The organism is Dietzia timorensis, from assembly GCF_001659785.1.
GTDB lineage: Bacteria > Actinomycetota > Actinomycetes > Mycobacteriales > Mycobacteriaceae > Dietzia > Dietzia timorensis.
The window spans coordinates 517,975-979,347 of the sequence record NZ_CP015961.1 but is presented as its reverse complement, the minus strand read 5'-3'; the positions used below and the strand labels follow the sequence as shown (position 1 = coordinate 979,347).

The 461,373-nt window shown below is 65.7% G+C and carries 401 protein-coding genes, 8 tRNA genes, 3 rRNA genes and 9 pseudogenes (2 of these 421 cut by a window edge); 167 read left to right on the top strand and 254 right to left on the bottom strand.

All coding sequences use genetic code 11. The annotated features are described in order from the left end of the window. From BJL86_RS04515 to groES, 4 genes are all read right to left on the bottom strand, one after another. Window positions 1-476 carry the 5' end (the start) of a hypothetical protein gene (locus tag BJL86_RS04515; protein ID WP_156515291.1) on the bottom strand. 562 nt of this gene lie to the left of the window's left edge, so the window shows 476 of its 1,038 coding nt (coding positions 1-476); it begins with the start codon at window positions 474-476; the stop codon falls past the left edge of the window. After that, entirely contained in the window at window positions 467-1,048 is a 582-nt protein-coding gene (gene shbA / locus BJL86_RS04505; RefSeq protein ID WP_067473980.1) for an RNA polymerase sigma factor ShbA, read from the bottom strand. The genes BJL86_RS04515 and shbA overlap by 10 nt, the downstream gene beginning before the upstream one ends. A gap of 337 nt (window positions 1,049-1,385) precedes the next feature. After that, on the bottom strand, window positions 1,386-3,005 hold the full coding sequence (groL, locus tag BJL86_RS04500; protein ID WP_067473977.1) for a chaperonin GroEL: 1,620 nt from the start codon (window positions 3,003-3,005) through the stop codon (window positions 1,386-1,388). 120 nt (window positions 3,006-3,125) lie between these two features. Continuing rightward, the gene (gene groES, locus BJL86_RS04495; RefSeq protein WP_067473974.1) at window positions 3,126-3,413 is read right to left on the bottom strand and encodes a co-chaperone GroES; all 288 of its coding nucleotides are present in this window, start codon (window positions 3,411-3,413) and stop codon (window positions 3,126-3,128) included. Window positions 3,414-3,778: 365 nt separating this feature from the next. On the opposite strand from groES, the gene BJL86_RS04490 reads away from it, so the two are divergent. Further along, window positions 3,779-4,174: a DUF4190 domain-containing protein gene (locus tag BJL86_RS04490; RefSeq protein WP_067473971.1), complete on the top strand. Its 396-nt coding sequence runs from the start codon at window positions 3,779-3,781 to the stop codon at window positions 4,172-4,174. Window positions 4,175-4,206: 32 nt separating this feature from the next. Here BJL86_RS04490 and tsaD read toward each other — a convergent pair whose 3' ends face one another. The 8 genes from tsaD to glmS all read right to left on the bottom strand — a co-directional run bounded on the left by tsaD (window position 4,207) and on the right by glmS (window position 13,247). Next, window positions 4,207-5,313, bottom strand: coding sequence for a tRNA (adenosine(37)-N6)-threonylcarbamoyltransferase complex transferase subunit TsaD (gene tsaD, locus BJL86_RS04485; protein WP_083657624.1), 1,107 nt, complete (start codon window positions 5,311-5,313; stop codon window positions 4,207-4,209). Then, window positions 5,313-5,828 (bottom strand): ribosomal protein S18-alanine N-acetyltransferase, encoded by a 516-nt coding sequence (gene rimI / locus BJL86_RS04480; protein WP_075844842.1) that lies wholly within the window; start codon window positions 5,826-5,828, stop codon window positions 5,313-5,315. Before rimI ends, tsaD begins: the two co-directional genes overlap by 1 nt. Then, the gene (gene tsaB / locus BJL86_RS04475) at window positions 5,825-6,604 is read right to left on the bottom strand and encodes a tRNA (adenosine(37)-N6)-threonylcarbamoyltransferase complex dimerization subunit type 1 TsaB (protein WP_075844841.1); all 780 of its coding nucleotides are present in this window, start codon (window positions 6,602-6,604) and stop codon (window positions 5,825-5,827) included. The genes rimI and tsaB overlap by 4 nt, the downstream gene beginning before the upstream one ends. 11 nt (window positions 6,605-6,615) lie before the next feature. Continuing rightward, window positions 6,616-7,164 (bottom strand): tRNA (adenosine(37)-N6)-threonylcarbamoyltransferase complex ATPase subunit type 1 TsaE, encoded by a 549-nt coding sequence (gene tsaE, locus BJL86_RS04470; RefSeq protein WP_067475194.1) that lies wholly within the window; start codon window positions 7,162-7,164, stop codon window positions 6,616-6,618. Then, the gene (locus tag BJL86_RS04465) at window positions 7,161-8,354 is read right to left on the bottom strand and encodes an alpha/beta fold hydrolase (RefSeq protein ID WP_067475191.1); all 1,194 of its coding nucleotides are present in this window, start codon (window positions 8,352-8,354) and stop codon (window positions 7,161-7,163) included. The genes tsaE and BJL86_RS04465 overlap by 4 nt, the downstream gene beginning before the upstream one ends. Before the next feature lie 200 nt (window positions 8,355-8,554). Next, window positions 8,555-9,754, bottom strand: a complete 1,200-nt coding sequence (gene alr / locus BJL86_RS04460; protein ID WP_067475187.1) for an alanine racemase — start codon at window positions 9,752-9,754, stop codon at window positions 8,555-8,557. A 6-nt stretch (window positions 9,755-9,760) separates the two neighbouring features. Beyond that, on the bottom strand, window positions 9,761-11,344 hold the full coding sequence (locus tag BJL86_RS04455; protein ID WP_067475184.1) for a bifunctional ADP-dependent NAD(P)H-hydrate dehydratase/NAD(P)H-hydrate epimerase: 1,584 nt from the start codon (window positions 11,342-11,344) through the stop codon (window positions 9,761-9,763). 46 nt (window positions 11,345-11,390) lie between these two features. Next, complete coding sequence (gene glmS, locus BJL86_RS04450; protein WP_067475181.1) at window positions 11,391-13,247, bottom strand: glutamine--fructose-6-phosphate transaminase (isomerizing); 1,857 nt, start codon at window positions 13,245-13,247, stop codon at window positions 11,391-11,393. 135 nt (window positions 13,248-13,382) lie between these two features. Here glmS and BJL86_RS04445 point away from each other — a divergent pair, with 135 nt between their 5' ends. After that, window positions 13,383-14,264, top strand: a complete 882-nt coding sequence (locus BJL86_RS04445) for a dienelactone hydrolase family protein (RefSeq protein ID WP_156515327.1) — start codon at window positions 13,383-13,385, stop codon at window positions 14,262-14,264. A gap of 40 nt (window positions 14,265-14,304) precedes the next feature. On the opposite strand, the gene glmM is transcribed toward BJL86_RS04445, so the two are convergent. The 9 genes from glmM to BJL86_RS04400 all read right to left on the bottom strand — a co-directional run bounded on the left by glmM (window position 14,305) and on the right by BJL86_RS04400 (window position 22,793). Next, window positions 14,305-15,672, bottom strand: a complete 1,368-nt coding sequence (gene glmM, locus BJL86_RS04440; protein WP_067475179.1) for a phosphoglucosamine mutase — start codon at window positions 15,670-15,672, stop codon at window positions 14,305-14,307. Window positions 15,673-15,867: 195 nt separating this feature from the next. Then, a complete protein-coding gene (gene rpsI / locus BJL86_RS04435) occupies window positions 15,868-16,398 on the bottom strand; it encodes a 30S ribosomal protein S9 (protein WP_067475176.1) in 531 nt (176 codons plus the stop codon). Continuing rightward, on the bottom strand, window positions 16,395-16,838 hold the full coding sequence (gene rplM / locus BJL86_RS04430; protein ID WP_067475174.1) for a 50S ribosomal protein L13: 444 nt from the start codon (window positions 16,836-16,838) through the stop codon (window positions 16,395-16,397). The genes rpsI and rplM overlap by 4 nt, the downstream gene beginning before the upstream one ends. A gap of 204 nt (window positions 16,839-17,042) precedes the next feature. Further along, window positions 17,043-18,371, bottom strand: coding sequence for an MFS transporter (locus BJL86_RS04425; RefSeq protein WP_231887232.1), 1,329 nt, complete (start codon window positions 18,369-18,371; stop codon window positions 17,043-17,045). Window positions 18,372-18,461: 90 nt separating this feature from the next. Beyond that, the gene (locus BJL86_RS04420) at window positions 18,462-19,415 is read right to left on the bottom strand and encodes an NADPH:quinone oxidoreductase family protein (protein ID WP_067475172.1); all 954 of its coding nucleotides are present in this window, start codon (window positions 19,413-19,415) and stop codon (window positions 18,462-18,464) included. A gap of 67 nt (window positions 19,416-19,482) precedes the next feature. Then, window positions 19,483-20,148 carry a TetR/AcrR family transcriptional regulator gene (locus BJL86_RS04415; RefSeq protein ID WP_067475169.1) on the bottom strand — a complete coding sequence of 222 codons (666 nt, stop codon included), beginning with the start codon at window positions 20,146-20,148 and terminating at the stop codon, window positions 19,483-19,485. Then, a complete protein-coding gene (locus BJL86_RS04410) occupies window positions 20,148-21,371 on the bottom strand; it encodes an acyl-CoA dehydrogenase family protein (protein ID WP_197487594.1) in 1,224 nt (407 codons plus the stop codon). Before BJL86_RS04410 ends, BJL86_RS04415 begins: the two co-directional genes overlap by 1 nt. 12 nt (window positions 21,372-21,383) lie before the next feature. Next, on the bottom strand, window positions 21,384-22,118 hold the full coding sequence (locus BJL86_RS04405; RefSeq protein ID WP_067475203.1) for an HAD-IA family hydrolase: 735 nt from the start codon (window positions 22,116-22,118) through the stop codon (window positions 21,384-21,386). Window positions 22,119-22,238: 120 nt separating this feature from the next. Beyond that, window positions 22,239-22,793, bottom strand: a complete 555-nt coding sequence (locus BJL86_RS04400; RefSeq protein WP_067475200.1) for an LURP-one-related/scramblase family protein — start codon at window positions 22,791-22,793, stop codon at window positions 22,239-22,241. A gap of 255 nt (window positions 22,794-23,048) precedes the next feature. Between BJL86_RS04400 and BJL86_RS04395 the strand changes: the two genes are divergently transcribed. Together BJL86_RS04395 and BJL86_RS04390 are read left to right on the top strand one after the other, a co-directional pair. Next, window positions 23,049-23,124, top strand: a tRNA-Arg gene (locus BJL86_RS04395). Window positions 23,125-23,267: 143 nt separating this feature from the next. Beyond that, window positions 23,268-23,618 (top strand): hypothetical protein, encoded by a 351-nt coding sequence (locus tag BJL86_RS04390; protein WP_067475159.1) that lies wholly within the window; start codon window positions 23,268-23,270, stop codon window positions 23,616-23,618. A gap of 335 nt (window positions 23,619-23,953) precedes the next feature. On the opposite strand, the gene BJL86_RS04385 is transcribed toward BJL86_RS04390, so the two are convergent. Further along, window positions 23,954-24,388 (bottom strand): helix-turn-helix domain-containing protein, encoded by a 435-nt coding sequence (locus BJL86_RS04385; RefSeq protein WP_067475158.1) that lies wholly within the window; start codon window positions 24,386-24,388, stop codon window positions 23,954-23,956. 327 nt (window positions 24,389-24,715) lie between these two features. Here BJL86_RS04385 and BJL86_RS04375 point away from each other — a divergent pair. Further along, window positions 24,716-25,881 (top strand): IS3 family transposase gene (locus BJL86_RS04375; protein ID WP_156515489.1). Its coding sequence is split into 2 segments (ribosomal slippage): window positions 24,716-25,000 and window positions 25,003-25,881, totalling 1,164 coding nucleotides; the frame shifts between segments, so codons are not numbered across the junction. Between the two features lie 209 nt (window positions 25,882-26,090). Continuing rightward, window positions 26,091-26,282 carry a hypothetical protein gene (locus BJL86_RS04370; RefSeq protein ID WP_067473432.1) on the top strand — a complete coding sequence of 64 codons (192 nt, stop codon included), beginning with the start codon at window positions 26,091-26,093 and terminating at the stop codon, window positions 26,280-26,282. A 35-nt stretch (window positions 26,283-26,317) separates the two neighbouring features. Here the strand turns inward: BJL86_RS04370 and BJL86_RS04365 are convergent, their stop codons facing one another. The 17 genes from BJL86_RS04365 to BJL86_RS04290 all read right to left on the bottom strand — a co-directional run bounded on the left by BJL86_RS04365 (window position 26,318) and on the right by BJL86_RS04290 (window position 40,662). After that, entirely contained in the window at window positions 26,318-26,710 is a 393-nt protein-coding gene (locus BJL86_RS04365) for a hypothetical protein (protein ID WP_231887169.1), read from the bottom strand. An 862-nt stretch (window positions 26,711-27,572) separates the two neighbouring features. Next, entirely contained in the window at window positions 27,573-28,403 is an 831-nt protein-coding gene (locus BJL86_RS04360; RefSeq protein ID WP_156515260.1) for a hypothetical protein, read from the bottom strand. Between the two features lie 87 nt (window positions 28,404-28,490). Further along, window positions 28,491-28,733, bottom strand: a complete 243-nt coding sequence (locus BJL86_RS04355) for a hypothetical protein (RefSeq protein ID WP_067473441.1) — start codon at window positions 28,731-28,733, stop codon at window positions 28,491-28,493. Then, window positions 28,730-28,888, bottom strand: a complete 159-nt coding sequence (locus BJL86_RS17050) for a hypothetical protein (RefSeq protein ID WP_156515261.1) — start codon at window positions 28,886-28,888, stop codon at window positions 28,730-28,732. Before BJL86_RS17050 ends, BJL86_RS04355 begins: the two co-directional genes overlap by 4 nt. After that, window positions 28,885-29,229, bottom strand: a complete 345-nt coding sequence (locus tag BJL86_RS04350; protein ID WP_067473444.1) for a helix-turn-helix domain-containing protein — start codon at window positions 29,227-29,229, stop codon at window positions 28,885-28,887. The genes BJL86_RS17050 and BJL86_RS04350 overlap by 4 nt, the downstream gene beginning before the upstream one ends. Then, complete coding sequence (locus tag BJL86_RS04345; protein ID WP_067473446.1) at window positions 29,226-29,423, bottom strand: hypothetical protein; 198 nt, start codon at window positions 29,421-29,423, stop codon at window positions 29,226-29,228. The genes BJL86_RS04350 and BJL86_RS04345 overlap by 4 nt, the downstream gene beginning before the upstream one ends. Before the next feature lie 124 nt (window positions 29,424-29,547). Then, window positions 29,548-29,802, bottom strand: a complete 255-nt coding sequence (locus BJL86_RS17830) for a WhiB family transcriptional regulator (protein ID WP_075844839.1) — start codon at window positions 29,800-29,802, stop codon at window positions 29,548-29,550. A gap of 202 nt (window positions 29,803-30,004) precedes the next feature. Further along, a complete protein-coding gene (locus BJL86_RS04335) occupies window positions 30,005-31,942 on the bottom strand; it encodes an AAA family ATPase (RefSeq protein WP_067473448.1) in 1,938 nt (645 codons plus the stop codon). Further along, a complete protein-coding gene (locus BJL86_RS17040) occupies window positions 31,939-32,097 on the bottom strand; it encodes a hypothetical protein (RefSeq protein WP_156515262.1) in 159 nt (52 codons plus the stop codon). The genes BJL86_RS04335 and BJL86_RS17040 overlap by 4 nt, the downstream gene beginning before the upstream one ends. A gap of 143 nt (window positions 32,098-32,240) precedes the next feature. Then, complete coding sequence (locus tag BJL86_RS04325) at window positions 32,241-32,447, bottom strand: helix-turn-helix domain-containing protein (protein ID WP_067473483.1); 207 nt, start codon at window positions 32,445-32,447, stop codon at window positions 32,241-32,243. Between the two features lie 151 nt (window positions 32,448-32,598). Then, window positions 32,599-32,943, bottom strand: a complete 345-nt coding sequence (locus BJL86_RS04320; RefSeq protein ID WP_067473452.1) for a hypothetical protein — start codon at window positions 32,941-32,943, stop codon at window positions 32,599-32,601. Beyond that, entirely contained in the window at window positions 32,943-34,109 is a 1,167-nt protein-coding gene (locus BJL86_RS04315; protein ID WP_067473454.1) for a tyrosine-type recombinase/integrase, read from the bottom strand. Before BJL86_RS04315 ends, BJL86_RS04320 begins: the two co-directional genes overlap by 1 nt. A gap of 214 nt (window positions 34,110-34,323) precedes the next feature. Then, a complete protein-coding gene (locus BJL86_RS04310) occupies window positions 34,324-35,580 on the bottom strand; it encodes a saccharopine dehydrogenase family protein (RefSeq protein WP_067473456.1) in 1,257 nt (418 codons plus the stop codon). A 126-nt stretch (window positions 35,581-35,706) separates the two neighbouring features. Continuing rightward, window positions 35,707-37,281 (bottom strand): substrate-binding domain-containing protein, encoded by a 1,575-nt coding sequence (locus BJL86_RS04305; RefSeq protein ID WP_197487554.1) that lies wholly within the window; start codon window positions 37,279-37,281, stop codon window positions 35,707-35,709. A gap of 300 nt (window positions 37,282-37,581) precedes the next feature. Continuing rightward, the gene (locus BJL86_RS04300) at window positions 37,582-39,135 is read right to left on the bottom strand and encodes a solute symporter family protein (protein WP_067473486.1); all 1,554 of its coding nucleotides are present in this window, start codon (window positions 39,133-39,135) and stop codon (window positions 37,582-37,584) included. A gap of 65 nt (window positions 39,136-39,200) precedes the next feature. Further along, complete coding sequence (locus BJL86_RS04295; protein ID WP_067473489.1) at window positions 39,201-39,521, bottom strand: DUF485 domain-containing protein; 321 nt, start codon at window positions 39,519-39,521, stop codon at window positions 39,201-39,203. 394 nt (window positions 39,522-39,915) lie between these two features. Continuing rightward, window positions 39,916-40,662, bottom strand: coding sequence for an enoyl-CoA hydratase (locus BJL86_RS04290; protein WP_067473463.1), 747 nt, complete (start codon window positions 40,660-40,662; stop codon window positions 39,916-39,918). A gap of 149 nt (window positions 40,663-40,811) precedes the next feature. On the opposite strand from BJL86_RS04290, the gene BJL86_RS04285 reads away from it, so the two are divergent. The 3 genes from BJL86_RS04285 (at window position 40,812) to BJL86_RS04275 (ending at window position 45,083) form a co-directional block, all read left to right on the top strand. Continuing rightward, entirely contained in the window at window positions 40,812-42,341 is a 1,530-nt protein-coding gene (locus BJL86_RS04285) for a carboxyl transferase domain-containing protein (RefSeq protein WP_067473493.1), read from the top strand. A 139-nt stretch (window positions 42,342-42,480) separates the two neighbouring features. After that, window positions 42,481-44,424 (top strand): AMP-binding protein, encoded by a 1,944-nt coding sequence (locus tag BJL86_RS04280; protein WP_067473466.1) that lies wholly within the window; start codon window positions 42,481-42,483, stop codon window positions 44,422-44,424. A 5-nt stretch (window positions 44,425-44,429) separates the two neighbouring features. After that, window positions 44,430-45,083, top strand: coding sequence for a DUF1801 domain-containing protein (locus BJL86_RS04275; RefSeq protein WP_067473467.1), 654 nt, complete (start codon window positions 44,430-44,432; stop codon window positions 45,081-45,083). Between the two features lie 84 nt (window positions 45,084-45,167). Here the strand turns inward: BJL86_RS04275 and BJL86_RS04270 are convergent, their stop codons facing one another. From BJL86_RS04270 to BJL86_RS04260, 3 genes are all read right to left on the bottom strand, one after another. Continuing rightward, window positions 45,168-45,530 carry an FKBP-type peptidyl-prolyl cis-trans isomerase gene (locus tag BJL86_RS04270; protein WP_067473495.1) on the bottom strand — a complete coding sequence of 121 codons (363 nt, stop codon included), beginning with the start codon at window positions 45,528-45,530 and terminating at the stop codon, window positions 45,168-45,170. Between the two features lie 157 nt (window positions 45,531-45,687). After that, on the bottom strand, window positions 45,688-46,971 hold the full coding sequence (locus BJL86_RS04265) for a citrate synthase (protein WP_067473470.1): 1,284 nt from the start codon (window positions 46,969-46,971) through the stop codon (window positions 45,688-45,690). Between the two features lie 255 nt (window positions 46,972-47,226). Continuing rightward, window positions 47,227-48,006 (bottom strand): pyridoxine/pyridoxamine 5'-phosphate oxidase, encoded by a 780-nt coding sequence (locus tag BJL86_RS04260; protein ID WP_082908438.1) that lies wholly within the window; start codon window positions 48,004-48,006, stop codon window positions 47,227-47,229. 178 nt (window positions 48,007-48,184) lie between these two features. Between BJL86_RS04260 and serC the strand changes: the two genes are divergently transcribed. The 4 genes from serC (at window position 48,185) to BJL86_RS04240 (ending at window position 52,383) form a co-directional block, all read left to right on the top strand. Then, the gene (gene serC, locus BJL86_RS04255) at window positions 48,185-49,309 is read left to right on the top strand and encodes a phosphoserine transaminase (RefSeq protein WP_067473473.1); all 1,125 of its coding nucleotides are present in this window, start codon (window positions 48,185-48,187) and stop codon (window positions 49,307-49,309) included. Between the two features lie 184 nt (window positions 49,310-49,493). Continuing rightward, window positions 49,494-50,888, top strand: coding sequence for a septation protein SepH (gene sepH / locus BJL86_RS17380; protein WP_067473475.1), 1,395 nt, complete (start codon window positions 49,494-49,496; stop codon window positions 50,886-50,888). A 57-nt stretch (window positions 50,889-50,945) separates the two neighbouring features. Next, entirely contained in the window at window positions 50,946-51,836 is an 891-nt protein-coding gene (locus BJL86_RS04245; RefSeq protein WP_067473476.1) for a DUF6928 family protein, read from the top strand. Between the two features lie 13 nt (window positions 51,837-51,849). Beyond that, window positions 51,850-52,383 (top strand): GNAT family N-acetyltransferase, encoded by a 534-nt coding sequence (locus tag BJL86_RS04240; protein ID WP_067473477.1) that lies wholly within the window; start codon window positions 51,850-51,852, stop codon window positions 52,381-52,383. Window positions 52,384-52,425: 42 nt separating this feature from the next. Here the strand turns inward: BJL86_RS04240 and BJL86_RS04235 are convergent, their stop codons facing one another. The 3 genes from BJL86_RS04235 to BJL86_RS04225 all read right to left on the bottom strand — a co-directional run bounded on the left by BJL86_RS04235 (window position 52,426) and on the right by BJL86_RS04225 (window position 55,764). Beyond that, on the bottom strand, window positions 52,426-53,286 hold the full coding sequence (locus BJL86_RS04235) for a hypothetical protein (RefSeq protein ID WP_156896122.1): 861 nt from the start codon (window positions 53,284-53,286) through the stop codon (window positions 52,426-52,428). Window positions 53,287-53,435: 149 nt separating this feature from the next. Continuing rightward, window positions 53,436-54,284, bottom strand: a complete 849-nt coding sequence (locus BJL86_RS04230) for a TrmH family RNA methyltransferase (RefSeq protein WP_075844837.1) — start codon at window positions 54,282-54,284, stop codon at window positions 53,436-53,438. Between the two features lie 7 nt (window positions 54,285-54,291). Next, window positions 54,292-55,764, bottom strand: a complete 1,473-nt coding sequence (locus tag BJL86_RS04225) for an NCS2 family permease (RefSeq protein WP_067474740.1) — start codon at window positions 55,762-55,764, stop codon at window positions 54,292-54,294. A 78-nt stretch (window positions 55,765-55,842) separates the two neighbouring features. On the opposite strand from BJL86_RS04225, the gene BJL86_RS04220 reads away from it, so the two are divergent. Then, window positions 55,843-56,124, top strand: coding sequence for a DUF2530 domain-containing protein (locus BJL86_RS04220; protein ID WP_067474738.1), 282 nt, complete (start codon window positions 55,843-55,845; stop codon window positions 56,122-56,124). A 35-nt stretch (window positions 56,125-56,159) separates the two neighbouring features. Here BJL86_RS04220 and BJL86_RS04215 read toward each other — a convergent pair whose 3' ends face one another. Continuing rightward, complete coding sequence (locus tag BJL86_RS04215) at window positions 56,160-56,972, bottom strand: DUF3027 domain-containing protein (RefSeq protein WP_067474734.1); 813 nt, start codon at window positions 56,970-56,972, stop codon at window positions 56,160-56,162. A gap of 88 nt (window positions 56,973-57,060) precedes the next feature. Between BJL86_RS04215 and BJL86_RS04210 the strand changes: the two genes are divergently transcribed. The 3 genes from BJL86_RS04210 to BJL86_RS04200 are packed head-to-tail and all read left to right on the top strand — an operon-like array spanning window position 57,061 to window position 60,164. Beyond that, entirely contained in the window at window positions 57,061-58,086 is a 1,026-nt protein-coding gene (locus BJL86_RS04210) for a glutaminyl-peptide cyclotransferase (RefSeq protein ID WP_082908514.1), read from the top strand. Then, window positions 58,083-59,600 carry an MFS transporter gene (locus BJL86_RS04205; protein ID WP_083657623.1) on the top strand — a complete coding sequence of 506 codons (1,518 nt, stop codon included), beginning with the start codon at window positions 58,083-58,085 and terminating at the stop codon, window positions 59,598-59,600. The genes BJL86_RS04210 and BJL86_RS04205 overlap by 4 nt, the downstream gene beginning before the upstream one ends. Before the next feature lie 27 nt (window positions 59,601-59,627). Further along, window positions 59,628-60,164, top strand: a complete 537-nt coding sequence (locus tag BJL86_RS04200) for a DUF2771 family protein (RefSeq protein ID WP_067478286.1) — start codon at window positions 59,628-59,630, stop codon at window positions 60,162-60,164. Here the strand turns inward: BJL86_RS04200 and BJL86_RS04195 are convergent. Further along, window positions 60,161-60,556 carry a cold-shock protein gene (locus BJL86_RS04195; protein ID WP_067478282.1) on the bottom strand — a complete coding sequence of 132 codons (396 nt, stop codon included), beginning with the start codon at window positions 60,554-60,556 and terminating at the stop codon, window positions 60,161-60,163. The genes BJL86_RS04200 and BJL86_RS04195 overlap by 4 nt on opposite strands. A gap of 163 nt (window positions 60,557-60,719) precedes the next feature. Between BJL86_RS04195 and BJL86_RS17030 the strand changes: the two genes are divergently transcribed. Further along, window positions 60,720-60,971 (top strand): hypothetical protein, encoded by a 252-nt coding sequence (locus BJL86_RS17030; protein WP_156515465.1) that lies wholly within the window; start codon window positions 60,720-60,722, stop codon window positions 60,969-60,971. Between the two features lie 369 nt (window positions 60,972-61,340). Beyond that, window positions 61,341-61,988, top strand: coding sequence for a transglycosylase family protein (locus tag BJL86_RS04190; RefSeq protein WP_075844836.1), 648 nt, complete (start codon window positions 61,341-61,343; stop codon window positions 61,986-61,988). Window positions 61,989-62,422: 434 nt separating this feature from the next. Here BJL86_RS04190 and BJL86_RS04185 read toward each other — a convergent pair whose 3' ends face one another. After that, window positions 62,423-62,614, bottom strand: a complete 192-nt coding sequence (locus tag BJL86_RS04185; protein WP_198034343.1) for a hypothetical protein — start codon at window positions 62,612-62,614, stop codon at window positions 62,423-62,425. Between the two features lie 128 nt (window positions 62,615-62,742). Here BJL86_RS04185 and BJL86_RS04180 point away from each other — a divergent pair, with 128 nt between their 5' ends. Together BJL86_RS04180 and BJL86_RS04175 are read left to right on the top strand one after the other, a co-directional pair. Continuing rightward, window positions 62,743-65,127 (top strand): helicase-associated domain-containing protein, encoded by a 2,385-nt coding sequence (locus BJL86_RS04180; RefSeq protein ID WP_083657622.1) that lies wholly within the window; start codon window positions 62,743-62,745, stop codon window positions 65,125-65,127. Between the two features lie 40 nt (window positions 65,128-65,167). Further along, window positions 65,168-66,838, top strand: coding sequence for a DNA repair helicase XPB (locus tag BJL86_RS04175; RefSeq protein WP_067472214.1), 1,671 nt, complete (start codon window positions 65,168-65,170; stop codon window positions 66,836-66,838). A 35-nt stretch (window positions 66,839-66,873) separates the two neighbouring features. On the opposite strand, the gene BJL86_RS04170 is transcribed toward BJL86_RS04175, so the two are convergent. Together BJL86_RS04170 and BJL86_RS04165 are read right to left on the bottom strand one after the other, a co-directional pair. Continuing rightward, the gene (locus tag BJL86_RS04170; protein WP_231887126.1) at window positions 66,874-67,188 is read right to left on the bottom strand and encodes a helix-turn-helix domain-containing protein; all 315 of its coding nucleotides are present in this window, start codon (window positions 67,186-67,188) and stop codon (window positions 66,874-66,876) included. 80 nt (window positions 67,189-67,268) lie between these two features. Beyond that, window positions 67,269-69,590, bottom strand: a complete 2,322-nt coding sequence (locus tag BJL86_RS04165) for an alpha-glucosidase (protein WP_067472220.1) — start codon at window positions 69,588-69,590, stop codon at window positions 67,269-67,271. A 74-nt stretch (window positions 69,591-69,664) separates the two neighbouring features. Here BJL86_RS04165 and BJL86_RS04160 point away from each other — a divergent pair, with 74 nt between their 5' ends. From BJL86_RS04160 to BJL86_RS04130, 7 genes are all read left to right on the top strand, one after another. Then, window positions 69,665-70,360 carry a LysE family translocator gene (locus BJL86_RS04160; RefSeq protein ID WP_067472223.1) on the top strand — a complete coding sequence of 232 codons (696 nt, stop codon included), beginning with the start codon at window positions 69,665-69,667 and terminating at the stop codon, window positions 70,358-70,360. A gap of 21 nt (window positions 70,361-70,381) precedes the next feature. Further along, window positions 70,382-71,053, top strand: a complete 672-nt coding sequence (locus BJL86_RS04155; protein WP_231887127.1) for a DUF3239 domain-containing protein — start codon at window positions 70,382-70,384, stop codon at window positions 71,051-71,053. Between the two features lie 99 nt (window positions 71,054-71,152). Next, window positions 71,153-72,112, top strand: coding sequence for a DUF808 domain-containing protein (locus BJL86_RS04150; RefSeq protein WP_067472229.1), 960 nt, complete (start codon window positions 71,153-71,155; stop codon window positions 72,110-72,112). 20 nt (window positions 72,113-72,132) lie between these two features. After that, window positions 72,133-73,272 carry a MalY/PatB family protein gene (locus BJL86_RS04145; protein WP_067472232.1) on the top strand — a complete coding sequence of 380 codons (1,140 nt, stop codon included), beginning with the start codon at window positions 72,133-72,135 and terminating at the stop codon, window positions 73,270-73,272. Between the two features lie 374 nt (window positions 73,273-73,646). Continuing rightward, window positions 73,647-74,771, top strand: a complete 1,125-nt coding sequence (locus BJL86_RS04140; protein WP_067472235.1) for a GAF domain-containing protein — start codon at window positions 73,647-73,649, stop codon at window positions 74,769-74,771. Between the two features lie 129 nt (window positions 74,772-74,900). After that, window positions 74,901-76,424, top strand: coding sequence for an acetaldehyde dehydrogenase ExaC (exaC, locus tag BJL86_RS04135; protein WP_067472237.1), 1,524 nt, complete (start codon window positions 74,901-74,903; stop codon window positions 76,422-76,424). Window positions 76,425-76,540: 116 nt separating this feature from the next. Next, window positions 76,541-76,945 carry a DUF779 domain-containing protein gene (locus tag BJL86_RS04130; RefSeq protein ID WP_067472240.1) on the top strand — a complete coding sequence of 135 codons (405 nt, stop codon included), beginning with the start codon at window positions 76,541-76,543 and terminating at the stop codon, window positions 76,943-76,945. A gap of 4 nt (window positions 76,946-76,949) precedes the next feature. On the opposite strand, the gene BJL86_RS04125 is transcribed toward BJL86_RS04130, so the two are convergent. Beyond that, window positions 76,950-78,338, bottom strand: coding sequence for a lipase family protein (locus BJL86_RS04125; RefSeq protein ID WP_197487528.1), 1,389 nt, complete (start codon window positions 78,336-78,338; stop codon window positions 76,950-76,952). 515 nt (window positions 78,339-78,853) lie between these two features. Between BJL86_RS04125 and BJL86_RS04120 the strand changes: the two genes are divergently transcribed. From BJL86_RS04120 to BJL86_RS04100, 5 genes are all read left to right on the top strand, one after another. Continuing rightward, window positions 78,854-80,035 carry a cellulase family glycosylhydrolase gene (locus tag BJL86_RS04120; protein ID WP_067472243.1) on the top strand — a complete coding sequence of 394 codons (1,182 nt, stop codon included), beginning with the start codon at window positions 78,854-78,856 and terminating at the stop codon, window positions 80,033-80,035. 106 nt (window positions 80,036-80,141) lie between these two features. Continuing rightward, window positions 80,142-81,272: a glycosyltransferase family 4 protein gene (locus BJL86_RS04115; RefSeq protein ID WP_075844833.1), complete on the top strand. Its 1,131-nt coding sequence runs from the start codon at window positions 80,142-80,144 to the stop codon at window positions 81,270-81,272. Continuing rightward, on the top strand, window positions 81,265-82,377 hold the full coding sequence (locus BJL86_RS04110) for a cellulase family glycosylhydrolase (protein WP_156515218.1): 1,113 nt from the start codon (window positions 81,265-81,267) through the stop codon (window positions 82,375-82,377). Before BJL86_RS04115 ends, BJL86_RS04110 begins: the two co-directional genes overlap by 8 nt. 231 nt (window positions 82,378-82,608) lie before the next feature. Then, complete coding sequence (locus tag BJL86_RS04105; protein WP_067472247.1) at window positions 82,609-83,766, top strand: GumC domain-containing protein; 1,158 nt, start codon at window positions 82,609-82,611, stop codon at window positions 83,764-83,766. Between the two features lie 57 nt (window positions 83,767-83,823). Then, entirely contained in the window at window positions 83,824-84,945 is a 1,122-nt protein-coding gene (locus tag BJL86_RS04100; RefSeq protein ID WP_067472250.1) for a glycosyltransferase, read from the top strand. A gap of 174 nt (window positions 84,946-85,119) precedes the next feature. Here the strand turns inward: BJL86_RS04100 and BJL86_RS04095 are convergent, their stop codons facing one another. The 6 genes from BJL86_RS04095 to BJL86_RS16715 form a co-directional block, all read right to left on the bottom strand. Further along, on the bottom strand, window positions 85,120-86,178 hold the full coding sequence (locus BJL86_RS04095; protein WP_067472253.1) for an acyltransferase family protein: 1,059 nt from the start codon (window positions 86,176-86,178) through the stop codon (window positions 85,120-85,122). A 292-nt stretch (window positions 86,179-86,470) separates the two neighbouring features. Continuing rightward, entirely contained in the window at window positions 86,471-87,817 is a 1,347-nt protein-coding gene (locus tag BJL86_RS04090; protein ID WP_067472256.1) for an O-antigen ligase family protein, read from the bottom strand. Further along, window positions 87,818-88,534, bottom strand: coding sequence for a polysaccharide deacetylase family protein (locus BJL86_RS04085; RefSeq protein ID WP_231887128.1), 717 nt, complete (start codon window positions 88,532-88,534; stop codon window positions 87,818-87,820). Between the two features lie 85 nt (window positions 88,535-88,619). After that, the gene (locus BJL86_RS04080; RefSeq protein WP_197487529.1) at window positions 88,620-90,152 is read right to left on the bottom strand and encodes a flippase; all 1,533 of its coding nucleotides are present in this window, start codon (window positions 90,150-90,152) and stop codon (window positions 88,620-88,622) included. 38 nt (window positions 90,153-90,190) lie between these two features. Beyond that, window positions 90,191-91,282, bottom strand: coding sequence for a GNAT family N-acetyltransferase (locus BJL86_RS04075; RefSeq protein WP_067472264.1), 1,092 nt, complete (start codon window positions 91,280-91,282; stop codon window positions 90,191-90,193). After that, window positions 91,272-92,420 (bottom strand): glycosyltransferase family 4 protein, encoded by a 1,149-nt coding sequence (locus BJL86_RS16715; protein WP_067472267.1) that lies wholly within the window; start codon window positions 92,418-92,420, stop codon window positions 91,272-91,274. Before BJL86_RS16715 ends, BJL86_RS04075 begins: the two co-directional genes overlap by 11 nt. Window positions 92,421-93,213: 793 nt before the next feature. On the opposite strand from BJL86_RS16715, the gene BJL86_RS04065 reads away from it, so the two are divergent. Both BJL86_RS04065 and BJL86_RS04060 read left to right on the top strand, forming a co-directional pair. After that, window positions 93,214-94,686, top strand: a complete 1,473-nt coding sequence (locus BJL86_RS04065) for a sugar transferase (protein WP_082908365.1) — start codon at window positions 93,214-93,216, stop codon at window positions 94,684-94,686. Next, window positions 94,683-95,738 carry a glycosyltransferase family 4 protein gene (locus tag BJL86_RS04060; protein ID WP_067472270.1) on the top strand — a complete coding sequence of 352 codons (1,056 nt, stop codon included), beginning with the start codon at window positions 94,683-94,685 and terminating at the stop codon, window positions 95,736-95,738. Before BJL86_RS04065 ends, BJL86_RS04060 begins: the two co-directional genes overlap by 4 nt. A 93-nt stretch (window positions 95,739-95,831) precedes the next feature. Here the strand turns inward: BJL86_RS04060 and BJL86_RS04055 are convergent, their stop codons facing one another. Together BJL86_RS04055 and BJL86_RS04050 are read right to left on the bottom strand one after the other, a co-directional pair. Beyond that, window positions 95,832-98,039 (bottom strand): 3-hydroxyacyl-CoA dehydrogenase NAD-binding domain-containing protein, encoded by a 2,208-nt coding sequence (locus BJL86_RS04055; RefSeq protein ID WP_067472273.1) that lies wholly within the window; start codon window positions 98,037-98,039, stop codon window positions 95,832-95,834. Window positions 98,040-98,087: 48 nt separating this feature from the next. Then, window positions 98,088-99,314, bottom strand: a complete 1,227-nt coding sequence (locus BJL86_RS04050; RefSeq protein WP_067472276.1) for an acetyl-CoA C-acetyltransferase — start codon at window positions 99,312-99,314, stop codon at window positions 98,088-98,090. A gap of 215 nt (window positions 99,315-99,529) precedes the next feature. On the opposite strand from BJL86_RS04050, the gene BJL86_RS04045 reads away from it, so the two are divergent. After that, window positions 99,530-100,630: a nitronate monooxygenase gene (locus BJL86_RS04045; protein ID WP_075844829.1), complete on the top strand. Its 1,101-nt coding sequence runs from the start codon at window positions 99,530-99,532 to the stop codon at window positions 100,628-100,630. A 69-nt stretch (window positions 100,631-100,699) separates the two neighbouring features. Here BJL86_RS04045 and rrf read toward each other — a convergent pair. From rrf to murA, 4 genes are all read right to left on the bottom strand, one after another. Beyond that, window positions 100,700-100,816: ribosomal RNA gene (rrf, locus tag BJL86_RS04040) — 5S ribosomal RNA — on the bottom strand. 96 nt (window positions 100,817-100,912) lie between these two features. After that, window positions 100,913-104,011: ribosomal RNA gene (locus tag BJL86_RS04035) — 23S ribosomal RNA — on the bottom strand. Between the two features lie 377 nt (window positions 104,012-104,388). Continuing rightward, window positions 104,389-105,904: ribosomal RNA gene (locus BJL86_RS04030) — 16S ribosomal RNA — on the bottom strand. Together the 16S, 23S and 5S rRNA genes form the textbook arrangement of a ribosomal RNA operon. A 677-nt stretch (window positions 105,905-106,581) precedes the next feature. Then, window positions 106,582-107,841 (bottom strand): UDP-N-acetylglucosamine 1-carboxyvinyltransferase, encoded by a 1,260-nt coding sequence (gene murA / locus BJL86_RS04025; RefSeq protein ID WP_067476540.1) that lies wholly within the window; start codon window positions 107,839-107,841, stop codon window positions 106,582-106,584. 84 nt (window positions 107,842-107,925) lie between these two features. Here murA and BJL86_RS04020 point away from each other — a divergent pair, with 84 nt between their 5' ends. Next, the gene (locus BJL86_RS04020; RefSeq protein WP_067476543.1) at window positions 107,926-108,507 is read left to right on the top strand and encodes a cob(I)yrinic acid a,c-diamide adenosyltransferase; all 582 of its coding nucleotides are present in this window, start codon (window positions 107,926-107,928) and stop codon (window positions 108,505-108,507) included. Between the two features lie 102 nt (window positions 108,508-108,609). On the opposite strand, the gene BJL86_RS04015 is transcribed toward BJL86_RS04020, so the two are convergent. The 8 genes from BJL86_RS04015 to BJL86_RS03980 all read right to left on the bottom strand — a co-directional run bounded on the left by BJL86_RS04015 (window position 108,610) and on the right by BJL86_RS03980 (window position 116,415). Further along, on the bottom strand, window positions 108,610-109,530 hold the full coding sequence (locus BJL86_RS04015; protein WP_067476577.1) for a LuxR C-terminal-related transcriptional regulator: 921 nt from the start codon (window positions 109,528-109,530) through the stop codon (window positions 108,610-108,612). A 222-nt stretch (window positions 109,531-109,752) separates the two neighbouring features. Beyond that, entirely contained in the window at window positions 109,753-110,937 is a 1,185-nt protein-coding gene (locus BJL86_RS04010) for a CobW family GTP-binding protein (RefSeq protein WP_067476546.1), read from the bottom strand. Beyond that, the gene (locus tag BJL86_RS04005; RefSeq protein WP_067476549.1) at window positions 110,937-111,728 is read right to left on the bottom strand and encodes an enoyl-CoA hydratase-related protein; all 792 of its coding nucleotides are present in this window, start codon (window positions 111,726-111,728) and stop codon (window positions 110,937-110,939) included. The genes BJL86_RS04010 and BJL86_RS04005 overlap by 1 nt, the downstream gene beginning before the upstream one ends. Before the next feature lie 92 nt (window positions 111,729-111,820). Beyond that, on the bottom strand, window positions 111,821-115,075 hold the full coding sequence (locus tag BJL86_RS04000) for an arabinosyltransferase domain-containing protein (RefSeq protein WP_067476551.1): 3,255 nt from the start codon (window positions 115,073-115,075) through the stop codon (window positions 111,821-111,823). A gap of 137 nt (window positions 115,076-115,212) precedes the next feature. After that, a tRNA-Phe gene (locus BJL86_RS03995) sits at window positions 115,213-115,286 on the bottom strand. Window positions 115,287-115,317: 31 nt separating this feature from the next. Next, window positions 115,318-115,391 (bottom strand) — tRNA-Asp (locus BJL86_RS03990). Window positions 115,392-115,519: 128 nt separating this feature from the next. Continuing rightward, window positions 115,520-116,188: a GOLPH3/VPS74 family protein gene (locus BJL86_RS03985; RefSeq protein ID WP_067476554.1), complete on the bottom strand. Its 669-nt coding sequence runs from the start codon at window positions 116,186-116,188 to the stop codon at window positions 115,520-115,522. A 154-nt stretch (window positions 116,189-116,342) separates the two neighbouring features. After that, window positions 116,343-116,415: transfer RNA gene (locus BJL86_RS03980), tRNA-Glu, on the bottom strand. A 182-nt stretch (window positions 116,416-116,597) separates the two neighbouring features. Between BJL86_RS03980 and BJL86_RS03975 the strand changes: the two genes are divergently transcribed. Beyond that, window positions 116,598-116,673, top strand: a tRNA-Lys gene (locus tag BJL86_RS03975). 110 nt (window positions 116,674-116,783) lie between these two features. Further along, window positions 116,784-117,995 carry an NADH:flavin oxidoreductase gene (locus BJL86_RS03970; protein ID WP_067476578.1) on the top strand — a complete coding sequence of 404 codons (1,212 nt, stop codon included), beginning with the start codon at window positions 116,784-116,786 and terminating at the stop codon, window positions 117,993-117,995. Here the strand turns inward: BJL86_RS03970 and BJL86_RS03965 are convergent. Beyond that, complete coding sequence (locus BJL86_RS03965) at window positions 117,992-119,725, bottom strand: AMP-binding protein (RefSeq protein WP_231887261.1); 1,734 nt, start codon at window positions 119,723-119,725, stop codon at window positions 117,992-117,994. The two genes, BJL86_RS03970 and BJL86_RS03965, sit on opposite strands and share 4 nt — an antisense overlap. Window positions 119,726-119,794: 69 nt before the next feature. Between BJL86_RS03965 and dusB the strand changes: the two genes are divergently transcribed. Both dusB and phoU read left to right on the top strand, forming a co-directional pair. Then, window positions 119,795-121,021 (top strand): tRNA dihydrouridine synthase DusB, encoded by a 1,227-nt coding sequence (dusB, locus tag BJL86_RS03960; RefSeq protein ID WP_067476584.1) that lies wholly within the window; start codon window positions 119,795-119,797, stop codon window positions 121,019-121,021. Window positions 121,022-121,148: 127 nt separating this feature from the next. Next, window positions 121,149-121,910, top strand: coding sequence for a phosphate signaling complex protein PhoU (phoU, locus tag BJL86_RS03955; protein WP_067476557.1), 762 nt, complete (start codon window positions 121,149-121,151; stop codon window positions 121,908-121,910). Between the two features lie 179 nt (window positions 121,911-122,089). On the opposite strand, the gene pstB is transcribed toward phoU, so the two are convergent. From pstB to BJL86_RS03925, 6 genes and pseudogenes are all read right to left on the bottom strand, one after another. Further along, on the bottom strand, window positions 122,090-122,866 hold the full coding sequence (gene pstB / locus BJL86_RS03950; protein WP_067476560.1) for a phosphate ABC transporter ATP-binding protein PstB: 777 nt from the start codon (window positions 122,864-122,866) through the stop codon (window positions 122,090-122,092). 12 nt (window positions 122,867-122,878) lie between these two features. After that, window positions 122,879-123,802, bottom strand: coding sequence for a phosphate ABC transporter permease PstA (pstA, locus tag BJL86_RS03945; protein WP_067476563.1), 924 nt, complete (start codon window positions 123,800-123,802; stop codon window positions 122,879-122,881). Next, window positions 123,802-124,872: a phosphate ABC transporter permease subunit PstC gene (pstC, locus tag BJL86_RS03940; protein ID WP_082908632.1), complete on the bottom strand. Its 1,071-nt coding sequence runs from the start codon at window positions 124,870-124,872 to the stop codon at window positions 123,802-123,804. Before pstC ends, pstA begins: the two co-directional genes overlap by 1 nt. Before the next feature lie 100 nt (window positions 124,873-124,972). After that, window positions 124,973-126,076, bottom strand: a complete 1,104-nt coding sequence (gene pstS / locus BJL86_RS03935; RefSeq protein ID WP_156515390.1) for a phosphate ABC transporter substrate-binding protein PstS — start codon at window positions 126,074-126,076, stop codon at window positions 124,973-124,975. A 335-nt stretch (window positions 126,077-126,411) separates the two neighbouring features. Further along, on the bottom strand, window positions 126,412-127,404 hold the full coding sequence (mshD, locus tag BJL86_RS03930) for a mycothiol synthase (protein ID WP_067476568.1): 993 nt from the start codon (window positions 127,402-127,404) through the stop codon (window positions 126,412-126,414). 57 nt (window positions 127,405-127,461) lie between these two features. Further along, window positions 127,462-128,112: pseudogene (locus BJL86_RS03925) on the bottom strand (winged helix-turn-helix domain-containing protein); the annotation flags it as partial. Between the two features lie 182 nt (window positions 128,113-128,294). Between BJL86_RS03925 and BJL86_RS03920 the strand changes: the two are divergent. From BJL86_RS03920 to pabB, 4 genes are all read left to right on the top strand, one after another. Then, window positions 128,295-129,167, top strand: coding sequence for a hypothetical protein (locus BJL86_RS03920; protein WP_156515391.1), 873 nt, complete (start codon window positions 128,295-128,297; stop codon window positions 129,165-129,167). An 18-nt stretch (window positions 129,168-129,185) separates the two neighbouring features. Further along, window positions 129,186-130,022, top strand: a complete 837-nt coding sequence (locus BJL86_RS03915; RefSeq protein WP_067476572.1) for a sulfurtransferase — start codon at window positions 129,186-129,188, stop codon at window positions 130,020-130,022. Between the two features lie 132 nt (window positions 130,023-130,154). Continuing rightward, window positions 130,155-130,820, top strand: a complete 666-nt coding sequence (locus BJL86_RS03910) for a heme-binding beta-barrel domain-containing protein (RefSeq protein ID WP_067476575.1) — start codon at window positions 130,155-130,157, stop codon at window positions 130,818-130,820. A gap of 73 nt (window positions 130,821-130,893) precedes the next feature. Further along, entirely contained in the window at window positions 130,894-132,408 is a 1,515-nt protein-coding gene (gene pabB / locus BJL86_RS03905) for an aminodeoxychorismate synthase component I (RefSeq protein WP_075844827.1), read from the top strand. Here the strand turns inward: pabB and BJL86_RS03900 are convergent. Continuing rightward, complete coding sequence (locus BJL86_RS03900; protein ID WP_082908388.1) at window positions 132,405-133,391, bottom strand: aminodeoxychorismate lyase; 987 nt, start codon at window positions 133,389-133,391, stop codon at window positions 132,405-132,407. The genes pabB and BJL86_RS03900 overlap by 4 nt on opposite strands. A gap of 28 nt (window positions 133,392-133,419) precedes the next feature. Here BJL86_RS03900 and ygfZ point away from each other — a divergent pair, with 28 nt between their 5' ends. Together ygfZ and BJL86_RS03890 are read left to right on the top strand one after the other, a co-directional pair. Further along, window positions 133,420-134,538: a CAF17-like 4Fe-4S cluster assembly/insertion protein YgfZ gene (ygfZ, locus tag BJL86_RS03895; protein WP_231887147.1), complete on the top strand. Its 1,119-nt coding sequence runs from the start codon at window positions 133,420-133,422 to the stop codon at window positions 134,536-134,538. 196 nt (window positions 134,539-134,734) lie between these two features. After that, the gene (locus BJL86_RS03890) at window positions 134,735-134,917 is read left to right on the top strand and encodes a DUF3073 domain-containing protein (RefSeq protein ID WP_067472706.1); all 183 of its coding nucleotides are present in this window, start codon (window positions 134,735-134,737) and stop codon (window positions 134,915-134,917) included. Window positions 134,918-135,052: 135 nt separating this feature from the next. On the opposite strand, the gene purM is transcribed toward BJL86_RS03890, so the two are convergent. The 8 genes from purM to BJL86_RS03850 all read right to left on the bottom strand — a co-directional run bounded on the left by purM (window position 135,053) and on the right by BJL86_RS03850 (window position 143,982). Then, the gene (purM, locus tag BJL86_RS03885; protein WP_067472705.1) at window positions 135,053-136,129 is read right to left on the bottom strand and encodes a phosphoribosylformylglycinamidine cyclo-ligase; all 1,077 of its coding nucleotides are present in this window, start codon (window positions 136,127-136,129) and stop codon (window positions 135,053-135,055) included. A gap of 190 nt (window positions 136,130-136,319) precedes the next feature. After that, complete coding sequence (purF, locus tag BJL86_RS03880) at window positions 136,320-137,846, bottom strand: amidophosphoribosyltransferase (protein WP_067472702.1); 1,527 nt, start codon at window positions 137,844-137,846, stop codon at window positions 136,320-136,322. Between the two features lie 208 nt (window positions 137,847-138,054). Next, a complete protein-coding gene (locus BJL86_RS03875; RefSeq protein WP_067472701.1) occupies window positions 138,055-138,480 on the bottom strand; it encodes a sterol carrier family protein in 426 nt (141 codons plus the stop codon). A gap of 28 nt (window positions 138,481-138,508) precedes the next feature. Continuing rightward, complete coding sequence (gene purL, locus BJL86_RS03870) at window positions 138,509-140,836, bottom strand: phosphoribosylformylglycinamidine synthase subunit PurL (protein ID WP_067472700.1); 2,328 nt, start codon at window positions 140,834-140,836, stop codon at window positions 138,509-138,511. A gap of 28 nt (window positions 140,837-140,864) precedes the next feature. Next, window positions 140,865-142,136 (bottom strand): saccharopine dehydrogenase family protein, encoded by a 1,272-nt coding sequence (locus BJL86_RS03865; RefSeq protein WP_067472697.1) that lies wholly within the window; start codon window positions 142,134-142,136, stop codon window positions 140,865-140,867. A 39-nt stretch (window positions 142,137-142,175) separates the two neighbouring features. After that, window positions 142,176-142,853 carry a phosphoribosylformylglycinamidine synthase subunit PurQ gene (purQ, locus tag BJL86_RS03860; RefSeq protein ID WP_067472694.1) on the bottom strand — a complete coding sequence of 226 codons (678 nt, stop codon included), beginning with the start codon at window positions 142,851-142,853 and terminating at the stop codon, window positions 142,176-142,178. Further along, window positions 142,850-143,101, bottom strand: coding sequence for a phosphoribosylformylglycinamidine synthase subunit PurS (gene purS, locus BJL86_RS03855; RefSeq protein WP_067472693.1), 252 nt, complete (start codon window positions 143,099-143,101; stop codon window positions 142,850-142,852). The genes purQ and purS overlap by 4 nt, the downstream gene beginning before the upstream one ends. 92 nt (window positions 143,102-143,193) lie before the next feature. Beyond that, a complete protein-coding gene (locus BJL86_RS03850; protein ID WP_067472692.1) occupies window positions 143,194-143,982 on the bottom strand; it encodes a DUF2334 domain-containing protein in 789 nt (262 codons plus the stop codon). 203 nt (window positions 143,983-144,185) lie between these two features. On the opposite strand from BJL86_RS03850, the gene BJL86_RS03845 reads away from it, so the two are divergent. Then, window positions 144,186-144,428: a helix-turn-helix transcriptional regulator gene (locus BJL86_RS03845; protein ID WP_067472691.1), complete on the top strand. Its 243-nt coding sequence runs from the start codon at window positions 144,186-144,188 to the stop codon at window positions 144,426-144,428. Between the two features lie 9 nt (window positions 144,429-144,437). Then, window positions 144,438-144,986, top strand: coding sequence for a hypothetical protein (locus tag BJL86_RS03840; protein WP_067472689.1), 549 nt, complete (start codon window positions 144,438-144,440; stop codon window positions 144,984-144,986). A gap of 48 nt (window positions 144,987-145,034) precedes the next feature. Here BJL86_RS03840 and BJL86_RS03835 read toward each other — a convergent pair whose 3' ends face one another. The 3 genes from BJL86_RS03835 to BJL86_RS03825 all read right to left on the bottom strand — a co-directional run bounded on the left by BJL86_RS03835 (window position 145,035) and on the right by BJL86_RS03825 (window position 149,188). After that, a complete protein-coding gene (locus tag BJL86_RS03835) occupies window positions 145,035-147,287 on the bottom strand; it encodes a S9 family peptidase (protein ID WP_231887146.1) in 2,253 nt (750 codons plus the stop codon). Between the two features lie 9 nt (window positions 147,288-147,296). After that, window positions 147,297-148,223 carry a phosphoribosylaminoimidazolesuccinocarboxamide synthase gene (locus BJL86_RS03830; protein ID WP_067472686.1) on the bottom strand — a complete coding sequence of 309 codons (927 nt, stop codon included), beginning with the start codon at window positions 148,221-148,223 and terminating at the stop codon, window positions 147,297-147,299. Window positions 148,224-148,288: 65 nt separating this feature from the next. Further along, window positions 148,289-149,188 carry an alpha/beta fold hydrolase gene (locus BJL86_RS03825; protein WP_197487540.1) on the bottom strand — a complete coding sequence of 300 codons (900 nt, stop codon included), beginning with the start codon at window positions 149,186-149,188 and terminating at the stop codon, window positions 148,289-148,291. A 141-nt stretch (window positions 149,189-149,329) separates the two neighbouring features. On the opposite strand from BJL86_RS03825, the gene BJL86_RS03820 reads away from it, so the two are divergent. Next, window positions 149,330-149,881, top strand: a complete 552-nt coding sequence (locus BJL86_RS03820) for a hypothetical protein (RefSeq protein ID WP_156515239.1) — start codon at window positions 149,330-149,332, stop codon at window positions 149,879-149,881. Between the two features lie 167 nt (window positions 149,882-150,048). On the opposite strand, the gene BJL86_RS17025 is transcribed toward BJL86_RS03820, so the two are convergent. Then, window positions 150,049-150,225 carry a hypothetical protein gene (locus BJL86_RS17025; RefSeq protein WP_156515238.1) on the bottom strand — a complete coding sequence of 59 codons (177 nt, stop codon included), beginning with the start codon at window positions 150,223-150,225 and terminating at the stop codon, window positions 150,049-150,051. Here BJL86_RS17025 and BJL86_RS17825 point away from each other — a divergent pair. Together BJL86_RS17825 and BJL86_RS03810 are read left to right on the top strand one after the other, a co-directional pair. Continuing rightward, a pseudogene (locus tag BJL86_RS17825) lies at window positions 150,146-150,661 on the top strand (hypothetical protein); the annotation flags it as partial. The gene BJL86_RS17025 and the pseudogene BJL86_RS17825 overlap by 80 nt on opposite strands. 344 nt (window positions 150,662-151,005) lie before the next feature. Further along, window positions 151,006-151,440, top strand: coding sequence for an HNH endonuclease signature motif containing protein (locus BJL86_RS03810; RefSeq protein WP_067472681.1), 435 nt, complete (start codon window positions 151,006-151,008; stop codon window positions 151,438-151,440). Between the two features lie 108 nt (window positions 151,441-151,548). On the opposite strand, the gene purB is transcribed toward BJL86_RS03810, so the two are convergent. From purB to BJL86_RS03785, 5 genes are all read right to left on the bottom strand, one after another. Continuing rightward, complete coding sequence (gene purB / locus BJL86_RS03805; RefSeq protein ID WP_257787295.1) at window positions 151,549-152,997, bottom strand: adenylosuccinate lyase; 1,449 nt, start codon at window positions 152,995-152,997, stop codon at window positions 151,549-151,551. Window positions 152,998-153,085: 88 nt separating this feature from the next. Further along, window positions 153,086-154,831, bottom strand: coding sequence for an AMP-binding protein (locus tag BJL86_RS03800; protein WP_082908384.1), 1,746 nt, complete (start codon window positions 154,829-154,831; stop codon window positions 153,086-153,088). Window positions 154,832-154,942: 111 nt separating this feature from the next. Then, window positions 154,943-156,151 (bottom strand): aminotransferase class I/II-fold pyridoxal phosphate-dependent enzyme, encoded by a 1,209-nt coding sequence (locus tag BJL86_RS03795; protein ID WP_067472679.1) that lies wholly within the window; start codon window positions 156,149-156,151, stop codon window positions 154,943-154,945. Between the two features lie 64 nt (window positions 156,152-156,215). Then, window positions 156,216-157,478 carry a phosphoribosylamine--glycine ligase gene (purD, locus tag BJL86_RS03790; protein WP_067472678.1) on the bottom strand — a complete coding sequence of 421 codons (1,263 nt, stop codon included), beginning with the start codon at window positions 157,476-157,478 and terminating at the stop codon, window positions 156,216-156,218. Window positions 157,479-157,533: 55 nt separating this feature from the next. Then, window positions 157,534-158,280 carry a TetR/AcrR family transcriptional regulator gene (locus BJL86_RS03785; RefSeq protein WP_067472677.1) on the bottom strand — a complete coding sequence of 249 codons (747 nt, stop codon included), beginning with the start codon at window positions 158,278-158,280 and terminating at the stop codon, window positions 157,534-157,536. A 946-nt stretch (window positions 158,281-159,226) separates the two neighbouring features. Between BJL86_RS03785 and BJL86_RS03780 the strand changes: the two genes are divergently transcribed. Next, a complete protein-coding gene (locus BJL86_RS03780; protein ID WP_067472676.1) occupies window positions 159,227-159,649 on the top strand; it encodes an HIT family protein in 423 nt (140 codons plus the stop codon). A gap of 59 nt (window positions 159,650-159,708) precedes the next feature. Continuing rightward, on the top strand, window positions 159,709-159,972 hold the full coding sequence (locus tag BJL86_RS03775; RefSeq protein WP_067472675.1) for a hypothetical protein: 264 nt from the start codon (window positions 159,709-159,711) through the stop codon (window positions 159,970-159,972). Window positions 159,973-160,168: 196 nt separating this feature from the next. Here the strand turns inward: BJL86_RS03775 and BJL86_RS03770 are convergent. Then, a tRNA-Thr gene (locus tag BJL86_RS03770) sits at window positions 160,169-160,244 on the bottom strand. Window positions 160,245-160,528: 284 nt separating this feature from the next. Between BJL86_RS03770 and BJL86_RS03765 the strand changes: the two genes are divergently transcribed. The 3 genes from BJL86_RS03765 (at window position 160,529) to BJL86_RS03755 (ending at window position 164,003) form a co-directional block, all read left to right on the top strand. Beyond that, on the top strand, window positions 160,529-161,905 hold the full coding sequence (locus BJL86_RS03765) for a threonine/serine exporter family protein (protein ID WP_231887144.1): 1,377 nt from the start codon (window positions 160,529-160,531) through the stop codon (window positions 161,903-161,905). Window positions 161,906-162,131: 226 nt separating this feature from the next. After that, entirely contained in the window at window positions 162,132-162,344 is a 213-nt protein-coding gene (locus tag BJL86_RS03760; protein WP_067472674.1) for a hypothetical protein, read from the top strand. 135 nt (window positions 162,345-162,479) lie between these two features. After that, window positions 162,480-164,003 carry an alpha,alpha-trehalose-phosphate synthase (UDP-forming) gene (locus BJL86_RS03755; RefSeq protein WP_067472673.1) on the top strand — a complete coding sequence of 508 codons (1,524 nt, stop codon included), beginning with the start codon at window positions 162,480-162,482 and terminating at the stop codon, window positions 164,001-164,003. A gap of 19 nt (window positions 164,004-164,022) precedes the next feature. On the opposite strand, the gene BJL86_RS03750 is transcribed toward BJL86_RS03755, so the two are convergent. The 12 genes from BJL86_RS03750 to BJL86_RS03695 form a co-directional block, all read right to left on the bottom strand. Then, window positions 164,023-165,057, bottom strand: a complete 1,035-nt coding sequence (locus BJL86_RS03750; protein ID WP_067472671.1) for a prolipoprotein diacylglyceryl transferase — start codon at window positions 165,055-165,057, stop codon at window positions 164,023-164,025. Then, window positions 165,054-165,719, bottom strand: coding sequence for a hypothetical protein (locus tag BJL86_RS03745; protein WP_067472669.1), 666 nt, complete (start codon window positions 165,717-165,719; stop codon window positions 165,054-165,056). The genes BJL86_RS03750 and BJL86_RS03745 overlap by 4 nt, the downstream gene beginning before the upstream one ends. Further along, window positions 165,716-167,158 carry an MCE family protein gene (locus BJL86_RS03740; RefSeq protein ID WP_067472668.1) on the bottom strand — a complete coding sequence of 481 codons (1,443 nt, stop codon included), beginning with the start codon at window positions 167,156-167,158 and terminating at the stop codon, window positions 165,716-165,718. The genes BJL86_RS03745 and BJL86_RS03740 overlap by 4 nt, the downstream gene beginning before the upstream one ends. After that, window positions 167,155-168,405, bottom strand: coding sequence for an MCE family protein (locus BJL86_RS03735; protein ID WP_075844824.1), 1,251 nt, complete (start codon window positions 168,403-168,405; stop codon window positions 167,155-167,157). Before BJL86_RS03735 ends, BJL86_RS03740 begins: the two co-directional genes overlap by 4 nt. Beyond that, a complete protein-coding gene (locus BJL86_RS03730; RefSeq protein WP_067472666.1) occupies window positions 168,402-169,667 on the bottom strand; it encodes an MCE family protein in 1,266 nt (421 codons plus the stop codon). The genes BJL86_RS03735 and BJL86_RS03730 overlap by 4 nt, the downstream gene beginning before the upstream one ends. Continuing rightward, entirely contained in the window at window positions 169,664-170,818 is a 1,155-nt protein-coding gene (locus BJL86_RS03725) for an MCE family protein (RefSeq protein ID WP_067472720.1), read from the bottom strand. The genes BJL86_RS03730 and BJL86_RS03725 overlap by 4 nt, the downstream gene beginning before the upstream one ends. After that, on the bottom strand, window positions 170,818-171,849 hold the full coding sequence (locus BJL86_RS03720; RefSeq protein WP_067472665.1) for an MCE family protein: 1,032 nt from the start codon (window positions 171,847-171,849) through the stop codon (window positions 170,818-170,820). The genes BJL86_RS03725 and BJL86_RS03720 overlap by 1 nt, the downstream gene beginning before the upstream one ends. Next, window positions 171,846-173,198: an MCE family protein gene (locus BJL86_RS03715; protein ID WP_067472664.1), complete on the bottom strand. Its 1,353-nt coding sequence runs from the start codon at window positions 173,196-173,198 to the stop codon at window positions 171,846-171,848. Before BJL86_RS03715 ends, BJL86_RS03720 begins: the two co-directional genes overlap by 4 nt. Window positions 173,199-173,200: 2 nt before the next feature. Continuing rightward, the gene (locus tag BJL86_RS03710; protein ID WP_067472719.1) at window positions 173,201-174,046 is read right to left on the bottom strand and encodes an MlaE family ABC transporter permease; all 846 of its coding nucleotides are present in this window, start codon (window positions 174,044-174,046) and stop codon (window positions 173,201-173,203) included. 18 nt (window positions 174,047-174,064) lie between these two features. Then, on the bottom strand, window positions 174,065-174,778 hold the full coding sequence (locus BJL86_RS03705; RefSeq protein WP_414836057.1) for an ABC transporter permease: 714 nt from the start codon (window positions 174,776-174,778) through the stop codon (window positions 174,065-174,067). Window positions 174,779-174,973: 195 nt separating this feature from the next. After that, the gene (locus BJL86_RS03700) at window positions 174,974-175,891 is read right to left on the bottom strand and encodes a 3-oxoacyl-ACP reductase (RefSeq protein ID WP_067472660.1); all 918 of its coding nucleotides are present in this window, start codon (window positions 175,889-175,891) and stop codon (window positions 174,974-174,976) included. A 3-nt stretch (window positions 175,892-175,894) separates the two neighbouring features. Further along, complete coding sequence (locus tag BJL86_RS03695) at window positions 175,895-176,089, bottom strand: ferredoxin (protein ID WP_067472657.1); 195 nt, start codon at window positions 176,087-176,089, stop codon at window positions 175,895-175,897. 182 nt (window positions 176,090-176,271) lie between these two features. On the opposite strand from BJL86_RS03695, the gene BJL86_RS03690 reads away from it, so the two are divergent. Continuing rightward, on the top strand, window positions 176,272-177,972 hold the full coding sequence (locus tag BJL86_RS03690; RefSeq protein ID WP_231887143.1) for an AMP-binding protein: 1,701 nt from the start codon (window positions 176,272-176,274) through the stop codon (window positions 177,970-177,972). A gap of 32 nt (window positions 177,973-178,004) precedes the next feature. Here the strand turns inward: BJL86_RS03690 and BJL86_RS03685 are convergent, their stop codons facing one another. Beyond that, window positions 178,005-179,522, bottom strand: coding sequence for an aldehyde dehydrogenase family protein (locus BJL86_RS03685; protein ID WP_082908381.1), 1,518 nt, complete (start codon window positions 179,520-179,522; stop codon window positions 178,005-178,007). Window positions 179,523-179,702: 180 nt separating this feature from the next. Continuing rightward, window positions 179,703-180,590, bottom strand: a complete 888-nt coding sequence (locus tag BJL86_RS03680) for a LysR family transcriptional regulator (RefSeq protein ID WP_067472655.1) — start codon at window positions 180,588-180,590, stop codon at window positions 179,703-179,705. A 135-nt stretch (window positions 180,591-180,725) separates the two neighbouring features. On the opposite strand from BJL86_RS03680, the gene BJL86_RS03675 reads away from it, so the two are divergent. Further along, window positions 180,726-181,646, top strand: a complete 921-nt coding sequence (locus BJL86_RS03675) for a DMT family transporter (RefSeq protein WP_067472652.1) — start codon at window positions 180,726-180,728, stop codon at window positions 181,644-181,646. Here the strand turns inward: BJL86_RS03675 and BJL86_RS03670 are convergent. Then, window positions 181,643-182,674: an LLM class F420-dependent oxidoreductase gene (locus BJL86_RS03670; RefSeq protein WP_067472650.1), complete on the bottom strand. Its 1,032-nt coding sequence runs from the start codon at window positions 182,672-182,674 to the stop codon at window positions 181,643-181,645. The two genes, BJL86_RS03675 and BJL86_RS03670, sit on opposite strands and share 4 nt — an antisense overlap. A gap of 158 nt (window positions 182,675-182,832) precedes the next feature. Here BJL86_RS03670 and BJL86_RS03665 point away from each other — a divergent pair, with 158 nt between their 5' ends. From BJL86_RS03665 to BJL86_RS03655, 3 genes are read left to right on the top strand one after another with little or no spacing between them, the layout of a single operon-like run. Next, complete coding sequence (locus BJL86_RS03665; RefSeq protein ID WP_075844823.1) at window positions 182,833-183,303, top strand: nuclear transport factor 2 family protein; 471 nt, start codon at window positions 182,833-182,835, stop codon at window positions 183,301-183,303. A gap of 32 nt (window positions 183,304-183,335) precedes the next feature. After that, window positions 183,336-184,220, top strand: coding sequence for a TIGR03619 family F420-dependent LLM class oxidoreductase (locus BJL86_RS03660; protein WP_067472647.1), 885 nt, complete (start codon window positions 183,336-183,338; stop codon window positions 184,218-184,220). Between the two features lie 58 nt (window positions 184,221-184,278). Further along, window positions 184,279-185,070, top strand: coding sequence for an NAD-dependent deacylase (locus BJL86_RS03655; RefSeq protein WP_067472644.1), 792 nt, complete (start codon window positions 184,279-184,281; stop codon window positions 185,068-185,070). On the opposite strand, the gene BJL86_RS03650 is transcribed toward BJL86_RS03655, so the two are convergent. Then, window positions 185,057-186,112 carry an alpha/beta fold hydrolase gene (locus BJL86_RS03650; RefSeq protein WP_082908380.1) on the bottom strand — a complete coding sequence of 352 codons (1,056 nt, stop codon included), beginning with the start codon at window positions 186,110-186,112 and terminating at the stop codon, window positions 185,057-185,059. The genes BJL86_RS03655 and BJL86_RS03650 overlap by 14 nt on opposite strands. Before the next feature lie 126 nt (window positions 186,113-186,238). Continuing rightward, window positions 186,239-187,501: a cytochrome P450 gene (locus tag BJL86_RS03645; RefSeq protein WP_067472641.1), complete on the bottom strand. Its 1,263-nt coding sequence runs from the start codon at window positions 187,499-187,501 to the stop codon at window positions 186,239-186,241. Window positions 187,502-187,831: 330 nt separating this feature from the next. On the opposite strand from BJL86_RS03645, the gene BJL86_RS03640 reads away from it, so the two are divergent. After that, the gene (locus BJL86_RS03640; RefSeq protein WP_067472638.1) at window positions 187,832-188,998 is read left to right on the top strand and encodes a steroid 3-ketoacyl-CoA thiolase; all 1,167 of its coding nucleotides are present in this window, start codon (window positions 187,832-187,834) and stop codon (window positions 188,996-188,998) included. 216 nt (window positions 188,999-189,214) lie between these two features. Next, the gene (locus BJL86_RS03635) at window positions 189,215-189,997 is read left to right on the top strand and encodes an alpha/beta hydrolase (protein WP_067472636.1); all 783 of its coding nucleotides are present in this window, start codon (window positions 189,215-189,217) and stop codon (window positions 189,995-189,997) included. Window positions 189,998-189,999: 2 nt separating this feature from the next. Here BJL86_RS03635 and BJL86_RS03630 read toward each other — a convergent pair whose 3' ends face one another. Next, on the bottom strand, window positions 190,000-190,917 hold the full coding sequence (locus BJL86_RS03630) for an SDR family oxidoreductase (protein WP_067472635.1): 918 nt from the start codon (window positions 190,915-190,917) through the stop codon (window positions 190,000-190,002). An 80-nt stretch (window positions 190,918-190,997) separates the two neighbouring features. Then, entirely contained in the window at window positions 190,998-191,828 is an 831-nt protein-coding gene (locus BJL86_RS03625; RefSeq protein WP_067472634.1) for an SDR family oxidoreductase, read from the bottom strand. Window positions 191,829-191,914: 86 nt separating this feature from the next. Between BJL86_RS03625 and BJL86_RS03620 the strand changes: the two genes are divergently transcribed. From BJL86_RS03620 to BJL86_RS03605, 4 genes are read left to right on the top strand one after another with little or no spacing between them, the layout of a single operon-like run. After that, entirely contained in the window at window positions 191,915-192,706 is a 792-nt protein-coding gene (locus tag BJL86_RS03620) for an enoyl-CoA hydratase family protein (RefSeq protein WP_067472632.1), read from the top strand. A gap of 54 nt (window positions 192,707-192,760) precedes the next feature. Then, the gene (locus BJL86_RS03615; protein ID WP_067472712.1) at window positions 192,761-193,648 is read left to right on the top strand and encodes a CoA transferase subunit A; all 888 of its coding nucleotides are present in this window, start codon (window positions 192,761-192,763) and stop codon (window positions 193,646-193,648) included. Next, window positions 193,645-194,421, top strand: coding sequence for a CoA-transferase subunit beta (locus BJL86_RS03610; protein WP_067472630.1), 777 nt, complete (start codon window positions 193,645-193,647; stop codon window positions 194,419-194,421). The genes BJL86_RS03615 and BJL86_RS03610 overlap by 4 nt, the downstream gene beginning before the upstream one ends. After that, entirely contained in the window at window positions 194,418-195,497 is a 1,080-nt protein-coding gene (locus BJL86_RS03605) for an NAD(P)H-dependent flavin oxidoreductase (RefSeq protein ID WP_067472627.1), read from the top strand. Before BJL86_RS03610 ends, BJL86_RS03605 begins: the two co-directional genes overlap by 4 nt. Window positions 195,498-195,594: 97 nt before the next feature. Here BJL86_RS03605 and BJL86_RS03600 read toward each other — a convergent pair whose 3' ends face one another. From BJL86_RS03600 to BJL86_RS03590, 3 genes are all read right to left on the bottom strand, one after another. Beyond that, window positions 195,595-196,749, bottom strand: a complete 1,155-nt coding sequence (locus tag BJL86_RS03600) for an acetyl-CoA C-acetyltransferase (protein WP_067472624.1) — start codon at window positions 196,747-196,749, stop codon at window positions 195,595-195,597. Window positions 196,750-196,771: 22 nt separating this feature from the next. After that, window positions 196,772-197,389, bottom strand: a complete 618-nt coding sequence (locus BJL86_RS03595) for a TetR/AcrR family transcriptional regulator (RefSeq protein ID WP_067472621.1) — start codon at window positions 197,387-197,389, stop codon at window positions 196,772-196,774. 64 nt (window positions 197,390-197,453) lie between these two features. After that, window positions 197,454-198,143 (bottom strand): HAD family hydrolase, encoded by a 690-nt coding sequence (locus BJL86_RS03590; protein ID WP_231887142.1) that lies wholly within the window; start codon window positions 198,141-198,143, stop codon window positions 197,454-197,456. Window positions 198,144-198,280: 137 nt separating this feature from the next. On the opposite strand from BJL86_RS03590, the gene BJL86_RS03585 reads away from it, so the two are divergent. Both BJL86_RS03585 and BJL86_RS03580 read left to right on the top strand, forming a co-directional pair. After that, on the top strand, window positions 198,281-199,273 hold the full coding sequence (locus BJL86_RS03585) for a TIGR03557 family F420-dependent LLM class oxidoreductase (RefSeq protein WP_067472619.1): 993 nt from the start codon (window positions 198,281-198,283) through the stop codon (window positions 199,271-199,273). Window positions 199,274-199,392: 119 nt separating this feature from the next. Beyond that, window positions 199,393-199,962, top strand: coding sequence for a hypothetical protein (locus BJL86_RS03580; protein WP_156515236.1), 570 nt, complete (start codon window positions 199,393-199,395; stop codon window positions 199,960-199,962). 61 nt (window positions 199,963-200,023) lie between these two features. Here BJL86_RS03580 and BJL86_RS03575 read toward each other — a convergent pair whose 3' ends face one another. Together BJL86_RS03575 and BJL86_RS03570 are read right to left on the bottom strand one after the other, a co-directional pair. Continuing rightward, window positions 200,024-200,836 carry an SDR family oxidoreductase gene (locus BJL86_RS03575; RefSeq protein ID WP_067472616.1) on the bottom strand — a complete coding sequence of 271 codons (813 nt, stop codon included), beginning with the start codon at window positions 200,834-200,836 and terminating at the stop codon, window positions 200,024-200,026. Then, window positions 200,836-202,074: an acyl-CoA dehydrogenase family protein gene (locus tag BJL86_RS03570; protein WP_067472613.1), complete on the bottom strand. Its 1,239-nt coding sequence runs from the start codon at window positions 202,072-202,074 to the stop codon at window positions 200,836-200,838. The genes BJL86_RS03575 and BJL86_RS03570 overlap by 1 nt, the downstream gene beginning before the upstream one ends. 150 nt (window positions 202,075-202,224) lie before the next feature. Between BJL86_RS03570 and BJL86_RS03565 the strand changes: the two genes are divergently transcribed. The 3 genes from BJL86_RS03565 (at window position 202,225) to BJL86_RS03555 (ending at window position 205,849) form a co-directional block, all read left to right on the top strand. Then, a complete protein-coding gene (locus BJL86_RS03565; RefSeq protein ID WP_156515235.1) occupies window positions 202,225-203,049 on the top strand; it encodes a hypothetical protein in 825 nt (274 codons plus the stop codon). 157 nt (window positions 203,050-203,206) lie between these two features. Then, complete coding sequence (locus BJL86_RS03560; RefSeq protein WP_067472608.1) at window positions 203,207-204,094, top strand: hypothetical protein; 888 nt, start codon at window positions 203,207-203,209, stop codon at window positions 204,092-204,094. Between the two features lie 141 nt (window positions 204,095-204,235). Beyond that, window positions 204,236-205,849: a FadD3 family acyl-CoA ligase gene (locus BJL86_RS03555; protein ID WP_067472604.1), complete on the top strand. Its 1,614-nt coding sequence runs from the start codon at window positions 204,236-204,238 to the stop codon at window positions 205,847-205,849. Between the two features lie 23 nt (window positions 205,850-205,872). Here the strand turns inward: BJL86_RS03555 and BJL86_RS03550 are convergent, their stop codons facing one another. The 3 genes from BJL86_RS03550 to BJL86_RS03540 form a co-directional block, all read right to left on the bottom strand. Then, on the bottom strand, window positions 205,873-208,131 hold the full coding sequence (locus tag BJL86_RS03550; protein ID WP_231887141.1) for a heavy metal translocating P-type ATPase: 2,259 nt from the start codon (window positions 208,129-208,131) through the stop codon (window positions 205,873-205,875). 65 nt (window positions 208,132-208,196) lie between these two features. Continuing rightward, window positions 208,197-208,436 carry a heavy-metal-associated domain-containing protein gene (locus BJL86_RS03545; RefSeq protein WP_067472601.1) on the bottom strand — a complete coding sequence of 80 codons (240 nt, stop codon included), beginning with the start codon at window positions 208,434-208,436 and terminating at the stop codon, window positions 208,197-208,199. 36 nt (window positions 208,437-208,472) lie between these two features. After that, window positions 208,473-208,817, bottom strand: coding sequence for a metal-sensitive transcriptional regulator (locus BJL86_RS03540; protein WP_067472599.1), 345 nt, complete (start codon window positions 208,815-208,817; stop codon window positions 208,473-208,475). A gap of 195 nt (window positions 208,818-209,012) precedes the next feature. On the opposite strand from BJL86_RS03540, the gene BJL86_RS03535 reads away from it, so the two are divergent. Genes BJL86_RS03535 through BJL86_RS03520 form a run of 4 tightly spaced genes read left to right on the top strand, consistent with a single transcriptional unit; the run spans window position 209,013 to window position 213,275 of the window. Then, on the top strand, window positions 209,013-209,978 hold the full coding sequence (locus tag BJL86_RS03535; protein ID WP_067472597.1) for an enoyl-CoA hydratase: 966 nt from the start codon (window positions 209,013-209,015) through the stop codon (window positions 209,976-209,978). Between the two features lie 5 nt (window positions 209,979-209,983). Then, window positions 209,984-211,159 carry an acyl-CoA dehydrogenase family protein gene (locus tag BJL86_RS03530; protein ID WP_067472594.1) on the top strand — a complete coding sequence of 392 codons (1,176 nt, stop codon included), beginning with the start codon at window positions 209,984-209,986 and terminating at the stop codon, window positions 211,157-211,159. Beyond that, the gene (locus BJL86_RS03525) at window positions 211,156-212,115 is read left to right on the top strand and encodes an acyl-CoA dehydrogenase family protein (protein WP_075844822.1); all 960 of its coding nucleotides are present in this window, start codon (window positions 211,156-211,158) and stop codon (window positions 212,113-212,115) included. Before BJL86_RS03530 ends, BJL86_RS03525 begins: the two co-directional genes overlap by 4 nt. Then, on the top strand, window positions 212,112-213,275 hold the full coding sequence (locus tag BJL86_RS03520) for an acyl-CoA dehydrogenase family protein (RefSeq protein WP_075844821.1): 1,164 nt from the start codon (window positions 212,112-212,114) through the stop codon (window positions 213,273-213,275). The genes BJL86_RS03525 and BJL86_RS03520 overlap by 4 nt, the downstream gene beginning before the upstream one ends. Window positions 213,276-213,279: 4 nt before the next feature. On the opposite strand, the gene BJL86_RS03515 is transcribed toward BJL86_RS03520, so the two are convergent. The 4 genes from BJL86_RS03515 to BJL86_RS03500 all read right to left on the bottom strand — a co-directional run bounded on the left by BJL86_RS03515 (window position 213,280) and on the right by BJL86_RS03500 (window position 218,887). After that, the gene (locus BJL86_RS03515; protein WP_067474579.1) at window positions 213,280-214,746 is read right to left on the bottom strand and encodes an aldehyde dehydrogenase; all 1,467 of its coding nucleotides are present in this window, start codon (window positions 214,744-214,746) and stop codon (window positions 213,280-213,282) included. 87 nt (window positions 214,747-214,833) lie between these two features. Next, window positions 214,834-216,081, bottom strand: coding sequence for an acyl-CoA dehydrogenase family protein (locus BJL86_RS03510; protein WP_067474577.1), 1,248 nt, complete (start codon window positions 216,079-216,081; stop codon window positions 214,834-214,836). Further along, window positions 216,078-217,559, bottom strand: coding sequence for an LLM class flavin-dependent oxidoreductase (locus tag BJL86_RS03505; protein ID WP_067474574.1), 1,482 nt, complete (start codon window positions 217,557-217,559; stop codon window positions 216,078-216,080). Before BJL86_RS03505 ends, BJL86_RS03510 begins: the two co-directional genes overlap by 4 nt. Next, on the bottom strand, window positions 217,556-218,887 hold the full coding sequence (locus tag BJL86_RS03500) for an FAD-dependent oxidoreductase (RefSeq protein ID WP_067474572.1): 1,332 nt from the start codon (window positions 218,885-218,887) through the stop codon (window positions 217,556-217,558). Before BJL86_RS03500 ends, BJL86_RS03505 begins: the two co-directional genes overlap by 4 nt. A gap of 352 nt (window positions 218,888-219,239) precedes the next feature. On the opposite strand from BJL86_RS03500, the gene BJL86_RS03495 reads away from it, so the two are divergent. Genes BJL86_RS03495 through BJL86_RS03475 form a run of 5 tightly spaced genes read left to right on the top strand, consistent with a single transcriptional unit; the run spans window position 219,240 to window position 223,236 of the window. Next, window positions 219,240-219,881: an ABC transporter permease gene (locus BJL86_RS03495; RefSeq protein ID WP_067474604.1), complete on the top strand. Its 642-nt coding sequence runs from the start codon at window positions 219,240-219,242 to the stop codon at window positions 219,879-219,881. Beyond that, on the top strand, window positions 219,878-221,059 hold the full coding sequence (locus tag BJL86_RS03490; protein ID WP_067474569.1) for an ABC transporter ATP-binding protein: 1,182 nt from the start codon (window positions 219,878-219,880) through the stop codon (window positions 221,057-221,059). Before BJL86_RS03495 ends, BJL86_RS03490 begins: the two co-directional genes overlap by 4 nt. Beyond that, on the top strand, window positions 221,056-221,865 hold the full coding sequence (locus tag BJL86_RS03485) for an ABC transporter permease (protein ID WP_082908504.1): 810 nt from the start codon (window positions 221,056-221,058) through the stop codon (window positions 221,863-221,865). Before BJL86_RS03490 ends, BJL86_RS03485 begins: the two co-directional genes overlap by 4 nt. A gap of 5 nt (window positions 221,866-221,870) precedes the next feature. Beyond that, entirely contained in the window at window positions 221,871-222,893 is a 1,023-nt protein-coding gene (locus BJL86_RS03480; protein ID WP_082908503.1) for a glycine betaine ABC transporter substrate-binding protein, read from the top strand. Window positions 222,894-222,927: 34 nt separating this feature from the next. Further along, window positions 222,928-223,236 carry a rhodanese-like domain-containing protein gene (locus BJL86_RS03475; protein ID WP_067474566.1) on the top strand — a complete coding sequence of 103 codons (309 nt, stop codon included), beginning with the start codon at window positions 222,928-222,930 and terminating at the stop codon, window positions 223,234-223,236. A gap of 15 nt (window positions 223,237-223,251) precedes the next feature. Here the strand turns inward: BJL86_RS03475 and hsaB are convergent, their stop codons facing one another. From hsaB to hsaA, 3 genes are all read right to left on the bottom strand, one after another. Further along, window positions 223,252-223,836 carry a 3-hydroxy-9,10-secoandrosta-1,3,5(10)-triene-9,17-dione monooxygenase reductase subunit gene (hsaB, locus tag BJL86_RS03470; RefSeq protein WP_067474563.1) on the bottom strand — a complete coding sequence of 195 codons (585 nt, stop codon included), beginning with the start codon at window positions 223,834-223,836 and terminating at the stop codon, window positions 223,252-223,254. Window positions 223,837-223,858: 22 nt separating this feature from the next. Further along, window positions 223,859-224,758: an iron-dependent extradiol dioxygenase HsaC gene (gene hsaC / locus BJL86_RS03465; RefSeq protein ID WP_067474560.1), complete on the bottom strand. Its 900-nt coding sequence runs from the start codon at window positions 224,756-224,758 to the stop codon at window positions 223,859-223,861. Window positions 224,759-224,852: 94 nt separating this feature from the next. Continuing rightward, entirely contained in the window at window positions 224,853-226,049 is a 1,197-nt protein-coding gene (gene hsaA / locus BJL86_RS03460; protein ID WP_067474557.1) for a 3-hydroxy-9,10-secoandrosta-1,3,5(10)-triene-9,17-dione monooxygenase oxygenase subunit, read from the bottom strand. 292 nt (window positions 226,050-226,341) lie between these two features. Here hsaA and BJL86_RS03455 point away from each other — a divergent pair, with 292 nt between their 5' ends. Genes BJL86_RS03455 through BJL86_RS03445 form a run of 3 tightly spaced genes read left to right on the top strand, consistent with a single transcriptional unit; the run spans window position 226,342 to window position 229,132 of the window. Then, window positions 226,342-227,538 carry a Rieske 2Fe-2S domain-containing protein gene (locus tag BJL86_RS03455; RefSeq protein ID WP_067474555.1) on the top strand — a complete coding sequence of 399 codons (1,197 nt, stop codon included), beginning with the start codon at window positions 226,342-226,344 and terminating at the stop codon, window positions 227,536-227,538. Next, window positions 227,535-228,050: a hypothetical protein gene (locus tag BJL86_RS03450; RefSeq protein ID WP_231887202.1), complete on the top strand. Its 516-nt coding sequence runs from the start codon at window positions 227,535-227,537 to the stop codon at window positions 228,048-228,050. Before BJL86_RS03455 ends, BJL86_RS03450 begins: the two co-directional genes overlap by 4 nt. A 17-nt stretch (window positions 228,051-228,067) precedes the next feature. After that, on the top strand, window positions 228,068-229,132 hold the full coding sequence (locus BJL86_RS03445) for a ferredoxin--NADP reductase (RefSeq protein WP_067474552.1): 1,065 nt from the start codon (window positions 228,068-228,070) through the stop codon (window positions 229,130-229,132). A 7-nt stretch (window positions 229,133-229,139) separates the two neighbouring features. On the opposite strand, the gene BJL86_RS03440 is transcribed toward BJL86_RS03445, so the two are convergent. After that, window positions 229,140-229,751 carry a mycothiol transferase gene (locus BJL86_RS03440; RefSeq protein WP_067474549.1) on the bottom strand — a complete coding sequence of 204 codons (612 nt, stop codon included), beginning with the start codon at window positions 229,749-229,751 and terminating at the stop codon, window positions 229,140-229,142. Between the two features lie 97 nt (window positions 229,752-229,848). Here BJL86_RS03440 and BJL86_RS03435 point away from each other — a divergent pair, with 97 nt between their 5' ends. The 5 genes from BJL86_RS03435 to BJL86_RS03415 all read left to right on the top strand — a co-directional run bounded on the left by BJL86_RS03435 (window position 229,849) and on the right by BJL86_RS03415 (window position 234,843). Then, entirely contained in the window at window positions 229,849-230,844 is a 996-nt protein-coding gene (locus BJL86_RS03435) for a helix-turn-helix transcriptional regulator (RefSeq protein WP_067474546.1), read from the top strand. A gap of 19 nt (window positions 230,845-230,863) precedes the next feature. After that, window positions 230,864-231,835: a hypothetical protein gene (locus BJL86_RS03430; RefSeq protein ID WP_067474543.1), complete on the top strand. Its 972-nt coding sequence runs from the start codon at window positions 230,864-230,866 to the stop codon at window positions 231,833-231,835. Window positions 231,836-231,953: 118 nt separating this feature from the next. Next, complete coding sequence (locus BJL86_RS03425) at window positions 231,954-233,105, top strand: acyl-CoA dehydrogenase family protein (protein WP_067474541.1); 1,152 nt, start codon at window positions 231,954-231,956, stop codon at window positions 233,103-233,105. Window positions 233,106-233,152: 47 nt separating this feature from the next. Beyond that, a complete protein-coding gene (locus BJL86_RS03420; RefSeq protein WP_231887201.1) occupies window positions 233,153-233,938 on the top strand; it encodes an enoyl-CoA hydratase/isomerase family protein in 786 nt (261 codons plus the stop codon). Beyond that, the gene (locus BJL86_RS03415; protein WP_067474593.1) at window positions 233,938-234,843 is read left to right on the top strand and encodes a 3-hydroxyacyl-CoA dehydrogenase family protein; all 906 of its coding nucleotides are present in this window, start codon (window positions 233,938-233,940) and stop codon (window positions 234,841-234,843) included. The genes BJL86_RS03420 and BJL86_RS03415 overlap by 1 nt, the downstream gene beginning before the upstream one ends. A gap of 12 nt (window positions 234,844-234,855) precedes the next feature. Here BJL86_RS03415 and dmpG read toward each other — a convergent pair whose 3' ends face one another. From dmpG to BJL86_RS03395, 4 genes are all read right to left on the bottom strand, one after another. Then, entirely contained in the window at window positions 234,856-235,926 is a 1,071-nt protein-coding gene (dmpG, locus tag BJL86_RS03410; RefSeq protein ID WP_067474536.1) for a 4-hydroxy-2-oxovalerate aldolase, read from the bottom strand. 9 nt (window positions 235,927-235,935) lie between these two features. Then, window positions 235,936-236,853 carry an acetaldehyde dehydrogenase (acetylating) gene (locus BJL86_RS03405; protein ID WP_067474533.1) on the bottom strand — a complete coding sequence of 306 codons (918 nt, stop codon included), beginning with the start codon at window positions 236,851-236,853 and terminating at the stop codon, window positions 235,936-235,938. A gap of 58 nt (window positions 236,854-236,911) precedes the next feature. Next, a complete protein-coding gene (locus tag BJL86_RS03400) occupies window positions 236,912-237,715 on the bottom strand; it encodes a 2-keto-4-pentenoate hydratase (protein ID WP_067474531.1) in 804 nt (267 codons plus the stop codon). A gap of 106 nt (window positions 237,716-237,821) precedes the next feature. Continuing rightward, a complete protein-coding gene (locus tag BJL86_RS03395) occupies window positions 237,822-238,604 on the bottom strand; it encodes an IclR family transcriptional regulator (protein ID WP_067474527.1) in 783 nt (260 codons plus the stop codon). Window positions 238,605-238,821: 217 nt separating this feature from the next. Between BJL86_RS03395 and kstD the strand changes: the two genes are divergently transcribed. From kstD to BJL86_RS03365, 6 genes are all read left to right on the top strand, one after another. Next, window positions 238,822-240,504 carry a 3-oxosteroid 1-dehydrogenase gene (gene kstD / locus BJL86_RS03390; RefSeq protein WP_067474590.1) on the top strand — a complete coding sequence of 561 codons (1,683 nt, stop codon included), beginning with the start codon at window positions 238,822-238,824 and terminating at the stop codon, window positions 240,502-240,504. 45 nt (window positions 240,505-240,549) lie between these two features. Then, window positions 240,550-241,413, top strand: a complete 864-nt coding sequence (locus BJL86_RS03385; RefSeq protein WP_067474525.1) for a MaoC/PaaZ C-terminal domain-containing protein — start codon at window positions 240,550-240,552, stop codon at window positions 241,411-241,413. 132 nt (window positions 241,414-241,545) lie between these two features. After that, complete coding sequence (locus BJL86_RS03380) at window positions 241,546-241,887, top strand: hypothetical protein (protein WP_067474522.1); 342 nt, start codon at window positions 241,546-241,548, stop codon at window positions 241,885-241,887. Next, window positions 241,887-243,341, top strand: a complete 1,455-nt coding sequence (locus BJL86_RS03375) for a sensor histidine kinase (RefSeq protein ID WP_067474520.1) — start codon at window positions 241,887-241,889, stop codon at window positions 243,339-243,341. Before BJL86_RS03380 ends, BJL86_RS03375 begins: the two co-directional genes overlap by 1 nt. Beyond that, window positions 243,338-244,000, top strand: a complete 663-nt coding sequence (locus BJL86_RS03370; RefSeq protein WP_067474518.1) for a response regulator transcription factor — start codon at window positions 243,338-243,340, stop codon at window positions 243,998-244,000. The genes BJL86_RS03375 and BJL86_RS03370 overlap by 4 nt, the downstream gene beginning before the upstream one ends. 132 nt (window positions 244,001-244,132) lie before the next feature. Continuing rightward, entirely contained in the window at window positions 244,133-245,749 is a 1,617-nt protein-coding gene (locus tag BJL86_RS03365) for an AMP-binding protein (RefSeq protein ID WP_067474516.1), read from the top strand. Between the two features lie 18 nt (window positions 245,750-245,767). Here BJL86_RS03365 and BJL86_RS03360 read toward each other — a convergent pair whose 3' ends face one another. The 4 genes from BJL86_RS03360 to BJL86_RS03340 all read right to left on the bottom strand — a co-directional run bounded on the left by BJL86_RS03360 (window position 245,768) and on the right by BJL86_RS03340 (window position 250,279). Further along, window positions 245,768-247,510 (bottom strand): HNH endonuclease signature motif containing protein, encoded by a 1,743-nt coding sequence (locus BJL86_RS03360; RefSeq protein WP_197487580.1) that lies wholly within the window; start codon window positions 247,508-247,510, stop codon window positions 245,768-245,770. 329 nt (window positions 247,511-247,839) lie between these two features. After that, entirely contained in the window at window positions 247,840-248,172 is a 333-nt protein-coding gene (locus BJL86_RS03350; protein WP_067474511.1) for a hypothetical protein, read from the bottom strand. Beyond that, window positions 248,172-248,531, bottom strand: a complete 360-nt coding sequence (locus tag BJL86_RS03345) for a hypothetical protein (RefSeq protein ID WP_067474508.1) — start codon at window positions 248,529-248,531, stop codon at window positions 248,172-248,174. The genes BJL86_RS03350 and BJL86_RS03345 overlap by 1 nt, the downstream gene beginning before the upstream one ends. 71 nt (window positions 248,532-248,602) lie before the next feature. Beyond that, complete coding sequence (locus BJL86_RS03340; protein WP_082908501.1) at window positions 248,603-250,279, bottom strand: AMP-binding protein; 1,677 nt, start codon at window positions 250,277-250,279, stop codon at window positions 248,603-248,605. A 213-nt stretch (window positions 250,280-250,492) separates the two neighbouring features. Between BJL86_RS03340 and BJL86_RS03335 the strand changes: the two genes are divergently transcribed. Both BJL86_RS03335 and BJL86_RS03330 read left to right on the top strand, forming a co-directional pair. After that, on the top strand, window positions 250,493-251,569 hold the full coding sequence (locus BJL86_RS03335) for an alpha/beta hydrolase (RefSeq protein ID WP_067474505.1): 1,077 nt from the start codon (window positions 250,493-250,495) through the stop codon (window positions 251,567-251,569). 131 nt (window positions 251,570-251,700) lie between these two features. Beyond that, entirely contained in the window at window positions 251,701-252,582 is an 882-nt protein-coding gene (locus BJL86_RS03330) for a cation diffusion facilitator family transporter (RefSeq protein ID WP_231887200.1), read from the top strand. On the opposite strand, the gene BJL86_RS03325 is transcribed toward BJL86_RS03330, so the two are convergent. The 5 genes and pseudogenes from BJL86_RS03325 to BJL86_RS03310 form a co-directional block, all read right to left on the bottom strand. Beyond that, window positions 252,579-253,775, bottom strand: a complete 1,197-nt coding sequence (locus BJL86_RS03325) for a lipid-transfer protein (protein ID WP_067474499.1) — start codon at window positions 253,773-253,775, stop codon at window positions 252,579-252,581. The two genes, BJL86_RS03330 and BJL86_RS03325, sit on opposite strands and share 4 nt — an antisense overlap. 426 nt (window positions 253,776-254,201) lie before the next feature. Next, window positions 254,202-255,275, bottom strand: a pseudogene (locus BJL86_RS03320) (bifunctional MaoC family dehydratase N-terminal/OB-fold nucleic acid binding domain-containing protein); the annotation flags it as partial. Window positions 255,276-255,289: 14 nt separating this feature from the next. Next, window positions 255,290-256,459 (bottom strand): acyl-CoA dehydrogenase family protein, encoded by a 1,170-nt coding sequence (locus BJL86_RS17765; RefSeq protein WP_331710378.1) that lies wholly within the window; start codon window positions 256,457-256,459, stop codon window positions 255,290-255,292. Between the two features lie 60 nt (window positions 256,460-256,519). After that, window positions 256,520-257,596: pseudogene (locus BJL86_RS17760) on the bottom strand (acyl-CoA dehydrogenase family protein); the annotation flags it as partial. A gap of 26 nt (window positions 257,597-257,622) precedes the next feature. Further along, window positions 257,623-259,803: an acyl-CoA dehydrogenase gene (locus BJL86_RS03310; RefSeq protein WP_067474489.1), complete on the bottom strand. Its 2,181-nt coding sequence runs from the start codon at window positions 259,801-259,803 to the stop codon at window positions 257,623-257,625. 283 nt (window positions 259,804-260,086) lie between these two features. Between BJL86_RS03310 and kstR the strand changes: the two genes are divergently transcribed. Together kstR and otsB are read left to right on the top strand one after the other, a co-directional pair. Beyond that, window positions 260,087-260,785 carry a cholesterol catabolism transcriptional regulator KstR gene (kstR, locus tag BJL86_RS03305; protein WP_156515312.1) on the top strand — a complete coding sequence of 233 codons (699 nt, stop codon included), beginning with the start codon at window positions 260,087-260,089 and terminating at the stop codon, window positions 260,783-260,785. 53 nt (window positions 260,786-260,838) lie between these two features. Further along, entirely contained in the window at window positions 260,839-261,651 is an 813-nt protein-coding gene (otsB, locus tag BJL86_RS03300; protein WP_067474486.1) for a trehalose-phosphatase, read from the top strand. On the opposite strand, the gene thrC is transcribed toward otsB, so the two are convergent. Further along, window positions 261,648-263,069, bottom strand: a complete 1,422-nt coding sequence (gene thrC / locus BJL86_RS03295) for a threonine synthase (RefSeq protein ID WP_067474483.1) — start codon at window positions 263,067-263,069, stop codon at window positions 261,648-261,650. The genes otsB and thrC overlap by 4 nt on opposite strands. Before the next feature lie 190 nt (window positions 263,070-263,259). On the opposite strand from thrC, the gene BJL86_RS03290 reads away from it, so the two are divergent. Next, on the top strand, window positions 263,260-264,291 hold the full coding sequence (locus BJL86_RS03290; RefSeq protein ID WP_231887199.1) for a metal ABC transporter solute-binding protein, Zn/Mn family: 1,032 nt from the start codon (window positions 263,260-263,262) through the stop codon (window positions 264,289-264,291). A 9-nt stretch (window positions 264,292-264,300) separates the two neighbouring features. Here the strand turns inward: BJL86_RS03290 and BJL86_RS03285 are convergent, their stop codons facing one another. Both BJL86_RS03285 and BJL86_RS03280 read right to left on the bottom strand, forming a co-directional pair. Continuing rightward, window positions 264,301-265,413: an NDMA-dependent alcohol dehydrogenase gene (locus BJL86_RS03285; protein ID WP_067474478.1), complete on the bottom strand. Its 1,113-nt coding sequence runs from the start codon at window positions 265,411-265,413 to the stop codon at window positions 264,301-264,303. A 135-nt stretch (window positions 265,414-265,548) separates the two neighbouring features. Beyond that, a complete protein-coding gene (locus BJL86_RS03280) occupies window positions 265,549-267,174 on the bottom strand; it encodes a helix-turn-helix domain-containing protein (RefSeq protein ID WP_075844819.1) in 1,626 nt (541 codons plus the stop codon). 134 nt (window positions 267,175-267,308) lie between these two features. Here BJL86_RS03280 and BJL86_RS03275 point away from each other — a divergent pair, with 134 nt between their 5' ends. After that, window positions 267,309-268,232 (top strand): metal ABC transporter ATP-binding protein, encoded by a 924-nt coding sequence (locus BJL86_RS03275; protein ID WP_082908600.1) that lies wholly within the window; start codon window positions 267,309-267,311, stop codon window positions 268,230-268,232. Window positions 268,233-268,235: 3 nt separating this feature from the next. After that, window positions 268,236-269,090 (top strand): metal ABC transporter permease, encoded by an 855-nt coding sequence (locus tag BJL86_RS03270; protein ID WP_067476063.1) that lies wholly within the window; start codon window positions 268,236-268,238, stop codon window positions 269,088-269,090. Between the two features lie 6 nt (window positions 269,091-269,096). Here the strand turns inward: BJL86_RS03270 and BJL86_RS03265 are convergent, their stop codons facing one another. The 5 genes from BJL86_RS03265 to cysS form a co-directional block, all read right to left on the bottom strand. After that, window positions 269,097-269,660 (bottom strand): hypothetical protein, encoded by a 564-nt coding sequence (locus BJL86_RS03265; protein ID WP_067476061.1) that lies wholly within the window; start codon window positions 269,658-269,660, stop codon window positions 269,097-269,099. A gap of 142 nt (window positions 269,661-269,802) precedes the next feature. Beyond that, window positions 269,803-271,317, bottom strand: coding sequence for an AMP nucleosidase (locus tag BJL86_RS03260; RefSeq protein ID WP_067476070.1), 1,515 nt, complete (start codon window positions 271,315-271,317; stop codon window positions 269,803-269,805). A gap of 96 nt (window positions 271,318-271,413) precedes the next feature. Next, entirely contained in the window at window positions 271,414-272,085 is a 672-nt protein-coding gene (locus tag BJL86_RS03255; protein WP_067476059.1) for a hypothetical protein, read from the bottom strand. 10 nt (window positions 272,086-272,095) lie between these two features. Next, on the bottom strand, window positions 272,096-273,067 hold the full coding sequence (gene rlmB / locus BJL86_RS03250; RefSeq protein WP_067476056.1) for a 23S rRNA (guanosine(2251)-2'-O)-methyltransferase RlmB: 972 nt from the start codon (window positions 273,065-273,067) through the stop codon (window positions 272,096-272,098). A gap of 12 nt (window positions 273,068-273,079) precedes the next feature. Beyond that, window positions 273,080-274,534 carry a cysteine--tRNA ligase gene (gene cysS, locus BJL86_RS03245; RefSeq protein ID WP_067476053.1) on the bottom strand — a complete coding sequence of 485 codons (1,455 nt, stop codon included), beginning with the start codon at window positions 274,532-274,534 and terminating at the stop codon, window positions 273,080-273,082. Window positions 274,535-274,643: 109 nt separating this feature from the next. Between cysS and BJL86_RS03240 the strand changes: the two genes are divergently transcribed. Further along, entirely contained in the window at window positions 274,644-275,486 is an 843-nt protein-coding gene (locus BJL86_RS03240; protein WP_067476050.1) for a class I SAM-dependent methyltransferase, read from the top strand. Here BJL86_RS03240 and BJL86_RS03235 read toward each other — a convergent pair. Beyond that, window positions 275,483-275,974, bottom strand: a complete 492-nt coding sequence (locus BJL86_RS03235; protein ID WP_067476049.1) for a CarD family transcriptional regulator — start codon at window positions 275,972-275,974, stop codon at window positions 275,483-275,485. The two genes, BJL86_RS03240 and BJL86_RS03235, sit on opposite strands and share 4 nt — an antisense overlap. Before the next feature lie 292 nt (window positions 275,975-276,266). On the opposite strand from BJL86_RS03235, the gene BJL86_RS03230 reads away from it, so the two are divergent. Next, a complete protein-coding gene (locus BJL86_RS03230) occupies window positions 276,267-276,884 on the top strand; it encodes a hypothetical protein (RefSeq protein ID WP_067476046.1) in 618 nt (205 codons plus the stop codon). 126 nt (window positions 276,885-277,010) lie between these two features. On the opposite strand, the gene BJL86_RS03225 is transcribed toward BJL86_RS03230, so the two are convergent. The 3 genes from BJL86_RS03225 to BJL86_RS03215 form a co-directional block, all read right to left on the bottom strand. After that, window positions 277,011-277,664 carry a hypothetical protein gene (locus BJL86_RS03225; protein WP_067476043.1) on the bottom strand — a complete coding sequence of 218 codons (654 nt, stop codon included), beginning with the start codon at window positions 277,662-277,664 and terminating at the stop codon, window positions 277,011-277,013. 89 nt (window positions 277,665-277,753) lie between these two features. Then, a complete protein-coding gene (locus tag BJL86_RS03220) occupies window positions 277,754-278,401 on the bottom strand; it encodes a carbonic anhydrase (protein WP_067476041.1) in 648 nt (215 codons plus the stop codon). Window positions 278,402-278,487: 86 nt separating this feature from the next. Then, window positions 278,488-280,398: a DUF2252 family protein gene (locus BJL86_RS03215; RefSeq protein WP_082908597.1), complete on the bottom strand. Its 1,911-nt coding sequence runs from the start codon at window positions 280,396-280,398 to the stop codon at window positions 278,488-278,490. A gap of 115 nt (window positions 280,399-280,513) precedes the next feature. Between BJL86_RS03215 and BJL86_RS03210 the strand changes: the two genes are divergently transcribed. The 3 genes from BJL86_RS03210 to BJL86_RS03200 all read left to right on the top strand — a co-directional run bounded on the left by BJL86_RS03210 (window position 280,514) and on the right by BJL86_RS03200 (window position 283,257). Further along, on the top strand, window positions 280,514-281,446 hold the full coding sequence (locus tag BJL86_RS03210) for an HhH-GPD family protein (protein ID WP_067476038.1): 933 nt from the start codon (window positions 280,514-280,516) through the stop codon (window positions 281,444-281,446). 111 nt (window positions 281,447-281,557) lie between these two features. Continuing rightward, a complete protein-coding gene (locus tag BJL86_RS03205) occupies window positions 281,558-282,514 on the top strand; it encodes a permease (protein ID WP_197487612.1) in 957 nt (318 codons plus the stop codon). Continuing rightward, window positions 282,508-283,257: a TIGR03943 family putative permease subunit gene (locus BJL86_RS03200; protein ID WP_075844818.1), complete on the top strand. Its 750-nt coding sequence runs from the start codon at window positions 282,508-282,510 to the stop codon at window positions 283,255-283,257. Before BJL86_RS03205 ends, BJL86_RS03200 begins: the two co-directional genes overlap by 7 nt. A 20-nt stretch (window positions 283,258-283,277) precedes the next feature. Here BJL86_RS03200 and BJL86_RS03195 read toward each other — a convergent pair whose 3' ends face one another. From BJL86_RS03195 to BJL86_RS03185, 3 genes are all read right to left on the bottom strand, one after another. Then, on the bottom strand, window positions 283,278-284,069 hold the full coding sequence (locus BJL86_RS03195) for a TSUP family transporter (RefSeq protein WP_414836073.1): 792 nt from the start codon (window positions 284,067-284,069) through the stop codon (window positions 283,278-283,280). Window positions 284,070-284,254: 185 nt separating this feature from the next. Beyond that, on the bottom strand, window positions 284,255-286,903 hold the full coding sequence (locus tag BJL86_RS03190; RefSeq protein ID WP_067476029.1) for an ATP-dependent Clp protease ATP-binding subunit: 2,649 nt from the start codon (window positions 286,901-286,903) through the stop codon (window positions 284,255-284,257). 416 nt (window positions 286,904-287,319) lie between these two features. After that, window positions 287,320-288,513 carry a hypothetical protein gene (locus BJL86_RS03185; protein WP_067476026.1) on the bottom strand — a complete coding sequence of 398 codons (1,194 nt, stop codon included), beginning with the start codon at window positions 288,511-288,513 and terminating at the stop codon, window positions 287,320-287,322. Window positions 288,514-288,769: 256 nt separating this feature from the next. Here BJL86_RS03185 and BJL86_RS03180 point away from each other — a divergent pair, with 256 nt between their 5' ends. From BJL86_RS03180 to BJL86_RS03165, 4 genes are all read left to right on the top strand, one after another. Then, window positions 288,770-289,762, top strand: coding sequence for a DUF5995 family protein (locus BJL86_RS03180; protein WP_156515366.1), 993 nt, complete (start codon window positions 288,770-288,772; stop codon window positions 289,760-289,762). A gap of 2 nt (window positions 289,763-289,764) precedes the next feature. Then, window positions 289,765-292,428, top strand: a complete 2,664-nt coding sequence (hrpB, locus tag BJL86_RS03175) for an ATP-dependent helicase HrpB (RefSeq protein ID WP_198034341.1) — start codon at window positions 289,765-289,767, stop codon at window positions 292,426-292,428. A gap of 81 nt (window positions 292,429-292,509) precedes the next feature. Then, a complete protein-coding gene (locus BJL86_RS03170) occupies window positions 292,510-293,343 on the top strand; it encodes a FadR/GntR family transcriptional regulator (RefSeq protein ID WP_075844816.1) in 834 nt (277 codons plus the stop codon). 60 nt (window positions 293,344-293,403) lie between these two features. Beyond that, window positions 293,404-294,840: a DUF5129 domain-containing protein gene (locus tag BJL86_RS03165; protein WP_156515431.1), complete on the top strand. Its 1,437-nt coding sequence runs from the start codon at window positions 293,404-293,406 to the stop codon at window positions 294,838-294,840. Window positions 294,841-294,843: 3 nt separating this feature from the next. Here the strand turns inward: BJL86_RS03165 and lysS are convergent, their stop codons facing one another. Beyond that, entirely contained in the window at window positions 294,844-296,478 is a 1,635-nt protein-coding gene (gene lysS, locus BJL86_RS03160; RefSeq protein ID WP_082908693.1) for a lysine--tRNA ligase, read from the bottom strand. Window positions 296,479-296,635: 157 nt separating this feature from the next. Between lysS and BJL86_RS03155 the strand changes: the two genes are divergently transcribed. Beyond that, on the top strand, window positions 296,636-297,316 hold the full coding sequence (locus tag BJL86_RS03155; protein ID WP_067477476.1) for a GntR family transcriptional regulator: 681 nt from the start codon (window positions 296,636-296,638) through the stop codon (window positions 297,314-297,316). Between the two features lie 24 nt (window positions 297,317-297,340). Here BJL86_RS03155 and BJL86_RS03150 read toward each other — a convergent pair whose 3' ends face one another. From BJL86_RS03150 to BJL86_RS03075, 16 genes are all read right to left on the bottom strand, one after another. Continuing rightward, window positions 297,341-298,264, bottom strand: a complete 924-nt coding sequence (locus BJL86_RS03150) for an oxygenase MpaB family protein (RefSeq protein ID WP_197487647.1) — start codon at window positions 298,262-298,264, stop codon at window positions 297,341-297,343. Window positions 298,265-298,296: 32 nt separating this feature from the next. Further along, complete coding sequence (locus BJL86_RS03145; protein WP_067477479.1) at window positions 298,297-298,842, bottom strand: hypothetical protein; 546 nt, start codon at window positions 298,840-298,842, stop codon at window positions 298,297-298,299. Between the two features lie 144 nt (window positions 298,843-298,986). After that, window positions 298,987-300,204 carry an MCE family protein gene (locus BJL86_RS03140; protein ID WP_067477482.1) on the bottom strand — a complete coding sequence of 406 codons (1,218 nt, stop codon included), beginning with the start codon at window positions 300,202-300,204 and terminating at the stop codon, window positions 298,987-298,989. Further along, a complete protein-coding gene (locus BJL86_RS03135) occupies window positions 300,201-301,304 on the bottom strand; it encodes an MCE family protein (RefSeq protein ID WP_067477485.1) in 1,104 nt (367 codons plus the stop codon). Before BJL86_RS03135 ends, BJL86_RS03140 begins: the two co-directional genes overlap by 4 nt. Beyond that, entirely contained in the window at window positions 301,304-302,422 is a 1,119-nt protein-coding gene (locus tag BJL86_RS03130) for an MCE family protein (RefSeq protein WP_082908695.1), read from the bottom strand. The genes BJL86_RS03135 and BJL86_RS03130 overlap by 1 nt, the downstream gene beginning before the upstream one ends. Next, window positions 302,413-303,450, bottom strand: coding sequence for an MCE family protein (locus BJL86_RS03125; protein WP_082908696.1), 1,038 nt, complete (start codon window positions 303,448-303,450; stop codon window positions 302,413-302,415). The genes BJL86_RS03130 and BJL86_RS03125 overlap by 10 nt, the downstream gene beginning before the upstream one ends. Before the next feature lie 5 nt (window positions 303,451-303,455). Then, window positions 303,456-304,499, bottom strand: coding sequence for an MCE family protein (locus BJL86_RS03120; RefSeq protein ID WP_067477491.1), 1,044 nt, complete (start codon window positions 304,497-304,499; stop codon window positions 303,456-303,458). Beyond that, window positions 304,496-305,695 carry an MCE family protein gene (locus tag BJL86_RS03115; RefSeq protein WP_067477492.1) on the bottom strand — a complete coding sequence of 400 codons (1,200 nt, stop codon included), beginning with the start codon at window positions 305,693-305,695 and terminating at the stop codon, window positions 304,496-304,498. The genes BJL86_RS03120 and BJL86_RS03115 overlap by 4 nt, the downstream gene beginning before the upstream one ends. Beyond that, a complete protein-coding gene (locus tag BJL86_RS03110) occupies window positions 305,695-306,534 on the bottom strand; it encodes an MlaE family ABC transporter permease (protein ID WP_082908697.1) in 840 nt (279 codons plus the stop codon). Before BJL86_RS03110 ends, BJL86_RS03115 begins: the two co-directional genes overlap by 1 nt. Before the next feature lie 35 nt (window positions 306,535-306,569). Then, window positions 306,570-307,379, bottom strand: coding sequence for an MlaE family ABC transporter permease (locus tag BJL86_RS03105; RefSeq protein ID WP_067477499.1), 810 nt, complete (start codon window positions 307,377-307,379; stop codon window positions 306,570-306,572). Window positions 307,380-307,436: 57 nt separating this feature from the next. Further along, window positions 307,437-309,032, bottom strand: coding sequence for a long-chain-fatty-acid--CoA ligase (locus BJL86_RS03100; protein ID WP_067477502.1), 1,596 nt, complete (start codon window positions 309,030-309,032; stop codon window positions 307,437-307,439). Between the two features lie 30 nt (window positions 309,033-309,062). Continuing rightward, on the bottom strand, window positions 309,063-309,872 hold the full coding sequence (locus BJL86_RS03095; protein ID WP_067477505.1) for an enoyl-CoA hydratase-related protein: 810 nt from the start codon (window positions 309,870-309,872) through the stop codon (window positions 309,063-309,065). Beyond that, window positions 309,869-312,061, bottom strand: a complete 2,193-nt coding sequence (locus BJL86_RS03090) for a 3-hydroxyacyl-CoA dehydrogenase NAD-binding domain-containing protein (protein WP_067477508.1) — start codon at window positions 312,059-312,061, stop codon at window positions 309,869-309,871. Before BJL86_RS03090 ends, BJL86_RS03095 begins: the two co-directional genes overlap by 4 nt. 49 nt (window positions 312,062-312,110) lie before the next feature. Beyond that, a complete protein-coding gene (locus BJL86_RS03085; protein WP_067477511.1) occupies window positions 312,111-313,328 on the bottom strand; it encodes an acetyl-CoA C-acetyltransferase in 1,218 nt (405 codons plus the stop codon). Window positions 313,329-313,462: 134 nt separating this feature from the next. After that, window positions 313,463-314,416 (bottom strand): oxygenase MpaB family protein, encoded by a 954-nt coding sequence (locus tag BJL86_RS03080; protein ID WP_067477514.1) that lies wholly within the window; start codon window positions 314,414-314,416, stop codon window positions 313,463-313,465. Window positions 314,417-314,450: 34 nt separating this feature from the next. Then, complete coding sequence (locus tag BJL86_RS03075) at window positions 314,451-315,956, bottom strand: aldehyde dehydrogenase family protein (RefSeq protein WP_067477518.1); 1,506 nt, start codon at window positions 315,954-315,956, stop codon at window positions 314,451-314,453. 114 nt (window positions 315,957-316,070) lie between these two features. Between BJL86_RS03075 and BJL86_RS03070 the strand changes: the two genes are divergently transcribed. After that, window positions 316,071-317,207 carry an acyl-CoA dehydrogenase family protein gene (locus BJL86_RS03070; RefSeq protein WP_067477521.1) on the top strand — a complete coding sequence of 379 codons (1,137 nt, stop codon included), beginning with the start codon at window positions 316,071-316,073 and terminating at the stop codon, window positions 317,205-317,207. Window positions 317,208-317,230: 23 nt separating this feature from the next. On the opposite strand, the gene panD is transcribed toward BJL86_RS03070, so the two are convergent. The 10 genes from panD to ftsH form a co-directional block, all read right to left on the bottom strand. Then, entirely contained in the window at window positions 317,231-317,647 is a 417-nt protein-coding gene (gene panD / locus BJL86_RS03065) for an aspartate 1-decarboxylase (protein ID WP_067477524.1), read from the bottom strand. Window positions 317,648-317,739: 92 nt separating this feature from the next. Next, window positions 317,740-318,624 carry a pantoate--beta-alanine ligase gene (gene panC, locus BJL86_RS03060; RefSeq protein ID WP_075844815.1) on the bottom strand — a complete coding sequence of 295 codons (885 nt, stop codon included), beginning with the start codon at window positions 318,622-318,624 and terminating at the stop codon, window positions 317,740-317,742. Window positions 318,625-318,662: 38 nt separating this feature from the next. Beyond that, window positions 318,663-319,646 (bottom strand): Rossmann-like and DUF2520 domain-containing protein, encoded by a 984-nt coding sequence (locus BJL86_RS03055; RefSeq protein WP_075844814.1) that lies wholly within the window; start codon window positions 319,644-319,646, stop codon window positions 318,663-318,665. Window positions 319,647-319,653: 7 nt separating this feature from the next. Continuing rightward, window positions 319,654-321,186, bottom strand: a complete 1,533-nt coding sequence (locus BJL86_RS03050) for a DUF6779 domain-containing protein (RefSeq protein ID WP_156896121.1) — start codon at window positions 321,184-321,186, stop codon at window positions 319,654-319,656. Window positions 321,187-321,256: 70 nt separating this feature from the next. Continuing rightward, window positions 321,257-321,742: a DUF3180 domain-containing protein gene (locus BJL86_RS03045; protein WP_067478604.1), complete on the bottom strand. Its 486-nt coding sequence runs from the start codon at window positions 321,740-321,742 to the stop codon at window positions 321,257-321,259. Window positions 321,743-321,747: 5 nt separating this feature from the next. After that, window positions 321,748-322,299 (bottom strand): 2-amino-4-hydroxy-6-hydroxymethyldihydropteridine diphosphokinase, encoded by a 552-nt coding sequence (gene folK, locus BJL86_RS03040; protein ID WP_067478610.1) that lies wholly within the window; start codon window positions 322,297-322,299, stop codon window positions 321,748-321,750. Window positions 322,300-322,343: 44 nt separating this feature from the next. Continuing rightward, entirely contained in the window at window positions 322,344-322,715 is a 372-nt protein-coding gene (folB, locus tag BJL86_RS03035; protein WP_067478607.1) for a dihydroneopterin aldolase, read from the bottom strand. Next, a complete protein-coding gene (folP, locus tag BJL86_RS03030; RefSeq protein WP_418235953.1) occupies window positions 322,708-323,586 on the bottom strand; it encodes a dihydropteroate synthase in 879 nt (292 codons plus the stop codon). Before folP ends, folB begins: the two co-directional genes overlap by 8 nt. A gap of 1 nt (window position 323,587) precedes the next feature. Further along, on the bottom strand, window positions 323,588-324,193 hold the full coding sequence (folE, locus tag BJL86_RS03025) for a GTP cyclohydrolase I FolE (RefSeq protein ID WP_231887354.1): 606 nt from the start codon (window positions 324,191-324,193) through the stop codon (window positions 323,588-323,590). After that, on the bottom strand, window positions 324,190-327,009 hold the full coding sequence (gene ftsH, locus BJL86_RS03020) for an ATP-dependent zinc metalloprotease FtsH (RefSeq protein WP_083657620.1): 2,820 nt from the start codon (window positions 327,007-327,009) through the stop codon (window positions 324,190-324,192). Before ftsH ends, folE begins: the two co-directional genes overlap by 4 nt. 117 nt (window positions 327,010-327,126) lie before the next feature. Between ftsH and BJL86_RS03015 the strand changes: the two genes are divergently transcribed. Then, on the top strand, window positions 327,127-328,674 hold the full coding sequence (locus tag BJL86_RS03015) for an amidase (protein WP_067478700.1): 1,548 nt from the start codon (window positions 327,127-327,129) through the stop codon (window positions 328,672-328,674). Between the two features lie 180 nt (window positions 328,675-328,854). On the opposite strand, the gene hpt is transcribed toward BJL86_RS03015, so the two are convergent. From hpt to BJL86_RS03000, 3 genes are read right to left on the bottom strand one after another with little or no spacing between them, the layout of a single operon-like run. Further along, on the bottom strand, window positions 328,855-329,490 hold the full coding sequence (gene hpt / locus BJL86_RS03010; RefSeq protein WP_082908762.1) for a hypoxanthine phosphoribosyltransferase: 636 nt from the start codon (window positions 329,488-329,490) through the stop codon (window positions 328,855-328,857). Window positions 329,491-329,541: 51 nt separating this feature from the next. Beyond that, entirely contained in the window at window positions 329,542-330,594 is a 1,053-nt protein-coding gene (tilS, locus tag BJL86_RS03005; protein ID WP_075844812.1) for a tRNA lysidine(34) synthetase TilS, read from the bottom strand. A gap of 8 nt (window positions 330,595-330,602) precedes the next feature. Then, window positions 330,603-332,042 (bottom strand): D-alanyl-D-alanine carboxypeptidase/D-alanyl-D-alanine-endopeptidase, encoded by a 1,440-nt coding sequence (locus BJL86_RS03000; RefSeq protein ID WP_083657619.1) that lies wholly within the window; start codon window positions 332,040-332,042, stop codon window positions 330,603-330,605. Window positions 332,043-332,220: 178 nt separating this feature from the next. Here BJL86_RS03000 and BJL86_RS02995 point away from each other — a divergent pair, with 178 nt between their 5' ends. Beyond that, a complete protein-coding gene (locus BJL86_RS02995; protein WP_067478123.1) occupies window positions 332,221-332,697 on the top strand; it encodes an inorganic diphosphatase in 477 nt (158 codons plus the stop codon). A 101-nt stretch (window positions 332,698-332,798) separates the two neighbouring features. After that, window positions 332,799-333,470, top strand: a complete 672-nt coding sequence (locus tag BJL86_RS02990) for a TetR/AcrR family transcriptional regulator (RefSeq protein WP_067477161.1) — start codon at window positions 332,799-332,801, stop codon at window positions 333,468-333,470. A gap of 22 nt (window positions 333,471-333,492) precedes the next feature. On the opposite strand, the gene BJL86_RS02985 is transcribed toward BJL86_RS02990, so the two are convergent. Together BJL86_RS02985 and BJL86_RS02980 are read right to left on the bottom strand one after the other, a co-directional pair. Then, complete coding sequence (locus BJL86_RS02985) at window positions 333,493-334,362, bottom strand: crotonase/enoyl-CoA hydratase family protein (RefSeq protein WP_082908675.1); 870 nt, start codon at window positions 334,360-334,362, stop codon at window positions 333,493-333,495. 49 nt (window positions 334,363-334,411) lie between these two features. Continuing rightward, a complete protein-coding gene (locus BJL86_RS02980) occupies window positions 334,412-334,633 on the bottom strand; it encodes a PspC domain-containing protein (protein ID WP_156515415.1) in 222 nt (73 codons plus the stop codon). Between the two features lie 204 nt (window positions 334,634-334,837). Here BJL86_RS02980 and BJL86_RS02975 point away from each other — a divergent pair, with 204 nt between their 5' ends. From BJL86_RS02975 to BJL86_RS02955, 5 genes are all read left to right on the top strand, one after another. Further along, window positions 334,838-338,707, top strand: coding sequence for a Pls/PosA family non-ribosomal peptide synthetase (locus BJL86_RS02975; RefSeq protein WP_232229010.1), 3,870 nt, complete (start codon window positions 334,838-334,840; stop codon window positions 338,705-338,707). An 84-nt stretch (window positions 338,708-338,791) separates the two neighbouring features. Further along, window positions 338,792-340,168, top strand: coding sequence for a M1 family metallopeptidase (locus BJL86_RS02970; protein WP_082908761.1), 1,377 nt, complete (start codon window positions 338,792-338,794; stop codon window positions 340,166-340,168). Between the two features lie 263 nt (window positions 340,169-340,431). Then, window positions 340,432-341,850, top strand: a complete 1,419-nt coding sequence (locus BJL86_RS02965) for a polysaccharide biosynthesis protein (RefSeq protein ID WP_156896120.1) — start codon at window positions 340,432-340,434, stop codon at window positions 341,848-341,850. Window positions 341,851-341,907: 57 nt separating this feature from the next. Continuing rightward, on the top strand, window positions 341,908-343,776 hold the full coding sequence (locus BJL86_RS02960) for an arabinofuranosyltransferase (RefSeq protein WP_075844810.1): 1,869 nt from the start codon (window positions 341,908-341,910) through the stop codon (window positions 343,774-343,776). 347 nt (window positions 343,777-344,123) lie between these two features. After that, window positions 344,124-345,263 carry an intradiol ring-cleavage dioxygenase gene (locus BJL86_RS02955; protein WP_082908724.1) on the top strand — a complete coding sequence of 380 codons (1,140 nt, stop codon included), beginning with the start codon at window positions 344,124-344,126 and terminating at the stop codon, window positions 345,261-345,263. 96 nt (window positions 345,264-345,359) lie between these two features. Here the strand turns inward: BJL86_RS02955 and BJL86_RS02950 are convergent, their stop codons facing one another. Together BJL86_RS02950 and BJL86_RS02945 are read right to left on the bottom strand one after the other, a co-directional pair. Then, window positions 345,360-345,794, bottom strand: a complete 435-nt coding sequence (locus BJL86_RS02950) for a VOC family protein (RefSeq protein ID WP_067478100.1) — start codon at window positions 345,792-345,794, stop codon at window positions 345,360-345,362. An 83-nt stretch (window positions 345,795-345,877) separates the two neighbouring features. Beyond that, window positions 345,878-346,774 (bottom strand): glycosyltransferase family 2 protein, encoded by an 897-nt coding sequence (locus BJL86_RS02945; RefSeq protein WP_067478102.1) that lies wholly within the window; start codon window positions 346,772-346,774, stop codon window positions 345,878-345,880. A 181-nt stretch (window positions 346,775-346,955) separates the two neighbouring features. On the opposite strand from BJL86_RS02945, the gene BJL86_RS02940 reads away from it, so the two are divergent. The 4 genes from BJL86_RS02940 (at window position 346,956) to BJL86_RS02925 (ending at window position 350,909) form a co-directional block, all read left to right on the top strand. Continuing rightward, the gene (locus BJL86_RS02940) at window positions 346,956-347,708 is read left to right on the top strand and encodes a glycosyltransferase family 2 protein (protein WP_067478106.1); all 753 of its coding nucleotides are present in this window, start codon (window positions 346,956-346,958) and stop codon (window positions 347,706-347,708) included. After that, the gene (locus tag BJL86_RS02935; protein ID WP_067478118.1) at window positions 347,708-348,136 is read left to right on the top strand and encodes a DUF2304 domain-containing protein; all 429 of its coding nucleotides are present in this window, start codon (window positions 347,708-347,710) and stop codon (window positions 348,134-348,136) included. The genes BJL86_RS02940 and BJL86_RS02935 overlap by 1 nt, the downstream gene beginning before the upstream one ends. Then, entirely contained in the window at window positions 348,133-350,160 is a 2,028-nt protein-coding gene (locus tag BJL86_RS02930; protein WP_075844809.1) for an alpha/beta hydrolase, read from the top strand. Before BJL86_RS02935 ends, BJL86_RS02930 begins: the two co-directional genes overlap by 4 nt. Before the next feature lie 62 nt (window positions 350,161-350,222). Beyond that, window positions 350,223-350,909, top strand: a complete 687-nt coding sequence (locus BJL86_RS02925; protein WP_156515388.1) for a hypothetical protein — start codon at window positions 350,223-350,225, stop codon at window positions 350,907-350,909. Window positions 350,910-350,975: 66 nt separating this feature from the next. Here the strand turns inward: BJL86_RS02925 and BJL86_RS02920 are convergent, their stop codons facing one another. The 3 genes from BJL86_RS02920 to BJL86_RS02910 all read right to left on the bottom strand — a co-directional run bounded on the left by BJL86_RS02920 (window position 350,976) and on the right by BJL86_RS02910 (window position 356,382). After that, window positions 350,976-351,866 (bottom strand): cation diffusion facilitator family transporter, encoded by an 891-nt coding sequence (locus tag BJL86_RS02920; protein WP_067476489.1) that lies wholly within the window; start codon window positions 351,864-351,866, stop codon window positions 350,976-350,978. Between the two features lie 116 nt (window positions 351,867-351,982). Beyond that, the gene (locus BJL86_RS02915; protein WP_067476492.1) at window positions 351,983-354,355 is read right to left on the bottom strand and encodes a DUF6541 family protein; all 2,373 of its coding nucleotides are present in this window, start codon (window positions 354,353-354,355) and stop codon (window positions 351,983-351,985) included. Between the two features lie 176 nt (window positions 354,356-354,531). Beyond that, window positions 354,532-356,382, bottom strand: coding sequence for a hypothetical protein (locus BJL86_RS02910; RefSeq protein WP_083657615.1), 1,851 nt, complete (start codon window positions 356,380-356,382; stop codon window positions 354,532-354,534). A gap of 165 nt (window positions 356,383-356,547) precedes the next feature. On the opposite strand from BJL86_RS02910, the gene BJL86_RS02905 reads away from it, so the two are divergent. The 3 genes from BJL86_RS02905 to BJL86_RS02895 all read left to right on the top strand — a co-directional run bounded on the left by BJL86_RS02905 (window position 356,548) and on the right by BJL86_RS02895 (window position 359,658). After that, the gene (locus BJL86_RS02905) at window positions 356,548-358,140 is read left to right on the top strand and encodes a glycerol-3-phosphate dehydrogenase/oxidase (RefSeq protein ID WP_067476362.1); all 1,593 of its coding nucleotides are present in this window, start codon (window positions 356,548-356,550) and stop codon (window positions 358,138-358,140) included. 70 nt (window positions 358,141-358,210) lie between these two features. Then, window positions 358,211-359,083, top strand: a complete 873-nt coding sequence (locus BJL86_RS02900) for an HNH endonuclease family protein (RefSeq protein WP_331710402.1) — start codon at window positions 358,211-358,213, stop codon at window positions 359,081-359,083. A 77-nt stretch (window positions 359,084-359,160) separates the two neighbouring features. Continuing rightward, entirely contained in the window at window positions 359,161-359,658 is a 498-nt protein-coding gene (locus BJL86_RS02895; protein ID WP_156515383.1) for a hypothetical protein, read from the top strand. Here the strand turns inward: BJL86_RS02895 and BJL86_RS02890 are convergent. The 3 genes from BJL86_RS02890 to BJL86_RS02880 form a co-directional block, all read right to left on the bottom strand. Then, window positions 359,625-360,803 carry a low temperature requirement protein A gene (locus tag BJL86_RS02890; RefSeq protein ID WP_067476366.1) on the bottom strand — a complete coding sequence of 393 codons (1,179 nt, stop codon included), beginning with the start codon at window positions 360,801-360,803 and terminating at the stop codon, window positions 359,625-359,627. The two genes, BJL86_RS02895 and BJL86_RS02890, sit on opposite strands and share 34 nt — an antisense overlap. Before the next feature lie 163 nt (window positions 360,804-360,966). Next, window positions 360,967-361,042 (bottom strand) — tRNA-Thr (locus tag BJL86_RS02885). 88 nt (window positions 361,043-361,130) lie between these two features. Continuing rightward, the gene (locus BJL86_RS02880) at window positions 361,131-362,396 is read right to left on the bottom strand and encodes a DNA polymerase III subunit delta' (RefSeq protein WP_075844808.1); all 1,266 of its coding nucleotides are present in this window, start codon (window positions 362,394-362,396) and stop codon (window positions 361,131-361,133) included. Window positions 362,397-362,533: 137 nt separating this feature from the next. Here BJL86_RS02880 and BJL86_RS02875 point away from each other — a divergent pair, with 137 nt between their 5' ends. Further along, window positions 362,534-364,243 (top strand): adenylate/guanylate cyclase domain-containing protein, encoded by a 1,710-nt coding sequence (locus BJL86_RS02875; protein WP_083657614.1) that lies wholly within the window; start codon window positions 362,534-362,536, stop codon window positions 364,241-364,243. A 3-nt stretch (window positions 364,244-364,246) separates the two neighbouring features. Here BJL86_RS02875 and topA read toward each other — a convergent pair whose 3' ends face one another. Next, complete coding sequence (topA, locus tag BJL86_RS02870; RefSeq protein ID WP_075844806.1) at window positions 364,247-367,264, bottom strand: type I DNA topoisomerase; 3,018 nt, start codon at window positions 367,262-367,264, stop codon at window positions 364,247-364,249. Between the two features lie 615 nt (window positions 367,265-367,879). Here topA and BJL86_RS02865 point away from each other — a divergent pair. Next, complete coding sequence (locus BJL86_RS02865) at window positions 367,880-369,883, top strand: 2-oxoacid:acceptor oxidoreductase subunit alpha (protein WP_067478659.1); 2,004 nt, start codon at window positions 367,880-367,882, stop codon at window positions 369,881-369,883. A 37-nt stretch (window positions 369,884-369,920) separates the two neighbouring features. Next, complete coding sequence (locus BJL86_RS02860; RefSeq protein WP_067478656.1) at window positions 369,921-370,988, top strand: 2-oxoacid:ferredoxin oxidoreductase subunit beta; 1,068 nt, start codon at window positions 369,921-369,923, stop codon at window positions 370,986-370,988. 23 nt (window positions 370,989-371,011) lie between these two features. Here the strand turns inward: BJL86_RS02860 and BJL86_RS02855 are convergent, their stop codons facing one another. From BJL86_RS02855 to BJL86_RS02840, 4 genes are all read right to left on the bottom strand, one after another. Continuing rightward, on the bottom strand, window positions 371,012-371,614 hold the full coding sequence (locus BJL86_RS02855; protein WP_067478653.1) for a hypothetical protein: 603 nt from the start codon (window positions 371,612-371,614) through the stop codon (window positions 371,012-371,014). 114 nt (window positions 371,615-371,728) lie between these two features. Next, on the bottom strand, window positions 371,729-372,265 hold the full coding sequence (locus BJL86_RS02850) for a YceI family protein (RefSeq protein WP_067478650.1): 537 nt from the start codon (window positions 372,263-372,265) through the stop codon (window positions 371,729-371,731). Between the two features lie 138 nt (window positions 372,266-372,403). Further along, the gene (locus BJL86_RS02845; protein ID WP_075844805.1) at window positions 372,404-373,270 is read right to left on the bottom strand and encodes an NRDE family protein; all 867 of its coding nucleotides are present in this window, start codon (window positions 373,268-373,270) and stop codon (window positions 372,404-372,406) included. A 147-nt stretch (window positions 373,271-373,417) separates the two neighbouring features. Next, window positions 373,418-373,621: a cold-shock protein gene (locus tag BJL86_RS02840; RefSeq protein WP_075844804.1), complete on the bottom strand. Its 204-nt coding sequence runs from the start codon at window positions 373,619-373,621 to the stop codon at window positions 373,418-373,420. 363 nt (window positions 373,622-373,984) lie between these two features. On the opposite strand from BJL86_RS02840, the gene BJL86_RS02835 reads away from it, so the two are divergent. Both BJL86_RS02835 and BJL86_RS02830 read left to right on the top strand, forming a co-directional pair. Continuing rightward, on the top strand, window positions 373,985-376,441 hold the full coding sequence (locus BJL86_RS02835; protein ID WP_082908750.1) for a DEAD/DEAH box helicase: 2,457 nt from the start codon (window positions 373,985-373,987) through the stop codon (window positions 376,439-376,441). Window positions 376,442-376,507: 66 nt separating this feature from the next. After that, window positions 376,508-377,134: a YdhK family protein gene (locus BJL86_RS02830; protein ID WP_067478525.1), complete on the top strand. Its 627-nt coding sequence runs from the start codon at window positions 376,508-376,510 to the stop codon at window positions 377,132-377,134. Window positions 377,135-377,168: 34 nt separating this feature from the next. On the opposite strand, the gene BJL86_RS17020 is transcribed toward BJL86_RS02830, so the two are convergent. The 8 genes and pseudogenes from BJL86_RS17020 to BJL86_RS02795 all read right to left on the bottom strand — a co-directional run. Then, the gene (locus BJL86_RS17020) at window positions 377,169-377,321 is read right to left on the bottom strand and encodes a hypothetical protein (RefSeq protein ID WP_156515478.1); all 153 of its coding nucleotides are present in this window, start codon (window positions 377,319-377,321) and stop codon (window positions 377,169-377,171) included. A gap of 95 nt (window positions 377,322-377,416) precedes the next feature. After that, window positions 377,417-377,758: a hypothetical protein gene (locus tag BJL86_RS02825; protein ID WP_067478521.1), complete on the bottom strand. Its 342-nt coding sequence runs from the start codon at window positions 377,756-377,758 to the stop codon at window positions 377,417-377,419. After that, entirely contained in the window at window positions 377,755-378,111 is a 357-nt protein-coding gene (locus BJL86_RS02820; protein ID WP_082908749.1) for an Rv3654c family TadE-like protein, read from the bottom strand. Before BJL86_RS02820 ends, BJL86_RS02825 begins: the two co-directional genes overlap by 4 nt. Then, window positions 378,108-378,437: a TadE family type IV pilus minor pilin gene (locus BJL86_RS02815; protein WP_067478514.1), complete on the bottom strand. Its 330-nt coding sequence runs from the start codon at window positions 378,435-378,437 to the stop codon at window positions 378,108-378,110. The genes BJL86_RS02820 and BJL86_RS02815 overlap by 4 nt, the downstream gene beginning before the upstream one ends. A gap of 23 nt (window positions 378,438-378,460) precedes the next feature. Continuing rightward, window positions 378,461-378,655 (bottom strand): DUF4244 domain-containing protein, encoded by a 195-nt coding sequence (locus BJL86_RS02810; protein ID WP_067478528.1) that lies wholly within the window; start codon window positions 378,653-378,655, stop codon window positions 378,461-378,463. 162 nt (window positions 378,656-378,817) lie between these two features. Continuing rightward, window positions 378,818-379,519 (bottom strand): type II secretion system F family protein, encoded by a 702-nt coding sequence (locus BJL86_RS02805; RefSeq protein WP_083657613.1) that lies wholly within the window; start codon window positions 379,517-379,519, stop codon window positions 378,818-378,820. Further along, entirely contained in the window at window positions 379,516-380,325 is an 810-nt protein-coding gene (locus tag BJL86_RS02800; RefSeq protein ID WP_075844803.1) for a type II secretion system F family protein, read from the bottom strand. Before BJL86_RS02800 ends, BJL86_RS02805 begins: the two co-directional genes overlap by 4 nt. After that, window positions 380,322-380,933: pseudogene (locus BJL86_RS02795) on the bottom strand (ATPase, T2SS/T4P/T4SS family); the annotation flags it as partial. The pseudogene BJL86_RS02795 and the gene BJL86_RS02800, both read right to left, overlap by 4 nt. Window positions 380,934-381,060: 127 nt before the next feature. Here BJL86_RS02795 and BJL86_RS02790 point away from each other — a divergent pair. After that, a complete protein-coding gene (locus BJL86_RS02790; protein ID WP_067476663.1) occupies window positions 381,061-381,318 on the top strand; it encodes a hypothetical protein in 258 nt (85 codons plus the stop codon). Window position 381,319: 1 nt separating this feature from the next. Here the strand turns inward: BJL86_RS02790 and BJL86_RS02785 are convergent, their stop codons facing one another. Beyond that, complete coding sequence (locus BJL86_RS02785) at window positions 381,320-381,589, bottom strand: helix-turn-helix domain-containing protein (protein ID WP_075844802.1); 270 nt, start codon at window positions 381,587-381,589, stop codon at window positions 381,320-381,322. A 327-nt stretch (window positions 381,590-381,916) separates the two neighbouring features. Between BJL86_RS02785 and BJL86_RS02780 the strand changes: the two genes are divergently transcribed. The 4 genes from BJL86_RS02780 to BJL86_RS02760 all read left to right on the top strand — a co-directional run bounded on the left by BJL86_RS02780 (window position 381,917) and on the right by BJL86_RS02760 (window position 389,230). Further along, window positions 381,917-383,317 carry an IS1380 family transposase gene (locus BJL86_RS02780; protein WP_067476669.1) on the top strand — a complete coding sequence of 467 codons (1,401 nt, stop codon included), beginning with the start codon at window positions 381,917-381,919 and terminating at the stop codon, window positions 383,315-383,317. Window positions 383,318-384,737: 1,420 nt separating this feature from the next. After that, window positions 384,738-386,132, top strand: a complete 1,395-nt coding sequence (locus BJL86_RS17015; protein ID WP_156515203.1) for a TRM11 family methyltransferase — start codon at window positions 384,738-384,740, stop codon at window positions 386,130-386,132. Then, entirely contained in the window at window positions 386,133-387,890 is a 1,758-nt protein-coding gene (locus BJL86_RS16710; protein WP_082908332.1) for an McrB family protein, read from the top strand. It abuts the gene before it with no gap. Next, entirely contained in the window at window positions 387,887-389,230 is a 1,344-nt protein-coding gene (locus BJL86_RS02760) for an McrC family protein (protein ID WP_082908331.1), read from the top strand. The genes BJL86_RS16710 and BJL86_RS02760 overlap by 4 nt, the downstream gene beginning before the upstream one ends. Window positions 389,231-389,266: 36 nt before the next feature. Here BJL86_RS02760 and BJL86_RS02755 read toward each other — a convergent pair whose 3' ends face one another. The 7 genes from BJL86_RS02755 to BJL86_RS02740 form a co-directional block, all read right to left on the bottom strand. Next, window positions 389,267-390,196: a TRM11 family SAM-dependent methyltransferase gene (locus BJL86_RS02755; RefSeq protein ID WP_075844799.1), complete on the bottom strand. Its 930-nt coding sequence runs from the start codon at window positions 390,194-390,196 to the stop codon at window positions 389,267-389,269. A 171-nt stretch (window positions 390,197-390,367) separates the two neighbouring features. Further along, on the bottom strand, window positions 390,368-390,745 hold the full coding sequence (locus BJL86_RS17010; protein WP_156515202.1) for a hypothetical protein: 378 nt from the start codon (window positions 390,743-390,745) through the stop codon (window positions 390,368-390,370). 2 nt (window positions 390,746-390,747) lie between these two features. Next, the gene (locus BJL86_RS17005) at window positions 390,748-393,201 is read right to left on the bottom strand and encodes a site-specific integrase (RefSeq protein ID WP_156515201.1); all 2,454 of its coding nucleotides are present in this window, start codon (window positions 393,199-393,201) and stop codon (window positions 390,748-390,750) included. Beyond that, window positions 393,194-395,059: a hypothetical protein gene (locus BJL86_RS17000; protein ID WP_156515200.1), complete on the bottom strand. Its 1,866-nt coding sequence runs from the start codon at window positions 395,057-395,059 to the stop codon at window positions 393,194-393,196. Before BJL86_RS17000 ends, BJL86_RS17005 begins: the two co-directional genes overlap by 8 nt. Beyond that, on the bottom strand, window positions 395,043-396,416 hold the full coding sequence (locus tag BJL86_RS02750) for a tyrosine-type recombinase/integrase (protein WP_082908330.1): 1,374 nt from the start codon (window positions 396,414-396,416) through the stop codon (window positions 395,043-395,045). Before BJL86_RS02750 ends, BJL86_RS17000 begins: the two co-directional genes overlap by 17 nt. Window positions 396,417-396,430: 14 nt before the next feature. Beyond that, complete coding sequence (locus tag BJL86_RS02745; protein WP_156515199.1) at window positions 396,431-397,039, bottom strand: ATPase, T2SS/T4P/T4SS family; 609 nt, start codon at window positions 397,037-397,039, stop codon at window positions 396,431-396,433. Then, window positions 397,036-398,172, bottom strand: a complete 1,137-nt coding sequence (locus BJL86_RS02740) for a CpaE-like family protein (protein WP_075844796.1) — start codon at window positions 398,170-398,172, stop codon at window positions 397,036-397,038. Before BJL86_RS02740 ends, BJL86_RS02745 begins: the two co-directional genes overlap by 4 nt. A 148-nt stretch (window positions 398,173-398,320) precedes the next feature. Between BJL86_RS02740 and BJL86_RS02735 the strand changes: the two genes are divergently transcribed. Continuing rightward, window positions 398,321-399,190: an HAD family hydrolase gene (locus BJL86_RS02735; protein WP_197487674.1), complete on the top strand. Its 870-nt coding sequence runs from the start codon at window positions 398,321-398,323 to the stop codon at window positions 399,188-399,190. On the opposite strand, the gene BJL86_RS02730 is transcribed toward BJL86_RS02735, so the two are convergent. The 3 genes from BJL86_RS02730 to BJL86_RS02720 form a co-directional block, all read right to left on the bottom strand. Beyond that, window positions 399,168-399,941, bottom strand: a complete 774-nt coding sequence (locus BJL86_RS02730) for a Fic family protein (protein ID WP_075845138.1) — start codon at window positions 399,939-399,941, stop codon at window positions 399,168-399,170. The two genes, BJL86_RS02735 and BJL86_RS02730, sit on opposite strands and share 23 nt — an antisense overlap. A 55-nt stretch (window positions 399,942-399,996) precedes the next feature. Continuing rightward, window positions 399,997-400,884 (bottom strand): hypothetical protein, encoded by an 888-nt coding sequence (locus tag BJL86_RS02725; RefSeq protein WP_083657610.1) that lies wholly within the window; start codon window positions 400,882-400,884, stop codon window positions 399,997-399,999. A 61-nt stretch (window positions 400,885-400,945) separates the two neighbouring features. After that, complete coding sequence (locus tag BJL86_RS02720) at window positions 400,946-401,524, bottom strand: serine/threonine protein kinase (protein ID WP_232229009.1); 579 nt, start codon at window positions 401,522-401,524, stop codon at window positions 400,946-400,948. A gap of 355 nt (window positions 401,525-401,879) precedes the next feature. Between BJL86_RS02720 and BJL86_RS17375 the strand changes: the two genes are divergently transcribed. After that, window positions 401,880-402,509 (top strand): hypothetical protein, encoded by a 630-nt coding sequence (locus BJL86_RS17375; protein WP_067477322.1) that lies wholly within the window; start codon window positions 401,880-401,882, stop codon window positions 402,507-402,509. A 10-nt stretch (window positions 402,510-402,519) separates the two neighbouring features. Here the strand turns inward: BJL86_RS17375 and BJL86_RS02710 are convergent, their stop codons facing one another. The 6 genes from BJL86_RS02710 to BJL86_RS02685 all read right to left on the bottom strand — a co-directional run bounded on the left by BJL86_RS02710 (window position 402,520) and on the right by BJL86_RS02685 (window position 411,686). Further along, window positions 402,520-404,289: a dipeptide ABC transporter ATP-binding protein gene (locus BJL86_RS02710; protein WP_067477319.1), complete on the bottom strand. Its 1,770-nt coding sequence runs from the start codon at window positions 404,287-404,289 to the stop codon at window positions 402,520-402,522. Continuing rightward, window positions 404,286-405,278: an ABC transporter permease gene (locus tag BJL86_RS02705; RefSeq protein ID WP_156515421.1), complete on the bottom strand. Its 993-nt coding sequence runs from the start codon at window positions 405,276-405,278 to the stop codon at window positions 404,286-404,288. Before BJL86_RS02705 ends, BJL86_RS02710 begins: the two co-directional genes overlap by 4 nt. After that, window positions 405,271-406,197 (bottom strand): ABC transporter permease, encoded by a 927-nt coding sequence (locus BJL86_RS02700; RefSeq protein ID WP_067477317.1) that lies wholly within the window; start codon window positions 406,195-406,197, stop codon window positions 405,271-405,273. Before BJL86_RS02700 ends, BJL86_RS02705 begins: the two co-directional genes overlap by 8 nt. A 112-nt stretch (window positions 406,198-406,309) precedes the next feature. Beyond that, entirely contained in the window at window positions 406,310-407,908 is a 1,599-nt protein-coding gene (locus BJL86_RS02695) for a peptide ABC transporter substrate-binding protein (protein WP_231887282.1), read from the bottom strand. Between the two features lie 334 nt (window positions 407,909-408,242). Next, window positions 408,243-409,643 carry an IS1380 family transposase gene (locus BJL86_RS02690; RefSeq protein ID WP_039867814.1) on the bottom strand — a complete coding sequence of 467 codons (1,401 nt, stop codon included), beginning with the start codon at window positions 409,641-409,643 and terminating at the stop codon, window positions 408,243-408,245. Window positions 409,644-410,285: 642 nt separating this feature from the next. After that, window positions 410,286-411,686, bottom strand: coding sequence for an IS1380 family transposase (locus BJL86_RS02685; protein ID WP_039867814.1), 1,401 nt, complete (start codon window positions 411,684-411,686; stop codon window positions 410,286-410,288). On the opposite strand from BJL86_RS02685, the gene BJL86_RS02680 reads away from it, so the two are divergent. Further along, on the top strand, window positions 411,621-412,397 hold the full coding sequence (locus BJL86_RS02680) for a helix-turn-helix domain-containing protein (RefSeq protein WP_322544730.1): 777 nt from the start codon (window positions 411,621-411,623) through the stop codon (window positions 412,395-412,397). The genes BJL86_RS02685 and BJL86_RS02680 overlap by 66 nt on opposite strands. Window positions 412,398-412,546: 149 nt before the next feature. On the opposite strand, the gene BJL86_RS02675 is transcribed toward BJL86_RS02680, so the two are convergent. After that, the gene (locus tag BJL86_RS02675; protein WP_008379464.1) at window positions 412,547-413,071 is read right to left on the bottom strand and encodes a PaaI family thioesterase; all 525 of its coding nucleotides are present in this window, start codon (window positions 413,069-413,071) and stop codon (window positions 412,547-412,549) included. Between the two features lie 386 nt (window positions 413,072-413,457). Between BJL86_RS02675 and BJL86_RS02670 the strand changes: the two are divergent. Beyond that, window positions 413,458-414,555: pseudogene (locus tag BJL86_RS02670) on the top strand (ISL3 family transposase); the annotation flags it as partial. 78 nt (window positions 414,556-414,633) lie between these two features. Here BJL86_RS02670 and BJL86_RS17820 read toward each other — a convergent pair. Together BJL86_RS17820 and BJL86_RS17370 are read right to left on the bottom strand one after the other, a co-directional pair. Then, window positions 414,634-415,470 (bottom strand): annotated as a pseudogene (locus BJL86_RS17820) (IS3 family transposase); the annotation flags it as partial. Beyond that, window positions 415,467-415,706, bottom strand: a complete 240-nt coding sequence (locus tag BJL86_RS17370) for a transposase (protein ID WP_231887311.1) — start codon at window positions 415,704-415,706, stop codon at window positions 415,467-415,469. The pseudogene BJL86_RS17820 and the gene BJL86_RS17370, both read right to left, overlap by 4 nt. Window positions 415,707-415,830: 124 nt before the next feature. Here BJL86_RS17370 and BJL86_RS02655 point away from each other — a divergent pair. Continuing rightward, a pseudogene (locus BJL86_RS02655) lies at window positions 415,831-416,049 on the top strand (transposase); the annotation flags it as partial. A 45-nt stretch (window positions 416,050-416,094) separates the two neighbouring features. Here the strand turns inward: BJL86_RS02655 and BJL86_RS17510 are convergent. The 4 genes and pseudogenes from BJL86_RS17510 to BJL86_RS02635 form a co-directional block, all read right to left on the bottom strand. After that, window positions 416,095-416,565: a transposase gene (locus BJL86_RS17510; protein WP_228549380.1), complete on the bottom strand. Its 471-nt coding sequence runs from the start codon at window positions 416,563-416,565 to the stop codon at window positions 416,095-416,097. Between the two features lie 39 nt (window positions 416,566-416,604). Then, a complete protein-coding gene (locus tag BJL86_RS02645) occupies window positions 416,605-417,711 on the bottom strand; it encodes a BtrH N-terminal domain-containing protein (RefSeq protein ID WP_067478094.1) in 1,107 nt (368 codons plus the stop codon). A 329-nt stretch (window positions 417,712-418,040) separates the two neighbouring features. Then, a pseudogene (locus BJL86_RS02640) lies at window positions 418,041-418,376 on the bottom strand (transposase); the annotation flags it as partial. A 263-nt stretch (window positions 418,377-418,639) separates the two neighbouring features. After that, window positions 418,640-420,040: an IS1380 family transposase gene (locus BJL86_RS02635; RefSeq protein WP_067476669.1), complete on the bottom strand. Its 1,401-nt coding sequence runs from the start codon at window positions 420,038-420,040 to the stop codon at window positions 418,640-418,642. Between the two features lie 474 nt (window positions 420,041-420,514). On the opposite strand from BJL86_RS02635, the gene acs reads away from it, so the two are divergent. From acs to BJL86_RS02620, 3 genes are all read left to right on the top strand, one after another. After that, entirely contained in the window at window positions 420,515-422,467 is a 1,953-nt protein-coding gene (acs, locus tag BJL86_RS02630) for an acetate--CoA ligase (RefSeq protein ID WP_067477813.1), read from the top strand. Between the two features lie 258 nt (window positions 422,468-422,725). Then, complete coding sequence (locus tag BJL86_RS02625; protein WP_067477815.1) at window positions 422,726-423,214, top strand: phage holin family protein; 489 nt, start codon at window positions 422,726-422,728, stop codon at window positions 423,212-423,214. An 87-nt stretch (window positions 423,215-423,301) separates the two neighbouring features. After that, window positions 423,302-424,231 (top strand): alpha/beta fold hydrolase, encoded by a 930-nt coding sequence (locus BJL86_RS02620; RefSeq protein WP_231887298.1) that lies wholly within the window; start codon window positions 423,302-423,304, stop codon window positions 424,229-424,231. A gap of 45 nt (window positions 424,232-424,276) precedes the next feature. On the opposite strand, the gene BJL86_RS02615 is transcribed toward BJL86_RS02620, so the two are convergent. The 4 genes from BJL86_RS02615 to nth are packed head-to-tail and all read right to left on the bottom strand — an operon-like array spanning window position 424,277 to window position 427,978. Continuing rightward, window positions 424,277-425,482: a MarP family serine protease gene (locus BJL86_RS02615; protein WP_067477821.1), complete on the bottom strand. Its 1,206-nt coding sequence runs from the start codon at window positions 425,480-425,482 to the stop codon at window positions 424,277-424,279. Beyond that, on the bottom strand, window positions 425,479-426,450 hold the full coding sequence (locus tag BJL86_RS02610; RefSeq protein ID WP_067477824.1) for an NUDIX hydrolase: 972 nt from the start codon (window positions 426,448-426,450) through the stop codon (window positions 425,479-425,481). The genes BJL86_RS02615 and BJL86_RS02610 overlap by 4 nt, the downstream gene beginning before the upstream one ends. Further along, window positions 426,450-427,136 (bottom strand): TlpA family protein disulfide reductase, encoded by a 687-nt coding sequence (locus BJL86_RS02605; RefSeq protein WP_067477827.1) that lies wholly within the window; start codon window positions 427,134-427,136, stop codon window positions 426,450-426,452. The genes BJL86_RS02610 and BJL86_RS02605 overlap by 1 nt, the downstream gene beginning before the upstream one ends. Further along, window positions 427,133-427,978: an endonuclease III gene (nth, locus tag BJL86_RS02600; RefSeq protein WP_082908706.1), complete on the bottom strand. Its 846-nt coding sequence runs from the start codon at window positions 427,976-427,978 to the stop codon at window positions 427,133-427,135. The genes BJL86_RS02605 and nth overlap by 4 nt, the downstream gene beginning before the upstream one ends. 126 nt (window positions 427,979-428,104) lie before the next feature. On the opposite strand from nth, the gene BJL86_RS16985 reads away from it, so the two are divergent. Together BJL86_RS16985 and BJL86_RS02595 are read left to right on the top strand one after the other, a co-directional pair. Continuing rightward, entirely contained in the window at window positions 428,105-428,272 is a 168-nt protein-coding gene (locus BJL86_RS16985) for a hypothetical protein (protein ID WP_156515444.1), read from the top strand. Window positions 428,273-428,553: 281 nt separating this feature from the next. After that, window positions 428,554-429,228: a Crp/Fnr family transcriptional regulator gene (locus BJL86_RS02595; protein WP_067477830.1), complete on the top strand. Its 675-nt coding sequence runs from the start codon at window positions 428,554-428,556 to the stop codon at window positions 429,226-429,228. A gap of 26 nt (window positions 429,229-429,254) precedes the next feature. On the opposite strand, the gene BJL86_RS02590 is transcribed toward BJL86_RS02595, so the two are convergent. From BJL86_RS02590 to BJL86_RS16980, 3 genes are read right to left on the bottom strand one after another with little or no spacing between them, the layout of a single operon-like run. Further along, complete coding sequence (locus tag BJL86_RS02590) at window positions 429,255-430,067, bottom strand: MBL fold metallo-hydrolase (protein WP_067477833.1); 813 nt, start codon at window positions 430,065-430,067, stop codon at window positions 429,255-429,257. A gap of 2 nt (window positions 430,068-430,069) precedes the next feature. Then, window positions 430,070-430,537 carry a RidA family protein gene (locus BJL86_RS02585; RefSeq protein WP_067477836.1) on the bottom strand — a complete coding sequence of 156 codons (468 nt, stop codon included), beginning with the start codon at window positions 430,535-430,537 and terminating at the stop codon, window positions 430,070-430,072. A gap of 45 nt (window positions 430,538-430,582) precedes the next feature. Then, complete coding sequence (locus BJL86_RS16980) at window positions 430,583-430,756, bottom strand: DUF4177 domain-containing protein (RefSeq protein WP_075844794.1); 174 nt, start codon at window positions 430,754-430,756, stop codon at window positions 430,583-430,585. Between the two features lie 151 nt (window positions 430,757-430,907). On the opposite strand from BJL86_RS16980, the gene bagA reads away from it, so the two are divergent. Together bagA and BJL86_RS02570 are read left to right on the top strand one after the other, a co-directional pair. Then, a complete protein-coding gene (gene bagA, locus BJL86_RS02575; RefSeq protein ID WP_082908707.1) occupies window positions 430,908-431,996 on the top strand; it encodes an ATPase BagA in 1,089 nt (362 codons plus the stop codon). Then, a complete protein-coding gene (locus BJL86_RS02570) occupies window positions 431,993-433,141 on the top strand; it encodes an ArsA family ATPase (RefSeq protein ID WP_067477839.1) in 1,149 nt (382 codons plus the stop codon). Before bagA ends, BJL86_RS02570 begins: the two co-directional genes overlap by 4 nt. 102 nt (window positions 433,142-433,243) lie before the next feature. Here the strand turns inward: BJL86_RS02570 and BJL86_RS02565 are convergent, their stop codons facing one another. Then, window positions 433,244-433,663, bottom strand: a complete 420-nt coding sequence (locus BJL86_RS02565) for a WhiB family transcriptional regulator (protein WP_082908708.1) — start codon at window positions 433,661-433,663, stop codon at window positions 433,244-433,246. A gap of 420 nt (window positions 433,664-434,083) precedes the next feature. On the opposite strand from BJL86_RS02565, the gene BJL86_RS02560 reads away from it, so the two are divergent. From BJL86_RS02560 to BJL86_RS02550, 3 genes are all read left to right on the top strand, one after another. Continuing rightward, window positions 434,084-436,495, top strand: coding sequence for a penicillin-binding protein (locus BJL86_RS02560; protein ID WP_067477842.1), 2,412 nt, complete (start codon window positions 434,084-434,086; stop codon window positions 436,493-436,495). A 79-nt stretch (window positions 436,496-436,574) separates the two neighbouring features. After that, on the top strand, window positions 436,575-437,552 hold the full coding sequence (locus BJL86_RS02555) for a metallophosphoesterase (RefSeq protein WP_067477845.1): 978 nt from the start codon (window positions 436,575-436,577) through the stop codon (window positions 437,550-437,552). A gap of 105 nt (window positions 437,553-437,657) precedes the next feature. Next, window positions 437,658-437,731: transfer RNA gene (locus tag BJL86_RS02550), tRNA-Pro, on the top strand. Between the two features lie 129 nt (window positions 437,732-437,860). Here the strand turns inward: BJL86_RS02550 and BJL86_RS02545 are convergent. After that, entirely contained in the window at window positions 437,861-439,027 is a 1,167-nt protein-coding gene (locus BJL86_RS02545; RefSeq protein WP_067473417.1) for an IS1249 family transposase, read from the bottom strand. Window positions 439,028-439,397: 370 nt separating this feature from the next. Between BJL86_RS02545 and BJL86_RS02540 the strand changes: the two genes are divergently transcribed. The 8 genes from BJL86_RS02540 to BJL86_RS02505 all read left to right on the top strand — a co-directional run bounded on the left by BJL86_RS02540 (window position 439,398) and on the right by BJL86_RS02505 (window position 448,047). Next, window positions 439,398-439,712 carry a GlsB/YeaQ/YmgE family stress response membrane protein gene (locus BJL86_RS02540; RefSeq protein WP_067475119.1) on the top strand — a complete coding sequence of 105 codons (315 nt, stop codon included), beginning with the start codon at window positions 439,398-439,400 and terminating at the stop codon, window positions 439,710-439,712. Between the two features lie 190 nt (window positions 439,713-439,902). Continuing rightward, window positions 439,903-441,966, top strand: a complete 2,064-nt coding sequence (locus BJL86_RS02535) for an acyl-CoA dehydrogenase family protein (RefSeq protein ID WP_082908544.1) — start codon at window positions 439,903-439,905, stop codon at window positions 441,964-441,966. A gap of 119 nt (window positions 441,967-442,085) precedes the next feature. After that, entirely contained in the window at window positions 442,086-445,007 is a 2,922-nt protein-coding gene (locus BJL86_RS02530; protein ID WP_067475122.1) for a DUF4040 family protein, read from the top strand. Next, a complete protein-coding gene (locus BJL86_RS02525; protein WP_067475124.1) occupies window positions 445,004-445,330 on the top strand; it encodes a sodium:proton antiporter in 327 nt (108 codons plus the stop codon). The genes BJL86_RS02530 and BJL86_RS02525 overlap by 4 nt, the downstream gene beginning before the upstream one ends. Then, on the top strand, window positions 445,327-447,051 hold the full coding sequence (locus BJL86_RS02520) for a proton-conducting transporter transmembrane domain-containing protein (protein WP_067475127.1): 1,725 nt from the start codon (window positions 445,327-445,329) through the stop codon (window positions 447,049-447,051). Before BJL86_RS02525 ends, BJL86_RS02520 begins: the two co-directional genes overlap by 4 nt. Window positions 447,052-447,068: 17 nt before the next feature. Next, window positions 447,069-447,419 (top strand): Na+/H+ antiporter subunit E, encoded by a 351-nt coding sequence (locus BJL86_RS02515; RefSeq protein WP_067475130.1) that lies wholly within the window; start codon window positions 447,069-447,071, stop codon window positions 447,417-447,419. After that, the gene (locus BJL86_RS02510; RefSeq protein ID WP_067475132.1) at window positions 447,416-447,688 is read left to right on the top strand and encodes a monovalent cation/H+ antiporter complex subunit F; all 273 of its coding nucleotides are present in this window, start codon (window positions 447,416-447,418) and stop codon (window positions 447,686-447,688) included. Before BJL86_RS02515 ends, BJL86_RS02510 begins: the two co-directional genes overlap by 4 nt. After that, the gene (locus BJL86_RS02505) at window positions 447,685-448,047 is read left to right on the top strand and encodes a cation:proton antiporter (protein ID WP_067475135.1); all 363 of its coding nucleotides are present in this window, start codon (window positions 447,685-447,687) and stop codon (window positions 448,045-448,047) included. The genes BJL86_RS02510 and BJL86_RS02505 overlap by 4 nt, the downstream gene beginning before the upstream one ends. Window positions 448,048-448,052: 5 nt before the next feature. Here BJL86_RS02505 and BJL86_RS02500 read toward each other — a convergent pair whose 3' ends face one another. The 6 genes from BJL86_RS02500 to BJL86_RS02475 form a co-directional block, all read right to left on the bottom strand. Continuing rightward, on the bottom strand, window positions 448,053-448,964 hold the full coding sequence (locus tag BJL86_RS02500; RefSeq protein WP_067475138.1) for a VOC family protein: 912 nt from the start codon (window positions 448,962-448,964) through the stop codon (window positions 448,053-448,055). 151 nt (window positions 448,965-449,115) lie between these two features. After that, on the bottom strand, window positions 449,116-449,466 hold the full coding sequence (locus BJL86_RS02495) for a hypothetical protein (protein WP_067475141.1): 351 nt from the start codon (window positions 449,464-449,466) through the stop codon (window positions 449,116-449,118). A 39-nt stretch (window positions 449,467-449,505) separates the two neighbouring features. Further along, the gene (locus BJL86_RS02490) at window positions 449,506-449,916 is read right to left on the bottom strand and encodes a hypothetical protein (protein WP_156515326.1); all 411 of its coding nucleotides are present in this window, start codon (window positions 449,914-449,916) and stop codon (window positions 449,506-449,508) included. A 372-nt stretch (window positions 449,917-450,288) separates the two neighbouring features. Beyond that, window positions 450,289-451,761 (bottom strand): catalase, encoded by a 1,473-nt coding sequence (locus BJL86_RS02485; RefSeq protein ID WP_067475153.1) that lies wholly within the window; start codon window positions 451,759-451,761, stop codon window positions 450,289-450,291. 125 nt (window positions 451,762-451,886) lie between these two features. Next, window positions 451,887-452,345 carry a Fur family transcriptional regulator gene (locus tag BJL86_RS02480; protein ID WP_067475147.1) on the bottom strand — a complete coding sequence of 153 codons (459 nt, stop codon included), beginning with the start codon at window positions 452,343-452,345 and terminating at the stop codon, window positions 451,887-451,889. A 132-nt stretch (window positions 452,346-452,477) separates the two neighbouring features. Then, window positions 452,478-454,085 carry a hypothetical protein gene (locus BJL86_RS02475; RefSeq protein ID WP_075844793.1) on the bottom strand — a complete coding sequence of 536 codons (1,608 nt, stop codon included), beginning with the start codon at window positions 454,083-454,085 and terminating at the stop codon, window positions 452,478-452,480. A 139-nt stretch (window positions 454,086-454,224) separates the two neighbouring features. Between BJL86_RS02475 and BJL86_RS02470 the strand changes: the two genes are divergently transcribed. After that, complete coding sequence (locus BJL86_RS02470; RefSeq protein ID WP_075844792.1) at window positions 454,225-454,668, top strand: MarR family winged helix-turn-helix transcriptional regulator; 444 nt, start codon at window positions 454,225-454,227, stop codon at window positions 454,666-454,668. Window positions 454,669-454,771: 103 nt separating this feature from the next. Here BJL86_RS02470 and BJL86_RS02465 read toward each other — a convergent pair whose 3' ends face one another. Continuing rightward, complete coding sequence (locus BJL86_RS02465; protein ID WP_067473518.1) at window positions 454,772-455,809, bottom strand: aspartate-semialdehyde dehydrogenase; 1,038 nt, start codon at window positions 455,807-455,809, stop codon at window positions 454,772-454,774. Window positions 455,810-455,905: 96 nt separating this feature from the next. Continuing rightward, window positions 455,906-457,168 carry an aspartate kinase gene (locus BJL86_RS02460; protein WP_067473521.1) on the bottom strand — a complete coding sequence of 421 codons (1,263 nt, stop codon included), beginning with the start codon at window positions 457,166-457,168 and terminating at the stop codon, window positions 455,906-455,908. Window positions 457,169-457,377: 209 nt separating this feature from the next. On the opposite strand from BJL86_RS02460, the gene BJL86_RS02455 reads away from it, so the two are divergent. The 4 genes from BJL86_RS02455 to BJL86_RS02440 all read left to right on the top strand — a co-directional run. Then, window positions 457,378-458,226: a DMT family transporter gene (locus tag BJL86_RS02455; RefSeq protein WP_067473523.1), complete on the top strand. Its 849-nt coding sequence runs from the start codon at window positions 457,378-457,380 to the stop codon at window positions 458,224-458,226. 99 nt (window positions 458,227-458,325) lie between these two features. Further along, window positions 458,326-458,769, top strand: coding sequence for a hypothetical protein (locus tag BJL86_RS02450; protein ID WP_156515265.1), 444 nt, complete (start codon window positions 458,326-458,328; stop codon window positions 458,767-458,769). 216 nt (window positions 458,770-458,985) lie between these two features. Then, on the top strand, window positions 458,986-460,851 hold the full coding sequence (leuA, locus tag BJL86_RS02445) for a 2-isopropylmalate synthase (protein ID WP_067473529.1): 1,866 nt from the start codon (window positions 458,986-458,988) through the stop codon (window positions 460,849-460,851). Window positions 460,852-461,310: 459 nt separating this feature from the next. Further along, window positions 461,311-461,373, top strand: the 5' portion of a protein-coding gene (locus BJL86_RS02440) for a peptidoglycan recognition protein family protein (protein WP_075844791.1). Its footprint extends 1,107 nt past the window's final position; only the first 63 of its 1,170 coding nucleotides appear in the window; the start codon lies at window positions 461,311-461,313; its stop codon lies beyond the right edge, outside the window.

Here is a 461,373-nt window from a genome sequence, read left to right as displayed (position 1 = left end):
GCTGCGGCGAGATCACGTTCGAGCGCCGAGACGAGTTCGACGTCGCTGGATTCCCCGCCGAAAATCGATTGGTTGACGTTCCACAGCGGGTCTCCCGGCTGTGCGTTGAAGGCCATGATGGACAAGCTGCCCACGGCCACGGCGACGAGCGACGCAGCGCCCACCGCGATAGTGCTCAGGCCGCGTTTGCGGCCCCCACGCCGATGCTCACGACGTTCGCGCGCCTCATCGAGGCTCGTGACGTGATCTGTTCCGTCTTCATCTGTAGCGGCGCCACGTTCGAAAGCGGTGTCAATGTCGTACTCGCTCGGCCCCTCGGGGAAAGGGGCAGCCTCAGTGGCGCTCCTAGCTCCGAGAAGCAGGTCGAAAAGAGCATCATCGGTCGAGGTGACGGCATCGGGCCGCTCCCCCTGACCGAGGGCGTCCAGAATGCCGTCGACGCGGTTCTCGTCGAACCGGTCGCGATCTAGCGCCATCTCCCTTCACCATCCCTTTCAATACGCTCCCGGAGCTGCTTGATCGCGCGATGTTGCGCGACTCGCACAGCTCCCGGGGTGCTGCCGACGACTTCCGCGGTCTCGTCCGCGGATAGTCCGACAATGACACGCAATCGGATGATCTCCCGCGCCTTTTCCGGGAGCTCTGCGAGCAGTGCTCCGAGTTTGGCGTTGGCATCGTTGGCCAGCGCCGCATCCTCCGGTCCGCCATCGGCGGCAAGCGTTTCGGGCAGGTGCTCCACGGGATCGGACCGATTTCGCCCCGCGCTTCGGTGTGCGTCTGCAACCTTGTGCGAAGCGATGCCGTATACGAACGCCATGAACGGCTTGCCCTGATCTCGGTACCCCGGAATTGCCGAGAGAACCGCGATGAGAACTTCTTGTGTGACATCGTCCGCAGAGAGCAGGCCCTTGTCAGCGACGCCGACGCGCGAACGACAATAGCGCGCGACGCCGGGCTTGATTAATCCAAGCACCCGGCTTGCCGCGGCCTTATCGCCCTTTACGGCGGAAGCCACTGCGAGTTCCAACTCGTCTGCTGTCTGTGTCATCGACTTCGTGTGCGCGAACGTTACGTCGCTGCTGGTCCCTTCCTCTGCAGAGTGATCACCAAGAAATTTCTCGAGCTCGGCCCATCAATACCTTTGAGAGCATTTGGCCCCGGCTTATGTTCCGCCATTCTCTTCAGTATGGCAATATCGCCGCTTTTCGAGCGGAGATTTCCACGCTACAGGCGATGAGCGTAACGGCAACCGGTTTCGATGGCGCCACGACCCCGAAACTTCCTGAATTTTATTGCGACAAAACCAAACGGCCCCGCGTGCTGGACGTTCGTAGCACGCGGGGCCGTTCATAGACCCGAATATTCGACCCGGGCCAGGGAAAACCCTAGTGGGAGTGCCCGTGTCCGCCGGCATTCTCCTCCGGCTCCTCGGGCTTGTCGACGATCGCCGTTTCCGTGGTGAGCACCATGCGGGACACCGACGCGGCGTTGACGACGGCGGAGTGGGTGACCTTCACCGGGTCGATGACGCCCTCGGCGATGAGGTCGCCGTACTCAAGAGTGGCCGCGTTGAAGCCCTGTCCCTCGGGAAGATCTCCGACCTTGCTCACGACGACCGAGCCGTCCTCGCCGGCGTTGTCGGCGATCCAGTACAGCGGAGCCTGGAGCGCCTTGCGCAGCACGCGCACACCGACGGCCTCATCGGTGCCGGCGAAGGATTCCTCGAGGGAGTCCAACGACTTGGCAGCCTGCACGAGCGCGGAGCCGCCACCGGCGACAACGCCCTCGGCAACCGCGGCTTTCGCCGAGTTGACCGCGTCCTCGACGCGGAGCTTGCGCTCGGTCATCTCGGCCTCGGTGGCCGCGCCGACGTGGATCACGGCAACGCCGCCGGACAGCTTCGCGATGCGCTCATTGAGCTTCTCGCGATCCCAGTCCGACGAAGACTGCTCGACCTCACGCTTGAGCTGCGCGACACGCGCCTGCACGTCGTCGGCCGAACCGGCGCCGTCGACGATGACCGTCTCGTCCTTCGTAACGGTCACGCGACGGGCGGAACCGAGCACCTCGATGCCCGACTCACGTAGCGACATGCCGAGGTCCGGGGAGATGACCTGTCCGCCGGTGACGATCGCGAGGTCATCCATGAACGCCTTGCGCCGGTCGCCAAAGAACGGGGACTTGATGGCCACGGCCTTGATCGTCTTACGGATCGAGTTGACCACAAGCGTGGACAGGGCCTCGCCCTCGATGTCCTCGGCGAGGATGACGAGCGGCTTGCCCGCCTCGGCTGCCTTCTCGAGCATCGGAAGCAGGTCCGCGAGCGCGGAGATCTTCTCGCGGTGCAGAAGGATGAGCGGATCGTTGAAGATCGCCTTCTGCTCCTCGGCGTCGGTGATGAAGTACGGGGACAGGAAGCCCTTGTCGAAGGCGACGCCCTCGGACACCGTCACCTCATCGCCCAGCGACTGGGACTCCTCGATCGAGACGACGCCATCGGTGCCGACGGCCTCCATCGCCTTGGCGACCATGTCGCCGATGTACGGGTCACGGGAGGACACGGTCGCGACCTGGGCGACGCCCTCCGAGCCCGACACGGGAGTGGCAGCAGCCTTGAGCGACTCCACGACGGCGTCCGCGCCGGCGGCAAGGCCCTTGCCGAGCGCCATCGGGTTGGTGCCGGCCGCGACGTTACGCAGGCCCTCGCGGATGAGCGCCTGGGCGAGCACGGTCGCGGTCGTCGTTCCGTCGCCGGCGACGTCATTGGTCTTCGTCGCTACCGACTTGACCAACTGGGCACCGAGATTCGCGAAGGGCTCTTCGAGCTCGATCTCGCGGGCGATCGACACGCCGTCGTTGGTGACGGTCGGGCCGCCGAACGCCTTGGCCAGCACGACGTGGCGTCCACGGGGGCCGAGGGTGATCTTGACGGTATCGGCAAGCTGATCGACGCCCGAAAGCATCGACTTGCGCGCCTGCTCGTCAAAAGCAATGAGCTTAGACATGTGTGCGTCAATTCCTTTGAAAAAGAAGTGCTAAGGAGAGTAGAAAACCCCGGCCGCTGCGGTTCGCTTGCGAGCGGCAGCGCCGGGGCCTGGCGCCGATAGAAACCTCGGCGCTCGGTTCTAGTCGATGACCGCGAGAATGTCGCGAGCCGACAGGATCAGGTAGTCCTGACCGTCGTAGGAGATCTCGGTTCCTCCGTACTTGGAGAAGATCACCTTGTTGCCCTCGGCGACATCCACGGGGATGCGCTTGCCCTGCTCGTCGAAACGGCCCGGGCCGACCGCGACTACGGAGCCCTCCTGGGGCTTCTCCTTGGCGGTGTCCGGGATAACGAGTCCGGAAGCGGTCGTGGTCTCAGCAGCGCTGACCTCGACGAGAATCTTGTCCTCAAGCGGCTTGATCGCCACGGGATCCTCCTGATGCGTAAAGTTTAAAAGGTACGTTTCCTGGCCGGGAGGGCCGCGATGAATAGCCGTCGCGGGTGGCGTACAACTCGACCCTCTAACCAATTGGCACTCTATACCCGAGAGTGCCAACTTACAAGGTACTCGATTCTTGGTTCGCAATCACAGAACTTTCAGACTGCCCGCGTAAGGTCCACCTGGACGCAATAACACGCGAATGCCCACGTTTTGGCCATGACCAGGGCTTTTGGAGTTTCCGGCGTCATACGATTCCGCCCTCGACGGGCGGAATTCGTTGTGCCGGTCAAGGAGGTTCGGAGCACGTGTGGAGCCCGTACGGGAGGCAACAGCATCCCGAGTCCCAGTGTGTGAGGACGGATACCGGCGCTTTCGGCAACCCCTCGATGGTGTCTCCCGAATGCACCGACCCGGCGGTGCCGCCGTCGTCCTTCGCGCCTTATGGCCCGTATGAGGTCCGCTCGACAAACAAGCTGGCCGTCTTCGCGTTCCTACTCACGATCTTCAATCTCGTCGTCGGCACGCTGTCGATGATCCTGTTCCCGCTGTTCACGCTCGCGATGTGCGTGCTCGGGATCGTGCTCGGCCATCTCGCCCTGCGCAGCGTGCGCCGGTCGCACCAGGCGGGCAGGTCGCTGGCCATCGCCGCGCTCGTGCTCAGCTACGCGGGCCTGCTGTTCGAGCTGGTCGTCCTCGGCAGCATTCACCTGTTCATGGATCTCGACCTGCTCGCGTTGCTCGGCTAGCCCCTGCGGCGGACTCCACCCGGGCAGCCCGGCTAGAGCAGGCTCTGGCTCACGTGCAGCCCGGGGTCGGTCGCGGCGCCGAGGGTCGAGGGCATCCTGCCCGCGGCAATCATGGATCCGGCCACAGCCACGACCATCGCGCCGTTATCGGTGCACAGGCGCGGACGCGGAATTCGCAGCTCGATCCCCGCGGCTTCGCAGCGCTCGGCCGCGAGTTCCCGGAGCCGAGAATTGGCTGCCACTCCGCCGCCGATGAGCAGGCGCTCCGCGCCGGTGTCGGCGCAGGCGCGCACGGCCTTCGACGTCAGAACATCCGCCACCGCCTCCTGGAAGGACGCGGCCACGTCGGCGAGAGCGACGGTCTCCCCCGCGGCCTCGGCGCGTTCGAGATAACGGGCGACGGATGTCTTGAGCCCTGAGAAGGAGAAGTCGAAGGGCGCATCGCGCGGTCCGGTCATGCCGCGTGGGAATGCGATCGCCGCAGAATTTCCCCCGCGCGCGGCCTTATCGACCACGGGTCCGCCGGGGTATCCGAGCCCCAAGAGGCGCGCGACCTTGTCGTAGGCCTCGCCGGCGGCGTCGTCGACGGTGGAGCCGAGCTCGCGCAGCGGATCGGCGAGCGAGGGCACGTGGAGTAACTGGGTGTGCCCGCCGGAGACGAGAAGCGCCACCGCGGGAGGCAGGGCCCCGCCGTCGAACTGCGCGACCGCGACATGTCCGACGAGATGGTTGATCGCGTAGAACGGCACGCCCCACGCGGCGGCATAGCCCTTCGCGCCGGCTACGCCTACGAGCAAAGCCCCCGCCAGGCCTGGCCCGATGGTCGCGGCGACCGCGTCGGGCCGTTCGATGCCGGCCTCGTCGAGCGCGCGCCGCACAGTGGGCACGAGCGCCTCGAGGTGCGCGCGCGAGGCGATCTCGGGCACAACCCCGCCGAAGCGCGCGTGCTCCTCCATCGACGACGCGACAACATCGGAGAGCAGTTCGATCTCGCCGCCCGGGTGCACTCGCGACAGCGCGACGCCTGTCTCGTCGCACGAGGACTCGATCCCGAGCACCACGCGCGGCGCCGATAGGTCCAGCGGCGCGGCGGGGACGACCTGCGGCGCGGCGGCGCCGGCGGTGGCAGCGGTGGACATCACGCCTCCTCGGGGAATGCGGCGGGCTCGCCGGGCTGCGGCCCGGACCCACCTATGACGGCGGAGCGCACCATCGCATAGGCGTCCTCTCCGCTGGGTCGATAGTAATTGCGGCGCAGGCCGACGACCGAGAAGCCGTGCGACTCGTAGAGCGTGCGCGCCGCGATGTTGCCGGTGGCGACCTCGAGCAGAACGGGCGCGGACTCGGCATCGGCGACGGCGAGCATCTCGGCAAGCAACGCGCGGCCGAGGCCCCGTCCCTGGAAATCGGGGTCGACGGCAATGTTGAACACTTCGAACTCGCGGTCGCCGTCCGGGCCGAAGGCGCCGAGCACGGCATAGCCGGCGAGCCGGTCGCCGCCGCGCGCGGCCCACATGCGCACGTGTTCCTGGCCGAGGGTGTCGCGGAACTGGGATTCGCTCCACGGGTCCTGGCGCGGGAACAGCACCCGCTCGAGCGCGGCGGCGGCGGCCGAATCGCCCGGCGCGAACGCGTCGATAGCCAGCGTGCTCATCGCTGCCCGCCAGAATCTTCGGCTGCGGCATTGTCGCGGCCGGTGAGCGCGGGCGAGATCGGTCGCGGCTTCGGCTCCACCGCATCGGGGCGCCGCAGGTAGAGAGGTTCGAGCGGGGCCGGCGTGGCGCCGGCCAGCAGAGGCTCGGCGGCGCGGTCGACGAGCGCCGAAACGGCGGGGAACGCCTGGAGGTCGGAGCGGATCGCGGGCCCCGGCGCCAGCTCGGCGAGCCGTCCCGGATCCCCGCACGCGATCGCCGCGGCCCCGTCGGCGGCGACCGGCGAGGAGATGTCGCGCGCCGCGAGCACGGCGGGGGCCTGGGTGCGGGCACCTCCGGCGTCATAGGCGGCGTAGTAGGCCTCCCGGCGGCGCGCGTCGGTGACCACGAGAAGCGGGGCCGCGGCGGCTACCATGTCGCCGGCATCGGCGAGCGCCCAGCGGGCGGTGGTGGCGATGGCATCGAGGGTGACGACGGGATGGCACGGCACCCCGAGCGCATCGGCGTACCCGGCGGCGGTCGCCATGCCCACGCGCAGACCGGTGAACGGGCCGGGGCCGCAGCCGACGACGACCGCGTCGACATCCCCGCCGTCCAGCCCCGCCGCATGTAGGCATCCGAGAAGTTGCGGGATGAGCAGCTCGGCATGCGCACGCGGATCGAGGGTGTAAGTCGCGGCGAGCTCGACAGGCCTGCCCCCATCCGCCCCCGACGGGTCGAGGCGAACGACACCGCTCGTGACGGCGGAGGTGGCGGTATCCAGGGCGACGACGATCACGGGTACACAGGCTACTCGGCGGCGGGGCCGGGCGGGAAACCCTCGGGGCCGCGGGCCCACCGAGCGGTGCGGGTGTCGGCGGCATCGTTGCGTTCGAGGCGCACGAGCCACGGCCGCTCGGCGAGGACTTCTCCGAGCCCCTCTCCCCACTCGATGACGACGACGTCGGTGCCCAGGAACTCGTCCAGGTCGAGCGATTCGAGTTCGTCGGCCAGCGCGTGCGGGTTCGACGGCGCCGCGCCGGTGCCGGCTGCGCTCGCCTCGAGATCGGAGTCCGCGCGCAACCGGTACGCGTCGACGTGGACGAGCCCCGGCCCGCCCGGTTCGGTCGGTTTATGACGTCGGGCGAGCTGGAACGTCGGGGAGGTCACGCGCCCCGACACCGCGAGCGCCTCGGCGAGTCCCTGGGTGAGCGAGGTCTTTCCCGCGCCGAGCGGGCCGGTGAGGATGACCACGTCCCCGGCTCCCAGGGCCGCGCCGAGTTCCCTGCCGAACGCGTGGGTCTGGTCGAGGTCCGCCAGCTCGCGGCTGCCGTGTTCCGGGAAGCCCTGCCCGCTCAACGTTCGGTGCGGCGCACGTCGTGAATGGTATCGGTGCCGTTCTCGGTGCGTGTCCACACCGAACTGACACGCTCGCGCTCGATCCCGATGGAGTCGAAGGCGCCGTCGATGACGTAGGCGATCTCGTCGTTGGTGATCTCGATGGCCTCGAGCTGCACCATGTGACCGCAACCGGGTACGACGACGAAGCGGGCGCCGGGCATATCGCGAGACATCTCGATCGAGCGATTCACCGGGGTCATCAGGTCCGCGTCGCCGCACAGGATCGATACGGAGACGTCCTCGAGAATCGGATATGCGCCCTTCGCGTCGAGAGTCACCAGCGCCTCGACGAATCCCGCCATGACCTCGACATCGGCCGAACCGATGAGGTCGTTGGTGAATTCGACGACGGTCTTGCCGACCATCGTCGGATTACCGAAGGCTCCGGCCTTGATGAGCGGTTCGATGACCATGCCCAGCGCGCGACGGCCGCTGTGGTAAACGCCGGGAGTTTTCTCGGCCGACCACGCCACCGAGGTGATGAGCGGATTGTCGAGGATCGCCGGTAGACCTGCCTCGGGGAGCTTGTCCGCCGCAGTGGCGAGCAGGCTGACGCCGACGAGCCTGTCCCGGACCAGATCGGGATACATCTCGGCGAACTTGAGTACGGTCATCCCGCCCATGGAATGTCCGACCAGCACGATCGGGCCGGTCCGCGCCACGGAACCGATCACATTGTGGAGATCCTCGGCAAGCTGGGTAATCGTGTAGGTACGGCTATCGGCGCGCCCGGAGAGCCCGTGTCCGCGCTGGTCGTAGAACACCATGCGAATGTCGGAGCCGTACTTTTCCTTCAGACCGGTGGACTGAAAGTGGAACGAATCCATCGACAGGGTGAATCCGTGGACGAAAACGACGGTGAGCTCGGCGTCGACCGGACCGACCTCGCGGACCGCGAGCGGGTTACCGTCGGACGCGGCGACGATCTCGCCGCGATCGGAGCCGATGTCCCACACGGGTTCGCCCTCGTGGGCATCGTAGGAGCGCAGCGGAAGCAAATCCGGCAGCTGGCTCGCCGCGGACACCAGCAACGCGCTGACCCCTGCAACGACTCCCGAGGACATCGGGGGGTGGAAATCGCTGTCCGCCTCGGCTCGATCGACCTCCGTGCGCGGCAGGTGCGGGCGCAGCGCCCGCGGTACGGGCATACGCGGAAGGCTGGGCATCTTCCCCCGAACGGTGCCCCAAAGCGTGTCGCTGTCCGGGTCCACTGGCCTACTCCCTCGGTCCTCTTCGCGTGCCGCCTTCAAACCTCGCGAGAAGAAGCGACGACAACCCACGTTCTCGGTTCCCGTATCGTCCATTGCTGCCCGCGCCTGCCGCGGAGCGTCCATTCGCACCATGTGCGCTACTCCTCCCCCTGGAGCGAGGTCGTGTGTACGTAGCGGGCTGCTCGCCCGCGGGCCGCGCACACAACCTCGTAGTGGATGGTGCCGAGCTTGTCCGCCCAGTCACCGGCGTGCGGGGCTCCCCGGGCGGGATCCCCGAACATCACGGCCCTGTCGCCTGCCCTGATCCCGCCGGGCACCGCTCCAGACGCCGTTCGCGGGCCGAGCTCGACAACGAATTGGTCCATGCACACTCGCCCGACCTGAGCGTAACGCCCTCCGCGTAGCTGTACATCGAAATTGTTGGATAAAAGTCTCCAGACCCCGTCGGCGTAGCCGGCCGCGACGAGCGCGACGACGGTGTCCCGGGGCGCGATCCAGGAGTGCCCGTAGCTGATCCCCTGCCCTTCGTTCACGTCCTTGACCATGAGAACCTCGGCGGAAAACGTCATCGCGGGGCGTAGTCCGAAGTCCTCGCCCTCGATGGGGCTCAGCCCGTACAGCGCGATTCCCGGGCGGACGATCTCGAATCCGTCCGAGCCGCGAGTGAGCGTTCCCGCGGAGTTCGAATGATGGTTGCGGGGGCATTCCAGGCCCATCGATCGCGCCTGCTCGACAGCCTCGTGCAGCGCGGTGACCTGCGAGTCGATCACCGGATCGCCGGGAGCGTCGGCGTTGGCGAAATGCGCCATCAGCCCGGTGACCTCGATAATTCCTTCGCGCTCAGCGGCGACGAGTCGGTCGAAGGTCCGCTCCCAATGCAGCGGCATGATTCCCGAGCGACCGAGGCCGGTGTCGAGTTTTGGGGTCACTCTTGCCCGCATGCCGGACTTGCGTGCGCCTGCCACAACGGCGTCGAGGTGCTCCGGGCTGGGAACGGCGATGTCGATCCCGGCGCCGATGACGCCCGAGACATCATCACCTGCCGAGTACAGCCACGCGAGGATCGGAGCGGAGATGCCGACCTGCCGCAACGCGACCGCTTCGGCAAGGGTGGTGACGCCGAGCGAGGTCGCGCCGGCCTCCAGCGCCGTGCGCGCGACTGCGGGGGCGCCGTGGCCGTAGCCGTCGGCCTTGACCACTGCCATGACCTCGGCATCGGGCGCCTTGGCCGCGAGGATCTCGGTGTTATGCGCAATCGCGGGCAGGTCGATGTCCACGCGCGCGGGCCCCGCCGGGATCGGGGCGGTGGAACCTGCAGCGGGCACGATTGTTGTCATAGCCCCTTATCCTGCCACCGCGCGCACCTTTGCCACAGCTTCTCCGATCGCGCCGAGCAGATCGGACGCACCGATCGGCGATCCGGGGCGCCCGAATTCCTCCGCGGCGAGCCGCGCCGCGACCGAGTGGACGACCTGCGCGACGGCCACAGCTCGCGGGACCTCGACGTCCGCGAGCGCGCCCGGGCCTTCCCTGGCTGCGAGGATCGCGCCGATCATGCCGGCGAGGACATCGCCGGAACCCGGGGTCGCGGACCACGAGGTGCCGGCATCCTGGGCGAACGCGGATCGTCCGTCGTCGATAAGTGTGATCCTGCCCTTGAGCAGCACCGTCGCGTTCACCCCGCGGGAGTCGAGTTCGGCGACGAGCCCCCGCACCGCGCCCGCCCGGTCCCCGGCCAGCAGGCCCGCCTGCGCGGGCGCGAAGGTCTGCGCGAGGGCGTCGAATTCGCCGGCGTGCGGCGTGAGTACGAGTGGCGCGTCGCGTCGCCGCAGAATAGACGGATGCTCGGCGAGCACGCGCAGCGCGTCGGCGTCGAGCACCACCGGCACATCCTGGGACAGGATCCACGCGAGCTCCTGCGCGGTCTCCGGTCCCGTCCCCATGCCGGGCCCGGACACCCATGCCTGGGCGCGCCCCGCATTTGTGACGACGGAGGAGGCGACGATTTCGGGACGGTCGGCGAGTACCTGATCGCGGCACGGGCCGACGTAGCGGACCATGGAGCTCGTGGACATCACCGCCGCGTGGGAGGCGAGCACGGCCGCGCCGGGATAGCGCTGCGAGCCCGCGCGAATGGCGACCACTCCGCCCGAGTACTTGTTGTCCGAGACGTCGGGGACGGGCCACAGCTCGCCGGCGGTGGCGGTGCCGATGCTCGTGAGCATCTCGGCCGGGCGCCCGTCGTCGGCGGCTGGGGCACCGATACCAATCTCGGCGAGCTCCAGTGCGCCGCAGTCGGTGGAGGCGAGCAGATGGGCGCGCCGGAACAGGCCGAAGGTTACCGTCGCGGTCGGCCGGATGGCGCCGGGGTGCCGGACGCCGGTGTCGGGATCGATTCCCGACGGGATGTCGACCGCGACGACAGGCGTGCCAAGCTCCTCGAGGACCCCCGCCGCGTGTCCGGCCATTTCCCGTGGCGGCCCGCTGGCGCCGAGACCCACGATCGCGTCGAGCGCGACGGCGGGCCGGAGCCTGCGCAGGAGCTGCTCAAGCGCATCGGGATCTGCCGGTTCGTGCACCCGGCCCCCGGCACGGCGACACGCGTCGAGCGCGCGGGGATGGGCGCGGTCCGGGGAGAGAAGGACCGCGTGGACGGCCATCCCGCTGCGGGCGAGGTCGGCGAGGGCGTAGAGCCCGTCGCCGCCGTTATCGCCGGCGCCGATCAGCGCGGCCGCGCTCGCCCCGTAGACGTGGCCTCCGCCGTCACCGATAACCTCCTGCGCACGCACGACGGTGCGTGCGACATCCGCGACGGCCCACGCCGCCCTCCGCATCACCGCGTCGGTGGGCGCCGCCTCGACGACGGGCGCCTCGGCACGGCGGATATCTGCGGCGAAGTACGCGCGGAAGTCGTCTCGGTGGGTCATGTTCCTCGCGCTCCTAGCGTCTCCCCGCCCGTGCGGGGCGTGCGTTCTACTCGACGGTGACAGACTTGGCGAGGTTACGCGGCTTGTCGACGTCATAGCCGCGCGCGGCTGCGACCTCGGCGGCGAACGCCTGGTACGGGATCGTCGACAGCAACGGCTGCAGCAGCGTCGTCGTCTCCGGGATCTCGATGAGGTAGTCGGCGAACGGCTTGACGACCTCATCCCCCTCCGCAGAGATGATGATGGTGCGCGCGCCGCGGGCCTTGATCTCCTGGATGTTGGAGATGAGCTTCGAGTGCAGCAGCGAACGCCCGTGCAGCGGGGGCATCACCACGAACACCGGCAGCCCCTCCTCGATGAGCGCGATCGGGCCGTGCTTGAGCTCGCCTGCCGGGAAGCCCTCGGCGTGCATGTAGGCGAGCTCCTTGAGCTTGAGTGCGCCCTCGAGCGCGGTCGGGTAACCGACGTGGCGACCGAGGAACAGCACGGACTTGGAGTCGGCGAGTTCGCGGGCGATCTGGCGGACCTGGTCGAGACGTTCGACGACCTGTCCGATGAGTTCGGGCATCTGCTCGAGCGCGTGGAACTCGGCCGAGACCTCGTCCGGGAACTTGGTGCCGCGCGCCTGCGCGAGGGCAAGGCCCACGAGGTAGTTCGCGGCGATCTGGGCGAGGTAGGCCTTCGTCGAGGCGACACCGATCTCGGGGCCGGCGTGCGTGTAGAGCACCGCATCGGCCTCACGCGGAATCTGCGCGCCATTGGTATTGCACACCGCGAGGACGCGAGCCTTCTGGGACTTCGCGTGCCGCACGGCCTCGAGCGTGTCGGCGGTCTCGCCCGACTGGGAGATCGCGACGACAAGCGTGGATCGGTCGAGGACCGGGTCGCGGTAGCGGAACTCCGAGGCGATCTCGACCTCGCAGGGAATTCGGGTCCAATGCTCGATCGCATACTTGGCGACGAGACCGGAGTGGTAGGCGGAGCCGCAGGCGACGATGAAGACCTTGTCGATATCGCGCAGTTCCTGGTCCGACAGGCGCTGCTCGTCGAGCACGATACGCCCGTCGACGAGCTTGCCGAGGAGCGTGTCGGCGACGGCGGACGGCTGCTCGGCGATCTCCTTGAGCATGAAGTACTCGTAACCGCCCTTCTCGGCGGCATCGAGATCCCAGTCGATGGTGAACTCGCGGGACTCCGCGGCGCCGCCCTCGAGGAACGGGAACACCTCGTACCCGCCTGCGGTGATCACAGCGAAGGTGTCCTGCCCGACCTCGACGGCCTCCTTCGTGTAGTCGATGAACGCGGCGACATCGGAACCGATGAACATCTCGCCCTCGCCGCGACCGAGCACGAGCGGGGTGTTTCGACGGCCCGCAACGATGGTTCCGGGCGCCTGCGCGTCGGCGATGACGAGGGTGAACGCGCCCTCGAGGCGGGCGAGGACAGCGCGGCAGGACGCGACGAAGTCGCCGGCGGTCGCACCACCGGTGACCTCGCGGTCGATGAGTTGGGCGACGACCTCGGTGTCGGTGTCGGAGTTGAAGTCGCGCCCGTCCGATTCGAGCTCGGCGCGCAGAGAGGCGAAGTTCTCGATGATCCCGTTGTGCACGACCGCGATCCGGCCCGCGACGTGCGGGTGCGAGTTGCGGTCACTCGGGCGGCCGTGCGTCGCCCAGCGGGTGTGACCGATCCCGGTGCCGCCGGCGAAATCATCGCCGGACTCGGCGAGTGCGCCCTCGAGGTTGGCGAGCTTGCCTTCCTTCTTCTCGACATGGAGTCGATTCTGATCGTCCACCACCGCGATACCGGCGGAATCGTATCCGCGGTATTCCAAGCGGCGGAGTCCGCCTATCAGCACATCCTTAGCGGGCCGGCCGCCGACATATCCAACAATTCCGCACATAGAAAGAAAGTCTATAGACGTTCACCAAACCGGGGCGCACACAGCGCGGGGTAAAGGCGAATATCGCAGCGAACATCTGCTCATTTCGGCCGCCACATCCGGCGTTTGCCGTCGATAGACGTTAACCTTGTGGGCGTGGCTAAGAAGGCGAAGAAACTCATGGGTCCGCTCGGCCGTCGTGGCCGGTTCGATATCGACTTCGGCGATCTCGGCTTCGCGGGCGTCCCCGGCAAGGTCTACGTACCGCGGATGGACGCGCGGCGGGCTCCCCTGCTCGCCTTCGCTCACGACTGGACCAAGTCGAGCAAGCACTACCAGGACACCCTCAAGCACTTCGCGTCCTGGGGATTCATCGTCGTCGCGACCGATTCGGGTTCGGGCTTCTTCGCCAAGCAGGCCTCCTACGTCGACGCGCTCTCGGATTCGATCGAGGCGGTATTCAACGCGGACCTCGGCTCCGGCAATCTCCGCCCGGATACCGGACGCATCGGCGTCATGGGGCACGGGCTCGGCGCAGGCGCCGCGACTGTCCTCGCGTCCTACCGCACGGACATCTCGGCCGTCGTGGCCGCATTCCCCAAGCCTGTCGCCGCCGGCGCCGTCGGCCGCTCCTCTCTGGTCTCGGCTCCGGGGCTGATCATCAGTGCCGACGGCAGCGAAGACGCGGCGGAGGCGATGTGGCTCGGGCAGACATGGAACGGCGAATGCGTCCACCGCCGCGTCAAGGCCGAGGAGGGTGGACTCGTCGAGGGCAATCCGCTGCTTCGGGGGGTGGGCCTCGCTTCGGGCGACCACAAGACGCAGGTACTCGTGCGCCGCCTGGCCACCGGTTTCCTGCTCTCCGAGCTCGCCGGGGACGCCGAATACGCGGCGTTCTCCGATCCGGAAACCGAGATCCCGGGCACGACGCTGGTCGACGGGAAGTTGATCCAGAAGGAAGAGGAGGACGCCCTCGCCAAGGAGGCGAAGGAAGTCCCCATGTGGCAGACGGTCGCCCGCGCCGCGATCAAGCGCTAGCGCGGACGCCCGCCACAAGACGGCAACGAGCTGAGCGGCGCTAGACCGCTCCGACGATCTCGGCGAGGCGCTCGGCGCTCTCCCGCGCGACGTCGTGGGATTCGGCCTCGACCATCACGCGGACGACCTGCTCGGTGCCCGACGGGCGCAGTAGCACCCTCCCGGTCTCGCCAAGCGCGGCTTCCTCCTTTTCGACTGCCGACTTCACCGAATCCGAAACCGACACCTTCGCCTTGTCCGCGACCTGCACGTTGATGAGCACCTGCGGCATCACGGTCATCACCGCGGCGAGTTCCGCCAGCGACTTCCCCGTCTCTGCCATCCGCGCCATGAGGAACAGTCCGGTCAAAGTCCCGTCGCCGGTCGTCGCGTGCTCGGGCAGAACGAGGTGCCCTGACTGCTCCCCGCCCAGCGAGTACTCCCCGTCGGCGAGCTTCTCCAGCACGTACCTGTCGCCCACCTTTGTCGTGACGACGGAGATGCCGTGCTCGGTCAGGCCCAGGTGCAACCCCAGGTTGCTCATCACGGTAGCGACGAGCGTATTGTCCTTGAGTTCCCCGGCCTCGGACATGCCGAGAGCGAGGACCGCCATGATCTCGTCTCCACCGACGAGCGCACCGGAGGCGTCAACGGCGAGGCAGCGGTCTGCGTCTCCGTCGTGGGCGAGCCCGAGCGCGGCGCCGTGTTCGACGACCGCGCGCTGCAGCCCCTCGATGTGCGTCGAGCCGACTCCCTCGTTGATGTTGTAGCCGTCCGGTTCGGCGTTGATCGCCACGACCTCGGCGCCCGCCTTCGCATACGCCGCCGGGGCCGCCTCGAATGCGGCGCCGTGGGCACAGTCGACGACGACCTTCAGTCCGGCGAGCGGGTGGCGGACCGTTCCGAGCAGGTGCTCGAGGTACGGGGCGAGAGCGGTTTCGCGGTCGAGGCGCGAGATGCGGCCGACGCGGTTTCCCGTCGGTCCCGTGATCCGCGCCTCGAGGGCATCCTCGATACGATCCTCGAGCTCGTCGGACAGCTTGCGCCCGCCGGCGGCGAAGAATTTGATGCCGTTATCGGGCATCGGGTTGTGCGAGGCCGAGATCATCGCGCCGAGCGCGGCCTGATGATGCCCGGTGAGATGCGCAACCGCCGGCGTCGGGACCTGTCCGACGAGCATCACATCGACGCCCTGCGAGGCGAGGCCCGCCGCGAGCGCCGACTCGAGCATCTCCCCCGACACGCGCGGGTCGCGGCCGATCACGGCGAGCGGGCGCTGCCGGTCCCGGCTGGATTCGTGGCCTGTGTCGGCGGCCGGGTCGAAAGCGAGCACCGAGGCGGCAGCCGCCCCGAGCGAAAGGGCCAGATCCACGGTCAAGGACTTATTGGCTAGTCCGCGGACTCCGTCCGTTCCAAACATTCGGGGCATAGGTAGTAGAGCCTCCTGGTCGATGATGTGCGCCGAGCGCGGGTCGCGGACGTTGAGTGCCGCAGTGAGGGATTACCTGAAAATTCTAAACCCGGCGCCCTTCGCGCCGCAGCTTCCGCGCCCGAAAACGCCGAAAGGCGCCCGCCGAACGAATCGGCGAGCGCCTTCGGGCGCGAGCAGAGATCTGCGAACAGATCAGCGCTTCGAGTACTGCGGAGCCTTGCGGGCCTTCTTGAGACCGGCCTTCTTGCGCTCCACCGCACGGGCGTCACGCGTGAGGTAGCCGGCCTTCTTCAGCGACGGACGATCGTCCGGGCTGTAGATGGTCAGCGCGCGGGCGATGGCGAGGCGCGTGGCGCCTGCCTGACCCGAGGGACCTCCGCCGCGAAGCAGCGCGATGATGTCGAACTGCTCTTCGCGCTCGACGTTGACCAGCGGGGACTTGACGATTTGCTGGTGCACCTTGTTCGGGAAGTAATCCTCGAGGGTGCGGCCGTTGAGCGTGAAGTTGCCGGAGCCGGGCACGAGGCGCACGCGGACGATGGCCTCCTTGCGGCGGCCAACAGCCTGGGCCGGTCCGTCGAGGACCGGTGCCGGCGGGGTCACGTCACCGTACTCGGAGCCCGGGAGCACCTCTTCGGTGTAGGAATCGTCGGCGACCTCGGCGACAACGTCCTCGATCGGATCTTCGATCTCGTTCTCGGTGTTCAAATTCTCTTCGGTCACTGTGCCACCTGCTTGATCTCGAACGGCTGCGGCTTCTGAGCGGTGTGCGGGTGCTCGGCACCTGCGTACACCTTGAGCTTCGAGGCCATGGAACGGCCGAGCTTGTTCGACGGGAGCATGCCCTTGATGGCCTTCTCCACGACGCGGTCCGGACGGGTGTCCATCGCGCGACCGAGCTTCTCGGACTTGATGCCGCCCGGGAAGCCCGAGTGGCGGTAGTGGACGACGCGCTCACGCTTCGTCGAGGAAATCGCGACCTTGTCGGCGTTGATGACCACAACGAAGTCGCCGACGTCGGCGTTCGGTGCGAACTGCGGCTTGTGCTTGCCGCGGAGGAGACCTGCGACCTGGACTGCGAGTCGGCCGAGCACCACATCAGTGGCGTCGACGACGTACCAGGCGCGCTCCACGTCTCCCGCCTTTGGGGCGTAAGTAGACATAGGATTAACCTTCCGGAACCTATCGTGGATTGCCGGCCGAACTGGCACGGGGCCAGCGGGTTTCCCGTCTTTCGCACGGCGGCCGGTTGGGACCCGCGCGAACTTCTCGCACCCGGGACTACAAGCGCCTCGGGACGAGGAAAAACACCGAGGGTCCATGTTACGGCGTCAGTTCGCCGTCACCAAACCGGGTTTTTCACCGCTTTATGACGTCGGACCTGCCGCGCGCCCCAGGACGCGCGCGAGCAGCGGCAGCAACGCCAGGCCGCAGACGGTGGCCGCGAGGATCAGCCACACCGACGCGTTCGCGTCCCCGGTGTTCTTCTCCACCAGCCCGAACGCGTATGGGCCGATAAACGAGCCGATCTGGCCGAACATGCTCACGAACGCGAGCCCGGTCGCGGCGACGGCTCCGGTGATGCGCGCCATGAGCGAGGACCACAGCAGCGGCTGCGAGGCGGAGACGAAGAACATCACGAGCGCGAGGATCCCGATCTGCAGCGCGTGGCTGTTCGGCAGCCCCACCCCCGCCGCCGAGGCGAGGAACAGCGCTGCGGTCACGATGGTCGCGCCGGTGGTGCACCACAGCAGCCGCATCTCTCCGCCGGCCTTCGGGATGAGGCGCGGGACGATGAGTAGTCCCGCGGCCGAGCCGATGCTCACGATCGCCGCGATGAGCCCGACGTGGAAGGTGTTCTCCACGCCCATGGCGAAGATGATCGACGGGGTGAAGAAGATGATCCCGTACGCGGCGAGCATGTTGAACACGTAGAACACGGCCGCGAGGACGATGAGCGGGTTGGCCAGTGCCGCCCGGAGGATCCCGCCGATGGTCTCGTGGCCGGGTTGCTCCTCTCCCGCGATGTCGAGCACGACCTCGCGCTCGTCCTCGGTGAGCCAGGCGGCATCCTCGGGTCCGCTGGGCAGGGTGAAGAAGATAATGATCCCGATGATGATCGCCGGGATGCCCTCGAGAAGGAACAGCAGCTGGTAGCCGTGCAGGCCGAACAGGCCCTCGAGCGAGAGCAGCGCGCCGCCGGCGGGCGCGGCGACCACCGAGGACAGCGCCGCAGTCGCGAGTACGACGCCCGACATTTTCCCGCGGTCCTCCTGCGCGAACCATCGGGTGATCAGGTAGAGGATCGCCGGGAAGATGCCGGCTTCGGCCGCACCGAGAAGCATCCGGACGATATAGAAGTACACCGGCCCCGTGGTGAACATGAGCGCGACGGAGATGATCCCCCAGGACACCGCGATGCGGGCGATCCAGATGCGCGCGCCGACGCGGCGCAGCACCATGTTGCTCGGGATCTCGAAGATCGCGTAGGTGACGAAGAACAGGCCGGCGCCGAGACCGAATGCGGCTGCGTCGATCCCGGCGTGGATCTCCAGATTCTGCTTTGCGATCGATACGTTCGTGCGGTTGATGTTGGCGATGAAGTAGGCGAGCAGCAACAGCGGCATGAGCCGCACGATGGCCTTGCGTTTCGCAGCCGCATACACCGCGGGGCGAGATTCTGGCGCTATGGACACGGGCCACTACCTCTACTTCTGTGCAGTTCTTCCTCGGGGAGTTCCGGGCGCGCGCCCGGAGGACATGTGCGAATCCTATGCCCCACACCGCTAGGTCGTGAGCACGACCTTGCCGATCACGGTGCGGCTCTCCATGGACTTGAGCGCTTCCGTAGCCGCTTCGAGCGGGTAGGTGGACCCGACGAGTGGGGCGAGCGCACCGGATTCGAGGTGCGGGCGCATTGCCTCGTATTCGCCGGCGATGTGCCCCTCGTGGGCGAGCGCATACTCGCCCCAGCCGACGCCGATGACCCCGATGTTATTGAGCAGCAGGCGGTTGACCTTGACCGTGGGGATCTCGCCGCCGGTGAATCCGATGACGAGTATCCGGCCGTCGCGGCGCAGGGTGCGCAGCGAGTCGGTGAAGCGGTCCCCGCCGACCGGGTCGACGACGATGTCGACGGACTTCTTCCCCACTGCTTCGAGGAAGCCTTCGGCCATGACGACCTCGTCGGCGCCGGCCTTTCGGGCGGCCTCGCCCTTGTCGTGGGTGGAGACGACTGCGATCACCTTTCCGGCGCCGAACGCCTTGGCCACCTGGATCGAGGCGGTGCCGATGCCGCCCGCGGCGCCCTGCACAAGGACGGTCTCGCCCTCGGCGAGTTTGCCGCGTTCGACGAGCGAGAAGTATGCAGTGCAGTAGTTGAACAGGAACGCCGCGCCCTCGTTGAAGCCCACGGAGTCCGGCAGCGCGAAGGTGAGGTCCGCGCGGCAGGCCGCCTTCTCCGCGAATCCGCCGATGAGGGACAGCGCGGCGACGCGGTCGCCGGGCGCGAGGCCGCTGCCTTCGGGCGCGGATTTCACGATGCCCGCGACCTCGGCGCCGGGAACGAACGGCAGCGGCGGCTTGATCTGGTACTGCCCGCGGGTTTGCAGGAGCTCGGGGAACGCCACACCCGCAGCCTTGACGTCGACGATCACGTGCTCGCCGGCCTCCGGGTCCGGCAGCTCGGCATATTCGATGGCGTCAGGCCCGTCGAGGGTGGTGATGGAGATCGCGTGCATGTCGTGTGGTCCTTTCGTGGCGCGACCGTCGCGGCCGCGTGGGTCGAGTTCGGTGAGATCCGTGTGGTCAGGGGGCGCGCGGGGGCTGCGACGTCATCCCCAGGGCATTGGTCCACAGGGCGGTGGCGGTGCGGACGAGTGTGTCGATATCGGCGTCCTCTGATCCGGTGCGGAAGGATTCCGAGGCCATCCGCGAGACCATTCCGCTCAGCCCCATCGAGGCGAGCTGAGGGTCGAGCTCGGGGTCGGCGAGGCCGCGGCGTTGCAGGTCGGCGATCGCCCGCGCGTTGCGGTCGACAAACGCCTCGGTGCGCGCGCGCCGGAGCGCGGCGAAACGACCGTCGACCAAAGCGACCTGGGTGAGGAGGTGATTGAGTTTCGCATTGCGCTTGTACGCCTCGAAGTAGGCGCGGTTGCTCTCGGAGATGATCCCGGCGGGATCGTCCTTCGGGGCCATTCGGGCAGTGCCGGGGTGGAGCATCTCGTCCTTCGCCTCGTGGAGCACCGCGGCGAGCACTTCTTCCTTGCCGTCGAACCAGGTGTAGAAGGTGCCGATCGACATCTTCGCCTCGTCGGTGATGTCGGTGAGGCGGGAATCGATGTAGCCGTCGCGCTCAAAGACGACGCGCGCCGCCGCGATGAGCTTCGCGCGGGTGCGCTCGCCGCGCGCCGACAGCGGGCGGGCTCCCATCGGCACATCGCTTGCCAGTGCCGGCGTGGGGGTGGGCGACATTACTTCTTCCGTCCCCACTCAGGGTCGACCCGGCGCAGCTCCTGCCGCGCGATGGTCATCTTGTGGACCTCGTCCGGCCCGTCGGCGAGGCGGAGCGTACGCACGTGCGCCCACATTTCCGCGAGCGGGAAATCGTCACTCACCCCGCCGCCTCCGTGGATCTGGATGGCGCGGTCGATGACCTTCAGGGCCACATTCGGCGCTACGACCTTGATCGCGGCGATCTCCATCCGCGCCTGCTTGTTGCCCACGGTGTCCATGAGATGCGCGGCCTTGAGCGTGAGCAACCGCGCCATCTCGATCTCCATACGCGATTCGGCGATCCAATCCTTGATGTTCTCGCGGGTGGCGATGGGTTTGCCGAAGGTCACCCGCTGCTGCGCGCGGGCGATGAGCAGGTCGAGCGCCCTCTCGGCCATGCCGATCACGCGCATGCAGTGGTGGATCCGCCCGGGGCCGAGACGCGCCTGGGAGATCATGAACCCGTCGCCCTCCCCCGCGAGCAGCGCGGAGGTCGGCACGCGCACGTTGTCGAAAAGGACCTCGGCGTGGCCCTCGCGGTCCTGGTAGCCGAACACGGGGAGCCCGCGGACAACCTTCACGCCGGGGGTGTCCATCGGCACGACCATCATCGACTGCTGCCGGTGCGTCGGCGCGTCGGGATCGGTCTTGCCCATCACGATCATGACCTTGCAGTTTTCGTGCAGCGCGTTCGACGTCCACCACTTGCGGCCATTGATCACGTACTCGTCGCCTTCGCGCACCATCGAGGTCTCGATATTTGTCGCGTCCGAGCTCGCGACCGCGGGTTCGGTCATCGCAAAGGCCGAGGCGATCTCGCCGTCGAGCAGCGGCCGCAGCCACTTCTCCTTGTGCTCGTCGGTGCCGAAAAGCGTGAGCACCTCCATGTTTCCGGTGTCCGGTGCGTTGCAGTTCGTGGCCTCCGGCGCGAGCTGCGGGCTCCGCCCGGTGATCTCCGCAAGGTGCGCGTACTCGAGGTTTGTCAGCCCCGGCCCCCACTCGGCATGCGGATGGAAGAGGTTCCATAGCCCCTGCGACTTGGCCTCGGCCTTGAGGTCCTCGAGAATCTGCGGGTGATGGTTCGGGTTTCCGGACTCGCGCATCTGCTGCGCGTACACGGCCTCCGCCGGATAAACATGGCTGTCCATGAACGCCGTGAGCCGCTTTACGTACTCGGTTCCGCGCTCGGTGTTTTCGAACATGGTGGTCATGGCTTATCGCCCTTCGTGTGACGTCGACGCGTGCTCGACAGGTGTAGTGGAAAGTTCGATTTCAAAGGCCCTGGAAAGCTCGTCGATGGTCGCGGCAGCGTCGGTGTGCAGAATCCCGCGGATGCCTATCCGCGCGGCGCCGTCGAGGTTCTGTTGCAAATCGTCGACCATCAGCGCGACCTCCGGCGCGATTCCGAGCCGCTCGCACGCGACGCGGTAGATCTGGCGGGAGGGTTTGCGCACCCCGATTTCCGCGGATATGACGGCGGAGTCGGCGATTTCGGCGAGATCGATGCCGTCGTAGAGCGTAGACCCGAGCGCATTCGAGACCAGCGCCACGGGAACCCCGGCGCCGCGAATCTCGGCGACCACCGCGACCATGGCCTCGTCGATCTCGAGCCCCTCATTCAGGAGCTCCAGCAGTCCGCGCTCCCCCGCGCGATCGCCAGCGGCGCCTCCGTGGACGCTCGCCCCGTCGAACGAGGCCCCCGCCTCGGCCAGCGCGGCGCCGAAGGCGGCCTCGAATCCGGCGTCGTCCAGCTGTCCTTTCTCGTGCTCGCTGAGCGCCCGCCGGGCGCCCTCATGCGTGCCGAACAGGGACAGAGCAGTCCCTCGCGCGAGCCCCAGCTCCGCATCCAACCGGCCGAACGCCTGCCCGAGCGGCGCGGTGAGCACGCCACCGAAATCGACTAGCAATGCGCGCGCCGGCCCCGGCGCCGGATGGGCTTCGATGTCCATGGCACCGACCATACTTGAATCCAGATTCAAGTTCTGCCGAATCGAGTTCCGTTCCACTTTCGAAGTAATGCGAAGCGCTTCCGCCAGCCGACGCCGAGGAGCCGGCGCCAGAACTCTTGGCTACCCGTTGTTGCGCTCCTGCTTCTCGCGAATGAGGTCGAGAGCAAGCACGCCACCGATGATTCCCAGCCGCTGCGGCACCGAGGCCCACTCGGCCAGCCGCAGCGAGTAGGTGGATTTTCCGAACAAGGCGTTCGACATGCCCGACCACTCGCGGGAGACCCCGGCGATGGGGCCTTGCGGGCTGTTGATGTTGAAGTCGAAGCCCCATAGGTTTCCGTCGAGCTGAAGCTGCTCCCCGAGGACCTCGAGGTCGATCTTGGTCTTGAACAAGGAGATCCGCTTGACGAGGTTGCCGATCGGATTACCGTCCGGATCCTGGAATTCCATCCGCTCGCGCCCAAGCGTCATCGTGTCGTAGACGCGGAGTACCGGCCTTCCGGGTCCGTCGAACACCGTGAGCTCACGGGCGCCGCCCAACATCCGACCCAGCGTGCTGCCGCCGGTTTCCACGTGGGCAACCTGCGTGCCATTCGGTTCGGAAATGGCGAAATCGTTCTTCGAGAAGTTCCGAGTCTGCTGGAAGACGAGAACATTGAATTGCAGAACAGACATGCCTGCCAGCATTCCACAGCTTTCTCCCCTTCGCCCGTGATAGACCTTCCCTCACGCTTCCGCAGCGGCGCAGCCACCGAGCAGGCGACGTTTCGACGTGCACGGCACCGCCACCGGCATATACACTTTCCGCTAGGGCGTTGACGCCGACGCGCGGGACGCACGCGTGTCAGAAGCGCCCAGCAGGAACGGCGCACGCGTTACCCGCCGGACTCGATCATTCGAGCGCCAGACGGGCGAGTGCGAACGTCCCGGGCCCTCGTAGCTCAGGGGATAGAGCACTTCTCTCCTAAAGAAGGTGTCACAGGTTCGAATCCTGTCGGGGGCACCATATAACCGCAGGTAAAACGCTTATCTAAGCCCGCAAGGGTCAAGGATACGATTAGCGGTACGGTCTCACTCTTGCTGGTCAATTAAAAAGACCCCGCGAAGCGCGAACTTCCGGGGTCGTGACCACAAGGGAGCACAACCCTCATGGCAAGCAACAGCTTACCTTCCCAGATCGACAATCACCGCAGCCCCGGCGAGCGACCTGCATGGTGCCTCGAAACCGAGGCCGAAGATACTGGCGTCGACCGGAAAACCGGCGCCCAATTCCACACCTGGGTGCGATCCTTCTCCCGCCCCGGCAAATCGTGGGGCGTCGACCTTCTCGCGGAAGACGTGACCACCCTGGACGGCACGACCGCCTACCCAACGACGGTTCGCGTCTACGACCCTGAACGCGCGTTGAGCCCGGTTGAGGCCGAAGAGTTCGCTCTCGCGATCATCGAGGCCATCAAAACCGCCCGCGATTCGGAAACCGGCCCCTCAAACGCACTCTGAGCCCCTTGCGTGCCCGCCCTGGGCAATCACTCTAGGGCGTGCGCGTTGGGCGCTCAGCTGGCGCATCCACGCGGGAGTTTTCGGCCCGACCGCGACAACAACCCTTGAGGCACCCGGTAACGCTATAGACGGCGATCGAACGGGGATCACCGCCAGGACGTGAACCTTGCAATTTCGCGGACCTGCCATTTTCGATAGCCGCGGCTCACCTTCGAGCCGGGGCCGCGAAGCGTGGCACAGAGGGTCTATGTGGCAATGGTTGATCGGGAGCTTTGGGAGGCAGGGCAAAACACTCCGGGGCACTTGTGCCCACCGTCAGCCCCGAAGGGGCTTCTCTAAGCTCCCGCCCAAATCGCCGCGATCTTTCGGTGTAGCTCCCGGATACGCTCAACCTCCCGCGTCGGGTGGACATACAGTTGCACGCCGGTCGGCATCCGATGTTCAACCGCAACGAACGTGCCCCACCCAGGCGCCACTTTTCCCGGCTTCCCCGGCCACGGCAGACCCTTGAACGCAACAACGGTTTGCCGGTCGAGGTCGTCGATCTTCTCCGGTGTGTACCGCCACGAAATCGCTGGTTCTCGAAAGTCACCGCGCCACCCTTTGCCGGCGAACACGAGGCCGCGTTCATGCAGCGATTGCACGGCGGTTCGTATCTGCCTCGGGGGGATTTCGAGCGATTCGCTTATCTCGCTGATTGTCGATGGTTCGTCGCCAGCGTTCACAAAATCGAGGATTCTGCGTTGGGTCTTGCCGATGCCTCGGGACATGCTCTAAGTGTACCGTTCGGGGAAGATCCCTACCTTGCCTTGTAACGGGTAAACCGGTTTAATTAAGCCATGAAAGCCGTTACAGACGAACACCAGCGCATGCGCAACATCGCGCACCGCGCCCGCCCTGCCGGCCAAACGGCATTCACCCCGAAAGACCAAAGCGCACCCCTAGAACAATGGGAACCGTGCATGCGGCGCATGAAACTCAAACGGTGCTGCGCCTGCCACGAACTCAAACCGTCATGCGAGTACCCGGGGCTGGTGCACGAGTAGGTGACATCTGATCTGGCTTGCCCTGCCGGGGCGGCCTGGAAGGATGTTGTTGTGCCCAAGCCCTATCCCCAGGAGTTCCGCGACGACGTGGTTCGCGTCGCCCAGGCCCGTGAAGACGGTGTGACTCTCGAGCAGATCGCCGCCGACTTCGGTATCCACCCCATGACGTTGCAGAAGTGGATCCGCAAGGCCGACGTCGAAGCCGGAATCAAGCCCGGCACCACGTCGGCCGAGTCGCGTGAGCTGCGTGAAGCCAAGCGGCGTGTGCGCCTGCTGGAGCAGGAGAACGAGGTTCTGCGCCGCGCTGCTGCCTACCTGTCCCAGGCGAATCTGCCGGGAAAAGGTGGTACCCGCTCGTGAACGAGCTCGCCGCTGACGGCATCCCCGTCACGGTGGCGTGCCGGGTACTTGGAATAGCTCGTCAGCCCTACTACCGATGGCTCAAGAACCCTGTCACCGATGCCGAACTCGCCGAGGCGTACCGGGCCAACGCCCTGTACGACGCCCACCGGGAGGACCCCGAGTTCGGCTACCGCTACCTCGCCGACGAAGCCGAGACCGCAGGCGAGAAGATGTGCCGGCGGACCGCCTGGCGAATCTGCTCAACCGGTGGCTGGACCAGTGCCATCAGCAAGAAAGGCCGCGGCAAGCATCGCAAGGCCGGCCCACCCGTGCACGACGATCTCGTCGAGCGGGACTTCACCGCCGTGGGCCCGAACGAGCTGTGGCTCACCGACATCACCGAGCACTGGACGGCGGCGGGAAAGCTGTACCTGTGCGCGATCAAGGACGTCTACTCGGGCCGCATCGTCGGGTATTCGATCGACTCCAGGATGAAGTCCCGCCTGGCCGTGGCCGCACTGAACAGCGCCGTCGCCAGGCGGGGCGACGTGACCGGCTGCGTCCTACACAGCGATCGAGGATCTCAATTTCGCTCGAAGAAGATGCAGAAGGCCATCACCCGGCACGGCATGCTCGGGTCGATGGGAAGGGTCGGCGCTGCTGGGGACAACGCAGCCATGGAGAGCTTCTTCTCGCTGCTACAGAACAACGTCCTCGACCGCCGATCCTGGGCCACCAGAGACGAGCTCCGGGCCGCCATCGTGCACTGGATCGAACGCACCTACCACCGCCGCAGACGACAAGACCGCCTCGGCAGATTGACCCCCATCGAATTCGAGACAATCATCAACCACGAGGCCCCTCAGGCCGCGTGACTAACCGTGTCACCTAACCGTGCATCAGCCCCCCCCGACAGGTCGAGCTACCTCGGGCGGTCCCCATACAAATGCTGGACCTGCCGAACACCAGCGCCGCGCATCCAAGCTTGCGACCACTGCGGCGACAACTACACCCCGCCCCGCACCGATTCCCGCTACTGCTCGGGACGCTGCCGAGTCGCAGCCCACCGGGCACGCGCACAGAAATGAGTACGACCCTCCCGGATCATCTGCGCGCCGCGGCCCTCGGCCTCGGCCACTACATCGAGGGGTCCGGCGATCGGTTCGAGCTGCGCGACGTCGAGACCGGGGAACGGTTCGAGCACGCCGGCCAACACGCCTACACCCCTACCCAACCACGCGAGGCGCTACACGCGCTTTGGCAAACCCAGCGGTAAACCTCGCACGCAGTCACGGTGCTGAGCACCGCAACCTAGGCCGCGTCGAGCACACCCGCAGGCACCGTCAGCGGCACCAACCTGCCCGCACGAAACACCCTGCCCGTCACCACCATGAACCGGGCACGGCTGTAAACCTCGCACCCTTCCACGCGCCGGCCCGAACCCTCCGGCAACAAACCCCACACGTGCAGCCCGCGCCCCGAGCGAGACACCTCAACCCACGCGCCAGGGTTCGCATCGAGCACCGCAGCGGCAACCGTAGACACGACAGCACCGTTCTCGTCTAGGCAATGGTCGAGGTCGATGCAGCCAACACCATCACCGAGCATGAACCCGAACCCATCGCCCGCACCCGAACGAACCTTGCCCCAGCTCGTCCACGTCCTCTCGTTCGTCGACGACGCTGGGCCGCCCCCAACCTGCACAGGACGTTTACCATCCGCTCGCGTCCACCGATCACGCGAACGCAAACCATGAGGTATCTGCGGTTGCCGCGCACGATGCGCAGCCTGCCGACACGCACCCGAACAGAACCTCGGGGAGATCCCGCGACCAGACTGGACGAACAACGAACCGCAACGCTGACAAACGTGTTTCACACTCAACATTCTATCGCGAAACTTGTAACAACAAAAGCACTCAACCAGCACAAACCAGCAAACAACCCCAAACAGCAGCCCAACACCAGGCCTAAAACCCCACGAAACCACCACCCACCTTTTCACCTTCGGGGGGATCCTCTATGCCGCGTGGGCAACGCAACGGCGGCGGTGACCGGGACTCGTCCCCACCCATCGACACAAGCAACCGGCCCGCGCTCGAAACCGAAAGCGGCACACCGCTAGTCACAGCAGGGGTGCCAGGGGTTTCCCCTTCGGGCTTCGCTCTCCCCTCCCGGCATACATGCTCGATGTGCGTACGGGTCTGGACTTTTCAGGGGGTCGCATCCCAAATGCCACCCCTCGGACTGTCTGCGAGGCCGTCAGCGTTCGATCTAGGCCGCTCTTTTCGGCTGGTGGGGTGCGGGAACGCTCCGGGGTCGACGGTTGCGGCGACTCCCCGGCATATGACCCATTTCTCCCCGGCATTTTCTCGGCACGTCTGCCTTGGGTGTGTTTGGGCTGGTCAGGCGGGTTTTGGGGCGTGTTTTTGTGTGCGTTCTGTGTCTGTGCTTACTGTTGCGGTTATTGCGTTTGGCTGTTTGTGCTGGTTGAAACGTTTTATCGTTACGAAATGACGAAAGGGACGCAAGCACTTGGCTTGCGTCCCTCTCTGGTCTGCGGTTTGTCAGGTGATCCTGACGTACTGGCGCTGACCTCTCTTCGCTTCGCGTTCGCGTTCACCGTCGCGGTTGAACTCGTCGATGATCCTGCGCTGTTCGTCCGCTGCCTCATCGAGAGTTGGCAACCACAGGTCCACTCCCTCGGCAAGCAGGCGCAGGGTGTCGCCCATCTTGCCGAGTGCGATGCGCGGCGGTGTCGTAACCCAAGGGCCGGCGACCTTGCCCCACCGATCTCGCGGCGGCGTGTTGTGCTCGGCGTGGTAGCGGGCATAGCCGAGCGCCCCGTACTCCGGGATACCTACCGCGCCTTGCCCCGAGTACACGGCATCGCGTGCTTGCAACGCTTCGCCTAGTTGGGCGTGCGAGGTTTCGGCGGCGCGGAGCTGTTCGGCCTCGGCGTCCCTACCCGCGGTGAACAGCTGCCCGGAGGTCTCCCCGGTCCACCAGGCGGATACCCGGGTGAGTGCGGCGACGGCGGGGGCATGCCACTGTTCTGCGATCGCGTGGGTGATCTCGTCGGCGTGGCCGGCGATGACGGTCGCAAGCTCACTTTGCGCCCCGTTGGTGGCGGCGCTGATGATCGCATTGAGGTCGGACCATGCGGCGACCGCGGCAACGTCGCCGGGGTCTGGTGTCTTGCCTTCTCTTGCGGCGGCGATGATGCGGGCCTTCGCTACGTCCACCGACTGCACGCCCTTGGCTACGCCGTGGACGTTGAGGCAGATCTGTTCGGCGGCTGCGAGGTCGTCGCGAATGTCGGCGGGAAGGTCGAGCCTTTCAGCGAGGTCGAGCACTCGTGCCGACTTTGCCCCTACGGCAACTCGATTAGCGGTCATTGGCTGCTCGCTTCCTGTAGATCCTGGCGAGGGTTTCGTCGACCTCGGCGCCGATGAGGGCGTGAAGGTAGACGGCGGCGGCGATGCTCATCGCCCCTCGATGTTGAACCCACCGTTGGCCTTGTTCCGCTCGTACAGGCGGGCGCCGCGGGCGAGGCCGTCCTTCGACGCGGCGGCACGCTCGGCGTGAACCTCGGCCATGAGGTTTTCGAACGTGCCCTGGTCACAGTCGATGAGGTACTGCTCGACCTGCTCCTGTGTCAGCTCGTCGGTCTTCGGATCGTGGCGAGTCGTGGTGCTCGCGTTGCTCTCGTCGGTGTTGGTGCTCATGCGGATTCTCCTTCTTCTTCGGGGGTCTCTGGGTTCTCGGGTTCGGTGTCGGGCTCCATGTACTTCTCTTCGAACTTCTCGGCGCCGAGCATCGTTCGCATGGCTCCGATCTGTTCGGGGTGGAGCATCTTCTTCGCAAGGTTGTTGAGCTTCACGCGCTCATTCCTTTCAGGTGTTCGAGCACCGCCGCGCGCGGTGCTAGCCACCGCCCTCCCACCAGGCGACCGTCTAGCAGGGGAACCATTCTTCGAGCCTGGCGAGGGGAGCAGTGCAACAGTCGAGCGATCTCGGCTGTCGATAAAAGATCCTCGTCGGCCTCTATCGGCGGGGCGTCCTCGTGACCGTTCCCGGTCGCGAGTGCTCGCAGTTTGGCCCATTCGGGCGGCACGTTGAGGCCGTAGCGGGTGCGTACGGCACTGGCGATTCTGACGGCTTCCGCGAGCGCGGCGAGATCCTGCCCCGACACCAGCACCCCGGCAACCTGTTCCGAGCTCATTTCCCTTTGCCCGATTCTCGGGGTTCTTGCGTCTCGCAGATATCCGCGATTGCGTTCGCAAGGCGGAATGATTTGTCTTGGTTGAGTGTGAGCGTGAACGTCCCGAACACGAGCGTCACGCCGTCACCTGCCGGAGCCGGCAGAACCTTGAGAATCGCAAAGCGGTTGCCCTGTCGCAGACGCGCGATTTTCATTTTCTCCCCCGCTTTCGTGCTGTGACGCGTCGCTTATGTCGGCGTGCTCTTCCTCGGTGTGTCGGCCAATCTGCGCCGGTTCGGGTGGCGATTTTCATGGGCGCTTCTGGGATCAAAAGAAATCTCATGCCTCTCCTTGGACGTGGCCGGCCCACATGCCTGCGCGGCGGGTTCGCGGGGTTTCCTCGATGATCTGGGCGCATACCGTTCGGATCTTGCAGACTTGGCAATAGCTGCGAGCTTCCGCGATTCGGGCGCGGTAGTTGTACCAAGATTCCCGTGGCCCTCGATCGTCGAACAACGGCGCTTTGCCTTTACAGGCGGCGCCGTCGAGTCGCGGGTCTGCGAGACTCGCGAGAGTCTTTTCCAGGTCGCTCATGCCGGAGGCTCCCACTCGATCGCAGACTGTTCCGCGGGGCTGCTCGCCACAGGCGGCGCGGCGGCGAACCGTGGGCACGGTCCGCACAGGCCGTCCCCCTTCACGCCGTCGAACTTCGGACGGTCGCAGCCTCGGCACGGTAATGATTTCGGGGCGGGTTTCTGTTCGCGGATCCACTGCCGGAACGTAATGAGCTGATCTCTCATTGCCCCACCGCCCAACGGCCACCGCAACGGGTGCAAAGTCCGTCTGGCGAGTCGAGCAGTAGCGTTTGCCCGCACTCGGCGCACGGCGAGCCGGCCTCGCCTGGGGCCGCTATAGGTGCCGAAGATTCCCGTACTTGTGGAGGGGTATCTATGGATTCTTCGGGCACCTTCGCAGCATCCATAGGTGCCATAGGTGCCATAGATTCCCTTGCACGTGAATGGGAATCTATCGAATCTATGCCGGAATCAATGGCCCAAACCCACTGAGCTCCCGGCCCGAAACCTCGGCGCTCGGTCTTGACTCCGAGCTTCCTTCGGGCCTTTTTGACGGCGTTGTCATTGAGCCCTGCGGCGCGGGTTGCCTTGAGTACGTCGCCGGCTGGGGCCGATCCGCCTTGCGTCTCGAGGTAGTCGAAAACGACGCTCTCAATTTCGCCGCGGTCGTCGTCCTCGGGATCGCCTGCGAGTAGGTCTCGTGCGTCACGGTTCGTGGCCTCTCCCCACTGGCACACTCCGACTTCGGCGGGGCCGTCGTCGGTTTCCACGGTGCCGTTAACGATCGCGGCCTCTTGCGAGTGGACCCGCGTGGCGAGGTTGGTTTTCGTGTTCGTCACCACGAGCTTGCCGGTGTCCTCATCGAGGGCCACCGAAAGCACCGAGCGAGCAACCTGTGACCATGCGATCGAACCGAGAATGAGCTTTCCGGTGTCGGCGCCGTCGCGCTTGCCGAAGTGCACGAGCCCGAGCACTGCGGTGGATTGTCTTGCGGCGAGCATCGCGAGCGGTTCGAGGAATTGCCTCACGTCTCGATCGTCTCGGCCTGACAGCTCGGCGCTCATCGCTGACGTTGCGGCGTCGAGCACCACCATGCCGATGTTCTCCCGCTCCACGAGCTGTTCTAGCGCGAGCACATCGGTGGGCAAGGTGAGGGTGGCGTGGTCGCTGTACTCGGTAGCCACGTCCACGAATAAGACACGTGACATATCGGCGCCCGCGGCTTGCAGCCTCGGGGCCACGGTGTGTTCGCGGCTGTCCTCGGTGTGGACGTAAAGCACCGTGCGGGGCTGTCCGAAATATTCGCCTTCCAAGGTGCCGCGGGTGATGTCTGCGCAGATCCTTGCCGAGATCGTGGACTTGCCCAAACCCTCGCGCCCTGCGAGCAGGGTGAGCGAGGCGGCGGGAATCCACTCACGAATAATCCAACGGATGCGTTTGGGGTGCACGTCGGTTCCGCGGGTGATGTTGAGGCGCCGGCCTTTGGGGCGGTAGTCGAGCGGCACGAGCTCGGTGAGCGGGTGGCCGGCTGCGATATGGTCGGCGGCGTCTTTGCCGGCTGCGGCGCGAACGATGGTCACTGACGCTGCGAGGCCTGAGAGTAGTTCGGCAACTTCGGCGGCGTGCTTGTAGCCGGGTTCGTCATTGTCCGCGATGACGGTGACGGGTCGGCCTTCCAGCGGTGTCCAGTCGAATTTCTTTGCCTTGCCCGCGCCCATTGCCCCGCACACCGCGATCGCATCGACGGATTCGAGGGCGTGAACGTCTTTCTCGCCTTCTGTCACGAACACGGTGGCGGTTCGGTCGGTGGGCAGCGTTTCGACGCGGTAGAGCGCAGTTCCGCGCGTGTTGCCGGCCTGCCGAAACTTCTTGTTGGGCGTGCGGTTAACGACGCGCCCGTCGTGGTAGCGGTATTCGATCCCTGCGGGGTTGTCGAATAGGTCGCCCACGGTGAGGCCTAGCTTGTCGAGCACTTCGGCGGTGTCCTCGCCTGCATGGCAATGGATGAGGACTTGCCCGTCGATCTGTCGAACACTGACGCTCTGATCCTTAGCGGAATGGCCGGGGGCTTGCGCGCTCGCGGTTGACGAGCTGGTGTCCTTCCACGCGAGGCCTTGCTGTTGCCATGCCTCGCGGAGCCGGTCGATCGCGAGACTCATGCGAGATCACCACCCGGCACCGGAGTGCAGGCGACCAGGCGAACCGTCGCGTAGCGGCCTTGGGAGCGTGCACGCTCGACCGCCTTCTCTGCGCTCGACAGGCTCATGTAGGGCCGGCGCTGGTACTTGTCGCCCTTGATTTCGACAATCAGCATGTACGCGGGGATCGCGGGTAGGTGCGTCGAGGCGCTACCAGGGGCGCCACGCTCGGCGGTAGACTCAGACGCGAGATCTTCCACGCATTGAATCTCATTAGTCGCGCCCCGGTTCCCCGCCGGGGCGTACTCATTTTTCTTGCTCACTTATCCGCACCGCCTGCCGTAGCGAGGGGGCGGAGCAGGGCGTCAAGCTCATTGAGATCGACGCGCAACATTTTCGGGCCGAAGCGGTAGCCGTGGATGCGGCCCTGTGAAATCCACCTGCGGATGGTGGAATGATGCACGCCGTAATTCTCGGCGGCGTTAGGAATGGAATCGAGGCGGCGAGGCGCCCGTGATTTGGACATGCAAAACTCCCGTGCCCCCATGAGGCGAACGGGACGTTTCTCGCGACAGGTACGTCCGGTGTCGTCGGTGCCCATTGCTGGGCCGCGATATTCGATTCGTTGATTACGTTAGCATTGTTTTGTTTAAGTTCCTACGAACTACCTCACGTGTCTAGGTTCGCTGCGAGTGAAACAGCACCAAATCAGCGGTACGGGCGATCGCGTCGGCAAGCTGCGCCGGATAGCCCTCGACTCGATACCGAATACCGCAGCCCTTGCCGGCGCATTGAAACAGCGCCACTGTCTGTGCGTCGTCCTCGAAAGTGATACGGGTGTGAGCGTCGAGCGCCCCGCCCCCTGAGATCGCGCGGTATAGCGCCGCCCCCGATTCGAGGCTCGGTTCCATCGCGTCGAGCTCGGCCTGTTCCTGCGGTCGCGGTGTGCGGAACCCTTGCCCGGGGTCGTAGATCACGCGGTCGCACGAACCGCACCGCACCCGCCCGAATTTCTTAGCCACTATTCCCCCTCGATCATTCGTGACATTCTCTCCGCGATCTCGGCGTCTCGGCCCTGTGCGGCGTGTTGGTACCTCATACTCATTTGCGGCGTCGAGTGGCCCAACCGGCTCATTAACTCTTTCGTCGTCGCCCCGGCCCGGGCGGCGTAAACGGCGCCCTGGTGCCGCAGATCATGGAACCGAAACTCAGGCACGCCGATAGTCTCCGTAGCGGCCTTGAAGTGATAGCGCAGGGTCCATTCGTCGAGCAGCCCGCCGCCACTACCGGGGAACACGAGCGCGTCTCTCCCGCGGCGCACATGTTCGGCAAGGTGCGCCACGAGCACGCTGCGAAGGTGCGGCGGCACCGTCACATCGCGGGCACCCGCTGCGCTCTTTGTCGTGCCGATCGTCGCCTTACCGCGGATCCACGACGCGGCACGGTGAACATGGATCTCGGCCCCGTCCGGTTCGATGTCTCGGCGGCGAAGGGCAACCACTTCCCCACGACGCAGGCCGGCCCACGCGGCGACGAGCACGAGTGCCCGGTACTGGGGCGGCATGGCGGCGGCGAGCGCGTCGAGCTGGGCGGGGGTAAGAACCTCGATCTTGTGCCGGCGATCGACCTGCGAAGCGCCCTTAATTCGGGCCGGGTTCGACTCGATGAGCCCGTCCTCAACCGCAGTGCCGAAGATCGTTTTGAGTAGCGCGTACGTGCGGGCGGTTCGGGTCCCCCCTGTGCGCACTCCGTTGCCGGCTGCGCGCGCCGGCTTGCGCTCAAGTTTCGAGTACCAGGCGCGAACCTCGGGCGCGGCGATTTCGGTTATCGGCCTGTCGGCAAACTCGGGGAGGATATGCGCCTCCAGCTGCGAGCGGTAAAGGTTGCGGGTCGTCGGTTTCAGCTTGCGCTGCTCGATCCACACCGCGGCGTATTGCCCGAACGTCAGCGGGGACGCGCCGCCTCGCTCGTCCTCAGCGGCGGCACGCTCTTTCGGGGAAGTCCACTCGTCGCGCTCGATTAAGCGTCGTTCGCTCGCAAGCCAAAATTCGGCGTCGGTTTTCGCGGAGAACGGACCTCGGGGGCCGTAGAAGGTTCTGCCGTTCGGGGCGACGTAGGACGCTTGGTAGCGCCCGCTTGGGAGCTTGCGGATATAGCCCCATCCTCGGCGCCCTGGTTTGCCTGCCACGGTTCCCCCATACGATCTACCAACCGATCCGAATACGATCTTATGCTAACGTATGCACACCAGCGCGACACGACTACTTATCGTCTTGCCAGGACAAGCGCGGTATGTATGCTGGTAGCAGTCCACTCGGACGAACAGCACGAGTGAGGTTCGAATCCTGTCGGGGGCACACATACGACAAGGGCGTCGCCGCAACCCGGCGACGCCCTTTACGCTACGCCGAGAGTTCGTCGGTATCGATTTCGACGCCCGCCGACGTCAGACGCGAAATGAGTGCATCCCCCATCGCCGAGGCCGGCGTGAGAATGCCTGCGCGTTTCGGCAGCGCATCTCGGTCCAGCGCCAGCGTCAGCGCGCTTTCGCCGAGCATGCGCGCTGTCGCCTTGTAGCCCGGATCGCCGTCCGAGTGGAACGTCGCGACGTACCGCTTTCCGGTCGAGGTGGTCGTGTAGGTCTTCGTGGTGAAGTGTCCGTTATCGCGCGCCGACTCGCTCGGCCCATCCCCCGGCTTCGGCAGCACGCGGTCGACGAGCGGGGCGAGCGGTTTCACCGCCATAAGACCGAAGAACCCGGCGGTGACGGCGGCGACGGCGCTCGCTGCGATAGTCGATACGACCGGGGTTTCTCCGACGTACATCGCCTCGCCATAGCGGAACTTCTCGCCGTAGGCGCCCCCGAGCACGGCGTTCGAGCGGCGCACGATGCGCGTGTTCGAGCTGGCCATGAAGAACGGCGCGAGCGTTCCCGTGAGACTCCGGTCGACCTTCGAGGCGTCGACCGGGGCGAGGTCGCTTGGTTCGCGCAGCCGCTCGCCTCCGGACGACTTCGGCGCTCCCGCCGAAGAGAGCGCGTGCGGATTCCCGAGGACTTTGCGGACATCGGAGTCCGTGGCCTGGCGCGCGATGACGCGCATCGAGTCGATTGTCCCGCCGCTGATTCCGCCGCGGAAGCTCCGGACGATCATCGTCGTATCGCCCATCTGGCCTGCACCGTCCGCCTCGACGCGCTTGTGGAGGGCGAAGGCGCCGATGTCGCTGGGAACGGAGTCGAAGCCGCAGGCGTGGACGATGCGGGCGCCGCTCTCCTTGGCGATGGAGTCGAACTTGTCGATCGTGGTGCGCACGAAGGGCACCTCGCCGGTCAAGTCGACGTAATCGGTGCCCTCTTCGGCACACGCGGCGACGAGCTTCTCGCCGTAGCGCAGGTAGGGCCCGACGGTGGTGCACACGACGCGGGTGCGGGCAGCCATCGCGCCGAGCTCTTCGGCAGAGTCGGCGTCGGCGCTGACGAGTGGCCACTGCGCTGCCGCGGCAGGAAGCTCTGCGCGGACCGTTTCTAGTTTGGAGCGCGTACGCCCGGCGAGCGCGATGCGCGTGCCCACTGGCGCGTGCTCGGCGAGGTAGGCCGCCGTGAGCTTTCCGACGAAGCCCGTGGCCCCGAAGACGATGACGTCGAACTCTCGATCATTCATGGCGCTAGATCACCCGATCTCGTTGTGCTGGTGCCGATTGCCGGCGTGAGACCGACGGTACCCGCACGGCGAGATCGACCGTGGGTATGAAGAATCGGCATGCTCGACGTCATGGGCGGTGTGCTGTTAGGCGGGTGTGCTGCGATCCGCGATCGCAGCGGCGAAGACCTGCGGAATCTCTTCAGGTGTGCGGGAGATATGGCTGGAGCCGCCGGTGGCTTCGGCGATCTCCGCGAGCACGGTGGTGTCGACGTCGTCGAGCACACCGATCGTGACGACCTTGACCGGGCGCTGCGGATCCTGCATCTCGCGCAACTGGGTGAAGAATTCGTCGCGGCCGATGGTGTCTGCGGCATCGTTCGCGCCGTCGCTGAACACCATGATGGTGTTGATGGCATTGGGATCATAGGAATCGAGGACCGAGCGGTAGGCAGCGAGGACAGTGGAGTACAACTCGGTCGCCCCGCCGACGTACTCGGGCAGGCCCGCGAGGCCGGAGACCAGATCGTCGCGGTGGGTGCCCTGCGCGCCCGAGGCCGAAGGCCCGCTGAGCCCGCCGAGCGGCTGGACCTCGACGTACGGCTCGGCGCGCGTGGGGTCGGCCGCGTTGAAGGCCCACAGGCCGAGCGAGGACGAGTCGGAGAAGTATTCCAAGCCTCGGGTGAGGGTTTGGACCATCATGCCCATCCGCGTGGTACCGAGCGTCGGCACGTCCAGCGCCATCGACCCCGAGGAATCGACGAGCGCGAGAGAATTCGTGGGCATCGACATCAGCCGCCACTCGCGGACCGCTTCGTCGAGCGCCCCGGAGTCGCGGACGACGAGGCGCTCGGTCTCGCCGACGCCGACATCCCCATCTAGCGGTGCACGGTCTGCGGTGCGAAAACCGGCATCGGCGAGAGTGTTCGCGAAATCATCGTCCGTGGCCTCGTCCGCGAGCTCCTGGGCCGCCTCACGCACGTCGTCGCGGCGCCCCGGATCCTGCGCGGTGATGACCAGCGGAAAGCTGAGGTAGTTCGCGCCGGTGACCGGCACCTGGATGCGGATGCCGTCGGCCTCGTTCTGCTCGCCGCGGGCGGAAAGCTCCTGCTCGGTGACGACGGCGACCCCACCTGTCTTGGCGAGCTGATCCACGAGCCCCTCGTTCGAAGGTCGCTGCCCCTGCGCGAGCACGGCAAGCGACTGCTGAACCTGTTCGGCGCTGACGAGCCCCGCTTCCCTTTCCGCCGCGGCGGCGAGCATCGCACCATCGGCGACGCCCGAATCGGCAACGTCGTCAACGATCATTCCCGGTGTGCCGAGCGCTTCTGTCCAATTTCGAATCGAAGGATCGCCGTCCTTGACCGCGAGCACCACAGGCGTCGATGCGACCGAGTTGAGGACCGTCTCGAACGGCAGTTGCGAATCACGCGATACGCGATCGGACTGCACCGTCGAGGTCGGGATCCACAGGTCCGGAAGCTCTTTGCGGTCGGCAAGCTTGCGTAGCATCGCCCCGGTGGATGTGCTCTCGACTTCGTAAGACGTACATCCATTGCCACCCGACTCTGCGGCGAGTTGCTCGATCTCCTCGGAGATCGAGGGGTCCGCCGCGAGGGTCACAGGATGGCTGCCGCCGCACGGCAGAAGCGGCTTTCCCGTTGCCACCCGGTAGAGGGCAACAGCGATGATGATGATCGCCACCAGCACCAATGCCCGCACCAAAACTTTCCTCGCGCTGTGGACACTATCCGTCGCTGCGCGATGCCTCGAACCCATCTCTCTCCCGACCTACCGCGCATGTAAACGAGCACACCATTACCCACAGGCACACGGCGTTCCCGGGGCCACCTGCCACTTTCGACCCAGTGACCTTATCGTGATCAAGACGATAAAAGTAGAGTTTGTGCAAATTCGACGATGCCGACGCGGGTTTCGACGGCTAAGTAATGTGTGAATACGCCGGGAGGGCCGGTGGCAATATCGCCACCGGCCCCCTGGTGAGAGCGTTCGCATAGGGCGTTAGTGCTGGACCGCCTTCTCGACTCCGACGCCGGTCATCGAACGCACTTCCATCTCCGCTTCCTTGTCCGGGAATTCGTCGGACTTGCCGAGGAATGTACCGATGATTCCCATGAGGAAGCCGAAGGGGATCGAGATGATTCCCGGGTTGGACAGCGGGAAGATCGCCCAGTCGGCGTTCGGGAGCATCGCCGTCTCGGAACCGGAAATGGCCGGCGAGAAGAAGATGAGCACGAGCGTGGAGATTAGACCGCCGTATATCGAGAACAGCGCGCCTCTCGTGTTGAAACGACGCCAGAACAGGGAGTAGATGATCGTCGGCAGGTTTGCCGACGCCGCTACCGCGAACGCGAGGGCGACGAGGAACGCAATGTTCTGTCCCATTGCGCCGATTCCGAGCACGATCGACACGATGCCGATGACAACCACCGTGATCCGCGAGACCTTGAGTTGCTGCTGCTCCGTAGCCTTGCCGTGCTTGATGACGCCGTTGTAGATGTCGTGTGCCAGCGAGGCGGATGCCGAGATGGCAAGGCCGGCGACCACTGCGAGAATCGTCGCGAACGCGACCGCGGAGATGATGCCCATGAAGATCTCGCCACCCAGCGCGTAGGCCAGGAGCGGGGCCGCGGAATTGACGCCGCCTGGAGCCGCCTCGATGACGTCGCTGCCGACCATCGCCGCGGCGCCGAAGCCGAGCACGAGCGTGAACAGGTAGAACGCACCGATGAGCGCGATCGCCCAGGTGACCGAGCGGCGCGCTTCCTTAGCCGTCGGGACGGTGTAGAAGCGCATGAGCACGTGCGGGAGTCCGGCGGTACCGAAAACGAGCGCGATGCCGAGGGAGAGGAAGTCGAGCTTCGTCGTCTCCGTGGCGCCGTACTTGAGACCTGGGTCGGTAAGCGGTTCGCCCGAACGGTTGATCGCCGCCGAGAGCAACTCGGAGAAGTTTCCGCGCACGGCGACGAGGACGAGCAGGCACATGACGAGGACACCGCCGACGAGCAACACGGCCTTGATCATCTGCACATAAGTCGTGCCCTTCATCCCGCCGATGAGGACGTAGAGGATCATGAGCACGCCGACGATGGCGACGACGACAGATTGGCCGGTCTCGCTATCGATGTTGAGCAGGAGCGCGACAAGTCCGCCGGCGCCCGCCATCTGCGCGATCAGATAGAACAAGCAAACGGCGAGGGTGGCCAGCGCGGCGGCCATGCGGACCGGCCGCTGCTGCAGGCGGAACGAAAGCACGTCTGCCATCGTGAAGCGCCCGGTGTTGCGCATGAGCTCCGCGACCAGCAACAGGGCGACGAGCCAGGCTACGAGGAAGCCGATGGAGTACAGGAATCCGTCGTAGCCCTGGAGCGCGATGGCCCCAGCGATACCGAGGAACGAAGCCGCCGAGAGGTAGTCGCCGGCGATGGCAAATCCATTCTGCGTGCCCGAGAATCCACCAGAAGCGGTATAGAAGTCGGCCGCGGACTTTGTGGAGTTCGACGCCCGGATGACAAGGCCCATCGTGATGACGATGAAGATGCCGAACACGACCATGTTGAGCACGGTCGAGCCGACCGCCTCGCCCGGTACGAGCTCGTGAATATCGAGTAGGTAATCGCTCACCGGTAGTCCCCGCTCTCCATCTTGTTACGGATTTCGGCCGCACGCGGATCGACCTGACGATCGGCGAAGCGAATGTAGAGGGCCGTGATCCCGAAGGTGCTCACGAACTGGAGGACACCGAAAATCAGCCCGACATTGATCTCGCCGACTACGTTCGTCGACATGAAGTCGACGGCGTACACGGCAAACAAAACGTAGAGGAAATACCAGACGAGGAACGCGACGGTCATGGGGAAGACGAACTTCCGGAACCGTCGCTTCAGCTCCTGGAACTCGGGGCTTTGGCGTGCTGCATGAAATTCTGCCGCTGTGAGAATGCGCGGGGTTTCCGCCTCTCCTGCAGCATGAGGATCCGCGTTGGACTCTGCCGGTGTGGACACGGACACCCTCCCTTCGCTGATATCCGACGACCCGGAAACCGGGTGAACGACGGGGCCAACCAATGACTTGCTAAGTGTGTCACAGAACACTTATAAATGTTGAATCAAACCTCAACTTTTAAGCTTTCTACTTTTACTTGTGCAGTTCAATGCGTTGACATTGCCCATCAAGCGCGGTGTTCACATGTGAACATGTGCCCAGGATTGCCGCGCAGGAGGCCATTATCGATCAGCGTTTCCGCAGAACAACGTAGGTCGGGAAACAAAAGAGGGGCGCCCGCCGCTATGGCGGACGCCCCTTTACGAAAGTCGAGCGCAGTAGTGCTCCCTACTACTTGCCGGTGAACTTCGGCATGCGCTTCTCCTGGCGCGCGATACGGAATTCGGACGCGTCGTCGGAATACCACGCCTTGCGCTGAAGCTCCTCGCGAGCCGGATCGTGGTCGGCGCGCGCGAGATCATCGTTGATCACGCCCTTGATGTGCTGCAGCGAAAGTGGCGCGAACGTCGCGAGCTCCTGGCAGTACGCCATCGCCTCTGTGGCGTCCCCGATCTTGTTCGCGAACCCGACGCGCTCGCAGAAGCTCGCATCGACTGGCTGCGCCGAGTACAGCAGGGTCCGCGCATGGCCACCACCAATGACGGCGGAGGCGCGTTGAACCGTCCACCAGTCCAGAGCAAGACCGACCTTGACGACCGGAACCGCGAGGAATGCCTGGGAGTCCATCACACGAAGGTCCGCGGCGAGCGCGAGCTGGACGCCGGCTCCCACGGCCGGGCCGTTCACAGCGGCGACCACCGGGATCGGGATCGACTCCATGGTCCGCAAAAGACGCTCATGCTGATCGTAGAATTCTTCGGAATACACGCCGCCGCCGAGATCGGCGCCTGCCGAGAAGGCGGTGCCGTTACCGGTGAACATGATCACGCGGACGGGGTCCTCGGTGTCGAGCGTCGCGACCTGCTCTTCGAAGGCCTCACGGAGTGCGCGGCACACGTCGGCGTTGATCGAATTCCGCTTCTCGTGCCGATCCATGGCGATGACGGCCACCGCGCCCTCGCGACGTACTTCCAGCATTCGCAACCTCAGTTCACTTTCGAAGAATGCAGGCGGCAGCCACCACCTGGGATGACCAGCGCCTTTCGGATATGTCTATCGGTAACGGTACCCGGCGCGCGCCGTCCATATCGGCCACGGGACCGCCCGGCACTGCCTACTATCGGGATATGCCACGAATCTCCGCCGCAGAACTGCTCGATCTGGTCCTCGACGAAGGCAGCTTCGTGTCCTGGGACAGCCCGACCGGCCCTCCGATGTGGGCGCAATCGATCGAGAACTACCCCGAAGAACTGGCTGCGGCACGAGAGAAGTCCGGTGTGGACGAGTCCGTCGTCACAGGACAGGGCACCCTCCACGGTCGGCGCGTCTGCGTCGTTGTCGGCGAGTTCACGTTCCTCGCCGGATCCATCGGAGTTGCTGCGGCGAGCCGGGTCACCGAGGCGATACAACGCGCCACGGCCGAACGACTTCCCGTACTCGCGGCGCCTACCTCTGGCGGTACGCGAATGCAGGAGGGCACAGTCGCCTTCGTCCAGATGATCAAGATCGCGGCCGCTGTCGCTGCTCACAAGTCCGCAGGACTCCCCTACCTCGTCTACCTACGACACCCCACGACGGGTGGCGTTTTCGCCTCATGGGCCTCCCTCGGGCACGTCACTGTCGCCGAGCCGAGGGCACTCGTCGGATTTCTCGGTCCCCGCGTCTACGAAACGCTTTATGACGTGCCTTTCCCCGACGGCGTCCAGGAATCGGAGAACCTCGCGAACAAGGGTGTCATCGACGGCGTCGTCGGAAATCGCCACGTCCGTGACCGAGCCCATCGCACACTGCGCGTGTTGTGCATGGATCCCCCTACCCCAGAAGAACTCTCTCCTCAGATCGTTGAGCCCAACGAAGATGAAGCGACAGGACCGAGCCCACTGATAGTTCCGGACCACCAGGACCCCTGGCGGTCCGTGGAGGCAACCAGGCGCCCCGACCGACCGGGAACCAAATCGTTCCTTTCCACCGCGGTTACGGAGCTGGTCCCGCTTTCCGGTACCGGGCAGGGCGAGGATTCGGGGCCCCTTTCGCTGTGCCTCGGGAGAATTCGTGGGCAGGCGGCCGTGATCGTCGGCCAGGACCGCGTGGTCGAACGCGATCGACCAATGGGGCCGGAAACGCTTCGCACCGCTCGCCGCGGGATGCGTCTGTCCCGCGAGCTCGGGGTGCCGCTCGTCGCCATCATCGACACCCGCGGCGCCGACTTGTCCAAGGACGCAGAGGAAGGCGGCCTCGCCGGGGAAATCGCTCGTAGCCTCGCCGACCTCGTCACCCTCCCCTCCCCCACGATCTCGGTGATCATGGGACAGGGAACCGGCGGAGGCGCACTGGCGCTTCTGCCCGCAGACAGAGTGCTGTCCGCGGAGAACGGGTGGCTGTCGCCACTGCCACCGGAAGGCGCGAGCGCGATCGTCCACCGAACGCCCGACCGGGCTGCGGATATGGCGCGCTCGCAGCACATATCGGCGCCTGAATTGCTGCGACACGGCATCGTCGACGAGATCATCGCGGAGAAACCCGACGCCGCCGACGAACCGGTCACGTTCTGCCATCGTCTCGCCGAATCGATCGCCGAGGGCCTGAGGTATGCCCGCCGTACGCCGCAACACATCCGCCAATCCGACCGGCTGCGCCGCTACCGCATGCTCTCGTAGAAACGCTGCTCCCGCGGCGCGGCGTTCGACTAAAGTCGATCGCATTCGCCGGAAGCTCCGACGCACGAACCGTTCTCGAGAACCGGTTCGACGCCACATCGAGACCCACGAATCGAGAACGAACCGAAGGAGTCCACCCGTGTCCCAGGAATCTCCGTCCCCGACCGCGGCCGAGCGCGAGGCGTACGACAAGGCATTCGAGCAATCCGTCTCGGACCGCGACGGCTTCTGGCTCGAGGCAGCCCGGCTCATCGAGTGGATCCAGCCGCCGAGCTCCGCCGTCGACGTGTCGAACTCGCCGCACAACAGATGGTTCCCGGACGGCAAGCTCAACACCTGCTATAACGCCGTGGACCGGCACGTCGATTCGGGCCGCGGCGAACAGGCCGCGATCATCTACGATTCCCCCGTCACCGGCACCACGCAGACCATCACCTACAACGAACTCCTCGCGCGCGTGTCGCGGTTGGCGGGTGCGCTGCAGGCCGATGGCGTCCGCAAGGGCGACCGCGTCGTCATCTACATGCCGATGATCCCCGAGGCAATCGTCGCGATCCTGGCGTGCGCGCGCATCGGCGCGGTCCACTCGGTCGTGTTCGGCGGATTCGCGGCACCCGAGCTCGCGATCCGCGTGGATGATGCCAAGCCCGCCGTCATACTTACCGCGGATGGAGGGATCGAGCCGAGCCGCCAGGTCCCGTATGTGCCGATCATCGTGAAGGCGTTGGAGCTGTCCCGCCATACACCCACGACCGTCGTGGTGCACGAGCGTGCGGAGTTCGGCGGAGGCGCGCTGCCCTCCGGAGACGAGGCGCGCGGCGCGGCGTGGGTCCGGTGGGCCGATTTCGTCGACGGCGCGGAGGCCGCCGTCCCGGAAGAGCTCGACTCCGCCGACCCGCTGTACATCCTCTACACCTCCGGCACGACCGGGATGCCCAAGGGCGTCGTCCGCGACAACGGCGGGCACGCCGTCGCCCTGGCATGGTCGATGTGGAACGTCTACGGCATCTCCGCAGGCGATGTGTGGTGGTCGGCGTCCGACGTCGGCTGGGTCGTCGGACATTCCTACATCGTGTATGCGCCGCTGCTCATCGGCGCCACGACCGTGCTCTACGAGGGCAAACCGGTGGGAACCCCGGACGCCGGCGCGTTCTGGCGGGTGATCGCGGAACACGGCGTGCGCGCCATGTTCACCGCGCCGACCGCGATCCGCGCGATCCGCCGCGTCGACCCGAAGGGCGAGGAGATCGGGAAATACGATCTGTCGAAGTTCGAGACGCTGTTCTCCGCCGGCGAGCGGCTCGACCCCGAAACCCAGACGTGGGCGATGGACAAACTCGGCAAACCCGTCATCGACAACTGGTGGCAGACCGAGACCGGCTGGCCGCTCGCCTCGAATCTGCGCGGACTCTCCCCGATGCCGATCAAGCTCGGCTCACCGACCGTTGCCGTACCCGGCTCCGATCTCGTCGTTCTCGACGGCGAGGGCAACGAGGTCGCCCCGGGCGTGGAGGGCAACCTCGCGGTGCGGCTACCACTCGCCCCCGGCAACATGATCGGGCTGTGGAACGACGACGAGCGTTTCGTGTCCTCGTACATGGCCACGTTCGAGGGCTTCTACGCGACCGGCGACGGCGGGTACATCGATTCCGACGGCTATGTGTTCGTCATGGGACGCACCGACGATGTCATCAACGTCGCAGGCCACCGCCTTTCTACCGGTTCCATCGAGGCCGCGATCGGCGTCCACGACAGTGTTGCGGAGGTCGCCGTCATCGGAGTCAAGGACGAGCTCAAGGGACAGCTCCCCGTCGGGTATGTCGTGCTCAAGTCCGGGGTCGTCGCCGACCCTGCGACGCTTCGTGACGAGCTCGCGGCGCTCGTGCGCGAACACATCGGCGCGGTGGCCTCGTTCCGCGAGACCCATATCGTGCAGGGCCTGCCGAAGACCCGCTCGGGCAAGATCCTGCGCAAGACCATGCGGCAGATCGCAGACGGCCAGTCCCCCAGCGTGCCTTCGACGATCGAGGATCCGGACGTACTCGACGCCCTCGCCCCGATCCTGCGCGGAGAGGCGGAGTAGCCGCCATGTCGACATCCTTCGATGACGTGAGAGGGATGGGCAATCCCGCCCGCGGAGCGCTGCGGGCCGCCGGATACGACGACGTGGAGTCGCTCGCAGGTGTCGACTACGCCGAGCTGGCCGCGCTCCACGGGGTGGGTCCGCGCGCCCTCGACCGCCTCCAAGAAGCGCTGCAGGCGCAGGGCAAGACGATGGGCGGGACCGTGCCGGCGCCGAAAAAGCTCGGCGCCACCGTCACCAAAGGACACACCGGAAAGAATGCGGCCGATATCAAGACCGCGCCCACCGACGTAGCACCTTCCGAGTGGATCGCCGAGTTGCCCTGGCCGAAGCGACGCGAGCACGGGGCGTTGCTGCTCGAGCTGTTCAACCGCGCCACCGGTGAGACGCCGGTGATGTGGGGCCCGTCCATGGTTGGCTACGGCGCGGTCCACTACGCCTCACACACCGGGCGCGAGGGCGACTGGTTCCAGACCGGGTTCAGCCCGCGCAAGGCGAACCTCGCTCTCTATGGCCTCCAGGGGCACCCGCGCTCCGAGGAACTTCTCGCTGCGCTGGGCAAGCACAAGGTCGGCGCGGGCTGCGTCTGGATCAACGAGCCCGAGGACGTAGACCTCGGGGTTCTCGAGGAGCTCGTTCGCCACGCGGCGCACAGCTAGCCCATCGACAGAAATGGCGAAATGAGTTTCGGCCCTCGAAAAGCATGCTTTTCGAGGGCCGAAAAAGTTCGTACGTGTGCGCGCCTAGGCGTCGATCAGGTCGATCATGAACACCAGGGTGCGTCCGCCGAGCGGGTGCAGAGCCGCCGAGGTTCCGTAGGCCATTTCCGGTGGGATTGTCAGCTTGCGACGGCCCCCGACCTTCATACCCGGAATACCTTCCTGCCAGCCCTGAATCAGACCGTTGAGCGGGAACGAGATCGACTCCCCCCGATCCCAGGACGAGTCGAACTGCTCGCCATTTTCGAAGTCGACACCGACGTAATGCACAGTGACATTTCCGCCAGCGACGGCCTCGGCTCCGTCGCCCACGATCACGTCCTCGATGACGAGTTCGGTCGGGGCGGGGCCTTCTGCGGGCTCGATCTCTGGCTTTTCGAGAGTCATTTCGGAGTCCTCTGATTGTGTAACAGTTGTCTCGGCAGTGCTTTCCGCCGAGGAATCGGCCGGTACCTTCTGGTCGGAACGTCCGACGAGTACGCAGCACATGGCTGCCGGTCCGGCGAGAACCGGGCCTCGGCGACGAGGACCGGTTCCCCCGATCCTAACGCTCGGATACCGGTACGAAGTTCTTTTCCGTCGCGCCGACGTAAACCTGGCGCGGACGATTGATCTTGGTGGCCGGGTCGGAATGCTGCTCGCGCCAGTGCGCGATCCAACCGGGCATGCGGCCGAGGGCGAACAAGACGGTGAACATCTCGGTCGGGAAACCCATGGCGCGGTAGATGAGGCCGGTATAGAAATCGACGTTCGGGTACAGCTTGCGCTCGACGAAGTAGTCGTCCGCGAGGGCCTTTTCCTCGAGTTCCTGGGCGATCTCGAGCAGCGGATCGTTCGCCTTGGACAGCACGTCGGTCGCGAATTCCTTCGCGATGACCGCGCGCGGGTCGTAAGACTTGTAGACGCGGTGGCCGAAGCCCATGAGCTTCGCACCGTCTTCCTTGTTCTTGACCTTGTCCATGTACTTGGTGGCGTCGCCGCCCTCGTTGGAGTGAATGCGCTCGAGCATTTCGAGGACTGCCTGGTTGGCACCGCCGTGCAAGGGCCCGTAAAGAGCATTGATGCCGCCGACGATCGAGGCGTACAGCGGCGCATTGGAGGAACCGACCATGCGGACGGTCGAGGTCGAACAGTTCTGTTCGTGGTCGGCGTGGAGGACGAGGAGCATGTCGAGCGCGCGGACGAGCTCGTCGGTGATCTCATAGTCCTCGCCGAAGGTCATTCGGAGCAGGTTGCCGACGTATCCGAGCGATGCATCGGGAGCGATCGGATCCTTGCCGCCGCGAACGCGGTGGATTGCCGCCGCGAGGGTGGGCGTGCGGCCGAGCAGGCGCGCGGTGGCGAGATCGATCTGCTTGTCGTCCTTGATGCTGATGTCGTCGCCCAGCGTCCCGAACAGCGACACGCCCGCCGACAGAACCGGCATCGGGTGGGTCTCGGCGGGGAACGCGCGCAGCACAGGCGAGATGACCTCGGGCAGCGTGGTCTCGCCCATGATCGACTCGGTGAACGACTGCAGCTGTGCCGGAGTCGGATCCTCGCCGTAGATGAGGATGTACGACACCTCGAGGAACGACGCCTTCTCGGCGAGCTGGGCGATCGGGTAACCGCGGTGACGAAGGATGCCCTCGTCGCCGTTGATGAAGGTGATCTCCGATTGGCACGCGGCGGTGTTGACGAAACCGACGTCGAGCGTCGTCATCCCCGTCTGGCCGAGCAGCTTGCCGAGCTGCATGCCCGAACTGCCCTCGGTGGCCTTAACCACTTCCAGGTCCAGATCTCCGTTGGGCGTGGAAAGGGTGGCCATTCCGTTCGCTTCTGCAGGCATGCGTTGACCTCTCAAGCTCGGTACGTTGTGCGTTTGCGCCCCACCGTTTTCGATGCGGGCACACGATGGCGCGGACGCGCACCAGGTTTTGGTGGTTCACGTGTGAGCGTCCGTAAGCCTGGTCGTCCCAGTCGTGTCCACTTTAGCCCGTACACCGGGGCTGCGGCATATGGTCCCCTCATTATTCGCTCAGCGAAAGCCGGTTGGCGAGGACTAACCGAGACTGTTAGATCCGCCGGGGCCCACGCGCTCTGGTCAGGGCTGTAGCCGTTCCACGCGCCAGGCCAGCACCCTTTCGCCTTCGGACCCGGGACCACCGGAGGTCCCGCTGCCACGCGCGGACCTCCCGCCACCGCCGGCCGGCTCGCGGGTCGCGACGAGTCGATCGTGGAATCGGCCGGCACCCCCTTGCCAGAATTCCACGCGATCGGGACGCAATTCGTAGCCTCCCCAATACGGCGGCATCGGCACGGGAAGGCTCTCCCCGCCGGGACCGGTAAAGCGCGCGGCCGCCTCGGCGTACAGCTCCCGCAGCTCGGGCGCCCCCGCCACGGGCTGCGACTGCGCCGACGCCCACGCCGCGATCTGCGAGTCGCGCGAGCGAGTGGCCCAGTATTCTCGGCCCGCGACGTCATCCAGCGGTACGACGAGCCCCTCGAGGTGCACCTGCCTCTCCGCTTCCAGCAGCGGGAACGTCGCCGAAGCGCGCGGATTGGCGGCCAGCTGCGCCCCCTTGCGCGAGGTGCGCGTGGTGAAAAACCGCACACCCGTGGTGGAGACGCCCTTACACAGGACCGTGCGGGTGCTCGGATAACCCACCCCGCCTATGACGTCGCACGTCGCGATAACCATGGCGTTCGGCTCGCGCTCCCCGCCGGACGCGGCGTCGGCGATCCAGCGCGTGAGCAGGGCGGACCATCCGCCGGCGAGGTCCGCGGGATCGAGCAGCCTGTCATTGAGTCCGTAGCTCTCGCGCAGACCGCGAAAATCGTCGGGGACCTGCGAGGCGGCGGGGCCGTGCGGGATGGAGGGCATGCCTGCCACGATATCGCGCGACGCGAGCCGCGCGGCGGTGGCCGCTTCCGCCGCCGCGCACGGCGGGCGTAGCGTGAGCGTAATCCACGCCACGGCGCCCCGATGCCGCGTTTTATACACTGGGGTGCTGTTAGCCGTGCCAAGGATCGATCACCGAAACGAAAGGTCGCCATTTTCTATGAGCGAGAACCTGACCATCCCCGCCGACCTGCTCCCCGGAGACGGCCGTTTCGGCTGCGGCCCGTCGAAGGTCCGCCCCGAGCAGCTGCAGTCCCTGGTCACGTCCGGTGCGGAGATCTTCGGCACGAGCCACCGCCAGGCGCCGGTGAAGAACACGGTCGGCCGCGTGCGCGACGGTCTCGCCGAGCTGTTCTCGCTGCCCGAGGGGTACGAGGTGATTCTCGGTAACGGCGGCACGACCGCGTTCTGGGATGCGGCCGCGTTCGGACTCATCCGCGAGAAGTCCCTGCACCTCACCTACGGCGAGTTCTCGTCCAAGTTCGCCAAGGTCGCCGGTGGCGCTCCGTTCCTCTCGGAGCCGATCGTCGTGTCCGAGGAGCCGGGCTCGGCGCCGGAGCCCACCTCGGACCCGTCGGTCGACCTCATCGGCTGGGCACACAACGAGACCTCGACGGGTGTCGCCGTGCCGGTGCAGCGTCCCGCTGGTTCGGAGAACGCACTCGTCGCGATCGACGCGACCTCCGGCGCCGGCGGCCTGCCCGTCGACATCGCCGATACCGACGTCTACTACTTCGCCCCGCAGAAGTGCTTCGCCTCCGACGGCGGACTGTGGATCGCGATCATGAGCCCGGCCGCGCTCGAGCGGGTCGGCGAGATCGCCGACACCGGCCGTTGGGTGCCAGAGTCACTCTCGCTCCCCACCGCGGTCGACAACTCACGCAAGAACCAGACCTACAACACTCCGGCGATCGCGACTCTGCTGCTCATGGCCGATCAGGTCGAGTGGATGAATTCGAATGGAGGCCTGGACTTCGCCACCGGCCGCACCGCCGATTCGTCCTCGCGCCTGTACGAATGGGCGGAGAAGAGCGAGTTCGCCACGCCGTTCGTCGCCGATTCGGCGTTGCGCTCGCAGGTCGTCGGCACGATTGATTTCTCGGATGAAGTCGACGCCGCTGCAGTGGCCAAGACGCTCCGCGCCAATGGCATCGTCGATACCGAGCCGTACCGCAAGCTGGGCCGGAACCAGCTGCGCATCGGCATGTTCCCGGCCATCGAGCCGGACGATGTCTCGAAGCTCACCTCGTGCATCGATTTCGTCGTGGAGAACCTCGGCAAGTAACTCCCGGGGGAGCGCCGCCCGGGCGCCCGGGCGGCATCTGCCAAGGAAGATTTGCCGAACTCGGCGCTTTCGCCGCGATATCGACAAACATCTGCCCTACCATGGGTCCAAGCAAGCGGCGCGCCGCGCGGTCAGCTGACTGCGATCGGCGCGCCGCACGCATAAGGATCGTCAGGAGGAGCGGATGCGAAAAATCGCGATCGTCGGGGTCGATACGGAGTCCGAGACCGTCGAATGCGAAATCGCGGATACGGGCGAGAAACTCGCCCTCCCCCTCGATGACACGTTCCGAGCCGCCGCGCGCGGACGTTTCGGCGACGATTCAGCGTCAAACGAGTCGGCCGAATCCTCCGCGGCAGATTCCGTCGGCAGCACCGCCGAAGACGAGAGCGAAGGCGAAGCGTCCGGCGAAACCTCCTCCGCGGCAAAGAAGTCGACGGAACCCTCGACGCTGCCGCACGGCCCCGAGCCGAGCCTCGTCGGCACCTCGTCGAAAACAACCCCCGCCAATGACGGCGGAGATGCCGACACTCTCGCCGCCACATCCTCTCGCCCCGATCCCGGCGGCAAGCGCCCCTCCGCGCGCTTCACGCCCGAGCGCAATTCGCTGCGGCCGAAAGACCTACAGGCTCGCGTGCGTGCCGGCGCCACAGTAGAAGAACTCTGCGAACTCACCGGCATGTCCTTTACACGTGTAGAGGCCTTTGCGTATCCGATCCTCCAGGAGCGCGGCGCGAGGGCCGAGCGCGCGCGGAAGGCGCACCCGCTGCTTGCAGATGGGCCGTCCGTGGACACCGTCGAGACGATGGTCATCGACTCGCTGGAAGAGCGCGGGGTCGACCCCGAACTGCTGCGCTGGGACTCCTGGCGACTCAAATCCGGGAATTGGACCGTGCAGGCGAAATGGCCGGCGGGCCTGTCCGACGACGCCTCGGCCCTGTGGGAATTCGTCCCGGATTCTCACGGCGGCGTCGCCCACCCGATGGACGATGAGGCCGTCGCAATCGGCGATCCCGAGCTGCGCAAGCCTCTTGGCATCGCCGATGAGCCGGACGCCGGTTTCGAGGCCGACGGTGGCAGGGCGTGGCCACGGTCCTTTCCCGCGAGTGTCACGGGCATCGGCGGGCGACGGGTCCCGCATGACCCGTCGAGCCAAGCAACGCCCTACGTCTTGGGTCGGCCGATCGAGCTCGACCCGAACGCGGGCCGCCCCGGCGCCGACGCCGCGCAGCCTTCCGGCGCCGGCGCGCCCTCCGGGGAACGGCCAGGCAATAGGGCAAACGAGCGCGCCGGCGACCGCGCGGGAACGATGTCGGGCAATCCATTCGCCCAGGGCCTTGTGGCGCCGCAGACCACACCTGAGCCACGCAACGGTCGGCCTTCCACCGAGCAGCAGCGTCCGGCCGACCAGCGACCGACAGAGAGCAGCGGCGCGAACGGCCACGAGAACCAGGACGACGATTTCCTCATGCATCCGCCCACCGAGGGTGGCGCGCACCGAGCCAAAGGCAAGCATCCGACAATGCCTTCCTGGGAAGATGTACTCCTCGGGGTTCGCTCCCCCAAGGACAGTAAGTAACCACGCCGTCATCGGGCCGCGACGACTGGGCCCAACCGACCGAGAGGTAACACGCCCATGTCACACCACGTGACAACCTTTTGGCACGTGGCGACAGAGTCGCCGGCCCAGGCCTTCACCACCGGGCTACCCGCCGATCCCGGGTACCCGCGCCGCCTATTGAGCAAGCTGTATCCGAAGGCGACGATCAGTCACATCGGCGAGTTCCCGCTCAACCGCTCCGCCTCCGCAGGCGAGGGAGAGATCTACATCGGCTCGTTCCCCGGGCTCACGGTCATCCAGACGAGTGAGTCCGATGCGCTGCGCCCCTCGCAGATCGAGGACAAATGGATCGCAATCGCCGGCGCGCCGAACGTCTACTCCTTCGCGTTCGACGCCGAGAGCGAGGTGAGCGCGTTCGCGCACTGGGAGGACGGGAAGCTGCAGCGCTCCTTCTCCGCCGCCGCGAACCGCATCGTCGAGGACGAGGGGATGCCCGCCGGATTCGAGCTTCCTTTCTGGTCCGGCGAACGTCCGCAGGACGGCGTGGACGATCCACTCGCGCTCCCGTTCTCCCCTGCCGAACTTCTCAGCGCGGCCCACGAGGCGTGGCTCGGCTTCGAACTGAGCCCCGATGGGCTCGACGTTCCCGTCCTCGGCTATGCCACGGACGGGCGCCGCGAGGTTCGCGCCGAGCATCCCCCGGCCGGCCGGGCCATGCACCTGTCCGCGGAGGCCGGGCACGCAGAGATCGCCGAGGAAGTCGCTGCTTCCACGCCGGATGATGACGCCGCCTCCCCGTACGAACACGACGACTACGAGCGTGCAGTGAGCGCGAAGGAACAGCCGGTGCGCGAATCCGCGCGCGCAGCCGCCGAGAAGGCGCGCGAGGCAGGCTCGATGGCGGCCCGAGGTGCGAGGAAGTTCGCGCGTTTGGCGCGCGACGAAATCTCCAAGCGCCGCAAGTAGCCAGGCACCCCGCATGGCTTCGATCGCTCCAGAACTCCGACTTCGCCCACCCGAACCCCGCGACGAGCAGGCAATGCGCGCGCTACACGAACAGCTCGCGCCCGAGGGGTTCCATTTCCTCCTCTTCGAAGGCACCTGGGACGAGAATCTCTCCGCCATTCGACGCGAAGCGGAGGGCACTGATCTTCCTGCGGGCAGAGTGCGCGCGGACTATCTGGTCGCCGTCGCCTGCGGTGTCCCGGTCGGGCGGGTGTCGATTCGCTACGAGCTCAACGCGTTCCTCCACCATGAGGGCGGGCACGTCGGCTACGCCGTGGGTCCCGAATTCCGCGGGCGCGGCTACGCCACCGAGATGTTGCGGCAGTCGCTCGAGCGACTTGCGGCGGCGGGAGTATCAAAGGCATTGGTGATCCACAACGACGGTAATTCGGCGTCGTGCGCCGTCATACGTGCCTGTGGCGGCGTGTTCGAGGATGTTCGCCGCGGTGGCGATGGACTTCTCAAGCACAGGTATTGGATCGATACCGACCCCTTCAGCACGCGGTGAGGCCAGCGCTCCCGCTAACTGCGTAATCGGCGGTGGCTCGGCCTAAGCCGAAGCAGCCAGCGCGGCGGACAGCCGGTCCACGGTGTCGGGCAGCCGCCCGGTCTCGGGGTCACGGGCGCCGTAGGCGATCTCGATCTGGATCGCCGGGTGGTCGCGCCGCTGCATGTGGTCGACGACTGTGTATCCAGCGCGCGCGCCGAAGCGCCCCTCGTCGGTGATTTCCGCGCCGAGCTCCTCCCGCAAGGAGGCGCGCAGGGCCGTGGTCGTCTCGCTGATGGACCGGCCCGTTCCAAGCACGAAGGGCGCGTCGGCGGAGGAATCACGCATGCCGTGGAGATCGACGATGATGGCGCCCGGCGGCAGGCCGTGGAGAATGCGGGTGAACTCGTCGTCACGGCCGGCCCAGTCGTCTCCCCAATCCGGGACGAGGCCGTCGACCGAGAGGACGCTGGCACCGAGGCGTTCGCCGAGAACCTCGGCGATGCCGCCGGTATAGAGTTCGGGCGCCTTGAGCTTCCCCGCGCGATGGTGGCGCACCGCATGCGGGGCGACGAACACGAGCGGCGAAGTGGCTGTGCGATCGACGAAGTGAACCGATCCAGGCCCGCCAGAACCGTCGTACTTGTTCGCCGAATAGCGTCTCTCGGCGGCGCGGACCGCCTCGATCGTCTCGGTCGCGGCGGGGGCTGCGCCGGGAGCCTGGGACACGTCCACGCTGCCACTCCCCTCCGTCTGACCCACCGATCCGGCGGACCCGGTAGTCCCAGGCGAGCCCGGCGACTGGGCCGCACCCGAAGCCCCGATCACGATAACAATCGCCGCCGCGCCGGCGGCGATCGCGGAACCCGCCCCGCTCAAGGGCGCGTCCCGCCGAACGCCTGGCCTGCGTTTCCGAATTCGCATGCGCACCGCTCCTCACTAGAGTGATTCGCGCACATTTGTATCAGGCAATCACCTTCGGTGTGAGCTGTTTCACGAACACAGGCATGTAAACATGCAGGTAACGGGCATTCACATACCTAAGCTGACAGCGCGGCGGAGCTGAATACTTGTCAGCGAAATCGCTCGTAGAGCGCGATCTGCGCGGCGGTGGCGACGTTGAGCGAGTCGACGCCGGCGGCCATCGGAATCCTTGCGCGCAGGGTTGCCGCGCGCATCGCGTGCTCGGTGAGCCCGGGCCCCTCGGCGCCCACGAGCAGCGCCACCCTGCCGGCGCCGCCGGCCGCGCCCACCCGGGCCATCGCCTCGGCGAGCGTGGCGTCCGCGGAAGGCGTCAACGCGATGGTCGAGAACCCGGCGTCGTGGAGCTCCGTGAGTCCGCGCTGCCAGGTCGTCGGCGTGCCACCGAGGTTTGCCCACGGCACGTTCATCACGTGGCCCATGGACACGCGCACGGTCCGCCGATACCAGGGGTCCGCGGTCGCGGCGCCCATGAGGATCCCGTCGGCGCCGAACGCCGCGGCCCCGCGGAACATGGCGCCGAGGTTCTCCGCATTGTTGACGCCCTCGAGCACCATCAGCGTCCTGGCCGGGCCAAGTACGTCCGACGTCATACGCGGCGTGGGGCGTGGGGCGACGGCGAGCACGTCCCGGGAAGAAGCAAAGCCGATGACGGCGGAGAGCACCTCATTCGAGACGCGGTAGAACGGCGCGTCCCCCGCCAGCGCGTCGAGCGAATGCCCCTCGGCGGCGAGGTCCTCGCGGAGTCGGCCGAGCTTCGCCTCGGTGCCGGCGAGCGCCATCGTGGACAGCGGTGAGACGAGCATCCTGCCGACGACGTACAGCCCCTCGGCGATGACGAGCCCCGAGTCACCGGCATCGGGACGACGGTCGGCGACGTTGAGATCGCGAAACGGGTCGAGGCGGGAGTCGGCGGGGTCGCCGATGTCGATAACGCGCACTGGGCTGCTAGGACAGCGCCGCGGTGATCGGGTCGATCGCGAAGTAGGCGACGAAGAGAATCGCGACGACCCACAGCAGCGGATGCACGGTCTTCGCGCGGCCGGTGAACACTGCGAGCACGACCCACGAGACGAAACCGACGCCGATACCGTTGGCGATCGAGTACGTGAACGGCATCGCGACGATCGTGAGGAACGCCGGCAGGGCGATGTAGTACTTCGAGAAGTCGATGTTCGTGATCTGGCCGAGCATGAGCGCGCCGACGATAACCAGCGCCGCGCCGGCCGCCTCGACGGGGACGACCTCGTAGACGGGCGTGAAAAACACCGCGGCGAGGAACAGCGCGCCGGTGAGCAGGTTCGCCAAGCCCGTGCGCGCGCCCTCGGCGATACCGGTCGCGGACTCGAGGAACACGGTGTTCGAGCTCGACGAGGTGAGGCCGCCGGCGACGGCGCCGAAGCCCTCGATGACCAGCGCGGTCTTCATGTTCGGCGGGTTGCCGTCTGCGTCGGTGAGCTCGGCCTCGCGGCTGAGCCCGGTGAACGTGCCCATCGCGTCGAAGAAGTTCGCGAGCAGCAGGGTGAACACGAAGAGCCCCGCCGACAGCGGGCCGATGCGGGTGAACGCACCGATGAGGTCGATGTTGCCGATGAGCGAGAGGTTCGGCAGCGCGCCGAGCGATTCGGGCAGCGTCGGCACGGCGAGCGACCAGCCCTCCGGGACTGCCTCGCCGTCGACGAACGACGGCCCGATCTTTGCGATCGCCTCGATGACGATGGCGAGCACGGTCGCCGAGACGATACCGATGAGGATGCCGCCGCGCACACCGCGCGCGACGAGCACGCCGCACAGGAGCAGCCCGAAGCAGAACACGGCGGTCGGCCACGAGGCGATCGACCCGTCGATTCCCAGGCCCACGGGAACGGTGGTGCCCGCGGCGTCGGGGACGCGGCGGACGAAGCCGGAGTCGACGAAGCCGACCATCGCGATGAACAGGCCGATGCCAACCGTGATGGCCGCCTTGAGGTCGGCGGGGATCGCGTTGAAGATCGCCGAGCGCAGGCCCGTGATCGCGAGGATCACGATGATGATGCCCTCGATGACGATGAGGCCCATGGCCTCGGCCCACGTCACCTCCTGCACGATCGTCACCGCGACCAGCGAGTTGATGCCCAGGCCCGTGGCGAACGCGAACGGCAGCCGCGCGATAGCGCCGAACGCGATGGTCATCACGCCCGCGGTGAGCGCCGTGACCGCCGCGATCTCGGGGATCGACAGCGTGTTGCCTTCGACATCGGGGGTCCCGCCGAGGATCAGCGGGTTGAGCAAAATGATGTAGGCCATCGAGAAGAAGCTCACGAGCCCGCCACGCATTTCGCGCCCGACGGTCGAGCCCCGCTCGGTGATCCGGAAGTAGCGGTCCAGCCCGTTCTTCGACACGGCTATCTTCTCGGCCGCCTGCGGCTCGTCGTTACTCAATGCGCCTCGCTCCCCTTGGGTCTTCTCATCCGCATTTAAGATAAAGCACAAGCGGCCCCTCGCGGTACTCTGGGAATCGTGAGTAGGAGCGGAGATCGGCAGAAGGCGCCCGACGCGCCTGCCGTCCCGCCGTTGCCGGCGGCGATTCTGGACCCGCAGCCGATCCTCGCCCTAGGCACCGTCGCGTGGCTGTGCGCGGCGATGGCTCTGTTCGTGTTCGGCGGTTCGGATCGCCAGATCGCGCTGTGTCTCGCCGGCATCGCAGTCGGCATTCTCGGCACGGCTGTGTATGCGTTGCAGCGGCGGGCGGTCGTGCGCGGCGCGCGAGATGCTCAGCAGGGCCTCGACTTCGACGCCTAGCGGCTAGAAGGCCACGCCCGGGTATGACGCCGGAGCTACTGCGCCAGCGTCTCGGCCGCCTCGCGCGACGGTTCTTCGCCGGGGGCGGATTCGAAGTCCACGGCATGGTCGTCGAATGGCGTACCCGCGCGCTGCCCGGGACCTGCCTGTTCCGAGCGCACCGAGGAATGCGCCCCACACCCGTATTCGAGATGGACGACCTGCGCGTCGGCCGAGAATTCGTTCGCGCACACGCCGAACATCCGGCCCAGCGACCCTGCGAGCGGGACGAGGAAACCGCAGGAGCCGCAGTGGTGCTCGGCGGTCTTGGCGGTCTCGGTGTCCGGGCTGTGCTCGCCGCTCTCCCAGCGCTCGGCGGCGACAACCCGCCCGTAATGCGACAGCACGCGCTCGCGGCCTAGCCCGATCGGCAGGTCCGCGGCGAATTCGTCTTCGTCGCCGGGGATTAGTTCGTATCCGGGAGCGAGGCGTTCGTCGTCATCGGAAACGGGGAGTACGTCCCCGGGTCCGACATCGCCGGCATGGAGGCGCTCGGACCAGGGCACCCATTCGGGGGCCAGGAGGGCGTCGGGGCCCGGGACGAGGGAGATCTCGTCGATCGTTACCCGTGCCTCGGCCTCCGACAGCACGCAGGCCCACTGCCATCCGCGGTAGCCGCGGAGCCGGGAACCGAAATAGTGCGTCGCGGTGTTCTCCGCCTCGCAGGCGATGCCCTCGTGCTCGCCGACGGCCGATCCGCCCGCAACCTCGGCGGCAGCGTCCCTGGCCAGCGCGACAGCGCCCGCGAGGGCTTCGCTGACCTCGCCACCGCGTCGCTGCGTGCCGGTTCGCTCGGTTACGGATGTCATGTGTTCATTATGAACGCAGGGGTGCCAAACCCCATAAAACTCGCGGGTGCAGGCCCCGCGAGTCGGGGTTATGCGGCATGATTTACCTATGCGCCCTATCGCCGATTTCGTCCCGTCTTCCCGTTTCTCGGGCCCCTCGCGACCCTCGCGTTCGCGCCGCCGCCCGTCACGGTTCGGGCGCACCGCCGGGGTGGTCGGCCCGGCAACACTCGCGGCAGTCCTCGCGTTCACCGCGGCGTGCTCGTCGGACGCGGTCGATTCGGCGGGCTCCGGGGACGTACAGGAGACCAGCGCGAACAGCGAGATGGGCTCCATCGATGGCGGCAGCCTGTCCACCGCGGGGCCGAACGCCGGAAGCGTCGGAAGCGGCAATTCCGGCAGCGCCGACGGGCTCGGCCAGGGCGGCGCCGCACAGCCCGATACGACCGGAGAGGTCGAGGTCGTCCGCGAGTTGGGGCACGATTCCGCCGCGTTCACCCAGGGGCTCGAGATGCGCGACGGAGAGCTCTACGAATCCACCGGCGACTACGGCACGTCCTGGGTGTCGGCGCGCCCGCTCGATTCGGGACCGACCGACTACCGGGTCAAGACCGATCCGCTGCCGGGCCGGGAGTTCGGCGAGGGCATGACGATCACGGGGAACACCCTGTGGCAGCTCACCTGGAAGGACGGCATCGCCTACAAACGCGATGCCACGACCCTCGAGGAGACGGGCCGCGCCGAGTATGACGGCGAAGGCTGGGGCCTGTGCACGATGGGCGATCAGCTCGTGATGAGCGACGGATCGAACAAGCTCACCCTCCGCGACCCGGAAACGTTCGAGCCCACCGGGGAGATCAACGTGGCTCTAGGGGCCAAGGGCGTCGACAACCTCAACGAGCTCGACTGCTCGGACGGCAGGATCTACGCCAACGTGTGGATGACCGACCGGATCGTCCGGATCGACCCGTCGAGCGGCGAGGTCGACGCGCAGTGGGATCTCGGCGAGTTGCAACAACCGCGCCCTTCCGATCCCGACGCGGTGCTCAACGGCATCGCGAAGGTGCCGGGTTCGGACACGTTCATCGTCACGGGAAAGCTGTGGCCGAATATGTATGAGGTCCGCCTCAAGTGACCCGGTCGCGACCTCCCTTCCGGGGGCGCGCACGTTCGGGTTCGGCCCACGGTTCCGCCCCCGGCCAGTCCCCCGGCTCCGCTCCCCGCGGCGCCGGGTCGACCGGCCCGCGCCAACGCCTCACGGTGTTCGGGCGCGTCATCGACCTTCCGCGGCGCATGTTCCACGCGGAGGGCGCGCGCGAATCGGGCTTGGCGCAGCTGTCGTACACGACGGTCGCGAACTTCTCGATCGACGCGATGCTCGCGGTGGCGCTCGCGAACACCCTGTTCTTTTCGGCGGCGACCGCCGAATCGCGGACGAACGTCGCGCTCTATCTCCTCATGACGGTCGCGCCGTTCGCCGTCATCGCGCCGATTATCGGTCCGGCGCTCGACCGGCTTCGCCGGGGCAGGCGCTTCACCCTGTCGCTCACCTTCACCCTGCGGGCCGTGCTCGCGGTGATCCTCGCGCTCAACTTCCATTCGCTCTTGCTGTATCCGTGCGCGCTGGGGATGCTCGTGCTGTCCAAGACGTACGGGGTGGTGCGCGCCTCGTGTACGCCGTATCTCGTGCCGCCGCAGCTCGACCTCGTGCGCACGAATTCCCGGCTCACGATTCTCGGGCACGTGTTCGGTTCGCTCGTCGCCGGCGGGATCGCCGCGGGCGTGGCCTACCTGTTCGACTCGCGCGAGGTGCTGTGGTTGCTCGCGATCGCCGCGCTCGTCGGGGCGTACCTGTGCATGACGATCCCGCCGTCCGCCGAGTTTCACGAGGGGGACGAATCGGCGTCCTTCGCCTATTTCGGGCATGACGGCGGAGCCGGCGAGGACAACACAGTGGCCGCCGCGTCCGCGCCCACGACGCCCATTCGCACGGCGGCGCGCGCCGGGTTCGCGCAGATGCGGCGTGTCCTCACCCGCCCGCTCGGCCGCGATGTCATCGCGAACCTGTGGGCCGAATCCTCGGTGCGCATGCTCACCGGGTTCATGACCCTCTACGTCGCCTTCGTCGCCAAATCGACCGAGGACGCCGCCGCCACCGAACAGGTCGCAATGCTCGGCGCCGCGGGCGCAGCCGCGGGCATCGGCACATTCGCCGGCAACGCGCTCGGCGCGCGCATCCCGCTCGGGCACTCGACACGCATCACGATGACGGCGGGCGTCGCCGCTACCGCGGCCACGATCGTCGCCGCGTTCCTCGGAAACGTCGAGGCGGCGGTCGTGCTGGCGCTCGTCGCCGCGCTTGCCAGCGCCCTGGGCAAGGTGGCCCTCGACGCGTCGATCCAGACCGACATCCCGGACCGTGGGCGCTCCTCGGCGTTCGGCCGCTCGGAGACCGCGCTCCAGATGTCCTGGGTCCTCGGCGGCGCGCTCGGCGTGCTGCTTCCCACCGACTTCACCATCGGGTTCACCGTGCTCGCGGTGCTCAGCGCGCTCATGGTCACCCAGGCGGTGCTCACCCGCAAGGGCACGTCGCTCGTCCCGTGGGTCGGGGGCAACCGGCCGCGGCGCCCCGCCCCGGAATCGTCGTAGCCACCCGGCGCCGTGCACGATAGAGATATGTCTTCTCGTTCGGCCTCTGGCAACTCCGGCGCCTCGGGTGGGCGGATCCGCCCGCTCACCATCGTCATCGTCGTAATCTGCGCCCTGCTCATCGTCGCCGCGCTTTCCGCGTGGCGCGGCAGCGCGGACCAGTACGGCCGGATCCCAGAGGTCCGGTTCGCGACCTCGACGTGGAACGAGCACGCCGAGCCCTACCAGTACGCGACCCTCGAGTCCTCCGGTGGCGAAGAGGAGCAACTCACCCGCGACATCGGCGAGGACCAGACGCTCACGATCGGACTCCCTGTCGAACTCATCCGCACCGATTTCTCGATGCTTCTCGTGCGCACCGCACCCGACGGCACCACGACCGAGTCCGTCGAGGACATCGCGGCACATTCGGAGAAGACCATCACGGTGCCCGCCGAGACCGAGGAGGGGCTCCTCAGTGGCGTCGTGCTCACCACCACCCTGCCGATGCCCGTGTACGACGACGCCGGCGAGGAATCGATCCTCGCCGGCGAATGGTCCTTGAAGCTGACGCCCGCGAACTAGCCCAGTTCGCCGGCCACCGCGCGCAGCACCTCGGCGACCCGCGCGGACACCTTCGCGTCGGGCATGCGACCTCGGCGAAGCTCGGACTGCACCGAGGAATCGAGCAGGGTGATCATGTCCTCGATCATCCCGTGCAGCTGGTCCGGGGTTCGCGTGCTCCGCGTACGGCCTGCCGCAGCGGGCTTACCCGGGGTCTCGAGCACCTCGACGCGCAGCGCCTGCGGCCCGCGCCGCCCGCTGACCATGTCGAACTCGACGCGCTGACGCGGGTGGAGTGTGTCGACGCCTGCCGCGAGCGCGTCCGAGCGCACGTACACGTCCTCCCCCTCTTCTTGGGAGAGGAATCCGAAGCCTTTGTCGGCGTCGTACCACTTGACCTTTCCGCGTGCCATGACCGGCTGTCCCTCGCTTTCCTGGAAACTCCGCGCGTGAAGTACGCGGACACCTCGGTTCTTCTACTCCCCCGCCGCCGGCGGGGTCGCAAGAAATACCAGAGTACCCCGAGCGCAGAGGAATGCGATCATCGATTTCTCCCGCTCGGTACAGTTATCAATCGTGAGTGCCACAGATTCTCCCCACAGCACCGCCGCCCCTCGCGGCCCCAGGTTCCGGCCGTTGTTCTTCGCGGCCATGTTCTTTTTCGTGGTGGGCGTCATCGGAGTTCTCGCATCCATTGCGATTCCGCTGCTGTCGTCCTCGAATGAGGGGCCGACGTGGGTCTATCTCGTCGGGATGCTGTGCACGCCGCTCGGATTCGTCCTGGCGATCATTTACGCCCTCATCTCCGGGCGGCGGCCAAAGCGATAACGGGCGAATGTGCAGCCACTGACCGCCTTCGCCCATCAATGTGGACTGTTGACCTGCAATTTTATCTGCGTTTGAGATTATTGTGATTCGTGATTCGTTTGTTACCCAATGTGGACGTGCTACGAATCACATCAAATCCACATAAAGCCAGCTGTTGCGGCATTTCCACTGCCGCCTCGCTGCCGAATCAACGATGTGTTTATTTCGAAATGGTGACGATTTGTTGTTCATTCGTTATCGTTTAGCGCAGACTCCTCGGGAGTTAAGAGGCGGAGCGCACCAGAATGCACTCCCGAACGCAGTGCCCGCAGGGCGCGCGAGGGAAGCCCCGCCACCGAAATGAACCAAAACGTTAGGACCTCTCGAAGAATGAGCACCTACACCGGCCGTCACCGCACCGCCACCACCTCCTCGCACTCCAAGACCTTCGCGAAGGTTGCACTCACCGGTGCAGCCGTCGGCGCCACCGGCTTCCTCTTCGCGCCGGGCGCCGCCAACGCTGCCCCGCTCTCCGAGTGGGACGCCCTCGCGCAGTGCGAGTCGGGCGGCAACTGGGGCATCAACACCGGCAACGGCTTCCAGGGTGGACTCCAGTTCTCCCCGTCCACCTGGAGCGGCTACGGCGGCGGCGAGTTCGCTGCCACCGCCAACCAGGCAACCCGCGAGCAGCAGATCATCGTTGCCGAGCGCGTTCTCGCCGGCCAGGGCTGGGGCGCATGGCCGTCCTGCTCCTCGCAGCTCGGCCTGAGCGGCGCCCCGCAGGAGCGCACCCTCGCCGACTTCGACCAGGCCCCCGCGCCCGCAGCCGCCCCGGAGGCGCCTGCAGCCGAGGCAGAGCCCACCGCCGAGGCCCACATTGCGACCCTCATCGCCGAGGCTGCCGCTCGTGGCATCGAGGTTCCGGCCGACGAGGTCGCTGCGCAGTACAACGCGCACAAGGACGAGGTCGACGGCCACTACGCCGACAACAAGGAGGCCGTGGACAACTTCATGGCCACCTACTTCGGTTCGAACTAACCCTTCGCCGAAGCCCGCACGCCTCAGGGCGTGCATGCCAAGCGGCCGGGATGCGCATCGCGCGTCCCGGCCGCTTCGCCATTTCCCGGTCCACCTTCAGGCCCCACGGCACGCAAAACCCGCCCCGCGCCCGCTCGCTCGCAGCCTAGTATCTCGCTCCCGCCGGGCGTTTGGTACACGTCCGGCCGGATTCACTGCGGCTGGCCTATGTTTTTCCTGCCGCACGCAGTGAATCACGGCGGCGCGCGCCGAATCGCGGCCGCTCACGAGTAAATCCGCAGCCGTCCGCGCGCGACAGCCCACACGCGCTGCCCGAACTACGGCGACACGGCACGCAAAAACCCGCCCCGCGCCACAAGGCACGGGGCGGGCAGGCATTCACCGAAACGCGGCGAACTCGCGCCGCACTCCGCCGAGCGTCGGCGCGGAAGAAGCTATTCGTTCCAGAAGTTGGTGCGCGTGTACGGGTGCACGTACGGCAAGGTCGACGCGTCGACCGGGAACGTGATGTTGCCGTACGGCGACAGCCCGCCGGTGACGTAGGCGACCAGCTCGGTCACCGGGTGCTCGCCGTAGCGCTCGTCCGGCCATGCAGTGGTATCGAGAACATTATTCTGGGTGCTCACGCGTCCTATTATCGCATTCCTTTCCGCGCCTGTCATCGCGCGGGGTGAACCGCGGGGGCCACCGACCCGCGGGCCCGCATACGCCTGCGGGGAGGCACGCGCCGCGGTTTCCAATTACTGTGGATAAAGTGCCACGTCGAACTCATCGCCCAGCGGCCGCGAACGACCTCGCGGCGTGGCTGGCGGCGGCAGAGGACGACTTCCTCCACGCCCTGCTCCGCGCCCGGCCCGATGTCACGGCGCCTCCGCCGTCATCCTTCGAGGTTCTCGCCGCGCGGCTCGGGCTGCCCCAGACCGCCAGGCGCGAGGCTAACCGGCTCGACCTGCCGACCGCGACCGTCCTGCTCGCAGCGGAGACCGCCGGCGCGCTCGCCGGGCCCGTCGCGGCGAAGGACATCGATGCCGCGCTCCCCCATGCCGGCAGCCGCCGCCCGGCGGGGTCGAAGCAGCGTGTCACCGCCGCGATCGATCGCCTACGCGAGCGCGGCCTGCTGTGGGGCTCGGACGACAGTCTTCGTATGACGGCGGACGTCGGCGATTTCGCGGCCCGCGCGCAGATCGTGCTCCCGCAGGACGGGGATCCGACCCCGGCGGCGGTGAGTCGCGCGCTCGCCGCGGACGACCGCTCGCGGGCGCTGCTCGCCCGCCTGGCGCGCGGTACCGCGTGCCGCGGGGAGTTCTCGGCGCGCGTGCCGGCGGCGACGCGCGAGGTCATCGACGCAGCCGTGGCGGCGGGAATCGCCCGGCTCGGCCACGATGGCACCCTTCTCTACCCTGTCGCCGCGGCGGTGTATCAGCTGCGGTACGACACCGACGGCGCCGATATTCTCGCCCCGCCGCCGTGGCCAGGACCCGCAATGGGCGTGGGCCGCCGCGACGGCAGCGCTGGGGTGGCGGCGATCGAGCTCGACCACCTCGCCACTCGTATCCTCGACCTCCTCGGCCAGAGCCCACTGTCGCAGCTGCGCGGCGGTGGCGTCGGGATCCGCGAACTGCGCCGTCTCGCTGCCGCTGCGGACACCGAGCTCGGCGCCACCGTCGTTGTGCTCGAGACGCTGTACGCCGCCGGGCTCATCTTTCCCGGAGACGGGGAGGTCGCCGAGGAGCCGTTCTCCGATTCGTGGGCGCCGACCCCTGCGGCGGACGCCTGGAGCGAGGCCGAGCTCCCGCGCCGCGTCGCCGCGCTCGCCGCGGCCTGGTGGCGCATGCCGGTCGCGCCCTGGCAGCCCGAGCCGGGCGCGGACCAACCGGGCAAGACCCATATCGACGTGCCCGTCCTCGCGATCCGCGCCGAGGAGCGGTGGCGGCCGAGCGTGCTCGAAACCCGCAAGGACGCGCTCGCCGCGCTCGCCCAGCTGCCCGAGGACCGCGATAGCACCGCAGAGGATTTCCCCGAGCTCGTGCGCTGGCTGCGCCCGGCTCTCGTCGGTGGCCGCGGCATGCCGCACATCCGCGAGATCGTGGACCAGGCGCGGCTGTTCGGGCTCGTCGCCGGGTGGGGGCTCACGGCCGCAGGCCGCGCGGCGCACGAATTCTCGGCCGCGGCAGACCGCGGCGAAAGCGACGGGGAGGCCGCCCGCGATGGCGCCGGCCTCGTCGACGCGCTCGCGACCACGCTCGCGCAGATCGTGCCGGAGCCGGTGTCCGAGATTATCGTGCAGGCCGATAACACGATCCTCGCCCCGGGGCCTCTCACCGCGGAGCTCGGCGCCGAGGTCGGCGCGATCGGGGAGGTCGAATCCACGGGCGCCGCGACGACGTACCGGCTCACCGATGCCTCGCTGCGCCGCGCCCTCGACACCGGCCGCACGGCGGACGGCATTCTCGCGACGCTGCGCGCGGCGTCGATCACGCCGGTGCCGCAGTCCGTCGAATACTTGATCGCCGATGTCGCGCGCCGGCACGGCACCCTGCGGGTGGGAAGTGCGACGTCATTCCTGCGTTCGGATGACCAGGCGCTGGTGGCCGAGCTCGGCCAGGGGCCGTTGGCGTCCGAGCTCGGGATCCGGCAGATCGCGCCGACCGTGCTCATTGCGCACGCCCGGCCGAACCACGTGCTCACGCAGCTTCGCCAGGCCGGGTACTCGCCGGTCGCCGAGGACACCAGCGGGCAGATCGTCGATCTCGTGCGCCAGCGCGCCCGCATCACCCCTGATCGCGCGGAGGACCCGGGCGATGCGCGTAGGCTCGCGGCGTGGATCGGGGTGAACCCGCAGTCCGCACGCACGGCTGTGGCCGGGATGCGCTCGGCGGAGCAGGCCGCGGGCGTCGCGGGGGCGCGCGGCGGGAGCGGCCGCAAGACCGGCGTCGCGGCGGTCACGATGTTGCACGACGCGGCCGCTGCGGCCACGCCGGTGGCGATCGCGGTGGTCGACGCCGCCGGGCGCACCTCCTCGGGCATGCTGTTGCCGCTGCGTGTGGCGGCCGGCCGGGTCAGCGGGATCGACCCGCTCACCGACGAACACCGCGAATATTCTTTGTCACGGATCATCTCCGTGGCCCCAGCGCCGTGAGAATCGGCGCACCGCTACCCGAGCGAAAGGACCATCTATCGTGAGCGGCGGACCCCTCATCGTCCAATCGGACAAGACCGTGCTGCTGGAGATCGACCATCCCCAGTCCGCGGAGGCGCGCGGCGCGCTCGCCCCGTTCGCGGAGCTCGAGCGCGCGCCCGAGCACGTGCACACCTATCGGATCACCCCGCTCGCGCTGTGGAACGCGCGCGCCGCGGGACACGATGCCGAGCAGGTCGTCGACGTGCTCGTGCAGTACGCGCGCTTCCCTGTGCCGCAGCCGCTGCTCGTCGATGTCGCCGAGACGATGGCGCGCTACGGGCGCCTGCAGTTGGTGAAGAACCCGGCGCACGGCCTCGTGCTCGTCTCCTTCGACAAGGCCGTGCTCGCCGAGATCAAACGGCACAAGAAGATCGCGCCCATGCTCGGTGAACAGATCGACGACGACACGGTCATCGTCCACGGCTCCGAGCGCGGCCACCTCAAGCAAGAGCTGCTCAAGGTCGGCTGGCCCGCCGAGGATCTCGCCGGCTACGTCGACGGCGAAGCCCACCCCATCGACCTCTCTACAGAAGAAGAGAAGTGGGCGCTGCGCGACTACCAGGAGATGGCGGCCGAGTCGTTCTGGTCGGGCGGCTCCGGCGTCGTGGTCCTCCCCTGCGGCGCGGGCAAGACGATGGTCGGCGCCGCCGCGATGGCCAAGGCCAAGGCGACCACGCTCATCCTCGTCACCAACACCGTCTCGGGGCGCCAGTGGAAGCGCGAGCTCGTGCGCCGCACTTCGCTCACAGAGGACGAGATCGGCGAGTACTCGGGCGAGAAGAAAGAGATCCGCCCGGTCACCATCGCCACCTACCAGGTCATCACCCGCAAGACCAAGGGCGTCTACCGGGCCCTGGACCTGTTCGATTCCCGCGACTGGGGCCTGGTCATCTACGACGAGGTCCACCTGCTTCCCGCCCCGGTTTTCCGTATGACGGCGGACCTCCAGTCCCGCCGGCGGCTGGGGCTCACCGCCACTCTTGTCCGGGAGGATGGCCGGGAGGGCGACGTGTTCTCGCTCATCGGGCCCAAGCGCTACGACGCCCCGTGGAAGGACATCGAGGCCCAGGGCTGGATCGCGCCGGCCGACTGCGTGGAGGTCCGGGTCACGCTCACCGAGAACGAGCGGATGATCTACGCGACCGCCGAGCCGGACGAGCGCTACAAGATCTGCGCGACGGCGAAGACGAAGATCCCGGTGGTCCGCAAGCTCATCGAGCAGCACGCGGGCGCCCCGACGTTGGTGATCGGCGCGTACCTTGACCAGCTCGACGAACTCGGCGAGACCCTCGACGTTCCCGTCATCCAGGGCTCGACGCCCAATAAGGAGCGCGAGAAGCTGTTCGAGCAGTTCCGTGAGGGCGAGATCTCGTGCCTCGTGGTGTCGAAGGTCGCGAACTTCTCCATCGACCTGCCCGAGGCGTCCGTGGCCATCCAGGTGTCGGGGACGTTCGGTTCGCGGCAGGAAGAGGCCCAGCGCCTCGGCCGCCTGCTGCGCCCGAAGCACGACGGCGGGCAGGCGCACTTCTACTCGGTGGTCTCGCGCGACACCCTCGACGCCGACTACGCCCAGCACCGCCAGCGCTTCCTCACCGAACAGGGCTACGCCTACCGGATCATCGACGCCGACGACGTGCTCGGCCCGGAGCTGCCCCAGATCGGCGAGTAGCTTCGCCCCCCCCCGTAAGACGGCTCGGGCGAGGGCTAGATGTCGTCCTCGCCGACCGGGCCGCCCTCGCCTTCCCAGTTCTCGATCATCTCGACCTTGGTCTGGCCGAACTTGCGGCGCACGCCGACGCCGCCGCCCTCGCCTTCTGGGATGAAGACAACGCCGTAGTAATTGAAGGCAGACACCAGCGCCTGCGCCTCTTCCTGCGTCACCGAACCGAGGCCGCGCTCATAGTGCTTGAGGCGGTCGGCATCCATCCCCGCGCGGTTCGCGACCAAGGCGATCGACACCTGGCTCAGTGCGCGAGCCGCTCGTGCAACGAAACCATCCATGTGAAATTCGGTAGCCATAACCCCAGCGTGCCAGGATTTCGGCGGCCCGGCCTCCAATTCTGGCCTCTCGCCCCCGAACGAGACTTTCCTGCCTCGGATCAGCCGCGCGCCGCCGCGGCGACGGCCTGGCCGATCTCCTCGGCGCGCGGGTCGTCGGCGTCGATAAACGCCGCCGGCTGCCCGATAGGCGCCGCCACGGTCGCGCGTGTTTCACCCTCGAACACCTCGCCAGTCACCAGGTGTTTCCACCGCCCCGGCGGGAACACGACCTCGACCGATTCGCGCCCGCGTTCGAGCACCGGCGCGACCATGATCGCCTCGCCCAACATGAACTGTGTCTCGCTCCGCGCGACCTCGGTACCGGGAAACTCGATCCACGGATGCCGCACAGCCGGCACGCCCGTGCGCGCGGCCTCGGCGAGAACTCCCTCGCGGTACGGGGCCAGCGCGGCGAAGATCCGGGCGTTGCGGGCGAACGCCACCCGCTCCCCCTCGTCGTACACCTGCCGGTTGGCCGCGGGCCGGTTGCCCTCGTGCGTCCGAAACATCGGCCCGAACGCCGCGTACTCGCCCCAGCGCGCGAGCAGTTCCTCGTCGCGCACGAATTGGTGCACGATGGCATCTACAGATATATAGCCGCCGATGTCCGAGTGCACGACCGGCCACCCGGACACGCCCGCCGAGTACGTCCCGAGCAACGCTGACGCGAGCCCGTCCTCCCTCGACCAGTCGACCGTTTGATCCCCGTTCCAGAACGCCGGCGACTGCGAATCCATGCCGAATGTGCCGGCGCGGAACCACGTCACGCAATCCGGGCGCCCCGCCTTCTCGCAACCCTCGCGCACCGTTTGCGACCACAGCTGCGGCCACCGGTTATGCAACTCGGCCGCATCGCCGTCATGCACCACCGCATCCATCGGCAAGCCTTCGGCGAAGTCTGCCATGAAGCCGTCGACCCCGCCCGCCAGAACCTCGTCGGCAATGACGTCGGACATGAACGCCCTCCCGGCGGGATCGGTGAGATCCACGAGCGAGGCACTGAATCCTCCCTGGTCCAGCATGTAGGGCGCGCCTTCGGTGTTGCGAACTAGGAGTCCGGCGTCAGACGCCTCCTGCCAGAGGTTCCGGATGGACGGGTCGCCCTTGGGCGCGGCATCGACGAGGAAGGGGTTCACGTAGGTCGTGGTACGGATGCCGCGGTCGCGGAGTTCGGAGACGAGCCCGGACCAGCCGGGGTAGCGTGCCTGGTCGAGCTGCCACGTCCACCACAGGCGGTCGCCGAAGTCGGTGGTGCGCTGCCCCGTCCAATCCTGCAGCCACACGCCGGCGACGGGCGTGCCGGCCGCCTCGAGGTCGTCGACCACGCGGCGGACCCTGTCGGTGCCGCCCTGGATACCGACGATGGCGCCGGACTGCGTCCACCCCGCGAGCGGCGGCCGGGTGACGCCGGACTGTTGCTGCGCGATGAGCTCCTTCGGCGAGTCCCCGGACGTGAGCTCGAGCCGGATGTCCGGAGACCACACCTCGAGTCCGACGCGATCGGCGGCACGGGTGTCGCCGACGGCGAAGGAGTAGCTGCTTTTCGCGGCCGGGTCGAGGCGGACGCCGCGCATATCGCCGGTGACGAAGGTCGGCCACGCGGCGTACGTCATCGACTCGGTGCCGCCGGCGCCGCCGTTGGTGAGGTCTGCGAGCAGCGTGAGCGGCTGGGCGCCGCGGCCGACGCCCTGTTCCCGGGCGACGATGGGGATGAGCCGACCGGAGAGGTCGAAGTCCGTGAACTGCTCGCCGAAGCCGTGGACCCCGGCGCCCTGGCTCTTCTCGCTCACCCACTGCACCGTGTCGGCGCCCGGAACGGACACGTCGACCGAGATCCCGCCGCCGGGGCGAGGGGCGAAGCTCGCGGAATATTCCCGCTCCGAGCCCGGCGAACCCAGGGTGCCGGTGAGGGTGAGACCTCCGCCGTCATTGTCGATACGGTCCACGCGCTGGGAGTTCCAGCTTTCCCCGTGGCGGGTGGCGGGCCAGAAGTAGCCGCGGTGTTCGGCCCAATCCACGGTGCCGGCGCCGGCCATGAGGAAGGAGTAGCCGGTGGTGCCCGCCCACACGGTGCGGCCGGCAGCGTTGACGGCGACGCGCTCATCGCTCACGGAGAGGGTGTATTCGCCGAGCGGATACTCGCCGCGGGCGCCGTCGGCAATGGCGATCTCGCCCGAACCCAGCCCGGACAACTGGTCCTGCTGGATACCCAACGAACCGAGAGAGCCCGAGGCGTTCGGGAACACCGATCCCCCGGGCGCCTGCAGGGAACCCGCCGACTGCGCGTAGGCGGGCGCGGCGAGGCCGCCGCCCACGACGATGAGCGCCGCGGCGAGCGCGGCGTGGGCGATTCCGAACCTACGGAAAGTGGCGCGAGTCACACCTGCAGAGGTTAGTCGACAAACGCTGTTTCCGGCTGGTGAAAGCGGGATTCGCACCCCTAGACTGTCCCACCGTGCTCACCCTCTCCCAACTGCTCGCGCTTGTCGGCGTCTGGATCGTCGGCGCATACACCCCCGGCCCGGACATGCTTCTCGTGATCCAGCGCTCGCTGTCCTCGCGCTGGGCCGGGTTCGCATCGCTCGCCGGGGTGGTCACGGGGGTCGCGATCTGGCTTGGCGCGTCGATGCTCGGGCTCGCCGCGATCCTCCAGGCGCGCGAGGATCTGCTGCACTGGTTGCAACTCGCGGGAGGCGGGTTCCTCGTCTTCATGGGGGTGACCGGGCTGCGCAGCGCCTGGCCCGTCGCGCGGGAGACCGTGGCGGCCAGGCGCGGCCTAGCTGCGGCGACGTCATCCAGCAGTGGTTCCGTTCGAGGCGGAACGAAGACTCGAACACTACGTGGCGACTACGTGCGAGGGCTCGCGACGAACCTGTCCAACCCGAAGGCCGTGGTGTTTTTCGGCTCGCTGCTCGCGCCGTTTCTGTATCCGGGTGGCGAACGGCTGTCGCTCGCGGCATCGCTGGGGATCTTCGCGCTGCTCGTCGCGATCGCGGTGTTCGCGTTCGCCTCGGTGACGCTCGCCGCCTCGCATCCGAAGCTCAATGCGCGGATCAGGACCTGGCTTCCCGTGGTCGACGCGGTCAGCGCGGTGCTGTTCATCGGCATCGGGACATTCATCGCTGCGGCGGCGCTGGTGGAACTCATCTAGGGACAGTCCATAATGGAGATCATGCCCGCACCGCAGAACCCGCATACGCAGTACCGCCTCTTCGATTTCGACGTGGATCCGACCTGGGCGCGCAAATACAACGAGAAGCTCGGCGAGATCCGGCGGCTGCAGGTCGCCGCCGCAATCCTCGCCGTGGTGTGCCTCGGCGGTGCCGTCGTCCTCGGTGTCGTATTCGGGTCTGTCGGCGCGCTGATGATTGCCTTTGTTCTCGGCCTCTTCGGCCTCGGCTGCCTTGCGATGATTTTCTACATCCCCCGAAAGATGGGGCAGATCGACCGCACCTACGCCACCTCGGAACTGGTACCGGCGATCGTCGCGAACGTGCACCCACACGTGCTCACCCTCGTCGCGCTCGTCGACCAGGCAGTCGACCGCTCGGCCGGGTCGATCCCGGCGCTGGTCACGCTCTCGGCGCAGAAGCTTCCCGGGCACGATCGGAAGGAGGGCGAGCGCGTTCCCTGCGTCGCGGTCGCCGGGAACCGTTCGGCACGCGGCAAGGACAACGCCTACCAGTTCATCTCCCCGATGCCGATTGCGTGGGGAACCGGCGACAAGGACGTGATCAAGCGCGCGGCAAAGCAGATCCCGGCCGAGGAATGGGACACGGTGCGCCGCAATGTCGGCCGCTTCGAGGAGGTCCAGAAGTCCCCGGGCGGGATCCTGCGGCTCTAGAGTCCGCCCCGCTCGCCGCGCACCGGCGCCGCGGTTCGCCTATTCTTTTGCCAGAACCGAAGCGCCCACGCGGGCACCCTCCCACCTAGGAGTTCAGCTATGGCCGGTGGCCTCGTAGCCCTGCTCGACGATATCGCGGTTCTCGCGCGGATGTCGGCGGCGAGCATCGACGACGTCGCAGCCGCCGCGGGCCGCACCAGCGTCAAGGCGGCGGGCGTCGTGGTCGACGACACCGCGGTCACCCCGCAGTATCTCGAGGGCGTCGACTCCTCTCGCGAGCTGCCGATGATCCGCCGGATCACCATCGGCTCGCTGCGCAACAAGCTCCTCATCATCCTGCCGATTGCGCTTCTGCTCAGCGCATTCGCGCCGTGGGCCATCACGCCGATCCTCATGCTCGGCGGCTCATATTTGTGTTTCGAGGGCGCCGAGAAACTCCTCGACATGGTGCGGCGGAAATCGGGCGAATCCGAAGAGCCCGCCGAGCCCGCCGTGCGCCAGGGCGAGGACGCCGAGAAGAAGGTGGTGTCCGGGGCGATCCGCACCGACCTCATCCTCTCGGCGGAGATCATGATCATCTCGCTGAACGAGGTGGCCGAGCAGAGCGTGTGGATGCAGGCTGCGGTCTTGTTCGTCGTCGGCATCCTCATCACGCTCGTCGTTTATGGCGTGGTCGCGCTCATCGTCAAGATGGACGATATCGGCCTCGCGCTCGCGAAACGCGATTCCGCCGGCGTCAAGAAGCTGGGCCAGGGCCTGGTCAAGGCGATGCCATTCGTCTTGTCGACGTTGTCGGTGGTCGGCACGTTCGCGATGACCTGGGTCGGCGGCCACATCATCATCGAAGGCATCGGCGAGCTCGGCTGGCACGGACCACACGATCTCATCGCCGCGATTGCCGACCCCGTCGCCGGGCTCGCCGGGGTGGGCGGCGCGCTCGCGTGGTGCGTGGAGACGCTGTGCGCGTTCCTCGTCGGCTCCGTGTGGGGCGCGTTCCTCGCGACCGTCATCCACCTCCTCCCCTTCGGCGGCCACGAGGACTCCGAGGCAACGCACTAGCACCGCGATAAGCTAGGCCAATGAGCTTCCCCCTAGATCTCGAACTCTCCGCGCTCCGTGCCCGCCGCAGCGAGAAATGGGTCTCCTACCCCGAGGACGTGCTGCCGCTGTTCGTCGCCGAGTCCGACGTCGCGCTCGCACCGCCGATCGCCGAGCGCCTCGCCGCGGCCGTCGCGGACGGGGATACCGGTTACTCCGCGGATGCCGATGGCCTGCGCGATATCGTCTCGCAGTACTACACCCGCTATGGCGTCGAATCCGCGCCCGGCGACGTCATGCCCGTATATGACGTCGGAGTCGGCGTCCGCGCGGCTTTGGCCGAGTTCGTACCGAGCGGAGGACGGGTGGTTCACCACGTTCCCGTCTACATGCCGTTCCCGGGATGGATCCGCCGTGCCGGTCACGAGCCGGCGCCCGTGCCGTTCGCCGAGGACGGCGGCATCAACCTCCCGGCGATCGAAGCCGAGCTCGCCGCCGGGGCGCGGGCGGTGTTGCTGTGCCACCCGCACAACCCGACCGGCCGCATCCACCCGCAGTCCGAACTCGCCGCGCTCGCAGAGCTCGCCGATTCCTACGGCGCGATCGTGGTGTCGGACGAAATCTGGGCCCCCATGGCCCTGCCGGGCCACGAATTCCGCAGCTTCCTCGCCGCCTCGAATACCGCGCGCAAGGTCGGTTTCGCGATCTCCTCGGCGTCGAAGACCTGGAATCTCGCCGGCCTCAAGTGCGCCTTCGTCATCACCGGCAACCGCGCCCAGTACACGCTCCCGCCGTATCTCGCCGGCGCCGCCGGCCACCTCGGTTCCCTGGCGGCCAGGGTCGCGCTCACCGAGGGTGAGCCGTGGCGGGAGCAGCTCATGGCGGCGCTCGACGAGAACGTCGACCTGCTCGAGCAGCTGCTCGCCGAGCACCTGCCGAAGGCCACGATGGTGCGCCCGGAGTCGACGTACATCGCGTGGATCGACGCCTCCGCCTACCCCGAACTCGGGGACAACCCCGCAAAGGTCTTCCTCTCCGAAGCGAAGGTCGCCTTCAGTCCCGGCATCGCCTTCGGCCCGGGTGGAGAAGGACACTTCCGAGTCAATTTCGCCTGCAACCCTGCAGTTCTCACCGAGGCGTTCGAGCGAGTCGGCCGGGTGGTGGCCGCGAAGGCCGACTGAACCAGCGGCAGCAGCCTTCGGCCGCGGGGAACGAGGGCATCGTTGTACAACGAGAGCATCCGTCCCTAGCGGCCAAGAGGTGGGTGAAGCTCGCCGTTCGCCAGGACCGCATGCGGGCGCTCGCGCCCTTCAACGGTACGCGCTGCCGCGAAACACCACGCCTGGCCGGAAACACACACTCCAGCGTGTGTGTTTCCGGCCGGACACGGTGATTTCTCCCTCAGGGCTGCCGTCCGACGCGAAGTGCGACAGACGTAGCGCCGCAACCGTCTGGCATTGATCACCGATCTCACACACGCTCGGGCCTGGACGTTCGCACGATCGCGCCTATACTGTGAGCTGAATCACCAGTTCATACACGGGCGGGAGGATGCGTGTCCCAGCAGCGGCAGGCGCGGACAACACCCGCGGCCCCGGAGCAGCACGCCGGCACGCCGGTCGAGACCGTCGTCGGCCTCGTCAATGACCTGCTCATACCCACGGCCTCGGACGACGGTCTCGTCGTCGCGCTCGCCGACGACACCGGCCACCTGCGCCACATCGGCGGCGACCGACGCGCGCAGTCGCGCATCGAGGAGATTGGTTTCGCAGTCGGCGAGAACTGGTCGCAGGCCCAGAAAGGCACCAACGCCCCGGGGACGGCATTGCTTCGCGGATCCGCGCTCTCGGTCAGGCGCGAGGAACATACGCGCCCGGAGGTCCACGCGTTCAGTTGCTCCGCCGCGCCGCTCGTCCACCCGTCGACGGGCGCGATCCTCGGAGCGCTCGACGTCACCGGCGGCGACGCCGCCGGCGACCCGCGCTGCCTGGCGCTCGTCCGTGCGACAGCCGCGGCCGCCGCGCGCGAATTGAGCATCCAGATGCGCGATGCGTCCGCCCTGGACGCCTCACGAACCCCGCCGTCACTACCGACTTTGCGCCTCGTCCACCGGGGGCGGCCGTGCCTGGAGGCGGGCGGCACCTCGACTCCGCTGACGACGCGGCACACCGAGCTCCTCACGGTCCTCGCCACCGAACCAGGCGGGCTTACCGCCGGGGAGATAGGCGCGCTCATCTACCCCGAGCAGACGGCCGCGGCCACCGTCCGCGTGGAGCTGCTCCGACTCAAGCGGCTTCTCGAATCAATTCCCGGCGCTCCGCAGCTCGCGGGCCGGCCCTACCGGCTCACCGAGCCGCTCGCGATCGACGCGCTCGAGGTCGTCGAACACGTCGGCCGAGGCGAATACGATCTCGCGCTCGACCTCTACCGCGGGGAATCGGCGGCGGCCGCCGAATCCGACCGCGTCTCGGCAATGCTGCAAAGCGCCTCCCTCGCCCTCCGCGAGGCCATGTTGTCCGACGCGAACCCCGATACCCTCCTGCGCTACCTCGAGCTCCCGGAGGTCGAGGCCGACCCCGATCCGTGGCAGGTCGCCCTGCAGGTTCTTCCTCCGCGATCGGCGCAGCGCTCGGTCATTGTCGCCCACCTGGAAACGCTCCGGAGCAGCGACATCGCGTAGCCGCACGCTCACACCGGTCCGGCATCTCCGCCGTCGTGCAACGTTGTTGCAACGTGACGCAGATTACATTCGCAGGCAACCGCATTGGTTAACAACCACCTGGTTGATCTGCAATGAAAGGAGTCCACCATGACGGTGTACGCGAACCCGGGAACCGAAGGCGCGCTTGTCGATTTCAAGGAGCGCTACGACCACTACATCGGTGGCGAGTGGGTCGCCCCGATCAAGGGCGAGTACTTCGAGAACGTCTCCCCCATCAACGGCAAGGTGTTCTGCGAGATCGCGCGCGGCACTGCGGACGATATCGAGGCGGCGCTCGACGCGGCATGGGCCGCGGCACCGAAGTGGAACACGACGAGCCCCGCGGAGCGCGCGGTGATCCTCAACAAGATCGCCGACCGCATCGAGGAGAACCTCGAGAAGATCGCCGTCGCCGAGAGCTGGGACAACGGCAAGGCGATTCGCGAGCCGCTCAACGCCGACATTCCGCTCGGCATCGATCACTTCCGCTACTTCGCCGGCGCGATCCGGGCGCAGGAGGGGCACCTGTCGCAGATCAACGAGGACCTGATCGCCTACCACTTCCACGAGCCGCTCGGGGTCGTCGGGCAGATCATCCCGTGGAACTTCCCGCTGCTCATGGGCATCTGGAAGCTCGCCCCGGCGCTCGCCGCGGGCAACTGCGTGGTGCTCAAGCCCGCCGAGCAGACGCCGGCGTCGATCATGGTGCTCATGGAGATCATCGGAGACCTGCTTCCGCCGGGCGTGGTCAACGTGGTCAACGGTTTCGGCGTCGAGGCGGGCAAGCCGCTCGCGGCGAACAAGCGGATCCGCAAGATCGCCTTTACCGGCGAGACGACCACGGGACGCCTCATCATGCAGTACGCGTCCGAGAACCTCATTCCTGTGACCCTCGAGCTCGGCGGCAAGAGCCCGAACATCTTCTTCTCCGATGTGATGAGCGAAGACGACGCGTTCTGGGACAAGGCGCAAGAGGGCTTCACGATGTTCGCGCTCAACCAGGGCGAGGTCTGCACCTGCCCCTCGCGCGCGCTCGTGCAGGACTCCATCTACGACCCATTCATGGACACGGTGACCGCCCGCACGCAGGCGATCAAGACCGGTAACCCTCTCGACACCGACGTCATGATGGGCGCGCAGGCCTCGAACGACCAGCTGCAAAAGATCCTCAGCTACATCGACATCGGCAAGCAGGAGGGCGCAAAGGTGCGTACGGGCGGCAAGCAGGCCGACCTCGGCGGCGACCTGTCCGGCGGCTTCTACGTCGAACCGACGATCTTCGAGGGCGACAATTCGATGCGCATCTTCCAGGAGGAGATCTTCGGCCCCGTCGTCTCGGTGGCGCGGTTCAACGACTACGCCGACGCGATGAAGACCGCGAACGACACCCTCTACGGTCTCGGCGCCGGCGTGTGGTCGCGCGACGGGAACGTTGCCTACCGTGCCGGCCGCGAGATCCAGTCCGGCCGAGTGTGGGTGAACAACTATCACAACTACCCGGCGCACGCCGCGTTTGGTGGCTACAAGAGCTCGGGCATCGGCCGCGAGAACCACCTCATGATGCTCGACCACTACCAGCAGACGAAGAACCTTCTCGTCTCGTACGATCCGTCCAAGATGGGCTTCTTCTAGGGCCGCAAGCGGAAGTACGCACGACTGTGGTGGGGTGTTCGGCGAGCGCCGGGCGCCCCACCATTGTCTTCTCCCCCGTCTGACGCGAGAATGGACTACACACCAGGAGGTGCGCCATGACCACTTCGTCACTAGCGTCCACACCCACCATCGAGGGCGAATCCACGAGCCGCGTGGGCCTCACGCCCGCGGCCATCGAACTGCTGCAGAAACTCGCGAACCGCAACGGGCAGCTCATGTTCCACCAGTCCGGAGGCTGCTGCGACGGCTCATCCCCGATGTGCTATCCGCAAGGCGAGTTCCGCACCGGGGACTCCGACATCCTGCTGGGAACCTTTACCCTGCCCGATTTGCCGGATGACGTCGCCGAACTCGATTTCTGGATGAGCCGCGAACAGTTCGAGCTGTGGAAACACACCCACATCACGGTCGACGTGGTGGATGGGCGCGGCGGCGGTTTCTCGCTCGAATCGCCCGAGGGAAAACGGTTCCTCATTCGTTCGGAGATCATGCCGGCCTGAACTGTCAGGACTGCGAGATCGGCACCGGAAACGTTCCGCCCTGCCCGCCGCGAGTGAGATCGTTGCCCGCCGGGTAGGTGCCACAGTTGTTCGGCGCGGGCTTGCCGGCGAAGCGGTCGTTGACCCATCCGACCGTCTCGAGCGCGTAGGGGATACCCGCCATCACGTGGCTCGCGATCGGGTACTCGCGGTACACGATCGGGGTTCCGGCCTCGCAATAGCGGTGTGCCAGAGCGCGCACGTCGCCCGCAACCATCACGCCGTCGCCGGCGCCGGTGTTCTCCCCGCCCGGCGGAGTCAGCTCGATGTAGCCGCCTCCGCCCTGAACGAGCAGCATAGGAATATCGGGGACCGGCGCCGTGCCCATGTTCACCTTCTCGACGATCTCTTTGATCGGCGGAACGTCGAGCGGCGAAGGATATTCGGGCTTGACGATGTCCTCCCAGGACATGCCTGCCAGGCGCCCGAACCCATCGGTGATCGACGCCTTTTCCATCTCGTCCGCGAAGTACTTCCCGGTATCGGTGAGATAGGGATCGACATCGACTTCGTAGGCGCGCGCCAGGCCGAGTATCGCCATCATCACCACGCCGGACCACAGCGGCCCCTCGATCGCATAGGTGAGGTTGTTCAGCGGGTTCACCAGCAGGCCACCCTGGGCCGCGCCGACGATATCGGGGCGAAGTTCGGGCGCGTAGGTGTTCATCAGTATCGATGCCCAGTTCGTCGCGATCGCGCCGCCGGAGTAGCCGATCATCGCGACCGGCGAGTCCGCCCGCACTCCCCCTGCCTCGGCGTTCTTCGCCGCGCGCAGCGAGTCGATCGTCGCCATTCCGTATTCGGGTCCCGCGGCGAAATTCGCGTCCACCCCCTCGGTGTCGGCCATCACCACACTCGCTCCCGATTGCAGGATCGGCAACATCACCGCCGTCTCGGCCGTGGCGATACCGCCTCCCAACGAGAAGTTTCCGGCCAACGAGCGCGAGGGTCCGTCCTCTGCGTTGAGCGAGTCGTACGCCGACTGGTACGCGACGACCCGACCGTCGGCGGGCACGGTCGGATGCAGCACCGAGGTCACGTTGAATTCCGGGCGCCCCTGCGTATCGGTGGTGCGGTACTGCAGCTGCGTCACCCTCACCGGAGTCGCAAGCCCCGCGAGATGAAGCGAAATCTCCCGCTGTCGCAGCACGTCCCCCGGCTGCGCCGCGGCGAGATCCACCGCCTGGTCTAGCTCGTAGAACGAGCGATCGTCACCAGGATTGACGATGTTGCTCAGTTCGTCCGCCTGCCCCAACGAACTCGTGTGGTTAGCAGCGCTTCCGGACGGCGCCGGTTGCGACTGCGCCACTGGAGGTATGACGGCGGACCCAGCGAACAACAAGACCGCCGTCATCCCCAACGCACACTGTCGACGACTCCTCCGAAGGCCGCGTGATGCTTTTCGAACCGAACCACTGCCGACACCAGCCCCCGACTGCCACGACTTCACTGCGCCCACTGACTCTCCTCCCGCCGGCCGAACCCACGAGCCCGGCCTGTCCGAGCGGCGGCAATCGACGTTTACGCAGCACACAGTAGCCGCACGATTCACGCAGTAGAGTGCGTTCGTCCAAATTCGACCCACTCGCTTGCTTCGCACCAGTGCCCAATCCGAGCGAGGCGGCATCCCCCGTCAGCATTTCCCCAATTCGGAAGTTCTTACCCCACGCCACCCGAAGGAACGCCTTTCTCCACCAATTAACGCCAACAACAGAATGAATTCAGATTGAATTTGATTGCCAACCATAGAGTTACGGGCGCGACGAAATGCGACTCATGAGAAAACACTTCTTTCATTCTGTACCTAACCTAAACTGAATATCGACCTATTCATCGCAGGTATTTAGCTCACCTCAGAAATGGAATTCGATGCCGCTAAATAGTCGTCCGCTCAAACTCCCCGGAGCCGCGCAGTTCCTCAGCGCATTCCTCACGGTCGCAGTCATCACCGCCGGCGCCGTGGCGATCGAGAATCCGGCACGGCAGCCCGATCTAATGGCGGAGAAAATCGATCTCGGCGCAAAATGCCAGGGCGTCGGCGTTGCCGGACACCCGATCATGGAGCACGTGCCCGTCGAGGATTTTCGAGCGGACATGGAGCTCGCGGCTAGCGTGGGCACTGATCGCTACCGGCTCGGTGCGAACTGGCGCGAAGTCGAGCACACGCCCGGCCACTACGATTGGAAAGCGCTCGACGAGCGGGTGAACGCAGTCATCGATGCCGGGATCACGCCAATGCTCTTGCTCAATACGGAGCCGACCTGGGTCGACCGGGCGGACGTGCCGGAGCACGCCGAAGAATTCAGCGCATTCGCGGGAGCGGTGGCCGAGCGCTACGGCACAAGGGTCGAAGGCTACGAAATCTGGAACGAGCCCAATCTCGATTACTACTGGCAAAGCCCCTCCGCGGACGACTATTTCGAATACCTCAAGCGGGCTTACGTGGCCATTCACGCCAAAGACCCTTCGGCCACGGTGATGAATGGCGGCCCAGCGCCCGCCGCAAACACCGAGACGACCGTGGACGCCTTCGACTTTATCCATCGCCTCTATGAGTTGGGGGCGAAGAATTACACCGACGCCATCGGTGTCCACCCGTACTCCTATCCGCTCCTGCCGAGCAGCGACTCGAAGTGGAATTCCTTCCGCGTGATGGAGCGCGTACGCACCATGATGGCCGACTTCGGAGACGGTGATAAACAGTTCTGGTCGACGGAGTTTGGCGCGCCAACGGGCGGCCTCAACAGCGTGAGCCGAGCACAGCAGGCTGCCATCACCGAAGAGGCAATGGACATGATGATCAACGACGAGCAGTGGGGTCCACTCTTCCTCTACACGCTCCGAGATACCGGACAGGGCTCTCTCGATCGGGAGGGCTACTTCGGCCTTCTCACTCGGTCGGGCCAACCGAAACCCGTGGTCAACTCGATCTCGTCCGCGCTATCGCACTGCAACAAGAATTTCGAACCAGGGCTCCCCACCGGAAGTGTGGACGGTCCAGATGTCACAGGAAGCGCCGGTGGGCTCGACCACCTCCCCTCCCAGAGTTGACGCACGGACCCCCACAGCGATGTCGGCGAATCCACCGCGAGAACGGGTGGTAACATCGCCAGCCGGCGCTTTCCACCTGCGTCGCATCGAACTGATTGGTGGTTGAATGCGAATCCTCGCCGTTAATGCCGGTGCGCACATGTCCGGCGCCGAATCGGTGCTCCTCGACCTCCTCGCCCATGCCGGGAAAGAAGGTTGGGATCGGGAGCTGCTATGCCCGTACGGTCCGCTCGCAGAAAAGGGATCCGCCCTCGCCCGGCACGTGGAAATACCAGCAATGACGCCGGGCTCCACTCGTCCCGGCGCGGCCGAATCCCGAATCGGACGTATTGTGCGCCTCGCCACGCTTCCTCTTCGATGGCTGCAGTCGGGGGCTCGCATCCGTCGCGAGGCTCGGGACGCCGACGTCGTCCTGGTCAACTCGACGATGGCCTTGCCGGCGATCGGTGTCGCTTTTGCCGAACGCCTATACTCCGGCTCGACTCGAAGGTCCCGGCGACGGCCCCGCATAGTGTGGCTCGTTCACGACACCATCACCCACCGGAAACAGCAGATCGCGGCACGCCTTGGCGGCCGTGCGCTGACCCTCGCCATTGCCGTATCTTCGACGACCGCGCGCTCGGTCGAAAGCTACGTCCACGACGTCGTCGTCCGCCCGAACGGCGTCAGCATCCCGCCGCAGCCTGTCACACCTCCGCAAAATCGAACTCCCGTCGTGGGCGTGCTCGCCGTACTCACCTCGTGGAAGGGCCAGCACGTCGCCATTGACGCGCTCACCAAGGCACCTGGGGTGACTCTCGAGATCGCGGGCTCGGCATTTCCCGGTTCGGAAGACTACGAGCAATTCCTTCGCACCAAGGTCACCGAACTCGGACTCACCGATCGCGTTCGATTCCTCGGCCACGTCGACAAATCCAGCGTGTTCACCCGGTGGGATGCGATGCTTTCACCATCGACCTCGCCGGAGGCCGGTCCGCTCGGGGTGCTCGAAGCGATGGCGTCAGGTGTTCCGGTAATCGCCACGAACCACGGCGGCTCGGCGGACTATCTTCGCGACGGCCGCGGCCTCCTCGTGGCACCTGGCGATTCGTCGGCACTCGCCCACGGGATCCGGCACCTCACCTCGGATCGGGAGAAGAACGAGAGCCTGCGTCGCGTCGGCCGTGAGGCCGCTGTGAACGAACACGACCTGACCTCCACCATTGCCTCGATGTGGCAAGGAATTTCCCGTGACTAGACGAGTTTCGCAGGCCTCGACACGCCAGTGGCATGTGGCAGGGGCCCTGCTGACCATCGCCGTCATAGCGGTCGCCGCAAGCTACGCGATAATCTCCGACCGTTCATCCCGACCAGCCGACGATGCCACTGCGGCCATTTCCCTGTCGGATCCGTCCGCACTGTGCGATTCCTTCGGCATCGCGGGTAATCACGAAATCGATGCTTCCCCGCCGGCCGAGTTTGCCGCCAGTATGCATGAAGCGCGGGCGGCCGGGGCATCACGGATTCGCCTCGGTGTCCTATGGTCCGAGGTGGAGCCCACTCGCGGGGAATACGCCTGGGCGAATGTCGATCACAAGATCAAGGCCGCCCTGGACAACGACCTGGTCCCGCTCCTCCTGCTCAACCACGCCCCGGACTGGGCACGCGACCTCATGGATGACGAGCCCGAGGAAACCGCGCGCGTCTTCGCGAACTTCGCAGGCGAGGTTGCCAAACGTTACGGGGATGACGTCGAAGGCTACGAGATCTGGAACGAGCCAAATACCCAACGATTCTGGAATCAGCCCGACCCCGATGACTACGCGCTCATGCTTGATCAAAGCTACGACTCCATCCACGCTGCGGATGAGAACGCGACCGTTATCAGCGCAGGGCTGGCGCCTGCCGATGATGGCGACGGTTCAGTAGCCCCACTCACCTTTCTCACCAGGCTCTACGAGCGAGGTGCCGAACAACACGTCGATGCGATCGGCCTTCACCCGTATACGTACCCCGAGCTCCCTTCGGGGTCATCCCCGTGGAATTCATTTCGAATCATGGATGAGATTCGCGAGATGATGGCCGAGCATGGCGACACCACCACCCCGTTCTGGTTCACGGAGTTCGGCGCCCCCACTGTTGGAGATCGCAGCGTCGGCGAGCACGAGCAAAAGGGCATGATCGCCGAGGCATTCAATCTTGCAGCAGCCGATGCGCGAATCGGCCCTGTGTTCCTTTACACATTGCGCGACCTAGATCTCGGCGCCGGGAACCCAGAGAGCAATTTCGGCCTCTATTCCGAGAACGGCGAACCAAAACCCGTGGTCAACGAGCTGCAACGAATCTCGTCATCCTGCCACTGAACATCGATCTCGCGTGCCGAAGCAACAGCGCGTTCACCTCGTCGACCTGCCATCAAACGCGGTTCTACATTAACGGCGAGCCCTTGTGATGTTATAAACTCGGAGTTTCGGACACCAGCCTCTTACTGGAACTGGGTATGTTCACACCGCGCCCCCAGTACCCCTAGAACGCTGGCGTGCATCCTTGTTCCTGACACCCCTTGCCAATTGACGGCGGAAGGATTCATTGCAATGGCAAATGATGGCAAAGGCGGCACTACGCCGAACCCCGGTGAAGGGGCGCCTGTCCTCGACCTGGGGCTGATCGCGCGCGCCGCTCTCCGTGGCGTGGTTCCCTCACTCATCATTGCTTTGGTTTTCGGCATTGCCGGGGGTGTGTTTGCCGCACGTCAAGATGAGGCTTACGAAACACAGACCCAACTCGTCGTTCAGAACACTGGTTCGGAGTCGCAGGACGCGAGCCAGATCCAGGCCCAAGCAGCCGCGTACTCCAGTGTTTTGAGCGACTCCGGCGTCATCTCGGCTATCGAGGACCAGCAGGATGTCCGAATTCCGGATGGCGATGTGGCGAAGGCCGTCACCGTGGCAGAGGGCGATATTCCCGGTGTCATTCAGTTGTCCACGAAGGCCGCTTCCCCGGAGGATTCGGCGTCATTGGCAGACCTGGCCGTGTCCGAAATGGCCAAGAAAAACGACACCATCAAAGAATCCGCCCTGACGAACTACGAGAAGCTTTCCGAAAAGCGGATCGACACTCTGAAATCCCGAATCGACAACTCGGACAACGCAGGCGTAGAGGCGGAACTGCAAGGACAGATTTTCTCGATCCAGCAGGAGCTCGAGAACGAGAGAATGAAGCAGTCGACGGTGTCAGTACTCTCCCAATCAACCAGCGATAGCCCGGTCAGCCCGAAGCCGATTCAGCAGGGCGCCGTCATAGGCATGTTTGCCTTTATCCTTGCGTTGATCGCATGCACGATTTACTTCTCTGTGAACTCGCGCGCCGCCGACAAGCTCTGGACAGGTCGTATGGCGCATCGTTACGGCGCAGAAGTCGACGGCGACGGTCTACCGCAGGAGGGCTATATTCCGCCGACGACAGAAGCCGCGGTGTTCCGCACTCTTGCCGATGGGCGCAATGTGGTGATACTCGCGGAGGAAGCCGAGCGCGTTGAGTCTCCATTGAGAGATGACGACTCTCGTTCCGAAAACCTGACCATCGGGAGTTGGGAAGACTCGTGGTGGCGCTCGGTGGCACCCACCTCCGTCGCGCTCGGCGTCGTCCTCATCGACAAGGGATCGTCGAACCTGGTCCCGGCCGAGCTCGCAATTCGAAGGATGCGCGAGGTCGGGGTACGGACACGGCTTGCCATACGGAACACGACTTAACCTTCCATTCTCCGATCCCGCCCAGGCCTGCACCGAGAACTCGCCAAAGGACAAACATTGAGCCGTATTGCCCTAGTTCACGAACGTCTCACCGATATTGCAGGGAGCGAACATGTCGTGTCGGAAATGGCGGAAGTGTGGCCCTCATCGAAGGTCCACGTCCCCTTCAGTCGGCCAGAGGGTATTCCCGGAAACCTGAGCGGGCGCGTACGCACAAGCCCTCTCCAAAAGCTTTACACCCGTACCGGTAGCACGGGTTACGCACCTCTTCTCCCTGCGGTTCCCTGGGCCCTTCGCCATACAGGAGTCGACGTCCGCGAATTAGACGCCCTCGTCCTCAGCCACCACGCATTCGCGCTTGGCGCACTCCACACGTTGGGTTCGACAGACGTCCCGTCGATCGCGTATGTCCACAGTCCCGCGCGGTGGGCGTGGGACAAGCAGTTCCGACAGAACGAGGCCAGCACCCTACCGTCGCAAGCTGCGCTCACGGCGCTCTCCCAAGTGGCGTTACGCAATGAAAAACGCTGGGCTCCGCGGGTCACCAAGGTCATAGCCAACTCCTCCGAAGTCAAGAACCGAATCGAGCGATGGTGGGGCCGCGATGCCGAAGTGATTCATCCGCCAGTCGATACCGAATACTTCACACACGGTTCGGAGAGGAAAGAAGATTACTTCGTCGCCGTCGGCCGCCTAGTTCCGTATAAGCGTGTTGATCTGGCCGCTGCGGCAGCAGTGCGCGCAGGGGTCAAGCTAGTGATCATTGGCTCTGGCCGGGACGAAGCTCGGGTCCGGGCCAGCGCCGGTCAGGGGGTCGAGCTTCGCGGGCACCTTCCTCGTGATGAAGTGCGTGACATTGTTCGGGAAGCACGAGCGTTGATCATGCCAGGGGTCGAGGATTTCGGAATCGTCCCCGTTGAGGCCATGGCTGCTGGCACGCCCGTCATCGCGCTCGGCGAAGGCGGCGCGCTCGATACCGTCCGCCCAGGAGTTAGCGGTCACCTTGTCGGCAAGGGCGGCGGGCTGAGCGATTCCGAAATCATCGAAGCTCTCGCCTCAGCGATGCAGGAGTTTGACGATTCCCGGTTCAATAGGGCCGGCCTCGAAAAGTTCGCCGAATCGTTCTCACGCTCCACCTTCAGGTCGAAGATGCAGGCAGTGGTTTCCTCGGTCCTCTAGCCAAAGCGGGGCGTGTAGACCCCAGGTCTCAAGTTACGCACTGCCTGTGGCAGTTCGATTGATAGAGTGCGAGATGCTGATATTTTCAGCAGGCCGCCGATCCTCCGACCGTCCACTTCAGACCATGTAAGGCAGTCGACCGAGGCCACTAATTCTGCAATTCGGGGCGCCGTTCTAGGGCGCGGAGTAATTGCGTTGGCGAGGCGAGTACTTCCTCCCCCAGGTGATGAACTTTTGTTCCAGGTTCTCATGAAGGAACCATGAGATCAGGACTGTTCCGACGATTCCGACGCCGGCGAGCGCCCACTTGACTGGAGCGGAGTCCGTGAGGTCGGGCAATTCGGTGAGCAAAGAATGGACCAGGTAGACGGCGTACGACAGGCTTCCTAGCCATACAGCCCAAGGCAACCGGAGTTTATTTCTCAGTAGGTAGGCGACGAGCACGAATGCCAGTCCGCCCACAAACGAGATCGCGTAGAGCGGGCCGGGCCACACGTCTGCCTCAACGGAGCTGCGCGACGCAGAGGCAATCGCAAGAACTCCAATGACGATCGTGAGGGAGGTCAAAAAAGCGCGGGATCCCAGGCTTCCGAAGTACCACATGGAGAACGCCTGCCCGAGGAATGCGGCGGCCAACAAGCACGGAATCGTGATCGGAAGTGAGCTTCCTGTCACGTATTCCGCGATCACCATGAGAACAAAAACTCCAGTCCACGCATAAGCGAGCACCCACGATTTCTCGAGTACACCAATAAGCTTTGCCCCTATTTGCTGGTAGTAGAAAAGCCATTCGATCGTGAGAGTCCAGGCAACACCTACGAGGGAAGGAATGACCAGCTCTTGAAGCATGGTCGCGTTGAGTGCAATTTCTAGCCACCACCGTGGATCCGACCAAGATCCTTGCGGTTGCACGAGCACCGTGATGAGAAGGATCAATAGATAGAGGGGGTAAAGCCTGGTCACTCTTCGCACGAAGAAGACATCGGTTCGCTGCCGCGCGTAGGTGAGGGGAATAACGAAGCCCGATGCCACGAAAAACGCCACGACCCCAGCTCGACCCATATCGAAATAAGTCCGGGAGAAATCTGCGTACTCGGGAGACAGCTTCTCCGCGAAGTGATGCAACATTACCGAGACGGCAGCTACGCCTCGTACCCAGTCAAGCCAATCGATCCTCTTACGCTCCCGCGTGGCGTTATTATTCGACGCGTCCATGACCACTTGCTTTCCCATCGTGAGTGCGTGCGGACTGCGTGGCTCGTGCCGGGATGAATGCAGCGCTCGGCCAGTCACTACGAACTGATTCTCGCGCGTTGACACCGCCGACAGCGCCGCGGCTGTGCTTGTCATTCCTTCGTGGTGCATCGTCCGGTAGCCGGTGACGCCCGCACCGAGCGACAGCTCCTTGGGATTGCTCGCCTAAACGACCTCGGACACACTTCATCACCGCGGCTCGAGGCCACGTGCGCGTTGGGCCGACTACTGGTTCGTCACTCCGGAAATTGCCGCTCATTGTCGATCCCACCTACTTGCTCGGCAATGTGTAGGGAGCGACGGGCTGAGGCATCGGGGCTCCTTGCGCCTTCCCCCGAATGCCAGCGGCGACGTCGGGTGTCACACTCCCCGCAGCAGCGAGGATCAACCAGAAGTACGCATCCATCGGGAAGATCTCCCAGTACGTCGACACCGTTGCAGCCACACAGGCCGCTGCCACAACCCCTAGCGCTCCACCGGCAAAAGCGCGCTCCAGCTGGTCCGTCTCATGCTGAATGAGCCGTCGCAAGACCATGAGAGCGACTACGAGTACAGCTACGAATGCAGCGAAGCCCATCGGTCCGAGCTCAAGAAGGATCTTCACGTAGTAATTGTCCGGCTGGTACATGACGTGGAGCCCCGTCGGCAGCTTTTCAACGCGCTGTACGGAAGCGCCGGTTGTTCCCAATCCCTGCCCGAATGGTTGCGTCATAATAAACGGAATAGTCCTGGTCCAGTGTTCGGTTCTTTGCTCAAAGCTCTCGGCCGAAAACATCGATTGGATACCGGACGAGGCCCCCATCACTAGTGCGATCGGAGTCGAGACGACGAGCAGCGCCACCACAGAAAAGATGAGGATTTTGAGAAATTTCCGGAACAGGAAGAGCCCGATTATCACCGCGCCGATAATGAGCCCCAGATAGCTGGCGCGCACGACAGAACTGATCATTCCCACAAGAAGGAGCGGCGACACGGCCCAAAAGACGATTGATCTTTTTCGGTTCGGTTCAGCGAGCGCCGCGGCTCCACACATGAGCAGAACGATCATGAGATAGAGACCGAATGGGAAAGGCTGGACGAACGTACCGAAGGAGCGCAATAAGGGGCCGGCGCTTCGGATGACGTCGTTCCACGGATATCCCATGGCTGCCAATCCTTCCCCTCCGATTATCTGCTGAACGATTCCGTATGCTGCAGAAATGGCTCCTGTGGCCAACAGAACGGTGATGAGCCGATCTTTGTCCCGGCGCTCAAACGGAAACCAGATGATAGTGATGGCGAGAAGGACATAGAACAAGGCGATTTTGATCGGGAAGACCGCCGCCGCCCGGTAAACGATAAGCGCGGATACGGTCCCCATAATCGCGAATAGAGCCAGCGGCCACATCCACGGAACCACGGCCACTCTGCGCCCGGGTTGTCGACGGGCGAAAAAACATGCGACCAGAACGGTGAGTACCACCGCTTCTTTCCAGAAATTGATTGGAAGCGGAGAGATGAGGTTCAGGCCATGAAACGGCAACAATGCAGCAAGGATCAGGACACCATTTTGAGGTCGCCTTACAGCAAACGGAAATAGTGCCGCACAAAGAATCAGGACTATCGCCATGCTTAACATTTAGAGGCTTCCTCGCTTGAGATCTTGCACCGGCGGCCAGCTCACTTTGGGCCTCAGTAGTGTCACGAGCCAATGCAGTTCGCCCACGTCGTTCCTCATCGCCATGCGCTTGAGTTTGAAGGGGTCGTCGCCCGATGAGCATCGACCATTGGTGAAGGTCCAGCCGGTGCGGTAGCCGGCTCGCTTTGCCATCTCCCGTATTTGTGCATCCTGGTGTCCAAAGGGATAACAAAGATCGACGACCTCGCGCCCAGACAATTCACTGAGCGCCTCCCTTGAACGAACAAGCTCGTTGAACGCTGCGTCAGCGTCGACGTCGGGTAGCGATATATGGGTGGTGGTGTGGGCGCAGAGGTCTGCTCCGGCATCGACAGCCTCCATCACCTCTTCGCGAGTCATTGTTCGATTGGCCCCGGGCCACCATGCGGGTGTGACTCCAAGTCGATCGGTGACAGGGAGCAAAGTCCATGGAATCTTGTGTGCATCGAGATAAGGCATCGCGATGTCGTAGACACCTACTAGTGCATCGTCGAAGACGATGGCTGCGCACCCAGCTACCGGTCGATCTGCGAGCAGGTCGGCCGACAAATCAGTCAACGTTCGAAACGTGTATCCGAGTGTCCGTACCGTTTCGATCTGCGAGATGAACGTGTCCTCGTCAACCATGTACTCAATGGTTTCCGAGCCGTTCGGGACGATGTCGTGGTACGCCAGCACGACCGCAGAATTTCCGATTTGGGACGTAACCGGGGACGCTACGTGTCGAAGCGATCGAATCGATGCGGCGACCGCACCTAGCTTCTTACTCGTCATTGGCGCTCCTCGAATTCGTGGTGGCCTCTACGGGTGAATCGATATCGCCGGGTTCTTTCGGCGCCAAGAATTTGATCCGATCTCCGACGTCAAACGACTTGCTGACGACGGACAACGCCAGATGCAGGACGCATGCCGCAGCGACGGTGGGAATCCACGGCCATCCGGCCTTGTTAATGAGTGCCCAGGTAGGCGCTGTGACGGCGGCGATCAAGAGCCCTTGCCGGGCGAGCTGAGTCACGGGGATCAGCCGAGTGATCCCCGTGCTCTGCCTCGCCATGTAAAGGAACGCGAAGAATATGACCAGTTCAGAAATGATCGTTGCGCCGGCCGCGCCCATGATCGACCACAAGGGGATGAACACGGAGTTCAGAGCGATATTAAGGACCACGCCCAAACCCGCGACCCACGGAAAGACCTTGAGCTTCTCCGCGGAAACGAGAACCACCCAGCCGATCGTCGTCACGCCGCTAATGGCACTCGACATGACCAACAACCGTGCCGCATTCGAGGCTGGTTCGAACTGCGCTCCATAGAGCAATCCGATGACCCCCTCGGCGGCGGAGACGAAACCCACGATCGCCAATCCGCCGAGTAGCGCGGCCACCGTCATCGCTTGCCGAGTACGCTGCCGAAACGTGTCCGTATCGGCCCCCCACGCTCGGACCAGCACCGTGGTGAACGGAACAGCCAAGGCGGACACGGCAAGGATCAATACGTCGGAGAACTTGTAGCCGATCGCATACAAGCCGACGGACTCGTAGGTGTCGAGCCGCTCGAGCATCAATGTGTCGATCTTGGTAAGGATCGTCAATAGCGCGAGGCCGATAGAGATCGGTATCGCCTCGCGAAGCATCGGTCCCCACAAGCCGAACACCGCTCCGTAGGTCGGCACTCGTCCGTCCAGCTTCCCTGTCCGAATGGCAATTATCCGAACACCGACCGTCACCACTTCTCTGGCTATTGCCGGCAGGACGAAGGCCAGAAGTGTGGGATGGGTTTTCATCACGAGGAGAATCAGCAGGAACTGAACGATCTGGGCGATGACGTCCCAAGTCGCCAAGAACACCAGCTTGAGTCGGCTCTGAAAAAGGACGAGAAGCGCGTTCGCCGGGGTGGCAAGCGTAACTGTCGTACCAGCGATGGCCACGACCATCACCACCATCGGTGAAAGCCCGACGATGAGAGAGTACGCCAGGGCCACGAGATATCCCGCGATGCCGAGGACACACCTGAGAACAATGAAGGAGCCGGCGACGGGGCCGAAATCCTTCTGCTCCGCTCCGGTCAGACGGGAGATCACCACTCTCCCCACGCCGAGATCGGTAACGACTGCCATGATCCCCAACAGGCCGAACACAAAGGAGTACTGCCCCCAGGACTCTGGGGAAAGAGTTCGGGCAATGACGACGCTGCCCGCCCAACCGAACACCGCCGTGAGCAGTCGGGAAACCACCATCGCGGCTCCGTTGCTCACCAGTCCCTTGGTCTCTTCACCTTCTTCGAGTTCACGCTCGTTCACAGAATCATGCTCAGGCTGATCAATGGGTTTGTCGGACACTATTCGCCGCTCCGAGCTCCCACGCGACCGAGCGCGCTGCCAACTGTCGATGCCACTTCTTTTGTGGTGCTCGCGGCGTGGTCCACCGTTGCCGCCCATCGTCTGTGAACCTTTTTGCTCCGCGGCGATGCGTTCAAGGTGCCAACCTCGTAGCCACCGGTTTGCCAGTCAGACTTGTACCGGTTCCTCCCGATGAGAAGGTCAAGCTCAACTACGCCGTATTGGTCGTGGGTATCGCAAATCTCCTGGAGCATTTGGTGCCCAGGCCTGTGCCGTCCAACTTCTGGCGCGTACCGGGTGATCCACGCCTGGATGACATTATTCGTGCGAATGGTGACAAAGTGTGCAGCCCAATGCCCGTCAAACCTTGTCCCCCAGACGAGAAGATGTCCGCGCTCCGCTTCCTCGCGCAGAAATGCGTGAGTGAAAGTTGCGTACGGCTCCGCGCAAAGGTTGAGCCTCGAGTCGAATTCCGAAGATTGTGCCTCCGACGCGGTGTGCACGATGTCGTGCCATCGAGAGTCGAACGTTTTCGTATTATCGACGACCTCGAACTCTAGTGGCAGTCCGTCACGTTCAAGCGTTCTGCGAATTCTCAGGGCCCGCTTGATCGAGGATTTGCTGCGCAAGGTGGAGGCGGAGCTTCCCGGAGGTAAAGAGACAGTGGGGCAGAAGTCGTCGACGTCGAATTCTATGTCCCACCCACCATGAGTTCTCAGCGCTTTGCGGAATGGCTCATCCGCGCGCAAGTGCGAGAGCTGGAGCCGATTCACACTGGTATGCAATCCTTCGACCAGTTCCGCCAGGGCTTGCTCATCCCGAAAAAGCACCGCGCCTATCGTGCCGAGACCGTGCCCGAGCAGGCGATGCACCTTGACCCCTAGCCGGTTTCGCACGTGCATTGGTAGGAGCGCCATCAGCGCGTCACCGTCATATACCGCAGCAATGGCGAGGTCCCCCTTCCCCAGCCGGCGAAACCAGTTCAGCCCGTACGAGGGGCGCGCGGAAAACGTATCGCCAACCTCTTCGCAAAGGCTCCACCACTGGTCAAGCAACCGCTCGTCCACATCTCCGCGAAGCTCAAAACGCATCTCGTTCCCCCTTGTCGCACCTTGTGGCAGACACCGAGTCAAGTGCATTGATGATCGTGTCCGCCGAACGGCGGATGCTGTAGTTGCGCGCCACGTGTCGGCTCCCCGCATGGCCCAGACGGTGGCGCAAGTCCGGGTCACGTATCAGTGTCTTCAGTGCTTCGAGAACTCTTTCTGGACTCTTGCAATCGACCAAGAAACCAGTCTCGCCGTCGATGACCATCTCGGGTATGGCTCCGATCGGGTTGCTCACCACAGGCAGTCCCGCGGACGAAGCCTCAAGGACCGCGTTCGGCGCCTGGTCAATGAGCGACGGGAAGCACATGATGTCGGATTCGGCGAGCAAGGTCCACAATCTTTCATCGCCCGGCTGGAGGTCATCGATGACCCGAAGCCCGTGTTCAGGCTCGACGTGATCTTTGGTGATAAGTAGGAGGTCGGCGTCGTTCTTGAGTTCGTTCCGCCATAGATCGAGCAGCATGAGGCCTCCCTTGCGTTCGAGAGAAATACCCGAGAACACGATTGTGGGACGCCGACCCATCGGTCGGGTTTCGGGCTCGTGGTCGATGAATGGTGACCAGATCCCCATTTCCAGACGCTCGATCTTCTCAGCCGGTACGCGATAGTCGGAAGAAAGTAGCGAGTCACGCACCCGAAAGGAATTTGCGAAGATCTTGTCGGCTGCGGCCAAAACGGGCCTTTCCCAAAGCAGGCTGATCCGACTCATTGTCTTCGTAAATCGGGTTGGGGTGCGGTACGGGATGCTCATCGCATTGAGCATCCCGCTGCTGTCTGTGGTGATGACGGTCGGATAGTCGCGGAGCAATTTCGCTCCACCGAGAAATGTGTTCTGCGTGTAGATGTGCAACCCGTCGATCCGCCGCCCAGCGAGAGCCTTCGAGACTCTCCGGCGCATCGAAAACGAGTGCACGAGTTGCGCCCGAAGTGGCTGCAGATCTAAGTCCCAACGCGCCAACCCCGGGATCGGAGCCCGCAATATCTTTCCGAACAAGCTCGGGCCCTGTCCGTGAACGAATTCGACCCGAACGTCCGACCGCTCACCAAAGCACCTCTCCAACGCTGCATGCACAGTACGATGTCCGCCGATATTCTCATTGACGAACAGGTAGGTGGGCACGGCACTACCTAGCGTCTCGTTTGAGTGTGAATACATGAGCGGGTTCCTGTAATGGTCTCGTCGTAACCGTGTAAATGGCATCGATCGAGCTAGACCAACGCCTCTGAATTTCGTCGCATGCGAGGCACGCCCTATCCCGTCATCGGGCAAAAGTCGCGCGCGCGGAACGCTACCGTACCAATGGTATGTCGTTTTCCTCATGATTCCGATCTCGCACCGCGCGTATCGCGAACCCATGCGCTTGCTGCGCGCCAATACGCGCTGGTCGCTCGGTTCGATTTCGGAATAGGCGAATCGCGTCACAGCCCGGGCGCCGGCGGACTCAACCGATCCCCCAAAAACCCTCCTGCCTGCACCATGTTGCGAAGTTCACAAAATTGACGCGACGTCGACAGACCCTCGGCAAAAAGTTCGCCATTTTGTTTCTGAGTCAGTTCGCATGGCCCTCAACAGCAGCCCGGCAGCGGGACTTATCCAGCGAGGCAGATCATTTCACCGCTCTTAGTTCTTGACTTGAGGTCAGCTACAAAATCAGTACGACGCATAGTAGTAAACAGAACCGTAAGTTTCCAATCAACTTTATAAAATACCGCTAGTTTGTTTGCAAGCCTTGACGATACCGTTGCCTTGATTAGGCTGGTTCCTATCAAACGTTCAGATGCTGCGGTGCTAACTGCGCGGCGCGACTCCGCCTGGTGGCGTGGTCGATTAACCCCACCGCCGATTCGGAGCGATGTGGGCGCGACCCAGTGGAACCCAGCAGCGCTGACGCCATCAACGAAGGGGGTGTTTCATGTCGATCTTTCAGCTGGACGATGAAAAGCTGAACGCGCAATCATCGAGCGCTGCCCCACCCACCAGTGACGCGAGTATCGATCAGCAGCTCACGCCGCTAACTGATGACGATAAGGACCAACTCCGCCATCAGCGCAGTCGGCACATCACGCCGCTTTACATGCTCGACATCTGGCACAGGGTCGTCGATGCTCTCCTCGTTCTAGCCGTGTGCTTCGCCGTGCCAGCTCAAAGTCCCGTGATAACGGCACTGGTTATCGTCGTGGGACTTGAGCTGGTCCCTAACCTGTATCGACACCAGCTCACGTTGTCGGTGCTGGATTCTGCACCCCGCGCAGTCTTCGCAGGTGTCGGTGTCACCTTCGCCGCCGTAGTTCTCACCAATAGCAACTGGTCGATCGGTCAGGTCGTCAAGGTGTGTGCAGTCGTCGCTTCTGCTCTCATCCTTTCCCGGATGATAGTCATTCCGATCCTTCGTCTGCGGAGAAGGAAAAGTGCGGGCTACCGGCACCGAACGCTCATCGTCGGCGCAGGTACAGCGTCTGTCGACCTGGCCAAGACGCTCATCAACGCGCCCGAATACGGCCTCGAACCGGTGGCATTTGCCGACCGCCGCAAACGCACGGACGCCGCCGAATTGAACCTTCCGATCACCGATATTAACGGCAGCATCGTCAACCTCGTTCGCGAATACGATGCCAAAACCGTCATCATCGGATTTTCCGACTATGACGATCGTGAGGTCCTCGATTTCCTCCGAGCATGCGTCCGCGAAGATGCCGAGGTCTTCATCGTTCCTCGCCTTTTCGACTACGTCGGTGTTCAGGGATCGATGGACCGGGTCAAAACAACGCCTCTCATCCGAATGCGACGTGCGGCCCATCGGTCCTTCACCTGGAAGCTAAAGCGCCCTTTCGACGCGGCATGTTCGGGTCTTGCACTGATTGCCCTCTCGCCGGTGCTCGCGCTAATGGCACTTCTCGTAAAGCTCGAGGACCGCAACGCCCCGATCCTGTTCAAGCAGATCCGTATCGGTCAGGACGGCCATGAATTCGAGCTACTCAAGTTCCGCTCCATGCGCCCGGCGAAGACCGAAGAGACCAACACCAATTGGAACGGCGCCGCGGATCCACGCATGACTCCGCTTGGGGCGTTCATGCGCAAGTACTCGCTCGATGAGTTGCCGCAGATCTACAACGTCCTCCGGGGCGATATGGCTGTGGTCGGACCTCGTCCCGAACGCCCACACTTCGTGAGCAAGTTCAGCAAGGTCTACCACGGCTACCACTCCCGGCACCGGGTCCCGGTCGGGCTCACCGGCCTCGCTGCCATCAACGGGCTTCGCGGGGACACCAGCATCCGCGAGCGCGCCATGTTCGATAACTTCTACATCGAGAACTGGTCGTTCTGGTTGGATGTGAAGATAGTTTTGAGCACTTTCAAAGCAGTCTTCACAGGAAGCGGAGCATGACGGCCAACATCGTATTCGGCGCCATCGCCCTTCGCCCGGGCGGCAGCGGCGTGCAAACCTACCAGCGCGAACTGATGGAAGCGATCGCCTCGGCACAGTCTCCAGCGCGGGACTGGACCTACTCCGTCGTTGCTCAATCCGACGCGGCCTCCGAGCTCCCGGAGGGATGGAGGCACATCAGCCGACCGATCAACTCGGGGATCCGCCGCGCAGCCGAAGGGCTGCGGCCTGTGCCCGGCGCTGACATCTTTCACGGTCTCGACGTCGACCTGCCGTTCGCACAAAAGGGCGCGACCGTGAGCACTGTCCACGACATGTCCGCATTCGACACCCCCTGGGCGATGAGCAAAGTCAGGGCGCGGGGCGAGCAGGCACTGTTGCGGAGAAACCTTCGTCGCGCCGACGAAGTCATCGCCGTGTCTCCATTCACGGCAGACCGCGTCCGCGATCTCACAGGCAGGGAGAGCACGGTCATCACCCTTGCGCCCGCGCCCTGGGCGCGCATCCCCTCCGACGACGAAGTCGCCCACGTGCGCGCCAAATACTCGCTCCCCGATCGATTCGCCTTCCAGCTCGCGACTCTCGAGCCGCGCAAGCGTCCCGACATCGTCGCCGAGGCACTCGAACAGATCCCCGACGCCAACGTCCCTCTCGTCCTCGCCGGAGCGGGAACCGACGGCGTCGATCGCCCATTGGGCACCATCGGCCTCGGCTACGTCGACATGGACGATGTACCGGCGCTCTACCGGGCGGCCGATGTCGTGACTTACGCGTCCTCATACGAGGGCTACGGGCTCCCGCCCGTCGAGGCCATGGCGTGCGGAGCGATCGTCGTCGCCAGTGACGTCGGCGCGATCGCCGAAGCATGCGGAGACGGTGCGATCGTCGTCTCCGGTCTCGATCCCGAAATGTGGGCTGAGGCCCTCCGCGTGGCCCTCGAAGATGGCGACCGCCGCGACAACCTGCTCGCGTCGGCCGCGGCGCGCAGCGCGCAGCTCACGTGGGAGGCGGCCGGTGCCGCGACGGCCGACGTCTATCGCCGCCTCCTCTAGAAACCCCACCATATGACGGCGGAGCTGCTCTTCCTCCTCGGGGGAGGGCAGCTCCGCCGTCATAACTTTATGTTTTTCTGAGTACCACGCCCTCTACGGGGTGGTCGAGCCGTCGGCGTTCCCCTCTCCGGCAGCGCGCTCGGTGAGCGAGGCCGGCGGGGCGAACCGCTCGCCGTACTTGCCGGCGAGTTCCTCCGCCCGCGCGACGAATCCTGCGACGCCTGTGCCCCCGACACCGGCATAATTCTTGACGTACTGGCGGGTGCCGCCGGTCCACGCCGGGTATCCGATGCCGATGATGGAGCCTACGTTCGCATCGGCGTCGTCGACGATAACGCCCTCGTCGAAGCACTTCTGCGTTTCGAGCGCCTCGGCGAACAGCATCCTGTCGACGAGATCCTGCATCGGTGGAGAATCCTCACCCTTCGTCGAGAAGGCCTCCCGTAGGCCCGACCACAGTCCGGTGCGTTTTCCATCGACATAGTCGTAAAAGCCCGCACCTCCCGCTCGGCCCGTGCGACCGATCTCCTCGACCATCTTGAGCACGACCCGATCGGAGGAGGTGGGCTTATACTCGATGCCTTCGGCCTCGGCGGCCTCGCGCGACGATTGGCGGATCTTCACCATGAGATTGAGGTTCAGCTCGTCCGACAGTTGCAAAGGGGCTGCCGGATAGCCCGCGCGGCGTCCCGCCTGCTCGATCGTCGCCGGGTCGATACCTTCGTCAAGCATGCCAATCGCCTCGTTGACGAACGTACCGATGACTCGCGAGGTGTAGAAACCGCGGGAGTCATTGACCACGATCGGAGTCTTCCGGATCGCAAGGGTGAGGTCGATGGCCTTCGCCAGGGTCTCCGGTGTCGTCTTTTCTCCCTTGATGATCTCGACAAGCGCCATCTTGTCCACCGGCGAGAAGAAGTGGATCCCGATGAAGTTCTCCTGCTTCTTCACCCCTGTCGCCAAGTCGGTGATCGGCAGCGTCGAGGTGTTCGACCCGAGAAGTGCGTCCGGATCGACGACGTCCTCGATCTCGGCGAACACCTTCTTCTTCAAGTCCGGGGATTCGAAGACCGCCTCGACGACGACGTCGCAGCCCGCGAGATCCTCCGGGTCCGCGGTGGGCGTGATCCGTGCGAGCAGCTTCTCGGACTTCTCCGGCGACGTTCGCCCGCGCTCGAGGGCCTTGGCCTCGAGTTTCTCCGCGTATCCCTTGCCCTTCTCCGCGCCCTCGGTGGACACGTCCTTGAGCACGACGTCGATCCCGGCCTTCGCGCAGACGTAAGCGATACCTGCGCCCATCATGCCTGCACCGAGCACGCCCACCTTGGTGAACTGTGTCTTCGGGATGTCGGATCCGTCAGCCGCCTTCGGTCGGGCGCCGCCGGAAGACAGATGCTGCATGTCGAAAAAGAACGCCTGGATCATGTTCTTCGACACCGGACCGGTCGCGAGCGAGGCGAAATAGCGCGACTCGATGAGCGAGGCAGCCTCGAAGTCCACCTGCGACCCCTCGACTGCAGCGGCCATGATCGCCAGCGGGGCCGGGTTCGGCTGACCGCCGAGCTTCTTGCGCAGGTTCGCCGGAACCGAGGGAAGGATCGAGCTCACCGGGCGATCGTCGACCGTTCCACCTGGAATCTTGAAGCCCTTTTTGTCCCAGGGCTTCTCCGCGCTCGGATTTGTCGCGAGCCACTTCTTCGCCGCGGGCACCAGCCCGTCGACCTCATCGACAACCTCGTCGACGAGCCCCTTGTCCAGAGCCTTGTCCGGGCTGAACGAACGACCAGAGGTGAGGAACTCCGCGATCGACTTCTGGATGCCGAACATACGCACCAGACGAACGATGCCGCCACCGGCGGGAAGCAGCCCGAGAGTGACCTCCGGTAGCCCGACCTTCGCGCCGGGCACATTCGCCAGGACGCGGTAGTGGCACGCAAGCGCCAGCTCGAACCCCCCGCCCATCGCGGCACCGTTGAGCGCAGCGACGACCGGCTTGCCGAAGGTCTCCAGCCGGCGGAGCTGGCCCTTCATGTAGCTCGTCTGTTCCATGATCTTCTCGGCCTCGTCCGGGCCGATAGCCATGATGTTATTGAGGTTGCCGCCGCCGAAGAACGATTTCTTTCCTGAGGTGAGGACGACGCCGGTGATCTGGTCGACCTCCTTCTCCAGGCGATCGAGCGTCTCGTCGAGCGAGGAACGGAACGCATCGTTCATGGTGTTGGCGCCATGATCGGGGTCGTCGATGGTGAGAACGACTATGCCGTCGGAGTCCTGCTCCCACCCGAAAATATTGGTACTCATCAGTAGTAAATCTCCCGAGGTAGTGAATTCGCGTGTTGGTGGAAGCGGTCAGACCCGCTCGATGATGGTGGCGACGCCCATGCCGCCGCCGACGCACAGTGTGACGAGGGCGCGTTTGCCGCCCGTGCGGTGGAGCTCGTCGATGGTCGAGCCGAGGATCATCGCGCCGGTCGCTCCGAGCGGATGTCCCATCGCGATGGCGCCGCCGTTGGGGTTGAGTTTCTCATCGGGGATGTTCATGTCCTTCTGGAAACGCAAGACCACGGAGGCGAACGCCTCATTGATTTCCCAGATATCGATGTCTTCCGGTTCCAGCCCCGCCATCGCGAGCGCCTTCTTCGCCGCCGGGGTCGGCCCGGTGAGCATGATCGTCGTATCTGCTCCGGACGTCGCCTGCGAAACGACGCGGGCGCGCGGCTCCATCCCCATGTCATTACCGGCCTTTTCGCTTCCGACAACGACAAGCGCGGCACCATCGACGATCCCGGAAGAATTGCCGGCGTGATGCACGTGCTCGATCTCATCGACCCAGTGATACTTCTGTAGCGCCACCGCATCGAAACCGCCCATTTCGCCGGCCATCTTGAACGAAGGCTTCAACGCCGACAACGACTCCACCGTCGCGCCCGGGCGCATATGCTCATCCCGGTCGAGCAGGAGCAGACCATTGCGGTCGCGCACAGGAACAACGGAGCGATCGAAGCGTCCTTCGTCCCACGCCCGCTTGGCGAATTCCTGGGAGCGCACGGCAAGGGCGTCCACACGCTCGCGGTCGAAGCCCTCAATCGAGGCGATGAGGTCCGCGCCCACGCCCTGCGGCGAGAAATACGTCTCGTAGTTCGTCACGGGGTCGGTCGCCCATGAACCGCCATCGGTCCCCATCGGTACGCGAGACATAGACTCGACGCCGCCCGCGAATACGAGCTCGTCCCAGCCGGAGCGAACCTTCGCCGCAGCCATGTTCACAGCTGATAGGCCCGATGCGCAGAAGCGGTTGATCTGTACCCCGGCAACGGTATCCGGCATCTTCGCTGCGAGGGCAGCGATCCGCGGCAGGTCCATACCTTGGTCGCCGATCGGCGTAACGATTCCGAGAATGATGTCCGAAATTCGGTCCTCGTCCAGGTCCGGGAACCGCTGTCGGATCTCCTCGATCAGTCCGACTACGAGATCTATCGGTTTGACCGTGTACAGCGATCCGCCCGGCTTCCCCTTGCCGCGCGGGGTACGAATTGCGTCATAGATAAACGCTTCGGGTACGTGCGTGCTCGTCATATGGTTCTCCACAGCCTTCCGGTGGGGCAGACGCGTTCTGCGAAAAATGCAACGTGTTCTAGTTTACGGTAATGGCCCGCCACTCGACGGCGAATTCCGGGACACCGAACACGACTCGGGAAGTCGTATCGTGGAGCTCAAACACGATACATACTCATCGGCCCCGGCTGCGCCCGGCCGCGCGTTAGGCGACCGAGGAAGGAAAGGCGCACATCTTGTCGACTCCACGATCAATTCTCAGCGCACTGAGTATTCCAATCATCGCCGCACCCATGGCCGGAGGCCCCACGACAGCCGCACTCGTCACCGCCGCGGCCAAGGCCGGGGGTATCGGTTTCCTCGCCGCCGGATACCAATCCGTCGACGATCTTCGCAGCGACATCGGAGCCGTACGGAGTGCCGGCACCGAGCTCTTCGGGGTCAACCTATTCATCACCCAGTATGACGACGCACGCAGCGCCACCACCGACGTCGAGATAGACGGGTTCGCCAGGACACTCGAGCGAATTGCAATGGCCGCCGGTCTCGACGGTCCCGCGCCGGCAAGCTTCACCGACAACGACTACGCCGGAAAAATCGACTACCTGTGCAAGAACCCAGTTCCTCTGGTGTCGTTTACCTTCGGCCTGCCCGATGCGGAAATCGTCCGCCGACTACATGACGTCGGCACCGAGATCGCAATAATGGTCACCACAGTGAACGATGCTCGGGATGCCCGAGAACGTGGAGCCGACATCCTCATCGCGCAAGGGTCAGAGGCCGGTGGGCATCAGAGCACCTTCTCTATCGCCGACGAACCTATCGGTCGTACCACTGTCGACCTGACCCAGGCGATCCGTGCCGAGCTCGACGATGTCCCGATAGTCGCCACCGGAGGAATCCATTCAGCGGTCGACGCGCGCGCCGCCCTCGAGGCCGGCGCAGACGCCGTTCAATTGGGCACCGCGCTGCTCAATACACCAGAGGCAGGAACTAGCGCGCCGCACCGCTACGGCGTCAAACAACACTTCGATTCGAAAGGCGAATCGACGACCCAGTTCACCCGAGGATTCTCCGGCCGACCCGCACGCGGGGTCATCAACAGATTCGTTCTGGCCACACAGAACGCACCGGCCGCCTATCCCTACAACAATCAAATGACAAAGCCGCTTCGCGCCTCAGCGCTATCGCTGGATCTGAAACACGGATCCGAATATGTCGCACTCTGGTGTGGGAGTTCTGCCTCGCACAGCAAACAAGCACCTTCAGGATTCATGGAGGGCATGGCTCTCGAGCAGGTATTCGCAGCAATCGACCCCTTCGGCGACAAGTCATAGGCAACAGACATAGACATACACATACGACTAAGGCCCAGAGCGATTGCTCTGGGCCTTAGTTCAATTTTAGTTCGGCGGTGTCCTACTCTCCCACAACCTCTCGGTTGCAGTACCATGGGCGCTGGCAGGCTTAGCTTCCGGGTTCGGAATGGGACCGGGCGTTTCCCTGCCGCTATAGCCACCGAAACAAGGTGAAACAGGCAGCCACACACGCAAACCATGTGTGGTGTGGTGTTTCAGATACTGCACAGTGGACGCGTGTATCAATTACAAGTTACTTGTGTGTGTAAGTCCTCGGCCGATTAGTACCAGTCACCTCCACACATTGCTGCGCTTCCAGTTCTGGCCTATCAACCCCATGGTCTGTGGGGGGCCTTAACCCGTAAAAGGGTGAGAAACCTCATCTTGGAACAGGCTTCCCGCTTAGATGCTTTCAGCGGTTATCCCTTCCGAACGTAGCTAACCAGCGATGCTCCTGGCGGAACAACTGGCACACCAGAGGTTCGTCCGTCCCGGTCCTCTCGTACTAGGGACAGCCTTCCTCAAGTTTCTTACGCGCGCGGCGGATAGAGACCGAACTGTCTCACGACGTTCTAAACCCAGCTCGCGTGCCGCTTTAATGGGCGAACAGCCCAACCCTTGGGACCTACTCCAGCCCCAGGATGCGACGAGCCGACATCGAGGTGCCAAACCATCCCGTCGATATGGACTCTTGGGGAAGATCAGCCTGTTATCCCCGGGGTACCTTTTATCCGTTGAGCGACACCGCTTCCACTTGCCGGTGCCGGATCACTAGTCCCGACTTTCGTCCCTGCTTGACATGTACGTCTCGCAGTCAAGCTCCCTTGTGCACTTGCACTCAACACCTGATTGCCATCCAGGCTGAGGGAACCTTTGGGCGCCTCCGTTACTCTTTGGGAGGCAACCGCCCCAGTTAAACTACCCACCAGGCACTGTCCCTAACCCAGATGATGGGCCGAGGTTAGACATCCAATACGATCAGAGTGGTATTTCAACAACGACTCCACACACGCTGGCGCGCATGTTTCACAGTCTCCCACCTATCCTACACAAACCGAACCGAACGCCAATACCAAGCTATAGTAAAGGTCCCGGGGTCTTTTCGTCCTGCCGCGCGTAACGAGCATCTTTACTCGTAGTGCAATTTCGCCGAGTCTGTGGTTGAGACAGCAGAGAAGTCGTTACGCCATTCGTGCAGGTCGGAACTTACCCGACAAGGAATTTCGCTACCTTAGGATGGTTATAGTTACCACCGCCGTTTACTGGGGCTTAAATTCTCAGCTTCGCAGGTTACCCCGCTAACCGGTCCTCTTAACCTTCCAGCACCGGGCAGGCGTCAGTCCGTATACATCGACTTACGTCTTCGCACGGACCTGTGTTTTTAGTAAACAGTCGCTTCTCTCTGGTCTCTGCGACCACCACCAGCTCACTGCGTAAAGCAGGTCACCAGCCGTGGTCCCCCTTCTTCCGAAGTTACGGGGGCATTTTGCCGAGTTCCTTAACCACAGTTCTCTCGATCGCCTTGGTATTCTCTACCTGACCACCTGTGTTGGTTTGGGGTACGGGCCATGTGTGAACTCACTAGAGGCTTTTCTCGGCAGCATAGGATCACTGACTTCCCCACAACGGGTACGCATCACGTCTCACACATCAAGGCAGCGGATTTACCTACTACCAGTGCTACACGCTTACACCAGCACAACCATCGGCTGGCACAGCTACCTTCCTGCGTCACCCCATCGCTTGGCTACTACCAGTTCAGGTCCCGCGCATCCAGTCCACGACACCCCGAAGGGTGTTCTAGAACATTCAGGGCGGTTAGTATCACTGATTCACCATGGGCGCGCACACACGGGTACGGGAATATCAACCCGTTGTCCATCGACTACGCCTGTCGGCCTCGCCTTAGGTCCCGACTCACCCTGGGCAGATTAGCTTGACCCAGGAACCCTTGGTCATTCGGCGGACGAGTTTCTCACTCGTCATTCGCTACTCATGCCTGCATTCTCACTCGTGTGGGCTCCACACCTAGATCACTCCGGCGCTTCTATGCCCACACGACGCTCCCCTACCCAGCCGAACCCCTGCCCGCAGGAGGGTATATGTTCGACTGCCGCGGCTTCGGCGGTGTACTTGAGCCCCGCTACATTGTCGGCGCAGGACCACTTGACCAGTGAGCTATTACGCACTCTTTCAAGGGTGGCTGCTTCTAAGCCAACCTCCTGGCTGTCTCAGCGATCCCACATCCTTTTCCACTTAGTACACGCTTAGGGGCCTTAGCCGGCGATCTGGGCTGTTTCCCTCTCGACTATGAAGCTTATCCCCCACAGTCTCACTGCCGCGCTCTCACATACATGGCATTCGGAGTTTGGCTGACGTCAGTAACCCGGTAGGGCCCATCGGCCATCCAGTAGCTCTACCTCCACGATGAAACACGCGACGCTGCACCTAAATGCATTTCGGGGAGAACCAGCTATCACGGAGTTTGATTGGCCTTTCACCCCTACCCACAACTCATCCCCTCAGTTTTCAACCTAAGTGGGTTCGCGCCTCCACGACGTCTTACCGTCGCTTCACACTGGCCATGGGTAGATCACTCCGCTTCGGGTCTAGAGCATGCCACTGGGTCGCCCTATTCAGACTCGCTTTCGCTACGGCTTCCCCACAACGGGTTAACCTCGCGACATACCACTAACTCGCAGGCTCATTCTTCAAAAGGCACGCCATCACCCCAAAAGGCTCTGACGGATTGTAAGCACACGGTTTCAGGTACTATTTCACTCCCCTCCCGGGGTACTTTTCACCTTTCCCTCACGGTACTTATCCGCTATCGGTCATCGAGAAGTATTTAGGCTTACCGGGTGGTCCCGGCAGATTCACAGCAGATTTCACGGGCCCGCTGCTACTCGGGTGACAAGATCGCGTCACAGCAATGTTTTCAGTTACGGGACTCTCACCCTCTACGGCCGGCCATTCCAAGCCATTCACCTAACGCGCACGCATCCACGCCAGCATCAACAGCTACTGGACACTCGCTCCCACAACACCGCACGCGCAACCCCTGTCAGGTATCACACGCGCACGGTTTAGCCTGATCCGCGTTCGCTCGCCGCTACTAACAGAATCACTATTGTTTTCTCTTCCTGCGGGTACTGAGATGTTTCACTTCCCCGCGTTCCCTCCACACGCCCTATATATTCAGGCGCGGGTAACACCACATCACTGGTGCTGGGTTTCCCCATTCGGACATCCTCGGATCACAGCTCGGTTGGCAACTCCCCGAGGCTTATCGCAGCCTCCAACGTCCTTCATCGGCTCTCGATGCCAAGGCATCCACCGTGTGCCCTTACACACTTACAAAACACACAATAAAGAAAGATACTCGCGTCCACTGTACAGTTCTCAAACACCACAACACCACCAACCAACACCCACGCCACCAGCGCAGGCTGAATCAATGATGCCAACGAGACAAACCACACAAACACCCACAAAAGGGCCATTCATGCAGGTGGTGTCTCAGACACCCAACAGCGCATCCATGCACACAACCGATCACTGTGTACGCGTTCCTCAACGCGACACACGAAACGAACCGTGTTACGTGATAAGTGTTCCACCCAAGGCCACCACAAAGGGCCACGCGATGAGCACGCGTGAAACCACCACCAACACCACACGGCGTCAGATGGTATGGCCAATAAATTCAAGAACGATCTTGAAAAAGATCTCCTTAGAAAGGAGGTGATCCAGCCGCACCTTCCGGTACGGCTACCTTGTTACGACTTCGTCCCAATCGCCGATCCCACCTTCGACGGCTCCCCCCACAAGGGTTAGGCCACCGGCTTCGGGTGTTACCGACTCTCATGACGTGACGGGCGGTGTGTACAAGGCCCGGGAACGTATTCACCGCAGCATTGCTGATCTGCGATTACTAGCGACTCCGACTTCATGGGGTCGAGTTGCAGACCCCAATCCGAACTGAGACCGGCTTTAAGAGATTCGCTCCACTTTACAGTATCGCAGCCCTCTGTACCGGCCATTGTAGCATGTGTGAAGCCCTGGACATAAGGGGCATGATGATTTGACGTCATCCCCACCTTCCTCCGAGTTGACCCCGGCAGTCTCTCACGAGTCCCCAACCGAATTGCTGGCAACATGAGACAAGGGTTGCGCTCGTTGCGGGACTTAACCCAACATCTCACGACACGAGCTGACGACAACCATGCACCACCTGTATACAAGCCACAAGGGAAACGACATCTCTGCCGTCGTCCTGTATATGTCAAGCCCAGGTAAGGTTCTTCGCGTTGCATCGAATTAATCCACATGCTCCGCCGCTTGTGCGGGCCCCCGTCAATTCCTTTGAGTTTTAGCCTTGCGGCCGTACTCCCCAGGCGGGGCGCTTAATGCGTTAGCTGCGGCACGGATCCCGTGGAAGGAAACCCACACCTAGCGCCCACCGTTTACGGCATGGACTACCAGGGTATCTAATCCTGTTCGCTACCCATGCTTTCGCTCCTCAGCGTCAGTTACTACCCAGAGACCCGCCTTCGCCACCGGTGTTCCTCCTGATATCTGCGCATTTCACCGCTACACCAGGAATTCCAGTCTCCCCTGTAGTACTCAAGTCTGCCCGTATCGCCTGCACGCCCACAGTTAAGCTGTAGGATTTCACAGACGACGCGACAAACCGCCTACGAGCTCTTTACGCCCAGTAATTCCGGACAACGCTCGCACCCTACGTATTACCGCGGCTGCTGGCACGTAGTTGGCCGGTGCTTCTTCTGCAGGTACCGTCACTTGCGCTTCGTCCCTGCCGAAAGAGGTTTACAATCCGAAGACCGTCATCCCTCACGCGGCGTCGCTGCATCAGGCTTGCGCCCATTGTGCAATATTCCCCACTGCTGCCTCCCGTAGGAGTCTGGGCCGTGTCTCAGTCCCAATGTGGCCGATCACCCTCTCAGGCCGGCTACCCGTCGTCGCCTTGGTAGGCCATTACCCCACCAACAAGCTGATAGGCCGCGGGCACATCCTGCACCGAAAAACTTTCCAACAACCACCATGCGGCAGAAGCTGAATATCCGGTATTAGACCCAGTTTCCCAGGCTTATCCCGAAGTGCAGGGCAGATTACCCACGTGTTACTCACCCGTTCGCCACTCGTGTACCCCGAAGGGCCTTACCGTTCGACTTGCATGTGTTAAGCACGCCGCCAGCGTTCGTCCTGAGCCAGGATCAAACTCTCCATAAAAGCTCTAAACCATATAGAAAGAGCAAACCCTAACCAAAAAACAAACCAAAACTGGCCTGTATAAAAAACGTCACCCCCCGCTAAACGAGGAAAAACAGGAGATGACAACCAAAAAAATAATTTGGCACTATCACTACATAGACACACTGTTGAGTTCTCAAACACCACCCAGAAACACAATCAACCAACAAAACCGCTGGCCAACCCGCATTCCCGGCCGCCGCAACCTCCCGGAAGCAACTCCCCCAGCCTAGCTCATCCGATCGGAGTTACGCAAACCGTTTCTCCGTCGGCGAGTCGGACTGAATAGTCGGCTCCCGTTTGTGTGGCGAGAAGGACCCGATCCCTTCTGGAATCTCGCCCCGCTCCCTTGCGGCCTCAACTAAGTTACACACTTCCAAACAACAAGCCAAATCGCCTGGTCACACAGATATTCGCGTTCTCGGAGAAGGGCGCGGAATCACCGCTCCCCAGAGGGGCTAAGGCCTCGTGGGCGGAGGGTGCGCGGGGCCTCCGGCGTCATAAATGACGAAAGTGGCAGGGTAAAAACCCTGCCACCTGCAAGAACATAGTGAGTGCGGCGAACAGCCGGGGCGGCCCGCTGTGAAAGTGCAGTTCGACAGTGACTGCACTGGGGCAGTTCACCCCGACGACACCTTCGTCGCGGCCCGAGGTTGCTATTCGGTGTCCTCGCGGCGAATTATCCCGCCGAGGCTGCGCACATTCTCGACGAACGCCGGATAACCCCGGTCGATATGGTGCACCTCGCACACCTCGGACTCACCGTCCGCGCACATCGCGGCGAGGACCAGGCCGGCGCCGGCGCGAATATCGGACGCCCACACCGTCGCCGAGTCGAGCCGTGCGCGACCGACGATTCGCGCGTGATGACCATCGGTCTCCGCGTCCACACCCATCCGCACCATCTCCTCGACGAATCGGAAGCGGGACTCGAAGATGTTCTCGGTGACCACGCTCATCCCCTCGGAGACCGCGGCGAGGGCGATCGCCATCGGTTGGAGGTCGGTGGGAAAACCGGGATACGGCATCGTCTGCGTGTGAATGGACTGCGGACGCCCCTCCTGCACCACTCGGATGCGGTTCTCCCCCACTTCGATTTCCGCGCCTACTCCCCGGAGGCGCTCGAGGGGAACGTGTACATGCATGGGGTCCACTCCCGTGATGGTGACGTCGCCGCGCGTCATCAGCGAGGCGAACACCCACGTCGCCGCGACGATCCGGTCGCCGATCACCCGATGCGAGACCGGCGAGAGCGAATCGACGCCCTCGATCTCGATGACGTTGGTTCCGGCACCGGAGATCTTCGCACCCATTTCGGAGAGCAGATCGCAGATATCGATGATCTCCGGCTCGCGCGCAGCGTTATATAGGACGGATTTCCCTTCGGCGAGAACCGCAGCGGTGACAAAGGTTTCCGTGGCACCCACCGACGGAAAACTGAGCTTGTACTCGGAGCCGACGAGCTTCTCGGCGCGTGCCACGACCCGGCCATGGTCCATATGCGTCTCCGCGCCGAGATGATTCAGCCCGCGCTGGTGCATATCGAGTGGGCGGTTACCGATCGCATCGCCACCGGGCATAGCGACTACCGCGCCACCGGTGCGCCCCACGAGCGGACCGAGGACACACACCGAGGCGCGCAGCTTCTGCACCGACTTATCGGTCGCCTCATTCGAGATCTCCTCGGGCGTATCGATCGTCACGACATCGCCCGACACCTCGACCTCACAGCCGAGGAGGCGGAGGACCTTCGCCATCGCCGGAACGTCGGCGATGTCCGGGCAGTTCGTCAGCGTCGTGCGGCCCGGCGCCATGAGCGCCACCGCCATCAATTTGAGAACACTGTTCTTCGCGCCGGTGACCGGGATCTCGCCGGCCAGCCGCACCCCGCCCTGTACGAAAAAGCTTTGAGACATTTGCCCTGCAGCGCTACTCACGCTGTACACACTATTAGAAATCGTGGCCCCGTCGCGATCTCGGGCGCGGGTATCGTCCTAGACATGGCTGTTCATCTGACACGCATCTACACCCGTACCGGCGACGACGGCACGACCGGACTGTCGAATTTCGAGCGCGTGGCCAAGGACGATGCCCGGCTGACCGCGTACGCAGACTGCGACGAAACCGGTGCGGCGATCGGCATCGCCGTGGCCACCGGCGACCCCGATCCGGGGATTCGCGATCGTCTCCTCGCCGTGCAGAACGACCTCTTCGACGCCGGCGCGGACCTGTCGACACCGGTCGAGGCCGAGCCGAAGTACCCGCCGTTGCGCATCACGCCGGAGTACATCACGAGGATCGAGGGTTGGATCGACGAGTACAACGATTCCCTCGAACCGCTGAATTCCTTCATCCTCGCCGGGGGCACCCCGCTCGCCGCACACCTCCATCTCGCCCGCACGGTGTGCCGCCGCGCCGAGCGCAGCGCCTGGACCGCGGCGCGCGAGAATCCCGAGACGACCTCGGCGCTGCCGGCAAAGTATCTCAATCGGCTCTCGGATCTCCTGTTCGTCCTGTGCCGCGTCGCCAACGACGGCGAGGATGTTCTCTGGTCCCCCGGCGGCAACCGCACCAAGGAATAACATCCGGAAATGACGGCGGAGGGGCGAAGATCTCACTAGCTGGATCTTCGCCCCTCGTCGTTCTCGAACCCGAGGCGCGGTGGGCGCGCCTCGCGCCCCGACCTACGGAAGCGCGCCGATGCGACGGGCTGCGTTGACCGCCTCGTACCGAGTGTGCGCGTCGAGCTTGCGCATCGCCGAGCGCAGGTAGCTCTTCACGGTCTCGGCGCCGATACCCATGATCTGGCCGGTCTCGATATTGGTCTTGCCCTGAGCGACGCAGGCGAGCACGTCGAGCTCGCGGCGCGCGAGCTTCGCCGCCGTCACCGACGAGGTCGGCGCTACGAGGTCCGCGGCGATCGACTCGAGTTCCATCCGCGTCAACGGATCCTCGGTGCGCGAGGACAGCACGCGGAGCTTGGCGTGGGTTTCGCGCATCCGCTCGTGGATGAGTGCCGCATCGAACTCCGAGGAGGACGAGCCGGCATCGGGCGAATCCGCCCCCAGCGAGCTGGGGACCGCGCGGACAGAGCCCGTGCGGCCGGCACCGCCGCCGTCCAGCGCGTCGGCGACAGCGAGGTGCTGCTCGAGGCGGCGGCCGACCGACGTCATCTCCGCGAGCGCCTTCTCACCGAAGCGGACATTGGTTCGCATTGCGACATAGAGCACTGCGCGAACCGAGTCACCGACGATCGCCGGGATGGCGGCGAGGGAACGAATGCCTTCCTGCCGCGCGAGGTCGTCGTACTCGTGACTGATTACGCCCGAGCGCAAGTACTCTGTGACACCGAATGGCTTGCCCGTGGAGACGACGCGGCCACCGACACCACTGCCGGGCTGCACCTCGACATTGAGGTCCTTGATAGAGCTGAATCCGATGGACTCGCAGAGGTGGAGCACCTTGCTATCGGTGACGTAGCCACCGAAGACGATCAACACCCCGGTGTTCTTCCGGAGGTCTTCAAGAGCAGCCCGCACGGCTGCGCGGTCCCGATCCTTCCGGGCTCGTGCGCCTGCGGACAGGCCGGTTCGCGTATCACTCATTGCGACTCCCTCGAAACACTTCCGACCCGAGATGGCGAGATTTTCAACCACCGGCGGAAGGCCCTTCGGTACCCACTATAGGGGGAGGACTACCCCCGCACAAAACATCGGGTTGACGTGTGGCAATTTTTCTTATGTTTGCCTCATGCCACTCCGATAATGCCCCCACATATAGATAGATCCGGAAACAAAAGCGCAGCTTATTGCTTAGCGTTGCCTAAGTCAGGGGGTGTTTGCGGGATCCTGAGAGTCCGGGTCCTCGGGATCAGAAAGCATCGTCGCTGCTCCGGTGACGGGGGTGGCGCGATCGTCGTCGTAAATCCACCCCTCGGTGTCCGTCGCGGACTCCGGTGCGACGAGGTAGGGCTCCAGCACGAGCGAGTCCTCGTGGCGGACGTGTTCGGTCGGGCCCAGTTGCGCAGCGTCGAAGGAGCCCTCTGTGTCCCCTGGCAGATCGATTCCGATGACGACGACCTGCGTGGAATCGCCCGCCTCGCTTCGTCCCCGGGAACGCACATCGAGCATGTCGCCGACTTTGCTCATCTCGTAGGTCCAGCGGCCGTCTTCGGCGGCGAGGACGATCGTGCCCTTCACGCGGAAGACGCCATCGGGCAGTGCGGAGACTGCATGCAGGAATCGGCGCGGGTGAAGCGGCCGCTCTGGGGCGAGGACGCACGAGGAGTACGCATCGTGGATGTGTCCGTGTTCGTGTTCGTGTTCGTGTGCGCCGTGTCCATCACCCGGGTGGTCCACGCTCCCCCGGGCTGCGCCGCCCTGCGTGCCGGCGCCGAACAGAAGGCGCATGTCGACGTGCCCGCGTACCGCACTTGTGAGCGGCGTGCGCGGGGCCTGTCCGCGCAGGAACTCGCGGACCTCTGCGTATGCGTCCGCGTCGAGCAGATCGGTCTTGGTCAGCACCAGAAGATCCGAAATCGACAGGTGCCTGGCCAGCTGTGGGTGGCGCTCGATCGTCGAGCGCACGTGCACGCCGTCGACGACGTTGACGAGCCCGCCGTAGGAGATCAGGTCACGCGGCTGCCGGCGCACGAGCGTCGCGAGGACCTCGGGCTCGGCCAGCCCCGACGCCTCGATGACGACCAGGTCGAGGCCGTGCTCGGGGGCCGCGAGGTCCGCAAGTGCCGTGTCGATCTCGGTGATATCGATCTCGCAACACATGCAGCCGCCGGCGAGTGAGATCGTCGAATCCACCCGCCCCGCGACCGACAGCGCGTCGACCTCTACCGCGCCGAAATCATTGACTACCGCCGCGACCCGCAGCCCGGAGAGCCCGGAGAGCAGGTAGTTGAACAGTGTGGTCTTGCCGGCGCCGAGAAACCCGGTGAGCACGAGCACCTCGAGCGGGTCACCGGGCTCCCTGGCGGTCGGCGACCACGCGTCCTGGGGCACTAGCGATCCCACTTCGGCTCGCGCTTTTCGTTGAACGCCGTCATACCTTCCTTGTGGTCTGGCGTGCCGAACATGGCGTAGAAGTTCGCCTGTTCGTATTCGAGCCCCTCGGCGAGCGTGGTCTGCAGCGCTCTGGCGGTAACCCGTTTCGCAACCATCGCCGAGTACTTCGACTTCGAAGCGATGGTCTCGGCGACCTTCGTGGCCTCGGCGAGCAAGTCGTCGGTGGGCACGATGCGCGATACGAGCCCCGCGCGCTCGGCCTCCTCTGCGCCGATGGTGCGCCCGGTGAGAATCATGTCCATCGCCTTGTACTGCCCGACCGCGCGGGTCAGTCGCTGGGAACCGCCCATACCGGGGATGACGCCGAGGTTGATCTCCGGCTGGCCGAACTTGGCATTATCTGCGGCGATAATGATGTCGCACATCATCGCGACCTCGCAGCCGCCGCCGAGCGCGTAGCCGGACACCGCGGCGATGAGTGGCGTGCGCGCACGAGTGAGTCGCGACCAGTTTCCCATGAAATCCTCGGTGAATGTCCCCGGGTATTCGAGCTCGGCCATCTCGGCGATGTCTGCGCCCGCGGCGAACGCCTTCTTCGACCCGGTGACGATGATCGCGCCGATACCCGGATCGACGTCGAGCGCCTCGACGGCCTCGGCCATCTCGCGCTGCACCGTGGTGTTGAGCGCGTTGAGCTTGTCTGGGCGGTTGATCGTGACGGTCGCGACCCTTCCGTTCACCTCGACGAGGATGGTCTCGAAGGTCCGCTCCTGGGCGCTGTTCGACATCGCATTTCCTTTCGTTGCGGCGCGCCGGCGCATTCTGACGCGCGCCGGCCGCCGCCCGTTGGCCGGGAAGTGGTAGGGCCGATACTAGGCGCTTACTTCGCCAATGGTCCGCCATCCCACAGACCCGACCGCGTGACCTCGCCGAAGTCGACCTCGGCGGGCTCGGCCTCGGGCACCAGCGGGGTGTAGCGCACGAGCGAACCCCAGTCCCTGTCCCAGTCGTTGTCGAGGTACGTCGGAACGGTCTCGCCTTCCTGGGTGAGCTCGATAAAGCCGAGCGGACCGCCGCCGTCCCAGCCCTGCCAATTGTCCGTGACCGCAGCGAGGCCGCGGTCCGGGAGGATGCGGTACTCGGGCAGCTCGTGCACGCCCGCGAATTCCTCGAAGGGACGCACGCATGGGACATGGAACGCGACCGCCCAATCGGGTAGCACCGGCGCGGTGTCGCCCACGAGCTCCTGCATGGTCTCGGTGACCGGGATACGCGGAGGTGTGAGGGCGATCCACCAGTCGGGGTCGGCGTTGTTGTCCTCTGCGACCACGCGGACCGCAGTTGCCTCCGGCGGGATCTTGTCGAACGGCACACGAAGGTTCCGCCACGACGGCGCCGGGCCGACGTCGATGGGCGAGACCTCGCCCGCGGCTTCCGCCTCCGGCCCTGCGTCCGGTTCGGTGGTGTACTCGATGTGGACGGCCTTCTTCGAGAACTGCCCGGCCGCCGCGATGGACAGAAGCGGGCCACGCTCGGCGGGAGCGGGGAGCTCGTACCAGCCGGTTTCCATCGAACCGGAGATCTGGACCGCGCCGGACTGATACGAGCCGAGGACCGGTGTGGTCTCGGGATCGAGACCGAACGGAAGCTTGGTGCGCGAACCGTTGATGCCCTCGACCGCGGACGTACCGCCACCGGTACCGGCGGTCGTCGTCGTGTCGTCCCGGGACTCCTCGGTCCGCGGCCCGCCCGTGCTTTCGTCCGCGTCTTCGCTCGAGGACAGGTCGCTGGGAATGCCATTCGGCGTAAAGGCATCCGCTTCGTTCGACGCTTCGAGGCCCTCTCCGGGCTCTCCTGCGACCGGCGTCAGCATGCCCTGGTTGGGATCCGGTTCGGCGAGTACCGCATCGGCGATGCCGCATTCCTCGCCCTGGATGCCGCGCCAGTTCTGCTGGGCGACCGAATAGCCCGGCGATTGGACGCGCACCGCGTAGAACATCGAGGCGACAATGACGAGCACGACGAAACCGGCGGCGAGGCCGAGCGGGGCCTGCGACACCTCGCGAACGAGCGACCTGAATTTGCCCTGCGGCTCGGGCGACGGATCGCTCGGTGCGATGAACGCCTCGCGATAATGCAGGAACAGCGCCGCGGCGAGCGTGAGGAACATCAGGCCGAAGAAGACCTTGTACAGCTCGATGCCGGCGATCGTCGGCGCCATGCCGCCCCACGGGATGCCGTAGATCGAGATGTACCACCAGCCGTTCGGCGCTGTGAAGCTCAGCGCCAACACGAAGAATACGGCGGCGAAGAACAGCGCACGGTTGCGCAGCGATCTCGTCGCCGCGGGCAAGATCGCCAGGGTGACCAGAGCACCCAACAACGCCCCGATCGACGCGAACGCGCCGAAATGGTGAGTCCATTTCGTCGGGTTGAACGCCATGAACGCGATCGAGAGCACCGCGAGTCCGAGGATTCGGCGACTCGGACCGAGCGCGACGCCGGGGATCCGCGCCTTACGGAACAAGATGATCCCGCACACGACGAGCGCGAGCAGCAGCGCGAGCATCGCGAAGCGGCGCGCGAGCGAGCCGTCGGGGTCCGGCTGGAGCAGCCACTGGTAGCGCCAGTACTCCTCGTACCACTCCCCCTTCGGCCCGACCTGGCCGAGCAGCGAAGAGGACTGCAGCGTCCCCTTGAGTGGCTGGTCGAGGAAGATGAGATGCAGCACCGCGAGACCCGCGGCGCCGAGCGGCGCGATCGTCGCGAGCCACCCGTCCCGTTTCGCGCGGCGCACGATGAGCACGAGCAGCGGCCTGGAGGCCGCGATGATCGCGGCGATACAGAACGTCCCCGTCGGCGCGGCGGACAAGGTGAGGGCGCCTGCGATGAATGCGAATGCGGCGGGTAGCAGTCTGCCGGTGGCCAGCGCTCGCTCGAGCGACACCCATGTGGCGATGACGCCGAACGCCACGATCGGCTCGGGGCGGATGCCATTGTTGTACGTCAGCCAGAAGGCGAGGAACACGGCGGCGGCCGTCCATCGCACCGCCGCATGATTGCGCGCGGCGACGCCGAGACGCGGAATCACCTCACGGGAGATGAGGAACCAGGTGGCAAAGCCGAGCAGTAGCGTCGGCAGGCGTAACCACACGCTGGCCAGCGTGAACTGGCTGATGAACGTGTAGATGTAATACGGCATCCCGAAAGGCGCATACGGGGCGCCGAAGTAGCGGAACACCTCCGGCATGTATCCCGACGACACCGCGGAGCGCGCCTCGGTAAGGATGTAGCCGTCATCGGAAGTGTTCGCGCCGATGAAGTGCCACAGCAGCAACGTGGCCATGACGAGCAGATCGAGCGGACGCGGCTTCCACCAGCCCTTCGGCGCGAAGCGTCTCGCCCGGCGCCCATCGCGCATGTCGAGCCTGTGCAGGGCGACGAGCGAGGCCATCACCATCGCTATGCCCAGCACGATCGCGATCTTCTTGAGCAGCGTCGGATCGGTCGTGTAGCGTGAGTCGACCTCGACGTCGACAGCGAGCCCCTCGGGCACGCTCCCCTGCAGGTCCGAATAGATGCCGACGACCTGCGGGCGCACGTCGTCCTGCGTCGATCCGGCGTACGGCTCACCATCGTCGTTCTGCATCCCGACAAACTCGGCAACTGTGAGATTCGCGTCCGAATGCACCCGGATCTGCGAACACGCACTGCCCGTGACGTCGGAGAGCGGAGCCGTCGCAATGAGCGCGTTGCGCGTACGCACCTCGACCTGGGACCCGGCGACGGCCACGGACAGACCGCGAGCGCTCGCGTCCTGGGCCTCCGCCGGGGCGGTCGATACGAGGACGTTGCCCTCGGAGTCTTCGAGCTCGCCGACCGCCGAGCACGGCACGGTGATGTCGATGTTCTGCGGGTAGTACGCGACGAGCGGGAGCGTCACGGGATTGACGTCCTCGTCCTGTGGCCACGACACGTTCGACGTGGTCTGCAGGACCGGCAGCATTGGAACGACGATGGCCAGAAGGATCCCGATGAGCCCAAAGGCGGCCGCTACGTAACCGGTTACTTTCGAATGCCCCTTTTGGGCCGGGTCGGCAGCGATGAGGCCGCCCCGTCTCGGGTTTTTTGGCATGCCCTACAGGTTACGTGCCACAGCTCGGCGGTTCGAAAGCGCCTCGCGCGTGTTCGGCGCTTGAAATCGTCAACATTTTCTCGCCCGGAAACGCAAAAACCCGGCGGTTTCTACCGCCGGGCTGATGCATGAAGTTGTGGCCAGGGCCGGGATCGAACCGGCGACCTTCCGCTTTTCAGGCGGACGCTCGTACCAACTGAGCTACCTGGCCGGAAGATCCCAGGTGAACCCGGAACCTTTTGCGACCCTGACGGGACTTGAACCCGCGACCTCCGCCGTGACAGGGCGGCGCGCTAACCAACTGCGCCACAGGGCCGTGCTGCTTGCGTCGGACCGTTTCCGGACCGGGCGTTTCGCACGGATTAGAACTTTAGGCCACGGCTTCATAAAAACACAAATCGCCAGCAAAAGACAGGGATTGACGGCGTTGACGTCCCCGCCTGGCTACCCCGACGAGGTCACGACGCCGATCATCACGGGAGTCATCACCGCGGTCACCAGCATGTCGATCGCCCGCTTGATCGCCGGCCCGATGTCGCCGCGGGTTTCCAGCGACTCGATGGCACCCTTCACTTCCTTCCGCGACATCCCGCGCACCTCGTCGCGCAGAATCCGGTGGACGGTCGATGTCCCCTTGAGGATGGAAAGCTGCACGGCATCGGCCGGAGTCGGCTCTCCGCCACGCAACACGTGCGCGAGTCGCGCCCGCAGCTGCTGTTCGGGCAACGGGTTCGACACCGGGTACTTAGGCCTCACGAGGCCACCGAACCTCGCACCCACGAGGCCGAGGATCCCGGCGTCGTGCAACGCACGGCCTGTGCGCTCCTCGAGCTTCAGCGAACGCACGCCCAACAGCTGCGACAGCTTGACCTGCTTCCCCTTGTCGGCGATTCGCTCGTGGAGATATTCGAGCACCGCGTCGTGAGCCGGGTGACCGACCGGGCGCGAGTCGAGCAACGAGATACGCGGGTCCTTGCGCCCGTCGAGTTCCACGCGTTGCGCGAGGATCAGGTCGGCGACGGTAGCGCCGGTCACCGCGAACTGGCGGTACTGCGCGAACACGCCGCCGGAGTCGGCGGTGTACAACAGAAAGATTTCGTCGGCGATCATCATGCCTGCAACGTTACGAGCGCTTTCGCCGCCCCGGATCCCCCTCGAGGCGGGTGTTCCGCGGCTGTTCCCGCTGCCGGTCCGTCTGACGACGGAGGTGCGCAGAATGCGCAAAACCCCGGGTCGCAGCGTGCCTGCTCCCGGGGCTTTCCAGGTGTACCCCCTACGGGATTCGAACCCGCGCTACCGGCGTGAAAGGCCGGCGTCCTAGGCCGCTAGACGAAGGGGGCGCGCCACGTCCGGCGAAACGCCGGTCAGCAGCGGGAGTAAGTCTAAACGACGAATGCGTGACTTTCCCAACCGCCTGCCAAACTCGCCGGATTTACCGGAGCTCCCCGACCTTGGTTTCCCTCCACCGGCGGGCCCGGATCCCGTGTTTGGCTGCTCGAATCCGGAATGTATTGTGTTTTGTGCCCCTATAGCTCAGTTGGTAGAGCTACGGACTTTTAATCCGCAGGTCGCCGGTTCGAGCCCGGCTGGGGGCACCACTTTCCCACTCCCGACGGGCCGGTATCGGCGTCCGAACCGCTCCGGGGAGAATCGGAACATCTCGGGCGATTCACCGCCCCGCAGCGACGTGCTCGCTACGGTCATCCACATGAATGACGCGTCTTCCGTCCACAATCGGCCCGACGTCTTCTCGCCCGCGACGATCGGCCCGGCGCGGTTGCGCAACCGGATCATCAAATCCGCGACATTCGAGGGTCGCACCCCACGCGGGCGCATCACGGACGAGCTCATCGAGTTCCACACCGAATACGCCCGCGGCGGCGTCGGCATGACCACCGTCGCCTACCTCGCCACCTCTCCCGAGGGCCGCACCGATCGACATTGTTTCCACTGGGGGTTGCCCGATGACGGCGGCCTGCGCGCTCTCACCGACGCCGTCCACCGCGAGGGTGCGGCGGTCAGCGCGCAGATCGGGCACGCGGGCGCGGTGGCGAATTCACGTTCCACGGGACGTACCGCCCTGTCGCCGTCCCGGTTCGTCGCCCCGCAGGCGGTCGCGCCCACCAAGGCGTGCACCACGGACGACATCGCGCGGATCACCTCCGACCACGCACGAGCAGCGCGGGGCGCGTTGGAAACCGGATTCGATGCGATCGAGGTCCATTTCGGACACAACTACCTCGTCTCCGAATTCCTCTCGCCTCGCCTCAATCGCCGGCGCGACGGATACGGCGGAACGCTGGCCAATCGCGCCCGATTCGCGCGGGAGATCGGACGCGCCATCCGCGACGAGGTCGGCGACCGAATAGGGATCATCGTCAAGCTCAATATGGACGACGGTGTCCGGGGCGGCTTCTGGCTCGATGAGGCCGTGCAGGTCGCACGCTGGATCGAAGAGGACGGCAGCGCCGACGCCCTGGAAATGACGGTCGGCAGCTCGCTCCTCAACCCCATCTACCTGTTCAAGGGCGAAGCACCGGTGGACGAATTCGCAAGGAGCCAGCCGCCCGCGATCCGCGCCGGGATGAAGCTGGTCGGGCGGCGGATGTTCAAGGAGTATCCGTACACGGACGCATACATGTATGACGCCGCGCGTCAGATCCGCGAGGCCGTCTCGCTCCCGATGATCCTCCTCGGAGGCATCGTCGATCGTGCCTCCATGGACCTCGCGATGGCCGGCGGATTCGAGTTCGTCGCCATGGGGCGAGGCCTGCTGCGAGAGCCGGACCTGCCGCGACGATTGCGCGCCGACCCCGCCGGACGCTCACTGTGCGTGCACTGCAACCGCTGCATGGCGACGATCTATTCGGGTTCGCGCTGCGTACTCCGCGAGGGAGGACCGCCCACGACGTGCCGCTAGTACCCCGCCGGCGAGCGATTGTGGCGCGCGTAGTCGTCGCGAAGCGCGCGGGCGGCGTCGGCGTCCATGCGAACGCATCGCCCGCCGTCATGCACGAAGACCGGATCGTCGACGAGCCAGGACTCGCGGCGCAACACCGGTTTGGCGATCTTTCGCGTCGCCGTCGTCGGCATGGCCTCGACCAGTCGGATGAATCGCGGGCGCCACAATCGGCCGAGGTCGGGTTGCGCGCCGAGGAACTCGGCGAAGGCGTCCGCATCGAACTCGTGGCCGGGCAGCATCTGGAGGGCGGCCATCACGGCGTCGCCGGTGCGTGGATCCGGCACCGGATACACCGCTACGACGACGGCTCCGGGGAACCGGGAGAGGATGCGCTCGACGGGCGCGGCGGAGAAGTTCTCCGAGTTCACGCGCAGCCTGTCCCCCGCGCGCCCCGCGAAGTAGAGGAATCCCTCGGCGTCGGTGTAGCCGAGATCGCCGGTGCGATACGCATCGCCCGAGACGCGCTCGGCGCTCGCCTCAGGATTCTTGTAGTAGCCCTCGAACAATCGCGCGCCGGTGCGATTGACGATATCCCCTATGGCTTCGCCCGGATTCGTGATCGCGCCGTCGGAGTCGAATCGCGCGGGAGGGCACTCCTCACCTCCTGGGCCGAGGATCGCGATGTCCATGTGATCCCCGGAGCGGCCCAGCGCATCTGGCGGGGTGTCCGGAGTGCGCTGGATGACGGCGCCGCCCTCGGAGGAGCCGTATGCCTCCGACGGGGCGACGCCGAATCGCCGCTCGAACTCGGCGCGATCATGGGCGGAGGCCTCGGTACCGAAGACGATGCGCAAACGCGTATCGCGCTCGAGCTCCGAGTCCGGGACGGCGAGGATGTAGGCGAGAGAACGGCCTACGTAGTTCGCGAAGGTCGCGCCGAAGGACCGTACGTCGCCGAGGAAGTGGCGGGCGGAGAATCGTTCTCGCATCGAGAACGCGCACCCGACCGACACGCACGGCGCGAACACACCCATGATCGCGTTGCCGTGGAACAGCGGCATCGCCGAGTACGCCACATCGTCCGGCACGAGCCCGCGGAAGTTGACCTGGCCGAGCATCGCCATGCGGCCGGTGCTGCAAATGACCGCCTTCGGCGCGCCCGTGGACCCCGAGGTGAACATCAGAGACAGGTACGTGCCCTCGTCGCGTCCGGCTTCGGTGAACTCGCCTTCGGGGTCCGTGGCCGCGCTCGCGTGAGACTCGAGCGCTCGCCGGTAGGCAGCGGAGCCGATCTCGATCGGCGCCCTCGCAAGGCCCAGGTCACGGGCCGGGTCCAGGTCAGAAAGAAGCTCGAGCCCCGTCGCCGAAACGAGGAGTACATCGCAGTCCACGCCGCGGATATCCGCCGCCAGCTCCGCTCCCCTACGCGTCGGGTTCACCCCGATTATCGTGACGCCGGACAATGCCGCTCCTCCGAGGAGGAAGAGGTACTCGGGGACGTTGTCGGCGAGCACACCGACGTGCAGGGTTTGGTGCCGTGGGTGCTCGCGCGCACCGATTCTCGTGCCCGCCTCACGCGCGTAGCGCCCGAGCAGCGCGGCGCGGACGGCGCATTCGCGGACGAACTCGTCCCACGTCCAGCGTTTCCGCTCGAAAAGCAACCCGGGCCGATGGTCGCCGAGCCGGGCGAGAAGCATGTCACCGAACGTCGGATGGCTCATCTGGTGCCCGGGATTGAAGTCCGCCATGCCGGCCCACGCTAGCCCGGTCCGCCCGCCATTTGGCGCGTATGCACGCTGCGCGGAACAATGGATGCCATGACCGCGACTGACGTGAAGGATCCCGCCCCCGCCGTCACCACGATCGATGGTGGCGCGCCGGGGCGGTCCTCCGCTCTGCGTATCGGCCCCTTCGATCTCGCGTCCCCTGTGGTGCTCGCCCCCATGGCCGGGGTCACCAACGTCGCGTTTCGCACGCTGTGCCGCGAGCTCGAGCGCGCCTCGCAGGGTTCGGTCGCCGGGTTGTACGTGTGTGAGATGATCACCGCCCGTGCGCTCGTGGAGCGCCATGACACGGCGATGCACCTCGCGACCTTCGCTCCCGACGAGTCCCCTCGGTCGATGCAGCTCTACACCGTCGACCCCGAATACACTTATCGCGCGGCGAAGATGATCGTCGACGAGGATATGGCCGACCACATCGATATCAACTTCGGCTGCCCGGTGCCGAAGGTGACTCGAAAGGGTGGCGGTTCGGCGATCCCGTTCAAGCGGAAGCTGTTCCGCTCGATCGTCGCGGCCGCCGTCCGCGCCACCGACGGCACCGATATCCCGGTGACGGTGAAGATGCGCGTCGGAATCGACGACGAGCACCACACGCACCTCGACGCGGGCCGGATCGCGGTAGAAGAGGGCGCGGCCGCCGTCGCGCTGCACGGCCGCACGGCGTCACAGCGCTATTCCGGGGAGGCCGACTGGACGCAGATCGCGCGCCTGGTCGAGCACATCAGGGCGCTCGGCTCGGACGTTCCCGTACTCGGCAACGGAGACATTTTCTCCGCTGACGACGCGGTGCGGATGGTCGACGAGACCGGCTGCGATGGCGTCGTGATCGGACGTGGTTGCCTTGGTCGGCCGTGGCTCTTCGCCGAGCTTTCGGCGAAGCTCGCGGGCCGCCCCGCCCCGGCACCGCCGAACCTCGGCGAGGTCGCCGACATCATGTACCGCCACGGCGAGCTGCTGGCCGCGTTCCATGGCGAAGACAAGGGAATGCGCGAGATCCGCAAGCACATCGCCTGGTACCTGCGCGGCTTTCCTGCGGGTTCGGAAATGCGAGTGGACCTTGCGAAGGTGTCGGCGCTATCGGACCTGCGGGCGCTGCTCGACCGGCTCCCCGCCGACGAACCGTTCCCCGCCGACGGTTACGGGCCGCGTGGACGCCAGGGATCCCCCGGCAAGGTGCTCCTCCCCGAGGGCTGGCTCGACGATCCCGAGGACGATTCCGTGGCGCTCCCGGGCGCCGAGGTCGAGAACTCGGGCGGCTAGTCGACGCATTCCTCTCCCCTCCTTCGGGCGGTTCTAGGCCCGAAATGCCAAGCCGCCTCGGCACGTTCACGCAGCATTTACCCTTATTTAAGGCGCTTTGTCCTTGGGGAAAGTAGTATTTCCTAACATGCGCGAAGGATTTACTACACAGCTGACCGAACTGGCGGCCTCGATGGCCAACATGTGCTCGGTCGCCACGGACCTTATGGAAGAGGCCACCTACAGCCTCCTGCAGGCAGATCTCGCCGCCGCCGAGAAGGTGATGTCCAGCGAGCAGGTCCTGTCTTCACAGTCCCGGGCAACCGAGGAGAGCGCCTATTCGCTGCTCGCTCTCCAGGCCCCGGTGGCTTCGGATCTTCGTCAGGTCGTGTCGTCGATCCAGGCGATTCAGGACATCAACCGCATGGGCGCACTCGCTTTGCACGTCGCGAAGATCTCGCGCCGCCGCCACCCGGAGAAAGCCATCCCGGAGCCGCTGTCCGGCTACTTCGCCGAGATGGGCCGCGTCGCCGTCAATCTCGGTCGCGCCGCGACCGAGGTGATGATGACCCGCGACCTCACCCAGGCGGCGAGCTTGTCGGAGCAGGACGATGCGATCGACGATCTGCGCCGCCACCTGTTCACTCTCCTCACCGTGCGCGAGTGGGACCACGGCGTCGCCGCGGCCGTCGACGTCACGCTGCTCGGCCGCTACTTCGAGCGTTTCTCCGACCACGCGGTCGAGGTAGCCGAGCGGGTCATCTTCCTCACGACCGGCCAGCTTCCCAACTCGTCGGTCAACCAGGAGGTCTCCCCCAACGACGACGCTCCGAAGGAAGAAATCGTCGCCGAGTTCGAGCGTCGCCAGAAGGAGCTCGAGGAGCGCCTGCGCGACAGCGGCACCATTTAGATCCCACATTCGGCGGCTCGCGCCGCACCCAATCCCAAAGGCCGGGACCCGATCCAGGGTCCCGGCCTTCGTCATGAGTACCTCCGGCAGGTGAACCGCGCCAATCACGGCAGCGAAAAAGGGCCGCGGCCACGCGCCTTGCGCGACCGGGACCCTCTTGCCTACGAGCGGCAGGCTGCTTAGCCGAATCGGCCGGCGATGTAGTCCTCGGTCTCCTTGAGATCCGGGTTCGAGAAGATCTTCTCGGTCGGGTTGATCTCGACGAGATGACCGGGCTTACCCGTGGCCTCGAGGTTGAAGAAAGCGGTCTGGTCGGACACACGCGCGGCCTGCTGCATGTTGTGCGTGACGATGACGATCGTGTAGTCCGTCTTCAGCTCGCTGATGAGGTCCTCGACGGCGAGCGTCGAGATCGGGTCGAGCGCCGAACACGGCTCGTCCATGAGCAGCACGGCGGGCTCCACGGCGATCGCGCGGGAGATGCACAGACGCTGCTGCTGACCACCGGACAGGCCGCCGCCCGGCTTGTCGAGGCGGTCCTTGACCTCGTCCCAGAGGTTGGCGCCGCGCAGCGACTTCTCGCAGACCTCGTCTAGCTTGGACTTGCTGCGCACGCCCTGCAGTCGGAGACCGGCCACGACGTTCTCGCGGATGGACATCGTCGGGAACGGGTTCGGCCGCTGGAACACCATGCCGATGGTGCGGCGCACGGCTACGGGGTCCACGTCCTTGCCATTGATGTCGACGCCGTCGAGGAGAATCTTGCCCTTGGTATAGGCACCCGGGATTTCCTCGTGCATACGGTTGATGGTGCGCAGAACGGTGGACTTGCCACAGCCCGACGGACCGATGAAGGCGGTCACCGAGCGCGGCGCAACCGAGAGGTTAACGTCCTGCACGGCGTGGAAGTCGCCGTAGAAGATATTGAGTTTCTCGAGATCGAGACGCATTGCCATGGCTGGGTTTCCTTACTTCGAAGAGGTCTTGGGCTGCAGGGCCTTCGCGGCCGCTGTGGCCAAAATATTGGCGATGGCGATGAGGATGATGAGCGTAAGGGCCGCGCCCCACTGGCGTGCAACGCCGGTGTCGGTGGCGTTCGAGCGCTCGTTGTAGATGAGCAGCGGCAGCGAAGCCATGTTGCCGTCGAAGGCATCGTAGTTAGCCCGCGAGGAGTAGCCGACGAGCACGAGCACCGGGGCGGTCTCGCCCATGACGCGGGCGACCGCGAGGAAGATGCCGGAGATCATGCCCGACAGCGCGGTCGGGATAACAATGAACACGATCGTCTTCCATCGCGGAACACCGAGTGCCAACGAGGCCTCACGCAACTCGTCCGGGACCAGCTTGAGCATTTCCTCCGTGGAGCGGATGACGAGCGGAAGCATGAGCAGAACGAGAGCCAGCGCGACGGCGAAGCCGCTCTTGCGCATGCCGAACGTCGTCATCCACACGCCGAAGATGAAGATCGCCGCGACGATCGAGGGGACGCCGGCGAGGACGTCGACCATGAAGGTGGTCGGCTTGGCAAGCTTCGATTCGGAGAACTCGACGAGCATGATGCCTGCGAGGACACCGAGCGGGATGGCGATGACGGAGGCCATCAGCACCTGCACGACGGAACCGTAGATGGCGTGGAGCACGCCACCTGCCAACTCGTTGTTACCGACGCCGCGAAGGTCTTCGGTCCACCACGCGAGGTCGAGAATGACCGGGAAACCGTCGACGATCACCTTGTACAGGAGCGCGACGAGCGGAACGAGGGCGACGAAGAAGCTCAGGGTGAACAGAACTGTCGCCACATTGTTCTTGACCTTGCGGCCACCTGCGGTCGGAATGAAGACGTTCTCCGGCTTGGCCGGCTGAGAAAGTTTATCGGTAGTGGTAGTCGACATTATCCGTTGACCTTTCCGCCGGCGAACGCGCGAGCGATGCCGTTGACGACGAACGTGAGGATGAACAAGACCAGGCCGGCGGCGATGTACGCGCCCGTCGAGATCGGGTCGTTGAACTCCGCAGCGCCGGCGGCGATCTTCGAAGCGAAGGTCGAGCCACCATCGAACAGCGAGTAGTTGGTCAGGCGCTGGATTTCCTGGGTGGCCGCGGGGGTCGCACCGAGAATCATGAGGACGGCGATGGTCTCACCGAGCGCGCGGCCGAGCGCGAGCATCGAACCGGCGATGATTCCGGACTTGGCGTACGGGAAGCACGTCATCCGGATCTTTTCCCAGCGGGTCGCGCCGAGCGCCATCGCCGCTTCCTGCTGCAGGCCGGGGGTCTGGCGGATCGTTTCGCGCGACATCGAGGTGATGATCGGAAGAATCATCACGGCGAGAACGATTGACGCGGTGAACACGGTGTTGCCGATCAGCATGATGTTGCCGTCGCCGAAGAGGAAGATCCAACCGAGGTTGCGGTTGAGGAACTCGGCGAGCGGAGTGAGGAACGGCGCGAGAACGAGCACGCCCCACAAGCCGTAGATGATCGAGGGAACGGCGGCGAGCAGGTCGATCACGGTCGACAGGGCACGCGAGATGCTCGGCGGGGCGTACTGCACGAGGAACACCGCGATACCGACGGCGACGGGAACCGCGAGGAGTAGTGCGACGATCGAGCTCATCACCGTGACGACGAACATGTCGAAGATGCCGAATCGGAAGGATTCGGGGTCGGTACGGTGACCGTTGGTGTTCCACTCACCGCTGAGAAGGAAGTTGGCGTTGTTCATGCTCAACGCCTGCCAGCCCTGTACGGCGAGCACCACGGCGATCATCGCCACGAGGACGACCACGATCGCGGCGGCGATCTGGGTGCCCCAGCGGAACGTCGAGTCCTGTTTGCGGGAATCGTTCTTCCCAGAGCTCAGTGGCGACTTCGGGGCGCTTTTGGCGCCGCCTTTGCCTGCCGAATCCGAGTCTTTGGTCAGGGATTTCGAGCCACTGTCTACATCGTCGTGAACAGTCATCTGTCCTTCAATCCAAATTGGTATTTAAACGCGGGAAGTGCCGGGCAGCTTTTCTTGCGGCTGCCCGGCACCGGGTCACACGCAGCGTGGGTCCGCGAACCTACGCCTCGATGGCGTCGATAGCCGTGTCGAGCTTCTGGCGGAACTCCTCCGGAACCGGGATGTAGCCCTCGTCCTCGAGCTGAGCCTGAACGTCCTCGGACGCGGCAACCTTGAGGAACTGCTTCACGGCCTGGCCGGTCTCGACATCTTCGTACTTGGAGCACACGATCTCGTAGGTCGGCATGACGAGCGGGTAAGCGCCGGCCTCGGTGGGCTCGTAGAAGGATGCGGTGTCGATCGCGAGATCGTTGCCCTCCTCGTTGACCAGCTGGGCCGTGTCGATCGTCTTGCCGACGGTCTCGGCATTGAGCTCCACGCCCTCGTCCTCGCTGGCGCTCGTGGTGACGTTCGCGATGTCGAGGTTCTGGCCTGTGGCGAAAGACCACTCGGTGTAGGTGATCGCACCGTCGGCGTTGGCGATCGCCGAGGCGACGCCGTCGTTACCGTTCGCGCCCTGGCCGGTGCCGCCCTGGAAGGTCTTGCCGGCGCCGTTGCCCCAGGCATCGCCCGCTGCGGCGTCGAGGTACTTCTGGAAGTTGTCGGTGGTGCCCGACTCGTCCGAACGGAAGATCACGACGATGTCGGTGTCCGGGATGTCGACGCCCTCGTTGAGCTCGGCGATGGCCGGGTCATTCCACTTCTTGATCTCACCCTTGAAGATCTGGGCCATGACCTGCGGACTCAGCGTAAGCGGCTGATCGAGACCCTCGAGCTTGTAGGCAACCGCGATCGGGCCGAAAACCATCGGGAGGTTCCACGCCGGTGCGCCACATGCCTGCTCGGCCTGGGCGGCCTCCTCTTCCTTGAGCGGCGAGTCCGAACCGGCGAAGACGGACTGTCCACCGATGAACTCGGAGATGCCCGAGCCGGAACCGTTCGCGTTGTAGTCGAGCTGTCCGCCACACTGAGCGTCGAACTCGTTCGAGAAGACGTTCATCGCGTTGCGCTGCGAGGTCGCACCCGAAGCGGCAATCGTCGAGGTGACGTCGCACTCTTCGCCGTCAGCAGTGGTCGTCGACCCGCCGTCGTCACTGCAGGCAGCCAGGCCGATGGAAGCAACAGCAGCGATGCCGAGCAGTGCACCTACGCGCTTGGTATTCACGAACATTTCCTCCGTTTTGTTTTCGGTCTCTCGCGAGATGCTTGAGTCGCAGACCGTGGGCGTTTTCGCTTGACGATGGGCTCGCGCCGACGAACGTTTCCCTGCGCACCCCCCGAACGTTCGAAGACGTTCCAAGGCGCAGCGTTAGACGACAGATCACCATCACCGAATCAGTACGCTAAGCAAGCTTTAATAACGCGGCACAGACTGAAGTTGAACGGAAGGTAAATTCCCTGCTGGTCGCTGGAGAACGCTAATGTTCTCGCTGGTAGCAGGGGGAATATGAGCCTGAGGGTTCACCCCCACAAGCGATATGGATCACGCCCGAAAATGCGTCACGCCCCATCGGTGCCGTACATGACATCGCTTTTAGTGGTATGGAAACCGAGCTTTTCATATGCGCGCAGCGCGGAGGCGTTATCGCCCTCGACGTACAGTTCGATCTCGTCGATGCCGAGCCCCTCCAGGTAGGCGATACCCACGGCCGTGAGCAGCTGCCCGAGTCCGCGCCCCTGGGCGGACGGATCGACGCCGACCACGTAGACCTCACCGAGTGGGGGCTCCCCCGCCGCGACCGGCACGTTCTTCGTCCAGTGGAAACCGAGCAGGCGCAACGGCTCGCCTGGTTCGAGCGCCACGAAGAAACCCGCGGGATCAAACCATTCCACGCCCATCCGCTCGCGCAGCGTCTCCAACGACCAGCCGCCCTGCTCCGGGTGCCAGTCGAACGCGGCGTTGTTGACGCGCAGCACCGCCGAATCGACAGCGTCCGCGCCATACCGCGAGTAGGCTTCGTTGAGGTCGAGGACCTCGACATCCTCGCGCCCCTCAGGGGCGACGCCACCCGGATTCGCCCCGAAGGCGGAGACATCCGGCGCCTCGCCGCGCTTCCGCGTCATCACCAGCAGCTCGCGCACCTTGCCCATCGAGTGAGAAGCGGCGATCGCGGCGGCCTCCGGCCGGTCTCCGTGCGCCCAGAACGTCATTCGTGGATGACGTCGGAGCATCCAATCCACCAGGGCGGTCGCGATCCCGCGTCCCCGAAAACCGGGCGCCACGACGAATTCGACGACCTGCCCATCGTCGGAATCGGCGGCCTGGGCGTATCCGGCAAGACCGCCGTCATAAAGCGCGAGTACATGGGCGACGCCGGGAGCCGGACGCTCCAGCGCGAGCATGGGCTGCTCGCCCAGCGGCGCGACGCCGTCGCTCGCCTCGGCCTCGGCAGCGATGCGCCGCACCTCGCCAACCCGTGACGGGTCGAGGGAATTGACCTCGGTGATCTCGAGATCCTGCGGGTGCCGGTCGGGGTCGGTGGAAGAAGCCATATCCCAACAGTGCCCTCCGCGCGGCCGGTGCGCCAGGCGGGGTCGCCGAACTCGCTACGGCGAGACGGCCTTGTAGCCGACGTTACGCACGGTTCCGATGAGCGATTCGTTTTCGGAGCCGAGCTTCGCGCGCAAACGGCGCACGTGCACGTCGACGGTGCGGGTGCCGCCGAAGAAGTCGTACCCCCACACCTCGTGCAGGAGCTGTTCGCGGGTGAATACCCGTCCGGTGTGCTGGACGAGGTATTTGAGGAGCTCGAATTCCTTGTACGTGAGGTCGAGGGGACGCCCCTTGAGCCGGGCGACGTAGGTCTCCTCGTCGATCACCAGGTCGCCGAGCTGCAGCACGGTCCGTTCGGTCTCCGCGCTCGCCAGGTGCGCCGAGAGGAGGCGCAGCCGTGCGTCGAGCTCCGCGGGGCCGATCGCGGGCATGAGCAGCTCGAGGATCCCCCATTCGGAATTCACCGCGACGAGGCCGCCCTCGGACACGATCGCGACGACGGGCGCCTCCACTGCACCCGACAGCAATCGGCACAGCGTGCGGGCGGCAGCGAGCTCGGTGCGCGCGTCCACGAGCACCGCGTCGGCCTCGGCCGCCGCCATCACCGCCGTCGCGGTCGGCTCGGCCCGCTGGACGGTGTGCGCGAGCAGCCCCAGCGACGGGATCGCCTCGTCTACTTCCTCGTGCGACAGCAAAAGTAGTTCCACCGGCACCTCCCACATCGCTTCCGGATTTCGTCTCCCCGGCAGCGCGCCAATCCTTATGACTCCCCTGGCCCGGAAAGTGCTCGACGACGCCGTGCCCCAGGGGCCGCACCGCCGTGATGGGAAAAGTATACGCTGGGCCGATGGCACGGCCCGCGACGATCCCCGAAGGAGGCGAAGCCCCCTTGCCCCGCACAAAGCGCCCCGCCGGCCGCATCCTTCTCTTCGCCTTCTCGGTAGTAATGACGTCGATCCTGGCATTCGGCCTGGTCGGCATGTACCTCGCCGCACAAGGACAGTCGACGCTCGCTCACGCCATCCGCCCGGCTGCGTCCCCGCTCCCGCCGGTCCAGGTCAATGCCGCGCCCCGGTGGACGCTGCACCCCGGCGGGCGGGAGTGGACCGACCTGTCGATCCGCGCCCAGGAGGTACCCATGCAGGCAGACTCGACGGACGGTCGCTACGTGCCGTCGGGCGTCGCCACCGTCTACCTCGATGCCCGCGAGGGCCGCCTTGACGGCGACGAACTCGTCGTGTCCGACGGCACGGTGCGCGTCGAACTCGGGGCACAGGCGATCGGCACGCCACTCGGGCTGTGCAGTGCATTCCTCTCCGCGTTCGACGACGGCAGCCTCGTCGGCGCACCCGAGCAGCGCGCCCGAATCGCCGGACGGCTCCTCGCTCCGGAAGCGGCCGGGGACCCCGGCGCCGCCACGAACGCAGGGTCCTGCGTCGACGCCAGCGCCGCGTTCGCGTTGGATCTGCGGGCCGAGCGCGGGACGGCGTCCGCCGTCATCGCCGAACAGGACACCTCCGCCGCGGGGCGCAGGCTGTCCCAGCACGTTCCGGGCGCCGAGGACGGGTCCACCGACTGGCCGGGCGGTACCCCGTTGTCAGGCGACGCGCTGCGCTTCGACGCCGCGTCGATGCCACTTGGCCTGCCTCCGGAGCGGATCGAGGCGCGAGCGCACTCGCTGTGGCTCGAGGCCGAATTCGACGAGCTCCGTTTCTCCCCCCGCGAACTCTCGGGCGGGCTTACTTACAGCCCGCACCCATAGCGGGGCTAAACTGGCCCCATGCCACGATCAGATGTCCTTGTGACTACCGCGTGGATGTCCGAGCACCTGGGCGCCGCGGGCATCCACATCGTCGAGGTGGACGAGGACGCCGGCGCCTACGCCGCCCAGGGGCACCTGCCCGGGGCGATGGCGCTCGATTGGCGCACGGACCTGCAGTCCCAGGCCTCCAGAGACATCGTCGGCGCGGAGGAATTCGCCACACTCCTCGGGGCGCGGGGGATTGCGCCGGGAGACACGGTCGTGCTCTACGGCGGCAACCACAACTGGTTCGCGGCCTTCGGATATTGGCTGTTCAAGCTCTATGGGCACGCCGATGTGCGGATACTCGACGGCGGCCGGATGAAGTGGACGATGGAGGGCCGCCCGCTCACCGACGAGGTGCCGGAGCCGGCCGCCACCGACTACCCGGTCCCCGGCGTCGACGCCGAGATCCGCGCGCTTCGCTCCGATGTGCTCGACGGTCTCGATCACGACGTGCTCATCGACGTGCGCAGCGTCGACGAATTCACCGGGCGCCTCCTTGCGCCGCCGCACCTGCCGCAGGAGGGCGGGCAGCAGCGCGGCCACATCCCCGGAGCGCTGTCGATCCCGTGGAACCGCGCTGTGGCGCGCGACGGCACCTTCCGCAGCGACGAGGACCTTCGGCGCCTTTATGCGAAGCCGCTGCTCGCGGCCGAGGACGGCGCCCGCATCGTCACCTACTGCCGCATCGGCGAACGCTCCTCGCATACCTGGTTCGTACTACGCGAGCTCCTCGGAGTGTCCGGGGTCGCGAACTACGACGGTAGCTGGGTGGAATACGGATCACTCATCGGCGTTCCTGTGGAACGCTGATCGTAAGTTAGGATTGGACTCATGGTCCTGTTTTTCGAGATTCTGCTGGTCGTCGCGGTCGTGGTGATCACCCTCATGTCCGCGTACATTCTCTACCGCTTCCTGCACGACGAGTCCTAGAGGATTTCGCGAGTGACTACGAGCGATAACACTCCCCCCGAACAGCCGAACCGCCCCAAGAAGGTCGGCGCCTCCGGCAATGCCGCCGTCGAGGCGGCAGTCGAACGCGCGCAGACAACGGGCGAGCGCAACATCGTGCCGTTCGGCGAGCTTCCCATCGCCGAGGACACGGCGAACCTGCGCCACGGCCCCGATCTGCACCCGGGGCTGCTCGCGCTGCTCCCCCTCGTCGGCGTCTGGGAAGGCGAGGGCGAGGCGGACACGGCGCAGCACGGCGAGCACCGCTTCGGCCAGCAGATCATCGTCTCCCACGACGGCGAGAACTACCTCTCCTGGTCCTCGCGCAGCTGGAAGCTCGATGACGAGGGCAATGCGGACATCCCCGCCTACCGCGAGACTGGCTTCTGGCGGATCTCCGAGACCGACGAGATCGAGTTCCTCATCGTCCACGCCTCGGGCGTGATCGAGGCGTACTACGGCCAGCCGCTGAGCCAGTCCTCGTGGAAGGTCACCACCGACGCGACGATGTCGACGCCGACCGGCCCGCAGCTCGGCGGCGCCGTTCGGCTGTACGGAATCGTCGAAAATGGCGACCTCGGCTGGGTCGAGGAGCGCGTGCACCCCGAGAAGGGGCAGATCCCCTCGCTCTCGGCTCGCCTCCAGCGCGTCGCCGGCTGAGTCGGCGATAGGTTCGGGAGCGGAACTGAATCCTCGCGGCGCGTCCACCTGCTGGTGGGCGCGCCGTCTTTTCGTGCCCGCCGAGTCCCGCGATGTGGCCGCGCGCCTCTTCCCGGCGCTGTTCGGCGACACCCGCGACTCTTTCTGGCTCGACAGCTCGCGCCCGGATCCGCGTCTCGGCAGACTGAGCATCCTCGGCACCGCCGACGGCCCAATGGGCAACGTCTTCTGGCATCACGTCGCGGATACGGCGTCGCCCTCGCCGGCACCGGAGGGGTTCTACCCCGAATTGCGATGTCGACTGGCCGAAACCGCCCGTCCCATCTATTCCCATGACGGCGGAGGCGCTCACCCCGCCCTGCCCGGAGGCTTCTCCCCGGGCCTCGTTTGTGCGCTCGGATATGGGCTCGGCATGGACGGCCGCGGCCAGGGCGCGGGAGCGGGCGGCGAGCCCCCTCCGCCGCGGCACCCGGCGCAGCCGCAGCAGCCCGACGCGCTTCCGGACGCGATGCTCGCGGTGCCATCGCGACTCGTCATCATCGACCAGTTCACCGGCGAGGTCGCGCTCCTCTCCGCCGGCGACGAGTCCGCGCAGCCCGAATCCCTTGCGCGTGCCTGGCTCGACGACGCAGCCCGCATCGTAGCCGAGCTCGCGCGTGGCAAAGGGGAGCCCGGCGGCGACGGGAACGGCGGCGACGGGAACGGCGACTACGAACCGGAGGCAGATCGGGCAGAGCGGTCGACGGGCGAGTTCGTCCTCGACGCGTCGCGGGCCGAGTACCTCGAGGCTATTGCCCGCTGTCAGGACGCGATAGGGCTGGGAGAGGCCTACGAGATCTGCCTGACGAATACGGCGCGGGGACCGAGAATCGAAGATCCGCTTGGCGCGTATCAGCGCCTCCGGCGTCATACACCCGCTCCATTCGGCGCGTACCTGCGCTTCGGGGACACTGCCCTGCTCTGCGCCTCACCCGAGAGATTCCTGCGCGTCGACCCCTGCGGGGCGATGGAGACGAGGCCGATCAAGGGTACACGCCCGCGTGGCGCCGACGCCGACTCAGACCGTGCGCTGCATGAGGACCTGGCCAGCAATGACAAGGACCGCGCCGAGAACCTCATGATCGTCGACCTGTTGCGCAACGACCTCGGCCGGGTGAGCGCGCTCGGCAGCGTCGGTGTGCCGCAGCTGTGCGAGGTCGAATCGTTCTCGCACGTGCATCAGCTCGTGAGCACGATCACCGGACGGCTCGAGCCGGGCCGCGACCTCGTCGACGCGATCGCCGCGACGTTTCCCGGCGGCTCGATGACCGGCGCCCCCAAGCGTCGCGCGATGGACCTGTGCGCGCGGATCGAACCGCGCGCCCGCGGGCTGTACTCCGGGGCGCTCGGATGGCTCGCGCCGGACGGTTCGGCGGATCTCGCGATCACGATCCGGACCGCGGTGACCGGCCCACGGGGAACCTCGATCGGGGTGGGCGGCGCCATTCTCGCCCCCTCGGATCCCGAGGCCGAATGGGCCGAAACGCTCGTCAAACTACGGCCGGTACTCGACGCGCTCGGCGCGCGACTCGCCGAAGATCGGACCTAGCCGGGCCAGTTCTCCACGCCCACGGCCTCGGCGACGAGCGCGCCCACATCGATCCCCGCATCGCGGCCGCCGATCTCGTGGGAGTCGATACGCACCACGCGCGCGGCAAGTGTGATCGACGAGATGAACCACACCGAATCCGCGACGAGCAGGTCCGAGAGCAGCAGATGCTCGCGGCGCAGCGGGATCCCGCGACGCTGCGCGGCCTCGCCGAGCGCGCCGAGCGTGGTCCCCTCGAGAATGCCGATCTCCTGCGGCGGGCTGAGTAGGGCCCCGTCGCGCACTGCGACGATCGTCGAGCGCGGTCCCTCGAGCACCTCGCCCTCCGAGGACAGAAAGAGCACGTCGCCGAAGCCGTCGGCCGCCGCATGCCGCAGCGCGGCCATGTTCGTCGCATATGACAGAGTCTTCGCGCCGAGCAGTTGCCACGGCGCGTTCGCGGCGAGATCCACCGAGAAACCGCGCTGTTGCACCTGCACCGCGATCCCCTCCCTGCGCACCTTCGCCACATGGGTACCGATCGCTGCGACCGTGATGTACGCCGTCGCGTCATCCGCGCGGCCTGCGGCGTGCTCGGCGCCGCGCGTGAGCACCAGGCGGAGCAGTGCGTCTGGCGCGGACACGGTATCGCCACCATGGATGCGCACCCACTCGGCTTCCGCCGCCTCGATCCCCGCGGTCCACTCTTGTTCGCCGGGGGGATCTATCTCGAGCATCCGCGCCGACCGCGAGATCCGGGCGAGGTGACGCAGTGGCTTGAGCGCGCGCCCGCGGTGCAGCAGCAGCGAGTCGAAGCAGCCGTCCCCGCGCACCGCGCCGAGATCGTCCGCGAGAAGCAGCGGGGCATCGGGGTCGACGACCTTCGGCGTCGCCAGGCCGGGCCCGGCCACGTGCAACACGACCCGGCTCGCGTTCGCCTCCACCGGCGAGGACACCTCTCCTGCGTCTCGGGCCTCACCCGGCCCGCCTGGAAAATTCGTCATGCCCTCCACGGTACGTAGTATCGAAAGGGTGAGTACTACCGGCGACGCATCGACACCACCCGCTCCATCCGAAATCGCCCCCTCTCTCGGCCATCCGGGGGCGGTCGCCGACCCCGACGGCACCACCGCCGGACATTTCGGCGATCCCTTCGCCGAGCAGCGCGCCGCGGAAACCGGTTCCGCGCTGGTCGACCGCAGTGACAGGGAGTTCGTAGTCCTCACCGGCCCGGAGCGGCTCACGTGGCTGGAGGGGTTCATCAGCCAGCACGTCACCGAACTCGCCGAGGGCGAGTCGACGCGCTCGCTCATCCTCGATGCCAATGGCCGCGTCGAGCACAGCTTCGGCATCTACGCCACCGCCGATTCCCTCGTCCTCGACACGGCGGCGGGCCGCGCGCAGTCGCTGTTCGAATTTCTCGACAAGATGGTGTTCTGGTCCGAGGTGACCCCGCGCATAGCGTCCGAACTGGCCCTACTCACCGTTGTGGGGCCCTCGGCCGCAAGCGTCCTCGATTCGCTGGATGACGTCGCCGCTCCCGCCCCTACCGACTGGCTCATCGCGCGTCGGGCGCGGCACGGCTCCGCCGGACATACCGGCGAGGACGTCATCGTCGACCGGGCACAGCTCGGGCGGGCCTGGACCGCCTTGGCCGAAGCGTGCTCCGCCGTCATGGGTCGGTGGGGTTTCGACGCGCTGCGCGTGATGGAGCTCGTCCCGGACGAGACAGACCTCGACGAGAAGACGATCCCGCACGAGGTTCCGGCGTGGATCGGAGACGTCGCCTCAGGCGGCGCGGTGCATCTCGACAAGGGGTGCTACCGCGGGCAGGAAACCGTATCTCGGGTGCACAACCTCGGTCGCGCGCCACGTGCGCTCGTGCGGCTGCTCCTCGACGGCAGCGAGGACGAACTGCCCGGCGCCGGCGCCGAGGTCAAGGCCGGCTCGCGCACCGTCGGTCGACTCGGAACCGCCGTTCACCACCACGAGCTCGGTCCGGTGGCGCTCGCTCTCGTCAAGCGCAACGTGGGCGCCGATGTGGCGCTCACCGTCTCGGATGGGGCCGCCTCAATCGACCCGGATTCGCTTCCCGACGACTCCGGCCCGCAGGCCGGAAGAGACGCGATCAAGCGCCTCCGAGAAGGCTGATCGCGGGCATACGACTTTCTTATAACCGGCGGTTGCCCCTGTAAAAACCCTGTGTGCTGCAGATTGCACCACGAAGGGGAGGTCGTCGGGACTTTCCGCGCCTTATTGGCTATCCTTGGAGCCAGGCAAATACATACACACATGCGATGGGCACCCCCGAGGTGGCCCAGCACCAGGTTCCGAGGGGGTCAGGCTAATGGGCCGAGGCCGCGCTAAAGCGAAGCAGACAAAGGTCGCACGCGAGCTCAAGTACAACACGCCGAGCACCGATTTCGAGCAACTCCAACGTGAACTAGCAGGCCAGAAGCCGAGTCATGGTGGCCATGACGACGGCGACGACTGGGCGGACGACTACGACGACGGTTACGACCGGCGCTGATCGCCCCCCCAGCCTCAAGATTCACCGCGCAAGCATTCACCCCGGTAGCACGTGACTACCGGGGTGAATGTTTGTCGATTTCTCCGGGCCCGGCGAGTTCTCCAGGCCCCCTCGGGCCGCCCGCCCGCGCCCCGATCAGAACGTCGAGTGCGAGCCGAACACGTCGACGAGCTGATCCGGCGCGTCGTGCGCAGCCTTCTCGACCGTGCCCATCACGAAGTTCTTCATGTGGCGGGCGGTGAGGATCGCCTGCGCGCGGTCCACGTCCTCGGGAGCCACGACGGCGACCATGCCCACGCCCATATTGAAGGTGCGTTCCATCTCGGCCTCGGCGACCTTGCCGTGGTGCTGCACGACGCGGAACACCGAGGGCACCTGCCAGCTCGCGCGGTCGATCTTCGCGTTGAGTCCCCGCGGGATGACCCGGCCGAGGTTCTCGGCGAGCCCGCCGCCGGTGACGTGGCAGAACACGCGCACATCGGTTTCGGCGATCAGCGAGAGGCAGTCGAGTGCATAGATGCGGGTCGGCTCGAGCAGCTCCTCGCCGAGCGAGCGGCCGAACTCCTCGACATGCCCCTCCAGCGGGAGGCGGGCGAGGTCGAGGAGCACGTGCCGGGCGAGCGAGTAACCGTTCGAGTGCATACCCGAGGCCTCCATGCCGATGAGCACGTCGCCGGGGCGCACCGACTCGGCAGACAGCACCTCGTCCGCCTCGACGACGCCGACGCCCGTGCCCGAAATGTCGTACTCCCCCGGCGCCATGACGCCCGGGTGCTCCGCGGTCTCGCCGCCGAGTAGGGCGCAGCCGGCGCGCACACAGCCCTCGGCGATGCCCTCGACGATCTGCGCGACATGCTCGGGAACGACTTTCCCGATCGCGATGTAGTCCTGCAGGAACAGCGGCTCGGCGCCGCACACGACGAGATCGTCGACGACCATCGCGACGAGGTCGATGCCAACGGTGTTGTGGATGTCCATCGCCTGCGCGACCGCGATCTTCGTGCCGACGCCGTCCGTGGACGAGGCGAGCAGCGGCTGCCGGTAGTTGTTCTTGAGCTGGAAGAGCCCAGCGAAGCCGCCGAGCCCGCCGGTCACCTCCGGCCGGGTCGCGCGCTTGGCGTGCGGGGCGAACAGCTCGACCGCCCGCTCGCCTGCGTCGATGTCCACTCCGGCCGCGGCGTACGAGGCGCCAGTGCTGGGCTGGTCGGTCATGATTGCGATCAGTTCCTTGCGTAGTCGGTCCCGGCGGCCGGCGCCGGCGCGGTCTCGCGGTTGACGTGCTTGTCTTCATCCGGCCGGTTCATTCTCGGCCCGTTCAATCTATCGCCACCTCGGTGGCCGAGTCACACTCGCCCTCATCCCGTTCGGCGCCGAACAACACCGAAGAATGACGGCGGAGAACCTAGGCCCGCGCAGGGGCCACGTTCTCCTGTGTCGACACCGGGTCCGCCGGCGTCCCACACACCTTGCCCCTGTGGAAGCGAGCATCATTGAGCTCGATCGGGTAGACCCCGTCGAAGCACGCCGCGCACAGACTTTCGCTCGGCTGCTCGGTCGCCTCGATCATCCCCTCGGGCGAGATGTAACCGAGGGAATCGGCGCCGATAGCCCGTCGCACGGCCTCGAGAATCTCGGTGTCTCCCTCCGCGCCATTGGCGATGAGCTCCGCCGGCGAGGCGAAATCGATCCCGTAGAAGCAGGGCCAGCGCACCGGCGGCGACGCGATACGCACGTGCACCTCTTTCGCCCCGGCCTCGTGGAGCATCCGGATGAGAGCGCGCTGGGTGTTGCCGCGGACGATGGAATCGTCGACGACGACGAGGCGCTTGCCGCGGATCACCTCGCGAAGAGGGTTGAGCTTGAGCCGGATACCGAGCTGCCGAATAGTCTGCGACGGCTGAATGAAGGTGCGGCCGACGTAGGCGTTCTTCATCAGGCCCTGCGCGAATGGGATACCCGATTCCTGCGCGTAGCCGACTGCGGCGGGAGTTCCCGATTCGGGCACGGGGATCACGAGGTCGCCGTCGGCGGGGAACTCGCGGGCGAGCCGCCGTCCGATCTCCTGGCGCGCCGAGTGCACGAGCCGATCCGACAACACCGAGTCCGGCCGGGCGAGGTAGACGTATTCGAAGACGCAGCGCTTCGGCGTCGGCTGGGAGAAGCGGCGCGAGCGAACGCCGTTCTCGTCGATCGCGATGAGCTCGCCCGGTTCGATCTCGCGCACGTACGCGGCGCCGACGATATCGAGCGCGGAGGTCTCCGAGGCCACGACCCAGCCCCGCTCGAGGCGACCGAGCACCAGTGGCCGCACCCCGTGCGGGTCGCGGGCGGCGTACAGGGTGCGCTCGTCGGAGAAGGTCAGCGAGAACGCGCCCTTGACGTCCGGGAGTAGCTGCGCCGCTGCCTCCTCCACCGAGAGATCTGCGGCGAGGTGCGCGAGAAGGGTGGAGATGATGTCCGAATCGGAATGGGTTCCGCCACGCTGATAGCCGCTGATCCCCAGCTCCGTCGCCCGATCGGTGAGCGCATCGGTGTTGGTGAGGTTGCCGTTGTGCCCCAGCGCGAGCACCGAGCCCGCGGACGTCGTCCGGAACATCGGCTGCGCGTTCTCCCACGCGGTCGAGCCGGTGGTCGAGTAGCGGCAGTGGGCAACGGCCACATGGCCTTCCATCGCCTCGAGGGTTTGTTCGTCGAATACCTGGCTCACGAGCCCGAGGTCCTTGTAGACGAGCACCTGCTCGCCGTCGCCGACCGCGATGCCGGCGGCTTCCTGGCCACGGTGCTGAAGTGCATAAAGCCCGTAGTAGGACATCTTCGCGACATCCTCGCCCGGCGCCCACACGCCGAATACGCCGCACTCCTCGACTGGGCCGATGCGTTCGGTGTCTATCGGCAGTCCGACCGGTCCCACTGACGTCGGATCCGGCATCCCGAGCTGTACGGAACTGCCACCGCGGTGCGCGGATGCCCGGGCGGGTGTCGAATGGATTGGCGACCGGCTTGGCTTAGCCACGTGGGGCTCTCCAATCAGAGCTGTTGAGGTCGTGTCGAACTCAGGTACTCGTGTTGCTGCTGGTGGGCGCACGCACGTGGCGGCGCACCGCAGTAACACTCTACGTTCACCCGCCCGCAATTGGCTATTTGGCAGGACGCACCACAGGTAGCGCGACGGCGATGTCGCCCGCCCGGATTCCGGAGAGCTTGAGCCACCCCGCGTCCTCGGCCTCGGTCCAACTGACCTCGCCGGTTGCGAGAAGCAGCCACGTGCCCGCATCGGTTTCGACGACGTTCGGCGGCGTGCCGCGCGTGTGACGCGGCCCTTCCACACATTGCACTGCCCCGAAAGGGGGGACGCGCACCTCGACGGAGCGGCCGGGCAGGTCCCCCTCCAGCAGCGACAACGTTCCCCGCACCGCCGCGGCGACCACCGCTCGGTGTGGTCCGACCTTCTCGTCCCCGAGCGGGGAGTTCTGACGTCGGGCACGGGCGATATCGCCCAGCCAGTCGCCGGCCGCGGCGACCGAGGCCGTGACCTCGGCTGCGGTGGGCGCCTTACGCGGCATCTCGCTCCCCCTCTCTGGGCAGAACGGGCTAGGCCTCGTCCGGGTTCGCGCCGGCTTCGGCGACGACGGCGGCCACCTGCGAACCGAAGTAGGCCGGGAGGGTGCCCTCCCACGCCTCAGAGAGCTCATCGAGGCTCGCGGTGAATAGCCCCTGCACCTCGAATTCCCCGGAGTCGGCGTCGGTCACCCCGATCCGCGCGTGGGGCAGGCGCTGCGCCGACAGCATCTGCTGGAAGCGCGGCTCCTCCCCGCGGGGTACGGACACGACGATCCGCCCCGCGGACTCGGAGAACAGCCACACGAACGGGTCTGCGCCGTCCGGCAGCACGACACGCACGCCACACTCCCCGGCGATCGCGGCCTCGACGAGCGACTGCGCCAGCCCGCCCTCGGACACGTCGTGTGCGGACGTGACGAGGCCATCGCGTGAGCACGCCGACATCACGCGGGCGAGCGTGGCCTCCCATTCGAGGTCCACCTCGGGCGGAGTCCCGCCGAGATGATCGTGGGCGACCTGTGCCCAGATCGAGCCGTCGAACTCGTCGCGCACATCGCCGATCACGTAGATCAACTCACCGGGTGTATCGCCGAAGGCCGTGGGATTGCGGCGTGCGACGTCATCCAGCACTCCCAGTACACCGACCACCGGGGTCGGCAGGATCGCCTGGTTGCCGGTCTGGTTGTAGAACGAGACGTTGCCGCCCGTGACCGGTATGCCGAGCTGCGCGCAGCCGTCGGCGAGCCCGTGCACGGCCTCGCTGAACTGCCACATGACCGCCGGGTCCTCGGGCGAACCGAAGTTCAGGCAATTGGTGACGGCGATGGGCGTCGCCCCCGTGACCGCAACGTTGCGGTAGGCCTCGGCCAGCGCCAGCTGGGCGCCGCGATACGGGTCCAACTTGGTGTAGCGCCCCGAGGTGTCGGTGGAGATCGCGACGCCGCGGCCCGTCTGCTCGTCGATGCGGATGACGCCGCCGTCGGCGTATTCCGCGGCGATCGTGTTGCCGCGCACGTAGCGGTCGTACTGCTCGGTGATAAAGCGTCGCGAGCACAATGCGGGCGAGGCGAGCATCTTCAGCAGGGTCGCGCGCAGTTCTTCGCCCGTCGACGGGCGGGTCAGGTTCGCGGCGGTGTCCGCCTGGAGCTCGTCCTGCCATTCGGGGCGCGCCAGTGGCCGGTCATAGACGGGACCTTCGAGCGCCACGGTCTTCGGCGGCACGTCGACCACGGTCTCGCCCTTGTGCTCGATAACGAGGTGCTCGGAGTCGGTGACCTCGCCGATGTCGGTCGCGAGCACGTCCCATTTGCGGCAGACCTCGTAGAACGCATCGACGTTCTCGGGGCTCACCACGGCGCACATGCGCTCCTGCGACTCCGAGGACAGGATCTCCGCCGCAGTCATGTTCTCGGCGCGGAGCGCGACGTTGTCGAGCACGATGTGCATGCCGCCGTCGCCCGCCGCGGCGAGCTCGCTCGTCGCACACGACAGACCGGCGCCGCCGAGGTCCTGGATCCCGACGACGAGGTCCTCGCGGTACAGGTCGAGGCAGCACTCGATGAGCACCTTCTCCGCGAACGGGTCGCCCACCTGCACGCTCGGGAGTTTGCGGGGTCCGCCGTCATTCGAATCGAAGGTTTCCGAGGCGAGCACGGACACGCCACCGATGCCGTCGAGGCCGGTGCGCGCGCCGAACAGGATGATCCGGTTGCCGGTGCCGGAGGCGAACGCGAGGTGCAGGTCCTCCTCGCGCAGCGCACCCACGCACAGCGCGTTGACGAGCGGGTTGCCCTGGTACGAGGGGTCGAACACAGTCTCGCCGCCGATGTTCGGCAGGCCGAGGGAGTTGCCGTAGCCGCCGACGCCGGCGACGACGCCGCCGACCACGCGCTGGGTGTCCGGGTGGTCGATCGCGCCGAAGCGCAGCTGGTCCATAACCGCCACGGGCCGCGCGCCCATCGCCATGATGTCGCGGACGATCCCGCCGACGCCGGTCGCGGCGCCCTGGTACGGCTCGATGTAGCTCGGGTGATTATGGGATTCGACCTTGAAGGTCACGGCCCAGCCGTCGCCGATCGACACCACGCCGGCGTTCTCGCCGATGCCCGCGAGCAGCTTCGTGCGCATCGCGTCGGTGGTGGTCTGCCCGAAGTAGCGCAGGTGCGCCTTCGAGGACTTATACGAACAATGTTCCGACCACATAACCGAGTACATCGCGAGCTCGGCCTCGGTCGGCCGGCGGCCGAGAATGTCGCGGATTCGCTGGTACTCGTCTTCGGCCAGGCCGAGTTCGGCCCAAGGCTGATCGAGTTCCGGAGTGGCTGCGGCATGGGAGGTGGTATCGATCGTGTCGCTCACGATTAACCAGCCTAGCCGCCTTCCGCATTTACTCTTGCAGGACCTCGAACCTCAGGCCCCCTGCCTGGACTCTCTCGAGCAGGCGCTCCCCCATCGCGTAGGCGGGAGTGAGCTGACCGGAGTGCGTGGGGTTGTCGTCGAACGCGAGGCACATCGCGGCCTCCGCGAGCATCATGGAGGTCTCCGAATAGCCCGGGTCCCCGCCGGATACACGTGTGACGACGGTGCGTCCGCCTCCCTTGGCGAGGAACGTCACGTCGAACGAGGACCTGGCGCGCCTCAGCACGTCGGGCCCCTCAGAGCCGAACAGGGCACGCTTGCGCGCCTGATCGCTCGGCCCCGAGTGGTGGTGCACCCCGGTCCGGATCGGGCGGTGTTCCCGGAACCATTCGCGGGAGCGGTCGAGGAGTCCGACGAGCATCGGGATCTGCGAGGCGGCGAAGATGCTCGCCACGCCGGCCATTCCGGTCGCCACTGTCGCGAAGTGGTCGACCGCGGCGAAATGCGAGTACGAGAAATCGGGACCGTACTGGTCCATGGACGATGCCGATCGCACGACCACACGTGGATCCATCGCGGGTAGCGGCACGAGCCAGCGACGCAGCGAATCGTCGTAGTGCGGCAACCCGCGCACGTAGCGCACCCGCCTGCCGAGTGGCGCTCCCTCGAGATGACGACGGCGTTCCGCGGATTCGCGCGCCTCTTTGGCGCGGCGGAACTGGCCGAAGGCGCTGTCGAGGGTGCCTCGAGAAAAGCGGGCGTCCACGCTGAGCGCGGCCGTGAGCCCCAGCGCCACCCCTTCGGGCACGTACTTCATCGTGTAGTAGACGCCTAGGTCGGCGGGGACTGATTCGAAACCGCATGCGTGCACGATGCGCGCGCCGCTGGCTTCGGCCAGGGCGTTCTGCTCCAGATAGACGCGATCGACGAACTCTGTCTCGGTGCACAGATCGACGTAGTCCGTGCCGTGTGCCGCGCACAGCGACACGAGCACGCCGCCGCGCTCGAGGTAGGGCCCGATGGTGGACGCGATCACCCGCGCGCGCGGGGCGATCTCCGCGACCTGCTTCGGGTCGACGACGTCGGCCACGAGAAGTTCGGGGGCGGCGGCTTTCGGCGCCGACCGTGCCAGCCGCTGCGCCGCGATCTCGAGTTCCGCGCGCTCACGCCCGACGATCGCCCAACGCGCCTCGCGCGGTAGGTGCCCGGACAGGTAGTCGGCGACAAGCCCGCCGGTAAACCCGGCGGCGCCGAACAGCACGATGTCGAAGTCCCTCTCGGCATTGCGTTGGCGCTGCATGTCCTCGACTACTCCCGAATCCCCGTGGTGGCGGCTCGACTATGCGCTGACGACGGCGTCGAGAGCAGACAGGAACAACCCGAGCCCGTCGTTGCTCGGACCCGTGAGCGGGTCGATAGCGTGCTCCGGGTGCGGCATGAGCCCCACGACGCGGCCGTTCTCGGAGGCGATGCCCGCGATATCTCCGGTCGACCCGTTCGGCGCGCCGGCAGCGTAGCGGAACACCACGCGACCGCTGTCCTCGAGCTCGGCGAGGGTGTCCGCGGTGGCGATGTAGCGCCCCTCTCCCGACTTCAACGGAACGAGGATCTCGGCGCCGGCCTCGAAGCGGTTCGTCCACGCTGTCGAGTTGTTCTCCACTCGCAACCATTCGTCGCGGCACACGAAATGCATCTTCTCGTTCCGGGCCAGCGCGCCGGGAAGCAGTCCCGCCTCGCAGAGGATCTGGAAGCCGTTGCAAATACCGAGTACGGGCATTCCGCCGCCCGCCGCCTCGACGACGGAACCCATGACGGGGGCCATCGAGGCAATCGCGCCGCAGCGCAGGTAGTCACCGTACGAGAATCCGCCGGGGACGATGACCGCGTCGACGCCCTTGAGGTCGGCGTCGGCGTGCCACAGCGATACCGGCTCGGCGCCCGAGTACCGCACTGCACGAGCGGCATCGTCATCGTCAAGCGTGCCGGGGAAGGTGATGACGCCGATCCGCGGGCTCACTGTGCGGCCTCCACCGAGGTGCGCACGACCTTCCAGTCCTCGATCACCGTGTTCGCGAGGAGGCTATCGGCGATTTTCTCCAGCTCGGTGTCGGAGACATCGTCCGATACCTCGAGCTCGAAGCGCTTGCCCTGCCGGACGTCGGAGACGCCCTCGTGACCGAGGCGCCCGAGCGCCCGGTGAATTGCCTGCCCTTGCGGGTCCAGGATCTCCTGCTTCGGCATGACTTCGACTACTACGCGGGCCATCGACACTCCTAGGGCGCTGCGGCGGCTTGAGGGCGAGAACATATCTAGCGCCAATCCTAACCGTTTCCCCGTCCAGCCCCCTTTCCGGGCAGCTAGGCGACGGTTCGCGGCCCGGCGGCAGCCACGCCCGCCGCGGTCTTTCCCGCGCCGCCGCGGACGTCCGATCCGCCCGCCGCGCGAGCCTGGCTCTCGTCCGACAGCGGCTGCCATGCGTAGCGGGTCGCGTGCCCGCCGTGTGCGTTGGTGACGACGTCGACGGCGTCGAACAGAGCCGACCGGGGATTATTCCGCTGCAGGTGCTTGGCCGCGATATTCACGCGTACGAGGCCACCCACCCCGGCGATCCGACCGGCGGCCGCGACCATCGCGCGGCACCACAGCGAGTCGGCCACGAAGCCCTCGCCGAGCGAAAGCATCCGGCCGCGCTCGAAGGTGCCTCGCTCGAGATCGTGGATCCCCGAAAGGTCCGCACACATCCGGAAGCCCACCTTCGGCAGCGCCTCCATGGCGCCCGGCGAGGCAACCCAGCGCGGCGGAGCGAACAGCGGCGTCGACAGCCCGAGACCGTCCATGAGACGGGCTGCGGCCGTGAGACGAACGTGCGCCTCGGAGCGGCCGATCGTCGCGAACTCGGCGCGGCGCCGCTTCGTCGCCGCCTCGTCGTATCCGCCGAGCACGATCGCATCGCCTGCGTCCTTACGCGCGCGAATCCACTCCTGGGTGTCCTTGTCATCAGCGAGCCGATACTTCTCGCCGCGGCGAGGCGAAACGAGAAGCGATACAGGGATCTCGCGGCGATCGAGTTCGGAAACGAGCTCGGAGCACTTGTCCAGGTGCTTATCGCGAATGCCGGACAACGAGACGATCAGACGTGCGCTCATGGCGATCAGTTTCTCAGGCGCAGTTTAAGGAGAAGTGACGTCGAGGTTGCCCCATGGCAAAAGCCTGCAGGCACAACCTCTTGCATCGACACAAATGTCGAGTGCACTTGACACAAAAAGTCAGGTTTGTTTGACTTCCAATGTCAAATAAAGTCGACACGAACGAGGTAGTGCCCACGTTCGCACCAACTTTCGGAGGTGGCATGGCCGCCAGCCCAGAAGCTCGCCCCGGCGCCGCCGCGAGCCCGATCCGGGATCGCCGCAAGGCCGGCAAACTCACGCAGGCCGAGCTCGGCGACGCCGTTGGCGCGTCCCGGCAGACGATCGTCGCCATCGAAAAGGGCGACTACTCCCCGAGCGTCTACCTCGCGCTGCGCATCGCCCGCGAGCTCGGCGCCACGGTCGAAGAACTGTTTCCCCTGGACGACGACTCCCCGAATTCGTAAGGAGCCACCATGAGCACTTCCACCTTCGTTTCCACCGCAGACACCATCTCGGGCCTGAACGACCCGTCGATGAGCGACGAGCGCGAAAGCGACATCGTCCTGCGGGGCACGGCGTTCGCCTACACGCTCTCGACCTTCGCCGCGCTCGTCGTCCCGATCGGACTCGCCCTCACGGGAACGGGTCTCTGGTCGATCGTCGCGTTCGCCGCGCTCATCATCCCGAGCCTGGCGCTCTCGCTGTATTGCCGCTCGGAGGGCCTGTCGATGGAGTTGCTCGCCGCACGCTCGACACGGCGCCGAAAGATCACCTTCTGGGCCACCACTATCGCCCTCATCGTGGGATTCTTCGCCGCACTGTCCTTCCACGCCGCCACAGGGCATCCGCTCATCGACGTCGGGAACGGTTTCGATTCCGGCGCGCCCGAACTGCACTTCGGCTTCCCATTCGGTCTCGTGGTCGGCGGGCTCATCGGGACGGCGGTCGCCATCTACTCCCTACGCCGAGGCCGGCGGCTCGCCGTACAGCGCGAACGGGAGCAGCGCCTCATCGAGGAGTAGAAGGCACGTCCGCCGTCATAGATGGTCCACTGGACCTACGCGGGCTGACTATTCGGTGATCCCCACCGTCCACAGCGTCCACGCCAACTCCAGCGCCGCCTGCTTCCACGCCTCGTAGCGTCCCGATACCCCGCCGTGTCCCGCGTCCATCTCGCACTGGAACAGCACCCCGCGGCCCGGCTCGTTCGCCGTCGGCGACAGCTCGCGAAGCTTCGCCACCCATTTTGCCGGCTCCACGTAGAGCACCCGGGTGTCGTTGAGCGAGGTGATCACCAGCATCGGCGGGTAGTCCTTGGCCTCGACATTGTCGTACGGCGCGTACGAGGCCATGTAGTCGTACACCTCGGGATCGGCGAGCGGATTGCCCCACTCGTCCCACTCGATCACCGTAAGCGGCAGCTCCGGCATGAGGATCGAGGTGAGCGGGTCGACGAACGGCACCGACGCGAGAATCCCGCCGAAGCGGTCCGGCGCCATGTTCGCCACCGCGCCCATGAGCAGGCCACCCGCGCTACCGCCCTCGGCAACCATCTGCCGCGGTGTCGTCAGCCCCTGCGCGATGAGATGATCGGCGCACGCGATGAAGTCCGTGAACGTGTTGCGCTTGTTGAGCAGCTTCCCGTCTTCGTACCAGGTGCGCCCCATCTCGCCGCCGCCGCGCACATGCGCGACCGCGTACACCATCCCACGGTCCATGAGCGAGAGCCGCCCGACCGAGAAGTACGGGTCCATGCTCGCCTCGTAGCTGCCGTACCCGTAGAGCAGGGTCGGCGCGGGCGAACCGGAGTCGACGCGGGCCGCCGTGTCTTTGCTCATGACGACGGAGAGCGGGATGTCCACCCCGTCGTCGGCCGTCGCCCACAGCCTGCGCTGGACATAGCCGGAGCGGTCGTACCCGCCCTGGACCTCCTGCTCGCGCAGCAGCGTGAGCTCGCCCGTGGCGACCGACATGTCGAACACGCGCCCCGGCGTCACGTACGAGCCATAACCCACGCGCAGCACCGGCGCGACGAACTCGCCGTTGCCTCCGAGCCCCGAGGTGAACACGTCCTCATCGAACTCGACAGGCGAGAACCCCTCCAGCTCCCCGGCGCGCGCCTGAGCGGCGGTCGTCGCGGGCTCGCCGTCGGCGACGATCCGCGCGACGGCGATCCTGCCGAGCGCGTTCTCGCGATAGCTCAGCACGACCGACGTCATGAATGCATCCACGCCTTCGACCCGAACATTGCCACGGTGCGGCACCAGCTCGGCCAGCGCGGACCAGTCCGACACGGGAGCCACGGGGCCGACGCCGACGCAGAAGTTCGGCGCCCCGTCGTTGTGTGTGATGAGGAGCTTGTCCTCCCCTCCCCACACCGCGTGCTCGACGTCGTACTCGACGCCGACCTCGCGGGGGCGCACGCACCAGAATTCGCCGGTCGGGTCCGCGGAGTCGAGAAGCCACGCCTCGGAGGTGATCTTCGAGCCGAGAACGATCTCGAGGTATTTCTCCGAGCGGGTCATGCCGAAGCCCACCCAATACGATTCATCGGGCTCGTGGAACACATTGACGTCGGCGGAGGTGTCGGTGCCGAGCTCGTGGCGCCACACGGTATCGGGGCGCCACGATTCGTCAACCGTCACGTAGAAGACGTAGCGGTCGTCCGGCGAGAAGGTCACGCCGGGCGCGATGCCCGCGATCTCGTCGGCCGGGGCGCTCGCGTTGTCGGTCAGCGCGCGAAAGCGCAGCGTGTACCTCTCGTCGCCGACGATGTCGATGGAATAGGCAAGCACGTTCTGGGCGAAGTTCGTTGCAAACGCGCCCAGCGAGAAGAACTCGTGCCCCTCGGCCTCGACGTTGCCGTCGAACAGCATCTGCTCACCGGGAAGCTCGACCCCGGGCGTCACTTCCGGAGGCACCCAGCCGGCGGGATCCAGCGGGGCATCGACGAACTCGTGCGCCACCGGCACGCGGCAATACTGACCGTAGGACTTGCCTTCGAATGTGCGCGAGAAATACCAGAAGTCGCCCGAACGCGAAGGGACGGACATGTCTGTCTCTTTGATGCGCGAGCGGATCTCCTCGTACACCGTGTCCCGCAACGGCTCCATCGGCGCCAGTTCCTGATCGGTGTAGGCGTTTTCCGCCTCCAGGTGGGCGCGGGTGTCCGAGGATTCCGGATCCCGCATCCACTCGTAGTCGTCGACGAAATCGCGGCCGTGGTGGGAGCGGGTAACGGGAACCTTTTTCGCCACGGGCGGCCGGAGACGGGCGGCGGATTCCGTCGGTTCGCTCGTCTGGGGATTTTCGGATTCGGTCACCATCGCCTCCTAGTTCTCTTCGCCCGCATCCGCGCCGAAAACACCAGCGTCGGCGCCCGGCCAGTCCGCGAACCGCAGACCCGAGATCTTCTCGTACGCCTCGATGTACCGGTCTCGTGTGCGCTCGGCGACCTCGGCGGGCAGCTCCGGCGGCGCCTGGTCGGATGCGCGGTCCCACCCCGAGTCCGGGCCGGTGAGCCAGTTGCGCACGATCTGCTTGTCGAAGCTCGGCTGCACCTCGCCCTCGTTCCAGGTGTCGGCGGGCCAATAGCGCGAGGAGTCGGGCGTGAGCACCTCATCCGCGAGCACGAGCGAGCCATCGGCTTCTACGCCGAATTCGAACTTCGTGTCGGCGAGGATGATCCCCTTCTCCCGCGCAAGGCCCGCCGCCCGAGAATAAATGTCGAGCGTCGCCGTGCGCAGCTGCTCAGCGAGGTCCTTGCCGACGATATCGGCGAGCTCCGCGAAGCTGATGTTCTCGTCGTGCTCGCCCTGCTCGGCTTTGGTCGCCGGGGTGAAGATCGGCTCGGGCAGCCGGCTCGCCTCCGTCAGCCCGCCGGGCAATTCGATGCCGCACACCGTTCCCCTGTCGCGATACTCGACCAGGCCGGATCCGGTGAGGTACCCGCGCGCCACACATTCCGCGGAGGCCATATCGAGCTTGCGTACAACCATCGAACGGCCGAGGACCTCGGCGGGGATCCGCTCATCGTCGGCCGGGCCCGCGAGGTGGTTGGGTACACCCAGCGCGTCGAAGAAAAAGAAGCTCATCGCCGTCAATACGCGACCTTTGTCGGGGATCGGCGAGGGCAGGATATGGTCGTAAGCCGAAATCCGGTCAGTCGCGACCAGAAGCAGGGTATCCGCATCGATTTCGTAGAGTTCGCGGACCTTGCCGCCGCCGAGGTGTCGATAGTCAGTCAGTTGCGCACGCATGCCGACCAGCCTACGTCTTCTATCCGGCCCGCCCGCGCACGGCGGGAGGGCGGCAGGACTCCCGGTTACGCCTCGAAGAGTTGGTCCAACCATTCGTCGAGCTGGACGTAGGCGGCGTCGGCGTCGAGGTCGTTGAAGATCTCGTGGAAGGCGCCGGGGAACTCGGTGAGCGTCACCGCCGGGGTCAGGCCCGCGCGCTCCCTCGCCGCCGCGGACAGCGCCGCGAATTCGCGCGAACCGATGATGTCGGCCAGGGCATCCTCCGTGCCGTGAATGATCCTCGTGGGAATCGAAATCGTTCCCGCCTGCGCGCGGGTCGTATCCCCGGCGGACAGCATCGTCGCTGCCGTCAATGCGGGAACTGGTTTGTGGAACACGAGCGGGTCCTCAGAATAGTCCTCCACGTACGCCTCGATCCTGCTGATTCCCTCTGGATCAAGCGAAGACGCGGGGGCCCATGGCGCCAACGCCGCGAGCAGTTCGCCGAGATTCTTGTACCACTCCGGGTAGCCGACGCCGACGAGTAGTGCAGGCGAGGACAGGAACATGCCGTCGACGGCCCCCGGGACGCGCACTGCGGTCGCCGCCGCGAGCAGCCCGCCCATGGAGTGGCCCATCAGTCCGACCGGGATCCCGCGTTCTCGCGCATGAGCCGCCACCCGCAGGAGCGCCGCGTGCACTGTGCCGACCAACGCATTCACGTCGACGACCGCACGCCGTCCCGAAGAGCGCCCGTGCCCGGGAAGATCGAACGCGAACACGGTGACCCCACTCTCAGCGAGATGTTCGATCTGCCGCGCATAGCGGCCGTGGTGCTCGCCGAATCCGTGCACGAGTAGCAGTGCGGCCCGCTCGGTGCCGCGCGCCGGGAACGACCTGCCGAACACAGTGCCGCCGTCCGCGCCGGGTTCGCCGGCGTTCCAAGGGGTCGAGGGCACGCTGTCGATGCTGGGGAGGTACGTCATTCCCACACAGTAACCCCCACCCATGACGTCGGACGCCGGTTTCACCCGACCGGGCGGGGCCGGAAAATTCCTGCTCTACTATCACCGGCTTCTCAGCGATCACCTGCGAAGCTGCCAGCATCGGAGAATATCGTCGCCGGTGTGACTTTGCTTGACGGGCCTTCCGGCCCTATTGACTTCTTGATGACAGGGTTCGCGACGCTGGCGATCTGTGCCTCGGCGATCCTGCTACTGGTGGTCGTACTCGTACCGCGATTACGCGAAGGCGCCGGCCTTCCGTCGACGATCCTTGCCCTCGTCGGCGCGATCGTCGCTCGATTCACCGAGCAGAACACGGTGTTCGGCGACGAGGTGTTTCGCGGTTCGACCGTCTACTGGTCGGTGGCGCTCGCCCTCACGTCGGCGGTGTGGTGGGGCGTGGCCTCGGCGAAAAACAAGCCCCAGGCGCCTCATCCCGTCGTCCACAAGCCTTCCTTGTCGCCTGGGGAATCCACGTCCGCGGTCGCCGTGCAGACGCGCCCCCGGACCGGCTCGGCCCAGGCTGCCGCCTCGACCACCCGACCACGCACGTCGTCCTCCTCCACCTTCGCCACGTGGAGTGTGCTCGTGCTCGGCGGGGCCGCGTCCATCGCCATCGCCGTGTCAACCTTCCTCACCGCTACAGGCATCCATCCCGTGTCGCTCCCCCTCTAGCCCCTGAACGCGACGATCGACACTTTCGTCGGTCTCAGACCCCCGAGAACGTAACGCAGCAGGCAAACACCCAGGTCCGCCCGGACCGGCCGCACTCCACAGGCCCATCCGTGATCCACAGCGGTTGATTTCGTTGCAGGTTTCGCGCCGTCTTTTTCGGCCTGTCCTCATAGCGTGGCGGCCATGAACGACATCCCCGATGACACGGCGCCCCGCGAGAGTCCGGTCGCGCTCGTGTCCCACGCGAGCGAGGCGCTCGCCGATGTGTGCGCGTCGTTGGCTCCCGAGCGCGGCTGGCTCGGCGAAAGCGATCGGTTCTCGATTTCCCGCGAGGTCGAGCTCATCGCTCGCCGCGCGGAAGTCGCGGCAGTTCTTCACGCCGGGCACTTCGCCTCGGTGGAGGTCGCGCTGAACCGTTCCCGCACGCGAATTGCCGCAGCTCTATCGGAAGCGACGGGCTGCAGCAGGCCGCAGGCGCATACTCGGCTGGATACCTTCGATCTTGTCGACACCATCGCCGGCCGCGCGTTCATCGAGCTACGGATCACCGCGATTCAAGCACGCGCCATCGCCTCCGCACGCGAACCCTACGAAGACCTCCTCGACAAGGCCGTCCTCGACAGGGCCGAAGAGCGCATCGTGCGCAGGGCGGGCACCAAGTCCGCCGCCACGCTCAAGCAGGAGGTACAAACCTCACTCAGCCCCAGGCTCCCGTCCGACGGCAAGGACCGGCAGGCACAACAGCGCGCGGCCCGCGCGGCGCGACTCTACGGTCAGCAATCCGATGGCATGTCCAAACTCGTCTTAAACGTAACCCCGGGTACGCGGTCCTTGCTCGGAGGTCTATCGGCGCGGGCGAGCGCGCTGCGCGCGAAACAGGCCGAAGAAGCGCCAAAGAGGGCCGGGTTCCGGAGGATCTCAGCCACGAGCAGGCGTTCCACGATCTTCTCCTCGAGCACCTCGCCACCACCGACGATTCATCCAACGCAACCGAAACGCCACAAGGCCAGAGCCCCGCAGAAAACGCTTCGCGACCGGCTCCCCACACGTCGTCCGGCTCCACGCCGGTCGCTTCGATCGTCATCCGCCTCGGCCCGGGAGACTGGACCAATCTCGGCACTCTCGTGTCGACGAATTCCGGCGCGGTCGTGTCCGTGCGCGACGCCCTCGACATGGCTTCGAGCGGCCCCAGCTTTTTATCCACGCGAGTTTCCGGCCGCGAGCGATTGTTCCGGATCGACGAGATCGATCCCGACGCCACGAACGCCGAGTCCCGATTCGCCGACGCGGTCCAACGCCTGGTGCTTTACGCCCAAGCCGATGGCTGCCGCTTCCCCGGTTGCGACGAACCTGCGGTGCGGTGCCAGGTACACCACCTAAAACCCTGGAATGACGGCGGACGTACCACCCTCGCAAATCTGCTTCTCGTGTGCCGCGCGCATCACAACAAGATCAACGGCTCTCCGGATGGCTGGTCGGTTCGCCCGGATCCGCACGATCTCGAAAAATTCGTGTGGACGCCAAATACTCCGCCGCGGGACTCCGCAGAGCCCGCCTAACGCCCGGCCGAACACCGACCGGACCCGCTAGGCGCCCAACCTGCGCGGTCCCCCACCCGCATCGCCACGCGCCTTCGCAACACCACAGCGAAGGCGCCACACGGCGTGCTAGAAAATTTCGCCCGGGCTGTACACCGCCGCGTCAGGGTACTGCTCGACGAGGTCCGCGACCTGCGCAACGACCGCATCGGTCTGCGAGCCGGCCGCACCGACAAACGCGTCCTTCTGCGCAAGTTCGGCCTCGAGCTGTTCCTTGTCCAGCGGGATGCGAGAATCTGCGGCGAGCCGTTCGATCAGGTCCGGTTCTCGCCCCTCCTCGCGCATCGCCAACGCAACGGCCACCGCGTTCTCCTTGATCGCCTCGTGCGCGGTCTCACGCCCCACGCCAGCACGCACGGACGCCATGAGCACCTTCGTAGTCGCGAGGAACGGCAGGTAACGCTGGAGCTCCTTGTCGATCACCGCCGGGTAGGCACCGAACTCCTCGAGCACGGTGAGAAATGTTTCGTACTGCCCTTCAAGCGTGAAGAACGCGTCAGGAAGCGCGACCCGACGCACCACGGAGCAGAACACGTCGCCCTCGTTCCACTGGGCACCGGCAAGCTCGGACACCATCGACTGGTAGCCACGAAGCACGACCTGCATCCCGTTGATCCGCTCGCACGAACGCGCGTTCATCTTGTGCGGCATAGCGGACGAACCGACTTGTCCCGGCTTGAACCCCTCGGTCACCGTTTCGTTCCCCGCCATCAGACGCACAGTGTGGGCCCAGGATGACGCCGCCGCTCCCATATGCACGAGCGCACCGACAACCTCGTGGTCCACCGAACGCGGATACACCTGCCCGACGGAACTGAAGACCTGGCCGAACCCGAGGTGCTGCGCGACGAGCGTTTCGAGCTCCTGCAGCTTCGCCTCGTCGCCGTCAAAAAGATCCAACATGTCCTGCGCGGTGCCCATCGGCCCCTTGATTCCGCGAAGCGGGAGGTTATCGGCTGTGGTCCGCACCCGCCGTAGCGCGATGAGGAGCTCCTCTGTGGCCGAGGCGAATCGCTTGCCGAGCGTCGTCGCCTGGGCGGCGACGTTGTGCGAGCGGCCGGCCATCACGAGGTCCCGGTACGCTACCGCGCGCTCGGCCAGTCGCCGCGCGGCCGCGACGCCGCGCCCGTGGACGAGTTCCAGCGACTGCCGCAGCTGCAGCTGCTCCACGTTCTCGGTGAGGTCGCGGCTCGTCATCCCCTTATGGATGTGCTCGTGCCCGGCCAGCGCGTTGAATTCCTCGATCCGCGCCTTCACATCGTGGCGGGTCACGCGCTCGCGCTCGGCGATCGAGTCAAGGTTTACCTGGTCGATCACCGCCTCGTAGTCGGCGATAACATCGTCGGCGATATCCAGTCCGAGCGAGGACTGCGCACGCATCACGGCGATCCACAGTTGCCGTTCGAGCCGAATCTTGTTCTCGGCCGACCAGATCCGCGCCATGTCCGCGCTCGCATACCGTGAGGCGAGAACGTTGGCGATACGAGGCTTTGCTGGGCTATTCGCGCTATCAGTCACGCCCTCGATTATTGCCCATCCCCGCGCCCGGCCTCTAGCCGCCTCTCCCCCGTCGCATCCGCCACGCGGCTCCTTCGTCTTTCTCGCGTCAGCTCCGGGTCGTGCGTTCCTTGCGCAGCAGGAATCGCTGGATCTTGCCCGATGGTGTCTTGGGAAGCTCGGCGACATAGTGGATCCGGCGAGGGTAGGCGTGCGCCGCGAATCCCTTCTTCACCAGGTGCTGGAGCCGCGAAGTCGTGGCCTCGGCCGTCCCCGCGTCCGGAATACCGTCGCGCAGGACGACGTAGCTTTCGAGCACCTCTCCGCGCAGGTCGTCCGGAACGCCGATGACGGCGGCCTCTATTACCTCCGGGTCCTGCACCAACACCGATTCGACATCGAACGGACCGATCCGGTAGCCGGCCATGATAACGACATCGTCGTCGCGACTGGCGAAGTAGAACATCCCATCCTGGCCCCGCTTGCCGGCATCGCCTGTGTAGTACCAGCGACCGTCGGAGGAGAAGCGCTCTGCCGTCTTCTCCGGCGCGTCGAGGTAGCCGGCAAACCATTTGAGCGCGCTCGCCGACATGTCGATCGCCACCCTTCCCATTCGATCGTCCGAGGACGCCCCCGCCGCCGCCCGTTCCATCGGTCGATCGTCTACGGGATCGAGCACCTCGCTATCCCAACCCGGCAGGGAAACGCCCATGGAACCGGCGCGTAAATCGTTGCGGTACTGCGGATGCCATGGGTTGACGATGAACATTCCATGCTCGGTCTGGCCATAGTGATCGCGAACCTCGCTGCCGAAGAAGCTCTTGCCCCATTCGATGATCTCCGGAGTCAGTGGCTCGCCGGCCGAAGACGCGCAGCGCAGTACCGTCGGTCCCGACGCGCCCGCAGCGTGCGCGCGAATCGTGCGATACACGGTAGGTGCGGCGGCGAAATTCGTGACACCACACTCTTCGAACACCCGCAGCGCCAGCGTTGGCGAATATGCCGAGGTGAGCAGAATGTTCGGCAACCCGAGTGCCATCGGACCCATAATCCCGTAGTACAGGCCATAGGCCCAGCCCGGGTCTGCGGAGTTCCAGAACACGTCCTCGGGGTGCATGTCCAGCCCGATTTCCATGTATTGGTGGAACGACGCCAGCGAACGCACGGGGATCACCACGCCCTTCGGGCGCCCAGTTGTCCCGGAGGTGTAGAGCACCACCATCGTGGCACCACTTCCCACCCGAGCGGCGGAACGATCGCCCCATTCGGACTCCTGCGTGAGCTCCTCCAGCTGTAGGTCACCCGCGCGTAGCGCAGACTCCGCTGCCGCACCGGAGCCCGCGACGACGACTTGGGCCTCGCCGCCGGAGATCTTCTCGCGTTGCCCCGGATCGCTCACGATCACCTTCGCGCGCGAGCCCTCCAGGCGCATCTCGATAGCCGGCCAGGCAAACGCCGTGAATAGCGGCACGTACACCGCACCGAGCCGCCAGATACCGAGCATGACTCCAACGAGCTCCGCGGACTTGCCCATCAGCGTCGCGACTGCGTCGCCTTCGCCCACACCGAGATCGGCGAGCGCCGCTGCGACCTTCTCGCTGTTCGCCTTCAGCTCCCCGTACGTCAGGGCTGTGGTCTGGAGGGCGCCGTCTTCGTCTTCGGAGACAACCGAGAACGCGGTCGCCTCGGGATCGTGGCGGTCACAGAGCAGTTCGGCGACGCAGGCGTCGGGAGTGTCGTATTCGGCGAGCAGCTGGTCGACGGACCTCGCGGTCCGGGTTTCGTCGCCAGCGCCCTTCTCGATCGTTGCGGACACGTTCGTCTCCTCATTTCTCGGAAGCTGTCGCCCGAGCATGGACCAGCGCCGCGCCCAGGCGGCTGCGAGAAACCCGCAGCCACACCGCAAGTATGGCGCAGATCACATTTGGTGAGTATCCACGAACGTGGGTATCCGGCCCGAAAACCGTCAACGAGCGAGAAATTCCTCAAGCCGACCTAGCGCGATCGAGATGCTCTCGGCATCGCCGGCGAAGCTCATGCGCACCGTTGTGGCCCCACCGCGCTGGTCGAAATCGACGCCCGGGGTGAGCGCGACGCCGGTCGCGCCGAGTACCTCCCGGCACCATGCCAGCGAATCGGAGGTGTGCGCCGACACGTCGACGTACACATAGAACGCCCCATCAGGCTGCGCGATCAGCGGCATCCCCAACTCATCCAGCCTGCCGACGACGAGGTCGCGATTTTCCGCATACCGTTCAACGTGCCCGTCGAGCTCCGCCGCAGCGTCCCGCCCCAGCGCGCCGAGCGCCGCATACTGCGAATTGGCGGGCGCACAGATCGACAGGTTCCCGAGCAGAACGTCGACCGCCTCCCGAAGCCCTGCGGGCACGAGCATCCACCCGATGCGCCATCCCGTCATCGAGAAATACTTGGAAAACGACCCGATCACCGCGGCGTTTCGGGAGAATTCCCAGGCGCTCGCGCATCGGCGGCCGAAGGAGATGCCGTGGTAGATCTCGTCCGACACGAGCAAGGTGCCCGCCTCGTCGCACCAGTGGGCGATGCCCGCGAGCTCGTCCTCCCCAATGATCGCGCCCGTCGGGTTTGCCGGGGACGCGATGACGAGGCCGGCCGGGGGCGCGCCGAGCTCCGACGTCAGACGCTCGAGGTCGTCCACGCTCGGCTGGAAACGTTCGGTGTCGACGGGATCGAACTCGACCACCTCGCAGCCGAGCGCCGCCAGCGTATTGCGGTAGGCCGGATAACTCGGGCGGGCCAACGCCACGGTGTCGCCGGGGTCGAAGGCGGCGAGGAACAGCGCGGTGAAGCCGCCCGAAGATCCGGTGGTTATGACGACGGAGTCGGGGTCAACCGTGTAGCCGTACCGGGTTTCGTGGAGTTCGGCGATGCGCGCGCGCAGTTCTGCGATGCCCGGGGTCGGCGTGTACCCGAGGATGTGCTCATCGAGCATCGCTTTGGCGGCCGCGAGCACGGGGGCCGGCGCGCCGGTGGAGGGCTGCCCGGCGGAAAGCGAGATCATGTCGCCGTGACTGGCTTGTCGCGCGGCGGCAGCGTCGATCACCTCCATCACGCGGAAGCGCTCGACGTGCGAGCGAGCGGACCGCGAGGGCCCCTCGCCGCCGGAGCTGCCGTTCGTTGCCCGGTCCGATGACATTGAGTGCCTGCCTTACCGTGTCCGCCCTAGGCGCGGGGCGCAAAGTTTCGCCCCGCGACACCTGTTACGCCTTCGGAACCTCGATACGACCCTCGAGCGCGGCCTGCCCGATGTCGGTGCGGAAATGCCCGCCGCGCATGCGCACTCCGCCGAGGATGTCGTAGGCCTGAGTGCGCGCTTCGCGAAGGTCCGCGCCCACGCCGACAACCGACAGCACGCGACCGCCGGCGGAGACCAACTCACCGTCCTCGTTGCGTCCGGTACCCGCATGCAGCAGGCCGTCCTGCGAGGCGCCGGTGATGAGGTCGCCCTTGCGTGGGGTCGCCGGATAGTTCTCGGCCGCGAGAACGACGGTCACCGCGGCGCCGTCCCGCCACTTCAGTGGAGGCAGGTCGGCGAGCGTCCCAGCTGCGACGGCGGACAGCGCCTCACCCAGCGGCGATTCGAGCAGAGCCAGAACGGCTTGCGTCTCCGGATCACCGAAACGGCAGTTGAATTCGACGACCGAGGGGCCCTCGGAGGTCATCGCGAGACCGGCGTAGAGCAGCCCGGAGAACGCGGTTCCGCGAGCGACCATCTCCTTCGCGACGGGCGCGACGACCTCGTCGACGATCTGGTCAACGGCGCCGTCATCCAACCAGGGAAGCGGCGTGTAGGCGCCCATGCCACCGGTGTTGGGTCCGCGGTCCCCGTCGCCGACTCGCTTGTGATCCTGGGCGGGCAGCAGCGGCACGACGGTCTCGCCGTCGACGAGGCAGAACAGCGACACCTCCGGCCCGTCGAGGAAAGACTCGAGAAGCACCGGGTGGCCGTCTTCGAGACAGGCCATCGCGTGAGCCCGCGCCGCGTCACGGTCGTCGGTAACCACGACCCCCTTGCCCGCCGCGAGTCCATCGTCCTTGACGACGAACATCGGGCCGAACTCGTCGAGCGCGGCGTCGAGATCGGCAGTCGAATCCACGATGAGCGCCTTGGCGGTCCGGACCCCGGCCGCGGCCATGACGTCCTTGGCAAACGCCTTGGAGCCTTCGATCTGTGCGGCCGCGGCAGAGGGACCGAACACGGCGAAGCCGTCTTCGCTGAGCCTGTCGGCCACGCCCGCAACGAGCGGGACCTCGGGCCCGATGACCACGAGATCCGCTCCGACTTCCTTCGCCAGCGCCGTTACCTCGGCACCAGAGGCGGCCTGCACGGAGTGCACCTTGGCCACCTTGTCCATCCCGGCGTTGCCCGGGGCGACGTGGAGCGAGTCCACGGCCGGGTCCTTCGCCAGGGTGGTCAACAGGGAATGTTCGCGGGCGCCGGAGCCGATCACAAGAATTCGCACGCTGAAATCCTATCGGACTTCCCGATCGCCTTCGCGGCGCCGCACGTTGTGTCCGCTACAGCCAATCGGTGAGATCGGACAGCGCACCCGCCGGGAACGGTTTCTGCTCGGCGACCAACTCCTGCCCTTTTTCGGTGAGAAGGATGGGGCCGATGACCCTCTGGAGCTGAGCGTCGAGAACGTCCCAGATCCGGTCGACGTCCTTGCCCTCGCCGATGAATCCGAGCGCGCTGATCATTGACATCCCGAGCAACGAGGACCAGATCTCAAGGGTTTCGGTGTCCGAGATCTCGGCCCGGAACACCCCGGACGGCACACCCTTCTCGGCAGGCTTGCGCAGCGCGGCGATGAGCTTGTCCGCGGCCTCACGCACCACCGGCGACGTGCCGCCGGTTTCCGAGATCATGCGATTCCACTGCGGCTCATCGATGGCGAACTTCACGTAGGCGCGGCAGGCATTGCGCACGTCGGCCCAGGCTGCGAGCCCCGCACGCTCGGATTCCGACTCGGCGGCGACTCCGGCATCGAGCACGAGGGAAGTGCGCATGCTCTCCGCCATCTCCTCGATCCCACGGCTCGCGACGATGTCGACGAGCTCCGCACGGTTGGTGAAATGCCGGTAAGCGGCGGTTGCCGAGACGCCGATCTCCGCTGCGATCTCCCGAAGGACGATCGCTCGCTCGCCGGAATGGCGCGCCCGGCGGGTCGCCGACGCGATGATCGCCCGTCGTAGGTCGCCATGGTGATAGGGCTTGCGGGGTTCGGCGATCGTCCCGCTCTTTGGCTGGTTCGTGGCGGACACGTTTTTCCCTCCTTATTTAAATACCTTGGTCATTTGTTTGTCGTGCGGAAAGCGTCGCCCGACCAGCGCCCCGCCGCTCCGGTCACCTCTGCCCGGGAGCGGAAATCGCGCTGACGTGTAATGGGCTATTCTTTCGTTGCAATTTGCCGGCCTGTGCCGCGACCTCATCCGTACGAGAATCCGGATCCAGTTGGGTCGCCACGCGGCATCTCGCGTTTGCGGTTCGCACATGTGACGTTGGGACTATCCGCCGCCTGCGCGATCCGTATGCGCGGACCTCAGTTGGCCTCACGCATATCGTGTGGTTTGGGCTATTTCCGTCTGTATCTAGCTTCGTTCACCGTGCACCGCGAACTAACGCCGTGTCTGGCCGTCTTGTTCACCGTTTGTCGACAGCGGGCCGCCAACGCGAGAGCGCGGTAACCGACTTCACCCGTTCAGTTACAGGAACGCCGGTACCGACCTCACGTTGCGCGCAAATGCATGCCTCCAGGTGCGCACAGGCCGGAAGCGTCTCGAAATCCCCGACTCGTTCGCCGAACGGTACTACCCATTCCTGGCCGCGAGCTGCAAACTTCCTGGCGAGAACCTTGGAAACATGGATAACTTTCTGGCGCCTTCGGGGCCTGCACCCCAAGTCCCGGTGAGCAAGAGCCCGTTTCCCGGATTGTCCGTCTCTAATGACCTCGCGCACTGTCGAACGGTGAAACGCAAAAGCTACCGAACCACTGTGTTCGATCTGTCACATATATTACGTGTCGGGAAGGTAAATAACGCACAGAAGGCCTGTGTTTCGGGTTTTACATCCGTCCTTATTGTGTCTAACTGTTCTCTGACTTCCCGCAGTTTTCACCGAGAATGACGCCGGGATTCGGCGCCTGCCCGGCCGCCGCACCGATCACTAGTGCCCTGCATGAGCGCGATTACTGCGGGTAGCATTCGTGGCATGGCTTCGATCTTCACCAAAATCATCGACGGCGAACTTCCGGGGCGATTCATATGGAAGGACGATGTTTGTGTGGCGTTCCTCACTATCGCCCCCGTGACGGACGGACACACACTCGTCGTGCCTCGCGCCGAGGTCGACCGCTGGACGGATCTCGAACCGGAAGCGTTCGCCCACGTCATGAAGGTGGCGCAAATCGTCGGCACCGGAGTCATGGACGCGTTCGATGCACCCAGGGCCGGGCAGCTCATCGCAGGCTTCGAGGTTCCCCACACGCATGTCCACGTGTTTCCCGCCTGGGACATGGGCGGCTTCGACTTGTCGAAGGCAGACTCGGAAGCCTCGGCGGCGGCGATGGACACCGCCGCAGGGGCCATCAGGGCCGCTTTGCGAGAGCGCGGCCACGACCACGTCGCCGACTAAGGCCTGCCACTAGCCCGTCGATACCGCTTTCACACCTCAAGACCGCTGGGATGCCCTCTGTGAGACCACAGGATCTTTACCCGGAATTCGGCAATTTCGTCTCCGATCTGCGCACGCATTCGGAGCGGCTCGCGTTCATTCGCCTTGATGTCGAGACCTGGAACCCCGACGAGCTTCGCGCGGACACCGGATCAGGATGGAGCTCGGACGAAACGCTGGTCTCGTTGATCGACGACCTCGATCGAGCCGAGTCGACGCTTCGCGCCGCGACGGCAAATCTCGAATCCGCTTGGGCCGCGCTCGGCCGCCTGGCGTCGGATTAGCGGCTCACCGCGCCGCGAAAGGCGGCTGCGACAACATTGGGGGTACTCGCGATAACCCCTGAATGCGATTTGCGCCACTATCGCGAAACCGCGGCGCGCCCGTGCCAGTGCCAGAGAGCGAAGGGCATGGCGAACAATCGGCTGAAACACGGTGCCCTGCAGATGTTTTGAACCGGATCTTTGGGCACAATGGCGGTGGAGCTGGAGAAGGGACTTGAACCCTCAACCGCCCGATTACAAGTCGGGTGCGCTACCAATTGCGCCACTCCAGCAGGTCCCAGATAGTCTATCTGGCGAATGTTCGTGCGCCTATTCTGGCCGCACTGTTCATATTTTCACACGAGGCGAGCTCGCGCTATCGACGACGGCACTGGCAATCGGCGATACGGTGCTGGCCTCACATCCACCACATCACTCGTGAGCTGTCGGCTCCTGGCACGGCCCGTCCTACAGCTTGCGTGTATCCCCAGCCATCGGCGCTACGCATCAAGGGAGGTCAGTTTCGGATATGGCGGCATCTCATCCGTCGAATCGCGCGGCAACAGCTCGGGAGGCTGTGACGACTACGCTGGAACCGTTCTGGCGTCCGCTGGCGCGCTGGGGACTTCGCAAGTCGGCGATCGATCGCGCCGCCGAGCCCCCGCTGTCGCCGTGGGCGCCGATCGACCTCGACGACGACGCCACAGTGACATCCGTGTTGCAGCTCTCGCTGGATATCGCGGTCGTCCTGTTGTCTTCCGGCGAGGGTGCCGCTGATACCGCTCTTCAGGCGGAGTCGGTCGCGGCATCGTTCGGCCTACCTCACGCGACGGTCGAGATCACGTTCACCTCGTTGACGATGGCCGTCGGCCGCCGTCCCGGCCGCCCGCCGATCTCGGTGATCAAGGTCGTCGAATACCGCACGATCGACCTCACGCGGATGATCCGCGTGACCCGACTCATCGACGCGATCATCCGTCGCAAGATCACTCTCGATCAGGCGTCAGCACAGGTCGAGCAGATCACTAACGCGCCGCACCCGTACAAGTTCAACACCGCTATCGCCGGGTGGTCGTTTCTCGCCGCCGGCGTCGTGCTCCAGCTCGGTGGCGCACCCCTCGCTGCGGCGCTGTCCTTCGTCTCGGTATTCGCGACGATGTGGATCAACCGACTGATGTCAAAGGCGGGGCTCCCGGCGTTCTTCCAGCAGTTCATCGGCGGGTTTATTGCCGGGGTGACCGCGCTTGCGGCTTACCGGGTCTTCGAGAACACTGCTGTGGACGTGAGACCCTCGCAAGTCGTCGCAGCCGGCATCATCGTGCTGCTCGCCGGTCTCACGCTGGTGGGTGCCATCGAGGACGCCATCACGGGTTATCCGGTGACGTCGGCGGGCCGTGTAGTCGAGACGACCATGCTCACGGGCGGCATCGTGGGCGGTATTGCCACCGCGATCGCCTTCTTCGCGCGCTTCGGAATCGAGGCCCCGCCCATCAATCCCACCTTTTATGGCGGCAACCCTTTCATCGTCGTGCTGCTCGCCGCTGGCGTCGGCGCCGCCGGATTCTCTCTGGCTTCCTACGCCACGCCGAAGGCCATCGTGCTGGCGGGAGTCGTCGGCATGGTGTCGATCACCGTCTATACCCTGTGCACGACCAATGACCTCGGCGCCATCGTCGGTTCGGGCGCCGCAGCAACCACTGCCGGTCTGATCGGCGGCATTTTCGCTCGCTGGGTCGGCCTTCCGCACATGATCGTCACGGTGGCCGGTGTCGCCCCGCTACTCCCCGGTCTTTCTCTGTACCGGGGCCTGTCGGGACTTCTGTCGGATAACTCCTCCGCCGCGCTCGGCCAGCTGTCCCAGGCCGGCGGTATCGCCGTCGCGCTCGCAGCCGGTGTTGTATTCGGTGAGTGGCTCACCCGTGTCATGCGTCGCACGCAGGCCGCCGACCTCTAGCCAGCAATGTGGGAGGGCTGCGGGGCAGCCTTTCTCCAGGCGCGACCGGTGCCCGCCGCCGGCCCATCGCCGTGTAGCGGGTGCGGTCGGCGCCGGTCCACACGGTAGGATGGCCGGTACTGACACCAGCAGCCACGTCGGCTGTACACCATCGACGTCATCGCAATTAATTGCCCACTAGCTGCGCGTGCACCGAGCCGGCACCCGCTGCTGCAGGAGGAATCACATGGCAGGCAAGACCAATGACACCCCCGACGTCATCAATGATGACGACCTCGAGCCGGTCGCCGACGAGACGGCCGACCGCGCCCGCCTCGTCGTGACCGCGCACTCCGCCGACGCCGATGAAGCGACTATGCTGCTCAACATGCTCGGAATCGGCCCCGACTCCTCCACGAGCATCGTCGAGAGCGACGTCGAGGAGGAAGAGGCCAAATAGCCTCGCGCTCCGCACTTTTCAATCGCCTTCCCGCCCACGCACGTAAAGTGGGTGCCGAGCCGGCGTAGCGGCGCCGGGGATTCGAGCGGCGCGGCACAGGCAGTGCGCACGAATCGGGCAACGAGGAGGCAATTCGTGACGGCCAATGCGGCTACACCGAACGACACGTCCACTGCGACTCGGGGAGAATCCGCACCCCGCAGCACGCTGACCAGCAATGTCGGCCATGCCGACTTCGTCGTTGTCGCCAACAGGCTCCCCATCGACCTGGAGCGCCGCCCCGACGGAACCGAGGTGTGGAAGCGTTCCCCCGGCGGACTCGTCACGGCCCTCGAATCCGTTCTCCAGGCATCCTCCGGAGCGTGGGTCGGCTGGCCCGGGGTGCCCGACGCGAACCCGGAGCCCTTCGAGGCTGACGGCATCGAACTGCACTCGGTCCCCTTATCCGCCCAAGAGATCGAGTACTACTACGAGGGCTTTTCCAACGGCACGCTGTGGCCGCTGTTCCACGACGTGATCGTGCAGCCCGAATACCACCGCCACTGGTGGTCCGCCTACGTCGAGGTCAATAGGCGCTTCGCGGAAACGGTGGCTGCCGCAACCGCCGAGCAAGGCACCGTGTGGGTGCAGGACTACCAATTGCTGCTCCTACCCAAAATGTTGCGACAGATCCGGCCCGACCTGAACATCGGCTTCTTCCAGCACATCCCGTTCCCACCGGTCGAGCTGTTCATGCAGTTGCCGTGGCGCACGGAGATCATCGAAGGAATGCTCGGCGCCGATCTCGTCGGATTCCATCTTCCTGGGGGCGTCGAGAATTTCCTCTACCTCGCCTCTCGTCTTTCGGGTTACGAAACCTCGCGGCGCAGCATCGGCACCGCACGCAAAGGCAGCCGCTCCGGAGTGGTGCAGGTCGGTTTCCGCGAGGTAAAGGTAGGCGCGTTCCCGATTTCCATCGCCTCGGGAAAGATCTCGGAGCGCAGTAAGTCCAAGGAAGTCCGCCAGCGGTCGAAAGAGATCCGCAAGGAGCTCGGCAATCCGAAACTGCTCATGCTTGGCGTGGATCGCCTCGACTACACCAAGGGAATCGATGTCCGACTTCGCGCACTCGAGGAGCTCATCGCCGAGGGACGTATCGGAGCCAGCGACGTGTCCCTGGTGCAAATCGCGACGCCGAGCCGAGAGCGGGTCGAGCAGTATCAGACGATGCGCACGTCGATCGAGCACGCAGTGGGCAGGATCAACGGCTTGTACGGGACGATCGGCCACCCGATCGTCACCTACCTCCACCGGCCCGTTCCGCAGGCGGAGCTCCTGGCGTTCTACCGTTCCGCCGACGTCATGCTCGTTACACCGATTCGCGACGGAATGAACCTCGTCGCCAAAGAGTACGTAGCCGCTACCGTCGACGGCGACGGCGCGCTCGTGCTGTCCGAGTTCACGGGCGCGGCCGCCGAACTCCGGCGAGCGTACAAGTGCAATCCGCACGACCTGGACGGGGTAAAGGATGCCATCGAACTCGCGGTGGGCGACGATCCGGAAGAGCGCCGTCGCCGCATGACGACCCTACGTCGGCAGGTCCTCACCAACGACGTCACACGGTGGGCGCGCCAGTTCCTCAAGGCATTGGGCGGCGAGGAGCTGTCCGCGAAGCTCTGATTCCGGCCGCCGCGGCGGGCTAGAGCACCTCGACCTTGGACACCTTCCACGTCTTGCCGTCGCCGTCTTCGACGCGGTCGACACTGACCCTAAGCCGCGTCGACGAGCTCTGAGCCTCCGGATTCTCCTTCGTCGACACCATTCGGTTGAGCATGACCACGGTCACCACGTGGTCGCTGTCGATCCGGTCTTCGAGCCCGACTGCAGCGACCGTGGCGTACGAATTCGCCTCGGTCTCCTTGGCAAGGGAGGCGACCTGTGGTCTGGTGGTCTCGCGGAACTCCTTCGCTGCTTCTCCGGTGAGCTGCGGTTCGACACGGCCCAGCTGTTCATCGACGCCCTCGGAGTCGTAGGTGAACATGTTGGTCACGATCGTGCGCGCCGCGTCGGCGGCCTCATAAGGGGCATTGGTCTCCGCCTGCTCGCTTGCGACAGCCTCTCGTTGGCTTCCGTAGCCCACCCAACTGACGACCGCGACCACGGCGAGCACCGCGGCAACCGCGAGTAAGGCGGAAGCGAGTTTCGGGTTGCCCTCTTTCTTCGGTGCCTGCCGAGGCGTTCCGCGTCCCTTCGCCCGTTGTGTCGCTGACGTCGGAGTGCCTTTGCCGCCCCCTTCGATGCCCGTGCCATCGGCGGGTTCGTCCACGGTGGACTTCCCTGGGCCGGGTTCCTTGTTACGGGAGTCTTTTACGCCGGAAGGCTTCGAGTCGGCGTCCTTTGTGCTGACGTTATTCTCGTCGGAATCGGTCTCGCCAGTCTTGACGCCTCGGGTAGCGCCCTTCTCGGACGTGTTCCGCGAAGCGTTTTCGGCCGCGCCGTCTCGGGCGGGGGTTGTGGTAGCCCCGTCGTTCGACTCGGCGTCGTCGGCTTCGACGGTGGTGTCTTCACGTTCTTTGACGTCGAAACCGCTCGCGCGCACGGCCTCGAGTGCCTCCCGCCGCGCCTTGTCCGCCCTGTCTTGCGCCTTCTGCGCCTTGCGCGCCGCCTTTTCCGCCCGGCGAAGCCGGCGGGGATCGTCTGCGGCACCCATCGCGTCGCTGGTTGAATCGCTCACGGGATAAAGTTCACCCCTGTCACCTTCAGCACTCCGTCGTCATTCGGGGTAACCACCACTCGGACACGGTACGTGTGCGCGTTGGGATCTCCCGCACTCGCCGTGGGATCGTTCTCTGCCGCGGCATCGTCGCCGGTGCCGGAGTCCTTCGCCGCGTCATCGGATTTGTCGTCTTCGTCGCCCTTGTCGTCCTTATCGGCGCCATCTGAGTCGCCGCCAGGTTGATTCTGGATCTGCTGGTCAACCGCCATGACGATGTTGTACTGGGTCTTACCGTCCCCGTCGGTGGTCTGGTTCTCCAGGCCGGCGGCTACAACGGACCCCTCGGCGACAACCTTATTGAGCTCGACGATGCTCTCGTACGAGTCCCTGCGCGGACTGAACTGGCTTGCGAAATCACCGTCGATATCGGCCTCGATCTTGTCGACGTCCTCGGCGATCGTGTCCTGGCGGATGGTCATCAGGTTGGTCATGACCTTCGTGGCGAGGTTGACGGCGTCGGTCTGCTGCTCATAAGTAGCGGCGCGCGCGGTGCGGACCTCGTTCGCCTCGGCGCGTGCATCGAGGGCCATATAGGCCCCCACCAATGCCACGACGAGCGCGACCAGGGCGACCGCGGCCGCCACGATGAGCGCCTTGCGGGACGCTAGTGCTCGGCTCAACTTACCTTCACTCCGTTCAGCACGGCATCCGTCATCGAAGCGCCGGACGCGAGTGCCGTGTTCTTCCCCAGATCGGACTGGGAGTAGGTCTTCCCGTCAGAGGCTACATACTCTCCGGTATCCGGGTCGTACATGGCCGCCGAGGTCGCGTAGGTGTTTGGATCCTGACCACCGGCCGGCCAGTCCTGCAGCCCCACGTCGGGAAGCTCGGTCTGCGGCGGGCCGACCTCGCTGTTATCGGGCGGATTGTCTCCGAGCACGTCTTCCGGGCCGTAGCCGCCCTCTCGGCACTGCTGCACGGACGCGCCACGGCGATCCGGGAATTCCATACACGGCAGGTTTCGTGCTCCGCGCACCGTCGTTGCCGCGTCGGAGGGAACCTTGCAGTACAGACCGTTGATCTGCGCGGGAACCGACAGGTCGGCCGGCGAGCGCTGGTCGGCCGCGGGAATAAAGCCCGTGGTGCACGGCGGCGGGTTATTGAGCTGCAGGTTGAAATCGACCTTGATGGAATCGGCATCCTTTCCGCCGTCGATGGCGGTGAGGAGCGCCGAGACGATCGCCGGATACAGCACGAGGAGCTGCTCAAGCGAACGGTTGTAGACGACGCCGACCTCGCCGAGCGACATGAGATTGGCGACCAGCACCGGCAGGACTGGTTGCAGCTCATCCATCGTGCGCTGGGTCTTGGCGAGCATCTCCGGTCCATTGTCGAGGATGCTCTCGAGCTGCGGCCGGTTCTCGCGGAGTTGATCGGTGACGTTCGCGAGATTGTCGATCCACTTCTTCAGGGAATCCTCCGAACGGATCTGCGAGTTGAGCAGCGGCTCGGCGTCCCGGATCAGGGCATTTACCGCCTCGGAGTTGTTGTTGGCCTCTTGCACGAACAGCCTCGACGAGTCAATGAGTCGCTGCATGTCCTGCTCGCTGCCCGCGAAGGCATCAAAGCTCTCCTGGAGAACATTGCGCATCTTCTCGTTGTTGACGCTCGCGAGGAGCGCGGTCGCCTGATCGAGTACCGGGCCCATCCCCTGCGGCAGCGACACCTGGTCTCCGCGCAGCACGGTGCCGCTCTCGAGCTCCCCATCGGGCGCGCCAACGGGGATGAGGTCAACATACTGCTCGCCCACCGCGGACACACTGCGGATCTCAGCTCGGACGTTGTTGGGAAGATTGGCACTGTCCTCGATATAGAGGTTCGCGCGGACGCCATCGGGGTTGAGATTGACCTCCTCGACGGTGCCGACCGTATTGCCGAGGTAGGAGACGTTGGCATTCTGGTACAAGCCGCCGGTGACCGGCATCTCGAGCGCAACGTCCACCCGGTCGAAGCCGAATCGCTGCGGCAGCTTGAGGTAGACCACGGACATCGCAGTCAGCCCGATCACTGTGATGATCGCGAAAAACACCAGCTGCCACTTCACCTGTTTGGACATCATGGCTGACCACCTCCACCGGGTGCGGGCGCGGGAGCGGGAGCGCCGGCACCAGCCGCGCCCTCTGCCCCGTCACCGTTGTAGTGTTGCTGCCCCTCCGGCACGTCCATCGCATACGGATCGGCGCTTGCCATCGGCGCCGGGGCGAGGCCAACCACCCCTTCCAGGCCTGCCATGCGATCGCCCATGTCCGTGCCCAGGAAGAAGGTTTCGGCCATTCTGTCGCCTGTGACGTCAGCGTCGATGTAGAGGTTGGCGAAGTCGCCCTTGAGGAAGTTGTCCATGCCGTTCTGCGGGAACGGGAAGGTGATCAAGATGTTCATCACCCGGGTCAGGTTCCTGCCGGTATCGGCAAGCTGGGCGAGCGTCGGGGTCAGGCTGTTGAGGTTTTCCACGAGGTCGGGGCCTGCGAGGTTGGCGACGGTCGTCGCACGAGCGCCAAGGTCACCGAGCCCGACCAAAGCGCCGGAGAGCTGGTCTCGTTGCTCACGCAACAGCGTCGTCGCCTCGGGCATCTGGGTGAGCGCCTTGCCGAGGGTGTCGTTCTGTTCGGCGACGGTGCCCGAGAGCCGGTCGAGCCCCTCGATGGCCTCGACGATCGAATCGCGCTGGCGATCGAGGGTCGATACCGTGTCGTTGAGCTCGCCGATCACGGCTTTCGCGTCGGTGACCCGGCCATCGTCGAGGGCCTGGTTGAGCTCATGCGCGATGTCCTCGATCTGCTGAAGCCCGCCGCCCGAAAGCACCACGGACAGCGCCGCGAGTGTCTGTTCTGTCGTCGGATAGGTGCCGGCTCGCTCGATGGGGATGACGTCGCCGCCCTTGAGCTCGCCCGTAGGCTTCTCCTCCGGCGGCGGGGTGAGTTCGAGATGCTGCGAACCGAGCAACGAGGTCTGGCCCACCTTCGCCCACGTATTCGCGGGCATCTTCACTTCCTTGTCGAGCGAGAGCGTGAGCACCGCTTCGTAGTCGCGGGCGACGATATCGGAGATCGAACCGACCTCGACATCCCCGATCCGCACCGGGGAGTTCCGGGTCAGCGTCGTCACATCCGGCATGTGCACCGTGACTTCGAACGCACCGTCCCCGCGCCCGGCGGCACCCGGGAGCGCCACGGAGTTCAGCCCCTGCCAACTGCAACCTCCCAGCACGATGACGGCGGACGTCGCGAGCGCGCCCGCCTGTACCGCCCGCCTGCTTGCGGGGCGAGGCTTCGGCGGCCGGCCGGTTGAACGTGGTCGGCGCGTCATCGTCCACCTCCGGGTGAGAGTAGAGAAGTCAGGTCTGCGCCTGCCTCGACGTCATTCCCCCGCGCCGCGGGCGAGTCCGAGGGCGGTTGCACACCCGGCGGGGTCTGCGTGCCGGGCTTCTGGCCGTTGTCGATCTGGTCCGCGGCCGCCGTCGGCGTACGCGGCGTCGCAAGTTTGACGTCCGGGTAGTTCATCGCGATCTGATTGAGCATCGGCGCAAGGTAGGACTGGCACAGCTGCGCATCGCTCTGCGCGGTGTTGTTGGCGACCGCCTGGATCGCGCCACATACGAACTGCATGGGGTTCGACAGCCATTGCGGCGCCAACACACCGTTGAGCGTGCCCTGGTAGGGGTGATAGATGTTGTAGAAATTGGCCATCGCCGTCGGGCCGACGTGGAGGAGGTTTTCGACTTCCTCGCGCCGGTCGCGAAGGACGTTCGTTGCCTGGCCGAGTTTGTCCACTCCGCGGGTGATTTTGTCCGAGTTGTTGCCGAGGAACCTGTCGACGTCCTGGAGCGCCACGTCCAGGTCGATGAGCGCGTTGTCGAGGTCGCCGGTCGACTCGTTGAGCACGTCCGTGACCGAGGCGAGCCGTCCGGAGAATGCGACGATCTGATCCTCGCTGTTGGACAGCGCGCTGACGAACAGCTGCAGGTTCTGCACCGTCGAGAACAGGTCGGTGCGCCCCTGGCTCAGCGTCTCCATGGTCGAGGACAGCTCCTCGAGGGTGCGGCGCGCGCGTTGACCGTTGCCGTCGAACATCTCGTCTGAGGCGTCGACGAAATCCGACAGCGTGCCGTCGGGGTTGTCGTCTGTGGGACCGAGCGCCGTGGAGAGTGACATGAGCTCGTTCTTGATCTCATCCCACTCCACGGGGATCGCCGTCTTGTCTGTCGGGATGACGGCGCCATCGTGGATCTGCTCTCCGCCGTCATATGCGGGTGTGAGCTGAATGAACCGCTCCGCCACGAGAGACTGGGCGACGAGCACCGCGTCGGCGTCCGCGGGGACAGGCTGATCCGCGTCGATCTCCATGGTGACCTTGGATTTGCCGTCCTCGGCCTTGATATCGGTGATCGCCCCGATATCGACGCCGAGCATGCGCACTGAGTCGCCCGGGTACACGCCCTTCGTGGAGGCGAACTCGGCGGTGATCGTCTTGTGCTCGGCGCGGTTCCACAGCCACCACGCGCCGGCGACGACGAGCGCGATGATCGCGACCACGGCGATGAACTTGACGCCCTTTCCTAGCGTTCTCATGGCGTTCGCCCCTCTCCCCAGCCCGGGAACTCGTCGAGGATGTTGATCTCGGGAGCGCCCGGCATGGTGGGTTCACGTTCCAGTGGAGGCTGCGGGCCGGTGTTGGGGTCGAGCGCCGGCGCGAGATCGTGGAACAGCGACTGGGTGTAGTGCGGCAGGCTCAGGTTGGAGATATAGGCGTTGAACCAGGGCCCCGAGGCGACGGCTTCGCCCAGTGGGGTCGAGTACGGCCCCATCCGGCGCAGTCCCAGGTCGATGTTGTCCTTATTGCGGATGAGCTGGTCCGAGACCTTCTCGACCTTGTCGAGCGCCGGGCCGAGCTGCGCCTCGTTGTCCTGCACGAGGCCGGACAGCTGGATGGCGAGTGCGTCGACGTTGCGGATCAGATCGGCGATCGCCCGCTTTCGTTCGTCGAGCGCCGTGAACAGCGTGTTGCCATCGTTGATGAGCTGCGAGAACTGATCCGAACGCTTACCGAGCACGTCTGTGGACTCGCTTGCCTTGCGCAGTAGTTCCTTGAGTTCCTCGTCACGGTCATTGAGGGTTCGCGACAGGCGGGTAATCCCGTCGAGTGCGCCGCGAACCTCCGGCCCCGCGGCGTCCATGGTCTCGGAGATCTGGTCGAGCGCCTCGCTTACCTGATCGGTATCGAGCTCCTCCACGGTCTTCGACACGTCCCCGAGCGCATCGGTGAGCGCATACGGGGTCGATGTGCGATCGAGCGGGATCGTTCGATCCGGCAGCTCCCCGCTTCCACCGGAGAACACCGCGAGCGCGCGGCGGCCGAGAAGGGAGTCGGTTTTGATCTGCGCTCGTGTGTCAGCCCCGAGCTCGACGTCGCGGTTGATGTCGAAGTCGATGCGGACCGCCCCGTTCTCGATTTTCAGGTCCCGAACGGTGCCGACCCGCATTCCTGCGACGTGAACCTCGTCGCCGTTCTTGAGTCCTGCTGCGTCGGCGACGTAGGCGGTGGCGTCGTGGGTGCCCATGATCCAACCGACCTTGTTGTACGTCGTCGAGACGAAGATGAGCAAGGCGCAGATGGCGACGCCGAGGATGCCGATCCAGCGAGGATCGCGATCACGGAAGCGGAGCTTGCCCTTCGGCGACTTCCGGACCTTGGCTGCGGCGGGGTCCTTTTTCGTTGCCATCACATCGAACACCTCCCCGTCGTCTGCTCGTACTGCGGCAGGAACTTCGTCGTGCCGTCCGGTGCGGTGAACCTCATGAGGACACCGCAGAGATAGAAGTTAAAGAAACCGCCGTAGGTACCCAGTCGGGACATCTTCTCGAAGTCCGAGGGCAGACGCTCGAGCACCGTGTCGACGTATTCCTCGTCGTCGTTGAGTAGGCTCGCGACGCGGTCGGCCTGGGCGATGTCCTCCTTGAGTGGGGGGCGTACGTCGGCGATGAGATCGGACATCGATTGTCCTGCCCCGGCAATGCGTTCGACCGACTGCGCGATCGGCTCCGAGTCCTTCGACAGCCCGGAGATCAGCTGTTGCAGATCGTCGACCATGCGGTCGACGTTCCCGCTGTTCTCCGCAACGGTGCCGAGGACGACGTTGAGGTTGTCGATGACCGAGCCGATGAGCTCGTCGCGGTTGGCGAGCGTACTGGTCAGGGAGCTGGTGGCCGCGAGGAGTTCCTGGACATTCCCGCTCTCGCCCTGGAACACCGAGATGATGGCCTCGGTGAGCTGGTTGACCTCGTCCGGGTTGAGGGCCCGAAGTAGCGGCCGGAAGCCGCCGAGCAGCGCATCGAGATCGAGTGCAGGCTGGGTTTGTGCGAGCGGGAGGGTTCCGTCCTCCTCAAGGGTTTCCTTTCCTCCGCCGTCATGGGCGAGCTCCATGTACCGGTCGCCGGTGAGGTTCTCATAGCGAACCTGCGCCACGGTATCGGTGTAGACGATCTGGTCCGAGTCGACCGAGAAGTCGACCTGTGCCAGGTTTCCGGCGACGAGGTCGATCCCCTTGATTCGGCCGACCTCGACGCCCGCGATGCGCACCTTATCGCCCTTTTCGAGCTGGGAGACGTCCTTGAACGTCGCCTTGTATCCCACCGAAGAACCGGAGCGGTACTCGCTGAATACGACGAAGAGGCCTGCGAGTACGACGAGCATGATGACGGTGAACAGCGCCAGAGGCACGACGGGGGCGCGGGAACTCGAGGACTTGCTCATCGTTCACCTCCATCGGCGGGTGCTGGTTCGGGTGTCGGCACGGGTTCGGGCGCGGGTGCGTCGGCGTCCGGCGCCGGGTTCCCGACCGCCGCGTTGAGTTCGTCCTCGTTGCTGTATTGCTTGGTCTGGCCGAGCATCAATTGGAGGATCGCCGGCGGGGCAGGCTTGCCGGGCTCGGCCTCGATGGCCGGCCCGATGAGCGGCCCGACCGGATCGCGGAACGAATTGGGCTGGCCTTCCATGACATTGGAACCGGTATCGCTGACGAGGAAATTCGCCTTGGTTCCGGGCTCCATATTGGGCATGCCATGACACCGGGGGCCCGTCGAGGCGTTGACCTTCGGCAAGTCCTTCGGATACTCATAGGGTTTCGCTCCCTGTTGGAACCCGGCCTTGAACACGAGGCCCGCCTGGTTCTTCCCGCCGAACGCCTGTCCGTGCTCCTCGACGCCTTGATTGAGCCCGATGATCATGCAGTTGAGAGCCGGCGAATACTCTGCAACGAGCGAAGTCGTGGCTCGCAGGTCGCGAAGGGTCTTGATGATGTCGTCGCCGTTCTCGCGAAGAAGGACATTGCCGGTGTCAGCGGTTCCGATGGCATTGGCCAGTAGCGCCTCGAACTGCTGCTGGCGCTGGACCACGGTCTGACCGACATCCGTTCCCGAATCGAGAAGCCGCATGAGATCGTCGCTCGCATCGGCGTAGATGTTGGACACCTGGGCGGACTTGTCGAGATCTCTTTCGAGGGTGTCCAGGTTGGGGTTGAGCGCCTGCAACGACTGATTGAGGTCGTGGATGGTGTCGCCCAAGGTCTCACCTCGCCCGGACAAGCCGTTCGATACCGCGCCGAGCGTCGCGTTGAGTTGGTCGGGACGGATCGATTGGAGCAGATCGGTGAGCTGCTCGAACATCGAATTCACTTCGGAGGTGACACTAGCCTCTCCGATGACGGTGTCGCGCTCCATCGGGGTGGGAGACGGGTTGTCCGGGATCTCGAATGTGACGCCCTTGGCTCCGAAGACCGTGTTCGAACCGATGTGAACAGTCGCGTTGGAGGGCACCGAGCGGAGCAGCTCGGGATTGACTTTGAGGTCGATGACGGACACGTTCTCTTCCCGCCGGATGTCGCTCACCTGCCCGATATCGACGCCTCGTGCCCGTACTTTCGAGCCGTCGTCCATGACGAGGCCGACCCGGTCCGTATATACGGTGAGCGGGACGGACGGCTCGAAATATCCGAAGAATCGGCCGAGTGCGCCCGCCGTGAGCAGCCCGATGATGAGGATGAGCGCGGTACCCGCGATTCCCCGTGCCCGCTTGTCGCGGCCGTCTCCTGGTCTGGTCGCCATCTCTACCCGCCCGAAAGGTTGAAGTTTCCGTCGCTGCCGTAGACGGCGAGCGAAACCAGCAGAGTCACGGTCACGACGGCGATGAGCGAGGTGCGCACAGCCGAGCCGACCGCCGCGCCGACGCCCGCAGGCCCGCCGGCGGCGTTATAGCCCGAATAGGTGTGGATCAGCATGATCGTGATCGCCATCGCGATGGCCTGCACGAACGACCACAGGATGTCGCTGGGGATGAGGAATGTCGCAAAGTAGTGGTCGTACACGCCTCCGGACTGCCCGTAGATATTCACGGTGGCGAAGCGGGAGGCGAGGAATGATGCGATGACCGCGAGCGAGTAGAGCGGGACCACGGCGATCATCCCTGCGACGATGCGGGTGGAGACGAGGTAGGCGACCGAATCGATCGCCATCACCTCCAACGCGTCGATCTCCTCGGCGACGCGCATCGCGCCCAGCTGTGCTGTTGCGCCGGCCCCGATCGTTGCCGCCAGCCCAATGCCCGCGATGACCGGCGCCGCGATTCGCACGTTGATGAACGCGGCAAAGAAGCCGGTGAGGGCTTCGACGCCGATGTCGGACAGCGACGAGAATCCCTGCACGGCGATGACGCCACCAGTAGCGAGAGTGAGAAAACCGACAATGACGACGGTGCCGCCGATAATGGCCAGCGCGCCTGTGCCCATCGCGATCTCGGCGATGAGCCGTAGGGTCTCCTTGGGGTACGCGGTGACAGCCTTGGGAATCGACGCCAACGCACGCCAGAAGAACAAGGCATGTCCGCCGAGGTTGTCGAACCCCAGCTCGACCCGGTGCCGGGCCCGTTCCAGGCGCGGGAACCGCGCGGTGGTGATAACTGCCACGAGGTCCCCCTATGCGTTGAGGATCTGCACGCCGATGGCGGTCAGAACCGTGTTGACGACGAATAATGCCATGAACGCGAAGACAACGGTCTCGTTGACCGCGTTGCCCACGTCTTTCGGGCCACCGCGGACGTAGAGCCCCTTGTAACAGGCGACGAGTCCGGCGAGCATGCCGAACAATCCGGCCTTGATCTCGGCGAGAACGAGCTCCCCGAGCCCGGTGATGAGCGTGATTCCATCGACGAACGCCCCGGGGTTCACGCCCTGGAGGAGCACGGAGAACAGGAATCCACCGAGGATGCCGATCGTGCACACGAGCCCGTTGAGTAGCAATGCCACGAACGTCGACGCCGCGACGCGGGGAACGACGAGCCTCTTGATCGGATCGATCCCGAGGACTTCCATGGCGTCGATTTCTTCGCGGATGGTGCGGGCACCGAGATCTGCGCAGATTGCGGTCGCGCCGGCGCCGGCCACGATGAGCACCGTGACCATCGGTCCGACCTGGGTGACTGCGCCGAGCGCGGCCGCTGCGCCAGACAGGTCGGCGGCGCCGATCTCGCGCAGCAGGATGTTGAGGGTGAAACTCACGAGAACCGTGAACGGGATCGCCACGAGAACCGTGGCGAGCATCGACACCCGGGCGATGAACCAGGACTGGTCGACGAACTCTCGGCCCTGACGAACGATCGCACCGAAGGACGCCAGAGTGTCCAGGGTCATGGCGAAGAATTCGCCGACACCCCTGAGCGGGGCGTCGAGTACTTTGATCACCTCGCCAGTCCTTCCTCGCGTATTGCTCCGATGTTCACGGCCCCTCGGCCTGAAACATCCCTTACATCATGCTGTGGCCAAACCCCGTCCGCTGGTATTTCGGACGGATTAACAGGAAACTCCACCTGAGAAAGTTAGTGGCACTTAGAGTTTTGCGACCTCACTCGCGGAGAACGAGCGCCCCTCTTCGCGTCCCTCCCAGTGCGAATCGATCGCAGCGGCGAATTCGGCCCGGTTCCAAATACCTCCATCGGCATCGAATCGCTGCTCGACTGTGGGGGCGGCGACAAGCGCCACCATCCCCCCATAGACGACGAACAATTGCCCGGAGACCTTCTGCGCCGCCGGCGAACCGAGATACGAGACCAGATCCGCCACGCGTTCGGGGGCGAGCGGATCCGGGCCGTCTTCCGGGTTCCATTCTTCGAAGACATCTTCGGTCATCGACGTGCGTCCGCGGGGGGCAATAGCGTTCGCGGTGACTCCGATCCGAGACAGGGCGCGCGAGGCGGACAGCGTCAACGCCGTGATTCCGGCCTTGGCCGCGCCGTAATTCGCCTGCCCCGGGGGGCCGAAGAGCGCGGCTTCGGAGGAGGTGTTGATGAGCCGTCCGTACACGGGCGCGCCGGCCTCTTTGCTCTTGGCGCGCCAATAGTGCCCCGCGTTGCGGGTGAGGAGAAAGTGTCCACGCAGGTGCACCTTCACCACGGCGTCGAACTCATCGTCAGACATGTTGAAGAGCATCTTGTCGCGAGTGATTCCCGCGTTGTTGACCACAATGTCGAGGCCGCCCAGCTTTTCCGCTGCGGAGATCATCTCGTCGGCGGTTGCCGCTTCGGAGACGTCACCGAGCACCAGCTCGGCTCGCGCCCCCGCCTCTTCGATGGCGGCGATGACCGCGTCGGTGTGCTCGGAGGTCTTGATGTCATTGACGACGACTGCGGAGGCACCGGAGCGAGCCAACTCGATCGCCTCGGCCGCTCCAAGCCCGGACCCCGATCCGGTGACGACGGCGACCCGCCCTTCGAGGGACAGCGAATCGCTTGCAGGGGTTTCGCTCACTCGTTACTCCTCAATCGACAATGCAGCCATCGGACATTTGGCCACGGCCTTACGCACGCGACCCTCTAGTTCTTCCGGAACCTCATCGACGAGGACCTGAACGTATTCGTCGTCATCGTCGAGCTTGAATACCTTGGGCGCGAGGCCTGTGCAGACCGCCTGCCCCTCGCAGCGAAGGTCATCGACAACTACCTTCATCGGTTTCCCCTTTGTGTGAACTCTTGGTGGACACTCGCAACACTCGAGCGATTGTCGCTCCGGTCGGGAGTGCGCGTCCGGATTACCAGACAACCAACAGTGTGACCGGGATAACTGTAACGTGTTCCAATTTTTGCGTGAATTGCCCCCTACCGAGTCGACTCGGCAGGACAATCGCGATCGTGAACTCCCCCATCCGTTCGATCGACGATTTCGATTCCCCCTCCGCTTCCCTTGCAGACTCCCTGGCTGCGCTGTCCACCACGGACGATCGCGGCATCAGGTTCGACGAGGAGTTCCTACCATGGTCACAGGTGGTCCGCCGGGCGCACGAGCGGATCGGCGCCTTTCGCCGGTGGGCGGCGAGAACAGGTGCGGGTTCGTGCGGTACGGGAGAGGATCGGCATCCGCCGCACATCGGCATCCTCCTCGACAACTCCCCGGAATTCGTCTTCTGGTTGTGTGCCGCCGCATCTTCGGAGCTCGTCGCCGTCGGCCTCAACGACACCCGCGCCCCGCGGGCGCTAGCCGCGGACCTCGCCACGGCGGACGTCCGAGTGGTCGTCTATGACGCCGGACATGCCGATCTCGCCCGCGAACTGGCCCGCCACACCGCCGTCTCAGTGATCCCGGAGGCCGAGTTCGCGAGAGTCCCGGCGAATGCGGCGTCCGACGTCATGGGCGATGTGACGGAGCCGGGAGAAGTGGACCCGGCTCGGGGCGGGGATTCGCTGGTCGCGCTGATCTTCACCTCGGGTACGTCCGGGGATCCGAAGGCGGTTCGTGTCACACAACGCAAGATCGCGGCGCCCGCACGCATGCTCGCCGACCGGTTCGACATCGGCCCCCGCGACTGCATCTACAACGCGATGCCGCTCTTCCATTCGAACGCGGTACTGGTCGCCTGGCCGATGGCACTGGTCACGGGGTGCGACCTCGCGCTGCGCCGGCGGTTCTCCGCCTCCGGGTGGCTCGGCGATGTACGCCGTTTCGGCGCGACGTTCGCGAACTACGTGGGCACGCCATTGAGTTACATTCTCGCCACCGACGAGCTCCCCGACGACGCAGACAACCCTGTGCGCATCGTCTACGGGAACGAGGCGGGAGCCGAGGTTCGCGAAGCGTTCGCGGAGCGCTTCGGGGTCCGGGTGGTCGACGGGTTCGGCTCGACCGAAGGCGGCGTGGCCATCTCACGCACCCCGGACACCCCGGCGGCCGCGCTCGGCCCCCTCCCCCAAGGCGTTCTCGTCGTAGACCCGGAGACCGACGCCCCTCGGGAGGTGGCACGCTTTTCCGATGACGGCGGGCTGGCGAATCCCCAGGAGGCGGTCGGGGAGCTCGTTCGCGAGGGACCGGGGCTCTTCGCCGGGTATTACGGCAACCCCGCCGCCGACGCCGAACGCATGCGAGGCGGGCGGTTCCGCACTGGCGACCTGGCATACGTGGACGCCGAGGGATTCGTGTACTTCGCGGGCCGCGCGTCGACGTGGATGAGGGTGGCCGGGGAGAACCTCGCGGCGAGACCGATCGAGCGAGTCCTGTTCCGGCACCGGCAGGTCGCCGAGGTCGCGGTGTATGGCATTCCCGCCACGCCGCCCCCGGGCGACGACGTTGTCGCCGCGGTGGTCCTCGCGGACCGTGTCGTCGACGAGAGGACGGTGGACGATTTCGCCGCCGGGTTCGGCGCCTTCCTCGCCGCGCAGAGCGATCTCTCGCGAAGGCAGTGGCCGAGGCTGCTCCGGGTTACTGCGGACCTGCCGCGCACACCGAGTTTCAAAGTCCGCACACCAGTGCTCGCCGCGCGCGGGCGCGCTACCGGCGATGATGCGGTTTTCCGCCGGGTCGATGGCGGGACCGCGCCGGCCTACGAGCCGCTGCGGTAGCGGCGCACCACGAAGGTGGCGGAACGGCGCCGTCAGCCTAGGAACTTGGTCCGCAGAGTCATCGCCTTCAGAAACAGGCTTGCCTGGCGCTTGGCGGCGGCGTCGAACGGCGGGGTCATGAAATCACCGACGTTGTAGTCGAAGTGGGAGACCGCGACCGCGCGGTCGCGCGAGAACGTGTCGAATCCCCATTTTCCATGGTAAGAGCCCATTCCGGACTGCCCCGAGCCGCCGAACGGAACGGCCGAGGACACCATGCCGATACCGAAATTATTGCCGTAGACGTTGCCCGAGCGGGTGTGCCCGACGACGTAGTCGAACCGCGGCCCGCGCTCGCCGTACCAGTACAGCACCAGCGGATCCGGGCGCGCGCCGATGTACTCGACGGCCTCGGCGATGTCGTCGTAGGCGAACACGCTGAGCACAGGGCCGAAGACTTCGTCCCCGGCGATCTCCATCTCGTCGGTGACCCCGGTGATGAGGGTCGGGGCAATCTTGCGCTCGACCGCGTTCGGCAGCTCCTCCCCATCTGGCACGGCCTGGCGGACCGTGGCCCCTTTCGCGCGGGCGTCGTCGATGAGTCCCACGATGCGCGTGAAGTTCGAGCCGTTGATCGTGGCGGTGTATTCCGGGTTGCCGGAGATCGCACCGAACTTCGACTCCCACGTAGCCAGCACCGTGTCGCAGAATTCTTCGAGCCTCGAACGGGGAACGAACACGTAATCCGGGCACACGCACACCTGGCCGCCGTTGACCATTCGCGAGCCCGCAACATTCGCGGCGGCCTCTGCGATATCGGCCTCGGGGTCGACGACGACCGGATTCTTCCCGCCGAGTTCGAGGGTCACCGGCGTGAGGTTCGCGGCGGCGTCGGCGGCCACTGATCGGCCGACCCTGGGCGATCCGGTGAAGAACAGATGGTCGAAATCGAGCACGGAGAAATCCGCACCGCGGCCGTGTTCGGGACCGGCGAAAGCGAGCTCCTCGACCGGGAAGTACTTCGGCCCGAGGGAGCAGAGCAGTTCGGTGGTGCGAGGGGTCGACGACGAGGGTCGGATCATCACACGGTTACCGGCACCGAGCGCGGAACCGGCGGGCACGATCGTGAGATACAGCGGGAAGTTCCATGGCCCCATGACGCCGACGACGCCCTTCGGTTCGTGGCGCACCTCCTGGTGGAAGCCGACCTTGGAAAGCGCCCTGGAAACCACATCGGGCTTCATCCATTTGGCGACGTGCCCCCGTTGGTGGTCGAGGTCCGGCATCGAGGCCGCGATGTCTGTGAGCGTCGACAGCGCCTCGGGCCGGGAGCCGTAATCCTCCTGCAGCGCGGCGGCAAATTCGGCGGCGTTGTCGAGAACGAGCTGCTTGAGCCGCGAAATCCGGTCGCGCCGCACCTTCGCGCTGGGCTGCGGATCCTCGCGCTGCGCCTGTTGCTGGATGGCGAGGATCTGCCCCAGGCTCAGTTCGCGCGCCGTCGCCCCGCCCGGAATCGCACCGCTCCCGTTGTGGTCATTTGTGACGCCGGACGTCGCATCTGTCGTGGTCATCGGCTACTTCCCTCGCGCGTATTCAACAAATAGAACACGTTCTACCTTACCGATAGTTCGCCTCTCAGCTGCCCGCGTTCCGGAAACCCCTTTCCGGAAACCACCGGGGAAGTCGCAGAACTCGATTGCGAAATACCGGGTCTCCGGCACCGCGAAAGGCCGCGCGAGCAGCGCCGAATTCTAGGAAGGCAACGCGAAGTGCGAGTGGTCCTGGGTTTCCACGCGTTCGGTGCCCACGTGCGCGGCGAGAATAGCTCGGGCGGTATCGACGAGCTCTGCCGAGGTGGACGAGGTCCGCACGACGACCAGTTGGATCGCCGATACCGGCGGCGCCCCGGGCAACTCGCGTAGCCCATCGGGCATCTTCTCCATCACCGGGGCGAGCATGGTACCCACCCCATGCCGGACTGCCTCGAGTCCGCTCGCCAGGTCGTTGACCTCGGCGGCGACCCGCCACCGGCGCCCGGACGCACTCCACGTATCGAAGGTCGGTTGGCGCAAGGTGCACGGCGGGGTGAAAACGACCAGCGGCACCTCCGCACCCTCACTCGGATCCGGCACCCCGGCACCCCACAACCAGCGCAGCCGGAAACCCTCCTCACGCGGAGAGATCTCGGGAGCGATCCTCGTGGTCACCGCGATGTCTATCTCACCGCGTTCGAGGAGCTCGCGGACAGTGCGGTTGCGATCGAGCAGAAGCCTGACATCGACCGGCTGGAACGCCTCGCGGAGCGGACCGGCGAGCATGGGCAGCACGAGCGCCGCAGAATTTTGCGCGGACCCGATGACGATCGAGTCTGATTCCTTATCGAAATAACTCACGGCATCGTCGTGCGCGGCGAGAATTGCTCGAGCAAACGACAAGAGCCGCTCGCCGTCCTCGGTCAATGCGATTCCACGGCCATCGTGGCGGACGAGCGGGGCTCCGCATTCCTTTTCGAGGCGCCGGAGGTGCTGACTCACGGCCGACTGCGTGATGACCAGGGACTGAGCTGCGCGGCGGACACCGCCGGTGGTCGCGACGGCGACGAGCGAACGCAGAGGGACGATGTCAAAGGTGCGGGGCACCCCGCCAGCTTAACACCGCAGCCCGGCGCAGCTATCGTGCCAGACGAGACCCTGCCGACCGTTCTTAATTCGAGAACGGTTGATTCAGAATACTTCATTGGACAGCAACACTTGCACACGACAAAGATAGAGGGCATGAAGATTTCCCCGTCGCTCGCGCTATCTACCGCGTTCTTCTACGCACTGGGCTATCCCATCGGCGCCCTGGCAGTCCGCGCGGCGACGCCGGGGATCGTGCTTCTCTCGCGATTCGTCGCCTCCGCCGTCATCCTTGCATGTATTGCGACGGCCCTCCGGCTGGAATGGCCGCGGGGCAAATTCGCCGTGCACGCCGCCGTCGTCGGGGTTCTCTCCCAGGGCGTGCAGTTCGTCGGCTGCTACCAGGCGATGCGCCTGGGAGTGTCCCCGGTGCTCGTGGCGCTCATCATCGCGATGAACCCGGTGCTCACTGCGGCCCTCGCCACGCGGGCGCTCGGCGAGCGTCTCGACCGGCGCCGGGCGGCCTCGGTGGCGCTCGCGGTGCTGGCGATCGGAGCGGCCTTCGCGGGACGCCTGCTCGACGTAGGCCGCATCGATGCCGCCGTTCTGTGGGTGGTTCTCGCGGTGTTCGGTCTCGCGGGTGGCGGCATCTACCAGCAGCGGTACCTCACCACAGGGCACCCGGTCGCTTCGAACGCGATTGGGATCGTCGCCGCGATCGTGCCGGCCGGGGTATTCACGCTCCTCACGAAGCAAGAGGTGACGAACGCGCCCCAGGCAGTCTGGATGGTGGCGATCCTCGTCGTGGCGAACTCGGTCGTGGCCGCGACCTTGTATATGGCGGCCATCAAGCAAGCAGGTGCGGCGGCGGTATCGCTGCTTTTCGGAATCATCCCATCGATGGCGGCGCTGCTGTCGTGGGCGATCATGGGTGAGCGCCCCGACCTCGGTGTGGTTGTCGGGCTCGTCATCGGTGCCGCCGCGTGTTTCCTGGGGATTAGGCGGCGCGGCGCCCGAAGCACACCCGTCGAGAACGAGGCCTCGAGGCGGCCGCGCGAGTCCAGTTCGAGCGCCTAGGTAAGCCGCCCGAAAGCCTGGATCTCCTCGACGCTTCCGGCGGTAACACACATCGTCGTAATACCTGCGTCCTCCCATTTACGCACCTCGGAGCGCACATGCTCTTCGTTGCCGATGATGGCCATCGCCTCGATCATCTCGTTCGGGACCGCCGCGGCCGCCTCGTCCTTGCGTCCGGAACGGAACAACTCGGTGATCTTCTCGACCTCGTCGTCGAAGCCGAGCCGCCGAATGGCGTCGGCGTGGAAGTTGGTGTCTTCCGAGCCCATGCCGCCGGCGTACAGCGCGACGAACGGCCGGTACATGTCGAATACCGGTTCCGGTTCGTCGGTGATGTGCACCATCGCCTGGAACGCGACCTCGAAATCGGCGCGGCTGCGGCGGGCTCCGGGCCGCGCGAACCCCTCGTCGAGCCAGGCGTTGAACTGCTCGGCCTGCCGCGGTGACGCGAGAAAACCGAGCCATCCGTCGGCGATCTCGGCGGCGAGCGCGATGTTCTTGGGCCCCTCGGCGGCGAGGTAGATCGGCAGGTCGGCGCGCAAGGGGTGCACGATCGGCTTGAGAGCCTTTCCCAGCCCGGTCGCATCCTCACCCGGGTACGGCAGCGTGTAAGCGGGCCCTTCGGAGGTCACAGGCGCCTCGCGCGCGAGCACTTGCCGAACGACGTCGACGTATTCGCGGGTACGGGCGAGCGGGCGGCGGAACGGCTCGCCGTACCACCCCTCGACGACCTGCGGCCCGGACACGCCCAGCCCCAGGATCGCGCGCCCACCGGAGAGATGGTCGAGGGTGAGCGCGTGCATCGCGGTGCTGGTGGGGTTGCGCGCACTCATCTGCGCGATAGCGGTGCCGAGTTTGATGTTCTTCGTCTGACTGCCGTACCAGGCGAGCGGGGTAAAGGCATCCGAGCCCCACGATTCGGCCGTGTACACGGCATCGAAACCGGCCTCATCCGCCGCCCGAATCAGTTCTGCGTGGTTGGTTGGCGGCTGAGCGCCCCAGTATCCCAGGGTCAATGCGAATTTCATGCCCCCATTGTGCCCCGCGCCACGTGTGCTGCGCACGGGAACTCCGCGCCCGAATGCCCTCGCCGCAAAACTAGAACGTGTTACAGTTGCGCCATCATCGCCCGACGGGATTCCACTGCGGGTTCTGGCACACCTTTTATGACGACGGAGGAGCGCGCATGTCCAGCGCCGCCGAGATTTTCGACTCCCTTCCCCATCCCCCACGAGCGTCCGAGGCCGCGAGAGCGCACCCCGCATACGCGGCGGCACGCAAGTCCTGGGCGGGCGCGATGGCGCGGGACAAGGAGTTCTGGCTTTCCGCCTTCGCCGACGACGCCGTGGTCGAGGACCCCGTCGGCCCTTCGATGTATTCCGAAGACGGCTCCGGGCAGCGGGGCAAATCGATGCTCTCGGACTTCTTCGACGCGTCGATCGCGGTCACGAGCTCACTGGAATTCGACATGCTCGACGCACTCGCCTGCGGCGACGAGATCGTGTTCCTCGGCACCCTCCGCGTCGGACTCGGCGACAACGTGATGGACACCGACATCGTCATCAACTACCGGGTGAACTCGTCCGGCGTTCTTCTCAACCTGCGTGCGTTCTGGGAGTTCGAACGCGCCTCGGCCACCATCCACCCGGCGTCCTGACCGGCGCCACTACCGACGAGGAGAACTTCGCCGTGGATTTCTCGATTCCGATCGCGTTCACCCCGCTTGACCAGCTTGTCCCTCTCGCCCAGGCAGCCGAGCGGCTGGGTTTCGCCCGGATCACGCTTCCCGATTCGCTGTTCTACCCGCGCAAGCAGGACAAGGAATACCCGTACACCCCGGACGGCTCGCGGATGTGGGACGAAAACACTCCGTGGGTCGAGCCATTTATCGGTGCCATGGCGATGGCACAGGCCACGTCGACGATTCGCATGTGCCCCTCAGTGGTGAAGTTCGGCCCGCGTCAGCCGCTCCTGCTGTTCCGACAGGCGGCGTCTGTCGCGATCATGTCGAACAATCGGCTCGATCTCGGTGTCGGGATCGGCTGGGATCCCAACGAGTTCGAGTGGTGCGGAGTTCCTTTCGCCAAGCGCGGCGCCCGTGTGGACGAGATGCTCGACATCTTCCGAATCGCAGGTGAGGGAGATTTCTTCACCTATTCCGGCGAGCACTTCGAGTTCGACGAGATGTCTCTCGCGCCGGTGCCCTCGGAGCCGATCCCGCTCTACATCGGTGGACATACGAAGAAGGCGCTGTCCCGCGCGGCACGAGTCGGCATGGGGTGGACCTCGGCGATGATCGAGTTCGACCAGCTCACCGAAGTCATCGCCACCCTCGAGCAGAATCTCCGCGCCGGAGGACGCAGCCTCGCCGATCGCGGCGACGGCGCACCGTTCGCGATTCAGGTCGTCTCGATGGACAAGTTCGGGACAGCCGGGTTCGCAGATCTCGCGGGCGCGGGGGTCACCGACGTCATCGTGATGCCGTGGATGATGTCCGGCCTCGGTTTCGACGCACCCGTCGAGGACAAGATCGCGACCATGGAGACCTTCGCCGATAAATACATTCGCGGCTGAGCGCCGTCATTCTTCGGGGTGTGCCCTCAGTTCCTCACGGTGCCGTTAACCTTGGGACATGACCGATTTCGGCTCGAACGTGCTCGGACCCGACGATTCGCTTCCTGCGACGCTTACCTCTGCGGCCAGGGAAGCCACCCGGATCGAGGTATTCACCGGAGCCGGGATGAGCGCCGACTCCGGGCTCGACACGTTTCGAGACGCGCAGACCGGACTGTGGTCGAAGGTGGATCCCCAGGCGCTGGCGAGCGTGGACTCGTGGACTTCCGACCCCGACCCCATGTGGGCTTGGTATCTCTGGCGCGCCACGCTCGCGCGGCGCGCAGCCCCCAACGCCGGGCACGAGGCCATCGCCCGCTGGGGCACATCGCACGGTAGCCGGGTGCACGTGACGACCCAGAACATCGACGATCTGCACGAACGGGCCGGCTCCGAAGATGTTGCGCACCTCCACGGCAGCCTGTTCGCCTTTCGCTGCACGATCTGCGAGAAGCCCGCCGCCAACCCCGAGTTCCCTGTCGAGCCCGTGGAGCGGCTCTCCCCGCCGAAGTGTTCCCTGTGCGGCAATCTGGTCCGTCCTGGCGTGGTGTGGTTCGGCGAGGCACTACCGATGTCGGATTGGGAACGCGCGGAAGAGTCCATGCGCGAGACGGATTTCGTCGTCATCGTCGGCACCTCGGGGGTTGTCACCCCCGCCGCGAACCTGCCGCTCGTCGCTTCAGAACGCGGGGTACCCATTCTCGAGATCAGCCCCGACGACACGGGGCTGACGTCCGTGGCCACCTGGTCGTGGCGCACGACGGCCGCGGTGGGCCTGCCCGCGCTCGTGTCCGCGGCTACCGGTCGGTAACGCCCGCGCCGAGTAACCCCGCCTCCGAGACATCTCGGAGACACCACAACAACTCGCGGTTGACGTCGTCCGTCGCCTCCAGATGCATGAGGTGACCGGCGCGGCCGACAGCTCGTACGGCTCGTACGTCGTCATGGTAGCGGTCGAGTTTCTTGAGCGGCTCGCGCCCGTGGAATCCCTCGAGATCGGGATCATGCTCGGAATAGACGAAGTAGAACGGCACGGGGTTGGTGGTGCGCTCGAAAGCCTTACGCTCGGCCCATTGTGCGTCGATCGCGCGGTACCACTGAAGTGGCCCGGTGAATCCGGTGCGTGCGAACTCGCGCTCGTACCGGTCCATTTCCTCGGAGCTCAGCCATGTCCACGGCAGCGACGGCGCCTCGGGGAGGGCATCAAGATAGTCGGTGCCTGCGGGGTGCTTCCACACGTCGAGATAATGAAAGTCGGCCGACAACGCCCAGAACACGCGCTCGAGGAAGGTGCGGGCATTGGCGTCCATCGACGCCTCCGCACGACCAGGCTCCTGGAAATAGTGCATGTGGAAGAAGTGCTTCTCGGCCATTGCCGCGAATGCCTGGCTCGGCGGATGATCTCCGAATGCTGCCACGAAGGGGTTCTCGAAGCCGACTACGGCGCCCACCCGTTCGGGCTTGAGCTGGCAGAAGTCGTAGGCCGCGCCGGCGCCGAAATCGAAACCGCAGAGAACAACCCGCTCATCGGAGCCTATCCCCGCATCGTCTAGTACAGCTTCGATATCGCCGGTTATCGGTTGGGGCGTGTAATACTGCGCACCGACCGGAGCACTCGAGGCTCCGAAACCTCGCATGTCCGGTGCGAGTACGCGCCAACCGGCCTCCTGTAGCACCGGGATCTGGCGGTGCCATGTGTAGTGGAAATGCGGGAATCCGTGGAGCAGAACGATCGTCGGCGCCGTCCCGGACTGCGGCGTGTCACTTGTTGACGGCGGGCAGTCGAGATACGCGATCGTGACGCCGTCTGCGGAGCCCGCGGCGCGCACCTTCCCGCCGAATGCTTCTTCCATGTTCGTATTCCTCTCCTACGCCAACGTCGGCACCGGAGTGGCCCCGTCGGCACCGGAGTGGCCCCGTGGGTGCCTCCGATGCCGACGTTTGCGGTGTTGGTCGAGCTTCGTTTGTGTTGCCGGCGCCTAGTTCGCCTTGGCAGCCGGGCAGAAATTCACAGGCCACTCGGTGATGCCGTTGAGCCAACCGGAGCGAAGTCGCGTGTGGTCCCCGAGGGAGGCCATATCCGGGAGGTGATTGGCGATTGCGTTGAAGATGAGCTCGATCTGCAGCTTCGCGAGGTTTGCACCGATGCAGTAGTGCGGTCCGTTACCACCGAAAGTGACGTGCGGGTTGTTCTCACGCGTGATGTCGAAAGTGAACGGATCGTCGAAGACGTCCTCATCGAAGTTGGCGGAACCGTAGGCCATGACAACGCGCTCGCCCGGCTTGATCGTCTTGCCGCCGATCTCGATTTCCTTTACTGCCGTGCGCTGGAACTGGATGACCGGGGTGGCCCACCGGAGAATCTCGTCGTAGGCGGTCTCCGGGCGCTCCGACTTGAACAGCTCCCACTGCTCCGGGTTGTCGAGGAAGGCGATCATCCCGTGGGTGGTGGCATTGCGGGTCGTCTCGTTGCCGGCGAATGTGAGAAGAATGAAGAACCAGCCGAACTCGTCGGGAGTGAGCCTGCCCCCGTCGACGTCTGCGTGCACGAGCTTGGAGATGAGATCGTCTTCAGGCTCGGCCTCGCGCTTTCCGGCCATCTCCATCGCGTACTCGAGGATCTGTGCGGCGGCGATGTGCGAGGCCTCGGCCACGTCCGGATCGTCGTAGCCGGCCATATTGTTCGACCACTCGAAAACTTTGAAACGGTCTTCCTGTGGGATACCGAGAAGTTCGGCAATGGTCTGCAACGGCAGCTCCGACGCGACCTCGACGATGAAATCGCCCGAGCCCTTCGCCGCTGCTCGTTCGACGATATCCTTCGCGCGCGCCTCGAGAGCCTCGCGCATCGATCGGATATTTCGGGGCGTGAATCCCTTGGAAATCGTCCGGCGGCGCATCTTGTGGTCTTCACCGTCCTGGTTGATGATCAGCAGCTTGATCATCTCGAGGATGTCGTCCTCGGTCCCGGGGGCGTAGCGCGGGATCGCCGTGTGCTGGTTGGTGATGAAATAATCGTTGGTGAGCCGGGAGATCTCCTTGATGTCCTCATGCTTCGAAGCGAGCCAGTAGCCATCGTCCTTGAAACCGTCGCTCCCCGGCTCGATCTCTACCCAGTGGATGGGTTCGGCTTTGCGCAGTTCGCTCCATTCCGGGTGCGGAATGCGCTTGGCGAACAATTCCGGACTGGTGAAATCGAACCCTGCGGGAATGCTGAGTTCGGGCGTCGTGGCGTTGGTCATCGTTGCTCCTTAGACGAAGATGCCCGTCCTAGATGAGTCGTCAATATCGCGAGAAAGTGCGTCCACACCCACTCGCCCCTCCGAGAGGGAACCAGGTTCGGCCCGTCTAGCCGTTGTGACTCATCACACTTTCAAAACGTAATCTAGAACACGTTTCAGTGACCATACTAGAACATGTTTCAATAATGGAAGAGGAAGTTCCGCAAGAAAGAACTCCTTGTCGGACAATCGTCCGACTGTTGCGGCTGCCATCACTCGCCGGCACCCGCCCAATGCCGCTCTACCTGCGCTCAATCGAAACCCCCGCGCAGCCCACGAGGAAGGACCACCATGGGAAATCCCGTCATCGTCGAGGCAGTTCGCACCCCCATCGGCAAGGCGCGCGGCGCCCTCTCCGGCCTTCACCCGGCGCATCTGCTGGGCGCATCGCAGAAGGAAGTGATCCGCAGGGCCGGCATCGACGCCGCCCTCGTCGAGCAGACGGTAGGGGGTTGCGTGACTCAGGCCGGGGCCCAGGGAAACAACGTCACCCGCGGCGCCTGGCTCGCCTCGGGACTGCCGTGGCAGACCGCCTGTACGACCATTGACTGCCAGTGCTCCTCGGCCCAGCAGGCCACTCATTTCATCGCCAACCTCATCGCCGCGGGCGCAATCGACGCCGGGATCTCGTGCGGTGTCGAGTCGATGTCGTGGCTTTCCCTCCGCGCCGCCGTCGGCGATGGATCCAATGGCATGCCCCGACCCGACGACTGGAACATCGACCTCCCCGACCAGTTCACCGCCGCCGATAGAATTGCCCGCCGCCGCGGTCTCGGCCGCGCGGACCTCGAGGAGCTGGGCGTGGCGTCGCAACGCAAGGCGCAACGCGCGTGGGAAGAAGGCCGCTTCGATCGCGAGACGTTCGCCGTCACAGCCCCCGAGCGCCAGAAGGACGGGACCTACACCGGCGCGGACATCACGGTCACCAAAGATCAGGGCCTGCGGGAAACGACTGCGGAGGCGCTCGCAGGACTCAAGCCCGTGATCGAGGGTGGCATGCACACTGCAGGAACCTCATCGCAGATGTCCGATGGCTCGGCGGCCGTACTTCTCATGGACGAGGACGTCGCCAGGGCTCAAGGTCTGACGCCGCGCGCACGGATCACCCACCAAGCGCTCGTCGGCGGCGAGCCCGAGTTCCACCTCGACGGGCCGGTACAGGCAACCGCGCGAGTGCTCGAGCGCTCAGGCATGTCGATCGGCGATTTCGACCTCTTCGAATGCAACGAGGCCTTCGCATCCGTACTCCTGAGCTGGGCCCAGGTCCATGGCCCGGATATGGACAAGGTCAACGTCAACGGCGGTGCGATCGCCCTCGGCCACCCCGTGGGCTCGACGGGCGCTCGCTTGATCACCACCGCACTGCACGAGCTCGAGCGCAGCGATGGCGAACGCGCCCTGGTGACCATGTGCGCCGGCGGCGCACAGGCCTCAGCTTCGGTGATCGAACGGATCTAGCGCGGCCGTGGCGCCGCGGCGCGGCACCGAGATCCGGTGGCGCGGAACGGATTACCGCTCAGTCAAAATGTGAACACGCCTAAGCCAATGAATGCCTGAAAGTTTTCTGGGAATACACTGCATGACGTCGGCGGCGCTTGGTCGAGTAGTCGCTTGCACACCCTCGGGCGGCTCCCCAATCGCCCCCCGACCCCTTGAATTTCCCGGAGGACGAACGTGCGCTACGTACTGCTGCATGGCCTGGCGTCATCGCCGAATGTGTGGTCCGCCGTCAAAATGCGGATGCGCAAGGAACTGTCGAATGGAAAGACAGACATTCTCGCGCCGACGCTCGTCATGGACGGGTCCATCGAGGACGAGGCGGACCGGGTCGCCTCGGCGATGTCCGTGCCCGCGGCGTCCGGCACGATTGTCGGCCATTCGATGGGTGGGCTCGTCGCCGTCGCACTCGCCGAGCGCCGACCCGAACTGGTCGAACGCTTGGTCCTCCTCAATTCCCCTACATCTGTAGAATCACGGCTTTCTTCGAAGCACCGGACCGAGCGGGCTCTCCGCAACCGGCGGGTCGGCGCGGCGATGTGGCGGATAATGGGAGAGCGCGCCGCGCGACGAGGGCTCGCGAGCGCTTTCGCTCCCGGATACCAGGTCCCGCAGTCCACCGTCGACGAATTCCTGCGCACCCCATACGAGACCTTTGTCGATTCCACCGAGGCGATCGACTCCTACCTCGCCGCCAAGCCACTGGCGGACAGGCTCGCTGGGCTCAACATCCCCACCACCGTGCTGTTCGGCACCGCGGACCAGCGCGTGGACCCGTCCATCGCGCTCGCGCAGTACCGCAGCTCCGGCTCGCCATCGGTTTCGGTGCACCCGATGTCCTATGTCGGGCACACGCCACCGATCGAGAACTCGCTCGCAACGTTTCGCGCGATCACCGGTGACGACGACATCGCGGCCTACCTGCAGGAAGACCGCGACGACGCGTCTGCTTCCGGCTAGCCCTAACGGGCGCCGTAGACCGGAACCGGGGCCGGCGACTCCGACAACAGCCCGGGGATGACTTCGGTAAGCTCTTCCGGACTCCAGCGCTCACCCTTGTCGGCGCCGGCGGCTCGCTGCCACCCGTCGCACACGGTGACCTTTCCACCCTCGGCCTCGAAAACCCGCCCCGTGACGTCGGCCGCGGCATCCGAGCCGAGCCAGACCACCAGTGGCGAGACGTTGCCCGGATGCATTGCATCGAAGGACCCGTCCGCTGGCGCGGCCATCGCCGAAGCCATCGCATCCCCGGCGGAAGTAGTCATGCGGGTACGGGCAGCGGGCGCGATCGCGTTGACGTTGATCCCGTAGCCGCCCATCTCGGCGGCCGCCTGGATGGTCAATAGCGCGATTCCCGCCTTCGCGGTTGCGTAATTGCCCTGCCCCACGGACCCGAACAGCCCCGCGCCGGAGGTGGTGTTGACGACGCGGGCCGCGCGCGGTCTGCCGGCCTTGGACTCGGAGCGCCAGTAGTTCGCGGCATAGTTGAGCACCGCGAAATGACCCTTGAGATGCACACGCGTGACGTTGTCCCAGTCCTGCTCGGACATCGATACGAGCATCTTGTCCCGCAGGAATCCGGCATTGTTGACGATGGTGTCGAGGTGGCCGAAGGTGTCTACCGCCTGTGCGACGAGCCCCGCTGCCTGCTCCCAATCCGCCACGTCAGCTCCGTTGACGACGGCCTCGCCACCGGCATCGATGATTTCCTGGACGACCTGCTCGGCGGGATGCTCGCCGGTGTCGGCGCCATCGAGACCGGCGCCGAGGTCGTTGACGACCACCTTCGCGCCGGCGGCGGCAAACGCGAGCGCATGCTCGCGGCCGAGTCCGCGGCCCGCGCCGGTGACGATGACTACGCGACCATCACAGATTCCCATGTCAATTCTCTTTTCTCCCGCTTCCACACGGGTTCCGATCGTTTATTGAACAGTCGTGCCCTGCGCTCTTGGCGGTGCGGCTAACTCTTGTTCGCCGTCGACGCCTCGAGGAACGCCGGTCGTTCCCCTCCCCCATGTACGAGCAGCTCCGCTCCGGTGATGAATCGGGCGAGGGGCGAGGCGAGGAACGACACCGCGTGGCCCACATCGGCGGGGTCTGCCATACGACCCATGGGCACCGTGGCGTCGACGGCCGCGATGCCATCACTATCTCCGTAGTGCATTTCGGCGAGTTCGGTCTTGACCGGGCCGACGACCACGGAGTTGACCCGAACATGCGGCGCCCATTCGACCGCGAGCGACCGGGTGAGCGAGTCGACCCCGGCCTTCGCAGCGCCGTAGGACGCCGTGCCCGGGGACGGCCTGTGTGCCGATACCGAGGAAATGTTGACGATCGCGCCGCCGACGGGCGCTTGAGCGGATGCCGCGCCCGACGTCATGACCCGGTGCGCCTCTTGAGCGACGGTAAGGCCGGCGAGGAGATTGAGGGCGACGATCTTCGAGTGGAAGTTCGCGCTGGCCTCGGCCGCCATGGCGAATGGCGCGCCGCCGGCATTGTTGACCACGATGTCGAGCCTTCCGTGGCGAGCGACGATCTCGTCCATCAGCCCGGCAACGGCCTGAGGATCGCGCAAATCGGCGCTGTGGAACTCGAGGGCGGCCAGATCGGGTTCGTCGGCGGGTCGGCGCGCGCAGGTGATGACGGTCGCGCCGGCCGCACTCAGCACGCGCGAGATACCCGCGCCGACGCCGCGGACGCCTCCGGTGACCAGCGCCACGCGCCCGGAGAGGCCGAGCCCTGCGAGATCCACCCCACTCGGCACCAAGGAAGAACTAAGCGATGCGTTCATAAGTGCTATCGTAACAAGCAAACCAAGCAAGCGTTTGGTTGCTTGCGGGGATTGCACCTCGAAGTTGTTGTGCGAAAGGTGGCCCGATGGGCATCAGTATCGAGAAGGAATCCGGTGGGATCGCGACCATCACGGTCGACTATCCGCCGGTCAACGCCATTCCGTCGGCGGGCTGGTTCGAGCTCGCCGACGCACTGCGCGAGGCGGGCCGAGACCGCGCGGTTTCGGTCGTGATACTCCGCGCGGAGGGCAAGGGATTCAATGCCGGCGTGGATATCAAGGAAATGCAGCAGTTCGAGGGGTTCGACCACCTCATCGCCGCTAATCGCGGCTGCTTCGCTGCCTTCGCCGCGGTATACGAATGCGAGGTTCCGGTGATTGCGGCTGTGGCCGGGTTCTGCGTTGGTGGCGGTATCGGCTTGGTAGGCAACGCGGATTCGATCGTCGCGTCCGAGGGCGCGAAGTTCGGCCTTCCCGAGGTCGACCGCGGCGCGCTCGGCGCTGCCACCCACCTCGCTCGAATGGTTCCCCCGCACGCGCTTCGCACCATGTACTACACCTCTACAAATGTGACGGCGGAGCAGCTCCACAGCTGGGGCACCGTGCACCGCGTCGTCCCCAGAGAAGAGCTCGACCAGGCCGCGCGGGAGCTCGCGGAGCAGATGGCCGCGAAGGACACGCGCGTACTGCGCGCCGCGAAGGAGGCCCTCAACGGCATCGATCCGGTCGACGTGAAGAAGTCGTATCGCTTCGAGCAGGGCTTCACCTTCGAGCTCAACCTCGCCGGCGTCGCCGATGAGCACCGCGACGAGTTCGTCTCCTCCGGCAAGAATCTCGACACACGTTCGCAGAACGACACTACTGGAAAGGACTCCTGAGCAGTGGATTTCACCCCACCCGCCAAGCGCGATAAGCGCTCGACCCTCGACGAGATGGTCGGCCAACTTTCTGACGGGATGACCATCGGCATCGCCGGTTGGGGATCGCGACGCAAGCCCATGGCTCTCGTCCGCGCGATCTTGCGTTCCGATCTCAAAGACCTGACGATTGTTGCCTTCGGCGGACCGGACATCGGCTTGCTGTGTTCCGCGGGCAAGGTCAAGCGCGCCTACTACGGCTTCGTCTCGCTCGATTCGGCCCCGTTCTACGATCCGTGGTTTGCGCGCCGCCGCACCGAGGGATCGATCGAGGTGCGCGAGATGGACGAGGGCATGGTGCGCGCCGGCCTGCAGGCTGCGTCGCAACGCCTCCCCTACCTTCCGATTCGCGCCGGACTCGGATCCTCCGTGATCGACTTCTGGAACGGCGAACTCGCGACGGTCGACTCCCCGTACGGCTATGAAGGGCCGATCGCGTCGACCGACAGCGCCAAGGAAACCCTTCTCGCCATGCCCGCCCTTCGGCTGGACGCGGCCCTCATCCACCTGGACAAGGCGGACAAGCACGGCAACGCCGCCTACACCGGGGTCGACCCGTACATGGACGACCTGTTCGCTAACTCCGCCGACCTTCGCCTACTCGAAGTCGACGAAATCGTCGATTCGGCCGACGAACTCATCGCCGAAGTCGGCGCCGAGCGCATGCTCCTCAACCGCATGCAGGTCGACGCAGTCGCCGAGGCTCCGGGAGGGGCGCACTTCACGTTCTCCGGCTCCTACCGGCGCGACGAGGCTTTCCAACGCCACTACGCGCAGGCCGCGAAGCAGGACGACACGTGGGAGGAGTTCCACCAGCGGTTCCTCTCCGGGACCGAATCCGACTATCAGGACGCCGTCAAGGCATTCGCCGCCGAGAACGCCGCGAAGGGAGACACCAAATGAGCACCCCCACTACTCGAGTAGAGCGCGCGGACTACTGCGCAATCGCCTGTGCGGAGATCTTCGCCGGAGCAGGAGAGATCTTCGCGTCCCCGATGACACCGATGGCTACAGTCGGTGCGCGGCTGGCGCGCCTGACCACCGAACCCGACCTCCTCATCTCCGACGGCGAGTCGAAGTTCCTCGGCTCGACGCCGGCCGTCGGAAAGGTCGCCGACCTCGAGGGGTGGATACCCTTCGGGCGCGTCTTCGACACCCTAGCGAATGGCAAGCGGCACGTCGTGATGGGCGCCAACCAAATCGATAAGTTCGGCAACCAGAACATCTCCGCCTTCGGTCCGCTCGAGCAGCCCAAGCGCCAGATGTTCGGGGTGCGCGGAGCTCCCGGCAACTCCATCAATCACGCGACGAGCTACTGGGTGGCGAAGCACTCCGCCCGCGTTTTCGGTGAGTCCGTCGACGTCATCTCGGGAATCGGTTACGACCGCTACGACGAGGGGGATCCGGCGTTTCGATTCCACCACCTGCACCGCGTGGTGACCAACCTCGGTTCCTTCGATTTCTCAGGTCCGGGCGGGACGCTCCACGCGCGCACATTGCACCCCGGCGTATCCGCCGACGAGGTGCGCGAGAACACCTCGTTCGAGGTCTCGGGTCTGGACGCCGCCGAACCTACGCGCGCCCCGTCGGAGGAGGAGCTCTACGTTCTCAACGAGCTCGTCGACCCGAAGGGACTGCGCTTCCGCGAGGTACCCCGCGAAGAGGACATCAAGTGAGCGCGGCGGCACTGGAGACCGACTTCACGAAGCTCGTCGGGATCGACTACCCCATCGTGCAGACGGGAATGGGGTGGGTGTCGGGCCCACATCTGACGGCGGCGACCGCAAACGCGGGAGGGCTCGGAATTCTCGCTTCGGCGACGATGACGTACGACGAACTCGAACAGGCGATCCGTCGCACCAAGGAACTCACCGACAAGCCGTTCGGGGTCAACCTCCGCGCGGACGCCGAGGACGCGGAGGCCCGCTGTGAGCTCATGATTCGCGAGGGCGTCAAGGTCGCCTCGTTCGCGCTCGCACCGAAGCCGGAGCTTATCGCACGGCTCAAAGACAACGGTCTCGTCGTCATCCCCTCGATCGGCGCCGCCAAGCACGCGGTCAAGGTCGCCTCCTGGGGCGCGGACGCGGTCATCGTCCAGGGCGGCGAGGGCGGAGGACATACCGGGCAAGTCGCAACGACCCTGCTACTTCCCTCGGTCATCGATGCGCTCGGCGGCCCGGGGAACACCTCGATCCCCGTCGTCGGCGCCGGCGGTTTCTTCGACGGGCGCGGACTCGTCGCGGCGCTCGCCTACGGTGCATCGGGCATCGCGATGGGCACTCGCTTCCTGCTCACCTCCGACAGCCGCGTGCCCGACGAGGTCAAGGCTCAATACCTCGAGCGCGGCTTGCAGGACACTGTCGTTTCGACGCGCGTGGACGGAATGCCGCACCGCGTCCTTCGAACCGGGCTCGTCAACGCTCTCGAATCCGGCAATCCCGGGAAGAGCCTCGTCGCGGCGGTGCGAAACGCGCAGAAGTTCAAGTCGATGACGGGCATGAAGTGGCAGGCCCTTGCCAAGGACGGCCTCAACATGAAGAAGTCTTCGGACCGCACGTGGCAGCAGATCGTCATGGCCGCGAACACGCCGATGTTGCTCAAGGCGGGGCTCGTTGAGGGAAACACCGACGCAGGGGTTCTCGCCTCGGGGCAGGTGGTCGGCATGATCGACGACCTTCCCTCATGCGACGAGGTGATCCAGCGCATCATGGCGCAGGCCCACGAACGGTTGGCCGCCCTACCCGGTCGCTGATCGGGGCCGCAGGGGTCCACACTGATCCGACACAAGCGCCCGCAACCTGGACATCTCAGGTTGCGGGCGCTTTCCGCGTGGGCGAGCAGCTGCGGGGTTAGTCGAGACGCTCGATGATCGTCACGTTTGCGGTGCCGCCGCCCTCGCACATCGTCTGCAGGCCGTAGCGGCCGCCGGTGCGCTCCAGTTCGTTCAGCAACGTGGCAAACAGCTTCGCGCCGGTCGCACCGAGGGGGTGACCGAGCGCGATTCCGCCGCCGTTCGGGTTGACCCGATCGATGTCGGCACCGGTTTCGGCGAGCCACGCGAGCACAACCGGGGCGAAGGCCTCATTGATCTCGACGACGTCGATGTCATCGATGCTCAGGCCGGCCTTGTCGAGCGCGTACTTGGTCGCCGGGATCGGCCCGGTGAGCATCAAGACGGGATCGTCGCCGCGAACGGTGAGATTGACGATGCGAGCACGGGGCTTGAGACCGTACTTCCTTACCGCATCACCGGAAGCGATGATGCCGGCGGAAGCGCCGTCGGAGATCTGTGAGGCGACGGCCGCGGTCAACGTTCCCCCTTCGGCGAGCGGCTTGAGTCCCGCCATTTTCTCCATCGAGGTCTCGCGAGGGGTCTCGTCCACGGCGAAATCGCCAAACGGGACGATTTCGCGTTCGAACTTCCCCTCCTTGATCGCCGCGAATGCCCGCTCATTCGAGCGCAGCGCGAACTCTTCCATCTGCTCGCGGGACAAGTTCCACTTATCGGCGATCATCTGCGCGCCGCGGAACTGGGAGATCTCCTGGGTACCGAAGCGCTCGGTCCATCCCTTCGATCCCGTGAACGGATCGTCAAAGCCGTATTCGCGGCCCGCCGTCATCGCCGAGGAAATGGGAAGAGCGCTCATGTTCTGCAGGCCGCCGAAGACGACGACATCCTGGGTGCCGGACATGACCCCCTGTGCAGCGAAGTGGATCGCCTGCTGCGACGAACCGCACTGGCGGTCGACGGTGGTGGCGGGAACCTCGAGCGGGAGCCCGGCTGCAAGCCAAGCCGAACGGCCGACGTTGCCGGCCTGGGGACCGATGGTGTCGAGGCAGCCGATCACCGCGTCGTCGACCACGGCCGGATCGAGGCCCGTGCGGTTGAAGACCTCCTTCAGCACATGCGCGCCGAGGTCGGCCGGGTGAACGGCCGACAGGCTCCCGCCACGCTTACCCACCGGGGTGCGCAGTGCTTCGACTACAAACGCTTCCTGAACCATGTGAACTCCTGGGTGATCGAAATTAGTCGTCCGCAAGCCCGTCGAGGACTATGCGCAAGTATTGGTCGGCGATTTCTTCTTGCGAGACCTTCCCGCCGGGTCGATACCAGCGAACGGCCACCCACACGGTGTCGCGCATGAACCGGTAGGTGAGGTTGGGGTCGAGGTCGGCGCGAAAGGCACCGCTGGCCTGTCCCGCCTCGAGAACCTCGATCCACATGTCGCGGAACTCGCGGTTGCGCAGCTCGAGATAGTCGAACCGGGGAATCCCCTGCAAGTGCTTGATCTCGTCTTGATAGATGGCCACCTGGTCGCGGGAATCGTGAATCGCCTGAAACGACGCACGCACGAGCCTTTCCAGAGCGTCGCGCGGGCCGGCATTTTGCCTGACGATCTCCTTATAGGTGGCGAACAGCCCGTCGAGAAACTCACGGAGCACCTCGTCGACGATCGCTTCCTTCGACGAGAAGTGATGGTAGAGGCTGCCCGACAGAATGCCGGCGGCGTCGGCGATATGGCGTACCGTCGTTGCCCGTACGCCTTGCTCCGCGAAGAGGCGAGCGGAAATCTCCAGCAATTCCGCCCGACGGGACTGCATCGCCCCGGATTTCGTTCGCGCCTGCTCCGTCTTCTGCGCCATTCCCCCACTATAACCTAGCAAGCGCTTGGTTGGGGTCGTGGCCCGAAGTCGGGATCGAGACACCTCAGGTAGAGATTGCGCCGCTCGCGACTATCTCGCGCCAGAGGACATCGACCCCTTCGACGATCCGCGTGTACCCGGCACCGCGTAGCTCGGCCTCGCCGATCCCTCCGGTACGGACGGCGATCGAGGGAACGCCCGCCTTACCGGCGGCGATTGCATCCCACGTTGCGTCACCGATCATGATCGCGTCGCTCGGCGCGACACCGGCGCGGCGTACCGCCAGATCGACCACGGAAGAATCCGGCTTGGCCCTGTGGACGTCGTCGCCCGTCGTCACAGCCGACACTTCCTCATCGCATCCGAGCACGTCGCGCGCGATGTCGAATTCCTCCGGCGACGAAGCGGTGGCCAGCACAACGGTGTAACCGGCTTCCCGCCCCGCGCGAAGCAGCTCTCGCGCACCCGGCAACGGACGCAACCGGACTGCGTCGGCCGAATAGTAGCGCCCGTGGAGCGCGCTGATCTGATTGGCCAGTCCGGCCGCTCCGGCGGCATCGACATGGTCGCCTCCGAAGGTCGCCAGGAGTTCCCTCACCAGCAATGCCCCGTCCATACCGATTCGCCGGTGTATCTCGACGCGTGGCACTGCGATTCCGCATTCGATGAATGCCGCCCACCAACACTCGACATGCACGTAGGTCGAGTCGACCAGCGTCCCGTCGACGTCGAAAAGTAGGGCTTTGTTCGCCATGATGCTTGCCCTCCACTCCACGGGCCCGATTCGAACCCGCGCCCCCATACTCCTCCGCGAGGCGCGAATGAACAAGGCCGACAAAGTGGACGTTAGGTTGAGATGCGCTGACGCACTTTAGGGTTCACAATCGTGAGATGGGTACTCGATTTGGTTACACACTCATGACCGAACAATCCGGGCCGAAAGATCTCGTCCGCTACGCCGCCGCGGCAGAACGTGCAGGGTTCGATTTCGAGGTCGCCTCGGACCACTACTTCCCGTGGCTTTCCACACAAGGGCACGCACCGTATGTCTGGAGCGTGCTCGGGGCAGTGGCGCATGCCACCGAAACCATCGACCTGTGCACGTACGTCACGTGTCCGATACTGCGCTACCACCCCGCCGTGGTCGCACAGAAGGCGGCCACGATGCAGATCCTCGCCGATGGTCGATTCATGCTCGGGATCGGCTCAGGCGAGAACCTCAACGAGCACGTGGTGGGGCGCGGATGGCCGGCCATACACACCCGCCACGAGATGACTGCCGAGGCCCTCGAGATCATTCGCGCCCTTCTCGCCGGCGGAATGGTCGACTTTTCGGGGCAGCACTTTCGCGTGGAGTCCGCTCGCCTGTGGGACATTCCTGACGGCGGAGTTCCCATCGGCGTGGCCGCCGGCGGGCCGAGAGCCTTGGACGCCTTCGGCCATCTCGGCGACCACCTCATCGCCACCGAGCCGAATGCGGACCTGGTCGAACAGTGGAACTCCAGCCATTCCGACGCTCCCATCGGCGGCGGATCGAGGGCGATCGGCCAGATCCCCATCAGCTGGGACCCGACATCCGAGAAGGCGGCGATTCGGCGAGCACACGAGCAATTCCGCTGGTTCGCAGGCGGTTGGGCCGTCAACGCCGACCTCCCCACGACCGCCGGCTTCGACGGCGCCACGACATTCGTGCGTGAGGACGATGTCGCCGAGCAGTTGGCGTGCGGCCCGGATCTCGATGCGATGGTCGACAAGATCCGACCCTACTGGGAGGCGGGCTTCACCGATGTCGCGTTGATCCAGATCGGCGATTCCACCCTGGACCGCTTCCTCGCCGAGGCTGCGGAACCGCTTCTCGCCAGGCTTCGAGAAGCCGCCCCGTAAACAACATCAATAACTTTGTCCCCTCTAGTGACACCCGTGTGAAATTCGGTTTATACTGTTCTGTGACCTAGATCATGGCCGCGACCTCCGCGCGCGCCCCGAATCCTCAGAGGAATCTCATGTTCTCACGTTTTCGCACACGGGTCGCGGCCGTCGCCGCCACTTCCGCTCTCGCCCTCGGCGCCTCGGCACTCGGCGCCGGCGCCGCCAACGCTGTTTCCAATAACCACGTCGTCAACGGAAATTCCGTGTCAGTGACCTTTGCCCTCGAAGACGGAGACATCGCCGACACCTGCGTCGCCGCGCTCGTCACAACTGCCAAGGCCCCCACTCTCGCCGAGCAGTTCACCTCGATGAACCTCCCTGCGATCCTGGACGTCCTCGGCGGAAATGATCCGGACGTCACCCCGCTCAAGACGAATAGCGGTAGCCCTGCAGCTGGGCTTGCCCCCATTTTCACGCCGTCTCGTACCGTGACCGCCAAGGACGTGCCGAGCAACGTCTACTCGATCGTCTCGTATTGCCTACTCGACAGCGGTGCCCGTATCGAACCGGCCGTCATCGTCGGCAACCCCGTCGAAGCCGGGCTCGGCTCTATCCAGTCCGGCTCCTCGGGAGAGAACCTCGCTGCGGCGTCCGCTTCGCTGCCGACGCTGCTCGGCCTCCTCGCCAGCGGCGGGGTCAGTTAACCCCTTCGCGCAAAGCACCACCCCTGACGCCGGGCGTCCTGGAATTCCAGGACGTCCGGCGTCAGGCGCGTTGGGAGGAAATGGAGACGACCTCGCCGGTCATGTACGTCGCATAGTCGGAGGCGAGCATCGCGACGGTCGCGGCGACCTCCCAGACATCGGCCGCGCGGCCGTAGGCCTCCTTCGCGGCGAGGGAGTCGAGCAGCTCGCCGGGCGCGGACTTCTCGAGGAACTTGTGCCGCGCGATGGACGGTGCGATCGCATTGATCCGCACGCCGAAGTCCGCACCCTCGATCGCCGAGCAACGAGTGAGCGCCATGACCCCGGCCTTCGCGGCTGCGTAGTGCGCCTGCGCGCGCTGGGCCCGCCAGCCGAGCACGGAAGCGTTGTTGACGATCACCCCGTTGTGCGGAGCATCGCGGAAGTAGCGCAAAGCGGCACGCGTCGCGCGGAACGTGCCGTTGAGCGTGATGTCGAGGACGCGGTCCCAGTCCTCGTCGGACATGTCGACGAGCTCGCCCTCGCCGCCGAAACCGGCGTTGTTGATGAGCACATCGATCTGCCCGAGCTTCTCCGCGGCGCCGGCGATGAGCGCGTCGACGTCCGCCGTCGACTGCACGTTGCACGTGATCCCGTCGATGCGCTGGCCCGGGAACTCCTCCGCGAGCGCAGCGACGGATTCGCCCAGGCGCCGCTCGTGGAAATCCGAAAGCACCACGTCGGCACCCTCGAGCGCCGCGCGCCGAGCAGAAGCGAAGCCGATGCCGGTTCCGGCGGCCGCCGTCACGACCACTTTCTTTCCCGCAAGGAGCCCGTGGCCCGGGGTCTCCTCGGGAACGACGGCGAGCGGGGATGCGGGGCGGTTGTCATTCATTACTGTGGCCTTGCCTCTCGTGGGAGTCCGAGAACGCGCTCGGAGATGATGTTGCGCTGGATCTCGTTGGATCCGCCGTAGATGGTGTCCGAGCGGGTGAACAGGAAAATCCGCTGCCATTCGGCGAGTTCGAGGTGCTCTGGGTCGTGAAGGTCGTTTGCGTCGCCCTCGGACGTCTCGGTGGGCCCGAGCAGACTCGGCGCGCCCTGGATCGCCATCGCGAGCTCACCGAGGTCGCGATGCCAGTTCGCCCACAACAGTTTCGCAGCCGACGCGTTCCCGCCGCTGCTGTCGCGGTCGGCGAGCGTGCGCAGCGCATGGGCGCGGATCACCTTGAGGCCGATCCACGCGTCGGTGATCCGCTCGCGGATCGCCGGGTAGCGCGCCTGCCCGGTGTCCTTCGCGAGCTGGGTGAGCCGCTCGAGCTCCCGCGCGAATCCGACCTGTTGCCCAAGTGTCGACACCCCACGCTCGAACTCGAGGAGCGTCATCGCGACCTTCCACCCCTCCCCCTCGGCGCCGACGCGCATATCCACGGACGTACGCGCTCCGTCGAAGAACACCTCGTTGAATTCGCTGGTGCCGGTGAGCTGCTGAATGGGCCGGATCTCGACCCCGTCCTGATCCAACGGAACGAGCAGAAAGCTCAGTCCCTTGTGCCGCTTCGACCCCTCTTCCGTCCGCGCGATGACGAACGCCCACTGCGACAGGTGCGCGAGCGAGGTCCACACCTTCTGTCCCGTGATCACATAATCGTCGCCATCCCGCCGCGCCGTCGTCGCGACGTTCGCCAGGTCGGAGCCGGCGTTCGGCTCCGAATACCCCTGCGCCCACAGCTCCTCGACCGCCACGATCTTCGGCAGGAACTGCCGCTTTTGCTCCTCGGTTCCATGCGCGATGAGGGTGGGACCGAGCAGCGTTTCCCCGAGATGCGACACACGCGCCGGCGCATTGGCCTTCGCGTACTCCTCGTGGAAACGCACCTGCTGCGCGAGACTCGCCCCGCGCCCGCCATACTCGACCGGCCAACCCACGCACGTCCAGCCGGCGGCCGCCATGTGCCGCTCCCACTCTTTGCGTCGCGCGAAGAACTGGTGCTCGCTACCCGGACCGCCGGTGCCACGCAGATCCGCGAAATCGCCGGTCAGGTTCTCGTCGAGCCACGCCCTGAACTCATCCGCGAACTCCTCGGGGGTCTGCCCCGCGGCGCTCGGGCGCTCCGGAAACTCGTCAGTCATGCACCCAGCCTACCAAGCAATTGCTTGGTTGGTCCTTGGTGTCCCACCGCCGCCGCTCGTATTCGCGCATGACGTCGGAGTTAAGTATTCTCAGCGCGATCTCCAGCGCGGATAAGCGCAAAGTGCGCGATGTTACATACACTCATGACCATGACGATTCGAGGCATTCACCGAAATTCCCTGCGGACGAGGTCCGTCGCGGCCCTGGGCGCCGGCGTTCTCGCATTGAGCGGTCTGGCCGCCTGCAGCTCCGATGATTCCGCCGACGACGCAGATCAGACCCCTGCGTCCGAGTCCGCGGAGGTCACCACGGAAGAGGGCGAGGCCAACCCGGAGGCCGAGGCCAAGCGGTCTGAGCGCGAGCAGAAAGCACTCGGCGCCGAAGAGGTCGAGGGGCTTGCGCTGCAGGAGATCACCCAGGAGCAGTTCGCGCAGACCGGAACGCTTACCGAGCAGCTCACCGGTAATACGTCGATGCATTCCGAGCCGCCGGAATGTGCGGACGTCTTCCAGAAGCTCCAGGGAACCGGTGGCGCCGACACCAGTGCGGCGGTGGGTCGCCTCGGCCAGGACCCGAACATCCCCGACACCGCCTTTACCCTTGTTCTCAACGATCCTTCGGCGACAGCCACGGATTACACCTCGGCGTTCGAGCAGTGTGGCGATGTGCAGATGACGATGGACTTGCCCGGTCAGGACGGTCAGCCTCAGCAGATCACGTACCAGATGACCAACGAGGTCACCGGCGCCACGGCCCCGGAGGGCGCCGAGGACTTCTTCGCGGTCAAGAACACGTCCAACGCCGATATCCAGGGACAACCCGTCACTTCCGGAATCTTCTTGGTCTCGGGCAACGTGGGCGGCACAGCGATCCAGGTCAACGCGCAATCCAATGCGGGACCGATTTCGCCCGAGGCCGAGCAGCGCGCCCTCGACCTGTTCAATCAACAGGCCCAGAAGCTGCAGAACGGCTAGCATCTCTCGGCCACGTTGTGTCGATCCGACCCATTTTCATGGACTCGGAACTTTCGGCCCACCCGGTGCATCCACTGGGTGGGCCGTTTCTCTGCCCCGCCAGCCCCGGCATCGCGCCGAATCCACCGACCGGACAGACCATCGAAAAGGAAAAACCATGGACGCCTCGCTACCGAAGACCCGCCTCCGCCGCGTCACCTGCGCCGTCGCCGCAGTTGCCGCCGCCGCAGCGCTGACCGCCTGCTCCACCGAGAACGAGGACGCGACCCCGGACTCCGGTGCCACAGAGCAGACGCAGGCCGCCGAGGGCGAAGGCGAAGGTTCAGAGGAGAACGCCGCCCCCAAAGCACCTCTGTCCGAACTCATCCTCACCGGCGAGGAGGTCCCTGGGCTCAACTTCGAGCCACTCGGCCCCGACGGGATGATGCAGGACCTGGTATCGCAGGTACCGGACGATGTCGAGTTCCAACCTGCAGAATGCAAGGAGTTCGCAAACTACGGCGGTGAAGATTCCGCGGGGCTTGAGCTCCGAATGAGCGGATACGAAGACAACTCGAAGCTTGCCGGCGTCTCCCTGTCCTCCGACGTGGAATTGGCCGGCAAGGCACCTCAACTAGTGTCACAATGCCCCCACTACTCCTTCGAAGCCGATCTCTCGGACTTCGTCAAGGAGCAGACCGCGAACTCCGGATACGAGATCACCCCGGAGATCGAGCAAATGCTTGGCCCCGACTTCGGGAAAACCTCCCAGGACATCTCGGTCTCTGGGGTCGAAGCCGAAGCTCCCGAGGGAGTCGACAAGTTCTTCGCGTTCTATATCGAGGGCACCGAATCAGCCATGGGCCAGGAATTCCCCGTCGCCAAACTGCAACTCGTAGGAGTGGTCGACGGCGTCTTCGTCTCTGCGTACGGCGCTCCCTTCTCCGGTCTCGACCCCGAGACCGGAGAGTTGATGGGCAACCCACAAGAAGTCGACAAGGAGGCCTACCAGGCCAAGGCCGAAGAGGTGTTCGCCGCGCAGGTGGAGAAAATTCGCAACGCCTGACAGCCGGTTCACCCGCCCGCGCCATAAGGTTCCGGAGCCCAGAAAAGTCGAACCCTACCAAGCAACTGCTTGGTAGGGTTCGCTTATATGCGGCGCCGATAGCTACGGCGCCGGGACATCCGCAAGGCCCTAGGAGTTCCCATGACGACCACAGCTCACGCCTCGACGACTCTGCCTGTGGACGAGGTGCACACCACTCCCCAGGCCCTACGCCGCGCTGCCGAGCTGTGGCCGGACGGCGAGGCGCTCGCCGATGTCCAGTCGGGCGAGGACGTGCGGTGGACGTGGACCGAACTCGCCGAGCAGGTGCGCGCGTTTGCGGCCGCGCTCATCGAGGGCGGCCTGCAGCCGGGCGAGCGCGTGTTGGTGTGGGCCCCGAACACGCGGCACTGGGTCGTCGCCGGACTCGGAATCCAGTACGCCGGAGGGGTGCTCGTGCCCGCGAACACCCGGTACACCGGCACGGAGGCGCTCGAACTGGTCGAGCGGACGAATGCCCCCGTCGCAGTGGTAGCCGGAGAGTTCCTGGGGGCCGAGAGAATTTCGCAGCTCACCGAGGCCGCAGGCGGATCGTTGGACGGCACGCCCCTCAAGGTCGTCGTGCGCGTGCCCCTCGGCGGCACCGAAACCGCGACCTCCGACGTCATAAATGAATGGGATGCGTTCCTCGAAAAGGCGACCGGCACGTCGCTCGCCGAGGCCGAGCGCCGCGCGGACGCGGTTAGCGGGGATGACGTCGCGGATATCCTGTTCACCTCGGGCACCACCGGCAAATCCAAGGGCGTCGTCGCTCTGCACCGGCACACTCTCTACGCGGCGCGGGTGTGGGGGGCAAACGGCGAACTTTCGGAGCAGGATCGCTACCTCGTCCTCAACCCCTTCTTCCACTCGTTTGGATACAAAGCAGGCTTCCTCGTATGCACGCTGTTCGGGGCGAGGATCGTACCGCTCGCGGTATACAAGCCCGACGCGACGATGGAGCTCGTACAAAGCGAGAGGATTACCGTTCTGCCAGGCGCACCGACGATCTTCTCCACGCTCCTCGACGCGCCGAACCGCGCGGAGTTCGACCTGTCCTCGTTACGCCTCGCGGTGACCGGTGCCGCGATCGTGCCAGTAGTTCTCGTCGAACGGATGCAGTCCGACCTCGGCCTCGACACGGTGGTCACCGCCTACGGACTCACCGAGACCTCTGGCATGGTGACCACCTGCCGGCCCGACGACGCCGACGAGATCGTCGCGGGGACATGCGGGCGCCCCTTCGACGGAGTAGAGGTGAAAATCGCCGATTCCGGCGAGGTTCTCACACGCTCGCCGATGGTGATGGCCGGGTATCTCGACGATCCCGAGAACACCGCGAAGACCATCGACCCGGACGGCTGGCTCCATACCGGTGACGTCGGAGAGCTCGATCCGCAAGGCAATCTGCGGATCACCGACCGGCTCAAGGACATGTACATTTCCGGCGGTTTCAACGTCTACCCAGCGGAGATCGAACAGACTCTCGCGCGGCTCGGCGGGGTGGCCGACTCCGCGGTGATCGGAATTTCCGACGACCGCCTCGGCGAAGTCGGCAAGGCGTTTATCCAACGCTCTACGGATGCAGAGGGGAAGGCGCTGACAATCGAAACGGTGGCCGACTTTCTCGTGGACAAGCTCGCAGGCTTCAAGCGTCCACGCGAGATCGAGATCGTCGACGCCCTTCCGCGCAATGCGATGGGAAAAGTCGTCAAACCTGATCTGCGTGGACGCTGACGTTCGGCGCTACGCCACTTCGACTATGCGCGTCGCAGGCGAAGCGAGTTGAGCACCACGAACACCGAGGAGAACGCCATGGCCGCACCTGCGATCATCGGCGTGAGCAGCCCGGCCGCCGCGACCGGAATCGCTGCCACGTTGTAGGCGAAAGCCCAGAACAGGTTGCCCTTGATGTTCGCGAGTGTCTTTCGCGACAAGGAAATGGCCTCGGCGACCTTTCGCGGATCCCCGCTCACGAGAGTGATGTCCCCGGCCTCGATCGCGGCATCGGTGCCCGTACCCATGGCGATGCCGAGGTCTGCCCGGGCTAGAGCCGGCGCGTCATTTACCCCGTCTCCGACCATCGCGACGGCGACACCGGATTCCTGCAGTTCGCGCACCTTATCGAGCTTGCCCTCGGGAAGCACCCCCGAGATAACGTTCTCGGTCGAGATGCCGACTGCACGGGCCGCGGCCTTCGCCGAGCCTTCGTTGTCCCCCGTGAGCAGAGCTACATCGAGGCCTTGACGACGCAGTGACTCGACCGCCTCGCCCGCCTCCGCCTTCGGCTCGTCGGCGACGGCGATGATGCCGGCCGGCTCCCCATCGGCATATACCGCCACCACCGTGGCGCCGTCGGATTCGAGTTCCGCGGCCTTCGCCGCGAGTCCGGCATCCTTTCCGGCGGGCAACCGCGTGAGTGATGCAGCCCTCCCTGCCTGCACCTCCACCCCGTCGACCTTGCCCACGACGCCGCGGCCGGCGATGGATTTGAATGCCTGGAGTTCAAGGGCCGGGACCCCGCGCTCCGCCGCCCCGGCAACGATCGCACGAGCAATGGGATGCTCCGAGCCCGATTCCACGGACGCCGCGAGAGCGAGCACACCGTCGTCATCCCGCGACGGCGCGGAGACGACGGCACGCAGCGCCATCCGTCCGGTCGTGAGGGTTCCCGTCTTGTCGAAAACCACGGTGTCGACCCGGCGCGTCGACTCGAGCGCGCTGGGGCCGGAGATGAGGATGCCGCGGCGAGCGCCGTTGCCGGTGCCGACCATGAGCGCCATCGGCGTGGCAAGGCCGAGCGCACATGGGCAGGCGATGATGAGCACGGCGACTGCCGCCGTGAACGCCGGCATGATCTCCCCACCGATTGACCACCAGGCGCCGAAGGTGACCACCGCGATGGCGATGACGACCGGCACGAACACCGAGGAGATCCGGTCGGCGAGGCGCTGCACGGGCGCCTTCTCGGTCTGTGCATCGGACACCATCTGCGCCATCTTCGCGAGCTGGGTTTCCGAGCCGACGCGAGTGGCGCGCACGATGAGGCGCCCCGAGGTGTTGAGCGTTGCGCCGGTAACCGCATCCCCGGCAACGACCTCCACCGGCACCGATTCGCCAGTGAGCATCGACTCGTCGACCGCCGACTCACCGTTCTCGATTCGACCGTCGGTGGGAATCGTGTCCCCCGGGCGGACGATGAACAGGTCACCGACCTCAAGCGCGGCGGCACGAATCCGCTTCTCCTCCCCCTCCTCGAGAACGGTCGCATCGCTGGCACCTAGCTGCAAGAGGGCCTTGATCGCTGCGCCGGCCTCTTTTTTCGAGCGCGCCTCGATCCAGCGGCCGAGAAGGATGAAGGTCGTCACGCCGGCAGCAGCCTCGAAATAGATCATCTCCGCTGCATGACCGCCGGGGCGAAGCGTGAACTCGTGACCGAGCCCGGCGGCACCGGCGTCTCCGAATAACATCGCCCACAGGCTCCACAGCGTGGACATCCCCACCCCGAGGGAAACGAGCGTGTCCATGGTGAAGCCGCCGTGGCGGAGATTGAGGGCCGCAGCGCGGTGGAACGGCCACGCCCCCCACGTCACCACCGGTAGCGACAGCGCAAGGACCACCCATTGCCAATAGTCGAACTGGAAGGGTGGGACCATCGACAAGACGACCACCGGAACCGTGAGAACGCCCGAGACGATAAATCTCCGACGCAGGTCCGAGGCGGCGTCGCTCGATGCGGAATCGCGTAGCCCGCCACCACCTTCGGTGGGGGCGGAAGCGCCGTAGCCGATCGACTCGACGGCTTCGACCAACTCCGCCGGGTCGGTCGATTCGGGATAGTCGACGCGCGCCGACTCCATCGCGAAGTTGACGGTAGCCTGCACGCCGTCGATCTTGTTGAGCCTGCGCTCGATGCGTCCCGCGCACGAGGAGCAGGTCATGCCCTCGATATCGAGATCGATTTGGGACATGGCCTCGGCGAGCCCCGCTTCGGCGCCACTTTTTTGTGCCGTTGCCATCTGGCTTGGTTCCTTTCGTTCTGTCCGGTACCCGGCGCACTGCTCGCACCGGATCCCTCCCTGGATTAGATGAGAAGGTTGTCGCCGAGCCCTGGTTCGCCCTCTGGCGCGACGGAATAACCTGCACCCTTGACTGCATCCTCGATCGACGACTGCGGAATCTCGACGTCCGAGGTGATCTCCACGTCCCCCGAACCGAGATCGACGACTACGCCCTGCACGTTCGGCAGGTCCCCCAGCGCACCGGAAACCGAGCCCACGCAGTGTTGGCACGTCATTCCCTGGACGTTGACTGTGGTCTTCATGTTGATCGTTCTCCTTTGTCGAAAATCGTTGTTGGTTTAGCTCTTGACCAGGCGAGCCACGGCCTGCGAGGCTTCCTGCACCTTGACGGCGGCCGCCTCGTCCCCTTCACGCGCCGCAGCCACGACACAGTGGCCCAGGTGATCCTCGAGGAGACCGATGGACACGGATTTGAGAGCCGAGGACACCGCGCTGATCTGAGTGAGCACGTCGATGCAGTATTCGTCGTCATCGACCATGCGCTGCAGTCCGCGCACCTGCCCTTCGATGCGTTTGAGCCTTCGGAGGTAGGCCTGCTTGTCCTGCGCGTATCCGCGTGACGGCGGGGCGGCCTCGGCCTGGCCGGGCTCCGGTGTCGCTTGTACTGGGTCATCTTGTGTCATGTCTCCTGTGTACCCCTAGGGGGTATACGAAGCAATACCCGAAGGGATTTAAATACCCTATGGGGGTATCTTTAACCTGGACATCCCTCGCGCCCAGGCGCGGTGATCCGCAGAACGAGATCGACCAACACTGGCCAACCCGGAGCTGGTAATCTACCAACCAAGCACTTGCTAGGTTAGGAGAACGTGCAGGTCATGGCAGAAGAACAGACTCCAGCTCCCATCCCCCCGGTCCTCTCGCCGGGCGATCTCGGCCCCGAGTCGAGCCCCATCGCCTACGAGGTCTCCGCGGGCACCGCGTACATCACGCTCAATCGCCCCGAGTACCGGAATGCGCAGAATTCGGTCATGACGTACTCGCTGGACAATGCGTTCATCAAGGCCGTCGAGGACGCCGAGGTGCAGGTAATCGTCTTGCGCGCCAACGGCAAACACTTTTCGGCCGGACATGACATCGGCACGCCGGAGCGAGATTTCGACACCCGCTACGAGAACAAGGCCACACTGTGGTGGGACCACACCGATCGCACCGGCGCCGACCAGCGACTCGCCCGCGAGATCGAGGTCTACGCCGGGATGTGCCGTCGGTGGCGCGAGATCCCGAAGCCCGTGATCGCCCAGGTCCACGGCGCCTGTATCGCCGGTGGGCTCATGCTCGCATGGATCTGCGATTTCATCGTCGCCTCCGACGATGCGTTCTTCTCCGATCCGGTCGTGAAGATGGGCATCCCGGGCGTCGAATACTTCGCACACGCATTCGTTCTCGGTCCGCGCCGCGCGAAAGAGATCCTCTACACCGGTAGACGGTTTACCGCAGCCGAAGCGGACAGGTGGGGCATGCTCAACCACGTCGTACCCCGCGACGAGCTGCAGGCCAAGGTCGACGAAATCGCCGGCGAGATCAAGGAGATGCCGCCGATGGGGCTCATGCTCACGAAGAAGGCTGTCAACGTCTGCGAGGACCAGATGGGCTTGCACAACTCGCTGAACTCGGTGTTCGGCTGGCACCACTTCGCGCATTCGGCCAATGCGGAGGCCTCCGGTGGGGACTCGCTCGGGGGCATGAACGCCCGCTCGATGCGTGACACCGCGAATGCCGGCAGCACGGGCGGGGCGGACGGCGATGCGAGCGCTGCGTCCGACGTCAGGAATAGGGGTTAGTCGCCGTGGATCTCGAATTGGAACAGTCCGACCTGGACTTCCGCGCAGAGGTGCGCGAATGGCTTGAGGCGAACGTGCCCGCCGAGCCGCTGCCGAGCATGGACACCGCCGAAGGTTTCGCGGCCCACCGTGCGTGGGAGGCGCGGATGGCCGAGGACCGCATGTCGGTCGTCTCGTGGCCCGAGGAGTACGGCGGCCGCGACTGCGGGCTCACGCGCTGGGTCATTTTCGAGGAGGAGTACTACCGCGCGGGAGCACCCGGCAGGGTGAGCCAGAACGGGATCTTCCTCCTCGCGCCGACGCTGTTCGAGCACGCGAATCCCGAGCAGCTCGCGCGAATCATGCCGCGGATGGCTCGGGCGGACGACGTATGGGCACAGGCATGGTCCGAACCGGAGTCCGGATCGGACCTCGCCTCGCTTCGCTCCACTGCGAAACGTACCGACGGCGGCTGGCTGCTATCCGGACAGAAAACGTGGTCCTCGCGCGCGAGTTTCGCCGATATGGGATTCGGGCTATTTCGCACCGACCCGGAGCAGTCGCGCCACCGTGGGCTCACCTACTTCATGTTCGACCTGCGCGCGGACGGGGTGACGGTCCGACCGATCGACCAGCTCGACGGTGAGCCGGGCTTTGCGGAGTTGTTCCTCGAGGACGTTTTCGTCCCCGACGATCCTTCGGCTCAGGGGAACTCCGGGGTGATCGGCGACGTCGACAACGGCTGGAAGGTCGCGATGTCGACGGCGAACAACGAGCGGGGCCTCTCGCTGCGTTCACCCGGACGCTTCCTCGCGACGACAGACAGACTCGTCCGGTTGTGGCGCGAGAGGTCGGGGGACCTCGACGCGCGCGAACGTGGCGCGGCCGGCGACCGAGTCGTAGACGCGTGGATCGGTTCGCGCGCCTACGAATTGTCCACATGGGGGACGGTGACAACCCTGAACTCCGGTGGACAGCTCGGTTCGGAGAGCTCCATCAACAAGGTGTTCTGGTCCGAATGGGACATTGCCACTCACCAGACCGCCCTGGACCTGCTCGGCCCCGAAGGCGAACGTGCGGACGAGAAGTGGCAGGACGGCTACCTCTTCGCGCTCGCCGGGCCCATATACGCCGGCACGAACGAAATCCAGAAGAACGTGATCGCCGAGCGTCTTCTCGGCCTGCCGAGGGGGAATCGATGAAGTTCGCACTCGATGCGGAAACAAGGGACTTCGCCGCGAGCGTCGACGAAATGCTCAGGCGCGCCGACGTTCCCGCCGCGATCCGCGCGTGGAACGACGGCGACACCGCCGCCGGCCTGGCCGTGTGGGGCAAGCTCGAGCAGCAGGGAGTGTTCGCCCTCCTCGCCGACGAGGAGTCCGGCGGCATGGGCGCTACGGCCGTAGAGGGTGTGGCGATCGCCGAGATTCTCGGCCGGCACGGCGTTCCCGGTCCGGTCGTCGAGTCCATGTTCGTCGCGCCCGCGATCGGCCGTCCCGCCGCAGACGCCCCGGTCACCGTCGCCGCACCTCCGCTCGCCCCTCTTGCTGCGGGCGCGGATGTCGCGTCTGCGGCATTCCACCTTGCCGCCGACGGAACTGTTTCCGAAGCGGAGCTCGGCGATCGCGAGCGCTCTGTGGACCGCGCACGCACGCTGGCTGCAGCCACCGCGGGCGCCGGCGTGGGTTCGGCCGATCCGGTCGATGCCGTCAACCACGGCGCGCTCGGCACTGCCGCCGTGCAGCTCGGCCTCGCCTCGGCGATGCTCGAGATGTCGGTGGAGTACGCGAAACAGCGCGAACAGTTCGGCCGGCCGATCGGCGAGCAGCAGGCGATCAAGCACAAGGCCGCGGATATGGCGATCGCCATCGAGATGGCGCGCCCGTTGCTGTGGGCCGGCGCCCTCGCGATCGCGGGCAACCCGGACGCGCCCGCCGCCGCGGTGCGGGATGTCTCGGCCGCGTATGTGGCCTGCGGCGATGCGGCGGATCTCGCCCGCCGCTCCGCCCTGCAGATACACGGAGCCATCGGATACACGATGGAACACTCGCTCGGGCTGTACCTCACCAAGTCCCACGCCCTCCGCGCGGCGTGGGGATCGGCCGCCTACCACCGCGGCCGAATTCTCGAGTCGATCGAATCGGAGGGCGCCCGATGAGCGCCGCCGGCGACGCCGCTCTCGCCCCTGGCGTCGACACCCCCGACCAGGCTGCTCTGCGCGATTCGGTGCGGTCGCTGCTCGAAAAACGCGCCGGCAGCGAGGAGATGCGCGCTGCCACGCGTGCCGAGCACGGTTACGACGAGTCGCTGTGGTCCGCTCTCGCCGGGCAGATCGGAGCCTCCGCCCTCGGCATCCCGGAAACCTATGACGGCGCCGGCGCGTCATATCTCGAGACCCACCTCGTCGCCGACGAGCTCGGCCGCTCTCTCACCCCCTCCCCGCTGCTCGGGTCCGCAATCCTCGCGGGGTATGCCCTGCTCGCCTCGGGAGACGAGGCCGCGAACGCGGAGTACCTGCCTGATGTGGCGTCCGGCGTCATCTACGGTTTGTGCTGGTCCGGAGAGGCGGGCTGGCACGCACCAGGGGTAACGTTCGATGGGACTACGCTGTCGGGGGTCGCGAAGTACGTTCTTGGTGGCGACTACGCCTCTACATTCATAGTGGTGGCCACGGACGCCGAAGGCTCGCCTACGCTCCACGTGTGCCCGGCGGATGCTGCGGGCATGGACGCCACTCGCGAGCCCGTGATGGACCCGACCCGCACGATGGCAACGGTCCGGTTCGACGGCGTGCGCGCGAGGCGGCTCGACATGCGCGAGGAGACGATGAGCCTACTGGGCGCCGTCGCGTGGGCCGCGGCGAGCGCCGAGGCCGTCGGCGCCGCGAAGGCGCTCGTCGAACGGACCGTCGAATACACCTCACAGCGCAAACAGTTCGGCCGGGAGATCGGCGGATTCCAAGCCCTCAAGCACCGGATGGCGGACATGTACGTCCGCTCGGAGACCGCTCGCTCGCTGTCGTATTCGGCGGCCGCCGCGGTGGCCCGCGCGTTCGAGATCGGCGGCGGCGACGCCTCCCCCGAGACCGCCCGTGCCGCCGCCTTCGACGCTGAGATCGAGGCGGCGGCAGCGAAGGTCTACGCGACCAGGGCGCTGTCGTGGATCGCAGGCGAGGCGATCCAGCTCCATGGCGGGGTCGGAATCACCTGGGAATACGACGTCCAGCTGTTCTTCAAGCGGGCGCACGGGCTCGCGACGCTCTTCGGCCAGCCGCATGAGCTCGCCGAGGCACTCGAGCCCGCGGCCGGTATCCGCTGAACAGTTAGCGGTAGATGGACTTGAGGTTCTGGTATGCGGCCAGCCCCTCGGGTCCGAGCTCGCGACCCATGCCGCTGTGCTTGACGCCGCCGAACGGTGCCACCGGGTCCGGGATGTAGCGGTTGATGCCGATCGTTCCCGTGTTGACACGAGAGGCGACGCTGCGAGCGCGCTCGGGGTCCGAGCTCCATACCGTCCCGCCGAGCCCGTACTCGGACTCGTTGGCGATGCGTACGGCGTCGGCGTCGTCGTCGTACTGGATCACCGAGAGCACGGGGCCGAAGATCTCCTCGCGCGCAATGGTGTCGGAATTGTTGACGTCGGCGAACACGGTCGGAGAGACGAACCAGCCACCGTCGCGACCTTCGGGCCGCCCGCCGCCGGTCGTGATGCGGCCGCCCTCCGACCGTCCCTTCTCGATGTAGCCCTCGACGCGACCGAGGTGGGTTTGTGTGGCCATCGGGCCGATCTGTGTGGCGGGGTCGAGCGAATCGCCGACGGCCATGGACCCGGCGAACGCGGTGAGGGCGTCGACGACCTCGCCGTAGCGGGACTTCGGCGCGAGAACGCGGGTGCCGAGGAAGCAGGTCTGGCCGTTGTTCACCAACGTCGAGACGAACAGGTCGTTGCCGATCGTCTCGAGGTCGAGCTCGGCATCGTCGAGCACGATCGATGCGGACTTGCCGCCGAGCTCGAGGGTGACCGGGCGAAGGAGACGGCCACACACCTCGGCGATCTTCTTGCCCGCCGCAGTGGAACCGGTGAACGCGACCTTGTCGATATCGGCGTGCTCGACGAGGTACGCGCCCTCGTCACGCCCGCCGGGCACGATGTTGACCACGCCCGCCGGAAGGCCGGCGGCCTCGGCGGCCTCGGCGAGGACAACGGAGTCGAGCACGGTCTCCGGGGACGGCTTGATCACCATCGTGCAGCCTGCGGCCAGGGCAGGCGCGTACTTGAACGCGGCGAGAGACTGCGGGTAGTTCCACGGCACGATGGCGCCGACGACACCGATGGGCTGTCGCTGAACCTCGACCACGCCGCCCATCATGCCCTCGCGCAGATCGGGGGTCTGCTTTTCGATGAGGTCGGAGTAGTACCGCAGCAGCGTGGCCGGGTACACGGCCTCCATCTGGCCGGCGATGGTGACGGGCATGCCGTTCTGGGAGGAAACCAGCGAGGCGATCTTCTCGCCGCGCGCCTCGAGCTCGTCGGCGAAGCGGCGCAGATGCGCGGCGCGCTCGGCGGGTTCGAGTCCAGACCAGACGCTCGGATCGTCGAAAGCCTGGCGCGCGGTGGCGACCGCCGCGTCGATGTCGGCGCGGTTCGCGAGCGGCACCGAGCCGATCTCCTCGCCCGAGTTCGGCGAAACGACAGTGATTTTCTCCCGGCCGTTCGGCTCGCGCCACTGACCGCCGATGAATAGTGTGCTGTGTTCTGTGACGGCCTGGTCCGAAAGTGCGCTACTCAACGTGGGTACCTCTTCTCGATAGTGATTCACATCACGTAGTCGGTGACGTGTTCCCATCGTTGCACCGCATTCCAGGGTCCTGAGTGTTCAATTTCTGTACGCTTCCGCCGCCTTCCCGCGTACGCCCGCGTTCCATTCGTACGGAAGCCCGTCACCTGTGAGCTCGAACCTTCCCACCGCCTGCTGCTTGTAGACAACGGGATTATGAACCGCGAGCGTGCGCGCGTTGCGCCAGTGCCGGTCGAGGCCGAGCGATTCCGAAGAAATAGAGGCTCCGCCGACGTCGAAAAGGTCGGTGATGGCACCCAAGACGAGTGGAATCAACGCGACCTGCGCTTCCGCCGCAGTAAGTTCCGCCTTGTCGAGCAGCTCGGGATCCGCCGCGGTCTCCGGTGTTTCGAGCACCGCGTCGAGCGCATCGGCCACAGAAAGCACGGTCGCGCGGGCGGCGAATGCCGCCGAGTAGGCGCGCCCGAGAACCGCCTGCACGAGCGGGTCCTCGCGAGGCAGATCGGCGGGCGCATGGCTATAGGTCCGCGTTCGTCCCGCCACCCAACCGCGCACGTCGTCGGCAGCACGTCTGAGGATCCCGGCGAGCGCGGCGAGATGAAACAGCTGCAGGTAGGCCGAGCTCGCGTTGCGACCTTCGGTCCCGTAACCGCCCGGCGTCACGTCTTCAGCGGCAACGGACACATTCTCGTAGACCGAGGTTCCCGAACCCGTGAGCCTCTGGCCGAAACCATCCCAATCGTCGAATTGGGTGAGCCCCGGCGCGTCAGTGTCCACGGTCGCATAGACGCGCTCGCCGTCAAGGTCTGCGGCGACAGCGATCGCGTCGGCGTACAGGCTGCCGGTGCTGTAATACTTCGTGCCGTTGAGCAGGAAGCGATCGCCGTCCCGGCGGAGTGTGGTTTCGTAGCGGTTGACCGAGCCGGCCCCCTTCTCGGAGATAGCGTTGCCGATGATCTCCCCCGCGGCGACGCGCTCGAGCCCGCGAGTGTCGCCGGAAAGGATGTAGCCCTCGGCAACGAAGAAGTGGGCACGCAGCGCCTGGGTGACGTTGGAGCCCGCGGCCGACAGGTCGATGAGCAGGTCGAAGAGTTGGCGCACCGAGGCGCCCGCCCCACCATGGGCCTGGGGCAATCGGACGGCGCCGAACTTCTCGGCCTTGAGCGCGGCGATCTCGGCGTGGGCGAGCTCCCGGTCACGGTCACGGCTCGTCGCCCCTTTCGCGATGTGCGCGAAGATCGGCTGGAACCTCTCGGAGAGACCCGCGGCTACGTGTGTCGAAGGCGCGGTGTCGGTGGTCGGTGTGTCGAGTTCCGAAGTGGTCATGGAAGGCTTCCTTTTCTGTTGGACCCCGTGGAGACGAGGTAGCCCGCGCCCGAGTCGGCGTGGGAACTGGGACGTGCGGCGTCATCTGAGCGTGAATGGGTGCCGGTGTGTATTCGGCGGTGGTGTTGATCGGCCGGGTGGGTGGACGACACCCTGTCGCCCCCACCAAAAAGCTTGTGCCGCAACGTTCCGTATTCGTACGCGGTGGGATATCGTCCGCGCCGCTGGAGGACGGGAACGACGTGCGTGATGACATCGGCGAACGTGCCGGGGGTGACGGCGTACGCGAGGTTGAACCCGTCCACCCCTGTCTCGTCGACCCAACTTTCGAGCTGGTCGGCGATGGATTCGCCCGACCCGACGAGGACGGGGCCGAGGCCGCCGATTCCGCCCCATTCGGCGAGGTCTCGGACGGTCCATTCTCGGTCGTCTCCGGCAGCCCGACGGAAGGCCTCGGCGGCCGATTGCACCGCGTTGGACTCGATGTGACCTATCGGCTCGTCCAGCTCGTAGCCGGAGAAATCGGTGCCCATCCAGCCGGACATGAGGGCAAGCGCCCCTTCGCTACTCACGTATTCGCGGAAGTCCGCGGCCTTCGCTTGAGCTGCTTTGTCGGTGCCGTCCGTGATGATCGTGAGAAGCGCGTATACGAGAACGTCGTCGCGTTCACGCCCTGCGCTCTCAAGTGAGGCGCGGAGCCGAGCGACGGAGGCCGCGAGTTTCTCCTTGGTCGGCGCCGCGACGAAGACGGCCTCTGCGTGGGTCGCTGCAAATTCCGTTCCCCTGGGTGAGGCGCCTGCCTGGTAGATGACGGGGGTGCGCTGCGGAGAGGGCGCGCTCACGTGTATTCCGGGAACCGTGAACTGGGCGCCTTGGTGCTCGATGGGATGCACCTTGTCCGGATTGACGTAGATACCCGATTCCCGATCGGCGACCACGGCCTCGTCCTCCCACGACCCTTCCCACAGCTTGTATAGAACGTTGAGATATTCTTCGGCGTTGTCGTAACGCCGGTCGTGGTCGAAGGCGTCCGACTGTCCGAGGTTTTCAGCGGCCGACGGTAGATATCCGGTAACGACGTTCCAACCGACGCGTCCTCGGGTGAGGTGGTCGAGGGTGGATATTCTGCGGGCAAATGGGAACGGATGCTCGAAACCGGTGCCGGTGGTCAGTCCGAAGCCCAGATGCTCTGTCACCGTCGCCATCGCCGATACCAACGGGACCGGGTCGCCCACGGGGGTTTGCGCCCCGGTTCTCAGCGCCGCTGCCGCACTACTTCCGTAGAGGTCGTAGACCCCGAGGACATCGGCGAGGAAAATCCCGTCGAACAATCCCTTCTCCAACAGCTTGGCAAGCTCGGTCCAGTAGTCGAGGTCCGTGTACCGTGCCGAGTGGTCGTCCGGGTGCCTCCAGAGTCCGGGCGATTGGTGTACGACGCAGTTCATGTCGAATGCGTTGAACCGGATCCGTGCACTCATGCGGACACCGTTGCCCCGCGCTCTTCGAAGGTGCGGACGAACCTGTCGACGTCTTCCTCGCCGCGCAGCCCGAGCACCGGCCCTGGCACGCTGAGCAGGTCGAACAGCGCAGTCGCCGCAGCGGGGTTCTCGGCGGCGCGACCGAAGAACGACCCCACGACCTCCGCGTACTTCGGGTCTCCCAGGAAGAGCGAGGTCGCCTCGACCGAGGGCTTGCCGTGGCCCTCCCAGTGGGCGTCGAACAGCCGCGTGAACAGCTCTTCGTCCCATTCGCCCGTCTCCTCGCGTAGGGCGTCGGCCAGCGCGGCAACCTGGATCGCGCCGAGTTGCGCGCCCTGTCCGGCGATCGGGTCGACGGCGATCGCGGTGTCGCCGATGGCTACGAGGAGGCCGCCGGAGTCGGTGCGTGCGACGGGTTTCCGCACAGTCGGGGTCACTGCGCCCTTGAGCCACGAGTGCTCGTCGGAATCGATCACGTCGAGTGCATCGATCTGCGGCGCTACGTCGGGGAAGAGCCGGTGGTGCTGCGCGCGGAAGATGTCGAGCGCGGATGCCGCGTCGTGAGCCCCGCGGTAGGCCTTCTCGGTCTCGGACCCGAATCGCGCGAACCCGAGGAGGACCCACGACGGGCCCGCATCCTTGTGCAGGTATGGACCGACGAACACCTCGCCGTCCTCGGGGTCGATCGATAGCAGCGCGCTGCGATCGTTCTCGGTGCGCCCTGGGAAACGCACATCGCTCCCGTCGGCGGTGCGGACGGTCACCGTGAGCAGGTAACGCTGCGGTTCGGTGTAGGGGCTGCGCTCCGAGTCGACGGGGAACCGCTCGGCCAGCCCGCCCTTGCCGGTCGCGACGAGCGTGACGTCGTGCTCGCCGGCAATCGAGTCGAGCTCCGCGTCATCCACGCGGCGGTGGGCGAACCTGCCGCCCTCATCGAGGAACAGCGCGATGCGATCGTCGGCGCGCAACCGAACGTCGACCGACTGCGCCTCGTAGTCGTACGGGGCATCGAAGGTCGGCCCACCGTTCACGGTGACGGCGCTGGTCGCGAATGCCGCGTCTGCGCCGTATCGGTCTCCCTCGATTCGGGCATCGTGTTCGCGGGAGTCGCCGAAGAGGATCGCCGTACCCGTGGCCGGCACCTCGTCACGGAGCTCCTCGCGCGTTCGCTCGCTGTACAGAGTGACGTCGAAGCCCGCTCGCTTCAGGGCGAGCGCGGCACTCGCGCCGACGATTCCCGCGCCCACGACGGCGATGGGCCGCGGCGCCCTCGTTCCGTTATTTGCGGGCGTTTCCGATGGACCTTGTGTGCTGCTGTGTTGTGTCATGCCACGGGACTCTAGGAAGCACCACCGGCCGTGCCCATCATTGAAATCGGCGGCGGAGAAACCGTTGCACGCCCCGCCTTCGGGCTGCTACAGGACGCGAACCCGACCGATATCGTGTCCCCGCACGCGAATACATTCGAAAATCGGCGGCACGCAAAGGACAGTGGTTCTCCCAGCTCCGTCGCGATTCTTTCTGCCGTCGTGGACTTTTCGGACGGACTCATTTGGATCTCATTGTTTTATTGGTCCATTTTTATCGAACAGTGCACCTATGCTCGTAGGTTATGGATATCCACATTCGGCCAGTGGCGCGCGCCTCGGCCACCTCCGGCCCGATGCCCGGGAGGCGATGATGATCGACTTCATCGGCTCGCGGTGGGCAGACATCGCATTCCGCGCCTACCAGCACGCGAGCCTCGTCATCCAGGCCGTCCTCATCGCGACCATCATCGCCCTGGCCATCGCGGTCCTCGTCACCAGCTATCAGCGACTGGCACCGGTCGCCAACGGGATCTCGGCTGTCGGGCTCACCATCCCCTCGTTCGCATTGCTCGGCATGCTCATCCCGCTGGTCGGCATCGGCACGCTTCCCGCGATCATCGTGGTGATCTTTTACGCGGTCCTGCCAATCCTGCGAAATGCGGTCGTCGGCCTCCAGAGCGTGGACAAATCCCTCATCGAATCCGCTCGCGGAATGGGGATGAGCCCCGCAGCGGTCTTCTTCCGCGTGCGGCTGCGCATCGCGTGGCCGGTCATCATGACCGGCGTACGCATTTCCACGCAGATGTCGATGGGCGTCGCCGCTATCGCGGCGTACGTTCTCGGCCCGGGCCTCGGCTCGTACATCTACACGGGTCTGTCGCAGATCGGCGGCCTCAACGCACTCAACTTCGCCCTTGTGGGCACCATCGGCGTCGTTGTCGTCGCACTCATCGTAGACGCGCTGCTGGTTCTCGTTTCCCGCTTGACCACCTCGAAGGGACTCCGCGCATGAGCAACAGTCAAGAGGCAGCAGGCTCGACCACCGGCGTCGATATCCAGCTGCGCAGCATCGAAAAGCGCTATCCGGGGCAGGCGAGGCCCGCCGTGCAGGAGCTTTCTCTGACGATTCCCGCGGGCGAGATGGTGATGTTCGTCGGCCCCTCCGGCTGTGGCAAGACAACCTCGCTGAAGATGATCAACCGTCTGATCGAACCGACCTCCGGGTCCATCACGATCGGCGGGGAGGACATCACCCGCAGCAACCCGACCGAGCTCCGCCGTCAGATCGGGTATGTGATCCAGGGCGGCGGGCTGCTGCCGCATATGACCGTCAAGCAGAACATCGGAATTGTGCCCGGACTACTCGGCTGGTCGAAGAAGAAGATCGCCGACCGCACCGATGAGCTGCTCGACATGGTCGGTCTCGACCCGTCGGTCTACCGAGACCGCTTTCCCCGGGAACTGTCCGGCGGACAGCAGCAGCGCGTCGGCGTCGCGCGCGGACTCGCCGCCGATCCGCCGGTCATCCTCATGGACGAGCCGTTCGGCGCGGTCGACCCGATCACGCGTACCCGACTCCAGGACGAACTCATGTCAATCCAATCGGAGCTGCGCAAAACCATCGTCATCGTCACCCACGACATCGACGAGGCCGTCAAACTCGGGGACCGCATCCTCGTCCTCGCCGAGGGCGCCGAGATCGCCCAGTACGACACCCCCGAGGTCATCCTCGGCGCGCCCGCGAACGACTACGTCGCGGACTTCGTCGGCGCGGGCTCGAAGCTCAAGCAGCTCACGCTCATGCGCGTCAGCGATGCCGAGCTCCACCAGCCGTCGATCTGTCGCGTCGGAGACAAAGTCTCCGAGGTCATCGAGCGCGTAAGCGCCGAGGGGAACGAGTCGGTGATGATCCTCGACGACCGCGACCGCCCTCGTGAATTCCTGTTCTTGCGCACCCTGCGCAAATGGGACACGGTGCCCGCGATCGACCCGGAGAATGCGCCGATCGTCGACCATCGCGCCACCCTCAACGATGCGATGGACCAGATGCTCGAGTCCTCCCACGCTGCGGTGTCGGTAACCAGGCGCGGCAAGTTCATCGGGAACGTCTACTTCGATTCGGTGACCGCCCTTCTGCGCCAGTCCCAGGACAACGCGACGGCGTCCACCGAGGAGGAGGGCCAATCATGAGCAGCCCGGCTCCCGACACGGACTCCGTCGCCGCCACCGGCGAATTGGCGGCTCTCCCGAAAAAGAAGCGCCTACGGATCAGCGCCGAGGACCGCGGCCTACTTTCCGGCATCCCGGGACTCGTCGTCGTCATCCTCGCGGCGTGGTCCATCTGGCGGATAACCGCCGATCTGGATGATGTCGAGTCTCGGCAGCTCGCGTGGAGCAATGTCCTCCACCTCACGTGGCAACATGTCGTCCTCGTGGTGGTCTCGGCGCTCATCGTCATGGCGCTCGCCGTGCCCATCGGCGTGCTCCTCACGCGCCGGTCGACCTCGTTTTTGTCACCGATTTTCATGGGGATCGCCAACGCCGGGCAGGCTGCGCCCGTCATCGGCGTCGTCGTGCTTCTCGCGATCTGGCTCGGGTTCGGCACCCCGGTCGCCGTCCTCGCGCTGGTCATCTACGCGTTTCTGCCGGTCCTGTCGAATACGATCACGGGCCTACGCAGCATCGACCCGTCGCTGAAGGAATCGGCGCGCGGGATGGGCATGTCTTCCTCGCAGGTCCTCTTCCGTGTCGAGCTGCCGCTCGCGGTCCCGGTCATCATGACCGGCGCGCGCACGGCGCTCGTCCTCCTCGTCGGCGCGGGTGCCTTTGCCACCTTCATCGACGCGGGCGGGCTCGGCACGCTCATCAACACGGGAATCACGCTGTACCGCTTCTCGATCCTCACCTCGGGCGCCATCCTCGTCGCCGTCCTCGCGCTCATCATCGAGTGGGTCGGCCGCATCATGGAGCTCGTCTTCAAGCCGAAGGGGCTCTGAAAATCATGGCCTTGGGCATCTCTCACACTGCCGCCTCACGTCCTATTCATGACGCCGGACGCCGAATCCGCAGGACCCTCGCGGCCATCGTGTCCCTTTTCCTTGCGGGAGCCCTGACCGCCTGCGGCCTCGGTACGGCCGGCGGTTACACGCCGAGCGGCACGCTCGCGGGCCCCATCGCGGACGTCGATCTGAGCGGCGCCTCGATCTCCGCCGGTTCGAAGAACTTCACCGAACAGATCATCCTCGGGAAAATGGCCGTGTCCCTGTTCGAGTCGGCAGGAGCGCAGGTCCAGGACCTCACCAATGCGCCAGGCTCGAATACCTCTCGCGAGGCGATGGTCTCGGGCGATATCACCTTCGCCTGGGAGTACACCGGCACGGCCTGGGTGTCCTACATGGCTCAGGACAATCCGATCCCGGACGAGCGCGAACAGTACGAGGCGGTGCGCGACAAGGATCTAGCGGAGAACGACCTCGTCTGGTTGCCGCCCGCCCCGATGAACAACACCTATGGCTTCGCTCTGACACGGGCGAACGCCGAGCGACTCGGCATTTCCAAGTTGTCGGAGTTGGCGTCGGTGCCGGAGAACGAGCAGTCCTTCTGCGTGGAATCGGAGTTCGCCTCTCGAAACGATGGCTTCCAGCCGATGCTCGAGACCTACGACATCCCCGCTCCCCCGGCCGACCGGGTATCGACCCTCGACACCGGTACCGTCTACGCGGCAACCGCCGGTGGTACGTGCACGTTCGGCGAGGTGTTCACCACGGACGGACGCATTCTCGCGCTCGACCTCGTCGTGCTCGAGGATGATCGCCAGTTCTTCCCCAAGTACAACCTGTCCGGCGTCGTGAACGGCGAGCTCATCGACGAGTACCCGCAGATAGCCGACCTACTCGGACCGGTGAGCGAGAAGCTCACCAACGATGTTCTGCTGCGGCTCAATGCGAAGGTCGATGTCGACGGCGAGGATCCGGCGGACGTGGCCTTCGAGTGGCTCAAGGAAGAAGGCTTCATCGAGGGGTAGTCCGCGACCCGTGATCGCGCGTTAGGCTGGGCGCATGCATTCGTTCTCCGATGTTCCCCAGTCCGCCGGCGCCCTCGAAGACGGCGTCGTTCTTCTCGACGTCCGTTCTGGCGACGAGTGGTCGGACGGCCACGTTGACGGCGCGGTTCACATCCCCCTAAACGAGCTGCCCGAGCGCGTCGCCGATATCCCCGAGGGCGACCTGTGGATCCATTGCGAGGTGGGCGGCCGAGCCACGCAGGCCGCCCAGTACCTTGCCGCGCAGGGTATCGAATCGCGCGTCCTCGGCGAGAACATGCTCGGAGCGCAGGGCGCCGGATTCAACGTCGTTCGCGGTTCCTAAACCACTCGCGGGCCGCTAGAGCCAGGTGTACGGCCCCGACGAGGTGATGAAGTTCTCCAGCTCCTCCATCTCGGGGGTCGGATCGACGACATCCTCCTCGAGACGCAGGTACGCGCCGCGGTAGAACAGCAGCGGCCGGTCTGTCCGGTCCGTGGGGCCGAGGTCGCTCACCCGCCCGTAGACGACCCAGTGGTCACCGCCGTCGAGAACCTGGTCTACTCGGCAGTCGAACCACGCCATCACACCGTCTATCACCGGGGAGCCGAGCGGGCTCGGCGTCCAGTCGATCTGGGCGAATTTGTCCTCTCCGCGCCGGCCGAAAGTCGAGCAGACATCCTGCTGTTCCTCCGCGAGGATGTTGACCGCAAACCGGCCCGCTGCCTGGATTCCCTTCCAGGAACCCGACGTCTTCATCACGCAGAAGAGCACGAGCGGCGGGTCGATGGACAGCGCGCAGAAGCTCTGGCACGCAAACCCGACGGGCACGTCATCATGCACCGCGGTGATCACCGTGATTCCCGTACAGAACTGCCCGAGGGCATCGCGTAGTTCGCGGCCGCTGAACCGCTGCTGGGCCTCTGCCACTTCGTTATCCGCCATGATCGCGCCTCCTTGGGGTTTTCTACTTGAATCCGATGGAGAAGTCGTGGCCCCACAGCGACACCGCCGTGGACTCGCGGGCGACCCAGTCGTCGTCCTCCACCTGTAGTCCCTCACAGCCGAATTCGCAGTCGAACCCGCCCGGGGTCTTCATGTAGAAGCTCATCATCAGGTCGTTGACATGCCGGCCGATCGTCGCCGACATCTTCACCTTGCGCCGCGTGGCCCGGTCGAGCGCGAGCCCGACATCGTCCGACTCAGCCACTTCGACCATGAGATGGATGATCCCCGTGGGATTCGGGAACGGCGTGAACGCCAGCGAGTGGTGCCGCGGGTTGCAGCCGAGGAAGCGCAGCCACGCGGGCTCGCCATCGGCGGGCCGCCCGACGATCTCCGGCGGAAGCGACATCGAATCGCGCAGTGAGAACCCGAGTACGTCCCGGTAGAACTCGAGCGCAGCGACCTCGTCAGGTGTAGAGAGCACGATGTGCCCGGCGCCCTGATTCCCGGTCACGAAGCGGTGCCCATAGGGGAGCTCGAGACGGCGCGAGAAGAACTTCATCGTGTGGTAGATCTCCAGCTGGAATCCCGCCGGATCGGTGCACAGGATCATCCCGTGCACCATGCGCTCGCGCTTGAGCTCCTCGGGCGCCTCGCGCCATTCCACGCCCGCGGCGTCGAGCCGCGACCTCACATCATCCAGCTCGCCTTCGTTCGCGCATTCCCAGCCGACCGCGCCGAGCACATCGGTCTCGCCCTTTTCGATGATCCAGCGGAACGGGTAGTCGTCCATCCGCAGAAACAGCGTGTCCGGATCCTCGCTCTTGCCCAGCGCCATCCCCAGCACCTTGGTCGCGTAGGTCGCCCACGCCTCCATGTCGGTGCCGTAGATGTGCACGTAGCCGAGATTCTTGATGGCCATCGGTTCCCTTCCGTCCCTTGACCGCCCCGAGCATGACGTCGGAGATGCGCGGTCCCCTGGGGAGATGCCTCCTCCGACGTCATACTTCTGGTGGTTACACCATCGAGTCGGTGACCTTCTCGCCGAACTCATTCTGCCCATACGAGATGAACGCCTTGGTCGCCTCGTTCGCCGCGTGCACGCGACCCGCGTTGGCGTCGCGCCAGAAGCGCTGGATCGGCGAGGTGTCCTGCAGCGCGCGGGCGCCCGAGTTTTGGAACAGCAGGCCGATCGCGTCGATCGAACGCTGCGTCGCACGCACTTGGTCGCGGCGGGCGCGGGTGCGAAGGTCCATGTCCGGAGTCCCGCCGCCCTCGATGAGCGCCTGCTCCTCCCGGACGTTGCGCATCAGCTGCAGCCAGGCGGCGTCGATATCGCCGGCCGCCTCCGCGAGGCGAACCTTCGCGAACGGATCGTCTTTGACCTTCGTGCCGAAGGCGGCACGAACACGGTCGCGCTGATGCTCCCGGTGCACGTCATAGCAGCCGAACGCCATACCCACGATCGGGGTGGAAATCGTTGTGGGATGCACAGTGCCCCAAGGCATCTTGTAGATCGGGTTGTCGTTTCGCTCCAGCCCCGGGGACGTGCCCTTGCCCATGTCGCCGAAGGACAACACGCGGTGGGAGGGAATGAGCGCGTCGGAGACCACGATGTCGTTGGAGCCGGTGCCCTTGAGGCCGGCGACGTGCCAGACGTCGTCGATCTCGTACTGGTCGCCCGCGACGAGGAACGTGCAGAAGTCGATCATCTTATCGTTCTCGTCGAGCACCGGCCCGCCGACGAATACCCATGTGGCGTGCTGGCAGCCCGAGGACCAGGACCAACGGCCATTGAGCACGAGCCCTTTATCCGTCTTCTTGGCCGCGCCCATCGGGGCGTACGAGGAGGAGATCCTCACGTTCGGGTCCTCACCCCACACGTCCTCCTGCGCCTGCTGCGGAAACAGCGCGAGGTGCCAATTGTGGATGCCGACGATGGACGCGCACCAACCGGTGGAAGGGCAGGCAGAGGCGATATTGCGGGCCGCCGTGTAGAAGACCTCCATATCGGCCTCGTAACCACCCCACTGCTTCGGCTGCACGAGCTTGAAAAAGCCGGCCTCCTCCAGCTCCTCGATGTTCTTCGGGTGCACCTTGCGCAGGTCTTCCGTCTCCTGCGCGCGTTCGCGGAACCCATCGAGCAGGGCATCGATCCGGTCGAGCACCTCGTGGCTGACGCCGGACGAGCTGGACTCCAACAGTGTGGCCATGGCTTTTGCACCTTTCCGTTCCGCCGGGAACGTCGCCCCCGGCGGGGCAATTGACGGTAAGTATCGAGCAATCGGATAGCCGGGGCAGATTCATGCTGTCCACATTGTGGCTTCGTTGCTACGATGTCTAGAGTAGAACACGTTCTAGTTTTTCACTACTCGTTTCCCGGAGAAAAAACCCATTAATACCGAGAAACGTGCCATTATTCAGATATCTAGCTCGTGTTGTGAGCGTGCGGACATTTCTATAACCTGTTCTCATTCCGCCGCTTCTCGCTCTAGGAGGATCGCGATGACTGCACCGACGAAACCAGCCGACCCCGGCTCCACTTCGGGAAGCGGCGGTGTCCGCGAGATCGATACCGGGATGACCCGCACGCGGTATGCGCGCGGATGGCACTGCATCGGCCTTGCGGAAGACTTCCGCGATGGCGAACCGCATGGGGTGGAGGCGTTCGGCACCAAGCTCGTCGTCTGGTCGGACCAGGCCGGCGAGCTCCATGTGCTCGACGGATACTGCCGCCACCTCGGCGGCGATCTCACCCAAGGCTCGGTCAAGGACGGCAACATCGCCTGCCCGTTCCACGACTGGCGCTGGGGCGGAGACGGCAAGTGCAAGGGCATCCCGTACGCCAAGCGCGTCCCACTGCGTGCGCGCACCAAGTCGTGGCTGTCCATGGAACGCAACGGGCAGCTCTTCGTGTGGCACGACCACCAGGGCACGAAGCCCACGGAAGAGGAGACCGCCGCGATTCCCGTCCTCGACGAGGTCGACAGCGACGAGTGGACCGAGTGGGTCTGGAACACGATCTACATCGACAACGCCCCGGCGGCCGAGATCGTCGACAACGTCGTCGACATGGCCCACTTCTTCTACATCCACTACGCGTTCCCGACGTACTTCAAGAACATCTTCGAAGGCCTCACCGCGACCCAGTACCTCAACACCCGCAACCGGCCGGATAAGGATCCCACCGGCGGAAAGTACGGCGAGACCCTATTGGAGTCCGTCGCCGCGTACTACGGCCCGAGCTATATGATCAACCCGCTGACGAACTCCTACGGCGGGTTCAAGACCGAGTCGATCCTCATCAACTGTCACTACCCCGTGACACAGAATTCCTTCGTGCTCATGTACGGACTCATGGTCAAGAAGCCCGAAGGCCTCGACGACGACATGTCGATGAAGATGGCGAAGAAGGTCGCCGAATTCTTCGGAGAGGGCTTCCTCCAGGATGTGCGCATCTGGCAGAACAAGACCGGTATCGCCAATCCGCTCCTGTGTGAGGAGGATGGCCCGGTGTACCAGCTTCGCCGCTGGTACGACCAGTTCTATGTCGACCGCGAGGACGTCACCGAGGAGATGACCCAGCGCTTCGAATTCGAGGTCGACACCTCCGCCGCCAACGAGTACTGGGAGGCCGAGGTCGCCGAGAACCTGCGCATACAGGAAGAGGCGACGGACTCCGAAACCGCGACGAAGGCATGAGTTCCCCCGATACCGATGGACAGCGGGCGTTTGGGCTCACTCCGGACGAAGCCGCCCAGGCGATCGAGGACGCTTTCGGTGGCCATGGCGAACATGGCCGCGACGTCCCACCCAACCGTCGGCGCCTGGGCGAAACCGATAATCGCCGCGCCCCGACGTTCGACGACGACCCGGAACACCGGGCTCGCCTCGACGCGGATACCGAGGCCGATCGCGATACCTACACGCGTGTCGGTTACCAGCCAGTAGAGTGCCGGTATTGTCATGCCGAGGTGAGCGTTCGCAAGAACAGCGAAAAACACACCTCGGTCCAATGGCCGGCCGCAGCGGTGTCGACGTGCCCGATGCGGGATCGCTGGTCGGAGGAGAAGGACGCCACCTGCCCGCGGATGCGCCAATCCATCAGGCACGCGTACGCCGAGGGCATACTCACCTTGTCTTCCGGAGTCGATCCGGAAGACGAAGAACACATGGTGAACCCCCTCTACTCGGGTAGCGAAGACAACAACTGAAAGGAACCTCCTTCAGCATGAGCGAGACTCCCACGCCGCAGCTCGGCTCTTTCGTCCGCGAGCTCACGGTGGCCGACGTCATTGCCGAGACCCCGGACGCCACGTCGATCGTCTTCGACATCCCCGAAGGCGACGAAAAGGAATTTCGCTACAAGGCAGGACAATTTCTCACGCTCCGTGTGCCATCGGAGCGCACGGGATCGGTGGCTCGCTGTTATTCGCTCTCGAGCGCGCCCGACGAGGATTCCCAACTCAAGGTCACGGTCAAGCGCACGCGCGACGGTTACGGCTCGAACTGGCTGTGCGACAACGTCGAGCCGGGAATAAAGATCCACGTGCTGGCCCCATCGGGCATCTTCACCGTCGACAACTTCGACCAGGACCTCATCCTGCTCGCCGGCGGTTCGGGGATCACGCCGGTGATGTCGATCCTGCGCACCGCCCTTAAGCGCGGCACGGGGCATATCGTCCTGCTGTACGCGAACCGCGACGAGCAGTCGGTGATCTTCGCCGAACAACTACGCCAGCTCCAGGAAGCCAACCCCGATCGCCTCTCGGTAATCCATTGGCTCGAATCGCTCTCGGGCTTGGCCACGCCGGAGATGATCGGCAACATCCTCCAGCCCGTGGCGGCGAAGCGGCACACCTACATGTGCGGCCCGGGCCCGTTCATGGAATCGGCCCGGGCGGGACTGCGCCGTTCGGGCGCAGACATGCACCTCATCCACCAAGAGGTGTTTTCCTCCATCGAGGGCGACCCCTTCGCCGAAGTCGTCATAGCCGAACCCGTCGAGGGGGACGACGAGCCCGCGACCGCGATCGTCGAACTGGACGACGAAGTCCACGAGGTCTCGTGGCCCCGCAACACTCCGCTCCTCGACGTACTCCTCTCGCAGGGGATCCAGGCGCCGTTCTCGTGCCGCAAGGGCGAATGTTCCGCGTGCGCATGCATTCTCAAATCCGGCGAAGCGGAGATGATGCACAACGGAATCCTCGAGCCCGAGGAAGTCGAGGACGGCTTCGTCCTCGGCTGCCAGTTACTGCCCAAGAGCGACAAGGTGGAGATCACCTACAACGAGTAGCGCCGCCTCAACCGGCGTAGAGCTCGTCTGCGTGGGCTGCGAACCACTTCTCGATGTAGGACATATCGATGTCCTCCGCCCTGCTGCGGAGCTCGTACATCTGGGCGCCGTCGACCGCCTCGCGAAGAATATCGGCATGCCCCGAATGGCGATGGAGCTCCTCGAGCACGTGGTGGAACGTCCACCGCACGTTGAAGCTCTCCATATCCTCCGGGAACCACGGCGCATCAGGGACGGCGACCTCGGCATCGATATCGGCTGAGGCGAAGGCCCGCAGCCCGGCCGCCGTGTATTCGTCGAACCTACGCAGTAGGTCCGCCGCGGTCTCCCCTTCACCGATCGCGGTGGCGGCATCCGCCTCGCGCATCGCGCCGGCCGCCGTCATACCTGCAAAGGGATCGACGGGACCGGATGCGGCGCGCTTGCCCCAACCGTCCACGACCTCCCCCATGTGGAGCAGGAGCCAGCCGAGCGTGAGCTCCGAGCTTGCGATGGGCTTGGCCCGGAGCTGGTCGATGTCGAGTTCGAAGAAGACGTCGCGGGCATTCTGGATGGAGTGCTCGAGTTGCGCGAGAAGCGCATCCTTCTCTGTGGACATGGTGGGTGCGAAGAGTGGCATTGCCTCGTTCCTTTCGTCAGTGGTGTGTGCGGTACGTGATCAACGTTCCACCCCATAGCGGACAGATTCGGTCCTGTATCTCGTCTAGGCTCTGGACATGACCGATTCAGTCGCCACCACGGAGCGGCTCCTCGCCCTCCTCGACATGCTCGGCCGCCGCACGATGTGGACGGGCGCGGAGCTTGGACGCGAGCTCGGCATCACCGAACGCACGGTCCGGCGTGACGTCGAGCGTCTGCGCTCGCTCGGCTACAGCATCGAATCCGCCCAGGGCGCCGGTGGCGGCTACCGCCTCGGCATCGGCCGCAGGCTCCCCCCGCTCCTGCTCAATGACGGCGAGGCGGTGCAACTTGCCGTGGCGTTGCGGACCGCGGTGAGCACCTCCCCTGAGTCGCCCGGTGGCGCGGCCGAGCGGTCCGACGATGCCCTCAGTGCGCTCGCAAAGCTCGAGCAGCACATGCCGTCGCGGCTACGGGAACAGGTCGCGGGAATCGTACGCGGCTCGGTGGCCCTCGAGGGCGCCGGGCGAGCGCCGGACGCCGATGTGTTGTTGGGCTTCTCGCGGGCGATCAGGGATACGCTGCTGATGAGCTTCGCCTACGTCAACGGGCAGGGGGTTGCCAGCGCCCGGCGCGCCGAGCCCTATCGCCTGGTGGCCTCGATGGGACGCTGGTACGTGCAGTGTTTCGACCTCGACCGAGAGGGGTGGCGCTCGTTCCGCGCCGACCGGATCACCGACGTGCAGGCGAGCAGCCGCAGGTTCACCCCGCGCCGGGACGTGCCCGCCCCGCGCGAGGCGATCGGCGCGGCCCGCCCGGCGATGACGTGGCCGGTGGCGGTCAGCCTGCGCATCGCCGCCGCCCCGGAGGAGGTGCAACGGTTCGCAGGTAGCCCCTACACCGAGGTCGAGCCGGATCCGGACCGAGCGGGCCACGCGTTGTTTCGCACATCCGGGAGCGATGTCGAGACCATCGCCTTCCACGTGGCGAGTTTCCCGTGGGATTTCGAGGTGCTCTCCCCGCCCGAACTGCGCCCCGCTCTCGCCGCGGTAGCGAAGCGTCTGGCCGCGAGCGCGGAACGAAACCGGCCTTAGTGCAATAGAATCAGACGCCGTGTGGTGGCGGGCGATGGAGAAGCGCGGGCGGGTGCCGGTTCCCGGCGTGCTCCTCGCGCTGCTCACGCTCGCCTGCCTCGCCCTCTCCGCGCTGATCGCTCTCTCACCGCTCGGTTCCGGCTCCCACCGCGGCGACTCCTCCGTCGACCTCGAAAGGACTTCGAGCGGCGACGAGCTGATCGACGCCGCGCTCTCGGCCACCGATTGCCGCACCGGCGGTCCGCTCAACGTCCTCGGCCCCACCGTGCTCACGCCCTCCTTCTGCACCCCTGAGTTCAAGATCCCTCGGCCGGAGCGACTTCGCGCCCCCGAGCGTTCGATCGTCGTGGTACGGGTTCCCGGGCACACCTTCGGAACGAAGAATTCCGGCGATCCGGTCCCGGGGCTTTCGCTGATCAAGATGCTCATGGCCGACTGGGTGCTGAGTAATCGCGATCCGGACTCGGACGAGATCGCCCGGCTCAGGCGAATGATCGTCGATTCCAACGACGAATCGGCCGACAAGATCTGGGAGAAGTACGGCGAGAAGATGATCACCGAGCAGGTGCGAAAGTACCACCTGCAGGATACGAAGCCTGAAGATCACCGCTGGGGATACACGAAATCGAGCCTTCCCGACCTCGCGTTGTTCGTCTCGACGCTGCGCGCCGAGAACCCGGGATCTCCCGTGCTGTGGTGGATGCGCTCTCCTGCCCGCAAGGCCGCCGACGGCACCGTGCAGGACTGGGGCACCGGCACGCTGCCCGGGGTCAACGGCTCCAAGTACGGCTGGGACAACGACGGCTCCGTCGTCGCGAGTCTGTCCTACGGGCCGGGATTCGTCGTCGCCTCGTTCACGATCGGAGACGCGAAGGACCAGACCGAGGACGTCCACGAGGCAATGGCGCGCGTCCCGTATTTCCAGCGGCAATACGCGCGAAGGACGCACGAGGACATCATCACCGTCGAGGCGCTCGCACCGGGAGAATGATTTCGTCGGCGAAATTTCCTCACGCGCCGCGGCCATTTGGGGGACAGTGTCTATAGGCACGTTGCAGGCGCGACGCGCGGATACTCACGTGATACGGCCAAGCCGAAGGGACTCGTTGATGGAGCTTTCCCTCAACCAAGACCAGCTCGATTTTCGCGACCTAGCGCGCGAATTCCTCGACAAGGAAGTCGTTCCGCACCGGAGGGAATGGGACCGCGCGGAGCGTGTGGACCTCGCCGTCATCCCGAAGATGGCGGAAATCGGATTCTTCGGCCTCACGATTCCCGAGGAGTACGGAGGCTTCGGCGGCGACTACATCTCCTATTGCATCGGCATGGAGGAACTCGGCCGCGCGGACTCGGCGATCCGGGGCATCGTATCGGTGTCGACGGGGCTGGTCGGCAAGTCGATTCTGTCCCACGGAACCGAACAACAGAAACACGAGTGGCTCCCCCGGATCAGCTCGGGCGAGGTGCTCGGCTGCTTCGGGCTGACCGAGCCCGGGAACGGTTCCGACCCGGCTCACCTCCGTACGCGCGCCGCACGCGACGGCGACGACTACGTCATCAATGGCTCGAAGATCTTCATCACCAACGGCACATGGGCGCACCTATGCCTCGTGTTCGCCCGTACCGGCGGCGAGGGCCACAGGGGCATCTCCGCATTCCTGGTCCCGACCGATACGCCGGGGTTCGAAGCGACCGAGATCCACGGCAAGCTCGGCCTGCGCGGCCAAGCGACCGCGGAGCTGAGCTTCTCTGATATGCGCGTTCCGGCCTCCGCGATGCTCGGGGAAGAGGGCCAGGGGTTCTCCATCGCGCTGGGATCGCTCGACAAGGGTCGCGTGTCGGTAGCCGCCGGTTGCGTCGGCATCGCCATGGGCTGCCTCTCCGAATCGGTCCGATATTCCACCGAACGCGAGCAGTTCGGCCGGCAGATCGCCTCCTACCAGATGATCCAGGAAATGATCGCCCGGATGTCCGTCGACGTCGACGCCGGCCGCCTGCTCACCTACCGCGCCGCGCATCTCATCGAAGCCGGAGAGAATTTCGGCGTCGCCGCGTCCAAGGCGAAATACTTCGCTTCCGAGGCGGCCGTACGCGCCGCCAGCGATGCAATCCAGATCTTTGGCGGCTACGGATACATCGACGACTACCCGGTCTCCAAATACCTCCGCGATGCGCGCGTGATGACTCTCTACGAGGGCACGAGCCAGATCCAGAAACTTCTCATCGGGCGCGCGGAGACCGGCGTCAACGCCTTTACCTAGCGGTCGCCCCTGCGCCGCCCGACCGCCACTTCCACATGGAGAACGTAGTGACACTTCCCGACACATCCACCCTCGACGTCGACGTCTCCGAGCGCATCGCCGTCGTCACCATCAATCGCCCCGAGGTGCGCAATTCGCTCTCGCGCCAGGTCCTCGACGACCTGAACGCCGTGCTCGCCCGCGCAGAACAGGACGACGCGATCGGGGCGCTCGTGTTCACCGGCGCGGGCGATAAGGCTTTCGCGGCCGGCGCCGACATCACGCAACTGCAGAACTACACCCCGGCCTCCGCCCTCGAGTCGTACATGCAGCGCACGTACGACGCGATCGAACGGTTCGGCAAGCCCACTATCGCCGCCGTCAACGGTTACGCCCTCGGCGGCGGCTGCGAGCTCGCCATGTCCTGCGATATCCGCATCGCCTCCACTCGCGCGAAGTTCGGCCTGCCCGAACCGACCCTCGGAGTGCTGCCCGGAGCCGGCGGCACCCAGCGCCTCGGCCGTCTCGTGGGCGTCGGGCGCGCCATCGAGATGATCCTCACCGGCCGTTTCGCGGACGCCGACGAGGCTCTGCGCATCGGTCTCGTCACCTCGGTCGTCGAACCGGAAGAGCTCCTCGCCGCGGCACGCTCCACCGCGAGCACGATCTTGTCCAAGGGGCCACTCGCCGTGCGCCTCGCCAAGCTCGTCGTGCGCACCGGCCTCGACGCCGATCAGGGCACCGGCCTGGTTGTCGAGCGTCTCGCCCAAGCACTCCTCTACGGAAGTAGCGACAAGGCCGAGGGCACCGAGGCCTTCCTCGACAAGCGCACGCCGGAATTCAAGGGGGAATGATGTCCGACCAACGCAGCATCGACTCGGTTCTCGTCGTCGGCGCGGGCGCCATGGGGTCCCAGATCGCCATGGTCTGCGCGCTTTCCGGATATGACGTCGTACTCAATGATATTTCCGGTGAGGCCCTGGACCGCGCGGTGGCGTCGCTGCGCAGCCGCATGCAGCGCAAGATCGACAAGGGCACGGCCTCGCCCGCCGAGATCGATTCCGCATTCGCGCGCCTCCGTACCACCGATGTTCTGGAGGAGGAATCGTGCGAGGTCGACCTCGTCATCGAGGCGGCGATCGAGAAACTCGACGTCAAGCGCGAGTTGTTCGCCACCCTTGAGCGCCTGGCCCCCGCCGACGCGATCCTCGCCTCGAATTCTTCGAGCTTCGTCCCCTCTGCAATCGCCGCCCGGCTCGACGCACGGGACCGCTTCTGCAATATCCACTTCTTCAACCCGGCGCTTGTCATGCGCTGCGTCGAGGTGATCCGAGGGCCGGAAACCTCCGACGACACGATGGCGGCGGCCATCGATTTCGTGCGCAGAATAGGCAAGGAGCCGGTGCAGCTCGACAAGGAGATCACGGGCTTCGTCGCCAACCGCATACTCGATGCGGTCCGCACCGAAGCGGTGGCACTGTACGAGGGCGGGTACGCATCGTTCGAAGACATCGACCTCGCTTGCCGTACCGCGCTCGGCTATCCGATGGGGCCGTTCGAACTCATGGATCTCACCGGGATCGACATCGGCTACTATTCCCGCTCGCAGCGCTTCGCTGACAGCGGCGACCCCGCCGATGCGCCTGCACGCAGCGTCGCCGCGCTCGTGGAGCGCGGCGACCTGGGCCGTAAAACCGGCAGGGGCTGGTACGTCTACGACGAATCGGGGACGAAGGCCGGCCCGAACCCCGACGCCTAGGCTCCCCGGGGCTTACGCGCTTTCCAGTCGCCCCTCACGTTGCAGCTCGAGGGCGATGTCGATGAGCTGATCCTCCTGCCCGCCGATGAGGCCACGCTCGCCGGCGCGCAGCAGGATATCGGCCGTCTTAACCTCGTACCGGCGCGCATGCTGCTGTGCATGCTTGAGGAACGAGGAGTAGCAGCCCGCGTATCCGAGCATCATCGCATCGCGGTTGACGAGGCACTCGCTCGGCATCATCGGCGCGACCACGTCTTCGGCGGCGTCAGCCATCTTGAAGAAGTCGACCCCGGTGGTGATCCCGAGCTTGTCGCACACGCCGACGAGCGCCTCTACGGGCGTATTGCCGGCGCCCGCGCCGAAGCGGCGGGTCGAGCCGTCGATCTGCTGCGCGCCGGCCCGGATCGCCATGATGGAATTCCCGACCCCGACGTCAAGATTCTCATGGCCATGGAACCCGACCTGGGCGTCGCCGGAGAGCTCGGCGACCAGCGCGGACACACGGTCGGAGACCTGCTCCATGACGAGCGCACCGGCCGAGTCGACGATGTACACACACTGGCAGCCGGCGTCGGCCATGATCCTGGCCTGCTTCGCGAGTACCTCGGGCGGCTGGGTGTGGCTCATCATGAGGAAGCCGACGGTCTCCAGGCCGATCTCGCGTGCGTAGCCGAAGTGCTGGATCGACACGTCCGCCTCGGTGCAGTGCGTGGCGATGCGACAGATCTGGCCACCGTTGTCGCGCGCGGCGAGTATGTCGTCCTTGATGCCGACACCGGGGAGCGAGAGGAACGCGATCTTCGCGTTCTTCGCGGTCTCTGCCGCCGCCTTGATGAGTTCCTGCTCGTTCGTCCGGCCGAAGCCGTAGTTGAACGAGCCGCCGCCGAGTCCGTCGCCGTGGGTCACCTCGATGACCGGCACGCCGGCGCCATCGAGCGCGCCGACCACGGACACGATGTCCTCGCGGGTGAACTGGTGGCGCTTGTGATGTGAGCCGTCGCGCAGCGAGGAGTCGGTGATCCGGATGTCGAGGTCCGCTGAGAAGGCGCGGGCGTTGGCGTTGATGGGATTTGTGGTGTCCATGGCGTCCTCCTAGACCCCGAGCTTCGACTTGGCGACCTCTTCGCCGACTTTCGTCGCGGCGGCGGTCATGATGTCCAGGTTTCCTGCGTATTCGGGCAGGAAGTCCCCGGCGCCTTCGACCTCGACGAAGATCGCGACACGCGCCATCCCGCCGGAGGTCTCCGAAGGCGGATCGAACTGTGGTTCCTGCAGTAGCCGGTAGCCGGGCACGTATTCCTGGATCTCCTTCTCCCGCTTGCGAATGGACGTGGAGATCAGGTCGTGGTCGGCGTCTTCGGGGATCGAGCAGAAGATCGTGTCGCGCATGATCACGGGCGGGTCGGCGGGGTTGAGGATGATGATTGCCTTGCCCTTGCGTGCCCCGCCGATGGACTCGATCGCGTTCTTCGTGGTCTGGGTGAACTCGTCGATGTTCGCGCGCGTACCGGGCCCTGCGGACTCGGACGACACCGACGCGACGATCTCGGCGTACTCGACCGGCACGACCGAGCTCACCGCGTGGACCATCGGGATCGTCGCTTGCCCACCGCAGGTGACCATGTTCGTGTTCTTGGCATCAACGTGCGCGGTGAGGTTTGCCGGCGGGATCACCGCGGGGCCGACTGCGGCCGGGGTGAGGTCGATCGCAATGATGCCGGCCTCCTCGTACTTCGGGGCGAACTCCTTGTGCACGTAGGCGCTCGTCGCCTCGAAAAGAAGGTCCGGCACCTCGCCTCCGGCGGCGATCGAGTCGAGAAGCTCCTGCGCGCCTCCCGACATGCAGGTCAGCCCGTGGTCTCGGGCGCGCTTCATGCCCTCGGATCCGGCGTCGATGCCGATCATCCACTTCGGCTCGATGTAGTCGCTGCGCTCGAGCTTGTACATCAGATCGGTACCGATGTTGCCCGAGCCGACGATCGCGGCGGTGAGAATGCGCGAGTCGCTCATATGTCTTTTCTCCTAGCGGGGAAGAATCTATTGATGTTGAGGGGAAGGACGGTCCCGACTAGACGAAGTCGAGGGTGACGCTGCCGAGCCCTTCGAACTCGGCGCGGACGTGGTCACCCGGCGCGACGTCTTCGGCGCGGATCGCCGTGCCCGGCAGCAACACGTCTCCGGCGCGCAGCCGCACGCCGAAGCTCGAGACCTTCCGCGCCAGCCACGAGACCGCATTGAGGGGATTGCCGAGTACTGCGTCGGAGCTGCCCGTCGCGACGTGCTCGGAATTCTTGTGCATGTCGACACGGATGGAGGCGACGTCGATGTCGGACATCGACACCCGCTGCTCCCCGACGATGTAGCCGCAGGAGGAGGCGTTGTCCGCGATCGTGTCGGCGAGCGTGATCTTCCAGTCCGCGATCCGCGAGTCGATCAGCTCGATCGAGGGCACAACCCATTCGATGTACTCGGGCAGCTCCTCGTCGGACACCCCCTCGGCCGGAATGTCCTTACCGAGGATGAACGCGACCTCGAGCTCCACGCGAGGACGGCACAGCTTCGAGGTGTCCACCGGCACCGACTCCGAATACTCCATGACGTCGAGAAGGTGGCCGTAGTCGGGTTCGCCGACGCCCATCATTTTCTGCATCGCCTCCGAGGCGAGGCCGACCTTGTGTCCGGTGACCTTGGCGCCCGCGTCGATACGGCGCCGGATGTTCACCAACGCCACGGCGAACGCATCGTCCGGCGTCATACCCGGGTGTGTGTCGGTGAGCGGCGCGATGGGCTCGGCCCGGGTCTCGGCGTCCCACAACGACTGCGCGAGATCGGTGATCTGCGCCTCGTCGAGGGTGAGGTTCTGCTCGCTCATCGGGGTGCCTTTCGCTCGCTGTTCGGACCCCAATTGTCTGCGCGCGGGACGCCAACCTACGCCCGGCGATCCATCCAGTGGAACGGGAGGCGGCGCGGGCAGGCCGCTATTCCTCCGTACGCTGGGCTTTTCGGAACGCGCGGGTGGCGCTCTCGCAGATTTTCTTCAGGCTCGCCACGTGATCTTGCGGGCGGAACGAATCGACGGGACCGGACACAGACATCGCGGCGCCGGGCACCGCCCCCTTGCCCCACACGGGCGCGGCGACACAGCTGAGCCCGAGGGTGGCCTCCTCTACGTCGTAGGCGAGCCCGGTCTGCCGCACGACGGCGAGCTCGGCGCGCAGGGCGGCGGGGTCGGTGACGGAGAATTCCGACCACGGAACTAGGCCTCTACTTATGGCGAGGTCGATCGCGCTCTCGTCGTAGGCCATCATCGCCTTGCCGACGCCCGTACAGTGCCCGGGCACGCGCCCGCCGATGCGCGAGGGCGCGGCCACGCCCGTCACCGAGAACAACTTATTCGCGTAGACGGCATCGGCGCCGTCGAGGTACGCCAGGTGCACAGTGCAGCGTGTCCGCTCGAACAGCGCCGCCAGAAATGGCGTGAGAGTCTCGGCCACCAGCTCATGGGTCGTACTCAATGACGTCGGACCCCGATCGAAGAACAGCGGTCCGAGGCGGTAGCGATCGCCGACCCGCTGGACGGCCCCGTTCTCAATGAGGCTGCTGAGCACCCGATGCGAGGTCGACTTCGGCAGGCGGGCGCGCCGCGCGAGCTCGCTGACCCCCATTCCCTGCGTGTCGTCTCGATCGAATGCGCGTATTAGCCGGAACGCCTTGTCGATGGCGCTCGCGCGTTCGGTTTCGCCGTCTGCCGCTTCGGTCATGTGAATATAGTGCCACCTACGTCATCGAAATAAGTGGGCTCTTCCCCTTTTAACGCCCCTAATGCACGAATTGGGTGCCGTCGCCCCCACAGACGGAGGTAGTTAACATTTCTGAAACACGTTCTAAATAGCGGCTTTCGCACTCCAAGCAAGGGAGCGCAGGGAATACCGCCGAAATCGCTAGCGGTTGTTCGCCCATTTCTATAACGTGTTCTACATGACGCAGAGCGAATTCGATGTGGTCGTGGTGGGCAGCGGCGCGGGCGGCGTGGCCGCCGCCCTCGCGGCGCAGGCCAAGGGACTGTCCGTGGTTCTCATAGAAAAGGCGCCGCACTTCGGCGGTTCCACCGCACGGTCAGGCGGCGGCGTGTGGATTCCGAATAACTCGGTGCTAGTGCGCGACGGCGTGCGCGACAATCCGACCGCGGCGCGCCAGTACCTCACGTCGATCATCTCCGGCGTGTCACTCGACCGGATCGACGCCTATCTCGACCACGGACCGCGCATTCTGGATTTCCTACTCGAGCGCACGCCTCTGCGGATGGAATGGGTGAAGAACTACTCGGACTACTACCCCGAGGCGCCGGGCGGGCGGCTCAGTGGGCGCTCGGTGGAGCCGAAGCCCTTCGACCTCAACTCGATGGGCGATAATCGCAAGCTTCTCGAGCCCGACTACACCAAGACGCCGCGCAACTTCGTTCTCACTCAGGCCGACTACAAACGGCTCAACATGCTCTTGCGCTCCGCCGAAGGACCGCTGCGCGCAGTCAAGGTGGGCACCCGCTATCTCGCCTACCAGGTCGCGCGCAAGCGGATGGTCGTGCGCGGGCAGGCGCTCATGGCGGCACTCGGACAGGGACTGTTCGACCACAAGATCCCGTTGTGGCTCGAGACCCCGCTCGTCGATCTCGCCACCGAGGGCGAGGGCTCCGACACGCGCGTCACCGGTGTCGTCGTCGAGCGCTCGGGCGAGCGGGAGACGATTCGCGCCCGTCACGGGGTCATTCTCACCGCAGGCGGTTTCGAGCACAACGAGGAGATGCGCAAGAAGTACCAGCGCGAACCGATCACCACCAAGTGGACGGTCGGCGCGGCCGCGAACACTGGCGACGCTATCGAGGCGGCACAGCGGATCGGCGCGGGAGTCGATTTCATGGAGGACGCGTGGTGGGGCCCGACGATCCCGCTCAAGGGAACCCCCTGGTTCGCGCTATCGGAACGTTCGCTGCCCGGCACGATCATGGTCAACACCCGCGGCGAGCGGTTCATGAATGAATCTCTCCCCTACGTGGAAGCCGTGCACCACATGTACGGAGGCGAATTCGGGCAAGGCTCCGGTCCGGGCGAGAACGTACCCGCGTGGCTCGTCCTCGACCAGCGCGTCCGCGACCGCTACATGTTCGCCGGCAACGCCCCGCGCCAGCCGCTTCCGGGGCGCTGGTTCAAGAACGGGATCATCGTCTCCGCCGACACGATCGAAGGCCTCGCCGAGAAAATGGAGGTCCCCGCCGAGCAGCTGACCGCTACCATCGAACGCTTCAATGGCTTCGCCCGCGCCGGCGTCGACGAGGACTTCGGCCGCGGCAAGTCCGGTTACGACCACTATTACGGCGATGTCTCGAACAAGCCCAACCCCGCGCTCGGGGAACTCGGCAAGGCGCCGTTCTACGCCGTCAAGATGGTTCCGGGCGACCTCGGCACCAAGGGCGGCATCACGACCAACGCGGACGCGCAGGCGCTCCGCGAGGACGGCTCAGCGATCGAGGGTCTCTACGCTGCGGGCAACTGTTCGTCCCCGGTCATGGGACACACCTATGCCGGCCCCGGCGCGACGATCGGCCCATCGGTCGTGTTCGGCGCGCTCGCCGCCGAGCACATCGCAGCCCGCGTCGCGCAGTAGATACCACAGCAGACTCCGCTTTTACGACACAGCGAAAGAGGCCCCATGCCCATCGATCCGGAAATCGCTCTCGGCGCCGAGCTCCCCGCGCAGACATTCTCGTGGGATGCCTCCGACGTGGCGCTCTACAATCTCGCGGTCGGCGCCGCGCGTGATCCGCTCGACACAACGGGTCTGCGCTACATCGACGACCGCTCGCCGCTGGTGCTGCCGTCGTTCGCGACGGTCGCCGCGACGATGCACGTCACGGAGGCGCCGAAGGTCTCGTTCCCCGGGGTCGAGATCGACCTTGCGAAGGTGGTGCACGGCGCTCAGCACGTGTTCCCCCTCGGACCGATCCCCGCATCCGGCACCGCAACGACCCGCACGAAGATCGCGGACCTCCAGGACAAGGGGAAGGCCGCCGTCATCGTCCAGGAATCGACGACGACGGCCGAGGACGGCACCGAGCTGTGGCGCGCCCGCTCGTCGATCTTCGCCCGCGACGAGGGCGGCTTCGGCGGCGAACGCGGCACCTCGGAGAAGGTCGCCTACCCCGATCGCGCGCCCGACCACGAGATCGAGGTGCCGACCGCACCCAACCAGGCACTTCTCTACCGTCTCTGTGGCGACCGCAACCCACTGCACTCGGATCCGGAGTTCGCCCGAAGGGCTGGTTTCGATCGCCCGATCATGCACGGTCTGGGTTCATACGGGCTGGTCCTTCGCGCGTTGGTGGACTCACTGTATGACGGCGACGTAGCCGGGATCTCCCAGTACGGCGTGAGCTTCGCCGGCATCCTCTTCCCCGGCGAGACGCTGCGGGTGCGCGCGTGGCGGACCGAGAACGGCTTCGTCGCCACCGCAGATTCCGTAGAGCGCGACAACGCCCCCGTGCTCGGCAACATCGTTCTCGCACAGGAAAAGTAACCGCGCGCGCGGCAGCGACCGTAAGATGAAGGCTCCTTCATCAAGGTTTCACATTCGAATCATCCCCGCTCGACATGATCGTTGTAGTCGACAGATGACGTCGATGTACCTGCAACCTTCAAGGAGCCCGCGATGAACAAGAAGCTCGGCGCCGTCGCCGCCTTCCTCATCCTTCCCCTCGGTGCCGCCGCTGCGGCGTTCGCGGTGAGCAACGACCCCGGCGAGCCCGACGTCGCCATAGAGCGCGTCTCCCAGGACCTCCCCCGCTACGACGCCCCGGCAGATCCCCACGCCGCCTCCCCGTCCGACGACGATGACGAACGTGGCGACGACGATGCAGACGACGTGCCCCACGATGACGACGACGTCCAGCGCGTCCAGCCCCAGGTCCCCCAAGCCCAGTTCGACGACGACTGGGACGACGATGCCGACGATTGGGATGACGACGACTACGACGACGACTGGGACGACTAGTGCCGCCTAGGCTACGCCGGGGCGGCGCCACCCGCCCTGTCCCCGCGCGCTGGCGCATCGTCGGCTGGATCCTCCTCACCACCGCGATCACGCTCGTCGCCGTAGGGTTCACGGTGCGCTCGCTGCTCATCGCCGACGTCGCGCGCGACGCGAACACCGCGATCGACCAGGAGATCAGCGAGTTCGAGGCCTTCGCCGCGCAGGGGGTCGACCCGACGAGCGCGCGGCCCTTCACCTCCGCCGAGCGGCTCCTCGCCGTTTACCTGAGCCGGCAGATCCCTGCCTCCGACGAGGTGCTGCTCGGGCTGGTCGATACCCAGGTCATCGCCGTCGACCGCAGCGGCGGCGATAATGGCCCGTACGACCTCATCGCGGACACCGCACTGCTCGCCGAGCTTCGCACCGGGACCGCGAACTCCGGCGTCACACCTACGGAAGCGGGCGAGATGCGGTGGGCGCGTGTGCCCGTCGGCGCCCCCGACGACGGCGACGCATTTCTGTTGGTCGCGGTGTTCACCGAAGACGCGCTCGCCGAGGCCGACCACACCATCAGGGTCCTCGCTGCCGTCGCCCTTGGCGGGCTCTTGCTGACGGCGCTGTTCGGCTGGTTCGTGGCCGCGCAGATTCTCATGCCCATCAGACAGGTGCGCGAGGTCGCCGATTCGATTCAGGAGACCGATCTGCTTCGCCGTGTGCCGGTCGAGGGGCGCGATGACATCTCCCAGCTCGCGATCACCTTCAACTCGATGCTCGACCGCCTCGCGCAGGCGCACGAGACCCAGCGCCGGTTCGTCGACGACGCCGGCCACGAGCTGCGCACCCCGATCACCGTGATCCGCGGCCACCTCGAGACCGCCGACGACGACCCGTCCTCGCGCGCGAAGACCATGCGCCTGGTCGATTCCGAACTCGACCGCATGAGCCGGATCGTCTCCGACCTGCTCACCCTCGCGAAATCCGAGCGCCCCGACTTCGTCCGGCCGGCCGAGGCCGACCTCGCCGAGCTCATGATCGATGTCGAGGCACAGGCGTCGCAGCTCGGCGATCGGCAGTGGCAGCTCGTGGAGATCGCCGAGCGCACGGTCCTGCTAGATGCCCAACGCATCACCCAGGCAATGCTGCAGCTCACCACGAACGCCGTCCAGCACACCAGCGTCGGCAGCCGCATCCGCCTCGGTTCGCGTTTCGCCGGCACCGGTCCGGACAAGACTCTCACGTTCTGGGTGGGCGACGACGGCCCCGGTATCGAGCCCGACGATATCGAGCGGATCTTCGCCCGTTTCGACCGCGGAGGCGGCCCCTCCCACACCACGACCGGCGCGGGCCTCGGACTGTCCATCGTCTCGGCCATCGCCCGCGGGCACCACGGTTCCGCACACGCCGAGTCGGCGCTCGGCCAGGGCGCGACCTTCTATATCGTCATTCCCACCCCGGAAGGACCACACGAGCAATGAACCGGATCCTCATCGCCGAAGACGACCTTCGGATCGTGTCGTTTCTCGAGAAGGGGCTGCGCAGCGCCGGGTTCTCCACGACCCACGTCGGCGATGGCCGCAGCGCGCTCGAGGGGCTTCGCTCGGAGCAGTTCGACCTCGTCATCCTCGACATCGGGCTGCCCCTTCTCGACGGGTTCGAGGTGCTCTCGCGAGCTCGCGGCCAAGGAATCTCGACACCCGTCGTGGTCCTCACCGCGCGAGACTCGGTCCGCGACACCGTCACCGGACTCACCTCCGGCGCGAACGACTACCTCGCCAAGCCGTTCCACTTCGCCGAGCTCCTCGCGCGTGTGCAGCTGCGTCTGCACGACGGGTCCTCCACCCACGACGAAGCACGCGCACTCGAGCACGGCGGCCTGCGTCTCGACCTCCTCGCGCACACCGCCGAGGTCGACGGCGAACCGACGAACCTGACATCGCGGGAGTTCTCGCTGCTCAAGGTGTTCCTCACCCACCGCGGGCAGGTGCTCTCGCGCGAGCAGATTCTCGACCACGTGTGGGGCTACGATTTCGACCCCGCGTCAAACGTCGTCGACGTATACGTGCGCACGTTGCGCAAGAAAATCGGCGCGGACAGGCTCGTCACCGTGCGCGGCGCCGGCTACAAAATGCCCTGAAGGCACAAAACTGGAACATTCTGATGCACCGTCTTGTGACGTGCGGCATACTCGTTTCCGGATCCATTTTGGAACACGTTCTAGTTTTCGGTCCTCCGCCGGGGCGGTGGGCGCAAGAGACGGAGTAACCGCATGTCGATGAACCTTGCCGATGCTTTCGAAGCCCTGTCCGATTCGCTCGCGGACCGCGAGGCCCTGTACTTCGAGGGCGCCCGGCTGAGTTACGCCGAACTCGACGAACGCGCCAACAAGGTCGGCCACTTCCTCGAATCCATCGGGATCGGGGCGAACGACCACGTCGCGATGCACATGCGCAACAGCCTCGAGTTCGTCGAGGGCCTCATCGGCACCCTCAAGGTCCGCGCGGTCCCGGTCAACATCAATTTTCGCTATACCTCGTCCGAACTCGAATACCTGTATTCGAACTCGGACTCGAAACTCATCATCATCGACTCCGAATTCACCGGCGTCGCCGGCGAGATCCTCGGAGGCCTCGGCGAGTTGCAGCATGTCCTGGTGGTGGGCGAGGTTTCCGACGCATTTACACAGCAGTGTTCTGACGCCGGAGTCGGGTTATCCGCGTGGTCCGACGTCATACCCGACCAGTCCCCGGACAGGGAATTCCCGGAGCGTTCGGGCCGCGACCACTACATGGTGTACACCGGCGGGACGACGGGACATCCGAAGGGCGTCGTGTGGACGCACACCGATTTCTATTACGCGGCGCTGGCGGGCGGCAATCAGTACGGCGACCCCCACGACACGGTCGAGGAGTTGTGCAACGCCGCAAAGGAAACGCCGGCAATGTCGCTACTGGTCACGGCGCCGCTCATTCACGGTGCCGCCGTTTACGCGATGTTCTCGATGTTCTTCATGGGCGCGAAACAGGTACTCATGCGCAATTGGGATCCGGTTGAGGCGCTGAGACTCATCGGCGAGGAGAAGGCGCAGATCATCATGATCGTCGGCGACGCGATGGGGGTGCCGTTCGTCGATGAGCTCGTCGATAATTTCGATGCCTACGATGTGTCCTCGCTGTTCGCCGTGAACTCGGGCGGGGCGATCTGGTCGCAGGCATCCCGAGACAAGCTCAAGACCGTGCTGCCCGATATCTTCATCCGCGACAATTTCGGCGCTTCGGAGTCGGGCACCGACGGGCAGCTGAGCATGAACGACGCCGGCGAACTGCGCTTGCCGCCGAGCCCGCGCTCGATCGTCATCGACGAGCTGCTCGATCCCGTCGAGCCCGGCAGCGACACCATCGGTTACATGGCACGTGTCGGGCATGTGCCGCTCGAATACTATAAGGACCCCGAGAAGTCGGCGAACGTCTTCAAGACGCTGTCGGACGGGCGGCGAATGTCGGTCCTCGGGGACATGGCCAGGGTCGAGGCCGACGGTTCGATCGTTCTGCTCGGACGGGGCTCTGGTTGCATCAATACGGGCGGCGAGAAGGTGTTCCCCGAGGAGGTCGAACAGGCACTCAAGGGGCATCCGGCTATCTTCGACGCCCTCGTCGCCGGCGCGAAGGACCCGAAGTACGGCGAGCGGGTTTCCGCGGTCGTCTCGATTCGCGACGGCTTCGAGGAGCCTTCCGCGGAGGAGCTCGCCGCGCACTGCCGTAAGAGCCTCGCGGGCTACAAGGTTCCGCGTTCGGTCGTCGTGGTGCCCGAGGTTCTTCGTTCGCCTTCGGGCAAGGCGGATTACCGGTGGGCAAAACGGACGGTGGCCGACGAAGCCACCGTGTAGCGGCTGCTTGCGTAACAACTAGTAGGGAGGGCTCTCCGGGTCGACGACCTTCGCCGCCACGGAGCTCGGGGCGGGCACCCAGTACGGGTTGATGATCCCGGGATCGGGTTCCCTCTTCTTTCGTTGCCTGCGCGCCCGCGGGCGTCGGCGGAATTCTGCTGTAGCCGACTCTCGGCGCTCCTGCCTTGTCGGCCCGGGTGGACGCTTGTCGGCGCCCAGCGTCTCGCCGATGTCGGAGACGAATCCCGGTCCGCGTTCCGCCGCCATCGACGAGCAAACCGTTGCCAGCTCCTTCGCGATGCCGGCCAGCGCTTCCACCTGTTCCCGGTAGTTATCGGGCAGCGGCTCGTAGGACAGCCCGAGCTCCGCCCTCCCCTGTCCGCGATGTCCGTCGGGCACACTGGTGCCACGGGTGCCGTTGGCGAAGACGATTTCCGTATTTCCGTCGGGCATAAGCCTGTAGTTCGTGTCGTTATGCGTTTTGTCCCGGTGGTGGTGTCGACAAAGCGCGATGAGGTTGTCCTCACGAGTAAGCCCACCCCGGAGCGGATCGTTGTGGTCGAAGGGTTTGACATGGTCCAGGTCGCAGCGCCTTGCGGACACCTGGCAGCCGGGGAACCTGCAGGTTCCGTCTCGCGCGACGACCAGCCTGCGCAGCGCAGCCGACGGCTTGTAGGTGGTTTCTTCGCGCAGCCGGCCGAGCAGCTCGCCTAGCAGGGCAATCGCGTCCTCGAGGTTCGTACCGAGCTCGTCCGCGCGCAGCGGCAGCTTCGACAGACGGGCGCTGCGCACCGAGGCGAGAAGTTCATCGAGCCGCTCGCGCGTAGACGCCCCCTTCGCCGTGTACGCACGCTGCCTTGCGCCGCTCGACTCCATATCGGCAACAAGAGTGATGCTCGGGGAGCAGACCTGGTTGCCGATCGGAGTGCAGTCCCCCTCCGGTCGCTTGTCGATGCCCGTGACCATCTGGACGAGCGCATCCGCGCGCCGCTCGGCGGCTGTGCGCGTTTCACTCTCCATCTTGGCCCACGACGATGCGAGAGCGTCGACGCTGCTCCACACAGCTTCGGCGTCCAACGCGGGCAGCGTCGCCATGATGTTCGACCTCGCCGGCGTCGAGGACCACATGCTCACATTGCGCTTGTTCTTGCTGTCCTCGTCGTCCCGCTTGAGCGCAACCCTATCGACCTTGCTGATAATCCGGTGGAGCTTACGGGTCATCCCCGACGACCATCGAACGCACTTGCCGTCCTTGAGACACAGGGCGAGGATCTGGTCCTGGATCTCCAGCAGCTTGTCCTCGTCGACGACATGCTCGAGCTCATCCGCGATCCGAAGCGCGACGGCTGCACTCATCCCGCCGTACATAAGGACATTCCACACGCGTGTGCAGCGTTGCACAGACATCGATTTGCCCAGCAGATTTCCCGCCCGGCTGGTGGTGAGGTTGTGTTCGACGGCAATGCGATCGGCAGCCAGCGATTCGGGGTCGAAAGCCTTGTAGTCCGGATCTTCCGCCGCCGCGGGATCCGATTGCTCCGCTCGAACCGTCTCAAGGGTGTCCAGTGCATGCTGCATCCCTGCCCCCTCGGCGCAGCTGCCCAGCACGGTGCACACTTTCGCCCGATCTTCGCTGGAAGGAAGGTGGGCAGCAAGAGCGAGGAGGTCCCGGCCGGCGAACTGCAGCATCGTAGCAATGAGGGACGAGTTCGCCCCGCTCTCTTCGAACTCATCCTGAATATTGGCAACAGTAGCACTCAAGTGTTCTATTGCCTCAACAATCCCGGAGGCGCCATCGCGCAGGCACGTCGCCTTCTCGGCAATTGGTCGCTTGAACTGCCTCTCACACTCGAGAGGAGCGTATCGAACCTTCTCTTCATCCAACATCTGAGGTGCCCGCCCACCGTGCCGTAACGCTGTTACCGATATCTACTATAGTCCACCTGTTCTATATTTGCTAGGTATTTTCGAGGCAAATTTCGGTAACGATACCAGGCGTCTCAGGGGTCGCATATGACACAGAAACCGGCCGCCAGGGCCACAGAAATAGCGGCTGCCGTCAGGCGAGAAGGGCCATCAAGGAGATGCGCTCAAGAACCCGAGGGCGCGTAGAGCCTCGGATCCTCGGACACGAACACGTGAAGGGGGCGGCGCCGGATCCCGCGCGACCTTTCGATCCCCCGCAGGCGGTAGTTCGACTCGGCGGCCACCGCGCGCGCCGTGCCCGCCGCCGGAACCGCATAGGCAGGCACCACAACCCAGGGCTGCCGTCGCCCCAGCTTCTTCCGCAGCGCGTCCGCCTTCTTCGCCTCCGGGCGGCGCCGCACGACCCACGCCACGAACCCCGAACCGGCGAACAGCGCCACGACGCCCACAGCGAAAACGGCGAGCGCCACGAACAGCACGACGAGCACGCTATGCATCAGCCTTCTCCCCGCCCAGGTATGACGCCGGACGTCGCGGCCCCGGAGACGGCCACGTCCGCGTGTGCCGCACTCCCCCCTCCGAGAGCACCTGGAACAAAGCGGACGCGCTCGCGCAGCTCCCACTCGGCGCCGAAGGATTCAGGCACGAAACCGCGTGCGGCGGCCAGTTCCACGAGCACGGTCGACGGCAACGGGTACCGCCACGGCTCCAGCTCGAAGGAGCCATGGGGGGTGGTACGCGCGTCGTCAATAAGCGAAGCTATGCGCCGGTCGGCGGCGCGGAGGCGGCGCCGCATCGAGCGGGCACGGCTGGCGCCGAACGCGCTCCACACGTGGTCGAGGGTGAGTGCCCACATCGCTGCTCCTTTCGCACCGCCGGTCCCACCGACGTTACCGAACGCGGGAGCCGCGCCTCACCCACGGCGCGCTAGGCCTCGACCTGCGATTTGGCCCAGCGGTAGTCTGCCTTGCCCGCGGGACTACGTTTGACCTGATCGACGACGACCACCTGGCGTGGCGCCTTGTAACCGGCGAGGTGCCCGCGCACGTGCTCGCGCAGCTCCTCGGCGCCCGGATCCTCGAAGCCCTCGCGCACGGAGACGACGGCGGCGACAGACTCCCCGAAACGAGGATCGGGCGCACCGACGACGAGGGCGTCGAACACGGCCGGGTGCAGCTTGAGCGTCGACTCGACCTCCTCGGGGAACACCTTTTCGCCGCCGGTATTGATGCAGCCAGAGCCTCGCCCGAGGAACGTGATCGATCCATCGGCCTCCAGTAACCCCATGTCCCCGAGCAGAGAGGCGCGGCGGCCACCGATCTCGACAAAAGTCTGGGCGCTCTTGTCCGGGTCACCGAGGTACTCCAACGGTAGATGCCCGGTTCGCACGATGTAGCCGATCTCTCCCGTCCCCGGCTCCATCCGCTCGAGGTCGAGATCGACCACGAGGATGCCGCGGCCGGCCTCGAGTTTGAGCCTCCCTGCCTCGTCGAACTTCATTTCCCCGTCATTTCCCGATTCCGACGCGCCGACGTTATCGCGGAATCCGACGTTCGGAAGGAGCTCTGAGAATGCCGTCTGGTTGGCCGCCGACCAGATGCCGCCGCCGGAGGAGATCATGAACAAGCCGGACAAGTCCGGGGCATCGCCCGCCGCCGTCATTTCTCGCAATTCATCCGCGATGGGTACGCCCATGCCGTCCCCGACGATCACGAGGACGGCCGCTTTTTCCTCGGCTGTGGCGCGAAGGATCCGTTCCGGATCGAACGTCCGCTGTAGCGCCACGTATGCGCCGAGGTTGAGGAAGGTGAAGAAGGTGAACATTCCCGCGCCATGCATCAGTGGCGCGGCCACGAATGCTCGGAAGCCCTCGAAGGTGTTGTCGGCGACCTCTTGAGGCGAGTTACGCGGTTCGCCGTACGGGTTTCCACCCGATAGGCACGCGTAGTAGTAATCGGCGGCGCGCCACACGACGCCCTTCGGATGCCCCGTGGTCCCGCCGGTGTACAGGATCCATTTGTCGTCGCCGGAGCGCGTGTTCTCCGGGCGTTGCCTCGAGGCGGCGGCGAGGGCCTCGGCGGAGTCCACCAGCGCGATGCCCGACCGCTCTGCCGCCTCCTTCAGCGCGTCGCCCGGCTCCCCCACAGAGACCACGAAGCGCAGCTCCGTTACCGAACCGATCGCTTCGGCGAGCGTATCGGCGAACTCGGACTCGACGACGACCCCCACGGCCCTCGAGTCGGCAAGGATGTTTGCGATCTCCGCAGCGGCATACATGAAATTGGTGTTGACGGCGGCGGCGCTGATCTTCATCAATCCGACGATGCTTCCGAGGTGCTCGGGCACGTTCCGCATGACCAGCGCTACACGATCGTCCCGGCGTACGCCCAGTTCGAGGAAGGCATGCGCGAAGCGGTTCGCGTAATCGTCGAACTCCCTGTAGGTGAATAATTCGCCGTCGAACGAGACACAGGGACTGTCGGGCTGTTTATCGGCGACGCATTCGAACACGTCCGCCTCGTTCATATCGTCGTTCACGTCGGCGTTGTTCTTCCTGGCGTCGGCATCGGTTGCCGTTGTTGCATCTTCGGCTTCTGCGGACATTTCCCCTCTTCCCTAAGCTCCGGACACTCCCAATCGGTCGCTTGGTTTCGACGATTGGACCTCTTCGGATAGTATGTGAAGCACATCACAGGAAATGCATAATGAGGGGATTAGCATTAGTAATTCCTGCACGCCTCGGATCGGCGCCACTTCCACGCGCACACCTCTTATCCGAAACGGCTCCCAGGACCTCACGACAATAAAGGCACTTCGATGACCGGGTACGAAGCTTCTTCGCAGGATACGGGCGATTTCGACCTATCCTCCGAGCTCGACGAGGAGATCCGAGACAGCGACGTGGCTACGGATGGCTCCGAGCTCGAGCACCCTTTCGAGTACCGTTCCGGTGCTCACGGACTCACTTATCGGAATCCGCCGAATGCCACGTGGCGTTCCAGAATCGTCTCGGTATCGATGCGCCGCGTGCTGCGGCCCGCGCTCGACCGGATGCCCCCGGACCAACGCGCGCTCGGCCGGCTTCGCACGATGACCAATGGGATAGGCCGCGCCGGCGCGCTCGAGACCTCGGGGAATTGGGACAACACCGGCCCCGTGCCCGGCCTCTGGGTCGGACGTCACCGGTTCTTCACCTCCGACAAGCTCGTCTTCATGCTCCACGGCGGCGGCTTCACATTCGGCTCGCCCTGGTCCCACAAGTTTCTCGCTGCCCGCCTGGCCCGCGAGCTCGGCGCGCCCACGATCCTCCCCGACTATCGGCTCGCCCCGGAACATCAGTTCCCCGCGGCGATCGAGGACGCCATCGCCAGTTACGAGTGGATCCTCGGCCAGGGGTACAGCCCCGAGAACATCATCTTCGCGGGCGACTCGGCGGGTGGAAACCTCGCACTCCAGCTCACCAATCATCTTGTTGACGCCGGAGAGCCGACGCCCGCCGGCGTCGTCCTGCTTTCTCCGTGGGTGGACATGAATCTCGCGGACATGACGAGCCGGGACATGGAACGCAAGGACCCGTTCCTCGCGATCGGGCTGGTCGAGAAGTCTCGGGATCTCTATGCCCCCGGGCTCGATCCCGACGACCCGCGAATCTCACCGGTCAACCTCAATTTCTCGAGCGAATGGCCGCCGTTTCTCATCCAGTGTGGTGGCGCGGAGATTTTCGCCGGCGGTATCGAGCTGCTCCACGAGCGGCTGGTCGCCTCCGGAGTCGACTCGACGCTGCAGGTGTGGCCGGACCAATTCCACGTCTTCCAGGCCTTTCACCCGCTCATCCCGGAGGCAGTGGGAGCGTTGCGGAACGTCGGCACCTTCATGCGTGCGAAGACCGACTGAACCGCACCACACGAGGTAAGGTCACCCTTCCTCGTGTCCGGTTCTGCGGCTAACATGGAGTCGGTAGAGCAGTTCGGAGGGAGGCGAGGACCGTGCACGACCATTCTCACGGCCATTCCCACGCCCATGGGGTGAGCGACCGCAAGAGGCTCACGGCGGCGTTAGCCGTCACGTTGTCCATTATGACCGTCGGCATCATCGGTGCCGCCTGGTCTGGCTCGCTCGCGCTACTCGCCGATGCCGGACACATGCTCACGGACGCGATGGGGCTCGTCATCGCGCTGGTCGCCGCCTCGCTGGCGCTACGCCCGCCGACGATGAAACGAACCTGGGGATTCAAGCGCGCGGAAGTCATCGCGGCGGCCGTGCAGGCGCTCATCCTGCTATCGATCGGCGTATTCGTTCTCGTCGAGGCCGTGCGGCGCCTACTCTCCGCGCCCGAGGTCGCGCATGGGCCGATGCTGTGGTTCGGCATCGCGGGTCTCGCCGGCAACATCGTCGCTCTCGCGATTCTGTCCTCCAGCCGATCGAACAGCTTCAACCTGCGGGCGGCCTTCCTCGAGGTGCTCAATGACGCGCTCGGCTCGGTTGCCGTCATCATCGGCGCGGTCGTCATCGCGACGACCGGGTGGACGCGGGCGGACGCCATCGCCTCGCTATTCATCGGCGCGCTCATTGTTCCTCGCACGATCGTCCTGCTCCGAGATACCGTCCACGTCCTGCTCGCGTCGACTCCGAAGGGCCTCGACCTGCGAGAGGTTCGCGAGCACATGTTGTCGATGGACCACGTCGAGGACGTGCACGATCTCCACGCCGAACTCATCGCGACGGGCGTACCGGTTATCACCGGCCATGTCGTCATCCGCAACGAGTGCATGCGCGACGGCCACGCGATGGAAATACTCGCGGACCTACAAACCTGCGTCGCCTCCCATTTCGACATCCCCGTCGGGCACGCGACGTTCCAGCTCGAGACCGCCGAGCACAGCTCTCGCGAGCGGCTCGTCCACTAGCCCCCAGCGGTGAGTACGAGGCCCGAAGTCGGCACGCCCGTGCCTGCGGTGACGAGGACTCGTTCCGCGCCGGACACCTGATTGACCGAGGTTCCCCGTAACTGGCGGACGCCCTCGGCGATTCCGTTCATGCCGTGGATATAGGCTTCGCCGAGTTGGCCGCCGTGCGTGTTGAGCGGGAGCGCGCCGTCGACATCGAAGACGCCGTCCTGGCGCACGAAGTCCGGCGCCTCTCCACGCCCGCAGAAGCCGAGCTCCTCGAGCTGCATGAGCACGTACGGGGTGAAGTGGTCGTAGAGAATCGCCGCGTCGACATCCGCGGGGCCGAATCCCGCCTGCCCCCAGAGCTGCCGCCCCACAAGGCCCATCTCGGGCAGTGACGCCAGCTCGGGTCGGTAGTACGACGTCATAATGTATTGGTCCGGTCCCGCACCGGAGGCCGACGCGGCGACGGTGACGGGCGCCTGGCGCAGGTCCTTGGCGCGCTCAGGGGTGGTGACGACGATCGCGACTCCGCCGTCGGACTCCTGGCAGCAATCCAACAGATGTAGTGGCTCGGCGATGAATCGCGAGGACTGGTGCTCGGCGAGCGTGATCGGTTTGCCGTGGAAGAAGGCATTGGGGTTGTTGGCGGCATGCTTACGGTCGGCAACGGCGATGCGCCCGAAGTCCTCGCTGGTCGCCCCGTAGTCGTGCATGTATCGCTGCGCAACCATGGCGACGAACCCGGCGGGAGTCGACAGGCCGTGGGGGTAGCTGAATGCGTTGTCCGTGCCCGAGGAATTGACCTGCTGCACGAGCGAGGAATTGACCTGGCCGAAGCGCATGCCGGACCGCTCGTTGAAGGCGCGGTAGCAGACGACGACCTCAGCGACGCCCGTCGCGACGGCCATGGCGGCCTGCTGCACGGTCGCCGCCGCGGCGCCGCCACCGTAGTGGATGCGGGAGAAGAACTTCAGCTCGCCGATCCCCGAAGCGCGCGCCACTGCTATCTCGGTGTTCGTATCCATCGTGAACGAGACGAGACCGTCGACATCTCCCGGGGTGAGGCCCGCGTCGTCGAGGGCGGCGGTCACCGCCTCGGCCGCGAGGCGCAGCTCCGAGCGTCCCGAATCCTTGGAGAAATCGGTCGCTCCGATCCCGGCGATCGATGCTCGACCCGCGAGCGTACGGTCTGAAATGTTCGCGCTCATGTGCTAACCCTTCGCCTCGTCCATCGTCAGTTCCACCGTCGCGGTGACGTGCGCTCCGAGAGAGTCGGTGCCCACCACCTTGCAGGTCACGAGCCCACTTGGGTCGACGCTCTCCACCGTGCCCGACAGGGCGAGAGTGTCGTACGCATACCAGGGCACGCCGAGCCGAAGTGCTACCGAGCGCACGCGGGCGCGCTGGCCGGCCCAGTCGGTGACATAGCGCTCGACGAGCCCGGTGTCGGTGAGGATGTTGACGAAGATGTCCTTCGAACCCTTTGCGTGGGCGAGGTCCCGGTCATGGTGCACGTCCTGGAAATCGCGCGTGGCGAGCGCGGTCGACACGATGAACGTCGGCGTGCCGGCAATTCGTAGCTCCGGCAGCCGCTGCCCCACCGCTACCGCCGGCGGCGTCGCCGGCACCGTCTTCTCGACAGGCGTAGCGGGCGCAAAGGCGTAGAGCGTCCACGGCTCCGTGCCCGGCTGCGCGTCCGGCGAATCATCGCCGGGCATATCGAGAAACTCGGCGCAGACCTCGAGACCGATCTCCACATCTGCAGGGTCGATACCTCGGAGCTCGCCGAGCATGCGAACGCCCTCGTCGAGTTCGATGAGCGCGATGACGAACGGGAAGCGTGTGCGACCGGGCACCCGCGGAGCGTGGTGCACGACGAACGAGAACACCGTGCCGCGCCCCGAGGAAACGACGTAATCGGTCTCCTCGCTCTTATCCTTCCACAGTGCGGGAACAGGCGGATGCTGTAGCGAACCGTCGGGGCGCTTCTGTATGCGTAGCTCGTGCGCGCGGACCCCGTCCCAGAAGAAGCGGGTGTCCTGCGAAACGCTCGGACGAAGCACCTTACCCGGCACGAGGTCCGAGGTATCGGCGCCGAGAGAGGACACGATCGCCTCTGACGCCGGACGTCCCGATCCCTTGTCGGCGCCGCCCGCGCGCGGCTTGTCTCCGGCTGCGGGCGGGGCGAACTTGAGGATTCGGAAGTCCATTTCGGCGACCTTCTCCTCGCCGACCCGCCACGTCGAGTGGGTGGTGAAGAACCAGCCGGTACCCAGGCCCGTGGTCTTCGGCCCGACGACGTCGGTCAGCTCGGAATCCACCGTGACCTCCTCGCCAGGCCTGGTGTAGCGGTGGTACTTCTGATCGCAGTTCGTCGCCACTACGGAAGTAAAGCCCTCCTCGTCGAGGAAGTAGGTCATCCGCGCGAGGGGGTCGTCGTCGGACCAGCTGCGCCCGAGCCCGCGCATCGTCCACACCTGCGCCATCGCGGGCGGTGCGACGATGCCCTCGTGCCCGGCGGCGCGAGCGGCGTCGGTGGACTCGTAGATCGGGTTCTCGTCGCCGATCGCCTCGGTCCAGTTGCGGATCATCGGCATGTTGATCGGGTCGCGCGCGCTGCGGCGCGAGCTCGGTCCGTCGGCCCGAACATCGGCAGCGAACTTTTCGATCCGCGCGTTCTGTTGTTCTGTGTGCTGGTCGGTAGTCATCGTCGTGTTCTCCTCTACCTGGCCGTCCGCGGCATTCCGAGCCCGCCCATGCAGACCAGCTCGCGCATGACCTCATTGACCCCGCCGCCGAAGGTGATGACGACGTTTCGCTTGATCATCATGTCGAGCCAGCGGGCGAACTCCGCATCGGCGGGTTCGGCCGGGTTGCCGTACCGCCCGAGAAGCTCCTCGATGAGCCGGCCGACATGCTGGATCCGCTCGGTCGCGAAGACCTTCGAGGCAGCCGAGTCTCCCATCGACGGGTTGTCTCCTGTCGCCCCGACCTGCCAGTTGAGCAACTCGTTGATGCGGTAGAGCGCCTGGATTTCGGCGAGGCCGGCGCGCACGGCCGGCTGCTCGGCGCGGCGCCCGACGTCATGGGTGGATGTGTCCGCCCATCGGCGCAAGCGGTCCAGGTAGAGACCGAGACGGCCGGCGGGAGCGAGCATGACGCGTTCGTGATTGAGCTGGGTCGTGAGCATTTTCCAGCCGCCGTCGACCTCCCCGACGACCATGTCCGCGGGCACCCGCACGTCCGAGTAGTAGGTCGCGTTCACGTGGTGCGCACCGTCGGCGGTGATGATCGGGGTAAACGAGAAGCCCGGGTCGGAGGTGTCGACGATGAAGATCGTGAGGCCCTTGTGGCGCGACTCCGGGGTGCCGGTGCGGGCGGCGAGCCAGATGTAGTCGGCGTCGTGTCCGCCGGTGGTCCACATCTTCTGGCCGTTGATGATCCAATCTCCGGTGGCCTCGTCCTTTTTCGCGGTGGTGCGCAGAGAGGCGAGATCGGTTCCGGCGTCGGGTTCGGAGTAACCGATGGCGAAATGGACGGTGCCGGCGAGGATGCCAGGAAGGAACTTCTCCTTCTGCTTCTCGGTTCCGTACTTCTGTAGAGTCGGTCCGACCGTCTGCAGGGTGACCGAGGGCAGCGGCACGTCCGCGCGGTTCGCCTCGTTGGTGAAGATCTGCTGTTCGATCGGGCCGAAGCCCTTGCCGCCGAATTCCTTCGGCCAGCCGACACCCAGACGGCCGTCCTCCCCCATCCGGCGGATGACCTTGCGATAGGTCTCACCGTGGCGGGTGGTCGCCATGTCGGCGGCCTCCTCGGGGGAGATGAGCCCGCCGAAGTACTCGCGCAGTTCGGTCTGGAGCGCACGCTGAGGTTCGGTGAGGTCGATGAACATCTCATCGCCCGCCTCGGTGGGCGAGGCTGAGTTCGGGGAGGCCTCGCTCGCCGCTACCGCGTCGAGGTTGAGTTCGGCACCGCCGGCGAGGCGGGCGAGGTCCTTGAGGCCGGAGAAGTAGCGGAACATCGGATACGTGATGTCCACACCGACGCCGCCGTGCAGGTGGTGGAGCAGCTGCATCGCTCGCGGACCCTCGCTCGCGAGCCACCACGCAGCGATGTACTCGTCTGCAGCGTATCGGTCGCTCTCGCCCGCGAGACCCGCCGCGAGACGCCAGTTCACGCTGGTGGAGAGGTTGTGCATGTTCTGCGCGACGACGTAAACGTCCGCGAGCTCCTGCTGAACCGCCTGGAACGCTCCGAGCGGGCGCCCGAACTGCTCCCGGCCCTTGAGATACTCGGCGGTCATCGCCAGCGCCCCGGAGACGAGGCCGTCAGCACTCGCGAGGATTGCCGCGCGCTGCAGGGCGCGCAGTCGCGGAACCAGTGTGTCGCCGTCGCCGGTGAGGATCTCTTGGACCTCGGCCCCATCGAACGAGACCGCGTACTCGGGGACGCCGAGGCTGCCGAGGGTCGGTGTAAGCGAGACCCCGGGGGCGTCCGGCGCGACGGCCGCGATGGTTCCGTCGGCGGTGGGAACGAGGATGGTCCGAGCCTGTGCGGCGAAGCGCACTCCCGTCACGACGCCGTGGAGGGCGCCTGCGTCGAGGCGGGTTCGCGGCTCCGTCGTCATCGGAGCGCCCGGTTCTCCGCACGCGGCGGTGAGAATGGGCCCGAAGGACATGTCCTCGAGGAGTCGGGATCGCTGCTCCGCGGTGCCGAAGGCGACGATCGGCGCGATGCCGAAACCGAGGGTTTCGGTCGCGGGGATTATCGCCCCCGCGCGACCGACCTCCTCGAGCGCGACGGCGACGTCCGCGACCGTGAGCTCATCGCCACCAAGGGATTCGGGAAGTGCGAGATCGAGCAACCCGCCCGAGGCAAAGGCGCTCCACAGCTTCTCGTCGAAGCCCGCATCATCGCTCGAGCGGCTCGGGAGCGCCGTGAGGAGCTCCTCGGACGGCGCAGCGCTGTTGAGTGCGCCCGCCACCGCCTCGGCGACCGCGGCCTGAGTATCGTTTCGGGAAAAGTCCATGAGTCCTCCGCTTCGGGCAGTGGTCGTTATCCGCGGGGCAGGCCGAGGATGCGCTCGCCGGCGACGTTGAGCAGCACCTGTTCGGTGCCGCCCGCGATGGACAGACAGCGCACCATGAGGAATTTCCGGCCCTGTTCGGTGAAGTCGAATCCGGCCTCTCCGACGAGCTCGTAGGCGAACTCGGCGACGTCCTGGCGGTGGCGGACGCCAACGATCTTGCGGACCGCGGACTCGGCGCCGGGGCCGTTGCCCTCGAGCGACCGGATCGCCGTACGCAGATCGAGAAGCGAGCCGGCGACCGCGTCCGCGACGTGGCGGCCGAGCGCGTCGAGGGTGACCGGATCCGAATCGAGGCCGGCGTCGCGCATGAGCCCGAGGAGTTCCTCGACGGAATCGCCGAGCGAGGAGCCACCGCCCATCGCGACGCGCTCGTTCGCGAGGGTCGTGCGGGCGATCTTCCACCCCTCATTGACCTCGCCGATCTGGTACTCGTCCGGAACGAAGAGATCCTCGAGATACACCTCGTTGAACAGCGCCTCGCCGGTGATCTCGCGCAACGGAGAGGTGCTGATGCCCTCGGATTTCATGTCGACGAGGAAGTAACTGATCCCCTTGTGCTTCGGCGCGTCTGGGTCGGTGCGGGCGAGGCACATCGCCCAGTCCGCCTCGCGGGCCAGCGAGGTCCACACCTTCTGGCCGTTGATCTTCCAGCCACCGTCAACCTTCTCGGCCTTCGTGGTGAGCGCGGCGAGGTCCGAGCCCGCGCCCGGTTCGGAGAACAGCTGGCACCACTTGAGATCGCCCGACATCGTCGGGCGGACGAACTGATCGGCGTGCTGCGGAGCGGCGGACAAGATGGTCGGCACCGCCCAACCTCCGATGGTGATGTCGTGGCGCGCGACCTGCGCTGCGCCGAGCTCCTCATCGATGACGAGCTGCTCCGCGGCCGAAGCGCCGCGACCATACGGCTCGGGCAGGTGCGGCATGAACAGGCCACTGTCCGCAAGCGCACGGCGACGGGCTTCCCCTTCGGGAGCCGCGGCGACATCGGCGACGAGCGCGCGCACCTCGGCGCGGGTGTCGTCGATACCCTCGATCTCGGACAGGTCGATGGTGAGGTGGCGGCGGCGCCCGGCGAGGGTGCGGGCGGCAAGTTCGCGCCGCCAGTGCGAGGAGCCACCGATCGCCTGCCGCAATCCGGCGGCCTTGCGCAGGTAGAAGTGGGCCTCGTGCTCGAAGGTGTAGCCGATGCCGCCGAGGATCTGGATACAGTCCTGCGCGTTGCGCACGGCGAGATCGAATGCCAGCGCGCCGGCGGTCGCGGCGGAGATGTCGAGTTCGCTGTCCCCGGAGCGGAGGGCCTCGCCGGCAGCGACGGCCGCGTCCCAGGCCAGCGCGCGGATCTCCTCCGTACGGCACAGCATGTTCGCCGCGAGGTGCTTGATGGACTGGAAAGAGCCGATGGTCTTTCCGAACTGTTCGCGGATCTTCGCGTATTCGACGGCGGTGCGCAGCGTGTAGTCGCCGATGCCGGCGAGCTCGGCGGACGCCAGGGTGACCGCGAGATGATGGACGAGCTCGGTGTGCAGGCCGGTGAGTGTGTTCTCCGGCGTCATCCGCACCGAATCGAGGTGGACGCGGGCGGAGTTCGCCGAGATGTCGAACGGGGTGCCGGATTCGACGGCGAGGCCCTCGGTGTCGGGCGCGAGAAACAGCCACTCCGTCTCTCCGTCGCGGCGCACCGGAAGGAGCACGGCGCCGCCGGAGGTGCCGCCGAGTGCGATGCCGGCGTCACCGGAGACCGTGTCTCCCGAGGCCTCGAGAACCTCGCCGCGGATCGCGAGCACGACGCCCGCCTGCAGCTCACCCTCCGCCAACGCCTCTGCGTGCGCCTCGGCGACGGCGCCGCCGCAATGGTCCACGAGCACGCCGGCGAGGGTCGAGGAGAGCAGCGGGCCCGGGACGAGAGCGGCCGAGGTCTCCTCGAGCATGCAGGCGAGGTCGACGATCTCGGCGCCCGCTCCGCCGCGCTCTTCGGAGATCGCCACGGAGGTGAGGCCCAGATCGACCAATTGTTGCCAGTGCGCCCGCCACGCCTGCGAATCGGTTTCCTGCGCGCGCGTCGCAGCCACGGGGTCCGCCGATTTGGCCCACGCGCGGATGGAGGACTGGATATCGGTCTGGTCCTTCGAAGTGGCGATGGTCACGTAGCTCTCCTCGTATAACTAATTCCGTGGCGCTCCGTTGCAGGTAAGAAGGTTCCTGTGGCACGGGGATCGCCAAAGCGCCTCGAGCACGGTGCGCGGGGATTACGGAGAATCCCCGCTCAACCTCTAGCCTGGAACTAGAACACGTTCTACTCTAGAACCTGTTACAGAATGACATGGTGGATACCCCCGGCGGTAACCGGTTGGCGAAATTCGGAACGCCGTCGGCCGGAAGACACGCGCGTCCCCTCAGGCGCCGCACGAAAAGAAGAGATTGGACCAGATGACCTACGTCGAGGACCCCTCAGCCCCTTCGGACATCACGCCCGGCAAGCGCGGCCAGACGACCAAGGCACGCACCGCGAGCCCGGAGGTGCCGACCACGGCCTCGCAGCGCGAGCGTCGCCGGCGGATCCTCGACGCGACACTCGCCCTCGCCTCGCGCGGCGGATACGAGGCCGTGCAGATGCGCGCCGTCGCAGAGAAAGCCGAGGTCGCGGTCGGGACGCTCTATCGCTTCTTCCCCTCGAAGGTCCATCTTCTCGTCTCCGCGCTCGCGCGCGAATTCGCCCGCATCGACGAGCGCACCGAGCGCAGCGCCCCTCCCGGGTCGACCCCGCAGGAGCGGATGATCGTCGTCGTCTCGATGATCACCACGGCCATGCAGCGCGACCCCAATCTCACCGAGGCGATGACGCGTGCGTTCATGTTCGCCGATGCATCGGTCGCCGCGGAGGTCGAGCTCGTCGGCACACACATCGACCGCATCATCGCCCGCGCGATGGCCGACGGCGAACCCACCGAGGTGCAGCTGTCCATCGCGCGGGTCGTGTCCGATGTGTGGATGTCCAATCTCGTCGCGTGGCTTACCCGCCGGGCCTCCGCCGCCGACGTTCAGGACCGGCTGCAGCTCACCATCGAGCTGCTCCTCGGCTCGGACGCCGACCCGACCCGGGCGAAGCTCCACGCTTCTCTCGGCTAGCCGCGGGACCTCGACGACGCCGCGTCTACGCCGGCTGCCGTAGCTTGGGACGTATGACGTCGGAGACCGATCTTCTCACCACCCGCGCAGCCCTCGACCGCGCAGCACGGGCAGCCCACCTGGTCGTCGCCTGCGATTTCGACGGCACGCTCTCGCCATTCGTCTCCGATCCGGAGACCTCTCGGCTCGCGCCGGGCGCGCGCGAGGCGCTCGACGCGCTGGCGGCGCTCCCGGCGACCACTGTGCTACTCGTGTCCGGGCGCGACCGCACGACGTTGTCCCGCATTTCCGAGATCCCCACCGAGTCCGCGGCCACCGGGATTCATCTCGTCGGCCAACACGGCTCGGAGCTGGAGAGCAAGCCCGCCGCCCTTACGGAAGTAGAGGCGGCGCTGCTCACGGAGATCACGTCGCGGCTCGAGGCGATAGCACTCCCCCACGAGGGCGCGTTCGTGGAGTACAAGCCGTCCTCCGCCGTTCTCCACGTGCGTTCGCTGCCGCGCGCCGAGGACCAGGAGCGCCTCCTTTCGCTCGCACTCGAGGGCCCGGCTGTGCGCGACGGCGTTTTCGCCACCGAAGGCAAAGCCGTCCTCGAGCTCGCGGTGCGAGAGGCGTCGAAGGGCGCGGCCCTACAAACGTTCCGCGAGCGCACGGGCGCCGAGTCCGTCGTGTTCTTCGGCGACGACGTCACCGACGAAAAAGGTTTTGCGGTGCTCGGCTCAGATCACGATGGCAGTGCACTCGACGTCGGCATCAAGGTCGGCGACGGCCCGACGGTGGCCGGGTATCGCGTCGCTTCGATCGACGAAGTGGTCGTCTCGCTGCGCCACCTCGCGGCGGTGCGCGGAGGTTCGAAGCCTGCCTAGCGGACGGCGTGCTCGGTGATGTAGTCGCGGAGCACCTGGGAGTCGTCGGCCATGTCGACGGTGCGCTGCGGGCGGCCGAGGAGATCGGCGAGCTCCTCCCCGACCGGTGCCTCGAAGCCGAGCGCCTCGATGACGGTGTCGGCGAACTTCTGCGGCTTTGCCGTTTCGAGCACGAGCACGTTCTCGACCGGCTCGGCGAGCTCGCGCGCCACCGTGACGCCGTCCGCGGTGTGCGGGTCGATGATCTCGCCGCTCGTCTCGTGAACCCACGTGATCGCGGCGAGGCGGTCGTTATGGGTCGATTTTCCGGAGACGATGCGGAACTCGCTGGCGAAGCGCTCCAGCTCGGCGGACAGGTCGAGCGAGCCGGTCGCGTCGAGCTTCTCCCACGCCTCGCGCAGGCGGTGGGCGTCGCTGCCGAGCAGGTGGTAGACGAAGCGCTCGAGGTTGGAGGCCTTGGAGATGTCCATCGACGGGCTCGACGTCGCGAGGGTGTTCTCGCGGTTACGCGGCCGGTAGACGCCGGTGCGGAAGAACTCTTCGAGGACGTTGTTCTCGTTCGTCGCGAGCAGTAACCGGCGAACGGGCAGCCCCATCTGCCCCGCGAGGTGTCCCGAGAAGATGTTGCCGAAATTGCCGGACGGCACCGAGAACGTCGCCTCGAACTCGGCGCGGCCGGCCTCGTCGAGCGCGTCGGTGGCGCGCAGCCACGCCCAGAAGTAGTACGCGACCTGCGCGGCGACGCGACCGAGGTTGATGGAGTTTACCGTGCCGAGGGTGTTGGCGGCCTTGAACTCCAGGTCGCCGTTCAGCTCCTTGACCATGTTCTGGCAGTCGTCGAACACGCCCTCGACGGCAATATTGTGGATGTTCTCGTCGGGCAGCGAATACATCTGCGCCCGCTGGAACTCGCTCATCCGGCCCTGCGGGGAAAGCATGAACACCGCGACGTTCGGCTGCGAACGGAACGCGTACTCCGCCGCCGAGCCCGTATCGCCGGAGGTGGCGCCGAGGATATTGAGCGTCTGCCCGCGCTTGGTGAGCACGTACGGAATCGCCTCGCCGAGGAACTGCATGGCCATGTCCTTGAAGGCCAGCGTCGGCCCCTCGGACAGCCCCACCAGCGTGATCTGCTCGTCGATCTTCCGCAGCGGAACGATGTCATTCGAGAACTGCGCGCCGTAAGCGCGCTCGCAGATCCCCTCGAGATCGGCGATATCGATGTCGGTCCACAGCTTCCCGATGACCTTCACCGCGAGCTGCGGGTACGCCAGGCCGCGCCAGGATTCGATCTCGCTCAGCTCGACGTGCGGGACCTCCTTCGGCACCACAAGCCCGCCGTCGGGCGCGAGCCCCTCGAGCAGAATGTCGCTGAAGTTCGCCGGCTCCATGCCGCCACGGGTCGAAACAAATTCCATGCCTATAAGTGTGCCAGCACACGTCGCCGCAGGCACGCAGCGGCCGGGATATCGCGGGGGCGGACGAGTCGACCCCCAAAAGATGTTATTGATAATGGTTTCCATTATAGTGTTCTTCGTCGGGTGCAGTGCCCGGCTGCGAAGACTATCCAGTGGCGCGCCGAAGTGCGCGCGCCAGAAGGCGGTGCCCGTGCGTTCTCCATCCCCCAGGTCGATCCCCGCTCTCGCTTCCGCGGCGGTACTTGCCGCGGCGGGCCTTGCGGGATGTTCTTCTGACGGCGGAGATGCCGAAACCTCCGGGCCCGAGATCGTTGCCTCTACGAATGTCTATGGCTCGCTTGCGGAGATCGTCGCCGGAGACCACGGCAACGTCGAGTCCGTGATCGACGACCCCTCGGCCGATCCTCACTCGTTCGAGGCCTCCCCCGCCGACGCCGCGAAGATCACGCAGGCCGATCTCGTCGTGTACAACGGCGCCGGCTACGACGAGTTCGTCGATCAGGCGTTGGAAAACGCCTCGGACATCGCCACCCTCCAGGGCGTGGATGCCTTCACCGAGGCCACCGGCACGGAAGTCGAGGCGCACAGCCACGGCGCGGGCGGGCATGACCACGGGCACGAGCACGAACACGGCGACGAAGAGGGGCACGACCACGAGGGGCATGACCACTCGCACGGCGAGGAAGAAGAGGGCTCCACCAGCAACGAGCACGTGTGGTACTCGCTCCCCGCGATGAGCACGCTCGCGGAGAAAATCGCCGAGGAGCTGGCCACGCTCAACCCCGCCGACGCAGACTATTACCGCGAAAACGCGGCCGGCCTCGCCGAGTCGCTCGACGAGCTGCACACGCGCGGCGAGCAGGCGTTCGGCGCCGAGCACGTGCACTACCTGCAGACCGAGCCCATCGGCGGCCACATGTTCGACGACTTCGACGCCCACGACATGACGCCTTCCGGTTTCACCTCGGCGATCGAGGAGGGGTCGGATCCGTCTGCCGCGGACTTCGCCGAGATGCGCGAACTCGCCGGTAGCGACGACATCGCTCTACTCATCGTCAATCCCCAGACGCAAACCTCGGCCACGGGCGAAATCGCAGACGCCGCCGAGGCAGCCGGGACACCGATCGTCGAGTTCACCGAAACCCTCCCCGACGGAGTCGGATTCGAAGAGTGGATGAATAGCAACGTCGATGCCGTCGAGTCTGCACTCGGCGGCGCGTAGCGAGCGGCGCTACTGGTCGTGGATCACGACACCGCGGATGTTCTTGCCCGCACGCAGGTCCTCGTAGCCCTCGTTGATCGTCTCGATGGTGTACGTGTTCGTCACCAGCTCGTCGAGCTTGAGGTCGCCGTCGTTGTACATGCGCAGCAGTCGGACGATGTCGTACTGCGGGTTGGACGAGCCGAACAGCGAGCCCTTGATCGTCTTCTCGAACAGGGTGAGCTCGAAGCCGGACACGTGCACCGTGAGCTTCTCCGGGTGCGCGAGACCGGTGACGATCACCCGGCCGCCCTTACCAATGGACGCGAAGGCGTCCTGCACGACCTGCTCGTCCACCGTGCCGACGAGGATGAGCGCGGCATCGGCCATCTGACCCCACGTGAGCTCCTCCAGCTTGGCGCGAGCCTCGGCCGCGTCGGCGAAGGCGTGCGTGGCGCCGAATTTGAGCGCCTGCTCGCGCTTCATCTCCACCGGGTCGACGGCGATGATGTGACGCGCGCCCGCGGCCTTCGCACCCTGCACGGCATTGATGCCGAGCCCGCCGACCCCGAAGATGATCGTCGAGTCGCCGGGACGCAGATCGCCGGCCTTCGTCGCGGTGCCCCAACCGGACGGGACGCCGCAGCCGACGAGCACGGCCTTGTCGAGCGGAAGCCAGTCGTCGACCTTGACGACGGAGTGCTGCGAAATCGTGGCGCGCTCGGAGAAGGTGCCGAGCATGCAGAAGGCGCCGAAATCCTGTCCGCCGCCGTGGAAGCGGTAGCCGCCGCCGGGAAGCGCGCCGTCGAGGATGTTCGCACCCATGTCGCACAGGCTCTGGCGTCCGGTCGAGCAGTAGCGGCACGTGCCACAGCTCGGAATGAAGGCACACACGACGTGGTCGCCGGGCTTGACCTTCGTGACGCCGGGCCCGACCTCCTCGATGATCCCGCTGCCCTCGTGGCCGCCGACCATCGGGAAGCGCGGCTGGAAGTCACCGTCGGTGAGGTGCAGGTCCGAGTGGCACAGGCCGGCGGCGGTGTACTTGATGAGCACCTCGCCGGGGCCGGGCCCGTCGAGTTCGAGCTCCATAACCTCGAAGGGCTTGCCACTGTCGAACAGCACTGCAGCCTTAGTCTTCATCGGGATGTCCTTTCCTTGCAGCCTTTACGGCTCTCTGTGAGTCGGATCACATATGAGCCTATGGAGCTGCCGAGGAAATGGACTGTCCAATTTCTGAACACTGGACAAAATCGCAGTACGAGCGCTTTCCGGCCGTTAATCGAGGCCGAATTCGCGCAGCCGCGCGTACAGCGTCGTACGGCTGATTCCAAGCCTCTTCGCCGCCCTGCTGCGCACGCCGTCGCACTCGTCGAGCGCGCTGACGATCGCCTCGTATTCGCCGCGCGCGAGCTCGCCGGGGCGCGGGATCCGGGCGCTGCGCGCGTGCGCGGGCAGGTGCGCCGGTTCGAGGATCCGCACGGGCTTGCGGAGGCAGTCGGCGAGAATGGACTCCAGCGAGCGCAAGTTGTTCGGCAGCTCGAGCGCGCACGCCTCGCGGGCGAATTGTTCGGTGATCACGGGCACCGGGAACTCGCGCCGGCGGCAGATCTGCGCGACCATCGCGCGGACGATCTCTATCCCCTCCTCCTCGCGCTCGTGCAGACCGGAGGTGTGGATCGTGCGGTCACACTGTTCCGCGACCGCCATGACGGCGGGACGTGCGACGTCATACGAGGTGACCACGATGGGCGCGTGCGCCTTCGCCATGCGCGCGCCGAGCCTACGCAGATCGGCATCGGAAAGCAGATCAACATCGTCGAGGATGACGGCGGAGCCGCTGCCCTCCCCGGACGCACGCAGCGCCGGCAATGCGAGGTCCCGCCACGCCGCATCCGCATCGTCCGCGTCGGCGAGGCGGACGTGGACGGCGTCCGCGCCGGCCGTGGCCACCGCCATCGTTGTGCGGCCGGACCCCGCGGGCCCGAGCACGGCGCAGCTCGACAGAAGCGTCGATGCGCGCCGGGCGCCGGGACCGGCCGCTGTGGCGGCGCGGCGCTTGGGGCGCGGCGTGGGCTGCGGTGCCGAGGGGATATCGAGCTCCACGAGGCGTCCGCTGCGACCGACGTGCTGCACCGCGACAGGGATCTCGCCGATGGACAATGCGACGCGATCGGGCCGGTCGGCGGACTCGACGGCCTCGCGAAGAGTCGTCAGGTCCGCCGAGGAAAGCACATCGAGGCCGCGGCGGGACACGAGCACCGCTTCCTCACCGAAGGCGCACACCGTCTGCCGGGAGGTGCGCTTGGAGTCCATGAACCGGCTGTAGAGTTCGCGGTCCGCGGTGCGGGCGGTGTCGACGTAGCGCGCCTCGATGGATGCGACGATCTGCCGGACGAATGGCACGAAGAAGCGATCCCCCTCGGCGGTGAGACCGGTGAGATCGATCGCGCCGACGAGCCTGCGCGTGAGCGGATTGATGATCGGATGGCCGTAACAGGAGAACGGCTTGAACACCTCGGCGAAATGCTGCTCGCCGGCGATGCGCACACCGGCCCGCGTCTCGAGCACGGTGCCGATGCCGTTGTTCCCGCACGAATCCTCGCTGAGGTCGGCGCCCTCGGAGATGCCACGGCGACGCAGCATCTGCGCCACCCTCGTCCCGTCTTCCGCCGAGCGCAGGATGCGGCCTTCCTGGTCGGCGAGTACGACCGTCGCGCCCGTGCCGCCGAGGATGTCGTCCACCGATTCCATCACCGGCTCGGCGGCCTCGCGCAGTCGGCGCGCGCGGGACAGGGCTGTGTCCGCGTTATTCGGCCCGGCCGTCACCGGACTCAACCCGAGAGCTGCCGAACGCTTCCAGGACCGGTCGACGTCGCCCTCTGCCAGCTGCTCGCCTGTCATGTCTCACCAACCTCGAAAGAAAGTGTGACCCACAGCATAGCTAGTGTGTCTAAGAGCCGCCCGAGAGCAGGTCCCCGGCGCCTAAGCCCGCCCTTCCTTGCGAGAACCTAGAGACGATTGTGCACAGTAAAGAAGTGAAACCCACACGATCCACCGGCAAGCGCAGCCACTTCGGCCGCAGCAGCGCCCAGCACGCGGACCCGCTGGTCTCGCTGCGCGGCGTCAGCTTCAGCCGCGGCGAGAACCAGCTGTTCTCCGACCTCGACTTCGACCTGCACCCAGGCGAATTCGTCGCGATCCTCGGGCCCAACGGCGCCGGCAAGTCGACGCTGCTCAGCCTCATGCTCGGCCAGCTGCACCCCGACACCGGGTCGATCACCGTCGACGGCGCCACCCCGGGTGGTCGCGGTGGACACGTCGGCTACGTGCCGCAGCAGAAATCATTCCAGCCGGGCCTCACCCTCCGTGGCCGCGACCTCGTGCGACTCGGCGCCGACGGCCACCACTTCGGCCCCGGCCTCCCCGCATGGCTGGGCGCGAAGAGCCGCCGCACAACCGACAGGATCGTCGCCGATTCGATCGAACTCATGCGCTCGGAACATCTCGCCGACAAGCAGATCGGGCGGATGTCCGGCGGCGAGCAGCAGCGCATGCGCATCGCCCAGGCGCTCGCCACCGACCCGCACCTTCTGCTGTGCGACGAGCCCCTCCTCAGCCTCGACCTCCCCGGCCAGCGGACGGTCGCCGACGTCTTGCAGCACATGCGCACAGCCCACGGCACGGGCGTGATGTTCGTGACCCACGAGATCAACCCCGTCCTCCCGCTCGTCGACCGGGTCATCTTCATCGTCGACGGGCGCCACCGAATCGGCACGCCCGAGGAGATCTTCACCTCCGAAACTCTTTCGGAACTCTTCCGCACACCGGTCGAAGTACTGCGTGTGCGCGGGCAGGTCGTGGTGGTCGGCGAGTCCGCCCACCTCACCGCCCCGATTACGGGAGCCCACACCGAAGACACCACCGAAGACACCACCACCCATGACGCCGGAGGTGCTTAAGTAATGGAACGCCTCACGGAAATCTTCTCCTCCCTCAGCGACATCGAGACGACGTCCGAACTGCTGGGGCTGGACTTCGTCCAGAACGCGCTCATCGCCGTGGCCCTCCTCGGGCTCGTCGCGGGACTGGTCGGCCCCTTCGTGGTGATGCGCAACATGGGATTCTCGGTGCACGGCACGTCAGAGCTCGCGCTCACCGGCGCCGCCGCGGCACTACTATTCGGCCTCAACGTCGGCGCCGGGGCGATACTCGGATCGGTGGTCGCGGCGATGTTGTTCGCGCTCTTCGGCACGCGAGCGGTCGACAGGGATTCCTCGATCGGCGTGGTGATGGCCTTCGGCCTCGGCCTTTCCGTGCTGTTCATCCACCTCTATCCCGGTAGAGCGGGGTCGAGTTTCTCGCTGCTCACCGGTCAGATCGTGGGTGTCTCGGGCGCAGGGATCGCGCAGCTCGCTGTCGTCGCGGTCATCGTCATCGCCGTGATCGGCTTCTGCTACCGGCCACTCGTGTTCGCCTCCGCGGACGCCGAGGTCGCCGCGACGCGCGGCATCCACGTGCGTTCGCTCAACCTCGTGTTCGCCGTGCTCCTCGGGCTCGTCGCCGCCCAGGCGGTGCAGATCGTCGGCGCGCTATTGGTGCTCTCGCTGCTCATCACCCCGGCCGCCGCGGCGGCTGCGGTGGTGCGCTCCCCCGGTGCCGCGATCGCCCTGTCGGTGTTGTTCGCCGAGGTGGCCGCGGTCGGCGGACTGCTGCTCTCGCTCGCGCCGGGGGTGCCCATTTCCGTGTTCGTGACGACGATTTCGTTTGCCATCTACGTCGTATGTAGAGCGGCGTCCGCCGTCAGGAACAAGGGGTAGGTTGTTCTAGCTTTCGCAGGCCTTCGAGTACGTCTCGAAGGGGATCTCGATGGTGTGGCTGCCGATGCCGTCGACGGAGCCGCCTCCGGGCAGGATCGATGCGGTCGCGGTGATCGTGCCGGTGACGTTGCCGACGCCCGGCTGCAGCCGGGACCAGGCATCGCTGACGGTGCCGTCGACATGGTCGACGCCGGATTCGCCGGTGTCCTGGTTGTGCCATTCGACGTCCAGGGTCAGGTTCGTCGGCAGGAGGGTTGCCGGGTTGAGGCTAAAAATGCCGGGCTGCTGGCGCGCATCGCGGAAGGTGATGTGGATTTCCTCGGTCGGGGCATTGCCATTTGCCCCGCCTGCGCACACCGCGCCGTTGCCGTAGACCAGCGGGATCTCGCCGAATCCCCACGGGTCGCCGATGTTCACCCGCGGCGCCTGGTACTGCTCGACCGCAGGATCGGCGGGCGCCGTGACCTCGGGATCGGCCTGTGCGGCGCCGGCTCCGAGGACGGTGCCTGCGGCCATGAGGGAGGCGGCGGTGAGTGCGCCGAATGTCGTCGAACGGTTGATCTTGCCCATCTTGCGCCTTCTTTCTCGAATGGATCGGGAGGCGGCCGTCGGCCTCGGAGAATGCGCTGCGCGCATCACCCAGGTTGGCGCGACGCCTACTCGTGCCATCGACACGGGCGAAATTAATCGTTACTTATCACTGGACTGTTGTCTACCGAAAGGGCACTTCGCCGATGACGCGGCGGAGCTTGCGCGAGTGCGCGGCTCGCGGGGAATTGGCAAGATGCTGGCAGGCGTGCACGGCCGCGAGGAAGTGGTGGTATTTGGACGCCTGGTAGAACTGCCTGGCCATCGTCGGCAGCTTGGGCTGGTTGTGAAGCGGCTTATCGGACACCGCGAGGAGCGCGCCGTAGGGCACGCGGTAGCGGTAGCCGTTCGCGGCGATCGTGCCCGATTCCATCTCCACGCTCATCACCGCGGTCCGCGCGAGGAGTCCCTGGATCTCGTCCGCCGGCCAGTATTCCCAGTTGCGGTCGTGCGTCGTCATCACCGTGCCCGTGCGCATCTGTGGGGTAACACCCATGAGCTCTACATACGACGAGCCGATGCCGACTTCGAGTGCCTGCTGCACCTCGGCGAGCGCGGGCACGGGGGTGTCCGGCGAGACATATCGGTCGAGCACACCGTCCTTGCGCAGGTAGGAGTTCGGCAGGATGAGATCGCCGACGTTCATCCGCGCGTCGAGGCCGGCGCAGTGCCCGACCATCATCCAGCAGTGCGGGCGCAACACGGCCACGCAGTCGGTAATCGTCTTCGCGTTCGACGGGCCGACGCCGATGTTGACCAGCGAGATGCCGTGCCCGGAGATCGTCGCTCCGCCGGGGGTGTCCGAGTCGGCGGCGAAGAGGTGCCACGCGGGCATCTGCGCATCGGAGCCTGCCGATTTGAGCTGCTGCGCACGCTCATTGTTGAGTTCCGCCAGCGGGAACCCGAGCCCGTCGGGGCCGGAGATCCACGTGTACGCCGCGCCGCTCGACGTGTCGACGCCGCCCGCGCGCGAGAGCTCGAGTGCGTATTCGATGAACGAATCGACGTGCAGCGCATAGTTCGTGAACAGCACGTAGTCCTGGAAGTCGGCCGGGTTCGAGCCTGTGTAGTGCCGCAGCCGCTGCAGCGCTAGATCGGTGCGCAGCGGGCTGAACAGGAACAACGGGTTCGCCGGGCGGAACGGCGCGTCGAGGTCGCCGTCGGCGATGGCGTCGTTGACGGCGAGGATGTCGACCAGTGGCGCCTCCGAGCCGAGCGCCGAGGCCACTCCCGGGGGGAGAGTGCGCAGCGCGTCGTCATCCATTACCGACATGTACTGCAGCGGGATGATCGTGGAGCCTTCGCGGACGCTGATGTGCACCGGGTAGCGGCGCGCGAGTAGCTCGAGTTGTTCGGTGAGGTAGTAGCGGAACAGCGCGGGCTGGGCGATCTCGGACGAGTACACGCCCGGGTCCTGAACGACGCCATAACTGGCGCGCGGGAACGTCTCCGGGGTGCCCTCGACGTGCACGACGAGCTCGGGGTAGCGGCCCCAGCGCGGCTCGGCGCTCGAACCCGCGAGCAACGCGTCGATGCTCGCCTTCGAGGTGATGACCGCCTGGTCCGACAGCGCGATCAGCTCGTCTACCGCTGCCTTCGGGCTCAGTCCCTCGGTGTTCGTGCCGCCTTCTGTGCTCATGGAACCCATCCCTCGGCTTTCTCGGCTCGCGCGGCGCCCACTCCTTTGGCCTTCCCCCTGAACCCTACCGAGGCACCGGCGAGGCGGCGGGAATCGTCAATCGCGGGAAGCGATCTCGATGACGCTCGTGGGCGGGAGCAGCCCGTTGCGCTGGAGGAGCTCCAGCTGGAATGCCGTGCCGATGACGGTGACGCGGCGCGCCGGCTCGGGGATCTGAGCCCACCTGTTGATCGCACCGACGTCGAGGGAGATACGTTTGCGCTCGGTGGGACCGAGCTCGTCGCCGTCAGGCTGGACGAAGTGTTCCTGCGGGTCGCGCACCTCGGCGAGATCGCCGCGTGGGACGCTCGCGAGCGGCAGCAGATTCGAGCTGCGCCCCTGCACGGGCAGCTCGGCGCCAAGGCTCGGCACGCCGAGCGCGGACGTGGTGACCTCCCACGCGTGGACATTCTGCTCGGCCTGGTCCGATGGCCCGGCACCGGTGAGGACGCTGAGCACGAGCGCCTCGTGCCTTTCAGATTCGGCGGTGATCGTGCCCTCGACGGCGATCGCCACCGCGGCCGGGTCGAGCCCGTACACGACCTCCTGCAGCGTGGCCTCGGGGAACTTCTCCGGGCGCACGGCGAACTCGATCGCCACGTCCGGCTGCTCATCGCGCAGCGCGAGGAAGGTGGGGCTCAGCATTCCGCCATTCGCATGCCCCCAGCGCAGTAGCTGCTCGGCGATATCCCGCAGGCGACGGACGGCGGCGGGGTCTGAGTCTGCCACGGCGAGCGGCCTACTTTCCGGACACGCGACGCTGGCGGGCGAACTCCGCGAGCACGACGCCTGCGGCGACCGAGGCGTTGAGGCTCTCGACCTTGCGGGCGATCGGGATCGACAGGATCGTATCCACCGACTCGGATACGAGGCGCGACAGCCCCTTGCCTTCCGAACCGACGACGATCACGGTCGGGCCGGTGCCGTCGTAGTCGTCGAGCGAGGTGTCGCCGTCGCCGTCGAGACCGACGAGCTGCACGCCGCGCTTCGCCCAGTCCTGCAGCGTGCGGTTGAGGTTCGTCGCCTTCGCGACCGGCACGCGCGCTGCGGCTCCGGCGGAGGTGCGCCACGCAACGGCCGTCACCGAGGCCGAGCGCCGCTCCGGGATGAGCACGCCGTGCGCGCCGAATGCGCCGACGGAACGAATGACGGCACCGAGGTTGCGCGGGTCGGTGATGTTGTCGAGGGCGACGAGGAGCGCCGGCTCCTCGGAGGCGAGCGCCCGCTCGATGAGGTCGGTGGGATCGGCATAGTCGAACGGCGGGACCTGAAGGCCGACGCCCTGGTGCATGCCGTTGGAGGTCATCTTGTCGAGGTCCGGGCGGGGCACCTCGAGGATCGAGATACCGCGCTCGGCTGCCATCGCCACGGCCTCGGTGAGGCGCTCGTCGTTCTCGGTGCCGTCGGCGACGTACAGCGCGGTCGCAGGGGCACCGGCGCGTAGGCACTCGACGACCGGATTGCGGCCGAGCACGAGCTCCGGACCATCGGCGTTCTTGATCGCGTGCGCGCGCCGCTGGCGTGCGCCCTCCGCCTTGCGCTCGGCGGCCTTCGCCCGCTTGTGCGCGGGGTGGTACTCCCGCTCGGTGGCCTTCGGCGTCGCCCGGCGGCCCTCGAGCCCGCGCCGCCTGCGCCCGCCCGAGCCGACGACCTGCCCCTTCTTGGTACCCGTCTTACGGACCGCGCCGCGGCGCCTCGAATTACCTGCCACGATGTGCTCCTCTTACTCGGTACTTTGTGCTGGGTCCGCGAGCGACCAGCGCTGGCCCTCGGCGGTATCGGCAACCTCGATGCCCGCTCCGGCGAGCTGGTCGCGGATGGCGTCCGCGGTCTCGAAGTCCTTGTCTTTACGCGCTTGCTGACGTCGGGCGAGCTGCGCCTGCACGAGGAAATCGAGCGCGTCCATCGCCCGATCTCCGCCTGCCGCGGCCCCTTCGAACCAATTATCCGCGAGCGGGTCGATTCCGAGAATTCCGGCCATCGCGCGCACTGCCCCCGCCGCGGTCTTCGCGGTCTCGGTATCGCCCGCGGCGATCGCCGCGTTGCCTGCGCGCACCTGGTTGTGGATCTCCGCGAGCGCGGCCGGCACGGCGAGGTCGTTGTCCAGCGCCTCTACGAACGACGAGGTCGGTTCGCCTGCCTGGAAGGCGCTGCGTTCGCCGTCATACATGGTGTCCAGGATGCGCAGCACGAAGGCCTCGATCCGCCGATACGCGGTCGCGGCTTCCTGCAGCGCCGCAGGCGAGTATTCGAGCATCGAGCGGTAGTGGGCGCTGCCCAGGTAGTAGCGCAGCTCGACCGGGCGGACATCGGAAAGGATGTTCGGCACGGCGAGGACGTTGCCCAGGGATTTGGACATTTTCTCGCCACTCATGGTGACCCAGCCGTTGTGCAGCCAGTACTGCGCGAAGCCGTCGCCGGCCGCGTGCGCCTGCGCGGCCTCGTTCTCGTGGTGCGGGAACTGCAGGTCCAGGCCGCCGCCATGAATGTCGAACTCGGCGCCGAGGTACCAGGTGGCCATGGCGGAGCACTCGAGGTGCCAGCCCGGGCGGCCGGGCCCCCACGGGGTCGGCCAGCTCGGCTCGCCGGGCTTGGCGGACTTCCACAGCGCGAAGTCCTGCGGCCCGCGCTTCCCGCGCGCCGCGCCCTCCCCCTGCGGATCCTCTGCGTCCTTGAGGTCGTCGATTCGGTTGCCGGAGATCGCGCCGTAGTCGCCGTCCGGTGCCTTCGCCCACGCGGCCATGTCGAAGTACACCGACCCCTCGGCGGCGTAGGCGAAGCCGTTGTCGATAAGGCGCTGCATGTACTCGACCATCTGGGTGACGTGGCCGGTGGCGCGCGGCTCCACGCTCGGCGGAAGCACGCCGAGCTGGGCGTAGGCGCGGTCGAACTCGCGCTCGTGCGTGGACACCCACTCCCACCACGGGCGGCCGTTCTCGGCGGCCTTGACGAGGATCTTGTCGTCGATATCGGTGACGTTGCGGACGAAGGCGACGTCGAGCCCCTTGGCGAGCAGCCAGCGGCGCAGGATGTCGAAGGCGACGCCGGAGCGCACGTGGCCGATGTGGGGCGTGGTCTGCGGGGTTGCTCCACACAGATACACCGAGGCCTTGCCCTCACGCAGTGGCGTGAATTCGCGGAGTCGGCGGGACTGGGTGTCGTAGAGGTGGAGCGTCACACGGGCGAGTTTACCGGGCGGTGGCAAACGCGTTGCCCCACGCGCCGCGCGCATTCGTGCACGAGAATAAACCCTGGCACCACACTTCTACTTAGGTTAGCCTAATTCCATGACGGTCCACGATGTGCAATCCACACTGTTCTTCCCGCTCCTCGGCCGGGCGGAGGCCTCCCGGCGGTGGCCGGCGGTGTTCTCGGATCCGTGGGCCGTGGATAGGGCCGAGGAGATCGCGAGGACCGAAGAGACGTCGGCACGCTCACTGGGCACGGGACCGGCGGCGGTGTACGGGCTTCGCCACGCGATCACCCTCGCGGAGATCCGGCGCTACCTGCGTTCGCACCCCGGCGCCGCGATCGTCAACGTCGGCTGCGGGCTCGACCAGCTCGCCCCGGACCTGGCGGGCGAGCTCGGCGAACCGCGAACTCCGGGCACCTCGACGATCTACAACCTCGACTACCCGGAGGTTCTCTCGATGCGTGCGCGCTGGGTCGACGCCGCAGAGGGCGAGGTGGATCTACCGTATTCGGCGACCGACCACCGATGGATGGACGAGGTCGATGGTTCGCGGGGGATGATCGCCATCGCCGCCGGTGTCTTCTACTACCTCGAAGTGCACGAGGTGCGTGCGCTGGTGACCGCGATGGCCGAGCGTTTCCCGGGCGGGCGATTGGCCTACGACAGCGAGTCCCCGTTCGTCATCAGGCAAAGCGAGCGGTCCGTTCGGCGCGGCGGGGTCGCCGAGGCGCCGATGCCGTTCAAGGTCTCGGACCCGTTCGCCGCGCGCGGCTGGAGCGATAAAGTTCGCGACGTCCGCGTGGAGTTCAACTTCACCCGCTACCTCCCCAAGGCACAGCGTGGGAAGCTGCCTCTCGGGATACGGGCGTTCTTCGCCTTCATGCAGCGAATACGCGGGATGTACGAAGTCGTCGTCGACTTCGCCGAGGAGATCTAGGCGTTGGCCGCGGCCATGACCTCGTCGAGCAGCTCCTGCGCGCGCGGCTCGTCTGCACCCTCGGCGAGCGCGAGCTCGCCGACGAGGACCTGGCGCGCCTTGGAGAGCATGCGCTTCTCCCCGGCGGAAAGGCCACGGTCGAGATCACGGCGCCACAGGTCGCGGACGACCTCGGCGACCTTGTTGACATCACCCGAGGCGAGCTTCTCGCCATTCGCCTTGTAGCGGCGCGACCAGTTCGTGGGCTCCTCGACCTCTTCCTCGCGAAGCACGTCGAACACCTTGCCGAGCCCGGCGCCATCGACCACGTCGCGCACGCCCACATACTCGGCATTCTCGGCCGGAACCTTCACCGTGAGGTCGCCCTGCGAGACCTTGAGCACCAGGTACTCGCGCGGATTACCCTTGACGGTGCGGGTCTCGATCGCCTGAATCACGGCCGCTCCGTGATGCGGGTACACAACCGTGTCGCCGACCTTGAACTCCATAGGTGATTTCCCCTTTCGACCTAGCCATCCTAGCACACCCTCCAATTACGCCGGTCGCGTCTGCGCAGGTCAGGAAGCCAAAGGCGCCGACCTGCGGGGAACTGACGCAATGGCGAGGTTCTCCGGCCCGGTCGGCAAGGACTCGCAAAGGGGGTAATTCCGCGCGCGAACGCGCCCATTGGCTCCCCAGGTGAGCACTTCGGTGCCGCTGTGCATTACCATGAGAAAGGCCTTAATGCGCTTTATCTGCCGATGCGGGCGAACCGGTCCGCCGCACCACGAGGAGCTATCTGTGACCTCACCGACTTCTGGTTTCCGTCGGTCCGCTATCGCCGTCACCGCGGCTGCAGCGGCGCTCGCCCTGTCCGCATGTGGCGCGGGGCAGCATTCCCAGACCGCCGAGAAGGCCGCCGCGGTCGACGGCGGCTCCGGCACCTCGCAGAACGTCGTGGTCAACGACTTCCGCGTCGTCGTCCCCGAGATCGGCGAGGAAAGCGACGGCCCGGCCCAGGTCGCCTTCGCCGCGTCGTTCTCCGGCCCGGGCGTCGGCAACCCCGAGGGGGCCGCCCTGGAGTCGGTCACCATCGATGGCGCCGAGGCGACGATCGAACAGGGTGCGCGCATCCCGCGCGATTGCACGCTCGTCGCCGTCACCGACGAGGCCTCGAACCCCGAGCAGAATTACGAGGACATGAGTCCCGACGTGGCCGGCGGCACCCACCCGTGCATCGTGTACACGACCGTCACGCTGCCCGACGCCGACGACCTGCACATCGGCAACTCGGTGCCCGGCACCATCCAGTTCTCCGGTGAGGAGCCGATCGACACGCACGTCGCAGTCGGTTCCAGCCGCGAGGCCGCGGGCGAGTTCACCCGCCCGGAGGAGACCGTAGAGGGCTCCGCGCACTAGAACCTCGCCGCTTCGCACAGAAGCGCACAGAAAAACCCGCGACCGGATCTCGGTCGCGGGTTTTTCTGTGTGGTGGCCGGGCTCGCGCCCAACGCCGCCGTCATTCACGCATGACGTCGGGCACGCCTATTCGGCAGGAGCGGTGAGGTTGAACGTCGCCGCCGGACTGAACGCGTCGCCCACGAGCGCGTACACCTGGTAGGAACCAGGCTCCGCGGGGGCGCGGTCGCGCTGTCCGCACGCGCCCGGCTCGGACATGCGGCCGGACCAATCGATCTGGCGCATCACCGGCTCCTCGGGCTTGAGGTTCGCCACGTCCTCGGAATCGGACTGGGTGCAGTCGGTCGACGACCACACGCGGGCGTTGTCGTCGAGTCGGTACACCTCGAACGTGAGCGGGGCGCCGGATAGATCTCGGTCGCAGGTGGAGTCCGAGGTGTTGGTGATCTCCGCATAGAACCGCGCGTCGGAGCCCGCTTCGAAGTTCGCCGACGCGGGACGCACGCTGACCTCGAGATCATCATCTGCGCAGCGGCCGCGCGAGGCGGGATCGTCGGCGTCCTCCTCGTCGGTCGCCTCTGTGGAGGTTTCCGAGGAGCTCGCGGATTCCGAGGTCTCACTGCCCGCCGCGGCGGCCGGGTCCGCGCCGCCGCCACCATCGCGGCTGACGAGAACCAGCGCGACGACAACGGCGACGACCACGACGGCAACGAGGATCAGCGCCGCGAGTCGACGACGCACATAGATTTCGCGAGGAAGCGGGCCCTGAGGTTCGAACACGGCCCCAGAATAGGCGGACCTGCGGCCTTTTCGGCCGTGCCACACCGGATATCGGTGAGGATTTCCTTCACCGGCCGAGCCTGTCGGGTCTACTTGGCCTCCGCCACCGGCGGGAGCGGGGTGTCCTCGACATCGCCGAAGACGCCGCGCAGGTACGCCTTGCCGTCGCTGAGCTTGTATGTGACCGCGACGACCGCGAGCCGCCCCTCCTCGATCGCGTCGTGCACGACCCGGCTGCGATTGCGCAGCAGCTCGCCGATCTCGATGGCGTGAGCGGCGCCCAGCTCATCGGGATCCGTGATTCCGTCCCGGCGGCCGTTGAGCATCGAGGGCGCGACCTTCTCCACAACGTCGCGGAGGAAACCGGTCGGCACCTCGCCCTTGTCGAGCGCATCCAGCGCAGCGCGGACGGCGCCGCACGAATCGTGCCCGAGGATCACGATCAAAGGCGTCTTGAGGACGGTGATCGCGAATTCGATCGAGCCGAGCACGGCCGTATCGATGATCTCGCCCGCGGTGCGGATGACGAACAGGTCGCCGATCCCCTGGTCGAAGATGATCTCGGCGGCCACACGGGAATCCGAGCAGCCGAAGAGGACCGCCTTCGGGTTCTGGCCCGAGACGGTCTCCTCACGGCGCGCAACGTTCTGCTGCGGGTTGCGCATCTCGGAAGTGACGAATCGCTGATTTCCGTTGCGCAGCGATTGCCACGCGCTCACTGGTGTCTGGTTTCCCATGGTCTCCAGTATGCTCCGTAGCTCCTTGCCGGAAGTTCAACACCCCCGGTTAAACGAAAGGTGCTGCACCCATTGGCGGACCGGCATTACTCCTCGGCGATTTCGGCGAAGGCTCCCGCCGCGTGGTCTGCGGCGAACATCGCGTGGTCCCGGAGCACAGTGTCGACCTGCTCGGCGACGAGCTCGAGGGTGTCGAACAGGAAGATGTTCGTGTGCCCGGCCCCGAGAATGCGGGCGGCGACGTCAGACTTCTTTCCGTTGAGGAAGCGGTCCGCGCGCACGTGCTGGCGGGCGAGCATGCGCCCGCATAGCTTCGCGTACTTCTTCAGCTCGGAGCTGTCGAAGTCCCCGGCGTCGACGTTGACCTTCTGCGGGCTGCGCTCGCGCACGAGGAAGCTCACGCCCTCGATGTCGGTGTAGCCGTACAGCGGATCGCCGTCGATGATGAACGCGTCGAACGCGTCGGCGATGCGCTTGGCGGGGTCGAACTCGTCGTGGCTCGCGCTCGCCGAGCCCTGCTTCGGCGCGAGCCCGTCGAGCACGGAATGCCGCGACATTTTCAGCTCGAGGATCACCTTGTCCTCGGCCGATTTACCCCAGCCCTCGACGAGGACCCAGAAGCGGGACAGTCCGCGGCTCGCCGTTCCGGAGCCGGTGCGGATCGCGACGTCGTGGATGCGGAAGAAGTCCTTCGGCAGCTCGTCCTTCGCGGACGAGGGCCGGACCCTTCGGGAATAGCGGCGTACGGCGTCATCGATAAGCGGGGTGAGACCCGGGCGCCGGCGCACGCGGTTCGTCTCGCGAAAGTTGAGCTCGTCGAAGTCGATGCGCTTGCGCAGGAACGATTCGCGGCTGCGCCCCGCCTTCTTCATGTAGCGGCGGAAGACCTTCGGCGCGTCGTCGCCGGACACGCGGCGCGTCGCCTCCTCGGGATCGGCGACGCACTTTTCGACGCCGTCGAGGTAGGCGGCGACGAACTGCTTCGCCACCTTCATCGCCTTCTTGCGTGAGGCGCCGCCCTCGATCGCCGCGAGCGCGAAGCCGACGGCGCCGCGCCCGAGGTCCCACGTGAACGGCGCCATCCACGCCTCGTCCATGTCGTTGATGCTGAACAGCGGTTCGCCGTCCGCACCCGGCAGCACGCCGAAGTTCTCCGGGTGCACGTCGCCAACGGTCGGGACGAACGGAAGATGGGCGTCCGAGCCAGCGAGGTCGCGGTAGTACAGCATCGCCGTGCCGCGAAAGAACGGGAACGGGCTGCGAGCGATGTCTGCGAACTTCGAGCTGACCGCCGAGGGCACGAGCTGCATGCGCAGCAGGTGGTCCTCGATCACGGTGTCGCGCACGTGCAACCGGCGGTGGCGGCCGGTGAGCATCTCCGGTGGAACCTCGACGTCGCCGCGCGCGACCTCGCGCGAATAAGTGTCGAATTCGCCCCGGCGGCGCCGGTGTGCGGGGACGGTGGCAGGTGTCGGCGTCGGCAAGCCAAGAGAGGCCACCGATTCCAGTAACTCGGCGACGGACTTACTCCCCGCGCCGTTCGACTTCTCTTTCGCCGCAGACTTCTTGGAAGCGTCCTTCGTCTTCGTCGACTCTGCCTTCTTTTTCGGCGCGGCCTTCTTCGACGCGACCTTCTTACTCGACTCCGCCTTCTTCTGCGCAGTCTTTTTCGCCGGCTTCTCGACGGGAGCGCTCGCGGTCGCAGCCTTCTTTGCGGGCTTCGCCGTGGCTGACTTCGTCGAGGCCGGCTTCTTCTCGGCCGGCTTCTTCTCTGCCGACTTCTTCGCCGACGGAGTCGCCGTCGCGGTGCGCGAGGTAGTTTTCGCGCTCGCCGCGGGCTTCGTGGCCGCGGCGCTCTTCTGTCGGCGCGACGGCTTCTTCGTCTTCTTCGCCGGCGCCTTCTTCGCGCCCTCGGTGGCCGACTTTGTCGAGTTCGGCGTCTCGGAGTTGCCTGACGTGTTGTCATTCGTACGGCTCGTTGCCTGCGGTTGGCTCATGTGCACAAGTATCGCATCACCATCAAATCGCCCCCGCGCCTTTCGCCTCCACTCCACTCTCGCGCGATACTTGGGTACGCGGGCTCGCGCCCGCGCGGACCACCAACCCCCAACAATGACGTCGGAGTTATCCATTTCCAGCCGCACCCCAACCACCGCGCTCGATACCGAGGCGGTCATCGCCTGGTTCGACGATCACGGCCGCACGCTCCCGTGGCGCGCCGAGGGGTCGTCGCCGTGGTCGATCCTGTTGTGCGAGGTCATGAGTCAACAGACCCCGGTCGACCGAGTCGTCCCTGCATGGCACGACTGGATCGCGAAGTGGCCCGGACCTGCCGAGCTCGCCGAGGCATCGTCCGCCGAGGTTCTCCGCGCATGGGGAAAGCTGGGTTATCCTCGCCGCGCGCTGCGGTTGAAAGAGTGCGCACAGGCGATCGTCGACCGCCACGGCGGCGAGGTCCCTGCAGATGTAGAAGAACTGCTCGCACTTCCCGGGGTGGGCGACTACACCTCGCGCGCGGTCGTAGCGTTCGCCTTCGGCCGCGCGGTACCCGTCGTCGACACGAATATTCGCAGGGTGATCGCTCGGGCGGACCGCGGGGAGGCGCAGGCCCCTCCGCCGTCGAAAAAGGAACTGAAGGACATGGAACGGCTCATGCCGCCCGGGGACCGCGGGGGCGTGCGGTTCTGCGCGGCGGTCATGGAGCTCGGCGCGCTCGTGTGTTCGGCGCGCGGACCGCGCTGCGATGAGTGTCCGCTCGCCGAGCGCTGCGCATGGCGCGCGGCCGGCTACCCAGCGTACGAGGGCAAGCGGCGCGCGCCACAGAAGTTCGCCGGCACAGACCGTCAGGTGCGCGGGCTGCTACTGGACGTGCTCCGCGATGGGCATGCGGACTCCGGCCTCGGCGAACACGAGCACTTCTGGGTCTCGCGTGAGCGGCTCGACGCGGTGTGGCCGGACGATGTCCAACGCGACCGGGCGCTGCGCTCTCTTCTCGCCGACGGCCTGCTCGTCGAGTCGGACGGCGAGTATTCACTCCCCGCCTAGAGCAATCGGTAACGAAATTCGTTTCCAATAGGCGCTAGGGTTGAGGACACCATGGATCCTTCCTCCCCCGACCCTCGCAGAGCCCAGCGCGAACGCGCCTCGAATTCGGTCATGGCCGTTCTCGTTGCGCTCATCGCCTTCGCGCTGCTCGGGCGAACTTTCGGCGCGCAACTGCGCTCGAGCCCCGACTGGGGGCAAGCGATGACGATTTTCGTTGCCGTCGTCGCGCAGGCGCTGCCGTTCCTCGTTCTCGGAGTCGCCGTATCCGGGTTGCTCGCGGTCTTCGTCACACCTGAGCGCGTCGGCAGGCTCGTGCCCGATCGTCCCTCTGCCGCGGTGTGCGCGGCAGGGCTCGGCGGTGCCGCGCTCCCCGGCTGCGAATGCGGAAGTGTGCCCGTGGCCGGCCGACTCATGAACCAGGGCGTCCCGAAAGCCGCGGCACTGACCTTCCTTCTCGCGGCGCCTGCCATCAACCCCGTCGTCCTCGTCGCTACTTTTGTTGCGTTCCCCGACAGGCCCGAGATGGTCGCCGCGCGTTTCGGCGCCGGCTTATTGTGCGCGCTCGGGGTCGGGCTGTTCTGGCTGCGGTTCGGCCGGGACGATCTCGTACGGTCTCGCCTCCCCCATCACGAACACGGCGGCTCGCGGTGGGCGAGATTCGTCGCCGTGGCCCGCGGCGACCTCCTGCTCTCCGGATCGTTCCTCGTCCTCGGCGCAGGCTTCGTCGCATTCGCCCGAACAGTCGTCCCCGGCGGCTGGGAACACCACGTGTCCAACAATCCGCTGCTCGCCGTCACGGTGATGTTCGCACTCGCCGTAGTGCTGTCGCTGTGCTCCGAGGCCGACGCCTTCGTCGCGGCGGCGATGCCCGAGATGGGACCATTGCCGCTACTGGTGTTTCTCACCGTCGGCCCGGTCATCGACCTCAAACTCGCGGTCATGTACGCGGGAATGTTCGGCCGGGATTTCTCGCTCCGATTCCTCCCGCTCGTCGCCACCGCCTCGGTCGCCGCCGCCCTTCTCATTGGCTCTCTGGTGTTCGCTGCGATGGGGGTGAACCCGTGGTAGCCGCGTGTGGCAGGGCGCTGCGCCTCGGCCGGGGTGCGGCCGATTGCGTGCTGCTCTTCCTCGGCGCTGCACTCGTCGTCATCGCCCTCAATGGAACGGTGCACCTGTATCTCGCCCCGTCGATGCGCTGGCCGGTCCTTATCGCCGGCTTGCTGATCATGGGACTGGCCGCCGCAGACGCGGCACTCGGCGGAGGCGAGAACTCCCACTCCGAAGGCCACAGACACAGCCACGTCCATTCTCACGACCCGGCGCGGCTGCCTTGGCTGTTGCTCGTACCGGGCGCACTGTTGCTCTTCGTCGTTCCCGGTCCGATCGGCGCGGACGCGTCCGATGAGTACACGGTACGCAGCGGAGCCATGTACAGCGGACCGCTCCCGCCCGGCAACGCGCCCGAGATCTCCATCCAGGAGTTGTGGGTGCGCGCCGAACGCCCTGAGGACCATTCGCTCGACGGCCGCGAGCTCACCCTCACGGGACAAGTGCTGGATGACGGCGGGCGACCGCGAATCGGCAGGGTGATCATCACCTGCTGCGCGGCGGATGCGAAGACGATTTCGGCAGGCGTATCCGCGGAGAGTGCGCATCTCCTCGACGGGATCGCCCCCGGGGAGTGGGTGCGGGCGGTGGTGTCAGAGAGTCCACGAGACAACGCCGATCCGTCCGATGGCTCCCCGACGGTCGCGGTACGCGACGTCCTGCCGATCGACCCGCCCGACAGCCCCTACGAGACACCGCGCTGACCGAGAATTCCCGAGAATCCTCAACCGGCGATCATGTCGTATGCCAGCTTGCCGACCATCGCCACCACCACGACGAGCAGCACGACCCGCACGAATCCGCTGCCGCGGTTGATGGCCATGCGGGCGCCGACCTGAGCACCGATGACGTTGGCGATCGCCAGCACCAGCGCGAGCAGCCACACGATGTGCCCGCCGAAGCCGAACACGATGAGCGCACCGATGTTGGTGGAGAGGTTGACGACCTTCGACATCGCCGCGGAGCGGAGGAAGTCGCCGGTGACGAGCGCCGTGAACGCCATGATGAGAAAGGTGCCGGTTCCGGGCCCGAAGATGCCGTCGTAGAACGAGATCACGCCGGCCGCGCACAGCCCGCCGGCCACTCCGGCGCGGCGTAGCGGTGTGGCCTCGCCGGAGCCGAAACCGGGGCGCAGCGCGACCCACAGGCCGACGGCGAGGAGCAGCACGAGCACCATCGGGCGCATCCAGTCGGTGGAGATCGCCGCCGCTGCTGCGGCGCCGGCACCGGAGAACACCAGCGCGATGGGGACGGCTGCGGCGAGGAAACCCAGGGGCACCTTCGTGCGGCGCAGGTAGGTGATCGACGCGCTCAGCGTGCCCCACACGGCGACGGCCTTGTTGGTGCCGAGGGCTGTCGCGGGCACGGCGTTCGGGAATGCGATGAGCAGCACCGGGATGAGTACGAGCCCGCCTCCGCCGACAACCGCGTCGATCCATCCGGCGAAACCTGCTGCGGCGATAAGCGCGACCGCCAGTCCGGGATTGTCGCCGAGCAGCGTCGCAAAATCCGTCACAGGGGTCCTTCCGGAATGAGATTGTCCGCGCATGCAGCGCGGCGGCGAATGGCGATTGCACTGGGCATGTGCCGGGCGACTTCACACTACTCTGCGTGGCCCCTCGCCCTACGTCGCCCCGAAATGGCGAAAGCCCGCCGTCATAGGAAGTGTTTTCCGTATGACGGCGGGCCTTGCGTGCGCCGCTAGGCGAGCTGCGCGCCTCCGGCGTTCGGGCCGTCGGGCGCGGGGCCCGAGGGAGCCGCGGGCAGGCGCGAGTCGCCGGGGCCGGGGACCTTCATGTCCTCGGGGGTCTTGTCCTCGGCGTCCTTGCGCTGTGCCTCGATGGAGCTCTCGGGGCGCGGCTTACCGGTGAAGGTGAACTTCGCGTCCTCGGTCTTCTTCGGGTCGGAGTCCTCGTCCCAGCCCTCGACGTCGACCTCGACGAGTTCGCCTGCGCCGACCTCACCGAAGAGCAGCTTCTCGGAGAGTTGGTCCTCGATCTCGCGCTGGATCGTGCGACGCAGCGGGCGCGCGCCGAGGACCGGGTCGAAGCCGCGCTGCGCGAGCAGACGCTTGGCCTTGTCCGAGACCTCGATGTCCATGTCCTTGGCGAACAGTGCCTTGCGCACGCGCTGGACCATGAGATCGACCATCTGAACGATCTCGTCCTGCGTGAGCTGGTGGAACACGACGATGTCGTCGATACGGTTGAGGAACTCCGGGCGGAAGTGCTTCTTCAGCTCGTCGTTGACCTTGAGCTTCATCCGCTCGTAGGCGTCGTCATTGTTGTTCGACGTCTGGAAGCCGAGGCCCACGGCCTTCGAGATGTCCGCGGTACCCAGGTTCGAGGTGAAGATGAGCACCGTGTTCTTGAAGTCGACGAGGCGCCCCTGACCGTCGGTGAGTCGGCCGTCCTCGAGGACCTGCAACAGGGTGTTGTAGATCTCCGAGTGCGCCTTCTCGATCTCGTCGAACAGGACCACGGAGAACGGCTTGCGGCGCACCTTCTCGGTGAGCTGGCCGCCCTCTTCGTAGCCGACGTAGCCCGGAGGGGCACCGAACAGCCGCGACGCGGTGAAGCGGTCGTGGTACTCGCCCATGTCGATCTGGATCAGCGCATCGTCCTCGCCGAAGAGGAACTGTGCGAGAGCCTTCGACAACTCGGTCTTACCGACACCGGACGGACCGGCGAAGATGAACGAGCCCGAGGGGCGCTTCGGGTCCTTGAGGCCGGCACGGGTGCGGCGGATGGCGCGGGACACGGCCCTGATGGCGTCGTCCTGCCCGATGATCCGCTTGTGCAGCTCATCCTCCATGCGCAGCAGGCGCGTGGACTCTTCCTCGGTGAGCTTGAATACGGGGATTCCGGTCCAGTTCCCGAGGACCTCGGCGATCTGCTCCTCGTCGACCACGGCGGCGACATCCATGTCGCCGGCGCGCCACTGCTTCTCCTTGTCGCCGCGCTCGGCGATGAGCTTGCGCTCGGTGTCTCGCAGTCCGGCGGCCTTCTCGAAGTCCTGGGCGTCGATCGCCGATTCCTTCTCGCGGCGCGCATCGGCGATCTTCTCGTCGATCTCGCGCAGGTCCGGCGGAGCCGTCATCCGCTTGATGCGCATGCGGGCACCGGCCTCGTCGATGAGGTCGATCGCCTTGTCCGGCAGGAAGCGATCGTTGATGTAGCGATCTGCGAGCTGCGCCGCCGCGGCAATCGCGCCGTCGGTGATCGTCACCCGGTGGTGCGCCTCGTAGCGATCGCGAAGTCCCTTGAGGATCTCCACCGACAGCTCGACCGACGGCTCGGGCACCTGCACCGGCTGGAAGCGGCGCTCGAGAGCGGCGTCCTTCTCGATGTGCTTGCGGTACTCGTCGAGCGTCGTCGCGCCAATCGTCTGCAGCTCGCCGCGGGCGAGCTTCGGCTTGAGGATGCTCGCCGCGTCGATCGCGCCCTCTGCGGCGCCGGCGCCGACCAGCGTGTGGATCTCGTCGATGAACAAGATGATGTCGCCGCGCTGGTTGATCTCCTTGAGCACCTTCTTCAGGCGCTCCTCGAAATCGCCGCGGTAACGCGAACCCGCGACCAGTGAGCCGAGGTCCAGCGAGTACAGCTGCTTGTCCTTGAGCGTCTCCGGGACGTCCCCGTTGACGATGGACTGCGCGAGCCCCTCGACGACCGCCGACTTACCGACGCCCGGCTCGCCGATGAGCACCGGGTTGTTCTTGGTGCGGCGGCTGAGCACCTGCATGATGCGCTCGACTTCCTTGCCGCGCCCCACGACCGGGTCGAGCTTGCCCTCCATCGCCGCCTGCGTCAGGTTACGTCCGAACTGATCGAGGACCGTCGAGGTCGACGGGGTGCCCGGATCGCGCCCGGCACCCTGACCTGCAGCTGCACCCGCAGCGGCCTCCTCCTTCCCGGAGTGGCCGTTGACCAGCTGGATAACCTGCTGACGCACCCGGGTCAGGTCCGCGCCAAGCTTGACGAGAACCTGCGCGGCGACGCCCTCACCCTCGCGGATGAGACCGAGCAGTATGTGCTCGGTGCCGATGTAATTGTGTCCGAGCTGCAACGCCTCGCGGAGGCTGAGCTCGAGGACCTTCTTGGCGCGCGGGGTAAAGGGGATGTGCCCGCTGGGCGACTGCTGCCCCTGGCCGATGATCTCCTCGACCTGGGTGCGCACCGCCTCTAGCGAGATCCCGAGCGATTCCAACGCCTTTGCGGCGACGCCTTCGCCCTCGTGGATCAAGCCGAGCAGAATGTGCTCGGTGCCGATGTAATTGTGCTTGAGGAGGCGTGCTTCCTCCTGGGCCAACACCACGACCCGTCGCGCACGGTCGGTGAACCGTTCGAACATCGTTGTTCCCTCGCGTTTCTTTCGGTTTTGTTCGCTGCCTTGCTTAACTAACTAATCCGGACCAACGGACGACCATCGCGATGATCGGCGTTCGCAGGTCCACCTGTCCATTCGCCACTGTAATGGGCCTGGCGAATCTAAGCCCGCCAGTACGGAAACCTGCCGGGAGCAATCGATACCTACGCCCGCGGCATTTGGCCCGTCGATTGAAGTCAACGCACAGGTAGCGCGGAATATTGCCGAGATCGGCCGGTCGCCGTACGCCGATAGCGAACGCCGCCCGAACCGGCGGAATTCGCGCCGTTTCTCAGGCCCACGCAAAGAACCGGGTCCGCCCACGATGTCGACATCGTGGGCGGACCCGGTTCGGATGCGCAGTGGCGCCCGCGCCCCACCGGGGCGCCGAAGCGTGGTGGTTAGACACTCATTCCGTCGTCGCCACCGATCTCGGAGACGTCCGTGGCCTCGTCCTCGGTGAATACGCCGTCACGGTTGTAGTCCTCGTACTGCGCGTCCGGCGCGCCGTCGAAGTTCGTGTCGACCTGGATCACGTCTGCGAAGGCGTCGCCGTCGGTATCGACCTGGAGCTCATCCATGAGCCCGTCGGCGTTGGTGTCGCTCGCGATCGTGTCAGTGACGCCGTCACCATCGCTGTCGATCTCGATCTCGTCGACCCGGCTGTCTCCGTCGGTGTCGGTGAGGATGGCGTCGCCGTATCCGTCGGCGTTGAGATCGACCTCGGTGGAGGAGTACGGGTCGACATTATTGAGCCCGCTCATATCGAGGCCGCCGTTCTCGGTCTCGCGAAGGACGCCGAGGTCCTCGCCGCCCGTACCGGTGATCGCTTCGTCGCCCGCGGGAGCCGAGACATCCTCGGCCGGATCGCGCTCAGGGGCCGGAGCCGGGGCAGGAGCCGCCTCGGGGGCCGGAGCGGCTTCCGGTGCCGGTGCGGCCTCGGGAGCCGGAGCGGCTTCCGGTGCCGGTGCGGCCCCGGCCTCCGGGCTGGAGCCGTCGCCCGAGGCGAAGAGGGCATCGCCGACGCCGGCCTGCGAGTCGGTGACGTTGGACATGTCGTCCTCGGAGTCGACGACGCCGTCGCCGTCGAAGTCGTACTGGCGGACGTCGGCGCTGCCATCGCCATCGGTGTCGTAGGCGATCGTGTCGACCTTGCCATCGCCATCGAAGTCATAGGCCGTGACGTCGGCTTCGCCGGTGCCGTCGGTGTCGACCTCGACCTTGTCCGGGTTGCCGTCATGGTCGCTGTCGGTGACCGTCGTCTCGGCGTAACCGTCGTTGTTGATGTCGGAGGTCACCTTGTCCGCCGCACCGTCGTTGTTGGTGTCGTGCACGTAGTCGTTGGTGATCTTGTCGCCGTCCGTGTCAACCGCCGCGAGGTCGACCTTCCCATCGCCGTCGATGTCCCGGGCCGTGGCCTCCGGGATCCCGTCCCCGTTGAGGTCCACCTCGTAGGTGTCCGGCGTACCCGAAGCGCTCTGACTTCCCACACCGACGACCTGCGCGTTGTCTTCGCCGAGAAGGGTGTTGACCTGGTCGTTGATGTCGCCTGCGTTCTGGTTGGCGTTGGCGTTGGCGTCGTTGGTTCCGGACATGATGTTCTCCTGTGTGGTGGGGCGCTGCTCGCGTTGTGTTGTGTCGTGCTGGCCACTTCCTGGCCGCTCGGTTATGTGAGGCACGGGGTGGGCAAAAGGTTCCCACGCGCTCGAAAAGAATTTCCGGGCTCTCCAAACCCGCAGGCCGAGCGCCGGAAATTGGCTTGCCGTAACGCATACTGGAGCTCGCGTGCCCGTTTCCCAGTGTGCCGCGCGCGTGCCGCTGTCGCCGGGGTTTTCGTCCTATAGTCAAGAGGTGATTCCCTCCAGAACCCGCACGCTCCGGCTCCGCACCTCGGCGACGATGACGGCGGCGGTGCTGTGCTGCGGAGTGGGAACTCCGCTGGCGAGTGCGCAATCGGTTCTGCCTCCGGCGGCCGCAATCACGGCGGGAACGGTGCCTACCGCCGCATGCGGGGACGCGCTTTCTCCGGCCGACCTCTCTCGCATAGCCGAGCTGTCCGCACCGACCGCTCCGGACGAATATTCACTGCCGTTCCTCGAGGAGCGCGCGCGGGCAGCTGCGGAGATCACCGAGATCTTCCTCTCGAGAAACGATCGGCGAGCGATCTTCGGCATCGGCCTGGACCTCGTCGAGTCGCAGGCCGTCCTCCCCCTCTACCGCTCATCCTCGGCCGCCGGTCCGGGCGCCTCCGGGACTATCGGTAATCTTCCGTGGGCCACCCACCTGAGCACCGATCTGCTCGAGGGGTATCTCGCGGCCGTGCACGCGCACGTCACCGGCGGCGCGGTGCCGGAGCACTGGCAGCACTATTTCGAGCTCGCCTCGGACTGCGCGGTCCCCGGTGGTTACGCGGCGATGGCCGGATACAACGCGCACCTCACCGTCGACCTCGCCCGCGCGGTTGCCTCCTCGGGAACGACTCCCGCCGAATACGGCCAGTACCTCGAGATCGTCGGGGCGATTGCCGACCAGGGCGATGCCATTGTCGCTGGCACCCAGGCGGAATTCGACGCCGATCTCGCGCCACTGTGGCGCCTGTACTTTCTCGGCGATGCGGCGGACGCCGTCACCGCCCAGGCCACCGGAAGCACCGGGATCGCCCCCGGGGACGGCCATCGCCTCCTCCTTCGCGCGGGTGACCAAGGCTATTCGACAGTGTCCTTCGCGCACGGCCTCGCGCTTGCCGATCCCGCCACCGCGGAACCGGCTCACGCTTCCGTACGCAACACCTGGCTCCTCGCCGACGGCGCGCTCGAGGCGTTGACGGCGGGGAAACTTCTATAGCCGTGGCTCGGCCCCTCCCCTTCGACGACTCCGCGGTCGACGCCATCGGCGCGGGTTTGCCGGCCTCGGCGCTCATCGATCCACTTCGAACGGCGCTCACCCGCGAGCAGGTCGCCGTCGTCGCCGCGCCGCCCGGTAGCGGCAAGACGACTCTCGTCCCTCCGGTGATGGCACAGCTCTTCGCCGATGACGGCGGACGTATCGTCGTCACCCAGCCCCGCCGGATCGCGGCGCGCGCCGCCGCACATCGCCTGGCCGAGCTCACGGGAACTCGGGTCGGCGAGCTCGCCGGGTTTACCGTGCGCGGCGAGCGGCGGATGTCCGCCGGCGCCGTGGTGGAATTCTGCACGCCGGGGGTTTTACTGCGCAGGCTGATCGCGGACCCGGCGCTGGAGGGGACGTCCGGCGTCATATGCGATGAGGTGCACGAACGCGCGCTCGATACCGATCTCGTGCTGGCGATGGCGGCCGAACTCCGCGAGCTGCGACCGGAGCTCGCGCTCGTCGCGATGAGTGCGACAGTCGACGCGCCCCGGTTCGCCGCGCTGCTCGGCGGCGACGGCCCGCCCGCACAGGTGCTCAATTCGCCGGCCACGCCGCACGAGCTGCGCACCCTGTACGCGCCGGCGCCGGGGCCGCGGCAGGACGGGCGCGGGGTCACCGACGACTATTGCCGCCACATCGCCCAGACCACCGCCGAGGCGCTCGCCGAGCACCCCGGGGACGCTCTGGTGTTCCTTCCGGGCGTGCGCGAGATCGAGCGCGCCGCGGGCCACCTCGAGGCCGTCCTTCGAAGCCGCTGCGCGGATGTAGAAGTGCTGCAGCTGCACGGTTCGCTGCCTGCCCGAGAGCAGGACCGGGTTCTGAGGCCTGCCGAACCGGGTGGGCGCCGTCGCGCGATCGTCGCGTCGTCGGTCGCGGAGTCCTCGCTCACGGTGCCGGGCGTGCGGATCGTCGTCGATTCGTGCCTGTCCCGGGAGCCTCGGCTCGACGCGGCGCGCGGCGTGTCGGGCCTGGTGACGGTGTCGTGTTCGCAGGACTCGGCGATCCAGCGCGCCGGCCGTGCCGCGCGCACCGCCGACGGAGTCGCCATCCGCGCGATCGCCGAGGCCGATTGGAGCAGGTTGCGCACCCACCGCACGCCGGAGATCGCCGCGGCGGACCTCACCCCCGCGGCGCTCGATCTCGCGTGCTGGGGAACGCCGCGCGGCGAGGGACTGCCGCTGCTCGACCCTCCGCCGCGCGCCGCTATCGGGCGGGCTGAATCCGCGCTGTTCCCGATCGGAGCGGTGGATGACGCCGGAGGTGCCACCCCGCTCGGCCGGCTCCTCGCGCGCGTCCCCGCGGACCCGAGAATTGCCCGCGCCCTGCTCGCGGCGGTGGCCTTGACCCCGGCAGCAGTAGACACGGCCGCCGAGGTGACCGCCGCCCTCGGCGATCCGCCACGGCGCCAGGACGCATCGCTCCCCGCGGTGATCGACGAGTTGCGCGCGGGTCGCCACCCGGGCGCGGAGCGCTGGCGTCGCGAAGCCGAGCGGCTCGCGAAGCTGGCGCGTTCACTGTCCGGAGATTACGCGGCCGCGACGGCCGGGGCCGGCGCCCATACGCACCCGGTCCCCGCACTCCCGCCGAAAGGGGACGCGCGGTTGACGGGGTTCGTCACCGCTCTCGCGTTCGGCGAACGCATCGCGCGACGTGTCTCCCCAGCGGGCGATTCCGGCCGCTCGGCGGTCTTCAAGCTCGCCTCCGGCACGCAGGTCCTGCTCGCCCCGGGTTCGGGGATCGAGAATTCCGAATGGATCGTCGTCGCCGAGGCGGGCCGCGTCGGCGAACGGGTGCTCGCCCGCCTCGCCGCTCCGCTGTCCGAGGCCGATGCGCTCGCCGCCGGCCACGCGCTGCTCCGAGAGGACGAGTCCACGATCTTCAACGGCGAGCGTCTGCAGGCCCGTCTCGTGCGCAGGCTCGGCGAGATCGAGCTCTCCTCGACCCCTACCCGGCCGACGCCGGGCCCCGCGCGTAGGGCCATTGCGGAGTGGATCGGCGCGCAGGATGGGAACTCCGGCGTCATCGATTGGTTCGACACTGTAGTCGGCCGCGACTCCTCGGCCGCCTCGCTGCGCCGGCGCCTCGCGTGTGCGCGGGAGGCTTTCGGCGATCCGTGGCCGGACATGAGCGCCGCCGGACTCGCCGCGCAGGCCGAGGAGGGGCTCGCGCAATTCGTCGACGATCTCGCCGCAGGTACCGCGCCCGCGCGAATCGATGCCGCGTCCGCGCTTCGCGGGCTCGTCCCGTGGCCGGAGGCGGGCCGCATCGACGAGCTCGTCCCCGAGCGGCTCTCGCTCCCCTCGGGCAACAGCCATCGCGTGCGCTATCCGGAGCCCGGCTCCGACGAGCGGCCCGCCGTTTCGGCGAAGCTGCAGGAGTTCTTCGGCCTTGCCGAATCGCCCACGGTCGCCGGTGGCCGGATCCCGGTCACCGCGGAATTGTTGTCCCCGGCGGGGCGGCCGCTCGCCGTCAGCACCGATCTGACGTTCTTCTGGGACAACGCCTATCCGGGGGTGCACGCGGAGATGCGCGGGCGCTATCCGAAGCATCCGTGGCCCGAAAACCCTTGGGAGGCCACGGCTACCGCGCAGACCAATCGCAGGTCGGCCAAAAACTCTTAACCCTTTTCACCAGGTATGACGGCGAACTAAGCTACATTTTCAAACAATGCTTAAGTTACCGGTACTCCGTCAGGAATTCTGATGATCAACGACGTCGATGCGGCCGAGGCCCCGCGGGGTGGCGAACTGCCGTCGCCCGCCTTCATGCCGCGCGGGTGGGTGCGCAGCAAACCGTTGCCCGGTTCCCTCGCGCACCATGCCTCGCGCGCGGAGAAGGCCGCCGACCTCATCGGGGCGATCGCAGCGAAGGCCCGTCCGGGCGAACGCATCGGTTCGAAGGACGCGCTGCGCGAGACGTGCGCGGTGTCCGTGGGAACGTTCAACGAGGCGATCAAGTTGGCACTCGAGCGGGGCGTCATCTCCTCGCGTCCGGGCCCCGGCGGCGGACTGTTCGCGCTCGAGCCACCACCGCTGGCGCGGATGATTTCCTGGTTCCGCGCGGCGAGCGGCAACGCTGACGCGCTGGACAACGCGATGTCCATCCGGGGCGCTCTCGCACCGCTCCTCGCAGCCGAGGTGCTCGCGTCGATCACGGACGCGCACCAGCGCGAACTGGAGCTCCAACTCGCGCTCCTGCACCGGGAGCACGAGCGCGGAGATGTCATCGAATACGTGTGGGCCGCGTGGAATCTGCATGCGAAGATCGCGGGCATTTCGACCAACGCGCTGCTGGAGGCGCTATACCTGTCCACGATGGACGTGGCGACCTCCTACCTGCGGACGAAGCTGCAGCAACCCGGGTCGACCGAGATCACCCGGGCCGTGTGGTTCGACTCGTTCACCGCGACCCAAGATTCCCTCGTCGCGGGCATCAGAGACCGCGACCCCGAGGCCATCGTCGGGGCGATCTGCCGCACGAATCCGAAGGTGCTTCTCAGCCCCGCACCGGCCGAGGGTACGGGCACTATGGTCTAGGTGCCGGGGCGGGCACGGTTAGCATGGGGCGGCAAGGAACGCCGCGCCGAAGGAGCTCCCGTGCCTCACCAGACCACTCTCAGGACCCCATCGACGATGGCCGCCGGCCTGGCGCTCGCGCTGCTTACCGCAGGACCTGCGCTGGCGCAGGCGCCTGCCGACACTGCAGAAGCGCCGGATACCTCCACCGCGAATGTGGAGATCTCCGACCCGGACGAACTCGTCTCCGACAGCGCAGAGCAGACCCTGCGCGACGAGACACCGAAGATCGACCTGCCAGAGCAGGTCTCCGAGGTCAGCTACATCGTCTTCGACGATATCGACGGCAACCTCAACGACCATCTCCTGAACTGGTCCGCCGAGAATCGCCCCGAGCTCGTCCCCGATGGCACCGACAAGGGCGATTCCTGGGCGAACGGTCAGCTCATCGTCGCGGTGTCCATGGGCGCGCGGGAGAACGGCGTCTACTGCGGCGATGACGTGTGTGCCGCGCTCGACCTCTTCAAGGGGCCGCATCACGACAGGACTCTGGAAGACATGAAGCCCGGGCTCGGCTCCGACGGGGACGCCCCGAACTTCACCGTGTCCTTCCTCGACGCGGTGCGCACCGCCGCAGACCCGAGCCTCGTGACCGAGGACAACGGCCCCTCGGGTGCCACCATTGCTGCGATCGGCGGAGGAATCGGCGCCGTCGTGCTCGGTGGCGGCGGCTGGGCATACGTCTACTCGCGCCGCAAGAAGACCGCCGAGGCGAAGGAGCACTACGACTACGTGTCCCGCGAATTCGGCTCGGTCGCCCAGCGGCTCGACCACATCGATATCCGCGCGAACTCGCTCACCTCCCCTATCGCGGACGCGGAGCTGCGCCGGCAGTGGGAGGAGGTGCGCGACGAGTTCCTCGCGCTCGGGGACGTCGTCGGCAATTCCGGACTCACCGCGAAATCGACCGATGCCGAGTTCCGCGCGCATCACGAGGAGCTCGCAGGAGCCGCCGAATCGGTGGAGCACATCGAAAACGCCGAGAAGAACATCGAGCGCATCTTTTCGATGGAGCACGGCGACTCCGCTGCGCGCCGCGAGGAGCTCACCCAGCTCTCCGAGGACATCGTCTCCGCCCAGACGGAGACGAAGGACGAGAACCTCACCGCTCGGCTCGGCGCGCTCGAATCCGAGGCGCTCGAGCTTCGCGACGAGCTCGCGGCGGACGACTTCATGGACCGCTATGCCGACCTGCTGCGCTCCTACGGCCACCTTCTCGAGCTCGTCAAGAACTCCGAGATGCCGGAGCTCGACGAGGACGCCGAGGGCCGCCACGCCCCGCGCATCTACGACCGCGACTACAGGGTCGGCCACGGTTACGCCGGGTGGGTGCCGTTCGTCTACATGAGTTCCTGGCACCACGCCGACGTGCAGGCGGCGCAGTCCGCGTCGAGCTCGGGCACCAACACCAGCTTCAGCAGCGGCTTCTCCGGTGGTGGCGGATCTTCGAGCTTCTAGCGATCAGTCGCGCGGGTTCGGCTTGACCATCGGGAAAAGCATGGTCTCGCGGATGCCGAGCCCGGTGAACGCCATGAGCAGACGGTCGATGCCGAGCCCGAGGCCCGTAGTCGGCGGCATTCCCTGCTCGATGGCGGCGAGAAAGTCCTCGTCGAGCACCATCGCCTCGTCGTCGCCCGCGGCGGCCAGGCGTGCCTGGTCCTCGAATCGCTGGCGCTGCACGACCGGGTCGACGAGCTCCGAGTATGCCGTCGCCAGCTCGAAGCCGCGCACGTAGAGGTCCCACTTCTCGGTGACCCCGCGCTCGCTGCGGTGGTCGCGGGTGAGCGGCGCCGTCTCCACGGGGAAATCGCGCACGAAGACCGGCCCGTCGAGCTGGTCGCCGCACAGGTGCTCCCACAGCTCCTCGACCAATTTGCCGTGCAGCCAGCCCTTGCCCTGCGGCACGTCGAGCCCGACGGCGGCGGCAAGCTTTTCGAGCTCCTCTACAGAAGAATCGACGGTGACGGCGGGCTCTCCGCCCTCCCCCGCGAGCTCAGGGTGCTTCGCGCGCAGCGCCTCGTTGAGCGAGGGATACATCTGCATCGACTTCCACTCGCCACCGAAGTCGTACGTCGAACCATCGGCGAGCTCTACCTGCGTAGAGCCGAAGACCTCCATCGCGATCTCCTGGATGATCTCGCGGATCATCGTCGCCGAGGTGTCGTAGTCGCCGTAGGCCATGTACCACTCGAGCATCGCGAACTCGGGCGAGTGCGAGGAGTCCACGCCCTCGTTGCGGAAGTTGCGGTTGATCTCGAAGACCCGCTCGAGCCCGCCGACCACGCAGCGCTTGAGGTACAGCTCGGGCGCGATGCGCAGGTACAGGTCGATGTCGAGGGCGTTCGAGTGCGTGACGAACGGGCGCGCCGCCGCGCCGCCGTGCAACGTCTGCAGCATCGGTGTCTCGACCTCGAGGAATCCGCGCCGTTCGAGCGCGTGGCGCAGCGCGCGGATCACTCGGATGCGCACGAGCGCGTTGCGGCGCGCGGACGGACGCATGACGAGATCGTTGTAGCGCTGGCGCACACGCGTGTCCTCGCTGAGCTCCTTGTGCGCGACCGGCAGCGGTCGCAGCGTCTTCGAGGCGAGCTCCCACGAATCGGCCATGACCGACAGTTCCCCGCGCTTGGAACGCACGACCCGTCCCGTCACGGACACGAAATCGCCGAGGTCCACATCGGACTTCCACGCGTCGAGCGCCTCCTGTCCGACGTTCGCGAGAGACAGCATCGCCTGGAGTTGCGGCGCCACGGCGTCGTCATCCAGCGGTCCCTGCGTGTCGACGCCATCCTGGAGACGCACGAAGGCGAGCTTGCCGGTATTGCGAAAGAACAGCACGCGACCGGCGACGGACACAACGTCTTCGGTTTCTTCGCCGTCGGCCAATTCCGCGTAGCGCGGATCGGTGATGATGTCGCGCAGCGGGGTCGTGCGCGGGACCGACACCGGGTACGCCTGGGCGCCGCCGTCCAGAATCTTCGCCCGCTTCTCGCGGCGAATGCGGAGCTGTTCGGGCGCGTCATCGGCCTCATTACCGTGAGGAGTGACGGCGGAGGCGGACGAATTCTTGGGCTGGGCGTCGCGTTGATCGTTCACGACATACCAGGGTAATGCCCAACCCGCGCGGGCACGATTCCCGGCGAAGGACGGCGGGCCGAACTGCCGGCTCCACGCATGGCCAAGTGTCCATTTCCGACGATTTATCGTATATTTGATAGGTTATTCGTCACGTGCACAGTGCCAAGGAGTAGCCATGACAACGACCACGGCCCGGATGGCCCGGCGACCGCAGCTATCCGAGGAGATCGCCGATCTCGTGGGCAACCAGATCATGGCCGGCGACCTTCGGCCGGGCACCTTCATCCGCCTCGACGAAACAGCCACCACTCTCGGCGTCAGCGTGACCCCGGTGCGGGAGGCGTTATTGACCCTCAAGGGCGAGGGTCTGGTCGATCTCGTGCCGCGGCGCGGCTATTCGGTGTCTCCGCTGAGCAGGCAGGACATCGAGGACATTTTCTGGATCCAGCTGACACTCGCGCGGCGCCTCATCTCCCGGGCGTTCGAGAATTTCGACGACACGGACAGGGCGGAACTGAACCGGCTCGTCGAAGATTTCGCTGAGGCTGCCTCTTCGGGCACGACCGCGTCCGTCGTGCAGGCGCAGCATCGGATCTACCGGACGGTCAACCTCGCCGCCAACTCGGACAAGCTGGTGCGGATCCTCGCCACGGTGTCCCGATACATTCCCGTTCACGTCTACGCGGCAGATCCGGAATGGTGCGCCGAACAGACGGCACTCAACCGGGATCTCGCCGCTGCGGCGACCGAGAATGACGCGGAGAAGGGGCTGCGCTCGTTCGAGGCGCAGTTCACCGACGCGTGCGCGCGGCTCATCGAGCACCTCGAGTCGGCCGGGGTGTGGGACGAGAGCTAATCCGAGACGGCGACGTCGGAACGTCTACATCAGAGACTTGCCGAGCTTCACACGCAGGCGCAGGTCGACAAGCAACACCCGATTGGCGATTTGGCGGATCGGCAGCGGCAGCGTGCGATTCAGCGCAGCGAGAGCCTTGAGCGTGGCGTTGAACCTGCGCTGGTCTTTCGGCGTCCAAGGGACGTCGAGAGCATCTCGAAATTCTGCGTGCAAGAATCCGAAGGTGATCCAGCTGAACACCTTGCCGAAGAGCATCGTCGCCGGTTGCGGCAACATCCTCAGCGCTGCGATGCCCAAAAGGTGTTCGCGCACCTGTGGATCGAATCGAATCTGCTTTGCCCCTTCGTACCAGTAGTCGTCGAACGCGTCGCGACTTTCGGGCCACTGCTCGCGGGACACTTGCAGAGTGGTTCCCAGGACGTGGGCCGACTGGTAAAAGTGCTCCCGCTCATCGTCGGTCATCTTCCCGTAGAGCCATTCGAAGGCGTCTTCGTAACCGATATAGAGGCACGCGGCGACCCACAACTGCAGCCCTGGATCGAGCGCGTCGTACTCAACGGGACTGCCCGCCCCGGAGCGTACGCGTGAATGGATCCGTGTCACCTCACGGCGATATTTTCTTTTGTCCTCATCACTGCCCGTCGTCGCCACGGCAAGGTACTGAAAGGTGGTGCGCGCACGACGCATGGGGTGATAGTAGATGTTCCCGTCTTGAGTGCTTTCCCGGACTCCCCAGCCGATTGCGGGCCAGGACAGCTGCAAGATGACGTTTGCAGCTCCCGCCAACGCACCTATGGTGTCGGTCGCATCGGCGATGCTGGGCATTTCTGCTCGGCCGGACTCGCCGGGCCTGGGCCCCGCGGAAGCAGGTGGCCGGTGCGTGACCTGCGCCTTATCGAAACGGAAATAGTCGGAGGATCTTCTCTGCTCAGCATGGACATTGACCATGTCAGTCTTTTCCTTTCCTGAATGGAGCGCGCTTAGACCGTCTGCGCGTCCTGGAGTTTCCATTCGCCGTCGTGGCGCTGGAGCGTGACGACCATCCGGCTCACGTCCTGTCGGCCATCGGGAACGGCGACGTTGAGGATGTGCTGGTCCAGAAATACGAGCACCACCGCCTCCTCGTCGCTTATCGACTCGACAGCGGCATGTGCGATCTCGGCCGTCGATTCGCCCTTTCCGTTGACGACGAGTTCGCGAAGGGACTCGGCCACCTCGGTGTAGTTGTCGGAGAATTCCGGTGTTGCAGAGGATTTGACGCGTGCGATGTTCGCTTCAAAATCCTCGTGGCTGTACGTGGCGAGGTCGGTGACCATTCGAGTGGCAGCATCCTCGGCAGACGTTCGGAGCTGTTGGTCGCTCCGCTCCCGCCACCAGAGCAAGCCGAATCCGCACGCGGCCACGAGCGCCAAGACAAGTGCCGCGGGAAGGGCAAGTCGGGAGATTCCGCGCCTCTCCGCGCCGCGAGACGAATCCTTTTCGTCCTCGCCGTCTCCGCGGGCAGAGTCCGCACCTTCTCGCTTCACCAATGGAGCACCTCGATTCCGCCGGAAACGTGGACCCGTCGAAGCGGCACACATCGCATGCCATCAACAAATCACATATATCTGATTATTTAGTTTAGACCATGAACAATCAAAAAGTAAGATGGATCACAAATTCTGGGCTGCTCATCCTCCCGCGGACGCCCCTGGATCGCGCAGCATCTTTTCCCAGGATTCGACGACTTCCTCGCCGAGGGGGACGAAGAGCGGATCCTCCACATACTCCGGTCCGGTGACGTCCCCCGGCCGGACGGAGTTCGCGCGACCGCGATCGTCCGGCCGCGGAGCGGCCTCGGCTCCCCGTATCCCCAGGTTTTCGGCCATGGGGCAATAGAGATCGAGGTGTGCTTCGCGCTCACTGGAGTCGTTGACCTCACGTCTTTCGGTCGGATACACACAAACCGGGCCCTGAGTGGCGACAAGCTGGAAATCGGCTCGGCCGTCTTTGACGATTCCGCTCAGCGCGCGGAAACCCTCCGGGCCGACGACGAAGCTCTCCCTAAGTGCTTCCCTCCTGGAGGCGAGAACGTCGGTGACGACGACACCGTTCGCGAGAAGCGCACCGCCGGTCTTCCTGTTGTCGTCGAGCAGCCTCTGTATCCGGGCCATCGCACCAGGGCTGTCATCGAGAAGGTAGACCAACGAGGGTTCCTCTCTCCGAAATTGTTCGGACACATCGCGCATCGCGGTAACTGTGCGCCTTGCCTTCCCCGACCTGGAAGCCAGGTCGCGGGCGACCGGCACTCCGACGTCGACGAGCCCGCTGAGAGTCGGGGCACTTTCGTTCACTGCTCTCGCGAGCGTCGAGGTGTTCTCGATGATGCCGGCGAGTTCGGGTCCGGTTCCCTCCAAGGTCGTGGAGACTTCGCCGACAAGCGACTCGAGCGCCTCGGTGTCGACGGTGGAGAGCGAGGTGTAGACGTCGGCGAAGAGTTCTTCGAGGGGCACGGGAGCGAGTTCGTCCGGGGTATCGAGGACTCCGCCGTCATCCAGCATGGGGCCCTGCGCCGTGGTGGGCCGGACGTCCAGGTACTTGTCGCCGAGGACGGTGCTCGAGGTGACCTGGGCACTCGACCCGACAGGGATTCGAACATCCCCGTCGATGCGCACCACGACCGCGATCTTTCGGTCCCGGATTGTCGTATCGGAAACCACGCCGACGTCTCTGCCGCGGTAATTGACCCGCATCCCGGTGGCCAGGCCCGAGGCATCGGAGAGTTCGGCGTGAAGTTCGTAATTCGAGTACGTCGCCAGGTCGCTGGAGATGTAGCGGTACCCGTAGGCCAGCGCGACCACGGAGATGACGGCGAAGATCGCGATTTGCACGAGGATGTGTCGATTCACGGTTCTCCCCCACCCCCGCGCTCCGCGCCGCGCGCCATGCCGCCGGAGTAGAGCGAATCGAGGGAGCCCGGAACATCGAGCGCGCCATCGAAGGCCAGATAGTCGCCGGGGGACGCGTCGTTGAAAAGGTCGACGAACTCCGTGAGTTTCACCAGGATCGGACCGGCCTCTCCCTCCAACGACTGCATGTCTTCGAGGAGGGCTCGAGAGTGGTCGAGCAGTGGCGTGTAGTTCGCGCTCGTCGAGTCGACGAAGATGCGAAGTTGTCCCGACAGGGTGACCGTCGTGCCCATGAGGTCGTCGAGCTGGTCGCGATTCTCGGCGACTTCGGTGACCACGTCCGCAGAAACTGCCATACCCCTATTGAGGAGGTCACGCCGATTGTGGAGGGCCTCGGTGATGCGCCCCAGGGTGTCCATCGTGTCATTGATGTCCTGGCGATGTAGCTCGTAGAGCTCGAGCATGCGGTCGCCTCGATCGGAGACGCGGTCGAGCGCCTGCCCCTTTCCTGCGAGTGCCGTCGACAGCTCGGTCATCACTGTCTTGAATTGCTCGATCCCGGAACCATTGAGAAGCATCCCCACGGTCGCCAGACTCGACTCGAGGTCGGGGCCCATGGCGGTGCGAAACCGCGGGATCGAGTCTCCGTCGCTGAGAACCTGAGTTCCGGGATCCTGTGGGGGTTCGATCGCCACGAATGGAGAGCCCAGCGCCGTCGGTTGTCGGATCTCGGCGAAAGGCTCACCGGGAATATCCGCCAGTTCGGAATCGAGGGTCGTGGTGACGATTGCTTCTTCGCCATTCGTCTCGACCAAGGCGACCCGGCCGATGATCAGTTCGCCGTACCGTACTTCTGTGCCGGTATTGACCCGATCCGCGCGTTCGAAATACATGCGTACGTCGATAGCGCCCGAACCGGCGGGCACACCGAGCGGCAGTTTTTGAAGCGACAGCCACGGGCTGTGCATGGCGACGACGATCGTGACGAGGAGAACTGCCACCCCGGCAATCGCGATGAACGGGCGCGCCCATCCGCGGCCCTGGTCTGCGACGTCTCTCGGTCGCCTGTCTTTCGCTGTGGGTGTTCCGAATACGGTCACTACGACCCACTCCTCATCGCCTCGTCGAGCTGTCCGATGAAGCTCAGCGGATCGGTTCTCGATAGCGGAAGCGATACCGGGTTCGAAATTCCTGCGCCGGCGCAGATGGGTAGCGGCTGGTGCGAACAGAATTCCTCACCCTTGGCGAAGGATGCGAGATCAGTGGAAATGTTCAACCGGATCCGGGCCCGTCCGTCTTCGCCGATTCCGCGTGGGAAGTTGCTCATCATCAATGGATAGAGGTCCATGATTTCGGCAAGATCGTCCTCGTGGTTTGCCAGCATCTCGGTGGTGACGAGGGTGGCGGACGTGCTTTCGGTGAGGTCCAACCCGTTGTCCTCGACGAACCTGTCGATGTCGCGGAGTAACTGCGCGAGTTCCCTGGTAGCCACCCCGTAGTCGGTCTGTCCGGCCGTGATGGTTTCGCTGGCCCCGTCCAGCGCGTCGATGAGTTCGGACAGCGACTCGTCCTGCCCTCCCACGGCTCGCAGCATCACCGTGAGATCTTCTGCGATCTGCTGCATGTCACCGGACCGGTCTCCGGTGACGCGAGTGACGGAATTGAGGTCGCGAATGGCCTGGTTGAGTTCCGGCCCCATGCCTTCAACGGATTCGGCCCCCTTGGACAGCGCGGAAGCGGCCTCGTCTGAGCTAGGGGCCAGCGATTCGCTGATCGTGTTGAGATTTCTCGCGAAGTTCTCGAACTCGAGCGGCGCGCGTGTGCGCTCCACGGGGATGACGTCCCCCGATTCGAGCGCCTGCCCGCCCTCGTAGGCCGGCGAGATCTCGACGAATCGGTCGGATACCGCGGCGGGCGTCATCACCAGCGCCATCGCGTCCCTCGGGAGCGCGACGTCGGGATCGAAGGACATCACCACCCGCACGATGTCTCCGGCGGGCTCGACGTTTTCGACGCGCCCCACAGTCACGCCGACCATCCGGACCTGGGATCCTTCGAAGACGCCGCTCGTCGACGCAAACTCGGCCGTGATCTCGAGCCGCGGAGGCCCTTCGGTGATTCGATACGCCGTCATCAGCGCGAGGATCAGCACTCCGACAGCCAAGAGGCCGAGTGCCACCCGGCGGGCGGTTTTCGCGGTTGTGCGTGTTAACGACATCCGGTCATCACCCCGATCGTGCAGAGAAGTGCGTCGGGAATCGGCCCTGAGGGCGCCGCCACCTCGGTCCACGGTCCGTTGCCCGTGGCGTTGGTGACTCCTCTCACCGCAGGCGCCAAGCGTGTCAGCGTGGAGTCGAGCGTCTCCTTATTTCGCTTGTACGTCTCCGTGATCGATGTGAGGTTGGTGGTCAGTGCGTCGATTTCCGGTCGCTCCTCGTCGAGTAGCGAATTCAGCTGCGTTGCCAGCGCTTCCGTATTTTCGATCAGCGCGATGAGCCGGTCCCGCCGGTCGGCAAGCACCTGGAGGATGACGAGAGTCCGGTCCTTTAACGTGGTCACGCCCTGCTCCTGGGCCGCCAGGACGCCCGTGGCCTGCCTTGTCGCCGTCACCAACTGGTCGAAGTTGTCTCCTTCCTGCCGCAGCATCCGTAGCGCCGCGGAGATGTCACCGAGGTTGCTTCCCGCGCCCTCCGTGTCTTGCGGCAGGACTCGGTCCAGATCGTTGATCAAGGTAGCGAGTGAATCGGTGTCGAGATTGTCGGCGAGGTCTTCGACTTGGGTGTCGATGTCGTCCAACGAGTACGGCGAGGAGGTGCGACTGATCTCGATCAGTCGCTCGTCGCCCAGGTTTGCGGTTCCAGCGGGAGTGACCTCGAGAAACCTGTTCCCGAGAAGGGACGAGATACCGATGTGCGCGCTCGTGCCCGCACCCAGCTCCTGGTGCTCATCGAGCCGGAAGGTGACCACCGCGTGACCTGACTCGATCGAGAGGTCGGCAACTCGTCCGCTCGGAACCCCTGCGACAAGCACCCGGTCCCCCTCTTTCAGACCGGCGGCGTTATCGAAAGCGGCGTGGTACTCGGCCGTTCGCAGCTGGTAATACAGTTCCGGCACGCCGATGCTCACCACGAAGAGAACTCCCATCAGGACGATGGAGATCGCGCCCAGCACGATCGGATTGCCACGCTTGTTTCGACGTGGGTCTCGAACGACGTCGGAGAAACTGTCCGCGAGTACTCGAATCATGTGTCTCACTGGCACACCTCGGAATTCGGTTCACCGAAGAAATTGAACTCCTCCGGGCCGGTGGAAACGGTGAAGTTGCACATGTAAAGGCTCACGAAACCGCCATAGTCGGTGAGCCTGGTCGCCGTGGTGAAAAACGCGTCCGCTCGGCCCAGCGCACCGTCGAACTCCCGGGTGTTCGGTATCCAGTCGTCGGTGACCACCCGCGCCGTGGAGATGTTCGCGCGAATCGACGGGTCGTTGCTGGCGATCGCGGACGAGAGAGTCGCGACGGTGGCATCGCCATTGTCGATGAGGTCGGCGAGGTCTCGACCGTCGTTCCGGGCCAGCACCTCGGACACGGTTCCGAGACCGTCGATCAGTCGCTCGAGGTCGTCACGACGGTCGTAGAGGTCTCGTTCCAGATCGCCCAGGTTCGACATGAGCCGGCTATACACGTCCGACCGGGAGACAAGGTCCCTGCTCGCGAGCGCCAGCCGGCTCAGCATGCGATCGAGGGCACCGGGTTCGCCTTGAAACGCGGCGATGATCGTTTCGGTGAGCGCGTTGATCTGGTTGGGATCAATCGACTCGAAGAGCGGCTTGAACCCATTGACCAAGGCAGTCAGGTCGAGCGGCCCGGTTGTTCGCTCTATGGGAATTCGAGAGTTCTCCGGTAGCGGATCTTCGTTCGAGAGCGCCGACGTCTGTCCGTCCGGAGGGTCCAGCGAGAGATACTTGACGCCGAGCATGTCCCCGAACCGCACGGAGGCACGGACACCGCGCCGTATCGGTTGGTCGCTCGACACCTCGAATGTGGCAACCGCCGTGACGGTACCGTCCTCCGCCGTCATACGGCTTACGTCCGTGACCCGACCGACATTGACCCCCGTGATGGCGACGTCGCTACCAGGGGACAACCCCTCGGCTCCGGTGAATTCCGCCGAGTAGGTGTGAGCACCCCACCCGAGCGGTGGGCGGAGGCTATTGACCACGAGCACGGACGCGACGACCCCGATGAGGCAATAGACGAGGAGCTTCACAGTAGCTGCGGTACCGGCGGCTCTCATCTCGGATGCACCTCCAGCCCTCGCGTCATCGGCGCCGCCATGGTCCACATGGGTGTGGTAGCTGCGGCGACCTCGCCGGAATCCGGGTCCGACAGTTCCTGCAGCTCACCCAGCTGCTCGCGTTCTCGCGTCACATTGACGACGTTGCCGCAGCTCACTCCGCGAAGGGCGCCCACCTGGGGGCAATCGGAAGCGTCATAAGGCATCGGGTCCTGGAAGCTGGGAACCGCCGTGATGTCGAACAGGCCGGTCGCAAAGACGGTTTTCCCCTTATCGGCAAAGTCGTCCATCCCCCTGATCGTCGTGCTGAGGGAGTTCGGCACCGACGAGACCGCTCCGGTGATGGTCGTCGAATCGTTGATCACCTTGCTCGCGTTGCCGACATTGTCGCCGAGAAAGTCCGAACCCGAGCGGGAGATATTCAACCCTGCGCCGAGCACATTTCGGATCGAGTTCTCGCGATCCAGTACCAGCTGCGAGGTCTGCGTCGCGTTATCCAGCGTCTCGAGCAACTCGGGAGTGGCGCCATCGATGTCACGGAATAGCACCGCGATCTCCGGGGTCGCCTCGGCCAGCTTCTCGAGCCCGGGCATGAGCTGGGCACCGGCGGAATCCGCATCGTCGATCATCTGCCCGAGAGTCTTGCCCCGCCCGTCGAGGGCCTGCGCAAGCGCGGTCATCGTCGTCTGGAGCTTCTCGGGTTCGAGGGCACCGAGGACATCGACTGTCCGCGTGTACACGTCATACAGCTGGACGGCCTCCTCCGAATCATCGAAGGCCAATTCGGCCCCATCCCGAAGTCCGGTACCGGTGTGGGACGGAGGATCGCGAAGGTCGATCTCGACATCCCCGAATAGCGTTCTGGGTACCGCTCGCACCACCGCATCCGCAGGGATCTGCGCCGCGTGGGTTTTGCCGATCTGCAAAGTGAGGTACGCCCCCGGGAGTTTGTCCCCGATGCTCTTACCGTCCGAGCTTCTGACTTTCCCGACCGGCAGACCGTGATAGGTCACCTGCGCATTGTTCGGGACTCGCCCCGCTCCGGCCGGAAGCTGAGCGGTGACTTCGACATCCATGTTCAGCACCCCGGCACCCTTTGCCACGAGGAGACCGCCGAGAAGCACGAATAAGAGCGCCGCCGCAATCCCGCGCACGGCGAATGCGCCATCTGTGGTTTCCCGGGAGCGGCGCGACATCAGGTGATCCCCAGCGCCGACAGCTTCGGGATCATGCCCCACAGCGCGAATGTGAGAATCACATCGAGAAAGCCAACCGTCAAAATCGACGCCCGTAGCGCTCGTCCCGCCGCTCGGCCGACGCCTTCGGGGCCGCCGTATGCGTTGTATCCGTAGGAACAATGCACCAACACGATGACGACGCAGAACACGATCGCCTTGACCATCGAATAGGCGATGTCCGTCGGCGTGAGCGCCAGGTTGAAATAATGATCGTAGGTGCCCGGGTCGCCGCCATTGATGAGTACGACCGTCAAGCGTGTCGAGATGTAGGCAGCGAGAAGTCCAACGGTGTACAGGGGGACTATGCAGATCAGGCTCGCGATCAGCCTCGTTCCGGCGAGGTACGGGACTGCCGGGACGCTCATGGCATCGAGGGCTGCGATTTCATCGGAAATCCGCATCGCGCCGATCTTCGCGGTGAACCCCGTCCCCACCTTTGCTGCCACCGCGATCGCGGCAACGACCGGTGCGAGCTCGCGGGTGTTGGCCATCGCGCCGATCATTCCGGACAGCGTCGTCATCCCGATGAGCTCCATGCCCCGGTACATTTCGACCCCGACCATCATCGCCGCGACGGCCGACATCGCCAAGACGACTCCGATGGTTCCTCCACCGGCGATCATCGACCGCGACCCGAACCCGACGTCGACGATCTGGCGGAGAATCTCCGGCCAGTAGCGGCGGACCGCCACCGGCAAGCTCGTCACGGTACGTGCGGCGAATGTCACGTGGACACCGATCTCCACGAAAAATCGCACGATCGGATGGAATACACGGCCGATCCGCCGCACCTTCATCGCCGTGGTCGTGTCGCGGATTCCGAACGTGGTCATCAGAAGCTCCCCACGGACGGAACGACGGCACCATAGACCTGGGACAGCACCGTGTTCACCACGAAAACCGTGATGAAAGCGAGGACGACGGTCTCGTTGACGGCGTCGGCGACGCCCGAGGATCCCCCTGCGGCGTGGAGTCCCTTGAAGCTGGCGACAAGTGCAGCGATGATCGCGAACGCCACCGACTTGACCATCGCCATCCACAGGTCGGAGGGTCGGCCGTAGGCACTCATGGTGGATAGGAACGCGCTCGCCGACTCGTCCTGGACGTACACCTGATACAGCAGACAGGCGAACACTCCCACCGCCGTCACCACCGCACACATGACGACGCCGACGAGAATCGTGGCCACGATACGAGGAACGACGAGACGCTCCACGACATCGATCCCCATGACCTCCATGGCCTCGATCTCCTCGCGAATCGTGCGCGAGCCGAGGTCCGAGCAGATCGCGGAACCGCCGACTCCGGCGAGCATGAGTGCGCACACGAGTGCCGACGCCTGGCCGATGACCACGAACGCGACGACCGCACCGGCATAACCGCCGGCACCGAGTCTGCCTGCCAGCTCACCCACCGAGACAGCGACCAGCACCCCCACCGGGAGCATCAGCAGCAGAGCCGGAACCGTGCACACACGCGCGATGAACAGCGCTTGGTCGCGCGTCTCCACGAGCTTGAGACGGCCCGTCAGAACGATCCGGGCGCAGGCCAAGAGGGTATAGACGGAGAAGCTGACCAGGGCGCCGACCTGGCTCCCCAGGTCTGCGATGGGGCCTTTGGTTGGCGGCAGGTGGAATGACACTGTTGCGGACCTCGAGTCGGAGGGTGTGCGCGACTCAACGAACGGACTCGGTCGTCACTAGACGGCGACGTCCGCGCGCAGGGTGTGCTTGGTGACCTTGCCGGAGGCATTGCGCGGCAGCGCGTCGACGAATACGAGTTCCTTCGGCCGTTTGTAGCTTGCCAACTTTTCGGCGAGGTACTCGCGCAGTTCGTCGATGGTGAGGTCGGGCCCCTCGTCCGCCATGGCGATGACGGCGACCGGCACCTCTCCCCACTTCTCGTCCTGCTTCCCTATGACCGCGACCTCGCGGATCCGCTCGTGTCCCGCGATCGCGTTCTCGACCTCCGCACAATAAATGTTTTCGCCGCCGGAGATGATCATGTCCTTGACCCGGTCGACGACGTACACGAATCCCTCGTCGTCGACGCGCACGAGGTCTCCCGAATGGAACCAACCGTCGGCGAACGCCTTCTCCGTCTCCTCCGGCTTGTTCCAGTAACCGGCCATCATCGTCGGGCCGCGGTAGACGATCTCGCCGACCTCGCCGGGCGCGACGTCCTCGCCGAGCGGGTCGACGACACGAGCCTGGATTGTCGGGATCACCCGACCGACCGAGCCGATCTTGCGGAGCGCTTCGTCGCCATCGAGCGAGCAGGTCACCGGGGCCATCTCGGTCTGTCCGAAGACCGCAGAGTTGCGGGCGTCGGGGAACGTCTCGGCCATCGCGCGAAGGACCGTGTCGGTCGCCGGTGCGGCGCCCCAGGAGATGTTCTCGAGCACCAGTGAGCGCGGGTTGCTCTGCTGCTCGGCACACACCGCTTGCCACTGGACCGGAACGAGAAACACCGCGGTGATCTTCTCCGCCTCAAGCGTGTCGAGCACCTGCCCAGGATTGAATTCCTGCAGCGGGTTGATCACGGTGAGTGCGCCGACCTGCAAGCTGGGCGCCATCGACCCGAGCGCGGCGATGTGAAACATCGGCACCGCGCAGATCGACACCCCTTCGTCGTGGAACACGCGGAACACCCGGATGCACGTGAGCGACTGGGCAACCATGTTCATGTGCGTGAGCATCGCGCCCTTCGGCCGGCCCGTCGTGCCCGAGGTGTACATGATCAGCGACACCGAGTCTTCCTCGACATCGATCGGCGGATGCGGTTCGCCGCCCTCGTTCTGAAGGTCCTCCCAGGTCTCTTGCCCCTCGGTTCCCGTTTCGCCACCTATGACGACGTGGAAGCCTGTGTCGCCTCCGGCGGCCTCGATCGCGGGCACGAGGGGCGCGAGGAGCGAGTCGGTGACGATCGCTTTGGGCGTGCAATCGCCCACCAGGTAGGCCAGTTCCGCCGGGGTCAGGCGAAAGTTGACCGGCACCGCGATGGCGCCGATCTCGTTGGCGCCGAGCACGGCTTCGACGAACTCGGTGCAGTTGAGCGCCATGATCATCACGCGGTCTCCGGCGCCCACTCCGCGGCGAGACAGGGCATCGGCGAACCTCCCGACATGATCGCGCAGTTCGGCCCACGTCGTTTCCTGGCCGAGAAAGCGGAACGCAGGCCGGTCGGGCTTGCTCTCCGCGTGGATATTCACCCAGTTGTTCCAGGTGTTGCGGCGGTACTTCTGCAGTTCGGGAGACAGGGCTTTGGCGGTGTACGTGCTGTGGGTGTCGGACATCGTCGGTGCCTACTTTCGAATGTGGCTGGGTTAGCGGAGGGATACGAAGTCTGGCCGTCGCTTGCCGAGCATCGCGGCTGCGCCCTCGGCGAATTCGGGTCCGGTGAGGAGTTCTGTTTGGCCGTGAGTTTCGCGGTCCAGGGCTGCGTCGAGCTCGGCGAGGATCGGGGCGTTGACGCCTGCCTTGGTCATGGCCAGCGCGTTCCGGGGTCCGCGGGCGAGTCGGCGGGCTCGCTTGCCGACCCGCTCGGAAAATTCCTCGACCGGGACCGATTCGGCGATGATGCCCATCGTTTCCGCCTCGCCGGCCGGAACCATCTTCGCCCCGAAAAGCACGTCGTTCGCCCGCGCGCGACCTATCGCTGCGGCGAGGAGAACGGTGGCCCCGCCGTCAGGCATGAGTCCCAATCCGCTGAACGCGAAGAAGAGGTAGGCGCTGGAGGAGAGCACGGCGATGTCCGCGGCGAGGGCGACGGAGACGCCCACACCCGCCGCTGGGCCGTTGACGGCCGCAACGACCGGGACCCGGACGCGGACAATGGTGCGAACGAGCGCGGCGGCCGCATCCATCGAGCGGCGCGCGGAAACCTCGGGCGGCTCGCTGGAGCCGCCATGTGACTGCAGGTCCGCGCCGGTGGTGAATGCGTCGCCGGCGCCGGTGATAACGATGACGGTGGTGGACTGTTCGGCGGCGACCTCGCTCACGAGCTGCCCGAGCGCTTCCATGGTTGCAATGTCGAAAGCGTTCATCACCTCGGGGCGGTTGATGGTGATGGTGGCGATGCCGAGGTCGTCTGTATCGACGGCGAGCGCGTCGCGCCCGGAGTTCGTCCCGGTCATGCCCGGACCTCCTCGTAGGTCCCGTCGGAGTCCGCCTTCGCGACAAGCGACTGCGGCGGTGTGAATCGCTCGCCGTATCGCTCGGCGAGCTCGCCTGCACGTGCTACGAATCCTGCCAGCCCGCCGGGATATTGATCGATGAATCGGGAAACTCCACCGGTCCAGCCGGGATAGCCGATACCGAGGATCGAGCCGACGTTCGCGTCGGTGGTCGATTCGAGGACGCCTTCGTCGAGGCACTTGACCGTCTCGATCGCTTCGATGAACAGAAGTCGGTCGATGGCGTCGCGCATCGGGATCTCGCTCGTACCGCCGAAGTTCTCCGTCAAGCCGGGCCACAGTCGCGTGCGCTTGCCGTCCGAGTACTCGTAGAAACCGGCACCGGTCGAGCGGCCCTTGCGGTCGAATTCGTCGATCATTCGGTCGATGACGGCGTCGGCGCCGCTTTCGACCCAGCCCTTGCCCTCCCGCTGCGCCGCGGCCTTGGTCTCCTCGCGGATCTTGCGCGGGAGGGTGAGCGTGAGCTCGTCCATGAGCGAGAGCACCGGCGCCGGATACCCGGCCTGCGAGGAGGCTTGTTCGATCTGGGAGGCGGGGATGCCCTCGCCGAGCATCGACACTCCCTCGTTCGTGAAGGTGCCGATGACCCTGCTGGTGAAGAACCCGCGGGAGTCGTTGACGACGATCGGGGTCTTGGAGATTCTGCCCACGATCGACAGCGCACGGTCCAGCGTTTCCGCCGAGGTCTGCTCGCCTTTGATGATCTCGACGAGCGGCATCTTGTCCACGGGCGAGAAGAAGTGGAGTCCGATGAAGTCTGCCGGGCGGTCCATCCCTCTGGCCAGTTCCGTAATGGGGAGGGTCGAGGTGTTCGAGCACAGCAGCGCGTCGGCCTCGATGTAGGGGGCGATCTCGGCGAAGACCTTGGTCTTGACGTCGGGATCCTCGAAGACGGCCTCGATGACGGCCTGGGAGCCGGCAGTCGCGGCCGGGTCATCGGTGGGGGTGATGCGCGAGAGGAGCTCGGCGCCCCGCTTCCGTGCGACCTCCGCGGCCTCGCCCGATGCGCGAGAGACGGACTTGTCGACGAGCTTCTCCGAGTAGTCCTTGCCCTTGTTCGCCGCCTCGATCGAGATGTCCTTGAGGACTACGTCGATGCCGGCCTTCGCGCACACGTAGGCGATGGCGGCGCCCATCATTCCGGCGCCGAGTACGGTGAGCTTGTCGACGGGCTTGTCCACTGATTTCGCGGCCTGCGACGTCATACCATTGGCGGTTTGCAGGTCGAAGAAGAACGCGCGGATCATGTTCTTGGCGGTCTGGCTTGCGACGACGTGACCGAAGTAGCGGCGTTCGACGGTGCGGGCATCGTCGAAGCCGAGCCGCGCGCCCTCGACGGCTGCGGACATGATCGCGATCGGCGCGGGGTATGGCGCGCCCTTGAGCTGCTTGCGCAGCAGTGCCGGGAACATCGGCAATTTGGAGCTCAGGCTCCGGTCTTTCGGGGAACCACCGGGCATCGTGTAGCCCTTCTCGTCCCATGGCTGTCGGCTTTCCGGATTCTCGGCGATCCATTTTTTCGCGGCGGGAATCAGCTCCTCTGCGCTCGCGACGATGTCGTCGACGATGCCGACCTGCAACGCGGAGTCCGGGCGGTGGCGCTTGCCCTCGAGGAGCACGTTCATCAGTGCGGATTCGACGCCGAGGAGCCGGACCGAGCGGGCGACGCCGCCGCCTCCGGGAAGGAGGCCGAGGCCGACCTCGGGAAGACCGAGCTGGATCTTCGGGTTGTCGACGACGATGCGGCGGTGGCAGGACAGCGCGATTTCCAGCCCGCCTCCGAGCGCGGAGCCGGCGATCGCGGCGACCGTGGGGATTCCCAGCGTCTCGAGTTCGCGCAGCGGCGCTGTGACTCGGTCCGTCGTGTCCTGTGCGGCCGCCGGCTCGTCTAGGGGGATCGCCAGCAGGTCGCGCAGATCGCCGCCTGCGAAAAATGTCTTCTTCGCGGACGTGATGATCACGCCGGAGACCTTTCCGCTTTCGTGTTCGTCGACAATCTTGGCGACGGCGTTCTCCATGGACGAAACGTAGTTCTCGTTCATGGTGTTGGCGTTCTGGTTCGGGTCGTCGAGCTCGAGGGTGACGACGCCGTCGTCGTCGATCGAGTAGTTGATGGTGTTGGTAGCCATGAATTTCTCCGGTGCGGTAAGGGAGGCGTGGACGGGAGTGAGGGCGCGGCTAGACGCGTTCGATGACGGTCGCGATGCCCATGCCCGCGCCGACGCAGAGGGTGGCGAGTGCGCGTTTGCGATCGGTGCGTTCGAGTTCGTCCAGGGCGGTGCCGAGGATCATCGCCCCGGTGGCACCGAGCGGATGCCCCATGGCGATGGATCCCCCGTTGACGTTGATCTTGTCCATCGGTGCCCCGGTGTCCTTCGAGAACTTCATCGGGACGGCGGCGAAGGCCTCATTGACCTCGAAGAGGTCGATGTCGTCGATGGTGAGCCCGGCCTTGGCGAGAACCTTGGCGGCCGCCGGAGTCGGCCCGGTGAGCATGATGGTCGGTTCCGATCCCACGACCGCGACCGAGACGATGCGCGCCCGCGGCGTGAGACCGTTGCGTGTGCCGGCCTCCTCGCTGCCGATGAGCATGAGCGCCGCCCCGTCGACGATGCCCGAGGAGTTGCCCGCGTGGTGCACGTGGTCGATAGCCTCGACCTCGTAATACTTTTGTAGAGCAACAGCATCGAAGCCGGCCTCTCGGCCGAGCGCCTCGAACGAGGGGCGCAGTCCCGCAAGATCGTCGGCCGTGGTGCCGGAGCGGATGTGTTCGTCTCGGTCGAGCACGAGCGCGCCGTTCGAATCGGCGACGGGGAGAATGGAACCGCCGAAGCGGTTATCGGCCCAGGCTGCTGTGGCCAGCTCTTGCGAGCGGGCGGCGAATTCGTCGACGTCCCTGCGGCCGAACCCCTCAATCGTCGCTATGAGGTCGGCTCCGACGCCCTGCGGCACGAAGGACGTGCGGTAGTTGACCGACGGGTTCTCCGCCCACGCGCCGCCGTCGGAGCCCATCGGAACCCGCGACATCGACTCGACACCGCCTGCAAGAACCAAGTCCTCCCAGCCGGAGCGAACCTTTTGCGCCGCGAGGTTGACCGCCTCGAGGCCTGACGCGCAGAAACGATTTTCCTGGACGCCGGCGACGGATTCGGGAAGCCCCGCCGCAAGCGCCGCCACACGCGGAAGTACCGCGCCCTGTTCCCCTACCGGGGAGACGATCCCCATGACGATGTCTTCGATCTGGGACCGATCTACGTTCGGATTCCGATCGAGTAGCCCGTTGATGACTCCGACAGCGAGCTCGATCGGCGGGATCGTGTGCAACGACCCGGTGGCCTTGCCTCGCCCGCGCGGGGTGCGAACGGAGTCGAAGATATACGCATCTTGACCGGTCATCGGTCTTCCTTTCGTCGCTTCCTCGTGCCCGAGGAGCGCAATGCTCATTTAAGGTTAAATAGATCAGATCACATATATGTGCATGGTGTGACGTCTTCCGCCGAACTCGCAAGCAGTCGCCCCGGACCGCCGAATCAGGCCGCGTCCGCATTCGGCGCGTTGCGCGCCGAATGAAACGGACACGCGCCGATGCCACCGATATCGGTATCGGCGCCGTAGTCCGGATACGTCGGATACTTTCCGTCCCCGATGTCCATCGGCGCGCTTCGCGCGGGCATGAGCCGCTCCACTCGGGCGCGCGCCCGCAGGCCGGCCTCGGCGACCACACGCAACGCCCTCGGCGGCGTGGAGTAACCGAAGGCCATCCGCATGTTTTCGTCGACGAGAGCCTTGACCACCTCTTTGACAGCGGGCCGGACGGGCGCGGGGAACCACGATTGGAAAAGGCCCATCGTGTAACCGCCGACGGCGACGGTCGTGGAGGTCTTGGCGAAATGCGTGGCCTCGTATTCGTCGCGCCAGCTACGGAACTCGCCCATGTCGGTGGGGATGTTCTTGATCGCCATGCGGATACCCACTTCGCGGTAGAAGTGGAACGCCGCGAGCCGTTCATTCGGGCGCAGCCTTCGCCAGCCGTAGGCGTCGATCCAGTCGAGCGGGTCGAAGACGAACGTCGAGAGCACGTACAGCATGTCGTCATTGGATATGTCGTAGCGCTGGTGGTTGCGATTGATCATGCGCAGCGCATCCCGCCCTCTCCCCTCTTCGTAGCCGCCGAGCACGAGCTCGATCATGAGCAATGAGGTGTCGTCGTAGCGCTTCTGCGGCCGATGTTTGAATTCGCCGGTAGCCTCGAGTAGATCGGACACCGTCGGCACGCAGTAGGTACGGAACAGGGCGAGTTCGAGCGCGCGCTGGTAGTCCCACGGGAATTCGATGGCCGCCATGATCTTGTGGATCGTAGGCGCGTCGGCGACCGGGTCGAGGGAGTCGATGACGTCGACCCAGTGGTGGCGGCGCAGCGGCATTCTTCGTCCCGCCACCTCGGCGATCGGATCGACTTTGCGGGAATCGATGTGCGTCGTCATGGGTAAACCTCCGTCGTGAAGGGGCGAGGGGACGTCATGCCCTGGATTGCAGGTTGGCGAGCAGCCACTTGACCGCCTTGACGTCTCGTGGCTTGCGATTCATCGTCATCAGCGCGAGCGGCGGGGCGAAGCGCTGCGAGGTGATCGCCTTCGGCCGGGCGAATTCGCGCAGCCCATCGGCGCCGTGGATCCGGCCGAAGCCGGAGTCGCCGCTGCCGCCGAAGGGCAGGGACGGGATGGCCGCGAAGGACAGGAACGAATTGACCGAGACCCCGCCGGCGTTCATCATTTCCGCGGCCTCGAGGCCCGCCGTCTTGTCGCCGGTGAAGATCGAGCCACCGAGCCCGTAGGAGGTTCCGTTGGCGCGCTCGACCCCCTCGTGCAGGTCCGCAACCCTATTTATGACGACGGTCGGTCCGAAGGTTTCCTCGCGAACCGCGGCGCTTTCCTCCGGAACGTCGACGAGCACGACCGGCGCGCACACGCGGCCGCTCGCGGAATCGCGCCCGCCGAGGACCGCGCGCCCGCCGGAGTCGAGCGCGTCTGCGATGTGGCGGGAGACTATCTCGCGTTGGGACTCCATCGTCATCGGCCCGTAGCTCGATTCTTCCGAATTGCCGGGCTCGAGAGAGCGGACGATGGCGGTGAACTTGCCGACGAAGGCGTCGAACGCCTCCTCGGCGACGTAGATCCTCTCGACCCCTGCGCAGGTTTGGCCGGCGTTGCCCATGGCGCCGAAGGCAGCCTGCTCGGCTGCGGCGTCGAGGTCCGCATCGGCGGCGACCACCATCGCATCCTTGCCGCCTGCCTCGATCACGACGGGCGTGAGCGTCTTTGCGCAGGCGGCCATGACCTTCTTACCCGTCGCCGCAGATCCGGTGAACGCGATCTTGTCGACGCCGGAATCGCAGAGTGCGGCGCCGGTCTCGCCCTCCCCTGTGACCACTTCGATGATCTGACCCGAAGGGCCGAGCGAGCACCACGCCTCGGCGAGCCACGCCCCCACTCCGGGGGTGAGTTCGCTGGGCTTGAACACGACGGTGTTCCCCGCGGCAAGCGCGTAGGAGATCGAGCCCATGGGGGTGAAGAGCGGATAGTTCCACGGTCCGATGACACCGACGACGCCGTAGGGCTGATACTGCAGGTAAGCGGCCTGGTTGATCATGGTCGCGCCGGACGGGACGCGCGTGCGGCCGAGGACCTTGCCCGCGTTCTTCGCCGCCCACTCTAGGTGGCCGACCGCGAGCATCACCTCCAGAATCGAGTCCTCGTGAGGCTTGCCGGTCTCGGCCGAGATGAGCGCCGCGAGGTCTTCCGCGCGCCCGGCAATGAGCCGCTTGAATTCGAGCAGCCACTCCTTGCGCCCCCGGGCGCCCTGGGTCGTCCACCAGCGCAAGGCGCCGCGGGCGCGCCCAACGGCCGCGCGAACCTCAGCGGCGCCGTCATACGGATATTCTCCGACAACCTCCCCGGTGCGGGGGTCGGAGACGCGCAATGTCCTCGCCGGGGCGGAGCTCGGCGTGTCCTGTTGGACGCTCATTGATACCCTCGTTTCATTTCCGATCAAATATATTTGATGTACTTTGTTGTGATGTGGGCCATAGTAGCGCAGGAACACTCCATACAACAGTGCGCTACGGAAAGTGAGTAATCGATGTTCGACACCTTTAGTTCGGAGCAGACCGCCTTCGCGGAATCGATCGACGCATTTTGCACACGCGAAATCGGGTCGTTCGAAAAGTCGCGTTCCCTCGCCGACGGGGGAACGCACAGTCAAGAGATCTACTCGAAGATGGCCGAGCTCGGTTGGCTCGGGATCACGGTGCCCGAGGAGTTCGGCGGTGCCGACGCCGGCGCGACGGAGATGTGCATCCTGCTCGAGCGCAGCATGTACGGGCTCGCTCCGATCGGGAGCATCGGGCCGACCCTCATCGCGGGCGCGGCGTACAAGAAATTCGGATCCGCCGAACAGCGCGAGCGCGCACTCCGCCTCCTCGCCGAAGGCGGGACGCTGTCGATCTCGATGTCCGAACCGGGCGCCGGTTCCGATGTAGGCGCCCTGCGGTGCAAGGCGGAACGCAGCGGCGACGACTGGGTGATCAACGGGCAGAAGACGTGGTGCTCGAATGCGCACTTCGCCGACCGCATCCTGCTCGTCGCACGCACGTCCTCTTCCGGGTCGAAGCACGAGGGGATCACGATGTTCGACGTCCCCGCCGACATAGAGGGCCTGCGCATCTCCGGTATCGACACGATGGGAGGCCGCGAGGTCAATGACCTCTACTTCGACGATGTCCGGCTGCCCGCCGACGCGGTGATCGGTGAGGTCGACGGCGGATGGGCGCAGCTCATGTCCGGACTCAACATCGAGCGGCTCATTCTCGCGGCGATGCAGCTCGGTGTCGCCGAGCGAGCTTTCGACGAGTGCCTGCGGTTCGTCTCCGAGCGCGAGCAGTTCGGCCGGCCCGTCGGCAAGTTCCAGGTGCTGCGGCACCGGATCGCGGACATGGCGACCGAGATCCAGGCGACCAAACTCCTCGTGTACGCGGTGGCGAAGAAGGTAGACGCCGATCCGGACGCGCTGTTCCCGCGCGAGGCGTCGATGGCGAAGCTCAAGGCCACAGAATTGTCGAAGTGGGTGACCCTCGAATGCATGCAGTCGATGGGCGGATACGGGTACGCGACCGAGTACGGGATCGAGCGGCTGCTGCGCCAGGCCGTGGTGTCGTCGATCTACGGCGGCACCAACGAGATTCAGCGCGACATCATCGGCAAGACGTATGGCTTGTAGCGGGGTCTACCCGAGTCTCCCGTCTACGCGTCCGGATGGCGCGGGTTGATCAGCCCCGAGCCGTTCGGCGCGTTCGCCGGGTCGTTCCCCTCGGACAGCGCTCGATTGTTCTCGTCCACGAAGATCACTCGCGGCGAGAAATCGCGGGCCTCGGCGTCATCCATGATTCCGTATGCGATGCAGATGACGAGGTCGCCGGGGTGGATAAGATGCGCGGCGGCACCATTGATGCCGAGCACGCCGGTGCCACGGTCGCCTGCGATGCAATACGTGGTGAGGCGATTGCCGTTGTTGATGTCGACAATGTCGATCTGCTCGCCCTCGAGCAGGTCGGCGGCGTCCATGAGATCTTCGTCGATGGTGCAGGAGCCGACGTAGTGGAGGTCGGCCTGGGTCACAGTTGCTCGGTGGATCTTGGACTTGAGCATTGTCCGTTGCATGTGCGTCGGCGCTCCAGGGCATCGGAAAACTTCGAACGCGTCAAGAATACGCCGGGACAGGCGGAAACCGGAAAAAGCGCTGCGGGCGCGGACTACTCGATGGTGATGCCGACGTTGTCGATGAGCCGCACCGATCCGAGTGTGACGGCGGCGAGAAGACGCGCCTCGCCGGAATCCGGGGCTTCGCCGAGATCGGGCGAGCGGGCCTCGAGGTATTGGATTTCGAGGCCGGGCGCCTCGGCGAGCACAGAGCGCGCGGTGTCCACCGCGGCCTGGGCCCCGCGCGGGGCGGCGTGCGCGCCGGCGACGAGCGCCGCCGACAGCGCGACGGCCTGTTCGCGCTGCTCCGGGTCGAGGTAGCGGTTGCGCGAGCTCATCGCGAGGCCATCGGACTCGCGGACGGTGGGCACCCCGGAGACCGAGACCTCCATGTCGAGATCGGCGACCATCTGCCGGATGAGCACGAGCTGCTGGTAGTCCTTCTCGCCGAAGATCGCCCGGTGCGGGCGGACGATGTTGAACAGCTTGTGCACGACCGTGAGCATGCCGTCGAAATGCCCGGGCCGGACGGCACCCTCGAGCTCGGTCGCGAGCGGGCCCGCCGACAGCGTGGTACGCGCCCCCTGGGGATACATTTCCGCCGCGTTCGGCGCGAACACGAGCTCGGCGCCGGTTTCGCGGAGCGCCTCGATGTCGGCGTCCAGGGTGCGCGGGTAGGCCTCGAGGTCCTCGCCCTCCCCGAACTGCAGGGGATTGACGAAGATCGACACGACCACGACCGCGCCGGGCACGCGCCGAGCCATCTCGACAAGACGCAGGTGCCCGTCGTGGAGCGCGCCCATCGTGGGCACGAGCACGACCTGTTTCCCGGCGGTGCGCAGCGCGGCGGTCGTGCGCTGCAGTTGCCGCGCCGAATGGTGAACCGTGAGCTCCCCGGGGCGGAATCCGGGGCCTGTCGGGCGACCTCCTGCGGTCATTGGCGTGCGCCTCCTTCGGCGTCAGTGCTCGTTAGTGCTTAATGGTGCTCGTTCTGTTCGCCGGGCCCATTATTCTCTATTGCCGAAATCATCTCGCTCCCCGACCTCCGCTTGCGGGCGGTGCGCAGGGCCATCGCCCGGTAGCTCTCGGCGATCCCGGCGTCCGTGCGACCGAGCACGTCGAGGTGCCGTCGCACGGTGCCGACGTCGCCGCGCATCACCGGCCCCGTGAGAAACGCCCCGCCCGCGGCGAGCGCGTTTTCGAGCGATACCCGCACGAGCGGGCCGAGGAGGCGCGACGCGAGTGCATCCGGGTCAAGCGATTCCTCCTGCGCCTCCAGCGAAGAAGCGGGCATGTGGGTGAGCGCAGTTCCGTCGCCGGGGACACCGATCACCGCCTCAAGCGCGAGCAGCGCATCGGCGATAAGTGTGACCAGGTGATTCGAGCCGTGCGCGAGTGCCGCGTGGTACAGCGGGCGCTGCGCCTCCTCGATGCGCACCGGCCGCCCGCCGGTTTCGAGGACCAGGGATTCGCCGACGGCCTGGCCGATCTCGTCCGGCGCCGTCACTCCCCACCCGCAGCCGTCGAAATGCTCGGCATCGTCCGGGGTGCCGGCGAAGGTCATCGCCGGGTGGATCGCCGCAACGACCGCGCCGAGCCGGTGGATCGGGCGCAGCACGTCCGCGCCGAACGCCCCGGCCGTGTGTACAACGATGTGGCCGGAGTGCACCGCGCCGGAGTCGACCAATTCGCGGATGACGTCGGAGAGCGCGGAATCCGGGACCGCGAGCACGATCAGCTCGCTGGACCGGGCGACGTCGGCGGGCGAGGCGATCCGGGCCCCGGGCAGATGCCGAGCGAGACGGTCGCGGGAGGCCTCCGAGCGTGCGGTCGCCGCGCCGACGACATGGCCCACGCGTTCGAGCGCCACGCCGAGCGCGACGCCCACGCGGCCCGCGGACACGATGCCCACGGCAAGCCGCGCCGGGGTGCCCAGCGAGGGCAGCGCGGGAGAGTCCATCACTCCCCTAGTCTTCGCGGCGGCGACGGCCACCGCCGCCGGAGGACTGTCCGCCGTCGCCGAGACGGGCGAGCAGGTCCGCGACGGAGGTTCCGCCGGAATCGGCGTGCCGCGAACCCGTGGGCTCTGCGGCCGCGCGGCGCCCTGTGGGCGCCGGTTCCGCGGACGGTTCCGTCGGCGCCTGCGTGTTCGGCTCCTGCGCGGCCCGGCCGTGGCGGGGCGCATAGGAATCGACACTCGCGGCTTCGCCCACCTGCGTCTCGTCGGCGGCAGAGCGACCGTGACGGCCGAAGAATTCGGGGACGGAATGTGAGATAGGTGCCTCCTCGGGCGCGGGTTCTGTAGTCGGTTGCGGCTCGGCGCCGAACGCGGTCCGTTCGCGGAACTCTACGTTCGTGGTGGGCTCGAAACCAGTCGGCGCGTCGAAGTCGGGCAGTTCCGCATCGTCGGTAAACGACGGCGGCGCGCTGAGCCGGAATCCTTCGAAAGAGCGGAAGCGGTCGGTGTGCGGCCCGGAGCTGTACTCGGGTTCCGGCGCCGGCTCAGGCGTCTTTGCGAGTTTCGGCTCTGGCTCGGCAACAGGGGCGGGCTCGAACCCGGTGGCGGGCTCGGGCGACTGTTCCTGCCGGTACGAGGGAACCTCGGGGGCGACGACCTCGTCGGGCTGCACCTCTCGCGCTGCCGGCGCGCTGGGTGGCGCCCACGGCGAAGCGCCGGACACGCCCGAAGTGGGTGTCTCCGGACGGAGCTTTCGCATCGACGAGGTGACCTCGGTGCTGGGCATTTCGTCATACGGCCGCGGGCGCGGCGGGGTCTGTGCCACGGGGCGCTCCTGGGCGGCGGGCCCCTCGGGCACCGGGCGCTCCTGCGGCTCCTGCGGCTCGTTGTGCCAGGAGCGAGACTCGTTCCCGGTGCCGCCCGCGCGCCCGGCGAGCAGCGGGTGCGCGGTCCGCGCGCCAACTGCGGGATCGCCGTCGACGATCGGCTGCACACCGAGTTGCTCGAGCTGGCTGCGCAGCGCCATGACCTCGACGCGAAGCGAGCTGATCGACTCCTCGTTCTCCGCGCGCACCTCCTCGCGCAGCTCCTCCCGCAGGCTCAGCTCCCGCTCCCGTCGCGCCGAAACCTCCGATTCGAGCTCGAGCGAATACACGCGCTTGAGCTCGGCCTCGCGGTCCGCCGACGTCTGCGCCTGGCGGCGTTCGCGCGCGAAGAGCAGGGCCCCGACCAGCGCGGACCACAGCGCGGCGAGGAGACCGATGCGCATCCACAGCTCGTTATCGCTGAACACCATGACGACGGTCGCCACCATCGCGAGGGCGAACAGCACCACCATCGCCAGTTGCGCCATGCGCAGACCGGACTGCGCCGATTTCGGCCGCTCCGCCTCCGGGCGCCGCCCACCGGACTCCACCGGGACGCCGTGGACCTGCGGAGACTCCCCGGCAGGCCGCGGCGCATCACCCTGTTGCTCCCATGGGCCCTGGGAGGGCCATTGGTTGCCGGGGTGCGGCTGCTGCGGTGGACGATCGGCACTCATACCCCGCACATTACCCGGTCATACGGTGCGCAGGTCAACGGATGTGACCAATGTGGCCAGATGTGCCGATTCAGGCGGGCGAGGCGCCGCGCATGCGCTCGGCCTGATCGTCGCCCGGCGGAACCTTGCACCAGGTTTCCACCAGCAGACCGACCCCGCACAGCACGGCGCCGAGCACCGCGAGCACGATCGCGACCGGTAGATCCGACGACGCCGCGGATACCTCGCCCGCGCGCCCCGCGAGCGGAATGGCATAGCCCGAGGCGAGCCCTGCGACCACGGCCCCGAGCATCGTGGACGCCTTCGCCAGCGCGAGCACGACGACGATGGTGTGCGGACTCAACTGCGAACGGTCGAGCCCCACGCGCTCGGATTCCACGGCCGCGCGCACCCGCCACCCAAGGAACAGATCCACACCTATGACGACGGAGAGCGGGATAATCGTGACGTATGTGAGCGGCGGCATCGACGAAAATAGCCGCACACCCGCGCCGATCCCGGCGGCCACGGAGCACGCCGCGACGAGGACGACGGTAAGCCACGAGGTCCGATCCACGGCGGTTACTCCGCGCAGACCGGCGGCTGGTCGGGGTCGACGTCCGGCACCGGTCCGATCAGACGGATCGCGGCGCGCTCGTCCGCGCGCGTCTCGGCGAGAAGCTCGTCGATCGGCCGTCCGTGCAGCCTGGCGTGGGGCTCGATCTCCAGCCACGGGGTCAGCACGAAGGCACGCTCGTGGGCGCGGGGATGAGGCAGGAGAAGGTCCGGATCGTCGGAGAAAACATCGAGGGGTCCGCCGTCATCGGCGAGGAGCCAGGAGGCGATGACGTCGACGTCGAGGGTGCGCGGGCCCCAGCGGACCTCGCGGGTACGCATGGCGCGGGCCTCGAGGTTGCTTCCCCACAGGAGCCACTGGCGCGGGGTGTACTCGGATTCGACGGCCATGGTGACGTTGCGGAAATCGGGTTGCTCGACCCCTCCCCACGGCGGCGTCGAATACATGCTGGACACGGTCTTCACGCTGCCGAGCTGGCGCGCATTGGCGACGACCCACGCGACGAGCGCTTCGCTGTCGCCGAGGTTGGAGCCCAGCGAGAGCACCGTGTGGTACATCGGCGCGGAGAATCCGAGGGGCGAGGTGTGGGCCGGCCCGGAGTTCACTGGCGCCCCCTCTCGCGGCACGCGACGACAGCGATGTCGGCGAACTCCGCGTCGATCGGGGCCTGCGGTTTGTGCACGGTCACCTCGGTGGCGAGGATCCGGGAATCGCGCTCCATCACAGCATCTGCGATGAGGCCGGCGACGCGCTCGATGAGGTCGCACGGCTCACCGCCGACGATCGCCGAGGCGATCTCCGCGAGCGCCGAGTAGTCGAGCGTGTCGGCGAGCGCATCGGACACCGCAGCGGCGGTAAGGTCCGCCCACACGATGATGTCGACGAAGAAATCCTGCCCGTCGCGGCGCTCGTGGTCGAACACTCCGTGGTTGCCGCGGACCTTCAGCCCGCGCAGCTCGATGCGGTCAGTCATCGCTCCCCTTCCGGGCTCGTCGTCCGTTTCCCTCGCCGCGCCAGGCTGCGGCCGCCCGCACGGCGTCCGCGCTCGGGGCGACGTCGTGGACGCGCACACCCCACGCGCCCTCGCGCGCGGCCATCGCCGAGATCGCAGCGGTAGCGTGGTCGCGGCCGGCTGCGGGGCGGGGACCTGCGCCGTCATCGAGAAGTGTGCCGAGAAAGCGTTTGCGCGAGGCGGCGATGAGCACCGGGTACCCGAGCGCGGTGAGCTCGTCCGTGCGCCGCAACAGCTCCCAGTTGTCCTCCGCGGTCTTCGCGAAGCCGAGGCCGGGGTCGAGGATGAGCTGCTCGGGCCGCACCCCGGCGGCGAGCGCAGCGTCGACGCGGCCGCGCAGGTGCGCGATCACGTCGGCGACCACGTCGGAACCGGTGTGTGCGGCGCCGCCGGCGCCCGAGGCGAAATCGTCGGGACTGACCCAGTGCATGAGGATCCACGGAACGCCCGACTCGGCGACGACCCGCGCCATGTCCGGGTCGGCCATGCCGCCCGAGACGTCGTTGATGAGGTGCGCGCCGGCGGCGATGGACTGCTCGGCGACGGCGGCGCGCATCGTGTCGACGCTCACGACGGCGCCGGCCGCGGCGAGGTCGCGCACCACGGGCACGACGCGGGCGGCCTCCTCGTTCGCGGGCACGCGCACGGCGCCCGGCCTGGTCGATTCCCCGCCGACGTCGACGATGTCGGCGCCCTCGGCGACGAGCTCGCGCCCGTGGGCCACGGCGTCGGCGGTGTCGAGGTACTGCCCGCCGTCGGAGAAGGAGTCCTCGGTGACATTGAGGACGCCCATCACGACACAGCGATCGGGCGCGAGGTTCGCCGGGAGCACTCTAGGACCCCCGGATGAGCCGCATGGCCTCGGCCCTGGTCGACGCGTTGGCGCGGAACGAGCCGCGCACCGCAGAGGTCGTCGTGATGGCGCCGGGCTTGCGGATGCCGCGCATCGCCATGCACAGGTGCTCGCATTCGATCACCACGATCACGCCGGTGGGCTGCAGCTTATCGCGCAGCGCGTCCGCGACCTGCGAGGTGAGCCGCTCCTGCACCTGCGGCCGCTTGGCGTACAGGTCGACGAGGCGGGCGAGCTTGCTCAGCCCCGTCACCGTGCCGGACTCGCCGGGGATGTAGCCGATGTGCGCGACCCCGTGGAACGGCACGAGGTGGTGTTCGCACGTCGAGTAGATCGGGATGTCGCGGACGAGCACGAGCTCGCGGTGCTCCTCGTTGAACGTGCGCCCGAGCACCTCGGACGGGTCGACGTACAGCCCTGCGAAGGTCTCGGAGTACGCGCGTGCGACGCGCCCCGGGGTGTCTCGCAGCCCCTCGCGGTCGGGGTCCTCCCCCACGGCGATGAGCAGTTCGCGCACCGCCGCCTCGGCCCGCTCGTGATCGAACGGAGGGCGCTCGGCGGGGTCCGCAGCCGCGATCGGGTCTATTCCTCCCACGGGGCCCTCCATTCGGATCCCTTGTCCTCGCGGCGCCGCTTCCCGCCGTCCGCGCCCCGGGACTCATCGGTCGGGCCCGGTCTACGCGTCACGTCTTCGCCTATGACGTCGGACGGGTCGATTTTCGCGTGCCGTCCCGTCGTCGGACCGTCGTCGCCGGACGGTCCCGTCGGCCACGTCGATGTGGGCTGCAAATCCTGCGTCGCCCCTGGCCGCCCACCGAATCCCGGTGCCGGCCGCTCTCTCGGCGCGGAGTGGTCGCCGCCCGATTGGCGCGCGCTCGGCGTGGCGGTCGGGTGGATCGGCGGCCGCGGCGGCACCTTGTCCTCCTGGCGGCCGGAGTCGCGCTGCTGCGGCTGGCTCGGCTGAGCCGGCTGCTGCGGCTGTTGCGGCTGAGCCGGTTGCTGCGGCTGCGCGGGTATCTGCGTCGTCTGCTGCGAACTCGGCTGCTGCCCGAATACGGGGCCGGCTACGGCACCGGAGCCGCCCTGCGGACGCGGCGGGACCTGCCCCGAGGGCTGCTGCGGTCCGCCCTGCTGCGGTCCGCTCGGTTGCTGCGGTCCGCTCGGCCGGCCCGGCTGGTACTGCGGACCGGACTGCCCCGCTTGGTTCGGCGGCCAGCCCGGAGCCGACCAGCCCGGGGGCGGCGGCGTGCCGTAGGACGGGATCGCGGTGGTGCGGCGATCATCGCCCCCGTAGCCCGGGGCTCCCTGCCCCTGCGCGCCCGCGCCCGGCGCCGGTGCAACGGCACCGCGCGGATCGGACGGCCCCGCGGGGTCGCCGCCTCCGACGTCATGGGCGGAGTTGTTCGCCTCCTGCTCCTCGGCGCTGCCGGGCAGCGGGATGGAGAAGGGGTCCTCGCGCTCGGGCACGGGCTCGCCGCGCTCGATCGCGATCTCGGCCGGGGTCTTGATCGGCGGCTTCGTCGCGCGCTTGCGCCCGCCGAAGTCATCGAAGCGGGTGATGCGCGGGCGCTTGGCCACGTCGGCGAAAATCCGCTCGAGGTCGTCCTGGCGCAGCGTCTCCTTCTCGAGAAGCTCCTCCGCGACCTTGTCGAGCGCCTCGCGGTTCTCGTCGAGCACATCGACAGCCTCCGCGTGGGCGGCCTCGATGATCGCGCGGACCTCGGCGTCGATGATGCCGGAGATCTCGTCCGAATGCTCTCCGCCGCCGGAGCCGCCACCGTGGGAGAAGGGGTCCCCGGAGTTCTCGGCGTACTTGACGGCACCGAGCTTGGCACTCATGCCGTACTCGGTGACCATCGTGCGGGCGAGCTTCGTCGCGTTCTCGATGTCCGAGGACGCGCCCGAGGTGGGTTCGCCGAAGATGTATTCCTCGGCGGCGCGGCCGCCCATCGCCATGACGATGCGGGCGATGATGTCCGCGCGGGTCATGAGCGATTTATCGTCCTCGGGGACGACCATCGCGTGGCCGCCGGTGCGGCCGCGGGCGAGGATCGTCACCTTGTGGACGCGTTCGAGCCCGTCCATCGCCCACGCGGCGAGCGCATGCCCGCCCTCGTGATAGGCGGTGACCTTCTTCTCCTTCTCGGAGATCACGCGGTTCTTGCGGCGCGGGCCGCCGACGACGCGGTCGGAGGCCTCTTCGAGCAGGTCGTTGGTGATCCAGTCGCGCTGCAGCCGCGCGGCCAGCAGCGCCGATTCGTTGAGCACGTTCTCGAGGTCCGCGCCGGACATGCCGATGGTGCGCTTGGCGAGCGCGCGCATGTTGACCTCTTCGGCGATCGGCTTGTTCTTCGCGTGCACCTCGAGGATCGCCTGCCGGCCCTTGAGGTCGGGCGGGGTGACGGGTACCTGGCGGTCGAAACGGCCCGGACGAAGCAGCGCCGGGTCGAGCACGTCGGGGCGGTTCGTCGCGGCGATGAGGATGACCGTCTCGCGGTCGTCGAATCCGTCCATCTCGACGAGGAGCTGGTTGAGCGTCTGCTCGCGCTCGTCGTGCCCGCCTCCGGTACCGGAACCGCGGTGGCGTCCGACCGCGTCGATCTCGTCGATGAACACGATGCAGGGCGAGTTCTGCTTGGCCTTCTCGAACAGGTCGCGCACGCGGGAGGCGCCGACGCCGACGAACATCTCGACGAAGTCCGAGCCGGAGATCGAGTAGAACGGCACGCCGGCCTCGCCGGCGACGGCGCGGGCGAGCAGCGTCTTACCGGTGCCGGGCGGGCCGTAGAGCAGCACTCCGCGCGGGATCTTCGCGCCGACGCGCTCGTAGCGCGCGGGGTTTTGCAGGAAGTCGCGGATCTCGTTGAGCTCCTCGACGGCCTCGTCCTCGCCGGCGACGTCGGAGAACAGCGTCTTCGGCATGTCCTTGGTGACCTCGAGGGCGCGGGACTTGCCGACGCCGAACAGCCCGCCGCGTCCGCCCTGCATCCGCGACATGAAGAAGAACAACAGCCCGAACAGCAGCAGCATCGGGATCATGAACTGCAGCATCTGGGACAGAAAGCCCTGCTGGTTCACGTTCGTGTTGTAGCTCTCGGGTCCCGCATCCTGAATCGTCTGGAACAGCGACTCCGACGCGCCCTCCGGGTACTGGGTGACCAGCTTGTCGGTGGCGTCGTCCTGCTCAGGAGGCGTGATCTCATTGTTCAGGGTGATGCGCAACCGCTGCTCACGGTCGTCGATCTCGACATCTTTGATATTGCCGGCGTCGATCTCATGCAGCGCCACCGATGTGTCGACATCGGTGAACCCGGCCTCGTCATTGGAGAAGTAGGTGAAGCCCACAATCGCCAAGATGATGACCGCGGCAATCACGACATTGCGGATTACGGCGTTCTTCATTCGTCCCAATCAGCGTCTTTGGTTCCCGGGCCCGCCCCGGATACCACAAATTATTAGGTTACCCGCGCACGCTGTGCCCCCGCAGCGCCGCACCTGTCACGGTTAGGATCGGAAGGCATGGCACCGTCATCGAGCGAGTCACTCACCTCCATGTCCGCCACCACCCTCGCGGCGGGTGTCCACTCCGGCTCGGTGCGGGCGATCGACGCGTGGCAGGCCTCCCGCGAGGCGGCGGTGTCCGCCGGGGAGCCGGCCGAAGAGCACCGCGGCGGCTCCGCACGATCCGATGACGTCGGGCGCAGGCGCGCAGGAAAGAGGTCCGAGCCCGTCGACAGCGGCAACGGCCTGGCAGTCGGTGCGGCTCCGGTTGCGCGACGGAATGCGCGCCCAGTCCGCGGCGCCAAGCAGCTCCGGCGGGAAAAGCGCGAAAGGCGGAAACGCAACCGCCGCTCCACCGACGTGCGGGCGTTCACGGGGCTGCTCGACTCCGAGGCGTCGGCCGCCGCCGAGTTCGTCGACGCGCTGCCGGACGACGCCCGCGCGACGCTCCCGCTCGCCGGGGTTCCCGTCGCGATCAAGAACAACGTGACCCTGGATTCGCCGGTGATCAAACGCCTCCTGGCCGCCGGCGCGGTACCGGTGGCGATGACGACGACGCCGGAGTTCTGCGTGTGGGGCGCCACCGATTCGGCAGCCTACGGCGTGACCCGCAACCCGTGGAACCGGGAGCTCACGCCCGGTGGTTCCTCCGGTGGCAGCGCGGCGGCCGTCGCCGCGGGCTTCGTCCCGATCGCCCACGGCAACGACGGCATGGGCTCTCTGCGCATTCCCGCCGCCTGCTGCGGGCTGGTGACGTTGAAGCCGGGGCCCGACGTCGTGCCCACCGAGCTCGGCGCGGGGAACTGGGGCGGCATGGCCGAGGACGGGATCCTCGCAACCACTGTCGACGACCTCGCGGCCGCGACCGCCGTGATCGCCGCGCGGCCGGAGCTCGCCGTGCGATCGCAGCCGCACGGGCTACGCATCGCGCTCGCGCTCAACCCGCCGATTTCCCTCGGCGGCAAATCCTTGGTGAAGACCGATAAGAAGATCCTCGCCGCCACTCGCGCGGTGGCGAAGGCGCTCGAGGCATGCGGCCACACCGTCGTCGACGCGCGGCTTCCCTACCCGAAGTCGCCGTGGCCGCTGCTCGCCCGGTGGACCGGAGGGCTCGACGCCGACGCGGCCGCCGCGAACTTCCCGATTTCGCGGATGGAGCGCCGCAACCGCTACCACGCGCTGCTCGGCCGCGTGCTGCGCGGAATGGATACCTTCGCCGCCCAGCACAAGGCGCAGGAGGCGGTGTCGGAGTTCATGGGTAGTGGAGGCGACGCCTTCGACCTGATTCTCACCCCGACCCTCGCCTCGGCGCCGATCGCGGCCGAGGCCTGGCACGACCGCTCCTGGGCGCGGTCACTGTGGGCGAACCTCCGCTACGCGCCGTATTCGGCCTTGTTCAATCACATCGCCTGGCCGGCGATGAACATCCCCGCGGGCCAGGCACGGATTTCGGGCGTGCCCATCGGGGTACAGCTCGCCGGAAAACCGGGCTCTGAATCGCTGCTGCTCGACGTCGCGGCGCGGCTCGAGCGCGAACAGCCGTGGACACGGACGGCGGTGGACTAGTCCGGAGACCACCAGCGCCTTGAAACTCCACTCGACGGTTGTTTGTACGGCTCGACTCCCCGACACACTGCAGTCAATGCCTTACGAACGCACCGTCGCATCTCCCGGCACGCGGCAAATCGCAGAAGCCGCGGCCCCCCAAGACGGGAGCCGCGGCCTCGCGCAGCCTTCCGGCGTTGCCTAGCTATACATCCGCGGGTGAAGCTTGCCGATGTACGAAAGATCCCGGTAACGCTCGGCGAAGTCCAGCCCGTAACCGACGACGAACTCATTGGGAATGTCGAAGCCGACAATCAACGGTTTCGCCTCCACCTTCACGGCTTCGGGCTTGCGCAACAAAGTAACCACCTCGAGCGACTTCGGCTGCCGCGTCGAAAGGTTCTTACGCAGCCACGACAGTGTCAGCCCCGAGTCGATGATGTCCTCGACGATGACCACGTGGCGGTCGGCGATATCGCGGTCGAGGTCCTTGAGAATCCGGACGACACCGGACGAGGACGTCGAATCGCCGTACGAGGACACCGCCATGAACTCGGTTTCGCACGGAACCGTCAGCGCCCGCGCGAAGTCGGACAGGAAGATCGCCGCACCCTTGAGCACACAGATGAGAATGATCGGTGCCTCGGCATCGGCGTAGCGCGCACCGATCTCCGCACCCATTTCGTCGATGCGCGACTGCAGCGTCTCCTCGTCGATGAGCACAGACTCGATCTCGTCCGAATACTTGCCGTCCGGCACGGGCGTTCCCGTGGGATCGATCGCCAAACCTTCCACGGCGGCTGGTGCCGTGCTCTCGCTCGTCTCATCGAATGCCATGTATATAAAGCCTTCCCCGCCGGTTGCTCCGCCTGCCTGGATAGCACAACTCTACTGCCGCAGTCCGAACTGTAGTGTCCTGCCCTCTCGCCATACCGAAAGCCGCCGCGCGGAGCGCCCGAGCGCGGGGGCTCCACGCCACTCGGGACCGGCCGGAACTGCCACCGGTCCCTGCCCTGACCAGCGCTTGCACAGCGCTACTACCGCGTCGATGTGCGCGAAGGTGAGGTCGATGGCGCCGTTCCCGTCCAGCCACTCCTTGACGACGCGCGACGCGATCGCCGGTTCGGACGCTTCCACGACTCCCACGTCGAGAGCCGGGACCCCCTCTCCCTCGGCCGGCAACCGCCCGCGGTCGAGTACCGCGGCGGCGATCCCCGAGAGCGCATCGTCATCGGCGCGCAGTTGCGCGGCGGTGCGCGCGAGGGCCTCGGCGACGCCGGGGCCGAGGACATCCTCGGCGAGCGGCAGCAGTTCGCGGCGGACTCGCACGCGGCGAAAGCGCGGGTCGAGGTTGTGCGGGTCGTCCCACACCTGCAGTCCCGCCTCGCCGCACGCGGCGCGGGTGTCTTGTCGCGGCACGCCGAGAAGTGGGCGGCCCCAGGGGGCGTCCCACGCGGCCATCGCGCGCAGCGACCGCGCGCCCGATCCGCGTGCGAGGCCGAGGAGGACGGTTTCGGCCTGGTCGGACAGGGTGTGCGCGAGGAGCACCGGCAGGCCTTGCCGTGCGCCGGCCAGCGCGGCATACCGCGCCTCGCGCGCCGCTGCCTCGGGGCCGCCGGAGGATCCGACGTCCGCCGTCATGATGCGGGGAGTTGCACCGAGGCCGGAGGCGATCTCGGCCGCGCGGCGTGCGACCTGGTCCGAGCCCTGTTGGAGCCTGTGGTCGACGATCAGGGCGTGGACCTCGTCGAATTCGGCGACCGCGGCGGCCGTGAGCGCGAGCGAGTCGGCTCCTCCGGACAGCGCGACGCACACGGCGCCACCTGGCACGCGGGCTGGGTCCTCGCGGCGCCAGGCGCGTACTGCGGATCGGACGCGCCAGGCCGCACTTCCCTGCGGGGAGTGCGGCCCGGCTGTTTCGGGTCGACCCGTCCCGGACATGCCGCCTGCTATCGGCACCCGCAGTCGCGCAGAAGCGCGGCGATGCGGTCGAGGCCCGGGCGTGCGTCGGCGGGGTTGGTGCCCTCGGACATGAGCGCGAACGACAGGGAGCGGCCGTCTTCGGTGGTGACGATGCCGGCGAGGGAGGACACGCCCGACAGCGTGCCGGTCTTCGCGCGGATCCACCCCGCACCGTCCTCCGCGCCCGAGCCCGCGCCGAAGCGGTCGAGGAGGGTACCGCTCCCGGCGGCGATCGGTAGCCCGTCGAGCAAAGCGCGCATCTGCGGGTTAGCCTCCGGCCCGGCCGCGAGGTGGAGAACTTGTGCGAGGACATCGGCGGAGATGCGGTTCTCGCGGCTCATCCCCGAGCAGTCGGCCAGTGTCGTGCCGGCGATGTCGACGCCCTTGTCGCGGAGGACGCGGAGGATGTTGTCGGTCGCCTCCTTGATCGACACCCTCGATTCGGAATCGGTGTGCCCCGCCTCCCCATCGGAGACCGGATCGGCATGGTCGATGCCCGTGACGTGCATGGCGGCCTCGTGGCACAACGCGTCGGCGCCGACGTTGTCCGAATCGTCAAGGATGTTGCGGGTGCGTTCGGCCATTTTCCCGGAGTCGATCGCGCCGATGGTGTCCTGCACCGGAACGGGACTGCTCGAGAGCTTCACGCCGCTCTCGGCGATATCGAGCCGCGAACCAAGCTCGACCGCGGCGGCGTACATCGGCTGGCCCTCGCGCGGGGACTCGGTCTCCTCCGGGTCGACGCGGCCCGCGTCGAGCATCCACGGCTGCACGCGGGTGAGGTAGCCGCCCGGGATATCGGCCTCGTTCCAGCCATCGGCCATTTCCGGCCCCTCGTAAGGGCCGGGGGCGACCGTGATCTTGGTGAAGGTCTCCCCCGTCGATTCGGCCAGCTCGACGTAGTCATCAAGGGTGTCGGCCCCGGGGAAGAACGTCGATTCGTCCGCGGCGGCGGTGGTGACGTTGCCGCCTGGGATGACGACGAGCTCGCCTTCGGCCTCGCCGCGCGCCAGCGTCGTGGGCAAGGTGTTGTCCGCCGGAAGGACCGAATACGCCGCCAACGCAGTGAGCAGCTTCGTCGACGACGCGGGGATGCGCGTGCGGTCCGCATCCTTGGCCCACAGATGCTCGCCCGTGGCGTTATCGATGACGACGCCGGTGAGATCCCCCACAACCGGATCGGCCGCGAGCGGCGCGATGAGCTTGTCGAGCGCCGACTTCGCCGGTACCGGCGCATCCTCGGGAAGCGCCGCGAGCGCCGGTTCGGGCGCGCCGACTTCCGGCATGTCGGTATCCGGCGCTGCCAAATGCTCGGTATTGGTCGCCAGAGCGGCGGAAACAATGAGCGCGATGGCGAGCACCATGGCGATGAGAACGAGACCGATTCGCCACAGAATCGATCGCCCTCGCCACACCTTCGGCGCCATCTACTCTCCTCGCTCCTAGGCCCTCCGCCACTCCCGCCGGATGCTTCGAGTACATGTGGGAGGGCATTGCGATTAAACTTAACGCAGATCCGGCGACGGTAGTCTGACCGCCGTGGCCAACGATAACGCCCGCAACGGACATTTCCCGTCCGCTCAAAAGCATCCGAGGAGTCACCACGTGGCAATCGAAGTAACCATCGAGATCCCCAAGGGCTCGCGCACCAAGTACGAGGTCGACCATGAGACCGGCAAGGTCTACCTGGACCGTTACCTGTTCACCTCGATGGGTTACCCCGTCGACTACGGGTTCATCGATCACACCCTCGGCGAGGACGGCGACCCGCTGGACGCGATGGTTCTGTTGCCCGAGTCCGTGCCGCCGGGAGTGATCGTCAAGGCGCGCCCCGTCGCCGTCTACACGATGAGCGACGAGGCCGGAGGCGACGACAAGCTGCTGTGCGTCCTCGACGATCCGCGCTGGGAGTCCATCAAGGACGTCGGCGACGTGGACGAGTTCGAGCTCAAGGCGATCGCGCACTTCTTCGAGCACTACAAGGACCTCGAGCCGGGCAAGTTCGTCAATCCCGGCGAATGGGTCGGCGCCGAGCACGCCAACACCCTCATCGACGAGGCGATCGCGCGCTACAAGAAGTAGCCGGATTTAGCTCAGCAGAAGCGGGCCGCACGCGAACAGCGTGCGGCCCGCTTCCATTTTTCGCCCGCCTGCTGCCCCGCGGCGCCGGTAGCTTGGGTGGAATGACACCTCGGAACGAAGCGGAGGCACCGACGTGGGGCCTGCGCGAGGCGAAAAAGGAGCGAACGCGGCTGGCGATCGTCGACGCCGGACTCGATATCGTCATCGAATCCGGTCGCACCCACGCGACGGTCGACGCGATCGCTGAGCGCGCCGGAGTGTCGGTGCGCACGTTTCACAATTACTTCGATTCCAAGGACGCGATGTTCGCGCACCCCTTGGCGCAGCTGCTCGAGACTCTCACCACGAAGCTCGCCGAACAACCGGCCGACGCCGAATACTTCGACGCGCTCTCGGGCGCGTGGATTGGGATGCTCGAGGCAGAGAGCGACCGCATCCTGCGGGTGGCCGCCGCGTTCAACGCCCTCGGCAGCGCCGAGTCCGTCGAATCACGGGTGTCGACGGTTGTGGACGAGAACGCACGCCCGTTGATAGACGAGCTCGTCCGACGTCATCGGAGGGCCAACCCGTTCTCCGGACTGGGCAGCGAGCTGGCGGTGACCTTGTCGCTGCGCGTCTTCGTGGAGGCCACGACGGTGGCGCTGAGCAACTCGCCGCAATCGGCGCCGCTGCTCGGGCCGGTCGAGCTCGCGCCCGGCGATGCCGACGTGCTCTTGCGGGAGGTCACCGAGGCGCTCGCCGCGCTGCGCAGCGTGTTCACGCCGACCCGCTAGGCCTCGCCCGCGTCACGTCCCGTTACTTGCCCTGGAACTTCGGTGCGCGCTTTTCCATCGTCGCGTTGATCGCCTCGAGCAGATCCTGGGCGGGCAGGAAGCCGGCGTTCCACGTGGCGACGTATTCGGAGCTGCGGCGTATCGGCTCCTCGATCCCGCGCGCCATGACTTCTTTGACCCCGCGCACCACGAGCGGCGGGTTGTCGGCGATCTCGCCGGCAGTGGCGTGCGCCGAATCCAGGGCCGCCTCGGCGGAGTCGGCGACGTGGGTGACGAGCCCGTAGCGCAGGGCGGTGCCCGCATCGATATCGCGGCCGGTGAGCGCGAGTTCGCGGGTGAGTCCGTCGCCGATGATGTGCGGCAGACGGGCGAGCGAGCCCATGTCGGCGACGATGCCGACCTTGACCTCGCGGATGGAGATCTCGGCGTCTGCGGCGGCGTGCCGCACATCGCACGCGGAGATGAGGTCGACGGCGCCGCCGATGCAGCGTCCCTGGATCGCCGCTACTGTCGGCGTCTTCGCTTCGCCGACCGCGTCGATCGCGGCGCGCATCGAGGTGATGAGCTCGTGCAGCCCCATCGGCTTCGAGGCATCCACCTCGCCGGTGAAGTATTCGCCCAGTACCGGCATCATCGCCACGAGGTCGAGGCCATAGGAGAAATTGCGCCCCTCGCCGGCGATGACGATCGCGCGCACGTCCGGGTTGCCGTCCAGTTCGGCGATGACACCGGGCAGTTCCGCCCAGAACTCTGGGCCCATCCCGTTGTTCTTGCCGGGGCCGATGAGCGTCACCTGCGCTACCCCCGGGTTCCGCCCCTCGAGGGTGCCGGGCAGGTCGACCCGCACCGATTTCGGTTCACCTTCGCTCGCGTACTGCGCAATGTTGGTCATAGCCAAAGCGTGCCACACTCGGCCGCGCGCCGGGCCACCGACGCCGCCGTCAACGCTGCGGGATAACCAGCCACAGAACGAGGTAGAGCAGGACCTGCGGCCCCGGCAGCAGAATCGATGCGACAAACAGTATGCGCACGAGCGTGGCATCGATTCCGAAGTAGTCGGCGAGCCCGGAGCACACGCCGGCGATCCAGCGGTCGGAGGTGTTGCGCAGCAGGCGCTTGCGCGCCGGAGGTCCGGCGGAGTTGTCGTATCCCTGGGCGTACATGTCGTTCATGGGGTTCTCCTTCGGTGTCGTCGCCGAAACATCTGTCCCGGCCGGTGCCCTCCAGTCTTCTCGCCGCCCTGGGCCTACACATCGGGGATGACCCCTGAAATCCCGTCTCAGGGTTCCCCGCACACCAGGCGCCCGGGCGCCGCGCCCGCCCCGCCAGTGCAGCGCTTTTCCCTGCCAGTGGATATCCTTCTACGAGTGCAAGGCATTCCACAGAATTACTTACGGTCCCCGCACGCCGCGCCGTCTCGCACGCTCATCGACGTGTTCGAGTCGGCTGTTCGTCGGTTTCCCGACGCCGCTTGTATCGATGACGGCGAGCGTGTCCTCACCTACTCCGAGGTGCACGCCCACATCGCCGAAACGTCCCGCTGGCTCCACGGCCAGGGCGTCGCGCCGGGTGCACGCGTCGGCATCCACATGCCGTCGGGCTCGGCGAACCTCTACCTGGCGATCTTGTCGACCCTCGCCGCCGGCGCCGCCTACGTCCCCGTCGACGTCGACGACCCGGCCGAGCGCGCCGAGCTCGTCTTCGGCCAGGCCGGCGTCGCCGCCGTGTTCACCGGAGACGGCCTGCGCACCACGTCCGCCTCGGAGGTCAACCACCCGGGTATGACGTCGGAGGCGCCGCGCCCTCCCGGCCCGGACGATGACTGCTGGATCATCTTCACCTCGGGCACGACCGGCGTGCCCAAGGGCGTCGCGGTCTCGCACCGCTCCGCCGCCGCATTCGTGGACGCCGAGGCTCGCCTGTTCCTGCAGGAGCAGCCGCTGGGCCCGGGCGACCGTGTGCTCGCCGGGCTGTCCGTAGCGTTCGACGCCTCGTGCGAGGAGATGTGGCTGGCGTGGGCGCACGGCGCGTGCCTCGTTCCCGCTCCGCGTTCGATCGTCAAGAGCGGCCTCGATCTCGGCCCGTGGCTCCTCGAACGGGACATTTCGATCATCTCCACAGTCCCCACGCTCGCATCGATGTGGCCGGATTCCATGCTCGCCGGGGTGCGCATGGTCATCCTCGGCGGCGAGGCCTGCCCGCCGGAACTCGCGGCCCGCCTCGTTGCCGGCGGACGTCGCGAGGTGTGGAACACCTACGGCCCCACCGAGGCGACGGTCGTCGCCTGCGCCGCCCAGCTCACCGGCAGCGGTGAGGTCTCCATCGGCCTGCCGCTCGACGGCTGGGACCTCGCGGTCGTCGACGGCGCCGGCGAGCCGGTCCCGATCGGCGGGACCGGAGAGCTCGTCATCGGCGGCGTCGGCCTCGCGCGCTACCTCGACCCCTCAAAGGACGCGGAGAAGTACGCGCCGATGCCGAGCCTCGGGTGGGAACGGGCCTACCGCTCCGGCGACCTCGTCCGCCTCGAATCCGACGGCCTCTATTTCGGCGGCCGCGTCGACGACCAGGTGAAGATCGGCGGCCGCCGCATCGAGCTCGGCGAGGTCGACACCGCGGTGTCGGCGCTGCCGGGCGTGCACGCAGGCGCCGCAGCGGTGAAGAAGACCGACGCCGGCTCATCCGTGCTCGTCGCCTATCTCGTCGCCGTCAACCCCGACGCCTTCGACCTCCCGGACGCCGCGGGCCTGCTGCGCGAATCGCTGCCGGCCGGCGTCGTCCCCCGACTCGCGCTCGTCGACGAACTGCCGACCCGCACCTCCGGCAAGGTCGACCGCGCAGCGCTACCGTGGCCGTTGGAGTCGACCTCGGCGCCCGAAACCGAACTCGAGGGCACGCAGAGCTGGGTCGCGGAAATGTGGTCCTCGGCTGTCGGCGCAGACGTGTCCGGCGCGGGCGAGGATTTCTTCGCGCTCGGCGGCGGTTCCCTCGCCGCCGCGCATGTCATCGCCACCGTGCGCGAGCGCTACCCGGAGGTCACTGTCGGAGACCTCTACGACCGCCCGCGCCTGGCTGATTTCGCCGATTTCCTCGACGGCCTCGATCCCGTCGCGGAGGTCCAGAAGCGCGACGTCACTCCCGTTCCGCTCGGTGCGCAGCTGGCGCAACTCGTCCTGCTGCTCCCTCTCGTCACGCTCTCCGGGGCGCGCATCGGCACGTGGTTCGCGCTCGGCGCATGGGTCGCCGGCGCGCTCGGCGCAGACTGGGCGCCGCAGTTGCCGACGCCCGCGCTCGTCGTGCTCGCGATCATCCTGCTCACCCCGATCGGCCGCATCGTGCTCGCCGCCGCGGTGGCGCGGCCACTGCTCGGCGGCGTCCGGCCCGGCCGGTATCAACGCGGCGGCTCGGTGCACCTGCGCCTGTGGTTCGCCGAGCGCTGGGTCGAGGCGTGCGGCGCGGCCGGTATCGGCACCGCCGGCTGGAACCTCGTGTTCGCATCGCTGCTCGGCGCGAAGATCGGCAAGGGCGTCGACCTGCACACCCTGCCCCCGGTCACCGGGATGCTCACGCTGCGCGACCACTGCTCGATCGAGCCGGAGGTAGACCTCGCGGGGCATTGGCTCGACGGCGACGAGCTCGTCGTCGGCCACGTCACGGTCGGCGAGGGCGCGGTCATCGGAGCGCGCTCGACGTTGCTGCCCGGCGCCGAGGTCGGCGACGGCGCGCTCGTGCAGCCCGGTTCGGCCGTGGTCGGCAAGGTCAAGGCGCGCAAGCGCTACTCGGGTTCGCCCGCCCGCAAGCGCGGCAAGCGCCGCTACCGGGTGTGGCCGCGCGAATACGCCGGCCACTCGCGCGCCTGGTCCGCGATGTACAAGGCGAGCTCCCTGGTCCTCGCGGGAATGCCGCTCGTGGCGATCGCGGCGGGAATGGCGATCGTGCTCGCCGCGACCGGCGACGCCGAGTCCTACGGGGCCGCGATTGCGCTCGCAGCGGCATGGTCGGTGCCCGCCGTCATATGTGCATTGGTTCTGTTCGCGCTGATGACGCTCGTGGGCGTCCGGCTCCTGGCGATCCGGATGCACGAGGGTTTCCATCCCGTGCACTCGCGCGTGGCGTGGCAGGCGTGGGCCACCGAGCGGCTCATGGATGCCGCGCGGACCTGGCTGTACCCGCTGTACGCGTCGATGCTGACGCCGCCGTGGCTGCGCCTGCTCGGCGCGAAAATCGGCAAGGACGTCGAGGCGTCGACGGTGCTACTCATCCCCTCGCTCACCACGGTCGGCGACGGCGCGTTCCTCGCCGACGACACGATGGTCGGCTCGTACGAGCTGGGCTCGGGGTGGATGCGCGTCGAGCAGTCCACGATCGGCAAGCGCGCCTTCCTCGGCAATTCCGGGATGACGGCGGCCGGCCGCAAACTGCCCAAGCGCGGGCTCGTCGCGGTGCTGTCGTCGGCGCCGGAGAAGGCGAAGAAGGGACAGTCCTTCATCGGCTCGCCGCCGCAGCAGCTACCGCGCGCGGTGGCCGGCGGCGCCGAGGACGCGCAGACCTACTCGCCGACGCGGCGCCTCAAGGTCGCGCGCGGCGCGTGGGAGACGCTGCGCCTGGTCCCCGTGATCGCCTCGTTCTGGCTGCTCGCGTGCATCGGCATCGCGCAGCTGCGCATCGCCGACGAGTCCGGGCTCGGTGTCGCGCTTGTCCTGTCCGGCCTGCTCATGATCGTCGCGGCCGTGGTCGCGGGCGCGGTAACTCTCGCCGCGAAGTGGCTGAGCGTCGGCGCGATCCGTCCCGGCGAGCAGCCGCTGTGGAGCTCGTTCGTGTGGCGCAACGAGGTCGCCGACTCCTTCGTCGAGATGCTCGCGGTGCCGTGGCTCGCGCGGCCCGTGACCGGCACCGTGGTGCTGTCCGCGCTGCTACGCGGCCTCGGGTCGCGGATCGGCCGCGGGGTATGGTGCGAAACGTACTGGCTGCCCGAGGCGGATCTCATCTCGATCGGTGCGGGCGGCACCGTGAACCGCGGCTGCGTCGTACAGACGCACCTGTTCCACGACCGGATCATGCAGCTCGACACCGTCGAACTCGGCACCGGCGCGACCCTCGGCGCGCATTGCGTGACCCTGCCCGCCTCGTCGATCGGCTCCGGCAGCACCGTCGGCCCGGCCTCGCTGGTGATGCGCGGCGAATCGATTCCGCCGGGCACCCGCTGGCAGGGTAACCCCATTGCGCCGTGGCGCGGATAGCTCGCGGATACCGGCGCCGGCGCCGGCGCCCGCCGCGCTTAGACTTGACAACCTCAGAACTGCAACAGGATTGAAGCCCACCACATGGCGATCAGACCCGTAAAGAAGGACACTGTGTCCCGGCCGAGCAAGCCGGCCTCGACGCGGCGCCGCGACCCGGTCGACCCGTACCTGCCCGACGCCGGCAACCACGGCTACAGCGTCTCGCGGTACGACCTCGACCTGAGTTACCGGGTCGCGCCCAATCGCCTCACCGGCGTCGCGACGATCTCGCTGTTCACCACCGAGCCGCTGCGCGATTTCTCCCTCGACCTCTCGCGCCACCTATCGGTGTCGAAAGTCTCGTGGGTCGGCGCGAAGCTCGCCCGCTTCCGCCATTCCGGCGGCAAACTCCGGATGACGGCGGGCGACGACATCCCCGTCGGCGCCGCGATCACCGTGACCGTCAAATACTCGGGCAACCCGCGGCCCATCAAGGGCGTGTGGGGCGAGGTCGGCTGGGAGGAGCTCGACGAGGGCGTCCTCGTCGCGAACCAGCCGAACGGCGCGGCGTCATGGTTCCCCTGCGACGACCACCCGGCATCCAAAGCGCCGATGCGGATCGCGCTGACCACCGACTCCCCGTACAAGGTGGTGTGTACGGGCGAGCTCGTCGGCAAGAAGGCCTCCGGCAGCACGACCGCGTGGGAATTCGACATGGCGTACCCGACGTCGACCTATCTCGCGGCGGTGAACATCGGACTCTACGAGCACCTGCAGATCACCGGCGGCGACGTGCCCATCCACGCCTACATCCCCGCCGACCTGCGACGCGAGTTCTCCGAGTCCTTCGCCCGCCAGCGCGAGATGATGGACCTTTTCGAGAAGCTGTTCGGCCCGTACCCGCTGGACTCGTACAAGGTCGTGGTCACCGACGACGAGCTGGAGATCCCGCTCGAGTCGATGGGCATGTCCACGTTCGGCCGCAACATCGCCGTCGCCGGCGACGCCGAGGAACGCCTCATCGCGCACGAACTCGCCCACCAGTGGTTCGGCAACACCGTGACGGCGGAGTCCTGGAAGGGCATCTGGCTGCACGAGGGTTTCGCCTGCTACGCCGAATGGCTGTGGTCGGAATTCTCCGGCGGGGCCGACGCGCACTCGCACGCGCTCAAGTACTTCGCCCGCCTGCAGTCCTCGCCGCACGACCTGCTGCTCGCAGATCCCGGGCCGGCGCTGATGTTCGACGACCGCGTGTACAAGCGGGGCGCGCTGACCCTGCACGTGCTCCGCGGTGTGATCGGCGACTCCGCGTTCTTCGACCTGATCCGCGAGTGGATGGAGGAATTCGGCGGCAGCACCGCCACGACCGAGGACTTCATCGACATGGCCGAGGACGCGACCGACGTGGACCTCGAACCGTTGTGGGATACGTGGCTGTTCTCAACGGACATGCCCGCCGGGCTGGGGATGCCGAGCTGAGCTGCGGCGGCCGCGTTGTGCGGGCCGCTTTTCGGCCGCTTTCTGGCCGCTTTCGGGCCGCCGCCCGTTGCCGTTCACGTCTAGACGCCGATTCGTATCGATTCACGCCGAAATTGCGTTGCCTTTTTAGGCGTCTATCGATACAAAGAGGCGTCCAGTTGGATCGAAGGACGCCGCGGTCACGCTGTGCACGCCGAGAGGCCGCCGCGCAGTAGAGTTTCTCGTCGAAGCTCGACAACATCCGACCGGGAAGGACGGCCCACGTGCGCTCAATGACGCTTGCCACATTGTTCGCGGCGCTGTCCGGGTTTGTCATCCTGCCGATCGCGGGCCGCGCGCTCGGCGCGGAAAACGTCGACGGCTTCCAGGCCTTCTGGGCGCTGTTCTTCGCACTCGGCGGAGTCGCGAACGGGCTCATGCAGGAAACGACGCGAGCGGTGCGCAGCGCGACGACGGTTACGGGAGCCACGGGAGCGGCGGGAGCGGCGGGAGCGGCGGGAGCCACGGACCGCGGCATCGCGCAGTCCGCGAACGGCGCCACCGCGATCCACGAGATCGCGGTCGGCCCGGAATCCGGGCTCGCCGCAGGTCGCGCCATCGCCGCCCCGAGTAGCACCCCGACCTACCCTCTTGCCCGCACCTACCCTCTACCCCGCACCCGCAACCTGCTGTGGTCCGGGCTCGCGGTAGGTCTCGCGCTCGCCACGCTCGTCGCGCTGTCGGGGCCGGCGTGGCATTCGCTCGGCCTCGACCCCCACGGCGGCGCCGCCGTCGCAATCCTCGCGGCAGGCATCTGCAGTTTCTCCTTGCAGGCCGCGGTCGCCGGCGCCCTCTCGGGCACCCAGCGCTGGAACATCTACGCCGTCCTGCTCACCATCGATGCCGGTCTCCGCCTCCTCGCGGCGCTCGCCGCCTGGGCGCTGGGCGTGCCGCACCTCGCGTTCGAGATCACCACTGTTGTGGGCGCGCTCACCTGGATAGGGATGGTCGCGGCGCTTCCCGCGGTCCGCGAGGCCCTGCGCTCCCCCATCGACGTCGGTCCCGGGAAGTTCTGGACCTCGACCATCCAGGCGATGGCGGCGGGCGCGGGCACCTCGGTCATGGTCACAGGGTTCCCGCTACTCGTCACGGCGACGGCCGGCGCCGGCGACGACCGTGTGCTCATGGGCGCGACGATCAACGCGATCCTTCTCACCCGCGCCCCGCTGCTCGTGCCGCTCACGAGTTTCCAGAGCGCGATCATCGTGTGGTTCGTCGAGCGGCGGGAGCAGGGACTGCGCGCTCTGGGGATCCCGTTCTCCGCCGTCATAGGCGTGGGGGTTGTCGGCGCGGCGGCGGCCTGGATCGTCGCGGACCCGATCGTGCGGCTCATCTATGGCGACGAGTTCGGGCTGCCCGGGGCGGTGTTCGCGGGGTTGACGGCGGCGAGCGTCGGCACCGCGGCGCTGATGATCTCGGGCAACGCCGCGCTCGCGTTCGAGCGGCACGCGGTGTTCAACATCGGCTGGTGGGTCGCGGTGGCCGCGTCGGTGGGGCTGCTGCTCGTGCTGCCGTTGGAGCTGGACACGCGCGCCACGCTGGCACTGCTCGCCGGGCCGATCGTCGGCGCGGTCGTCCACTGTCTCGGCATCGCGGCGGGCGCGCGGACGGCGAGGCGCGAGGCCGCCGCCGGCGCCCACTAGACTTTCCGGGGCGTGCACCGGGGCGTGCACGCGCCGAGATCCGGGGAGGCGCACGCTGTGGGAACGGCCAGAACGATAGGCAGGACTGCCGCGAGCATCGCGGGCGCAGTCGTCGCCGCCGGCGCCATGACCGCTGCCGCACTCGGTGGCGCCGCGCTCATAGACTTCCAGACCCCAAGCTACCTGCCGCAGATGGCGATGGGCACGCTGATCGTCGCGATCGCCGCGCTCGCGCTGTGGGCGGCGGGCTCACGCCGCCTACCCGAGTGGTCGCGCACTATCGCCGGCCTCCTCGCGCCCGCGGCCGGCTCCGCGATCCACCAATCGTTCCTGCTCTACGGAACGAATCACTATCTCAACGGCGTCGGCGGCGACCAGCTCAACCGCGTCGCGTACATGGGGCGCTTCGCCTCCTCACCCGCGCTCGCCGACGCCTTCTATAAGGATGCGGCGCCGTTCTACCCGGCGGGCTGGTTCTGGATCGGCGGACGCATCGCAGATCTCGTCGGCGTGCCCGCGTGGGAGTTCTACAAGCCCTTCGCGATCTTCACCATGGCGCTCGCGGCCTCGTTCGCGTTCCTCGCGTGGCGCGCGCTCGCGGGCTCGCGCATCGCCGTGCCGCTCGCGCTGTCGACCGCCGCGGTCGGCCTCGTGCTCGCCGCGTACGAGCCCTACTCCTGGCTGTTCATCGCGTTGCTGCCCGCGGTCGCGGTGTGGGCGCAACGCATCGCCGAGCCGCGCTATCTCGCCTACACCGGCGTATTCCTCGGTCTCGCCGCCATTACCTACACGCTTATCGCCGCCATCGGAGTGGTTATCGTGACGTCGGGCGCAGCGATTTCCTTCGCCCGCACCCCGCGCGATGGGCGCGGGACGCGACTGCGCATCGTGGCGTCATGGGTGGCGGCCGGAATCGTGTCTGCGCTGATCGCGCTGCTGTTTTGGACGCCGTACCTGCTGGCGGTGCTGCGCGGCGACGGCCACGAGCGCTCGGTGGCCACCGATTTCGCGCCCGAGGACGCGGCGCAATGGCCGCTGCCGATGCTTTCGGGCACCGGTCTCGTGCTGATGAGCATCGCCGGGCTGGTGTGGCTCGCGTGGACAGTCGGCGGCGCTGTCCGCGGGCGCGGGGAGGGCGCGGGCGCTTCGTCTCCGGAAATCGTCCGGATCGCGTTCGCCTTGGCGATCATGGTGCTCGCCGGCTACGCCTGGTTCGCGCTGTCCGGGCTGCGCGCGATCACCGGTTCGACGCTCCTGCCGTTCCGGCTCACGCCGGTGATCACCCTCGCCTTCGCCTGCGCCGGGGTGTTCGCGTTGCGCGAGGCCTGGCGGCGTGCACGCGCCTGGGGAGAGGCGAACGACCGCGGGCCGCAGGTGGCAGCCCTCGCCGTTGCGCTCGGCGCGGTGATCGTCGTGCACGCCGCGCAATCTGTGTCCGAGGAGGATGCGGAGTTCTCCGACAAAGCCCGCTCCGCGCCGGGGGAACCGACGGCCGTGGTGGAGGCGATCTCCGACGTCACTGGCGGGGCCGAACCGAAGGACCTCGTGGTGCTCAGCGACGACACGAGTCTGTACATGTTCCACCCGTACTGGGCATTCCAGGCGCCCGCCGCCGCGTATGCGGCGCCGACCGGCGAGTACGAGAAGCGCAACGGGCTGATCGAGGGGTGGTCGAAGGCGACTAGCGGACGGGAACTTGCCGGCGCGCTGCACGGCGGGGAGTTCCCGGGGCCCGACGTACTCGTTCTGACCCCGGAAAAGGGGTCGGATGGCGAAGTGTGGGCGTACGACGAGGTCGTCAACACGATGCCGCTCAAGGGCAACATTCGCCAGGTGCCGATCGAGTTCGACCCCGAGATTTTTGCTGACGAGTCGATGTTTCACGTTGAACACGCGGGCGGGCGTGTCGTGATCGGGGTGCGCTAGCGGGCTGCCTCTGGCTTCGGCTGGCGCCGGATTCTCGTCGCCTTCCGTAGAACGCATGAGTAGTCACCTTTCACCCATGCCGTGACACGACGGTTTGTGTACCGACCGCGCGGTTTATTGCGGTCGGCTGTGGGCGCAGCCCCCGGCTGATGAGGATCGGACGACTTTGGCCCCGGCCCGGCCTTCGAGGCCGGCGCGGTCGCGCCGAAGCTCACAGAAATCCCCCAGCCCGCGCCAGGGAACGCACCAGCGAAGCGCAATAAGTTCTTATCTCGTAGCGGCCGCCGGCCCCTCGTCCACTGCCCAGGGCGAAACGGGCCCCGACCACGAAGAGAAAGAGGCCCCTCATGGCATCGCTGTTTTCCCGCGCGAAGCGCACGAACAATTCCGCCGAAACGAATCCGGCGGACAACTCCCGCACCCTCCGCCCCTACCCCGCCGCGAACGAACACCCGGCACCGGCCACCGGCGCCGAAACGCGAACCTACGAGGGGCGCCCTCTCGACCGACCCGGGGAGGACATCGAGGATCAGGGCCTCGCGTTTGATGTCGCGACGCTGCTCGGGCGACGCAAGTTTCTCGGCGCCCTCGGGCTGGGGGCCGGCGCCGTCGCGCTCGCCGCGTGCTCGCCCGGTTCCTCGGGAGCCTCCGCCTCGGCGAGTTCGTCGAGCGCATCGGCCACGGGTGTCGCCGACACCACCTACACCGAGATGCCCACCGAGACTGCGGGTCCTTACCCCGGCGACGGCTCGAACGGCCCCGACGTCCTAGACATGACTGGCGTCGAGCGTAGCGACATCCGCTCCTCGATCGGAGGCGGCGCGACGGCCGAGGGCGTGCAGATCACGCTCGAGCTCAACATCATCGACATCGCCGGCGGGAACGTGCCGTTCACCGGCGCCGCCGTCTACGTCTGGCACTGCGACGCCGAGGGGAACTACTCGATGTACGGCGAGGGCATCGAGGACGAAACGTATCTACGCGGCGTGCAGATTGCCGGAGATGACGGCGTGGTGAGGTTCACCTCGATCATGCCCGGCTGCTACTCCGGCCGCTGGCCACACATCCACTTCGAGGTCTTCCCGGACAAGGCGTCGATCTCCGACGCGACGAACAACGTGTTGACCTCGCAGCTTGCGATCCCCGAGGACGTGGCGACGCAAGTTTATGCGTTGACCGGCTACACCGGGTCGGCGAGCAATCTTGCGAAGATCACGCTCGGCACCGACAACGTGTTCTCCGACGGATGGGACCAGCAGGTGGCGTCGGTTACCGGCGATGCGAGCTCCGGGTACACGGTGTCCATCGACGTGCCGATCGACACGACCACCGAGCAGGAGATGTCCGGCGGGATGCCGGGTGGCGGCGCGGGCGGGCCCGGCGGCGGCGGAACCCCGCCCGATGGAGAACCGGGCGCGGGCGGGCCGATGGGTGCGCCGCCCGGGCAGGATTCGGGCTCGGCAGGCGGCTCGACCGAAGCGGCGTAACTTCGCGGGCGTCCAGCCGGCACATCTAACGTCTCGAGCACACCGAAGCCCACGTACGCCTTTATCAAGACACTGTTCCTGGGCTGGATTTGCACGTCAGTCGGGGATCTCGATCGAGCCATTTTCGTCGACAGGAAACATCGGTGCATACGCTGTCTCCCACAAGTACCCGTCGAGATCGGCGAAATAGCCGGAGTATCCGCCCCATTCGGCGCGCTCTGCCGGCTTGACCAAACGTGCTCCGGCTTCGACGGCGAGCTGCAGCGCAGAATCGACTTCCGCCTCGCTTCCAAAGTTGAGCGCAAGCGTTATCCCCGAGAATCCTCGGGGCTCGACAGCCGGTAGACCCACGTCATCTGCAAGCTCGGTGTAGTCGAACAGACCAATCCAGGTACCCGAGGTACGGAACCATGTAATCCCCGCGGAAGGGTTTCCACGTTGTTCCCATCCGAGCGCTCGATAGAAGGACGCGCTGGTGCGTATGTCTTTCACCCCGAGCGTGACGATGGAAAAGTTCGGTGCAACACCCATGTCTGCATCATGGCACGGGAAATCGAAAAGCTGCGGTACAACGGAAATTCGCTGCACCGCGGCACGGGTCCGCGGCGCGCGGGCTACCCGAAGATGTGGCGGACGAGCTTCGGCCCGCCCTCGCGGAGCTTGCCGGCCTTGAGCGCGGTCGGGAGCAGCGTGGCCGCATTGAGACGTGAGGTCCAGTGGAGGCGTGCGGCACGGGCGGCCTTCTTCCAGCCGCGGTCGGCGAAGGTCTTCGCCTCGCCCGCGAAGAAGCGGGACTCCTCGGCGAAACGGCGGCCGTCGAGCGCGCGGACCGAGGAGTCCGACGCCGAATGGCGGCGGTACAGGAACGCGAGGGTCGGATCGATGACCATCTTGCCGCCGGCGGAAATCGTGTCGACCAGGAGGGCGAGGTCCTGCACGACGTCAAGACCCTCCCGGAAGCCGATCTGCCCGATCCACTCGGCATTCCACGCGAGCGACGGGAAGTACGTCCAGTTGCCGTGCATCAGCGAGACCATGAGGTCCTCACCGCCGAGTACCTTGCGGCCGTTCGGATTCGACAGCGGGGAGTTCCACGCCTTGACGGCGTCGGCGAGCGAATTCGCGGGTGCGCCGTTCTCGTCGATCACGGCGACACCGCATTCGAATACGGCGGCGTCAGGCTGCGCCGCGAAGCCATCGTGCACGGCCTGCAGGTAGCCGGGGAGCATGATGTCGTCCGCGCCCATCACGACCACCGTGGGCGCGGAGACCATGCCGAGACATTTGCGGTAATTGCCGTTCGCGCCGAGGTTGACCTCGTTCTTCTCGTACGTCACACGCGAATCCCGCGCCGCTATTTCGCCCATGTAGCGGGCGGGTTCGGGGTCCGGGAAGCCGTCGTCGACCACGATGAGTCGGAAGTCGGTGAAGCTCTGCGCCACGACGCTGTCGACGGCCTTCTTGAAGTGGTCGACGTCGCCGTAATACGGCAGCATCACATCGATGGACATGTAGTTTCCCGGTTCCCTTCTCCGCGTGGGCATGCGGGTGCTCACCCTACGCGTGTTCGGTCGTCGCACACTGTTGGTCCGCGCGTCCCCACCCTTTTCGTGGCAGCGACGCGTGGCCATGTGCACAATCTTGCACGCGGTGCGCGTCTTTTTGCCTCATTTGGCATAGTATCGACCCGAAATGAGCGGCGAGATTTCCCCGGGCAAAATTCCGGACACAGACAACAAGCGCGACGCGGGCAACCGCGACGTGTGGCTCGTGGTGCCCTGCTTCAACGAGGGCACGGTCATCGAGGACGTGCTCCGCGGCGCGCGAGAGACCTTCCCCAACATCGTGGCCGTCGACGATGGCTCGGCCGATGATTCCGCGGCCGCGATCCACGCCGCCGGCGCGCATCTCGTCCAGCATCCGGTGAATCTCGGGCAGGGCGCGGCCATCCAGACCGGCGTTGAATACGCTCGCGCCCAGCCAGGCGCGCAGTACTTCGTCACCTTCGACGCGGACGGCCAGCACCAGGTCAAGGACGTTCTCGCGATGGTCGAGCGTCTGCGCACCGAACCGCTCGACATCGTCGTCGGTACCCGCTTCGGCCGAGACCGCGACGATAGCGGCGATGACCAGGTCCCACTCATCAAGCGGATCGTGCTCAAGACCGTCGTGTTGCTCTCTCCGCGCACGCGCCGGCTTGGCCTCACCGACGCCCACAACGGGCTGCGCGTGTTCAACCGCACGGTCGCCGAGGGCCTCAACCTCCGCATGAACGGGATGTCGCACGCCAGCGAGTTTGTCGCGCTCATGGACTCGGAGGGCTGGCGCGTCGGCGAGCAGCCCGTCGACATCCTCTACACCGAATACTCGATGTCGAAGGGCCAGTCGCTGCTCAACGGCGTCAATATCCTCTCGGACGGTCTCGTCGGAAAGAGGCTGCCGTGATAGTCAAGATCCTGCTTCTCCTCGCCGGCGTCGGGCTGGTCGCGTTCTTCCTGTCGAACCGCCGCAAGGCGCGCGCGAAGGCCGGCGTCAAGATGGGCTTCGTCGTGTTTCTTCTCGGCGGCCTCTACGCGGTGATCCGCCCCGACGACCTCACGTGGCTCGCCAACCAGATCGGCATCGGTCGCGGCACCGACCTGCTGCTGTACATCCTCATCATGGCGTTCGCGTTCGTCACGGTCTCTACGTATGTTCGGTTCCGCGAGCAGGACCTGCGCTACGCGCGCCTCGCCCGCGCGGTCGCGCTGCAGAACGCGGTGCGTCCCGGCGAATCGATGCCCGGCGCATCTCCGTTCTCCGCGGCTCCCGCTTCCGCTCCCGACACAGGAACGGAGAACGTGCGCCCGTCCGACGGCCAGCCCGGCTCGTGACCTCACCCACGCGCTCCACCGACCGCTCGACCGCCGACCTCGGCGCGCGCCTTTCGTACATTGCCGGCGGCATCCGCGAGGCGCTCGGCGCAACGATTTCCGATGACGGCGGAGAGCGCCGCGCGCAGGTCGCCGAGTCCGGCCCCGAACCGGGCACGGCGCGCTCGCCGGAGGCCTGGCGCTCGCCGGAGGCCTGGCGCTCGCCGGAGGTCTGGCTGCGCCCGGTCGGCGCCGCGGCGGAGGCCGTCACCGCGCGGATCGACGCCCTCGCCGGAGAGCTCGACCCGCACGGCGAGGGCCACTTCCAACCGCCGCCGAGGGCCGAATACGCCACCGCGCGGGGCGCGCTCTTCGCGCCCGGCGGGCCGCTGCGACCGCTCGACATCCTCTCGGCCGAGCTCACCCGGTCCTGCGATCTGCTCGCCGTGGCCGCCACGCAGGCGGCGCAGTCCGGCGTCATCGAGCACCAAAGCCTCGAACGGGAGTTGCGCGGGCTGGAGCGCACCGTGTTGGCGCAGTCTGCGGCGCTGCACCTCGCGGCGACGGCGCTCGGGGAGCTCGCTGCGCATCAGCTCCGCCACGCGCGCACGCCCGAGGAGGCCGCCCGCGAGGGCGCCGCCGGGGCCGCCGGCGAGGCCGCCGCCGGGGCAGCCGGGTCCGATGCCGCCCCAGGTGGGCGCCCGGTGCAGAGCGCGCACCCGGCACGCGCTCTCGCTCGCCTCGCAGCGCCGCTGCTCGAATCGCTGTATGACGGCGCGCGGCCGTTTCCACCCATGCCGGCCGCGTTGCGCGACCTCGAGCCGGCGGCCACCGTTCACCTCGACCTTCCCGCGCGCGACCGCGTGATCGCGGTACTCGGCGACCCGGAGGCCACCGGCAACCTCGCCGGGCTCGACTGGGACACGCGCATCGCCGCCAACGCCATCGCGGTGCGTCGCGCGGCGCAGCGCGAGCGACTCGCCGGGCGTGGCGGGACGATCATCATCGACCGGCTGCATGCGATGGACCGGCTGCGCGCCGACCCGGTCAGCGGCGTGCCGTCGCGACGCCGGTTCGTCGCCTTCGATCCCACCGGGCCGGGGCAGATGGTCGAGCTCGTCGGTGATCCCGTCACGGCCGACGGCCTCGCGTTGTACGTACCCGGCACCGGCACCAACCTCGAGATGAGCCACGTGAACACCGAGGTCGCCGAGCATTTCGTCGCCGCCGGCGAGGGCCGTATCGCGACGCTCGTGTTCCTCGGCGGGCACTTCCCGCAGGACATGTGGATCGAGTCCGGCGACCCGGTGTTCACGCTCGCCATGGCGCCGCTGCTCGCCCGTTTCTCGCTCGATGTCCAGGCGCACCTCGCCACGCTCGGGCGCGGCGCGGACGCCGCCGCACCTGCGCGCCTGCCCGTCACCGCCATCGGCCATTCCTTCGGCGGCGGGGTCGTCGGCACCGCGGAAACGCTCGGGCTGTGGGCCGATCGGGTGATCTACGTGGCCAGCCCCAGCGCCGGAATCGACGTGCGCTCTGCTTCGCAGTGGCGCAACCGGGCGCCGGCGGTCCGCCGCTATTCGATCACCGTGCCCGGCGATCCCATCGAGCTCATGCAGATACGCAACGGGCTGCGCTACCCCGGCGCGAGCACCGCCGACATCATGGACGGCGTGCAGCGCCTGGATTCGGGATACTTCGACACCGGCGAGGTGATGTACGGCACGCGCGGGCACGGCGGCGTCTTCGACCGCTCCTCCGACGCGTTCTGGCAGATGGCCGAGGTCATCGTCGGCGGTGAGGTCGTCCCGTTCGTCGGCCGCTCGATCGTCGCGCGCGGCACGGCCGCGTGGCGCGAGTTCGACGGCCGCCTCCTGCGCACGGCCATCTCGCATATTCGCGCGCAGTTGTGGCGCGGCGATGGGGGTTCCGGCGCCGAGGCGCGCGACGAGCCCATCGTCGTCGCCGGCCCCGGGCAGCTCGTCGACAGAAAACTTTCGCGACAAAACCATCACACGGCGGACGAGGCAGGTCCGAGACCGTAGAATTCCCTGCGGAGCGTATCGATTCGGCGATGCGCGCGGCGCGGAAGACGAAGCGGGACCAGGTGAACAGCAAAGATTCAGGCACGTCGGACGAATCCCAGGAAGCCACAGAAGCGGACACCACGGGCGACACCTCGTCGGATGACGTCGGAGCCGGCGATCCCCCGGACTCCGCCTCCCCTGCCGAAGCAGGACCCGCCCCCGCGCCGGCGCGTTCCCGCGGCAATTCGAAGCTCGCGAACTTCGCGACGAATGCGGCGGTCGCACTCATCACCTTGGCCTCTGCCGGCGCTATCGGCCTCGGCATCTGGCTCGACCATTCCGGCTCCGACGAAGACGCGAACGCGACCGGCGAGGCGGAGCCCGTTGATGTCGCCGCAGTGTCGTCGTCCGAGGCCCCGACGTCCGAGAGCACGGCCGCAACCCCGACGTCATCCTCTGCACGCCCGAGCAGCTCGGCTCCGGCCGCCCCGGCCGCGCCCGCGTCGACGGTGACCTCGGTGGCCACCGAGGTCAACCAGGTGACCGTGACCCAGACCCCGCAGTCCGCGGCGCCGCAGACGGTGGTCCAGACCCAGACGCAGCAGGTGACGGTCGTTCGCGAGGTTCCGGTCACGGTCGAGGTCCCCGTCGGCGGTGGCGGCGGCCAAGGCGGCGGCAATCAGGGCACAGACGGCACGGAGCTCGGCGGCGGCCAGCCGAATCAGGGCGGCGGCGAAGGCGCGGTGCAGGCGCCCGGCGTCAACTAGCGGCCCGGGGCCTGCTGCCCGGTCGCCCGGCCTCCAGGGCCGACCCGTGGGATCGGCACACGCCGACTAGAGGTGCACGTCGTTGTAGGCGCGATCGTCCTCGATCGGTTCTATGTGCGAGGCGATGTGTGAGTCGGGGAGCCTGTCCCGTATCTCGGACTCGACCTTCTCGACGAGATCGTGTGCGCGTTCGACGCTCCACGAGCCGGGGACGAGGACGTGGAATTCGACGAATCGACGCACGCCCGATTCTCGGGTGCGGAGCTCGTGGAAGTCGACCTCTCCCGAGCGGCGATAACTGTCGAGCACTGCCTCGATCGCCTCGTTGTCCTCATCCGACAAGGTGGCGTCCATCAGTCCCATCGCCGATTCCCGGACCAGCCCGCCGCCGACGAACAAAATGTTGATTCCCACACCGATGGCGACGATCGGGTCGAGAGCCGACCACCCGGTAAGCCAGACGAGACCGACTCCGACCACCACACCGATAGAGGTTATGACGTCGGTGAGCAGGTGTTTCCCGTCGGCCGTGAGCGTCACCGAGCGATTTTTCCGTCCGGCGCGGATGAGCATCGTGCCCACGATGCCGTTGATGACCGACGCGATAATGGAGACGAGCAGACCGATGCCGAGTTGCTCGAGTTCCAGTGGATTGAGTAATCGCTCGACCGCGAGAACGATGATCGAGCCCGCGGCGACGAAAATCATCGCGCCCTCTACGCCCGCGGAAAAGTACTCGGCTTTGGAGTGCCCGAATTGGTGATCGTCGTCGGCCGGGCGTTCGGCGATCGTTATCGCGATCAGCGCGACGATCGAGGCAACGAGGTTGACCAGTGATTCGGCCGCATCGGACAGCAGCCCCACCGATCCGGTGAGCCACCACGCGCCCGCCTTCAGCACGATGGTCACCACCGATGCGGCAACCGAGAGCCACGCGAACTTCTTCAGAGTCGACACGTCGGGGAGTTTAGGCCTGTGCCTTCACAGTGCGCACCCTCACCCGGGCGATCGGTCCGAATGATGTGTGACTCAGGCGGACTGGGTCCCGGGCTCTCAAGGCGCCCACGCGTCGTCTAGTTCCCAGCCCATTGCGGCATCGGCGACGCGCCCCCACCACTTGGCTCCGGTGCACTACCGCTCGACTGTGTACCGTTCGGCTCCGGCGCACCACTGGTCGCCGGAGCGCCGCTCGGGGTCGAAGCGCCGCCGGGCGGCTGCGCAGGGCTCGGCGCCGACCCGCTACTCGGCACGGGCGCATCGCTCGGCGACTGTTCGGTTTCTCGCGTGTATTCCTGCGCGATACCCGGCGGGTGCGGGGAATCGGCAACCATCCGGTCGAGCTCTTGCTGTGAGAAGTGGGCGCGGACCGCGTAGATCCGGATTTGCCGGTCGGCGTAGATCATCTGCAGTCCGGGCGCGGTGAACGCGGCGAGCATCGCCTTGTTGAACGGCTGGTACCCCCAGTGCGGCGGCGGGCTCACGTACACATAGTTGACGTCCAGCCGGTCGATCGCATCGTCGGTCCACTTGAGCCGGCCCGCGAGATCGATGGTGTCGAGCAGCTGGTTCGTGCCGGTCTCGGTGAACGGCGGGTCGAGGTAGTGCCGGGAGATCGACGGCAGCCCGTTGGTCGCGTACATCCAGCCGCTGCCCTCGTTGGCGTTGGTGAGGATCGTCCCGTCGTACGCCTTCGGCTGCGTGGCAAGCCAATCGAACGCCCGCAGATCGTGGGTGTCGACGAGCTTGCCATATCGCTGCTCCGTAGCCGCCCGCTCGGCGAAGAGCGGCGCGGATTGCGCCGACCACACCGTCGTTCCGATGACCACGACGATGAGCACCGCGTACCTCATCGAACCGGCGCCCCGGCCATACGGATCGGTGATCGGATCGACGAGCTTTCCCATTTGGGATACGACCCAGTGGGCGAACGAGGCGATGCCGAGCCCGGCGCACGCGGCGACGATCACGGCGAGCACGACGCCCACGCGGCGCGGATCGTTGTAGTAGACGCTGCCGATGAGGTGGAACGCGTCGCCGACGACGTTGCCGATCGGCTGCATCGCGTTGACGCACACGACGATGAAGAACGCCCACAGCGCGAGCGCCCACACGATGCCGCGGCGGATAAGCACCAAGAGCCCGAGGAGCGCGATGGCGAGTACCACCCAGCGCACGCCGAAATCGCGGACGTGGCGCACCTGCAGCGAGATCGAGTCGACCCAGGTCATCCAGCGCGAGCCGCCGGTGGTGAACGAGAACGACGAAATGTCCTCCGCGTTTGCCGAGATCGACAGGAACTGCGGAATGAGCACGAGCATGCCGAGTATCGCCACCGTCGCGAGCGAGAGCAGATCCCTGAAGCGGCCACGGGTCGGTCGCCACAACGCTTCGAAGAGCCACCAGAAGATGACGATGAGCGCCGCCGTCACCAAGCCCGAAGGGTGCAGCCCGCCGACGCCGATGAGTGCGAGACCCGCGGGCAGGCACCACGCGGGGCGTCTCGTCGAGGCGATGATGATGAGCACGACCGCGCCGACGAGGCCTGCGGACAGCGCGCTGGGTGTCGCGGCGACGCGCATCTCGACGAACGGAAGGCCCGGGAACAGCGGGGTCATCAGCGCCGCTGCGGTGGCCGCCGTCGAGGCGAGCATGCGCCCCATGCGGCGCGCGCACATCACCCACGTGAAGGAGGCGACGCCGAGCGGGAACGCGATCGCGGCGGCGCCGATCTGGACGAGGTTGTACGTCTCTACGACGTTCGCACCGGTGAGGTTGTAGACGAGCGCGGCAATCGCATGCCAGGCGCTCGGATAGTACATCGGAGTGTGGGACTCCTGGTTGTGCAGCAGCCCGGCGTCCTCTGGCGAGGCGATCCCTGTCTCGGCGATAAAGCGCAGGTAGTTCGCGTGCCAGTGCGCGTCCCAGCCCTGGAACACGTTGGACAGCCCGCCCGTGGTGTGGACGAGCTGGTTGAGCACGAGCGTCGCGATGAGCCACGCGGACACGACGACCGCGAGGAACGGCGCGAGTTTCCAGATCCACGAGCGCCACCCGGTCACGTAGTCCGGATGATCGGACACCGCGGAGCGCGGATCCTTGCGGCGCGGCGACAGCTCGTCCTCGGCGAGTACGCCCTCCTCCCGGGCATGCCGCCTGCGCCGGCGCCCGGCCCCGCGGAACAGTCCGAACCGGCGGCCGCGGCCGAGGCGCAGGGGCCCGCGCACGATCGACCCGACAAGCCACACCACCACGGCCGCGATCAGCGCGGAGATGGCGTAGGTGAGCAGGTTCCAACGAATCTCCATCATCCCGAGCACGAAGCAGGAGATCGAGACGACGCCGTAGGACACGGGAATCGCGGCGACCAGCGCATAACCGACGCGCACCCCGCCGAGCAGGCAGATCACGAAGCCCGGGACGACGATCAACGCCGTGAGCGTGAGCATCACTGCAATTACGATCGGCTTGCCCCTTTCTTCTCGCCCGGCAACGCCACAGGGCGTCTAGACACTCCCACCATTATCGCTCTTGGCCCGCGCGCTGCGGCGCTCGGCCTGCGGTGTGCCGGAATGCTGCCCGGGTTAAATTCCCCTCACCGCACCGGACGTTACCGCGCCGCCGGTCACTTCGGGAGAAGTCCGCCGATCGGTCCCGAGGCGACGCACATGTCGCCAACCTCCGCGCTTGGTGCGACCCCGAGCGATTCCCCGTCGCCGGTGATGAGTACGGTCACCTGCCCGAGCCCCGCCGTGACGGGCACCGTTTCGGCCTCCCCGCTACCGAGTGAGAGATCGACGGTGCCTTCGGCGGAGGTGAAGTAGTTGAGCTGGACGACCCATTCGCGCTCGATGAGCGGGCCGTCGAGCGGGATCTGCGCCGGACCGGATCCCGCGGGGATCCGCGTCCCGCAGCCCTCTTCTGGCCCCTGCGCTATGTGACGCAGCTCGAGCATCTCGGTCTCGCGCGGGCGCCCGTCATCGCCGAGGAGCACGGGGTCGGTCGCCCAGTTTCGGATCTCCGGGTACCCGGGTACACCGTCGACGAGCCGGGAGAGCATGTGGTTCGGCGCGACCACCGGAAGCAACACATCGAGCGCCACTGCCTGGTCGGGGAGCGGATTTCCCTCCCCTCGCTCGGCGGCGGTATCGCGCAGTCCCGCGAAGTAGTCCCGCGAGGGCTGCTCGCTCCAGGACCGCGCATACGACACATGTGTGACGGCGGACGAGGCGATCAGCAGGACCGCAGCCACCGCCGCGCCGACTCGCCACGCGGGAGCGCGGGCCACGTCGGCACCGGTCGCGCTGCGCTTCCCGGGGAAAGTCGCGATGAGCGTCGCGCACAACGCGATGAGCACGGAGAGCTCGGAAACATGGCGCATCGTGTTCGCGACGACCGCGGCGGTTTCCGGGCCCGAGCGAGCGAAGGCCAGCGCGAGCGCCGGCGCGATCGGGTACGCGGCGACGGGCATCCACAGCCACGCCCCAGCGCCCTTCCGTAGATAGGTGAACGCGAGCACCGCGGCGGCAACGGCGACGCCCGCGGCGATCGCAAGGGCCGAGGGGTCCGCGAACGGCGGGCCCGGGTGCCACCGGTCCCACTGCCACGGGCCGCCGGCCAGCGCCGGCAGCACGACGTCAACGTAGGTGCTCTTGAGCGCCTCGCCGACCCCGGGCAGGGACGGTTCGTTCGGCGGCGTCAGGTCTTGGCCGCTCGTAGCGACGAAGTAGACGATCACGCCGATCCCGGTGGCGATAATCGGAGGCACCAGCGCGCGCACCCATGCTCCCGGCTTATCGGCCCCGCGTCCGGCGAACATCATCGCCAAAAGCACGAGCACCCCTGCGGGCACGATGAACAAGGCGCGCTCGGTAAAGCAGCCGCCGGCAACCACGGCTACGGCGGCGACCGCAGCGTCCCGCCCCGGGTGGGCGGCGTTGCCGTAGACGGCGCGGACGATGTGAGCGACGCCGAGCGCCAGCGCCGCGTGCAGCGGAAGAGCGTTGAGAGAGGCCGCGACCCAGGTGCCGGCCGGCAGAACGAGTGGGGCGAAGCCGTAGAGCGCGAGCGGAACGGCGACGGCCGCCGCGCTCACCGATGCACCGCGCAGCGCGGCGAGGATCCACAGCGCCCGACCGACGGCGGCCAGCGCGACCGCGTGCAACAACGCCACCACGGCCACGGCCGCGGCCCAGTTCAGCGGCGCCGCGTGCGCAAGCAGCCATTCGATGATCCACGCGCCGGGCATCACGTGCCCGTCGTGCACGCGCAGCAGCAGCGCGAACGGATTCGATTCGGTCTTGGTCGTGGCGTAGAGCGAAAGATCGTCCCAATAGAACCAGCCGACCGCCGTCACTACGCAGCGCACCACCCACGCAGCGACCGCGACGGCCACGCAGGCGCCGAGGGCCGTCCCGGGCAGGCGGCGGGTGCGGGCGGCGGGAGGGGTGGGTGCGGAAGTTATGGCGGGCTCCATTCGCGGGGCGGATCGGCGGGGGCGTGCGCATCGGGCTTCGCGCCGACGTTACCGGGGCGATCGACGGCAACGGCTGCGCGCCCTGAGTGCATAGGCAACCATGTCCCGGGCGCCGACGCGAATACGCGCTACTCCCCTGTTCCTACTACTGCGTAGGATTTTGCCATGGAATTCTCATCCCCCGCCTCCCAGCTGTCGGCCGCCCGGCGTCTTTCCAACTTCTCCGAGCTGCGCGAATCACCGACGACATGGGATCTCGTCGTCATCGGCGGCGGGGTCACGGGCGCAGGCACCGCGCTCGACGCGGCGTCCCGCGGCATGTCGGTGCTCCTCGTCGAGGCGCACGACCTCGCCTTCGGGACCTCACGGTGGTCGTCGAAGCTCGCACACGGCGGACTCCGCTACCTCAGCACGGGTCACGCGGGGGTCGCGCTGCGCAGCGCCGCCGAGCGCGGGATTCTCATGGAACGTACCGCGCCGCACCTCACCCGGGCGCTGAGCCAGGTCGTGCCGCTCCTCGATTCGCTGAGCCTCGCGCAGCGCACGCTCCCGGGGCTCGGTTTCCTCGCCGGCGACATGCTGCGCCGCGCCTCGGGCACCAGCTCGGAGACGCTCCCGCGTCCGCGCTTCCTGCGCCCGGCGGAGGTGCAGCGGCTGTGCCCGACGGTCGAGACGAAGGGCCTGCGCGGCGGTTTGCTCAACGTCGACGGCCAACTCGTCGACGATGCCCGGCTCGTCACCGCCCTCGCACGCACCGCCGCCGGCTACGGCGCCACCGTGCTCACCTATGCGCGGGCGAGCGCCGCGACGGGCGAGTCCGTCGAGTTGCGCGACGAACTGGACCCGGGCGCCGAGCCGGTCACCGTGGCGGCGCGCGCCGTCGTCAACGCGACCGGGGTGTGGGCCGGGGAGCTCCAGTCCGACATTCGCGTGCGACCCTCCCGCGGCACCCACGTCGTCGTGCGCTCGGAGAAGCTCGGCAATCCCGAAGGCGCACTCACGGTGCCCGTACCCGGCTCGACCAGCCGTTATTGCTTCGTTCTTCCGCAGGAGCTGGGCCGCTGCTTCATCGGTCTCACCGACGTCGACCAGCCGGGCGAGATCCCGGATGTGCCCGACGCGCCCGAGGACGATGTCCAGTGGGTGCTCGATGTCGTCAACCGCGGGCTCGGCACAAAACTCACAATGGATGACGTCGCCGGTGCTTATGCCGGACTCCGGCCGCTGATCTCCATGGAGGGAGACGGCGACGACACCTCCGACCTCTCCCGCGACCACGCGATCCTCACTTCCGAAAACGGGCTCATCACCGTGACCGGCGGGAAGCTCACCGAATATCGGCTCATGGCCGAGGAAACCGTGGACAAGGTCATCGAGCGGATCGGCGGCGGCCCCGGCCGCTTCCACGAATGCGCGACCAAGAACCTACCGCTCGTGGGCGCTCCCGGTAATCCGGCGTTCGCCAAGGTCAGCGGCGCCGACCTCATCGGCTACCCGGCGTCGATGGTGCGCCGCTTCGGCCGCGAGACCCCCACGGTGGTTCGCTCCGCGACCTGCGACCGGCCACTGGACAACGTCGCCGAGGGTATCGACATCACGCGCGCCGAGTTCGAGTTCGCCATCCGCAGCGAGGGCGTCGCAACGGTGGCCGATCTGCTCGACCGCCGCTTCCGCCTCGGCCTCATCCCAGATGATCGCGCCGCCGCCGAGCCGGCCGCGAACGAGCTGCTCATCCTCGCGGGCATCGAACCCAAGTAGGGACTCGATCGCGGCCACACACTGATCGCCGGAACCGGAGTGTCGGGGCCGCTTACTAGAGTTGCCAATCATGCTCGACCGACGACCTTCTCCTACCCCGTCCACCGGACGCCTCTCCCGCCGGGCACGCGCCGGCGCCGCCTTGGCTTCGCTGCTCACGGTCGCGTTAGCCGGCTGCGCGGAGCTCGATCTCGACGCCCCTCCCGTGGGCGAGGACATGGAAGTCGCTTCCCCGGATTTCGATCCCTTCGCCGGCGAGCCGAACGAGCCCGCGCCCGAGCCCCTTCCTCCCGAGCCGACACCGGTACCGGAGGAGGCGCCCGCTCCCCCGCCGCCTGCCGACGCGCAGCCCTCCGGGGCACCTGCCGACCTCGTTAATGCCGCCCGCATCGGGTTGCCGATGCTCGAGGTCAAGGGCCGCGCCCCGAAGACAGGCTACGAGCGCGAGCTCTTCGGTCAGGCGTGGAGCGACGATGTCACGGTTGCCGGCGGCCACAACGGCTGCGACACCCGCAATGACATCCTCGCGCGGGACCTGGACAATATCGTCTTCAAAGAGGGCACGCGCGACTGCGTCGTACTCACCGGCACCCTCGCCGATCCCTTCTCCGCCGAACTCATCGAATTCCAGCGCGGTAAGGGCACCTCGCAGGCCGTGCAGATCGACCATATGGTCGCGCTCTCGGACGCCTGGCAGAAGGGCGCGCAGCAGCTCAGCGAGGAAGAGCGCCGCAATTTCGCCAACGATCCCCTCAATCTCCAGGCAGTCAAGGGCTCGCTCAATTCGCAAAAAGGAGACGGCGACGCGGCCACCTGGCTCCCACCGAATGTCGGCTACCGCTGCGAATACGTGGCCCGCCAGATCGTCGTCAAGCAGGAATACCGCTTGTGGGTGACGGCGGCCGAACGCGATGCCATGGACCGCGAACTCTCGCGCTGCTAGCCCCGGCCGGGGTAACAACGAAGTTGTATTGCGCGATGCAATACATGTTGGCTCTCCTGCGACGGAAAGGACATCTCATGTCGCGCATCCAGACCCGAGCTCTCTCTCGCCGCGCACGCATCGGCGGCTGCGCCGCCGCTCTCGCGGTCGCCGGTTCGGCGCTCCTCGCTCCCGCGGCGACCGCACAGACCGGCTCGTTCGACTTGGGCTCGGTGGGCTCGATCGATTCGCTGTCCGCCGGCTCACCGGTCGACGAATGGCCCGAGCCCCCGAACCCGGATGACCCCACCGGCGGTGTCGACCGAGACGATCTTCTCACCCCGGAGAGCCCGGAGTTCTGGAATGTCGGGCTTGCCGCCGACCGCATCATTTCCCCGTTCGGGCTTTCCACGCGCGTCGTGTGCACTTCATTCCACGGCGTCACACTCGATTGCTGGCAGGCCGACCGCGAGGGCACGCCCCACAAATTGGTGAAGCTGCCGTACAACTTCCCGAGCCACGCCGGCGAGACCTCGCCCGGCGGCGGGCCCGGCACGTTCGTCTACGCCGACGCGTCGGCCTGGTCGGACAGCTGATCGTTCGGTAGCTCGTCCTCGGGCACGGGCCGGCGCACGACGAGCACCGCGACGATGGCGATGCACACGATCGTGGACAACGCGATCGGCACCGGAATGAGCGGATCGAGGAGGACGAGCAGCGCGCCCGCCGGGACGACGGTGTTGACGACCCGGTCCGCGTTGCCGCGGAAGGCAATCCACCAGATGCCGAGGATGAACACGGCGATGGGGATCGTCACGGTGAACGACGCCGCGAGCTCGAACAGCTCGGATTCGCCGGTGAGCACCGCGATCTCGACCTCGATTCCCGCGGAGAAGGCGCCCGCCGCTGCGAAGACGATGTAGTGCACGTAGCCGTAGCGCAGCGAGCTCGCGAAGCTGCCGATCGCGCGGTGGTGCGGCGGCCAGAAGTAGATCCACCACAGCGAGGCGGTGACGATGAGAGCGAGCACCGCCAGCTCGACGAGGCTCGTCAGCGAGTCGACGTCCGCGCGCGCGGAAAACACCGCATTGGCGGAACCGAGGAGGCTCTCGCCGAGCAGGATGAGCGTGAAACAACCGTAGCGCTCGGTGATGTGCTCGGGATGCCACGGCGTCCTCGCACGGCCCGCCGACTCCGCCACGACGGGAACAGCGATCTCGCACAGAACCAGAACGATGAGGAACGCGGTCCGCGCCGGCGATTCCGGAACGAACAGCCACGCCACCCACAGCGCCTGCGCGATGGCGATGCCCGCGGCGTAGACCAGCGCCGTGCGCCGCGTCGGGCCGCCGCCGGTGGCCGCGCGCAGCCACTGCAGGACCATGGCGATGCGCATGACGACGTACCCGGCGATCATGAGCGCGAAGGAGTCCTCGGTGAACATCGGTTCGATGCCCGCGGCGAACAGCAGCACCCCGCCCATTTGCGCGATCGTGAGCACGCGGTAGAGCCAGTCGTCGGTGTCGAACGAGGTGGAGAACCAGGTGAAGTTCATCCACGCCCACCAGATGGCGAAGAACGCGAGCAGGTACCGGGGCAGGCCGCCCGCCCAGTCCCCTTCGGCGAGCATATGGTGCAGCGATGTGCTCGCCTGGCTCACCGCAATCACGAAGACGAGGTCGAAGAACAATTCGAGCGTGCTCGCCGCGCGGTTGGATTCGCTCGCGTCTCGCGGGCGCATCGGTACGAGAAAGAAGCGGTTGTTGCGGGGTGCGGTGTCGGTCACCCCTGGGATATTAGGTGGTGCAATGCTGCCGCGCGAGGGGAACGACTTTGCCGCCTATTAACGAGAAACGCCCCGGCAGACGAGGTTCCGAAGAACCCGATCTGACGGGGCGCCGAGATGGAGCCGCGTGTCGGAATCGAACCGACGACCTTTTCATTACGAGTGAAATGCTCTACCGACTGAGCTAACGCGGCCGGGCCATTCGCACCGGCGAATGCCGTGCGGGAAGGTCCATCGAAGAATCCTAGCGTATGGCCGCCCGAGGGAAAAACCGCCGGGTTCTCAGACCTTGAGCTCCTGTTGCACGCGACCCGCCATGGCCGCGAGCGCGTACTGCGGCTTGACGTTCGTCCGCAGCGCCTCACGCGCGTCCTGCACCGCCCGCACCGCGCGCAGCATGCGCGCCGCACCGTAATGGCGGCCCAGCTTGGCCGAGCGTTCCCCGAAGTCGGGGTGCAGCAACGCGACCTGCGCTCCGGTCGCCTGCACGATGGCATCGCGGTACAGCCCCACGATATCGACGAGTGCGAGATCGAGGGCGTCCTGGGTGGAGCGCTGACGGCGGCGTTTCTGCTTGTCCTCGAGCTCCTTGAGCACGCCCTTCGTCCCGCGCGTCGCAGTGCCTGCCCCCTTGCCGGTGCCGCCCGCGCCCAGCGCCTGACCCAGCTCGGCTGCCTCGCGCTCGTCCGTCGCCGCGTGCTGGTCCGCCGCGCCCGTGGCGGCATCCGAGACGATCGAGGAGATGAGCGGCAGGGAGCGCCCCAGCGAATTCATCGCCAGCGCGAGTTCGACGACGCGCTCGCGGCGCGCCCGCGTGTCGGCGTCGGTGGCCAGCCAGCGGGCGCGGCCCACGTGCCCGCCGGACACCGAGGCCGCCCAATCGACCTTGTCCGCGGGAACCGAATCGTCGGCCCGTAGTACCGTCGCCACCGATTCGGCGCTCGGCGTGCGCAGGTAGACGTGCCGCGAGCGCGAGCGCAGCGTCACCATCACATCCGCCGGATCGTCCGTCGGCGTGCACAGGATGAAGATCGCGCGGCCCGAAGGCTCCTCGATGACCTTGAGCAGGGCGTTGCCGGCCTGCTCGGTGAGCCGGTCGGCGTCCTCGATGATGACGACCGAGAAATTCCCGCTGACCGGGCGCGAATTGCCACGCTCGATGATCCCGCGCACGTCCGCCAGCTGGAGCGACAGGCGCTCGGTGCGGGCGAAATGCACATCGGCGTGGGTGCCTGCGAGTGCCGTCGTGCAGCCGCGACATTCCCCGCAGCCGACGGTGTCCGGGTCGGTGCACTGCAGCGCGGCGGCGAAGGCGCGCGCCGCGACCGTGCGCCCGGAACCGGGGGGACCGGTGAACAGCCACGCGTGGGTCATCGCACCGACTGCGGATTCGGCCTGGGCGCGCATCTCGCGTGCGGTCCGCTCGCCGGACACCCACTGCCGGGACTCCCACGCCGCACGCGAGAGCGCAGAGCGCACCTCCGGCTGCCCGGCCAGCGCGTTGAACACCGGCCCGACGGCGATCTCCTCGGCGGCCACGGATTCCATGGGTCACATGGTAGCCGCCGACTCCGACGCGATGGGGTGCCCACGTGCCTCAGACGTCATAGGTGGATTTCGGCGGGGACACGCTAGTGGCCGCGACTGGGCTTCGGGCGCGGGGCCGGGCAAGTACCCTGAGTAACGTGAATAAGTGGTTGCGCTTTGCGAAATGGCTGTGGTCCACGCCATGGCCCGTGTATGCGCTCACCACGTTGCAGTCGCACCTCATCGGTGCGGTGTTCGTGTTCGCGTTTTTGCGATTCGGGCTGCCGCTCGACACGTTTCTCGATATCGGACCGTTCCAGCTGGTCAACCAGTATCTATTCCTCGGGACGCTGATCTTCGGACTCGTCGCCGGTGCGGTGATCTCGACGTGGCTCATCATCCCCGTATTGCGCGCGATGCGCTCGGGCGAGCCGTTCGACCGGCAAGCGCGCCAGCGCACTTTGAACATGCCCGCCTATCAGGCGTGGCTCCAGGGTGCGATCTGGGTCCTCGGCACGACGGTGTTCGTCGCGGTCAACTTCGGCGTCTCACACCGTCTCGCGCTCATCATGGGCGTCACCGCGATCCTCGGTGGCCTGGTCACGTGCATTATCTCGTATCTGCAATCCGAGCGGCTCATGCGGCCGATCATGCGGCGCGCGCTCGGCGAGGGCGTGCCGGTCGACAGCCACCTGCCCGGCGTGCGCCGCCGCATCATCCTCGGTTGGGTGCTCACCACGGCCGTGCCATCGGTGGGGATCGTGCTCGTGGTCATCGCCTACCACTTCGATCAGCTCGGAGACGATCCGCGGGTCGTCATCCGCGCGATCGGGATGCTCGCCATCGCCGCCCTCGTCACCGGCGTGTTCGGCATGCAGCTCGTGTCGACGTCGGTCGCGGACCCTGTGCGCGACCTGCAGTCGGCGGTCAAGCGGGTGCAGCAGGGCGATTTCTCGGCGCGCACGGCGGTCTACGACGCAACGGAGATGGGCGCGCTGCAGGTCGGGTTCAACGAGATGGTCGCCGACCTCGAGGAACGCGAGACCATGCAGGACCTGTTCGGCCGCTACGTCGGCGAGGACGTCGTGCTGCACGCGCTGGAGAACGGCACCGAGCTCGGCGGTTCCGAACGGACCGTCGGGGTGCTGTTCGTCGACCTCGCCGGGTCGACGGAGTTCGCCGCGATCAACGAGCCGGCTCGTGTGGTCAAGGTGCTCAATGACTTCTTCCGCATCGTCGTCGACACCGTCGACGAGCACGGCGGCTACATCAACAAGTTCCAGGGCGACGCGGCGCTCGCGATCTTCGGCGCGCCGATGGAGGCGTGGGATCCGGCGGGCCAGGCCCTCGCGACGGCGCGGGCGCTCGGCCGCAAGATGGAGTCAATCCACCCTCTGACGGCGGGCATCGGCATCTCCTACGGCACCGTGATCGCCGGGCACATCGGCCACGCGAAGCGCTTCGAGTACACCGTCATCGGCGATCCGGTGAACGAGGCCTCGCGCCTGACCTCCCTGGCGAAGCTCGAGCAGGGCGGCGTGCTCGCCGCGCGGCGCGCCGTGGAGGCCGCCGACCCGGAGGAGGCGGACCGCTGGACGTTCGGCCGTGCCGTCGAGCTGCGCGGCCGCGGCGCGATGACCCAGCTCGCCCGCCCGCTGCGGCCGACGCTCGCCGACCGTTGGCAGGCCGCGCACGACCTCGGCCTCGAGGAGCTGCCGAATGTCACCGAGCCGACGCTGCGCGAGAATCTCCTCGACGATGACGAGGAAGAGGTAGACGCCGCGATCGACGCGAACGCGGCGAATATCGCGAACGAGAACCTCCCGGGCCGTAGCCCTGCAGAGAACCCGCGCCCCGAGGGCCGCTAGCGCCTAGCTTCCCGAGGACTTGGCCGCGGCCTTCCGCACCCCGGAAACCCCGGTCTTGGTGGCCTTCTTCGTCGCACCCTTCTTCGCCACGCGACTTCCGGTCTTGCTCGCTGCCCGTGCGCCCGAGGACTTGCGAGCTGTCGACTTCTTCGCCGCGGACTTCTTCGCGGTCTTCTTCGTCGCCTTGTCCGGGTCGGCGTCCTTCGCGGCCTGCTGGTCGCGGCGCGCGGAGAGCAACTCGGAAGCGCGGTCCGGGGTGAGCGTGTCCGGTGTATCGCCCTTACCCAGCGAGGCGATGGTGTCGCCGTCGGTTACATATGGGCCGAAGCGGCCGTCCTTGACCAGCACCTTCTTGCCGGTGATCGGATCGTCGCCGAGGTCCTTGAGGTACGAGGGCTGCCCGGAGCGCCCGCGCCGCTTCGGCTCGGAGTAGATGCGGCGGGCCTCGTCGAGCGTCACCGTGAACAGCTCCTCCTCGGAGCCGAGCGAGCGCGAATCGCGCTCCTTACGAAGGTACGGGCCGTAGCGGCCGTTCTGCGCGGTGATCTCCTTGCCGTCGGCCGGGTCGACGCCGACCACGCGCGGCAGCGACAACAGCCGCAGCGCCTCCTCGAGCGTCACTGTCTCGGCGTCCATCGTCTTGAACAGCGAGGCCATCTTGCCCTTGGGCTCGGTGTAATCCTTCGCCGCCTTCTTGGCGACCTTCTTGGCCGCCTTCTTCGCCTCGGCTTCGGTCGCCCCGTCTCCGAGCTGGGATTCCATCTCGGCGGCCTCGGCGGCACGGCCGGCCTCGGCACGCGCAGTCTCGAGCTCGTCCTCGCTCATCTTCGGCAGCAGCTCGGCCACATAGGGTCCGTACGGCCCGTCCTTGACGACGACCTCGTGGTCGGTCGCCGGGTCGACTCCGAGCTTGCGCCCCTCCTGCGGAATCGCGAACAGCTTCTCGGCGACCTGCAGCGTGAGCTCGTCCGGATTGAGCGCGATCGGCAGATTCGCTCGCTGCTCGGACGACTCGCCATTTTCGTCGGTGTCACGGCGCATGAGGTACGGGCCGTAGCGGCCGTTGCGCACGTACACCGTGCGGCCCTCATCGTCCTCGAACAGGCGGATCGAGTTCACCGCCGCGGCATCGATCTCGGCGAGCCGATCGCCGACGAGGTCCTTGAGCCCGACCGCCGCGCTGTCGTCGTCGCCATCGGCAACGGCGCTGCGACCGAAGTAGAAGCCCTTGAGCCAGTCGGTGCGCGATTGCTGCCCCGAGGCGATCCGGTCGAGATCGTCCTCCATGAGCGAGGTGAAGTCGTAGTCGACGAGCGTGCCGAAGTTCTCCTCCAGCAGCCGCACCGCGGGGAACGCGAGCCAGGAGGGTACGAGCGCATTGCCGCGCGAGTACACGTAGCCACGCGCCTGGATCGTGTTGATGATCGAGGCGTACGTCGACGGGCGCCCGATGCCCATCTCCTCCATCGCCTTGACCAGCGAGGCCTCGGTGTAGCGCGCCGGCGGGTTCGTGGAGTGCCCCTCGGGCGAAATCTTCTCCGGCGCCAGCGTCTGCCCCTCGCTAAGCTGCGGCAGCCGCGATTCGCCCTTGCCCGAGCCGCCGGCGCCGTCTTCGCTTGCGTCGTCGTCGAACACGCGGAGGAAGCCGGGGAACGTGATCGTGCGCCCGGAGGCGTTGAACACGGTGTCGCGGTAGCCGGAGGCATTCTCCGCGGCCCGCGCGCCGAGGCGCACCGAGACCGTCGTTCCCCGCGCGTCCGCCATCTGCGAGGCGAGGGTGCGCCGCCAGATCAGCTCGTAGAGCAGGTGCTCCTCCGCCGACAGCGCAGGGCGCAGCTCACCCGGGGTGGGGAACGTCTCGCCTGCGGGGCGGATCGCCTCGTGGGCCTCCTGCGAGTTCTTCACCTTGCGCTCGTAGCGGCGCGGCGAATCGGCGACATATTCGGAGCCGAACAGCGTGGTCGCCGCGTCGCGAGCGGCCTGCGTACCTGCGGCCGACAGCGAGGTCGAGTCCGTACGCATATAGGTGATGTAGCCGTTCTCGTAGAGCCGCTGCGCCACGCGCATCGTGCGCGAGGACGTGAATCGCAGCTTCCGCCCGGCTTCCTGCTGCAGCGTCGACGTCATAAACGGTGACGAAGGCCGACGCGTGTACGGCTTGGACTCCACCGAGTCCACACGGAACTCGGCCTTCTCCAGGCCGGTGGCCAGCGCCCGCGCCGCCTGTTCACCCAGAGGTGTGACGTCGGAGGTGAGCTTTCCATCGGGACCGAAGTCGCGCCCTTGTGCGATGCGCTTGCCCTCGACCTGGGCCAGCTTGGCGCCGAACGCGCGGCGCGTGCCACTCACCGAGTCCTCGCCGCTGACCTCGGCCTCGATATCCCAGTAGCCGGCGGAGATGAACGCCATGCGCTCGCGTTCGCGCTCGACGATGATCCGCGTCGCGACGGACTGCACGCGGCCCGCCGACAGCCCGCGCTGGATTTTCTTCCACAGCACCGGCGAGACCTCGTAGCCGTAGAGGCGGTCGAGGATGCGACGGGTCTCTTGCGCGTCGACGAGGTCCTGGTCGAGCTCGCGGGTGTTCTCGACGGCCTCGCGGATCGCGGGCTCGGTGATCTCGTGGAACACCATGCGGCGCACGGGAACCTTGGGCTTGAGCACCTGCAGAAGGTGCCAGGCGATCGCCTCGCCCTCGCGGTCGGGGTCTGTCGCGAGGAGGAGCTCGTCGACCTCCTTGAGGTCGCGGCGCAGCGCCGTCACCTTCTTCGACTTGTCCGAGTCGACGACGTAGATCGGCTCGAAGTCGTTGTCCGGGTTGACGCCGAGGCGCGCCCACGGCTCCTTCTTATAAGCAGCCGGAACATCGGCGGCGCGGCCGGGGAGGTCGCGAATGTGTCCGACGGAGGCCTCGACGATGTAGTTCGAGCCGAGGTACTGCTGAATCTTCTTCGCCTTCGTGGCCGACTCCACGATGACCAGACGCTTGAGATCGCGGTCTGTCGTCGTCTTGGTCGCCACGTGGCATTCCCCCTATATATACGGTCACCGCGAATTATCGGGACGTTCTCGTCTCCCGAAGAGTAGTACAGCACTGTATTGCATCGCCCACTCGTTCGTGGCTCGACAAGCTGTCCTTATCTAATACACCTATCACCGATGCTTTCGCAGCTGCCACCCGAGCGCCGGAGCCGGGACGTCCGAAAACACCTCCACGCGTCGCCCCCGCCCGCTGCCTCGCGTCGTGATCCCGTAGGCCCGGGAGGCAGGACGCCCCGGCGTCATACCGTGCCGCTTTCCGGGCGGCGAATGTGAGTAACCATGGCACTCGCGCCATCGGCATCGGGGACTGGAGTCAAGCATGCAGGCGCGGAAAGCAGCGAGGTCAGAGAGACTTTTCCACGTAACTTCCGCATCGACAATTGCGTCGCGGCACGCCTTCGCTCTTGTGGCGAGCGCTAGAATACGAGGTGCAAATCACAGCTGCCACGCAGCGAGGGGGATGGACCACACGACGCTCCCGGGAGGCGAGAAACACAAGGGCGGTGGAACAAAACTAGAACGTGTGTCAGTTTCGCGCTACCGTTGTGGCCTGCCACACATCTTGTGGCGTGATCAGATTCGGGAGGCAGCCAGGTGAGTACAGGAGCGAAGACCAAGCTCGACAAGGTCGTCATCCGCATCGCGGGCGATTCTGGCGACGGCATGCAGCTCGCCGGCGACCAGTTCACCTCCGAGGCTGCCTCTTTCGGCAACGACCTGGCCACCCAGCCGAACTTCCCCGCCGAGATCCGCGCCCCCCAGGGCACGCTGCACGGGGTATCGAGCTTCCAGATCCAGATCGCCGACTACGACATCCTCACCGCCGGCGACAGGCCGGACGTGCTCGTGGCGATGAACCCGGCGGCCCTCAAGGCGAACCTGGGCGACCTTCGCGAGGGAGGCATCGTCATCGTCAATTCCGACGAGTTCACGAAGCGCAACCTCAAGAAGGTCGGCTACGAGGGCGACCCGCTCGCGTCACCGGAGATGGAGCAATACCAGCTGCACGAGGTCGAGATGTCGTCGCTGACGATCGGCGCCGTCGAAACCGTGGACATCGGCAAGAAGGATGCCGAGCGCTCGAAGAACATGTTCGCGCTGGGGCTGCTCACGTGGATGTACGGCCGCGAGGTCGACGGAGTAGAGGCTTTTCTCACCAGCAAGTTCGCGAAGAAGCCGCTCATTCTCGAGGCGAATCTGCTCGCGCTTCGCGCCGGGTGGAATTACGGAGAGACCACAGAGGCCTTCGCTTCCGAGTTCGAGGTCGAGCCGGCGAAGCTCCCGGCGGGCACGTACCGGCAGATCACCGGCAATATGGCCACCGCCTATGGCATCGCCTCGGCGGGTCTGAGCGCGAAGATGTCGGTGTTCCTCGGTTCGTACCCGATCACGCCCGCCTCGGACATTCTCCACGAGCTGTCCAAGCTCAAGGGTTTCGACATCACGACCTTCCAGGCCGAGGACGAGATCGCCGGCATCGGCACGGCGATCGGAGCGTCCTATGGCGGCGCGCTGGGAGTGACGACGACGTCGGGTCCGGGACTCGCGCTGAAGAGCGAGGCGCTCGGGCTGGCGGTGATGACCGAGCTGCCGCTGGTGATCTTCGACGTGCAGCGCGGGGGCCCTTCGACCGGCCTGCCGACGAAAACCGAGCAGTCCGATCTGCTCCAGGCCATGTTCGGACGCAATGGCGAATCGCCTGTCGCGATTCTCGCACCGCAGTCTCCTTCCGACTGTTTCGACGTCGCACGGGAGGCTGCACGCATCGCCGTCACCTACCGCACTCCCGTTCTCGTGCTCTCCGACGGCGCGATCGCGAACGGGTCGGAGCCCTGGGCGATTCCCGACGCTGCGGACCTTCCCGAAATCGACCCGAACATCTCGGTGGCCGACGACACCGACGATGCCGGGGACTACCTGCCCTACGCGCGCGACCCGGAAACGCTCGCGCGCAACTGGGCGGTCCCCGGCGAGGCGGGGCTCGAGCACCGGATCGGCGGACTGGAGAAGGCCAATGGCACCGGCAACATCTCCTACCACGGTCCGAACCACGAGCTCATGACCCGAGTGCGCGCACTGCGCGTGGCGCGTATCGACGTGCCCGACCTCGAGGTTGACGACCCAGATGGCGCGGACACGCTGATCATCGGTTGGGGCTCGTCGTACGGGCCGATCGGCGAGGCGATCCGGACCGCCCGCGGACGCGGACACAACATCGCCCGCGCGCACCTGCGCTACATCAACCCGATGCCGCGAAACCTTTCGGAGGTCCTGGCCGGCTACACGCGAATCATCGTTCCGGAGATGAACCTCGGGCAGCTGTCGATGTTGCTCAAGGCCCGCTTCGACGGTGATATCCAGCCGGTGACGAAGGTGCGCGGACTCGCGTTTACCGGCGAGGAACTCGCCGAGGCCATCGACGCAGAGTTCGCGGGGACTCTGCGCGATACCGAACACGCGAAGTACCGGCGCGCGCTGCAGGACGTCGTCACCACCACCGGGGATCAGGTCCACCTCTCCCCCCGGCCGGGACTGACGAATGCCTACGGCGGAGACGCCGAATTCGACTACGTCGGCGCCGAGCGCACCAGCCCATAACTCGCCCGCCTTTTCGACAACAGGACGGTCACTGCCCATGACTATCGAACAACACAGCATGGTCGGCCACGACCTGCTCGACGCTCTCTCCGACGTGCCGAAAACCGACGAGACGATGAAGCCGAAGGACTTCACCAGCGATCAAGAAGTCCGTTGGTGCCCGGGCTGCGGCGACTACGTCATTCTCGCGGCAGTTCGTCAGGTGCTTCCGAAGCTCGGGATCAAGCGTGAGAACGTCGCGTTCATCTCGGGAATCGGCTGCTCGAGCCGCTTTCCCTACTACCTCGAGACCTACGGTGTGCACTCCATCCACGGCCGAGCACCGACAATTGCCTCCGGCCTGGCGACGACTCGCCCCGATCTGTCGGTATGGGTCATCACCGGCGATGGCGATGCGCTGTCCATCGGCGGCAACCACCTGATCCACGCTCTTCGGCGCAACGTGAACATGCGCGTGCTCATGTTCAATAACCGCATCTACGGTCTCACCAAGGGGCAGTACTCTCCCACGTCCGAAGAGGGCAAGGTGACCAAGTCGACGCCGATGGGCTCGATCGACCACCCGTTCAACACGCTCTCGCTGGCTCTCGGCGCGCAGGGAAGCTTCGTCGCCAGGGCGCTCGACTCCGACCGGACGGTGCTCACCGAGGTGCTGATGGCTGCGGCCCTGCACCGAGGCACCGCGTTCGTGGAGATCCTGCAGGACTGCCCGATCTTCAACGACGGCTCGTTCGACGTGCTGCGCAAGGAGGAAGCTCCGGACCACCTGATCCACGTGCGTCATGGAGAGAAGATTCTTTTCGGCACCGACGATCAGTGGTGTGTCGTCCAGCAGGGCTTCGGTCTCGCGGTACGTGCGACGGCCGACGTCGACGAGGCGGACATCATCGTCCACGACGCCCACGCCGACGATCCCGGCTACGCGCAAGCGCTCGCGTCTCTGAGCTCGCAAGATCTGCAATACACGGTCGTCGGGATCATCCGGCAGGTGACGCGGCCGACCTACGATGACCAGGCACGCGAGCAGGTCGCTCAGGCGAAGGACGCGGAGACCCGCGACCTCCAAGCGCTACTCAACGGCACGAATACCTGGACTGTGGAGTAATTAACGCCGCTACGGCGCTCTGGTCAGCGCGCCGCGAGCGGCAGAGGCGCCGGATGCGGTCCGCCGAGATCCTCGGCGAGCAGGAAGTCTCGCGAGCCGGCCTTGCCCTGCCGAGAGGTTCGCTGGGATTGGGACTGCGCCCACGCGATGGCCACGTTCTCCAGCGATCGTGCGTGCCAGAGCGCGCGGCGGCGAAGCTCGTCGTCGAGGTTCCCGTCGATCTCCGAGTCCTTGTCTTCGGCGGCAAGGCGAGCGGACACCGACCAGTCGGGCGTGACCCAGTTGTTGCCGGTGCGCTTCTTTTCCTCGGCGAAGGCGGTGTCGAGAGCGTCGATCGCGGCGTCGACGGCGGCGTCGGTGGCCGGAGCATCGAGCAGGAAGTCCGCCTCTTCCGCCACGGCGGATTCCGCGTCGGCGGACAGCGCCCACACAGGCCTCGTGCGGATGAGCCCGGATAGCTCTGACGCCTCGCCGACGACCCAGGCGCCGCGAAGGCGCGGACCTGCGTCGTCAGGGGCGATGGCGACGTGCCACACCGCGTGGCGGACCGTCTCGCCTTCGCGGGAGATGTCGACCACTGCAACCACTCCGGCGACTTCGGCGCGCAATTCCGGCGTATTCGGCATGGGTTCGACTTTACTTCCCGCGCTTCGGTACGCGCGCGAAAGCGCCCGGCCCCGCAGGTGGGGACCAGGCGCTTCATGAGGTGCATGCCGGAGAGATACCGGCGTTCGGCGATATTAGGCCTTCACTGCCTCGATGTCGAGGATGATGGTGATCTGATCGCCGATGACCGTTCCGCCGCCCTCGAGCGGCATTTCGAGATCGATGCCGAACTCCTTGCGAGAGATCTTGCCCTCGGCCCCGAAGCCGGCGACATCGTTGCCGCTGCCCGAGTTAACACCGAAGAAGGAACCGCGGAGGGTGACCGGACGGGTGTTGCCGTGGATCGTGAGATCGCCGGTGACCTCGGCGTCCTCTCCGGAGGACTTGATCTCGGTCGAGGTGAACTCGATCGTCGGGTACTCGGCCGTGTGGAAGAAGTCCGAGGAGCGGATGTGCTCGTCGCGCTGGCCATTATTGGTGTTGATCGTCGAGGCGTCGATCGTGGCGTTGATCTTGGCCGAACCGTTCTCGTCGACGACGATGGTGCCTTCGGCGCCGGTGAAGTTGCCGTTGACCTTCGAGACCATCATGTGGCGAACTCGGAAGCCGATGTTCGAGTGAATCGCGTCGAGGTTCCAGGTACCTGCGGAAAGCCCTTCAAAGTCAGCCATGGTTTTCTCCTGTGTGTTCGGGAGACGCATCTGCGTCGGTAATTTGTGGCGACCCTCGTGGGGCCGATGTGGATAAACCTACTCACGTTTTGGTGACGTGTCAACAACTGTCCGATTTTTGCACCTCCACCTGCCGATTTATCGCGCCTCCACTCTCGCCTCGCGGATTTCGGTGGCGAAACCGGTCGAGTCGAACCGCCTCTCGACAATGGACACCGCGCCGGAATTCGATACGGCGACGGCCGTCTGGCACCGGGTCCCGTACCCGGGCATGCGCACGAATGGCGCGGACAGGAACCACTCGGAAGTGATGGGCACGCCGGTGTCGGGAAGCGCGCCCAGGGCGGCGCGTTCGCGGGAGAGCAGCGGCTGAAGGAGCTGCGCCGCCCAGCGCGGAGTATCTCCCGGCGCGCGGGCGTCTCCTCCGAGCGCGTCGCCACCGGCTGTGGGACCGGTCCATTCGCGCAGCACCTCGCCCACCGCTTCCGCGGCGGCAACCGATTTGGGCCACGGCGTATCGAGCGACGCGTTCGACAGCGAATGCACGCCCTCGCCGACCTCCCGCGGGCCGGGCTCGCCGCGATTGGACGCCCACATGAGCCGGTCCGCGTCGCCCCACAGCACGTTCGCCGGGCCGTAGGGTGCGAGGTCGGCGGGCATCTCGCCGGCGACACCGAGCAGCGGCAGACGTCCCCGGGACAGTGCCGTGGGCGGGGCGCTCGCGTCGCGAACGTTGGTGACGGCCGAGAATCTCCCGCCGGCCGCGACCGCGAGCCACGTCCCGCCGGCGGTGCGGTCCCGCCCGGCGACAAGGCCCTCCGGCGTCATCGGTTGTGGGACACCATTTGTGGATGACGGCAAGGTCGCGCCGATCCCCTCGGCGAACTGCGCTTCCGACCAGCGATCCAAGCCGGCGGCGTCGCGCTCGAAAACCTCATCGCGGTTCGCCGCGACGACCAGCGGAAAACGGGGGTGGACATGGCGGGCGACAACGATGAGGCACACACCTCAAGCATGCCCGGATCGCCGGCGGCGCGCATCCGTCGGCCGAACCCGAAGGGCGGATTCGGGCGGGTGCGGAAATAGCGAACCGCCCGGCTCCTTCGCAAAAGCGAAAGTGCCGGGCGGTTCGACTGAAAGTTGTGGAGACCTTTAGAGCGCGCGAACGCCCATGGCCTGCGGGCCCTTCTGGCCGGTGCCGATTTCGAATTCGACACTCTGGTTCTCTTCGAGGGTGCGGAAGCCGTTGCCCTGAATCTCCGAGTAGTGAACGAATACGTCAGCGGAGCCGTCTTCAGGGGCGATGAAACCGTAGCCCTTTTCAGCGTTGAACCACTTCACAGTGCCCTGTGCCATGCTTATCTTAAATCCTTCGTCTAACTTGATGTACGGCGCGCGTTAGGTTCTCCCGCGCCGGGCAGAATTAGGTGTAACGAGAAAAGCGGAGAACCCCCTCGAGAACTCTCCAGCGACATACGTCTACCCGCATCTTGAGATCCTGCATGCGGGGTGTACCGACACAGAAGCTGCGACCGAAACTAAGTAGAACATGAAGTTTGGCAAAGCGAAACCCCTAATTCCTGAAGTTCACTTGGGTTCCGCCCCCGCCGGGCCCGGATTCCCCCGTTTCGGGGCCACCTCGCGGCCTGCCGTGCGCCGCGCGCGGGCCGGCGGATTCGGGTTCACACACCGCGCGCCGGTCGCGCTAACCTTGGACGCATGACCCCGCCGGCCCTCCCCCACCAGGACGAACACACTCCTGGCAGCGCCGGCGGCGCCGCGCCGACCTTCGGTCGCGAGCTGCTCGACGACGTGCTCCGCGTGGCCACGCCGCGCCACACCGATCCCGTTACATTCGTCGCCGATCTACCCCCGCAGACATCCACTTTCGGGGAGTGGCCGGAGTGGGTTCTTCCCAGCCTGCGAGACCATCTCACGGCCGCCGGTCTCAGCCTTCCGTATGCGCATCAGGTCGCCGTCGCCGAGAAGGCGCATGCGGGCGAGCACGTCGTCGTCTCCACGGGCACCGCGTCGGGCAAATCGCTGGGCTATCAACTCCCCGCGCTCAGCGACCTGGCGCGTTCTCCGCGGTCCACGGTCCTGTACCTCGCGCCGACGAAAGCGCTTGGCGGGGATCAGCTCGAATCGCTGGTCTCGCTCGTCGACGCGGTACCGGAGCTCCGCGATATCGCGCCATCCACTTACGACGGGGATACCCCGACCGAGGCCCGCCGCTTCATTCGCGAGCGTTCGCGTTGGATCGTCACCAATCCCGACATGCTGCACTTGTCGATCCTCGGCCGCCACGGCTCGTGGACGCGTCTGCTACGCAATCTCACCTATGTCATCGTCGACGAGTGCCACTCCTACCGCGGCGTCTTCGGTTCGAATGTCGCGCTGATCCTGCGGCGGCTCGATCGACTCGCGCGCTCGCTCGGCGCCTCCCCGACTTTCGTACTCGCCTCGGCGACGACGTCCGATCCCGCAGAGGCCGCGTCCCGCCTGGTGGGGCACAGCGTCTCCGCCGTCACAGATGACGGTTCTCCGCAGGGCGGGCGCACGGTGGCGCTGTGGGAACCGGGACTCGTACCCGGCAGCCTCGGTGAGGGCGGGGCCCCGGTTCGGCGTGCGGCGGCGTCGGATGCGGCGCGGATCATGGCGGCGTTGTTGCGGCAGGGCGCGCACACCATCACGTTCGTGCGTTCGCGCGCCGGCGCGGAATCGCTGGCTCTGCGCACCAAAGAAATGCTGGGTGACGCCGCACGTCCGCCCGCCCCCGACGACCCATGGGGCTCGGAGCCTCTGGACCTGGGGTTGACGGCGGCGGAGTCGACCGAGCTCGCGGGAAAGGTGGCCGCCTACCGGGCGGGCTATCTGGCCTCGGAGCGGCGCGCGCTGGAAAAGGCGCTCGGCGACGGCACGCTCATGGGCGTTGCGTCGACATCGGCGCTGGAGCTCGGGGTGGACATCTCCGGTCTCGACGCCGTGATCTCGGCGGGATTCCCCGGTACTCGCGCGTCGTTCTGGCAGCAGGCGGGCCGCGCCGGGCGGCGCGGGCAGGGTTCGCTCGTCGTACTCGTCGCGCGCGACGACCCGCTCGACACCTACCTCGTGCATCACCCCGAGGCGCTGCTCGGCAAGCCGGTCGAGGCGACGGTGACCGATCCGGCGAACCCCGTGCTCCTCGACGGGCAGCTGCGCTGCGCGGTGTCCGAGTACCCGATGACCCACGCCGAGGCCGAGGCCTGGGACGCGGTGGGCGTGCTCGAATCTCTCGCCGAGCGCGGGCTCGTGCGCAGGCGCCGCGCCGGCTGGTATCCGGGCGTCGACGAGGGCGATCCGCACCCGGAGGTAGACATTCGCGGTACGGGCGGCGCGCAGGTGACGATCGTCGACGGTTCCGACGGGCGGATCCTCGGGTCGATCGATACCGGACGCGCCCGCACCCAGGTGCATCCCGGCGCGCTGTACCTGCACATGGGCGAGTCTTTTGTAGTCGACGAACTCGACCTGGTCGACAATGTGGCGATCGTGCGCCCGGAGGATCCGGAGTGGACGACGAGCGCGCGCGAAAAGGTCTCGCTCGACTTGATCGACGAGCTGGAGACGCTTGATGCCGGTCCCGTACAGGCGTCGTTCTGCGAGGTGGAAGTGACGACGCAGGTCGTGGAATTCGAGCGGCGGGACCGCTACGGCCAGATCCTCGAGGTCGCGCCGCTGGACCTGCCGCCGCAGACGCTGGTGACGAAAGCCGTGATGTACACGGTGACCCCGAAGCTGTTGCGCACCGCGGGTATCGAGGAGGCCGACGTCCCCGGTTCGCTGCACGCCGCCGAGCACGCGGCCATCGGCCTACTGCCACTGGTGGCGACGTGCGACCGCTGGGACATCGGCGGGCTCTCGACGGATCTGCATCCCGATACCGGACTGCCCACGGTGTTCGTCTACGACGGCTACGCGGGCGGGGCGGGTTTCGCAGAGCGCGGCTTTCGCCGGCTTGCAATGTGGCTCGCGGCGACGCGCGAGGCGATTTCCTCGTGCGAGTGCGAGTCCGGCTGCCCCTCGTGCGTGCAGTCCCCGAAATGCGGCAACGGCAACAATCCCCTGGACAAGGCGGGTGCCGTGCGGCTACTTGAGGAGGTCGTTGGCTGTCTGCGCGACGCGGTTCCCGACTAAGCCTTGATACCCCCTGGGGGTAAAGGTGTAGGGTTAGGTGAATCGCGACACCCGAGGAGGATCTCCATGCGCTCGATTCGAGTTTTGTCCACTGTCGCCGCTGCAATACTCGCCGTTGGTGCCCTTTCAGCGTGCTCGGCCGACGAGTCAGTTGACGAGCACGCCGGACACCACGGCACCGAAGAAACCCCGGCGCACGCCGACGGGCACGCCGATCACTCGTCCGGCGGCGAGCATGACCATGCCGAAATGGACATGGATCACGAACATTCTCCGGACGGCGGCCCCGCCCCGGAGGGCATCGAGCCCGCGTCGGAACCGCAGTACCCGGTGGGATCGCAAGTCATCCTGCACACCGACCATATGCCCGGCATGGACGGCGCCTCCGCGACGATCACCGGCGCATTCACCACCACGACGTACGCAGTGGACTACACACCGACCGATGGTGGCGCACCGGTCAAGGACCACAAATGGGTCGTTCAAGAGGAGCTCGTCGATCCGCCGGCAGCTCCAGTCGCGGACGGCGCAGCGGTGACCATCGGCGCCGATCACATGTCAGGAATGCAGGGCGCCGAGGGAACGGTCGCGGGGTCAACCGAAGAGACGGTGTACATGGTCGATTTCGAAATGGACGGGAAGGAGATGACCAACCACAAGTGGGTCGTCGAAAGCGAGATCTCACCTGCGTAGCGAGGGCGCGGAACGATCTTCGATATCGCCTAAGTTAGGACTCGGTAGAACTAGCCTCGCGAAGAATGGGACGAGTAATTTCGCGCCCCTCGGCCAGATCCTTGACCCACTGCTCGGTTTCCACACCATCGATTTCGTTGTTCTTCACGACGATTCGGGCGAAGGCGCGGGCGTGATCTTCGGTCATCAGGTCGACAACGCTTCGCCGTCGAAAACGCCTGTGTCTGACCATCATTGCTCCAAGTCGTTTGAGAACCCCGAATTTCGTGGTCCTTTCATATTTCAAGCTTCCTCTGGCGGATGGGAAAACTCAAGAGCCCACTTGCTGAGCAAGTTATTCAAAAGAGCGCCGACGAGCATGCGATCTTCCTGGTCAACGTCGTGCCGGGGCCCGTGCGCATATTCTTCACCGAGAACGGACAGGACGGTAAGGCCGCCGTCTGCAACGTCCGCGTCCGGAGATTCGAGTAACTGAACCATCCACGTCGCGCGGCGCCATGCGCGGTCGGAGTTTTCGCGAAACTGAGCCAGCCTAGACGTGCGGAACACGAACCAAACCGACACGGTGTTGATCACGGCACTCGCGATACCGACCGCCAGCGCGACCCACACCGCCGCCGTCATCCCGTGGGCCCTTCCCACGGGCCTGCCCTGGCGCATGCGGTCGCCGACGCCGACAACACCGGGACCTCTACTTCTATGTAGACGTCTCCGCCGCCCTCCTCCCGGCACTCGGCGAGTACGCCGCCGTTGCGGGTCGCGAGCTCACCGCCTGCATCGCACGCCGAGAATCCGTCGCGCAGCGCGGTCGCCCCGGCCAGCGCGGCAAGGTCCGCCGCCGACTGGGCCCGGTGCCTGGCCACGACCGCGGCACCGATGTGTGCGAGGCCGACGAAGGCGATAAGTAGCGCCGCACAGGCGATCGCGGCCCACGTCGTCATGACCCCTGCATCTCGGGTCGCAGGCTCTCGTCTCATCCGCCCACCCCCATCTCCGCGCGGGACACGGCTTCGGCGCTGAGCTCGATCCCGGCCCAGTTCGGCAGGCCGGGAGCGTCGACGCGCACGATCGCGGTCATAGACGTGCCATTGAAGTCGACCGTCACCTCGCCTGGTTTCGCGCCGAGCGAGGCCACGCCGGCATCGGCACCAGCATCGACCCCGGACACCGCCGCCACTCTTGCTGCCTCGCGCGCCGCGTCGACGGCGGCGATCTGTGTGAGCAGCGCGGCGAACCCGCCGACCGCCATGGTGAGCACGGCCACGACCGAACCGAGCGCGATCGCCGCCTCGGTCGTGACCATGCCCGCATCGGGCGCGAGCGCCTTTACCCGACGGACGTGTTGAGCGCCCGCTCGAACAGGTCCTCGAGCGCCCCGGAGACGGTGTCCCCGCTGACGATCACGTAAAGCAACGCGGCGAAGGCCGCGGCCGACAGGGTGCCGATCGCATATTCGGTGGTCGACATCCCGTCGTCCCCCGTGACGGCGAGGATCGCTCGCCGTGTGATCGCCCGGGACAACCGCCGCCTCAGGTTCGCCGGCGGCACGGGCGCTCGGCGAGTCGGTGTGGCTGCGCTTTCCGACGTCATGACAGATGTAGTGGGCGTTGTGGTGGGCATTGTCGTTTCCTTTCGTAATTCCCGCCGCGGCTGGTCCGCGGGGGAAGCGTGGGCGCCGGGCAGTCATCCGAAAACCTCCGGCAGGATCTGGCGGGCCAGGCCGACGACGACCGGCGCGACGCCGAGGCAGACGAAGGCCGGCAGAAAGCACGCGCCGAGCGGCGCCGCGATGAGCACGCCCGCCCGTTCGGCTGAAGCCTTGCGCTCGGCGACGGCACGTGTGCGCGACCACGTCGCGGCGCGGCGCAGGGAATCGGTCACCGAACCACCGGAGTCGGCGCTGCGCCCGAGCGCCTCACGAACGCGCGGTATGACGGCGGACGTCCCGTTCTCCGCGCCCCACGCGCCTGCGACGTCCTGCCCCAACCCGACGTGCGCGGCCGCCCTGGCGAATGCTTTCGCGGCCGGTCCCTCCGCAACCGCGGACACCGCGCGCAGCGCCGAGGCCGTATCCAGACCCGCCGCATAGGCCGCCGCGAGCAGGTCCACGGCCCACGCATCGTCCGCGGTCGGGGCGGTATCGCGGGCACGTCGGCCGCGGCTGGATGAAAGGTATTCGAACAGGCGCATCGCCGCAGCCAGCGGCGGAATCGAGGAGGCGAGGCCGCCGTCTCGGGTGCGCGGCGCGTCGTCGGTGGACGCCGGGGTGTCAGAGGTTTCTGCGATGAGGAGCGGGGCCCGATCGTCGAGCCGGGCCGAGGCTCGCGGGGCGCCGTGCCACGCCAGTACGGCGAGCGCGAGGAGGACGAGCATCGCCGGGGTCATGCGCGCGCTCCTGCGATGATCCGCGAGGTCCACAGCAGGCCCGCGGCGATGAGCGCCGCGCCGACGATCGCCAGCGCAGCGCCGATGATTCCCGAACCGAGCGTGCCCACGGGATCTGCTCCCATGAGATGACCAACACCAAGTCCGAGGAGGGGCAGCGCGGTGAGAATCAGTGCGGTGGCGCGCGGCCCGGCGAGGGCGGCTTCGATCTCGCCCGCGTGCCGATTGGTTTCGGAGACCTCCTCACTCGCTTGGCGCACGACGTCGGCGAGCGGCAACCCGTGCCCGGTGGACAGGGCGATGGCTTGGCCGAGCCGCCTCGCCGGAAGCGCGGCCGACGTGGAAAGGAGCGCGGCGACGTCGCCGCCGAGCCCATCGAGGGCGACCGCCCGGTCGAGTTCGGTCGAGACCGCGCCGCCGGAGCCGTGCCGCGCGCCGCGCAATGCGGCGCCCATCGCGGCGCCGGAGGCCAGTGCGGAGACGACCGCATCGAGCGCGCCGACCCAGTCCTCGTCCTCCCGCATCCTGCGGGCGTGAGACCTCTCACCGCGGAGTACGTGGCGCAGCGCACCGCCGACGATCACGGCGCCGGCGACGAGCCCGATTCCCACGCCGGCAACGAGCGCGATCACCGCGGCGACAGCGCCGAGAGCGAGCACCAACGAGGACGAATCGACCCCGCGCACGGCCGCAAGCGGAGCCGCAGTGCGAGGGCTAGCGCCGAGGGTGCGCAGGCGGAAGGCGGACGCGGGTCCGGGCCAGGCAACTATTGCTGCTGCGAGAAGGGCGCAGACGTGCGACGTCATCGTGCCTCCGTTTCCGCCACGGCGGGGAGCCGCGTCCGCAACAGCGAATCCAGCACTTTGCGGCCCGCGGGCGGTTCGGTGTCGCCGGCGCCGTGAGTCCACGCCGGTTCCACGCGCAGGTCGAGACCGGCGGCGTCGCGGGTCGTGGTGACCACACCGATCTCGGCGACGTGCCGGCGACCGTCCAGGTCGCGGCGCACGCCGATGACCACGTGAATCGAGGCCGCGACCTGCGCGGCCAGCGCCGGGCCGGACAGGCCACCGAGCGCTCCTAGTGCCGCGAGACGGGCAGGAACCTCGGCGGCGGAGTTCGCGTGGATCGTGCCCGCCGATCCGTCGTGTCCGGTGTTGAGCGCGGCGAGCAGGTCGACGACCTCGGCGCCACGCACCTCCCCGACGACGACGCGGTCGGGGCGCATACGCAGCGACTGGCGGACGAGCTCGCGCAACGCGACCTCGCCTGCGCCCTCGGAGTTTCCGCCGCGCGCGGCCAGGCGAACGACGTGCGGGTGTGCGGGGGCGAGTTCGGGCGAGTCCTCGACGCACACGATGCGTTCACGGGCCGGGACGAGGCCGAGCATCGCGGCGAGCAGGGTGGTCTTGCCCGCGTTATGTTGTCAACTTCAGGTGTCTCACGGAAATAGTCGTCTAAATAAGGATGTCCTCGGCCTTCCGAGCCCAAACTGATGCACTATTAGTAGTGCATTCATGCTAGAGCGAGGGGGCGTCACGCCTATGTCCGGCAAGATCATCCGAAAGAACCTACTATTTTCCGAGAAGTTCTACACGCAACTACTGGATTTCAGGATCGCTTGGCACATCGAAGACCCTTCAAGAATGAAGGCACTTAATGGATTGGCCAGCGAAAGCTCATTTGTGGAGGCACTCTTGGACCTCGCCATTGAGCTATCGCGGCAACCTGAAAATTCCGCGCGCTTATGGGACCTCATACAATTACACGAAATTGAATCAAAGAAGACCCCTGACGGTTAAGTCACCCATCTTCTTCACTTGATTCAAAAAAAGCCGGCACCGAAACTTCAAGCACATTCGCAAGATCGAATAGCCTTTCGTACAGGAGCCCCCTCTTGCCCTGCTCTACTTGAATGAGAACATTTCGGGTGACGCCGGACTCCAGGGCAAGCCTTTCCTGTGTAAAGCCTCGACGTTTTCGTATTTCCCTAATTCGTCCTCCAACGAGAGCGCGGTACGCAGCCCAGGCTTCCACACGTGCTGGATCATTTTGACTTGGTCGAGTTGGCACAACCTAAGTAGGGTTGGCACCCAATCAAAAATCTGCCCCACTAGTAGTGCATTGATGCTCAATTTCCGATCAGTCTGATGCTTTCACGAAGAGGCCGTAGCGAACTCTGCCAAAATGGCCCGAAGAACGTCGGCCCGGAACGCAACCGCTTCAAGGTGAGTTGAAATCCCAACTGGTGCGATGAAATAGACCAAATCGCGTGCTTAACCTGGGTGTTTCATGGGGATCTGCGGATCGCTGGGCGAAAATAGACCGAAGTGCTTCCTGAGCAGGGGAAACTGGGACTTGTCTAAGGTTCCATGTTCTCCAGCAGAAAGCACTCGGTAGGTGAAGCGTACTTCGTGGTCGGCCGGTCTGTCCGTTACTGCTGATGGTGTCGGGGTGATCGCCCACGCCGGGGCCATCGTGCCTCGACTTCTGGCTGATCAGGTCGGTCTGACCGCCGAGCTGTCAGGGGCCATGGCTCGCCGACAATTCATCCCGATCCACGACCGCGGCCGTGTGCTGATCGACACCGCGGTGATGCTCGCCGATGGCGGCGAGTCCATCTCCGACATCGGCGTCCTGCGCCACCAATCCGGGGCCCTGGGCCCGGTCGCCTCGGCGCCGACGGTGTGGCGCACACTCGATGAGGTCACTGCCGGCAAGCGCAAGAAGATCCAGGTCGCGCGTGCCCGCACGCGGCGGCACGTGTGGTCCCAACTGCCCGGCGGAGTACCCGCATCGGCGTGTGCGGGGCGGGATCTGGGATCGACGGTCGTGCTCGATGTGGATGCCACCATCGTGGTCACCCACAGCGAGAAGGAACATGCAACTCCGACATATAAGCGCACGTTCGGGTACCACCCGATCGGCGTGTGGTGCGACAACACAGAAGAGTTTCTCGCCGCGAGCTTGCGCCCGGGCAACGCCGGGTCGAACACCGCTGCCGACCACATCGACGTCCTGGGCCAGGCCATCGCGCAGATCCCCGCCAGTCATCGGCGTGATCTGCTGATCCGCTCCGACGGTGCCGGCGCCTCCCACGACTTGCTGGAGTGGATCACCGAGCAGAACCGCGTTCGTGGTCGACAGGTGGAGTACTCGGTCGGCTTCGCTATCACTGCCCCGATTCGCCGGGCCATCGCGACCTGCCCCGAAGCCGCGTGGGGACCAGCGCTCAACCCCAACGGGGACATCCGCGACGGGGCCGACATCGCGGAGCTGACCGGGTTCCTCGCTCCCGGGATGCTCGCAAAGTGGCCAGACGGGATGCGGGTGATCGTACGCCGCGAGCGGCCCCACCCCGGCGCCCAGTTGTCGATGTTCGAGGAGATCGATGGATGGCGCTACCAGGCTTTTGTCACCAACACCGCCACCGGCCAGCTGCAGTTTCTTGAAGCCAGGCATCGGGCTCACGCCCGGGTCGAGGACCGCATCCGCCACGCCAAAGACACCGGCCTGGGCAGGCTTCCCTCGCGGGAGTTCGCTCTCAACCAGGCTTGGCTGGTGGCGGTGATGATCGCCGCAGATCTGGTGGCGTGGACTCGGATGCTGGCCTGCACCGGCGACGCCGCAGTTCTGGCCTTGTGCGAGCCCAAAGCGCTGCGCTACCGCTTCCTTCACGTGGCAGCCCGACTGGTCCGTAGTGGCCGGCGGCGGCGCGTGAAGATTCCCGAAACATGGCCGTGGGCCACCGCCATCGTCGCAGTGTTCAACACGATCGCCGCGATCCCAAAACCCGCCTGACCTCACCTGCCCGCCCACGACATCACCACCCGGAGACCCGCCCACCGGCAGCGCCAGCCGGCACACACGCACGCCCACACGCGAAAACAAGCCCGCCGTCACCCGACAGCAGCAGTCACACCGGCCCGTGAATCAGCGGGGTTAATCTACAAGAAAGTGGACATCGCAAGTTTCCGCGATGAGTTCATTTTCGTCCTTCGAGACCGAAAAACATGCGAGGGCAGCGCTCTTATGGGGCCGCCTTGCGATCTGTTGAGAGGCCCCAAGGCTCATGGCCGGGTTCACGATGGTCTCGCCTTCGATGGACGCAATAGCCCACGCCGACCTGACAAATCGATCTAACGATCTGTTGACGGTTGAGAGCGGGCATGTATTTCCGTGACCCCCCGTTTCAAATGCACGAAGCATCCAGCGGCGTCGCGCCGACCAAGTAGCGCGTGGTCCAGAACTTTTACCAAAACTCGCACCCTCATCCAGTCGTTGAACGAGTCGCCATCAAAACGTCATAAGATCCATCTTTGATAGCGCAGGGGGCGAATAGCCCCTCGGGGTCCAGCGCTCAGTGAAGTCGGCCAGCCAGAGTTCGTTGACATGATCAGCGGAGCAGCCTCGCTTAACCAGACCATCTTAGACTTGTAGGACTGGTCGTTTCCTGTTCTTGCCACGCTTCTTCCCGAACACGGACCACTACCGTTTGTCCCGAAAATCCGCCACTCAAGTCTGCTCGCACATCTCTTAGCCGGCGTCGCCGTCTTTTCCGACGAGGAACCAGTAGCTGAGCTCGCCGATCGTCTCAGTTCGCATCCACCAGGGCCTTGGCTGGATGAGCCCCGATGAGCTCATCCCTGACCATCTACTGTTTCCGCCAGCCGCATTTGGCCTGGCGCGAAACCTTCACTCCCCGCGGGAAATAGCAACGGGAACGGCATCAGGGACGACCTCACTCACAAGGGCGTCGAACCTCCAACGGCAAGTTCGCCTGCAACAGAAATGCGACAGCGTAACGCAGGACTTCGATCTCTTGCTTTAACAGACGGTTCCGTAGATGAAACGCACACCGCTCCGCGGAGTTCTTGATGGACTCACCAAGAAGAATTTCGTCATCGATCTCGGATTGGCGAATTCTTTAAAGGAAATTCCAAATCGCGGACTTCGACATACCTCGCGACCTGCGCAAGAGCGCCAGCTTCTTCTGGGGAACGGGTCACGGGCACGACTTCATCGCTAGACTTCTGGCGGTAAGGGGAGGCATTGTCTACTTCGGTCCTGGCCCACATGAGGGACGAGCAAGGTCAGGCGTCACAACTCCGTGCGGGAGCCCCAACAGCGCACCGTACAATCTGAATTGACACCCCCACATTCCCCATCAAGACGCCTACACGGAGTTAAACTGTCGTATTGCTACAGTAGGATTCCGATCGTGACTATAGCCAGTGAAGAAGAAATCGGTTCGCACGAAACACAAGACATGTCCGAGCTCAGGGCATTGAACAGTGAGTTCAACGTCGTCAATGAACCCAAACTTGCTACATTGGTCAACTCCCTCCCAAGCGCTTCTGCACCGTTCCAGCGCTGGCTCAAGTACAGAGAAGGGTACGCTCCCGAAATCGTCGACAGAGCGATCGCCGAATCAGAAAAATCGGCCTCACTCCCGTTAGACAAGGGGACGCTTCTAGACCCGTTTTCAGGTGGAGGAACTTCCCTTGTTGTTGCCCGACGTCATGGGCTTGATTCCCTGGGGTATGAAGTCAATCCAGTTATCGCTCAACTGAGTCGGGCGAAGACTCATAATTACTCATCCACCGACTTTCTTGTAGTCGACCAAGCTATCGCAGATATTCGCCAGCTTACCGACCAGTCACCGCAAGCGAAGACACCAGAACTCAAAATCTTGCAAAAAGTATTTCGTCCCGACGTTCTGGCGATCCTCTTATCAATGCGATACGTGATCGACGGGATCGAAAACTACCGCGCGCGAGACTTACTGAAAGTTGCCTGGGTTTCGATACTTGAAGGAGTCTCCAACACCTTTAAAGAGGGCAATGGTATTAAGTATCGTAATAGAAAGCGAACAAAAAACGGCTACGTGCAAGTTCCCTGGGAACAAGTCCCGGGCTACCTCTTGCCTGCGCGGGAGACGTGCATCGATCGTTTCATCAACCAAATCGACATGATGATCAACGACGTGCAGTCGTTCCCCGCAAACGGTATTGAGCCTGCTATTAGAGAGCGATCTTCCGTGGCCTCCCTTTCGGAGATCGAGTCGAATTCAATCGATGTAAGTGTCTTTTCCCCGCCGTACTGCAACAACTTCAATTACTTCAAAGCGTTCAAGATTGAATTATGGATGGGCGGATATGTCGAAAACTATTCGCACTTAAAGCAGTTGACTGATACAGCGCTTAGATCACACGTCGAACTGGACCTTTCAGAATTAAACGACCAACAAGAAGAAACCTTACCGACTGAACTACTTTCAATTGTTTCAACGCTGCGATCGCGCAAGTTGTGGAGCAGGAAACTCCCCGATAGCGTCCTTGCATATTTCTTCGACATGCACAGAATTATCAATGAAGTAAACCGCGTCCTCAAACCGGGAGCACTCGCACACATCGTAGTTGGCAATTCCGCCTATGCTGGTTTGATAGTGCCTACGGATCTCTTTATTGCCAGCATGGCAAGAGAGCTGGGTATGACCGTGGAGAGAATCGAAGTAGCGCGGGCATTGACCACGAGCCCACAGCAAAGAAGGCTTATCCCCAGAGAGAATCAGAAACTACTTCGAGAGTCAGTCCTTGTCTTGAGGAGCAGCTGAATGACACAAGACCCTACGAACGCCAACGACGTTGTGCAAGCAGAAGACGGCACAACCGATTCAAATCCGACTGATAATACCTATTATTGGTATCAATCCCGAGATCATAGCTTCACTCCGAGTGGCGTTCAACTCTTTCAAATTGCTTGCAAGTACGACGGAGTGGAACTGTCGACTGCAAAGAGTCAGATCGACCGAGACTACAATCTACTCACAGGCGCAACGTCGCAAAACCGGCACGGTGGAAAGTTCGCCACTGCGGTCCTCGCATATAAAGAAGTTGGGTGGATCGACACTTCTTCCGGAACGGTTCGGATCACGGACGCAGGTAAACAAGCAGAGGTTCTACTCTCAAAAGTTCCGGACTTCCTACGTGTGGTGCCATACTTCCTGGTCGACTTGCTGGCCGATTACCAAATTAATCACCCAGGCTACCCCAAAGTAAAGAACCAAGCACTGGCTGAAGCCAGAGGGAAATCCGACATATTCCCATATTGGACAATCTGGAAGATAATGCATGATTGCGACTGGCGAATAACCACCGAGGAATTGCAACGATTCGTTTTCAAGCTAAAGACAGCCGATCAGATTCCGAACACTGTAATACAGATCAAACGGTTCCGAGAAGACTCACATCTTTCCACTGCAGAATTAGACGCAAAATACCCGACACCTTTGACTTCGACTGCAGCTAAGGAGCCCAAGTATTGGATGGGCAAAGCTGGTGCCGCGATTGGAGATCAGCCCTCACTTCTAAGCAAGCCATCCTATAATGAATGGGAAGTCTCAGAAGCTTTCCGTCCATTCATAAGTCACGTTGTTTCAACGACTCCAAATTTTATTGACTACGTTGATGAGCACTCTTGGGCCCTGAAACACGGAGAGGCACGACGCCTGCTACCGGACTCAAACGAGGAGCCGTATCCGAGCAATGAACTAGACGAGACTTCGACTAATACGGTGCAGGAAGTGCTCGAATTGATTTACGACGGCGTCCGCTCGATCCTCCTAAGTGGCCCACCTGGCACAGGGAAATCGTTCATCGCACGTCGCGCGGTCGCGGAACTATCAGAATCATTCAACGTGAAATCATTGAAAGTGCAATTCCATCCTTCTTTCGGATATGAGGATTTCGTTGAGGGATACGTACCCACAATGACTGAAGACTCTCACGTCCCCACTTTTGAGCTTCAACCCAAAATTCTTAAGCACGCTGTCCGCATGTGCGCAGAAGCAGATTACGTCGTCATATTGATCGACGAATTATCCCGGGGGGACGTAGGTCGAATTTTTGGCGAGGCAATAACGTACCTGGAGGAAGATTACAGAGGCGAGGAATTCACTCTGGCGTCCGGAAACTCACTGACCGTTCCTCACAATTTGATTATTTTGGCAACACTGAATCCATTTGACCGTTCAGTCGTATCTCTTGATGTTGCGCTTATCCGAAGATTTTTCACAATTCCAGTGAGGCCGAACGGAGAGGCGCTTCAGAATTTCTTAGTACGTGGCGGATTGAGCAACCACGTTCAAAACAGCATCAGATCATTTTTCGAGCGCGCCCAAGAGATCCTCCCGGAAGGCGGTCTTGGCCATGCTCATTTTAAGGGTGCAGACTCCCGTGAATCTTTGAGAAGGATCTGGGATTACCGGCTTGAACCAATAATCTCGCGGCAACTGGCCCACAAGAAGGCCGACACCGATGAACTGCGCGCATTATTCGATCAAGCGCTAATACAGTCCGAGACCACAAATTGAGGTGGCTCGATACAGAGGAGCGAGGCGGTAGCCCCCTTGTAGTCAGCGATAAGAATGACGTAGATGCGCTTTTAAACATCGACCATAGAATCATTGATAGGAACCTGATCAAGAGAGAGGTTCACAAATCCGGCCTCTTAATTCGAGGACAGAATCATATCGGAATGATCCCAGTTTCACACGATCTTGGAATTAGGGTACGACCGAAAGTTCCGGTTTCACAAATCGTTCAGATGCTTTCACTCATCTCTCACGATATTGTGGAGTTACCATTTGGCCTGGCGGAGATTACCGCGTCAGAAGACGACTATGACCTCTTAAAGGCGATACGACGCTCATTTTGCGATCAACTTCCGACGCTCATCCAAAAAGGGCCGATTCGGCGATACAGGCGGAACCGATCGATTGGTCCGGGCGCTCGAGGGAGGATTGACGTGTCCGGCACAATAAATCGCGCTTGGGCCAGAGGCCGATACGACCATCTATCAACAGAGTTCTACGAGTTCGACTATTCCAACTTTCTCAATCAAGCAATGAAATTTGCAATCGGTTACCTCATCGACACGATGGAGGAATCGAACAACAGCATTCAACAACAAATGAATATTCTTGTCGAGTCTCGAACGATTTTAGAATCCGTTTCCGAGGCTCCTCCGTATCTATTTCTTTCTCCGCTTCGCGACCACTTATCAACAGACGTTTCAGAAGAACCATATCTTTCCTTTCGCCCATTGTTGAACCTAGCCCTTCTCATCGCATCCGGTGAAACTCCCGACGTTGCCGGCGAGGCTGAGGGCATCCAATTTAGCCTGCCGCCTCTCGTGCTGGATATGGAGAAGACGTTTGAGCAATTTTGCATCGCAATTTTTAACAAGTCTTTAAACGGAGAAAGTTTCGAGCTTCTAGACACTAGCGGCGTGTCAAACACTCCATTACTTCATCCACCGGTCGAATCCAATCACTTCTGGACGCCCGTTAGGGCGACCGAAAGTGCGCACCCAGATTTCGTTATTCAGCAACGCGATTCAAGTTGGCTCATAGGCGAAGTAAAATACTCATTGTCCCCAAGCTCTAGTCATATTCATCAAGTGTGTGCTCACGCCGATGCATTTAGCTGTAATACGGTCTTGTTAATCTACCCCAGCAAAACTACGCTCAAGAGCCCCCGGCTGGAAATGCTTGGATTCCTTGCGGAGAAACGTGTGTTCCGGCTATGGATTTCTATAGATTTTACGAGCTTAGATAAGCTGATTGAATCGATAAATATGACTGCTCTCGCCCTGCTAAACAGTGAAGATTATTCGAACAAGAAGGGAGTGGCGAACGCGAGTCAAATTTAGTTCTACGTTCGCGTTTTCTAAAATATCCTACTCCATTCATGTTAGTGGTTTACGAAATACAGCGACATCTTCAAATTGATTTAGCAAAACTACCCGTTCCGATTCGTTGGCCTTCTTTACGGCCATCCTTTGCCAGTGTGATGTCCTTGGAATGACTTCGCCGTCACCATGAATTTTACAAAGCACCGCTGCTATATGCTGATGGAGCCCAAATCCAATTGCTTGACAGTGCGCGACTGTATCTCCGTACAAGTTTGTTAAGTTTCCGGTTTTTCGGTCTCGTTGCTCTTTCGTAGCTACCGCCAAATACCCCCCTGGCTTCAGGGCGTCATACGCTTTACCGTATATGTGATCCATTGAGCGCCAGTATTGGTCCCCATTTTGATGCCCTATGTTCTCTCCATTTGACGAATACCCAAAAGACCGCGTGCCTGCGCCAGCGTATTCACTTTCCGGTTTCCAATTTTTGAATCGACTCAACATCGCAGGTGTAGCCTTGCCCGAGTCGATCTTTCGTTTTATTCGCGCGATCTCGTCGCCTTGATTGTGTATAGCATCGTGATACGGCGGAGAAAAGCAGATTAGATCGACCGTCTCGGCTGAGAACCCTTCCCGAGCATCGCGATTGTAGACATTCCACGACCCTTCAGCGCCTTGCGATTCTGCCAACCGAAGGCTTTCTTCTTGAAGCTTGGCGTATTGTGTCTCCACTTCGATGCCCACGTAGTTTCGATTTTGCCAAATAGCCTCTACTCCCGAAGTCCCGATGCCACTCATCGGATCGAGCACGAGTTCACCCTCCTTGGTGTATGTCCGTATGAGGCGCGCAGCTAGCTCGGGAAGCATCTTGGCTGGGTGGGAGAAGGATTCGCGGACGTACCGTTCCTTGCGTTGGGTAGGGCTTACTTTCTGACCGACAAGCCAGACATCGACGGCATTAGATATATCGAACGGCTCTTCTAACATGTAAGGTCTCCTTTTGTGACAGCTCCATTGGTTCCTACTTCACGTTGTGGCAGGTGGAGCCCAATTTTTATGTATGGCAACTTCAGGCCTTCCATTGAGTGGCGATCGAAAATCGCCGACACTAACAATCGAACCCCGGAGTGAGCCGAACATCATACCTTGGACTTGACGTTATTTGCCGATGCCGTCGCTTCTACGTGATCTTTCGATGCTCAAGGCAGTTGGCTTAGTCTGTTCGAACAACTCCACGTAGGCATTCGCGAGACCTTCAGAAAGTTGCTCGGCTAGCTCCCTTGATTCCCGCTCCTTTTCCAGAAGCTCTTCCAACTCTTTCACTCGGGCTCGATCTTGTCCGCATCCGCGGCGGTCGACGCATCTGTCCCATGTATCAAGTAGGTCTCGATGTCGGTATAGAGTTGCTCTCGAAATATTGGCTTGGGTAGCCAAATCCGTCTTCGTCGGCTTCTTGTCTGTTTTCTCGCTGGGTGCTGCTAGGAGCTCGACCATTGCCCGCAAGATTTTCTCTTCTGATCGCTTCGACTCAGGCATTCTCACTCCTCCACGAAGTCCGATATGACCTTTTCAACCTGCTGTAGCCTCCGTTCGAGCATTTTCTTCCTTACAGAACTCACTCGACTAACTTCGAGCAAGGTTTTGAGTTGAGATCTTTCCGCCTTCCAGATTGGAAGTTGCTCGATAGTGATTACTGAATTTCGGCAATTAACTGCATCGCAAGAGGCGAAGTGCGGGCGTTCTGAGTGCTCTCCGCGCTTATGGCAGAGGGCTGTTGAGGGGTCGTATAGGCAAGCGTTGGTCGCACCCATGAAGAGTTCCCCCTCTTCAGTTTTCAACAGAGCTTGCACTTCCCTGCTTGTAAGTGTCTCAGCGGAAAGCCCTAAGGCCTCAGCAGCCTCCTGAATCCGATTTGCCCCTCCTCCACTAATTCGAATCTTCTTGCGGTCATTGCTGGCAAGGGCATTCGAGACAGCGTGAATTGCCGTCTGTCTTTGTTCCCCGCGTAACAAAGCTTCCCAATTCCTGTCGGGAGCCATGTATGACGCTGTGACGGACGAACGCGTAGCCGCAATGGAGTGTTTGAGTTGTCGACTAAGCGAAAGCTCGTCAGCACCTAGTTCTCGAAGAATCGTCGCGCCAGTCCTTCGCAAGGACCTTGGTCCGACCCCCGCTTCCGATGGGATCGGCGACAGCCCCTTTGAGCTACCGCACCTGTTCACTATGGAGATGAAGCGGTCTATTTCGCGTCCTGCCGTAATTCCTCGGTTGGCGAACTCCTTTCTCTCGGCCTTGTGCGACCCCTTTGGCCCCTTCTCGATGTCAGTCTTAACCACCGCGCCTACTAGATACTCTTCATCCATACTCAACGACTCGAGAACTTCAAACGCCTGCACAACCTCGTCTGTTACCCACCAAAATCCCGGAGTTGGAACGGTCCGTCCTTTATAGAAGACGGAACGAACTGCTCGTTGTCCGAAATAGTCGATAATCGAATTCCGCCTGATCGCCTGGATCTCAGAATCTCGCATTAGAGTCATTCCACAGACAAAAATAAAACAAGCGGCGCGCAGCGCAAGGAGCTCATTACGTGCTTCAAAATCTGACAATTCAGTTGCCCATGCAGAAAGCTCACCCGAAGAACTCTCTACCTGCACGAATCCGGGACACTTTCGCTTCCTACTAAGTTGACCCTTATCGGCCACGTAAACTCGGCCTTTTCTAGCAAAGTCAACTATTAATTGACGGCGGAATTGAGCGTTCTCCGAATCTTGGGAAAGGAGTCCATTCTGACAATTAGCGTTATACACCTCACGCTCCATCATTGCCCAATTAATATCCGACGACGTAATACTGTCGAGATCCGAAACGCGATGTTTCAATGCCACACGCGAGTCTTCAAGACTTAGCCAGTCCCGAACCATCTTATTAGTCTCTTCTCCGGACTTCTTCGCGGAATCCAACTCCGGAGCACCCAATACTTTGTTCCACTCAGCACATAAGTTCTCGAACTCGGTTTTCGTCATTACCTCAAGTTGCAGAGCGCCAGAAGAAACTCTTGACCTGATAAGGTCCCGACGATCAACGTTCCTCCAAGCAAAATGGTGCGTGGAAGCTCCGCATGTCACTAGAATCGAGAGCCGCACCCAGGCCGGCTGAATCTCGCCGCTATCGATACGAGCAGGTATGGGGCCCTGATAAGAATCGAGAAACCGTCGGAATACCTCCTCGCGCAATTGACGCGGAGTCTTGTGAGACGAGCGGTCTACGGCTTCCCGGCAATCATGCGACGTCCGCAGGCTGATGATGTCCGCACTAAATACGGAGATGTACTTCCAGGCTGCGGCCATTAGTGGCATCCATACAGCAGGCTCAATCACTTTCATTGATTTCGCCTCGGCTCGTTGTGCAATTTTCGCTGTCGGCGCGCCGTCCCAGGGGTCTAGCTTCGGGATAAGGGTTGGGTTGATACCGCGGCACGAAATTAGATCGCGTACGGCAGAGACTAGGTTTTTTATTGTGCCCTTCGCACGTCCAGATTCCACCAGGTCCATGACCAAGTTTTCCCAGTCCCAGGCCGTCCAATCACACATACTTGTTGGCAAGCCACAATCGCGCTGCCACGAAGCTAGAAGCTGAAGTGACGCATTTTTCGAGATAACAGTTGAGAAGTTCACGGGATGCAACCCAATATAAATCTCGCGAGAAAGAACGCGGCGGTCGCTTGGGTTCAGTTGAACCATTGCGAACTCACGCATCAGAGTCAGCCACGGTTCATGCGCTCGAAACTTGAGCGTGGCCGAGCCGAAATGCGAGTTCCGACGTAAATCAGCTACCCCTTCTAGTGACCAAGAGATGTCCGAATATCGAACGACGGATGCATCTTCGACCTTGCCGGGGTATTGGGCAAACACTTCATCATCAGGGTCGAATATCCGACCATCGGACTTACCGTGCTCAAGCGAATCGAAAATTCCTGGAAGATTATTCATCGTTACCCACACGAATCCAGGCTGGAAGTTCGTCGGTCAACTCGAGAGGGCACTCCTCAATGTCTGATTCCGTCCAGCCGAGTTCGGATAAAACTCGCTCCGCAGCCGCGATCTGAGGACCCCACGTCCTAACCCAGTCATCCGTATCTTCAGGGTACTTTGCAGATCGAATCGATTTTAGAAATGAAGCTATTCGAGGAGCATGTATTGGAAACACCAGACCGTTCTTGCAGCCTAGGCAGAACAACGGCGCCGCATGACAGAGAACTCCGTAGGCATCGAAAGGCGAATCGAAAGGATCCCTGCAATCCGCCACGCCGACGTCGTGATGCCCTTCTTTTATCGCCTGAGCGGCATCTGGTGTGACGTCGGCGAACTCTGATAACGCCTGCGTAGAAACGTCTTCACGATTCTCAGCTAGCCCCGCGAAGCCGACCCTAACCCCTTGAGACATCTTGGCCTGCACTTCTACTACACGGGTAGCTGAAAACACCTGTATTGAACTAGCGGAAGCGTAGTAGCTGTCAAAAACGGCAATCGAATGCTGATCAGCCGCTATGTCAGACGCGCGTGCTCCCAACGAGATGGCCCGATCAGAAACTTTAGCTTTGCGAATCCGACGCACATCAATTGGTTCAGAAAGATCCAAAGCGAAACCCGCCCCAATCATCGAGGCAACCCAGGAGCGGGTGGAGAGTGCACCAAATGAAAAATTGACAGAGGTAACGGCAGGTACTTCTTTATCGCTCGGAAAGGCAAGTCGAAGCCACACCTCATCGTTTAACAGAGGTGCAGCATTCGCCCTAAGCGAATCCACGTTCAACAGAAGCTCCTTCAGAACGCCTGTTAATCCCCATCGACCGTTCGGGCTTCTGTCTTTATAGAATACCGTTCGATTTCGAACCGCTCTCGACTTCTCGACGTTTAATGACACTCCGCCGTCAGCGAAGGCACACCCACTAACTTTCAAACCGCTAATCTCATCAGAAGACAATCCGGTTAACTCCATCAAAAGAATACGAAAAGGAACTAACCCTGAAACAGAAGAATGTACAGTTTGATAACAGAGACCTAACAGCGATTTCGCGGAAAGTAGCTTTCGCCAATCTTCCGGAAACAAGCTTGCGATCTCTTTAACGTCCACACACTGAGTATCCAAAGCACTTAGCTCAAAGCGATAAGCGAGGGAGAGCAGACGCCGAAGTTCGTTTTCATTTGAGTGAGGCTCACATGTAGCGTTACCCTCAATCACGTTTCGTGCCCACATTGATGCGGCCTTCGCCATTCGTATATGCGCTCGAGCCGCCATTACGAGTTGATCAAGTTCCGATTTGCTGAATTCGTCTACTTCCCTGTTAGCGGGCTTGACTATCAAACTCGGACCTTTGGCGATTCGCCACAACATTCCATCATCGGCTCTGGCCAGACTCAGAAAAGTGTATATAAGCTGCTGAATTGTACTGCTCATCCTGTATGGCATAAAGGAATCTACAGGGTATTCACGTTCGAGCTTTAAACTCCAATCAATCAATGAATCGCACACTAAATCTGGTGTCGATGAGAATGATAAGTTTCTATATCCTTTTAGATCCAGATCTTCGAGAAACAAAGTAATGGCCTGCTTCTTGACCGCTGCGGCGCTATATGACTGACTTTGACTGACCGAAACCCATGCATCCGCCAGAGCATTTGCGATTTGCGGGTTTCCGTACGTCGAAGGGTCAAAAGAAATATCCCGTGTAGTGACTCCTTGGTCGATAGTAATTTTTCGGACGCCAAGGTAGGAAACACCGAATTGTTCGTGCGCCGAATGAACCGCGCTATTCACAATTGTCTGACGCTCATTTTTCTTCGCCATACAGTTCCCCTACGTATGATTTAAGTGACGCCGCGACTCCCTCGTCTAGCTTGTTCAAGAGGCGAAGATATCGCATGGTTTGCGCCATGCTTGAATGTCCGAGTATCTCCTGGAGATCAACAAGTGGATCCAACAACGGATGAGCGAGGTCTTCTTGTTCCTGTGTGACCATTTGCGCGTATCTATATCTCAGATAGTTGATTGCAAACGTATGTCTCAAGTCATGTGGTGAAATATGTGGCTCGCTATAATACTCTTTTCCGAAGAAAGCCTGTTCAGATATTTTTCTAAACACTTGCTCCCACCCCGACCGAGACATAGGGAGTCCCCTGGATTGACTAAGAAAGAGCGCTAGCGGTTCCACGAATCCGTGTTTGTTGATCGAAACAATCTTCCTTCGAATATCGACCGGAGTAGAACGAATTTCATACTTTAAATGGGGCCCACTCATGCCCCACGAACCGCTAACCATTCCTGACTTCGGATCGATAGATTCAACAACGAAGAGCTCGTCCAAATGATCTCTGAACCGCTCCTGATTTGACTTTACAATATGTCGTCTTTCGATCTTTCGATACTTCTCAATCGCCCTAAGTGCGTATATATCGAGATAGATTGTTCGACGTTTTCCATTCTTTGCCGCCGCTTGAATATCGAATTCCCAAACCTGGCTTCGACGAACTGCCGTATCAACCTCGCACGATAGTAACGTGCTCACTTCTTGTAGGCGCATTCCAGCAGAAACGAGTGTCTTTATTACTGCCACGTTTCTCAAATCTGCCCGTCTCAGATTATGTATCCGATTCGACCCTTCGGCTGAATCTATGAACTTTCGAAATGCCTCTTTTGATACGTACCGCACGCGATTCTGTCCAATCGCGCGCACGTGCAATAGGTCCGTTCCCGCTCTAGAAGTACGTAATATGGGAGACTTTTCGATAAGATTACTCTGCTCAAGCCACAAGAAGTAGTTCCTCAGAACAGCCGCTTCGGGCTTGAAAGATATCGGTTGTATTGGCTTTGACTGAAGGTGCAATCGAGTTCGCTTATAGAGGTCAATTTGACTTGCGGTCGCTTTTGCGGGGATCTCACAGAACGTTGCAGACATAAAATTTGCAAATCGGGCGAGCGCATTACCATATTGTTCCAACGTATTTTTCGAAAGCGATGAATACGTCAAGATAAAACCCAGGAAAGTTGTTTCTGGCCTGCCGAATTGGTCAACGATTACGGGCAGTCCGTCTACATCCCTCACCGGCATCTGGCGTATTCGAACTTGCTTTGCTGCAGCAGCAACGGCTTTTGGCTTTTTGCTTGTGTAGACGACGAAGTATTTTCTGCGATCATCCCGAGACATAACGTGAACTTACCTTAACCGGCGCCGGTGCCTCCGATCACGAGATAGCTGAGCCGAGCCGCGACGATGTCTCGCAGCAGCGCGGCCGCCTCGACATCGAGCGAGCCGGACTCCTCCAGAGCGGGGAAGCTACTCGTCGCCGGCCGGAGCACGCGCAGCGACAAGCAGGTCCCGTCGACGGCGAGCGGCGCGAGCACCGCGTGCAGTCGCCATCGGATCCCGTCGCGCGCAGCGAAAACCCCGTCGACGAAGGGGCTCGCATCATCCAGACGGCGGCCGGCCCGTGCAGCGAGCCGCTGCGCCAGGAGGCGGGTCTGGTCGACGTCGGCGATGACCACGCCCGCGGGGACGAGGCCGGCGCCGGTATCGGCGAGCACCTCCCCCGGCCCGTTGACGACGATGTCGGTGACGTTCGGCCGCATGAGCAGCGGTTCGAGCGGGCCCGCGCCGGCGAGCTGGCGGTGCACCGCGCGGGCTGTGTCGATGAGATCGGCCGCGCCTCGCATCGTCGACTCGGACGCGCGCAGCGCCTCGACGATCGTGGACATCGTCGTCGCCTCGCCCGAGGCGACGAGGTAGTCCCGCACCGCCGAGACGATGTCCGGGTCAGTCGTCACGCTCACGCTGCGCCCCCGCGGTCCAGGGCGCCGGAAAGTACCTGGTCTGCAGCTGCGGCGAGCCCCCGGGACGGCCGCAGTGTGCCGCCGCCGTCGAGAGTCCGCGCGATCGCCGAGTTCGAGGAGAAGGTGCAGATCGGCACCGCGGCTCCGGAGAAGCCGGACCGCCTGCCGGCCGCGTCGAGCTGCGGGCGCAGATCGCCGGCGCCGAGGGAGTCGGTGCGGGCACCGCGCAGAACGACGACCAAGGCGGCCGCATGCGCCGCGAGTCGCGGCGCCTCCCGCAACGTCTGCAACATTCCGGCGAGCGTCGACCGCGACACGAGCGCGACGACGTCTGCGGCGCGGAGGAACGCCTCGGGCACCGCGCTCGCCGGTCCGGCGTCGGTGACGACGAGCCGGCCTCCGGCAACCCCTGCATGCGCGACTGCGAGCGGCGTCGACCAGTCCGGCCCCTCCCCCGTGCCCGCCATGCCGTCCACCGATGCCTCGGCCGCCGCGACCGCGAGGCCGCCGTGCCGCGGGAGCGCGGTCCACAGCTGATCCGGATCCAGGGTCCCCGCGCCGGCGTGCACCCCGCCGAGCCGCAGGCCGGGCTCCGACTCCATCCCGAGCAGCAGGTCAAGCCCCGGCCCTCGGGCGTCGGCCTCGACGAGCACGACCCCGGGCTCGGACCTTCGGGCCGCCCGCAGCGCTGCGACGCACGCGAACGTCGAGGCCCCGGCACCGCCGTGGGCGCCGGCGACGAGGACGTGGCGGCCGCCCGAATCGGCCCCGGCGGCGCCGTCGAGCAACCGCAGCAGCGTGGAGGTCTCGCTCGGCAGGGCCAGCGCGCGGCGGCCTCCGGGGCGCCGCGGCGTGAGGTCCGAGCACACCGGGACCGCCCTGTCGACGATGCGGCACGCAGGTTCGGCGGCCTCGCCTGCGCGCTCGTACGCTCCGGCGTCATAGAACATGAGCGGCGTCCCCGGGGAGAGCCCGGCCAGCTCGGCGGTGGTCGCGGCGAGGCCGCAGGCGCGCACGGCGGCGAGGCAGTCCTCGGCGAGGTCCGGGTCGTCGACGCAGACCGCGACCGAGGCGCGCGCGGGAGTCGCGGTGCGCCGCGGTACCGGCTGGGCCTGGGTGCGTGGTGTGGGCATGGCACAACCCTCGCCCATGACGTCGGACGTCCCGCCCGGACAACCTGCAACGAAATCAACCGCTGTGGATAACGAAGAGTTGTCCACAGGCCCATTTCATTGGCCGAACTCGGGTGTGTTCGGGCGTCGGATGTGCCAGAATGCCCATGTGACCACACCCCCTGGACCAGCGCGCATCCCGCACCGCATCGGCGGGGCGACGCCTGTGGGCACTGCCGGGGAGGTGGCGGCGTTCTTCGATCTGGACCACACGATCATCGCCACATCCGCCTCATTCGCGTTCAATGCCGAATTCATCCGCAACGGGATGATGAGCCGGCGCACCCTCGCGAAAACCGCGGTCGCCAAGCTCGCGGTCGAGGTCGTGCCGAGCGAGGTCGGCGACACCCAGCGCGCCATGGACCTCGCCGGTAACGCGGTGCGCGGGATGACCCGCGCGGAGGTCCAGCGGGTCGTGGACGAGACCCTCGAGGAGATCATCACCCCGAAGGTATTCACCGAGGCCAAGGAGCTCATCGCCGACCATCGGCGCGCCGGGCACTCGGTGGTCGTTCTCTCGGCCGCGGCTAGCGAGATGGTCCAGCCGATCGCCCGAATGCTCGGGGCGGACCAGTTCCGCGGCACCGAGCTCGAGGTCGGGCCCGACGGCCAGTACACGGGCGCCATCTCGTTCTATTGCTGGGCGGACGGCAAGGTCGATGCGATGCGCTCGCTCGCGGAGAAGGCGCCTGTCGATTTCTCGGCCTCCTACGCCTACTCGGACTCCGATTCGGACATCCCGATGCTTGGCCAGGTGGGCCACCCCGTCGCCGTCAACCCCAACCGGCTTTTGCGCCGCGAAGCCGTCGAGCGCGGCTGGCCGATCCTCGAATTCTCGAAGCCGACGCCGCTGTTCCCGTCCTCGATGCCGAAGACCATGCGCGGCAAGCTCAAGGACAAGCTGGATAATTCGGCGATCACAACCCGCGCGAAGGCGCGGACCGCGATGGACGCGCTCAACCAGCGGCGTCCGCAATAGCGCGGGCCTCGCGCGCGCCATCGACGATTGCCTCGCACTGGAACGCGATCCAGTCGGTGAGGCCCTCGGCCGTGCCGGTGGCGAAGCCGGCGAGCAGCGTCTCGTAGCGGTCGCGGTCGCGGTTCCACAGCACCTCGGGCACCCCGAGACCGCGCGGGTCGAGTCCCGTCGACACGCACACCAGGCGCGAGGCGGCTCGCGCGACAACCCCGTCAGCGTAGCCGAACGGCCGCAGCGAGGCGAGCTCGCCGTGGACGACGGCCGACAGCACCGGCGCGGCCACGTTCGTTCCGCCGGTGACCAGCGCCGCCAGACCCTGCAGCCGCTCGGACACCCCGGCGTCGGCGCGCGGCCTGCCGAGGCGCTCGAGGTCGGCGTCCGGAACCTCGGAATCGAGCCCCGCCGCCGCGAGAGTGTGCATTCGCGCGAGCTGCTGCAGTGGCGCGCGGGTCCACACGGCGGTCGCGTGGTCGAGGCCCTCACCGTGCAGGATCCCCGCAACGCGCAGCGCCCCGGCGACGATCGGATCGTCGACGTCGCCAGTCGTGCCGAGCCGCACGGTGCCGCCGGCCAATGCCGCGGACGAGCGGGCCGCGCGCAGGCTGGCCTCGGCGGCCGACGTCGCCCAGCCGCGACGGTTGGCCTGGTGCCGGTGCACGGCCGCGATGGCTTCGCGGGCCTCCTCGAGCGCGTCGGGGATACCGGGCAATTCGGCGAGCGGGGCCAGTGGATCGGCTGGTGGAGAAGTCACGAATGCCACGGTATCGCCTGCGCCCTGGCGAAGGCGACTTCGGGCGCGCGCTCGGCTACGCCGCGGGCGGGCACGTTCCGCCGGGCAGGTTCCCCAGTTGCTCGGTGAGCGTCTGCGCGATCGCGTCGAGCTTCTTCTCCGCGGCGCCGAGATCCGGCGCGTCGGCGAGCACGGCGACGGCGACGTCACCGCTCGGGGTGGGCAGGATGCCGAACTGCCGCGCGAGGTAGCCGGCGTGCGTGTCGGCCGGCCCCCAGCCGCCCTTGAATGAGGCGCCGTCGATGCGACCGAGCCCCCAGCGCTGCTCCGGAACGATCGAACCCATCTCGCCGAGCACCGCCGAGGAGTCCGCCAGGCACGGCAGGTTCGCGGCGAACCTCGCCTGATTGGCCGCGTCCCACTGCGTCTGACCGAACACCGTAAACCCCTCGCGAAGCCGCGTCGCCGGGACGGTGGTGGTCTCGTCGCGTGCCTGGCGCAGCACGTCTGTGACGGCGGAGGCGGCGCTCTCCCCACCGCCGAGGCCCTCCCACAGCGCCTCTGCGGCCTCGTTGTCCGATTGCGTGATGGCCGCGCGGACCTGCGTCGTCGCTCCCGGGTTCGCCCGGAGAGCGGCGATAGCCAGCGGCACCTTGCTCGTCGACCAGGCGACGCCGGTCTGCAGCTCGCCGAGCACGGTGACCTCCGCGGCCCGCCCGACCGGGGCGATCGCGATGCCGGTGAGTTCTGGAAGCGCTCGGCCGATCATCTCGAGCGCCTCTCCGTTCGCGGGGCTCGGTGGCGCCGCCACCGACGGCGGGCCGGCCTCGGAAGGCTGCGCCCCGCCGGGCGACTGCGTAACCTCGGGCACCGTTTCCACGCCGGGCTGGACGCCCATCGCACCCGGGGCAGGAGCCACGACCGTGTCGGCGATGTTGCGGGCGGGCGGTTCGTGGTTCGGCATACATCCGGCCAGAGGGAGCACGACCGCGGCCGCCGCGGCCAGCGCTCCCGCGCCGCGCAGCCTAGTAGACGTAGACGACCGCATTGTTCCCTCCCGTGCACTGCACCACGTTCGTGCCGGCGGGCGCGCAGTACATCGTGTAGGACGTGCCCGTCACCGGGCTGTACGCGCTGATCGTCGCCGCGCCTCCCCCGGCACCCGAAGCGAGGTAGGAGTCGCGCACGGACGAGGCGAACGGGCAGCTCGTCGACGAGGAGCCGGCGCCGGCCCGCGCGAAGGGGCCGCCGCCGAGCGAGGAACACTGATACGCGCCGGCGGGGGTCGCGGGAACGGCCGGGGCGGGCGCGGGCGACGCCGGTTCCACCACGGGCATCGTCGAGGCCGAGTCCGCTGAATCGGGCTCTTCCTCCGCCGTCACGAAGTGGGTCGAGGTGGCCGCCGCGCCCTGGGTGGAGGTGGTGCCGGAGCCCAACCACAGCAGCGTGCCGAGCACGGAAATCGCCGCGACGAGCAGGACGATCGCCACTACCACGACGATAAGCGCCGGGCTGGTGCGCCTACGAGTGGCCTCGGGCGCCCACTGCGGCTGCCCCTGGTAGCCGAAACCGCCGTAACCGCCGCCCCACTGATCCCCAGCCACAGCCTTCTCCATCTCTCCAGGGCCCCGCGGCCCCGTTCGACGCTCCGGGAGCGCCGCCGAAAGCGGGGAGCACACGAACGCTACAGGGGCACAGTGCCCGCCAAAAGAACGTTTATCCGCTGCACCATCGGTAAAATCGATAGAGGCGTACCCAATGTGGGCCTCGCCGGAGAATGTCCCGTACGGATAACTGAACTTCGACTAAGAATACGTGGTGGGAGTGCCTTTAGGGAAGCGCCACTCCCGGCTCACCCCGGTGGGTACGAAAGATCGCGTTCGGGTCCGCCCTCCCTCCGCCGAAGCGAGCGGTCGCGGGGCGAGCATAGAGGCCTTACCTCGACAAAAGGAAGAGAACATGTCTGCACAGGAACAGCTGGAGATGCTGCTCTCGGCGACTGCATTCGATAGCGCCGGCACCAAGGTGGGCGACGTTCGCCAGGTCTACCTCGACGACGCGACCGGGCGCGCCACCTTCGCCTCGGTAAGCACCGGCATTTTCTCCGCGGACGCCGTGGTACCGCTGTTCGGTTCGCGGCTACTCGACGGCGAGCTGCACCTCGGCCACAAGAAGGCCGCGATCAAGGATTCCCCTCGCTTCGATAATTCCGAGGATACCCTTACGCCCGACCAGGAGCGCGACCTGCTCGAGCACTTCGGGATGGACGCCCCGCCGCTCGATCCCGCCGCCCAGCAGCGCCGCGACGCGGCCGCCCGCGAGGATGCGTCCTCCGAACCTGCAGCGTCCTCCGCCGAGGGCGGCGACGAGGCGAAGGCCGAGCCTGGCACCATCCCGGCCCGCCGCCTCGCCTCGGTGGAGCAGCCCGAAAAACCCGGCACCCACGACGGCGGAGCTTCCGCGAACCCGGCGTCGCCGGCTCCCCAGAGCACGAAGCCTGTGGAGACCGAGGTGCCCGAGCCCGCCGCGTCGCCGAAATCCACCGAGGGCCCGGCCGGCAGTCCGGCCGAGCCCCCGACTTCCCGGTAGGCCGCGCGCCTCAGCCGACGCCGAGGTCGATGTCCTTTCCGGGGACCGCGGCCAGCAGCTTCTGCGTGTACTCCTCGCGCGGGTCGTCGAACAGCTCGTCGGTGGTGTTCTCCTCGACGACCTCGCCCTTGGACATCACGAGCACATAGTCCGCGATCTGCCGCACGACGGCGAGGTCGTGGGTGATGAACAGGTACGTCAGCCCCAGCTCGCTCTGCAGCTCGGCGAGCAGGTCGAGGATCTGCGACTGCACGAGCACGTCGAGCGCGGACACCGCCTCGTCGAGCACGATCACCTCGGGATCGAGCGCCAGCGCTCGCGCGATGGCGACGCGCTGACGCTGCCCACCGGACAATTCGCCCGGGAACCGGCGCGCCATCTCCGGCGGCAGCGCCACTTTCTCCAGCAGATCGCGCACCTTCGCATCGCGCTCGGCCTTCGTGCCCACGCCGTGGATCCGCATGGGCTCGGCGATCGTGTTGTGGATCGAGTACATCGGATCGAGCGAGCCGTACGGGTTCTGGAACACCGGCTGCATCTTGCGGCGCAGAGTCAGCTCCTCCTTACGCGAGAGCCCGCTCACCTTCGTGCCCTCGAAGGTCACGGAACCGCTGGTCGGTTCGAGCAGCCCGAGCACCATCTGCGCGACGGTCGACTTGCCCGAGCCGGACTCGCCGACGAGCGCGGTGGTAGTCCCGCGCCGCATCGTGAACGACACGTTCTTCACCGCGGCCACGTCCTCGGACTTCCACGGCACCTTCCCGCGGACCTTGAACACCTTGGTCAGGTCCTCGGCCACGATGACGTCGCGGTCCGGGTTCTTCTCCTCGGCCACGGTCTCGGCCTCGGCGACGGACTCCGCGACGACCTCCTCGCGCAGCTCGGCCGTGCCACCGGCGAGCTCGATCCGGCGCGAGGCCAGCGAGGGTGCGGCCTCGACGAGCCGCTTGGTGTACTCGTGCTTCGGGTTCTGCAGGATCTCCAGGCTCGGCCCGGATTCGACGATCCTGCCCCGGCTCATGACGACGATGCGCTGCGCGCGCTCGGCGGCGAGGCCGAGGTCGTGGGTAATGAGCAGCACCGCAGTGCCGAGCTCGGAGGTCAGCCCCTCGAGGTGGTCGAGGATCTGCCGCTGCACGGTGACATCGAGAGCGGACGTCGGCTCGTCGGCGATGAGCAGCTCGGGGCGCGCCGCGAGCCCGGTCGCGATGAGCGCGCGCTGTTTCATCCCGCCCGAGAATTCGTGCGGGTACTGGTTGACCCGGCGTTCGGCGTCAGAAAGCCCCGCCTCCTTGAGGAGCTCGATCGTGCGGGCCCGCACCGCCTTGCGCCCGGAGGCGACGTTGTTGGCGCGCACGGCCTCGTCGATCTGGTAGCCGACGCTCCACACCGGGTTGAGGTTGGACATCGGGTCCTGCGGCACGAAACCGATGTGCGCCCCGCGCAGCTGCTGGTAGCGCTTCGCCGGGGCGACGCGGAACTTCCCCGCCTCGTCTGTGCCGACGAGGCGCTCCCCGCCGAACTCGATCGTCCCGGCGGTCACGTGCCCGCCCCCCTGCAGCAGACCGAGAATCGCCGCGGCGGTGGTCGACTTGCCCGAGCCGGACTCTCCGACGATCGCGACGGTCTCGCCGCGATACACCGACAGCGAGGCCCCGAACACGGTCGGCATGGGCTTGCGCTTCGAGCCGAACGCGATGTCGAGGTCGCGGATCTCCAGGAGTGGGCGGTCTTCTGCGGCGTCGGGCGTTGAGGCGTCGCGCTTCGATTTCTCGCTCATCGCTTCCGCTCCTTCGGGTCGAGGGCGTCGCTGAGCGCGTCGCCCATCATGATGAATCCGAGCACCGTGAGCGCCAGAGCGGAGGCCGGCCAGAACAGGATCATCGGCGACTGGCGCAGCGAGGACTGCGCCGTCGAAATGTCATTACCCCACGACACCTCTGACGGCGGAAGTCCGATCCCCAGGTAGCTCAGGGTGGCTTCGGCGACGATATAGATTCCGAGGCTCGTCGTCGCGATGACGATGATCGGCGCCAGCGAGTTGGGCAACACGTGTTTGAGAAGGATGCCCATGCCCGATTGCCCGAGGGAACGGGACGCCGTCACGTAGTCGTTCTGCTTGGCCTCGATCACCGCGGCGCGTGCGACGCGGGCCATCTGCGGCCACGCGAACGCGGCGAGCACGATGATCACCGTGAAGGTGTTGCGATCGGCGAACAGCTGCATGAGCACGATGCCGGCGAGGATCAGCGGGATCGCGAAGAACACGTCGGTGATGCGCGAGAGTAGCGAGTCGATCCACCCACCGAGGTAGCCGGCGAGCGCACCGACGGAGACTCCGACGATGAGCACGAAAGCGGTGACCCCGAGGCCGGTGAGCACCGAGGCGCGGGCGCCGTAGATGGTGCGCGCGTAGACGTCGTAGCCCTGCTTGGTGAAGCCGAAAGGGTGCCCGGGTTCGGGACCGGCCTCGGACTTGGCGAGGTCGCCCGCTCGGGGGTCGAGAGAGGTGAACAGGTGCGGGAACGCGGCGACCACGACAACGAGCAGGATGATCACTGCGGAGACCCAGAACAGTGGGCGCTTGCGCAGGTCGATCCACGCTTCTCCCCACAGGCCGCGGGGAGTCGAGGTCGGCGACTTGGCATCGCGTACGACGACGTCATCCGGTTCCGCCTTCGAGACGTAGCGCGCGCCGCGGTCGTAGAGATGGGAATGGTCGGGCGATGTCGACACGGCGGATTTTTCGTTCGGGTTCGACTTAGGCATAGCGGATCCTCGGGTCGAGCGCGGCATAGAGCAGATCGATGATCAACGTGGCGAGCATGTAGATGATCACGAGAAGGGTGACGACGCTGACCACGGTCGGCGCCTCACTGATCTGCACGGAGCGGAACACGAGTCCGCCGATGCCGTTGATGTTGAAGATTCCCTCGGTGACGATGGCGCCGCCCATGAGCGAGGCGAGATCGGCACCGATGAACGTGACCACGGGGATGAGCGAATTGCGCAGCACGTGCACCGAGATGACGCGCGGCTTGCTCAATCCTTTCGCGTAGGCGGTGCGGACGTGATCGGCGCCGAGGTTCTCCGCGACCGATGACCGAGTCAGGCGCAACACATAGGCGAACGAAACGAGACCGAGAACAAACGCCGGCAACAGCAGGCTCTGGATCGAGGTGTCCGACCCGACACTGATGGGAGCAATTCCCCATTTGACGCCGAGGAGGAACTGCGAGACGAAGCCGATGACGAAGATCGGAACGGCGATGATGACGAGACTGACGACGAGCACCGTGGAGTCGAAAAAGCCGCCCTTGCGGATGCCGGCGATGACGCCGAACCCGATGCCGAAGATCGTTTCGATGATGAGCGCCATGACGGCGAGCTTGAGGGTGACGGGGAACGCCTCGGCGATGACGTCGAGGACGGGACGGTTGGAGAACGTGGTGCCGAAGTCTCCGGTGAAGATTCCTTGTAGGTACAGCAGGTACTGGACGAGGAACGGCTTGTCCAGGTTGTACTGCTCGCGCAGCGTGTTGATGACCGATTCACTGAGCGGCTTGTCGCCGGCGAGCGCGGCGACGGGGTCGCCGGGAATCAGGAACACCATCGCGTAGATGAGGAACGTCGCACCGAAGAAGACGGGAATCAATTGCAGCAGTCGCCGCAGTAGATACCAGATCATGGTTGACCTCTAGATGTGTAGTGCCATTGCCCAGACGCGCCCCTGGGGCGCACGCCGGAACTGTGCCGGCAGTGCGCCCCATCAGGCGATTGCGCTGGAAATGATCCCGTTGTTAGTTCTTGGTGATCTGGGTGTAGACCGGTACGGACTTCCAGTTGTACTCGACGTCCTTGAGTTCCGGATTCCAGGCGGTGGACACGTTCGAGTACCACAGCGGGATGGCCGGAAGGTCTTCAAGCAGGACGTTTTGCGCATCGTGGACGATCTCGGCGCGCTTGTCCTCGTCGGTCTCGGAACCGGCCTCGTCGATGAGCCGGTCGAATTCCTCAGACGAGTAGTCGCCGTCGTTGGAACCGGCGCCCGTGCGGTAGAGGTCGGTGAGGAAGCTCATCGTCGAGGGGTAGTCCGCCTGCCAGCCGGTGCGGAATGCCGTCTCGATCGTGCGATCGGTGACATCATCGCGGATCTGCTGGAACGTGGGAACGCTGACACCCTCGGACTCGATGCCAAGGGTCTCGCGGATCTGGTTGGTCACGGCCTCGGCCCACGCCTGGTGATCGCCGTCGGCGTTGTAGGCGATGTCGAGAGAACCGGAGAAGGGGCTCATCTCGTCGGCCTCTGCCCACAACTTCTTCGCCTCGTCCGGGTTGTATTGGAGGACATCACCGTTCTCGAGCTCTTCGCCGCCGCCCTCGATGGCCGGGGTGGTGAAGTCCACGGCGGGGGTATGGGTTCCCTCGAAGATCGTCTCGGTGATCTCGTCGCGGTCGAAGGCCATGGAGATCGCCTTGCGGCGGAGCTTGCCCTCTTCACCGCCCCAGTGCTCGAGCCGCTCGGGAATGGTGAACGACTGGAAGACCGCGGCGGGCTGGTTGACGTTGGAGTCCGGGAAGTCGGACTCGTAGGTCCCGTAGTTCTGCGAGGGGACGCGGTAGTCCATCAGATCGAGCTGCCCACCCTGTACGTCGAGGTAGGCGGTGTCCATGCTCGAATAGATGCGGAAGTCGATGCCCTCGTTCTTCGGCTCCTGCTCACCTTCGTACTCCTCGTTAGGCACGAGCTGAATGGACTCGTTGTGGGTCCAGCCCTCGTCGCCCAGCTTGTACGGGCCGTTGCCGATCGGGTTCTCACCAAAGGCGTCCATGTCGTCGTACGCGCTTTCCGGGAGCGGACTGAACGCCGAATACCCGAGGCGATCGGGGAAGTCGGCGGTGGGGCGCGAGAGTGTGACGTTGAACTCGGTGTCGCTGACGACCTCGAGACCGGAGAGCTCGGTCTCGGTGGCGCCCTCTTCGGAGACGGCTTCAAAACCCTCGATGGGCTCGAAGAACGACTGGGCGAGCTGCGCGTTCTTAGAGGCAGCGCCGTAGTTCCATGCGTCGACGAAGCTGTTCGCCGTCACCGGCGAGCCATCGGAGAAGGTCTTGCCCTCCTTGAGCTTGATGTTGAACTCGGTCGCGTCGTCGTTCGGGGTGATCTCCTCTGCGACTGCATTGCTGATCTCGCCCTTGGTGTCGTAGGAGACGAGCCCCTCGAAGAGAAGGTCGACGACGCGGCCGCCGCCGACCTCGTTGGTGTTCGTCGGGATGAGTGGGTTCTGGGGTTCGGTGTTGAAGGCACTGATCACGTTGTCGCCGGAGTCTCCCCCGCCGGAGCCGTCACTGGAACACGCCGCGAGCGACGTCCCTGCCAAGAGTGCGGCTGCCGACACCGCGACAACCTTGTTGAACCTACGCACAGAAAACCTCCCGTTTCGATTCGCGAGCAGAAGTGGGCCCTCCACCCGCACGACGACGCCGAGTCCTCGTAAGACCCGACAGCGAATCGCCGCTGATCAACCGCCTAAGGCATGTGATACGGATCACGATATGAACAATGCCTTACGCATTGGTAAATCACTCTAACCCCGCTGATTCATGGGGCGTGATGGAGTCGGGTTTCTACGGATGTTGTGTCCGGCGGGTCGTGTAGACGTGTTTGGGCGCCGGCTGGCGCTGCCGGTGGGCGGGTCTCCGGGTGGTGCTGTCGTGGGTGGGCAGGTGGGGTCAGGCCGGTTTGGGGATCGCGGCGATCGTGTGGAACACCGCTTCGATGGCGGTGGCCCAGGGCCAGGTCTCGGGGATTTTGACCCGTCTACGTCGGCTGCTGCGGGTCAGTAGGGCGGCGACGTGGAGGAAGCGGTAGCGCATCGCTTTGGGCTCGCACGCTGCGAGGATGGTGGCGGCGCCGGTGCAGGCCAGCATCCGGGTCCAGGCGACGAGGTCGGCGGCGATCATCACCGCCACCAGCCATGCCTGGTTGAGAGCGAACTCTCGCGAGGGCAGACGGCCCAGGCCGGTGTCTTTGGCGTGGCGGATCCGGTCCTCCACCCGGGCGTGCGCCCGATGCCTGGCCTCGAGGAACTGCAGTTGACCGGTGGCGGTGTTGGTGACGAACGCCTGGTAGCGCCACCCGTCGAGTTCCTCGAACATCGACAACTGGGCGCCGGGGTGGGGCCGCTCACGGCGGACGATGACCCGCATCCCGTCGGGCCACTTGGCGAGCATCCTGGGCGGCAGCAGTCCAGTCAGCTCGGCGATCTCCGCGCCCGGCCTCAGGTCGCCGTCTTGATTCACCGCTGGCCCCCACGCGGTGTCGGGGGCGATCGCGATGGCCCGGCGGATTCCGGCGGTGATCGAGAAGCCGACCGAGTACTCCACCCGCCGACCACGGATCCGATTCTGCTCGGAGATCCACTCCAACAGGTCATGGGAGGCGCCGGCGCCGTCGGATCGGATCAGCACATCACGCCGATGGGCGGCGGGAATCTGGGCGATGGCTTGCCCCAGGACGTCGATGTGGTCGGCCGCGGTGTTCGACCCCGCGTTGCCCGGCCGCAAGCTCGCAGCGAGGAACTCTTCTGTGTTGTCGCACCACACGCCGATCGGGTGGTAGCCGAAGGTGCGCTTGTAGGTCGGCGCGCTCTGTTCTTTCTCGCTGTGGGTGACCACGATGGTGGCGTCCACATCGAGCACGACCGTGTCCCCCAGATCCCGGCCCGCGCACTTGGAGGCCGGCACCCCGCCGGGCAGCTGGGACCACACATGCCGCCGCGTACGGGCCCGCGCGACCTGGATCTTTTTGCGTTTACCAGCGGTGACCTCGTCCAGGGCGCGCCACACCGTCGGAGAGGAGGCGACCGGACCCAGGACAGTGGATTGGTGGCGCAGGACGCGGATGTCGGCGATGGACGTGCCGCCACCTGTGAGCATCACCGCGACATCGGTCAACACCCTGCCACGGTCATGGATCGGGATGGATCGGCGCTGCGCCATGGCCCCCGACAGCTCGGCGGTCAGGCCGACGCGATCAGCCAGAAGACGCGGCGCGATGACCCCGGCATGAGCAATCACCCCGACATCCTCGACGGAGAACGACAGACCAGACGACCACGAAGTACGCTTCACCTACCGAGTGCTTTCTGCTTGAGGATCAGGAACCTTAAACAAGTCCCAGTTTCCCCTGTTCAGGAAGCACTTCGGTCTATTTTCACCCAGCGATCCGCAGATCCCCGTGAACTACCGGGGTTAGCGGGAACACTCCAATCGATGCCGTTTCATTCATGGATGCGGTCGATCGCGGAGCGTCAATCGGGCTGAGTCCCAGCCACGGACCGCGCCGCTATAGCTGGACTGTGCCTTACCCTCATGACCGAAATCCGAATCTCCATCTAACGGCGCGGCTCGTACGAGCATTGGACGTAATCCAGCAGCACTCCACGGATCTGCTTCGCATCCCGAACGCCCTCTCTGCGAGAGAACTCCGACATCTCTTCGAAGCAGCAACCCTGCTACAAGGCCAAGCGGCAAGCACCACCTGGTCACCGTTTGAATTCACCATCGATGCCACCGATCGCCCCACACTCACTGCGGGGTCACGCATCAATGTCGCGGTTACGCAGAGACTAACCCCGCTGATTCATGGGGCGTGATGGAGTCGGGTTTCTACGGATGTTGTGTCCGGCGGGTCGTGTAGACGTGTTTGGGCGCCGGCTGGCGCTGCCGGTGGGCGGGTCTCCGGGTGGTGCTGTCGTGGGTGGGCAGGTGGGGTCAGGCCGGTTTGGGGATCGCGGCGATCGTGTGGAACACCGCTTCGATGGCGGTGGCCCAGGGCCAGGTCTCGGGGATTTTGACCCGTCTACGTCGGCTGCTGCGGGTCAGTAGGGCGGCGACGTGGAGGAAGCGGTAGCGCATCGCTTTGGGCTCGCACGCTGCGAGGATGGTGGCGGCGCCGGTGCAGGCCAGCATCCGGGTCCAGGCGACGAGGTCGGCGGCGATCATCACCGCCACCAGCCATGCCTGGTTGAGAGCGAACTCTCGCGAGGGCAGACGGCCCAGGCCGGTGTCTTTGGCGTGGCGGATCCGGTCCTCCACCCGGGCGTGCGCCCGATGCCTGGCCTCGAGGAACTGCAGTTGACCGGTGGCGGTGTTGGTGACGAACGCCTGGTAGCGCCACCCGTCGAGTTCCTCGAACATCGACAACTGGGCGCCGGGGTGGGGCCGCTCACGGCGGACGATGACCCGCATCCCGTCGGGCCACTTGGCGAGCATCCTGGGCGGCAGCAGTCCAGTCAGCTCGGCGATCTCCGCGCCCGGCCTCAGGTCGCCGTCTTGATTCACCGCTGGCCCCCACGCGGTGTCGGGGGCGATCGCGATGGCCCGGCGGATTCCGGCGGTGATCGAGAAGCCGACCGAGTACTCCACCCGCCGACCACGGATCCGATTCTGCTCGGAGATCCACTCCAACAGGTCATGGGAGGCGCCGGCGCCGTCGGATCGGATCAGCACATCACGCCGATGGGCGGCGGGAATCTGGGCGATGGCTTGCCCCAGGACGTCGATGTGGTCGGCCGCGGTGTTCGACCCCGCGTTGCCCGGCCGCAAGCTCGCAGCGAGGAACTCTTCTGTGTTGTCGCACCACACGCCGATCGGGTGGTAGCCGAAGGTGCGCTTGTAGGTCGGCGCGCTCTGTTCTTTCTCGCTGTGGGTGACCACGATGGTGGCGTCCACATCGAGCACGACCGTGTCCCCCAGATCCCGGCCCGCGCACTTGGAGGCCGGCACCCCGCCGGGCAGCTGGGACCACACATGCCGCCGCGTACGGGCCCGCGCGACCTGGATCTTTTTGCGTTTACCAGCGGTGACCTCGTCCAGGGCGCGCCACACCGTCGGAGAGGAGGCGACCGGACCCAGGACAGTGGATTGGTGGCGCAGGACGCGGATGTCGGCGATGGACGTGCCGCCACCTGTGAGCATCACCGCGACATCGGTCAACACCCTGCCACGGTCATGGATCGGGATGGATCGGCGCTGCGCCATGGCCCCCGACAGCTCGGCGGTCAGGCCGACGCGATCAGCCAGAAGACGCGGCGCGATGACCCCGGCATGAGCAATCACCCCGACATCCTCGACGGAGAACGACAGACCAGACGACCACGAAGTACGCTTCACCTACCGAGTGCTTTCTGCTTGAGGATCAGGAACCTTAAACAAGTCCCAGTTTCCCCTGTTCAGGAAGCACTTCGGTCTATTTTCACCCAGCGATCCGCAGATCCCCGTGAACTACCGGGGCTAGACTCCCTAGTGGTCACCTACTGTGGTGCGGTCCTGCTGAGGCTGCTGAATATACTCGTTGGCGATGCACCAGACATCACACTCTCACTGGGTTGGCCCGCTCCGGAAGGTCTGCCCGTGGATCAGGATCGGTTAGCTGGTCGCCTGGTATTTGACGCTTCACTGTCCATTCTGCATTTTCCCGTTGACGCGGTCAATCACGTCTGCCGGTTCTCTGACCCCGTGGCGTATCGACTCGCTATCAGTGACTTGCAGCGAAGGCTCGACGAGCGGAGTAAAATCGCCTCGTATTCGGACAAGGTGAGACGTCTGATAGAGAAGCGTCCCGCAGATTGTGGAAGTCAGTGGATTGCAGACGAACTCTCCATCTCTACGAGCACACTTAAGCGGCGCCTCTCTGAGGAAGGGATGACCTATCGCGGACTGCGCCAGTCGGTCATTCGTGAGTACGCGATTCTTCGTTTACTGGACGGATCTGTGTCCGCGAGCGAGATCGCCACGGACCTCGGATATAGCGACCTCGCCAGCTTTTCACACGCTTTCAAGCACTGGACCGGCCACCCGCCGACGGGGTTCCGTCGTAGGTAGCGCTGCCTCTTGGTTGACTCGTACAGGGCAACTGGCGATGCACGGTGCCTTCAGCTTCGCCCTTTCTTTGGGCGTGGCGTTCAATAGCTTCAGGCTCCGCCGACATCCTCGACGTATTCGGGCCTGGTGCTCGCGGCGGTGAGTTTGGCCTAAGCCCTCGAGTTTCTCTGTGACTGCAAAAAGTGTTCAACCTCGACCACGATGAACAGGGCAGTGGCAGTAATAACAGTGCGGCCCTCTGCATCCTCCATCGTGGACGTGAGGTCCAATTTCCGGCCATCGCGAGACCGAACTGCAGCGCGCAGGATGTACGGGGTGTCGAGTAGTGCTGGCGCAAGATACTCGAGCTCGAGACGGCGCGTCACGGCGAGCTCGCCGACCGAATAGAGCAAGAAGCCGAAGAGGTCGTCAATCACGGTCGCTACCGCGCCGCCGTGTGCAATGCCGGGTGCCCCGACGTGGCGCTGGTCGAACTGGTGGTGTGCGACGACGCCGTCTCCGTCACGCCGTACCGAGAGGAAGTGACCATTCGGGTTCTCTGGTCCACAGCCAAGGCAGTTGGGGTGGTGGGGAGGAAGCTCGGAGGAACCGGATTCCATGCGCGTAAACGAGCGCACCCAGGTGTCGATATCGGTACCTATCGGCCCGCCGGCCTTGTCGCGAAATGTGTCCATGTCCAGACCTTCCTGTCGATGAAGTTGTGCTGGGTGCGATACCTCGGCTTGTGGCGACGGAGATATCGCCGACACCCGTACGTCCGACCCGTGACCCAACCTCCACCTGGCGTCCAAGGGGCCGGGAGGCCGGTGCGGGTGGCCTGAGCAACTGGCTGCCGACGGCGCGATAGTCAGGTCGACAAGGCCGACTGAGCCGGGACACCATGTACTGTACGAACATACAGTATGCGGTACCGACGTATAGTCTAGTTTGGGGGCTCTTCCGGATCCGGAGTGCGTAGCGGGGATGCTGCGGTGATGCGGTGAGGCACAAGATGTAGGGGTCCTGGGGGTGTGAGGATTGCGGTTCCTACACCTGCACCCAGAACCACCCAGGACCCGCTTTGAACGCTACCGCCAGCCTGCTTGCCGACACCATCTGCCGCACCGTCGAGCTCGGGGTCACCATCACCGACGCCGCGGTGGCCGACGAGTTCACGCACCTGTTCTGCTCCCCGGTCACGCTGGACCCGGTGTGCGCCGACTGCGGGACGGAGGGGAGGCTGCGTGACCACGTCCAGCGGAAGGTCACGGATCTACCGATCGTCGGCCATCCCACCAGACTGCACGTACGCATACCCCGCTTCACCTGCGACAACATCGAATGCGAGACGCGGATTTTCCAGCAGCGGATGCCGGCGTTGGCTAAGCCGCGGGCCAAGACCACCCGCCGCTGCAGCCGCTGGATCCTGCAGCGCCTGGCGATCGACCGCACCAGCGTGTCCGCCGTCGCGAAGGCCCTCGGGCTGGGCTGGGACCTGGTCAACGACCTGGCGGTCACCGAGACCCGCGCCATGGTCTACGACCAGCCCGGACACTTCGACGGCGTCCGCATTCTCGGGGTCGATGAGCACAAATGGAAGCACGTCCGCGGCGACGGCACGTCCTCATTCGTCACCGTTCTCGTCGACCTCACCCCGGTCGTGGACGGCACCGGCCCGTCTCGTCTGCTGGACATGATCCCCGGGCGCTCGGCGAAGGTCCTCACCGAGTGGCTCAACGCCCGCGACCAGGCTTTTCGAGACCGAGTCAAGGTGGTCACGATGGACGGATTCGCCGGCTACCACACCGCCGCCGCCAAAGCCGTCCCCGAAGCACGCACGGTGATGGACCCATTCCACGTCGTGCACCTGGCCGCCGACAAGCTCACCGTGTGCCGCCAACGCATCCAGCAGGCCACCACCGGACACCGGGGACGGACCGGCGATCCGCTGTACGGCATCCGCCGCACCCTGCGCACCCGCGCTGAGCTACTGACCGACAAGCAGAAGGTCCGCCTGTTCAAGGCGTTCACCGCCAATGACGCGCACGCGGCGGTGGAGGTCACCTACAGCGTCTACCAGCGACTCATCGCCGCCTACGAGGCCTCGGGCAAGCGGGAGGGCAAGATCGCGATGTACAAGCTCCTGCGCTCGATCCGGGCCGGGGTGCCCACCGAACTGTGGAGTGTTCCCGCTAAAGTGGCCACTGCAATTAAGCGGCGAGTCGTATATGTCTCTGAATCCTAGTTCAAACTCGGCTGGTGTCAAATAGCCCAGTGTGGAATGTCGTCGGGCCCTATTGTAGTACTCCTCAATCCAGGTGAATGTGCTCTTTTTGAGTGCTTTTAGAGTGGGCCACGGGCGCGTGTGAATGAGTTCCTTCTTGTAGCTCGCGAAGAATGATTCTGCGACCGCGTTGTCGAAACAAATGCCAGTGCGCCCCAATGATCGTCGGATATTGTTTTTCGTGCAGTACTTATCGAAGTCGGTGGACGTGTATTGAGTTCCGCGATCGCTGTGGAATATGACTTTTCCGGGTGGTCGACGACGAGCGATGGCCATGTCCAGTGCGTCGGTGACCAGCTCGGTTCGCATGTGGTCGGCCACGGCCCATCCGACGACCATCCGGGAGTGCAGATCGATGACGGTGGCCAGGTACGCCCAGCCGTTCCAGGTCCGTACGTAAGTAATATCGCCGCACCATTTGGTGTTCGCCTCGGCCGCCGTGAAGTCGCGGCCGATGAGGTCAGGTGCCCCAACGGGGCTGTCTCCGGCGACGGTGGTGCGTTTCCACGCCTTCGGGTGGCGGCCTTCCAGACCTGCGACCTTCATGAGCCGCCACACCCGCTTGTGCGAGACCCGGTGGCCGCCGGCGGCGAGTTCCGCACGCATGCGCCGAACGCCGGGACGGCCGTTGAGGTGCTCGTAGTGGTACTCGATCAGCGCTGTTAACTCGTCGTCTCGGAGGTCTCGAGCTGAGCGCGACTTGCCGCGCCACTTGTAGTAGCCAGAAGTCGATACGCCGAGTTGAGCACACATGAACGTGACCGTATATGAATCGGATTCAGCCCAGTCCGCGATAGCCGCGAATTTCACCGCGGGTCTTTCGCGAACCAGGTCGCTACTTTTTTTGCGAACTCCACCTCCATCCGGGCGTGCTTCACTTCTTCGCGAAGGCGCTCGAGTTCCGCCCGCTCGTCCTCATTCAACGGGCGGTCAGACTCACCGTTTCCCTCGTCTCGAGTCTTCTTCACCCATTTCCCCAACGTCATCTCGTGAACGCCGATACTGCGTGCAACTTCGGCGATCGCACGGCCATCATCGATGACCAAACTTACCGCGTTGGCCTTGTACTCGGCAGTGAAGCTCCGACGAGTAGATCCCATAATCCGCTCCCTCTATCTTGGGGGAACTCACCGCTCATCTCCGGGTGTCCACCAGAGCGGGAACGGTCCACTGCCCGAGCTCGCCCAGCTGGGCCGGTCGCTATGGAAGCGGCACCGCGAGATCCTCGCCTACTTCGACGTGGGCGCCTCCAACGGCCCCGTCAAGGCCATCAACGGACGCCTCGAACACCTCCGCGGAATCGCCCTGGGCTTCCGCAACCTCAAGCACTACATCTTGCGGTCACTGATCCACTCCGGTCAGCTTCACGACCGGATCAATGCACTCTGATTCCGGAAGGGCCGGATAAGGGGCTCTTCGCATCTGAGTGTGGGGTCAGGTCCGTAGCCCGCCGGCGATGAGGAGCATCCGCAGGCGGTAGTTGTCGCGGTTGCGGTAGCCGCGGGCCAGGCGCCGGTGGAGTTCGATGAGGCCGTTGATCGCTTCGGTTCCACCATTGTTGGATCGGTCAGTGGTCCAGTAGGCGAGGAAGGAGTCCTTCCACTTGCGAAGAGTGCGGCCGAGGCGGGCGATCTCTGGGATCGGGCAGGACGGCAAGGTCGCGAGTATCTTCTCCGCAGCGCTGCGCCCGGCTGGCAGGTCTTTATGGTGGTAGGCCTGTCGGAGTTCGTGGGCGATCTGCCAGGCGAGGAACAGTTCCTCGTGCCGGGGGTCGGCGGCCAATGCGTCATTGAACCGTCGCCACTGCCGCTCGGTCAGCCGTGCCGGGTCGCAGCGGATGATGGTGCGGATCCCGTAGAGCGGGTCGCCTTTACGTCCGCGGTGGCCGCAGATTTGCTGCTGCAACCCGGCAGTGGTGCTCGCTTGCTGCGTTCGCCGACTTGCCTACAATGGGTCACCCATCCCCAGTTCCCCCGCCGCTTTGCGCATGTGAGAGATGGCATGGCCTTCGTCGCGGGGAAGCGTCGCGGCGAGTTCATTGACCCGTCGCCAGCGATCGAGCGTCGATCCGTCGCTACGGCCGGCCGCAGCCAGAGCCGACCACGTGTCCGCGCAGCGCAAGAGCGCAGTTCCGGCCTTCGCCATCTCCGCGGACTCCGTTAGCCGGGCCACGTCGCCACAGAACTGTGCCTGCAACCGGCGGAACAGGCCGCCGCCCGTGCCTGCCTTCTCTACAAAGGCGTGGAGAGAACGCAGCGCGATGTCCAGTTCCGGTTCGGGCATGAGCCCCGGCCACCGGTCGACATCCTCGGCGAAGACCGTGACTCCACTGATCCCGGCAGCGGCAACGGCATCCGGCGGTAGCACCGACGCGTCCGGAATAATCGCGGTTGTCGCCGCCTGCATGTTTTCGACCGAGGCCACGAGGGCCGAAGCCGCAGTCTGGCGGAGATCGGGCAGGATCTGGGGCCAGTTCACGAAGTACGTGGTGTGCCTCGTGGGCACGGGGAACGATCGGGACGCGCGCGCCCGCGCAAGAGCCTCGTAGGGGACTTTCTGCATCTCGGCTCGGTCGTTGTCCACCACGAAAGCCGTCTCGGTGTCGTCTTCGTAACCGATCACGACGATGTCGTGCCGACTCATCTGAAGGCGGACATTGAGGTAGGGCAGCTCAGAAATGTCGGCCCACATCAGCACGGGACGGCCTTGCTGGAGTTCGCGGCGGACCCAGCCCCAGCCGGTCTCGGGATCGTCGGTTCCCCGAACGTCGACCTCTGCACCCAGCCTGGCGAGAAGGTCGACCTCGAGGTCGCTGCTACGCCCGACGAAGTAGATGGGAGGGGCGAGACCCGGTGCCCGCAGGTAGGTGAAGCCGAGACCACCGCCCATTCCGAAGACCAGACCTTCGCTCGGCACCTCGTCCCAGCCCAGACCGGCCCACTCCAGGAGGTCTCTCAGCGCTCCGGAACCACAATGCCCTGCCTGACGGTGGGGATAGTCCAGTAGGACTCGTCGCGGCTCTGGATGACGGGTAGGGACCTCGACTGACATGACATCTCCTGAATCGGCGTCGCAGCAATCTGCGCGGTTTCCGGTTGGACGGGCATGCGGTTACGTGACTATACATTCGTTCATGCAGGCATGTACCTACCTCAGCGGTCCATCGAAAGGATCCTTCGTTCCTGCGCCGCCCGCCGAGTGATAGCTCAAGAAATGCGCTGGGCGAGGCAGCCCCGGGCGTCCGCCAGACAATCACCACCGCTCTCCTCCACGAGCCGGCGGCCGGGGGGTTCAGTCTGGGAGATGGCCGCGTGCCGGTCGTCCTGCCCCGGCACGACAACCTCCTCCACTCGACCGCTCCCGGCGCGGTGCCCGGAACGCAGGTAGCAGTCCGCCACGACCGTGATCAGCGCGGACTCGGCCCGCTTGCGGCGCTCGAGCAGCCACTCGGGGAAGTAGCTGCCCAAGCGCAGCTTCGGGACGGCGACATCAACGGTGCCGACCCGCGTATCCAGGGGCCGGTGGCGGTAGCCATTGCGGTGGTTGGTGCGCTGCTCCGAGCGGGCGTTCCACTCGGCGCCGCAGACGGCATCGGCGTCCGCGGACAGCAGGGCGTTGATCATGGTCTGCTGCAGCTCACGCATCAGATCTGGAGACGCCTCTGTGAGGGCTTGGCCAAGCAGGCCTGCCGGGTCGACAATATGGGGTGCGGTCATCGTGATGACTCCTCGAGGATTCTTTGGAAGGTTGACTCGATGGATCACACGGTGGCCGCTCTACATCCGTCAACGACACGGATGTCGGAGACGATCTCGGCCACCGAGTTACACCACTCTAACCCCGCTGATTCACGGGCCGGTGTGACTGCTGCTGTCGGGTGACGGCGGGCTTGTTTTCGCGTGTGGGCGTGCGTGTGTGCCGGCTGGCGCTGCCGGTGGGCGGGTCTCCGGGTGGTGATGTCGTGGGCGGGCAGGTGAGGTCAGGCGGGTTTTGGGATCGCGGCGATCGTGTTGAACACTGCGACGATGGCGGTGGCCCACGGCCATGTTTCGGGAATCTTCACGCGCCGCCGCCGGCCACTACGGACCAGTCGGGCTGCCACGTGAAGGAAGCGGTAGCGCAGCGCTTTGGGCTCGCACAAGGCCAGAACTGCGGCGTCGCCGGTGCAGGCCAGCATCCGAGTCCACGCCACCAGATCTGCGGCGATCATCACCGCCACCAGCCAAGCCTGGTTGAGAGCGAACTCCCGCGAGGGAAGCCTGCCCAGGCCGGTGTCTTTGGCGTGGCGGATGCGGTCCTCGACCCGGGCGTGAGCCCGATGCCTGGCTTCAAGAAACTGCAGCTGGCCGGTGGCGGTGTTGGTGACAAAAGCCTGGTAGCGCCATCCATCGATCTCCTCGAACATCGACAACTGGGCGCCGGGGTGGGGCCGCTCGCGGCGTACGATCACCCGCATCCCGTCTGGCCACTTTGCGAGCATCCCGGGAGCGAGGAACCCGGTCAGCTCCGCGATGTCGGCCCCGTCGCGGATGTCCCCGTTGGGGTTGAGCGCTGGTCCCCACGCGGCTTCGGGGCAGGTCGCGATGGCCCGGCGAATCGGGGCAGTGATAGCGAAGCCGACCGAGTACTCCACCTGTCGACCACGAACGCGGTTCTGCTCGGTGATCCACTCCAGCAAGTCGTGGGAGGCGCCGGCACCGTCGGAGCGGATCAGCAGATCACGCCGATGACTGGCGGGGATCTGCGCGATGGCCTGGCCCAGGACGTCGATGTGGTCGGCAGCGGTGTTCGACCCGGCGTTGCCCGGGCGCAAGCTCGCGGCGAGAAACTCTTCTGTGTTGTCGCACCACACGCCGATCGGGTGGTACCCGAACGTGCGCTTATATGTCGGAGTTGCATGTTCCTTCTCGCTGTGGGTGACCACGATGGTGGCATCCACATCGAGCACGACCGTCGATCCCAGATCCCGCCCCGCACACGCCGATGCGGGTACTCCGCCGGGCAGTTGGGACCACACGTGCCGCCGCGTGCGGGCACGCGCGACCTGGATCTTCTTGCGCTTGCCGGCAGTGACCTCATCGAGTGTGCGCCACACCGTCGGCGCCGAGGCGACCGGGCCCAGGGCCCCGGATTGGTGGCGCAGGACGCCGATGTCGGAGATGGACTCGCCGCCATCGGCGAGCATCACCGCGGTGTCGATCAGCACACGGCCGCGGTCGTGGATCGGGATGAATTGTCGGCGAGCCATGGCCCCTGACAGCTCGGCGGTCAGACCGACCTGATCAGCCAGAAGTCGAGGCACGATGGCCCCGGCGTGGGCGATCACCCCGACACCATCAGCAGTAACGGACAGACCGGCCGACCACGAAGTACGCTTCACCTACCGAGTGCTTTCTGCTGGAGAACATGGAACCTTAGACAAGTCCCAGTTTCCCCTGCTCAGGAAGCACTTCGGTCTATTTTCGCCCAGCGATCCGCAGATCCCCATGAAACACCCAGGCTAATGCTTCTTTGTTTCGCGTAGATGACATTCGTGGATTCCGAATTGCCGGGGGCACTTTTGTTTACACCCGCTAACCGATCTACTAATTGGCCCTTGGTCGGTTTACCGCGACTAACCCGCTCGGAGCGACTGCCCATCAGGGGAGTTTTCGCCTGTCCCACGTGCGATTTTCACCGCATCGCCAAAGATGCGGTTATCCTCATGTATATCGGATGTGATCCAAACAACAACGGCGGTGGAGATCCCCCGCGCCGTTTCACGGTCGCTGAGCACCCCTCGCGCCGAGAACGATCGCTCGGGGACCCAAGGGACGCATCCGCTCATCGAACATAGGCGAATAGGAGTGTCGTAATGTCGGATTCTTCGACCACGAACGAGAAGTACGCGCCGAGCGCGGAGTTTGCCGCCCAGGCGAATGCCACGGCCGACCTGTATACCGAGGCCGATGCCGATCGCCTCGCGTTCTGGGATAAGCAGGCGCGTCGCCTCACGTGGGACCAGGAATGGTCCGAGGTTCTCGACTGGTCGCAGGCGCCCGTGTCCAAGTGGTTCGTCGGCGGAAAGCTCAACGTCGCGGCCAACTGCCTCGATCGCCATGTCGACGAAGGGAACGGCGATCGTGTCGCCGTCCATTGGATCGGCGAGCCGAAGTCCGATGCCCGAGATATCACCTACTCCGAGTTGCTCGCGGACGTCTCGCGCGCGGCGAACTACCTTTCCTCGCTCGGCCTCGTCGCAGGCGACCGCGTTGCCATCTACATGCCGATGATTCCCGAGGCATATATCGCGATGCTTGCCTGCGCGCGCCTCGGACTGACCCATTCGGTGGTGTTCGCCGGCTTCTCCTCCGCAGCGCTGCGTTCCCGAGTGGACGACGCGGAAGCCAAGGTCGTCATCACCTCCGACGGGCAGTTCCGCCGCGGTAAGCCCGCGCCGCTCAAGGCCGCCGTCGACGAAGCACTCGGTAGCGACCTGCCGAACGTCGACGGCCCCGCCGCCTCGGTGCACAAGGTCCTCGTCGTCCGCCGCACGGGCATCGACGTCGACTGGGACGCCGAGCGAGACGTGTGGTGGGACGAGGTCGTTCCCGAGCAGCCAGACACCCACACCCCGGAGTCCTTCGACGCGGAGCACCCGCTGTTCCTGCTCTACACCTCGGGCACGACGGGCAAGCCCAAGGGCATCGTCCACTCCTCCGGCGGCTACCTGGTTCAGGCCTCGTACACGCACTACAACGTCTTCGACCTCAAGCCCGAATCCGACGTGTACTGGTGCACCGCCGATATCGGCTGGGTCACCGGACATACCTACGGCGTATACGGTCCGCTGTCCAACGGGTCGACATGCGTGGTCTACGAGGGCACGCCGAACAGCCCCGACGAGCACCGCCATTTCGAGATCATCGAAGACAAGAAGGTCTCGATCTATTACTCCGCGCCGACGTTGGTTCGCACGTTCATGAAGTGGGGCCACGAGATCCCGGCGGCGCACGACCTGTCGTCGATCCGCGTGCTCGGCTCGGTCGGCGAACCGATCAATCCCGAGGCATGGCGCTGGTACCGCGACAACATCGGCGGCGGCAAAGCGCCCATCGTCGACACCTGGTGGCAGACCGAGACCGGCGCGATCATGGTGTCGCCGCTGCCGGGTGTCACCGAGACCAAGCCGGGTTCGGCGATGCGGCCGCTGCCGGGTATCTCCATGGACGTCGTCGACAACGACGGCGAGACCGTCGCCTCCGAGGAGCAGGGACTGCTCGTCGGGACCGAGCCGTGGCCGGCGATGCTGCGCGGCATCTGGGGCGATATGGACCGCTACCGCGACACATACTGGTCGCATTTTGCCGAGCAGGGCTACTACTTCGCCGGTGACGGCGCCAAGTGGGACTCCGACGGCGCGTTGTGGGTTCTCGGGCGCGTCGACGACGTGATGAACATTTCCGGACACCGCATCTCGACCTCCGAGGTCGAGTCGGCGCTCGTCGGTCACGAAGCGGTCGCCGAAGCCGCCGTTGTCGGAGCCTCCGACGAACAGACCGGCCAGGCGATCGTCGCGTATGTGATCTTGCGTGAGCACCACATCGGTTCCGGCGACGAACTCGTCGACGCCCTCAAGGCCGCCGTGAGCAAGGAGATCTCGCCGATCGCCAAGCCCCGCGACATCACCGTCGTTCCCGAACTTCCCAAGACCCGCTCGGGCAAGATCATGCGCCGCCTGCTGCGGGACCTCGCCGAGGGCCGCGAAGTCGGGGACACCTCCACATTGTCCGACCCGTCGATCATGGAGGCCTTGCAGAAGAAGTAACTCCGCCGTCATTGGCCCTGTTGTTGTTTTTCCCAGGGCGGGCGGACACATTTCCGCATCGAATGTGGACTCGGGCGGCCCGGACTTTGCACCCACTACTGCCAATCGTGGCAGGATTGGGGACAATGGTCGCGGGGCCGCCCGGTTATCATTTCGACAGTGGGCCGCGAAGATCGACGGACCGGCCATGAGCGGACGAGCACATATGGCGAGCCGGCGGACGGACGCCGACGACATCAAGAACCCTAAGGAGAAGCCGTGAGCAACGAGCACGACAACGTGAAGAACCCTGAGGGCTCGATACCGCTGCGCGACGCCGATTCACTCAAGCGAGGGGACGCCAGCATCGGCGACCTCGTGAAGAATGCGACGACGCAGGTATCCACGCTCGTCCGCTCGGAGATCGAGCTTGCCAAGACCGAGGTCACCGACCAGGTGAAGAAGGCCGGCATCGGCGGCGGCATGTTCGCCGCGGCGGCGCTGTTCCTGCTGCTCTCGCTCCCGCCGCTCACCTTCATGTTCGCGCACCTGATCTCGATGTGGATGGGCACGAAGACGTGGACCTGGTTCGGCTTCCTCATCATCTTCCTCGTGCTGCTCCTGCTCGCGGTGATCTGCGCGCTCATCGGCCTGGCGAAGGTGAAGAAGATCCGCAAGCCGCAGCGCACGATCGACTCCGTGTCCGATCTCAAGCTCGCCGTGCCGCAGAAGAACGCCAAGACGCAAGCGGTGCAGCCCCGCCATTAGGCGCCCGCCTTTCGCCCGCGTGAGGAGCCAGTCGACATCGCAGCGTTGACCCGCAAGAACGCACCACCGCCCCCAGACCCGGCGGTGGTGCGTTTTTCTGGACCCTGGACCCACCGTGATGTCTCCGCCAACGGCACACGGCTCCACATCGCCGAGATGCTCCCGGCCGGCGGCACGGCGTTTGCAGCGCGGCCGCCTCTCGCTCTGCTCGTTCACGGATTCGGCGGGATCTGGTGGACGATGCGCGGATTGCTTGAACCACTTGCCGCCGCCGGCTATCACGCCGTGGCCCTCGACCTGCGCGGGCACGGCGATTCGGACAAGCCGCCGCGCGGCTACGATGCCTGGACGCTCGCCGCGGACGTGACGAACCTGATCCGCGCGCTAGGGCACACCGAGGCCGTGCTCGTCGGCCACGGTGAGGGCGGGTATCTCGGGTGGACGGCGGCCTACCGGCGCCCGCGCGCGGTGCGTGCGCTCGTCGCCGTGTCGTCCCCGCATCCGCTCGCCATGCGTTCGCAATGCCTGCGCAGCCGAGCCCAACGCGCGGCGGTGCTCCCCGACCTCACCTTCGATCAGATCCCCCGCGCCGCCGAACGCCGGCTCCTCGCCGACAACGCGGCATATATCGAGAACGTGACCCGCTCCCACGGCGGCTATGCGTGGACCGGCAGCGAGGATTTTGCCGAAACCGCGCGCGTGCTGCGGGTGGCGATGCAGATCCCCAAGGTCGCGCACCTGACACTGGAGTCGCGGCGCTGGATGTTTCGCAGCCAGTTCCGCCCGGACGGGCGCGACTACCGGCGCAGCGTCGGAGGTCAGCTCGAGCACCAGGTGCTGTCGATCGGCGGAGAGCAGGACACGTTCGTTCTCCCCGGGACGATCGCGCGCTCGAAGAAATTCGCGCCCGCGACGAGGCAGGTGATGCTGCCCGGCGTCGGCCACTACGCGCCGATGGAGGACCCCGCGGGGCTCGCGCGGCAGATCATCGAGTTCGCCGCGGACCTACCGCAGTAGCCGGATACCGGCTGCCCGGCTCGTTGCGCTCGGTGCGAGCCGCCGCTACGCGGAGCCGACGCAGCGCTGGGTCTCCACGGGCTCGGTCTGCCCTTCCGCCGCTTCCACTGTCGGCATGACCTGGTCGAGGGTGAGCGCGTAGCCCGTTTCGGTCGCGTCGAGCGCGGCGCCGAAGATGATGCCGATAACCGTTCCATCCGGGGCGATGAGCGGCCCGCCGGAATTGCCCTCCTGCACGTCCGCGCGCAGCGTGTACACGTCGCGCTCAACCTGAGCGTCGCGGTAGATATTCGGCCCGCGCAGTGTGACTTCCTCGCGCACCCGCGCCGCACCCGCGTGGTATGGGCCGTTGCCCGGGTATCCGAGGACGATCGCGTCGTCGCCGGACTGCACGTCGCGTTCCGTGCCGAGCGCCATCGGCGGGGCGGTGAGGCCGGGGACGTCGAGCACCGCGATGTCGACGTCCGGGTTGTAGGCCACCACGTTCGCGTCGATCGCGACGTCCTCGGACACCTCGACCCGGACGGTGTCGGTGCCCGCGACGACGTGGGCGTTGGTGATGACCCGGTTCGGGGCGTAGACCACGCCCGAGCCCTCGAGAGCGCGGCGGCATTGCTCGGCGCGGCCCATGATCTTCACCACCGACGGAGTCACCGACTGCACAATGGGGTTGTTCTGCAGCTCCGGGTCCGCCGGCGGCACCTCGCGCAGCGGCATCTCCGAGAACGGTCCGAGAATGCCCGGGAATCCGGTGTCGACAAGCACCTCGGCGAACGTGCTCGGGATCGAGCGCAGCTGGTTCGGCGCGAGGCGGTCCATCTCCGACAACACCGTCGAACCGCGGATCGCCTGCGCGGCCGCGGTGTCCTCGCGCGCCGACACCGGGATCGCGACGAGCCACGCGACGAGCAAGATCGCCGCCGCCTGGAGCACCGCGCCGATGAGCGAGTCGACGCCGCGGGCGACGGTCGAGCCGCTGATCGTGCTCCGCAGCGCCCTGCCGATCGTCTGACCTGCGACCTGCCCGATGATGACCATCAGGGCGACGATGCCCAGACCTGCGAAGAGCCTCGCGACGGGGCTGTCGAAGTTCTCGACGACGTGGGGTGCGACGAGCAGACCCGAGGTGGCGCCGACCGCGACACCGAACAGCGCGAACGCGGCGGACAGCGCGCCGCTGAGCCACCCGGCGAACGCCGCCAGCACGGCGAGCAACACCAGGGCTATGTCGAGCCACGTCGAACCAGTCAGGACGCGCCCTCCTCGTCTGTTCCGCCGCCGTGCGGCGCCTCGTCGTCCCGCCCGGGGACTCGACCTTCTGGCCGTTCAACGCCCGGGCGCTGTCCTTCCGTTCCCAGCCTGCGGAAATCGGCGTCTGGATCGGGATCATCCGACCGGAGGCCGGACGCATTGCGCAGTTCCTCCAGCACCTCGCGGCGCGGCCACGAGTTCTGCTCCCCGTTCGCCGAAGCGGACAAGGTCTCCTCGAGATCCCGGATATCGTCGGCATCCCAGTCGAGGTCCCACCCGGCCAATTTCGTGGCCGCGGCGAGCACTCCGGCGGTGAAACCCCACAACACCAGGTCTCCGATGTTAAATGCTGGACCCTGCCAACCGGCGGATTGGCGCACCGTAAAGCGATGTGCGGGGTCGAGGAGGTCTCCGAGTGGGGGTGTGAGCACGCGTGCGGTCTCCGCCTCATCGGCAGCGTGCACCCGGCCGGGCTCGCGCCAGTAGGCCAAGACCGGGAACACCGAGTAGTTCGACACGGGAATGTACAACGATCCGGTGACGGCGAGGATGTCGACCGAATCCGGGTCGAGTCCGGTTTCCTCCTGCGCCTCGCGCAGCGCCGTGTCCGGGATTTTCTCGTCGACCGACTCGCTGCCGCCTCCGGGGAACGAGACCTGCCCTGCGTGGCTGCCGAGAGTCGCCGCGCGATGCGTGAGCAGGACCCGCGCATCCGCAGGCGGCCTGGGCCCCGGCGCATCCGGGTCGCCGGAAAACACCACGAGCACCGCAGACGTGCGATGCGGCCGCCCACTGGGGTGCGGCTCGCCGCCGTCATCCTCCGGCGGTCTGCGCTCGGGCAAGATCTTGGTGACGCCGCCGGAACGCGCGGCCTCGACGAGCGGGGCCAGCCACTGCGGGTAATCGTCGGCGAAAGGGTAACCGGACAGGTCGAAGTAATCCTCCGGAGGGAAGTAGCCCGCTGCCACTAGGACACCTCCTGGCCGAGATAGGTGTCGACCGCGTCGACCACATCTTCCGGGCCGCGCATGACCTGCGGGAGCACTTTCGCCACGGTGCCGTCGGCCGAGACGAGGATAGTGACCGGCAGCACCGGCGGGGCGCCGGCCGCCTCGGCGATCTCGCCGCCCGAGTCGACGAGCGAGGGCAGCTCGGTGACCCCGAGCTCGCGCAGCATATTCAGGCCCTTCGACTCGTCCGGGTCGGCGTGGACGAGCACGATCTGCGCGGAGTCGCCGAGCTCGGCCTGCGCGTCACGTAGCGCGGGGAGCTCGCGGCGGCATGGCTCGCACCAGTATGCCCACAGGTTGATCAGCGTCGGCTTGCCCGCGGCGATCTCGGCGAACGTCGTCTCCTCGCCGTCGGCCATGCACACGAGGGAGACCTCGCCCAGCGGCCCCGCGGCTGCCGCCTCTGCGTCCTCGCCCGACGCCTGTCCCTTCGGGCAACCGAGGAGCCCGACCTCCGAGCGCAGCGCGGCGTCCGCCGGCCGATAAGGACCGGGGGTGACCCCGCCCGACGCGCCAGGCGCGGAAGGTCCGGCGTCATTGGCGGGTGGGTCTTGTTCCGAGGAGCCGAGGGTGCTCCACAGCGCCACGACGAGCGCGGCGACGACGATGACGGCGACGACGGACCAGCGGGCGGACGAGCTCATCGAATGTCTCCCCCGGCCGCGTCGGCCTCAGCTGCGTCCGCTTCAAGCGGCGCGCCGTCCGCGTCGAGCCCGGCGAGGGCGAGAAGGTGCTCGCGGCTGTCGCCGGACACCAACTTCGCCGCGGCGACCGGGTCCATCGACCCCGCCTCTCCCGCGGACGGGCACTGCCGCGCGAGGAAGCACGCCCCGCACGCGGGCTTGCGTGAATGGCACACGCGACGGCCGAACCAGATGATCCGGTGGCTGGTGTCGGTCCACGTCTTGCGCGGCAGCAGCTCGGCGACGGCGTGCTCGATCTTCACCGGATCTGTCTCCTCGGTCCAACCCCAGCGGCGGGTGAGCCGTTGAAAATGGGTGTCGACGGTGAGCCCGGGGGTGTCGAAAGCGTTGCCGAGCACCACGTTCGCGGTCTTGCGGCCGAAGCCGGGGAGCGAGATGAGGTCCTTCATCCGCCGCGGCACCTCGCCGTCGAATCTCTCGACAAGCGCCGCGCCGAGGCCTTGGATACTGCGCGCCTTGTTGCGGTAGAACCCGGTCGAATGGATGAGCTGCTCGAGTTCCTCGGGGTCTGCCCCCGCGTAGTCGGCGGCTGTGCGGTAGCGCGCGAACAGCGCCGGGGTCACCATGTTGACCCGCGCATCGGTGCACTGAGCCGACAGAATCGTCGCGACCGACAGTTCCAGGGGGTTGGTGAAATCGAGCTCGCACCACACCTCGGGAAACGCCTCACCGAGTTCGCGTGCCATTCGGCGCGCGCGCCGCGTGAGCCCCAGGGAGGTTTCCGTGCCGCGCATGGCGGCGGTCGGTCGCCGCCGAGCGGGGGCAGAAGGGCCAGCAGACATGCCCTCGATTCTACTGTGGCGGCCCCGCGAATCCCCCACCGCCGCCGGGTCGCACGGGCTGACAACCCGCCCATGACGGCGGAGGAGTTTGGCCCTTTACGGCGCCGACGGGTTAACTTGTGTCCTATGAACGCTGTCTTCGTTGTCCTCGCGCCCTTGGCGATCGCCATCTTTGCGCTTGTGATGGAGCGCTTCGAAGCAAAGGTCGTGGGCACCACCGGGGAGACCGCAACTCCGGTCGCCGAGGCGTCCTCGACCCCGCCCGCCGCGGAAAAGTCCACCGAAGAGGACTGACGGCGGCCGCCGCGAGGCGCTCGCCGAGCCCTCGCAAGGGCGTGGCTAACAGAAATCGTTACTAGCCAGAGGCCTTTTTCAACTTTCGTAGAATTGGCCCGATAGGTCGCCAACGCACCTCGATGCACGATACAGTGGTGCCTGCCACATTCGCCCCAGCCACCACGACGGGTCGAGTGTGCTGCTGTTCTGCGTAGAAGGTGCCAAAGCGCCGCTGCGTGAGCGGCGTACCCCGCGGAAAGAGACCGCGCGGGTTCCCCATACGAAAGAAGGCAATCTCCGTGGATGACGCACTGAGCAGAGCCGGCATTTTCCAGGGCGTCGACCCTGCCGCCGTCAAAGCGCTGCGCGATGACTTGTCTCCGGCGGAGTTCTCGCGGGGCGAAACCATCATCCGCGAGGGCGAGCCGGGCGAGACGCTCTACATCATCATCGATGGCAAAGTGAAGCTCTCGCGCAAGTCCCCCGACGGCCGCGAGAATCTCCTGTCGGTCCTCGGCCCGTCGGATATGTTCGGCGAGCTGTCCATCTTCGACCCGGGCCCACGCACATCCTCCGCGATTTGCGTGACGGACGTGAAGGTCGAATCGATGAACCGCACGGCTCTTCGTCGCTGGATCTCCGAGCGTCCCGAGATCGCCGATCAGCTGCTGCGCGTGCTCGCCCGTCGTCTCCGCCGCACGAATAACAACCTCGCCGACCTCATCTTCACGGACGTTCCCGGCCGCGTCGCCAAGGCGCTGCTGCAGCTCGCGCAGCGTTTCGGCCAGAAGGAAGGCACCGCGATCCGGGTCACCCACGACCTGACGCAGGAAGAAATCGCACAGCTCGTCGGCGCCTCCCGCGAGACGGTCAACAAGGCGCTCGCCGAGTTCGCCCACCGCGGCTGGCTGCGCCTCGAGGGCAAGTCGGTGATCATCTCCGATCCCGAGCGCCTCGCCCGCCGCGCCCGCTAGACGCTGCGCCCACGGGCGCCTTCGAACTACCCGCGTTCTGCGATGTAATCCATCGCGACGCGGGTACTTTGTTCTGCGGCCGCGAGTAGCACCTGGTCGGTGACCTCGGTATAGATGTCGCGGGTGATCTCCGCCGCGCCCGCATCGGCACCGAGCCGCGCGATCGCATCGCGCACCTGCTCGAGCCGGGAATTTCGGTGGGCCTCGAGAGCAGCCGCCGCGGCGGAAACGTCCGCCACGTCGGGTCCGTGGCCCGGAACCCCGGGGCGGCCTGCGAAACGCTGCAACTCGCGCAGCGAATCGAGATACTCCGGAAGCGAACCGTCGGTGGAGTCGAGGACCGTCGAATCGCGGCCGAGAATAGTATCGCCGAGGACGACGCAGTCGGTCTCGCCGCCGGCGAGCGCGACGTCGAGGGATATCGAGTCGGCGGTGTGGCCGGGCGTCGCGACGACGCCGATCTGCAGGCCGGCCACCTCGACGTCCTCGCCGTCGACCAGCGGCTCGGCGCTCCGGCAGTGCTCGGAACGCAGGGCGCGCACGGGCGCGCCGGTAAGCCGGACGAATTCGTCGATCCCGTCGGTGTGGTCGCCGTGCCGGTGGGTGATGAGCACGAGCGCGACCTCCCCCGCCGCCTCGGCGAGCGCCTTCGCGTGGCCGGCGTCCTCCGGCCCCGGGTCTACGACCACGGACTGCGCGGCGCCGGGCGCGCGGAGGACCACGGAGTTCGTACCCTCCATCGTCATCGGCGACGGGTTGTCGCAGAGCACGACGGAGGCGACGCGGGAACCGGCGACGGCGCGAAGCGCCTCGTAGGCGGGGAATTCGCCGGCGGGCATCGTTATCCCTCGACCTCGACGATCAGCTCCACCTCGACAGGCGCGGCGAGCGGCAGCTCGGACACGCCGACGGCGGAGCGGGCGTGCACCCCGGCGTCGCCGAAGATCTCGGCGAGCACATCGGAGGCACCGTTGATGACGACGGGCTGGGAGTGAAACCCCGGGGCGGAGGCGACGAACCCGACGAGCTTGACGACGCGCACGACGGCGTCGATCCCGACGAGATCATCGACCGCGGCGAGAGCGTTCAGCGCACACTGGCGGGCCATTCCCGCCGCCTCGTCGACGCCGAGATCCCCGCCGACCTTGCCGGTTCCCAGCAGCTCGCCGTCACGAAGCGGGAGTTGTCCCGAGGTGTACACGTACGCCCCGGAGCGCACCGCCGGGGCGTAGCTACCCACCGGCGCAGCCACGCCGGGCAGTTCGATCTCGAGGGACTCGAGCTTGCGGGTCCAATAGCCTTCGCTCATTCTTCTCGCCTCTATCGCGGTGTCTGTCTGTGGTACGCGGCGGCTCTAGGCCTTGACTCGCTTCATGTACGCGACGTGCTGCTCGCCCGTCGGCCCGGGCAGGACCGTGACGAGTTCCCAGCCGTCCTCGCCCCACTGGTCGAGGATCTGCTTCGTCGCGTGGGTGAGAAGCGGAACGGTCGAATACTCGAACTGGACGGGGCTCTGTGGTGTAGTCATGGCCCCACTCTATAAGAACTGACACTTTCCCCAACCCCGTCCGCGAGTCTCGCCGGGCACACGAGTCGGGTGGCGAAAAACACGTCCCAGCGCACGAGGCAAATTCCCGCATTCCAGTACCTCCGCGGTGCGGCCGGTTAGGCTGAAAACCATGTCCCACGATGCCGCCTCGGCGCCGACCCTCGCCGACGACCTGCGTGGGCGGTTCTCGGCCGCCTCCGCCTCCGCGCAGATCCATTTCGTCTCCGGGAAGGGCGGGACGGGGAAGACGACAGTCGCCGCCGCGCTTGCCCTTTCGCTGGCAAGCGAGGGCAACCGTGTGCTGCTCGTCGAGGTCGAGGAGCGCCAGGGAATCGCCCGCCTCTTCGACCGCAGCCCCCTGCCGTACAAGGAGGTCCACCTGGCCTCCCCGGAGGGCGGCGGCGAGGTCCACGCGCTCGCCATCCAGACCGAGGCGGCAATGCTCGAATACATGGCCATGTTCTACCGGCTCGGCACCCTCGGCAAGGCGATGCGCGCGACGGGCGCCATCGAGTTCGCGACGTCGATCGCGCCGGGCATCAAGGACGTGATCCTCACCGGGAAGATCAAGGAAACCGCGACGCGCGACGAGGCGAAGGGCGAGGACACCTACGATGCGATCGTCGTCGATTCGCCGCCGACCGGCCGCATCCACCGCTTCCTCGATGTCACGGTCGCGATGGCCGGCCTCGCCCGCGGCGGGCCGATCCACGCGCAGGCGAACGAGGTCGCGCGGCTGCTCCATTCGCGCCGCACGGTGGTGCACCTGGTCACACTTCTCGAATCCCTACCCGTGCAGGAGACGCTCGACGCGATCGCCGATATCGAGTCGGTCGGGATTCCCGTCGGCCACGTCATCGTCAACCGCGCGAATCCGAAGTTCGTCGAGCCGGAAGACCTGCCGCGCTTCGCCGCCGACGGCCCGGATCCGCGCCAGCTCGCAGACGGCCTCTCCTCCGCGGGCATCGTCTCGGCGACATCGGCGGAGTATTCGGAAGACGAACGCGCACTCGTCGAGGGGCTCATCGTCGAGTCGATGGAGCACGCCCGCGTCGCACAGGGGCAGATCGCCGCGGCCGAGACCCTTGCGTCGTCCGGCGCGAGAACGCTGGTCCTCCCCCATCTCACCGGCGGCATCGATACGTCCTCTCTGTTCGATCTCGCGGCGGCGCTCACCGAGCAGGGCGTCACCCGCCGCAGAAAAGGAGCCGGAAAATGACACGGCTGGATACCGAACGGCTCCTCTCCACTCGCGCGACGAGGGTCATCGTGTGCACCGGCGCCGGCGGCGTGGGCAAGACGACCACCTCGGCGGCGCTCGCGGTTCGCGCGGCGGAAATGGGACGCCAGGTCGTCGTCCTCACCATCGACCCGGCGCGCCGCCTCGCCCAGGCACTCGGCATCGAGGGCCTCACGAACACCCCGCAGGAGGTGGACCTATCCGCGCATGACGGCGGAGATGCCGATCCGCAGGACGATTCCGGCGCGCCCGAGCCCGGTGGACGATTGTTCGCAATGATGCTGGATATGAAGGGCACCTTCGACGAGCTCGTCGCGCAGAATTCGACGCCCGAGCGGGCCGAGCGGATCATGGCGAACCCGTTTTACAAGACGCTCGTCGAGTCTTTCGCCGGCACCCAGGAATACATGGCGATGGAGAAGCTCGGGCAGCTGCTCGAGGATTCCTCGTGGGACCTGGTGGTCGTCGATACCCCGCCGTCACGCAATGCCCTCGATTTTCTCGATGCGCCGGCCCGCCTGGCAGGGTTCATGGATTCGCGGTTGATGCGGATGCTCGCCACGCCGGGCCGCGGTTTCGGCCGCCTCGCCTCCGGCGCGATGAGCGCCGCACTCAAGGGGATCTCGCGGATCGTCGGTTCGGCGATGCTCTCGGATGCGAGCGAGTTCGTCCAGGCGCTCGATTCGACGTTCGGTGGCTTCGCCACGCGCGCCGCGCGCACACAGGCGGTGCTCCGCCGGCGCGGCACCGAGTTCGTCGTCGTCGCGAGCGCCGAGGCGCCGGCGCTGCGCGAGGCCGGTTTCTTCGTCGACCGGCTCACCGCGGAGGGCATGCCGCTGTCCGGCGTGGTCATCAATCGCACCCACCCACGCCTCGTGGATCTCGGCCCCGACGAGTCCACCGCCGGCGCGCGCCGTATCGCGAAGGACTACCCGGAGGCCGCGGCGGCGCTCGACATCCACACCGAGCGCGCACTCACCGCCCGCGAGGAGGTGCGCCTGATCAGCGGCTTCACCAAGCAACGCCCCTCGGTGCCGGTGGTCGGGGTCCCTTCGCTACCGTTCGAGGTCTCCAGCCTCACGGCGCTACGCGCCCTCGGCAGCCAGCTCGTCGGCAGGGAATAGGTACCCGGCGGACACGAAAAAGCCCGGCCCGCATCGCCAAAGTCGACGTTGTCGGTGCCGGGCATAATGTCGCCGGGCCGTGGCCCGGATGCGGGTCGCTTGTCAGTTCACCGCGCGAGCTTGGGTACGGGCAGCGGCGCGATCGAGCTGTTCGGAGTAGAAGTCCGCCCAGGAGGTGACGTCCGGGTACTGCTTGAGCAGCGCGCGGCGCTGACGTTCGGTCATCCCGCCCCAGACGCCGAACTCGACGCGGTTGTCGAGCGCGTCGGCGCGGCACTGGAGGAGGACGGGGCAGTGGCGGCAGATCGCGGCCGCCTGTCGCTGGGCTGCACCCTTGACGAAGAGTTCGTCCGGGTCGATATCACGGCACCTGGCCTGGGAGACCCACTGCTGGCGTGCTTCGCCGACGATGGATTCGGCTCCCGCCAACTGTGATCCCCTCCCCTGCAGCGGCTCGTGGGTCTGGATTTCCGACGAGCCTTCGGCTCCGCCGCTCGAGGAGGACTTCACAGGTGCCGTCATATTGTTGCCCCTAACATCGTCTGGGAGCACGCGATAGGGGTGCGCTGCGCTCCGTGAACCTTATGCATGACATCGCTACTTATGTATGCATACTTAATTGTGTGCACCGTTCACAAACAGCTTATAAGCCAAATCCGCGGAACTTCGCCCTCACAAGGATGGAGCGAAAGCGCTCCGCCTCGTGTTCGAGCTCCGTACCGAGAAACCTGAAAACTCTCAGCCTCTACAAACGGTGATACAACTATTGTTACCGCAGTCACACGCCGAAAGTAAATAGGGCTCAATATTTCGAACTGATAAAGCGTCCAGAAGCGAGGGTCCGAGCCACAAACCGACAGATCCGAGGGGCGCCGGGAAAACCCGGTGAACACGCGACACCGCGGGGGTTGGCTCTCAGATTCATTCGATAGGATTCGGCCTGTGTCGAATTTCGCCAAGCTGCTAAGACTGCTGCTGGCCTGCATCGCCGCCGGTATCGTCTTCGCCGGCTCGATGTTCCCAGTGGTAGGCGCCGTGGGCTTGTCCTCTAATAAGATGGCCAGCTCTCTCGCATCCACCTCCGCGGACCTCATCAAGGGCGATATGCCCCAGATCACCACGGTCACCGATTCGGAGGACCAGCCGATCGCATGGATCTACGACCAGCAACGGATCGTGGTTCCCTCCGACGAGATCTCGGAGAACATCAAGCTCGCGATCATCTCCATGGAGGACCGCCGATTCCTTGACCACCAGGGCGTGGACTGGCAGGGCACGGCTCGCGCGATGGTCACCAACTTCACGGCCGGTGGCGTGCAACAGGGCGCGTCGTCGATCGACCAGCAGCTGATCAAGAACTACCAGTTCCTCGTCTCGGCGCAGTCCGAGAGCGAGCGCCGCGAGGCCATCGAGGTCACCCCCGCACGTAAGCTGCGCGAGATCCGCATGGCGCTCGCGCTCGACAAGGAACTGTCCAAGGACGAGATCCTGTCGAAGTACCTCAATCTGATCTCGTTCGGCAACGGGGCTTTCGGCGTGCAGGTCGCGGCGAAGACCTACTTCGGTACCGACGCGAGCGAGCTCACAGTGCCCCAGTCCGCGATGCTCGCCGGCATGGTGCAGTCGACGTCGATGTACAACCCGTACACGAACCCCGAGGCCACGACGGATCGTCGAAACACGATTATCGACGCAATGGCCAGCACCGGTTCGATCACCTCGCAGGAGGCCGAGCAGTACAAGCAGGAACCACTCGGCGTTCTCGACCAGCCGCAGGCGGTCCCGAACGGCTGTATCACCGCGGATTCGCGCGGCTTCTTCTGCGACTACGTACTCCAGTATCTGCAGGCCAACGGCATCAGCCGCGAGACGATGAGCCGCGGCGGCTACACGATCAAGACGACCCTCGACAACACGGTCCAGGACTCGGTCCAGAACTCGCTCGACACTTTCGGCCAGCCCCAGGGAGACGGCGTCGCCGAGGTCATGAGCGTCGTCGAGCCGGGCGATGACGCCCACAAGGTCAAGGCCATCGCTTCCTCGCGCGCCTACGGCCTCGACCAGACCAACGAGGAAACCGTCCAGCCGCAGCCCTTCTCCATGGTGGGTGACGGCGCCGGTTCCGTTTTCAAGATCTTCACCGTCGCGGCGGGCATGGAAAAGGGCATGGGTACGAATACCTCGGTGTCCGTCCCGTCTCGCGTTCAGCTCGAAGGATTCGGCGCGGGCGGCGCCGCCGGGTGCCCCGCGGGCATGTATTGCGTCGAGAACGCCGGCTCATACGCGAGCTCGCTGTCCCTGACCGACGCGCTCGCGCAGTCACCGAACACCGCGTTCGTCAACATGATCTCGCAGGTCGGCGTCAAACCGACGGTGGAGATGGCCGTGCGACTCGGCCTGCGCTCGTACGCGGAGAACGGTACCGCCCCCGACGGACAGTCTCTCCAGGACTTCGTCACCGACAACAATCTCGGCTCGTTCACCCTCGGCCCGGACGCGGTCAACGCGCTCGAGTTGTCGAATGTCGGCGCGACGCTCGCCTCCGGGGGCACGTGGTGCCCACCGAGCCCGATCGATTCGATCACCGACGCGAACGGCCGCCCGGTGTCGATGAACGAGGAGCCGTGCGAGCAGGTCGTCACCGAGGGCCTGGCCAATTCGCTCGCCGCCGCGATGGGCAAGGATGATCAGCCAGGCGGCACCTCGGCGAACGCCGCGGCCGCGGCCGGGTGGAATTTGCCGATGGCCGGCAAAACAGGTACTACCGAGTCCCACCGATCCTCGGCGTTCCTCGGAATCACCAACCGCTTCGCCGCCGCCACGTACGCCTTCAACGACGGCCCGGAAACGTCCTCGCTGTGTAAGTCCCCCCTCCGTCAGTGTGGATGGGGCGACCTCTACGGCGGTGACGAGCCGGCGCGCACGTGGTACACGGCGTTCATGCCGATCGTCGGGCACTTCGACGAGATCGAACCCTTCTCCCCGGATCCCGCCTATCAGTCCGGCACCACCGCCGCCCAGGGCGCGCCCAATGTCGTCGGCATGAGCCAGTCCGCGGCGACTTCGGCGCTCGAGGCGGCCGGATATACGGTGGAGACCCGATTCACCTCCGGCGGATCCGTGCCCTACGGCCAGGTCCTTTCGGTCGAGGAAAATCTCGATATCCCCGGCTCCACGATGACGATCACGGTGTCCGACGGCTCCGGCAGCGGAGGCTCCGGCGGGTCCGGCGCCTCCGGGGGCGGCTCGGCTCCCGGAGGGGGCGGCGGTGGCGGCGCCACCGTCGGCCCGGACGGCGAAGAGGTTCGCGACGTGCCGGGCTACGCCCCGCTCACCATCTCTCCCAACGGCTAGCCCGCCCCGACCGCGCGGCCGGGCCCCCACGAAGTTTCTCGTTGGATAATTGTGGTGGCCCGGCGAGTATCGTGGACCTATGGCCCGATCACGTCGTCCCGCTGAACCAACCACCGCCCAGGCGCTCGTCCAGGCAGGGATCGCCGCTGCCGCCACGGGCCTCGTGTACGGAACGATGTACGAGCGCAATAATTATCGGGTGCGCCAGGTCGAGCTTCCGATCCTTCCACCCGGCACTTCCCCGCTACGCATTCTGCACATCTCCGATCTGCACATGCTCCCCGGGCAGCGAGTGAAGACGGCGTTCCTGCACAGCCTCACGCGCCTTCGCCCCGATTTCGTCGTCGACACCGGCGACAACCTCTCGAGCGATCGTGCGGTGCCCGCCGTCATGCGTGCACTCGAACCACTTCTCCGCCTTCCCGGCGCCTTCGTCTTCGGTTCGAACGACTATTACGCACCGATCCCGAAGAATCCGTTGAGCTACGTCGGGCTCGGCAAGAAGCGCACGAGCGAAACCCCGCTCCCCTGGCGCGACCTGCGCGCCGCGCTCACCGAGCACGGGTGGGAAGACGCGACACACCGCAAGTTCCACATGACGGTCAACGGGGTCCGAATTCTCATCGCCGGCGTCGATGACCCCCACATGGAAGCGGACCGCTACTCGACGATCGCCGGGCCCGCCGGGCCGGGATTCGACGTCCGCATCGGCCTCACTCATTCGCCCGAGCCACGGATCCTCGACGCGTTCGATGCCGACGGGTACGACCTGGCACTCGCCGGCCACACCCACGGCGGGCAGGTGTGCCTGCCCACCGGCGCGATCGTCACCAACTGCGGTATCGACCGCTCGCGGGTCAAGGGGATCTCGGCGTGGGGGCGCAATCTGATGCTCAATGTCAGCGCCGGCCTCGGCAATTCGCCGTTCGTCCCCATCCGCACGTTCTGCCAGCCCGAGGCCTCGCTACTCGTACTCACGCCGCAGAAGTCAAAGGGCAAGGAAGCGCCCGTCGCTCCTCTCCCCTCGACCGAGCGCGAGCCCCTGGCAGTCGGATAGCCACGCGTCCACCTCCGACCATAATGACCCAAAAAGCGCCTTTACCTGCCGTTTAGTGGTTCGAGGCGTGTGTGCGCTATGGTTGACGGTGCTGCAAACAGCAACCGGGGTGTGGCGCAGCTTGGTAGCGCGCTTCGTTCGGGACGAAGAGGTCGTGGGTTCGAATCCCGCCACCCCGACTCCGTTGGTTGAGACGGCAGAAGAGCTCTGGTCGACATTTGGTGCCGGCCAGAGCTCCTCGTTATTTCTCGCGTTTAGCGCGAAATCGGGGCTAAGGGACAAAATGTGTGTCTGGCTCGGGCGTGTCGTTAGTGGATCCATCCTTTTTGGATGCCTTGGGAGTTGGACCATTCGATAGCGTTGTCGTAGAGGGCTGGTCGTCCGGTTTCGTGGTCGGCGAGGTTCTCGTTGTGGGTGAGGGCTTGTGCTTTGGCGAGTGCGTTCTTGCCCCACTGTTGGCCTCTGGCGATCTGTAGCGGGTCGTCAGGGGCTTCGGTTTTGAGATAGAGCCACCATTCGCACATCAGGCGTTGGTGTTCGGCGGCTTGTCCGCGGTGGGCGAAGGCGTGGACTTTGATCCCGGCATTGATGCCGCCCTCGAGAGTGTTCGTGGTTGCTGTGATGAGTTCGGGGGCTATCGCGCCCGGTGGCGGGTCGAGATAGCGAAATAACAGTTTGTGTCTGTGCAGGTAGAGCAGGCTGTTATACGCTTTCCGGGTTCGGTCGTGGGTGAAGGTCCACGCGCCGGTCTTACCTGGAGGTGGCGGGGTCTTTTCGTTGAGCCAGTGTTTGTAGATCCGTCCGAAGTCGTTGAGGTGGACGATCCATTCGGTGGCCTGTTCCACGGTCGTGATGCGGGTCAGTTGCAGGGCAAGTTGGTAGATCGCTCGACCGGCGTCGGTTCGTGGCCTGCTGGTGGTGTGGCGGCGGACGTTGCGTTGGGCATGGACCAGGCAGCGTTGCACGATCGTGCGAGGCCATTGCTTGGCGATCGCGGTGGCAGCGCCTTGGCCGCCGTCGATGACGACCATCAGTGGTGGGGCCATATGTTCGAGCAAGGTGCGGTAGGCCTGGATATTTTCACGGCGGGCCCAGTGCCAGGCCACAACGTGTGTGCGGGTCGCGGCCACCAGCAGGCACCCGGCTGCGGTATAGGTTCCGTCGATAAATAGCTGGTCATAGACGCGGAAACGGTCGGCGGGGACCGGGACTTGGACGTACCAGAACGTGTGGAAATAGCGATTGAGGGTGCGCCTGGAAATTCCGTGGTCGGCCGCAACCTGGTCGAGAGAGCCGGTTCCGGTGAGGTAATCGATGAACCAGCGGAAACGAGCATCGAGCCGCCGATCGGGGCGGTGTTTGGTCGAAGAGGATCCACACGATCGGCATCGCCATCTGGTCGTGCCGGCGCCTGTTGTGCCGTTGCGTTTCATCGTGTGACCACATATCGGGCATGCGGGGTGATTTTGGGCCATTACGCCAGCACACGCCCCGGCACTCATAACCGGCTGCAGATGTCACGTAAGGTCGCGAAATAATGATCAGCGGATTATAAATATCGAATCCGCGCAGCTCATCCCTCACAAATCACCGATCTCAGACACACTTTTTGTCCCTTAGCCCCGAAATCGTTTCCCCATATCGCTTGGCCGACCCCGCATCTCGACGAATTCCAGTGTTCTCGATCACTTTCTTCGCACCGATAAAGCACACCGCAAATGACGGCGGAGTCCCGAATTCACCCGCCCACCAGAGGTCAAAATTATTGTGTGCCAACATATTTACTAGGTACCAATTTGGCAACTATGCGTGCTTTCAGCCGATTTATAGTCCATGATTAGCGTTATGGATACCAACTTCGTAATTCTCGCGGACGGATTGCAGTCGCCCAGCCTCGGCTGGATCGCCTGGATCATCATCGGTGGCCTCGCCGGCTGGATCGGCTCCAAGATCATGAAGACCGACGAGCAGATGGGCCTCATCGCCAATATCGTCGTCGGCATCATCGGCGGCTTCCTCGGCGGCTGGATCCTCAGCGGCCTGCTCAATCTCGACGTCGAGGGCGGCGGCTGGATCTTCAGCTTCATCACGTGCCTCATCGGCGCATGTGTGCTGCTGTTCATTCTCAAGCTCATCTTCGGTCGCAACAAGACCAAGTAGCGCAGCGGCTCGGTTCCTGGCCGGCTTCACGACGGGAACGCGGAAGGCACCGCGCTCGCCGGGAGGAATTCCCCTTCCCGGTGGCGCAGTGCCTTCGCGCATTTCGGGCCTCTGCGCACGGCGAAGAACTGGAGTGCGCCTAGATAACTTTTGCCGTCGTCAACCCTGCTCCCTTCGGTAGTGTCGGGTCATGAGCGCTAAAGATTCCTCGGACAAGTCCGCCATAGAACAAGACGCACAGGCAGATCGGACGACCAGTTCGCACCGCACGCACTTCCCGGAGCCGAGCGTCGCGCTCCTCCAGAAGGCACTCGACGGGCAGTGGCCCGAGGCGCGCGAGGAAGTGCGCAACAAGATCACCGAAGATATGCTCCCGGCGCTGGACATCGATCGCACCGCGTACCGCGATAAGGTGCTCCGGGATCTCAACACTCTCGCCGAGGGCGGCTTCGCCAAGGCGGCGTTCAAGGAAGAGGACTCCGGCACCGGCGAGACGGGCAAGGCCCTCACCGCATTCGAGATGCTCGGCATGGTCGACCTGTCCACCATGGTCAAGTCCGGCGTGCAGTGGGGTCTGTGGGGCGGCGCCGTCTCCAATCTCGGCGGCAAGGAAATCCGCCAGAAGTACCTCCCGGGCACGATCGACCTGTCCATCGTCGGCTGCTTCGCGATGACCGAGATCGGTGGAGGCTCCGACGTTCAGAACCTCACCACCGAGGCGACGTTCGACCCGGAGACCCAGGAATTCATCATCAACAGCCCGACCCCGGCGGCGCAGAAGGCGTACATCGGTGGCGCGGGACGTGACGCCCAGTATGCCGCGGTTTTTGCCCAGCTCATCACCAAGGGGCCGGACGATGCCGAGGCCGAATCGAACGGCGTGCACTGCTTCGTCGTGCAGATCCGCGACGACGAGGGTAACGACCTGCCGGGGGTGACGACGGGCGACCACGGCCCCAAGGGCGGTCTTCCCGGCGTCGACAACGGCACGATCATCTTCGATCATGTACGCATTCCGAAGTCGAACCTGCTCAATCGTTTCGGCGATGTCGAAGCCGATGGCACCTACACCTCTCCCATCGAGTCCTCCGGCAAGCGTTTCTTCACCACGCTCGGCGCTCTGATCCGCGGCCGTGTCTCCGTCGGCGCCGCGTCGGGCGCGGCCGCCCGCCTCGCCCTGTCCATCGGCACGCAGTACGCCCTACGCCGCCGCCAGTTCGAGCATCCTTCGACGTCAGACGCGGTATTGCTGCTCGACTACCGGGAGCACCAGCGGCGGCTCATGCCCCGCATCGCACAGGCCTACGCGTATGGAATCGCACAGAACGCGATCATCTCCGAGCTGCACGCGTTCGAGGCGAACCCGGACTCCTATGACGAACTCGAGCGCCGCCAGCTCGAAACGCATGCTGCGGGAATCAAGGCCACGGTCTCCGGTTGGGCCAATGACACCGTCAACGAAATGCGTTTGGCCTGCGGCGGAGCCGGATATATGGCAGAGAACCGGCTGACCGGTATCCGCGCCGACCTCGATGTGTTCTCCACATTCGAGGGCGACAACGTCGTTCTCACCCAGCTCGTCGCGAAGGAGCAGCTCACCGCGTACGCCAACGAGTTCTCGGACATGGATCCCGTCCACCTCGTGGGTACCGTCGTCGGCACCGTCGGCGACATGGTTCAGGAGCGCGTACGCGCGACGACGCTCTGGCAGAAGATCGTCGATTCGGTGACGGACCGGGAGAACACCGACCTACTCGAGCGCGGACACCAGCTGCGCCTGCTCACCGACCGCGAGGAGCACCTCGTGGAAACCGCCGCGCAGCGAATGCGTCGCGCCGATTCCAACGACAAGATCTCCGCGTTCGACACGTTCAACGGCGCCCAGGACCACATCCTCGCGGTTGGCAGGGCGCACATGGATCTATACGTGTTCGACCGTTTCATCGAGGTAATCGACAAAATCCAGGAGGAGGACCCGGCCACCGCCGAGGTGCTCGACGCTCTGCTGGATCTGTACTTCCTCGACATCGTTGACAAGAACAAGGGCTGGTTCCTCGAGCACAACCGCCTCACGACCGAACGGACGAAGGCCGCGACAGCCGCCTACAACCGACTGTGCCGTTCGCTCTCGTACTACGCCGCCGATCTCATTGAGGCTTTCGGCATCCCGGACCTCCTCACCGACGTTCCGATGCTCCGAGAGGCCGGCGTCGATCCCGAGGATGGCGAACAACCGGCGGGTTTCAAGGCATGATCGGGTGGCGCTTAGCCTCCTTGCGCCGACGGTGCGATCCCTCCGCGACTGATCGTCACTCACCAAGGTTCCCTTGGCTAATGCCCAGGAGCAGCGACGCCGATTGTTAAGGTAAATCCATGACGCTTCTTCTGAGCATCGGAGCGTCAGCCCTCGCGACGACTTTGGCGTGGCCTCTCACCCGCCTTCTCGGTCGGGCTGCGGGCTGGCCTCTAGCGCTGCTGTACCTCGCAGGATTTGTGGCGCTCCTCCCCGAGGCATCGACCGTTTTCGGCGGTGGTGCGGGAACGACGGCAACCATTTCCTGGGTCCCGGCCCGGGGCTGGGAGGCGGTGTTTGTCGGTGAGCCGATCGGGGTGTTCTTCGCACTTCTCGCGCTGGGGATCGGTGTCATCGTCCTCATCTACTCCACCGCATACCTCGACAAGAAGATCCCGGCCGAAGCCGGCACCGTTCCGGCCCATTCGGCGCTGCCGCCGGGAACTGAGCTCGCCAAGGCTCCCGGGTATGCCTTTTACCAGCTCATCACCGCCTTCACGCTGGGCATGCTGCTGCTCGTCCTCACCGATTCCCTCGCCGTCCTCTACGTCGGTTGGGAAATCACGTCGCTGGCAAGTTTCGCGCTGATTCTCAGTTCCGGTCGTCCTGCGTTCGCGGCGGCGATGCGGACGTTGGCCGCGACATTCGCCGGTGGTCTCGCGCTTCTCGCCGGGATAGCGATCACGTGGTTCTACACCGGGACCGACCGCATTTCCGACGCGCTACAGAGCTCGGTATGGGGCGACAACGTTCCTGTGGCGACGCTCGTCGCCGTGCTCGTCGCGGTTGCCGCATTCTCCAAATCGGCCCAGTGGCCGTTTCATTACTGGCTCCCCGGAGCCATGGCCGCTGCAACGCCGGTTTCGGCCTATCTACACGCGGCGGCGGTCGTCAAAGCCGGCATCTTCCTCGCCATGCGATTCTCGCCGGCATTTTCGGATCTGGACGTGTGGCAGACGCTGCTTATCTCGGTCGGTCTCGGCACCGCGATCATGGCGGCCCTGTTCGCGCTCCAGAAGTTCGACCTCAAGCAGCTCATGGCGTATTCGACGGTGTCCCAGCTCGGCTGGATCATCGCAGCCATCGGCGTCGGCACGGACGCCGCGCTCGCTGCGGCAGCACTGCACACCCTTGCGCACGCGCTGTTCAAATCGGGGCTGTTTATGCTGGTCGGCGTCGTGGATCACGCCATGCACACCCGAGACATCCGAGATCTTCGTAAAATCGCTCACCGCGTTCGAGCGATGCCCATCGCTTTTACAGCGACGCTCGTCGGTGCCGCGGGCATGGCCGGAATCCCCCCGTTGCTCGGATTCGTGTCCAAGGAGTCGATGCTCGCCGCATTTGCATCTCTGGATGACGGCGCGCTTCGCTGGATCGTCCTGGCCGCCGCAACACTCGGCGCCATCGGCACCTTCGCCTACTGTGCTCGCATCATCTTCGGCGCATTCATCGACACCGATCCCGCAGCACGCGCCACCGACAAGGCCTCACACGCCTCGCATGTATCCCCGGTGATGCTGTGGTCGGCCGCAATCCCCGCCATTGCCGGTCTACCGATGGTGGCATGGATGAGTCCGCTCGATTCCTTCCTCGACGCGTTCTCCTCGGCCGCGATCCCGAGAAGCGATCCACACTCTCATCTCGCGCTCTGGCACGGGGCCAACCTCGAGTTGGGCATTACAATCCTGGTCATCGGGGTCGGCGCCGTCCTCGCATGGTGGCGGCGCCCCATCGAACGTGCACTTACAGGGGACCTGCTTCCGTTCGACGGGGCCGGCATCGCAGAAGCATCGACCCGTGAACTGCGCCGAGCAGGTGCGGCGATCGCGTACCTCACGAACTCCGATTCTCCCGACCGCCACCTCATGCCTTTGCTCGGCTCTGCGTGCGGACTCGGCATCCTCGCTGTTTTCGCATCCGGCGGGCTCGATCAGGCGATCCCCCTGCACCCGGGGTTGAATCGAACGTCGGACGGAATTCTCCTCGGCGCCATCGCCGTCGCCGTGGTGGGACTTTGCACGGTGACGTCGCGGATCGGATCGGTTGTACTGCTGTCTGCGGTCGGCATTTCGATCACGGTACAGATGTTCAGCCTCGGCGCCCCCGATGTCGGCATCACGCAGCTCATGGTCGAAGCGATCACGGTCATCATCTTCATGCTCGTGCTCCGCAAGCTCCCACCCAACTTTCAGCCCCCCTCACCGACCCGGCGAACCGCGGGAATCATCCTCGCCCTCATCGTCGGGGCCGCGGGGACAATCGGCACCCTGCTCCTCACCTCGAGGCGTGAGCGGTCCGAAATCGGCACCTATCTCTTCGAAAATTCCGAGCCGATCACCGGAGGCCACAACGTCGTCAACGTCATCCTCGTCGAGTTTCGTGCGCTGGATACCTTCGGCGAATTGGCGGTGCTCGGCGTCGCGGGTATCGCCATCCTCGCCGTACTCGCCTCGCTACGCAGCGAATACCTCGACCCCGACGTCGACTTCCCCGATATGCCGCCGGAGTTCCAACGACGTAGCTCACCGCACGTGCAGCGTGTCTTTGCCGATGCACGCCGGAACACCGTGCCACTGCGCCTCGCCGCCCGGTTCACGGTTCCGGTCTTGCTCGTGGTGGCGGCGATCCTGTTCTGGCGCGGCCATAACGCCCCGGGTGGCGGCTTCATCGCGGCACTCGTGGCGTCGTCCGCCATCGCACTTGTCTACCTCTCGAAGTCGACTGCCCAGGTGGTCTCCCCGCCCGGTCGCGCTCCTGTGGTTATCGGCGCAGGGATCGGAGTTGCCGGGCTCACCGGCATCGCAGGCTATCTCTGGGGTACGTTCCTCGAACCGGACCACTGGGATATCGCCGGGGTCCACCTGTCGAGCGCGCTCATTTTCGATGTCGGCGTGTCGCTGGCGGTGCTGGGCGTTGTCCTCGTCGCCATCAACGTGTTGGGGACGGATCTGATGAAGCGCGCGTCACAAACCGACAATGAGGAGGTGAAGGCGCAATGATCCTCGCGTTTACCATTGGCATCCTCCTTGCCGGGGCATCCTATTTGATCGTTCAGCGGGACATGATCCGAATCGTCTTCGGAGTCACCCTGCTGAGCCACGCGGTAAACCTCCTTCTCCTCGTCACCGGCGTCGGTGCATGGCGCGGTGAACCCATTGCCGGCCATACGAGCCCCGCCGACGCGGCCGATCCGCTGCCGCAGGCATTCGTACTGACGGCGATCGTCATCTCTATGGCGGTCACCATCTATATGTGTGCTCTCGCAGTGATCGGCCACAATGACGACACCACAACCGTCCCCGAGACGGGAGAGGCGAAATGACAAACATCGGTGCCCTTCTCCCCTTGTTTGCCGGAGTCCCCATCATCGCCAGCGCGGCGGCGGTGCTCATTCCGTTCTCGGCGATTCGTCGCGTACTGGCCTTTGCCGTCCCTGCGGCATCCCTGATCGGTGCTTTCGCGCTTCTCCTTCACCTTCGCGGAGAAGCGGCCGTTGCGATCAACATCGGCAGCTTCGTGCCCGGAGTGTCGATCCCACTCGTCTCGGATACCTTTTCGGCGCTCATGCTCACCCTGTGTGCACTGGTCACGGTGCTCGGTGTGTGGCTGAGCGACGCGACCGGTGATATCAGGCGGAATCGGTACTTTACTGCCTTGACGCTCCTGCTCCTCGGCGGCGTCAACGGTGCCATGCTCACCGGAGACCTTTTCAACCTGTTCGTCTGGGTGGAAGTCATGCTGCTTCCGTCCTATGCGTTGCTCGCCATGACAGGAACGAAACGCCGCATCTCGGCGGGGCGACTCTTCGTTATCGTCAATCTCGTCACCTCCACCCTGCTTCTCGCGGCAGTCGGTTTCGTGTACGGCGTGGCCGGAACAGTCAACCTCTCGGCACTCGCCGGGGCGGCACGTGAGGACGGCCGATTGGCGTTCGCTCTCGGGCTCGTGCTCGTGGCCTTGTGCATCAAGGCCGGCGCGACTCCCGTTCATGGGTGGCTCCCACAGACCTATCCGCACACCAGCCCCGGCGTCATGGCTCTGTTCGCCGGACTGCACACCAAGGTGGCGCTCTACGCGGTCATCCGGGTGTGGACCGTCGCCTTCGACCTCGATCCGAGCTGGGGATGGCTTCTCCTCGCCGTCGCCCTTGCCACCACACTCACCGGTTCGATCGCCTCGAGCTCGGGATCACGGGTACGCAGCGTCATCGCATGGCAGATGGTCGCCGGCGTCGGCGTCATTCTCGCGTCCCTCGCGGTCGGATCGACCCAGAGCGGCATCGAGGGTGCACCGCAGCTGGCAGCGCCGTTGGTTACAGCTTCGCTGACCGCCACCATCGTGTACATGATCCACCACATGATCACCGTTGGTGGACTGATCTCGGCGTTCGGCGTGATGGAGCATCACTACGGAACGGTCCGGGTCAGCGGTCAGAATTCCCTGCACGGCATGTGGTGGCGCGAACGGAGCCTCGCGATCGTCGCAGTCGTGCTCGTCGCCTCGCTCATCGGCCTCCCCTTGACCAGCGGCCTCATCGGCAAATTCGAAGTCGTCCGCGCCGGCGCAGAAGCGGGCGGTTGGACGGGCCTGATCATGCTCGCAGTCGTGTGCCTCGGCTGGTTCTTCGGCCTCATCGCGATGATTCGGCTGTGGCGCCGAGTGATGTGGGATCGAGGAGCTTCGTCCGGCTCGGCTCCCGAACACGAGGACGAGGACGCGGACGACGACGAAGACGAATACACCGACGTCGAGACCGAATCCGCCCCGGCACCGGAGAAGAAGATCGCCGGTATCGCAAAGGGCCCTGCCGTCGTTTTCGCGGGGCTCAGTATCGCGATGTTCTTCGGCTACCAGCCACTTGCGGAAACCGTCGACTCCGCCGTTTCGGGACTTATCGATACGCGCGGATACGTGCAATCGGTTCTGGGCTCGGACGCCGTGGAAGGACATTCTCTGATCCGTCCGCTCGGAGGCGGCGATGGGCCCATCGAACTCTTCGGCGGCGACGCTTCGTTCGATGGTGAAAGGGAGACGAGCAAGTGATAGGCAGAATCGCACGAGTGCCGGCCGTCTCACTGTGGCTGCTGTTACAGATCCTGAAATCGACGCGCGACGTCGCCAGGGCATCGCTCACCCCCGGGCGAGTCGGCCCGCCCGTTATCGTCAGGTACCCGTTGATGGGGACGACCGACCTCCAGGCGACCATGTTGTCGTGGGCGATCACCGTGACTCCGTCGACCCTGGTGATCGGCATCGGAGATCGCGAAATCTACGTCCACTGCGTACTCGGTGGGGACCACGACGAACTGATCGCCGGCTTCAAGGACATGGAACGACGTCTACTTTCCGTGCTGTCCTCAAAGGATTCGCCTGAGCGTTCCCGCAGCCGAGAGGAAGGAAGCGAGCAATGAGCACTCTTCTTGCATGGCTACTCGGCGCCGCGCTGGTAATCATGGCGTTGTCGTTGGTCGGCACCGCGCTTCGCATCGTGTTTGACCGCGACGACGAGACCCGAATCGTCCTCGCGGACATCGTCTACTTCAGTGCGCTGGCGTTGTTCGCCTTGTTCATGATGTGGAGGGAATCGGTCGTTGCCCTCGATGTCATGATGATCGGCTCACTGATCGGAATCCTGTCGACTGTTGCCCTGGCCAGGCTGATTTCCCGAGGACGACGATGAACGAAAACCCGCTTTCCGAAACCATCTGGACAGACCTTGCCGTCGGTGTCCCTGCGATCCTCGGCGCGCTGTGCTTCCTCACCGCCATGGTCGCGGTCAATCGAGTCCGCGACGCCCTCGGCCGAACCAATACGATGTCGGTGGCCACAGGACTCGGCATGGTGTTCTTCATCCTCGCGGCGTTCGCTCACGTGACCGTGGAGCACGGCTTCACATGGGTGAATCTCGGCGAGGTTCTCATCGCGATCTTCGCGACGTTCTTCGTCGTGACCATCGCCTCGATGACTATCGCACGCGCGGTGTTCATGTCGGACACTCCTCTCGACCCGGACACCGACACGCGCGACCTCGACGAGTAGAACCCCTAGAACTTGGCGATCTCCAGCTTGCCCATCTGCATCATCGCCTCGTACGCCCCGGGCCTGCTCATCAGCTCGTCCATATTGTCGGGCACGACCTGCCAGCTGAGCCCGAACGCGTCCTTGCACCAGCCGCACTGCTCGGATTCGGGAACCGTGGACAGCGTGGCCCAGTAACGGTCGATCTCGTCCTGACCGTGCGCAATGATCATCAGCGACATGCCCTCGTTGAACGTGAACGGCTGCTCGACCGCCGAATCCATCGCGGTAAACCACTGCCCGGCGAGTTGGAAATCGGAGAACACAATCGTGCCCGCCTCAGCCGGGCCCGTCTGCTCCGGATACTCGGCGACGTTTCCCCAGCTCGATCCCGGAATCAGCTCGATATAGGAACTCACTGCCTCGCGCGCCTTGTTCTGAGCCGCCCCGCAGAACATGAGCGAGGGCAACACGAACGGGCGAGGCTCGCCGGCGGGATCGGTGAGGATAAGTTGCCAGCTCACCCCGAACTTGTCCATCACCCACGCGTACTTCTTGCTGAACGGGTACTCGTCCTTGGGCATCATCACGAAACCTCCGTCGGCGAGTTTCTCGAACGTCGCGTCCAGGTACTCGCTCGCATCCGGGTACAGCACCGGGTCGAAGTTGAGCATGAAGTTGACCGACGGGTTCGGCTCGAACTCGGGTCCGGCATTGATGATCGTGATCCGCGTGCCCGCGAGCTGCAGGTCCACCGTGACCGGTTTACCGGCCATGTCCTTCTGGAAATCGGGCAGGCCCTCGGTCGGGTATCGGCCCGTCACCTCGGAGGAGAAATCGCGAAACACATCGGCATAGAACTCTGCCTGCTCCTCGGCTCGCTGGTTGGACCAGATGTTGGGGACGATCTTCTGGGAGGTAGTGCTGACGTCGGACATCGGGAGTTCTCCTCGCAGTTCGGTGGCTGCTTCCAAGGTAACCGCGCGGCGTGCATGGCTGCTTGTCCGTTTGTGCGCAAAAAGTACCGGCCCGCACCTCAACAGTTGTCGAGGCGAGGGCCGGTGGCGGGGCTGGGCACCGACGAGGATGCTAGGCCCCGGTGATGAGACCTTCGAGGAACTTGAACTCTTCTTTCACCTCTCGCCAGGTGTAGAAGTACTCCCCATCGGCATTCTCCTCACACTCGGAGACGTCAAGCTTCCATGGAGCCGTGGTCTTGTCATGACGCTGCGCCTTCCCGCAGAAGTACAGGTTCTCCTGGGGCGCCGACTCGTGCTGTTCGGTGAGCAGATCGAACAGCGGACCGGACTGCAGCGAACCTGTCGCCGAGGAAGTTGCGGCCTGTTCGGGGGCGTCGGCGGACTGCGCGGAGGCTGTGCCGACCCCGAGCGATACGGCGAGGAGCCCTGCGGCGGTGGCGGCGAGGGTTTTTCTGAGCATGACGGGCCTTTCGAAGAGTGGGATCGGTACGAGGGGCGCCTAGGCGTCGGCGTAAACGATGAACGGCTCGAGGAATGCGAACTCGGGGGCGATGGACTGCCAGGTAAACGTCCAGTTGCCTTCTTCGTCGGCCTCGCACCCGGTGTAGCCCCAGGTCTTGGCATCAGTGTTCATCTGCTCGAAGTGGGTGGTGATGCAATCCAGCTCGTTCATCGGATCGCTGGTGTTGGTGGTGGTGATCGCGTCGATGACGGGCTTCGACTGCTCGGTGTCGAGGCTGCCGATCGACGGCGGCGTTTCGATGCCGCCCTTCGGACCGTCGCCGAGGATCTGGCCGACGGGATTCGGCGCGGGTTTCGGTGTGGCGGTGTGCTGTGCCGAGGCCGCTGGGGCGCCCACACCGAGGGCGAACAGGGTTGCGGCTGCGATGGAAAGGGCCTTCTTCGACATGACGAGCATCCTTCCGTAGCGCTCTTGAGGGGGTGTGGCTCTGTCCACCCGATACATCGGCGCGGCTCTCCGGAGGCGTTAACAGCTAAGTTTTCGCTCACCTTTACACTCGTAGATTTCTCGCACACGATGGCCTCGGCTGCGCAGCGCATCGCGCCACGCGGCGTTGTTGATGGCTCCATTACGGCCGAGAAAACTCGGCGGCCGCTTGGGAAGTACTTAGGTCCGCCGTCATACCTGGTTTGTTTGTTTGTTTGTCGTCGTCCACGGGGACGAAAAAAGGCGCTGCCCCGCACTCACGTGGAGTACGGGGCAGCGCCTCGGGCAGGTGCGGCCTCCCGCCGAGGGGCGGGCGACCACGGGCGACTGGGCTTAGTTCCAGCCGAGCTTGGCGTCGCCGCGGTTCGGGTTCGACTCGACCCCGTCGCGGACCTTGCGGCCGAGGCCCTCGTCGACCGCGCCCCAGTAGGCGTAGACACGCTCGAGGAGATCGGTCTCGGACGGGTCGACCGCCGAGACATGGCCGACGATGTTGCCGACAAGGCGCTCACGCGCTGCATCGTCCATGACGTCGCGGTAGAGAGTCGTCGCCTGGGCCTGGTCGGAGTCTTCGGCATGCTGGACGTACTCGCCGCGGTAGATGTTGGCACCCTTGGTGTCCCACTCGCCGAAGTCGAAGGCGCGCTCCGGCTGTGCAGCGGGCCCACCGGTCGAGTTCGGGTAGTACTCGGCGACGGCGGGGTGATGGAACTGGTAGTTCATCGCCCCCTCCTTCGCGTACGAGTTAACCGGCGCGAGAGGCTGGTTAACAGGGAGCTGCTGGTAGTTCGCACCGATCCGGTAGCGATGGATGTCCGCATAAGCGAACACGCGGCCGAGCAACATCTTGTCAGGAGAGAAGCCGATACCGGGCACGAGGTTGGACGGCTCGAACGCAGCCTGCTCGATCTGCGAGAAGAAGTTGAGCGGGTTGCGGTTGAGGGTCATCGTGCCGACCTTGTGCAGCGGGTAGTCCTTCTGCGACCAGACCTTGGTGAGGTCGAACGGGTTGAAGCGGTAGCCGTCCGCCTCGTCGACCGGCATGATCTGCACGTACAGCGTCCAGGACGGGAAGTCGCCGTTCTGGATCGACTGGAAGAGGTCCTTGCGGTGCAGGTCCGGGTCGGTACCGGCGAGCTTGTCGGCCTCGTCCTGGGTGAGGAAGTCGATTCCCTGATTCGTCTTGAAGTGGAACTTCACCCAGTTTCGTTCACCCGCGGCGTTGATGAACTGGTAGGTGTGCGAACCGAAACCGTCCATGTGGCGGTAGGTCTTCGGCAAGCCGCGGTCGCCCATCAGCCAGGTGACCTGGTGCGTGGACTCCGGCGACAGCGTCCAGAAATCCCACTGCATCGCGTTGTTACGAAGGCCCGAACCGCCCTTACGCTTCTGCGAACGGATGAAGTCGGGGAACTTGATCGCATCGCGGACGAAGAACACCGGGGTGTTGTTGCCCACGAGGTCGTAGTTGCCGTCCTCGGTGTAGAACTTGAGCGCGAAACCGCGCGGGTCGCGCCACGTGTCCGGCGAGCCCTGCTCACCGGCAACGGTGGAGAAACGCGCGAGCATCGGGGTCTTCTTGCCCTTCTGCAGGAAGTCCGCCTTGGTCCACTTCGAAATGTCTTCTGTGACCTCGAGCTCGCCGAACGCGCCCGAACCCTTCGCGTGGACGAGATGCTCCGGAACGCGCTCACGGTTGAACTGCGCGAGCTTCTCGATGAGGTACACATCGTGGCTCGGGTGCGGGCCCTGCTGTCCGACCTGCGCCGAGTACTCGTCGCTGGGGACGGGAACGCCACTGTTCATGGTCGTCGGCGATCCGGCCGGGATGTCGACGGACCCGCGGTCCGCCGGGTGGATGTTCTCGTTCGTCATTTCAGACCCTCCGTTATGGGCAGGTTGTGGGCTGGTTAGGGAATGAATCGTGCAGGCTACCGGGGTGGCGATTCGGCGGGCTTGGTGGCGGCCGCCCTCTTCGCACATTCGGGGCAGGTGCCCCAGTAGACGACTTCGGCCTCGTCGATGGTGAACCCGTGGTGCTCCGCGGCATCGAGGCACGGAGCCTCTCCGATCGCGCAGGACACGTCCTCCACTCGCCCGCATTCGCGGCACACCACGTGGTGGTGGTTGTCCCCGATTCGGGTTTCGTAGAGCGCCGGGTGCCCGGCAGGTTCGATCCGGCTGATGAGGCCGACTTCCACAAGAGTGCGCAGAGCGTCGTACACGGTCTGTGTCGACACCGTGCCCAGCTGTGCACGAACGTCCGATGCCACATCTTCCGCTGGAATGTGCGCCTTCTTGTCGACAACGTTGAACACCGCGAGGCGAGGCGCGGTGACCCGCAATCCCGACTCGCGCAGCTTCACAGCTACTGGGTTCTCCGTTGTCATGGCTCCCACCATAGCCCGATTTCTGGAATAGTTCCAGTTTTATTCAAGTATAATTTTTGTACTAATTGAGAATAAGCTTAGGATGGACTACAAAAAATTAGTGTGTCCTACGTCACAATGGCGAGATGGGGCCTAAGGCGGCCCGATGCGCAACATCCGTCCCATCGTCGCCTGCCAGTACGCGCCCGGCCCGCCATCGATTGCCGGCGCCACCGTTCCGGTGAGTTCCATCGGCTCGTCCACCGGCGCATCCCCCACCTTGCTGCGGATGACCTCCTCGCCGGTATCGGCATCTACAGCTGTATAGAACACCGGACCAACCTTTTGCGCGAGCCCGCTGGAGACGCCATTGCCCAGGACGCGCTCCGCTTCCTCGGCACCGAGCAGCTCCGCTGAGTGCGCTGGAACCTCGGGCAGATCGCCGTAGGCAAGTCCGTGAATCAGCCGGTCCCCTGTGGTCGCCTTCGGAAGTGTCGCCGTCCGGGAGTGCTGCGTCCACGCCCTGTGGCACTCCGACCCATCTGTGACGACGGAGGTCATTCCTCCCCTGTACGGCGCATGCGCGGGCGCCGCGGGACCATCGACTGCCATCGGCATGTACTCGTACCCGTACGTGTTCGCGATGATGATGGACCACGCTCCGCCCTCGCGGCTCTCCAGGGCGATCGGCGAATTCTCGGACTGTGCGGGCCCGTCGATGAGGCGGCCGTCGGCGGCGACCGTATCCGGATCCAAGGTCGTCGCGAACGCCGGCATCTCGCACCGCACCTCTCCGCTCGCCCGGTCGAGCACGAACAGCGTTGAGCGGTCCGCGGCGTCGAGATAGGCCACGAAGTCGTCGCCACTCGGACCGAAGTACGTCGGGGTCGAGCCCGAACCGTGCGCCAGCATCCCCGGGTGCCGCGCGCCTCCTCGCTCGTAGTCGCGGCGCCAGGAAAGGGTCGGGGCTCCGCCGTCATCCTGCGTTATTTCGTAGAGGGCGTGGGAGGTCATCACCGAGGCTCCGCCGGGACGGACGGTGATCCCGTTGGACACCCTTTCGCCGGTGGGTACTCCTGCCGCCTCGGGAAGGTCGAGAACGCGAAGCGAATCGGGTTCGCCGGGGCGGACAGTACCTACACGCGAGTCGACGGTGACGAACCAGATTCGCCCGTCGGTGCCCGGGGCGAGGCCGGTGATGTGGTCGCCGAGGGCGAGGGCCGGGGCGAGGTCGGCGAGGACGTCGTCGGTCATGCGCCAGCCGCCGGCATCGTCGCGGGTGTGACCAATGGCGTGGAGGACGTGGTCGCCGTCGGCGACGACGACACGGTCGCGGTCGTCCATGTATCCATAGACGCCGCCGAGAAGCGCGCCCTTGGCCAGTTGGATGCGGGCGACGGGCTGCGCGGTGGCCGGGTCGAAGGCGACGACCGTTGGTGGGGTGAACTCGACGGGATCCGTGCCGACGTATGCGGTGCACAGCGCCACCGGGATGCCATCGGCTCCGACGAAAACGGACGAGCAGGTGCCGCCCGGGATCGACGCCGCGACCGACGGGTTCCGTCCGGGGCCGACTCCGGGGATCGTGTCCGTGGAAAAGATGTCGCCATGCACCGCGGCGGTGCCGAGTGGGCCGAGACCTGGGGTGCCGGGAATCGGGCCGGCCCCGGCCTGGGCGCATACCGCCGCGCTAGCCGCGAGCGCCGCCGCGGCCGCGGCCGCCCGCTCGGCGAATCTCGTTCCGATAGTGCGCGTTCCCATCGCCCGCTCCCCTTCTTCCGGCGTGCTTTCGACGTAACACTAGGAAGCCCGCAGGACCGGCATCGCCGATTCGGCGTGAGTGGAACGGTTGCGCCGAACCCTTGACTTCAACCTTTGTCGAGGTTCTAGCTTGAGGTGCATGAGTACACCCATGCAGCCACCGCTGAAGCAGCCCATCGGATTCTGGACCGCCCGCGCAGCCGAGGCGATCGGCCACAGGACCCGCTCCGCCCTGAACGACGTTGGGGTTCCGCAGCCCGAATGGTGGGTGCTCCACCAGCTCTCGCTCGACGAGGCCGGGGTGAGCGAGGAGAAGATCGTCGCCACCGTTGGCCCTAACGAATCCGACGCCGTGATCCACGAGGCGATCGACTCGCTCCTCGACAAGGGGTGGATCCGCAGCGCTTCCGGCACCCTCCGCTGGACCGTCGCCGGGCGCGAGAAATTCCGCGCCGCTGCCGAGGTGCAGCAGCAGTTGGAGGTCGAGCGCCGGCGCGGGATCTCCGACGACGAATTCATCACCGCGATCACGGTCATGCAGCGCACGATCGATAACGTCGGCGGCTACGCCTGGCACTGGTGAGCGCGAGAGCCGCGCCGCCCACTCGCGCCGGAAGCCGGCACTAATAGACGATGCCCCGGCCGAGAAGATCCCGACCGGGGCATCAAACTGCAAAAGGCGAACCCTAGGTGTTCACCAGCAGCTCAGCGATCTGAATCGTGTTGAGCGCGGCACCCTTGCGCAGGTTATCGCCGGACACGACGAGGTTGAGCCCGTGGCGCCCCTCGACCGAGTAGTCCTGGCGGATGCGGCCCACGAGCGACGGGTCCTGGCCCGCGGCCTTGAGCGGGGTGGGCACGTCGTCGTACACGACACCGGGCGCGTTCTCGAGGATCTCGCGCGCCTTATCCGGCGTGATCTCCTCGGAGAACGTCGCATTGATGCTCATCGTGTGTCCGGTGAACACCGGCACGCGCACGCACGTTCCCGCAACGAGCAGGTCCGGGAGACCGAGAATCTTGCGCGACTCGTTGCGCAGCTTCTGCTCCTCGTCGGTCTCCAGCGTGCCGTCGTCGACGATCGAACCGGCGAGCGGAAGTGCGTTGAATGCGATCGGCTCCACGTAGGGCCCGGTGTCCTCGGCCTTGAGCGACGAGCCGTCGGACACGAGCGCGTCCATGCCGTCGATGTTGGCGCGGACCTGGTCCTGCAGCGCGGAGACGCCGGCGAGCCCGGAGCCGGAGACCGCCTGGTACGAGGAGACCACGAGACGAGTCAGCCCGGCCGCGTCGTGCAACGCCTTGAGCACCGGCATCGCGGCCATCGTCGTGCAGTTCGGGTTCGCGATGATGCCCTTCGGCGTCTTCTTCGCATCGTCCGGGTTGACCTCGGACACCACGAGCGGGACGTCGGGGTCCTTGCGCCACGCCGAGGAGTTGTCCACGACGATCGCGCCGGCACCTGCGAATCGTGGAGCCTGCTCCTTGCTCAGCGTGCCGCCGGCGGAGAACAGCGCGATGTCGATGCCGGCGAGCTGCCCGTCGGTCGTCGCGGCGACGTCCTCGACCTCGATCTCCTCACCGCGGAACGGCAGCTTCGTGCCCGCGCTGCGGGAGGAGGCGAAAAAGCGGACGCGGTCTGCCGGAAATTCGCGCTCTTCGAGCAGGGTGCGCATCACGCGCCCCACCTGTCCGGTGGCACCGACTACGGCGAGCGTGGTCATCAGTCGTTCAAACTCCTTTGTATGGGGTAGACGCCCCCACCGTCGTCAACTCACTACAACTATCTATGACGGCGGAGGTTCTTCTGCCTCCCGAGTCTACCGCCCGGTTCCGGCGTGGACGACGGCCTCTTCGTCGCCACCCAGCTCGAAGGCGGTGTGCAGAGCGCGCACGGCGTCCTCGAGTTCGCTTTCGCGGCACAGCACGGAGATCCGAATCTCCGAGGTGGAGATGAGTTCGATGTTGATCCCGGCCTCGCTCAGGGCTTCACAGAACTTCGCCGTCACACCCGGGTGGGACTTCATCCCGGCGCCGACGAGGGATACTTTGCCGACCGAGTCGTCGTAGAGCACCTTCTCGATCTCGAGATCTTCCTTGGCCTTGGTGAGCAGCTCGACGGCCTTCGGTCCTGCGGCGAGCGGGCAGGTGAAGGTGATGTCGGTGCGCCCCTCGGACTTGGAGACGTTCTGGAGCACCATGTCGATGTTGATCTCCGCGTCGGCGACAATACGGAAGATCCGTCCGGCAAAACCGGGGCGGTCGGGGATGCCGACGATGGTGATCTTGGCTTCCGAAGCGTCGTGGGCTACTCCGGTGAGTACTGCGTCTTCCACGGGGATGTCCTCCATCGAACCGGCCACAAGGGTGCCGGGGTTGTTGGTGTACGAGGAACGCACGCGCAGCGGCACGTGGTATCGGCGAGCGAATTCGACGCTGCGCAGATTGAGGATTTTCGAGCCGACCGCTGCCATCTCGAGCATTTCCTCGAACGAGATCTTGTCGAGCTTCTGGGCATCGGCGGCGATGCGCGGGTCGGCGGTATAGATGCCGTCGACGTCCGAATAGATTTCACACACGTCGGCTTCCAGCGCGGCGGCCAGCGCGACGGCGGTGGTGTCCGATCCGCCGCGGCCGAGCGTCGTCACGTCCTTGGATTCCTGCGAGACGCCCTGGAAACCGGCGACGATGACGATCGAATCGTCCTCGAGGGCCTCCTGCAGGCGGCCCGGGGTGACGTCGATGATGCGGCTGTCGCCATGCCGACTCGTGGTGATGATGCCGGCCTGCGACCCGGTGAACGAGCGGGCCTCCATGCCGAACGAGGAGATCGCCATCGCGAGCAGGGCGTTGGAGATGCGCTCGCCGGAGGTGAGCAGCATGTCGAGTTCGCGCTGTGGGGGAGCGGGACAGACCTGCTCGGCGAGGTCGAGCAGATCATCGGTGGTGTCGCCCATCGCGGAGGCGACGACCACGACCTTGTTGCCCGCCTTCTTCGTTTCGACGATGCGCTCGGCGACGCGGCGAATTCTCTCGGCAGACTCGACGGATGAGCCGCCGTACTTCTGTACGACCAATGCCATGGGTGTCTCGTGTCCTCCTCGGTGCCGGCCCGACCGGGGCAAGGAAACTTGCCACGCCCACAGGCAGATACACGGATTGATTTCGCATTTTCGCCGCAGCGCCACAGGGAGCGAGGCGCCGCGTGCACGGGACCATCTTACCGAGTTCGAACCCGCTTTCCCCGGGCGACTGGAGCAGCGCCCAACATTAGCGGTGATAATTGTCCCTAATGCCTGCGACTTACTACGCAATCGGACTCGCTCTTGCGGCCGCCTTCACCACCGCGCTCGGCATGGTCTTACGCCATGCCGCTGCCGAGGCACCCAGTCATGGCGAGTCCGGCGCGCAGGCCGCGATTCGTTCGATCTTCAATTGGTACTGGCTCGGCGGGACCCTGTCCTCGCTTCTCGGGTTCGCACTGCAGGCCGCGGCGCTCAACTTCGGTTCGCTTCTCCTCGTGCAGCCGATCACGGTGCTCTCGCTCATGTTCACCCTCCCCCTCGCCTCGCGGTTCTCCGACCGCCCGGCGACGCGCTGGGAGTGGCTGTGGGCGTCGGTCCTCACCACGTGCGTCGCGGCGATCGTCGTGTACGGCCGCCCGATCGAAGGCGCGGAGCACCCGGCCTGGTGGGAATGGCTCGCCGCGGTGCTCGCGGGCCTGGCGGTCATGGGCGTGCTGTCCAAGATCGCGCGGCAGGAATTGCGCCGCTACCGCGCACTGCTCCTCGGTGTCACCAGCGGCATCGCCTTCGCCTACGTCGCGGTGTTCGCAAAGGGCCTCGTCACCCGGCTGTCCGCCGACGGCGTCATCGGGGTGGTCACCAACGGCGAGCTCTACGGTCTCCTCATCGCGGCGACGGTGGCGCTCGTCGTCCAGCAGGCCTCGTTCGCCTCGGGCAACATCAATCAGGCCGCGCCGGCGAGCACGGTGACCACCCCCGTGGTCTCGATCGCGCTCGGCCTCTTTCTCCTCGGCGAACGATTCAGCGTCTCCGGCTGGGAACTGCTGGTCATCGGCGGCATCATCGTCGTCATGGCCGCGGCGACGGTGTTCCTCGCCCGCGCGGCCGAGGAATAGCGGGCCGGGACACGCGCGCCCCGGTCCCCGGATTGCCTCGTGACGTATCGTTGTCGACACATCCACGACCTCCGTGCACGCCGACAGAGAATGTAGATAATGCCTGGACCTGGCCACAGCACCACGACGGTGCGGCGCCTCCGACCCGGAGACACCGCCGTGGTCCTCGGCGCATCGGAGCTATTCCCCACTTCCCCAGCGCCAGAATGGGTTTCGGATCTCCTCTCTTCGTCGACGGCGCTGCTGTACTGGGCCACCGACTCCAATGGCGGGGCGCTCGGGTTCCTACTCGCCTCCCTGCTTCCCCTGCCGGACTCCGTCGAGGTCTTCGTCTACGAGATGGGCCTCGCCCCCGCACACCCCTCTGGCGCCGGAGGCAACGCCTCTGCCTCGGCCGCCGAGATCAGCTCGGCGCTCATCGACCGCGCCGCAGCCTTCGCCGAGGACTGCGCCTGCACGAGGTTATGGGGTGTCCCCCGCCCCGGGGCATCGCTGTATGACGAAGGAGGGGCGCAGGTATCGAGCCTCGACATCCCGCTGTGATCGTCGTTCGTCCGCTCCGGAGACGAGCCGCGCGGGCGGGAGGACGAGCGCCGTCCGCCGTCAGATAGTAGGGTGGTCCGCATGCAGCGCGCGCTTCTCCTTCGATGCCGCGGCGGGGCTAACTTCTAGAGAGTCGGCACCCCGCCCGCGGGGTCTCATCGTGCCGGCTCTTTCATCGCTCTTCTTATGATTAGCCCCAGCACGAAAGGACTCCCCATGACTCGCTCGGACGCGTTCGTCTCTGCATCCTCCTCGATCACCCCGCCCTCTGCGCCCGCGCCGGCAGATCAGCCCGCATGGAACAAGCAGAAGGCCTCCTCCATGCCGGCCTTCCGGTACCAGGCCTTTTACGACGAAGTCGAGGACACATCCCTGCCGGACCGCACCTGGCCCGATGTCGTCGTCGACAGCGCACCGCTCTGGTGCGCTGTCGACCTGCGCGACGGGAATCAGGCGCTCATCGATCCGATGAACCCCGCACGCAAGCGCCGCATGTTCGAGCTGCTCGTGCGCATGGGATACAAGCAGATCGAGGTCGGATTCCCGTCCGCCTCGCAAACCGATTACGACTTCGTCCGCGAGATCATCAGCGACGGCGCCATCCCCGACGATGTCTCGATCCAGGTGCTCGTCCAGTGCCGCGAGGACCTCATCCGCCGCACCTTCGAGGCCTGCGAGGGCGCGAAGAACGTGATCGTGCACTTCTATAACTCGACCTCGGTCCTGCAGCGCCGCGTCGTGTTCCGCGCCGACCAGGAGGCGATCAAGAAGATCGCCACCGACGCCGCGAACCTCGTCGTCGAGCTCGCGAAGGAGTACCCCGACGTCAACTGGCAGTGGCAGTACTCCCCCGAGTCCTTCACCGGCACCGAGCTCGCCTTCTCCAAGGAGGTATGCGACGCGGTTTCCGCGATCATCGCGCCGACCCCGGAAAATCCGATGATTCTCAACCTGCCGTCGACCGTGGAGATGGCCACGCCCAACGTGTACGCCGACCAGATCGAGTGGATGCACCGGAACCTGGCTCGACGCGACTCGATCATCCTGTCGCTGCACCCGCACAACGATCGCGGCACCGGCGTCGCCGCGACAGAGCTGGCGATGAAGGCCGGCGCCCAGCGCGTCGAGGGGTGCCTCTTCGGCAACGGCGAGCGCACCGGCAACGTGTGTCTGGTGACGCTCGGGATGAACCTGCTCACCCAGGGCGTCGACCCGCAGATCAATTTCTCGGACATGGACGAGATCCGCCGCACCGTCGAGTACGCCAACCAGCTGCCCGTCGGCGAGCGCCACCCGTATGGCGGCGATCTCGTTTTCACGGCCTTCTCCGGTTCGCACCAGGATGCGATCAACAAGGGGATGACGGCGCTGGAAGATGTCGCCGCAGAAGCCGGCACCACGGTGTCGGAGACGACGTGGGAGGTGCCCTACCTGCCTCTCGACCCCAAGGACGAGGGCCGCTCCTACGAAGCGGTGATCCGGGTGAATTCGCAGTCCGGCAAGGGCGGGATCTCCTACATCCTGCGCACCGACTACGGACTTCAGCTGCCACGCCGTCTGCAGGTCGAGTTCTCGAAGGTGATCCAGCAGATCACCGACTCCGAGGGCGGCGAGGTGACCCCGAAGGCGATGTGGGACGTGTTCTCGGCGGAGTACCTCGACCGGATCTCGCCGATGGAGCGGATGTCGCAGACGCTGCACGCCGCCTCCACGGACGACGGGGAGGACCAGATCGACGCCGTCATCAAGTGGAAGGGGCGCGACTACGAGATCAACGGCGTCGGCAACGGCCCGCTCGCCGCGTTCGTCGATGCGCTGAACCAGCTGGATTACGGCGAGATCCGGATCCTCGACTACTCAGAGCACGCGATGAGCGCCGGCGACGACGCCTCGGCGGCGGCGTATGTCGAGTGCCAGATCGAAGGCGAGGTCTACTGGGGCGTCGGCCGCGCCGGTTCGATCACGACCGCTTCGCTGCGCGCCGTGGTCTCCGCAGTCAACCGCGCATTCGCGAGCGAGGCGATCGACTCGGACACCGAGGACATCCCCAACTCGACGAGCACGCGCACCTGGGCACCATAACAGGGTTCCCGCTTGAGGTTTCGCGCCACAGGGAGCGCCGGGTTGCAGCCCGACGCCCCCTGTGGCGCGTTCGTATGGACTTGGACACCCCACCGGCGGCCTCGAAGGGGGCCTCGAAAGTGGCCCCGAAAAAGTGGTGCGGACCACCCCGATGGTGAAAGGGGCCCATTTCGTGCGATTTTCACAGGAAATTGGGAAATCGCTTATCCGCACTGGTGAGATAGCCTGTCGCGGTTTCGGCGGCTTTAACTTGCGTCACGGTTGTAACGAACGCTCACTGTAGGCGCGATTAAGTCACGAATAGATAACCAAAGCATTTCCCAAAGGACACGTAAGCGAGGTAGCCTCAGCTGCGTTGGGAGTATGTCTACCACCGAAACGTCACCGAAGATGATGCTGCGGCCACAGTCCGCCATAGCTCATCGGACCCGGTAAGCGAGACCACTGGAGTTTAGTTTTATGCGATCGATCAACCGCCGCTCGTTCCTCGCGAGCTCTGCCGGTGCCGCGTCCGCGGTCGGC

Bases quoted from the DNA above. Each gene is read 5' to 3' on its own strand.
- BJL86_RS02485 (WP_067475153.1), bottom strand. From the start codon at position 451,761: ATGAACAGTGGCGTTCCCGTCCCCAGCGACGAGTACTCGGCGCAGGTC.
- BJL86_RS02825 (WP_067478521.1), bottom strand. From the start codon at position 377,758: ATGACGGCGGCGGTGTGGGTCGCGCTGGCGGTCGGTATCGCGAGTGCC.
- shbA (WP_067473980.1), bottom strand. From the start codon at position 1,048: ATGACACAGACAGCAGACGAGTTGGAACTCGCAGTGGCTTCCGCCGTA.
- BJL86_RS03370 (WP_067474518.1), top strand. From the start codon at position 243,338: ATGAACCGGATCCTCATCGCCGAAGACGACCTTCGGATCGTGTCGTTT.
- BJL86_RS04285 (WP_067473493.1), top strand. From the start codon at position 40,812: ATGCCACGAATCTCCGCCGCAGAACTGCTCGATCTGGTCCTCGACGAA.
- BJL86_RS02535 (WP_082908544.1), top strand. From the start codon at position 439,903: ATGAGCGCTAAAGATTCCTCGGACAAGTCCGCCATAGAACAAGACGCA.
- BJL86_RS03795 (WP_067472679.1), bottom strand. From the start codon at position 156,151: ATGTCATCGGACCGGGCAACGAACGGCAGCTCCGGCGGCGAGGGGCCC.
- BJL86_RS03645 (WP_067472641.1), bottom strand. From the start codon at position 187,501: ATGACCAACGCCACGACGCCCGAACTCAGCATTCCCGCAGGGTTCGAT.
- BJL86_RS04190 (WP_075844836.1), top strand. From the start codon at position 61,341: ATGAGCACCTACACCGGCCGTCACCGCACCGCCACCACCTCCTCGCAC.
- BJL86_RS02905 (WP_067476362.1), top strand. From the start codon at position 356,548: ATGGAATTCTCATCCCCCGCCTCCCAGCTGTCGGCCGCCCGGCGTCTT.
- BJL86_RS03350 (WP_067474511.1), bottom strand. From the start codon at position 248,172: ATGCATAGCGTGCTCGTCGTGCTGTTCGTGGCGCTCGCCGTTTTCGCT.
- BJL86_RS16980 (WP_075844794.1), bottom strand. From the start codon at position 430,756: ATGACTACACCACAGAGCCCCGTCCAGTTCGAGTATTCGACCGTTCCG.
- BJL86_RS02945 (WP_067478102.1), bottom strand. From the start codon at position 346,774: ATGTCCATCGATGTGATGCTGCCGTATTACGGCGACGTCGACCACTTC.
- BJL86_RS02500 (WP_067475138.1), bottom strand. From the start codon at position 448,964: ATGTCCGACGTCAGCACTACCTCCCAGAAGATCGTCCCCAACATCTGG.
- BJL86_RS02915 (WP_067476492.1), bottom strand. From the start codon at position 354,355: ATGCTCACGCTCACGGCGTTGATCGTCGTCCCGGGCTTCGTGATCTGC.
- BJL86_RS03875 (WP_067472701.1), bottom strand. From the start codon at position 138,480: ATGCCGCGTAAGGCGCCCACCGCAGCCGAGGTCACGGCCTCGGTCGCC.
- BJL86_RS04145 (WP_067472232.1), top strand. From the start codon at position 72,133: ATGAGCTTCCCCCTAGATCTCGAACTCTCCGCGCTCCGTGCCCGCCGC.
- BJL86_RS03965 (WP_231887261.1), bottom strand. From the start codon at position 119,725: ATGGCGGACTTCAATCCCGGGCACCAGATGAGCCATCCGACGTTCGGT.
- dusB (WP_067476584.1), top strand. From the start codon at position 119,795: ATGACCGCGACTGACGTGAAGGATCCCGCCCCCGCCGTCACCACGATC.
- BJL86_RS03800 (WP_082908384.1), bottom strand. From the start codon at position 154,831: ATGCTCGGGCGACAGCTTCCGAGAAATGAGGAGACGAACGTGTCCGCA.
- BJL86_RS02565 (WP_082908708.1), bottom strand. From the start codon at position 433,663: ATGACGGCACCTGTGAAGTCCTCCTCGAGCGGCGGAGCCGAAGGCTCG.
- BJL86_RS04465 (WP_067475191.1), bottom strand. From the start codon at position 8,354: ATGCCCGTACCGCGGGCGCTGCGCCCGCACCTGCCGCGCACGGAGGTC.
- BJL86_RS03825 (WP_197487540.1), bottom strand. From the start codon at position 149,188: ATGACGTACCTCCCCAGCATCGACAGCGTGCCCTCGACCCCTTGGAAC.
- BJL86_RS03345 (WP_067474508.1), bottom strand. From the start codon at position 248,531: ATGTGGGCACTCACCCTCGACCACGTGTGGAGCGCGTTCGGCGCCAGC.
- BJL86_RS02555 (WP_067477845.1), top strand. From the start codon at position 436,575: ATGGCCCGATCACGTCGTCCCGCTGAACCAACCACCGCCCAGGCGCTC.
- BJL86_RS02830 (WP_067478525.1), top strand. From the start codon at position 376,508: ATGCGCTCGATTCGAGTTTTGTCCACTGTCGCCGCTGCAATACTCGCC.
- BJL86_RS03620 (WP_067472632.1), top strand. From the start codon at position 191,915: ATGGGCATCAGTATCGAGAAGGAATCCGGTGGGATCGCGACCATCACG.
- BJL86_RS03340 (WP_082908501.1), bottom strand. From the start codon at position 250,279: ATGTCCGCAGAAGCCGAAGATGCAACAACGGCAACCGATGCCGACGCC.
- BJL86_RS03560 (WP_067472608.1), top strand. From the start codon at position 203,207: ATGGACGCCTCGCTACCGAAGACCCGCCTCCGCCGCGTCACCTGCGCC.
- BJL86_RS04260 (WP_082908438.1), bottom strand. From the start codon at position 48,006: ATGCCCTCCATCCCGCACGGCCCCGCCGCCTCGCAGGTCCCCGACGAT.
- BJL86_RS03890 (WP_067472706.1), top strand. From the start codon at position 134,735: ATGGGCCGAGGCCGCGCTAAAGCGAAGCAGACAAAGGTCGCACGCGAG.
- BJL86_RS04015 (WP_067476577.1), bottom strand. From the start codon at position 109,530: ATGAGTGATACGCGAACCGGCCTGTCCGCAGGCGCACGAGCCCGGAAG.
- BJL86_RS17765 (WP_331710378.1), bottom strand. From the start codon at position 256,459: ATGTTCATCGACCTCACCGAACCTCAGCGTGCGCTCCAGACCGAACTG.
- BJL86_RS03510 (WP_067474577.1), bottom strand. From the start codon at position 216,081: ATGACCACTTCGGAACTCGACACACCGACCACCGACACCGCGCCTTCG.
- pstA (WP_067476563.1), bottom strand. From the start codon at position 123,802: ATGTCGACTACCACTACCGATAAACTTTCTCAGCCGGCCAAGCCGGAG.
- BJL86_RS03080 (WP_067477514.1), bottom strand. From the start codon at position 314,416: ATGACGACGCACATCGATTCCCGCAAAGTCGATCCGATCGCCGAGGTG.
- BJL86_RS02955 (WP_082908724.1), top strand. From the start codon at position 344,124: ATGGCATCGCTGTTTTCCCGCGCGAAGCGCACGAACAATTCCGCCGAA.
- BJL86_RS03215 (WP_082908597.1), bottom strand. From the start codon at position 280,398: ATGAGCCAACCGCAGGCAACGAGCCGTACGAATGACAACACGTCAGGC.
- BJL86_RS04310 (WP_067473456.1), bottom strand. From the start codon at position 35,580: ATGAATGATCGAGAGTTCGACGTCATCGTCTTCGGGGCCACGGGCTTC.
- BJL86_RS04300 (WP_067473486.1), bottom strand. From the start codon at position 39,135: ATGGTCGTGTTCGGCATCTTCATCGTCATCACGATGGGCCTTGTCATC.
- BJL86_RS03845 (WP_067472691.1), top strand. From the start codon at position 144,186: ATGGCCGCCAGCCCAGAAGCTCGCCCCGGCGCCGCCGCGAGCCCGATC.
- BJL86_RS03545 (WP_067472601.1), bottom strand. From the start codon at position 208,436: ATGAAGACCACAGTCAACGTCCAGGGAATGACGTGCCAACACTGCGTG.
- panC (WP_075844815.1), bottom strand. From the start codon at position 318,624: ATGACCGCAGGAGGTCGCCCGACAGGCCCCGGATTCCGCCCCGGGGAG.
- BJL86_RS02835 (WP_082908750.1), top strand. From the start codon at position 373,985: ATGACCCCGCCGGCCCTCCCCCACCAGGACGAACACACTCCTGGCAGC.
- BJL86_RS02585 (WP_067477836.1), bottom strand. From the start codon at position 430,537: ATGAGCGAAGGCTATTGGACCCGCAAGCTCGAGTCCCTCGAGATCGAA.
- BJL86_RS03490 (WP_067474569.1), top strand. From the start codon at position 219,878: ATGAGCAACAGTCAAGAGGCAGCAGGCTCGACCACCGGCGTCGATATC.
- BJL86_RS02800 (WP_075844803.1), bottom strand. From the start codon at position 380,325: ATGACGTCGCACGTCTGCGCCCTTCTCGCAGCAGCAATAGTTGCCTGG.
- BJL86_RS04005 (WP_067476549.1), bottom strand. From the start codon at position 111,728: ATGTCGAACAGCGCCCAGGAGCGGACCTTCGAGACCATCCTCGTCGAG.
- BJL86_RS03110 (WP_082908697.1), bottom strand. From the start codon at position 306,534: ATGAAGGTGCGGCGGATCGGCCGTGTATTCCATCCGATCGTGCGATTT.
- BJL86_RS04215 (WP_067474734.1), bottom strand. From the start codon at position 56,972: ATGACATCCGTAACCGAGCGAACCGGCACGCAGCGACGCGGTGGCGAG.
- BJL86_RS16710 (WP_082908332.1), top strand. From the start codon at position 386,133: ATGACACAAGACCCTACGAACGCCAACGACGTTGTGCAAGCAGAAGAC.
- BJL86_RS03695 (WP_067472657.1), bottom strand. From the start codon at position 176,089: ATGAAGGTAGTTGTCGATGACCTTCGCTGCGAGGGGCAGGCGGTCTGC.
- mshD (WP_067476568.1), bottom strand. From the start codon at position 127,404: ATGGCTTCTTCCACCGACCCCGACCGGCACCCGCAGGATCTCGAGATC.
- glmM (WP_067475179.1), bottom strand. From the start codon at position 15,672: ATGCCCCGAATGTTTGGAACGGACGGAGTCCGCGGACTAGCCAATAAG.
- BJL86_RS03550 (WP_231887141.1), bottom strand. From the start codon at position 208,131: ATGGCAACGGCACAAAAAAGTGGCGCCGAAGCGGGGCTCGCCGAGGCC.
- BJL86_RS02900 (WP_331710402.1), top strand. From the start codon at position 358,211: ATGCTCGACCGACGACCTTCTCCTACCCCGTCCACCGGACGCCTCTCC.
- BJL86_RS04075 (WP_067472264.1), bottom strand. From the start codon at position 91,282: ATGCGTTTTGAGCTTCGCGGAGATGTGGACGAGCGGTTGCTTGACCAG.
- BJL86_RS02940 (WP_067478106.1), top strand. From the start codon at position 346,956: ATGAGCGGCGAGATTTCCCCGGGCAAAATTCCGGACACAGACAACAAG.
- BJL86_RS04265 (WP_067473470.1), bottom strand. From the start codon at position 46,971: ATGCCTGCAGAAGCGAACGGAATGGCCACCCTTTCCACGCCCAACGGA.
- BJL86_RS03585 (WP_067472619.1), top strand. From the start codon at position 198,281: ATGGGTACTCGATTTGGTTACACACTCATGACCGAACAATCCGGGCCG.
- pstB (WP_067476560.1), bottom strand. From the start codon at position 122,866: ATGGCAATGCGTCTCGATCTCGAGAAACTCAATATCTTCTACGGCGAC.
- BJL86_RS04360 (WP_156515260.1), bottom strand. From the start codon at position 28,403: ATGACCGCTAATCGAGTTGCCGTAGGGGCAAAGTCGGCACGAGTGCTC.
- BJL86_RS03735 (WP_075844824.1), bottom strand. From the start codon at position 168,405: ATGACGCGCCGACCACGTTCAACCGGCCGGCCGCCGAAGCCTCGCCCC.
- BJL86_RS17025 (WP_156515238.1), bottom strand. From the start codon at position 150,225: ATGAGCTCGACCTCGCGGGAAATCGAGAACCGATCGCTTTCGCCGAGC.
- BJL86_RS03285 (WP_067474478.1), bottom strand. From the start codon at position 265,413: ATGAAGACTAAGGCTGCAGTGCTGTTCGACAGTGGCAAGCCCTTCGAG.
- acs (WP_067477813.1), top strand. From the start codon at position 420,515: ATGTCGGATTCTTCGACCACGAACGAGAAGTACGCGCCGAGCGCGGAG.
- BJL86_RS03385 (WP_067474525.1), top strand. From the start codon at position 240,550: ATGCCCATCGATCCGGAAATCGCTCTCGGCGCCGAGCTCCCCGCGCAG.
- BJL86_RS04290 (WP_067473463.1), bottom strand. From the start codon at position 40,662: ATGCTGGAAGTACGTCGCGAGGGCGCGGTGGCCGTCATCGCCATGGAT.
- nth (WP_082908706.1), bottom strand. From the start codon at position 427,978: ATGTCTGCTGGCCCTTCTGCCCCCGCTCGGCGGCGACCGACCGCCGCC.
- BJL86_RS03050 (WP_156896121.1), bottom strand. From the start codon at position 321,186: ATGAGTGCCGATCGTCCACCGCAGCAGCCGCACCCCGGCAACCAATGG.
- BJL86_RS03260 (WP_067476070.1), bottom strand. From the start codon at position 271,317: ATGAGCACAGAAGGCGGCACGAACACCGAGGGACTGAGCCCGAAGGCA.
- BJL86_RS04335 (WP_067473448.1), bottom strand. From the start codon at position 31,942: ATGAGTCTCGCGATCGACCGGCTCCGCGAGGCATGGCAACAGCAAGGC.
- BJL86_RS02980 (WP_156515415.1), bottom strand. From the start codon at position 334,633: ATGTACGCCCAGGGATACGACAACTCCGCCGGACCTCCGGCGCGCAAG.
- BJL86_RS02880 (WP_075844808.1), bottom strand. From the start codon at position 362,396: ATGGAATCCGTGGCCGCCGAGGAGATCGCCGTCGGGCCGGTGTTCAAC.
- BJL86_RS03205 (WP_197487612.1), top strand. From the start codon at position 281,558: ATGGCCGTTCTCGTTGCGCTCATCGCCTTCGCGCTGCTCGGGCGAACT.
- BJL86_RS03100 (WP_067477502.1), bottom strand. From the start codon at position 309,032: ATGTCCGACACCCACAGCACGTACACCGCCAAAGCCCTGTCTCCCGAA.
- BJL86_RS03915 (WP_067476572.1), top strand. From the start codon at position 129,186: ATGCCACGATCAGATGTCCTTGTGACTACCGCGTGGATGTCCGAGCAC.
- folK (WP_067478610.1), bottom strand. From the start codon at position 322,299: ATGTACCACACGGTGCTCTCGCTGGGCTCCAACCTCGGCGACAGCGAA.
- BJL86_RS02540 (WP_067475119.1), top strand. From the start codon at position 439,398: ATGGATACCAACTTCGTAATTCTCGCGGACGGATTGCAGTCGCCCAGC.
- BJL86_RS02605 (WP_067477827.1), bottom strand. From the start codon at position 427,136: ATGAGCTCGTCCGCCCGCTGGTCCGTCGTCGCCGTCATCGTCGTCGCC.
- BJL86_RS04200 (WP_067478286.1), top strand. From the start codon at position 59,628: ATGTCTTCTCGTTCGGCCTCTGGCAACTCCGGCGCCTCGGGTGGGCGG.
- BJL86_RS03485 (WP_082908504.1), top strand. From the start codon at position 221,056: ATGAGCAGCCCGGCTCCCGACACGGACTCCGTCGCCGCCACCGGCGAA.
- hpt (WP_082908762.1), bottom strand. From the start codon at position 329,490: ATGGCATTCGATGAGACGAGCGAGAGCACGGCACCAGCCGCCGTGGAA.
- BJL86_RS02590 (WP_067477833.1), bottom strand. From the start codon at position 430,067: ATGCCCGCCGGCGAATTCCCCGCCTACGAGGCGCTTCGCGCCGTCGCC.
- BJL86_RS03090 (WP_067477508.1), bottom strand. From the start codon at position 312,061: ATGGCTACCAACACCATCAACTACTCGATCGACGACGACGGCGTCGTC.
- BJL86_RS03280 (WP_075844819.1), bottom strand. From the start codon at position 267,174: ATGACAGGCGAGCAGCTGGCAGAGGGCGACGTCGACCGGTCCTGGAAG.
- BJL86_RS02525 (WP_067475124.1), top strand. From the start codon at position 445,004: ATGATCCTCGCGTTTACCATTGGCATCCTCCTTGCCGGGGCATCCTAT.
- BJL86_RS02510 (WP_067475132.1), top strand. From the start codon at position 447,416: ATGAGCACTCTTCTTGCATGGCTACTCGGCGCCGCGCTGGTAATCATG.
- BJL86_RS02860 (WP_067478656.1), top strand. From the start codon at position 369,921: ATGACTATCGAACAACACAGCATGGTCGGCCACGACCTGCTCGACGCT.
- BJL86_RS02545 (WP_067473417.1), bottom strand. From the start codon at position 439,027: ATGGCCCAAAATCACCCCGCATGCCCGATATGTGGTCACACGATGAAA.
- BJL86_RS03190 (WP_067476029.1), bottom strand. From the start codon at position 286,903: ATGTTCGAACGGTTCACCGACCGTGCGCGACGGGTCGTGGTGTTGGCC.
- BJL86_RS02495 (WP_067475141.1), bottom strand. From the start codon at position 449,466: ATGCTCAGAAAAACCCTCGCCGCCACCGCCGCAGGGCTCCTCGCCGTA.
- BJL86_RS03455 (WP_067474555.1), top strand. From the start codon at position 226,342: ATGACTGCACCGACGAAACCAGCCGACCCCGGCTCCACTTCGGGAAGC.
- BJL86_RS04130 (WP_067472240.1), top strand. From the start codon at position 76,541: ATGACCACTTCGTCACTAGCGTCCACACCCACCATCGAGGGCGAATCC.
- BJL86_RS04020 (WP_067476543.1), top strand. From the start codon at position 107,926: ATGGCTGTTCATCTGACACGCATCTACACCCGTACCGGCGACGACGGC.
- BJL86_RS03570 (WP_067472613.1), bottom strand. From the start codon at position 202,074: ATGACTGACGAGTTTCCGGAGCGCCCGAGCGCCGCGGGGCAGACCCCC.
- murA (WP_067476540.1), bottom strand. From the start codon at position 107,841: ATGTCTCAAAGCTTTTTCGTACAGGGCGGGGTGCGGCTGGCCGGCGAG.
- BJL86_RS03055 (WP_075844814.1), bottom strand. From the start codon at position 319,646: ATGGACTCTCCCGCGCTGCCCTCGCTGGGCACCCCGGCGCGGCTTGCC.
- tsaD (WP_083657624.1), bottom strand. From the start codon at position 5,313: ATGTCCACCGCTGCCACCGCCGGCGCCGCCGCGCCGCAGGTCGTCCCC.
- BJL86_RS03655 (WP_067472644.1), top strand. From the start codon at position 184,279: ATGACCGATTTCGGCTCGAACGTGCTCGGACCCGACGATTCGCTTCCT.
- panD (WP_067477524.1), bottom strand. From the start codon at position 317,647: ATGCAACGGACAATGCTCAAGTCCAAGATCCACCGAGCAACTGTGACC.
- BJL86_RS03780 (WP_067472676.1), top strand. From the start codon at position 159,227: ATGGCTTCGATCTTCACCAAAATCATCGACGGCGAACTTCCGGGGCGA.
- BJL86_RS03095 (WP_067477505.1), bottom strand. From the start codon at position 309,872: ATGACCGGGACGAACTCCGGGCGCGACGCGCTCGCCGTCGATACAGAC.
- BJL86_RS02675 (WP_008379464.1), bottom strand. From the start codon at position 413,071: ATGGACACATTTCGCGACAAGGCCGGCGGGCCGATAGGTACCGATATC.
- BJL86_RS03325 (WP_067474499.1), bottom strand. From the start codon at position 253,775: ATGAGCGCGAACATTTCAGACCGTACGCTCGCGGGTCGAGCATCGATC.
- BJL86_RS17010 (WP_156515202.1), bottom strand. From the start codon at position 390,745: ATGCCTGAGTCGAAGCGATCAGAAGAGAAAATCTTGCGGGCAATGGTC.
- BJL86_RS03675 (WP_067472652.1), top strand. From the start codon at position 180,726: ATGAAGATTTCCCCGTCGCTCGCGCTATCTACCGCGTTCTTCTACGCA.
- BJL86_RS02805 (WP_083657613.1), bottom strand. From the start codon at position 379,519: ATGACCCCGGCGATGCTCGTCCTCCTCGCGCTCGCCGTACTGGCGTGG.
- BJL86_RS02455 (WP_067473523.1), top strand. From the start codon at position 457,378: ATGCCTGCGACTTACTACGCAATCGGACTCGCTCTTGCGGCCGCCTTC.
- BJL86_RS03170 (WP_075844816.1), top strand. From the start codon at position 292,510: ATGATCAACGACGTCGATGCGGCCGAGGCCCCGCGGGGTGGCGAACTG.
- BJL86_RS03840 (WP_067472689.1), top strand. From the start codon at position 144,438: ATGAGCACTTCCACCTTCGTTTCCACCGCAGACACCATCTCGGGCCTG.
- BJL86_RS03155 (WP_067477476.1), top strand. From the start codon at position 296,636: ATGACAACGACCACGGCCCGGATGGCCCGGCGACCGCAGCTATCCGAG.
- BJL86_RS03380 (WP_067474522.1), top strand. From the start codon at position 241,546: ATGAACAAGAAGCTCGGCGCCGTCGCCGCCTTCCTCATCCTTCCCCTC.
- BJL86_RS03595 (WP_067472621.1), bottom strand. From the start codon at position 197,389: ATGGCGCAGAAGACGGAGCAGGCGCGAACGAAATCCGGGGCGATGCAG.
- BJL86_RS03120 (WP_067477491.1), bottom strand. From the start codon at position 304,499: ATGAGAGCCGCCGGTACCGCAGCTACTGTGAAGCTCCTCGTCTATTGC.
- BJL86_RS03705 (WP_414836057.1), bottom strand. From the start codon at position 174,778: ATGACCCTGGACACTCTGGCGTCCTTCGGTGCGATCGTTCGTCAGGGC.
- BJL86_RS03665 (WP_075844823.1), top strand. From the start codon at position 182,833: ATGTCCAGCGCCGCCGAGATTTTCGACTCCCTTCCCCATCCCCCACGA.
- otsB (WP_067474486.1), top strand. From the start codon at position 260,839: ATGACGTCGGAGACCGATCTTCTCACCACCCGCGCAGCCCTCGACCGC.
- BJL86_RS04060 (WP_067472270.1), top strand. From the start codon at position 94,683: ATGACGGCCAACATCGTATTCGGCGCCATCGCCCTTCGCCCGGGCGGC.
- BJL86_RS04455 (WP_067475184.1), bottom strand. From the start codon at position 11,344: ATGACCCACCGAGACGACTTCCGCGCGTACTTCGCCGCAGATATCCGC.
- BJL86_RS03535 (WP_067472597.1), top strand. From the start codon at position 209,013: ATGGCAGAAGAACAGACTCCAGCTCCCATCCCCCCGGTCCTCTCGCCG.
- BJL86_RS03830 (WP_067472686.1), bottom strand. From the start codon at position 148,223: ATGCGTGCGCAACTGACTGACTATCGACACCTCGGCGGCGGCAAGGTC.
- BJL86_RS03715 (WP_067472664.1), bottom strand. From the start codon at position 173,198: ATGGCGACCAGACCAGGAGACGGCCGCGACAAGCGGGCACGGGGAATC.
- thrC (WP_067474483.1), bottom strand. From the start codon at position 263,069: ATGGAATTTGTTTCGACCCGTGGCGGCATGGAGCCGGCGAACTTCAGC.
- BJL86_RS04210 (WP_082908514.1), top strand. From the start codon at position 57,061: ATGCGCCCTATCGCCGATTTCGTCCCGTCTTCCCGTTTCTCGGGCCCC.
- BJL86_RS02490 (WP_156515326.1), bottom strand. From the start codon at position 449,916: ATGTCGAAGAAGGCCCTTTCCATCGCAGCCGCAACCCTGTTCGCCCTC.
- tilS (WP_075844812.1), bottom strand. From the start codon at position 330,594: ATGTCCGGGACGGGTCGACCCGAAACAGCCGGGCCGCACTCCCCGCAG.
- BJL86_RS17040 (WP_156515262.1), bottom strand. From the start codon at position 32,097: ATGCTGATTGTCGAAATCAAGGGCGACAAGTACCAGCGCCGGCCCTAC.
- BJL86_RS03400 (WP_067474531.1), bottom strand. From the start codon at position 237,715: ATGAGCGAGCAGAACCTCACCCTCGACGAGGCGCAGATCACCGATCTC.
- BJL86_RS03220 (WP_067476041.1), bottom strand. From the start codon at position 278,401: ATGGGAAACCAGACACCAGTGAGCGCGTGGCAATCGCTGCGCAACGGA.
- glmS (WP_067475181.1), bottom strand. From the start codon at position 13,247: ATGTGCGGAATTGTTGGATATGTCGGCGGCCGGCCCGCTAAGGATGTG.
- BJL86_RS03210 (WP_067476038.1), top strand. From the start codon at position 280,514: ATGACGTCGGAGTTATCCATTTCCAGCCGCACCCCAACCACCGCGCTC.
- BJL86_RS03730 (WP_067472666.1), bottom strand. From the start codon at position 169,667: ATGAGAACGCTAGGAAAGGGCGTCAAGTTCATCGCCGTGGTCGCGATC.
- BJL86_RS02530 (WP_067475122.1), top strand. From the start codon at position 442,086: ATGACGCTTCTTCTGAGCATCGGAGCGTCAGCCCTCGCGACGACTTTG.
- BJL86_RS04325 (WP_067473483.1), bottom strand. From the start codon at position 32,447: ATGTCCAAATCACGGGCGCCTCGCCGCCTCGATTCCATTCCTAACGCC.
- BJL86_RS04410 (WP_197487594.1), bottom strand. From the start codon at position 21,371: ATGTTCGAAAACACCGAGCGCGGAACCGAGTACGTAAAGCGGCTCACG.
- BJL86_RS03525 (WP_075844822.1), top strand. From the start codon at position 211,156: ATGAAGTTCGCACTCGATGCGGAAACAAGGGACTTCGCCGCGAGCGTC.
- BJL86_RS03555 (WP_067472604.1), top strand. From the start codon at position 204,236: ATGACGACCACAGCTCACGCCTCGACGACTCTGCCTGTGGACGAGGTG.
- BJL86_RS03395 (WP_067474527.1), bottom strand. From the start codon at position 238,604: ATGACCGAAGCGGCAGACGGCGAAACCGAACGCGCGAGCGCCATCGAC.
- BJL86_RS03425 (WP_067474541.1), top strand. From the start codon at position 231,954: ATGGAGCTTTCCCTCAACCAAGACCAGCTCGATTTTCGCGACCTAGCG.
- serC (WP_067473473.1), top strand. From the start codon at position 48,185: ATGAGCGAGAACCTGACCATCCCCGCCGACCTGCTCCCCGGAGACGGC.
- BJL86_RS03450 (WP_231887202.1), top strand. From the start codon at position 227,535: ATGAGTTCCCCCGATACCGATGGACAGCGGGCGTTTGGGCTCACTCCG.
- BJL86_RS02505 (WP_067475135.1), top strand. From the start codon at position 447,685: ATGAACGAAAACCCGCTTTCCGAAACCATCTGGACAGACCTTGCCGTC.
- BJL86_RS02850 (WP_067478650.1), bottom strand. From the start codon at position 372,265: ATGGCTGACTTTGAAGGGCTTTCCGCAGGTACCTGGAACCTCGACGCG.
- BJL86_RS04050 (WP_067472276.1), bottom strand. From the start codon at position 99,314: ATGACGAGCACGCACGTACCCGAAGCGTTTATCTATGACGCAATTCGT.
- purF (WP_067472702.1), bottom strand. From the start codon at position 137,846: ATGCCGGATCCGACGTCAGTGGGACCGGTCGGACTGCCGATAGACACC.
- BJL86_RS04170 (WP_231887126.1), bottom strand. From the start codon at position 67,188: ATGGCTACCGAATTTCACATGGATGGTTTCGTTGCACGAGCGGCTCGC.
- rplM (WP_067475174.1), bottom strand. From the start codon at position 16,838: ATGTCTACTTACGCCCCAAAGGCGGGAGACGTGGAGCGCGCCTGGTAC.
- groL (WP_067473977.1), bottom strand. From the start codon at position 3,005: ATGTCTAAGCTCATTGCTTTTGACGAGCAGGCGCGCAAGTCGATGCTT.
- BJL86_RS04065 (WP_082908365.1), top strand. From the start codon at position 93,214: ATGTCGATCTTTCAGCTGGACGATGAAAAGCTGAACGCGCAATCATCG.
- BJL86_RS03865 (WP_067472697.1), bottom strand. From the start codon at position 142,136: ATGCAGCGCCAACGCAATGCCGAGAGGGACTTCGACATCGTGCTGTTC.
- BJL86_RS04090 (WP_067472256.1), bottom strand. From the start codon at position 87,817: ATGTTAAGCATGGCGATAGTCCTGATTCTTTGTGCGGCACTATTTCCG.
- BJL86_RS03900 (WP_082908388.1), bottom strand. From the start codon at position 133,391: ATGACGAATTTTCCAGGCGGGCCGGGTGAGGCCCGAGACGCAGGAGAG.
- BJL86_RS02990 (WP_067477161.1), top strand. From the start codon at position 332,799: ATGACACCTCGGAACGAAGCGGAGGCACCGACGTGGGGCCTGCGCGAG.
- BJL86_RS02910 (WP_083657615.1), bottom strand. From the start codon at position 356,382: ATGGAGCCCGCCATAACTTCCGCACCCACCCCTCCCGCCGCCCGCACC.
- BJL86_RS02460 (WP_067473521.1), bottom strand. From the start codon at position 457,168: ATGGCATTGGTCGTACAGAAGTACGGCGGCTCATCCGTCGAGTCTGCC.
- BJL86_RS03740 (WP_067472668.1), bottom strand. From the start codon at position 167,158: ATGATGTCCAAACAGGTGAAGTGGCAGCTGGTGTTTTTCGCGATCATC.
- phoU (WP_067476557.1), top strand. From the start codon at position 121,149: ATGCGCGAAGGATTTACTACACAGCTGACCGAACTGGCGGCCTCGATG.
- BJL86_RS03270 (WP_067476063.1), top strand. From the start codon at position 268,236: ATGGAACGCCTCACGGAAATCTTCTCCTCCCTCAGCGACATCGAGACG.
- hsaA (WP_067474557.1), bottom strand. From the start codon at position 226,049: ATGGCCACACTGTTGGAGTCCAGCTCGTCCGGCGTCAGCCACGAGGTG.
- BJL86_RS02680 (WP_322544730.1), top strand. From the start codon at position 411,621: ATGAGCAATCACCCCGACATCCTCGACGGAGAACGACAGACCAGACGA.
- BJL86_RS03505 (WP_067474574.1), bottom strand. From the start codon at position 217,559: ATGAGTGCACGGATCCGGTTCAACGCATTCGACATGAACTGCGTCGTA.
- BJL86_RS02895 (WP_156515383.1), top strand. From the start codon at position 359,161: ATGTCGCGCATCCAGACCCGAGCTCTCTCTCGCCGCGCACGCATCGGC.
- BJL86_RS04355 (WP_067473441.1), bottom strand. From the start codon at position 28,733: ATGAGCACCAACACCGACGAGAGCAACGCGAGCACCACGACTCGCCAC.
- BJL86_RS02740 (WP_075844796.1), bottom strand. From the start codon at position 398,172: ATGCCCACACCACGCACCCAGGCCCAGCCGGTACCGCGGCGCACCGCG.
- BJL86_RS04270 (WP_067473495.1), bottom strand. From the start codon at position 45,530: ATGACTCTCGAAAAGCCAGAGATCGAGCCCGCAGAAGGCCCCGCCCCG.
- BJL86_RS03685 (WP_082908381.1), bottom strand. From the start codon at position 179,522: ATGACCACGACAGATGCGACGTCCGGCGTCACAAATGACCACAACGGG.
- kstR (WP_156515312.1), top strand. From the start codon at position 260,087: ATGACCTACGTCGAGGACCCCTCAGCCCCTTCGGACATCACGCCCGGC.
- BJL86_RS03610 (WP_067472630.1), top strand. From the start codon at position 193,645: ATGAGCACCCCCACTACTCGAGTAGAGCGCGCGGACTACTGCGCAATC.
- BJL86_RS02755 (WP_075844799.1), bottom strand. From the start codon at position 390,196: ATGTTAGAAGAGCCGTTCGATATATCTAATGCCGTCGATGTCTGGCTT.
- BJL86_RS04195 (WP_067478282.1), bottom strand. From the start codon at position 60,556: ATGGCACGCGGAAAGGTCAAGTGGTACGACGCCGACAAAGGCTTCGGA.
- ftsH (WP_083657620.1), bottom strand. From the start codon at position 327,009: ATGAAGAACGCCGTAATCCGCAATGTCGTGATTGCCGCGGTCATCATC.
- BJL86_RS03130 (WP_082908695.1), bottom strand. From the start codon at position 302,422: ATGTCGTTAACACGCACAACCGCGAAAACCGCCCGCCGGGTGGCACTC.
- BJL86_RS04000 (WP_067476551.1), bottom strand. From the start codon at position 115,075: ATGCCAAAAAACCCGAGACGGGGCGGCCTCATCGCTGCCGACCCGGCC.
- BJL86_RS03725 (WP_067472720.1), bottom strand. From the start codon at position 170,818: ATGGCAACGAAAAAGGACCCCGCCGCAGCCAAGGTCCGGAAGTCGCCG.
- BJL86_RS17830 (WP_075844839.1), bottom strand. From the start codon at position 29,802: ATGAGCGACCTGGAAAAGACTCTCGCGAGTCTCGCAGACCCGCGACTC.
- BJL86_RS03000 (WP_083657619.1), bottom strand. From the start codon at position 332,042: ATGGCGCCGAAGGTGTGGCGAGGGCGATCGATTCTGTGGCGAATCGGT.
- BJL86_RS03970 (WP_067476578.1), top strand. From the start codon at position 116,784: ATGAATGACGCGTCTTCCGTCCACAATCGGCCCGACGTCTTCTCGCCC.
- leuA (WP_067473529.1), top strand. From the start codon at position 458,986: ATGACTCGCTCGGACGCGTTCGTCTCTGCATCCTCCTCGATCACCCCG.
- BJL86_RS03985 (WP_067476554.1), bottom strand. From the start codon at position 116,188: ATGATGATCGCCGACGAAATCTTTCTGTTGTACACCGCCGACTCCGGC.
- BJL86_RS04155 (WP_231887127.1), top strand. From the start codon at position 70,382: ATGCCCGCACCGCAGAACCCGCATACGCAGTACCGCCTCTTCGATTTC.
- BJL86_RS03850 (WP_067472692.1), bottom strand. From the start codon at position 143,982: ATGAGCGCACGTCTGATCGTCTCGTTGTCCGGCATTCGCGATAAGCAC.
- BJL86_RS03265 (WP_067476061.1), bottom strand. From the start codon at position 269,660: ATGGGCAAGATCAACCGTTCGACGACATTCGGCGCACTCACCGCCGCC.
- BJL86_RS03650 (WP_082908380.1), bottom strand. From the start codon at position 186,112: ATGGAAGAAGCATTCGGCGGGAAGGTGCGCGCCGCGGGCTCCGCAGAC.
- BJL86_RS04415 (WP_067475169.1), bottom strand. From the start codon at position 20,148: ATGTCGCCCACCCCCACGCCGGCACTGGCAAGCGATGTGCCGATGGGA.
- BJL86_RS04405 (WP_067475203.1), bottom strand. From the start codon at position 22,118: ATGGACATCGAAGCCCATCCGGCGCCGGGGCCGGCGCGCGCATTGCTA.
- BJL86_RS03580 (WP_156515236.1), top strand. From the start codon at position 199,393: ATGTTCTCACGTTTTCGCACACGGGTCGCGGCCGTCGCCGCCACTTCC.
- BJL86_RS04420 (WP_067475172.1), bottom strand. From the start codon at position 19,415: ATGCACGCGATCTCCATCACCACCCTCGACGGGCCTGACGCCATCGAA.
- BJL86_RS04095 (WP_067472253.1), bottom strand. From the start codon at position 86,178: ATGGGAAAGCAAGTGGTCATGGACGCGTCGAATAATAACGCCACGCGG.
- exaC (WP_067472237.1), top strand. From the start codon at position 74,901: ATGACGGTGTACGCGAACCCGGGAACCGAAGGCGCGCTTGTCGATTTC.
- BJL86_RS03365 (WP_067474516.1), top strand. From the start codon at position 244,133: ATGTCGATGAACCTTGCCGATGCTTTCGAAGCCCTGTCCGATTCGCTC.
- BJL86_RS02985 (WP_082908675.1), bottom strand. From the start codon at position 334,362: ATGACCAACATTGCGCAGTACGCGAGCGAAGGTGAACCGAAATCGGTG.
- BJL86_RS04275 (WP_067473467.1), top strand. From the start codon at position 44,430: ATGTCGACATCCTTCGATGACGTGAGAGGGATGGGCAATCCCGCCCGC.
- BJL86_RS02470 (WP_075844792.1), top strand. From the start codon at position 454,225: ATGAGTACACCCATGCAGCCACCGCTGAAGCAGCCCATCGGATTCTGG.
- BJL86_RS02700 (WP_067477317.1), bottom strand. From the start codon at position 406,197: ATGATCTGGTATCTACTGCGGCGACTGCTGCAATTGATTCCCGTCTTC.
- BJL86_RS02645 (WP_067478094.1), bottom strand. From the start codon at position 417,711: ATGTCAGTCGAGGTCCCTACCCGTCATCCAGAGCCGCGACGAGTCCTA.
- BJL86_RS03115 (WP_067477492.1), bottom strand. From the start codon at position 305,695: ATGTCGCGCCGCTCCCGGGAAACCACAGATGGCGCATTCGCCGTGCGC.
- BJL86_RS02890 (WP_067476366.1), bottom strand. From the start codon at position 360,803: ATGCGCCCGCGAGACGCGAGCGAATCCAACCGCGCGGCGAGCACGCTC.
- BJL86_RS03615 (WP_067472712.1), top strand. From the start codon at position 192,761: ATGGTCGGCCAACTTTCTGACGGGATGACCATCGGCATCGCCGGTTGG.
- BJL86_RS03480 (WP_082908503.1), top strand. From the start codon at position 221,871: ATGGCCTTGGGCATCTCTCACACTGCCGCCTCACGTCCTATTCATGAC.
- BJL86_RS17005 (WP_156515201.1), bottom strand. From the start codon at position 393,201: ATGAATAATCTTCCAGGAATTTTCGATTCGCTTGAGCACGGTAAGTCC.
- BJL86_RS02710 (WP_067477319.1), bottom strand. From the start codon at position 404,289: ATGAGCGAGAAATCGAAGCGCGACGCCTCAACGCCCGACGCCGCAGAA.
- BJL86_RS03590 (WP_231887142.1), bottom strand. From the start codon at position 198,143: ATGGCGAACAAAGCCCTACTTTTCGACGTCGACGGGACGCTGGTCGAC.
- BJL86_RS03075 (WP_067477518.1), bottom strand. From the start codon at position 315,956: ATGAGCGTCCAACAGGACACGCCGAGCTCCGCCCCGGCGAGGACATTG.
- BJL86_RS03625 (WP_067472634.1), bottom strand. From the start codon at position 191,828: ATGAACGCATCGCTTAGTTCTTCCTTGGTGCCGAGTGGGGTGGATCTC.
- BJL86_RS02570 (WP_067477839.1), top strand. From the start codon at position 431,993: ATGACACGGCTGGATACCGAACGGCTCCTCTCCACTCGCGCGACGAGG.
- BJL86_RS04105 (WP_067472247.1), top strand. From the start codon at position 82,609: ATGGCAAATGATGGCAAAGGCGGCACTACGCCGAACCCCGGTGAAGGG.
- BJL86_RS03070 (WP_067477521.1), top strand. From the start codon at position 316,071: ATGTTCGACACCTTTAGTTCGGAGCAGACCGCCTTCGCGGAATCGATC.
- BJL86_RS03760 (WP_067472674.1), top strand. From the start codon at position 162,132: ATGGCAGGCAAGACCAATGACACCCCCGACGTCATCAATGATGACGAC.
- BJL86_RS03405 (WP_067474533.1), bottom strand. From the start codon at position 236,853: ATGAGCGACTCGCGCATTCTCACCGCCGCGATCGTCGGCTCGGGCAAC.
- BJL86_RS03440 (WP_067474549.1), bottom strand. From the start codon at position 229,751: ATGCCACTCTTCGCACCCACCATGTCCACAGAGAAGGATGCGCTTCTC.
- BJL86_RS04345 (WP_067473446.1), bottom strand. From the start codon at position 29,423: ATGAAAATCGCGCGTCTGCGACAGGGCAACCGCTTTGCGATTCTCAAG.
- BJL86_RS04125 (WP_197487528.1), bottom strand. From the start codon at position 78,338: ATGACGGCGGTCTTGTTGTTCGCTGGGTCCGCCGTCATACCTCCAGTG.
- BJL86_RS03540 (WP_067472599.1), bottom strand. From the start codon at position 208,817: ATGACACAAGATGACCCAGTACAAGCGACACCGGAGCCCGGCCAGGCC.
- alr (WP_067475187.1), bottom strand. From the start codon at position 9,754: ATGACAACAATCGTGCCCGCTGCAGGTTCCACCGCCCCGATCCCGGCG.
- sepH (WP_067473475.1), top strand. From the start codon at position 49,494: ATGCGAAAAATCGCGATCGTCGGGGTCGATACGGAGTCCGAGACCGTC.
- BJL86_RS02705 (WP_156515421.1), bottom strand. From the start codon at position 405,278: ATGCCTAAGTCGAACCCGAACGAAAAATCCGCCGTGTCGACATCGCCC.
- BJL86_RS03235 (WP_067476049.1), bottom strand. From the start codon at position 275,974: ATGGAGTTCAAGGTCGGCGACACGGTTGTGTACCCGCATCACGGAGCG.
- bagA (WP_082908707.1), top strand. From the start codon at position 430,908: ATGTCCCACGATGCCGCCTCGGCGCCGACCCTCGCCGACGACCTGCGT.
- BJL86_RS17000 (WP_156515200.1), bottom strand. From the start codon at position 395,059: ATGGCGAAGAAAAATGAGCGTCAGACAATTGTGAATAGCGCGGTTCAT.
- BJL86_RS03185 (WP_067476026.1), bottom strand. From the start codon at position 288,513: ATGTCCGGAACCAACGACGCCAACGCCAACGCCAACCAGAACGCAGGC.
- BJL86_RS17020 (WP_156515478.1), bottom strand. From the start codon at position 377,321: ATGACCGAAGATCACGCCCGCGCCTTCGCCCGAATCGTCGTGAAGAAC.
- BJL86_RS02950 (WP_067478100.1), bottom strand. From the start codon at position 345,794: ATGGGTGTTGCACCGAACTTTTCCATCGTCACGCTCGGGGTGAAAGAC.
- kstD (WP_067474590.1), top strand. From the start codon at position 238,822: ATGACGCAGAGCGAATTCGATGTGGTCGTGGTGGGCAGCGGCGCGGGC.
- pstC (WP_082908632.1), bottom strand. From the start codon at position 124,872: ATGACTGTTCACGACGATGTAGACAGTGGCTCGAAATCCCTGACCAAA.
- BJL86_RS02840 (WP_075844804.1), bottom strand. From the start codon at position 373,621: ATGGCACAGGGCACTGTGAAGTGGTTCAACGCTGAAAAGGGCTACGGT.
- BJL86_RS04350 (WP_067473444.1), bottom strand. From the start codon at position 29,229: ATGAGCTCGGAACAGGTTGCCGGGGTGCTGGTGTCGGGGCAGGATCTC.
- BJL86_RS02750 (WP_082908330.1), bottom strand. From the start codon at position 396,416: ATGTCTCGGGATGATCGCAGAAAATACTTCGTCGTCTACACAAGCAAA.
- BJL86_RS02465 (WP_067473518.1), bottom strand. From the start codon at position 455,809: ATGACCACGCTCGCCGTAGTCGGTGCCACCGGACAGGTGGGGCGCGTG.
- BJL86_RS03475 (WP_067474566.1), top strand. From the start codon at position 222,928: ATGCATTCGTTCTCCGATGTTCCCCAGTCCGCCGGCGCCCTCGAAGAC.
- BJL86_RS02475 (WP_075844793.1), bottom strand. From the start codon at position 454,085: ATGGGAACGCGCACTATCGGAACGAGATTCGCCGAGCGGGCGGCCGCG.
- BJL86_RS03565 (WP_156515235.1), top strand. From the start codon at position 202,225: ATGACGATTCGAGGCATTCACCGAAATTCCCTGCGGACGAGGTCCGTC.
- BJL86_RS04385 (WP_067475158.1), bottom strand. From the start codon at position 24,388: ATGTCCCGAGGCATCGGCAAGACCCAACGCAGAATCCTCGATTTTGTG.
- BJL86_RS02790 (WP_067476663.1), top strand. From the start codon at position 381,061: ATGTCCGGCAAGATCATCCGAAAGAACCTACTATTTTCCGAGAAGTTC.
- BJL86_RS04390 (WP_067475159.1), top strand. From the start codon at position 23,268: ATGGCAAGCAACAGCTTACCTTCCCAGATCGACAATCACCGCAGCCCC.
- BJL86_RS03495 (WP_067474604.1), top strand. From the start codon at position 219,240: ATGATCGACTTCATCGGCTCGCGGTGGGCAGACATCGCATTCCGCGCC.
- hsaB (WP_067474563.1), bottom strand. From the start codon at position 223,836: ATGGCGGATAACGAAGTGGCAGAGGCCCAGCAGCGGTTCAGCGGCCGC.
- BJL86_RS04115 (WP_075844833.1), top strand. From the start codon at position 80,142: ATGCGAATCCTCGCCGTTAATGCCGGTGCGCACATGTCCGGCGCCGAA.
- BJL86_RS03085 (WP_067477511.1), bottom strand. From the start codon at position 313,328: ATGACCGGTCAAGATGCGTATATCTTCGACTCCGTTCGCACCCCGCGC.
- BJL86_RS02520 (WP_067475127.1), top strand. From the start codon at position 445,327: ATGACAAACATCGGTGCCCTTCTCCCCTTGTTTGCCGGAGTCCCCATC.
- BJL86_RS04120 (WP_067472243.1), top strand. From the start codon at position 78,854: ATGCCGCTAAATAGTCGTCCGCTCAAACTCCCCGGAGCCGCGCAGTTC.
- BJL86_RS03520 (WP_075844821.1), top strand. From the start codon at position 212,112: ATGAGCGCCGCCGGCGACGCCGCTCTCGCCCCTGGCGTCGACACCCCC.
- BJL86_RS03640 (WP_067472638.1), top strand. From the start codon at position 187,832: ATGGGAAATCCCGTCATCGTCGAGGCAGTTCGCACCCCCATCGGCAAG.
- purS (WP_067472693.1), bottom strand. From the start codon at position 143,101: ATGGCCCGCGTAGTAGTCGAAGTCATGCCGAAGCAGGAGATCCTGGAC.
- BJL86_RS03445 (WP_067474552.1), top strand. From the start codon at position 228,068: ATGAGCGAGACTCCCACGCCGCAGCTCGGCTCTTTCGTCCGCGAGCTC.
- BJL86_RS16985 (WP_156515444.1), top strand. From the start codon at position 428,105: ATGAACGCTGTCTTCGTTGTCCTCGCGCCCTTGGCGATCGCCATCTTT.
- BJL86_RS04235 (WP_156896122.1), bottom strand. From the start codon at position 53,286: ATGCGAATTCGGAAACGCAGGCCAGGCGTTCGGCGGGACGCGCCCTTG.
- BJL86_RS03150 (WP_197487647.1), bottom strand. From the start codon at position 298,264: ATGGTCAATGTCCATGCTGAGCAGAGAAGATCCTCCGACTATTTCCGT.
- BJL86_RS02855 (WP_067478653.1), bottom strand. From the start codon at position 371,614: ATGCCGAATACGCCGGAATTGCGCGCCGAAGTCGCCGGAGTGGTTGCA.
- BJL86_RS02480 (WP_067475147.1), bottom strand. From the start codon at position 452,345: ATGACAACGGAGAACCCAGTAGCTGTGAAGCTGCGCGAGTCGGGATTG.
- dmpG (WP_067474536.1), bottom strand. From the start codon at position 235,926: ATGGACACCACAAATCCCATCAACGCCAACGCCCGCGCCTTCTCAGCG.
- BJL86_RS02450 (WP_156515265.1), top strand. From the start codon at position 458,326: ATGCCTGGACCTGGCCACAGCACCACGACGGTGCGGCGCCTCCGACCC.
- BJL86_RS03575 (WP_067472616.1), bottom strand. From the start codon at position 200,836: ATGAATGACAACCGCCCCGCATCCCCGCTCGCCGTCGTTCCCGAGGAG.
- BJL86_RS02820 (WP_082908749.1), bottom strand. From the start codon at position 378,111: ATGAGACGAGAGCCTGCGACCCGAGATGCAGGGGTCATGACGACGTGG.
- BJL86_RS02970 (WP_082908761.1), top strand. From the start codon at position 338,792: ATGGCGATCAGACCCGTAAAGAAGGACACTGTGTCCCGGCCGAGCAAG.
- BJL86_RS04370 (WP_067473432.1), top strand. From the start codon at position 26,091: ATGAGTACGACCCTCCCGGATCATCTGCGCGCCGCGGCCCTCGGCCTC.
- BJL86_RS04245 (WP_067473476.1), top strand. From the start codon at position 50,946: ATGTCACACCACGTGACAACCTTTTGGCACGTGGCGACAGAGTCGCCG.
- BJL86_RS02725 (WP_083657610.1), bottom strand. From the start codon at position 400,884: ATGCCGAACCACGAACCGCCCGCCCGCAACATCGCCGACACGGTCGTG.
- BJL86_RS03500 (WP_067474572.1), bottom strand. From the start codon at position 218,887: ATGACACAACACAGCAGCACACAAGGTCCATCGGAAACGCCCGCAAAT.
- BJL86_RS03720 (WP_067472665.1), bottom strand. From the start codon at position 171,849: ATGAGCAAGTCCTCGAGTTCCCGCGCCCCCGTCGTGCCTCTGGCGCTG.
- BJL86_RS03335 (WP_067474505.1), top strand. From the start codon at position 250,493: ATGACCGGGTACGAAGCTTCTTCGCAGGATACGGGCGATTTCGACCTA.
- purM (WP_067472705.1), bottom strand. From the start codon at position 136,129: ATGACCGACCAGCCCAGCACTGGCGCCTCGTACGCCGCGGCCGGAGTG.
- BJL86_RS03015 (WP_067478700.1), top strand. From the start codon at position 327,127: ATGGCACCGTCATCGAGCGAGTCACTCACCTCCATGTCCGCCACCACC.
- BJL86_RS04400 (WP_067475200.1), bottom strand. From the start codon at position 22,793: ATGTCTGTTCTGCAATTCAATGTTCTCGTCTTCCAGCAGACTCGGAAC.
- BJL86_RS17375 (WP_067477322.1), top strand. From the start codon at position 401,880: ATGTCTGCACAGGAACAGCTGGAGATGCTGCTCTCGGCGACTGCATTC.
- BJL86_RS03435 (WP_067474546.1), top strand. From the start codon at position 229,849: ATGACCGATTCAGTCGCCACCACGGAGCGGCTCCTCGCCCTCCTCGAC.
- BJL86_RS03125 (WP_082908696.1), bottom strand. From the start codon at position 303,450: ATGATTCGAGTACTCGCGGACAGTTTCTCCGACGTCGTTCGAGACCCA.
- BJL86_RS04150 (WP_067472229.1), top strand. From the start codon at position 71,153: ATGGCCGGTGGCCTCGTAGCCCTGCTCGACGATATCGCGGTTCTCGCG.
- folB (WP_067478607.1), bottom strand. From the start codon at position 322,715: ATGACTGACCGCATCGAGCTGCGCGGGCTGAAGGTCCGCGGCAACCAC.
- hsaC (WP_067474560.1), bottom strand. From the start codon at position 224,758: ATGGCCATCAAGAATCTCGGCTACGTGCACATCTACGGCACCGACATG.
- BJL86_RS03600 (WP_067472624.1), bottom strand. From the start codon at position 196,749: ATGGTTCAGGAAGCGTTTGTAGTCGAAGCACTGCGCACCCCGGTGGGT.
- BJL86_RS02815 (WP_067478514.1), bottom strand. From the start codon at position 378,437: ATGGTCACGACCGAGGCGGCGATCGCGCTCGGTTCGGTCGTGGCCGTG.
- BJL86_RS03240 (WP_067476050.1), top strand. From the start codon at position 274,644: ATGACGGTCCACGATGTGCAATCCACACTGTTCTTCCCGCTCCTCGGC.
- BJL86_RS03630 (WP_067472635.1), bottom strand. From the start codon at position 190,917: ATGGGAATCTGTGATGGTCGCGTAGTCATCGTCACCGGCGCGGGCCGC.
- BJL86_RS04055 (WP_067472273.1), bottom strand. From the start codon at position 98,039: ATGAGTACCAATATTTTCGGGTGGGAGCAGGACTCCGACGGCATAGTC.
- BJL86_RS04240 (WP_067473477.1), top strand. From the start codon at position 51,850: ATGGCTTCGATCGCTCCAGAACTCCGACTTCGCCCACCCGAACCCCGC.
- BJL86_RS03670 (WP_067472650.1), bottom strand. From the start codon at position 182,674: ATGAAATTCGCATTGACCCTGGGATACTGGGGCGCTCAGCCGCCAACC.
- rimI (WP_075844842.1), bottom strand. From the start codon at position 5,828: ATGAGCACGCTGGCTATCGACGCGTTCGCGCCGGGCGATTCGGCCGCC.
- BJL86_RS03415 (WP_067474593.1), top strand. From the start codon at position 233,938: ATGTCCGACCAACGCAGCATCGACTCGGTTCTCGTCGTCGGCGCGGGC.